Source organism: Mesorhizobium sp. WSM1497, from assembly GCF_001672455.2.
Classification (GTDB): Bacteria; Pseudomonadota; Alphaproteobacteria; order Rhizobiales; family Rhizobiaceae; genus Mesorhizobium; species Mesorhizobium ciceri.
Genome location: NZ_CP021070.1, coordinates 3,127,487 through 3,578,340, shown reverse-complemented (window position 1 = coordinate 3,578,340; position 450,854 = coordinate 3,127,487). Strand labels below are relative to the sequence as shown.

At 63.6% G+C, this 450,854-nt stretch carries 433 protein-coding genes, 1 tRNA gene, 1 other RNA gene, 4 pseudogenes and 1 riboswitch (2 of these 440 running past the window's edge); of the genes and pseudogenes, 173 read left to right on the top strand and 266 right to left on the bottom strand.

Annotation, left to right across the window (positions count from 1 at the left end; all coding sequences use genetic code 11):
* A protein-coding gene (locus A9K65_RS17345) for a Dyp-type peroxidase (protein WP_064993793.1) crosses the window boundary here: on the top strand, positions 1–693 show its 3' portion. Its footprint begins 279 nt before the window's first position; the window shows 693 of its 972 coding nt (coding positions 280–972); its start codon lies beyond the left edge, outside the window; it ends in the stop codon at positions 691–693.
* 25 nt (positions 694–718) lie between these two features.
* Here A9K65_RS17345 and A9K65_RS17340 read toward each other — a convergent pair whose 3' ends face one another.
* Positions 719–1,315, bottom strand: a complete 597-nt coding sequence (locus A9K65_RS17340) for a TetR/AcrR family transcriptional regulator (RefSeq protein WP_198327501.1) — start codon at positions 1,313–1,315, stop codon at positions 719–721.
* A 132-nt stretch (positions 1,316–1,447) separates the two neighbouring features.
* Here A9K65_RS17340 and A9K65_RS17335 point away from each other — a divergent pair, with 132 nt between their 5' ends.
* Complete coding sequence (locus tag A9K65_RS17335) at positions 1,448–1,951, top strand: DinB family protein (RefSeq protein WP_064993795.1); 504 nt, start codon at positions 1,448–1,450, stop codon at positions 1,949–1,951.
* Positions 1,952–2,226: 275 nt separating this feature from the next.
* Positions 2,227–2,457, top strand: a complete 231-nt coding sequence (locus tag A9K65_RS36615; RefSeq protein WP_157678516.1) for a hypothetical protein — start codon at positions 2,227–2,229, stop codon at positions 2,455–2,457.
* Between the two features lie 54 nt (positions 2,458–2,511).
* On the opposite strand, the gene A9K65_RS17325 is transcribed toward A9K65_RS36615, so the two are convergent.
* On the bottom strand, positions 2,512–3,924 hold the full coding sequence (locus A9K65_RS17325; RefSeq protein ID WP_064994044.1) for an FAD-linked oxidase C-terminal domain-containing protein: 1,413 nt from the start codon (positions 3,922–3,924) through the stop codon (positions 2,512–2,514).
* Between the two features lie 163 nt (positions 3,925–4,087).
* On the opposite strand from A9K65_RS17325, the gene A9K65_RS17320 reads away from it, so the two are divergent.
* Positions 4,088–4,567: a thioesterase family protein gene (locus A9K65_RS17320; RefSeq protein WP_013531007.1), complete on the top strand. Its 480-nt coding sequence runs from the start codon at positions 4,088–4,090 to the stop codon at positions 4,565–4,567.
* A gap of 235 nt (positions 4,568–4,802) precedes the next feature.
* Positions 4,803–5,000, top strand: a complete 198-nt coding sequence (locus A9K65_RS17315) for a hypothetical protein (RefSeq protein ID WP_013531006.1) — start codon at positions 4,803–4,805, stop codon at positions 4,998–5,000.
* Positions 5,001–5,028: 28 nt separating this feature from the next.
* Here the strand turns inward: A9K65_RS17315 and A9K65_RS17310 are convergent, their stop codons facing one another.
* Positions 5,029–5,508 carry an Lrp/AsnC family transcriptional regulator gene (locus A9K65_RS17310; protein ID WP_013531005.1) on the bottom strand — a complete coding sequence of 160 codons (480 nt, stop codon included), beginning with the start codon at positions 5,506–5,508 and terminating at the stop codon, positions 5,029–5,031.
* An 89-nt stretch (positions 5,509–5,597) separates the two neighbouring features.
* On the opposite strand from A9K65_RS17310, the gene A9K65_RS17305 reads away from it, so the two are divergent.
* From A9K65_RS17305 to A9K65_RS17295, 3 genes are all read left to right on the top strand, one after another.
* Positions 5,598–6,506 carry a DMT family transporter gene (locus A9K65_RS17305; protein WP_064993796.1) on the top strand — a complete coding sequence of 303 codons (909 nt, stop codon included), beginning with the start codon at positions 5,598–5,600 and terminating at the stop codon, positions 6,504–6,506.
* Between the two features lie 106 nt (positions 6,507–6,612).
* A complete protein-coding gene (locus A9K65_RS17300; RefSeq protein WP_027160613.1) occupies positions 6,613–7,761 on the top strand; it encodes a histidine kinase dimerization/phosphoacceptor domain -containing protein in 1,149 nt (382 codons plus the stop codon).
* Positions 7,758–8,204 (top strand): response regulator, encoded by a 447-nt coding sequence (locus tag A9K65_RS17295; protein ID WP_013531002.1) that lies wholly within the window; start codon positions 7,758–7,760, stop codon positions 8,202–8,204. Before A9K65_RS17300 ends, A9K65_RS17295 begins: the two co-directional genes overlap by 4 nt.
* Positions 8,205–8,213: 9 nt before the next feature.
* Here the strand turns inward: A9K65_RS17295 and A9K65_RS17290 are convergent, their stop codons facing one another.
* On the bottom strand, positions 8,214–9,098 hold the full coding sequence (locus tag A9K65_RS17290) for a dienelactone hydrolase family protein (RefSeq protein WP_064993797.1): 885 nt from the start codon (positions 9,096–9,098) through the stop codon (positions 8,214–8,216).
* A 427-nt stretch (positions 9,099–9,525) separates the two neighbouring features.
* On the opposite strand from A9K65_RS17290, the gene A9K65_RS17280 reads away from it, so the two are divergent.
* A complete protein-coding gene (locus A9K65_RS17280; protein WP_013530999.1) occupies positions 9,526–9,960 on the top strand; it encodes a hypothetical protein in 435 nt (144 codons plus the stop codon).
* Positions 9,961–10,098: 138 nt separating this feature from the next.
* Here the strand turns inward: A9K65_RS17280 and A9K65_RS17275 are convergent, their stop codons facing one another.
* Positions 10,099–12,414, bottom strand: coding sequence for a glucose/quinate/shikimate family membrane-bound PQQ-dependent dehydrogenase (locus A9K65_RS17275; RefSeq protein WP_064993799.1), 2,316 nt, complete (start codon positions 12,412–12,414; stop codon positions 10,099–10,101).
* A gap of 194 nt (positions 12,415–12,608) precedes the next feature.
* Here A9K65_RS17275 and A9K65_RS17270 point away from each other — a divergent pair, with 194 nt between their 5' ends.
* Positions 12,609–13,439 carry a DUF2059 domain-containing protein gene (locus A9K65_RS17270; protein WP_064993800.1) on the top strand — a complete coding sequence of 277 codons (831 nt, stop codon included), beginning with the start codon at positions 12,609–12,611 and terminating at the stop codon, positions 13,437–13,439.
* A 91-nt stretch (positions 13,440–13,530) separates the two neighbouring features.
* Complete coding sequence (locus tag A9K65_RS17265; RefSeq protein ID WP_064993801.1) at positions 13,531–16,131, top strand: UvrD-helicase domain-containing protein; 2,601 nt, start codon at positions 13,531–13,533, stop codon at positions 16,129–16,131.
* A 147-nt stretch (positions 16,132–16,278) separates the two neighbouring features.
* Here A9K65_RS17265 and A9K65_RS17260 read toward each other — a convergent pair whose 3' ends face one another.
* From A9K65_RS17260 to A9K65_RS17240, 5 genes are all read right to left on the bottom strand, one after another.
* A complete protein-coding gene (locus A9K65_RS17260) occupies positions 16,279–17,328 on the bottom strand; it encodes an ABC transporter permease (protein ID WP_064993802.1) in 1,050 nt (349 codons plus the stop codon).
* Entirely contained in the window at positions 17,325–18,122 is a 798-nt protein-coding gene (locus A9K65_RS17255; RefSeq protein ID WP_013530993.1) for an ATP-binding cassette domain-containing protein, read from the bottom strand. Before A9K65_RS17255 ends, A9K65_RS17260 begins: the two co-directional genes overlap by 4 nt.
* An 89-nt stretch (positions 18,123–18,211) precedes the next feature.
* Positions 18,212–19,225: a substrate-binding domain-containing protein gene (locus tag A9K65_RS17250; protein ID WP_013530992.1), complete on the bottom strand. Its 1,014-nt coding sequence runs from the start codon at positions 19,223–19,225 to the stop codon at positions 18,212–18,214.
* A gap of 103 nt (positions 19,226–19,328) precedes the next feature.
* Positions 19,329–20,237, bottom strand: coding sequence for a sugar phosphate isomerase/epimerase (locus A9K65_RS17245; RefSeq protein ID WP_013530991.1), 909 nt, complete (start codon positions 20,235–20,237; stop codon positions 19,329–19,331).
* Entirely contained in the window at positions 20,234–21,265 is a 1,032-nt protein-coding gene (locus A9K65_RS17240) for a Gfo/Idh/MocA family oxidoreductase (RefSeq protein WP_064993803.1), read from the bottom strand. Before A9K65_RS17240 ends, A9K65_RS17245 begins: the two co-directional genes overlap by 4 nt.
* Positions 21,266–21,460: 195 nt before the next feature.
* On the opposite strand from A9K65_RS17240, the gene A9K65_RS17235 reads away from it, so the two are divergent.
* Positions 21,461–22,486 carry a LacI family DNA-binding transcriptional regulator gene (locus A9K65_RS17235; RefSeq protein WP_064993804.1) on the top strand — a complete coding sequence of 342 codons (1,026 nt, stop codon included), beginning with the start codon at positions 21,461–21,463 and terminating at the stop codon, positions 22,484–22,486.
* 184 nt (positions 22,487–22,670) lie between these two features.
* Here A9K65_RS17235 and A9K65_RS17230 read toward each other — a convergent pair whose 3' ends face one another.
* The 3 genes from A9K65_RS17230 to A9K65_RS17220 all read right to left on the bottom strand — a co-directional run bounded on the left by A9K65_RS17230 (position 22,671) and on the right by A9K65_RS17220 (position 27,048).
* Entirely contained in the window at positions 22,671–22,985 is a 315-nt protein-coding gene (locus A9K65_RS17230; RefSeq protein WP_064993805.1) for a hypothetical protein, read from the bottom strand.
* A 77-nt stretch (positions 22,986–23,062) separates the two neighbouring features.
* Positions 23,063–24,616 carry a trimethylamine methyltransferase family protein gene (locus tag A9K65_RS17225; protein ID WP_064993806.1) on the bottom strand — a complete coding sequence of 518 codons (1,554 nt, stop codon included), beginning with the start codon at positions 24,614–24,616 and terminating at the stop codon, positions 23,063–23,065.
* A 20-nt stretch (positions 24,617–24,636) separates the two neighbouring features.
* A complete protein-coding gene (locus A9K65_RS17220) occupies positions 24,637–27,048 on the bottom strand; it encodes an FAD-dependent oxidoreductase (protein ID WP_064993807.1) in 2,412 nt (803 codons plus the stop codon).
* Positions 27,049–27,291: 243 nt separating this feature from the next.
* Between A9K65_RS17220 and A9K65_RS17215 the strand changes: the two genes are divergently transcribed.
* Together A9K65_RS17215 and A9K65_RS17210 are read left to right on the top strand one after the other, a co-directional pair.
* Positions 27,292–28,770, top strand: a complete 1,479-nt coding sequence (locus tag A9K65_RS17215) for an esterase-like activity of phytase family protein (RefSeq protein WP_064993808.1) — start codon at positions 27,292–27,294, stop codon at positions 28,768–28,770.
* 178 nt (positions 28,771–28,948) lie between these two features.
* On the top strand, positions 28,949–30,409 hold the full coding sequence (locus tag A9K65_RS17210; RefSeq protein WP_245321828.1) for an MATE family efflux transporter: 1,461 nt from the start codon (positions 28,949–28,951) through the stop codon (positions 30,407–30,409).
* A gap of 30 nt (positions 30,410–30,439) precedes the next feature.
* Here A9K65_RS17210 and A9K65_RS17205 read toward each other — a convergent pair whose 3' ends face one another.
* Positions 30,440–31,651 (bottom strand): MFS transporter, encoded by a 1,212-nt coding sequence (locus A9K65_RS17205; protein WP_064993810.1) that lies wholly within the window; start codon positions 31,649–31,651, stop codon positions 30,440–30,442.
* A gap of 184 nt (positions 31,652–31,835) precedes the next feature.
* Complete coding sequence (locus A9K65_RS17200; protein WP_224674896.1) at positions 31,836–32,408, bottom strand: SH3 domain-containing protein; 573 nt, start codon at positions 32,406–32,408, stop codon at positions 31,836–31,838.
* A gap of 70 nt (positions 32,409–32,478) precedes the next feature.
* Between A9K65_RS17200 and A9K65_RS17195 the strand changes: the two genes are divergently transcribed.
* On the top strand, positions 32,479–33,054 hold the full coding sequence (locus A9K65_RS17195; protein ID WP_013530981.1) for a TMEM175 family protein: 576 nt from the start codon (positions 32,479–32,481) through the stop codon (positions 33,052–33,054).
* 52 nt (positions 33,055–33,106) lie between these two features.
* Here A9K65_RS17195 and A9K65_RS17190 read toward each other — a convergent pair whose 3' ends face one another.
* Positions 33,107–33,388 carry a hypothetical protein gene (locus A9K65_RS17190; RefSeq protein WP_064993811.1) on the bottom strand — a complete coding sequence of 94 codons (282 nt, stop codon included), beginning with the start codon at positions 33,386–33,388 and terminating at the stop codon, positions 33,107–33,109.
* A gap of 163 nt (positions 33,389–33,551) precedes the next feature.
* On the opposite strand from A9K65_RS17190, the gene A9K65_RS17185 reads away from it, so the two are divergent.
* A complete protein-coding gene (locus tag A9K65_RS17185) occupies positions 33,552–34,418 on the top strand; it encodes an SDR family NAD(P)-dependent oxidoreductase (RefSeq protein WP_064993812.1) in 867 nt (288 codons plus the stop codon).
* Positions 34,419–34,421: 3 nt separating this feature from the next.
* On the opposite strand, the gene A9K65_RS17180 is transcribed toward A9K65_RS17185, so the two are convergent.
* Complete coding sequence (locus A9K65_RS17180) at positions 34,422–34,847, bottom strand: low affinity iron permease family protein (RefSeq protein ID WP_013530978.1); 426 nt, start codon at positions 34,845–34,847, stop codon at positions 34,422–34,424.
* 262 nt (positions 34,848–35,109) lie between these two features.
* Here A9K65_RS17180 and A9K65_RS17175 point away from each other — a divergent pair, with 262 nt between their 5' ends.
* Entirely contained in the window at positions 35,110–36,357 is a 1,248-nt protein-coding gene (locus tag A9K65_RS17175; protein ID WP_064993813.1) for a hypothetical protein, read from the top strand.
* 105 nt (positions 36,358–36,462) lie between these two features.
* Here A9K65_RS17175 and A9K65_RS17170 read toward each other — a convergent pair whose 3' ends face one another.
* From A9K65_RS17170 to A9K65_RS17160, 3 genes are all read right to left on the bottom strand, one after another.
* Entirely contained in the window at positions 36,463–36,756 is a 294-nt protein-coding gene (locus A9K65_RS17170; protein WP_013530976.1) for a hypothetical protein, read from the bottom strand.
* Between the two features lie 190 nt (positions 36,757–36,946).
* Entirely contained in the window at positions 36,947–37,588 is a 642-nt protein-coding gene (locus A9K65_RS17165; protein WP_063168299.1) for a DapH/DapD/GlmU-related protein, read from the bottom strand.
* 138 nt (positions 37,589–37,726) lie between these two features.
* Positions 37,727–38,245, bottom strand: a complete 519-nt coding sequence (locus A9K65_RS17160; RefSeq protein ID WP_024501452.1) for a CreA family protein — start codon at positions 38,243–38,245, stop codon at positions 37,727–37,729.
* A 188-nt stretch (positions 38,246–38,433) separates the two neighbouring features.
* On the opposite strand from A9K65_RS17160, the gene A9K65_RS17155 reads away from it, so the two are divergent.
* The 3 genes from A9K65_RS17155 (at position 38,434) to A9K65_RS17145 (ending at position 41,878) form a co-directional block, all read left to right on the top strand.
* Positions 38,434–39,012 carry an SCO family protein gene (locus A9K65_RS17155; RefSeq protein WP_013530973.1) on the top strand — a complete coding sequence of 193 codons (579 nt, stop codon included), beginning with the start codon at positions 38,434–38,436 and terminating at the stop codon, positions 39,010–39,012.
* A 10-nt stretch (positions 39,013–39,022) separates the two neighbouring features.
* Positions 39,023–39,895, top strand: coding sequence for a 50S ribosomal protein L11 methyltransferase (locus A9K65_RS17150; RefSeq protein WP_064993814.1), 873 nt, complete (start codon positions 39,023–39,025; stop codon positions 39,893–39,895).
* A gap of 138 nt (positions 39,896–40,033) precedes the next feature.
* Positions 40,034–41,878, top strand: coding sequence for an aminopeptidase P family protein (locus A9K65_RS17145; RefSeq protein WP_064993815.1), 1,845 nt, complete (start codon positions 40,034–40,036; stop codon positions 41,876–41,878).
* Between the two features lie 183 nt (positions 41,879–42,061).
* On the opposite strand, the gene A9K65_RS17140 is transcribed toward A9K65_RS17145, so the two are convergent.
* The 23 genes from A9K65_RS17140 to mraZ form a co-directional block, all read right to left on the bottom strand.
* Positions 42,062–42,358: an AzlD family protein gene (locus tag A9K65_RS17140; protein WP_064993816.1), complete on the bottom strand. Its 297-nt coding sequence runs from the start codon at positions 42,356–42,358 to the stop codon at positions 42,062–42,064.
* A complete protein-coding gene (locus A9K65_RS17135; protein WP_013530969.1) occupies positions 42,355–43,083 on the bottom strand; it encodes an AzlC family ABC transporter permease in 729 nt (242 codons plus the stop codon). The genes A9K65_RS17140 and A9K65_RS17135 overlap by 4 nt, the downstream gene beginning before the upstream one ends.
* A 157-nt stretch (positions 43,084–43,240) precedes the next feature.
* Positions 43,241–43,933 (bottom strand): TIGR02453 family protein, encoded by a 693-nt coding sequence (locus A9K65_RS17130; RefSeq protein ID WP_064993817.1) that lies wholly within the window; start codon positions 43,931–43,933, stop codon positions 43,241–43,243.
* On the bottom strand, positions 43,933–46,137 hold the full coding sequence (gene ligA, locus A9K65_RS17125) for an NAD-dependent DNA ligase LigA (RefSeq protein WP_013530967.1): 2,205 nt from the start codon (positions 46,135–46,137) through the stop codon (positions 43,933–43,935). The genes A9K65_RS17130 and ligA overlap by 1 nt, the downstream gene beginning before the upstream one ends.
* 112 nt (positions 46,138–46,249) lie before the next feature.
* Positions 46,250–47,923, bottom strand: a complete 1,674-nt coding sequence (gene recN / locus A9K65_RS17120; protein ID WP_064993818.1) for a DNA repair protein RecN — start codon at positions 47,921–47,923, stop codon at positions 46,250–46,252.
* 119 nt (positions 47,924–48,042) lie between these two features.
* Positions 48,043–48,912, bottom strand: coding sequence for an outer membrane protein assembly factor BamD (locus A9K65_RS17115; protein ID WP_013530965.1), 870 nt, complete (start codon positions 48,910–48,912; stop codon positions 48,043–48,045).
* 263 nt (positions 48,913–49,175) lie between these two features.
* Entirely contained in the window at positions 49,176–50,126 is a 951-nt protein-coding gene (lpxC, locus tag A9K65_RS17110; protein ID WP_013530964.1) for a UDP-3-O-acyl-N-acetylglucosamine deacetylase, read from the bottom strand.
* 281 nt (positions 50,127–50,407) lie between these two features.
* Entirely contained in the window at positions 50,408–52,087 is a 1,680-nt protein-coding gene (ftsZ, locus tag A9K65_RS17105; RefSeq protein ID WP_064993819.1) for a cell division protein FtsZ, read from the bottom strand.
* A 68-nt stretch (positions 52,088–52,155) separates the two neighbouring features.
* Positions 52,156–53,463, bottom strand: a complete 1,308-nt coding sequence (ftsA, locus tag A9K65_RS17100) for a cell division protein FtsA (RefSeq protein ID WP_013530962.1) — start codon at positions 53,461–53,463, stop codon at positions 52,156–52,158.
* Positions 53,460–54,401 carry a cell division protein FtsQ/DivIB gene (locus A9K65_RS17095; protein WP_064993820.1) on the bottom strand — a complete coding sequence of 314 codons (942 nt, stop codon included), beginning with the start codon at positions 54,399–54,401 and terminating at the stop codon, positions 53,460–53,462. The genes ftsA and A9K65_RS17095 overlap by 4 nt, the downstream gene beginning before the upstream one ends.
* Positions 54,389–55,315 carry a D-alanine--D-alanine ligase gene (locus tag A9K65_RS17090; protein WP_064993821.1) on the bottom strand — a complete coding sequence of 309 codons (927 nt, stop codon included), beginning with the start codon at positions 55,313–55,315 and terminating at the stop codon, positions 54,389–54,391. The genes A9K65_RS17095 and A9K65_RS17090 overlap by 13 nt, the downstream gene beginning before the upstream one ends.
* A 390-nt stretch (positions 55,316–55,705) precedes the next feature.
* Positions 55,706–56,671, bottom strand: coding sequence for a UDP-N-acetylmuramate dehydrogenase (gene murB / locus A9K65_RS17085; protein ID WP_013530959.1), 966 nt, complete (start codon positions 56,669–56,671; stop codon positions 55,706–55,708).
* Positions 56,668–58,074, bottom strand: a complete 1,407-nt coding sequence (gene murC, locus A9K65_RS17080) for a UDP-N-acetylmuramate--L-alanine ligase (protein ID WP_013530958.1) — start codon at positions 58,072–58,074, stop codon at positions 56,668–56,670. The genes murB and murC overlap by 4 nt, the downstream gene beginning before the upstream one ends.
* A complete protein-coding gene (gene murG / locus A9K65_RS17075; protein ID WP_064993822.1) occupies positions 58,071–59,198 on the bottom strand; it encodes an undecaprenyldiphospho-muramoylpentapeptide beta-N-acetylglucosaminyltransferase in 1,128 nt (375 codons plus the stop codon). Before murG ends, murC begins: the two co-directional genes overlap by 4 nt.
* Before the next feature lies 1 nt (position 59,199).
* Positions 59,200–60,351, bottom strand: coding sequence for a putative lipid II flippase FtsW (gene ftsW, locus A9K65_RS17070; RefSeq protein ID WP_013530956.1), 1,152 nt, complete (start codon positions 60,349–60,351; stop codon positions 59,200–59,202).
* Complete coding sequence (gene murD / locus A9K65_RS17065; RefSeq protein WP_064993823.1) at positions 60,351–61,751, bottom strand: UDP-N-acetylmuramoyl-L-alanine--D-glutamate ligase; 1,401 nt, start codon at positions 61,749–61,751, stop codon at positions 60,351–60,353. The genes ftsW and murD overlap by 1 nt, the downstream gene beginning before the upstream one ends.
* 8 nt (positions 61,752–61,759) lie before the next feature.
* On the bottom strand, positions 61,760–62,842 hold the full coding sequence (mraY, locus tag A9K65_RS17060; protein WP_013530954.1) for a phospho-N-acetylmuramoyl-pentapeptide-transferase: 1,083 nt from the start codon (positions 62,840–62,842) through the stop codon (positions 61,760–61,762).
* 18 nt (positions 62,843–62,860) lie between these two features.
* Entirely contained in the window at positions 62,861–64,318 is a 1,458-nt protein-coding gene (locus A9K65_RS17055; protein ID WP_064993824.1) for a UDP-N-acetylmuramoylalanyl-D-glutamyl-2,6-diaminopimelate--D-alanyl-D-alanine ligase, read from the bottom strand.
* Positions 64,315–65,769, bottom strand: coding sequence for a UDP-N-acetylmuramoyl-L-alanyl-D-glutamate--2,6-diaminopimelate ligase (locus tag A9K65_RS17050; protein WP_064993825.1), 1,455 nt, complete (start codon positions 65,767–65,769; stop codon positions 64,315–64,317). Before A9K65_RS17050 ends, A9K65_RS17055 begins: the two co-directional genes overlap by 4 nt.
* A 54-nt stretch (positions 65,770–65,823) precedes the next feature.
* Positions 65,824–67,533, bottom strand: coding sequence for a penicillin-binding protein 2 (locus tag A9K65_RS17045; RefSeq protein WP_013530951.1), 1,710 nt, complete (start codon positions 67,531–67,533; stop codon positions 65,824–65,826).
* Positions 67,530–67,928, bottom strand: coding sequence for a hypothetical protein (locus tag A9K65_RS17040; RefSeq protein WP_013530950.1), 399 nt, complete (start codon positions 67,926–67,928; stop codon positions 67,530–67,532). The genes A9K65_RS17045 and A9K65_RS17040 overlap by 4 nt, the downstream gene beginning before the upstream one ends.
* A gap of 4 nt (positions 67,929–67,932) precedes the next feature.
* A complete protein-coding gene (gene rsmH / locus A9K65_RS17035) occupies positions 67,933–68,967 on the bottom strand; it encodes a 16S rRNA (cytosine(1402)-N(4))-methyltransferase RsmH (protein ID WP_064993826.1) in 1,035 nt (344 codons plus the stop codon).
* The gene (gene mraZ, locus A9K65_RS17030) at positions 68,964–69,422 is read right to left on the bottom strand and encodes a division/cell wall cluster transcriptional repressor MraZ (RefSeq protein WP_013530948.1); all 459 of its coding nucleotides are present in this window, start codon (positions 69,420–69,422) and stop codon (positions 68,964–68,966) included. The genes rsmH and mraZ overlap by 4 nt, the downstream gene beginning before the upstream one ends.
* Positions 69,423–69,832: 410 nt before the next feature.
* Between mraZ and A9K65_RS17025 the strand changes: the two genes are divergently transcribed.
* Complete coding sequence (locus A9K65_RS17025) at positions 69,833–70,960, top strand: cystathionine gamma-lyase (RefSeq protein WP_063172492.1); 1,128 nt, start codon at positions 69,833–69,835, stop codon at positions 70,958–70,960.
* An 87-nt stretch (positions 70,961–71,047) separates the two neighbouring features.
* Here A9K65_RS17025 and rnpB read toward each other — a convergent pair.
* The 5 genes from rnpB to A9K65_RS17000 form a co-directional block, all read right to left on the bottom strand.
* Positions 71,048–71,457: RNase P RNA component class A (gene rnpB, locus A9K65_RS17020), an RNA gene on the bottom strand.
* 50 nt (positions 71,458–71,507) lie between these two features.
* The gene (locus A9K65_RS17015; protein WP_013530946.1) at positions 71,508–72,239 is read right to left on the bottom strand and encodes a lytic transglycosylase domain-containing protein; all 732 of its coding nucleotides are present in this window, start codon (positions 72,237–72,239) and stop codon (positions 71,508–71,510) included.
* Positions 72,240–72,447: 208 nt separating this feature from the next.
* Entirely contained in the window at positions 72,448–73,203 is a 756-nt protein-coding gene (locus A9K65_RS17010) for an N-acetylmuramoyl-L-alanine amidase (protein ID WP_064993827.1), read from the bottom strand.
* Positions 73,200–73,919 carry a DnaJ family molecular chaperone gene (locus tag A9K65_RS17005; RefSeq protein ID WP_063172494.1) on the bottom strand — a complete coding sequence of 240 codons (720 nt, stop codon included), beginning with the start codon at positions 73,917–73,919 and terminating at the stop codon, positions 73,200–73,202. The genes A9K65_RS17010 and A9K65_RS17005 overlap by 4 nt, the downstream gene beginning before the upstream one ends.
* Before the next feature lie 174 nt (positions 73,920–74,093).
* Positions 74,094–74,468: a hypothetical protein gene (locus A9K65_RS17000; protein WP_244514312.1), complete on the bottom strand. Its 375-nt coding sequence runs from the start codon at positions 74,466–74,468 to the stop codon at positions 74,094–74,096.
* Positions 74,469–74,548: 80 nt separating this feature from the next.
* Here A9K65_RS17000 and A9K65_RS16995 point away from each other — a divergent pair, with 80 nt between their 5' ends.
* The 3 genes from A9K65_RS16995 to A9K65_RS16985 are packed head-to-tail and all read left to right on the top strand — an operon-like array spanning position 74,549 to position 80,208.
* Positions 74,549–78,196, top strand: a complete 3,648-nt coding sequence (locus A9K65_RS16995) for a hydantoinase B/oxoprolinase family protein (RefSeq protein WP_064993828.1) — start codon at positions 74,549–74,551, stop codon at positions 78,194–78,196.
* Between the two features lie 33 nt (positions 78,197–78,229).
* Positions 78,230–79,528: a DUF3419 family protein gene (locus A9K65_RS16990; protein WP_064993829.1), complete on the top strand. Its 1,299-nt coding sequence runs from the start codon at positions 78,230–78,232 to the stop codon at positions 79,526–79,528.
* Positions 79,525–80,208 (top strand): class I SAM-dependent methyltransferase, encoded by a 684-nt coding sequence (locus tag A9K65_RS16985; RefSeq protein ID WP_064993830.1) that lies wholly within the window; start codon positions 79,525–79,527, stop codon positions 80,206–80,208. The genes A9K65_RS16990 and A9K65_RS16985 overlap by 4 nt, the downstream gene beginning before the upstream one ends.
* A 52-nt stretch (positions 80,209–80,260) precedes the next feature.
* Here the strand turns inward: A9K65_RS16985 and A9K65_RS16980 are convergent, their stop codons facing one another.
* Positions 80,261–81,640, bottom strand: coding sequence for a serine hydrolase (locus A9K65_RS16980; protein WP_064993831.1), 1,380 nt, complete (start codon positions 81,638–81,640; stop codon positions 80,261–80,263).
* Positions 81,641–81,869: 229 nt separating this feature from the next.
* Here A9K65_RS16980 and A9K65_RS16975 point away from each other — a divergent pair, with 229 nt between their 5' ends.
* Both A9K65_RS16975 and A9K65_RS16970 read left to right on the top strand, forming a co-directional pair.
* A complete protein-coding gene (locus A9K65_RS16975) occupies positions 81,870–82,670 on the top strand; it encodes a GH25 family lysozyme (RefSeq protein ID WP_013530938.1) in 801 nt (266 codons plus the stop codon).
* A 245-nt stretch (positions 82,671–82,915) separates the two neighbouring features.
* Positions 82,916–84,097: a lytic murein transglycosylase gene (locus A9K65_RS16970; RefSeq protein WP_064993832.1), complete on the top strand. Its 1,182-nt coding sequence runs from the start codon at positions 82,916–82,918 to the stop codon at positions 84,095–84,097.
* Between the two features lie 139 nt (positions 84,098–84,236).
* Here A9K65_RS16970 and A9K65_RS16965 read toward each other — a convergent pair whose 3' ends face one another.
* A complete protein-coding gene (locus A9K65_RS16965) occupies positions 84,237–85,457 on the bottom strand; it encodes an alanine racemase (RefSeq protein ID WP_013530936.1) in 1,221 nt (406 codons plus the stop codon).
* Between the two features lie 208 nt (positions 85,458–85,665).
* Here A9K65_RS16965 and A9K65_RS16960 point away from each other — a divergent pair, with 208 nt between their 5' ends.
* Positions 85,666–86,583: a DMT family transporter gene (locus A9K65_RS16960; protein WP_064993833.1), complete on the top strand. Its 918-nt coding sequence runs from the start codon at positions 85,666–85,668 to the stop codon at positions 86,581–86,583.
* 438 nt (positions 86,584–87,021) lie between these two features.
* On the opposite strand, the gene metF is transcribed toward A9K65_RS16960, so the two are convergent.
* Both metF and A9K65_RS16950 read right to left on the bottom strand, forming a co-directional pair.
* Positions 87,022–87,939, bottom strand: a complete 918-nt coding sequence (metF, locus tag A9K65_RS16955) for a methylenetetrahydrofolate reductase [NAD(P)H] (protein ID WP_024501484.1) — start codon at positions 87,937–87,939, stop codon at positions 87,022–87,024.
* Positions 87,936–88,958, bottom strand: coding sequence for a metalloregulator ArsR/SmtB family transcription factor (locus A9K65_RS16950; protein ID WP_013530933.1), 1,023 nt, complete (start codon positions 88,956–88,958; stop codon positions 87,936–87,938). The genes metF and A9K65_RS16950 overlap by 4 nt, the downstream gene beginning before the upstream one ends.
* A gap of 122 nt (positions 88,959–89,080) precedes the next feature.
* Between A9K65_RS16950 and tsaA the strand changes: the two genes are divergently transcribed.
* Positions 89,081–89,617 (top strand): tRNA (N6-threonylcarbamoyladenosine(37)-N6)-methyltransferase TrmO, encoded by a 537-nt coding sequence (gene tsaA / locus A9K65_RS16945; protein ID WP_084015800.1) that lies wholly within the window; start codon positions 89,081–89,083, stop codon positions 89,615–89,617.
* Positions 89,614–89,928: a DUF2293 domain-containing protein gene (locus A9K65_RS16940; protein ID WP_064993835.1), complete on the top strand. Its 315-nt coding sequence runs from the start codon at positions 89,614–89,616 to the stop codon at positions 89,926–89,928. Before tsaA ends, A9K65_RS16940 begins: the two co-directional genes overlap by 4 nt.
* A 6-nt stretch (positions 89,929–89,934) precedes the next feature.
* On the opposite strand, the gene A9K65_RS16935 is transcribed toward A9K65_RS16940, so the two are convergent.
* Complete coding sequence (locus A9K65_RS16935; RefSeq protein WP_064993836.1) at positions 89,935–90,432, bottom strand: hypothetical protein; 498 nt, start codon at positions 90,430–90,432, stop codon at positions 89,935–89,937.
* A 157-nt stretch (positions 90,433–90,589) separates the two neighbouring features.
* Between A9K65_RS16935 and A9K65_RS16930 the strand changes: the two genes are divergently transcribed.
* Complete coding sequence (locus A9K65_RS16930; protein WP_064993837.1) at positions 90,590–91,555, top strand: D-amino acid aminotransferase; 966 nt, start codon at positions 90,590–90,592, stop codon at positions 91,553–91,555.
* 129 nt (positions 91,556–91,684) lie between these two features.
* Complete coding sequence (locus A9K65_RS16925) at positions 91,685–92,524, top strand: SDR family oxidoreductase (protein ID WP_063170269.1); 840 nt, start codon at positions 91,685–91,687, stop codon at positions 92,522–92,524.
* A 47-nt stretch (positions 92,525–92,571) separates the two neighbouring features.
* On the opposite strand, the gene A9K65_RS16920 is transcribed toward A9K65_RS16925, so the two are convergent.
* Positions 92,572–93,189, bottom strand: a complete 618-nt coding sequence (locus A9K65_RS16920) for an MOSC domain-containing protein (protein WP_064994045.1) — start codon at positions 93,187–93,189, stop codon at positions 92,572–92,574.
* A gap of 197 nt (positions 93,190–93,386) precedes the next feature.
* Here A9K65_RS16920 and A9K65_RS16915 point away from each other — a divergent pair, with 197 nt between their 5' ends.
* On the top strand, positions 93,387–93,953 hold the full coding sequence (locus tag A9K65_RS16915) for an isoprenylcysteine carboxylmethyltransferase family protein (protein WP_064993838.1): 567 nt from the start codon (positions 93,387–93,389) through the stop codon (positions 93,951–93,953).
* A gap of 10 nt (positions 93,954–93,963) precedes the next feature.
* Here A9K65_RS16915 and A9K65_RS16910 read toward each other — a convergent pair whose 3' ends face one another.
* The 4 genes from A9K65_RS16910 to A9K65_RS16895 form a co-directional block, all read right to left on the bottom strand.
* Positions 93,964–95,085, bottom strand: a complete 1,122-nt coding sequence (locus tag A9K65_RS16910) for a beta-ketoacyl-ACP synthase III (RefSeq protein ID WP_064993839.1) — start codon at positions 95,083–95,085, stop codon at positions 93,964–93,966.
* Between the two features lie 142 nt (positions 95,086–95,227).
* The gene (gene tam, locus A9K65_RS16905) at positions 95,228–95,995 is read right to left on the bottom strand and encodes a trans-aconitate 2-methyltransferase (RefSeq protein ID WP_064993840.1); all 768 of its coding nucleotides are present in this window, start codon (positions 95,993–95,995) and stop codon (positions 95,228–95,230) included.
* 43 nt (positions 95,996–96,038) lie between these two features.
* The gene (gene ettA / locus A9K65_RS16900) at positions 96,039–97,688 is read right to left on the bottom strand and encodes an energy-dependent translational throttle protein EttA (protein WP_013530923.1); all 1,650 of its coding nucleotides are present in this window, start codon (positions 97,686–97,688) and stop codon (positions 96,039–96,041) included.
* Positions 97,689–97,852: 164 nt separating this feature from the next.
* Positions 97,853–98,860 carry a ribonuclease T(2) gene (locus tag A9K65_RS16895; protein WP_013530922.1) on the bottom strand — a complete coding sequence of 336 codons (1,008 nt, stop codon included), beginning with the start codon at positions 98,858–98,860 and terminating at the stop codon, positions 97,853–97,855.
* Between the two features lie 183 nt (positions 98,861–99,043).
* On the opposite strand from A9K65_RS16895, the gene A9K65_RS16890 reads away from it, so the two are divergent.
* The 3 genes from A9K65_RS16890 (at position 99,044) to A9K65_RS16880 (ending at position 102,900) form a co-directional block, all read left to right on the top strand.
* Positions 99,044–99,979: an alpha/beta hydrolase gene (locus A9K65_RS16890; protein ID WP_064993841.1), complete on the top strand. Its 936-nt coding sequence runs from the start codon at positions 99,044–99,046 to the stop codon at positions 99,977–99,979.
* Between the two features lie 99 nt (positions 99,980–100,078).
* A complete protein-coding gene (locus A9K65_RS16885; protein ID WP_064993842.1) occupies positions 100,079–101,254 on the top strand; it encodes a CaiB/BaiF CoA-transferase family protein in 1,176 nt (391 codons plus the stop codon).
* The gene (locus A9K65_RS16880; protein WP_064993843.1) at positions 101,251–102,900 is read left to right on the top strand and encodes a thiamine pyrophosphate-binding protein; all 1,650 of its coding nucleotides are present in this window, start codon (positions 101,251–101,253) and stop codon (positions 102,898–102,900) included. The genes A9K65_RS16885 and A9K65_RS16880 overlap by 4 nt, the downstream gene beginning before the upstream one ends.
* Positions 102,901–103,111: 211 nt before the next feature.
* On the opposite strand, the gene A9K65_RS16875 is transcribed toward A9K65_RS16880, so the two are convergent.
* Together A9K65_RS16875 and A9K65_RS16870 are read right to left on the bottom strand one after the other, a co-directional pair.
* Positions 103,112–103,552, bottom strand: coding sequence for a CHRD domain-containing protein (locus tag A9K65_RS16875; protein ID WP_064993844.1), 441 nt, complete (start codon positions 103,550–103,552; stop codon positions 103,112–103,114).
* A 154-nt stretch (positions 103,553–103,706) separates the two neighbouring features.
* On the bottom strand, positions 103,707–104,990 hold the full coding sequence (locus A9K65_RS16870; RefSeq protein ID WP_064993845.1) for a cystathionine gamma-synthase family protein: 1,284 nt from the start codon (positions 104,988–104,990) through the stop codon (positions 103,707–103,709).
* Positions 104,991–105,115: 125 nt separating this feature from the next.
* Between A9K65_RS16870 and A9K65_RS16865 the strand changes: the two genes are divergently transcribed.
* Positions 105,116–105,574 carry an Lrp/AsnC family transcriptional regulator gene (locus tag A9K65_RS16865; RefSeq protein WP_027034983.1) on the top strand — a complete coding sequence of 153 codons (459 nt, stop codon included), beginning with the start codon at positions 105,116–105,118 and terminating at the stop codon, positions 105,572–105,574.
* 50 nt (positions 105,575–105,624) lie between these two features.
* Here A9K65_RS16865 and A9K65_RS16860 read toward each other — a convergent pair whose 3' ends face one another.
* The 5 genes and pseudogenes from A9K65_RS16860 to A9K65_RS16840 all read right to left on the bottom strand — a co-directional run bounded on the left by A9K65_RS16860 (position 105,625) and on the right by A9K65_RS16840 (position 109,984).
* Complete coding sequence (locus A9K65_RS16860; protein ID WP_013530916.1) at positions 105,625–106,596, bottom strand: ABC transporter substrate-binding protein; 972 nt, start codon at positions 106,594–106,596, stop codon at positions 105,625–105,627.
* 40 nt (positions 106,597–106,636) lie between these two features.
* On the bottom strand, positions 106,637–107,791 hold the full coding sequence (locus A9K65_RS16855) for an ABC transporter permease (RefSeq protein WP_064993846.1): 1,155 nt from the start codon (positions 107,789–107,791) through the stop codon (positions 106,637–106,639).
* On the bottom strand, positions 107,788–108,666 hold the full coding sequence (locus A9K65_RS16850; RefSeq protein ID WP_024501500.1) for an ABC transporter permease: 879 nt from the start codon (positions 108,664–108,666) through the stop codon (positions 107,788–107,790). The genes A9K65_RS16855 and A9K65_RS16850 overlap by 4 nt, the downstream gene beginning before the upstream one ends.
* Positions 108,667–109,077 (bottom strand): annotated as a pseudogene (locus A9K65_RS16845) (DUF559 domain-containing protein); the annotation flags it as partial.
* Between the two features lie 115 nt (positions 109,078–109,192).
* Positions 109,193–109,984 (bottom strand): ABC transporter ATP-binding protein, encoded by a 792-nt coding sequence (locus tag A9K65_RS16840; protein WP_013530913.1) that lies wholly within the window; start codon positions 109,982–109,984, stop codon positions 109,193–109,195.
* A 142-nt stretch (positions 109,985–110,126) separates the two neighbouring features.
* On the opposite strand from A9K65_RS16840, the gene A9K65_RS16835 reads away from it, so the two are divergent.
* Positions 110,127–110,537: a cupin domain-containing protein gene (locus A9K65_RS16835; protein ID WP_064993847.1), complete on the top strand. Its 411-nt coding sequence runs from the start codon at positions 110,127–110,129 to the stop codon at positions 110,535–110,537.
* A 62-nt stretch (positions 110,538–110,599) separates the two neighbouring features.
* Here A9K65_RS16835 and A9K65_RS16830 read toward each other — a convergent pair whose 3' ends face one another.
* The 3 genes from A9K65_RS16830 to A9K65_RS16820 form a co-directional block, all read right to left on the bottom strand.
* Positions 110,600–110,935 (bottom strand): hypothetical protein, encoded by a 336-nt coding sequence (locus tag A9K65_RS16830; RefSeq protein ID WP_244506838.1) that lies wholly within the window; start codon positions 110,933–110,935, stop codon positions 110,600–110,602.
* Between the two features lie 43 nt (positions 110,936–110,978).
* Positions 110,979–112,430 carry a dihydropyrimidinase gene (gene hydA / locus A9K65_RS16825; RefSeq protein WP_063172510.1) on the bottom strand — a complete coding sequence of 484 codons (1,452 nt, stop codon included), beginning with the start codon at positions 112,428–112,430 and terminating at the stop codon, positions 110,979–110,981.
* A gap of 63 nt (positions 112,431–112,493) precedes the next feature.
* On the bottom strand, positions 112,494–113,744 hold the full coding sequence (locus A9K65_RS16820) for a Zn-dependent hydrolase (RefSeq protein WP_064993848.1): 1,251 nt from the start codon (positions 113,742–113,744) through the stop codon (positions 112,494–112,496).
* 121 nt (positions 113,745–113,865) lie between these two features.
* Here A9K65_RS16820 and A9K65_RS16815 point away from each other — a divergent pair, with 121 nt between their 5' ends.
* Positions 113,866–114,504 (top strand): TetR/AcrR family transcriptional regulator, encoded by a 639-nt coding sequence (locus A9K65_RS16815; RefSeq protein ID WP_013530908.1) that lies wholly within the window; start codon positions 113,866–113,868, stop codon positions 114,502–114,504.
* A 75-nt stretch (positions 114,505–114,579) separates the two neighbouring features.
* On the opposite strand, the gene A9K65_RS16810 is transcribed toward A9K65_RS16815, so the two are convergent.
* Complete coding sequence (locus A9K65_RS16810; protein ID WP_064993849.1) at positions 114,580–115,908, bottom strand: aspartate aminotransferase family protein; 1,329 nt, start codon at positions 115,906–115,908, stop codon at positions 114,580–114,582.
* A gap of 226 nt (positions 115,909–116,134) precedes the next feature.
* On the opposite strand from A9K65_RS16810, the gene A9K65_RS16805 reads away from it, so the two are divergent.
* Complete coding sequence (locus tag A9K65_RS16805) at positions 116,135–116,770, top strand: TetR family transcriptional regulator C-terminal domain-containing protein (protein ID WP_013530906.1); 636 nt, start codon at positions 116,135–116,137, stop codon at positions 116,768–116,770.
* A 200-nt stretch (positions 116,771–116,970) separates the two neighbouring features.
* Here A9K65_RS16805 and A9K65_RS16800 read toward each other — a convergent pair whose 3' ends face one another.
* Positions 116,971–117,858, bottom strand: coding sequence for a helix-turn-helix transcriptional regulator (locus A9K65_RS16800; RefSeq protein ID WP_064993850.1), 888 nt, complete (start codon positions 117,856–117,858; stop codon positions 116,971–116,973).
* 103 nt (positions 117,859–117,961) lie between these two features.
* Here A9K65_RS16800 and A9K65_RS16795 point away from each other — a divergent pair, with 103 nt between their 5' ends.
* Both A9K65_RS16795 and A9K65_RS16790 read left to right on the top strand, forming a co-directional pair.
* On the top strand, positions 117,962–118,804 hold the full coding sequence (locus A9K65_RS16795) for an SDR family oxidoreductase (protein ID WP_064993851.1): 843 nt from the start codon (positions 117,962–117,964) through the stop codon (positions 118,802–118,804).
* Positions 118,804–119,526 carry an SDR family oxidoreductase gene (locus A9K65_RS16790; RefSeq protein WP_013530903.1) on the top strand — a complete coding sequence of 241 codons (723 nt, stop codon included), beginning with the start codon at positions 118,804–118,806 and terminating at the stop codon, positions 119,524–119,526. The genes A9K65_RS16795 and A9K65_RS16790 overlap by 1 nt, the downstream gene beginning before the upstream one ends.
* A gap of 30 nt (positions 119,527–119,556) precedes the next feature.
* On the opposite strand, the gene A9K65_RS16785 is transcribed toward A9K65_RS16790, so the two are convergent.
* The 11 genes from A9K65_RS16785 to A9K65_RS16735 all read right to left on the bottom strand — a co-directional run bounded on the left by A9K65_RS16785 (position 119,557) and on the right by A9K65_RS16735 (position 131,069).
* A complete protein-coding gene (locus tag A9K65_RS16785) occupies positions 119,557–119,814 on the bottom strand; it encodes a hypothetical protein (RefSeq protein ID WP_064993852.1) in 258 nt (85 codons plus the stop codon).
* 60 nt (positions 119,815–119,874) lie between these two features.
* Positions 119,875–120,600 carry a trehalose-phosphatase gene (otsB, locus tag A9K65_RS16780; protein WP_064994047.1) on the bottom strand — a complete coding sequence of 242 codons (726 nt, stop codon included), beginning with the start codon at positions 120,598–120,600 and terminating at the stop codon, positions 119,875–119,877.
* 53 nt (positions 120,601–120,653) lie between these two features.
* Positions 120,654–122,435 (bottom strand): trehalose-6-phosphate synthase, encoded by a 1,782-nt coding sequence (locus tag A9K65_RS16775; RefSeq protein ID WP_064993853.1) that lies wholly within the window; start codon positions 122,433–122,435, stop codon positions 120,654–120,656.
* A 142-nt stretch (positions 122,436–122,577) separates the two neighbouring features.
* Entirely contained in the window at positions 122,578–124,740 is a 2,163-nt protein-coding gene (locus A9K65_RS16770) for an amylo-alpha-1,6-glucosidase (RefSeq protein WP_024501509.1), read from the bottom strand.
* 50 nt (positions 124,741–124,790) lie between these two features.
* The gene (locus A9K65_RS16765) at positions 124,791–125,852 is read right to left on the bottom strand and encodes a glycosyltransferase family 4 protein (protein WP_013530898.1); all 1,062 of its coding nucleotides are present in this window, start codon (positions 125,850–125,852) and stop codon (positions 124,791–124,793) included.
* A gap of 114 nt (positions 125,853–125,966) precedes the next feature.
* A complete protein-coding gene (locus A9K65_RS16760) occupies positions 125,967–126,344 on the bottom strand; it encodes a DoxX family protein (protein ID WP_013530897.1) in 378 nt (125 codons plus the stop codon).
* Between the two features lie 72 nt (positions 126,345–126,416).
* The gene (locus tag A9K65_RS16755; RefSeq protein ID WP_024501510.1) at positions 126,417–126,875 is read right to left on the bottom strand and encodes a carboxymuconolactone decarboxylase family protein; all 459 of its coding nucleotides are present in this window, start codon (positions 126,873–126,875) and stop codon (positions 126,417–126,419) included.
* A gap of 43 nt (positions 126,876–126,918) precedes the next feature.
* Positions 126,919–127,422, bottom strand: coding sequence for an Rrf2 family transcriptional regulator (locus A9K65_RS16750; RefSeq protein ID WP_064993854.1), 504 nt, complete (start codon positions 127,420–127,422; stop codon positions 126,919–126,921).
* 108 nt (positions 127,423–127,530) lie between these two features.
* Positions 127,531–128,844, bottom strand: coding sequence for an NAD-dependent dihydropyrimidine dehydrogenase subunit PreA (gene preA / locus A9K65_RS16745; RefSeq protein ID WP_064994048.1), 1,314 nt, complete (start codon positions 128,842–128,844; stop codon positions 127,531–127,533).
* 2 nt (positions 128,845–128,846) lie between these two features.
* Positions 128,847–130,211, bottom strand: coding sequence for an NAD(P)-dependent oxidoreductase (locus tag A9K65_RS16740; protein WP_024501512.1), 1,365 nt, complete (start codon positions 130,209–130,211; stop codon positions 128,847–128,849).
* Between the two features lie 120 nt (positions 130,212–130,331).
* Positions 130,332–131,069 (bottom strand): gamma-glutamylcyclotransferase, encoded by a 738-nt coding sequence (locus A9K65_RS16735; RefSeq protein WP_064993855.1) that lies wholly within the window; start codon positions 131,067–131,069, stop codon positions 130,332–130,334.
* Positions 131,070–131,235: 166 nt separating this feature from the next.
* Between A9K65_RS16735 and A9K65_RS16730 the strand changes: the two genes are divergently transcribed.
* Positions 131,236–132,012, top strand: a complete 777-nt coding sequence (locus A9K65_RS16730) for a VOC family protein (RefSeq protein WP_064993856.1) — start codon at positions 131,236–131,238, stop codon at positions 132,010–132,012.
* 80 nt (positions 132,013–132,092) lie between these two features.
* Here the strand turns inward: A9K65_RS16730 and A9K65_RS16725 are convergent, their stop codons facing one another.
* The gene (locus tag A9K65_RS16725) at positions 132,093–132,581 is read right to left on the bottom strand and encodes a hypothetical protein (protein ID WP_084652544.1); all 489 of its coding nucleotides are present in this window, start codon (positions 132,579–132,581) and stop codon (positions 132,093–132,095) included.
* 196 nt (positions 132,582–132,777) lie between these two features.
* Between A9K65_RS16725 and A9K65_RS16720 the strand changes: the two genes are divergently transcribed.
* On the top strand, positions 132,778–133,170 hold the full coding sequence (locus tag A9K65_RS16720; RefSeq protein ID WP_013530889.1) for a DoxX family protein: 393 nt from the start codon (positions 132,778–132,780) through the stop codon (positions 133,168–133,170).
* A 113-nt stretch (positions 133,171–133,283) separates the two neighbouring features.
* On the opposite strand, the gene A9K65_RS16715 is transcribed toward A9K65_RS16720, so the two are convergent.
* Positions 133,284–135,710, bottom strand: a complete 2,427-nt coding sequence (locus A9K65_RS16715) for an FAD-dependent oxidoreductase (RefSeq protein WP_064993857.1) — start codon at positions 135,708–135,710, stop codon at positions 133,284–133,286.
* Positions 135,711–135,768: 58 nt separating this feature from the next.
* Positions 135,769–137,307, bottom strand: coding sequence for a trimethylamine methyltransferase family protein (locus A9K65_RS16710; protein ID WP_064994049.1), 1,539 nt, complete (start codon positions 137,305–137,307; stop codon positions 135,769–135,771).
* 217 nt (positions 137,308–137,524) lie between these two features.
* On the opposite strand from A9K65_RS16710, the gene A9K65_RS16705 reads away from it, so the two are divergent.
* Positions 137,525–138,115, top strand: coding sequence for a transglycosylase SLT domain-containing protein (locus tag A9K65_RS16705; RefSeq protein ID WP_013530886.1), 591 nt, complete (start codon positions 137,525–137,527; stop codon positions 138,113–138,115).
* Between the two features lie 34 nt (positions 138,116–138,149).
* On the opposite strand, the gene A9K65_RS16700 is transcribed toward A9K65_RS16705, so the two are convergent.
* From A9K65_RS16700 to A9K65_RS16675, 6 genes are all read right to left on the bottom strand, one after another.
* Positions 138,150–140,366 (bottom strand): ABC transporter ATP-binding protein, encoded by a 2,217-nt coding sequence (locus A9K65_RS16700; protein ID WP_024501517.1) that lies wholly within the window; start codon positions 140,364–140,366, stop codon positions 138,150–138,152.
* A gap of 67 nt (positions 140,367–140,433) precedes the next feature.
* Positions 140,434–141,591: an ABC transporter permease gene (locus tag A9K65_RS16695; RefSeq protein WP_013530884.1), complete on the bottom strand. Its 1,158-nt coding sequence runs from the start codon at positions 141,589–141,591 to the stop codon at positions 140,434–140,436.
* A 12-nt stretch (positions 141,592–141,603) separates the two neighbouring features.
* Positions 141,604–142,638, bottom strand: a complete 1,035-nt coding sequence (locus tag A9K65_RS16690; protein WP_013530883.1) for an ABC transporter permease — start codon at positions 142,636–142,638, stop codon at positions 141,604–141,606.
* Positions 142,639–142,868: 230 nt separating this feature from the next.
* Positions 142,869–144,521, bottom strand: a complete 1,653-nt coding sequence (locus A9K65_RS16685; RefSeq protein WP_013530882.1) for an ABC transporter substrate-binding protein — start codon at positions 144,519–144,521, stop codon at positions 142,869–142,871.
* Between the two features lie 266 nt (positions 144,522–144,787).
* Complete coding sequence (locus A9K65_RS16680; RefSeq protein WP_064993858.1) at positions 144,788–150,841, bottom strand: translocation/assembly module TamB domain-containing protein; 6,054 nt, start codon at positions 150,839–150,841, stop codon at positions 144,788–144,790.
* Between the two features lie 3 nt (positions 150,842–150,844).
* Positions 150,845–152,773, bottom strand: a complete 1,929-nt coding sequence (locus A9K65_RS16675) for an autotransporter assembly complex family protein (RefSeq protein ID WP_064993859.1) — start codon at positions 152,771–152,773, stop codon at positions 150,845–150,847.
* A gap of 272 nt (positions 152,774–153,045) precedes the next feature.
* Here A9K65_RS16675 and A9K65_RS16670 point away from each other — a divergent pair, with 272 nt between their 5' ends.
* The 9 genes from A9K65_RS16670 to A9K65_RS16630 all read left to right on the top strand — a co-directional run bounded on the left by A9K65_RS16670 (position 153,046) and on the right by A9K65_RS16630 (position 167,875).
* Complete coding sequence (locus A9K65_RS16670) at positions 153,046–158,544, top strand: alpha-2-macroglobulin family protein (RefSeq protein ID WP_064993860.1); 5,499 nt, start codon at positions 153,046–153,048, stop codon at positions 158,542–158,544.
* Positions 158,545–158,718: 174 nt separating this feature from the next.
* Positions 158,719–160,800: a penicillin-binding protein 1C gene (pbpC, locus tag A9K65_RS16665; RefSeq protein WP_064993861.1), complete on the top strand. Its 2,082-nt coding sequence runs from the start codon at positions 158,719–158,721 to the stop codon at positions 160,798–160,800.
* A gap of 205 nt (positions 160,801–161,005) precedes the next feature.
* A complete protein-coding gene (locus A9K65_RS16660; RefSeq protein WP_245321824.1) occupies positions 161,006–161,764 on the top strand; it encodes a M15 family metallopeptidase in 759 nt (252 codons plus the stop codon).
* Between the two features lie 220 nt (positions 161,765–161,984).
* Positions 161,985–163,010, top strand: a complete 1,026-nt coding sequence (locus tag A9K65_RS16655; RefSeq protein ID WP_013530876.1) for a sulfate ABC transporter substrate-binding protein — start codon at positions 161,985–161,987, stop codon at positions 163,008–163,010.
* A gap of 21 nt (positions 163,011–163,031) precedes the next feature.
* Entirely contained in the window at positions 163,032–163,883 is an 852-nt protein-coding gene (gene cysT, locus A9K65_RS16650; RefSeq protein WP_013530875.1) for a sulfate ABC transporter permease subunit CysT, read from the top strand.
* A complete protein-coding gene (cysW, locus tag A9K65_RS16645) occupies positions 163,876–164,760 on the top strand; it encodes a sulfate ABC transporter permease subunit CysW (protein ID WP_013530874.1) in 885 nt (294 codons plus the stop codon). The genes cysT and cysW overlap by 8 nt, the downstream gene beginning before the upstream one ends.
* A 13-nt stretch (positions 164,761–164,773) precedes the next feature.
* Entirely contained in the window at positions 164,774–165,814 is a 1,041-nt protein-coding gene (locus tag A9K65_RS16640) for a sulfate/molybdate ABC transporter ATP-binding protein (protein WP_013530873.1), read from the top strand.
* A 368-nt stretch (positions 165,815–166,182) separates the two neighbouring features.
* On the top strand, positions 166,183–167,169 hold the full coding sequence (locus A9K65_RS16635; protein ID WP_013530872.1) for a sulfate ABC transporter substrate-binding protein: 987 nt from the start codon (positions 166,183–166,185) through the stop codon (positions 167,167–167,169).
* Between the two features lie 256 nt (positions 167,170–167,425).
* Entirely contained in the window at positions 167,426–167,875 is a 450-nt protein-coding gene (locus tag A9K65_RS16630; protein ID WP_013530871.1) for an Rrf2 family transcriptional regulator, read from the top strand.
* Between the two features lie 114 nt (positions 167,876–167,989).
* On the opposite strand, the gene A9K65_RS36000 is transcribed toward A9K65_RS16630, so the two are convergent.
* The 3 genes from A9K65_RS36000 to A9K65_RS16620 are packed head-to-tail and all read right to left on the bottom strand — an operon-like array spanning position 167,990 to position 169,321.
* Positions 167,990–168,490 carry a hypothetical protein gene (locus A9K65_RS36000; protein WP_245321822.1) on the bottom strand — a complete coding sequence of 167 codons (501 nt, stop codon included), beginning with the start codon at positions 168,488–168,490 and terminating at the stop codon, positions 167,990–167,992.
* Positions 168,457–168,855, bottom strand: coding sequence for an NAD(P)H-binding protein (locus A9K65_RS35995; RefSeq protein WP_245321821.1), 399 nt, complete (start codon positions 168,853–168,855; stop codon positions 168,457–168,459). The genes A9K65_RS36000 and A9K65_RS35995 overlap by 34 nt, the downstream gene beginning before the upstream one ends.
* Before the next feature lie 43 nt (positions 168,856–168,898).
* Positions 168,899–169,321, bottom strand: coding sequence for a DoxX family protein (locus A9K65_RS16620; RefSeq protein WP_027160687.1), 423 nt, complete (start codon positions 169,319–169,321; stop codon positions 168,899–168,901).
* 118 nt (positions 169,322–169,439) lie between these two features.
* Here A9K65_RS16620 and A9K65_RS16615 point away from each other — a divergent pair, with 118 nt between their 5' ends.
* Together A9K65_RS16615 and A9K65_RS16610 are read left to right on the top strand one after the other, a co-directional pair.
* Positions 169,440–170,345 (top strand): LysR family transcriptional regulator, encoded by a 906-nt coding sequence (locus A9K65_RS16615; RefSeq protein ID WP_064993862.1) that lies wholly within the window; start codon positions 169,440–169,442, stop codon positions 170,343–170,345.
* A gap of 164 nt (positions 170,346–170,509) precedes the next feature.
* Positions 170,510–171,661 (top strand): hypothetical protein, encoded by a 1,152-nt coding sequence (locus A9K65_RS16610; protein ID WP_064993863.1) that lies wholly within the window; start codon positions 170,510–170,512, stop codon positions 171,659–171,661.
* Here the strand turns inward: A9K65_RS16610 and A9K65_RS16605 are convergent.
* From A9K65_RS16605 to A9K65_RS16570, 8 genes are all read right to left on the bottom strand, one after another.
* Entirely contained in the window at positions 171,656–172,201 is a 546-nt protein-coding gene (locus tag A9K65_RS16605; protein ID WP_064993864.1) for a gluconokinase, read from the bottom strand. The two genes, A9K65_RS16610 and A9K65_RS16605, sit on opposite strands and share 6 nt — an antisense overlap.
* A gap of 2 nt (positions 172,202–172,203) precedes the next feature.
* Positions 172,204–173,190, bottom strand: a complete 987-nt coding sequence (locus A9K65_RS16600) for an ABC transporter permease (protein ID WP_013530866.1) — start codon at positions 173,188–173,190, stop codon at positions 172,204–172,206.
* Positions 173,187–174,167 (bottom strand): ABC transporter permease, encoded by a 981-nt coding sequence (locus A9K65_RS16595; RefSeq protein WP_013530865.1) that lies wholly within the window; start codon positions 174,165–174,167, stop codon positions 173,187–173,189. The genes A9K65_RS16600 and A9K65_RS16595 overlap by 4 nt, the downstream gene beginning before the upstream one ends.
* A complete protein-coding gene (locus tag A9K65_RS16590; RefSeq protein ID WP_027160690.1) occupies positions 174,164–175,711 on the bottom strand; it encodes a sugar ABC transporter ATP-binding protein in 1,548 nt (515 codons plus the stop codon). Before A9K65_RS16590 ends, A9K65_RS16595 begins: the two co-directional genes overlap by 4 nt.
* 79 nt (positions 175,712–175,790) lie before the next feature.
* Complete coding sequence (locus A9K65_RS16585) at positions 175,791–176,918, bottom strand: sugar ABC transporter substrate-binding protein (RefSeq protein WP_013530863.1); 1,128 nt, start codon at positions 176,916–176,918, stop codon at positions 175,791–175,793.
* Positions 176,919–177,218: 300 nt separating this feature from the next.
* Complete coding sequence (locus A9K65_RS16580; RefSeq protein ID WP_064993865.1) at positions 177,219–178,247, bottom strand: LacI family DNA-binding transcriptional regulator; 1,029 nt, start codon at positions 178,245–178,247, stop codon at positions 177,219–177,221.
* 98 nt (positions 178,248–178,345) lie between these two features.
* The gene (locus tag A9K65_RS16575) at positions 178,346–178,675 is read right to left on the bottom strand and encodes a hypothetical protein (protein WP_027160692.1); all 330 of its coding nucleotides are present in this window, start codon (positions 178,673–178,675) and stop codon (positions 178,346–178,348) included.
* A gap of 21 nt (positions 178,676–178,696) precedes the next feature.
* Positions 178,697–179,926 carry an MFS transporter gene (locus tag A9K65_RS16570; protein WP_064993866.1) on the bottom strand — a complete coding sequence of 410 codons (1,230 nt, stop codon included), beginning with the start codon at positions 179,924–179,926 and terminating at the stop codon, positions 178,697–178,699.
* Positions 179,927–180,095: 169 nt separating this feature from the next.
* Here A9K65_RS16570 and A9K65_RS16565 point away from each other — a divergent pair, with 169 nt between their 5' ends.
* Positions 180,096–180,386, top strand: a complete 291-nt coding sequence (locus A9K65_RS16565; protein ID WP_027160693.1) for a DUF3175 domain-containing protein — start codon at positions 180,096–180,098, stop codon at positions 180,384–180,386.
* Positions 180,387–180,400: 14 nt separating this feature from the next.
* On the opposite strand, the gene A9K65_RS16560 is transcribed toward A9K65_RS16565, so the two are convergent.
* Together A9K65_RS16560 and A9K65_RS16555 are read right to left on the bottom strand one after the other, a co-directional pair.
* Entirely contained in the window at positions 180,401–181,177 is a 777-nt protein-coding gene (locus A9K65_RS16560; protein ID WP_064994051.1) for a FadR/GntR family transcriptional regulator, read from the bottom strand.
* 308 nt (positions 181,178–181,485) lie between these two features.
* The gene (locus A9K65_RS16555; RefSeq protein WP_064993867.1) at positions 181,486–182,382 is read right to left on the bottom strand and encodes an NAD(P)-dependent oxidoreductase; all 897 of its coding nucleotides are present in this window, start codon (positions 182,380–182,382) and stop codon (positions 181,486–181,488) included.
* A gap of 119 nt (positions 182,383–182,501) precedes the next feature.
* On the opposite strand from A9K65_RS16555, the gene A9K65_RS16550 reads away from it, so the two are divergent.
* The gene (locus A9K65_RS16550) at positions 182,502–183,440 is read left to right on the top strand and encodes an NAD(P)-dependent oxidoreductase (protein WP_013530857.1); all 939 of its coding nucleotides are present in this window, start codon (positions 182,502–182,504) and stop codon (positions 183,438–183,440) included.
* 24 nt (positions 183,441–183,464) lie between these two features.
* Here the strand turns inward: A9K65_RS16550 and A9K65_RS16545 are convergent, their stop codons facing one another.
* Both A9K65_RS16545 and A9K65_RS16540 read right to left on the bottom strand, forming a co-directional pair.
* The gene (locus A9K65_RS16545; protein WP_013530856.1) at positions 183,465–184,247 is read right to left on the bottom strand and encodes a FadR/GntR family transcriptional regulator; all 783 of its coding nucleotides are present in this window, start codon (positions 184,245–184,247) and stop codon (positions 183,465–183,467) included.
* A gap of 198 nt (positions 184,248–184,445) precedes the next feature.
* Positions 184,446–185,435 carry a sugar-binding protein gene (locus tag A9K65_RS16540; RefSeq protein WP_013530855.1) on the bottom strand — a complete coding sequence of 330 codons (990 nt, stop codon included), beginning with the start codon at positions 185,433–185,435 and terminating at the stop codon, positions 184,446–184,448.
* A 465-nt stretch (positions 185,436–185,900) separates the two neighbouring features.
* Between A9K65_RS16540 and A9K65_RS16535 the strand changes: the two genes are divergently transcribed.
* The 12 genes from A9K65_RS16535 (at position 185,901) to A9K65_RS16475 (ending at position 196,971) form a co-directional block, all read left to right on the top strand.
* On the top strand, positions 185,901–186,641 hold the full coding sequence (locus A9K65_RS16535) for an ATP-binding cassette domain-containing protein (RefSeq protein WP_013530854.1): 741 nt from the start codon (positions 185,901–185,903) through the stop codon (positions 186,639–186,641).
* A 42-nt stretch (positions 186,642–186,683) separates the two neighbouring features.
* Positions 186,684–187,682 (top strand): ABC transporter permease, encoded by a 999-nt coding sequence (locus tag A9K65_RS16530; RefSeq protein ID WP_013530853.1) that lies wholly within the window; start codon positions 186,684–186,686, stop codon positions 187,680–187,682.
* 87 nt (positions 187,683–187,769) lie between these two features.
* Positions 187,770–188,537: an SDR family oxidoreductase gene (locus tag A9K65_RS16525; protein WP_013530852.1), complete on the top strand. Its 768-nt coding sequence runs from the start codon at positions 187,770–187,772 to the stop codon at positions 188,535–188,537.
* Positions 188,538–188,716: 179 nt separating this feature from the next.
* A complete protein-coding gene (locus tag A9K65_RS16520) occupies positions 188,717–189,544 on the top strand; it encodes an AraC family transcriptional regulator (protein ID WP_064993868.1) in 828 nt (275 codons plus the stop codon).
* Positions 189,545–189,677: 133 nt separating this feature from the next.
* Positions 189,678–190,121: an SRPBCC family protein gene (locus A9K65_RS16515; protein WP_013530850.1), complete on the top strand. Its 444-nt coding sequence runs from the start codon at positions 189,678–189,680 to the stop codon at positions 190,119–190,121.
* Positions 190,122–190,134: 13 nt separating this feature from the next.
* Positions 190,135–190,929, top strand: a complete 795-nt coding sequence (locus tag A9K65_RS16510) for an FAD binding domain-containing protein (protein ID WP_064993869.1) — start codon at positions 190,135–190,137, stop codon at positions 190,927–190,929.
* 59 nt (positions 190,930–190,988) lie between these two features.
* Positions 190,989–191,471, top strand: a complete 483-nt coding sequence (locus A9K65_RS16505) for a (2Fe-2S)-binding protein (protein ID WP_027160699.1) — start codon at positions 190,989–190,991, stop codon at positions 191,469–191,471.
* Positions 191,472–191,484: 13 nt separating this feature from the next.
* Positions 191,485–192,852, top strand: a complete 1,368-nt coding sequence (locus A9K65_RS36505) for a xanthine dehydrogenase family protein molybdopterin-binding subunit (protein WP_064993870.1) — start codon at positions 191,485–191,487, stop codon at positions 192,850–192,852.
* A 1-nt stretch (position 192,853) separates the two neighbouring features.
* Complete coding sequence (locus tag A9K65_RS36500; RefSeq protein WP_064993871.1) at positions 192,854–193,858, top strand: molybdopterin cofactor-binding domain-containing protein; 1,005 nt, start codon at positions 192,854–192,856, stop codon at positions 193,856–193,858.
* 8 nt (positions 193,859–193,866) lie between these two features.
* Positions 193,867–194,748, top strand: coding sequence for a MoxR family ATPase (locus A9K65_RS16490; RefSeq protein WP_064993872.1), 882 nt, complete (start codon positions 193,867–193,869; stop codon positions 194,746–194,748).
* 199 nt (positions 194,749–194,947) lie between these two features.
* Positions 194,948–196,084 (top strand): VWA domain-containing protein, encoded by a 1,137-nt coding sequence (locus A9K65_RS16480; protein ID WP_064993874.1) that lies wholly within the window; start codon positions 194,948–194,950, stop codon positions 196,082–196,084.
* Entirely contained in the window at positions 196,084–196,971 is an 888-nt protein-coding gene (locus A9K65_RS16475; RefSeq protein WP_064994052.1) for an amidohydrolase, read from the top strand. Before A9K65_RS16480 ends, A9K65_RS16475 begins: the two co-directional genes overlap by 1 nt.
* Before the next feature lie 4 nt (positions 196,972–196,975).
* Here A9K65_RS16475 and A9K65_RS16470 read toward each other — a convergent pair whose 3' ends face one another.
* The 7 genes from A9K65_RS16470 to A9K65_RS16440 all read right to left on the bottom strand — a co-directional run bounded on the left by A9K65_RS16470 (position 196,976) and on the right by A9K65_RS16440 (position 206,142).
* Positions 196,976–197,383: a carboxymuconolactone decarboxylase family protein gene (locus tag A9K65_RS16470; RefSeq protein ID WP_063172539.1), complete on the bottom strand. Its 408-nt coding sequence runs from the start codon at positions 197,381–197,383 to the stop codon at positions 196,976–196,978.
* A gap of 219 nt (positions 197,384–197,602) precedes the next feature.
* Complete coding sequence (locus A9K65_RS16465; RefSeq protein ID WP_064993875.1) at positions 197,603–199,099, bottom strand: sugar ABC transporter ATP-binding protein; 1,497 nt, start codon at positions 199,097–199,099, stop codon at positions 197,603–197,605.
* Positions 199,099–200,154 carry a hypothetical protein gene (locus A9K65_RS16460; RefSeq protein WP_027160705.1) on the bottom strand — a complete coding sequence of 352 codons (1,056 nt, stop codon included), beginning with the start codon at positions 200,152–200,154 and terminating at the stop codon, positions 199,099–199,101. The genes A9K65_RS16465 and A9K65_RS16460 overlap by 1 nt, the downstream gene beginning before the upstream one ends.
* Positions 200,151–202,274 carry an SMP-30/gluconolactonase/LRE family protein gene (locus tag A9K65_RS16455; RefSeq protein ID WP_027160706.1) on the bottom strand — a complete coding sequence of 708 codons (2,124 nt, stop codon included), beginning with the start codon at positions 202,272–202,274 and terminating at the stop codon, positions 200,151–200,153. Before A9K65_RS16455 ends, A9K65_RS16460 begins: the two co-directional genes overlap by 4 nt.
* An 82-nt stretch (positions 202,275–202,356) precedes the next feature.
* Positions 202,357–203,385: a sugar ABC transporter substrate-binding protein gene (locus A9K65_RS16450; RefSeq protein ID WP_013530838.1), complete on the bottom strand. Its 1,029-nt coding sequence runs from the start codon at positions 203,383–203,385 to the stop codon at positions 202,357–202,359.
* Positions 203,386–203,451: 66 nt separating this feature from the next.
* On the bottom strand, positions 203,452–204,438 hold the full coding sequence (locus tag A9K65_RS16445; RefSeq protein WP_064993876.1) for an ABC transporter permease: 987 nt from the start codon (positions 204,436–204,438) through the stop codon (positions 203,452–203,454).
* 240 nt (positions 204,439–204,678) lie between these two features.
* Positions 204,679–206,142: a DHA2 family efflux MFS transporter permease subunit gene (locus A9K65_RS16440; RefSeq protein ID WP_064993877.1), complete on the bottom strand. Its 1,464-nt coding sequence runs from the start codon at positions 206,140–206,142 to the stop codon at positions 204,679–204,681.
* Positions 206,143–206,263: 121 nt separating this feature from the next.
* Between A9K65_RS16440 and A9K65_RS16435 the strand changes: the two genes are divergently transcribed.
* Positions 206,264–207,265 (top strand): ornithine cyclodeaminase family protein, encoded by a 1,002-nt coding sequence (locus A9K65_RS16435; RefSeq protein WP_027160708.1) that lies wholly within the window; start codon positions 206,264–206,266, stop codon positions 207,263–207,265.
* Positions 207,262–208,743, top strand: coding sequence for a histidine ammonia-lyase (gene hutH, locus A9K65_RS16430; protein ID WP_064993878.1), 1,482 nt, complete (start codon positions 207,262–207,264; stop codon positions 208,741–208,743). The genes A9K65_RS16435 and hutH overlap by 4 nt, the downstream gene beginning before the upstream one ends.
* A gap of 9 nt (positions 208,744–208,752) precedes the next feature.
* Here the strand turns inward: hutH and purU are convergent, their stop codons facing one another.
* The 15 genes from purU to A9K65_RS16355 all read right to left on the bottom strand — a co-directional run bounded on the left by purU (position 208,753) and on the right by A9K65_RS16355 (position 223,726).
* Positions 208,753–209,634 (bottom strand): formyltetrahydrofolate deformylase, encoded by an 882-nt coding sequence (gene purU / locus A9K65_RS16425; protein WP_013530834.1) that lies wholly within the window; start codon positions 209,632–209,634, stop codon positions 208,753–208,755.
* Positions 209,631–210,431: a 3-methyl-2-oxobutanoate hydroxymethyltransferase gene (locus tag A9K65_RS16420; protein ID WP_064993879.1), complete on the bottom strand. Its 801-nt coding sequence runs from the start codon at positions 210,429–210,431 to the stop codon at positions 209,631–209,633. The genes purU and A9K65_RS16420 overlap by 4 nt, the downstream gene beginning before the upstream one ends.
* 34 nt (positions 210,432–210,465) lie before the next feature.
* Entirely contained in the window at positions 210,466–210,780 is a 315-nt protein-coding gene (locus tag A9K65_RS16415; RefSeq protein WP_013530832.1) for a MocE family 2Fe-2S type ferredoxin, read from the bottom strand.
* Between the two features lie 11 nt (positions 210,781–210,791).
* Positions 210,792–211,874, bottom strand: a complete 1,083-nt coding sequence (locus tag A9K65_RS16410; RefSeq protein ID WP_084015810.1) for a fatty acid desaturase family protein — start codon at positions 211,872–211,874, stop codon at positions 210,792–210,794.
* A gap of 49 nt (positions 211,875–211,923) precedes the next feature.
* Positions 211,924–213,105 carry an aldose 1-epimerase family protein gene (locus A9K65_RS16405; RefSeq protein ID WP_064993881.1) on the bottom strand — a complete coding sequence of 394 codons (1,182 nt, stop codon included), beginning with the start codon at positions 213,103–213,105 and terminating at the stop codon, positions 211,924–211,926.
* A 16-nt stretch (positions 213,106–213,121) separates the two neighbouring features.
* Entirely contained in the window at positions 213,122–213,904 is a 783-nt protein-coding gene (locus A9K65_RS16400) for an ATP-binding cassette domain-containing protein (protein ID WP_198327639.1), read from the bottom strand.
* Positions 213,901–214,881, bottom strand: a complete 981-nt coding sequence (locus A9K65_RS16395; protein WP_064994053.1) for an ABC transporter permease — start codon at positions 214,879–214,881, stop codon at positions 213,901–213,903. Before A9K65_RS16395 ends, A9K65_RS16400 begins: the two co-directional genes overlap by 4 nt.
* Positions 214,882–214,963: 82 nt before the next feature.
* A complete protein-coding gene (locus A9K65_RS16390; RefSeq protein ID WP_024501562.1) occupies positions 214,964–215,908 on the bottom strand; it encodes a substrate-binding domain-containing protein in 945 nt (314 codons plus the stop codon).
* A 64-nt stretch (positions 215,909–215,972) separates the two neighbouring features.
* Positions 215,973–216,887, bottom strand: a complete 915-nt coding sequence (locus A9K65_RS16385) for a sugar phosphate isomerase/epimerase (RefSeq protein ID WP_027160716.1) — start codon at positions 216,885–216,887, stop codon at positions 215,973–215,975.
* 55 nt (positions 216,888–216,942) lie between these two features.
* Positions 216,943–218,028 carry a Gfo/Idh/MocA family oxidoreductase gene (locus tag A9K65_RS16380; RefSeq protein WP_064994054.1) on the bottom strand — a complete coding sequence of 362 codons (1,086 nt, stop codon included), beginning with the start codon at positions 218,026–218,028 and terminating at the stop codon, positions 216,943–216,945.
* A gap of 35 nt (positions 218,029–218,063) precedes the next feature.
* Positions 218,064–219,125, bottom strand: coding sequence for an ABC transporter ATP-binding protein (locus A9K65_RS16375; protein WP_064993883.1), 1,062 nt, complete (start codon positions 219,123–219,125; stop codon positions 218,064–218,066).
* Position 219,126: 1 nt separating this feature from the next.
* Positions 219,127–220,218 carry an ABC transporter ATP-binding protein gene (locus A9K65_RS16370; protein ID WP_064993884.1) on the bottom strand — a complete coding sequence of 364 codons (1,092 nt, stop codon included), beginning with the start codon at positions 220,216–220,218 and terminating at the stop codon, positions 219,127–219,129.
* Positions 220,215–221,174: a sugar ABC transporter permease gene (locus A9K65_RS16365; RefSeq protein ID WP_013530822.1), complete on the bottom strand. Its 960-nt coding sequence runs from the start codon at positions 221,172–221,174 to the stop codon at positions 220,215–220,217. The genes A9K65_RS16370 and A9K65_RS16365 overlap by 4 nt, the downstream gene beginning before the upstream one ends.
* A complete protein-coding gene (locus A9K65_RS16360) occupies positions 221,171–222,031 on the bottom strand; it encodes a carbohydrate ABC transporter permease (protein WP_064993885.1) in 861 nt (286 codons plus the stop codon). The genes A9K65_RS16365 and A9K65_RS16360 overlap by 4 nt, the downstream gene beginning before the upstream one ends.
* 81 nt (positions 222,032–222,112) lie before the next feature.
* Positions 222,113–223,726: an extracellular solute-binding protein gene (locus A9K65_RS16355; RefSeq protein WP_064993886.1), complete on the bottom strand. Its 1,614-nt coding sequence runs from the start codon at positions 223,724–223,726 to the stop codon at positions 222,113–222,115.
* A 336-nt stretch (positions 223,727–224,062) separates the two neighbouring features.
* Between A9K65_RS16355 and A9K65_RS16350 the strand changes: the two genes are divergently transcribed.
* Positions 224,063–225,091, top strand: a complete 1,029-nt coding sequence (locus tag A9K65_RS16350; protein ID WP_013530819.1) for a LacI family DNA-binding transcriptional regulator — start codon at positions 224,063–224,065, stop codon at positions 225,089–225,091.
* Positions 225,092–225,148: 57 nt separating this feature from the next.
* Here A9K65_RS16350 and A9K65_RS16345 read toward each other — a convergent pair whose 3' ends face one another.
* The 7 genes and pseudogenes from A9K65_RS16345 to A9K65_RS16315 form a co-directional block, all read right to left on the bottom strand.
* Positions 225,149–226,168: an aliphatic sulfonate ABC transporter substrate-binding protein gene (locus tag A9K65_RS16345; protein WP_064993887.1), complete on the bottom strand. Its 1,020-nt coding sequence runs from the start codon at positions 226,166–226,168 to the stop codon at positions 225,149–225,151.
* A gap of 35 nt (positions 226,169–226,203) precedes the next feature.
* Positions 226,204–227,101: pseudogene (locus tag A9K65_RS16340) on the bottom strand (ABC transporter permease).
* Positions 227,102–227,113: 12 nt separating this feature from the next.
* Positions 227,114–227,950 (bottom strand): ABC transporter ATP-binding protein, encoded by an 837-nt coding sequence (locus tag A9K65_RS16335; RefSeq protein ID WP_013530817.1) that lies wholly within the window; start codon positions 227,948–227,950, stop codon positions 227,114–227,116.
* A 17-nt stretch (positions 227,951–227,967) separates the two neighbouring features.
* Positions 227,968–228,294 carry a ferredoxin family protein gene (locus A9K65_RS16330; RefSeq protein WP_013530816.1) on the bottom strand — a complete coding sequence of 109 codons (327 nt, stop codon included), beginning with the start codon at positions 228,292–228,294 and terminating at the stop codon, positions 227,968–227,970.
* The gene (locus A9K65_RS16325) at positions 228,291–229,916 is read right to left on the bottom strand and encodes an FAD-binding protein (protein WP_064993888.1); all 1,626 of its coding nucleotides are present in this window, start codon (positions 229,914–229,916) and stop codon (positions 228,291–228,293) included. The genes A9K65_RS16330 and A9K65_RS16325 overlap by 4 nt, the downstream gene beginning before the upstream one ends.
* Before the next feature lie 31 nt (positions 229,917–229,947).
* Complete coding sequence (locus tag A9K65_RS16320) at positions 229,948–230,544, bottom strand: thioredoxin family protein (protein WP_064993889.1); 597 nt, start codon at positions 230,542–230,544, stop codon at positions 229,948–229,950.
* A gap of 281 nt (positions 230,545–230,825) precedes the next feature.
* Positions 230,826–231,686 carry an ABC transporter substrate-binding protein gene (locus A9K65_RS16315; RefSeq protein WP_245321815.1) on the bottom strand — a complete coding sequence of 287 codons (861 nt, stop codon included), beginning with the start codon at positions 231,684–231,686 and terminating at the stop codon, positions 230,826–230,828.
* Between the two features lie 265 nt (positions 231,687–231,951).
* Here A9K65_RS16315 and A9K65_RS16310 point away from each other — a divergent pair, with 265 nt between their 5' ends.
* Together A9K65_RS16310 and A9K65_RS16305 are read left to right on the top strand one after the other, a co-directional pair.
* A complete protein-coding gene (locus tag A9K65_RS16310; protein ID WP_064993890.1) occupies positions 231,952–234,078 on the top strand; it encodes a TonB-dependent hemoglobin/transferrin/lactoferrin family receptor in 2,127 nt (708 codons plus the stop codon).
* A gap of 2 nt (positions 234,079–234,080) precedes the next feature.
* The gene (locus A9K65_RS16305) at positions 234,081–235,166 is read left to right on the top strand and encodes a siderophore-interacting protein (RefSeq protein WP_032807968.1); all 1,086 of its coding nucleotides are present in this window, start codon (positions 234,081–234,083) and stop codon (positions 235,164–235,166) included.
* Here A9K65_RS16305 and A9K65_RS16300 read toward each other — a convergent pair.
* From A9K65_RS16300 to A9K65_RS16255, 10 genes are all read right to left on the bottom strand, one after another.
* The gene (locus tag A9K65_RS16300) at positions 235,127–235,585 is read right to left on the bottom strand and encodes a DUF126 domain-containing protein (protein ID WP_013530810.1); all 459 of its coding nucleotides are present in this window, start codon (positions 235,583–235,585) and stop codon (positions 235,127–235,129) included. The two genes, A9K65_RS16305 and A9K65_RS16300, sit on opposite strands and share 40 nt — an antisense overlap.
* Positions 235,582–236,832 carry an aconitase X gene (locus A9K65_RS16295; protein WP_064993891.1) on the bottom strand — a complete coding sequence of 417 codons (1,251 nt, stop codon included), beginning with the start codon at positions 236,830–236,832 and terminating at the stop codon, positions 235,582–235,584. The genes A9K65_RS16300 and A9K65_RS16295 overlap by 4 nt, the downstream gene beginning before the upstream one ends.
* A 70-nt stretch (positions 236,833–236,902) precedes the next feature.
* Positions 236,903–237,967: an ABC transporter ATP-binding protein gene (locus A9K65_RS16290; protein WP_027160724.1), complete on the bottom strand. Its 1,065-nt coding sequence runs from the start codon at positions 237,965–237,967 to the stop codon at positions 236,903–236,905.
* On the bottom strand, positions 237,967–238,755 hold the full coding sequence (locus tag A9K65_RS16285) for an ABC transporter permease (RefSeq protein WP_064993892.1): 789 nt from the start codon (positions 238,753–238,755) through the stop codon (positions 237,967–237,969). The genes A9K65_RS16290 and A9K65_RS16285 overlap by 1 nt, the downstream gene beginning before the upstream one ends.
* Entirely contained in the window at positions 238,755–239,618 is an 864-nt protein-coding gene (locus A9K65_RS16280; protein ID WP_064993893.1) for an ABC transporter permease, read from the bottom strand. Before A9K65_RS16280 ends, A9K65_RS16285 begins: the two co-directional genes overlap by 1 nt.
* A 64-nt stretch (positions 239,619–239,682) precedes the next feature.
* On the bottom strand, positions 239,683–240,744 hold the full coding sequence (locus A9K65_RS16275) for an ABC transporter substrate-binding protein (RefSeq protein WP_013530805.1): 1,062 nt from the start codon (positions 240,742–240,744) through the stop codon (positions 239,683–239,685).
* 57 nt (positions 240,745–240,801) lie between these two features.
* Entirely contained in the window at positions 240,802–241,773 is a 972-nt protein-coding gene (locus tag A9K65_RS16270; RefSeq protein WP_064993894.1) for a PfkB family carbohydrate kinase, read from the bottom strand.
* Entirely contained in the window at positions 241,770–242,810 is a 1,041-nt protein-coding gene (locus A9K65_RS16265; protein ID WP_064993895.1) for an ADP-ribosylglycohydrolase family protein, read from the bottom strand. Before A9K65_RS16265 ends, A9K65_RS16270 begins: the two co-directional genes overlap by 4 nt.
* Positions 242,811–242,813: 3 nt before the next feature.
* Positions 242,814–243,539 carry a GntR family transcriptional regulator gene (locus A9K65_RS16260; RefSeq protein WP_013530802.1) on the bottom strand — a complete coding sequence of 242 codons (726 nt, stop codon included), beginning with the start codon at positions 243,537–243,539 and terminating at the stop codon, positions 242,814–242,816.
* Between the two features lie 229 nt (positions 243,540–243,768).
* Positions 243,769–244,038 carry a DUF982 domain-containing protein gene (locus A9K65_RS16255; protein ID WP_013530801.1) on the bottom strand — a complete coding sequence of 90 codons (270 nt, stop codon included), beginning with the start codon at positions 244,036–244,038 and terminating at the stop codon, positions 243,769–243,771.
* Between the two features lie 84 nt (positions 244,039–244,122).
* On the opposite strand from A9K65_RS16255, the gene A9K65_RS16250 reads away from it, so the two are divergent.
* Positions 244,123–244,380 (top strand): hypothetical protein, encoded by a 258-nt coding sequence (locus A9K65_RS16250; protein ID WP_013530800.1) that lies wholly within the window; start codon positions 244,123–244,125, stop codon positions 244,378–244,380.
* Positions 244,381–245,160: 780 nt separating this feature from the next.
* Here A9K65_RS16250 and A9K65_RS16245 read toward each other — a convergent pair.
* The 5 genes from A9K65_RS16245 to A9K65_RS16225 form a co-directional block, all read right to left on the bottom strand.
* A complete protein-coding gene (locus A9K65_RS16245) occupies positions 245,161–245,856 on the bottom strand; it encodes an isoprenylcysteine carboxylmethyltransferase family protein (RefSeq protein ID WP_064993896.1) in 696 nt (231 codons plus the stop codon).
* 172 nt (positions 245,857–246,028) lie between these two features.
* The gene (locus tag A9K65_RS16240) at positions 246,029–247,051 is read right to left on the bottom strand and encodes an ABC transporter substrate-binding protein (RefSeq protein ID WP_064993897.1); all 1,023 of its coding nucleotides are present in this window, start codon (positions 247,049–247,051) and stop codon (positions 246,029–246,031) included.
* Positions 247,044–247,811, bottom strand: coding sequence for an ABC transporter ATP-binding protein (locus A9K65_RS16235; RefSeq protein WP_064993898.1), 768 nt, complete (start codon positions 247,809–247,811; stop codon positions 247,044–247,046). Before A9K65_RS16235 ends, A9K65_RS16240 begins: the two co-directional genes overlap by 8 nt.
* Positions 247,808–248,569 (bottom strand): ABC transporter permease, encoded by a 762-nt coding sequence (locus A9K65_RS16230; protein ID WP_245322118.1) that lies wholly within the window; start codon positions 248,567–248,569, stop codon positions 247,808–247,810. Before A9K65_RS16230 ends, A9K65_RS16235 begins: the two co-directional genes overlap by 4 nt.
* A gap of 92 nt (positions 248,570–248,661) precedes the next feature.
* Positions 248,662–249,270: a YkoF family thiamine/hydroxymethylpyrimidine-binding protein gene (locus A9K65_RS16225; protein ID WP_064994055.1), complete on the bottom strand. Its 609-nt coding sequence runs from the start codon at positions 249,268–249,270 to the stop codon at positions 248,662–248,664.
* Positions 249,261–249,374: riboswitch (TPP riboswitch) on the bottom strand. (Overlaps the previous gene by 10 nt.)
* A 183-nt stretch (positions 249,375–249,557) precedes the next feature.
* Here A9K65_RS16225 and A9K65_RS16220 point away from each other — a divergent pair.
* Positions 249,558–249,875, top strand: coding sequence for a hypothetical protein (locus tag A9K65_RS16220; protein WP_064993900.1), 318 nt, complete (start codon positions 249,558–249,560; stop codon positions 249,873–249,875).
* A gap of 69 nt (positions 249,876–249,944) precedes the next feature.
* Here A9K65_RS16220 and msrA read toward each other — a convergent pair whose 3' ends face one another.
* The gene (msrA, locus tag A9K65_RS16215) at positions 249,945–250,463 is read right to left on the bottom strand and encodes a peptide-methionine (S)-S-oxide reductase MsrA (RefSeq protein WP_064993901.1); all 519 of its coding nucleotides are present in this window, start codon (positions 250,461–250,463) and stop codon (positions 249,945–249,947) included.
* Between the two features lie 82 nt (positions 250,464–250,545).
* Complete coding sequence (locus tag A9K65_RS16210; protein ID WP_064994056.1) at positions 250,546–252,093, bottom strand: glycosyltransferase family 39 protein; 1,548 nt, start codon at positions 252,091–252,093, stop codon at positions 250,546–250,548.
* A 347-nt stretch (positions 252,094–252,440) separates the two neighbouring features.
* On the opposite strand from A9K65_RS16210, the gene A9K65_RS16205 reads away from it, so the two are divergent.
* Positions 252,441–253,100, top strand: coding sequence for a hypothetical protein (locus A9K65_RS16205; RefSeq protein ID WP_245322068.1), 660 nt, complete (start codon positions 252,441–252,443; stop codon positions 253,098–253,100).
* Positions 253,101–253,185: 85 nt separating this feature from the next.
* On the opposite strand, the gene A9K65_RS16200 is transcribed toward A9K65_RS16205, so the two are convergent.
* From A9K65_RS16200 to A9K65_RS16175, 6 genes are all read right to left on the bottom strand, one after another.
* Complete coding sequence (locus A9K65_RS16200; RefSeq protein WP_064993902.1) at positions 253,186–253,500, bottom strand: hypothetical protein; 315 nt, start codon at positions 253,498–253,500, stop codon at positions 253,186–253,188.
* A 363-nt stretch (positions 253,501–253,863) separates the two neighbouring features.
* Positions 253,864–254,187: a hypothetical protein gene (locus A9K65_RS16195; RefSeq protein ID WP_064994057.1), complete on the bottom strand. Its 324-nt coding sequence runs from the start codon at positions 254,185–254,187 to the stop codon at positions 253,864–253,866.
* The gene (locus A9K65_RS16190) at positions 254,187–254,372 is read right to left on the bottom strand and encodes a hypothetical protein (protein WP_013530788.1); all 186 of its coding nucleotides are present in this window, start codon (positions 254,370–254,372) and stop codon (positions 254,187–254,189) included. The genes A9K65_RS16195 and A9K65_RS16190 overlap by 1 nt, the downstream gene beginning before the upstream one ends.
* Positions 254,357–254,590: a phage-related exported protein gene (locus tag A9K65_RS16185; protein WP_013530787.1), complete on the bottom strand. Its 234-nt coding sequence runs from the start codon at positions 254,588–254,590 to the stop codon at positions 254,357–254,359. Before A9K65_RS16185 ends, A9K65_RS16190 begins: the two co-directional genes overlap by 16 nt.
* A gap of 1 nt (position 254,591) precedes the next feature.
* Positions 254,592–254,807 carry a hypothetical protein gene (locus tag A9K65_RS16180; protein ID WP_063168557.1) on the bottom strand — a complete coding sequence of 72 codons (216 nt, stop codon included), beginning with the start codon at positions 254,805–254,807 and terminating at the stop codon, positions 254,592–254,594.
* Complete coding sequence (locus A9K65_RS16175; RefSeq protein ID WP_064993903.1) at positions 254,804–255,514, bottom strand: glycosyl hydrolase 108 family protein; 711 nt, start codon at positions 255,512–255,514, stop codon at positions 254,804–254,806. Before A9K65_RS16175 ends, A9K65_RS16180 begins: the two co-directional genes overlap by 4 nt.
* A 131-nt stretch (positions 255,515–255,645) precedes the next feature.
* On the opposite strand from A9K65_RS16175, the gene A9K65_RS16170 reads away from it, so the two are divergent.
* Together A9K65_RS16170 and A9K65_RS36610 are read left to right on the top strand one after the other, a co-directional pair.
* On the top strand, positions 255,646–255,960 hold the full coding sequence (locus A9K65_RS16170) for a hypothetical protein (RefSeq protein ID WP_064993904.1): 315 nt from the start codon (positions 255,646–255,648) through the stop codon (positions 255,958–255,960).
* Positions 255,852–256,304, top strand: a complete 453-nt coding sequence (locus A9K65_RS36610; protein WP_348629600.1) for a class I SAM-dependent methyltransferase — start codon at positions 255,852–255,854, stop codon at positions 256,302–256,304. Before A9K65_RS16170 ends, A9K65_RS36610 begins: the two co-directional genes overlap by 109 nt.
* Positions 256,305–257,055: 751 nt before the next feature.
* On the opposite strand, the gene A9K65_RS16155 is transcribed toward A9K65_RS36610, so the two are convergent.
* Positions 257,056–257,730: an EpsG family protein gene (locus A9K65_RS16155; RefSeq protein ID WP_084015812.1), complete on the bottom strand. Its 675-nt coding sequence runs from the start codon at positions 257,728–257,730 to the stop codon at positions 257,056–257,058.
* Positions 257,731–258,217: 487 nt separating this feature from the next.
* Positions 258,218–260,224 (bottom strand): hypothetical protein, encoded by a 2,007-nt coding sequence (locus A9K65_RS35650; protein ID WP_064993907.1) that lies wholly within the window; start codon positions 260,222–260,224, stop codon positions 258,218–258,220.
* 215 nt (positions 260,225–260,439) lie between these two features.
* Between A9K65_RS35650 and A9K65_RS16145 the strand changes: the two genes are divergently transcribed.
* Entirely contained in the window at positions 260,440–260,709 is a 270-nt protein-coding gene (locus A9K65_RS16145; protein WP_064993908.1) for a hypothetical protein, read from the top strand.
* Between the two features lie 73 nt (positions 260,710–260,782).
* The gene (locus A9K65_RS16140; RefSeq protein ID WP_013530780.1) at positions 260,783–261,088 is read left to right on the top strand and encodes a hypothetical protein; all 306 of its coding nucleotides are present in this window, start codon (positions 260,783–260,785) and stop codon (positions 261,086–261,088) included.
* 49 nt (positions 261,089–261,137) lie between these two features.
* On the opposite strand, the gene A9K65_RS16135 is transcribed toward A9K65_RS16140, so the two are convergent.
* Positions 261,138–261,566 carry a DoxX family protein gene (locus tag A9K65_RS16135; protein ID WP_064993909.1) on the bottom strand — a complete coding sequence of 143 codons (429 nt, stop codon included), beginning with the start codon at positions 261,564–261,566 and terminating at the stop codon, positions 261,138–261,140.
* Positions 261,567–261,765: 199 nt separating this feature from the next.
* Between A9K65_RS16135 and A9K65_RS16130 the strand changes: the two genes are divergently transcribed.
* The 5 genes from A9K65_RS16130 to A9K65_RS16105 all read left to right on the top strand — a co-directional run bounded on the left by A9K65_RS16130 (position 261,766) and on the right by A9K65_RS16105 (position 263,835).
* Positions 261,766–261,957, top strand: a complete 192-nt coding sequence (locus A9K65_RS16130) for a hypothetical protein (protein ID WP_013530778.1) — start codon at positions 261,766–261,768, stop codon at positions 261,955–261,957.
* Between the two features lie 493 nt (positions 261,958–262,450).
* A complete protein-coding gene (locus A9K65_RS16120) occupies positions 262,451–262,630 on the top strand; it encodes a DUF3606 domain-containing protein (RefSeq protein ID WP_013530777.1) in 180 nt (59 codons plus the stop codon).
* Between the two features lie 171 nt (positions 262,631–262,801).
* On the top strand, positions 262,802–263,245 hold the full coding sequence (locus tag A9K65_RS16115; protein ID WP_013530776.1) for a GFA family protein: 444 nt from the start codon (positions 262,802–262,804) through the stop codon (positions 263,243–263,245).
* 94 nt (positions 263,246–263,339) lie between these two features.
* On the top strand, positions 263,340–263,576 hold the full coding sequence (locus A9K65_RS16110; RefSeq protein WP_013530775.1) for a DUF982 domain-containing protein: 237 nt from the start codon (positions 263,340–263,342) through the stop codon (positions 263,574–263,576).
* Between the two features lie 13 nt (positions 263,577–263,589).
* On the top strand, positions 263,590–263,835 hold the full coding sequence (locus A9K65_RS16105; protein WP_064993911.1) for a DUF982 domain-containing protein: 246 nt from the start codon (positions 263,590–263,592) through the stop codon (positions 263,833–263,835).
* A gap of 38 nt (positions 263,836–263,873) precedes the next feature.
* Here the strand turns inward: A9K65_RS16105 and A9K65_RS36495 are convergent, their stop codons facing one another.
* Positions 263,874–264,008, bottom strand: a complete 135-nt coding sequence (locus tag A9K65_RS36495) for a hypothetical protein (RefSeq protein WP_263484935.1) — start codon at positions 264,006–264,008, stop codon at positions 263,874–263,876.
* A gap of 91 nt (positions 264,009–264,099) precedes the next feature.
* Positions 264,100–264,408: a hypothetical protein gene (locus tag A9K65_RS16100; RefSeq protein WP_013530773.1), complete on the bottom strand. Its 309-nt coding sequence runs from the start codon at positions 264,406–264,408 to the stop codon at positions 264,100–264,102.
* 146 nt (positions 264,409–264,554) lie between these two features.
* Between A9K65_RS16100 and A9K65_RS16095 the strand changes: the two genes are divergently transcribed.
* Positions 264,555–265,493 (top strand): alpha/beta hydrolase, encoded by a 939-nt coding sequence (locus tag A9K65_RS16095; RefSeq protein ID WP_064994058.1) that lies wholly within the window; start codon positions 264,555–264,557, stop codon positions 265,491–265,493.
* Positions 265,494–265,498: 5 nt separating this feature from the next.
* Here the strand turns inward: A9K65_RS16095 and A9K65_RS16090 are convergent, their stop codons facing one another.
* Complete coding sequence (locus A9K65_RS16090; RefSeq protein ID WP_064994059.1) at positions 265,499–266,566, bottom strand: PAS domain S-box protein; 1,068 nt, start codon at positions 266,564–266,566, stop codon at positions 265,499–265,501.
* 551 nt (positions 266,567–267,117) lie between these two features.
* On the opposite strand from A9K65_RS16090, the gene A9K65_RS16085 reads away from it, so the two are divergent.
* The 4 genes from A9K65_RS16085 to A9K65_RS16070 all read left to right on the top strand — a co-directional run bounded on the left by A9K65_RS16085 (position 267,118) and on the right by A9K65_RS16070 (position 268,476).
* Positions 267,118–267,411, top strand: coding sequence for a hypothetical protein (locus A9K65_RS16085; RefSeq protein WP_063172570.1), 294 nt, complete (start codon positions 267,118–267,120; stop codon positions 267,409–267,411).
* Between the two features lie 84 nt (positions 267,412–267,495).
* A tRNA-Gln gene (locus tag A9K65_RS16080) sits at positions 267,496–267,569 on the top strand.
* Positions 267,570–267,886: 317 nt separating this feature from the next.
* On the top strand, positions 267,887–268,072 hold the full coding sequence (locus A9K65_RS16075; RefSeq protein WP_013530769.1) for a hypothetical protein: 186 nt from the start codon (positions 267,887–267,889) through the stop codon (positions 268,070–268,072).
* Between the two features lie 197 nt (positions 268,073–268,269).
* On the top strand, positions 268,270–268,476 hold the full coding sequence (locus A9K65_RS16070; protein WP_013530768.1) for a hypothetical protein: 207 nt from the start codon (positions 268,270–268,272) through the stop codon (positions 268,474–268,476).
* 91 nt (positions 268,477–268,567) lie between these two features.
* Here the strand turns inward: A9K65_RS16070 and A9K65_RS16065 are convergent, their stop codons facing one another.
* Positions 268,568–268,810: a hypothetical protein gene (locus tag A9K65_RS16065; RefSeq protein WP_013530767.1), complete on the bottom strand. Its 243-nt coding sequence runs from the start codon at positions 268,808–268,810 to the stop codon at positions 268,568–268,570.
* 278 nt (positions 268,811–269,088) lie between these two features.
* Here A9K65_RS16065 and A9K65_RS16060 point away from each other — a divergent pair, with 278 nt between their 5' ends.
* Positions 269,089–269,406: a hypothetical protein gene (locus A9K65_RS16060; RefSeq protein ID WP_013530766.1), complete on the top strand. Its 318-nt coding sequence runs from the start codon at positions 269,089–269,091 to the stop codon at positions 269,404–269,406.
* A gap of 80 nt (positions 269,407–269,486) precedes the next feature.
* On the opposite strand, the gene A9K65_RS16055 is transcribed toward A9K65_RS16060, so the two are convergent.
* Positions 269,487–270,356, bottom strand: a complete 870-nt coding sequence (locus A9K65_RS16055; protein ID WP_027160742.1) for an NmrA/HSCARG family protein — start codon at positions 270,354–270,356, stop codon at positions 269,487–269,489.
* A 103-nt stretch (positions 270,357–270,459) separates the two neighbouring features.
* Between A9K65_RS16055 and A9K65_RS16050 the strand changes: the two genes are divergently transcribed.
* From A9K65_RS16050 to A9K65_RS16035, 4 genes are all read left to right on the top strand, one after another.
* Positions 270,460–271,344 (top strand): LysR family transcriptional regulator, encoded by an 885-nt coding sequence (locus tag A9K65_RS16050; RefSeq protein WP_013530764.1) that lies wholly within the window; start codon positions 270,460–270,462, stop codon positions 271,342–271,344.
* Positions 271,344–271,634: a hypothetical protein gene (locus A9K65_RS16045; protein WP_013530763.1), complete on the top strand. Its 291-nt coding sequence runs from the start codon at positions 271,344–271,346 to the stop codon at positions 271,632–271,634. The genes A9K65_RS16050 and A9K65_RS16045 overlap by 1 nt, the downstream gene beginning before the upstream one ends.
* 131 nt (positions 271,635–271,765) lie before the next feature.
* On the top strand, positions 271,766–272,011 hold the full coding sequence (locus A9K65_RS16040) for a DUF982 domain-containing protein (protein ID WP_013530762.1): 246 nt from the start codon (positions 271,766–271,768) through the stop codon (positions 272,009–272,011).
* A gap of 79 nt (positions 272,012–272,090) precedes the next feature.
* Entirely contained in the window at positions 272,091–273,092 is a 1,002-nt protein-coding gene (locus A9K65_RS16035; RefSeq protein WP_027160743.1) for an aldo/keto reductase, read from the top strand.
* 57 nt (positions 273,093–273,149) lie between these two features.
* Here the strand turns inward: A9K65_RS16035 and A9K65_RS16030 are convergent, their stop codons facing one another.
* The 6 genes from A9K65_RS16030 to A9K65_RS16005 form a co-directional block, all read right to left on the bottom strand.
* Positions 273,150–273,638, bottom strand: coding sequence for a GNAT family N-acetyltransferase (locus A9K65_RS16030; protein ID WP_064993912.1), 489 nt, complete (start codon positions 273,636–273,638; stop codon positions 273,150–273,152).
* Between the two features lie 79 nt (positions 273,639–273,717).
* A complete protein-coding gene (locus tag A9K65_RS16025; protein ID WP_064993913.1) occupies positions 273,718–275,703 on the bottom strand; it encodes an AI-2E family transporter in 1,986 nt (661 codons plus the stop codon).
* Between the two features lie 152 nt (positions 275,704–275,855).
* Positions 275,856–276,944, bottom strand: coding sequence for a D-alanine--D-alanine ligase family protein (locus A9K65_RS16020; RefSeq protein WP_063168569.1), 1,089 nt, complete (start codon positions 276,942–276,944; stop codon positions 275,856–275,858).
* A 24-nt stretch (positions 276,945–276,968) separates the two neighbouring features.
* On the bottom strand, positions 276,969–277,586 hold the full coding sequence (locus A9K65_RS16015; protein ID WP_064994060.1) for a C39 family peptidase: 618 nt from the start codon (positions 277,584–277,586) through the stop codon (positions 276,969–276,971).
* Positions 277,587–277,819: 233 nt separating this feature from the next.
* On the bottom strand, positions 277,820–278,335 hold the full coding sequence (locus A9K65_RS16010; RefSeq protein WP_013530757.1) for a hypothetical protein: 516 nt from the start codon (positions 278,333–278,335) through the stop codon (positions 277,820–277,822).
* Positions 278,336–278,522: 187 nt separating this feature from the next.
* Positions 278,523–278,951 (bottom strand): VOC family protein, encoded by a 429-nt coding sequence (locus tag A9K65_RS16005; protein ID WP_064993914.1) that lies wholly within the window; start codon positions 278,949–278,951, stop codon positions 278,523–278,525.
* A gap of 318 nt (positions 278,952–279,269) precedes the next feature.
* On the opposite strand from A9K65_RS16005, the gene A9K65_RS16000 reads away from it, so the two are divergent.
* A complete protein-coding gene (locus A9K65_RS16000) occupies positions 279,270–279,572 on the top strand; it encodes a hypothetical protein (protein WP_224621166.1) in 303 nt (100 codons plus the stop codon).
* Here the strand turns inward: A9K65_RS16000 and A9K65_RS15995 are convergent.
* From A9K65_RS15995 to A9K65_RS15985, 3 genes are all read right to left on the bottom strand, one after another.
* On the bottom strand, positions 279,549–280,748 hold the full coding sequence (locus tag A9K65_RS15995; protein WP_064993915.1) for a PLP-dependent aminotransferase family protein: 1,200 nt from the start codon (positions 280,746–280,748) through the stop codon (positions 279,549–279,551). The two genes, A9K65_RS16000 and A9K65_RS15995, sit on opposite strands and share 24 nt — an antisense overlap.
* A 176-nt stretch (positions 280,749–280,924) precedes the next feature.
* On the bottom strand, positions 280,925–281,377 hold the full coding sequence (locus tag A9K65_RS15990) for a GNAT family N-acetyltransferase (protein WP_064994061.1): 453 nt from the start codon (positions 281,375–281,377) through the stop codon (positions 280,925–280,927).
* A gap of 64 nt (positions 281,378–281,441) precedes the next feature.
* A complete protein-coding gene (locus A9K65_RS15985; protein ID WP_064993916.1) occupies positions 281,442–282,194 on the bottom strand; it encodes a pyridoxamine 5'-phosphate oxidase family protein in 753 nt (250 codons plus the stop codon).
* Positions 282,195–282,229: 35 nt separating this feature from the next.
* Between A9K65_RS15985 and A9K65_RS15980 the strand changes: the two genes are divergently transcribed.
* The gene (locus A9K65_RS15980; RefSeq protein ID WP_084015816.1) at positions 282,230–283,666 is read left to right on the top strand and encodes a PLP-dependent aminotransferase family protein; all 1,437 of its coding nucleotides are present in this window, start codon (positions 282,230–282,232) and stop codon (positions 283,664–283,666) included.
* A gap of 71 nt (positions 283,667–283,737) precedes the next feature.
* Here the strand turns inward: A9K65_RS15980 and A9K65_RS15975 are convergent, their stop codons facing one another.
* Positions 283,738–284,232: a hypothetical protein gene (locus tag A9K65_RS15975; RefSeq protein ID WP_244506842.1), complete on the bottom strand. Its 495-nt coding sequence runs from the start codon at positions 284,230–284,232 to the stop codon at positions 283,738–283,740.
* Positions 284,233–284,350: 118 nt separating this feature from the next.
* On the opposite strand from A9K65_RS15975, the gene A9K65_RS15970 reads away from it, so the two are divergent.
* Positions 284,351–284,950 carry a DUF922 domain-containing protein gene (locus A9K65_RS15970; RefSeq protein ID WP_063168572.1) on the top strand — a complete coding sequence of 200 codons (600 nt, stop codon included), beginning with the start codon at positions 284,351–284,353 and terminating at the stop codon, positions 284,948–284,950.
* Positions 284,951–285,224: 274 nt separating this feature from the next.
* Here the strand turns inward: A9K65_RS15970 and A9K65_RS15960 are convergent, their stop codons facing one another.
* Positions 285,225–286,283 (bottom strand): Gfo/Idh/MocA family oxidoreductase, encoded by a 1,059-nt coding sequence (locus A9K65_RS15960; RefSeq protein WP_064993918.1) that lies wholly within the window; start codon positions 286,281–286,283, stop codon positions 285,225–285,227.
* 49 nt (positions 286,284–286,332) lie between these two features.
* Complete coding sequence (locus tag A9K65_RS15955) at positions 286,333–287,037, bottom strand: SDR family oxidoreductase (protein WP_064993919.1); 705 nt, start codon at positions 287,035–287,037, stop codon at positions 286,333–286,335.
* Positions 287,038–287,164: 127 nt separating this feature from the next.
* Between A9K65_RS15955 and gcvA the strand changes: the two genes are divergently transcribed.
* Positions 287,165–288,067 (top strand): transcriptional regulator GcvA, encoded by a 903-nt coding sequence (gene gcvA / locus A9K65_RS15950; protein WP_064993920.1) that lies wholly within the window; start codon positions 287,165–287,167, stop codon positions 288,065–288,067.
* 35 nt (positions 288,068–288,102) lie between these two features.
* On the opposite strand, the gene A9K65_RS15945 is transcribed toward gcvA, so the two are convergent.
* A complete protein-coding gene (locus A9K65_RS15945; protein WP_064994062.1) occupies positions 288,103–288,834 on the bottom strand; it encodes a 3-keto-5-aminohexanoate cleavage protein in 732 nt (243 codons plus the stop codon).
* Positions 288,835–289,042: 208 nt separating this feature from the next.
* Here A9K65_RS15945 and A9K65_RS15940 point away from each other — a divergent pair, with 208 nt between their 5' ends.
* On the top strand, positions 289,043–289,237 hold the full coding sequence (locus A9K65_RS15940) for a hypothetical protein (RefSeq protein WP_024501638.1): 195 nt from the start codon (positions 289,043–289,045) through the stop codon (positions 289,235–289,237).
* 54 nt (positions 289,238–289,291) lie between these two features.
* On the opposite strand, the gene A9K65_RS15935 is transcribed toward A9K65_RS15940, so the two are convergent.
* Entirely contained in the window at positions 289,292–291,409 is a 2,118-nt protein-coding gene (locus A9K65_RS15935; protein ID WP_063168575.1) for an EAL domain-containing protein, read from the bottom strand.
* 138 nt (positions 291,410–291,547) lie between these two features.
* Positions 291,548–291,649, bottom strand: a complete 102-nt coding sequence (locus A9K65_RS15930; RefSeq protein ID WP_013530742.1) for a hypothetical protein — start codon at positions 291,647–291,649, stop codon at positions 291,548–291,550.
* A gap of 256 nt (positions 291,650–291,905) precedes the next feature.
* Between A9K65_RS15930 and A9K65_RS15925 the strand changes: the two genes are divergently transcribed.
* Positions 291,906–292,355, top strand: coding sequence for an ester cyclase (locus A9K65_RS15925; protein WP_024501639.1), 450 nt, complete (start codon positions 291,906–291,908; stop codon positions 292,353–292,355).
* Between the two features lie 60 nt (positions 292,356–292,415).
* Here the strand turns inward: A9K65_RS15925 and A9K65_RS15920 are convergent, their stop codons facing one another.
* On the bottom strand, positions 292,416–292,952 hold the full coding sequence (locus tag A9K65_RS15920; protein WP_198327611.1) for a hypothetical protein: 537 nt from the start codon (positions 292,950–292,952) through the stop codon (positions 292,416–292,418).
* A 121-nt stretch (positions 292,953–293,073) separates the two neighbouring features.
* Positions 293,074–293,400 (bottom strand): DUF1330 domain-containing protein, encoded by a 327-nt coding sequence (locus A9K65_RS15915; RefSeq protein ID WP_013530739.1) that lies wholly within the window; start codon positions 293,398–293,400, stop codon positions 293,074–293,076.
* Positions 293,401–293,576: 176 nt separating this feature from the next.
* On the opposite strand from A9K65_RS15915, the gene A9K65_RS15910 reads away from it, so the two are divergent.
* Positions 293,577–294,269, top strand: coding sequence for a helix-turn-helix domain-containing protein (locus A9K65_RS15910; protein ID WP_024501641.1), 693 nt, complete (start codon positions 293,577–293,579; stop codon positions 294,267–294,269).
* Between the two features lie 15 nt (positions 294,270–294,284).
* On the opposite strand, the gene A9K65_RS15905 is transcribed toward A9K65_RS15910, so the two are convergent.
* The gene (locus A9K65_RS15905) at positions 294,285–294,683 is read right to left on the bottom strand and encodes a type II toxin-antitoxin system HigA family antitoxin (protein WP_064993922.1); all 399 of its coding nucleotides are present in this window, start codon (positions 294,681–294,683) and stop codon (positions 294,285–294,287) included.
* A complete protein-coding gene (locus tag A9K65_RS15900; protein WP_063170283.1) occupies positions 294,683–294,979 on the bottom strand; it encodes a type II toxin-antitoxin system HigB family toxin in 297 nt (98 codons plus the stop codon). Before A9K65_RS15900 ends, A9K65_RS15905 begins: the two co-directional genes overlap by 1 nt.
* A gap of 130 nt (positions 294,980–295,109) precedes the next feature.
* Here A9K65_RS15900 and ada point away from each other — a divergent pair, with 130 nt between their 5' ends.
* The 4 genes from ada (at position 295,110) to A9K65_RS15880 (ending at position 297,907) form a co-directional block, all read left to right on the top strand.
* On the top strand, positions 295,110–296,222 hold the full coding sequence (gene ada / locus A9K65_RS15895) for a bifunctional DNA-binding transcriptional regulator/O6-methylguanine-DNA methyltransferase Ada (RefSeq protein ID WP_064993923.1): 1,113 nt from the start codon (positions 295,110–295,112) through the stop codon (positions 296,220–296,222).
* 12 nt (positions 296,223–296,234) lie between these two features.
* A complete protein-coding gene (locus A9K65_RS15890) occupies positions 296,235–296,462 on the top strand; it encodes a hypothetical protein (RefSeq protein ID WP_024501644.1) in 228 nt (75 codons plus the stop codon).
* A 150-nt stretch (positions 296,463–296,612) separates the two neighbouring features.
* Positions 296,613–297,167 carry a methylated-DNA--[protein]-cysteine S-methyltransferase gene (locus tag A9K65_RS15885; protein ID WP_064993924.1) on the top strand — a complete coding sequence of 185 codons (555 nt, stop codon included), beginning with the start codon at positions 296,613–296,615 and terminating at the stop codon, positions 297,165–297,167.
* Positions 297,164–297,907 (top strand): 2OG-Fe(II) oxygenase, encoded by a 744-nt coding sequence (locus tag A9K65_RS15880; protein ID WP_063168578.1) that lies wholly within the window; start codon positions 297,164–297,166, stop codon positions 297,905–297,907. The genes A9K65_RS15885 and A9K65_RS15880 overlap by 4 nt, the downstream gene beginning before the upstream one ends.
* A gap of 24 nt (positions 297,908–297,931) precedes the next feature.
* On the opposite strand, the gene A9K65_RS15875 is transcribed toward A9K65_RS15880, so the two are convergent.
* Positions 297,932–298,531 (bottom strand): dihydrofolate reductase family protein, encoded by a 600-nt coding sequence (locus A9K65_RS15875; RefSeq protein ID WP_064994063.1) that lies wholly within the window; start codon positions 298,529–298,531, stop codon positions 297,932–297,934.
* A 103-nt stretch (positions 298,532–298,634) separates the two neighbouring features.
* Here A9K65_RS15875 and A9K65_RS15870 point away from each other — a divergent pair, with 103 nt between their 5' ends.
* On the top strand, positions 298,635–299,051 hold the full coding sequence (locus tag A9K65_RS15870; RefSeq protein ID WP_064993925.1) for a helix-turn-helix domain-containing protein: 417 nt from the start codon (positions 298,635–298,637) through the stop codon (positions 299,049–299,051).
* A gap of 121 nt (positions 299,052–299,172) precedes the next feature.
* The gene (gene dinB, locus A9K65_RS15865; RefSeq protein WP_064993926.1) at positions 299,173–300,420 is read left to right on the top strand and encodes a DNA polymerase IV; all 1,248 of its coding nucleotides are present in this window, start codon (positions 299,173–299,175) and stop codon (positions 300,418–300,420) included.
* A gap of 9 nt (positions 300,421–300,429) precedes the next feature.
* Here the strand turns inward: dinB and A9K65_RS15860 are convergent, their stop codons facing one another.
* The 11 genes from A9K65_RS15860 to groES form a co-directional block, all read right to left on the bottom strand.
* Positions 300,430–301,461: a cupin domain-containing protein gene (locus tag A9K65_RS15860; protein WP_084015822.1), complete on the bottom strand. Its 1,032-nt coding sequence runs from the start codon at positions 301,459–301,461 to the stop codon at positions 300,430–300,432.
* Positions 301,462–301,601: 140 nt separating this feature from the next.
* Entirely contained in the window at positions 301,602–303,203 is a 1,602-nt protein-coding gene (locus A9K65_RS15855; protein WP_064993927.1) for an FGGY-family carbohydrate kinase, read from the bottom strand.
* A gap of 149 nt (positions 303,204–303,352) precedes the next feature.
* On the bottom strand, positions 303,353–304,081 hold the full coding sequence (locus A9K65_RS15850) for an SDR family oxidoreductase (RefSeq protein ID WP_024501651.1): 729 nt from the start codon (positions 304,079–304,081) through the stop codon (positions 303,353–303,355).
* 22 nt (positions 304,082–304,103) lie between these two features.
* On the bottom strand, positions 304,104–305,360 hold the full coding sequence (locus A9K65_RS15845; RefSeq protein ID WP_013530725.1) for an ABC transporter permease: 1,257 nt from the start codon (positions 305,358–305,360) through the stop codon (positions 304,104–304,106).
* On the bottom strand, positions 305,357–306,178 hold the full coding sequence (locus A9K65_RS15840; RefSeq protein WP_013530724.1) for an ATP-binding cassette domain-containing protein: 822 nt from the start codon (positions 306,176–306,178) through the stop codon (positions 305,357–305,359). The genes A9K65_RS15845 and A9K65_RS15840 overlap by 4 nt, the downstream gene beginning before the upstream one ends.
* A 96-nt stretch (positions 306,179–306,274) precedes the next feature.
* Positions 306,275–307,363 carry a sugar ABC transporter substrate-binding protein gene (locus A9K65_RS15835; protein WP_013530723.1) on the bottom strand — a complete coding sequence of 363 codons (1,089 nt, stop codon included), beginning with the start codon at positions 307,361–307,363 and terminating at the stop codon, positions 306,275–306,277.
* A gap of 248 nt (positions 307,364–307,611) precedes the next feature.
* The gene (locus A9K65_RS15830) at positions 307,612–308,496 is read right to left on the bottom strand and encodes an AraC family transcriptional regulator (protein WP_013530722.1); all 885 of its coding nucleotides are present in this window, start codon (positions 308,494–308,496) and stop codon (positions 307,612–307,614) included.
* Between the two features lie 335 nt (positions 308,497–308,831).
* Complete coding sequence (locus tag A9K65_RS15825) at positions 308,832–309,125, bottom strand: DUF982 domain-containing protein (protein WP_064993928.1); 294 nt, start codon at positions 309,123–309,125, stop codon at positions 308,832–308,834.
* Between the two features lie 98 nt (positions 309,126–309,223).
* The gene (locus tag A9K65_RS15820) at positions 309,224–309,451 is read right to left on the bottom strand and encodes a hypothetical protein (RefSeq protein WP_013530720.1); all 228 of its coding nucleotides are present in this window, start codon (positions 309,449–309,451) and stop codon (positions 309,224–309,226) included.
* A gap of 70 nt (positions 309,452–309,521) precedes the next feature.
* Positions 309,522–311,153: a chaperonin GroEL gene (gene groL / locus A9K65_RS15815; RefSeq protein WP_064993929.1), complete on the bottom strand. Its 1,632-nt coding sequence runs from the start codon at positions 311,151–311,153 to the stop codon at positions 309,522–309,524.
* 55 nt (positions 311,154–311,208) lie between these two features.
* Entirely contained in the window at positions 311,209–311,523 is a 315-nt protein-coding gene (gene groES, locus A9K65_RS15810; protein ID WP_013530718.1) for a co-chaperone GroES, read from the bottom strand.
* 332 nt (positions 311,524–311,855) lie between these two features.
* Between groES and A9K65_RS15805 the strand changes: the two genes are divergently transcribed.
* Positions 311,856–312,134 carry an usg protein gene (locus A9K65_RS15805; RefSeq protein ID WP_084015824.1) on the top strand — a complete coding sequence of 93 codons (279 nt, stop codon included), beginning with the start codon at positions 311,856–311,858 and terminating at the stop codon, positions 312,132–312,134.
* 170 nt (positions 312,135–312,304) lie between these two features.
* A complete protein-coding gene (locus tag A9K65_RS15800) occupies positions 312,305–313,087 on the top strand; it encodes an SDR family oxidoreductase (protein ID WP_064993931.1) in 783 nt (260 codons plus the stop codon).
* A 132-nt stretch (positions 313,088–313,219) separates the two neighbouring features.
* Here the strand turns inward: A9K65_RS15800 and A9K65_RS15795 are convergent, their stop codons facing one another.
* Positions 313,220–314,722, bottom strand: a complete 1,503-nt coding sequence (locus tag A9K65_RS15795) for an ATP-binding protein (RefSeq protein WP_013530715.1) — start codon at positions 314,720–314,722, stop codon at positions 313,220–313,222.
* Positions 314,723–314,930: 208 nt separating this feature from the next.
* Here A9K65_RS15795 and A9K65_RS15790 point away from each other — a divergent pair, with 208 nt between their 5' ends.
* Positions 314,931–315,236, top strand: a complete 306-nt coding sequence (locus A9K65_RS15790; RefSeq protein ID WP_013530714.1) for a hypothetical protein — start codon at positions 314,931–314,933, stop codon at positions 315,234–315,236.
* Between the two features lie 96 nt (positions 315,237–315,332).
* Here the strand turns inward: A9K65_RS15790 and A9K65_RS15785 are convergent, their stop codons facing one another.
* The 3 genes from A9K65_RS15785 to A9K65_RS15775 all read right to left on the bottom strand — a co-directional run bounded on the left by A9K65_RS15785 (position 315,333) and on the right by A9K65_RS15775 (position 318,211).
* Positions 315,333–316,163, bottom strand: coding sequence for an aldo/keto reductase (locus A9K65_RS15785; protein WP_174299083.1), 831 nt, complete (start codon positions 316,161–316,163; stop codon positions 315,333–315,335).
* A 161-nt stretch (positions 316,164–316,324) separates the two neighbouring features.
* Entirely contained in the window at positions 316,325–316,957 is a 633-nt protein-coding gene (locus A9K65_RS15780) for a PQQ-binding-like beta-propeller repeat protein (RefSeq protein WP_024501659.1), read from the bottom strand.
* Positions 316,958–316,990: 33 nt separating this feature from the next.
* Entirely contained in the window at positions 316,991–318,211 is a 1,221-nt protein-coding gene (locus A9K65_RS15775) for a DNA-binding protein (protein WP_064993932.1), read from the bottom strand.
* A gap of 299 nt (positions 318,212–318,510) precedes the next feature.
* Here A9K65_RS15775 and A9K65_RS15770 point away from each other — a divergent pair, with 299 nt between their 5' ends.
* The 3 genes from A9K65_RS15770 to A9K65_RS15760 all read left to right on the top strand — a co-directional run bounded on the left by A9K65_RS15770 (position 318,511) and on the right by A9K65_RS15760 (position 320,652).
* Positions 318,511–319,263, top strand: a complete 753-nt coding sequence (locus tag A9K65_RS15770; protein ID WP_064993933.1) for a thioredoxin family protein — start codon at positions 318,511–318,513, stop codon at positions 319,261–319,263.
* A gap of 83 nt (positions 319,264–319,346) precedes the next feature.
* Positions 319,347–319,607 (top strand): hypothetical protein, encoded by a 261-nt coding sequence (locus A9K65_RS15765; RefSeq protein WP_064993934.1) that lies wholly within the window; start codon positions 319,347–319,349, stop codon positions 319,605–319,607.
* A gap of 40 nt (positions 319,608–319,647) precedes the next feature.
* Positions 319,648–320,652, top strand: a complete 1,005-nt coding sequence (locus A9K65_RS15760) for an NAD(P)-dependent alcohol dehydrogenase (RefSeq protein ID WP_064993935.1) — start codon at positions 319,648–319,650, stop codon at positions 320,650–320,652.
* A 62-nt stretch (positions 320,653–320,714) separates the two neighbouring features.
* On the opposite strand, the gene A9K65_RS15755 is transcribed toward A9K65_RS15760, so the two are convergent.
* Both A9K65_RS15755 and A9K65_RS15750 read right to left on the bottom strand, forming a co-directional pair.
* Positions 320,715–321,713, bottom strand: coding sequence for a bestrophin family ion channel (locus A9K65_RS15755; protein WP_064993936.1), 999 nt, complete (start codon positions 321,711–321,713; stop codon positions 320,715–320,717).
* A 56-nt stretch (positions 321,714–321,769) separates the two neighbouring features.
* A complete protein-coding gene (locus A9K65_RS15750) occupies positions 321,770–322,390 on the bottom strand; it encodes a TetR/AcrR family transcriptional regulator (RefSeq protein ID WP_064994065.1) in 621 nt (206 codons plus the stop codon).
* A gap of 287 nt (positions 322,391–322,677) precedes the next feature.
* Between A9K65_RS15750 and A9K65_RS15745 the strand changes: the two genes are divergently transcribed.
* From A9K65_RS15745 to A9K65_RS15720, 6 genes are all read left to right on the top strand, one after another.
* Positions 322,678–323,175: a (2Fe-2S)-binding protein gene (locus A9K65_RS15745; protein ID WP_013530705.1), complete on the top strand. Its 498-nt coding sequence runs from the start codon at positions 322,678–322,680 to the stop codon at positions 323,173–323,175.
* On the top strand, positions 323,172–324,230 hold the full coding sequence (locus A9K65_RS15740; protein WP_064993937.1) for a xanthine dehydrogenase family protein subunit M: 1,059 nt from the start codon (positions 323,172–323,174) through the stop codon (positions 324,228–324,230). Before A9K65_RS15745 ends, A9K65_RS15740 begins: the two co-directional genes overlap by 4 nt.
* Positions 324,220–326,478 carry a xanthine dehydrogenase family protein molybdopterin-binding subunit gene (locus A9K65_RS15735; RefSeq protein WP_064993938.1) on the top strand — a complete coding sequence of 753 codons (2,259 nt, stop codon included), beginning with the start codon at positions 324,220–324,222 and terminating at the stop codon, positions 326,476–326,478. Before A9K65_RS15740 ends, A9K65_RS15735 begins: the two co-directional genes overlap by 11 nt.
* Before the next feature lie 232 nt (positions 326,479–326,710).
* Positions 326,711–327,190 carry a (2Fe-2S)-binding protein gene (locus A9K65_RS15730; RefSeq protein WP_064993939.1) on the top strand — a complete coding sequence of 160 codons (480 nt, stop codon included), beginning with the start codon at positions 326,711–326,713 and terminating at the stop codon, positions 327,188–327,190.
* Positions 327,187–328,167, top strand: a complete 981-nt coding sequence (locus tag A9K65_RS15725; protein WP_064993940.1) for a xanthine dehydrogenase family protein subunit M — start codon at positions 327,187–327,189, stop codon at positions 328,165–328,167. Before A9K65_RS15730 ends, A9K65_RS15725 begins: the two co-directional genes overlap by 4 nt.
* Positions 328,164–330,461 carry a xanthine dehydrogenase family protein molybdopterin-binding subunit gene (locus A9K65_RS15720; RefSeq protein WP_064993941.1) on the top strand — a complete coding sequence of 766 codons (2,298 nt, stop codon included), beginning with the start codon at positions 328,164–328,166 and terminating at the stop codon, positions 330,459–330,461. The genes A9K65_RS15725 and A9K65_RS15720 overlap by 4 nt, the downstream gene beginning before the upstream one ends.
* A 528-nt stretch (positions 330,462–330,989) precedes the next feature.
* On the opposite strand, the gene A9K65_RS15715 is transcribed toward A9K65_RS15720, so the two are convergent.
* Complete coding sequence (locus tag A9K65_RS15715; RefSeq protein ID WP_064993942.1) at positions 330,990–332,051, bottom strand: 2-oxoglutarate and iron-dependent oxygenase domain-containing protein; 1,062 nt, start codon at positions 332,049–332,051, stop codon at positions 330,990–330,992.
* Positions 332,048–333,007 (bottom strand): LysR family transcriptional regulator, encoded by a 960-nt coding sequence (locus tag A9K65_RS15710; RefSeq protein ID WP_013530698.1) that lies wholly within the window; start codon positions 333,005–333,007, stop codon positions 332,048–332,050. The genes A9K65_RS15715 and A9K65_RS15710 overlap by 4 nt, the downstream gene beginning before the upstream one ends.
* Between A9K65_RS15710 and A9K65_RS15705 the strand changes: the two genes are divergently transcribed.
* From A9K65_RS15705 to A9K65_RS15690, 4 genes are read left to right on the top strand one after another with little or no spacing between them, the layout of a single operon-like run.
* Positions 332,983–334,344: a BMP family ABC transporter substrate-binding protein gene (locus A9K65_RS15705; RefSeq protein WP_198327610.1), complete on the top strand. Its 1,362-nt coding sequence runs from the start codon at positions 332,983–332,985 to the stop codon at positions 334,342–334,344. The genes A9K65_RS15710 and A9K65_RS15705 overlap by 25 nt on opposite strands.
* Entirely contained in the window at positions 334,344–335,894 is a 1,551-nt protein-coding gene (locus tag A9K65_RS15700; protein WP_084015828.1) for an ABC transporter ATP-binding protein, read from the top strand. Before A9K65_RS15705 ends, A9K65_RS15700 begins: the two co-directional genes overlap by 1 nt.
* Positions 335,887–336,945 carry an ABC transporter permease gene (locus A9K65_RS15695; protein WP_013530695.1) on the top strand — a complete coding sequence of 353 codons (1,059 nt, stop codon included), beginning with the start codon at positions 335,887–335,889 and terminating at the stop codon, positions 336,943–336,945. Before A9K65_RS15700 ends, A9K65_RS15695 begins: the two co-directional genes overlap by 8 nt.
* A 14-nt stretch (positions 336,946–336,959) precedes the next feature.
* Positions 336,960–337,883 (top strand): ABC transporter permease, encoded by a 924-nt coding sequence (locus tag A9K65_RS15690; RefSeq protein WP_064993944.1) that lies wholly within the window; start codon positions 336,960–336,962, stop codon positions 337,881–337,883.
* 392 nt (positions 337,884–338,275) lie between these two features.
* On the opposite strand, the gene A9K65_RS15685 is transcribed toward A9K65_RS15690, so the two are convergent.
* From A9K65_RS15685 to A9K65_RS15620, 14 genes and pseudogenes are all read right to left on the bottom strand, one after another.
* Positions 338,276–338,986 carry an outer membrane protein gene (locus A9K65_RS15685; RefSeq protein ID WP_064993945.1) on the bottom strand — a complete coding sequence of 237 codons (711 nt, stop codon included), beginning with the start codon at positions 338,984–338,986 and terminating at the stop codon, positions 338,276–338,278.
* Positions 338,987–339,202: 216 nt separating this feature from the next.
* On the bottom strand, positions 339,203–340,162 hold the full coding sequence (locus tag A9K65_RS15680) for an AraC family transcriptional regulator (protein WP_064993946.1): 960 nt from the start codon (positions 340,160–340,162) through the stop codon (positions 339,203–339,205).
* Between the two features lie 205 nt (positions 340,163–340,367).
* Positions 340,368–341,249, bottom strand: a complete 882-nt coding sequence (locus tag A9K65_RS15675; protein WP_064993947.1) for a DMT family transporter — start codon at positions 341,247–341,249, stop codon at positions 340,368–340,370.
* Between the two features lie 126 nt (positions 341,250–341,375).
* Entirely contained in the window at positions 341,376–342,872 is a 1,497-nt protein-coding gene (locus tag A9K65_RS15670) for a sulfatase (RefSeq protein ID WP_064993948.1), read from the bottom strand.
* 91 nt (positions 342,873–342,963) lie between these two features.
* Positions 342,964–343,941: an aliphatic sulfonate ABC transporter substrate-binding protein gene (locus A9K65_RS15665; protein WP_064993949.1), complete on the bottom strand. Its 978-nt coding sequence runs from the start codon at positions 343,939–343,941 to the stop codon at positions 342,964–342,966.
* 18 nt (positions 343,942–343,959) lie between these two features.
* Positions 343,960–344,718 carry an ABC transporter ATP-binding protein gene (locus tag A9K65_RS15660; RefSeq protein WP_064994068.1) on the bottom strand — a complete coding sequence of 253 codons (759 nt, stop codon included), beginning with the start codon at positions 344,716–344,718 and terminating at the stop codon, positions 343,960–343,962.
* Positions 344,718–345,521 (bottom strand): ABC transporter permease, encoded by an 804-nt coding sequence (locus tag A9K65_RS15655; protein WP_084015832.1) that lies wholly within the window; start codon positions 345,519–345,521, stop codon positions 344,718–344,720. Before A9K65_RS15655 ends, A9K65_RS15660 begins: the two co-directional genes overlap by 1 nt.
* Positions 345,518–346,648, bottom strand: coding sequence for an ROK family transcriptional regulator (locus tag A9K65_RS15650; RefSeq protein ID WP_024501675.1), 1,131 nt, complete (start codon positions 346,646–346,648; stop codon positions 345,518–345,520). The genes A9K65_RS15655 and A9K65_RS15650 overlap by 4 nt, the downstream gene beginning before the upstream one ends.
* Before the next feature lie 226 nt (positions 346,649–346,874).
* Entirely contained in the window at positions 346,875–347,960 is a 1,086-nt protein-coding gene (locus tag A9K65_RS15645) for a histidine kinase dimerization/phosphoacceptor domain -containing protein (protein ID WP_064993950.1), read from the bottom strand.
* A gap of 142 nt (positions 347,961–348,102) precedes the next feature.
* A pseudogene (locus tag A9K65_RS15640) lies at positions 348,103–349,593 on the bottom strand (efflux transporter outer membrane subunit).
* 11 nt (positions 349,594–349,604) lie between these two features.
* On the bottom strand, positions 349,605–352,748 hold the full coding sequence (locus tag A9K65_RS15635) for an efflux RND transporter permease subunit (RefSeq protein WP_064993951.1): 3,144 nt from the start codon (positions 352,746–352,748) through the stop codon (positions 349,605–349,607).
* Between the two features lie 3 nt (positions 352,749–352,751).
* Positions 352,752–354,023: an efflux RND transporter periplasmic adaptor subunit gene (locus A9K65_RS15630; RefSeq protein ID WP_084015834.1), complete on the bottom strand. Its 1,272-nt coding sequence runs from the start codon at positions 354,021–354,023 to the stop codon at positions 352,752–352,754.
* 245 nt (positions 354,024–354,268) lie between these two features.
* On the bottom strand, positions 354,269–354,475 hold the full coding sequence (locus A9K65_RS15625) for a hypothetical protein (RefSeq protein ID WP_064993952.1): 207 nt from the start codon (positions 354,473–354,475) through the stop codon (positions 354,269–354,271).
* A gap of 161 nt (positions 354,476–354,636) precedes the next feature.
* Entirely contained in the window at positions 354,637–355,317 is a 681-nt protein-coding gene (locus A9K65_RS15620) for a hypothetical protein (protein WP_013530680.1), read from the bottom strand.
* Positions 355,318–355,556: 239 nt separating this feature from the next.
* Between A9K65_RS15620 and A9K65_RS15615 the strand changes: the two genes are divergently transcribed.
* The 6 genes from A9K65_RS15615 to A9K65_RS15590 all read left to right on the top strand — a co-directional run bounded on the left by A9K65_RS15615 (position 355,557) and on the right by A9K65_RS15590 (position 363,198).
* The gene (locus A9K65_RS15615) at positions 355,557–356,285 is read left to right on the top strand and encodes a response regulator (protein ID WP_013530679.1); all 729 of its coding nucleotides are present in this window, start codon (positions 355,557–355,559) and stop codon (positions 356,283–356,285) included.
* A complete protein-coding gene (locus A9K65_RS15610; protein ID WP_064993953.1) occupies positions 356,282–357,523 on the top strand; it encodes an ATP-binding protein in 1,242 nt (413 codons plus the stop codon). The genes A9K65_RS15615 and A9K65_RS15610 overlap by 4 nt, the downstream gene beginning before the upstream one ends.
* A 571-nt stretch (positions 357,524–358,094) precedes the next feature.
* Positions 358,095–359,264: an acyltransferase gene (locus A9K65_RS15605; RefSeq protein WP_064994070.1), complete on the top strand. Its 1,170-nt coding sequence runs from the start codon at positions 358,095–358,097 to the stop codon at positions 359,262–359,264.
* Complete coding sequence (locus A9K65_RS15600; protein WP_064993955.1) at positions 359,261–360,373, top strand: glycosyltransferase family A protein; 1,113 nt, start codon at positions 359,261–359,263, stop codon at positions 360,371–360,373. The genes A9K65_RS15605 and A9K65_RS15600 overlap by 4 nt, the downstream gene beginning before the upstream one ends.
* On the top strand, positions 360,370–361,404 hold the full coding sequence (locus tag A9K65_RS15595; protein WP_064993956.1) for a glycosyltransferase: 1,035 nt from the start codon (positions 360,370–360,372) through the stop codon (positions 361,402–361,404). Before A9K65_RS15600 ends, A9K65_RS15595 begins: the two co-directional genes overlap by 4 nt.
* Positions 361,405–361,413: 9 nt before the next feature.
* Positions 361,414–363,198, top strand: a complete 1,785-nt coding sequence (locus A9K65_RS15590; RefSeq protein ID WP_064993957.1) for an ABC transporter ATP-binding protein — start codon at positions 361,414–361,416, stop codon at positions 363,196–363,198.
* Between the two features lie 282 nt (positions 363,199–363,480).
* Here A9K65_RS15590 and A9K65_RS15585 read toward each other — a convergent pair whose 3' ends face one another.
* The 4 genes from A9K65_RS15585 to minC all read right to left on the bottom strand — a co-directional run bounded on the left by A9K65_RS15585 (position 363,481) and on the right by minC (position 367,265).
* The gene (locus A9K65_RS15585; RefSeq protein ID WP_064993958.1) at positions 363,481–364,947 is read right to left on the bottom strand and encodes a hypothetical protein; all 1,467 of its coding nucleotides are present in this window, start codon (positions 364,945–364,947) and stop codon (positions 363,481–363,483) included.
* A 366-nt stretch (positions 364,948–365,313) separates the two neighbouring features.
* On the bottom strand, positions 365,314–365,586 hold the full coding sequence (gene minE, locus A9K65_RS15575; protein WP_024501686.1) for a cell division topological specificity factor MinE: 273 nt from the start codon (positions 365,584–365,586) through the stop codon (positions 365,314–365,316).
* Positions 365,583–366,398 carry a septum site-determining protein MinD gene (gene minD / locus A9K65_RS15570; RefSeq protein ID WP_024501687.1) on the bottom strand — a complete coding sequence of 272 codons (816 nt, stop codon included), beginning with the start codon at positions 366,396–366,398 and terminating at the stop codon, positions 365,583–365,585. The genes minE and minD overlap by 4 nt, the downstream gene beginning before the upstream one ends.
* 66 nt (positions 366,399–366,464) lie before the next feature.
* Complete coding sequence (gene minC, locus A9K65_RS15565; protein WP_064993959.1) at positions 366,465–367,265, bottom strand: septum site-determining protein MinC; 801 nt, start codon at positions 367,263–367,265, stop codon at positions 366,465–366,467.
* A gap of 744 nt (positions 367,266–368,009) precedes the next feature.
* Here minC and A9K65_RS15555 point away from each other — a divergent pair.
* From A9K65_RS15555 to A9K65_RS15530, 5 genes are all read left to right on the top strand, one after another.
* A complete protein-coding gene (locus tag A9K65_RS15555) occupies positions 368,010–368,504 on the top strand; it encodes a hypothetical protein (RefSeq protein ID WP_064993960.1) in 495 nt (164 codons plus the stop codon).
* Between the two features lie 364 nt (positions 368,505–368,868).
* Positions 368,869–370,056, top strand: a complete 1,188-nt coding sequence (locus A9K65_RS15550; protein ID WP_084015836.1) for a DUF262 domain-containing protein — start codon at positions 368,869–368,871, stop codon at positions 370,054–370,056.
* A 5-nt stretch (positions 370,057–370,061) separates the two neighbouring features.
* Positions 370,062–370,913, top strand: a complete 852-nt coding sequence (locus tag A9K65_RS15545; protein WP_157678505.1) for a HEPN domain-containing protein — start codon at positions 370,062–370,064, stop codon at positions 370,911–370,913.
* A 677-nt stretch (positions 370,914–371,590) separates the two neighbouring features.
* On the top strand, positions 371,591–372,010 hold the full coding sequence (locus A9K65_RS15535) for a VOC family protein (protein WP_064993962.1): 420 nt from the start codon (positions 371,591–371,593) through the stop codon (positions 372,008–372,010).
* A gap of 121 nt (positions 372,011–372,131) precedes the next feature.
* On the top strand, positions 372,132–373,082 hold the full coding sequence (locus A9K65_RS15530; RefSeq protein ID WP_064993963.1) for an EamA family transporter: 951 nt from the start codon (positions 372,132–372,134) through the stop codon (positions 373,080–373,082).
* An 81-nt stretch (positions 373,083–373,163) separates the two neighbouring features.
* Here the strand turns inward: A9K65_RS15530 and A9K65_RS15525 are convergent, their stop codons facing one another.
* The 3 genes from A9K65_RS15525 to A9K65_RS15515 form a co-directional block, all read right to left on the bottom strand.
* Positions 373,164–373,313 carry a hypothetical protein gene (locus tag A9K65_RS15525; RefSeq protein ID WP_086081318.1) on the bottom strand — a complete coding sequence of 50 codons (150 nt, stop codon included), beginning with the start codon at positions 373,311–373,313 and terminating at the stop codon, positions 373,164–373,166.
* A 630-nt stretch (positions 373,314–373,943) separates the two neighbouring features.
* The gene (locus tag A9K65_RS15520; RefSeq protein WP_064993964.1) at positions 373,944–374,285 is read right to left on the bottom strand and encodes a DUF2934 domain-containing protein; all 342 of its coding nucleotides are present in this window, start codon (positions 374,283–374,285) and stop codon (positions 373,944–373,946) included.
* A 97-nt stretch (positions 374,286–374,382) separates the two neighbouring features.
* Positions 374,383–374,991 carry a BA14K family protein gene (locus tag A9K65_RS15515; RefSeq protein WP_064993965.1) on the bottom strand — a complete coding sequence of 203 codons (609 nt, stop codon included), beginning with the start codon at positions 374,989–374,991 and terminating at the stop codon, positions 374,383–374,385.
* 248 nt (positions 374,992–375,239) lie between these two features.
* Between A9K65_RS15515 and A9K65_RS15510 the strand changes: the two genes are divergently transcribed.
* From A9K65_RS15510 to A9K65_RS15500, 3 genes are read left to right on the top strand one after another with little or no spacing between them, the layout of a single operon-like run.
* The gene (locus tag A9K65_RS15510; protein WP_064994072.1) at positions 375,240–379,352 is read left to right on the top strand and encodes a Pls/PosA family non-ribosomal peptide synthetase; all 4,113 of its coding nucleotides are present in this window, start codon (positions 375,240–375,242) and stop codon (positions 379,350–379,352) included.
* The gene (locus A9K65_RS15505) at positions 379,349–379,798 is read left to right on the top strand and encodes a GNAT family N-acetyltransferase (RefSeq protein ID WP_198327607.1); all 450 of its coding nucleotides are present in this window, start codon (positions 379,349–379,351) and stop codon (positions 379,796–379,798) included. Before A9K65_RS15510 ends, A9K65_RS15505 begins: the two co-directional genes overlap by 4 nt.
* A gap of 47 nt (positions 379,799–379,845) precedes the next feature.
* Positions 379,846–380,451 (top strand): 4'-phosphopantetheinyl transferase superfamily protein, encoded by a 606-nt coding sequence (locus tag A9K65_RS15500; RefSeq protein ID WP_084015868.1) that lies wholly within the window; start codon positions 379,846–379,848, stop codon positions 380,449–380,451.
* A gap of 9 nt (positions 380,452–380,460) precedes the next feature.
* On the opposite strand, the gene A9K65_RS15495 is transcribed toward A9K65_RS15500, so the two are convergent.
* Positions 380,461–381,573, bottom strand: coding sequence for a KamA family radical SAM protein (locus A9K65_RS15495; RefSeq protein WP_064993967.1), 1,113 nt, complete (start codon positions 381,571–381,573; stop codon positions 380,461–380,463).
* 159 nt (positions 381,574–381,732) lie between these two features.
* Between A9K65_RS15495 and A9K65_RS15490 the strand changes: the two genes are divergently transcribed.
* Positions 381,733–382,668 (top strand): hypothetical protein, encoded by a 936-nt coding sequence (locus A9K65_RS15490; protein WP_064993968.1) that lies wholly within the window; start codon positions 381,733–381,735, stop codon positions 382,666–382,668.
* 28 nt (positions 382,669–382,696) lie between these two features.
* Here the strand turns inward: A9K65_RS15490 and A9K65_RS15485 are convergent, their stop codons facing one another.
* From A9K65_RS15485 to A9K65_RS15475, 3 genes are all read right to left on the bottom strand, one after another.
* The gene (locus A9K65_RS15485) at positions 382,697–384,253 is read right to left on the bottom strand and encodes a serine hydrolase (RefSeq protein WP_064993969.1); all 1,557 of its coding nucleotides are present in this window, start codon (positions 384,251–384,253) and stop codon (positions 382,697–382,699) included.
* A 141-nt stretch (positions 384,254–384,394) separates the two neighbouring features.
* Complete coding sequence (locus A9K65_RS15480) at positions 384,395–385,285, bottom strand: NmrA family NAD(P)-binding protein (protein ID WP_064993970.1); 891 nt, start codon at positions 385,283–385,285, stop codon at positions 384,395–384,397.
* Positions 385,282–385,464: a DUF1127 domain-containing protein gene (locus tag A9K65_RS15475; RefSeq protein WP_013530655.1), complete on the bottom strand. Its 183-nt coding sequence runs from the start codon at positions 385,462–385,464 to the stop codon at positions 385,282–385,284. Before A9K65_RS15475 ends, A9K65_RS15480 begins: the two co-directional genes overlap by 4 nt.
* 217 nt (positions 385,465–385,681) lie before the next feature.
* Between A9K65_RS15475 and A9K65_RS15470 the strand changes: the two genes are divergently transcribed.
* Positions 385,682–386,593, top strand: coding sequence for a transcriptional regulator GcvA (locus A9K65_RS15470; RefSeq protein ID WP_064993971.1), 912 nt, complete (start codon positions 385,682–385,684; stop codon positions 386,591–386,593).
* A gap of 52 nt (positions 386,594–386,645) precedes the next feature.
* Here A9K65_RS15470 and A9K65_RS15465 read toward each other — a convergent pair whose 3' ends face one another.
* Together A9K65_RS15465 and A9K65_RS15460 are read right to left on the bottom strand one after the other, a co-directional pair.
* A complete protein-coding gene (locus A9K65_RS15465) occupies positions 386,646–386,858 on the bottom strand; it encodes a 4-oxalocrotonate tautomerase family protein (RefSeq protein ID WP_013530653.1) in 213 nt (70 codons plus the stop codon).
* 69 nt (positions 386,859–386,927) lie between these two features.
* Positions 386,928–387,666: pseudogene (locus A9K65_RS15460) on the bottom strand (SDR family oxidoreductase).
* A gap of 103 nt (positions 387,667–387,769) precedes the next feature.
* Between A9K65_RS15460 and A9K65_RS15455 the strand changes: the two are divergent.
* Positions 387,770–388,663: a LysR family transcriptional regulator gene (locus A9K65_RS15455; RefSeq protein ID WP_064993972.1), complete on the top strand. Its 894-nt coding sequence runs from the start codon at positions 387,770–387,772 to the stop codon at positions 388,661–388,663.
* Between the two features lie 23 nt (positions 388,664–388,686).
* Here A9K65_RS15455 and A9K65_RS15450 read toward each other — a convergent pair whose 3' ends face one another.
* Complete coding sequence (locus tag A9K65_RS15450) at positions 388,687–389,913, bottom strand: flavin-dependent oxidoreductase (RefSeq protein ID WP_024501707.1); 1,227 nt, start codon at positions 389,911–389,913, stop codon at positions 388,687–388,689.
* A gap of 240 nt (positions 389,914–390,153) precedes the next feature.
* Between A9K65_RS15450 and A9K65_RS15445 the strand changes: the two genes are divergently transcribed.
* The 5 genes from A9K65_RS15445 to A9K65_RS15425 all read left to right on the top strand — a co-directional run bounded on the left by A9K65_RS15445 (position 390,154) and on the right by A9K65_RS15425 (position 395,204).
* Positions 390,154–391,179, top strand: coding sequence for a GlxA family transcriptional regulator (locus A9K65_RS15445; protein WP_064993973.1), 1,026 nt, complete (start codon positions 390,154–390,156; stop codon positions 391,177–391,179).
* A 183-nt stretch (positions 391,180–391,362) separates the two neighbouring features.
* Positions 391,363–392,223: a xanthine dehydrogenase family protein subunit M gene (locus A9K65_RS15440; RefSeq protein ID WP_064993974.1), complete on the top strand. Its 861-nt coding sequence runs from the start codon at positions 391,363–391,365 to the stop codon at positions 392,221–392,223.
* Positions 392,223–392,699, top strand: a complete 477-nt coding sequence (locus A9K65_RS15435; RefSeq protein ID WP_064994074.1) for a (2Fe-2S)-binding protein — start codon at positions 392,223–392,225, stop codon at positions 392,697–392,699. Before A9K65_RS15440 ends, A9K65_RS15435 begins: the two co-directional genes overlap by 1 nt.
* A gap of 1 nt (position 392,700) precedes the next feature.
* On the top strand, positions 392,701–394,971 hold the full coding sequence (locus A9K65_RS15430) for a xanthine dehydrogenase family protein molybdopterin-binding subunit (protein ID WP_024501710.1): 2,271 nt from the start codon (positions 392,701–392,703) through the stop codon (positions 394,969–394,971).
* Positions 394,959–395,204 carry a MoaD/ThiS family protein gene (locus A9K65_RS15425; RefSeq protein ID WP_024501711.1) on the top strand — a complete coding sequence of 82 codons (246 nt, stop codon included), beginning with the start codon at positions 394,959–394,961 and terminating at the stop codon, positions 395,202–395,204. The genes A9K65_RS15430 and A9K65_RS15425 overlap by 13 nt, the downstream gene beginning before the upstream one ends.
* A gap of 288 nt (positions 395,205–395,492) precedes the next feature.
* Here A9K65_RS15425 and A9K65_RS15420 read toward each other — a convergent pair whose 3' ends face one another.
* The 4 genes from A9K65_RS15420 to A9K65_RS15405 form a co-directional block, all read right to left on the bottom strand.
* Entirely contained in the window at positions 395,493–397,550 is a 2,058-nt protein-coding gene (locus tag A9K65_RS15420; protein WP_013530644.1) for a TRAP transporter permease, read from the bottom strand.
* Between the two features lie 86 nt (positions 397,551–397,636).
* Positions 397,637–398,626 (bottom strand): TAXI family TRAP transporter solute-binding subunit, encoded by a 990-nt coding sequence (locus A9K65_RS15415; protein ID WP_024501713.1) that lies wholly within the window; start codon positions 398,624–398,626, stop codon positions 397,637–397,639.
* Between the two features lie 111 nt (positions 398,627–398,737).
* The gene (locus tag A9K65_RS36490) at positions 398,738–399,046 is read right to left on the bottom strand and encodes a hypothetical protein (protein ID WP_064993975.1); all 309 of its coding nucleotides are present in this window, start codon (positions 399,044–399,046) and stop codon (positions 398,738–398,740) included.
* 32 nt (positions 399,047–399,078) lie between these two features.
* The gene (locus A9K65_RS15405; protein ID WP_024501714.1) at positions 399,079–399,435 is read right to left on the bottom strand and encodes a hypothetical protein; all 357 of its coding nucleotides are present in this window, start codon (positions 399,433–399,435) and stop codon (positions 399,079–399,081) included.
* Between the two features lie 257 nt (positions 399,436–399,692).
* Here A9K65_RS15405 and A9K65_RS15400 point away from each other — a divergent pair, with 257 nt between their 5' ends.
* On the top strand, positions 399,693–400,133 hold the full coding sequence (locus tag A9K65_RS15400; RefSeq protein WP_024501715.1) for a hypothetical protein: 441 nt from the start codon (positions 399,693–399,695) through the stop codon (positions 400,131–400,133).
* Between the two features lie 3 nt (positions 400,134–400,136).
* Here the strand turns inward: A9K65_RS15400 and A9K65_RS15395 are convergent, their stop codons facing one another.
* Entirely contained in the window at positions 400,137–401,759 is a 1,623-nt protein-coding gene (locus A9K65_RS15395) for an ABC-F family ATP-binding cassette domain-containing protein (RefSeq protein WP_013530640.1), read from the bottom strand.
* A 281-nt stretch (positions 401,760–402,040) separates the two neighbouring features.
* Between A9K65_RS15395 and A9K65_RS15390 the strand changes: the two genes are divergently transcribed.
* Positions 402,041–402,328: a hypothetical protein gene (locus A9K65_RS15390; RefSeq protein ID WP_084015840.1), complete on the top strand. Its 288-nt coding sequence runs from the start codon at positions 402,041–402,043 to the stop codon at positions 402,326–402,328.
* Positions 402,329–402,419: 91 nt separating this feature from the next.
* Here the strand turns inward: A9K65_RS15390 and A9K65_RS15385 are convergent, their stop codons facing one another.
* Positions 402,420–403,553 carry a transporter substrate-binding domain-containing protein gene (locus tag A9K65_RS15385; protein WP_224621835.1) on the bottom strand — a complete coding sequence of 378 codons (1,134 nt, stop codon included), beginning with the start codon at positions 403,551–403,553 and terminating at the stop codon, positions 402,420–402,422.
* 241 nt (positions 403,554–403,794) lie between these two features.
* The gene (locus tag A9K65_RS15380; protein ID WP_064993977.1) at positions 403,795–404,394 is read right to left on the bottom strand and encodes a YdeI/OmpD-associated family protein; all 600 of its coding nucleotides are present in this window, start codon (positions 404,392–404,394) and stop codon (positions 403,795–403,797) included.
* Between the two features lie 264 nt (positions 404,395–404,658).
* On the opposite strand from A9K65_RS15380, the gene A9K65_RS15375 reads away from it, so the two are divergent.
* Positions 404,659–405,270, top strand: coding sequence for a hypothetical protein (locus A9K65_RS15375; protein ID WP_064994075.1), 612 nt, complete (start codon positions 404,659–404,661; stop codon positions 405,268–405,270).
* 21 nt (positions 405,271–405,291) lie between these two features.
* Here the strand turns inward: A9K65_RS15375 and A9K65_RS15370 are convergent, their stop codons facing one another.
* Positions 405,292–405,765 carry a cupin domain-containing protein gene (locus tag A9K65_RS15370; RefSeq protein WP_027160820.1) on the bottom strand — a complete coding sequence of 158 codons (474 nt, stop codon included), beginning with the start codon at positions 405,763–405,765 and terminating at the stop codon, positions 405,292–405,294.
* Between the two features lie 65 nt (positions 405,766–405,830).
* Here A9K65_RS15370 and A9K65_RS15365 point away from each other — a divergent pair, with 65 nt between their 5' ends.
* Positions 405,831–406,292, top strand: a complete 462-nt coding sequence (locus tag A9K65_RS15365; protein WP_063172635.1) for a MarR family winged helix-turn-helix transcriptional regulator — start codon at positions 405,831–405,833, stop codon at positions 406,290–406,292.
* A 129-nt stretch (positions 406,293–406,421) separates the two neighbouring features.
* Positions 406,422–407,150, top strand: coding sequence for an SDR family oxidoreductase (locus A9K65_RS15360; RefSeq protein ID WP_064993978.1), 729 nt, complete (start codon positions 406,422–406,424; stop codon positions 407,148–407,150).
* Positions 407,151–407,166: 16 nt separating this feature from the next.
* Here the strand turns inward: A9K65_RS15360 and A9K65_RS15355 are convergent, their stop codons facing one another.
* Positions 407,167–408,141: a LysR family transcriptional regulator gene (locus A9K65_RS15355; protein WP_064993979.1), complete on the bottom strand. Its 975-nt coding sequence runs from the start codon at positions 408,139–408,141 to the stop codon at positions 407,167–407,169.
* 15 nt (positions 408,142–408,156) lie between these two features.
* Positions 408,157–409,062 carry a S1C family serine protease gene (locus A9K65_RS15350; RefSeq protein WP_013530631.1) on the bottom strand — a complete coding sequence of 302 codons (906 nt, stop codon included), beginning with the start codon at positions 409,060–409,062 and terminating at the stop codon, positions 408,157–408,159.
* 193 nt (positions 409,063–409,255) lie between these two features.
* Between A9K65_RS15350 and yghU the strand changes: the two genes are divergently transcribed.
* On the top strand, positions 409,256–410,122 hold the full coding sequence (gene yghU, locus A9K65_RS15345; protein ID WP_013530630.1) for a glutathione-dependent disulfide-bond oxidoreductase: 867 nt from the start codon (positions 409,256–409,258) through the stop codon (positions 410,120–410,122).
* An 84-nt stretch (positions 410,123–410,206) separates the two neighbouring features.
* On the opposite strand, the gene A9K65_RS15340 is transcribed toward yghU, so the two are convergent.
* The gene (locus A9K65_RS15340) at positions 410,207–410,509 is read right to left on the bottom strand and encodes a DUF1236 domain-containing protein (RefSeq protein ID WP_013530629.1); all 303 of its coding nucleotides are present in this window, start codon (positions 410,507–410,509) and stop codon (positions 410,207–410,209) included.
* A 619-nt stretch (positions 410,510–411,128) separates the two neighbouring features.
* Complete coding sequence (locus A9K65_RS15335) at positions 411,129–411,425, bottom strand: exopolysaccharide production repressor protein (RefSeq protein ID WP_245322067.1); 297 nt, start codon at positions 411,423–411,425, stop codon at positions 411,129–411,131.
* 249 nt (positions 411,426–411,674) lie between these two features.
* Between A9K65_RS15335 and A9K65_RS15330 the strand changes: the two genes are divergently transcribed.
* The 3 genes from A9K65_RS15330 (at position 411,675) to A9K65_RS15315 (ending at position 413,515) form a co-directional block, all read left to right on the top strand.
* A complete protein-coding gene (locus A9K65_RS15330; RefSeq protein ID WP_064994076.1) occupies positions 411,675–411,962 on the top strand; it encodes a hypothetical protein in 288 nt (95 codons plus the stop codon).
* 963 nt (positions 411,963–412,925) lie between these two features.
* Positions 412,926–413,225 carry a DUF1236 domain-containing protein gene (locus A9K65_RS15320; protein ID WP_013530625.1) on the top strand — a complete coding sequence of 100 codons (300 nt, stop codon included), beginning with the start codon at positions 412,926–412,928 and terminating at the stop codon, positions 413,223–413,225.
* 107 nt (positions 413,226–413,332) lie between these two features.
* Positions 413,333–413,515, top strand: a complete 183-nt coding sequence (locus A9K65_RS15315; protein WP_318014171.1) for a hypothetical protein — start codon at positions 413,333–413,335, stop codon at positions 413,513–413,515.
* Between the two features lie 304 nt (positions 413,516–413,819).
* On the opposite strand, the gene A9K65_RS15310 is transcribed toward A9K65_RS15315, so the two are convergent.
* Both A9K65_RS15310 and A9K65_RS15305 read right to left on the bottom strand, forming a co-directional pair.
* Positions 413,820–414,371, bottom strand: a complete 552-nt coding sequence (locus tag A9K65_RS15310) for an isochorismatase family protein (protein WP_063168626.1) — start codon at positions 414,369–414,371, stop codon at positions 413,820–413,822.
* Between the two features lie 111 nt (positions 414,372–414,482).
* Positions 414,483–414,686 carry a hypothetical protein gene (locus A9K65_RS15305; protein ID WP_024501727.1) on the bottom strand — a complete coding sequence of 68 codons (204 nt, stop codon included), beginning with the start codon at positions 414,684–414,686 and terminating at the stop codon, positions 414,483–414,485.
* Positions 414,687–414,721: 35 nt separating this feature from the next.
* Between A9K65_RS15305 and A9K65_RS15300 the strand changes: the two genes are divergently transcribed.
* Together A9K65_RS15300 and A9K65_RS15295 are read left to right on the top strand one after the other, a co-directional pair.
* A complete protein-coding gene (locus tag A9K65_RS15300; RefSeq protein ID WP_081714185.1) occupies positions 414,722–414,811 on the top strand; it encodes a hypothetical protein in 90 nt (29 codons plus the stop codon).
* A gap of 204 nt (positions 414,812–415,015) precedes the next feature.
* Positions 415,016–415,114 (top strand): hypothetical protein, encoded by a 99-nt coding sequence (locus tag A9K65_RS15295; protein WP_013530621.1) that lies wholly within the window; start codon positions 415,016–415,018, stop codon positions 415,112–415,114.
* A gap of 60 nt (positions 415,115–415,174) precedes the next feature.
* On the opposite strand, the gene A9K65_RS15290 is transcribed toward A9K65_RS15295, so the two are convergent.
* Positions 415,175–416,371: a hypothetical protein gene (locus A9K65_RS15290; protein WP_064993980.1), complete on the bottom strand. Its 1,197-nt coding sequence runs from the start codon at positions 416,369–416,371 to the stop codon at positions 415,175–415,177.
* Between the two features lie 38 nt (positions 416,372–416,409).
* On the opposite strand from A9K65_RS15290, the gene A9K65_RS35190 reads away from it, so the two are divergent.
* The gene (locus A9K65_RS35190) at positions 416,410–416,553 is read left to right on the top strand and encodes a hypothetical protein (RefSeq protein ID WP_013530619.1); all 144 of its coding nucleotides are present in this window, start codon (positions 416,410–416,412) and stop codon (positions 416,551–416,553) included.
* Between the two features lie 11 nt (positions 416,554–416,564).
* Here A9K65_RS35190 and A9K65_RS15285 read toward each other — a convergent pair whose 3' ends face one another.
* The 11 genes from A9K65_RS15285 to A9K65_RS15225 form a co-directional block, all read right to left on the bottom strand.
* Positions 416,565–417,335, bottom strand: a complete 771-nt coding sequence (locus A9K65_RS15285) for an exodeoxyribonuclease III (protein ID WP_064993981.1) — start codon at positions 417,333–417,335, stop codon at positions 416,565–416,567.
* Between the two features lie 6 nt (positions 417,336–417,341).
* Positions 417,342–417,986 (bottom strand): alpha/beta fold hydrolase, encoded by a 645-nt coding sequence (locus tag A9K65_RS15280; protein WP_064993982.1) that lies wholly within the window; start codon positions 417,984–417,986, stop codon positions 417,342–417,344.
* 209 nt (positions 417,987–418,195) lie between these two features.
* Positions 418,196–419,311: a tetratricopeptide repeat protein gene (locus A9K65_RS15270; protein ID WP_064993983.1), complete on the bottom strand. Its 1,116-nt coding sequence runs from the start codon at positions 419,309–419,311 to the stop codon at positions 418,196–418,198.
* Positions 419,308–420,213: a Ku protein gene (locus tag A9K65_RS15265; RefSeq protein WP_024501732.1), complete on the bottom strand. Its 906-nt coding sequence runs from the start codon at positions 420,211–420,213 to the stop codon at positions 419,308–419,310. The genes A9K65_RS15270 and A9K65_RS15265 overlap by 4 nt, the downstream gene beginning before the upstream one ends.
* A 419-nt stretch (positions 420,214–420,632) precedes the next feature.
* The gene (gene ligD / locus A9K65_RS15255; protein WP_064993984.1) at positions 420,633–423,125 is read right to left on the bottom strand and encodes a DNA ligase D; all 2,493 of its coding nucleotides are present in this window, start codon (positions 423,123–423,125) and stop codon (positions 420,633–420,635) included.
* A 45-nt stretch (positions 423,126–423,170) separates the two neighbouring features.
* The gene (locus tag A9K65_RS15250; RefSeq protein WP_027160830.1) at positions 423,171–423,395 is read right to left on the bottom strand and encodes a hypothetical protein; all 225 of its coding nucleotides are present in this window, start codon (positions 423,393–423,395) and stop codon (positions 423,171–423,173) included.
* Between the two features lie 224 nt (positions 423,396–423,619).
* On the bottom strand, positions 423,620–424,801 hold the full coding sequence (locus A9K65_RS15245) for a glycosyltransferase family 9 protein (protein WP_348629598.1): 1,182 nt from the start codon (positions 424,799–424,801) through the stop codon (positions 423,620–423,622).
* 99 nt (positions 424,802–424,900) lie between these two features.
* Complete coding sequence (locus A9K65_RS15240; protein ID WP_064993986.1) at positions 424,901–426,124, bottom strand: GNAT family N-acetyltransferase; 1,224 nt, start codon at positions 426,122–426,124, stop codon at positions 424,901–424,903.
* Positions 426,125–426,136: 12 nt separating this feature from the next.
* Positions 426,137–427,366, bottom strand: a complete 1,230-nt coding sequence (locus A9K65_RS15235; protein ID WP_013530610.1) for a GNAT family N-acetyltransferase — start codon at positions 427,364–427,366, stop codon at positions 426,137–426,139.
* 8 nt (positions 427,367–427,374) lie between these two features.
* The gene (locus A9K65_RS15230; protein WP_024501738.1) at positions 427,375–428,682 is read right to left on the bottom strand and encodes a hypothetical protein; all 1,308 of its coding nucleotides are present in this window, start codon (positions 428,680–428,682) and stop codon (positions 427,375–427,377) included.
* On the bottom strand, positions 428,679–429,848 hold the full coding sequence (locus A9K65_RS15225) for a glycosyltransferase family 4 protein (RefSeq protein WP_084015844.1): 1,170 nt from the start codon (positions 429,846–429,848) through the stop codon (positions 428,679–428,681). The genes A9K65_RS15230 and A9K65_RS15225 overlap by 4 nt, the downstream gene beginning before the upstream one ends.
* 336 nt (positions 429,849–430,184) lie before the next feature.
* Between A9K65_RS15225 and A9K65_RS15220 the strand changes: the two genes are divergently transcribed.
* Positions 430,185–431,354, top strand: coding sequence for a DUF1972 domain-containing protein (locus A9K65_RS15220; RefSeq protein ID WP_064993987.1), 1,170 nt, complete (start codon positions 430,185–430,187; stop codon positions 431,352–431,354).
* Positions 431,351–432,613, top strand: coding sequence for a cellulase family glycosylhydrolase (locus tag A9K65_RS15215; RefSeq protein WP_064993988.1), 1,263 nt, complete (start codon positions 431,351–431,353; stop codon positions 432,611–432,613). Before A9K65_RS15220 ends, A9K65_RS15215 begins: the two co-directional genes overlap by 4 nt.
* On the opposite strand, the gene A9K65_RS15210 is transcribed toward A9K65_RS15215, so the two are convergent.
* Positions 432,576–433,922 carry a VpsF family polysaccharide biosynthesis protein gene (locus A9K65_RS15210; protein ID WP_064993989.1) on the bottom strand — a complete coding sequence of 449 codons (1,347 nt, stop codon included), beginning with the start codon at positions 433,920–433,922 and terminating at the stop codon, positions 432,576–432,578. The genes A9K65_RS15215 and A9K65_RS15210 overlap by 38 nt on opposite strands.
* 1 nt (position 433,923) lies before the next feature.
* Positions 433,924–436,026: an exopolysaccharide transport family protein gene (locus tag A9K65_RS15205; RefSeq protein ID WP_064993990.1), complete on the bottom strand. Its 2,103-nt coding sequence runs from the start codon at positions 436,024–436,026 to the stop codon at positions 433,924–433,926.
* Positions 436,027–436,275: 249 nt separating this feature from the next.
* Here A9K65_RS15205 and A9K65_RS15200 point away from each other — a divergent pair, with 249 nt between their 5' ends.
* From A9K65_RS15200 to A9K65_RS15185, 4 genes are all read left to right on the top strand, one after another.
* Positions 436,276–437,772 (top strand): formyl transferase, encoded by a 1,497-nt coding sequence (locus A9K65_RS15200; protein ID WP_064993991.1) that lies wholly within the window; start codon positions 436,276–436,278, stop codon positions 437,770–437,772.
* A gap of 118 nt (positions 437,773–437,890) precedes the next feature.
* A complete protein-coding gene (locus A9K65_RS15195; protein ID WP_013530602.1) occupies positions 437,891–439,081 on the top strand; it encodes an NAD(P)/FAD-dependent oxidoreductase in 1,191 nt (396 codons plus the stop codon).
* A gap of 424 nt (positions 439,082–439,505) precedes the next feature.
* A complete protein-coding gene (locus A9K65_RS15190; RefSeq protein WP_024501745.1) occupies positions 439,506–440,537 on the top strand; it encodes a hydroxyacid dehydrogenase in 1,032 nt (343 codons plus the stop codon).
* Positions 440,538–440,646: 109 nt separating this feature from the next.
* Complete coding sequence (locus tag A9K65_RS15185) at positions 440,647–440,766, top strand: hypothetical protein (protein ID WP_013530600.1); 120 nt, start codon at positions 440,647–440,649, stop codon at positions 440,764–440,766.
* Between the two features lie 283 nt (positions 440,767–441,049).
* On the opposite strand, the gene A9K65_RS15175 is transcribed toward A9K65_RS15185, so the two are convergent.
* Entirely contained in the window at positions 441,050–441,265 is a 216-nt protein-coding gene (locus tag A9K65_RS15175) for a hypothetical protein (RefSeq protein WP_064993992.1), read from the bottom strand.
* A 547-nt stretch (positions 441,266–441,812) separates the two neighbouring features.
* On the opposite strand from A9K65_RS15175, the gene A9K65_RS15170 reads away from it, so the two are divergent.
* Positions 441,813–442,556: a Crp/Fnr family transcriptional regulator gene (locus tag A9K65_RS15170; protein WP_027160839.1), complete on the top strand. Its 744-nt coding sequence runs from the start codon at positions 441,813–441,815 to the stop codon at positions 442,554–442,556.
* On the opposite strand, the gene A9K65_RS15165 is transcribed toward A9K65_RS15170, so the two are convergent.
* A complete protein-coding gene (locus tag A9K65_RS15165) occupies positions 442,557–442,844 on the bottom strand; it encodes a hypothetical protein (RefSeq protein WP_084015870.1) in 288 nt (95 codons plus the stop codon). It lies immediately after the preceding gene.
* A 228-nt stretch (positions 442,845–443,072) separates the two neighbouring features.
* Here A9K65_RS15165 and A9K65_RS15160 point away from each other — a divergent pair, with 228 nt between their 5' ends.
* The 4 genes from A9K65_RS15160 (at position 443,073) to A9K65_RS15145 (ending at position 446,880) form a co-directional block, all read left to right on the top strand.
* Positions 443,073–443,819: a helix-turn-helix transcriptional regulator gene (locus A9K65_RS15160; protein ID WP_064993994.1), complete on the top strand. Its 747-nt coding sequence runs from the start codon at positions 443,073–443,075 to the stop codon at positions 443,817–443,819.
* 162 nt (positions 443,820–443,981) lie between these two features.
* Positions 443,982–444,275 (top strand): hypothetical protein, encoded by a 294-nt coding sequence (locus tag A9K65_RS15155; protein WP_013530594.1) that lies wholly within the window; start codon positions 443,982–443,984, stop codon positions 444,273–444,275.
* Positions 444,276–444,492: 217 nt separating this feature from the next.
* Positions 444,493–446,463 (top strand): acyltransferase family protein, encoded by a 1,971-nt coding sequence (locus A9K65_RS15150; protein WP_064994078.1) that lies wholly within the window; start codon positions 444,493–444,495, stop codon positions 446,461–446,463.
* A gap of 111 nt (positions 446,464–446,574) precedes the next feature.
* Positions 446,575–446,880 carry a hypothetical protein gene (locus A9K65_RS15145; RefSeq protein WP_027160843.1) on the top strand — a complete coding sequence of 102 codons (306 nt, stop codon included), beginning with the start codon at positions 446,575–446,577 and terminating at the stop codon, positions 446,878–446,880.
* A 55-nt stretch (positions 446,881–446,935) separates the two neighbouring features.
* Here A9K65_RS15145 and A9K65_RS15140 read toward each other — a convergent pair whose 3' ends face one another.
* A complete protein-coding gene (locus tag A9K65_RS15140) occupies positions 446,936–447,538 on the bottom strand; it encodes a DUF6456 domain-containing protein (protein ID WP_024501752.1) in 603 nt (200 codons plus the stop codon).
* Positions 447,539–447,789: 251 nt separating this feature from the next.
* Between A9K65_RS15140 and A9K65_RS15135 the strand changes: the two genes are divergently transcribed.
* Positions 447,790–448,071, top strand: coding sequence for a DUF982 domain-containing protein (locus tag A9K65_RS15135; protein ID WP_013530587.1), 282 nt, complete (start codon positions 447,790–447,792; stop codon positions 448,069–448,071).
* A 108-nt stretch (positions 448,072–448,179) separates the two neighbouring features.
* Positions 448,180–448,488, top strand: coding sequence for a DUF982 domain-containing protein (locus A9K65_RS15130; RefSeq protein ID WP_063173746.1), 309 nt, complete (start codon positions 448,180–448,182; stop codon positions 448,486–448,488).
* A gap of 249 nt (positions 448,489–448,737) precedes the next feature.
* Here the strand turns inward: A9K65_RS15130 and A9K65_RS15125 are convergent, their stop codons facing one another.
* Both A9K65_RS15125 and A9K65_RS15120 read right to left on the bottom strand, forming a co-directional pair.
* Positions 448,738–449,406: a GcrA cell cycle regulator gene (locus A9K65_RS15125; protein ID WP_063173747.1), complete on the bottom strand. Its 669-nt coding sequence runs from the start codon at positions 449,404–449,406 to the stop codon at positions 448,738–448,740.
* A 112-nt stretch (positions 449,407–449,518) separates the two neighbouring features.
* Complete coding sequence (locus A9K65_RS15120) at positions 449,519–449,809, bottom strand: hypothetical protein (RefSeq protein ID WP_245322065.1); 291 nt, start codon at positions 449,807–449,809, stop codon at positions 449,519–449,521.
* 188 nt (positions 449,810–449,997) lie between these two features.
* On the opposite strand from A9K65_RS15120, the gene A9K65_RS15115 reads away from it, so the two are divergent.
* Positions 449,998–450,702 carry a helix-turn-helix transcriptional regulator gene (locus A9K65_RS15115; RefSeq protein ID WP_063172650.1) on the top strand — a complete coding sequence of 235 codons (705 nt, stop codon included), beginning with the start codon at positions 449,998–450,000 and terminating at the stop codon, positions 450,700–450,702.
* 64 nt (positions 450,703–450,766) lie between these two features.
* Here the strand turns inward: A9K65_RS15115 and A9K65_RS15110 are convergent, their stop codons facing one another.
* Positions 450,767–450,854: the 3' portion of a hypothetical protein gene (locus A9K65_RS15110; protein ID WP_024501757.1), read on the bottom strand. 215 nt of this gene lie beyond the right edge of the window; 88 of the gene's 303 nt are visible here — the last part of the coding sequence; the start codon falls outside the window, past its right edge — the gene reads right to left on this strand; its stop codon occupies positions 450,767–450,769.

Here is a 450,854-nt window from a genome sequence, read left to right as displayed (position 1 = left end):
AAGGGTGCCGTTCATTCGGCGCCTTCGACCGCCGGCGATCTTCTCTTCCACATCCGCTCCGAGCGACCCGACATGTGCTTCGAGTTCGAGCGCATCCTGCTCGACAATCTCGGTGACGGCGTAAGCGTCATCGACGAAGTGACGGGCTTTCGCTATTTCGATGCGCGCGACCTGCTCGGCTTTGTCGACGGCACCGCCAACCCGACGGGTCTCGATCTGCCGGCCTCGGCGCTCGTCGGCGATGAAGACGCCGATTTCGCCGGCGGCAGCTATATCGTCGTCCAGAAATATCTGCACGATCTCCAGGCGTGGGCGAGAACGCCGACGCCTCTCCAGGAGGAAATCATCGGCCGCACCAAGATCGACAACATCGAAATCGACGATGACGACGCGCTGCGCAAATCGCACAAATCACTGGCCACCATCGAGGATGCCGACGGCAACGAATACGACATATTGCGCGACAACATGCCCTTCGGCCGGCCGGGGCTAAACGAGTTCGGCACCTACTTTATCGGCTATAGCAGGTATCTCTGGGTGATCGAGAAGATGCTGCAGCGAATGTATATCGGTGACCCGCCGGGCGCTTACGACAGGCTGCTCGATTTCTCGACGCCGCACACCGGCACGACGTTCTTCGCGCCAACCCGCCCCATGCTGCAAGTGCTTGTCGAGGGTGCACAGAAGAGCTAGTCGGGCTCAGTTAGATGCCGAGCGATCAGCCCGTGCGTCGGCTGCGCAGATAGGCGCAGACCAGTTCGATGAGTTCCGCTCGCAAGGCCGGCGATTGGAGTTCGCCATGTCGCGCCGCGGCGTGCACGACCCCTTCGACCGCGCCCGACAGCACGCGCGCGGCAATGTCGTCGCGTTCGGGATCGGCTTTGCCCTTGGCCGACGCGATTACCGCCCGGTAGCGGCGCAGATACTCCGCCTCGAACTGATCCTGCGTCGAGCGGGCGGCAAGCGGCACTTCGTCGATCAGGACGCGATGCAGTTCCTGATCGACGCTGTGGGCGGCGACGACGCCATCGACAAGCTTGGCCGCCCGCTGTTCCACCGTGATCGCTGAGTCGCGCTCATCCGAACCGGATATGGCCGCGAGCACCGCGTCGAGATGGCGTTTGCGGATCTCCTCCGCCAAGGCCAGCTTGTTGGGGAAATACTGGTAGATCGAACCGACGCTGACGCCGCCCACGGACGCCGTTTCATTGGTGGTGAAATCCGCCCAGCCGCGCCGTGCCAGAACGCGAGCCGCCGCCTCCACGATCATGTCCACGGTCGCACGCGAACGCTGCTGCCGTGGTGCTTTGCGCACGCTTCCAGATTGCAAGGGAACGCGAGTAGCCATATCGGGGCTTCTTCCGCAAAATGCGACTGTCAGCTCACATTTATCGAGCGGGCCGCGACAAGCAAGTCCCGCCTGTCACCTGAACAACGAGAGGCCATCATGAGCAGCAAGACCCTGCTTCACTCCCTGTTCCGCTACAAATCATGGGCTGATGATGGGCTGCTTGCCTTGCTGGCAGGGATCGAGAGCGACGTATCGGAAGAGCAGTTCGGCACGATCCTCGAGACCATCAATCACGCGCATGTCGTCGACAAGATTTTTGCCTCGAACGTCCAGAAGCAGAAGCACGGTTTTCGCGATACAGGCACGAGCAGCACGCCGACACTCGCCGAGTTATCGAAGGCGATCACCGAAACCGACCAGTGGTATCTGCGCTATGTCGAACAGCTGGAGCCCGAAGCTCTGGCGGAGCCGATCCCCTTCACCTTTGCCAGTGGTGCTCCAGGGGAAATGTCACGCGAGGAGATGTTGGCACACGTCATTACCCATGGCGGCTATCATCGCGGCGAGGTCGGCAGGATCGTGACCCAATTGTCGAAACCCACGTCTCCCGACACGTTCACCGGCTATCTTCATCAGGCCGAGCCGGTGCGTCGCGCGTGAACCCCGAACGAGCTGCCGTCGACACTAGCTTCTTTGGAACGTGTCCGCGCTGGTCGACATCGAACGCCACCAATTCAGCTTTTCGATTTTCGCGGGTTGGCCCTCGCCGCCGGCCTTTATCGCCGCATCCGAGACGACAAACCACAACGTCTCCATTTTGCCCGCCCGAAGGAGGCCGGTGTAGGAAACGATCGCATCCCCAACCGCCGTCTTTCCGCCGCCGGCAAAACTGATGCAGTCGCCGCGGTGGACGCCTAAATCGGAATCTCCTGGCCATGGAAACCGCTATCCGGCAGCGCGGTTCGAAACGATCCCGATATACGATTGTCCGCATCATCGGTGATCTCGACAATGGACCCGTATTGATTCTTCCAGACGCCTTTCCAGTTCATGGGCGGCCGCTCCGCTTTGACGATATGCGTCGGTTGCCGCAACGTGAAAAGGTGGGAATCGGTTCCGAAGGTGCCGGCAATTCCAGGCCCACCGTGCGGCCGATCTCGGCCTGAAACGTGGCTCGGTCCAGGACAAAGCCGCATGCGAACCTTGCGTCGAAGGACTGGCTAGTTTTGCGGCAGGATTTTGCCCGGATTCATGATGTTTTGCGGATCCAGCGCCTGCTTGATGGTGCGCATGATGTCGACGCCGTGGCCGAGCTCGTGGCGCAGGAAGCCGATCTTGCCCTGGCCGATGCCGTGCTCGCCGGTGCAGGTGCCGTCCATGGCGATGGCTCGCATGTTGAGCCGCGCGACGAACTTTTCCGACAGCGCGATCTCCTTGGGATCGTTCACATCCATCAGCACCAGCACGTGGAAATTGCCGTCGCCGGCATGGCCGACGATCGGCGCGATCAGGCCCATCTCGGCGATATCGGCCTCGGTTTCCATGACGCATTCGGCAAAGCGCGAGATCGGCACGCAGACATCGGTCGACAGCCCCTTGGCTCCCGGCCGCAGGGTCAGCGACGACCAGTAGGCGTCGTGCCTCGCCTTCCACAATTTGGTGCGCTCCTCGGCGACGCTGGTCCACAGGAACGGCCCGCCGCCATTTTCCTCCGCGATCATGCCGAAGGTTTCGGCCTGTTCGGCAACGCCGGCATCGCTACCATGAAACTCGACGAACAGGCACGGGCTCTCGGGATAGTCGAGCTTGGAATAATTCTTCATCGCCCGCATCTGCAAGGCGTTGACCAGTTCGATGCGCGCCACCGGGATGCCCATCTGGATCGTCGCGATGACCGCGTTGCAGGCCGCCTCGACGCTCGGAAACGGGCAGACGCCGCCGGAGATCGCCTGCGGGATGCCTTGCAGCTTCAAGGTCAGCGACGTGATGATGCCGAGCGTGCCTTCCGAGCCGACCAGCAGCCGCGTCAGATCATAGCCGGCCGAGCTCTTTTTCGCCCGCTTGCCGGTTGTCACCGTTTCGCCGTCGGCCATGACGGCGGTCAGCGACAGCACGTTCTCGCGCATCGTTCCGTAGCGCACCGCGTTGGTGCCGGAGGCCCGCGTTGCGGCCATGCCGCCCAGCGAGGCATTGGCGCCGGGATCGATCGGAAAGAACAGGCCGGTGTCGCGCAGATGCCGGTTCAAATCCTCACGGGTGACGCCGGGTTCGACCGTGCAGTCGAGATCCTGCGGATTGACCGCCAGGATACGGTTCATGCGCGATGTGTCGACCGATATGCCGCCGCCCGGTGCGTTGGTGTGACCCTCCAGCGAGGAGCCGACGCCGAAGGCGATCACCGGCACGCGGTGCGCCGCACAGGCGCGCACGATCTCCTGCACCTCGGCCGTCGTCTCGGGGAACGCAACGCCATCCGGTGCCTGCGTCGGAATGTAGGTGGTGGTATGTGCATGCTGCGAGCGGATCGCCTGGCCGGTCTGGAATCGCTCGCCGAGCTGCTGCTTGAGGATCCCGAGCACCGCAGCGATGCCTTCCTCGTTGCGTTCGACCGGGTTGAGGTCGCTCAGAGCCATGAATTCCTCCGCGAATGGACCAGCGTCCATGCTTGTTATGCGTCTATGGATGCGTAAAGCAATTCCAGGAAAAGTGTGAAGCGGTTTTCCGTCCGAAATTGCGTCAGAACAAATAGAGTCTCCGGAGCCACGCTCTGTCCAGCACCAGAACAAGGAAGTTTCGATGCCCATCCCCACTCCCTTCGTCTCGAAACCCATGGACATCGAGAAGGACTGGATCGACTACAACGGCCATCTCAACATGGCCTATTACAACGTGCTGTTCGACCGCTGCTCGGACGACGCCTTCGAGGCAATGGGCATGGGACCGAACTATGCCAGGGATCGCCGCCTCACCATCTACACCGCCGAAGTCCATGTCTGCTACGTGCAGGAGCTGCATCTCGAGCACAAGGTCACGGTCTCCTTCCAGCTCATCGACCATGACGACAAGCGGCTGCGGGCCTATCAGGAAATCCGCCATGTCGACGGCTGGCTGGCCGCGACTTCCGAATCGCTGTCGCTGCATGTCGACATGTCGGGGCCGAAGGTGGCGCCCTTCCCCGCCGATGTGCTGGCCAGGGTCGAAGACATGCGCGCCGCCCATTCGGCCCTGCCGATGCCGGAGCGGGCCGGCCGCTCGATCGGCATCAAACGCAAATAGGGCGATGCCGACACGTCTCGTTTCCGGCTTCAAAGCCACACCGGCGATCTAAAATCGCAGAACCTTGCCATCGACCGGCGGCGGCGCTTGAAGCGGCGCGGCGCCCTCGTTAACCTTACCAAGGTTTTAACGGGAACAAGCCATTTGAGCCGTTGCGCGACTCAGCGGGCCGGTCGAAAACGATCTGCATCGAGGTAGCGACACGGGCGGCGCGGCGCCGGTTCGAGGAAAGTGCATGAAAACCGACATCAAGGTCGAGGTGGACAGGTTGGCTGCCGATCCGCGCATCACCGACTACGATTTCTGGCGCTCGCTCAAGAACGTCAACAATGAGATCTTCCACATCGCCAACAACAACGAGCCGATCCCGTTCGACATGATCCGCTGGCGCGCCATCCTGAAACAGGCGCGCATGAAGCGCGGCCACGCATAAGGTCCTCGAACGGAACAATCCCCGCAGGTCAAGCCTGGCGCCTCAACGCCGCCAGGGCCGAACGCGCCACCACCGGCGAGGACTGGATGATCGCCGTGTTGGTCATCGCGTAGGGAATGATGCGGTCGATCACCCGCTCGAGGTCGACCACCGACCCGACATGCGCCAGCGCGATGAAACAATCCTCTCCAGTTACGCGGTCGCATTGCACGATCTCCGGCAGTTCGCGGATGATCTCGGCCACGACGGCCAACTGCCCCGGCACTGGCCGGATGCGCAGCCATGCCGACAGCGGCAGGCCGAGTGCCGTCGGGTTGATCCTGACCGAATAGGCCTCGATGACGCCGCTTTCCTGCAGCCGCTTGATGCGCTCAGCCACACTCGGTGCCGACAGGCCCACCGAGCGTGCCAGCTCCGCCGTGCTGGTGCGCGCGTCCTTTTCCAGCAGGCGCAGGATCTTCATGTCGGCGGCATCGAGATCGGCGCTTTCAGTTCGAAGGCGCTTCATGGAAAACTCCTTTATTCCGGGAGAAAGATAGCCGAAATAGCTAATCATCATCTATATAAATAGGCAAATCTGCCTGCGATACTGATCCGATGGATGATCAAACGCAAGCTCTCGCGGCGACCGCTGCCCCGGGCAACTTCACCCTGGGCAAGCTGACGGAAAAACTGCCGCCGCATGTCTGGTTCGGCGTCAGCGCCGTCTTCCACTATCTCGGGCCGGCCTTCGCCGTGCTGCTTTTCCCGCATGTCGGCGTGCTCGGCATGGCGTGGCTGCGCATCGCCACGGCAGCACTCATCTTCGCACCCCTGACCCGTCCATGGCGAAGCTTCGCACGCGCCGATGGCACGACGCGGCTGCTGTTGCTGGCCTTCGGCGCCTGTCTGGCGGTGATGAACTGTTCGTTCTACCTGGCGCTCGACCGACTGCCGATCTCGCTGGTGGCGGCGATCGAATTCGTCGGCATCATCGGCGTCGCGGCGATCGGCCTCAGGAGCACGCGCAATCTCGCCGCCCTTGCCATCGCCGTCGCCGGCACCTTGCTGCTCATCGATGTCAGATGGTCCGACGATCCCATCGGGCTGTTCTGGGCCATCCTCAACGGGGCGCTGTTTGTCGGTTACATCGTACTCGGCCATCGCGTCGCCGCTTCAGGCGCCGGCAGCGGCATCGCCGGCCTGGGTGCTGCCATGGCGATCGCCTTCATCGTCGTGCTGCCGATCGGCTTCACCGATGCGCTGCCGGCCTTTTTCTCACTGCCGCTGCTGCTCGCCGCCATCGGCGTCGGCATCTGCTCGTCGGTCATTCCTTACATCTGCGACCAGTTCGCCATGTCGCGGCTGCCACGTGCGAGCTTCGCGCTGATGCTGTCGCTGCTGCCGGTCACCGCGACGCTGATCGGCGTCGTCGTGCTGCGCCAGATTCCGGGTTTTATCGATTGCCTCGGCATTGCGCTGGTGGTCGCCGGCGTCGCCTTCCACAAGCCGGCATCGGCCGGCTAACTCCGGAGGCCTGATTCTCGGTACGAACTGCGACAGGAAGGCTCAAGATTGAACCAAATCGGCGTCTGATCCGTTGTCACCCGCGAAAATGGCTTGGAGTGACAGAATGGAATGGAAACGGACCAGGGAGCCTGCCGACGCCTGGCACATGACGGACGATCTGCATGTCGAGCACGGCAAGGGCGATCCGTTCGCGGCGGCTATCCGCGCCACCCGCATGTCGATGATCATTACCGATCCCCGACAGCAGGACAATCCTATCGTGTTCGCCAATGACGCTTTCCTGCGACTGACCGGATATGAGCGTCATGAGGTTCTGGGCAGGAACTGCCGCTTCCTGCAGGGACCGAAGACCGACAAGGCCGCTGTCGAACAGATACGCGCGGCGATCGAGGATGAAACCGATGTCAGCGTCGATATCCTGAACTACCGCAGGGACGGCTCGACCTTCTGGAACGCGCTCTACATCAGCCCCGTTTCGAACGACAAAGGCGATTTGCAGTTCTTTTTCGCATCGCAGCTCGACGTCTCGGATCGCAAACAATCGGAGAGTCGCATCAACGCGGACAAGGACCGCTTCGAAAAGGCGGTGAAGGAGCGCACCGCGGAACTGGAAGCCGCCCTCGAGGCGCAGACCACCTTGCTGCACGAGGTGGATCACCGGGTGAAAAACAACCTGCAGATGATCTCTTCCCTCATCATTATGCAGCGGCGGACCATACGGGACGAAGCGATCAGGCGTTCGTTGACCACCATGCTGGAGCGCATCGAAGCCCTGAGCACGGTGCATCGGCGGCTTTATCAGTCGAAGGACGTCAGCAAGTTCGATGTGGCGGATTTCGCCAAGGATTTGGTGACAGACCTGCTGACGGCGTCGGGGCGCTCTGAGATCAGTCCGGCTCTCGACCTGGAACCGATCGTCATTTCCGCGGAAAAGGCAACGCCCGTCGCTCTGATGGTCAACGAACTCGTCACCAATGCTCTCAAGCATGCCTTCAAGTCCAAGCCCGACGGAATGTCGGCCGGCCGCCTGGGCATCAAAATGAGCCAGCCCGACGGCCACTTGAATATCGAGGTGTCGGACGACGGCGTCGGCATGGCCGACGCCAACGGCGATGCCTCGTTCGGCATGCGGCTGATCAAATCGCTCGCCCGCCAGTTGCATGCCGAGATCGAATGGCGCGACACCGGCCCCGGCACGAAGGTCGTTATCTCGATCCCGAACGAACCTCAGGAAAAAGGGAATGTGTCATGATTGAGCCGCTCAAGGTCCTGATCATCGAGGACGAAGCGCTGCTGGCAATGGAGCTGGAGAGCCTTGTCGAGGACGCCGGCCACAGCGTCGTCGGCTGGGCGACCTCTTCGGCGGAAGCCATGGCCATGGCGGATGCGACCGAAGCCGATATCGCCTTCGTCGACATCCATCTGAGTGACGGGCCGTCCGGCATCGACGTGGCCAAGTACATAGGCGAAAGGAAGAGTTCGACGGTGGTGTTCATGACCGCCAATCCGAAGCGCATCCCCGATCATTTCGCCGGCGCGATCGGCGTCATAGCCAAGCCTTACACGATGAACGGGCTGACGTCGGCGTTGCGGTACCTGCAGGAAGGCGTGCGCCGCCCGCCCCCCGTTTCGGCGCGGCCGGCCGGCTTCACCCTGTCGCCGGCCTTCGAAACCGCCTGGGCGCCGGCGGCATGACAGCTGAAGTCATTTCAGTTTTTCCCGAAGGAAGGCGATCGTTCTGCCCCAGGCGAGGTCAGCCGCCTTCTTGTCGTAGCGCGCCGCCGACGTATCGTTGTTGAAGGCGTGGTTGGCGCCTTCATAAACATAGACCGTGTAGTCGACATGCGCCGCGTCGAGTTCCTTCTTGAAGGCGTCGATGCCGGCATTGATGCGCTCGTCCAGTCCGCCATAGTGCAGCAGCAAGGCCGCCTTGATCTTGGATACATCGGCGGCCTTCGGCTGCATGCCGTAATAGGCAACGCCGGCACTGAGATCGGGCGCGTTGACGGCCAGCATGTTAACCGTGCCACCGCCCCAGCAGAAGCCGATAGCGCCGACCTTGCCGTTGCCGTCTTTGTCGCTCTTGAGGAAAGCGACGGTCGCAACACCGTCAGCGATGGTCTGCGCCGGATCGAGCTTGCCGAACATGTCGCGCGCCCTGTCTTCGTCGGTCGGCGTGCCGCCGAGCGGCGACAGAAAATCCGGCGCCAGCGCCACGAAGCCTTCCAGCGCCACGCGCCGCGCCACATCGCGGATATGCGGGTTGAGCCCCCTGTTCTCATGCACGACGATGACGGTACCGAGCTTGCCCGCCTGGTTCGCCGGCTTGACCAGATAGCCCTTCATCTCGCCGCTGCCGCCGGGGTAGCTGATGTCCTCGCCCTTCACGCGCGGATCGTTGTCGGCGACGATTGCTGCTCGCGCCGAATTTGCCGCCAGAAGCGGCGCGATCGCCGCCGCCGCACCTGATCCGGCAAGCCGGGTCAACTGCTCCATGAACCGGCGGCGATCGAGCGTCAGATGCGTGTACTCGTCATAGGCGTCGATCATCGCCTGGGTGATGGTGGGCTTGGCGTCGGGTCTCGTCATGGATGGGCTCCTCTGCTTCGGGCTTCAATTCCCAGCTACATAGGGACCAAGCCGGCATCATCCAGTCGAGCACTCATCGCTGCCGTCGATCGCCTCAGGCGTATGCCGCCGGCCGCGTCCGGGCAGCAAAGCCGGTGCCCATGCGCGGCCGTGTCATCACTTTTTAGTCATTGGCGATAAATCCTGCTGGCGCTGCCACAATCGTGAAGGAAGGTGGCTATCGACGGTATCTTGACCGCGTGCCTCAGACCCAGAAGGAAGCGAGACCATGACCATGCCTTCCCCGATCCTCGCCAGCGCGGTCGTCCTTGCGGGGGCCGCCGCTTTGGCCCTACGCTCGATGGTTGTGAATGCAGGCAGACTATCGTTGATCAGGGTCCGCACTGAGCGGAACCGCAACACGAAAACCCAGGGTTGAGGTGACGCCATGAACGTCCAGGACATCGTCAACACCGTTTCGCAGAAGGCGGGCCTCGACCAGGCGACGACGGAGAAAGTCGTCGGCACCATTTTCTCGGTGCTCGAACACGAGGCGGAAGGCACCAGCGCCTCGGCGTTCTTCGCCAAAATCCCCGGCGCCGACGACCTCGCCCATCAATATGACGTCATGGCCGCCGCTCCGGCCGGCGGTGGCGGTTTTCTGTCGTCGTTGCAGGGCGCGCTTGGCGGCGTTCTCGGCGAGAAGGCCGGCGCGCTGATCAACGGCATCGCCGCGCTCAAGGCATCCGGGCTCGACATGGCGCAGATCCAGAAGGCCGGCGCGACGCTGATCCAGCAGGCCGAAGCCGCCGCCGGCCCCGACCTGACCAACAAGGTGCTCGGCTCGGTGCCCAGCCTGAAGGGTCATTTGGGGATTGGCTGATCGACAACGGGCCGATCGGAAGATTTCCCGCCCCTCATCGCCCAGTCGGGCACTTTTCCCGGTCACTATGCGGGGAAAGGATACCGGCACAGATGAGGGGCGGCGCGACCTCTGAAAGATCGCGTTACCCTGTCGCCCCTACTTCGGCAGCGCGTAGGCCATCACATAGTCACCAGGCTTGGTGCCGACCGAACCGTGGCCGCCGGCGACGATGACCACGAACTGGCGGCCGTCGGCGACCGTATAGGTCATCGGCGTCGATTGCCCGCCGGCCGGCAGCCGCGCCTGCCACAGCTGCTTGCCCGATGTCAGGTCGTAGGCGCGCAGGTAGTCGTCGACTGCGGCCCCCAGGAAGGCGACGCCACCGGCGGTGACCATCGGCCCGCCGATGCCGGGCACGCCGACCTTCAGCGGCAGCGGCAGCGGCGTCATGTCGTAGACGGTGCCGTTGCGGTGCTTGTAGGCGATCTTGCCGGTCCTGAGATCGGCACCGGCGACATAGCCCCAGGGCGGCGCCTGGCAAGGAATGCCGAGCGGCGACAGGAACGGTCCCATCACCACCGCATAGGGCGCGCCCTCGTTGCGGTTCAGCCCCTGTTCGCTGCCCCGCCCTTCGTCCGGCGGCGGCACCTGATCGCGCGGGATCAACTGCGACTTGAACGCCAGATAGGTCGGCATGCCGAACAGCACCTGCCGGACCGGGTCGACGGCGACGCCACCCCAGTTGAAGGTGCCGAAATTGCCGGGGTAGATCAGCGAGCCCTGGACGGAAGGCGGCGTATAGCGACCCTCATAGCGCAGGCCCTGGAATTCGATCCGGCAGGCCAACTGGTCGAACATGGTGAGGCCCCACATGTCGGCGCCGGTCAGCGGCTTCGGCATGAAGGTGAGGTCGGAGACCGGCTGCGTCGGCGATGTGTGGTCGCCTTCGATCGCGCCGCCGGGCGCCGGCACTTCGTTGACCGCGATGACCGGCTCACCGGTGCGGCGGTCGAGCACATACAGATCGCCCTGCTTGGTCGGTCCGACCAGCGCCGGCACCACCGTGCCGTCGGGTTTGGTGATGTCGATCAGGCTCGGCTGCGCCGGTACGTCCATGTCCCATAGATCGTGGTGCACGGTCTGCCGCACCCATCGCACCTGTCCGGTGTTGAGGTCGAGCGCGGTGATCGACGACGAGAACTTCTCGACATTGGCACTGCGCCCGGCGCCGAGCTGATCCGGCGTCTGGTTGCCGAGCGGCACGTAGAGCAGGCCGAGCTTCTCGTCGGCGCTCGGCGTCGACCACATGTTGGGCGAGTTGGCGGTATAGGTCTGGCCGGCCGGCAGCGGCGTCGTCTGGTCCGGATTGCCGGAATCCCAGTTCCACACCAGCGCGCCGGTGGCAGCGTCGTAGGCGCGAATGACGCCGGACGGCTCCTGTGTCGAATAATTGTCGTTGACCGCGCCGCCGACAATGATCTTGCCGCCTGAGATCAGCGGTGCCGAGGTCGAGTAATAATAGCCCGACTTCGGATAGGGCATGTTGGTCAGAAGGTTCAGCGTGCCGCCCTCGGCGAAAGCCGGACAGATCTGCCCGTTGGCGGCGTCGAGCGCGATCAGCCGCGCGTCCGAGGTCGGCAGGTAGACGCGGGTCGCACAGGGCTGCCCGGCGGCGCCGGCGGCATCGGCGTAATAGGCCACGCCGCGGCAGGTCTGGTGCTGGCGGTCCTTGTCGAGCTTGACCTTGGGATCGAAGCGCCATTTCTCCTTGCCGCTCGCGGCATCGATGGCGATGGCGAAATTATGCGGCGTGCAGATGTAGAGCGTGTCGCCGATCTTCAGCGGCGTCACCTGATAGGTGGTCTCGCCGACATCGTCGGGACCCTTCACGTCGCCGGTCTGGTAGGTCCAGGCAGGCTGCAGCTTGGCGACATTGTCCGATGTGATCTGGTCGAGCGGCGAGTAGCGCTGGCCGAACTGCGTGCGGCCGTAATAATGCCACTCGCCGGCCGGCACGTCATTGCCGAGATTGGCGTTGGCGACCACCTTGTCGGTGCCGAGTTCGCCGGCAATGTCCTTCGGATCCGAAGTCATCGAATAACCGGCGACGGCCAGTGATGCCAGCACGGCAAGGATCAGCGGCGCGCGTGCGTCAGGGCCGACAAGACCCCGTCTCGCCCACGGCGTCAGCAGCCACAAAGCGAGAAGCACGATGACGCCGCCGCGAGGCCCGAGTTCCCACCAGTCGAAGCCGGTTTCCCAGACCGCCCAGGCCAGCGTGCCGAGCACGATCGCCGCGTAGAGCCACAGCGCGGTGGACCGGCGCCGGTAGAGCAGCCAGGCGGCGATCAGGAAGGCAAGGCCAGCAACGACATAGTACCAGCTGCCGCCCAGCATCGCCAGGCGGATGCCGCCGCCGCCGAGTGCCAGGCCGATGAGGAAAAGAATGAGGGAGGTGATGGTGACAGCCAAGATGATACTCCTTCGACTGTTGCGCTTTGCCACGCCAAGGACAGCCCGATGTCCCGTTCCTGCCCTGCGCACAGCTTTCTCCTGCCCGCCCCGCCTGTCAAGCTGGCCCACACGCCAAGGTGGCAATTCATCTTGCCTGCGGTCGGGTTATCGAGCAGTCTCCGTCGCAGCATCACCGTGGAGTAGACCGAGTCATGCCCTTCGTCTTTCCGCCATGGATGCGCATTGCCGGCGCGCTGTTCGGCTTCGTCGTGCTTATGGCTGGCAGTCAACCGGCGTCGGCACAAACGCTCGAGGAGATCAACAAGGCAAGCGGCTTCCACGAGATGCTGGCCGGCCTCGGCCCAAGCATAGTCGCCGGCATCAAATCCGTGCCGGGGCCGGAAAAAGTCAAGGAAGCCTTGTCCGCCGCCGCTGAAGGCGCTTTTGACGCTGACAGGATGGAGAAAGCCGTAGAGGCGCGGATGAGGGGCCGGTTGCAGCCCGTCGATCTCACCGATCTGGCTGCTTTCTTCGATTCACCATTGGGCAGGCGGGTCACAGCCCTGGAGATCCAAGCGTCCGATCCGCAAGCCGTGGGGCGCAAGAAGATCGAAGGTCCGAAAATCCTTGGAGGACTTCAGGCGGGAGATCCGGCACGGCTCGCGTTGTACCGGAGAATCGTCGACGATACCAGCGCCGTGGACATGGCTGAAGCGATCGCATTGAACATGGGCTATGCGATGGTTTCGGGAATGCTCGCGGCAGCCGGGCAGCCTTTATCGGATCAGCAGATAATGGTGCTGGTGCATAAGCAGGCCGGCAACCTTCGTGAAAAAGCCGAAAAGGGGATCATGGAAGGAAATGCTTTCGCCTATCGTGACTTGTCGCTCGACGATCTCAGGCTTTACGCGGCATTTCTCGCGTCCCCTGCGGGCAGCCATTACTACGACCGGATGCAGACGGCACTCGGCGCCGTGATGACCGATGAGGCGCGTTCGTTAGGGCAGCGATTTTTCGTCGCTCTCGGCTATCGCAAGGCCTGAACAGCCCGTACATCCTTGCCGCCAGCACTTTAGCGGAACAAAACGTAGACAGTTCTGGTCTTTCCCCACCGAATCACTACATTCGGGGGCGATGTCCGGCTTTTCCGAAGACATGCCCTTTTTCGACGAACCCAATGCGCGGCCCTCGGCCCCGTCGGGTATCGCCGCGCGCGCCATGGCTGCCCGCAGCGGACACAACAACGCACCCGACTATCTGAAGGGACTCAACCCGGAGCAGCGGCTAGCTGTTGAAACAACGGAGGGTCCGGTTCTGGTGCTGGCCGGCGCCGGCACCGGCAAGACCCGCGTGCTCACCACCCGCATCGCCCACATCCTCGCCACCGGCAAGGCGTTCCCGTCGCAGATCCTCGCGGTGACCTTCACCAACAAGGCCGCGCGCGAGATGAAGATCCGCATCGGCGTCCTGATCGGCGAAGGCAATGTCGAGGGCATGCCATGGCTCGGCACCTTCCACTCGATTGGAGTGAAGCTGCTTCGCAGACATGCCGAACTCGCCGGCCTGCGCTCCGACTTCACCATCCTCGACACCGACGACGTCGTGCGGCTGATCAAGCAGTTGATCCAGGCCGAAGGTCTGGACGACAAGCGCTGGCCGGCCAAGCAGTTCGCCCAGATGATCGACGGCTGGAAGAACAAGGGGCAAGGCCCCGCCGACATTGCCGAGGGCGACGCGCGAGCCTTCGCCAACGGCAAGGGCCGCGAACTCTACAAGGCCTATCAGGAGCGGCTGAAGACGCTGAACGCCTGCGATTTCGGCGACCTGCTCTGCCACCCGATCCGCATCTTCCGCGCCAATCCGGACGTGCTGAAGGAATACCATAAGTGCTTCAAGTACATCCTCGTCGACGAGTACCAGGACACCAACACCGCCCAGTACATGTGGCTGCGGCTGTTGGCGCAAAGGCCTCAAGGCAAGCCGATCTCCCCCCTTGAGGGGGAGATTGGGCGCTCTTCGGCCGAAACCCGCGCCACCGTAAACATCTGCTGCGTCGGCGATGACGACCAATCCATCTATGGCTGGCGCGGCGCCGAGGTCGACAACATCCTGCGTTTCGACAAGGATTTTCCCGGCGCCACCATCATCCGGCTGGAGCGCAACTACCGCTCGACCGCGCACATCCTTGGTGCCGCCTCCCACCTCATCGCCCACAATGAGGGCCGCTTCGGCAAGACGCTGTTCACGGATCGCAACGATCCCGAGGATGGCAAGGTCAATGTCCACGCCGCCTGGGATTCCGAAGAAGAAGCCCGCGCCATCGGCGAGACCATCGAGGCCTATCAGCGCCAGAAGCACAATCTCAACGACATGGCTATTCTTGTCCGTGCATCCTTCCAGATGCGGGCCTTCGAGGATCGCTTCATCACACTCGGCCTCAACTACCGCGTCATCGGTGGCCCGCGCTTCTACGAGCGCCTGGAAATCCGCGACGCCATGGCTTTCTTCCGTGTCGTCGCGCAAGGCGCCGACGACCTCGCTTTCGAACGTATCGTCAATGTGCCCAAGCGCGGCTTGGGCGAAGCCACCATCCGCCAGATCCACGACACCGCCCGTGCGCTGCGCATCCCTATGCTGGAGGCCGCCGCCAAGCTCGCCGAAAGCGACGAGTTGAAGCCGAAGCCGCGCGCCGCCTTGCGCGAAGTGGCGGCCAATTTCGAGCGCTGGCAGAAGGCGCTGGAAACCACGCCGCACACCGAACTCGCCGAGACCATTCTCGAAGAGAGCGGCTACACGGACATGTGGAAGAACGACCGCTCGGTGGAAGCCCCCGGCCGGCTGGAGAACCTGAAAGAGCTGATCCGCTCGATGGAGGAGTACGAATCGCTGCGCTCCTTCCTCGAGCACGTCGCGCTGGTCATGGACGCCGAACAGAATGCCGGGCTCGACGCCGTCTCGATCATGACGCTGCATTCGGCCAAGGGCCTCGAATTCGAGACCGTGTTCCTGCCCGGCTGGGAGGAAGGCCTGTTCCCGCATCAGCGCGCGCTCGATGAAGGCGGCCGCTCCGGGCTGGAGGAAGAGCGCCGCCTCGCCTATGTCGGCCTGACGCGGGCCAAGAAGAACCTGCATATCTGGTTTGTTTCCAACCGCCAGATCCATGGCCTGTGGCAGTCGACGATCCCGTCGCGCTTCCTCGAGGAATTGCCGAACGCCCATGTCGAGGTCGCTGAAAGCGGCAACTCCTACGGCGGCTACGGCAATTCCTATGGCGGCGGTTCCTTTGCCTCCGGCCGCGGCGGCCAGGGCGCAGGACGGCAGAACCCCTATGGCGCCTCGCGCTTCGACAATGTCGGCGCCGACAGCGAAAAATCCGGCGCCTTCTCCAACACCTATGCGACGCCGGGCTGGCAGCGCGCGCAGGCCAACCGCACCGAGGCGACCGACCGCAACTGGGGCTCGCGCTCCGGCCACCAGGTCGAGCGCATCGGCTACGGCGAGACGGACAGCGGCTACGGCGCCGGCCGCACCTCGGTCAAGGGCCGCACCATCGACGGCGAACTGGTCGCCAAATCCGTCTCCGACAAGCCGTCCGCCTTCAACGTCGGCGACCGTGTCTTCCACCAGAAATTCGGCAACGGCAACATCTCGGCCATCGAAGGCAACAAGCTGACCATCGACTTCGACAAAGCCGGCCAGAAACGCGTGCTGGACGGGTTTGTCGCCGCGGTGTGAAGATGGCGTTTTCCCCGCGGAAGCCTCACCTTCGTCATCCACGGGCGAAGCAAGGAGGGTAGCGACGCGGCGCAGACCCGAGGATGACGAAGTGATTGATGTCTACGCCAATCGTCAAGGCATGCGGTCCGCCAACGAAACAGCCCCTCACCGATACCGCGCCTGATTCCATTTGTGCCCCAGCAGCGACAGGATGATGATCAGCCCGTTGAAGAACTGCACATAGAAACCGCTCAATCCCGCCGCCACGACGCCGGTCTGGATGAACGACACGGTGACCGCGCCGATGGCGCCGCCGACGACGGTGCCGATGCCGCCCCAGGTCGGCGTGCCGCCGACGAACACCGAGGCCAGCACCGGCAGGAGATAGCCGTCACCGGCGGTCGGCCACCAGGTGAAGTTGATCATCACCGAGAAGGTGCCGGCGATCGCCGCACCGATGCCGACGAAGACGAACACTTTCACCCGCACGCGCTTGACGTCGATGCCCATCTGCTGGGCGCTGTCGGGATTGTCACCCACCACCCTCACCTGCGCGCCGAAACGATGGCGGTTATAGAGCATCGCCGACAGCACGACGAAGCCGATGGCCCAGAAGATCTGCACCGGAATGCCCAGGAGCTGGCTGGAGAAGATCGTGTAGGCCCAGCTGTCGCTGAGGCTGGTCAGCGCCATCGACTTGCCCTCGTTGATGATCTGGATCAGGCCGCGCAGCAGGAAATTCATGCCCAGCGTGGCGATCAACGACGACAGCCCGCCATAGACGACCAGCGAGCCTACCAGGAAGCCGAGCAGCATGCCGGTGACGAGTGCCGCGGCGATGCCGAGAAACGGATCGTAGCCGGCCTGCACGACCAGCGCGAAGACCCATGAGGCGAAGCCCATCGTTGCCGGAAACGACAGGTCGATCTCGCCGCAGGTGACGACGAAGACCAGCGGCACCACCACGAACAGCGCAACGGGGAGCGTCGTCAGCACCGAACGGTAGAGATACCAGGTGGTGAAAACGGTCGGGTTGGCGATCAGGAACACCGTCATCATGACGATGAACACGGCGAGCGTGCCGAGCGCGGCACGGTTGTCGAGGATGAAGCCGCGCATCCAGTGATCGGATGGGTGCCTCCATTCCTTTTGAGAACTGGGACGGGGAATGCCGGCGGACGGCTCGTGCAGGTTGGGCTCCATGGTCTTGCTCATCGTGCTCTCTGCTCCGCGTCGCCGGCATCGTGCAGCCCGGCCAATCCGCCGGGATGCGCGACCTCTTCCATGAAGTTGATGAGATCTTCGGCCGACTTGACCTCGCTGCGGTCGGTCGTCAGTGCAACCTTGCCGCGGTCCAGCACCACGAAGCGGTCGGCGATGTCGAAGACATGATGGATGTTGTGGCCGATGAACAGGATCGAGCGGCCGCTCGCCCGCACCTGGCGCACGAAATGGAACACCTTGGCGGTCTCGGTCAGCGACAGCGCCGTCGTCGGTTCGTCGAGGACGATCAGCTCGGCCTGCTTGTAGATGGCGCGGGCGATCGCCACGCCCTGGCGTTCGCCGCCCGAAAGCTGGCCGACGATCGACTGCGGCGTGAACACTTTCGAGGTGAAGCCGATCTCGCGCATCAGCCGGCTTGCCTCCTCGATCTCCTTGTTGACCCTGAGAAAGCCCATGAAGCCGGTCAGCTCGCGGCCCATGAAGATGTTGCGAACGATGGTCTGCTGCACGGCCAGCGCCCGGTCCTGGAACACCGTCTCGATGCCGGCCTCGCGCGAACGCGCCGCGCTCCACCCGGTCACCGGCTTGCCACGCACGAGGATTTCGCCGCTGGTCGGCTTGACCACGCCCGAGAGTATCTTGATCAGCGTCGACTTGCCGGCGCCATTGTCGCCGAGCAGGCCGACCACCTCGCCGCGGTCGACGCTGAGATTGACCCCGCCCAGTGCATAGACCTGGCCATAGGACTTGCTGATGTCGCGCAGTTCGATGAGGCGTTCGGCCATCGGATGCTCGCTTTCATTGTCTCGTGCCGGCGTCGTCGCCAGCGGTCCCGCCGGCCGGGGCCTGAGATCCCGGCCGGCGGCTTGGGAGGTCAGCGCAGCGCCTGCTTGGCGAGCTCGGCGACGATCTCGTAATTTTCGGGCGTGACGAAGCCGGCGCCGGTGTCGACATTCATCGGCGCCAGCCCCAGCACAACCTGCTGGCAGAGGCTGAGGATCGGCAGATAGCCCTGCAGGAACGGCTGCTGGTCGGCGGTCAATTGCACCCAGCCACCCTTGAAACCCTCGACGATCTGCGGGCTGGTGTCGAAGCCGAAATTGAAGATCTCGCCCGCCTTGCGTCCGGCCGCCTGCATATAGGTCGAGACATTGCCGAGCATCTGCCCGCCGGGATAGCCGACCGCCTTGACGTCGGGATTGTTGAGCAGCGCCGCGGTGATCACCGGAATGGCCAGGTTGGGATCGGACGCCCATTCGCCGCTCGGCGGTGAGGACAACTGGATGACCTCGACGCCGGCTTCCTTGAGCGCCGCCACCGTGCCGCGTTCGCGCGCGCCGCGACTTTCGTTTTCGAACGGGCCGATCATGATCGCCTTGTCGCCGGCCTTCAGCTTGCCCAGTTTGAACGCCTCGGCGCCGAGCGCGCGGCCCTGCTGTTCCTGCTGGGCGCCGACATAGCCGCCGCCGAACGCTTCCACCACCTTCGGCACAGGCACGTTCTGGTACATCATCTTGATGCCGTCCTTGTGCGCCTGTTCGGCGAGCGGCATGATTGATGCGTCGCCCGGATGGCCCATCATGGCGATGCCGTTGGGCTTGACCGCGACGGCCTCGCGCAGTTGCTGCACCATCTTTTCGATGTCCCACTGGGAGAAGATGTAGTCGACCTTCGGCCCCAGATCGGCCTCTGCCTGCTTGGCGCCATTGTAGACGATGGTGCCGAAAGCGTCGCCCTCGGCGCCGCCGACGAAGAAGCGGATGTGGACGTCCTTGCACCATTTGGCGTCGAGCGCCTGCGCGGGCAAGGTGGAGATCGCAGCGGCAAGCACCGTGGCGGCGGCCACGACGGTCGAGCGCAGAACTGTCCTTCTCATCGTCATGCTCATGCACTTATCCTCCCTTTTTGTCCTCGCAAGCGAGGGGTTTCGACATTCGCTTCGGCAATGTGCGTTGCAGACATCCCGGCCGGCTCCTCCCGCCGGCCGATCCTCACATCGGGTTCGGCAGGTAGCTGGCCCCTCCCCGGCATTGCTTGAGATATTCCAGCGCCCGCACCTGCCCGGTGATTTCGAGATCGCCTCGATAGACAGGGTCGTGCCAGCCTTCGATGTCGATGGCGCCCTTGTATCCGGCCAGCCGCAATTCGCTGATCACCCGCGTCCAGTCGCTGTCGCCGAAGCCCGGCGTTCGCATCTGCACGAAGGGCAGCCGGCCGAACACGCCATGCTCGCGGATGACATCCCAGCGCACCGTCGCGTCCTTGCCGTGGACATGGAAGATGCGCGGCGCCCATTTGCGGATCTGCGGCATCGGATCGATCAGATAGACGAGCTGGTGGCAGGGCTCCCATTCCAGCCCGAGATTGTCGTCCGGCACTTCGTTGAACATCAGCTCCCAGGCGTCCGGATTGTGGGCGATGTTCCAGTCGCCGGCGGCCCAGTTGCCGTCCATCGCGCAGTTCTCGAAGGCGATGCGCACGCCCTTGTCGGCGGCGCGTCTGGCCAGCGGTCCCCAGACCTCCTTGAAGCGCGGCAGGCTGTCGGTCAGCTTCTTGCCGCGCAGGCGGCCGGTGAAGCCGCTGACCATCGAGGTGCCGAACAGATGCGCATTGTCGATGACCGTCTCCCAGGCCTTGAGCACGCCGCGATCGACCTCGCCGTCTTCCAGCGGATTGCCGAACACGCCGAGCGAGGACACGGTGACGTCGGCATCGCCGATCGCCTCGCGGATCTGGCCGGCCAGCCGCGGCAAATCCTTGCCGCCCAGCGTCTGCCAGAAGAAGGGCTGGATGCTCTCGAAGCCGAGCGGCAGGATCTGCTTGATGTAAGCCGCCGGGTCGTCGAGATTGGCCCGCACCATGGTGCCGATCCGGATGTCGAGAAGCGGGTTCGGCGTCATTGTGCTTCCTCTGCGATTGTCACGCGGCGGCCGGTCTCGGCGCTTTCGATGGCGCCAAAAACCATGGCCAGGCTCTTGATGTTGTCGCCGCCGCGCGTTTCCGGCTCGGTGCCGGTCTCGATGGCGTGCATGAAATCCTGGAGAATGCCGAGATGGCCGCCGACGCGATCGGACGCATCGAGCGGCGGCACCTCGATCGGCTGGGTTTTGTCGAACATTCCCTCGCGGCCCGGCATCACTGCTTCTGCCCTCAAATCGTCATGACCGTCCCAGATGAGGCTGCCGCGCTCGGCAACGATGCGCCATGCACTTTCCCAACTGGTGCGGAAGCCGGCCGCGCACCAGCTGCCGGCGTAGGTGAAGACCTTGCCGTCGCCGAGATCGAAGACGGCGCTGGCCGAAGATCCCTGCCTGTACCAGGAACTGGCCGGCTCCCATTCCTGGCAATAGACGCCGGCCGGCTCGCCATTCACCATGTAGCGAGCGGCGTCGAAGGTGTGGATCGCCATGTCGAGCAGCAGCACATGGGCCATCTCCTCGCGAAAACCGCCGAAATGCGGCGCGACGAAGAAGTCGGCGTGGATGCTGGTCGGCGCACCGATGGCGCCGGAGTCCAGGAACCTCCGGATGCGCCTGACATTGGCGACATAGCGGCGGTTCTGCACGACCGCATGGATGCGCCCGGCGCGGCGCGCGGCCTCGACGATGGCGCGCGCATTTTCCGGACTGTCGGCGAGCGGCTTTTCCGTCAGCAGATGGCAATTGTGCGCAAAGGCGGACAGCGCGACCGCGCGCCGGGCGGCGGGAACCACGACATCGAACACCGCTTGCGGTTTGATCTGATCGAGGACGGTATCGAGGCTGCTGCCGATGACGGCATTGGCGAGGCCGTATTCGTGCGCCCGCGCCCGTGCCCTGTCGGCATCGAGATCCACGAGGCCGACAATGGCGAGCCCGTCGACTTGCTGCGCGGCATCGAGCCAGGCCTTGCTCATCGCTCCGCAGCCGACCAGGACGGCATTGATCATCCGGCGCTCCTCCTCCGCTCGGTCCCTCCAGACCGATCATCACGGCATCCACGGCATGACCGTAAACGTTTTCCGTAAACGTTTACGAGAACACACCCGAAGGCGTAGAATGTCAATTGGCCGCTCGTGAAAATCGTCCTGTCGCCTTGGCCTGAGCGGCTACCGGTGCTAGCCAAGCAAGGGGAGTACAGTCACTTGGCATCCAGCATTCATGACCTTGCCCGTCACCTGAACATTTCGATCGGCACGGTGTCGCGGGCGCTGAACGGCCGCGCCGACGTCAATGCCGACACGCGCCAGCGCGTGCTCGAGGCGGCCAGGACGCTCAACTATTCGCCGAACCAGTCCGGCCGCAGTCTGCGGCAAGGCGCCACCCATTCGATCGCCTTCATGCTGCAGCCGCATCCGGGCGACCAGCAATATGGCGAGCCGTTCTTCATTCCGTTCCTGATCGGGCTGCAGGCCAGGCTTGCGGAAAGCGGGCTCGACCTGACCGTGGTCATGGGCGCGCCGGGCGACTACCAGCAGGAGCGCCTGCGCCGCGTCGTCGAGACGCGCCGCGCCGATGCGGTGCTGCTGGCCTGGACGCGGCGCGAGGATGAACGCATCGACTATCTCACCCAGGCCGGCTTTCCCTTCGCCACGCTCGGCCGCAGCCGCTCCGGAACCAAGTCCTACCCTTCCCTCGACCTCGATTTCGAGAAGGCCGGGGCCGACGCCGTCGACCGCCTTGTGGCGCGCGGCCACCGCCGCATCGCCGCCGTCCGCCCGTCGCTCGACCTCAACTTCGGCTATCTGTTCCTGGCCGGCTACCGCAAGGCCCTGAAGCGGCACGGCATCGAGGTCGACCCCGAGCTGATCGCGTCCGGCTTCATCAACGAGGCCGGCGGCTACGGGGTGACGCCGCAGGTGATGCGCTCCAACGCCCCGCCGACCGCCATCATCTTCAACAATGATGCGATGGCGCTGGGCGGCTGCAAGGCGCTGGCCGAGATGGGCATCAGACCGGGTCACGACATGGCGGTGACCGTCATCGTCGACACGCCGCTCTGCCGCTATTTCTCGCCAGCCCTGACCGCCTTCCGCCCGGCGCTCGAGCCGATGGGACAACGGCTCGCGGAAATGCTGCTGGCGTCGCTTCCCGCCTTCGCCGGCCCGGAGGGTCCGCGGATCATCCGCGAGGTCTGGCCGCTGGAACTGGTCGCGCGCGACAGCGATTAATCGCAGCAGCAGGACCTGGCGAATTTGTCAAACGCTGAGCCAGGGTGTGTTGAGATTCAGGTCAGGCCGAGCCGAAAATGATGGCTTTTGAGAACCGGAGCGGAGCGGACATTCGGGTCCGTGAGCACCGGAAGCGCAGAAAGCCGTCGTTTGCAGGCCGGCCTCACCTGAATATCGACATACCCTAGTCCACCTTCTTCTCGCCTCGCTCCCCGGCCTTGACGATGTCGCCCGTGGTGAACAGGATTTCCTTCAGTTCCGCTCGCCAATCTTCCTTCTGGCGCAGCAGGAATTCGAGATCCACGCCGAAATGCTTGAACTCCTCGCCCTGCGCGTTCTCCATGATGGCACGTGCCTGCGGGTCTTTCTCCACCGACATGCGCTGTTCGTACCAGCTGATCGCTTCCGCCTCCTCGATCAGCGAGGTGATCATGCGGGCAAAGGTCCGCACCTCCTGCGACAGTTCTTCAGGCGGTTCGTGATACTGGTCGAAACCCATGTCATCCTCCGTCAGGCCATTCCCATGAATGCCCGGAAGCAACGCCGGTTCCGCACCCACTGCAATTCCGACAGTGGTCACGACACCGGTGCGGCTCCGCCCTGCTCGGTGCGCCGCGCGATGAATTCGTCGAGCACGCCTGATGTGGCGGCAGCCGAAGCCGGCGGCAAGAAATCGGCGAGTGTGCGCTTCCAGACGCCGGTGGCGCGCTCGCTCGCCGTCTTCGAGCCGCTTTGCGTCCAGTTGCCGAAATTCGACCAGTCGGCCACCAGCGGTTCGTAGAAGGCCGTGCGGTAGCGCGCCATGGTGTGGCCGGCCGAGAAGAAATGGCCGCCCGGCTGCACCTCGGCGATCGCCTCGAAGCCGATGGCATCGCTGTCGCCCGGCGTCGCGGCGCAGAGCTCCGCCACCGTCTGCAACGCCTCGATGTCGGTGATCAGTTTCTCGAAGGAGACACTGAGGCCCCCTTCGAGCCAGCCGGCAGCATGGATGCACATGGTCGCCCCTGCCAGCACCGAGCCCCACAGCGCGAACTGCGTCTCGTGCGCGGCCTGCGCGTCCGAGACGTTGGCCGCACTGCCGCCGCCGGACCGCCAGGGCAGCCCGGTGAAGCGCGCCAGCTGGCCGGCGCCCAGCGTCGCCTTGATATGCTCCGGCGTGCCGAAGGCGGGCGCACCGGATTTCATGTCGACATTGGACGAGAAGGAACCGTAGACCACGGGCGCACCCGGCCGCACGATCTGCGCCAGAGTCAGTCCGGCCAGCGCTTCGGCATGCTGCAGCGTCAGCGCGCCGGCGACCGTGATCGGTGCCATCGCTCCGGCCAGGCAGAACGGCGTGATGACGGAGACCTGGCCCGCGCGAGCGAAATCGATGATGCCTTGCGCCATCGGAATGTCGAGCTGACGCGGCGAGTTGGTGTTGATGACGGTGTAGCAATGCGCGCTTGCCAGAAACTCCTCTTCCGACAAGCCGCGCGCCAGCCGCAGCATCTCGAACCCGTCCTCGACTTGCGGCGTTCCGCGCGCGAAGACGAACGGGAGCTTGTCCGACAGCGTCAACTGCGCGCGGTTGACGGCATAGTGCCGAAAGCGGTTGTCGACATCCTGCGGTTCGATGCAGGGCCCCAGCATATGCAGCACATCGAAATGCTGCACCAGCCGCATCAGATCCTCGAAATCCGCCAGTGTTCCCGGCCGCCGGCCGCGCTCGAGATCGGTGACGTTCGGCGCCCCGCACCCGGCCAGGAAGGTCATCGAGCCGAGCTCCAGCGTCAGATCGCGGGCGCGCGAACCGGCGTAAGCGTGGATCGACTTCGGCGCCGAGGCGAGTGCCGCCGTCACCATGTCACGGCCGATGCGCACCATGTCGGTGTCTGGATCGACCAGGGCGCCGGCATTGGCAAAATGCTCACGCGCTTGCGGCAGCAGCACCTTGATGCCGAGCTCTTCCAGCACCCGCAGCGCCGTGTCGTGGATCGAAGCCACCTGGTCGTCCGAAAAGATCGGCTGCGGCAGGAACGGGTTCTTCAGCGAATGGTAATTGGGACGGCGGCTGCTTTCGCTGCCGGCCTCGCCCGTGCGTCCACGCCGGCGCTCGCGCCTGCCGTCCCGTGCCGCGTCATCGACCATCGGAAATCCTCCTCATTGCCTCATTGCCGCATTGCCTTGCCCAGGGGATCGTAGGGCGAGGCCGCGACGACACGCGCCGGCCGTTCCTCACCCACGACATGCACGGAGAGCGCGGTGCCCTCGCCCGCGAAATCGCGGTCGACCAGAGCCAGCGCCAGGCTCTTGCCGACCGTATAGCCATAGCCGCCCGAGGTGACGAAGCCGACGCGTCGGCCCTGATGCCAGACAGGCTCAAAACCGCTGGCATCGGCGTCGAGCGCATCGATTTCCAGCGTCACCAGGCATTGGCCGCTGCCGGCCTCCCGCTGTTTCAACGCTGCTTCGCGGCCGATGAAGTCGCTCTTGCCGAAAGCGATGAAGCGGTCGAGACCGGTCTGGCCCGGCGTATAGCCTTGCGTGAATTCACGCGACCAGATGCCAAAGCTCTTCTCCAGCCGCAGCGCATTGAGCGCATAGTAGCCGATTTCAGCAAGGCCCAGATCCTCGCCCGCAGCCAGCAGCGTGTCGCGCAGAGTGGCGTGCATGGTCACGGGGCAACTGATTTCGAAGCCGAGTTCGCCCGCGATCGACAGCCGCGCCACACGTGCCTGCACCATACCGATGTCGAATGCGCCACAGGCCATGAACGGCAATGCTGTGCTGGAAACATCCTGATGCGTCGTGCGCTCCAGAATCTCCCGCGCATTCGGCCCCGTGAGCAGGAAGCCGCTCATCGTGTCGGAGAGGTCGGCGATGGTGACGCCCTCCGCCGCATGGCTCTCGAACCAGCGCATGTGGAATTCCCGGAGATAGTAGGAGCCCATCAGCCAATAAGAGCCGCCGCCCCAGTTGAAGACGGTGAGGTCGCCCTTCAGCCGTCCGTCATGGCCGAGCATCGGCGCCAGGCCGGCCCGCCCCGGCTTCGGCAATCGGCAGGCGAGCAGCCGGTCGAGCCACGCCTCCGCACCCAGCCCCGACACCGCATAGCGCGCATAGGCCGAGATATCGACGAGGCCGGCGGCGCGCCGCACCTGCAGCGCCTCCTCGCCGACGATGTCGAAGGCGTTGGAGCGCCGCAGCGTCGTGCTCTCGGCAAATCCCATCGGCGCGAAATAGGCCGGGATTTCCAGCCCCCAGGAAGCCGTCCATTCGCATCCCGCCGCGCTCATGCCGTCATAGGCGCCGGGGCGTTTCAGCGGCCGGCCGGCGGACAGCCGTTCATTGGGAAAGGTCATGACGAAGCGGCGCGAATAGAACTGGCGCGTCGTCTGCCTAAGATATTCGCGGTTGGCGGCGAAGGCGCCGTAGCGAGCGATATCCATGCCGAAGATGTCGGCCTGCGGCTCGCCGAAAATCATCCATTCGGCCAGCGACTTGCCGACGCCGCCGCCCTGGCTGAAACCGGCCATGACGCCGCAGGCGACCCAGTAGTTCTTCAGACCACGCACCGGCCCGACAATCGGATTGCCGTCCGGCGTGAAGGTGAAGGCGCCGTTGACCCATTTGCGGATACCGGCCGTCGCCAGGCAAGGGAAGCGCTCATGCGCCTTGGCGAGTTCCGGGCTGATGCGGTCGATGTCTTGCGGGATCAGCTCTATGCCGTAATCCCACGGCGCTCCGTCCATGTTCCAGTGCTTTGGGTTCTGCTCATAGACGCCAAGCAGCACACCCTTGCGCTCCTGCCGCAGGTACGAAAAGCCGTCGAGATCGACGGCGATGCCGATTTCCCTGTCAAGTGCTGCGATCTCCGGAATGTCATCGGTGATGAAATAGTGGTGCTCCATCGGCGTCACCGGCAGGTCGACGCCGGCCATGCGGCCGAGCTGCTTCGCCCACAGCCCGCCGGCATTGACGACATGCTCGGCGATGATGGTGCCCTGCTCGGTGATGACGTCCCAGCGCCCGTCGGCACGTGCTTTCAGCTCGACGACCCGGTTGCGCAAGATGATGTCGGCGCCGCGCTTCTTCGCAGCACCCGCATAGGCATGCGTGGTACCGTACGGGTCGAGGTGACCCTCGTTGGAATCATGCAGGCCGCCTAGCACGCCGGTGACGTCGACGATCGGGCAGATCGCCTTGATCTCGTCGGGCGTGACCAGGCGCGCGGTCTCGATGCCGACCGACTGAAACACGGCCCAGGCTGATTTCAGCCACTCCCAGCGCGCGGGATCGCTGGCGATGTTGACGCCGCCCGTCATGTGCAGGCCGATATCCCAGCCGGATTCGGCCTCGATCTCCCGGTAGAGATTGATGGTGTAGTCCTGCAGCGCCGCCACGTTGGGATCGGCGTTGAGCGCATGGAAGCCTGCCGCCGCGTGCCAGGTCGAACCGGCCGTCAGTTCTGCGCGCTCGATCAGCGCCACATCGCTCCAGCCGAACCGCGTCAGGTGATAGAGCACCGAGGCTCCGACCACGCCACCTCCGATGACGACTGCGCGGTAGTGCGACTTCAAGGCTTCCCCTCCACGGTTGGTCCGAAGACTGGAGCATATATCTACTAGACATAAGTGTCCAGTGCCGGCGCGCGCATCGTTTTTCGTCGACCGCCGGCATGCACTGCGCGCTGTCACGCAAGCATCATGTTCGCGCCGTAGACCGCATTTCGGGGAGGCTTGCGCAGCATCATCGATGTCGCACCTCTTTCAGTTTTTCGTCCCGCGGCCGCTCCGGCACATCCGTCACAAAGAGGATTATCCATGAAGCACCTGTATCGACCCGCGTCGCTTGGCGTCGCGCTGGCCTTGTTCACCGCCTTGGCGCCGGCGCTCGCCGACAGCACCGCGACCGTCGGCGGCCTCGTCAACAAGGGGCTGGTCGGCGTCGGCCGCATCCCGGCCGCTCAGCGCGACAAGTTCGGCGAGACCTTCGGCTCGGGTTCCGGCATGGCGATCGACGCATCAGGCTGGACGCATGACACCGCCGGCTACAGGGGTTCGCTCTGGCTGTTGCCGGACCGTGGCTACAATGTCGTCGGCACCACCGACTACCGGCCGCGCCTCAACACGATCGCCATCGAATTTGCTCCGGTCGCACCGGGCGCGGCACCTGCTGCCGGCCAGGAGCAGACGGGCGTCAAGGCAACGCTCGCCGACACCATGCTTCTCACCGACGACAAGGGGGCTGATGCCACAGGCCTCGACCCACTCAACGGCGTGCGCGCGGCAAGCGGCGACATGCCGATCCTGCCGCAAGCCGACAATGGCAAGCTGGCGCTCGACAACGAGGCGATCGTGCGGCTGCCCGATGGTTCGATGTTCATCTCCGACGAATACGGCCCGAACATCTATCGGTTTTCCGCCGACGGGCATCTGCTGTCGGCAACCCAGCCACCGGCCGCCTTCGTGCCGATGCGCCACGGCACGCCGAACTTCGCCTCGGACAATCCGGGACCCGGTGCCGCCGAGCCCGATCCGAAGGACCCCGAGACCGGCCGCCAGAACAACCAGGGCCTGGAGGGAATGGCGATGACGCCGGACGGCAAGTTCCTGATCGCGGTGCTGCAATCGGCGCCCCGGCAGGATGGCGGCGATTCGCCCGCGACGCGCCAGAACACGCGTGCGCTGGTCTATGACGCGTCCGACCTCGCCCACCTCAAACTGGCGCATGAGTATGTCGTGCCGTTGCCGGTGTTCAAGGATGCCAAGGGCAAGACCAAGATCGCCGCGCAGAGCGAGATCGTGGCGCTCTCCGACAAGACCTTCCTGATGCTGGCGCGCGACAGCGGCAACGGCCAGGGGCTGAAGGGCGACACCTCGCTGGTGCGCCAGATCTTCGTCGTCGACGTCTCGGCCGCGACCGACATCGCCGGCGGCGCCTTCGATGCCGCCGACAAGCCGCTGGCGCCCAAGGGCGTGCTCGACCCGTCGGTGATGCCGGCCAAGCTGACGCCGTTCATCGACATCAACGACAAGGGCGAACTCGGCCGCTTCGGCCTGCACAATGGCGCGCCGAACGACAAGAACAACCTGTCGGAGAAGTGGGAGGCGATGTCGGTGGTCAGCGTTCTCGATCCGAAGCTGCCCGACGACTACTTCCTGTTCGTCGCCAACGACAACGACTTCCTCGCCCAGGACGGTTTTCAGGTCGGCGAATCCTACAAGGCGGAAGACGGCGCCGATGTCGACACCATGTTCCTGGTCTATCAGGTCACGCTGCCGGGTCTCGCCAGGAAGTAACCACCACTGCCCAGGCGGGCGCGCTTGGCGCGTCCGCTGGGGCTCGCGGCTGGGCATGAACGAAGCAGCGGCTTTCAGTGCGGCGCGTTCGCAAGGGTGCATCTCGGTCCCGCCTGCGATATCATCGTGGACTGGATCCAAATCACCATCCGCCGAGTTGCCCGCCATGGACGAAAAAATGCCCGCGCGCCGGCGCACCGGCGACCTGACCAGCGGCCCGATCCCGCGCACGCTTCTGCTGTTCTCCCTGCCGGTGCTCGGCTCCAACGTGCTGCAGTCGCTCAACGGCTCGATCAACGCCGTCTGGGTCGGCCGTTTTCTCGGCGAATCGGCGCTGACCGCCACCTCTAACGCCAACCTCGTCCTGTTCCTGATCCTCGGCACTGTGTTCGGCATCGGCATGGCGGCCACCATCCTGGTGGCCCAGTCGGTCGGTGCCCGCGACCTGCCCGAGGCGCGCCGCATTGTCGGCACCAGCGCGACGTTCTTCTTCCTCGTCTCGGTTGTCTTCGCGGTCTGCGGCTGGATCTGGGTTGACGCCATTCTCAACACGCTCGGCACACCGGCCGACGCCTTGCCGCTGGCGCGCTCCTATCTGCGCATCATCTTCGTCGCCGTGCCGATGATGAACCTTCTGTCCTTCGTCATGACCGTGCTGCGCGGTGCCGGCGATTCACGCACCCCCTTCTTCTTCATGGCGCTGGCCGTCGTCCTCGACATCGTGCTCAACCCATTGCTCATCGCCGGCATCGGACCGTTTCCCGAACTCGGCATCGCGGGCTCCGCCACGTCCACGCTGATCGGCCAGACGGTAAGCGTGATCGCCATCCTGATCGTTCTCTATGTGCGCAAGCATCCGCTGCGGCTGGCCGGCGCCAATCTCGCTCTGTTGCGGCCCGATCCCACCTTGCTGCGCATCGTCGTCTTCAAGGGCGTGCCGATGGGCCTGCAGATGATCGTCATTTCGGCGGCGGCACTGACGGTGATGGGCATCGTCAATTCCTACGGCTCACAGGTCGCCGCCGCCTACGGCATCGCCGCCCAGCTGTGGACCTACATCCAGATGCCGGCGCTCGCCATCGGCGCCGCCGTTTCCTCGATGGCGGCGCAGAATGTCGGCGCCGGGCGCTGGGACCGGATCGGCCGCATCGCCGCCTCCGGCGTCGGCTTCAACCTGGTCCTGACCGGCGCGCTGGTTGCCGTGCTGTCGGTTTTCGACCGTTCGGTGCTGAGCCTGTTCCTGAGCCGCGACAGCGCGGCGATCGACATCGCCGTCCACATCAACAATGTCGCCTCGTGGTCGTTCATCCTGTTCGGCATAACCATCGTGCTGTTTGCCACCGTACGAGCCACGGGTGCCGTGATGCCGCCGCTGATCATCCTGGTCATCTCGGTGCTGGTCGTGCGCACCGGCTTTGCCTATTTCATGCGTGGCGTGATCGGCGAGGAAGCGCTGTGGTGGAGCTTCCCGGCGGGTTCGATCAGCTCGCTTGTACTGGCGGCGGCCTACTATCGTTTCGGCCGCTGGCGCACCACGCACATGATCGAGGACAGGCCGGCCGCCGGCGAGCCGCCGGACACCGGTCTTGGCGTGCCGCGCGAACGCGCGCATCTTTCGCCTGAAACACCGAACGGCTGAAGCCCGGTTCCGCTGGACCGCTCCAGGCCCTCAACGCCGTTGTTGTTTCAGCCCAAAAGCCAGCGCCACCAACGCAAACACCACGATCATGCCGGCGAACGCCAGGCTGGCAGCGACGGGACTGGCATAGGTCGAAACGATGCCGATGCCGATGACGGGCAAGGCGTTGCCGACAAAGCAGCAGATGAAGAAGCTGGACACCACTTCGGCGCGACGATCCTTGGGCGCGATCTCGTTCACCACTTGCAGGCCGCCACGGTAACCAAGCGCCGCCGCAACGCCGCAACAGGCCGTCGCAGCAACCATCAGTGCCATCGAGGCCAATATCTGCGCCGCCATCACCAACGAGACGCTTGGGATCATCAATGCCAGCGCAGCCAGCATCGCCTTGTTGCTCTTCATGTGCATCAGAACGACAATGCTGATCGCGGTGACGATCGCCAGCTCGAAGAACAGCGCGCCGGCGACGGCATGGTTGGTCTCATGCAGCTGCTGCGCCAGGATGCTCGGCGCCAACGCGGCGTAGAACCCGACCAGCGCCATCGCGCCGAAGCCGGTCACCGCCGGCGCGACGAAGCGCGCACGGATTTCCTCCGGGACGGAAAGTCGCGGCCGCAAGGAGATCCCCCCGAGGCCGTCCGGCTTCGCCACCGTTTCGCGAATGCGCCAGACCAGGATCGTCACCACCACAAGTGCTGCCAGATAGACGATGAAGATCAGCCGCAACGGCCATGGCTCGTATTCAGCCAGAAATCCCGAAATCAGTGCGCCGAGGCCGAGGCCGAGGAAATTGGTGCTGGTGGCAATCACACTGGCGCGCGACTTGTCCGCGCCGGGAAGAAGCTCGGCAATCCACGCGGTTCCGGTCCCCGCGCCGACGCCGATGCCAAGCCCGCTCAGGATGCGGGCGACGTCGAGCGAGACGACGTTTACGGCAAACAGGAAGACAAGCGCACTGACGATGGCGACGAGCATGGCCGCCAGGCTCGCGGGCCGGCGTCCGACAATATCGGAGACGCTGCCCAACATCAGAAGTGCCGCCAGATTGCCGACGACATACACGGCGTAGATCAGCGTCAGGGTGATTTGTGAAAAGCCGAATTGCTGCTTGTAGACGATGTAGAGCGGCGTCAGCACCGTGCTGCCGGCAAACAGCACCGCAATCATCGCGGCGACGGTGGGGATTGCGAGAGCATCGCCACCTGCCCCTTCGTGCGTATGCGCAAAATCGCGAATGGCCATGGCCAACCTCGTCACCAATTTCGGGGATCGAGGATCTAACGCGGTTTCATCCACGACGTTCCAGCCGACAGGCAGGCTCCTGACAGCACGGTGGGCATTGCTTGAGCGGGATGTCCGCCGGCTGAACAGGCTCGGATCGGGGCCAGCGGCTCCGATCCGTCATCTATCGTTCAATCGGTCGGCGTTACCTGCAAGCAAAGCCGGGCGCGATCTTGCACTTGCCAGGACGCGGCCTGTGCGGCGGCCGATGGTGCGGAGGACGGTGCGGCTTGTGCCAGTGTGGCGGCCGATGCGGCGGACGCACGATGATGATTGGCGGGCGAACGATCTGGGAGCGTTCAAGATAACCGGCGCTGGCCCAGCCGCTCACGCCGCCGCCATGGATTCTACACCAGCCCGGCTGGCAGCCGGTGACATTGACTCTGAAGCCGGCGGGCAGCGTTCCCACTTTGGCGTATCCCGCTCCCGGCCCGCTGCGGACGTTGAGGTTGGTCGAGGTGTGAGCGCTGTAGGCGAAGGCCGCGGCGGACGTCCCGAACACCGCGGCCAGGATGGTCGCGGCCACAAGCAGAAAACGAAATCTCATCAGTCCCCTCCATTCGAATCCCGGCCGTTCACCTGCTCCGGCCAAGATTGCCCTGCAAGAGGAGCGGCCAAGCCAAGAAAAGTCAACAGGTGGGCGGCCGTAACCGTCCTGGCCAACGGGACTGATGCCGGATTTTCCTTGGACATGGTTGAGGAATTTCACGGTTGCCATTTATTGGCTCCTCAACATCCGCTAGCGTTTACTCTCTTTCGGCAATTCATCGCGGGCAAAGGTGGAATCCATGGGCAAAGGCAGGGTCGAGGCATTCACCGATGGCGTCGTGGCTATCATCATCACCATCATGGTGCTTGAGTTGAAAGTGCCGCATGGCGAGGATTTCTCCGCCTTGGTGCCGTTGTGGCCGATCTTCTTCTGCTACGTGCTGTCCTTCATCAATGTCGGCATCTACTGGAACAATCTGCACAACATGTTCCACACCGTTCAGCGGGTCGACGGGCGCGTGCTGTGGGCGAACCTCAATCTGCTGTTCTGGCTGTCGCTGATGCCGGTGACCACAGCCTTCATGGGCGAGAACCACTTTGCGCCGGTGCCGGTAGCAGTCTATGGCACCGACCTCGCGCTATGCGCCATCGCCTACACCATACTCGCCGCCGCGCTGCATCGCCTGCACGGCAATGATACCGCCTTTGCCAAGGCGCTGGGTAATGACCGCAAGGGGAAGCTCTCGCTGGCTGTCTATATCGTGGCCGTCGTGCTGACCTTCGTCAGCCAGTGGATCGGCGTCGCGCTCTATGTGCTGGTCGCGATGATATGGCTCGTACCGGATAGGCGCTTTGCGCGGGTGATCGAAAAGTAGTTGTCTTCACACATTTTCAAGGTAGAGCGCTGCACGGCTTTCCCAAATTGCCCTACTTGCGCATCGCTTTCAGTTTTTCCGCCACCGATGCAGCGAGGTCGGCATAGAGCTCCTCCAGCCGTTCCGCGGCCTTGATGATCGAGAAATCATGGCCGAATTTTTCCAGCGCCATGCGCAGTTTCTCAACGAACTCGGCTTGTTTCTCCAGCGCAGAAAAGAGTGTCTTCACCTGCGCTTCGCTGATGTCGGGATTGGCCATCATCTGCGGCACCTCGCGGCCCATCTGGTCGCCAATGGCGGTCTGCTCCTTCAGAATTGCAACCCAGTCCGTCAATCAGGAACCTCCGTTTGTCCCCAGGCCTAAATCTCTGTTGCGGGGACAAATGGCAACATGCGCAGCCTCGGCCGGACTGGTCAACCCGACAAGACGAGCAGAGGCTTGCACCGGCCCGTTCCGGCGTTAAGTTCGGCGCCATCGAACAAGGAATCCATCGCCCATGATCACCGACGCCGAGATCCAGACCGCCCTGCCCGCGCTTGCTCCAGGCAATGCCGCCGTGATCACCGGCGCTGCCAGCGGCATCGGTCTGGCGGCCGCCAAGCGGCTTGCATTGCTAGGCATGAAGATCGTGCTGGCCGACATTGGCGGCGCGCGGCTTGACGACGCCTCGCGCGCCGTTTCCGCGATTGCCGGCGACGATGCCGTGCTTGCCGTCGCCGCCGACGTTTCGAAGGCGGATGAGGTGGACCGCCTCGCCGAGAGGGCGTTCGGCGCCTTCGGCGGCGTGTCGCTGCTGATGAACAATGCCGGCGTGGGCGACAACCCCGGAAAGCCGTGGGAAAACCGCGATGCCTGGAAACGGCTGCTGGACATCAATTTCTGGGGCGTTGTGCATGGCGTGGAGGCCTTCGCGCCGCGCATGCTGGCCTCGGCCAGGCCGGGTCTGATCGTCAACACCGGCTCCAAGCAAGGCATCACCACACCGCCCGGCAATCTTGCCTACAATGTCTCCAAGGCAGGAGTGAAAACCTTCACGGAAGGCCTGGCGCACGCGTTGCGCAACGAACCCGGCGCCCATGTCGCTGCCCATCTGCTGATCCCCGGCTTCACCTTTACCGGTCTGACCGAGGGTGCGACGGAAAAACCGGCCGGCGCCTGGACCGGCGAACAGGTTGTGGATTTCATGCTGGAATCCCTGGCCAGAGGCGATTTCTACATCCTGTGCCCGGACAATGAGGCGGCCCGGCCGCTGGATGAAAAGCGCATGGCCTGGGCGATCGGCGACATCATCGAGAACCGCCCCGCTTTGTCGCGCTGGCATCCGGACCACAAAGGCAGTTTCGCAGCCTTCATGAAAGGCTGATCTTCAGGCCGCTTGCTTTTTCGACCCGCGCTTCTGCGCCACGGCCTTCTTCGCCGCGATGTCGGCGATCTGTTCGTCATGCCGCTTTGCCGCACGCTCGCATTTGGCGCGGATTTCCTCGACTTCGGATTCGGTCAGATGCTCGATGCCGATGAAATGGTTGTGGCCCTTGCCGACCCGGATCAGTTCGTCGAGCTTGGCCTGGATCGCCGCGCCGTCGCGGTTCTGAGTGTTCTGGATCAGGAAGACCATCAGGAAGGTGATGATGGTCGTGCCCGTGTTGATGACAAGTTGCCAAGTGTCCGAAAAGCCGAAGAACGGACCGCTCACCCCCCAGGCGATGATAATGAGGCAACAGACGGCGAATGTCGGCGGCAGGCCGGCTATGCGGGCGACCCAGTTGGCAACCTTGGTGAAATGCTTTTCCATCTATCGAAATCCTCGACGCTGCGGCGCGATGAGAAACAATCAGCGACCGCTTCAGGTTCCCGATGCGAACAAATACCTCAGGTACAATTGCCTACACGCATAGGGAGAATAGTCCGGAAAACACACCTTATGGGTTCAATGCCACAGTACTCCTGCAGGCAAGAGTGCCTGTTCCTTCCGCTTCACAGCGGTTTACCTCCAGCCCCTTCCGCTGCGCCACCCCCGCATGGCGGAAGGGGTTTCAGTCCGGAGAGCGCGGAGCATGGTTTCCCGAAAGCGCCGACCGGCAGAAGGACAGACGGTCGCTCCACTTTCCCGCAGATTGCTTGGCAGCGCCGGCCTAGGCCTGCTGATGGCCTGCGCGGCCGTGACCGCCAGGGCAGAACCATCAACAGCACCGGCTGCCGAAATAGCGACCGATCCGACAATCACCGGCAGTCTCGAAAGGCATTGGACCAACAACGCGCTGGACAGCGACCATGCGGTCAAGGACTGGTACACACTGTTGCGCGGTTCGCTGCAGCAGCAATGGGGCGACAACGACGCCAACGCGAAATTCAGCGCGGACTTCCAGGTAACGCATTACGACAAGACGTCGATCGAGGACGACCGCGGATTGTCGCTGTCGGCCGAGGCCTTCCGCCGGCTCGGCCCGGGTCTCGAACTGAGGGGATCGCTGAGCTATCGCGTCTCCAGCACCGGCGACAATCTGGATATCGGCCCGCTGACGCTGGGTACGCGCGAGTTCAAGCAGGTCTTCGGCGCCCAGACACAACTCGGCATCGACCTCGGCAACGCCACATCGCTGATCCTCGAGGCCGCCGACAGCTACGAAAAGCTCGGCGCGACGCATTTCCAGGAAGATCTCATCTTGCCGGCGAAGCTGCATGCCGACCGCAATCTCTTCCAGTTGGCGGCTCGGGTCACCCGGACAGTTGGCCAGCTTGCCTTCGGCGCGTCCGCGTCTGCGCTCTTCGCCAGCGTCGAGGAAATCGGTTACCCGCCGCTGTTCCTATCGTTCAACGCCTATACGCTGCGCGCCGAGGCGGCCTACAAGGCCACCGGCGGTTCGACGCTCGGCGTGGCGCTGGGTGCGCAGTTCCTGCGTGGCGCCGATAACATCTACCAGCGCTGGCGTCCGACCTGGCAAGTCACGTTCGGCAAGCCTCTGCCGCACGGCTTCGAGCTGCGCGGCACCTATTTCGGTCGCTACGAAACGTCCGAAACCGACGACCCCCTGGCTTCGTGGCTGCAGCGCGCGGAATTGGAACTGGGCATGAAGGTGCGCGAAAACCTCGGCATCGCTTCCGGCATCTTCTATGAGCTCAAGGACAATTTGCTCTACGAGAACCAGGAGCGCCGCAAGGGCGTCTATGCCGAAGCGACGTACAACGCGACCAAATCGATGGCCATTGTCGTTCGCGTCGACGTTTCCGAGACCTTCAAGACCGTGATCGACGAGCGCGAACACACGGTCGATGCATTTGTGGGCCTGCGGGCGAAGATCTAGCTCATTCCCGCGCTTGACTGGGTAGGCCCACAAGCGGAGGCAGGAGGGTGTTGAAGACCCTTCTGCCCACGACACGTGACATAAGGATGCCCGTGACTTTCCTGCTCAGTGACGGCCGCCCAGCTTGTAGCTGTTGCCGCCAAGGACATTGACGCCGATACCGCTGAGAACGCCGGTAAGGACGTTGGTCTTGTTGCCGTTCAGAATGCCCTGGACGACATTGCCGCTCAGGATGTTGTTGCCACTCAGGATGCCATTGAGCGCGGTCACCTGGCCGACACCGATGGACGGCGACACATTGATCAGGCTACCCGAGCTACCTCCCCAGCCGCCGGCATAGGCGCCGACAGTCGAGAACGAAACCATAGCAGCGGTGAGTACAAAAGCGAACTTCTTCATGACTTCTCTCCATTGTTGCTAGTAGTGTTTTCTTCGACTTCTTACGACTTACCCCCGAAACGAGTAGTGCATTTTGCCGAAAGTCTTGCAACCTTGGAGTGTTTAATTTCACGGATACAATCCGTTTTCCATTTCTTAACTTTAATATTTTACGTTAAGAAAATTGGTTACCGTCGACGTCTTGAGCTGGTCAGACGGCGTCGTTTTCCCAACGATCGAGGAATGCTTCGATCGGCATTGCCTGCATGTCGGGAACCGCTCTGGCGAGCTTTTCGACCGGCCAGTTCCACCAGGCGAGAGCTTCGATCCGCGCCGCGATATCCGGAGCGAAGCGTGGCCGGAGAGCCTTCGCCGGCACGCCGGCGACGATCGCGTAAGGCGGCACATCACGCGTCACCACTGCGTTGGCGCCGACCACCGCGCCATTGCCGATGGTGACCCCGGGCATGATCACCGCGCCGTGGCCGATCCAGACATCATGGCCGATGGTCACGGCTTTCGCCTGCCGCCGTTCGCGGAAGGCGGCATCGACGCCCAGCCAGCGAAAATACTCGTTCGGCCGGTAGCTGAGCTTGTGCTGGGTCAGCCGCTCTATGGGATGCTCCAACGCATTGATGCGGCTGTTGGCGGCGATCGAGCAGAATTTGCCGATCGTCGTGTAGATCGCTTCCGAATGGCGTTCGAAATAGGAGAAGTCGCCGACGGTGACCTCGCGAAGCACCACCCGCTCGCCGATCGAGGCATAACGCCCAAGCTTGCACGCCTTCAACTCCGCGGTCGGATGGATGCGTGGCTCGGGGTCTTTCGGGACGAGATCTTCGGAACGGTCCATGCCGGCGGCTTTACCCCTAGGCGATTGGTCCCGCAAGCGGGGCCAATCGTCCGTCAGATCGTTTCCCGGCAAGGATTCGCCCAGGCGATTGGTCCCGCAAGCGGGGCCAATCGTGCGCCCGGGAAGGAACTGAATCGCCTATTGCGGCTTGCCTTTGCTCCACACCACGTTTTGGCCGTAGAGCGGCACGGTGGTGACCGACATTTTCGCCGAGCCGTTCTGCACCTGGCGCGAATGCGAGAGATAGATCAGCGTCTCGTTGGCCTTGTCGTAGATGCGGTTCACCACCTGCTTCTTCCAGATCAGGCTGATGCCTTGCTTGAACACTTCCTCGCCGCCCTCGCTCATGTCGATGTCGCCGATGGTGATCGGGCCGGTCTGGCGGCAGGAGATCGAGGAATCGGACGGATCCTCGAACCAGTTGCCCTTGTGCAGGCGATCGATGATGCCGCGATCGAAATAGGAGACGTGACATGTCACGCCCTCCACCTTGGGGTCCTTGATCGCCTCGACGATGATGTCGTTGCCGAGCCAGTCGACGCCGACCTTGCCGACTTCATCGGCCACGGCGGCCCCGGCACCTAGGACAACGCACGCGGCCAAGGCACCGCCGATCAGTCTTCGCCCAATCAGTCCGTGCCCAATCAGTCGTTGCAAGGGACCCTCCTGCGGTTCGAGTTGCCGGTCACAGGTGGGGCGAGCGGCCCGGCTTTGCAAGCAGATAGGTCGACACCGCAGCGGTTGCGGCAACGCGGCACTTTGCCTGTGCGGGGCCAAACCGCTAAGACTGTCACACAGGCGCGGCATTGAGCCGGCGCGACGATTTCTGCAGACGGACTTTTCTGATGATGCGTTCTATCCTGGTCGGTATTCTCGTCCTGATGGCGGCCGGCATCGGCTGGCTGACCTTCGACTGGTATCGCGGCCACTATGGCGGCGAGCCATTCGGGGCCGCCTTTACTCTGGTCGACCAGAAAGGCGCGCCGATCACCGAAGCCGCCTTCCGGGGCCAGCCCAGCGTCGTCTTCTTCGGCTTCACCCATTGCCCCGAGGTCTGCCCGACCACACTGTTCGAACTGGCCGGCTGGCTGAAGACGCTCGGCGACGACGGCAAGAACCTGCACGCCTATTTCGTATCGGTCGATCCGGAGCGCGACACGCCTGAGGTGATGAACGCCTATGTCAGCAATTTCTCCGACCGTATCGTCGGCATCACGGGCGCTCCGGACAAGGTCCATGCCATGGCCAAGTCGTTCGGCATCTATTGGAAGAAGGTCGACACGGGCGACGGCGACTACACGATGGATCATACCGCCTCGGTGCTGCTGCTCAACGCCAAGGGCGATTTTGCCGGCACAATCGCCTACGGCGAAAGCGCCGATACGGCCATCGCCAAGCTGAAGCGGCTGGCGGCGAAAGGCTGATTACCATTTCATGACCCAGACGCGCCTTTACTTCACCACCGGAAAGATCGAGTCCGTCAGCATTTTCGCGGCGCTTGAGGCGGCCTTCGAGGAAGAGGGGCTGCCGATCGCCGTGCTGGAGGTCGACGAGGACAAGGACATCCACGAAGTATCGCTCTATGCCGATGGCGACATCGATGCGGTCGAGACCCGCTTGAAGGACATCCTTGCCGGCCTTTCCCTGTCGAAGCCGATCGAGCGCGAGCCCCTGCCCGACATCGACTGGGTGGCGCATTCGCTGGAAGAGCTGAAGCCGGTGCGTGCCGGACGTTTCTTCGTCCACGGCGCACATGACCGCAGGAAACGCCACAGCGGCGAACTCGCCATCGAAATCGAAGCCGGCCTTGCCTTCGGCACCGGCCATCACGGCACCACCGCCGGCTGCCTGGAAATGCTGGAAAGAGTGGTCCGGCGCGAACACCCGCGCAATGCGCTCGACCTCGGCACCGGCAGCGCGGTACTGGCGATCGCCGTCGCCAAGCTGGCGCACATTCCGGTGCTGGCCACCGACATCGATCCGGTGGCGGTGCGGGTGGCTGCCGCCAATGCGCGGCTCAACCACGTCAAGGCACTGGTGGAAACAGCAACCGCGCCCGGCTTTCACCATCCGATCTTCGGCAAGCTCGCGCCCTTCGATCTGATCGTCGCCAACATATTGGCGCGGCCGCTGATGCGGCTGGCGCCGCAAATGGCCCATCATATCGCACTTGGCGGCTCGATCGTGCTGTCGGGCATCCTCGAGCGCCAGCGGGACGCGGTCATCTCGGCCTATGTCGGACAGAATTTCCGCCATGTCAGAACCTTGCACCGCGAGGGCTGGGTGACGATCCACCTGAAGCATTAGACCGGCACCGACCGAGCCTGGACCAAATTCCCCCAGTTGTCAGTCCGGCGATGCTGTAGCAGGTTGCGCGCAGCCGGAAATCGATTCCGATTTCCGCGACCGTACGCTACGGTTGCGCGGACATGCAGGAGGCCCACCATGTTCCAGACCTTCGATTCCGCGGGCGACCCGGCCGTCGGCAAACCGCGCGTGGCGCTGCTGCGCCAATGGCTTGAAGCCAACGGGCTGGACGGCTTCATCGTCCCGCGTGCCGACGAGCATCAGGGCGAGTATGTCGCCGATCGTTCGGCGCGGCTGAAATGGCTGACCGGCTTCAGCGGCTCGGCCGGCGTCGCCATCGTCCTGCGCGATCGCGCCTTCGTCTTTGTCGACGGGCGCTACACGCTGCAGGTGCGCAGCGAGGTCGATCTCGACGTCTTTTCGATCGAAAGCCTGGTCGACAATCCGCCGGCTGTCTGGCTGAAAGACAATCTTGGCAAGGGCGCACGGCTCGGCTTCGATCCATGGCTGCACACGATCAGCGAGGTCAAGGCGCTGCAGGCCTCAGTCGACAAGAACGGCGCCGTACTGGTGCCGCTCGACAAGAACCCGATCGACATCATCTGGAAGGATCAGCCCGACGCGCCGGTGGCCCCGGTCGAGCTCCACCCGATCGGCTTTGCCGGCGAGCTCGCCAAGGACAAGCTGGCGCGGCTGGCGGCGGCGATCGCCAAGGACGGCGCCACCCATGCGGTGCTGACCGACCCCTCCTCCATCGCCTGGGCCTTCAACATCCGTGGCGGCGACGTGCCGCACACGCCGCTGGCGCTCGGCTTCGCCATCCTCGCCGCCGATGGGTCGCACCAGCTTTTCATGGATAAGCGCAAATTCTCGCGCCAGGTCGCCGCCTACCTCACCCAGCTCGCCGAGCCGCATGAGCCCGGCGAATTCGAAGCCGCGATCACAGCGCTTGCCAAGAGTGGCGCGAAAATCGCGCTCGACCCGGTGCTGGCGGCTGACCGGCTGCGCATGCTGGTCGAGGACAATGGCGACGCCGTCATTGCAGCAGCAGATCCTGCCCGAATCCCGCGCGCCACCAAGAACCAGGCCGAGATCAACGGCTCGCGCGCCGCGCATCGGCGTGACGGTGCGGCCGTGGCGAAATTGCTGTGCTGGCTGGAGCGGCAAAAACCCGGCTCGCTCGACGAGATCGCTGTCGTCACCAGGCTGGAGGAACAGCGCCGGCGGACCGGCGAGGAAACCCAGATGCCGCTGCGCGACGTCTCCTTCGACACCATTTCGGGCGCCGGCCCGAACGGCGCCATCATGCATTACCGCGTGTCGCGCGCCACCAGCCGCAAGCTGCAGGCCGGCGAGCTGTTCCTGCTCGATTCCGGCGCGCAGTATCAGGACGGCACCACCGACATCACGCGCACCGTGCCGATCGGCCAGCCGACGCAGGAGATGCGCGAACGCTTCACCCTGGTGCTGAAAGGCATGATCGGCATTTCCACCTTGCGCTTTCCCGCCGGCACGCGCGGCTCCGAGATCGATGCCGTCGCGCGCATGGCGCTGTGGAAGCACGGCTGCGACTTCGCCCACGGCACCGGCCATGGCGTCGGCTCGTATCTGGCCGTGCATGAAGGCCCGCAGCGTATCGCCCGCACCGGCACCGAAAAGCTGCTCGAAGGCATGATGCTGTCCAACGAGCCCGGCTACTACAAGGAAGGCTCCTACGGCATCCGCATCGAGAACCTGATCCTGGTGACGCCGGCGCAAGAGATCGAGGGCGGCGACATCGCCATGCACGGCTTCGAGACGCTGACGCTGGCGCCGATCGATACCAGGCTGGTGCAGTCGGACCTTCTGACGCGTGACGAGTTGCATTGGCTGGACTCGTACCACGCGCGCGTGCTGGCCGAGATCGGCCCGATGCTCGACGGCGAAACGCTGGCCTGGCTGGAGAAGGCCACCGCGCCGCTGCCGCACGACGCGAAGATTTGATTTTTCTGAGGCGCCGAGGGCGTGTCGAGATTCAGGTCAGGACGAGCGAAAACGATGGGTTCCGTGAACCGGAGCGAAGCGTACTTTTGGGTACGTGAGCTCAGTTCTACCGCGACGCGGTAGAACGGGGAAGCGCAGGAAGCCGCCGTTTGCAGGCCGTCATCACCTGAATATCGATACGCCCTACCCGACGAACTGCCGCGCCACGATCAATACCGCCGCGCCCGCCAAAAACATCGCCATCAACCCACCGCGCAGCGAAACCACGGCGGTGACCACCAGTGCGGCCCATTCCGCCGGGCCGGCGTCCAACAGCTCGGGCGCCACCAGCGTCGTCAGCACCGCCGCCGGCACGGCATTGAGGCCGGCCTCGACGCGCGGATGGATGGTGTCGAAGCGCGATATCACCAGGTGCCCGCCGATGCGCGTCAGATAGGTCGCGATTGCGCCGGCGATAATGATCCAGAAGGTCGTGCTCATGGCCGTGCCTTTACGCCGCTATGGTGGGGAGGCAGGATGACCGCCAGCAGCACACCGGCAACAGCGCCAATCGAGACATGCCAGGGCGAGCCCACGGTCTTGTAGGCGATGATGGAGGCGGCAGCGCTGGCAATGACCACCGGCAGCCACAGAGGCCGCTTGCGGAAGCCCAGCACGAGACCGAGGAAATAGATCGGCAGCAGGAAATCGATGCCCAGCGCGTGCGTGTCGGGGATCAGCTTGCCGAACAGCGCACCAAGCGCGCTTTCGACGATCCAGAACAGATAGACAGGCAAGCCAAGTCCCAGATACCAGGCAAAGCCGACCGTCTGGCCGGATTGCGCCCTCGCCTCGGCCACCGCGAATTGCGGATCGGTGAGGATGAAATAGCCTAGTACCTGCTGGATGACAGGCCAGTGCGCGATGCGCCGGCCGATGCCGGCGGAATAGAGCACGTGGCGGAAATTGACGGCGAAGATCGACAGCACGATCAGCCACGGCGCCACATGCTGGCCGAACAGCTGGATGCCGACCATCTGGCTGGCGCCGCCATAGACCAGCGCACTCATCAGAAAGGCTTCCAGGACCGAGAAGCCATTGTCCACGGCGAGCGCGCCGAACAGCACCGCAAACGGCGCCGAGGCCACCACCACAGGCATCGACAGCCGCACGCCTTGCCAGAAATCGCTTCTGTCGCCGCTCTCGGAAATTACGTCCGTCGCCATCAACCACTCCTGATGCATGTCGCCCAAAAGGGGGATAACGACATGCACAACAACAAGGGAAGCGCGGTATGTAGGTGGCGCGGCTTGCCGTGTCACACGAATTCGCTTGAGCCAAACGATCAGCGGAAATGATCGCTGGATCGGCTGAGTTAGACGCTTATTCCTTCAGGATCTTGCCCTCGATCGCCCTGCCCCAGTCGAGCAGCGGCTTGGCGCGCAAGGTGAAATCGACGAGCTCGTCGACCAGATCAGCCGTATGGATTCCCGCGGGATCGATAACATGCTGGACGACAAAATGCCGGTTGCGGATGGCGGCGACAAGGTCGGGATCGCTGATTCCCTCGAAGCCGCGTGGCGTACGCTTCATACGGCCTTCGGTCTCGAGTTCAAGCCGGTTCTTCTTCAACGCCGCCACCAGGGCGCGAAACCTGTCCGGCTTCGTCGCGATGGCTTTGCGCATCGCCAGCAGCAGCGCCGGCTCCGGCTGCCACCAGGCAATGTCGGCGAAGCAGCGCTCAAGCCCGACATGGACGTAGAACACGCCCTGCTCCATCTTGGTGCCGTCGGGCGACAGGATGGCAGACAAATGCCTGTTGTAAGGCCGCTTGTCCTTGGCGAAGCGCACGTCGCGGTTGATTCGGAACAGCGACTTCTTGCGGTCGCCGCGCAGGCCGAGACCCGCCTTTGCGAAGCGCTCGGTCAGCGTGTCGACGAGATCACTGAGCGGATCGCGCAATTCCTGTTCGAACAAGTCACGGTTCTCCAAAAACCACTCTCGGCTCTGGTGGAAATCCAGCGCCTTGAGGAACGGAATGGCTTTTGGGCCGAACCCTTTGAATGCGCCGTCCATCAGGCCTTGCCGATCCGCGCCAGCCAGGCATCTTCGTCGATGACCTCGATGCCGAGTTCGCTGGCGAGCTTGAGCTTGGAGCCGGCACCCGGCCCGGCGACCACCAGATCCGTCTTCGCCGAAACCGAGCCCGCGACCTTGGCGCCGAGGCGCTCCGCCATCGCCTTGGCCTCGGAGCGTGTCATCTTTTCCAGCGAGCCGGTGAAGACGACCGTCTTGCCGGCGACCTCGCTGTCGGCCGAGACGTTGACGATATACGGCTTCGGCTTGACTTGGCGGAGCAACGCATCAAGCACGTCGTCATTGCGCTCATTGCCGAAGAAGTCGCGCAACGCGTCGATCACGGTATCGCCGATACCGTTGACCGAGGGGAAGACACTGTGCGGATCTTCCGCTGCCGCTGTTTCCTTGCCCACGCGGATCAGTTCCTCGATGGTCGAGAAGGTGCGGGCAAGCACAGCCGCCGTCGTTTCGCCGATATGGCGGATGCCGAGCGCGAAGATGAAACGGTCGAGTTCCGGCTCGCGGCGTGAGTCGATGGCCGCGAACAGCTTGTCGAGGCCCTCATAATTGCGGTCCTCGACGCTGCGCACGTTCTTGCGCGTCTTGCCCGATGCGGCCTCGCGCTGCCTCGCCTGTTCCTCGCGCCGTTCCGCCAGCGCCCTGGTGACAGCCGGACGGCGATCCCTGAGCGTGAAAATATCGGCGGCGGTCCTGATCAATCCCGCATTGAAGAAGGTATCTATGTTCTCGGCACCAAGGCCTTCGATGTCCAAGGCACCGCGCGACACGAAGTGGCGCAATCCTTCCACCGCCTGCGCCGGGCAGATCAGCTCGCCGGTGCAGCGGCGGCGGGAATCTTCCTTGCCGGTCTTCTCGTTGATCTCGCGCGTCGCCGGCGAGCCGCAGATCGGACAGGTGTGCGGGAATTCGTACGGCACGGCATCGGCCGGCCGCTTGTCGATGACGACGCTGACGATCTGCGGAATGACATCGCCTGCCCGCTGGATCACGACCGTATCGCCGATGCGCACGTCGATGCCGTCGCGGATCGGCTGGCCGGTCGAGTCCAGGCCCTTGATGTAATCCTCATTGTGCAGCGTGACGTTCTCGACCACGACGCCGCCGACCGTGACCGGCGCCAGCCGCGCGACCGGCGCCAGCGTACCGGTACGGCCGACCTGGATGTCGATCTTCTGCACGGTCGTCATCGCCTGTTCGGCCGGAAATTTATGCGCGATCGCCCAGCGCGGTTCGCCGGTGACGAAGCCCCAGCGGCGCTGCAACTCCAGCTGGTCGACCTTGTAGACGACGCCGTCGATATCGTAGCCGAGCGCCGAGCGCTGCTCCTCGATCCGATGATAATGCGCGATCAACTCCTCGGCCGATTTGGCCCGCACCATCAGCGGACTGATCTTGAATCCCCACTCGGCGAATTTCTGCACCGAATCATACTGGGTCGGAGCCGGATCCGCTGTCGTGTAACCCCAGGCATAGGCGAAGAATTTGAGGTTGCGGCTGGCGGTGACGGATGGATCCTTCTGGCGCAGCGACCCGGCCGCCGTGTTGCGCGGATTGACGTAGTCCTGGCCGCCGACGGCTGCCGAGCGCTGCTTCAGCGCCTCGAATTCCGCATAGGTCATATAGACCTCGCCGCGGATCTCGATGGTTTCGGGCCAGCCCGAGCCTTTCAGCTTTGCAGGGATGTCGGCGATGGTCTTCAAATTGGCGGTGATGTCTTCGCCGACGGCGCCGTTGCCACGCGTTGCGCCCTGCACGAACACACCGTTTTCGTAACGCAGCGAAGCCGATAGCCCGTCGATCTTCGGTTCGGCCGTGAACGCAATGTCGAGTTCCTTGTCGCGATCGAAGAACCGCCGCCCGCGTTCGATGAAATCCGTGACATCATCGTCTGTATAGGCCTTGGCAAGGCTGAGCATCGGCACGGCATGGCGCACCTTGGTAAAGCCTTCCGCGGGCGCTGCTCCGACCCTGAGCGATGGCGAATCCTCGCGCACCAGCGCCGGAAAGCGCTCCTCGATGGCAAGGTTGCGCCGCGCCAGCGCATCATACTCGGCATCGGTGATAACAGGCGCATCTTCGGTATGGTAGCGCCGGTCGTGCTCGGCGATCTCTTCCGCCAGCCGCTTCAGCTCGGCTTCGGCCTCGCTCTCACTGAGCGAATCGACAGGTTTTTCAGCCATGCTTTCCTTCCCCGGACGGTGGCCCGCCACAATAGATCAGGATTTTGGGAAAATCATTCCTGAACAGCAGGATGGAGCCATATCCTGACTCGATCCCTGACACGCGTTGTTCTTATGCAGCCGTGGTGTTCTCGCGCAGCAATCGCTCGGCGGCGGCGCGCGCCTCGTCGGTGATGGTGGCGCCGGCCAGCATGCGCGCGATCTCTTCTTGCCGCGCCGGCCGGTCCATCTCGGCAATGCCGGTGGCGACACGGTCGGTGGTGCCGGATTTGGAGATCAGGAAATGCGTCGCCGCGCGTGCCGCGACCTGTGGCGCATGCGTCACCGAGAGCACCTGGACGCGCTTCGACAGCCGCGCCAGCCGCTGGCCGATCGCGTCGGCGACAGCGCCGCCCACCCCAGTATCGATTTCATCGAAAACCAGCGTCGGCGCCGAGCCGCGGTCGGCCAGCGCGACCTTCAACGCCAGAAGGAAGCGCGAAAGTTCGCCGCCGGACGCTACTTTCATCATCGGCCCGGGCCGCGTGCCTGGATTGGTGCGCACCCAGAATTCGATCTGGTCGATGCCCTCTTCCATGCGGCTCTCGGCCTCGCTCTTCATTTCCACGATAAAGGCGGCGCGTTCGAGCTTCAGCGCCGGCAATTCCGCCATCACCGCCTTGGTCAGGCCGACCGCCGCCGCGTGGCGAAGCGAAGACAGCTGCGCGGCGGCAATGTCGTAGGTCTCGCGTGCCGCGGCGGCCTGCTTTTCCAGCCCGTGCAGGCGCTCCTCGCCGGCATCGAGATCGGCAAGATCGGCCGACATCGTGTCGCGAAGCTGCGCCAGATCGTCGACGGCGACGCTGTGCTTGCGCGAGGCCGCGCGCAGCGAAAACAGCCGCTCCTCCGCCTTCTCCAACCGCTGCGGATCATATTCGGTGGCGCGAAGTGCTGCCTCGACGCCCGATTGCGCCGCGTCGAGCGACAGCATCGCCTCGTCGAGCGATTTGACGACGTCGTCGAGCAGGCCGGGCGCCTCGGTCACCTTGCGCTGCAGCCGCCGCAGCAGGCTGGCCAGTTGCGGCAAGGGCGAGGACGGGCCGGACAGCACATCCTGCGCATCATGGATTTCGGAAGCGATCTTCTCGGCCCGCATCATCGACGCCCGCAGTTCGGCGAGATCCGTCTCCTCACCCGGCTGCGGATCGAGCTTGCTCAATTCCGCCACCGCCGCGCGCAGATAGTCGGCCTCGCGCGCGGCCGCCGCCACCTTGGCGCGGTGGCGCGACAGCTCCTGCTCGCAGGCGCGCCAGTGCCGCCATGCCTCGCCCGTCGAGCGGACGGCGCCGAGATGGCCACCGAAAGCATCAAGCACCTCGCGATGCGCGCCGGGATCGACCAGCGCGCGTTCATCGTGCTGGCCGTGGATCTCGACCAGCGCGCGCCCGACATCGCGCATCAGCGTGACGCTCGAAGGCTGATCGTTGACGAAGACACGGGTGCGGCCATCCGCCGTCTGCAGGCGGCGCAGGATGATGTCGCCGTCATCCTCAATCGCATTGTCGGCAAGCAGCGCACGCGCCGGATGATTGCGCGGCACGTCGAAGACGGCGATGACCTGGCCTTGCGCCGCGCCATGACGCACCAGCGACGCGTCGCCACGCGCACCGAGCGCCAGCGACAGGGCATCGAGCAGGATGGATTTGCCGGCACCGGTTTCGCCGGTCAGCACCGAAAGACCCGGCTGGAAGTCGATATCCAGCTTCTCGATCAGGACGATATCGCGGATCGACAGTCTGGAAAGCATCAGAACCCGAATCTAGAACGGCACGCGACCATTTGCAGTCGCAGCGCCGCACTATCTTTTTGTTTGAGCACCGGATCAATCCGAAAAGCGCTGTGAACGCTTCAGTCGATGCTCATACGTCAGGCGCCGGTGATCATCTTTCCGGCCTTGGATATCCACGACCCTGCATTTTCGCGCGGTGCAAGCCCATTGCTCTGCAACAGCTTGTAGGAATCCTTGTACCACGAGCTGTCAGGGTAGTTGGTGCCGAGCACCGCGGCGGCCGTCTGCGCCTCCGAAGTCAGACCCATCGCGTAATAGCTTTCGGTCAGACGTGCGAGCGCCTCCTCGACATGGCGCGTGTTGGAATAGTTCTCGACCACGGTGCGGAAGCGCTTGACGGCGGCGATGTATTCACGCCGCTCGAGATAGTAGCGGCCGATCTGCATCTCCTTGCCTGCCAACTGATCGTTGGCGAAGCGGATCTTTTCCTTGGCGTCGTCGACATATTCCGATGTCGGCCAGCGGGTGACCAGATCCTGCATCGTCTGGACGGTCTGACGCGCTTCCTTCTGGTCCTGCGTCACGTCCTTGATCTGGCGGTAGTAGCTCAAGCCGATGATGTACTGCGCATAAGCAGCGTCATCGGTCGACGGGTAAAGCGTGAGATAACGCTTGGCCGAGCCGATCGCCTCGTCGTAATTGCCCTGGCGATAGTCGGCGAAAGCGCCCATCACCATCGATTTGCGGGCCCATTCCGAATAGGGATGCTGGCGGTCGACGGCGTCGAACTTGCGGCTCGCCTCCTGCAGGCGCCCGGCATTGAGATTGGCAAGGCCCTGGTTGTAGAGAACATCGGCCGGCTCGGTCTGGTCGACATAGGTCGACAGGTCGATATCTTTCTCCGACGACATGCAGGCCGACAGGAAGAGCGATGGAACAACTACTGAAAGCGCCAGGAAAACGGCCCTCTGCGGTGCTTTCAATTGACCAACTCGCTTGAAGAACATGATTGGATCTCGCCCTTTCGGCGCTATTTCAATGCCAGTTGCATGCCATTGTTTCAAAACTGGTCCCCACTTTTGAACGACATGCACTAATCGACGGCAGCAGCCATAAACCATAACCGCCTTGCCCGGCAACGCTATCTCCGGCCAATCGCACATTTTTGTGGCGGCCGGACGCAGCTTGGACATCAATGCAATTTCACTGGCGGGTGGTGCATTCCTGCAACACACGCAATCCCCCATGGAACCCGAAAAAACTGGGAAAATCAGATCATCCAGGGCGCGTAGAGCGGCGCGTTGACGGCGTTCATCTCGGCGCTGCGGCCACGCTCCCGGCGCGTCGTCTCGACGATCTCGAACGCCGTGCGATCCGACAGCAGGCGGCGCAGGGCCGCGGCATTCATCCTGTGGCCGCCGCGATAGGAGCGGAAGCAGCCGATGAAGCGGGCGCCGGCCAGCGCCAGGTCGCCCATGGCGTCCAGCGTTTTATGGCGCACGAATTCGTTGGGATAGCGCAGGCCGCCCATATTGATGACGCGGTTGTCGTCGCCGATCACCAGCGAATTCTCCAGCGAGGAGCCGAGCGCATAGCCTGCAGCCCACAGCCGCTCGACATCCTTCATGAAGCCGAAGGTGCGGGCGCGCGCGATGTCGCGACGGAAAATATCGGCATTGAGGTCGGAGGCAAACAGCTGACGGCCGATCGCCGGGCTTTCGAAGTCGATCTCGATCTCGAAACGGGTTCCGTCATAGGGCCGAAACTCCGCCCACGAGGCGCCGTTCTCGATGCGGACCGGCTTGATGACCCTGATATAGCGGCGCTTGACCGAAAGCGTCTCGATGCCCGCCTGGTCGATGGCTTCGACGAACGCCATGGCGCTGCCATCGAAGATCGGAACCTCGGAACCGTCGATCTCGACAGCGACATTGTCGATGCCGAGCCCAAACAGCGCCGCCATGATGTGCTCGACCGTGGCGATATGCTCGCCGGCGGGATCACCAAGCATGGTGCACAGGTCGGTGGCGCCGACTTCCGAGACCAGGGCACGAAACTCGCGGCCCTGCTCGGCACCGTTGAAAAGCTGGAAAACGATGCCGGTGTCGGCATCCGCCGGCATGAAGCTGATGGACACTTCCTTGCCGCTGTGGACGCCGGTGCCGGTAAGCGACGCGCGCGTCTTCAATGTCGTCTGATAGTCGTGCAAGACAATCCCCATAAGCCCGTAATGCCTAGGTCCGCTTCTCCAGCCCGAGGGCGCGGCTCTTGTGTGAATCGGCTGGCAGGGCGACTTCCCCCGAAATCCCGGCAAGCCGATGATGGTAGGCAGCGAAGATAATGTCCCGTCAGGGAGACTCCAAATCACGGTTTCTTACTCTGTGTAACCGCGAACTGGAATGGGTGCGACTTTGTAAGTGGTTGAAATCACATCATTTAAAACGTTAACAGGCAAGCGATTCCTCGCTTGCCTGTTAACAAATGTTACAGTCCGTTTACCAATCAGTTGGCCTGGCGGCGCAGGAACGCCGGAATCTCCAGCTGATCGTCTTCCTGAGTCGTCCTCACCTGCGGCGTCAGGCGGCCCTGATCGTCGAGTTGGCCACGGCGTGGCGCATAGAGCTGCGCATCCTGGCTGGCGAGGCGGCGCACTTCGGGCGCGGCCTGGCGCAGCTTGGGCTCGCGCGGCTGCGCCGGCTGCAGCCTTGCGGGTTCTTCCTCGCGGCGGGTCAGTCCGTTGGTCAGGCGCTTCAGCAGGCCCATCGGTCCGCTGTTGTTCTCGTGGTCAACCGGGCGGCTCTTGGCATCCACCTCGGCCTTGACGACGGGCGGGAAGTCCTCGACGCGCGGCATACGCTGAGGTGCCATGGCAATAGGCTGCGGGGCTTCGCGCAGCATCTCGCGCGGCTGCGGGGCCGGCTGCATCTGCTGGACCACCGGCTGCGGCATCGGCTGTGCTGGCGGCGCCTGGAAGATCTTGCTCTGTGGGCGGAAATCTTCTGTGTGAGCGACAGGAGCCGGGCGCGCCTGCGCCATCGCCGCGGCATTGGCTTCGGCCAGTTGGATGGCTTCGGCGACAGGGTCGACAGCGCGTGGCTCGTAGGCCGCCTGCTGAACAGGCGCCGGGCGAGCCTCCGCGATCTGAGCCGCCGGGCGGCTGACCGGCTTCGGAGGCGCCGTGCGGATCGAGATCGGCGCAGCGGCGATTTCAGCCGCCGATTTGTCGATGCCGGTGGCAACCACCGAGACGCGGATGACGCCTTCGAGTTCCTCGTCGAAAGTGGCGCCCAGGATGATGTTGGCGTCCTGGTCGACTTCCTCGCGGATACGGGTCGCCGCTTCGTCGACTTCGAACAGCGTCAGGTCGCGACCGCCCGTGATCGAGATCAGCAGGCCCTTGGCGCCCTTCATCGAGGTCTCGTCGAGCAGCGGGTTGGCGATCGCCGCTTCGGCGGCGGCCATCGCGCGGCCCTCGCCCGAAGCTTCGCCGGTGCCCATCATCGCCTTGCCCATCTCGCGCATGACCGAACGCACGTCGGCGAAGTCGAGATTGATCAGGCCTTCCTTGACCATCAGGTCGGTGATGCAGGCGACACCGGAATAGAGCACCTGGTCGGCCATGGCGAAGGCATCGGCGAAGGTGGTCTTGTCATTGGCCAGCCGGAACAGGTTCTGGTTGGGGATGACGATCAGCGTATCGACGCATTTCTGCAATTCCTCGATGCCGAAGTCCGCGGTCTTCATGCGGCGCTGGCCTTCGAAGTGGAACGGCTTGGTGACGACGCCGACGGTGAGGATGCCCTTTTCGCGCGCTGCGCGGGCAACGACGGGAGCAGCACCGGTGCCGGTGCCGCCGCCCATACCGGCTGTCACGAAGCACATATGGGTGTTGGTCAGGTGATCGAGGATTTCATCGATGCACTCTTCCGCCGCCGCACGGCCGACTTCCGGCTGCGATCCCGCACCGAGCCCCTCGGTGACGTGAGCGCCGAGCTGGATCAGGCGGCCTGCCTTCGACATGGTCAGCGCCTGCGCGTCGGTGTTGGCCACCACGAACTCGACGCCGCGCAAACCGGCGGTGATCATGTTGTTGACGGCATTGCCGCCGCCGCCGCCGACACCGAACACGGTGATGCGCGGCTTAAGCTCGGTGATGTCCGGCTTTTGCAGATTGATGGTCATTGTCTCCGTCCTTTGCCTTTCACGCCGCTTCGCCGCCGCGGCCGCCTATGGGGCTGTCCCCGTCAATTTTAGAAACTGTCTCTCAACCACTGACTCATGCGATGCAGTTTTCCGCCCGTTCCGGTCATTTTGAGACCGGAAATTCCTTTCGCCGGATGGCTCTCGAAGCTCGCCATCTGCGGGTAGATCAGAAGCCCCACCGCGGCCGAGAAGGCCGGCCCCTTCGCCGCTTCCGGCAGGCCGGCCACGCCGAGCGGGCGGCCGATGCGCACATTTCGTCCCAGGATGCGGCGCGCCGCCTCCGGCAGGCCGGCAAGCTGGCTGGCGCCGCCGGTAAGAACCACACGCTTGCCCACTGCATTACCATAGCCGGACTTGTTCAGCCGGTCGCGCAGCAGTTCGAGCGTCTCGTCGATGCGGGCGCGCACGATGCGCGTCATCACCGAGCGCGGGATCTGCAAGGGCACGTCGCCATCGTCGCCGATCGGCTGGATCGAGACCAGGTCGCGATCGTCGGCGCTGCCGGGCAGCGCCGAACCATGCATCACCTTCAGCCGTTCGGCGGCATCAAGCGAGGTCGACAGCCCCTTGGCCATGTCCAGCGTGACATGGTTGCCGCCGATGGCGATGGCGTCGCCATGGACGAACTTGCCTTCCGAAAACACCGAGATCGTCGTCGTGCCGCCGCCCATGTCGATGCAGGCCGCACCCATTTCCAGCTCGTCGTCGACCAGCGCCGCCAGCCCGCTGGCATAGGGCGTCGCCACCATGCGCTCGACCGACAGATGCGAACGGTTGATGGACAGCTCCAGATTGCGCATCGGCGCGGCGTCGCCGGTCAGCACATGCATGTCGACGCCGAGTGCGTCGCCGACCATGCCGCGCGGATCGCGCACGCCGCGTTCGGCATCCAGCGAGAAGCCGACGGGAAGCGAATGGATCACTTCGCGCTCGGCCTTCAGCGCCTGCTTGGCGCCAGCACCGAGAACGCGCTTGATGTCGGCCTCGTCGGCCTCGTGGCCGCCAAGATTGATGGTGGCGGAGAAGGCTTCGCTCTTCAGCCGGCCGGCCGTCATGTTGACGATCAGCGAATCAACCGTCAGCCCGGCCATGCGCTCGGCTGCGTCGACGGAAAGGCGGATGGCATGCTCCGCCCTGTCGAGATCGACCACGACACCCGACTTCACGCCTTGCGACTTCTGATGGCCGATGCCGATCACCTGGATCCGGTGCGAACGGCCGCGCAGCAGCTTGCCGTCATCGCACGGCTTGAGCTTGGCCACCATGCAGCAGACCTTGCTCGAACCGACATCCAGCACCGTCAGGGTGCCAGACCGGCGCGACGCGGCATCGCCAGGACTGCCAAGCCAGCTCATATCTTCGTCTCCGGCTTGCGCTTCAGGCTCTTGGGTTTCTCGTTGAGGGCGGCTTCGCGCTGCGTCGCCGCTTCCGCCGTCAACTGCACGACCAGCCGGTCCGTCAGGCGCATGTCGACGGCGGCGATGTCGCGCGACAGCAAACCGTTGTCATGATCCATCTTCACGAGTTCGGCGAGCGCCTGATCCTCGTCGTCCTCGGGAAGCTTGATGGTGATGCCATTGTCCAGCTTCAGGTCCCAGCGCCGTTCGCCGACACGGATATAACCTTTGATCCGGTTCGCGAGCTCGGGATATTTTTCGACCTTGGCCAGGAAATCGGGCGCGCTCGCCGGCGCGCCGGTGCCGATCAGCAGCGGCAGAAGCACCTGCTTGCCGCCCGAGAACGGCGCGATCATGGCGCCATTCCTCTCGATGACCGAAAGCTCGTCACCCTGCTGCCAGAGCGCGAAAGCCTCACGCTCCTCGACACGCACTTCCAGCGTATGCGGATAGACCTTGCGCACCGCCGCGACCTCGATCCACGGCAAGGTCGCAATTCGTTCCCGCGCGGCCTCGGCATTAAAGCCGATCAGCGACGTCCAGCCGTCGAGTTCAAGCCTGTCGAGTATATCGATTTCCGAAGTCTGGCGATTGCCCACCACCTTGACCTGATCGACGGCAAATCCGGTACGGGCGGCGATGCTCTGCACGATACCGTCGACATGACCGCCGAGATAGGCGCCATAGGCACTGCTCGAGAAAATCAGCATGGCCGACATCATGGCCGCGGAAAAGCGCGGCGCCTGGAATTCCCCGACACCGAGGCGCGCCATAATGCGCACCGGGCGGCGCAGCATCCGCGGCAGCACGAAATGGTCCAACGGCAACGACAGGCCGAACAGCGCCGGACCGGCCGCGCCCCTCTCCCTACCCTGTCCCCATTTCAACGCAGACACGAAGCGTCCTCCACCATCCAACTCAACAAATCGCCAAACGAGTGCCCGGCCTGGGCGGCGATTTCAGGCACCAAGGACGTCGGCGTCATACCCGGCTGGGTGTTGACCTCGAGCCAGACAATCTCGCCGTTTTCGGAATGCCGATCGTCATAACGGAAGTCCGACCGGGAAACGCCCCGACAGCCGATCGCTTGGTGAGCCTTGAGCGCCAGTGTTTGTATTTTTTGGTAAATATTCGGTGAAACTTTTGCGGGGCATTCGTGCTTTGATCCCCCGGCGACATATTTTGAATCATAGTCGTAGAAGGAATGGCCGGTCGGGATGATCTCGCAGACCCCCAGCGCCACATCGCCCATCACCGCGCAGGTCAGCTCCCTGCCGTGAATGTAGCGCTCGACCATGACGGTATCGCCATATTTCCATTCCGACGAGCCAAGAACCTGCGGCGGATGCGACTGACCTTCATGCACGATGACGACGCCGAAGCTTGAGCCCTCATTGACTGGCTTGACCACATAGGGCGGCTTCATCGGATGCTTGTTCTGGATGGCGAAGCGGCTGGCGACCTTCGATTCGGCGACCACGATGCCGACCGACTTGGCAACCCGTTTGGCCTGCTCCTTGTTCATGGCCAGAGCCGAGGCGAGCACGCCGGAATGGGTGTAGGGAATGCCGAGATATTCGAGGATGCCCTGGATGGTGCCATCCTCACCAAAAGGGCCGTGCAGCGCATTGAAGGCGACATCGGGCTTGAGCTCGGCAAGCACGGAGCCGACATCGCGCCCGACATCGACGCGGGTGACCTGGTAACCTTCCTTCTCAAGCTCATCGGCGCAAGCCTTTCCGGAGGACAGGGACACGGGCCGCTCGGACGAAAAACCACCCAGCAGGACGGCCACATGCTTGTTTTTCATTCCCCGGCATCCCCTCTCTCACGGCGGACCAAAACCAGATTTTCCGCAACATTGAGTCAGAGTCTCCCGGCAGGTTGCCCCCCAGACGGAAAACGCTGAAAACGCGTCGAACGACTCAAATCAGGAAACGCTTTCGAGCAGAGAATCAGAGAGTTGATTCACTGGCAAGTGCTTACGATTCCGAGAGATTCACTTTCTAAGAAAATGGATGCGAAAAGCGTGTCGTTGAGTCTTTGCGGCAACGGTCGCGGACCGTTTTTCGCCTCGTTGAAGTTCATGCATCACATGAACTTCAACACGCGCTAGGTGTGTTGAGATTCAGGTCAGGCCGAGTCGAAAACGATGGCTTTCGAGAACCGGAGCGGAGCATCACCTGAATATCAGCGCACCTTAAAGGAGCTGCCCGAGAAACTCCTGAACGGCATGCCCTGGCCGGAAATTGCCGATGCGCTTGATTTCCCATTGCAGCCGGATACCGGAATTCTCCAGCACCCGCGTGCGCACCGTCTCGCCGAGATATTCAAGGTCGTAGCCGGTCGCGGTTCCGGTGTTGATCATGAAGTTGCAATGCATCGGCGACATCTGCGCGCCGCCGATCATCAGGCCGCGGCAGCCCGCTTTGTCGATCTCCTTCCAGGCCGATGTGCCGTCGGGATTCTTGAAGGTCGAGCCGCCGGTCTTCTCGCGGATCGGCTGCACGGTCTCACGATGGTTCTGCACGGCCTCCATCGCAGCCTTGATGGTCGCCCTGTCCTCGGCAAAGCCTTCGAACACGGCGGAGGTGAAGATCAGCCCGGAGGGAGCCGCCGAATGGCGATAGGCGTATCCCATATCGGCATTGCTCAGCGTCTGCACATTGCCCTTGCGATCGAGTGCTCGCACTTCGATGACGCGCTCGCGCGTCTCGACGCCATTGGCGCCGGCATTCATTCGCAGCGCACCGCCGATTGCACCCGGAATGCCGTGGTAGAAATGAAAGCCGCCAATGCCGGCCTCGAGCGCCACCGCTGCGACGCGCTTGTCGGGGGTCGCAGCTCCCGCCTTGATCCTGATTGGCGAAATCACCTCGGCATCGCCGAAGCCCTTGGCCGAAAGCCGAATGACAAAGCCCTCGATGCCGCCATCGCGGACCAGAAGGTTGGAGCCGACGCCGACGACCGTCAGCGGTATCTCTTCGGGAACGGCTTTCAGGAACGCGGCAAGGTCCTCCTCATCGGCCGGCTGGAACAACGCTTCAGCCAGCCCCCCGGCACGGAACCAGGTGATCTTGTCCATCTCGGCGTTCGGCGTCAGGCGGCCACGCAGGCCGGCAAGCCGGTCGCCAAGTCTGTCGATCAGGGCCTGGCCGTGCATCATGAGACGGTCCCGCCAAGCTCCTTGGGCAACGCATAGGCCCATTGGGTGATGTTGCCGGCTCCAAGGAAGACGACGAAATCGCCCGGCTTGGCCAGATCACGGACGATGGGCGCAATCGCCGCCGGGCCCTCGATGTAGCGCGCGTCGCGATGACCGCCGGCGCGGATGCGCGACACCAGCGCGTCCGAGCTGACGCCGTCGATCGGCTCTTCGCCGGCCGCGTAGACCGGCGCCACCATTACTGTGTCGGCGTCGTTGAAGCAGGTGGAAAACTCGTTGAACAGATCATGCAGCCGGGTGAAGCGATGCGGCTGGGCAATGGCGATGACACGACCCTGGGTGGCGCTGCGCGCCGCCTTCAGCACCGCCGAGATCTCGACCGGATGGTGGCCGTAATCGTCGAATATTTCGACGCCGTCCCACGAACCGGTATGGGTGAAGCGGCGCTTGACGCCGGCGAAGGACGACAGGCCCTTCTTGATCGCCTCGGCCGACAGGCCGAGTTCGTGCGCGACCGCGATTGCTGCCGTCGCGTTGGAGACGTTGTGACGGCCGGGCATCGGCAGGCGCAGGCCTGCTATGACAGTCTGGCCGCCGGTCTTGCGGTCGCGGATCACCACGTCGAATTCCGAAATGGCACCTGACATGCGGTGATTGGTAAAGCGCACGTCGGCCTGCGCATTCTCGCCATAGGTGATGACCCGGCGGTCCTCGATGCGGCTGACCAGCGCCTGCACTTCGGGGTGATCGGTGCACATCACGCCAAAACCGTAGAACGGTACGTTCTCGACAAACTGGCGGAACGCCTCGCGCACCTTGTCGAAGCTGCCATAGTGGTCAAGATGCTCGGGGTCGATGTTGGTGACGACCGCGATCTCGGCCGGCAGTTTCAGGAAGGTGCCGTCGCTCTCGTCGGCCTCGACCACCATCCATTCGCCGTCGCCCATGCGGGCGTTGGTGCCGTAGGCATTGATGATGCCGCCATTGATCACGGTCGGATCGAGCCCGCCCGCATCGAGCAAGGTCGCCACCATCGAGGTCGTCGTCGTCTTGCCATGCGTGCCGCCGATCGCCACCGCCTGGCGAAAGCGCATCAGTTCGGCCAGCATCTCGGCCCGGCGCACGATCGGCAGCAGCTTTTCGCGCGCGGCCTTCAGCTCAGGGTTGGATTTCTTGATCGCCGTCGAGACGACTACCACCTCGGCATCGCCGAGATTCTCGGCCCTATGGCCGACGAAGCATTCAATGCCCTTGTCGCGCAGCCGCTGCACATTGGCGCTTTCGGCCTGGTCGGACCCTTGCACCTTGTAGCCGAGATTGTGCAGCACTTCGGCAATGCCGCTCATGCCGATGCCGCCAATGCCGATGAAATGCACAAGGCCGATGGTCTGCGGCATCTTCATGCTTGCGTCCCCTTCCTGAAATCCGAAACGGTTTTTTTGGACGCAATAGCCTCTGTAAGATCGGCGAGCAACCGTGCCGCGTCCGGCCTGCCGGCCGATTTCGCACCCGCCGCCATCGCCGTCAGCCGATCGGGGTCGTCCATCAGCCCGCCGACAAGCGCTGCGATGCGTTCGGACGAGAGCGAGGATTGCGGATGCACTTCGCCGCCGCCGGCAGCGGCAAGGGCCGCCGCGTTCGCCGCCTGATCGTGATCGAGCGCATGGGGGTAAGGCACCAGCAGCGCCGGCCGGCCGATGACGGCGATCTCCGAGACGGTCGAGGCGCCGGAACGCGAGATCACCAGATGAGCGGCCGCCATGCGTGCCGCCATGTCGGTGAAGAAGGGCGAGACCTCGACGGCGACGCCAAGGGTGGCATAGGCCGCCTTGACCCGCGCCACGTCATCGGCGCGCGCTTGTTGGGTAATGACCAGCCGTTTGCGCTGGGCGTTGGAAAGCAGCGCAATGGCTCCCGGCACGGCATCGGAAAAGAATTGGGCGCCCTGGCTGCCGCCAAAAACCAGCAGGCGGAACGGTTGATCCCCGGCAGATGCCGCATAGGCAGTCTTGGCCGCTTCCAGCACCGCAGGCCGGACCGGATTGCCCGTCGTCACCGTCTTGACCCCGGCAGCACTGCTGTCCTGCGGCAGGAAGCCGCCGGCGATCGCGTCGACACGGCCGGCCAGCGCCCGGTTGGCGCGCCCCATCACCGCGTTCTGCTCATGGATCAGGGTCGGTACCTTGCGCCGTGTCGCCGCGTAGAGCGGCGGCAAGGTCGGATAGCCGCCGAAGCCGACGACGGCATCCGGCTTGATCCTGGCGATGACGGCAGAAGCCTGGCGCACGCCGCGCCAGATTTTCCAGAAGGCACCAAGCAGGGCAAAAGGGTTTTTCGAGCCCATCGTCGCCGACTGGATCGGGTGGACGGCAGCGGCCGGAAAATGGCCGGCGAAACGCTCGGCACGGTCGTCGGTTGCCAGGTGCACCGACCAGCCGCGCTCGTTCAGCTCGTGCGCCAGCGCCTCGGCCGGGAAAAGATGCCCACCGGTGCCGCCTGCCGCGAGAAGGATGACGCCTCTGGCCATATCACTCCGCCGGCACGGCGCGTTGCGACAGGCCAAAGCCCATCTGCTTGCGCTTTTCCGGCCGCTTGCGTGTCAGCGCCAGCACCATCCCCATCGAGATGGCGATGGCGATCTGCGAGGAGCCGCCATAGGAGATGAACGGCAGCGTCATGCCCTTGGCCGGCACAAGCTGGAGGTTGACGCACATGTTGATGACCGCCTGCAGGCCGAAGACGGTGACGAGGCCGCCGACCGCATAGCGGGTGAAATCGTCATGCTCCTTCAGCGCCGTGTTGAGGCCGCGCAGCACGATGAAGGCGAATATCGACATGATGAAGAAGCACATGATCAGCCCGAACTCTTCGCCTGCGACCGAGAAGACGAAGTCGGCATGGCTGTCGGGAATAACGCGCTTGACTGTGCCCTCACCTGGTCCGACGCCAAACCAGCCGCCATTGATCAGCGCGTCGCGTCCCATATCGACCTGGAATGTGTCGCCTTCGCCGGTAAGAAACTTGTCGATGCGCAAGGCAACGTGCGGGAACACCGTATAGGCGGCGAAAACGCCGCCGACGCCGGCGGCACCCAGCGCAACGATCCACAGCCAGGGCAGCCCGGCCATGAAAAACATGATGCCCCAGGTGCCGGTCGTCAGCATGGTCTGGCCGAGATCCGGTTGCGCCACCAGCAGCGACACGACCAGTACCAGCAGCAACATGGCGAACAGATTGCCGGGAATGTCGGGCTGGCGCTTGTGCTCAGCGAAAAGCCAGGCGCACATGATGACGAAGGCTGGTTTCAAAAATTCCGACGGCTGGATCGACAGGCCGGCAAGCGACACCCAGCGGCGTGCGCCCTTCACCTCGACGCCGATGTAGAGCACCGCCACCATCAGCACCAGCATCAGGCACAGCATGATCAGCGCCATCCGCCGGATCTGCCTGGAATCGAGGAACGATACAGCCAGCATCACGCCGAGCGCCGGTACGGTGAAGATGATCTGCCTGGTGGCGAAGTGGAAACTGTCGAGGCCGATGCGTTCGGCGACCGCCGGGCTCGCCGCGAAGGACAGCACGATACCCAGGCCCATCAGCGACAGGAACGCCGCCAGGAACCAGCGATCGATCGTCCACCACCAGGTCGCAACCGGACTTTTGTCGAGACGGCTCTGCATTATCGTGCCCCTCCGATGGGTTTCACACCCTCGATAGCATTCGCAGCTTGCCTGAAGGCTTCGCCGCGAACTTCGAAATTCTTGAACTGGTCGAAGCTGGCGCAGGCCGGCGACAGCAGCACCACCGCCTCGCCGCTGTCGTCCTTAGCCGCATCATGCGCGGCGTGCTCGACCGCCGCGGCCAGCGTGCCTGAAATCTCGTAGGGCACGGCCTCGCCCAGCGTCGCCGAAAACGCCGGCGCTGCCTCGCCGATCAGATAGGCCTTGGCGATGCGCGGGAAGAAGCCGCGCAAGGGTTCGATGCCGCCTTCCTTGGGCAGGCCGCCGGCGATCCAGTAGATGCGCGCGAAGCTGGACAGCGCCGGCGCCGCAGCATCGGCATTGGTCGCCTTGGAATCGTTGATGAACAGCACATGGTCCTTGCGGCCCACCTGCTCCATGCGGTGCGCGAGGCCGGGAAAGCTTTCCAGCCCCGACTGGATCTCGCCAAGCTCCAGCCCGACCTTGAGGCAAGCGGCGACCGCAGCCAGAGCGTTCTGGGCATTGTGCTGGCCACGCAAGGAGCCGATGCCTTCGAGGAAGGCGACACGGCTGTAACGGCCGTGCACAGCTTCCATCAAATTGCTGCCATCGGCGAAATAGCCGTCGGTCAGCGGCAGGCGCTTGGAAATGCGGATGACATGCCGCCCCGCCCGCTCCAGCCGCTCGGCAATCTGCGCGCACCAGGAATCGTCGATGCCGACGATCGCCGTCTCGCTGCCGGCCACCAGCCGCTCCTTGATCGCGGCGTAGTGCTGCATGGTGCCGTGGCGGTCGAGATGATCGGGCGTCAGATTGAGCAGGATGCCGGCCGTCGGATTGATCGAGGGCGCGAGGTCGATCTGGTAGGACGAACATTCGACGACATAGTGCCGATCGGGCTCGGGCGGATCGAGCGTCATCACCGCGCGGCCGATATTGCCGCCCATCTGGGCATCGCGTCCCGCGGCTTTCAGGATGTGCGCGGTCAGCGCGGTCGTCGTCGACTTGCCGTTGGTGCCGGTGATGGCGATGAAAGGCGAATTTGGCGCGCTCAGCATTCGCTCGCGGCAGAAAAGCTCGATGTCGCCGATGATCTCGACGCCTGAGCCGCGCGCCAGTTCCACCGTCCAATGCGGCTTGGGATGCGTCAGCGGCACACCAGGCGACAGCACGAAGGCCGAGAATTTCGCCCAGTCGGCGCCGCGCAAATCAGCGGTCGCGATACCGGCAATGGCGGCCTTGGCCACACTGTCGGGATTGTCGTCCCAGGCCAGCACGTCCGCGCCGCCCTCGATCAGCGCGCGCGCCGTCGCGATCCCCGAGCCACCAAGCCCGAAGAGCGAAACGCGCTTGCCTGAAAAGGATGCGGCGGGGATCAAAGGGCTTCCTATCTCAGCTTGAGGGTCGACAGGCCGACCAGCGCCAGGATGACGGCGATGATCCAGAAGCGGATCACCACCTGGCTTTCGGTCCAGCCGAGCTTTTCGAAATGATGGTGGATCGGCGCCATCAGGAACACCCGCTTGCCGGTCATCTTGAAGTAGCCGACCTGGATGATGACGGACAGGATTTCGACGACGAACAATCCGCCGACGATGACCAGCACGATCTCATGCTTGGTGGCGACCGCGACGGTGCCGATCAGGCCGCCCATGGCCAGCGATCCGGTGTCGCCCATGAAGATCGCCGCCGGCGGCGCGTTGAACCAGAGGAAGCCGAGGCCAGCGCCGATGACCGCGCCGAGCACGACCGCCAGTTCACCGGTGCCGGGCACGAAATGGATCTGCAGATATTCGGCGAACACGGCGTTGCCGGAGAGATAGGCGATGACGCCGAAGGAGGCAGCCGCGATCATGATCGGCACGATCGCCAGGCCGTCAAGGCCGTCGGTCAGGTTCACCGCATTGCCGGCGCCGACGATGACGAAGCAGGAGAACGGAATGAAAAACCAGCCGAGATTGACGATGAATTCCTTGGCGAAGGGAAAAGTCAGCGACGACGAGAACGGCGCCTGGCCATTGTGCATGATCACCCAGGCGGCGATGCCGGCGATGACGAATTCCAGCGCCAGCCGTGCCTTGCCGGAAAAGCCGAGATGCGACTGCTTGGTGACCTTCAGATAGTCGTCGTAAAAGCCGATCGAGCCGAAGCCCAGCGTCACCAGCAGCACCACCCAGACATAGATGCTCGACAGGTTCGCCCACAAAAGCGACGAGCCGATGATGCCCGACAGGATCATCAGCCCGCCCATGGTCGGCGTACCGGCCTTCTTGAAATGTGTCTGCGGTCCGTCGGCGCGGATCGGCTGGCCCTTGCCTTGCCGCAGCCGCAGCGAATTGATGATGGTCGGTCCAAAGATGAAGACGATCAGCGCCGACGTGATCAGCGCCCCACCGGTGCGGAAGGTGATGTAGCGGAAGACATTGAAGACCGAGACCTTGTCCGCAAAATCGACGAGCAGTGTGAACATGCGCTTTAGTCCCCCGACCTAGGTCTGTTTTCTGGTTGTCGATTCAGCCGGGAATTTGCCCAGCAGCGCATCGACCAGTTTTGCAAAACCGATGCCCTTCGACGATTTGATCATCACCACGTCACCCGGCTTGAGCGCGGCAAGCAGCACCGGCTTCAGCTCCTCGACACCGGCGCGGTATTCCGTCTTGATCTCAGCCGGCAGCGCTTCGGCCAGCGCCCGCATTTCCGGGCCGCCAAGAAAAACGGTCTGCGTGCCCGTGCCGACGATGAGATCGGCAAGGGCCGCATGCAGCTTGGTCGAATGGTCGCCGAGTTCGAGCATGTCGCCGAGCACGGCGATGCGGCGGCCCTCGCCCGTCACCGGCGTCGCGTTGAGCAACGCCATGGCTGCAGCCATCGATGCCGGATTGGCGTTGTAGCTTTCGTCGATCAGCGTGATCAGTCCACCGGGGTGGCTCGAAGTCGAGCCACCGGGATGGCGCAGCACATGGCGCTTGCCGCGCCCGCGCTCGGCGGAGAGATCGGCCAGTGCTGAAGCAACCTTGTCGAGATCGGCGCCGACCAGATGCGCCGCACCCAGCACCGCCAGCACGTTCTGCACCATATGGCGGCCGGGCGCGCCGATCCGCGCCGGCACTTCGTGGCCGCCGATCCTGGCGATGATGTCGGAATGATCGGCATGCAGTTCGCATTTGGTGAGCTTGAAGGTAGAGCGCGCATTCTCGCCGAAGCCGTAGACGTGCTCGACACCGGCGGCATGGGCCATCTTGTCGAGCAGCTTGAAGCGGGCATCGTCGCGGTTGAGGACGGCGGCCCCCTCGGGCTCCAGCCCCTCGAAAATCTCGGCCTTGGCCTTGGCGATCTCGTCCAGATTACGGAAAAAGCCGAGATGCGCCGCCGCGATCATGGTGACGATGGCGACATGCGGCCTCACCATCTTGACCAGCGGACGGATCTCGTCGGGATGGTTCATGCCGATCTCGAACACGGCATAGTCGCAATCATCAGGCATCCGCGCCAAGGTCAGCGGCACGCCCCAGTGATTGTTGAAGGACTGCGCCGAGGCATGCACCTTGCCTACGGCTTGCAGCACATGGCGCAGCGCTTCCTTGGTGGTGGTCTTGCCGGCCGAACCGGTCACAGCGATGATTTTCGCGCTCGAGCGGGCGCGCGATGCAACTCCAAGCTTTTCCAGCGCGACCAGCACGTCCTCGACGACGATGATCGGCGCTGTCAGCCGGCCGAGCGACGGCAGCTTGCCTTCGGCCACCACCAGCACGCCAGCGCCAGCCTTGATGGCGGCGGTTGCGAAGTCATGGCCGTCCATCGCCTCGCCCTTGATGGCGAAGAAGGCGTCGCCCGGCTGCAGGCTGCGGCTGTCGATCGAAATGCCTGAAATGCCATCCGGCATCGGCCCGAGCGGCCGCCCGTCCATGGCGGCAACCAGCGCTTCAGAGGTCCACAGCAAGCTCATGCTGCACGCTCCGTGAGTGCCGCGCGGACTTCCTCATGATCGGAGAAATGCAAGGTCTCGGAGCCGATCGTCTGGCCTTCCTCGTGGCCCTTACCGGCCACGATCAGCGTGTCGCCGGCATGCAGCATGGCGACCGCTTCGTGGATCGCCTGGCGCCGGTCGCCGATCTCGATGGCACCTGGAGCACCGGCCAAAATAGCGGCACGGATCGTTTCCGGCACTTCGGAGCGCGGATTATCGTCGGTGACGATGACGACATCGGCAAGCCGCGTCGCGATTTCGCCCATGATCGGCCTTTTTCCCCGGTCGCGGTCGCCGCCGCAGCCGAACACGACGATGACGCGGCCGGTGGTGAACGGCCGCACCGAGGCCAGCACGTTTTCAAGCGCGTCCGGCTTGTGGGCATAGTCGACATAGACCGGCGCGCCATTGCCGGTGGTGCCGACGAGGTCGAGCCGGCCCGGCGCGCCCTTCAGTTTCTCCAACGCCATCAAGGCCTTGGCGACAGGTGTTCCCGTGGAAATGGCAAGACCCGCCGAAACCAGCGCGTTCGAAATCTGGAAATCACCGGCCAGCGGCAGGTCGATCTCGTAGAGCACGCCGTCGGCCTCGACTTCGGCCCGCTGGCGGTGGCGTTCGTGCTCGACCCGTTTCAGCCTGAGGAAGTCGCCATGGCGGCCGACCGTCAGCACATTGAGCCCGGCAGCCTTTGCGGCCACGGTCGTCGGCGCCGACCATGGATCGTCGGCGAAGATCACGGCCGGCGCGCCCTTCGGCAGCAACGTGTCGAACAGGCGCAGTTTGGCGCGGTGATAATCCTCGATGGTCGGATGATAATCCATATGGTCGCGGCCGAGATTGGTGAAGCCGCCGGCGGCCAGCTTCACGCCGTCGAGGCGGCGCTGGTCGAGCCCATGGCTGGAGGCTTCCATCGAGGCGTGGGTGACGCCGGCATCGGCCAATTCCCGCAGCAATTGATGCAGGGCGACCGGATCGGGTGTCGTCAGCGAACCATAGTCGTTGCGCCCAGGCGCCACCACGCCGGTGGTGCCGATCGAAGCGGCGGCATAACCGGCTTGCTCCCAGATCTGCCTGGTGAAGGCTGCGACCGAGGTCTTGCCGCTGGTGCCGGTCACCGCGACCATGATCTCAGGCTGCTTGCCGAAATAGCGTGCCGCACTCTGCGCCAGCGCCAGGCGCGGATCGTCGACCGCCAGCACCGGAACCGGGAGTCCGGCAATGGTGCTGCCCTTGCCCGCCACGATCGCGGCCGCACCGCGCGCGGCGGCATCTGCGGCATAAACGGCACCGTCGGCCTTGGTTCCGGCGAGCGCAAAAAAGACAACGTCCGCTTTTACCTCGCGGGAATCCGAAGAAATCCCTGTAACCTCCAGATCGACGGAAGCTATTCCCTCGACGGGCAGGATACCGGCTAGATCTCTGAGCTTCATCGAGTCCCGTTCACCGCAACAAAATAGCGCGCTGTTGCCGGCGCGCCCTAAGAATCACTGATAGGAAACCAGCGTTGCACCATTTTCATGGCTGAAATCTGGCTTCACGCCAAGCATGGCAGCTGAACGCCTGATGATATTGCCGGCCATAACCCCAGCATTCGCAGCCGCGACATCCGTCATGCCGGGCTTTTCCGGGTGCGGGGCATCGGCAATGGTAAACACCAGATACTGCGGATCGTCCATCGGGAAGGCGGCGACGAAGGTGTTGAAATTCAAGTCCTTCGAGTAGCGGCCATTGATGACCTTCTCGGCGGTTCCGGTCTTGCCGCCAACGCGGTAGCCGGGGACTCTGGCGTTTCTGGCAGAGCCCTTTTCGGCATTGAGCGAATAGAGGTAGCGCATGCCTTCGACGGTCTTTTCGCTCACCACTCTCTTGGCGGTGGCCATCGCTTCCGCCTGCGTCCGCACCAGAAAGGTGGGGTTCATCAGGAAACCGCCATTCATCAACGCCGCGCAGCCCACAGCCGCTTGCAGCGGCGTCGTCGACACGCCATGGCCGAAGGCGATGGTGAATGAATTGACCTGTTTCCAGACCTTCGGTTCAGTCGGACGGGCAGTCTCCGGCAATTCGGTCTGCATCCTGTCCAGAATGCCAAGGCGATGCAGGAATTCGCGATGCCCCTCGATGCCGACCATCTCGGCTTCCCTGGCCGACCCGATGTTGGACGAGTAGAGGAACACCTCCGGCAACGACAGCACACGGTTCTTGCCGTGGAAATCGTGAATGGCCTGATGGCCGACCCGGATTGGATGCGAAGCATCGAAGCGGCTCGCCATCGTCGCTTTGCCGGAATCGAGCGCCATGGCTGAGGTGAAGCTCTTGAAGGTCGAACCCATCTCGTAGAGGCCCGCCGACATGCGATTCAGCCGGTCCTTGTCTTGTGCGTTGTAGGGATTGTTCGGATCAAAATCCGGCACCGAGGCCATGGCCACCACTTCGCCGGTCTTGACGTTGAGCACAACGGCGCCGGTGCCCATGGCACGATAGCGCTCCAGGCCGGCGGCGATCTCGTCGCGCACGACATGCTGCACGCGCAGATCGATCGAAAGCTTTACCGGCTTGAGATCCTTGGCAATGGCAAGGCCCGACGCCTGCAGGTCGCTCAGCCCCTGCTCGTCGACATATTTCTCCATGCCGGAGATGCCCTGGTTGTCGATGTTGGTGAGCCCGACAATGTAGGACGAGGTCTCGCCGCTCGGATAGAAGCGGCGCTTTTCGGTGCGGAAGCCGAAACCGGGAATGCCGAGCTGCATGATGTCGGACTGTTGCTTGGGCGTCAGCTGCCGCTGCAGCCAGACGAAACCGGCGCCGCTCTTCAGCTTATGGTAGGTCTGCTCATAATCGATGTCGGGAAGCACCGTCGACAGCTTCTCGATCGCCTCGTCGGCGTCGACAATCCGGCGTGGTTCTGCAAACAGCGACGCCGTCTTGATGTCCGTGGCCAACACTTCGCCGTTGCGGTCGACGATGTCGGGCCGCGATGCCGTCACCCGGCTCTGCGGACCGCCCGACATATCGGGGGTCTGGAAGCCGAGATAGACCAGCCGCCCTGATATGGTCGAGAAGATGCCGAAGAACACCGCCATCGTCATGACGATGCGCGTCCTGCCCTTGCCGCCGGTCGCCTTGCGGGCGCCCTCGACCACGATCGATCCATCTTCACTCGTCCTAGCGCGACGTTTCAGCAGTTTACCGATCATTGGGCGATGCCTCCGGTCACCACGGGATCCCTGCCGTCCGACGGCGCCTTGCCGCCCGAACTATCAGCCATGCCGCCCTGGCGTCCCGACAAGATGTCCTGGATGTCAAGGGATTTGGCCGGCAGGTCGCCGACACCGCCGATCTGGCGGGCGCTGACCGGCTCGAGTTCGAGCTGCGACTTGTAGAGTTCGGCGAGCTTCTGCAGCCGCGACGGCTGGGTAAGCAGGCTCCAGTCGGCCTTGAGCAGGTCGATCGTGTCCTCCTCATAGCGTATCTGCGCATGGATCTTCTGCACGGCGGCCAATTGTTCCTCGGCCTCGCGCTTGGCCTTGTAGGTAAGGGCCGCGACCGCAACCATGACGGCGATCAGGACAATGTCGCTGGTACGAAACACTTAGCTACCTCTCCCCCGGCCGGTCGATACCGGGAAGCTTTGGAAGGCCGAAAATCGAAAAGTCGCTGCCGCGCGCCGGCGCCTCGGTGCGGACCGCCGCGCGCAGCCTGGCCGAACGGGCGCGCGGATTGGTCGCCACCTCGGCATCGCCGGCCGTCACGCCGCCGCCCGACTTGCGGAACGTCGCGGTGCGCGCATGCGCCTCGGGCAGGTGACGCGAGCCGGTCGCGACATCGGCCCGGTCGGCGATGAAACGCTTGACGATGCGGTCTTCCAGAGAATGGAAGGTGACCACGGCGAGCCGTCCGCCCGGCTTCAGAGCGCGTTCGGCCGCAAACAGGGCCTTGGCCAGTTCGCCAAGCTCGTCATTGACAAAAATGCGCAGCGCCTGGAAGACGCGCGTCGCCGGATGGATCTTGTCCTTCGGCGCCCGGCCGATATGCGTCTCGATGGCGTCGGCGAGTTCCAACGTGCGCTCGAACGGGCGCTTTTCGCGGCGCGCCTCGATCATGCGGGCAATGCGTCCGGCATGGCGCTCCTCGCCAAGGAAGCCGAAGATGCGGGCAAGATCGCCCGGCTTGAAGGAATTGACGACGTCGGCGGCGCTGAGGCCCGATTGCGCCATGCGCATGTCGAGCGGCCCGTCGGCGCGGAACGAAAACCCGCGCTCCGCCTGGTCGAGCTGCATCGAGGACACGCCGATGTCGAGCACGATCCCGTCGGCGCTCTCGACATGTTCGTCCAGCGTCGAGAACGGCGCCTGCACCAGCCGCAGCCGACCACCCGACTGCACTTCAAGATCGCGCCCGGCCGCAATGGCATCCGGATCGCGGTCGATCGCCACCACGGAGGCGCCTGTCGCCAGAATGGCCCTGGTGTAGCCGCCGGCGCCGAACGTGCCGTCGATGATGAGGTCGCCCTGCGCCGGCGCCAGTGCTTCGAGCACTTCGGCAAGGAGGACCGGAATGTGGCGGGCCGATCCGCCAACGGCGTGCCCATCTACGGCGCGAGGAAGGTCATCGCCGTGGCCTGCCGTCATTCCGGTCGCTCCCCAGGCTTCGTCCCCTGCCGAAGCTGCAAAAGCCGTGCCCGCGCCTGCGCCCCATAGGCGGCAAGCCGTCCCGGCTCCCAGATCTGAAAGAAATTGCCGCGCCCGACAAAGGCCACTTCCGCCGAGATGCCGGTGTGTTCGCGAAGGAAATCGCTCATCGTGATGCGGCCGTCCTGGTCGAGTTTCAAGAAGGTTCCGTCGCCATGGCAGAAGAACGACATATCGTCCGCCGTCTGCAGGAAGGGATCCTCGAGCGCTATGCGCTGCTCGTAGCGGTCGAGCAGGTCGAGCCCGCCGACATCCATCGCCGGCAGGTCCAGGCAGCGCAGCGCATAGAGTTCCGAATAGCCGCGCTTCTGCACGACGGCACGGAAATGCGCGGGAACGGACACCCGCCCCTTCGCATCGATCCTGCTCACCGTGTTTGACAGAAACCGGTCCATTAAACGCTACAGCCGCTTGCGCCGCCGCACCCCTCTGCATCTTGTCGCACGCGCCGCCGCAGCGCGTTCCCTGCCCCGTATCAGCCTCGTCCGCACAGGCAAAAACCAGCAAACGCGCAGCCGCCGCGGCTGCCCGATTGGCGTACGCTTTACCCTGACACGGAACGAAGGCTTTGATGTCTGGATGGGATATCATGGGGCACTATGGGCGTCAACGGGAATAGGCTTCACAAACACGCGCGCCCCGACCAAAGAGAGCAGCCGTGACGACACGTCTCGTCTTTATGGTCTATTAAGCCTAACGAAGCGTTTAGAGCCGCCTGGCCCAACCGGACGCGCCTTGCCGCGAGCCGCTGCCGGGCATAGCGTCTCGCCACATCCAGCCGGTCACCAACAGGGTCTGAAATTTGATGTCTGAAACAGCAAAGTCACGCGCTGCAGCGCTTCCTCACCTGCGTCGCAGCGGGCTTGCCATGGGCGATTCCATTCCCCTGCCGCTGACCATGGCCGCCATCTTTCATGCGCCCGGCGACGCCACCGGCTTCAACCAGTACGGGCGATTCAGCAACCCGACCTGGGACGCGGTCGAGCATATGCTGGCCCATCTGGAGGACGCGCCCTGCGTCGCGTTCCCTTCCGGAATGGCGGCAATCTCGGCGGCGTTTTTTGCCGTGCTCAAGGCCGGCGACCGTATCCTGCTGCCATCGGACGGCTATCACACGACACGAGCGCTGGCCGAGCGCTTCCTCAAGCCGCTCGGCATCACCTATGATGTCAGGCCGACTTCGACCTTCCTCGATGGCGGCTTCGATGGCTATCGGCTGGCATTTGTCGAAACCCCTGCCAATCCGGGGCTGGATATCTGCGATATCGCCGCCGTTGCCGATGCTGTCCACAAAACCGGCGCGATTCTTGTGGTCGACAACACGACCATGACCCCTTTCGGCCAACGACCGCTCGACCACGGCGCCGATATCGTCGTTGCCGCCGACACCAAGGCACCCAATGGCCATTCCGACGTGCTGTTCGGCCATGTCGCCAGTCGCAATGCCGATATCATCGCCGCCGTGACCGGCTGGCGCGAAGTTTCCGGCAGCATTCCCGGTCCGTTCGAAGCCTGGCTGGTGCACCGCGGCCTGGAGACACTGGATGTGCGCTTCGATCGCATGTGTTCCTCGGCGGAAGTCATCGCGCGGCGACTGCAGGGCCACAAGGCAATCAGCGGCCTGCGTTATCCCGGGCTTGAAGGCGACCCGTCGCACAACCTAGCCCGCGCCCAGATGGAGCGCTTCGGCTTTCTCATCTCTTTCGAACTCGCCTCGGAAGACAAAGCCGAGGACTTCATCAACAATTGTGCCCTGATGCAGGCCGCGACATCCTTCGGCGGCGTCCACACCTCCGCCGAGCGGCGCCTGAAGCGAGGCGATGCGGTCTCCGCCGGTTTCGTCCGCCTCTCGGTCGGCTGCGAGCCGGTGGAAGAGCTCTGGAAAGCGATCGAGACGTCGCTGGACGGGATCAGCGGCTCCCGGCTCGGATGAACGGCCGGACAGGCTTGAATCAACAGGCGCGCCCGAGGGCGCAACCTGCTGATTTCAAGAGATTTCTCTTGATATCGGGGGAGAGAAATTGCCAGCTGGCCTGTAAGCCGGGTTCTGTATGGCCCTCGTCCCTTGCGAGGCGAGAACGTGGCGGCCATTCATCTTGGGCGCATGTTGCCATGCGCCTCACGCAACCTACCCGGACGGTGAGCCGGAAACAGCCCTCGAGGGTTTCCCCTCGCACCGTCCCTATTCGGTCTTGCTCCCGGTGGGGTTTACCGTGCCGCTCCTGTTGCCAGTCGCGCGGTGGGCTCTTACCCCACCCTTTCACCCTTGCCCCGAATCCGGCAAGCCGGATCGTGGCGGTTTGCTTTCTGTGGCACTTTCCCTGGGGTCGCCCCCGCCGGCCATTAACCGGCACCGTGTTTCCATGGAGCCCGGACTTTCCTCACCCACGACCTTTCGGCGTTTGCGGGTGCGGCCGCCCAGCCAGCTGGCAGAGCGTATAAAGGGGTTCACGCCCGAAAACGCAAACGAAAAAGCTGACTTATGCGGGCGATCCAAGCGCAGCCATCTGCACCTTGACCTTGCCGCAATAGGCTGCCGACACGGGGTTCATCCGCGTTGCGGCGTGCCCGGCATTGTATTTCAGAATGGTGCCGCAGGTCGTGCCGCCACCGAGGCTCCGTGCCATGGCAAGGTATTTCATGCCGTATTTGATGTTGGTGTCGGGATCGAACAGGCCCTTGGCGGAGCCGCTATAGCCCATCATCCGAGCCGTGGCCGGCTTGATCTGCATCAGGCCGATCTCGCCGGCGCTGCCGACGATGTTGGGCCGGTAGTTGCTCTCGATCTTGATGACCGCCGAGGCGAGCGACACGGGCACGCCTTCGATCGCCGCATAGCGGGCAACGATTGCGGAATACTGGCCGCTGCTCGCCACCGCGGCCGTCGACTCCGCCGCGTTCCTGAGGCCGATCGATGCCGTTCTCGTCATGTCGACGGTCTTGCGGCCGCGCTTCGTCTGCCTTTTGGCAATGGACTTCTTCGGTTTGGACCAGCTTGCCTTTTCCGCTTTGGCGGAAGCCCGCTTCGTCTCCGCTTTGGCGGATGCCTGCTTTGTTGCCTTGGCGTCGTGGCCTGCCTTGCCGCTTTTTGCGGATACCACGGGAAACCCTTGATCGGCCCGCGGGCTGAATGACGCTGCATGCGCCGCACTGAAGGCAAAAGTCATTACGCCGGCAGCAAGAGCTGCCGTTAAAACGGTAAATTTCTGCATGTGATCCTGTTCTGTCTGAACCGCGCGAAGATGTTCACGCAGCAACGCCTAACCAACGTCGGAACAACCCGGGGGGCTTGGGGTCCGACATCTACACGTCAGCCGTTTGACGCCCGAATTGGTGTCAAACAAGGCCGGCAAGTCACTTTGAGTGACAGCCTGTAACTTAAGGATTGGAAAGAATTGCTTGGGAGAGGTCTCCCGGGGATTAGCGCTTCACGGAAGCAAGCAGCCTTTGCAGCGTCCGCAGCGTCGAGCCGTCGGCAACGCCGTCCACCTTGCGCGGCCGGAAATGCCGTTGGAAGGCTTCGACCACCGCCTCCGTCTGCCGGTCGAAAACGCCGGATATTTCAACGCCATAGCCGTAGAGCGCCAGCATCGACTGCAACGCTTCGATATCGCCGCCGGTGTCGCCGGTTGTCAGAGTAGCGCCTCGCCTGACGGGGGCGGCCGTAACGAGATGGCCGACACCGGCCTCGAATAGCGTCCGCCACGGAAACTTCTCGCCGGGATCGATTTTGCGCCCCGGCGCAACATCGGAATGCGCGAGTACCCGCTCGGCGGCGATCGAATGCCGACCGGCGATCCCCCGGCACAGCCCGATCACGGCATCGATCTGCCGCCGGGGAAAACCGGGATAGCCCAGCGAATGCCCGGGATTGACGATCTCGATGCCGACGGAACAGGAATTGATGTCGGCGCGTCCGAACCACGAACTCTTGCCGGCATGCCAGGCGCGGTCGCTTTCCCTGACCATCTGCACGATATGGCCATTCTCGTGGACCAGATAATGCGACGAGACCTCGCTGGCCGGATCGCAAAGCCAGGCCTCGGCCCCGGCGCCGGTCGCCATGCCGGTGTAGTGCAGCACGATCATGTCAGGCCTGGGTGTCTCGCGCCGCGGGCCGAAATTCGGCGATACCCTGACTTCGGCACGTGGCTCGTCGGGCAGAAAGCCGCTCATGCGTGGCGCAGGCCCCGCTCGATCATCTCGTAGGCGGCGTTGATCGCCGCCACCCTGGTGGTCGCGATCTTGATGAATTCCTGAGGCAGGCCGCGCGCGATCAGCCGATCCGGATGATTGTCGGAAACCAGCTTGCGATAGCGTTTCCTGACCTCTTCGAATGGCTTGCCGCGCTCGATGCCCAGCACGACATAGGGATCCCCGGCGCCGAGATTGACGTGCCGGGCCATGATGGCTTCGTAATGCGCTTCGTCGATGCGGAAAATCTCGGCGATGCGGTGCAGGAAATGGCCTTCGCGCTCGTGCACCAGCCCGTCGGCCTTGGCGATATGGAACAGACCGTCGAGTATGTCTTCAAGCATCACGCAGTTGGAATGGCCCGAACCGCACATCTGGGCCATCCGCTCGGCATAGGTTTCGAAACCGGCCACGTCGCGCTGGGCGAGATCGAACAGCCGCGCCACGTTGCGCGTCTCCTTCGGCGGCACTTCGAATATCTCCTGGAAGGCGCGCACCTCGTCCTGGGTGACGATGCCATCGGCTTTGGCCATCTTGGCCGACAGCGCGATCATCGCCACCGAAAAGGCGACACGCCGGCGCAAATCCGCATCGCCGGAGAAAACCGTACGCACAGCCTCGACAACGTCGGCGACACCCGACGAGGTTGAGGATGAAACGCGGGTGATGAACTCGCCGAGGCGATCCCAAATCGACATGGCCTGCTTCTTAGAGCCACCGCTCCCTCCTATCAAGCCGGGACAGTGCCGCAGGCTTTGCGCGACAAATCGATCCGGCGCGCGAGAGGGATTGGCCCACGGCGCTCGGAGGACATGAGAAAGGCCGGCGCGAGCCGGCCTTCCTCATTCATCACAAGAAGTACTGCTTGCTCACTACTGCGCGGGCGCAGGAGCTGGTGTTGCCGGAGCCGGCTCGGCGGGCTTCTCGGGTGTGATGCTCTTCGTGGTCGAATTATCCGTTGCCGGAGGCGTCGCGGCCGGCGGCGTGGCTTCCGGGGTGGCCGGCTTCATCGGTTCCTCGGCGGCCGGCGGGTTGGTGCTCTGGGTGGTGGTGTTGTCCGTACCGCTGTCACTGCAGGCGGCGACGCCAAGCAAAGCCAAACCGGAAACGGACGCGAGAATGAGCTTTTTCATTTGTCTCTCCTTCAACACACGCTCACGTTGCCGTGAGCGGTCGAAGGACAAATGCGTCAGCCGGCCATGAGTTTCGTAACGTTGCGTTTCCGCATGTAACATCGTCTGGTTCATTTGCGATTGCCGCTCAGGCCGTAGCGAACTAACAGCATGTGCCGAAACACCGATCGAACAGAAGAGCGCCAGGGGCTGTCATGACCGAAAAATGGGATTTCTGGATCGACCGTGGCGGCACATTCACCGATATCATCGGCCGAGATCCGGAAGGCGGGCTGCACCCGCGCAAGCTTCTCTCCGAAAATCCCGAAGCCTATAACGATGCCGCCATCCAGGGCATTCGCGACCTTCTTGGCTTGTCGGCCGGCGACACGATCCCGAGCGGCCTGATCGGCGACATCAAGATGGGCACCACGGTCGCCACAAATGCGCTGCTGGAGCGCAAGGGCGACCGCGTGCTTTTGCTCATCACCAAGGGCTTCCGCGATGCGCTGAAGATCGCCTACCAGGCGCGCCCGGACATCTTCGCCAAGGAGATCATCCTTCCCGAACAGCTCTACGAGCGCGTCATCGAAATCAACGAGCGTGTGCGCGCCGATGGCTGCGTCGAACAATTGCTCGATATCGCCGCCTGCCGGCCGGCGATCGAACAGGCCAGGGCCGATGGCATCGATGCGGTCGCCATCGTCTTCATGCACGCCTGGAAATACCCCGACCACGAGAAGGCGGTGGCGAAAGTCTGCCGCAAACTCGGTTTCAGCCAGGTCTCGGTCAGCCATGAGGTCTCGCCGCTGATCAAGCTGGTCGGCCGCGGCGACACCGCGGTGGTCGACGCCTATTTGTCGCCGATCCTGTCGCGCTATGTGCAAAGGGTGGCGGGAGAGTTGGGTGCGGCGCCAAGCTCCCCCCTTGTGGGGGAGAGCGATCAATTTCCCCGCCTGATGTTCATGATGTCGTCGGGCGGTCTCACCGCCGCCGACATCTTCCAGGGCAAGGACGCACTGCTGTCAGGACCAGCCGGCGGCGTCGTCGGCATGGTCGAGACGGCCAGGCTCGCCGGCTTCGACAAGGTCATCGGTTTCGACATGGGCGGCACCTCGACCGACGTCGCTCACTATGACGGCGAATATGAGCGCGCCTTCGACACCGAGGTCGCCGGCGTGCGCATCCGCGCGCCGATGATGCGCATCCATACCGTCGCCGCCGGCGGCGGCTCGATCCTGCACTACGAGGCCGGCCGCTTCCGGGCCGGGCCGGATTCGGCTGGCGCCAATCCCGGCCCGGCAGCCTACCGGCGCGGCGGCCCGCTCGCCGTCACCGACGCCAATGTGATGCTGGGCAAGCTGCAGCCCGATTTCTTCCCGGCCATTTTCGGACCCGGCCAGGACCAGACGCTCGACGTCGAGACGGTAGGGGCAAAATTCGCCGCACTCGCCGCCGAAATCGGCGACGGCCGGTCGCCCGAGATTGTCGCCGAGGGCTTCGTCACCATCGCCGTCGAAAACATGGCCAATGCCATCAAGAAGATCTCCGTGCAGCGCGGCTACGACGTCACCGAATATCTATTGAACTGTTTCGGGGGCGCCGGCGGCCAGCACGCTTGCCTGGTCGCCGATGCGCTCGGCATGGAAGCGGTGCTGATCCATCCCTTCTCAGGTCTTCTGTCGGCCTATGGCATCGGCCTGTCCTCGGTCTTTGCCTCGCGCCAGCAGGCGCTGCTGAAGCCCCTTGCCGAAGAGTCCAGAACGGAGATCGGCAACCTCATTGCCATCTTGAGAGAAGCCGTCATCGCCGAACTCGCGGCGCAAGGCATCGGCGAGGATACGGTCGCCACGAAGCCGGTGCTGCACATTCGCTATGACGGCACCGACACGACACTGCCGGTGAATTTCGAGGCGGATTCGATTTTCCAGGCCAGGCGCGATTTTGAAATCGCCCACAAGGCGCAGTTCGGTTTCGTCTATGACGACAAGCCGATGATCGTCGAGACCGTCGGCGTCGAAGGCACCGACACCGGCGGCACTGGGCGCGACGAAACTGAATCGCGAACCGAAGACCTTGCCGTAAGCCCTTCACAGACCCGCGAAATCTTCACCGAGGGAGCGTGGCGCACTTCACCCATCTTCCGCCGCGAGGCGCTGAAGCCGGGAAACAGGGTTGCGGGACCTGCCTTGATTATCGAGCCGAACCAGACAATCGTCATCGAGCCGGGCTGGCTGGCCGAAATCACCGCCAGGAACCACGTGCTCCTGCGCCGCGTCGAGAAAAAGCGCCGGCAGGCAGCGCTCGGCACCGAGGCCGATCCGGTCATGCTGGAGGTCTTCAACAACCTCTTCATGTCGATCGCCGAGCAGATGGGCGTCACGCTGCAGAACACCGCCTATTCCGTCAACATCAAGGAACGGCTGGATTTTTCCTGCGCCGTCTTCGACCGGACCGGCGCGCTGGTCGCCAATGCGCCGCACATGCCGGTACATCTCGGCTCGATGGACCGCTCGGTCGAAACCATCATCCGGCTGAATTCCGGCGACATCCACCCCGGCGACGTCTTTGCCCTCAACGCACCCTATAATGGCGGCACGCATCTGCCGGACATCACTGTCGTGACGCCGGTCTTCGATGATGCCAAGGAAAGAATCCTGTTCTGGGCCGCCTCGCGCGGCCATCATGCCGATATCGGTGGCACGGCACCCGGCTCGATGACGCCGCTCGCCACCACGGTCGACGAGGAAGGCGTGCTGTTCGACAATTTCCGCATCGTCGACCGTGGCCGCTTCCGCGAGAAGGAGCTGGAAACGCTGCTCACCGATCACCGCTACCCGGCCCGCAATCCGCACCAGAACATCGCCGACCTCAAGGCGCAGATCGCCGCCAATGAGAAGGGCGTAGCCGAACTGCGCAAGATGGTCACCCATTTCGGCCTCGATGTCGTCGAGGCCTATATGGGCCATGTCCAGGACAATGCCGCCGAAAGCGTGCGCCGCGTGCTGGAGCGGCTGCCGGATAGTTCTGAGTACGAATACCCGACCGACACCGGCCAGATCATCAAGGTGAAGATCACGGTCGACCGGCAAAAGCGCGAGGCGACCGTCGACTTCACCGGCACCTCGCCGGTGATGAAGAACAATTTCAACGCGCCCGAGCCGGTGGCCCGCGCCGCCGTGCTCTACGCCTTCCGCGTCATGGTCGAGGATATGATCCCGATGAATGCCGGGTGCCTGCGGCCCATCAAGATCATCATTCCCGATGGCTGCATGCTGAAACCCGCCTACCCCGCCGCCGTCGTCGCCGGCAATGTCGAGACCTCGCAGCATGTCACCAACGCGCTGTTCGGCGCCATGGGCGCCATGGCCAACGCCCAAGGCACGATGAACAACCTGACCTTCGGCAACAAGACGTACCAGTACTACGAGACGATCTGCTCCGGCTCGCCGGCCGGCCAGATGAACTCCGGCCGCGGCTTTGCCGGCACCTCCGGCGTCCACACCCACATGACCAATTCGCGCCTCACCGATCCGGAAGTGCTGGAACTGCGCTTTCCCGTGCTGCTCGAGGATTTCCACATTCGGGAAAATTCCGGCGGCAAGGGCAGATGGAGCGCCGGCGACGGCACCAAACGCACCATCCGCTTCCTCGAAAAGATGGAATGCGCGATCCTGTCCTCGCACCGCAACCGTCCTCCCAAGGGGCTGGACGGAGGCGGCGATGGCGAGGTCGGCTCGACCAAGATCCGCCGCAAGGACGGCACGATCGACCTGCTGAAAGCCTGCGACCAGACCGTGCTGCAGGCAGGAGACGCCGTCATCCTGACGACGCCGACGCCGGGGGGATTTGGTAAACCGTAAGAAGAGGCGTCAACAGGCTGTCACCGGCCTGTCATGGCCCTGCGCTACCCGCTTGCGGCAAAGCAAATGGGGAATCATCTTGCCATGACGGACGTTTCCGCAGATCTGGTTTTTCGCCGCGGCAAGGAAGTTGGAAAGGCCGTCTACCAGAACCGCCCGCTGTCGAAGGCCGGCATTTCGGAGCGGCTGTTCGCTTTCCTGTTCTCCGGCCTCGTCTATCCGCAGATCTGGGAAGACCCCGATGTCGACATGGAGGCGATGCAGCTTGGCCAGGGCCACCGCGTCGTCACCATCGCCTCGGGCGGCTGCAACATCCTGGCCTACCTCACGCGCTCGCCGGCCCGGGTCGACGCCGTCGACCTCAACACCGCGCATATCGCGCTGAACCGCATGAAGCTGGAGGCGGTGCGCCATTTGCCATCGCAGGGCGATCTGTTCCGCTTCTTCGGAGCCGCCGACACCAGCCACAATTCGAAAGCGTATGACCGTTTCATCGCGCCGCATCTCGATCCTGTCAGCCGTCACTACTGGGAGCGCCGCAACTGGCGCGGGCGCCGTCGCATCACTGTGTTCGACCGCAATTTCTACCAGACCGGCCTGCTCGGCCTGTTCATCGCCATGGGCCATCGCACGGGAAAATTCTTCGGCGTCGACCCAGCCGGCATCATGCAGGCCAGGAACATCGGCGAGCAGCGCCGCTTCTTCAACGAGGAGTTGGCGCCGGTCTTCGACAACAAGCTTTTGAGATGGGCGACGTCGCGCAAGGCTTCACTGTTCGGCCTCGGCATTCCACCGGCGCAGTACGATTCGCTGATCACTTCTGGCGACGGCACCATGGCCAGCGTGCTGAAAGCCCGGCTGGAAAAACTCGCTTGCGATTTTCCGCTGGAGAATAACTACTTCGCCTGGCAAGCCTTTGCCCGCCGCTATCCGAACCCCGGCGAGGCCGCCCTGCCCGCCTATCTCGAAAAGCAGAATTACGAGACCATCCGCGGCAATGTCGGCCGCGTCGCCATCCACCATGCCAATCTGATCGAGTTTCTCGCCGGCAAGGATGCAGGCGCGGTCGACCGCTTCGTCCTGCTCGACGCACAGGACTGGATGACCGACGATCAGCTCAACGCGCTGTGGGCGGAAATCACCCGCACGGCTTCGGCCGGCGCCCGCGTCATCTTCCGCACCGCCGCCGAGCCCAGCCTGCTGCCGGGTCGCGTCTCCAGTTCGCTGCTCGACCAATGGGACTATCAGGACCAGGCTTCGCGGGAATTTTCGGCCCGCGACCGCTCGGCCATCTATGGCGGCTTCCATCTCTACGTAAAGCGCGCGGCATGAGCAGCAGCGAGCTGCCGGCCAGCCCCGAATTCAAGGCCAATCACGCCGAACTGATGGACGGCGTCTACCGCTGGCAGCGCCACATCTACGACCTGACCCGCAAATACTACCTGCTCGGCCGCGACCGGCTGATATCAGGCCTCGACGTGCCTGTCGGTGGCACCGTGCTTGAACTCGGCTGCGGCACCGGGCGCAACATCATTCTGGCTGCCCGCCGCTATCCCCATGCGCGCTTCTACGGACTCGATATTTCGGCCGCAATGCTGGAGACGGCCGGAAAGGCGATCGACCGCGAGGGCCTGTCCGGTCGCGTCATATTGGCTAGGGGCGATGCCACCGATTTCGATGCCCGTGCACTCTTCCATGTCGAACGCTTCGACCGTGTCTTCGTGTCCTATTCGCTGTCGATGATCCCCGGCTGGGAAAAAACAGTATCGGCGGCACTTGCCGCCCTGTCGCCGAACGGTTCGCTGCACATCGTCGATTTCGGCCAGCAGGAAGGCCTGCCGCGCTGGTTTCGCACACTGCTGCGCGGCTGGCTGAAAAAATTCCACGTCGCGCCTCGTGAATCGCTGCGCGAAGTGCTGGAATCGGAATCTCGGCGAACCGGCGCAAGCTTCCGTTTCCGCACGCTTTATCGCGGCTACGCCTGGCTGGCGGTTATCGGGCCGCGCGGCTAGCCAAGGTGAAACTGCCATTTGCAGGCCGACCTCACCTGAATGTCAATGCACCTTAATGGAGTGCCTTCACCAACGCCCCCACCATCGTCTGCGGCCGATAGCCAAGCTTGGCAGGCGTCAGCCCCAGCCGCACCACCACCAACTGCTCCGAGGGAATGATGGCAACCGTCTGCCCGTCATGGCCTTCCATCCAGTACGTGTCCTTGGGCAGGCCTGCCGCGACACCGGCGCCGGGGTTTTCCTCATCGCCCGGGGCCTCGATCCACAATTGGCCCTTGCCGTAGACCTTCGAGGCGGATGCCGGCTCTCGCATCCAGTCGACGAAACCGGCCGGCAGGATCTGGTTGCCGTTCCACACCCCGCCTTGCAGCAGGAACTGGCCGAAGCGCGCCCAGTCATGCGCGGTTGCGTAGAGATAGGACGAGCCGACGAAGGTGCCCAGCTCGTCGGTCTCGAGCACCGCGCTGTGCATGCCGAGCGGCTCGAATAGCGCCGTGCGCGGCCACGTCAGCGCCCTGGCCTTGTCGCCGACCGCGTCCTGCCAGAGGCGCGACAGCATCACCGCCGTGCCGCTCGAATAGGAAAACTGTTTGCCGACCTCTGCAGCCAGCGGCTTGGATTCGGCAAAGCCCGCCATGTCAGGTTCGAGATAGAGCATGCGCGTGACGTCGGCGACGTCGCCATAATCCTCGTTGAACTCCAGCCCGCTCGACATCGCCATCATGTCGGCAAGGCTGATCGCGGCGCGGCCGTCCGCCTTCCACGGCGCGAACAGGTTTTTGTTGTCGAAAGCCATCTTGCCGTCCTTGACCAACGTACCGACGATGGCGGCATTCACCGTTTTGGTCATCGACCAGCCGAGCAGCGGCGTCCTGGCGGAAAAGCCATCGCCGTAGCGCTCGGCGACGACACGGCCATTCTTGACCACCACCACCGCGCGCATGCCGGTGCCGATCAGCGCCGCATCATCCAGCAGCTTGGCAACAACCGGATCCTGTGATGCCTCGACCCGTTCGCCTTCCGGCCACAGGTCGCCCATGGTGACTGCGGACGGCTCCGCTTGGATCGCGGTCCGCCGCACCTTTCCTACGTCGCCGTCCGGAACCGAAGCGCAGCCAAGCCCGTCGCGGGCTACGGCGACGCTCTTGCCGAGGAAACCGAACAGGCCGGCAGACACCGTTCCCCTGTTCTTGTCCACCGAAACCCGCATTAACCGCAGCAGGGGATGCCCGGGTGCCTGCACGTCGACGGCCAGCACCTCATTGGGATCGCGGCCGGCGATAAAAACGTTCGAACAGACGATCTTGGCCGAGTAGCCCGAGCCAACCCTGATCAACTCCGGTGGCGCGATATAAAGCCAGGCAAAAAGTGCTGCGATCACTAGGACGATCAGGCCAAGCAGCCATTTGACGATCTTGACCACGATCCGCATTTATTTCCTCCGGGCCCTGCGCGACCCTTATGTCATCGATTTGCCGCCATTGCTTCCGCAAATCACAATGCTTGTCGAGCGTCATCAACGGATTATCAACCATGATCGGCGATCACAGGATATGCTGAGCGATGCTGTGGGGCGATCGTTCGGAGGGGGCCCGATCACAAAGCAGGCCAACAGTGTAAAGACCCATCAGCGACCGGCTGAATCCGGCTCGGGAATTGCGATGCGCCGTCTTGCGGGCCTGATCATGCTAGCGCTGCTTGGTGCTTGCTCGACCGTCGACGATCTCTCGCCGCTGTCGCCATCCGCTTCGAGCAGCCCGACGGTTGCCGTGCGCGCGCCGCGCTTTGCCGACTCCAAGCCGCATGAATGGGAGAGCGGCGCGCCGTGGAACTATGCCGTCCACGGCACCGATGTTTCCAAATACCAGACCTCGGTCGACTGGCCGGCTGCCAGGGCGAGCGGCATCTCCTTCGCCTTCATCAAGGCGACCGAGGGCGGCGACCGTTTCGACGAGTATTTCAGCGAGCATTGGGCGCGCACGAAGGCCAACGGGATTCCGCGAGCCGCCTATCATTTCTATTATTTCTGCACCCCGGCCGCCGTTCAGGCGCGCTGGTTCATCCGCAACGTCCCCGTCGATCGCTCGGCGATGCCGCCGGTCCTCGACATGGAATGGAACCCGCAATCGCCGACCTGCAGGCTGCGTCCCGACGCCGCCACGGTGCGCGCGGAGATGACCACCTTCCTCGAAATCGTCGAACGCCATTACGGCAAGAAGCCGATCATCTACACTTCCGTCGACTTCTTCGACGACAACGGGCTGTCAGGGTTCCGCGGCTATCCCTACTGGCTGCGTTCCGTCGCCGGCCATCCGCGTGAGAAATACGGCAGCCACCCCTTCACCTTCTGGCAGTACACCGGAACCGGCATCGTTCCCGGCATGACCGGCAAGTCCGACATCAACGTCTTCAACGGCAGCGAAGCCGCCTGGAACAAATGGCTGCGGCAGAACACCCGTTGACGTCAGGTTCAACGGCAGCACCGCCCTGGATCAAAAGCACTCCAGCAGAGCTTCCGTTGAACCGCTGCAACGGCAGCGAAGCATTCCGGAATAAGAAGCTGCCGCAGAACACCGTTGACACCGGGCCTGCCGCCTGCTTTTCGACACAGCCAGCGGTAAAGAGTGCAACCGCCGGTAATTCAGGGCGTTGGGCTTCCCGGGGGGAGCGCAACAAATGACCCCCTGTTCGTTTCGAAAGGAAGCTGATGCGACTGCGTTCCAAAGTCTTCGCGGCTGCGCTGACCCTGTGCGCCACGGCCTTGCCGGCGATGGCGCAGGAATGCGGCGGCGACTTCGAATCCTGGAAGCAGGGCGTCGCCGCGGAAGCCAAGGCGGCCGGCGTAGGTACAGTGGGTCTCGACGCCCTTGAAGCGGCAACCTTAGATGACAAGGTGTTGGCGCGCGACCGCGCCCAGGGCGTCTTCACCCAAACCTTTGTCGAGTTTTCCAACCGGATGATCTCGGCCTATCGCCTGAAGCAAGGTGCGGCGAACATAAAGAAATACGCGGATGTCTTCGCCCGAGCCGACCAGCAGTTCGGCGTCCAGGCGCCGATCATCGCCGCCTTCTGGGCACTGGAGACCGATTTCGGCGCCGTGCAGGGCGACTTCCACACGCTGAGCGCCCTGGTGACGCTTTCCCATGATTGCCGCCGGCCGCAGCTCTTCCGGCAACAGCTGGTGCCGCTTCTGGAACTGATCGATCGCGGCGTGCTGCCGGCCGATGTCAGGGGCGCCTGGGCCGGCGAGATCGGCCAGACGCAGATCCTGCCCTCCGACTATCTGGCACGCGGCGTCGACGGCGACGGCGACGGCAAGATCGACCTGCGCGGCAGCGTGCCTGATGTGATCATGACCACTGCCAACAAGGTGCTGTCGCGCGGCTGGAAACGCGACCAGCCCTGGATCCAGGAAGTCCGCGTGCCCGAAGACATGCCGTGGGATCAGACCGGTCGCACCAACAAGCTGCCGCTGTCGCAGTGGGCGCAATGGGGCGTCACCTACCCCAGCGGCGCGCCGCTGGTCGATAACGGCCTGAAAGCAGGCCTCGCGCTGCCGATGGGCCGCAAGGGGCCAGCCTTCCTCACCTACGACAATTTCGACGTTTACCTCGAATGGAACCAGTCCTTCACCTATGCGCTGACGGCAGCCAACCTTGCCGCACGGCTGGCAGGCGCGCCGCCGTTGGACCCGCGCAATCCCGAGACCGGTCTCAACAATGAGCAGATGAAGGCATTGCAGACCAAGCTGGAAGCCAAGGGCTACGATGTCGGCACCGTCGACGGCATTTTGGGTACCAACACCCGCGAGGCGATCCGCAAGGAGCAGACGCGGCTAGGTTTGCCGGTGGATGGCTGGCCGACGCCGGAGCTGTTGGGAAAATTATAGGGCAATAGGGCAGTAGGGCAAATTAGCCCGAAGCAGTGACTGCCGCCACCCCTATTCCCCTATTCCCCTATTCCCCTATTCCCCTATTCCCCTATTCCCCTATTCCCCTATTCCCCTATTTCCCTACTGCTTATTCCCCTCAATCCGCCATCGTCTCCAAACTGGCAAAACCCTGTGGCGCGTCGCCCTCGTCGAACGGCGTCGTCACCTCGACGAAGGTGTCGGGATAGAAGCCGTTGAAGCGGGTCCTCAGCGACAGCGAATAGGCGCCGATATGGCCGATCTCGATCCAGTCGCCGGTATCGACCGTTTCCGGCAGCCAGAACGGCCGCGACAGGATGTCGACGGAATCGCAGGTCGCGCCGCAGACCTTGAACGGCACGATGTTCTTCTCCTCGCCATTGCGCGAGCGGATCGCCGGGTCGGGAATGAAGCGCGCCGGCAGCGTGATCTTGCCGGTCCATGAATCCGACAGCGAGGCCCAGATGCCGTCATTGATGTAGAGCCGCTTGCCCTTGCGCAGCAACACCCGCACGATCAGCGACAGGCAGCGCGCCACGATCACCCGGCCGGGCTCAGCCACCAGCGGCATCTGGTCGAACTGATACTCCTTCAGATCGCCCGACAGCCGCGACATGATCTGGCCAAGCGACGGCATCTCGATCTGCTTGCGGTTGGGGTCGTGGCCGTATTCGGCGGGGAAACCGCCGCCGACATCGAGCCCGGCAATATCGAAGGTCAGCCGGTTGCGCACCCAGTCGGCGGAAGCCAGCGCCCGCTCATAGGTATCGGGATCCTCGATCTGGCTGCCGACATGGAAGCACAGGCCGACCTTGTAGCCGGTGCGGTTCAGCCGCTCGGCGAGCTCGACGGCATAGGCCGGCCCGGCGCCGAACTTCTTCGACAGTTCGTAGGCGGCATGCCCCTTGGTCTGCACCCGCACGAACACGCTGATCGAGCCCGGATCGATGTCGAGAGCCCGCACCACACGCGTCAGCTTGGTGATCTCGTCCTCATGATCGAGCGAAATGACGCGGATGGCGTATTTCTCCAGCGCCAGCTTGATGTCCGACTGCGCCTTGACCGGGTGCATGTAGAGCATCTCGGCATCGGGGGAAACGGCACGCACGGCAGCGAACTCGCCCGGCGAAGCGACGTCGAAAGCCTTGACGCCGGCTTCGACCAGCGTCTTCAGCACGATCTGCTCGCCATTGGTCTTGACCGCATAGGCGGTCTTGCCGGGGAACATGCCCATGAACTGCCTGGCATCCGCCATCAGCACTTGCGGGCGGAAGCAATAGACCGGATCGTCCGGACGAAGCGCCAGTGCCGCCTCGCGGGCATTCTCGAATCGCTGCATGGACGAATCCTCACTTCGGCTGCGCACAATTAATCCAAGCTAGCGGCTAATGAAAACAATTCTGTGTCTCGTGCGGCTGACGCTGGGGCGCTAGGTCTTTGCCAGCAACGTTTGCCAGCGATCAGGTTTCGGGTGGCTCTTGTCACTGAGTCCGATATGGCTTCTGCCTGACTGACTGGCATTCAGGCCGTCTGGGAGGGCGACTCACATGACAATAGCCGCGACATCAGCACCGCGCGGGCCGATGGTGCTCAAGGACTGGGGGCAGCTCCTGCTGCTCGGCGCGATCTGGGGCGGCTCGTTCTTCTTTGCCCGCATCGCGGTGGCCGAACTCCCCCCGCTGGTGCTGGTGCTGTTTCGCGTCGCCATCGCCGCGATCGCGCTACAGATCTATCTCGGCCTGCGCGGCCCGTCCTTCCGCCTCGCGCTTCCGCATGCAGGCCTGTTCTTCCTGCTGGCGCTCACCAACAATGTGGTGCCCTTTTCGCTGATCTTCGCCGGCCAGACGGAGCTTGGCGCCGGCGTCGCCTCGGTGCTCAACGCCACGACGCCGTTCTGGACATTGATTCTCGCCAATACGCTGACATCGGACGAAAAGCTCTCCTGGAACAAGCTCGCCGGCATTGCGCTCGGCATCGCCGGTACGGCCGTCATGATCGGCCCCGGCCTGCTTTCCGGGCTTGGCGGCCCGGTCTGGGCCAAATTCGCGCTGATCGGCGCTTCGCTGTCCTATGGCATTGCGCTGATGGTCGCCCGCCGCTTCAAGGGCGTGCCCTCGCCGGTCGTCGCCACCGGGCAGTTGACCGCTTCGACCATCATCATGATCCCGATCGTGCTCTTCACCTACGGCCCATCCGGCGTGTTCTCGGCCTCGCCGCCGGTATGGGCGGCGGTGCTGGCGCTGGCACTTCTGTCCACAGCCGTCGCCTACATCCTCTATTTCAACCTCGTCGCCTCGGCGGGCGCTACCAACGCCTCGCTGGTCACGCTTGTCGCGCCGGCCAGTGCCATGCTGCTCGGCTTCCTGTTCCTAGGCGAGCGGCTGGAGCTGTTCGAAATCGGCGGGGTGGTGCTGATCGCGCTCGGCCTCATCACCATCGACGGGCGCGTCCTTGGAAGACGTTAGCGCGTCCTTTGAACCCCCACATCGACGCGAAAGTCGCATTCGACTTTCGCGGCGGTAGCGCTGCCATGACACGGCAGCGACACGAGCCGGCCACATTTTATTCACAGGTCTGAAGTCGGTATTTGCCTAGGAGTTTCAAAGCCTAACGGCAAAAGACATGTCGCGGATTTCACAATCACGTCGCAATGCAGCACATTTTCCGCTTGCCTGTGGCACAAATGAACCTAGACTCCATGACATAGCTCTTTAAGAGGAGGCTATGTCATGGGACTTACGAGGCCTATCAACGCATTGATGATCTGTGCTGCGTTCGCCTTTATCGGAGCCCTCATTATGGGCTTCCTTCCCTGACCGCCAAAGCGGGGAAGACCAGCACCCAAATAGTCCAACCAATTCAAAAGGCCGGGTTTTCCCGGCCTTTTGTTGTTGAGCCCGACCTCATGCCGCGGCTGATCCGGCGGCCGCCGCCTCGTGCGAGCGAATACCGATCATATGGCAGATGGCAAAGACCAGATCGGCGCGGTTCATGGTGTAGAAGTGGAAATCGCCGACACCGCGCTCGACCAGGTCCATGACCTGTTCGGCTGCCACCGCCGATGCCACCAGCGCATGCGTCTGCGGGTCCTTGTCGAGGCCTTCGAAACGCTCCGCCAGCCAGCCGGGCACATGCGCGCCCGCCCTCGCGGAAAAGTTCGCGACCTGCTTGAAACTGTGAACCGGCTGGATGCCCGGCACGATCGGGATGTAGATGCCGGCGCGGCGGACGCGCTCGACATAGCGCTCGTAGAGATCGTTGTCGAAGAAGAACTGGGTGATCGCCCGCGTCGCGCCATTGTCGACCTTGCGCTTCAGCATCTCGATGTCGGTGGCGAAATCGGGGCTTTGCGGATGCTTTTCCGGGTAAGCCGCGACGGAGATGTCGAAATCCGCGATCGTCTTGAGCCCGGCGACCAGTTCCGCGCCATTCTCGTAGCCACCGGGATGCGGCCGGTAGGGCTCGCCGACGCCGGAGGCCGGGTCGCCGCGCAGCGCCACGAACCGGTTGATGCCGATCGATTTGTAATCCCGGATGACCGCATCGACCTCGTCGCGCGTTGCCCCGACGCAGGTCAGATGCGCCGCTGCAGGAATACCGGTTTCCGTCAGGATGCGCTTTACAGTGCGCGCGGTGCGCTCCCGTGTCGAGCCGCCGGCGCCGTAGGTCACCGAGACGAATTTCGGCTTCAGCGGCTCCAGCCTCGTGACCGTCTCCCACAGCCTCGCTTCCATCTCGTCCGTCTTCGGCGGGAAGAATTCGAAGGAAACCCTGACCTTGTCGCCGATGTCGGGGCGGCGGGAAAAGCGGAACTGGTTCATGCGATTTCCCCCATCGAGTTCGCTTTGGCCTGCCTTGTGTCGTTGGAAGGATCGGCAATCAGCAGGCGCCGATCGCGGCCGAGCCAGAGTTTCACGGTGAGCCTCGCCTCATTGCCACCGCGCGGCTCGAACTCCTGGGCATCTTCGAGATCGAGGCCGGCTTCCGAAAACCAGTCGGCGATCTGCCGGTCGGAAAAGCCGAGCCGCATATGCGCATGCTCCTCGCGCAGGAATTCCAGCGCATGCGGCGCGAAATCGACGATGACCAGGCGTCCTGCCGGACGCAAAAGCCGCGCCGCCTCGTGGATGGCGCGGGCGGGATCGTCGAGATAGTGCAGCACCTGATGGATGGTGACGAGATCGAAGGCATCGCGCTCGACCGGCGGCGCGAAGATGTCGCCCTGCCGAACCTGCGCGTTCGAAACGCCGGCCTTGTCGAGATTGGCGCGCGCTACGGTCAGCATCTCGCGCGACATGTCGATGCCGACACCGCGCCGATAGAGCGGCGAGAAGATTTCGAGCAGCCGCCCGGTGCCGGTGCCGAGATCGAGCATCGACTGGAACGGCCGCTTGCCGACCAGTTTCAGCATTGCGGCTTCGACGGCGCGGTCCGGCACATGAAGCGAGCGGATATGGTCCCAGCTTGCCGCATTCACGGAAAAATACTCGACCGCCCGGTCCTGCCGCTTGCGCTTGACCGAGGCCAGGCGCTCAAGATCGCGCTCGACCTGCGGATCGGCGCCGCGAATGCCGGAAACCAGGCCCATGACGAAGTCACGCGCGGAATCCGCATCCGACAGGCGGAAGAAGGCCCAGGACCCTTCCTGGTAGCGGCCGATCAGCCCTGCCTCCAGAAGCAGCTTCAGGTGCCGCGAAACGCGCGGCTGCGACTGGCCGAGAATTTCGGTAAGATCGGAAACGGTGAGGTCACCGCGCGACAGAAGTGCCAGTATGCGCAATCGGCTGGATTCGGCCGCCGCCTTTAACGTATCCACCATAGTGTCGAGCGAGACATGCATCAGCGTATTCTCTTTGAAAAGATATAAACATATGTTTATGTCAGTTTTCGAAACCTTGCAAGCGCTATGTCGCTTCCGGACAAGAAAATGCCGCTTGTGTGGCGTTTTAAGAGACATGGGCCATGACTGGACCGCGTGAGATGTTCGAGGCCCGCGAAGGCGAGCAGAGGCTGGAAAACGATCCCGCCCTGATGCCGCCGGATGACGGCCTCGTCTTCATCGGCCGCATTGCCTCGCCGTGGACGACGCGCGAAACCTGCCCGAAGAACATGCGCGCCGCGCGCGAGACCGGGCAGAAGGCAGTGCTGACCATCGACGCGCCCTACCGAAATGGCTTACGGGGGCTGGAGCGCGCCAGCCACGTCATCATCCTGTCCTGGCTGCATCACGCGCCGCGGGACCTGATTGTGCAGAAACCACGCCATGCGGCCGAAGCAAAAGGCGTATTTTCGCTGCGCTCCCCTGCCCGCCCCAACCCAATCGGGCTGCATGTGGCCAGGCTCGTCGGGCTCGACCAGAACACCGGCCGCATCGATCTCGACGCCATCGACGTGCTCGACGGCACTCCGGTCATCGACATAAAACCCTATTTCGCCTCGACCGACGCTATACCGGAGGCGACCATCGAAGGGCGCGACGAGCCCGGGGTTCGGCGATGACGGCGCCCACCGGTCGCCGCCGCGCCATCGCCAAGGCGCTGACAGCACTTCTGCCGCTGGCACCCTATGCCGACATGGAGAAGATCCGCGGCGACGCCGGCGCGGTCCACATGAAGACCTTACCACCAGGCATCGCCGTATGGCTGGCGACGATTGCCCATATCCGCCACATGCACACAGATTACGAGAAACTGCTGAGCGAAGGTTACGACCGCGACTCGGCGCGTTTCTTCGTCATCGAGCAGACCAACGTCGTGCTCACTCGCTGGCGCGCGACGCGCCTGCTCGACGCGGATGACGAGAAGGAATGACCACGGCTACTTCCGCTTAAGCACTGCGACCGCATTATAGGGCTGACCATCGGCCTGGCCGATCCAGGTCCAGGACAGATTTTCCTTGAAAAACCTGACGGTGATGTTGCCGCCGTCGATGCATTTGTCCTGACCGTAGGTGATGCTCTCGTGGTATTCCGCCGAAATGCCGTCCCTGGACGTCTGTGACAGCGATCCGCCGCAGCCGAGTGACGGATAGTCGATCGACGCGCTGCCATCGTTGATGGTCATGGCGATCGGCCAGTCGGCCCCGGCGTCACCCGCCGGGCTTTGATGGCCGCTGCCGACCCAGGTGCCGCTCAGCGACGGCACCGCGCAAGACACGTTCTGAAAGATCGGTGTCAATTCGCTGCCGGTTTTCTCGCAGCGATAGGTCTGCCCGCCCTGGCACAATTCCTCGCCTTCGCGCGCGCACTGGGCGCTGGCTTCGCCCGCGGTGGCGAACATCGTCATGGCTGCTATGACGGCCCCAAGCCTGCCCATCTTCCCCCTCCCGTTCAGAGCGCGCAATCTAAGGCAATTCCGATCCAATGTATCGGCGAGATCGTCATCGAGGCCGAACAGCACCGGGCGGGTGGCTCTATGCGTTCTGCCCTGCGCCGATAGCCTGCTGACTCGCCTTGCGTGACAGGAGGCCCCAATGAGCCACACGGCGACGACACAGGACGAGAAGCAACTGCCCGCGGTTGGCGACCGCCATGTCGACCCGCATTCCTACCCCGACGGCATCGCCTTTCTCGACGGCCAATACCTGCCGATGTCGCAGGCCAAGATCTCGGTGCTGGACTGGGGTTTTCTGCATTCCGACGCCACCTACGACACCGTGCATGTCTGGAACGGCCGCTTCTTCCGCCTCGATCTGCATCTCGACCGCTTCCTCGGCGGGCTGGAAAAGCTGCGCATGACCATTCCCTTCGACCGCGACGGCGTGACCGAAATCCTGCACAATTGCGTGGCGCTGTCCGGTCATCGCGCCGCCTATGTCGAAATGCTGTGCACGCGCGGCGCCTCTCCGACCTTCAGCCGCGACCCGCGCCAGGCGGTCAACCGCTTCATGGCCTTCGCCGTGCCGTTCGGCTCGGTCGCCAACGCCGAGCAGCTGCAGCGCGGCCTGCGCGTCGCCATCAGCGACAAGATGCGTATTCCGCCGGCCTCGATCGACCCGGCGATCAAGAATTACCACTGGCTCGATCTGGTGCGCGGCCTCTACGATGCCTATGACCGCGGTGCAGAGACCGCGTTGCTCCTCGACTTCAACGGCAATGTCGCCGAAGGCCCGGGCTTCAACGTCTTCTGCGTCAAGGACGGCAAACTGTCGACCCCGGCCACCGGCGTGCTGCCCGGCGTCACCCGCCGCACCGTCTTCGATTTCTGTGCAGAAGAAGGCCTTGCCGCCACGGCGACCGATGTCAGCGTCACCGCATTGCGCGAGGCCGACGAGGTGTTCATCACCTCCACTGCGGGCGGCATCATGCCGGTGACGGAGATCGACGGCGCGGCGATCGCCAATGGCAAGGTCGGACCGATCACCAGCCGGCTGATGGCGCGCTACTGGCAAAAGCACGATGACCCGGCCTGGTCGTCTCAGGTGAATTATCCCCGATAATTCAGGCGTCTTTGTCAAAAGATTCCCGTCGCCTCTGGAAAATCAGAGGATCGACCGTATATGCCCGAAAGCGGAGAAGCCTCCGCTTTCATCCAAAATCACGCCCGCAGGGGCAAGGACTCCAAGATCATGACAAACAAGGTTTGGTTCATCACCGGATCGTCGAAAGGCTTTGGCCGCGTCTGGGCCGAGGCTGCACTCGCGCGTGGCGACCGCGTCGCGGCAACCGCCCGCGATGCTGGCACCCTCGCCGATCTCGTCGAGAAATACGGCGACAGGATTGCCGCGATAAAGCTCGACGTCACCGACAAGAAAGCCGTCGATGCCGCTGTCGCCGAGGCGCACAAGCGTTTTGGCCGGCTCGACGTCGTCATCAACAATGCCGGCTACGGCCATTTCGGCGCCATCGAGGAGGTCAGCGAACAGGAAGCTCGCGACCAGATCGAAACCAATGTCTTCGGCGCTCTGTGGGTCACTCAGGCCGCACTGCCGATCATGCGGGCACAGCGTTCCGGCCACATCATCCAGATCTCGTCGATCGGCGGCGTCAATGCCTTTGCCTCGCTCGGCCTCTACCACGCCTCGAAATGGGCGCTGGAGGCCTTCAGCCAGTCGCTCAGCATCGAGGTCGCGGAATTCGGCATCCATGTGACGCTGGTCGAGCCGGGCGGTTTCTCCACCGACTGGGCCGGGCCGTCGGCCAAGGTGTCCCAGCCGATCGAGGCCTATGCGCCCGCCCGTGCCAAGATGGCCGAGCGCCGCGCCAATTCGGTCGCCGGCGATCCAGACGCCACCGGGCCGGCCATGCTGGCCATTGTCGACGCCGCCGAGCCGCCGCTGCGGGTATTCTTCGGCGATGGCGGCCTGCCGATGATCAAGCAGGAATACGCCAACCGCATTGCCACCTGGGAGAAGTGGGACGACGTTTCCATCATGGCGCAAGGCGTGAAGAAGAACCGCAAGGGCTGAAGTCCAGCGCTTTTGCTGCGCCGCTCCATGGGCGGCGTAGCCGGCCCTCAGGCTTGATAAATCCACTGCTCCGGCACGCGCAGCGATATCTCTTCGCCTGCCCTAACCGTGCCTGGCTTCTCTACCCAGGCGACAATGCCGCGCAGCCGCTTCGCCGCTTTCGGGAACAGCAGAGCGCCGGCTTCGACGTCGGCCATTCCGGCGTTCTCGGCGATCGACCGGCCGGCGATGCGGCACGGGCCATTCTGCGCGTCGACCTTGACTGTCACGCCGCCCTTGAAGAACAGCAGCGTGCCGGACGGCAGCATGGAGAGGTTCGGCACCCCTTCCATCACCAGATTGGCGCCGATCCATTCCGGCTTGATCTCGACCAGGCCCATGCGCTCGGCGACAACCGCCAGCTCGTCCGCTGCCACGATGGACAATTGCCGCTCGTTGCGCATTTCAGTGCCGCGCGGATACCAGGGCTCGCGCCCGCCCGAACGCCGCGTCGGTCCAGCATGGAAATCGCCTGATATGCCGTCGAAACCCAGCCGCAATTCGTCCACCGGGCGCGTCTGAAAATGATCCGGCGGCGCCACGTAAAGCGCTGCCGCCCTGGCGGTCAGCTTTCGCGCGGCGATGATTTCAACCGGCTTTCCAGCCTCGGGGAAGAGATCCGGCATGGCGTTCTTTCCATTCGTCATCCAGCGAGTTAGCCGGGTGCTCTTCGCGGCGTCCAGTCGAAAGTGCTGATCGTCCGATCAACAGCACCGATAGGATCGCGATCACGCTTTTCTTACCTGTCATCGATCTCGCACCGCATTGCCGGCGTGCGGTGCCGGTTTCATAGTGACGTCCAGACGGTTTGCGGAGGCTGATCATGCGACCTGTGACGGCAATCACGTTGCTTTGGTTGATCTGGGCAGGAAGCTGGGCCGTCGCCGCTTTGTGGTCCGACCCTGCCCAGAAGCGCGCCGGGTTCAAGGCGGAGGCCCGCTATCGGGGTCTCTGGGTAGCCGGCGCGGTGCTGCTGTTCATTCCGGCGCACGGCTATGAAGGCCGGCTCAGGCTGTGGATGCCTGATCTCCCCGAAGCCTGGATCTGTGTCGCCCTGATCGCCATCGGCATCGCCTTTGCCTGGTGGGCGCGCCTGCATCTCGGCAGGCTGTGGTCGGGCACCATCACCGCCAAGGCCGGGCACCGTGTCGTCAACACCGGCCCGTATGGCCTTGTCCGGCATCCGATCTACACCGGATTGCTGCTGGCGATCCTCGCCACCATGGCGGCCAAGGGCACCGTCTGGGGCATAGCCGGAACCGCGCTGCTCATCATCGGCATCGTGACGAAAGCCAGGCTGGAAGAAAACTTCCTGCGCGGCGAACTGGGCAGCGCCTATGACGACTATGCCGCGCGCGTTCCGATGCTGGTGCCGTTCGCACCAGCATGACGCGGCAGCCTCAAAGCATTCTCAGCAGCGCGCCGCCGATCGAATAGCCCGCGCCGAAGGCGCAGATCAGACCGAAATCGCCCGGCTTCATGTCGGCGTGGTTCTCCGACAGCGCGACGATGGCCCCGGCGCCCGCCGTGTTGCCCAGCCGCTCCAGCACCATTGGCGCGCGGTCGTGATCGACCTCGTGGCCGAACGACAGCTTCAGGATCATCGCATTCATCCGCGCATTGGCCTGATGCAGCCAGAAGCGCCTGATCGCCTGCGGCGTCAGCCCGTGCTCGGCGAGGAATTCGACGATGAATTTCTGCCCGGCGACGGTGACTTCCTTGAACACCTTGTTGCCGACCTGCTTGATCAGATTGCCTTGCAGATTGATCATGTAAGGATCATCCTGGGCGGTGCGGGTATGGTAGCCCAGATTGGTGCGGATGTTGTTCGACATCTGCGTCCAGATGCGCGTGTCGAGCACCTCGAAGCGCCCCGGCCGCTTGTCGCCCTGCGCCAGCCCTTCGACCACCATCGACACCGAAGCGTCGCCGAAGATGAAATGCGTCTGCCGGTCGCGGAAATTGAGATGACCGGTGATGATCTCCGGCGTCGTCACCAGAATGCGCTTGTGCGCGCCGGACCGCACCAAATTGACGGCGATGTGCAAGGCCGCCGCCGCCGAAGAACAGCCGAGCCCCATGTCGAAGCCTGCGCCCTTGGTGCCCAGCGCCTCCTGCATTTCGATGGCGATCGCCGGATAGGGCCGCTGGTGATGCGAGGCCGAGCAGATCACCAGGTCTATATCCGACGGCTGTAGTCCCGCATGCTCGAGAGCCTTCTTTGCCGAGGCGATGCCGAACTCGGCTTCGAGCGACAGCGCATCGTCGGGCCGAGCCGGAATGCGCGGCGACATGCGGGTCGGGTCGAGAATGCCTTCGCGCTCGATGACATGACGGGTGCGCACGCCCGAAGCGTGGACGATGAAGTCGCTATCCGATTTCGCCAGCGGCGGCTCGTCGGTGCCCAGGCGGCGCGCATTCTCCGCGTCGACCCAGGCATTGAAGCTGGCCACCAGCTCTTCATTGGTGATTGTGGCTTCAGGGATTTCAACGCCGATGCCGCTGATGATGACGCGATGCATGTCCAGTCCGTCCCATCCGCAGGCGTTGCGGGCTTCATGTGGGCGCCGGAACGCTCCGGCGCAACAGTTTTCTCACCGCGGCGGTTTACGCCGGCTTAAACCAAAGGTTTAGGCCGGACTGGTCCTCGTGCAACATGGATAATCAGGCCCGCTTGGCAACGATGAAGATGCGTGGAAAGCGCAAAAGCACCTTACCGCTAGCCGTTTTCGGATAGGCCTTGGCGATCTTGGCCGTGTAGCTTTCGAGGAACATCGCCCGTTCGTCGGAATCCAGCGGATCGAGGAACGGTTTCAGGCCCGTCGACTTCACCCATTCGACGATCGCTTCGGCGTCGGCAAGCGGGTGGTTGTAGATGGTATGCCAGATATCCAGCCGATCACTGAGCGGCGACAGGAGGTCATAGTAGGACGACACCGGCGGCAACGGCCCGCGTGCCGCGCCCTTGAACTTTTCGGCAAACGGCATTTCGGCGGCGGTCTCGCGCATCAGGCGGTGCGAGTCTTCGCCCATATTGTCGGGCATCTGGACGGCCAGCGCGCCGCCTGGCGCGAGGAAACCCATCAGCCGCTGGAAGACTGCGGGATGCTCGGGCAGCCACTGGAACACCGCATTGGCAAAAATCACGTCGACCGGCTCCGCCGGCTGCCATTTGGAGGCATCGGCGAGATCAAAGGTGACCTCGGGCAAGCGCGCCCGCGCCTTCTCGATCATGTCGGGCGAAGTGTCGAAGCCGCTCACCTCAGCATCCGGCCAGCGCTCGACAAGCAGTTCGGTCGAGTTGCCAGGCCCGCAGCCGATGTCGACGACCCGGCGTGGAAAGTCGACGGGCACCTGCGCCACAAGATCCCGCGCGGGCCGCGTGCGCTCGTCTTCAAATTTCAGATATTGGGCGGCGGACCAATCAGCCATTTGAGCTCCTCATGCCGGTTGAGATCGCCGCCCGGAAAACCCCCTACCGCGTCAGCCTCTTGTAGGTCATGCGGTGCGGGTTGACGGCATCTGGCCCGAGGCGGCGGATCTTGTCCTGCTCGTAATCCTCGAAATTGCCCTCGAACCATTCGACATGGCTGTCGCCCTCGAAGGCGAGGATATGCGTCGCCAGGCGGTCGAGGAACATGCGATCGTGGGAGATGATGACCGCGCAGCCACCGAAATTTTCCAGCGCGTCTTCGAGCGCGGCCAGCGTTTCGGTGTCGAGATCGTTGGTCGGTTCGTCGAGCAGCAGCACATTGCCGCCGGTCTTCAACATCTTGGCCAAATGCACGCGGTTGCGCTGGCCGCCGGAGAGGTTGCCGACCTTCTGCTGCTGGTCGCCGCCACGGAAGTTGAACGACGCGCAATAGGCGCGCGTGTTGGCCTCGAACTTGCCGAGCTTGACCACTTCTGCGCCGCCGGAAATCTCTTCCCACACCGTCTTCGACGGATCGAGAGCATCGCGGCTCTGGTCGACATAGCCGAGCTTCACCGTTTCGCCGACGCGCACAGAACCCGCATCCGGCTTTTCCTGGCCGGTGATCATGCGAAACAGCGTCGTCTTGCCGGCGCCGTTCGGGCCGATGACGCCGACGATGCCGCCGGGCGGCAGCTTGAATTCCAGGCCGTCGATGAGCAGCGTGTCACCAAAGCCCTTCGACAGGCCTTCCGCCTCGATCACGACATTGCCGAGCCGCTCGCCGTGCGGGATGACGATCTGCGTATCGCTCGGACGCCGCTTGTCGGCTGCATCCAAAAGATCCTGGAACGCCTGGATACGCGCCTTGGATTTGGTCTGGCGGGCCTTCGGGCTCGACTGGATCCATTCGCGCTCGCGGCCGATGGCGCGCTGGCGGGCATCGTCCTCGCGGCCTTCCTGCTTGAGCCGCTTGGCCTTGGCTTCGAGGTACTTGGTGTAGTTGCCCTCATAGGGAATGCCGCGGCCGCGATCGAGTTCGAGGATCCAGCCGGTGACGTTGTCGAGGAAGTAGCGATCGTGGGTGATGATCATCACGGCGCCCGGATAGGCACGCAGATGCTTTTCCAGCCATGCCGTGGTTTCGGCGTCGAGATGGTTGGTCGGTTCGTCGAGCAGCAGAAGGTCGGGCTGGCGCAGCAAAAGCTGGCAAAGCGCGACGCGGCGGCGCTCGCCGCCCGAAAGCTTGGTGACTTCCGAATCCTTGGGCGGGCAGCCCAGCGCTTCCATCGCCATCTCGACCTGCTGTTCGAGATCCCACAGGTTCAGCCGGTCCATCTCGTCCTGGAGCTTGGCCGACTCGTCGGCCGTCTCGTCGGAGTAGTTCATCATCAATTCGTTGTAGCGTTCGATGATGGCGGTCTTGGCGGCGACGCCTTCCATGATGTTTTCGAACACGGTCTTGTCCGGATCGAGCGCCGGCTCCTGCGCCAGGTAGCCGACAGTGGCGCCTTCGGCGAGCCACGCTTCGCCGTTCCACTCCTTGTCGAGCCCAGCCATGATCTTGAGGATCGTCGACTTGCCCGAACCGTTGGGGCCGAGGATGCCGATCTTGGCGTCCGGATAGAAGGAGAGATGGACATTCTCGAGCACCTTCTTGGTGCCATAGGCCTTGTTGAGGCCGGCCATGTGATAGATGAACTGGCGTGCCACGCGCGCTTTCCCTGAAAAACCGACTGGATTTGTCGAATTGAATGGAGGTTGGCCGCTATGTAGGCGATGCGGCGGCGAACGGCAATCGCTTTTGCCAGATCAGGCCAATCACACGGACAAGTGTGGACCGCTGCTCGTGCAGTCTGGGGGCCGTTCAACCGCCCTTACTGGAACCCGATAGCGTCGACGGTGCCGGTCGGGCAGCCTGCCTTGTTGGTCGGCACCGAAGCCAGCAGCAGGTCCTTGAGCGCGCTGTTCGGGCCGATCGGGCCGGCGAGGCCGAGGGTCAGTTCGCCGATCAGCCGCCTGCCGCTCGACGGATCGATGACGCAGGAAACGCGCACGCGGTCCCCTGCTCCCGCCCCGAAGGCAGTGTCGAAAGCGCCGCGGATCTGGTCGGCCGTCAGCTTGCCGCCGATGTTCTTGGCAAAGAGATCGCGCACCGGCGAACTGTTCACCGCGCGCATCAAATTCAGCGCGTCGGAGAAATAGTCCTGCTGGCTCTTGCCGTAGCAGGTGCCGTGCTTGATCCATTCATGCCGTTCGAGGTGGGAGGCCGTTCCAGGCATCACCTGATCGAGTTCCGTGCGGGTGTTGGCGTCAAGATTGACCGGCGGCAGGTCTTTCCAGTGAGCCGGATTGTCGTTGGCCTTGTCGCTCGCCGTCGCCTGGCAATAGAAATTGCCATTCGGCTGCGGCCACAGGCCGTGCAAGGTGAAATGCGTGGCGTCGAAATCGCCGGCACTTTGTGCCCTGCATTCGGTCTTGTTCGACTTTGTCTCGCAAAACGCCGGCTGCCAGCTCAGCGCGAAGACGTATTCGGGCTTCCCCGATGCCGCCGGCTTGCCTTGCCCGTCAGGCGCGGCCGGCACGGTCGCCGCGCTGCTGCCGGAAACATGGCCGCAGCTGACCTTCACCCAGCGGCGCTCCGGATCGGCGCCCGGCACCAGGATGAGATAATGCGTCGGCGTATCCTTGTTGCCGGCAAGCAACTGATAGCTCTGCCCGGCATCGGTCGAGACATTGCCGGGGTTCTTGCCGTTCTTGATCGCTTGCGTCGCCGGACAGGCGGCGTCGGCGACGAAGCTGCCGCTCATCTTCACGTCGGCATGCGCGGCCCCGGCCAGCGACGCCGCCAACATGGCCAATCCGAAAACGACACCGATGCGCATGGAGAATCCCCGGCTGAAGAAGTGGGCGACAGACTGAAGCTGTCTCCATGTCAGAATTGCGATATTTTGCTGACCGAACGCAAGAAACATCGTCGCGAAAAGCGGGTTTGCCGGATTGACGCATAATGTGGGCCGGCGCAAACAAAGCCAACGACGACAAAAGCAAGGGCGGGACCAGGCGGCATGTCATTCAGCCAGCAGCGCGTGGTTGCCTCGCCGACCGGTGCTGAGCTCAATCTTTTCGTCAGGCAGGCCGCCGATGGCCGGGCACGCGCCGTCGTCCAGATCAATCACGGGCTAGCCGAGCACGCAGCGCGCTATGCCCGCTTTGCCGATTTTCTTGGCTCGCGCGGTTTCGACGTCTATGTCCACGATCATCGCGGCCACGGCGCGACCAAGGCGTCCGACGCTCCGCTCGGCAGGTTCGCCGACAGGGACGGTGCCGCCAAGGTGATCGCCGACGTCGACGTCATCCATGATCTCATCGCCCGCGAACGGCCAAACAGACCGGTCATCCTGTTTGGCCATTCGATGGGTGCGTCGGTGGCGCTGAACTACCTGTTGCGCCACTCGCCACGCGTTCACGCGGCAGCAATCTGGAACGGCAATTTCTCCCAAGGCCCGCTTGGGCAGCTTGCGCTCGGCATCCTTGCCTGGGAACGGATGCGGCTCGGCTCCGACGTGCCATCGCGCCTGCTGCCGAAACTCACCTTCCAGGCCTGGGGCAAGGCGGTGCCCAATCACCGCACGCTGTTCGACTGGCTGTCGCGCGACGAAGCGGAAGTGGCGAAATACATTGCCGATCCCTTGTGCGGCTGGGACGCTTCGGTGTCGATGTGGCGCGACGTCGTCGGTATGGCGCTGAACGGCGGCAAGGATGCCGGCTTTGCCGGTATCCGGCGCGACCTGCCCGTCAGCATCGTCGGCGGCGAGAAGGATCCGGCTTCCGACTATGGCAAAGGGATCACCCATCTTGCCGATCGCATGCGCAAGATGGGCTTTTCGAATCTGGTTTCAAAGGTTTACGCCGACACCCGCCACGAAAGCCTGAACGAGGTGAATCGCGACATTATCATGGATGATTTCGCCGCCTGGGCCGACGAAGTCCTCAAAGCGTGACGGATTGGCCCATTGCAAGAGCCGTGACAGCCGTTGCAGGGCTTGATAGAGGCTCTGCTTTCGCAGCAATCGCAGTGATTGCGGCAACCACGGTGATCCATGGCTGAGCCCCCGCTGAAAGGCGTCCGCGTCGTCGAACTCGCCCGCATCCTTGCCGGGCCATGGGCCGGGCAGTTGCTTGCCGATCTCGGCGCCGATGTCATCAAGGTCGAGAGCCCCGATGGCGGCGACGACACCCGCAAATGGGGCCCGCCCTTCGTCATGGGCAAGGACGGCGAGAACCTGTCGGCCGCCTATTACCATTCCTGCAATCGCGGCAAGCGCTCCATCGCCATCGATTTCTCGACCCCGGAAGGCGCCGAGACGGTGCGCCGGCTGGTCGCCACTTCGGACGTGCTGATCGAGAACTTCAAGCTCGGCGGCCTGAAGAAATACGGCCTCGACTATGATAGCCTGCGCAAGATCAACCCGCGCCTCGTCTACTGCTCGATCACCGGCTTCGGCCAGGACGGTCCGTACGCACCGCGCGCCGGCTACGACTTTATCATCCAGGCCATGGCCGGCATGATGTCGATCACCGGCGAGGTCGGCCGCGAGCCGCAAAAAGCCGGCGTCGCCATCTCCGACATCTTCACCGGCCTTTATTCGGTCATCGCCATCCAGGCAGCACTGCGCCATGCCGAGCAGACCGGCGACGGCCAGCATGTCGACATGGCGCTTTTCGACACCCAGATCTCGGCGCTCGGCAACCAGAATTTGAACTATCTCGTCTCCGGCAGATCGCCGGTGCAGATGGGCAATGCGCATATGAACATCGCCCCCTACGAGGTGGTGCCGGTCCGGGATGGGCACATCATCCTGGCGGTGGGCAATGACGGCCAGTTCGCCAAATTCTGCGCTGCCGTCGGGCTGGACGACCTGCCTGCCAATCCCGACTTCGCCACCAATCCCGCCCGGGTCGCCAACCGGGCCAAGTTGCGCGAACGCATGGTCGAGGCGCTGAAGGTTTTTGACCGCGATCCGCTGCTGGCAAAGCTCGAAGCGGCCAGCGTGCCGGCGAGCCCGATCAACACGATCGGCCAGATGTTCGCCGACCCGCAGACGATCGCGCGCGGCATGCGGCTCGACCTGGACGACGGCCATGGCAATCTTCTGCCTTCGGTGCGCGCGCCGATGGTGATGTCGGGCACGCCGCTGGTCCATGAGCGCCCCTCGCCGCGCCTGGGCGAGCACACCCAAGAAATCCTTGCCGAACTGGAGAAGTCTGGACAATGAAGACTGGCGGACAACTCATCGTCGACGCTCTCGAAGCCAACGGCACCGACCGCATCTACTGCGTGCCCGGTGAATCCTATCTGGCGGTGCTCGACGCGCTGCACGATTCAGCGATCCGCACCATCGTCTGCCGCCAGGAAGGCGGTGCCGCCATGATGGCCGATTGCCACGGCCGCCTGACCGGCAAGCCCGGCATCTGCTTCGTCACCCGCGGCCCCGGCGCCACCAATGCCTCGGCCGGCATCCACATCGCCATGCAGGATTCGATACCCGTCATCCTGTTCATCGGCCAGGTCGCCGGCCACGCCAAGGAGCGCGAGGCTTTCCAGGAGGTGGATTACAAGAGGTTCTTCGGCGACATCGCCAAATGGGTAGTCGAGATCGACGACGCCTCGCGCATCCCAGAATTCGTCACCCGCGCCTTCGCCGTGGCGACATCGGGCCGTCCCGGCCCGGTGGTGATCTCGCTGCCCGAAGACATGCTGACCATTGTCGTCGAAGCGCCCGTCGCCTTGCCGCACACACCGGTGGAAACACGGGCCGGCGAAGCGGAACTCGATGCGCTGGAAAAGCTGCTGGCTAAGTCCAAGCGGCCTTTCGTCATCCTTGGAGGCACGCGCTGGGACGCCGAGGCGGTTGCACAAATGCGCACGATCGCCGAGGCCTGGTCGCTGCCGGTCGGCTGTTCCTTCCGCCGCCAGATGCTGTTCGATCATCTGCATCCGAACTATGCCGGCGATGTCGGCATAGGCATCAACCCGAAGCTGGCCACAGCGATCAAGCAGGCCGACCTCTTGCTGCTGATCGGCGGCCGCATGGGCGAAATGCCCTCCTCGGACTACACGCTGCTGAAAAGCCCCTACCCCGCCCAGACACTGGTCCATGTCCATGCCGATTCCGGCGAGCTCGGCCGCGTTTACAGGCCGGCATTGGCGATCAACGCCTCGCCGTCCGCCTTCGTCGACGCTTTCGCCAAACGCAAGCCGGCCTCCGCACCCGTCTGGGCAGCCGAGACGCCAAAGCTGCATGCCACCTATCTCGACTGGTCGACACCACCCGAAAGCGGCCCCGGCCCGGTCCAGATGGGCCCGATCATGAACTATCTCGAAAAGATGTTGCCCGACGACGCCATTCTCACCAACGGCGCAGGCAATTACGCCACCTGGGTGCATCGCTTCCATCGCTTCCGCCGCTTCGCCACTCAAGGTGCACCGACGTCAGGCTCGATGGGCTATGGCACGCCTGCGGCAGTCGCCGCCAAAGAGCTGTTTCCAGAGCGCACCGTGGTCGCTTTCGCCGGCGACGGCTGCTTCCTGATGAACGGGCAGGAATTCGCCACTGCCGTGCAATACGACCTGCCGATCGTCGTCGTCGTCGTCAACAACGGCATCTACGGCACCATCCGCATGCATCAGGAGCGCGAATATCCCGGCCGCGTGGTGGCCACCGACCTCAAGAACCCCGATTTCGCGGCTCTCGCCCGCGCCTATGGCGGCCATGGCGAAACGGTTGAGAAGACGGCGGACTTCGCCCCGGCCTTCGAACGCGCCCGCGCCAGCGGCAAGCCGGCGATCGTCGAGATCCGGCTCGACCCCGAAGCGATCACCCCGACCCGGACGATGACCCAGATCCGCGACAAGGTTTGAGAGCCGACCGGGGCAAGTCGAGTTCCTTCACGCCCCCTCTGCCCTGCCGGGCATCTCCCCCTCAAGGGGGGGAGATTGGCAGTTTCGTCGTCTCGCCCTTCTTCCAACACTGGCGATTGGCGAAACCCGAAGTACATTCGATCTCCCCCTTGAGGGGGAGATGTCCGGCAGGACAGAGGGGGGCGCTGTCCCGCCAACCTTCAACGGTCAGCTACTTCGCCTTCTCGATCTGGCCGCGGACCTCCCCATTCGGGTTCGCTTTGGTGTGGACGTTGACGTAATACTTGCCGGCCTCAAGGTCAGCCGCCTGGGCATCAGTGAGCGTCTCCGACCCCTTGATCGGGCTCTTGAGTTTTTTGAACGGGATGACAGGGTCGGCGTTTTCACCCATCGCCGTAGGGCCATGAATATGCGCGGCCGTCGCCGGTCCGCTGAGGCCGGAATATTTGACGTTCCAGTTGAGCTTCTTCTTGGTCGTGTCGAAGGTGAAAGTGGCCGTGCCCTTACCCTTCGTGGTGACGGGCGGGCTCTGCTGGCTGCCGTCTAGTGTCGCCTTGAACTTTTCCATGGCTGCCAGGGCCGGCGATGCGAACAGGAAAGCGGTCGAAATGGCCAGCGCCGACAGCGCCGGTAAGAAGGATTGGGTGCGCATGAAGAACCTCCGATTGACTGTGCACGCGTCGCGGCTCCCCGGCGCGCGCATGCGCCAACGGAACGGCCTGGCGGCACAATGTATCCAACCACACATTTTTGTGATGACGTATAGAGATCCTAGGGGCCGTCCTGTCCGGCTTCAGCGATAGCGGTCAGACCGCCGCCAGCGCCTGCGTCAGGTCGGCGATCAGATCGTCCGGATGCTCGACGCCGATCGACAGCCTGACCGTGGTCTCCAGCACGCCGATGCGCTGGCGCACCTCGAAGGGAATGCCCGAATGGGTCATGGCCGCGGGGTGACTGGCCAGCGATTCCGTTCCGCCGAGGCTCACCGCCAGCTTGAAGATCTGCAATCCGTTGAGGAAGGCGAAAGCCGCCTTCTCCCCGCCCTTGATGTCGAAGGAGAAGGTTGATCCGGCGCCGCTGCATTGCGCCCTGTAGGCGCGGCCGGCCGGCGTATTCTCGCCCAGAAACGGCAGGTAGTGCACCTTGTCGACCTTGGCGTGGTCGCGCAGGAATTCGGCGATCAGGCGAGCATTGTCGTTGGCCCGCTCCATGCGGATCGACAGCGTCTCCAGCGAGCGGCCGAGCATCCAGCAGGAATGCGGGTCGAGCTGCGTGCCGATCGCGCCGCGCAGCGCCTTGATCGGCTTGGTGATAGCCTTGCTGCCCATGGCGGCACCTGCGATCAGGTCGGAATGGCCGCCGACATATTTGGTCAGCGAATAAACCGACACGTCGGCACCATGTTCGATCGGCCGCTGGAACACCGGACCCAGCAATGTGTTGTCGCACACGATGATCGGCGTTGACCCTTGGCTCGCGCCGATCTCGTCGGCGATCTTGCGCATCAGCGCGAGGTCGACCAGGCTGTTGGTCGGGTTTGACGGCGTCTCGATCAGGATGACCGACACGCGGCCTTTCACGACGGCCGCGTCGGCGGCCGTGCGCACCGCCGGCTCATCCACGCCATCCGCGAAACCGACAGCACCGATGCCGAAACCGGAGAGCGTGCGCGTCAAAAGCGTCTCCGTGCCGCCGTAGAGTGGCTGCGAATGCAGGATGACGTCGCCTGGACGGGCATAGGCGAGCAGTGTCGTGGCGATCGCCGACATGCCCGATGAAAACAGGATACAGGCATCCGTCCCCTCATAAATCGCCAGCCGGTCCTCGACGATCTCGCTGTTGGGATGATTGAAGCGCGAATAGACCAGGCCGGAGGCGGTGCCGCTCGGCGGCTCCTTCCTGCCGGATGTGTAGTCGAAGAAGTCGCGTCCCTCCTCCGCCGACTTGAACACGAAGGTCGAGGTCAGGAACACCGGCGGCTTGACGGCGCCCTCCGACAGCTGCGGATCGAAGCCATAGCTCAGCATCAGCGTCTCCGGATGGAGCTTGTGGTTGCCGATATGGGTTTTCGACGGGCGTGGCGCGGTCATGGCTTTTCCTGCCTGTTCGAGTGAAATAGTGAACGGCAATTTATGCGATCTCGTTCCACCAGTCCTTGCTATTTTTGGGCTCACATGGCTGCATTCCCGCAACAAATTGCCTGGAGAGACCAAAAGTGCAGCAGAAGATAGCCGACGATTTCGACCTGAAAATCCTGCGTGAGCTGCAGGCCGACGCCCGCATCACCAACAACGAGCTTGCCGAGCGCATCGGCCTGTCGCCGTCGCCCTGCCTGAGGCGGGTGCGGCGGCTGGAGGAGACCGGGGTCATCAGAGGCTACACCACGCTGGTCGATCCCTCAGCCTTCGGCTGGAGCATGGTCGCCATCGCCACCATCCGGCTCAGCCGCCAGAACGAAGACGAGATCGTGATGTTCGAGGACGCGATCCGCGGCTGGGAAGAGGTGCTGGAATGCCACCTCGTCACCGGTTCGCGCGACTATGTGCTGAAAGTGGTGACGGGAAGCCTCGAACAATACGAGCGCTTCATCAAGGAAAAGATCGCGCGGCTGAAATGCGTCGCCTCGATCGAGACCAGCTTCGTCATGAACACCATAAAGGAACGGCGCCTCTGACATTTCTGCCGGAGGCGCCGCTTTCTGGATAGATGTGTTGCCGGCTAGGCTTACTTGACCGCTTTGTCGGTGATGGCGGTGGTGTAGGCGCCGGTCGGCTCCTTGGTGATGATCTTCTGGTCGAGCAGCGCCTTGGCGGTGCGCTCGTAGGTCGCCGGGTCAAGCTTGCCGTCGGCATTGTCGATCAGCTTGGCGACTTCGCTCATCATGCGCTTCTGGTGGTTCTCGTCCTGGCCGCCGCCGTCCATGACGATGCCTGCGGCTTCGTCATTGTTGTCGATGGCATATTTCCAGCCCTTCATCGAGGCGCGCACGAAACGCACCATCTTGTCTTCGAAGGCCGGATCCTTGAGCTTGTCTTCGGACGCATAGAGCCCGTCCTCGAGCAGGTCGTTGCCCATGGCCGAGTAGTTGAACACGGTCAGCTGTTCCGGCTTGTAGCCGGCGTCGATCAGTTGCCAGTATTCGTTGTAGGTCATGACCGAGATGCAGTCCGCCTGCTTCTGGATCAGCGGCTGCACGTCAAAACTCTGCTTGAGCACCGTGACGCCGTCCGGGCCGCCCTCGGTCTTCAGGCCGAGCTTGTTCATCCACGCGTAGAACGGATACTCGTTGCCGAAGAACCAGACGCCGAGCGTGTGACCTTTGAAGTCGGCTTCGGTCTTGATCGGGCCGTCCTTCGGGCAGACCAGCTCCATGCCGGCCTTCTTGAACGGCTGGGCGATGTTGACCAGCGGCACGCCCTTTTCGCGGGCAGCCAGCGCACCGCCCATCCAGTCGACGATAACGTCGGCACCACCGCCGGCGATCACCTGCTCGGGCGCGATATCGGGACCGCCCGGCTTGATGTCGACGTCGAGACCCTCGGCCTCATAGAAACCCTTGGCCTTGGCGACATAGTAGCCGGCAAACTGGGCCTGCGTGACCCATTTCAGCTGCAACGTCACCTTGTCGGCGGCCATTGCCTGGAAAGCGGCAAGCGACATCGCGCCAGCCAGAACGGGAATAATCAGTCTTTTCATTTTGTTACCCTCTGAAGTTAGTGCCCTAAACCCACCGCCCCTATCCACCACGGACAGAGGGATGCCAAAACGTGACGGCTCTTTCGACAAGAGCGACCACGCCATAAAAGACCGAACCCGCAAGTGCTGCAACTGCGATTTCGGCCCAGACCATGTCGATGTTCATCCGCCCGACCTCGGTCGAGATGCGGAAGCCCATGCCGACGACAGGCGTGCCGAAGAACTCGGCAACGATGGCGCCGATCAGCGCCAGCGTCGAGTTGATCTTCAGCGCGTTGAAGATGAAGGGAGCTGCTGCCGGCAGCCGAAGCTTCAAGAGCGTCGGCCAGTAGCCCGACGCGTAGGTGCGCATCAGGTCGCGCTCCATATGGCCGGAGGCGGCCAGACCGGCGACCGTGTTCACCAGCATCGGGAAGAAGGTCATGATGATGACCACCGCCGCCTTGGACTGCCAGTCGAAGCCGAACCACATCACCATGATCGGCGCGACGCCGATGATCGGCAGCGCCGAGACCATGTTGCCGATCGGCAGCAGGCCGCGCCGCAGGAAAGGCACACGGTCAGCGAGCACCGCGGTGATGAAGCCGGCGCCGCTACCCACGACATAACCGAAGATGACCGCCTTGAAGATGGTCTGGCGGACATCGGCGCCGAGCACCGGCAGCGAACCGGCGATGCGCGCGCCGATGGCACTTGGCGGCGGCAGCAGGATGAAGGGTATGCCGGCCCCACGCGTCACCGCTTCCCAGATGATCAGGATCCAGGCGCCGAAGATGGCCGGGATGATCAGGCGCAGCGCGGTGCGAGCCCATTTGGCGAAGGGACGCAATGATGACAGCACCGCCACGCAGCGCCAGCCAAGCAGCCATGCGGCGGTGAGAAGCAGGAAGTACGGCGTCCGCGCCAGGCCTTCGAAACCGGTGATGCCTCCAATCAGCAGCCACGCGAGCAAATGTGCGCCGATGAAAAGCACAACGGCTTCGACGATGGACGGTATTCTGGCCATCGAGATCAAAGCAGCGACAAGCAGAACGCCGAAGATCAGCCAGGTCGTCGCCACATAGGGATATATCAACGTCCCTGCAGGCTGCGCCAGTGGATCGACTTTCGGCGCGGCGATCGGGCCGAGCGCCACTGCGATCAGGCACAGCACGATCGCCAGCACTGCCTGCCAGGAGGGTTTCAGCCAGTTCATGCCGGCCTCCCGCCCATGGCGCGGTCGACGAGGCGCCCGGCAATGCCGACCACCATGACCAGAAGGGCGGCCACCACCGAACCGGCGACCAGCGCCGACCAGATGTCGATGGACTGGCTGTAATAGGCGCCGGCGAGCAGCTTGGCGCCGATGCCGGCGACAGCGCCAGTCGGCAGTTCGCCGACGATGGCGCCGACCAGGCTTGCCGCCACCGCCACTTTCATCGAGGTGAACAGGAACGGCACCGAAGCAGGCACGCGCAACTTCCAGAAGGTCTGCGCGCGACTGGCATTGTAGGTGTGCATCAGGTCGAGATGCATGATCTCGGGCGAGCGCAGGCCCTTCACCATGCCGACAGTCACCGGGAAGAACGACAGATAGGTCGAAATCATCGCCTTCGGGACTAGCCCGCTGATGCCGATCGCCCCCAGCACGACGATGATCATCGGCGCCACAGCCAGGATGGGAATGGTCTGCGAGGCGATGATCCACGGCATCAGGCTGCGGTCGAGCGTCGCCACATGGACAATGCCGACGGCGATGATGATGCCGAGCGCCGTGCCGAAAGCGAAGCCGAGCAGCGTCGACGAAAGCGTCACCCAGGCATTGTAGACCAGGCTGCGGTTGGAGGTGATGGGCCGCAGGAAGGTGTTCTCGAAGAAATTCACCGCCACCTGGTGCGGCGCCGGCAATGTCGGCTTCGGCTGCGACAGCGTCTTGCCGATGAGTTGGCTGAACGTGGATGTTTCACCGGCGCGACGATCGAGATCGCGCTGGAACGGCGTGTTGAGGATGACGGCGAAGACATACCAGAGCGCGACCACGCCAACGAGGATGGAGGTGACGGGAACGAGCTTATCGCGGAAGGTGTCCATCTAGCGGGCCTCAGCCGACTGGCGCCCTCCTCTCCCCAACGGGGAGAGGGTGGCCGGAGCGAAGCGGAGGTCGGGTGAGGGGGTAGAAATCTTTCCGTCAAGGCAAGCCAAGATCGTATCCAGGACCGCTCGACGTTCGGCCAAAACCTCATGATTCCAGAACCGGGGAACCGAATAACCTTGTCCGTTCAGCCAAGCTGTCCTGGAAGGGTCGGTTGGAGAATCTGCGTGCTGACTACCATCAAGTTCGACAATCAGGCTTACCTCGCGACAAACAAAATCCGCGATGAACGGTCCAAGCGGCACTTGCCTCACAAATTTGTAGCCATTGAGATGACGGCCTCTCAGCTCCCCCCAAAGCCTGTATTCAGCCTCGGTCTCGTCAACCCGCAGCTTTCGGGCGCGAGCGGTTGCCCCGACCTTTCTCTTGGTCGAATCCGTCGGCGCCGCCCCCTCACCCGACCTCCGCTTCGCTCCGGCCACCCTCTCCCCGTTGGGGAGAGGAGGGAGCCCGTCGTTTGCTCCCTCAATCGTCATAGCTGTGCCCCGCGCGCAGCCCGTCCCGCACCCGCGCTGCGATCGCCAGAAACTCCGGCGTCTCGCGGATGTCGAGCGGCCGCTCTCTCGGCAGCGTCGATTCGATGATGTCGCTGACGCGGCCGGGGCGCGGCGACATGACGACGATGCGCGTCGACAGATAGACGGCCTCCGGAATGGAGTGGGTGACGAAGCAGATGGTCTTGTTGGTGCGTCCCCACAATTCCAGCAGCTGCTCGTTGAGATGGTCGCGCACGATCTCGTCCAGCGCGCCGAACGGCTCGTCCATCAGCAGCAGGTCGGCGTCGAATGCCAGCGCACGGGCAATCGAGGCGCGCTGCTGCATGCCGCCCGAGAGCTGCCAGGGATATTTCTTCTCGAATCCAGAGAGGTTGACGAGGCCGAGCGTGCGCTTGATCCGCTCGCCTTGCTCCGCCCTGGATAGGCCCATGATCTCCAGCGGCAGCCCCACATTGCGCTCGATGGTCCGCCACGGAAACAGCGCCGCCGCCTGAAAGACATAGCCATAGGCGCGTTTCTCGCGCGCCTGCTCTGCTGTCATGCCATTGACGGAAATCGCCCCCGAGGTCGGCTTCTCCAGATCGGCGATGACGCGCAGCAGCGTGGTCTTGCCGCAGCCCGAAGGCCCGATGAAGGAGACGAACTCGCCCTTGCCGATGGTCAGATCGACATTGGACAGCGCCTGCACCGGCCCGTCATTGGTCTGGAAGGTCAGCCCGAGTTTGCTTGCCGCGACGACGGCTGGCGAATTCCCCGTCATCGGTTGCCGCCTGCCTGTTTCCGTTCCCGCGGCGGCTGGAATCCGATTGCTTTTATCGCGATGTTGTTTTCCACTTACCCTGTCCCATTTGGCCCTGTCCCTCTGACCTTGTCCCACGCGATCGACGCCCGGAGTTTCCCCGATGTCGCCCAAACCCACTTGTCATCTTATCCGCCCTGAAAGCACTTATGAAGGCAAGCAGGGGCTGACCTATTTCGCCGGCATTGCCGCCGAGACCGTCGGTGCCTCCGGCATCTGCATGCACATGCTCACCATGCCGCCCGGCGCCCGCGCCAAGGCGCATATGCACGAGAGCCACGAGACGGCGATCTATGTGCTCTCCGGCGAAGTTCACACCTGGTATGGCGACCGGCTCGAGCATCATATCGTCGTCAAGGCCGGTGATCTCTTCTACATCCCCGCCGGCGTGCCGCATCTGCCGGCTAACCTGAGCGGCGCCCCGTCCTCTGCCGTCATTGCGCGCACCGATCCCAACGAACAGGAAAGCGTCGTCCTGCTGCCGGAACTGGATGTGCTGGTCGCCGGAAGCTGACTTCGCCGGGCTAGGCGCCCGTCGGCCAATTGCTAGAGGTTTGCGCCCGCCAGCTTCGGCAATCATCGGCACCGAGACACTTCCCCATAGACGGTGCCGTCCGCATCCGCGACCACCAGTTTCTTGGCGTTCTTGGTGCTGTGCTTGATGATGAAGGTGGCGGGCGACTTGCCCTCTTCGCCTTCGGCCTCGCACTCCGCCTTCACCACAAGCGAGCCGTCGGCCTGGACCCTCTTGCCGGTGAAGGTGCAAGCGCTCGTCGCCGTGATGAAGTCGGTGTTGGTTAGAAGCAGCATGTCCTCGGCGTAGACTTCCTGGCCGTTCTTGTTGATGCAGCCGGACTTGTTGCCATAAGGTTTGGCTAGGTCGATGCCGGCCGCCGACACTTGGCTGGCCACCAGAACCAAAACTGCCGCGAAAAGAAGTCCCCCGCGCCGCACCTCAAACCCCGGTCGCCGGGATGCCGGTGCGTTCCACCTTGCGCGGCGCGGAGATTTCCTTCCACGTCGACAGCGCCCGGTTGACCGCCGCATTCGGCTCGCGGCCGACGAATTCACCATGGCCGGGCTTGGCCTTGACCTCGGCCTCCTGGATCGACAGTTCGCCCCGCGAGAACACGAACCGCGGCAGGCCGGTCACCTCGAAACCCTCGAAGACATTGTAGTCGATCACCGATTGCTGCTTCTTGGACGAAATTGTCTTCTTGCGCTTGGGATCCCAGACGACGATGTCGGCGTCGGCGCCCTCTACGATGGCGCCCTTCTTCGGATACATGTTGAGGATCTTGGCGATGTTGGTCGAGGTCACCGCGACGAACTCGTTCATCGTCAGCCGGCCGGTGTTGACGCCTGTGGTCCACAGCACCGGCATGCGGTCTTCAAGCCCGCCGGTGCCGTTCGGGATCTTGGTGAAATCGCCGACGCCGTTGCGCTTCTGTTTGGTGGTGAAAGCGCAATGATCGGTCGCCACCACCTGCAGCGAACCCGCCTGCAGGCCGGCCCACAGCGAGTCCTGGTGCGATTTGTTGCGGAAGGGCGGGCTCATCACGCGGCGGGCCGCATGGTCCCAGTCCTTGTCGAAATACTCGCTCTCGTCCAGCGTCAGGTGCTGGATCAGCGGCTCGCCGAACACCCGCATGCCCTTCTGGCGCGCCCGGCGGATCGCTTCATGGCTCTGCTCGCAGGAGACATGCACGACATAGAGCGGCACGCCGGCCATGTCGGCGATCATGATGGCGCGGTTGGTCGCCTCGCCTTCCACTTCGGGCGGCCGTGAATAGGCGTGGCCCTCGGGGCCGTTGTTGCCGGCAGCCAGCAGCTTCTGCGACAGTGCCGCCACCACGTCGCCGTTCTCGGCATGAACGAGCGGCAGCGCGCCGAGATCGGCGCAGCGCTGGAACGACGCATACATCTCGTCGTCGTCGACCATCAGCGCGCCCTTGTAGGCCATGAAATGCTTGAACGAGGTGATGCCCTTGTCGACGACCGTGGCCATCTCGTCGAACACCTGCTTGCCCCACCAGGTGATCGCCATGTGGAAGGAGTAGTCGCACGACGCCTTCGAGGTCTTGTTGTCCCACATCTGCAAGGCTTCGAGCAGCGACTGCTGAGGCGCCGGCAGGCAGAAATCGACCACCATGGTCGTGCCGCCGGAGAGCGCCGCGCGCGTGCCGGACTCGAAGTCATCGGCCGAATAGGTGCCCATGAACGGCATTTCGAGATGGGTGTGCGGGTCGATGCCGCCCGGCATGACGTAGCAGCCGGTGGCGTCGAACTCATGGTCGCCATGCAGGCCCGAACCGATGGCGACGATCTTGCCGTGCTGCATCAGCACATCGGCCTTCCAGGTGCGGTCGGCGGTGACGATGGTGCCGTTTCGGATGACTTTGGTCATTGACTGTTCCCTTGTTCTCTTCGCGCTTCTTTACGAGCGTCGTTTGGAAGGTGGATTCTAAGCTCACTCCACGATGACAGCCGTCTCCACCACCGCGTGGAACAAGACATCGGCACCCGCCGAAGCCCATTCCTTGGTGATCTCTTCGGCCTCGTTGTGGCTGAGGCCATCGACGCAAGGGCACATCACCATGGCGGTGGGCGCGACGCGGTTGATCCAGCAGGCGTCGTGCCCGGCACCGGAAACGATGTTGCGATGGGAATAGCCAAGGCGGTCGGCGGCATCGCGGATCGCCTTGACGCAGCCGGCATCGAAAGTCACCGGATCGAAAGCGCCGACCTGTTCGATCTCGTAGCGGATGTCGAGTGCATCGCAGATCGTGTCGATGCCTTCGCGGATGCGGCCATCCATCGCGTCCAGCACTTCTTTTTCCGGCGAGCGGATATCGACGGTGAAGACAGTGCGCCCGGCGATGATGTTGCGCGAATTGGGATAGACCTCCATATGGCCGACCGCGCCGACGGCATCGGGCTGGTAGTCCATGGCGATCTCGTGCACCAGTTCGATCACCCGCGCCATGCCGAGCCCGGCATTGCGGCGCTTGGGCATCGGCGTCGAGCCGGTATGGGCTTCCTTGCCGGTCAGCGTCACCTGCAGCCATTTCAGGCCCTGGCCATGGGTGACGACCCCGATGTCGATATCTTCGTCCTCGAGGATCGGACCCTGTTCGATATGCAGTTCGAAGAAGGCATGGATCTTGCGGTCGCCGACCTTCTCGGTGCCTTTCCAGCCGATGCGCTCCAGTTCCTCGCCGAATTTCTTGCCCTGCTTGTCGACATGCCCGTACACATCGGCCTGGTCGAGCACGCCGGCGAACACGCCGGACGCCATCATAGCCGGCGCGAAGCGCGAGCCCTCCTCGTTCGTCCAGTTGGTGACGACGATTGGATGTTTGGTCTTGATGCCGAGATCGTTGAGCGAGCGCACCACTTCAAGCCCGCCCAGTACACCGAGCACGCCGTCATACTTGCCGCCGGTCGGCTGCGTATCGAGATGGCTGCCGACATAGACCGGCGGCAGGCTGGGATCGGTACCTTCGCGGCGGGCAAACATCGTGCCCATTTCGTCGACGCCCATTTCGAGCCCGGCCGCATCGCACCAGCGCTTGAACAGATGCCGCCCTTCGCCGTCTTCGTCGGTCACGGTCTGGCGATTGTTGCCGCCGGCAATGCCGGGGCCAATCTTCGCCATCTCCATGATGGAATCCCACAAACGGTCTGAATTGATTCGCAGATTCTCGCCGGGTGCGGCCATCTCGAGTTCCCATCTACACCAGGGGTCTTGTCGCCCCTTGAGTGATTTACAGCTTGACCGTATGGTCAGCTTTTAAACTACACAACCTGACCAAGCGGTCAACTAGAATCTTGGGGTAGACATGGCAGAACCCACCCGCCCCATGCGGCGACAGGAGATCCGCCGAGAGAATGAAAAAACCATTCTCGTCGCTGCAGAGAAGGTGTTTGCGGAGGCAGGGTTTGGCGGCGCCACGATGCAGTTGATTGCGGATCTGGCGGGATTGCCGAAGGCAAATCTCCACTACTATTTCGCCACCAAGGAAGAGCTTTACCGGTCGGTCGTTCAAAACATCTTTGAAATCTGGCTACAGGCGGCCAATTGCTTCGACGCGGCGCGCGGGCCCATAGACGGCATCAGTGCCTATATCGACGCCAAGATGGAAATATCACGCCGCCATCCGGACGGCTCGAAGGTCTGGGCCTCCGAAGTGATGCACGGGGCGCCGGTGCTTCAGGACTATATGGAATCGACGCTGCGCGAATGGACCGACGGCCGCGTCGAGATCATCAGGCGCTGGATCGAGGAAGCCAAGATGGACCCGGTGGATCCGCGCCATCTGCTCTATATGCTTTGGGCTACGACCCAGCACTACGCCGATTTCGGCCATCAGATCGAGACACTCAATGGCGGAAAACCTCTGTCCGACCGGCAATGGCGGGAAGCCAAGGAAAATATCAAGCGGGTGATCCTGACCGGGATCGGTGCGTTGCCCGCCTGACTGTAATGGTTCGTTGCAAGCAAAAGGTCAGGTCGGCGCGCTGCCGCGCCGACCTCAACCGACCGCGTCAGTCCGTCAATCGATTGACCTCAGCACATCGCGAACATGGTCGATCAATTCGTTGATCTGGCCCTTGGTGATGATCAGCGGCGGCGACAGCGCGATGATGTCGCCGGTGGTGCGGATCAGCGCGCCGCGCTCGAACGCCTTGACGAAGGCCGAGAAGGCCCGCTTGGTCGGCTGGCCGGCGATCGGCGCCAACTCGATCGCACCGATCAGGCCGATGTTCCTGATATCGATGACGTTCGGCTCGCCCTTCAGCGAATGCAGCGCGTCTTCCCAGTACGGCGCCAGCTCCTCGCCACGGGTCAGCAAGCCCTCTTCCTTGTAGGTGTCAAGCGTGCCGAGTGCGGCCGCGCAGGCGATCGGGTTGCCCGAATAGGTGTAGCCGTGGAAGAACTCGATCATGTGCTCGGGGCCGGTCATGAAGGCGTCGTGGATCTCCTTCTTCACAAACACCGCGCCCATCGGGATGACGCCGTTGGAGACGCCCTTGGCGGTGGTCATGATGTCGGGCGTGACACCGAAATAGTCGGCGGCGAACGGTGTGCCGAGACGGCCGAAACCGGTGATGACCTCATCGAAGATCAACAGGATGCCGTGCTTGGTGCAGATCTCGCGCAGCTTCTCCAGATAACCCTTCGGCGGCAGGATGACGCCGGTGGAGCCGGCGACCGGCTCGACGATGACGGCGGCGATGGTCGAAGCGTCGTGCAGGGCGACGATACGCTCCAGCTCGTTGGCGAGTTCCGCGCCATACTCCGGCACACCCTTGGTGAAGGCGTTCTTTTCCGGCAGATGCGTGTGCGGTATATGGTCGACGCCGCCGAGCAGCGTGCCGAACATCTTGCGGTTGGTGACGATGCCGCCGACCGAAATGCCGCCGAAATTGACGCCGTGATAGCCGCGCTCGCGACCGATCAACCGGGTGCGCGAGCCCTCGCCCTTCACACGGTGATAGGCGATCGCCATTTTGAGCGCGGTCTCGACCGATTCCGAGCCGGAATTGGTGAAGAAGACATGGTCCATGCCCTTGGGCGCCAGGTCGACCAGGCGGTTGGCCAGTTCGAACACGATCGGATGGCCCATCTGGAAGGCCGGCGCATAATCGAGTTCGGCAGCCTGGTGCTGGATCGCCTCGGTGATCTTCGGACGGCAGTGGCCGGCATTGACGCACCACAGGCCGGCGGTGCCGTCGAGCACCTTGCGGCCGTCGCTGGTTGTGTAATGCATGTCCTTGGCGGACACCATCATGCGCGGCGCCTGCTTGAACTGCCGGTTTGCCGTGAACGGCATCCAGAATGCACTGAGATCGTTCGGCGTGACTTTCAGCCGGTTGGACATGACCAGGACTTCCCCTTGTAAACTGTTTCGCTGCGCCCAACGCTTGGTCTTTGCCGCGTTTTCATGCTAGGCAAATTTTTGACCGATTGGACAAACGTTAGCACCGCCCTGTAGGCGGTCAAGGATTACTAGCGGAAATGCGGCACCTGAAGTGCGTTCCACAGGCTAGGGAAAAACTGGTCCAGAGAATTGGTCCAGATGAGCCTCAACACGAGGGCTTGCAACGGTGACCATCGGCACGGATGCCCCTCGCCGCACCCGCATCCAGCAGGAAAAGCGCGAACTCATCCTGGAGGCGGCGCTTGAGGTCTTCTCCACCAACGGCTTTCGCGGCTCGACCATCGACCAGATCGCCGAAGCTGCCGGCATGTCGAAGCCGAACCTGCTCTATTATTTCCGGCGCAAGGAAGACATCCACGAAACGCTGATGCAGCGCCTGCTCGACACCTGGCTGGCGCCACTGCGCGAACTTGACGACATTGGCGATCCCCTTACCGAACTGCGCAGCTACATCAGGCGCAAGCTGGAGATGGCGCGCGATTTTCCGCGCGAGAGCCGGCTGTTCGCCAACGAGATCCTGCAAGGCGCGCCGCGCATCATGCCGCTGCTGGCGGGCGAACTGAAAACGCTGGTCGACGAGAAGGCCGCCGTCATCAAGGGCTGGATGCGCGCCGGCAAGATCGCCAAGACCGACCCGTGGCACCTGATCTTCTCGATCTGGGCGACGACGCAGCATTATGCCGATTTCGACGTCCAGGTCCGCGCCGTGCTCGGACCGAACCGCGGCGGCGACGGCCGCTTCGAGGATGCGGCAAGATTTCTCGAGCAGTTGTTCCTCGATGGGCTGAAGCCGAAGGGCTAAATGGTTTCGTCATTCTAGGGCGAAGCAAGGAGCGAAGCGACGCGGCGCAGACCCTACAATCCATGCCGCGACTTCAACGCGCCGCAAAGGTCCAAATTCTGCTCCGTAGTACTCTTCGGCAAACGTCCCGGCATGGATCCTCGGGTCTCCGCGTCCGCTTCGCCCGTGGATGACGAAGCCGAGGGGGACGCCAGCCAACCTCAGGCGCTGCGCCGCTCGGCCGGCAGCGCGTCCAGCAATGCCTGCAGCTTGGCGATCGAATTCTGCTCGGCTAACGGCGTGTAGACGATCAGCTTCATGTCCGAGCCGTCGCCGATCGACAGGCTCATATGCTCGAAGGTCATGGCGCCCGCGCTCGGGTGCCGGACATGTTTCACGCCCGACAACCGGTGCGCGACGTCGCGCTGCGGCCACCAGGCACGAAATTCGGGGCTCGAACGGGTCATCAACTCGATCAGCCGCTCGAAATCCGGATCGCCGACATAGCGGGCGCTCGCGGCCCGGAACGAGGCCAGCACGGTGCGCGCCAGTTGCTCCCAGTCAACCAGCAGGTGCCGGTGATGCGGGCTCGTGAACACCATGTGGACGATGTTGCGGGCGTCACCCTCCAGCAGGCCATAATCGCCGAACACCGCCACCGCCGCCGGGTTCCAGGCCAGCACGTCCCAGCGCCGCCCGACGACATAGGCCGGCTGCAGCACCAGGCTCTGCAGCATGTGCAGCAACGGGCCATCGACTTTTTCCGGCGCTACGGCACGGCGCTCCGGCTGCTGGCGGTCGGCGAGGACGAAAAGATGCTGTTTTTCGGCGGCGTCGAGGCACAGTGCTTCGGCAAGTGCCGTCAGCACCTCGACCGAGGGCCTGACCTCCCGCCCCTGCTCCAGCCATGTGTACCAGGTCGTGCCGACACCGGCGATCATCGCCACCTCCTCGCGGCGCAAGCCCGGCGTACGTCGCCTGAGACCGATGGCGATGCCTGCGGCCGAGGGCGTCAGCCTTTCGCGGCGCGAGCGCAGGAAGGCGCCGAGTTCGCGCCGGCGGCTGTCTTCAGCCGAACGTGTGGGGGCCGCGTGAGGTTGGGACTCCATGCGCGTATTATAGCAGTATTGATACCAGGATAAAGTTTGAACTGTTTGGCCAGCGCCAACTGCCCCATCTTCCGTTCAGAGCAACAGAACGGAGGCTCTGAACATGGAACTCAAAGACAAGACGATCCTCATCACCGGCTCGACAGACGGCGTCGGCCGCGTTGTCGCGCAACGGCTCGGCGCCGCGGGCGCCCGTGTGCTGGTGCACGGCCGCGATGCAACGCGCGGCAAGGCTGTTGTCACCGAGATCGAAGCCGCCGGCGGCAAGGCCGAGCTTCTGGTCGCCGATCTCTCTTCGCTGGCCGAGGTGCGCCACCTCGCCGAGGCGGTGCGCGCCCGGACGAACCGGCTGGACATCCTCATCAACAATGCCGGCATCGGCACAGCGGGCCAAGGTGCCAAAAGGCAGGTGAGTGCCGACGGCTATGAACTGCGCTTCGCGGTCAACTATCTCGCCGGTTTCCTGCTGACATCGGAGCTCCTGCCATTGCTGAAGGTGAGTGCGCCGGCGCGCATCGTCAATGTCGCCTCTGCGGGGCAGCAGGCGATCGACTTCAGCGATGTCATGCTGACCCGCTCCTATGACGGGGTGCGCGCTTATTGCCAGAGCAAGCTGGCGCAGATTCTGTTCACCGTCGATTTGGCCGAACAGTTGAAAGGCACCGGCGTCACCGTCAACGCATTGCATCCGGCGAGCTACATGAACACAACCATGGTCCGGCAGGCCGGGGTGACGCCGTGGAGTTCGGTCGAGACCGGTGCCGACGCCATCCTCAATCTCGCCACCTCACCCACGCTCAACGGGAAAAGCGGCCTCTATTTCGACGGCCTGCGGGAATCCCGCGCCGATGCTCAGGCCTACGACGCCAAGGCAAGGCAACAGCTGAGAAGCTTGAGCCTCGACCTCATCGGCCCGGCCTCCCCCACATCGAAGGAACAGCATTGATGACCAAGGCAATCCAACACACCGTCATCATCGGTGGCTCGTCCGGCATCGGGCTGGCGACGGCGCGCAAACTGCTTGGCCCGGACATGAAGGTAACCATCACCGGCCGCAACGAGGACAAGCTGAAGAGCGCTTGGAAGAGCCTCGGCGGTGCTGCCGAGAAGGCCGCTTTCGACGCGTCGAAGCCGGATGAGGTCCGTCAATTCTTCGAGCGCCTCGGCCCCTTTGATCACTTGGTGCTGGCGGCCAGCGGCGGCAAGGGCCTCGGCCCGTTCCCGGCGCTTGACCTGAGTGACATCGGCAGTGGCGTGGAGGAAAAGGTCCGCCCGCAGCTGTCCTGCCTGCAGGCCGCCTTGCCGACACTCAACAAGGCCGGATCGGTCACCTTCATCTCGGCGGTGTCGGCGCAGCTCGCAACGCCCGGCGTCGCCGGTATCGCCGCCATCAACGGCATGCTGTTGACCGTGGTGCCGATCCTGGCGATGGAGTTGAAACCGCTGCGCGTCAATGTCGTGGCGCCAGGCGTCATCGACACGCCCTGGTGGGACTTTCTGGCCGAGGAGCAGAGGCAGGCGCTGTTTGCCGACTATGCCGGCAGGACCCCGGTCGGCCGCATCGGTCGCGCCGAAGACGTCGCCGCGGCAATAGCCTTCCTCGTCTCCAACGGCTTCATGACCGGTCAGGTGCTGACCTGCGACGGCGGACTGCGATTTGCGGCGTAGCGTTCCTCGGGCGCCGACAGGCTTTCACCCTCAATTGGCTCTCTTTGGATCACCCCGCACGCTCTTTTCGCCGGGGCTGTCACCGCCCGGTCTCATCGCATCTGAAGCGGTCTTTTCCGGAACATAGGAATAATCAGGCGTATCAGCCCCATACATCTTGTTGTCGATCGCCTCTTGCCAGCTGAAATCCGCGTCGGTCGGTGAAACGTCGGCAATGTCATGGCGGGAGGAGCGAGAGTGCAGCCAGTTCGGGGTGATCTCTCGGACCAATTGTGCAAAGCGTCCCATCGAAACCGTTCCTTTCCTTGCCCTTTCCAAGAGGCGCGATCGCGGTTGCGTCGGCTGGATCTAAAGTTGACCTCTCAGCCAGCCCAGCGTCTCGACAACGTCGGCAAGCCCGTACCGCGCTGCGGTGTGCGCTGGTGGTTTGACGCGGATCGATATGCCGCCGGCATCATTGACGGCCTCAAAACCGTTTTCATCCGACGTGTCGTCGCCCAGGAAGACCGGGCGACGGCCCGTGAATGGCGCAATTTCCATGAAACGCCGGATCGCGGCGCCCTTGGCGGCCTCGAGCGGCAGCAGTTCCACACCGGCATTGCCGGGAACCACCCGGTAGCCCTTTGGCAGCGTGGCCAGCGCCTGCTCGACAAGCTGCGTCGCGCGCGGAAGCAGATGCGGGGCGGCGCGCGTGTGGATGGCCAGCACCCGTCCTTTGCGCTCGATATAGGCGCCACGACCGAGCTCGGCCTCGATCTCGTCGGCAAGCGCAGAAATATCCGCCGGCTCATCCGCGACTTCGACGTCGTCGTTCGGTAGGAGCCGATGTTCCAGGCCATAGAGCCCGGCGGCGCGCAGCTTCAAAGGCTGGAACAGATGATCGACAGCCGCGACGGAACGGCCTGTTACGAAGGCCAATGCCCCGTTCAGCTTGCGATCCAGGCCTTGCAGCAAGGAGCGGAGCTCGTCGCTGACCGAGACGGCGTCCGGGTGTTCGGCATGTTCCAGCAGGGTGCCGTCGATGTCGAGGAACAACGCCCATTCGCCGGTCAGCACAGTGTGCGGTTTCTCCATGACGGCCTGCGGCTTGTGCGGGGTCTCGCCAACAATATTTTGCAGCGCATCGCTCATGACATCGCCACCCGTCTGCGCTCAAAAATGGAGACGACATTGTCGACGCTGGGCGGCGGCTCGCTGACGGCACCGGTCACCCGATCGAGGTCCCCGCGCTTGCGCAAACGCGCCGCATCCAGAAGCATGCTGCCGGCCCAGCGATAGACATTGTTGTTGCGGATTGTCTCGCGCATGGGGCGCATGCGCTCGCGCTGTTCTTCGGGCGACATGGTCAGTGCCTGCAACAGCGCTCCGCTCATCATGGCGGCATCGTAAGGGTTGACGATAAGCGCCTCCAGCAATTCGCGCGAGGCGCCGGCGAATGTGCTGAGCATCAAAACGCCCTGCTCGTCGTCGCGCGCGGCGACGAATTCCTTTGCGACGAGGTTCATGCCGTCATGCAGGCTGGTGACCATGCATATGTCGGCGGCCCGATAGATCTCGTAGACCTGTTCTTGCGAGTGATGTTCGGCCACCATGATCACCGGCCTGTAGCCCTCGCTGCCATAACGCCGGTTGAGCTCTTCGGCATAACGGTGGCACTCGTCATGGAGCAGCTTGTAGGCGGGCAGCGTGCCGCGGCTGGGTGCCGCGATCTGCAGGAAGACTAGTTTTCCGATCCACTCAGGCTGTCGCTTGAACAATTCGTTCAAAGCGTGAAACCGATCGAGAATGCCCTTGGTATAATCGAGGCGCTCGACCCCGACGGCCAGCTTCACATCCGCTTTAAGGCCGAACCTCTCGCGCATGCGAGCGCGGCAATCGTCGACAGCGGGAAGTTTCGCCAGCAGGTCCGCCGGCCATTCTATCGAGATGGGATAGGCGTGCACCAATGTGGTCCGTCCGCCGTAGGAGATGGCCGCATCGGCCCGCTCGATGCGGCTTTCCAGGAAGCGATCGACGCTTTCGGTGAAATTGTTGGCATGGAACTGAGTGTGGAAGCCGATGATCGAGCTGCCGAGCAGGCCTTCGAGGATGCGTTCACGCCATGGGCAGATGCTGTACACTTCCGAATTTGGCCACGGGATGTGCCAGAAAGTGATGACGATCGCCTCCGGCAAGCGCTCGCGGATCATGCGCGGCAGCAGCGCGAAATGGTAATCCTGGACCAGCACGATCGGCCGCTCGTTGCGCGCCTCGGCAACCACCGTATCGGCAAACTTCCGGTTGACGGCTTCATAGGCAGCCCAGTCGGAGGCGCGAAAAATCGGCCGGGTGAAGGCGATATGGCAAAGCGGCCAAAGGCCCTCATTGGCGAAACCGAGATAATAGCCCTGATGCTCTTCCTCCGTCAGCCAGACCCGGCGCAGCGTGTAGGACGGGTTGCCAGGCGGCACCTGCACGCGATCGTGGTCGTCGACGGTAAGGCGGTCCGCCGTTCCGCCGCCATAGGCGATCCAGGTGCCCGCACAGGCGCGGGTAATGGGCTCGAGCGCCGACACCAGCCCGCTGGCCGGGACGAGCAACTCGACGCCGTCGTCCTTCACATTGTGGATGTACGGCTCGCGATTGGACACCACGATAACCTGCGCATCGGGCAGATCGTCGGCCAGGATCTTGCGCAATGTTTCTGGCGACCAGGTCACCAGCGCGGCATCGGCCGATTGGCCGTTCTTTTCGAACTCCCGTATCACCTTGCGCGCGGCCTCCGCCGCCACATCTTCGCCTGCCGTATGTGGGACGGCAGGAGGATGACGGCGACGGTGCCGCGATATGGAGAGGAATACGGCAAGAGCGGAAAAACCGAGGCTCGCGAAAATCAGAACCCAGAGCAGGTCCGCACCGTAGTTTGTCATTGAACGTCAACTCACCCCGGCCGTCGGCGACCGTTTGTTCGTGTTTCCCGTTTGAAACGGTCCGCCGGCCACGTGGTCGGCGTTCGGACCAGTGTTTTTGCAACGCACAAGGCCTGGATCGGTTCCGCCAATTTTGTTCGGATCATGTTCTTACTATGAGCGGCACCAGCCCTTCATGGCGGTCGGCCAGGAAAGCGACGACCCGGTCGCCGACGCGCTGGAAGGTGAGATCGACGACCCGGTCGCCGACGCCCAGGTGCCGCAGTGTCAGCGTGTCGATGCCGATCGGCAGCCTGGGGCGGCCGACGCGAATCTCACCCTCCCAGCCGTCGATCTCCAGGCCAAGACAGGCCTGCATCAACATGAAAGCGGAGCCCGCCGACCACGCTTGCGGCAGGCAGGCGACGGGATAGGCGATGGGTGCTTCGCCCGGCGCACGTGTAAAACCGCAGAACAGTTCGGGCAGCCGCATGTTGAAATGGACCGCGGATTCGAACGTGCCGCTCATCAGGCGAACCACGCTTTCGCGCTCGCCATAGCGCGCCAGCCCGGCACCGCAAAGGGCGGTATCGTGCGGCCAGATCGAGCCATTGTGGTACGACATCGGATTGAAGAACACGGCATCGTCGGCGAGCGTCCGCAGTCCCCAGCCCGAATGGAAGGAGGCGGAAAGCAGCTGGTCAGCCACCATCTGGGCCCGCGCCGGCTCAGGCAATCCGACAAAGAGCAGATGCCCCGCATTCGAGGTCCGCACCTTGCAGGGCTCGCCGGCACCGTCGATTGCCAGCGCATAGAAGCCGAGATCGTCAAGCCAGAAATCCCGTTCCACGGCAACCCGCATCGCTTCGGCGCGATCATCCCAGTGGTCGGCCCTATCGTTCTCGCCCCGGCGACGGGCAAGTGCCGCCAGCCCCCGGAAGGCGGCAAAGACGTAGCCCTGCACTTCGACAAGGGCGATCGGGCCCTTGGGAATGCGGCCATCGGCATGGAAGACCGAATCGAAACTGTCCTTCCATCCCTGGTTGGCGAGGCCGGACTCGGCCGCTCGCTGGTAAGTCACGAATCCGGTTTCTCGGCCCGCCTCCTCCGTCCATTCGGCCGCGGCGCACAGCGACGGCCACAGGCCGTCGATGAACGCCATGTCACCGGTACGATCGGCGTAGGCACAGGCAAGGTAGATGTAGAGCGGTGTCGTATCGACGCCACCGTAGTAGCGGCCAAAGGGAAGCTCCCGCAGCGCCACCATTTCGCCCTTGCGGGTCTCGTGCATGATCTTGCCCGGCTGGGAATCGCTGAACGGCGAGGTCTCGGTCGCCTGATGCTGGGCCAGAAAGGCCAACACGCCCCGCGCCAGTCCCGGATTGAGCCACAGCATCTGCAGTGCCGAGATGACACCGTCGCGGCCGAACGCCGTCGAGAACCAGGGGATGCCGGCATAGGGATAGGGGCCGGTCGCCAGCTCGGTGGTCAGCAGCGCGACATCGGCGCGGGCGCGCTCGACCCAGTCGTTGAAGACACGGCCCGAGCTGCGCACCGTCGCGCCATGGCGACGTTTGGCCCGCATGCCAAAGCGGGCGCGGGCGGCAGCGGCGCGGAACCGGTCGCGGTCGGGCTTGTCGGCCACCTCGGGACCGACCTCGACATAAAGCACCTTCCTGCTACGCTTGGTCACGGCGATCAGGAAATCGGCACGGTTGGCACTCAGTTGGTCCGGCGCCTGCGAGAACGATATCGCCGAGAGGCGGGCCAGGCCATCGAGCCCATCATAGCGCAGCAGGACCGACGTCGCGTTTGTTTCGGCGGCATGGGCCAGCCCGCGCTTCAGCCGTGTCGAGCCACGCACTTCGAACATGTCGCGGAAATCGGCGGAATAGTGCAGGGAAACGCTGATCGTCGAGTGTTCCCGGCTGTAATTGGAAAGGGTGATGCGTTCAAACAGCCTGTCCTGCCAAAGCAGTCTGACGCGTTCGATGTGAATGGCTCCCTGCGGGATGTCGCGTCCACCGGCGCTCTGTATCGGCAGATTGGTCAAATTGGTGGTGAACAGCACATTGTCCTGGCTGAGCGAGGCGCCGAGCAGAGATGTCTGCCTGCCGCCGACGGTCAGCCGGAACTCGGAAAGAACCCGCGTGTCGTCGCGAAAGAAACCGTCGCCGGCGCCACGTATGTCGCCATAGGCGTCGGCAACGGCGAAGCAATCGCCCTGCTTGAGCGCAAACAACCGATGCGGCTCGCGAGGGGCGGTGGCGTCGAGCGATGCAAGCGCGACCGCAGGATCGAGCTGGCGCTCATCGAGTTGGGCCATTCGTCAAAGATCCCTGTTGTTTCGTTGCCGTGGCTCGAGCACGTCGCTGCTCAAGACGCCTTCGCCGTGCTCGGGACGCCGATCAGGCCCGCATAGGCGGCCAGATAGTCGCCGGCCATTCTTCGGGCGGAGAACCGCTTTTCGAAAACGGCCCTCACCTTTCGCCTGTCGAGTTGCAGCAAGTCCGGCACCGCAGCGACCGCGCTATCCATTGTGTCAGCGATAAAACCGGTGACGCCTTGATCGATGATCTCCGGCAGCGCACCGCAACTCCAGCCGATGACCGGTGTGCCGCAGGCCATTGCCTCGATGGCGGCAAGGCCGAACGGCTCCGGCCAGTCGATCGGGAACAGCAGGCCGGCCGCCTTGCCGAGAAATTCCGCCTTCTGGTTTTCCTCGATCTCACCGACATAGACAACGCGATCGCCATCGATCAAAGGCTCGACCACCTCACGGAAATAGGCGCGATCGTCGTCGCCGATCTTTGCCGCGAGCTTGAGCTTGAGCCCCGAACGCAAGGCGATCTCGATGGCGCGATCCGGGCGCTTGTCGCGTGAGAACCGGCCGAGGAAGGCAAGGTAGGGTTCTTCGGCGGCCGTCTCGAACGTCGGCTCGTAGAGAGCAGTCGGCAATCCGTGATGGATCGTCGCCAACCAGTTGGCGTTGGCCAGGCCCGCCTTCTGGCTGTGCGAAATGGAAATCAGGGGAAAGCGCGGGAACCGTTCATAGGCCGGCGCCAGGTCGACATAATCCAGCCTGCCATGCGGCGTCGTCACCGTCCGCTCCGCAATATCCTCAAAGAAGGAAAAGTGCAGGAAGTGGCTGAGGTGGAAGTGGATGACGTCGAACTCCGACGCCCGTTCCCTCACCTGCGCAAGCATCGAAAGATGCGCCGCGATCTCGGATTTGAGCGGACGCGGATCGAGGCGCAACGCGCGTTCCCGGCTGGGTACCAGCTTCGCGGAGGTCTGGCTGTCGCCACTGGCAAACAGCGTCACCTCATGACCCAGATCGACCAGCGCTTCGGTCAGATACGAGACGATGCGCTCGGTGCCGCCATAGAGCCTTGGCGGCACCGATTCATAAAGCGGCGCGACATGGGCGATTTTCATATTTCATCCTGGATGCTGGGCATGCAGGTGTGAAATGCGTCAACGGCTCGATTGGTTCCGATCTTATGGTCGAGCCGTCGGCACCAGAGGCCGCAGTCGGCATGGAACTGTGCGTCAAACGGATTGCGCGATCAGGGTCAGAAAGCCACCGCTCAGGGCAACATTCCCGACGAAGCCATTGATGCGGGACGCACGGTCCGGACCCTGATGGTCCCAGAAATTGTGGAACATCGGCGTGGCGACGATGAGGAACAGCAGCAGCACCGTGGCCGCGAGTGCCGTCCACAATCCTGCGATGACCAGCACACCGGCGGCGACCTGAAGCACGATACCAGTCCACAGTGCCAACCGCGCCTGCGGCACACCGCGCGCGGCCATCAGCTGGGTCAGGAAGGCCGCGTTCTGGATGTTGCGCAGGCCGGCGAAAACGAAGGCGCCGCCGAGCAGCAAGCGAGCGAGAAACAACAAGGTCGAAGGCAAATCCGCAGGCATCAAACTCTCCCCTTTAAAGGTTTAAGGCAGTGGGAGCGCGCTCTCTACGGCGCTCCCAACATGATTGGACAATCAGGCGGCCTTGGCCGCCGGCATCGGATGTATGGCTTGGAACGGGATGCACAGCCGGTTCCAGGTGTTGATCATGCCGAGCGCAACGGACAGCTTGACCAGCTCCTCTTCTGAGAAATGCTCCAGCGTACGTGCATAAAGTTCGTCCGGCACGCCGTTGTTGGCGATCAGGGTGACGGCTTCGGTCCAGGCCAAAGCCGCGCGTTCACGCTCCGAGAACAGCGGCGATTCCTTCCAGGCTGAAACCAGATAGAGCCGCTGCTCGGTCTCGCCGTCGCGCCTGGCCTCGCGGCTGTGCATCTCGACGCAGAACGAGCAGCCATTGATCTGCGAAGCCCTGAGTTTGATCAGGTGCAGCAGGCTCACCTCGAGCCCGCATTCGTCCACCGCCTTGTTGAGCGCCGACACCGCCTTCATGATCTCCGGCGCCTTGGCGAAAAATTGCAGCCTCTGTTTCATCGTCTTGTCCTTTCACGTCTGCTTGGGTTTTGAGGTTTTGGGGTTATCTGGATTTCTGCGGCCGCTGGTGGCGCTCGACAAAGGCGCAGCTCGCAGCAAGCGACCTGGGATCGCCTTCTGCCGCGTAGGTGGCCACGATATCGGACAGCTTGGTCTCGGCGAGCGCGGCGCGATAGGCGCGTTCGGCCTTCAGCATCGCGGCGTTGATGCCGCAGGGTTTCACATAGGCCGACGCATCGAGCTTCACCGGACCGCGCTGGCGGATCTCGCCGCAGCGGAAGGCCGGCTCGCGGCCCTCGACGGCCAGCACGATGTCGAGCAGCGTGATGCGCTCGGCTGGCCGGGCCAGCCGATAGCCACCGGCAGGCCCGGGCACCGATTCCAGGATGCGCGCCGCGCTCAGCATGTTGAGATGCTTGAGCAGATAGCTCGGCGAAAGGCCAAAGGCCTCGGCGAGAGCGGCGCCCGGCATGGTGCTATTGCCTTCCACACTGGCCAGCGTGGCGGCGCAATGGATGGCTGCTTCAACACCCTCGCCCAGCTTCATCGAACAGGTTCCTTATTCATGGATACATACTATCGTGGATAATTCTTATCTGCAATAGGAAAATGAAAAACGGCGCTCGAAAGCGCCGCTTTTCTCTTGGGGTAGTTCCTACTCCGCAGCCACCTTGGCCATCGGGTTGTTCGGGTGCGTGGTCCAGTTGGCGTAGACCGGCGATACCGGCCTGCCGGTGCGCTGGTCCATCACACCGGCTGCCAGCGGCTCCATGGTAATGCAGTTCTCGACCGGGCAGACATTGACGCAGAGATTGCAGCCGACACACTCGGCCTCGATGACCTCGAAGTGCCTGACGCCGTCGACCATGCTGGTGATCGCCTGGTGCGAAGTGTCCTCGCAGGCGATGTGGCAGCGGCCGCACTTGATGCAGGCATCCTGGTCGATATGCGCCTTGGCGACGTAGTTCAGGTTGAGATACTGCCAATCGGTGACATTGGGCGTGGCGCGGCCGATGATGTCGTCGAGCGAGGCGTGCCCCTTCTCGTCCATCCAGTTTTCCAGGCCCGCGATCATCTCCTGCACGATCTTGAAGCCGTAGGTCATCGCCGCCGTGCAGACCTGCACATTGCCGGCGCCGAGCGCCATGAATTCGGCCGCGTCACGCCAGGTGGTGATGCCGCCGATGCCGGAGATCGGCAGGCCCTGCGTTTCCGGATCGCGCGCGATCTCGGCCACCATGTTCATGGCGATCGGCTTCACCGCCGGCCCGCAATAGCCGCCATGCGAGCCCTTGCCGTCGATGGTCGGCTGCGGCGCGAAGCTGTCGAGATCGACACCAGTGATCGAATTGATGGTGTTGATCAGCGACACCGCGTCGGTGCCGCCGGCATGTGCTGCGCGCGCGGGCTTGCGCACATCGGTGATGTTGGGCGTCAGCTTGGTAATGACGGGCATACGGGTGTTCTGCTTGCACCAGCGCACCACCATTTCGATATATTCCGGCACCTGGCCGACGGCGGCGCCCATGCCGCGTTCCGACATGCCGTGCGGACAGCCGAAATTGAGCTCGATACCGTCGGCCTCCGTCTCCTCGACCACAGGCAGGATCGCCTTCCAGGCCTCCTCGACGCAAGGCACCATGAGCGAGACGACGATGGCGCGGTCGGGCCAGTCCTTCTTGACCTGCTTGATCTCGCGCAAATTGACCTGCAGGTCGCGGTCGGTGATCAGTTCGATGTTGTTGAGGCCGAGCAGGCGGCGGTCGGCGCCCCAGATCGCGCCGTAGCGCGGACCGTTGACGTTGACCACCGGTGGGCCCTCCTCGCCCAGCGTCTTCCACACCACGCCGCCCCAGCCGGCCTTGAAGGCGCGGATGACGTTGTAGGCCTTGTCGGTCGGCGGCGCCGAGGCCAGCCAGAACGGATTGGGCGACTTGATGCCAACGAAATTGTTTCTGATATCCGCCATGCTCATGCCCTCCCGTTCGAGGTCAGTGCCCGATTGATGCTCTCCGCAGCGTCGCGTCCCTGCGCGACCGCCGAGACGGTGAGGTCGTCGCCACCGAAGATGCAGTCGCCACCGGCCCAGACCTTGGCAAGCGACGTGCGACCTTCCGAATCCACCTTGATGCGGCCGGCTTCGAGCTCGATCGATGCACCGCTGCCATTGAGGGCGGCCGGGACAAAGCTCTGTCCAATCGCCTTGAACACCTGGTCGGCAACGAGCGTCAGCGTCTCGCCGGTGCCGGCAAGCCTGTCGCCGTTGAGGGCGGTGTATTCGAGTTCGACGGCAGTGACCTTGCCGCTCTCGGCGATCACCCGCTTCGGCTGCAGCCAGTGACGGATGCTGACGCCATTGGCAGCGGCCAGATCCTGCTCGAACTCAGACGCATTCATGTGCTCCTGGCCGCGCCGGTAGCAGATCGTCACCTCCTCGGCGCCGAGCAGCTTCGACTGTACCGCGGCGTCGATGGCCGTCATGCCGCCACCGATGACGACGACGCGGCGACCAACCGGCAGGCCGGAAAGGTCGCTGGCCTGGCGCAGCTCGGCAATGAACTCGACCGCGTTGATGACGCCGTCAGCGTCCTCGCCATCGGCACGCAGCGCATTGACACCGCCAAGGCCCATGCCGAGAAACACCGCGTCGTAATTGCGGATCAGATCCGACAGCTGATAGTCGCGGCCGAGCGCCTTGCCGTTCTGGATGTCGATACCGCCGATCGCGGTCACGTAGTCGACTTCGGCCTGGGCGAAATCGTCGACGCTCTTGTAGGCGGCGATGCCGTATTCGTTGAGGCCGCCGGCCTTCGCGCGCGCCTCCAGGATGGTCACGTCATGGCCGTGGCGGGCGAGCCGGTGCGCGGCGGCAAGGCCGGCCGGCCCGGCGCCGACCACGGCGACCGTCTTGCCGGTCGGCTCGGCGCGCGGATAAAACTGCTTGTTCTCGCCCATGGCGACGTCGGTGGCGTAGCGCTGCAGGCGGCCGATCTGCACCGGCTTGCCTTCCGCCACCTCGCGCACGCAGACTTCCTCGCACAGCGTCTCGGTCGGGCAGACGCGGGCGCACATGCCGCCCAATATGTTCTGGTCGAAGATGGTCTTGGCCGAACCGATCGGATTGCCGGTCGAGATCTGGCGGATGAACAGCGGAATGTCGATCGAGGTCGGGCATGCATTCATGCACGGCGCGTCGTAGCAGAAATAGCAGCGATCGGATTCGACCAGCGCCTCGTGGTGATCGAGCGGCGGATGCAGGTCGGAAAAATTATCCGCATACTGGTCGGCCGAGAGCCTGCCGCCCGCAATGCCTTCCCTGAATTGGCCTTCTGGCATCGTCAGTTCCCCATGTTTTCTTTTGGGGAAGGCTAGCACGTTTTATTTTTTTATCAATTGGTCAATTTTCGACGCAAGTCACTGAAAAGGCTCGGCAATAACATGATTTTTTTACTCATATTATTGCGACTGCGGTCGGGCTTGCAGTGCGAGCGAAAGGCCAGGCTCAAGCTTGCGGCCATGGATGGCCCTGACCTCCTGCGCCACCAATTTCTGCAATCGCCACAGATTGCGGTCGCGGATGCCGAATGCTTCGAGATGGCTGACCGTGTTGTAGAGATATTCGGCGCCGGATCCGATATGCCCGCAGGCTCTGGCCAGCACGCTCGCCACTCTGTCCAGCGGCTGGTTCAGCGACGTTCCCCTGCCCTTCACGCCGACCCAGAAGCCGAGCGCGCGCAGCTTACCCTGCGGCGTATGCACCGGCAGCCAGCGAACCGTCTCGATGCTTTCATGGTCGCTGATCTCGCGCCGCAACAGCCTTTCGATCTGCGCCGGCTTCTCACCCTCCGGCAAGCGATAGATCACGCCGTTGCAGCGCCCGCCCCGCTCGAGCGCCATCATCAACCCAGGCTGCTCGGCGCTGCCGCGCCAGCGCACCATGTCGAGGCAGAAGGAGCGGTGCCAGCCGAAGGCCGTGGCGAGCTGTTGCTCGACCGACTCGAATTCCGGCTTCCAGATCAGCGACCCATAGGCGAACACCCATAACGGTCCCTCATCGGCTTCATTGGACAGTCGCAAGGCGAGGGTTCGAAAGTCCTCGTCGTTCATGTCTGTCCAGCTCGGGTCCGGACCGGGATCGGCCTCTTCCCGATGGCACAGTGCGACAAGCTCGGGCGTGAGCGACATCAAGCGCATGGACGACAACCCCTCATGACCGCAGAGAAATCGAAAACCGCTGGATGCGCAATCAGGGAACGCTTGGCACACACACCCATTGTTGTCCGGGCGGTGTCGGATTTCCGTCGTGAGGATCGTCCTATGATGGACGACGATCGATCCATGAAAGGTGAGGAGACCGAAAATGCCAAAAACCCCGATGCCCTTCTTCTGGTACGAATTGATGACATCAGATCTCGACGCCGCCGAGGCGTTCTACACCCAAGTGGTCGGCTGGACGGCGCAGCCCTTCGATAAGGGACCCGGCATGCCGCGCTACATCGTCATGAATGTCGGCGAACGTGGCGTCGGCGGCCTGATGACCTTGCCCGAGGATGCCGCCAAGATGGGCATGCCGCCTGCCTGGCTCGGCTATATCCACACCAGGGATGTCGATGCCGCAACTGCATCGCTGGAGAAAGCCGGCGGCACCGTTCACCGCCAGCCCGACGACATTCCGGGCGTCGGCCGCTTTGCCGTCGTCGCCGATCCGCAAGGCGCGACCTTCATGTTCCTGCAGCCGAACGGTCCCGACCAGCCTGTCGTGCCGGCCAGCACGCCGGGCCACATCGGCTGGCACGAGCTTTACACGTCGGACTGGAAAGCCGCGTTCGATTTCTATTCCGACCAGTTCGGCTGGGTCGACGCCGGCGATTTCGACATGGGCCCGATGGGCACGTACCAGACTTTTACGGCCGGCCCCGAATCCGGCGGCGGCATCATGAACAAGCCCGCGCAGATCCCGGTCCCGGTCTGGCAATTCTACTTCAACGTTGCGGCCATCGACGCGGCGGCCAAACGGGTCACCGACAATGGCGGCAAGATCCTGATGGGGCCGATGGAGGTCCCCGGCGGCAGTTGGATCGTGCAGTGCCAGGACCCGCAAGGCGCGCACTTCGCCTTGATGGCGCCAGTCCGCTGACGGCGATCGAACACCGCTGACACAAAGTGCGGGCTTTCATCGGACCACCGATGAAGGCCTCTCCCCTGCCTGGCGCCGCCTCATTCCGGCGCCAGCACCGCAACCTTCAACTCAGCTTTTTTCGCGCCGCTGAACTGAACGGTGGCCGGGCCGGGCGCAAGCTTGAAGCGCACGCTCTTGCGGATGCCAGGGCATGTTTTCACGCCACTGTAGCCCGCCGACTTGATGGCCTGGCCATCCTGGATGACATCGATCCAGGCCTCCCCCGAGAGACTTATCTGGATGGCTCCCTCGGATGGCACCTCCACGCTGGCGACGGCCCCGAAACTGTCTGATGCCGGCGCACGTTCGGGCGCTACCGCAAAACCGGCTTTCTCTACCGGCACCAGCGCCAGGTCCGCAGCCGCACCAACCGCCAGTGCCGCTCCGGACGGCGTTGCCGGTGCCGCGGCAAACAGGGTCTGCTCCCGCGTCACGGGCCACTTGAAGGCCTCACAGCCGGCATCCTCGGCCATGGCAAAGCTGGTGCCTGCAAGAATTGCGAAGAGGCTGATGGCGACTTTTTTCATGGCAAAGGGAACCCACATTTCTAGAGTGGCCGCACTAATACAACCGCGACGATATAAATGCAACCCTTGCGGGAAAAATATGAAGGGTCAAGCTGGGGACATTTTCAATCACCGATTGTTGACGCCAGGCCATGGGAAGTGAATGGTCCATTCCTGGGCGATAATCTATGGCCGACGGATTGAAAATGGAGTCATTATGAAGCTTTTCGAAAGCCTCTCCAGATACCAGCCGCAGGCGCTCGGCGTGTTGCGCATCATGACCGCGCTGCAGTTCATCGAGCATGGCAGCCAGAAACTGTTCAACTTCCCCGTCAGCGTCGATCCCCACGCCCTTTCCGGGCTGACCACGACTGCCGCCATCCTCGAATTCGCCGGCGGCATCCTGCTCGCGCTGGGCCTGTTCACGCGACCGGTGGCATTCCTTCTGGCCGGCGAAATGGCGATCGCCTATTTCATGGCGCACATGCCGCGCGACTTCTTCCCGGTCAACAATGGCGGCGATTCGGCGATCTCGTTCTGCTTCATCTTCCTCTATCTGGTGTTTGCCGGCGCCGGCGCTTTCGCGCTGGACAGCCGCCGCAGCGCCTGACGCCAGAAAGAGGATGCGGGCCTGGTGCATGTCGCCCAAAAGTGCCCGGCGGTTTTGGGACAACGACATGCACAAAACAGGAATCTGAAGCGCATCGGCGAAGCCGAAGCGCTTCAAGCACGCATCCGTTCGAAATTGGCGTCGAACAGCGGCACCGCCTGAATGCGCGCCGCATGGCGCTTGCCCAGCAGCTCGATCTCGAAGCCGTCGCTCTCATCAGCGATCTCCTTCGGCACATAGCCGACGGCGACGGATTTCTTCGAATGATGCGCATAGCCGCCCGACGTCACCCAGCCGCGCACCGCACCATCGAACCAGATCGGCTCATCGCCAATGACATCGGCATCGTCGGCATCGACGATAAAAGCGCGCAGGCGCAATTTGCCGCCCTGCCTGCGCTCGGCCAGCGCCGCGGCCTTGCCTATGAAATCGGCGTCCTTGCCGTAAGCAACGAAGCGGTCGAGCCCCGCTTCCAGCGGCCCGTAGATCGGCCGGTACTCGCGCCCCCATGAGCCGTAATTCTTGTCCAGCCGCAGCGCATTGAGCGCGCGCGAGCCGAACAGGCCGATGCCGAATTCCCCGCCCGCCGCCATCAGCGCTTGATACGCGGCGCGCTGGTATTCCGGCGCCACCCAGATCTCGTAGCCGAGATCGCCGGTATAGCTCACACGGCCGACCAGGCACGGCGCCATGCCGATATCCATCCGGCCAATGGCCATGAAGGAAAAGGCCGCATTGGAGACATCCGAGCGCGTCGCCTTTGCCAGCACATCCCGCGCCTTCGGGCCGGCGATCGACAGACCGGTGAGCTTCGCGCCCAGCGCCTCGATGCGGACCGATCCATCGTCAGGCAGGTGCTTCTCGAACCAGCGCATATGGTATTGCTCGGCGATGCCGGAGCCGGCGAGGAACCAGCCCTCGCTTCCGAGATTGGCGAGGGTGAAATCGCCGATCAGTCTGCCGTCTTCCTTCAGCATCGGCGCCAGCGTCATGCGGCCGGGCTTGGGCAGTTTGCAGGCAAGCATCCGGTCGAGCCAGGCGGCCGCTCCCTCACCCGTCACCTTGTATTTGGCGAAGCTCGAAATCTCCGATAGGCCGACACCGTCGCGAACCGTGGCGACCTCCTTGGCGACCTGCGTGAAATCGCTCGAGCGTCGCCAGGAGAATTCGTCCTTGACGCCTTCCGGCGCGTACCACAGCGGCACTTCCAGCCCATAGGCAACGCCCCATTGCGCACCCTTGGCCGACAGCAGGTCGTAGACCGGCGTCGTCTTCAGCGGCCGCCCGGCGGGCAGCTCCTCATTGGGGAAGCGGATCGAAAAGCGCCTGGAATAATTCTCGCGCACCTTGGCGTTGGTATAGGCCATCGTCGCCCAGTCGCCGTAGCGCGCGACATCCATCGCCCAGATGTCGGCGCCGGGATCGCCCTCGATCATCCAGTTCGACAAAGCGAGGCCGACGCCGCCGCCTTGCGAAAACCCGGCCATGACACCGCAGGCGACCCAGAAGCCCGGCAGCCCGCGCACCGGCCCGACCAATGGGTTGCCGTCGGGCGCGAAGGTGAAAGGCCCGTTGATGATCTGCTTGATGCCCGTGTTCTGGAAGGCCGGGAAATGGCGGAAGCCGACCTCAAGCGACGGCGCGATGCGGTCGATGTCGGGCGCCAGCAATTCATGGCCGAAATTCCATGGCGTCTGGTATTCGGACCATGGCTTGTTGGCCTTTTCGTAAGTGCCCATCAGCATGCCGCCGCGCTCCTGGCGCAGGTAAAGCTCGCCGTCGAAGTCGACCGCGTGGATGATCTCGGTGCCGGTCTTGGCGTTCCAGGCGGCGACCTCCGGCATGTCCTCGGTGATCAGGTACATGTGCTCCATGGCCAGCACCGGCAGTTCGAGGCCGACCATGCGGCCGACCTCGCGCGCCCACAGGCCGCCGGCGTTGACGACATGCTCGGCCACCACCTCGCCCTTGTTGGTGATGACCCGCCACAGCCCGTCAGGGCGCCGCACGATGTCCTCGACCTTGGTGAAACGCTCCACTTCCGCCCCAAGTTTCCGCGCGGCCTTGGCATAGGCGTGGGTGACGCCGGAGGGATCGAGATGGCCGTCCTCTTTGTTCCTGACCGCGCCGACGAACTGCTTGGGATCGAGCAGCGGCATCAGTTCGGCCGCTTCGTTGGGCGAGATCTCCTCGAGCTCGATGCCGAGATAGCGGCCCTTGGCGACGACGCCGCGCAGCCAGTCGAACCGCGCCTCGGTCGCTGCCAGAAGCACGCCACCGGTCAGATGCACGCCGGTCGCCTGGCCGGAAAGCTCCTCGATCTCCTTGTAGAGATTGATCGTGTATTTCTGCAGCTTGGCGACGTTGGGGTCGCCATTGATGGTGTGCATGCCCCCGGCCGCGTGCCAGGTCGAGCCTGAGGTCAGCTCGTCGCGCTCCAGCAGGACAACATCGGTCCAGCCGTGGCGGGCGAGATGGAACAACACGGAGCATCCGACGACGCCACCGCCAATGACCACGACCTTTGCATGCGATTTCATGGATTTTTTCTCTGATATCAGTGAGTTGAATGGGTGAATGGATTCAAGCTGGGAACGATCACGGCTCGCCCTGCCCGATCGCTTCCTTGCGCCTGGCCATGTAAGCCTCTAGCGCCTCGCGCACGGCGATATCCATCACCGGCTCGACATAGTCCTCCAGCGCTTTCTTCCACAGCCGCGTCGCGCGTGCCGTGGCGTCGAGGCCGCCGGCTTCCTGCCAGGCTTCGTAATTCTGCCAGTTGGACAGCATCGGCTGGTAGAAGGCAGTGGCGTAGCGCTCCAGCGTGTGCGGCTCGCCGAAGAAATGCCCACCGGTTGGCACCGCACCCAAAGCCTCGACGGCGAGTTCCGCCTCATTGACTTCGATCGGGCGCAAGAACTCCATCATATGCTGGATCATCTCGACATCGATGATGAGTTTTTCGAACGACGCCGTCAGCCCGCCCTCCTGCCAGCCGGCGGCGTGGTAGACGAGATTGCCGTGGCCGAGCACCGCGCCCCACAGCGCCATCAGCGTCTCATAGGCGCCCTGCGCGTCGGCGGCATTGGAAGCCGAGCCTGGCGTCGTGCGGTACGGCAGCCCGTAGCGCCGCGCCAGTTGCCCTGACGCAATGTTGGCCTTGGTATTCTCAGGCGTGCCGAAGGCCGGCGCGCCCGACTTCATGTCGACATTGGAGGTGAAGGCGCCATACATGACCGGCGCGCCCGGACGGACAAGCTGCGTCAGCACGACGCCGAACAGCGCCTCGGCATTCTGCTGCGCCAGCGCCCCGGCCAGCGTCACCGGGCTCATCGCCCCCATCAGCGTGAACGGCGTCACCGCCACCGACTGGCCGAACTCGGCCATGGTCATCAGTCCTTCGGCCATCATTTCGTCGAAGCGGCGCGGGGAGTTGACCGAGATGATGGTGGTGATGCCGGGATCGTCGCGCATCTGGTCGAGCGTCAGCCCACGCGAAATCGCCATCATCTCGATGCCGTCCAATGCCCTGCCCCGGCCGATCGCCGAGACATGGAAACTCTTGTCGGTCAGCGTCAGATTGGTGAAATAAGTATCGAGATGGCGGGAGTTTGCCGGCAGCTCCACCGGCGCGCAGACCTGGTTGCCCAGCATGTGGATACAGTTGAAATGCTGCGCCAGCCGTGTGAGATCCGAATAGTCGCGCAAATTTCCGGTGCGGCGGCCGCGCTCCATGTCATGGACATTGGGCGGCCCGGCAACGAGAGTGAAATTAATGGTGTTGCCGCCCAGATGAACCGCGTTGGCCGGGTTGCGCGGCGTCAACACATAGCTGGGCTGCGTGGTCTTCAGCACGTCTTCGATCAGACCGCGATCGATGCGGACATTCGCTGAGGCATGATCGACCCTGGCGCCGGCCTTCTCGAACAGCGACAGCGCGCGCGGACTCATCACCTCGATGCCGAAATTCTCCAATATGTGCATCGACGCCTGATGGATCTGCTCGATCTGATCGGGCGACAGCATGGCCATTGGCGGATAGGGATTGGTCACCCGCCTGAGCGGCAGTTGCGGAATGGCCGATGGCCCCCGATTGCTGGTGCGCTCGGCGCCGCGTTTGCGTCTTGGTTCGTTCATGCCTGGCATCAAAGCCCCGGCAAACCAGGCAAGCTGTCATAAATACGCCGTTTGCGGGCGTGATTTTAGCCACGGCGGCATTTCTGGAGTATCCATTTAGAGAACACGACGAAATATGTCGGATTGTTGATATGGGATTTCCTCGAGCGACCGCTCGGGCGAAGCGTTAATGGACGCTGCAAGATTCCCTTTATAATTTCGGCCTATTGCTCTGCCGATGCGTAGTTCGAGTTTTAGTAAAATTGGTGCGGTTTGCGTGCTGCTGGCGCTTTCGGCCTGCGCCACGCCGCCCAATCACATCAACAATGTTTGCGCCGTCTTCGACCAGAATGACGGCTGGTTCGACAACTGGCAGTCTGCCGCCGAGCGCACGCAGCAGAAATACGGCATCCCCGTTCCCGTACTGATGGCGACGGTGCGCAAGGAATCGGGCTTCAAGAGCAATGCAAGGCCGCCGCGTACCAAGCTGCTCGGCTTCATTCCGTGGAAGCACGTCTCCACAGCCACCGGCTTCTCGCAGGCGCTGGACGGCACCTGGTCGCAATATCAGCGCGAGACCGGCAACTGGGCGGCGCGGCGGACGAAATTCGCCGATGCGGTCGATTTCGTCGGCTGGTATCATTCCAAGACATCTGACACCTACGGCGTCGCCCGCAACGACACCTACAATCTCTACCTTGCCTACTATCTCGGCTGGACCGCCTATGGCCGCGGCAACAGGGGCGATGCCGGTGTGCAGGGCTATGCCCGGGCCACCGACAAGATGGCGCGGGACTATGCCCAGCAGTTGAGCGAGTGCGGGAACTGAGCTTGCCGCATCGTTGATTTCGATCTTCGGACTGTCAGCTCGGCCTTTTGCCGCGCGGACGCTTTGGTGGGGTGCCAGCAAAACCGGGGCCATCGCCATGCGGCGCGTCGTCCGGCATACCTTCGTGCGCGGCGTGTTCCTTGTCGAACTTGATCACGGGCTCCATCTTGGCCAGCACGTCGTCGGAGAGCCAGCACAGGCTCATATGACCGTCGCCGAGATGCTTGACCGGCGGCACCTTGGTCTCGCAGAGATTGTCCGGCACCAGCTTCTTGTAGCCGCAACGGGTTTGGAACGGACAGCCGGATGGCGGGTTCATCGCCGACGGGATGTCGCCTTCCAGCACGATGTGCTTCTTCACGACACTCGTGTCGGCGATCGGGATCGCCGACAGCAGCGCCTCGGTGTAGGGATGATAGGGCGGTGCGAAGATCTGGTCGGTCGTGCCTTGCTCGACGATGTAGCCGAGATACATGACGACGACGCGGTCGGCGATGTAGCGAACGACGGACAGATCGTGGCTGATAAACAGCATCGTCGTCTTGTTCTTACGCTGGATGTCCATCAGCAGTTCGGTCACCGCCGCCTGCACCGACACGTCCAATGCCGAGACCGGCTCGTCGGCCACCACCACCTTGGCGTCACCGGCAAAGGCTCGCGCCACGCCGATGCGCTGCTTCTGGCCGCCCGAAAGCTGACGCGGCTTGCGGGTTTCGAATGCCCGCGGCAGCTTCACCAGGTCGAGCAGCTCCAGCATCCGCTTGCGGCGATCGGCAACCGTCTTGCCGACATTGAACTTCTCCAGCGTGCGGATGATCTGCGAACCGACCGAATGGCTGGGATTGAGCGTGTCGAACGGATTCTGGAACACCATCTGGATCGACGACACCGTGTCGACGCTCCGTTTGTCGATCCCCGTCGACTGGATTTCCGTGTTGCCCAGCGTCACCGTGCCGGCACTTGCCGTCTCCAGCCCGAGCAGCACCTTGGCCAGCGTCGACTTTCCGCAGCCGGATTCGCCGACGATGGCGACCGTCTCGGATTCGCGCGCCATGAACGAGATCGTCTCGTTGGCCTTGACGACGCGGCCCTCGCTCGAGCCGAACACCTCGCTGCCGCCGACCCTGTAATATTTTCTGAGGTCCTCGATCTTGAGCACCGGCGCGCCGGGCACGACGCGCTCATTGACCTTCTTGGCACCGGGTGGCAGCGCCTCCCAGTCGATCTCGTTGAAGCGCACGCAGCGCGAGAAATGGCCTTCGTGACCAGCGACCTCGATCATCGGGATTTCGGCGGCGTTGCAGACACCCTCGACGAAATGGTGGCAGCGCGGGCCGAAATTGCAGCCCTTGGGCCGCTCGTGCGGCAGCGGCAGCTGTCCGGGGATGGAGATCAGCGGCCGTGAGTTCTTGTCGGCGCCCGGCAGCGGGATCGAGCGGAACAGCCCTTGCGTATAGGGGTGGCGCATCCGGTCGAACACGTCCTTGATCTTGCCGGTCTCCACCGCTTCGCCCGAATACATCACGGTGATGCGATCGCAGGTTTCCAGGATCAGGCCGAGATTGTGCGACACGAAGATCATCGACGTGCCGAACTTTTCGCCCAGCCCCTTGACCAGATCGACGATGCCCGCCTCCACCGTCACGTCGAGCGCCGTCGTCGGCTCGTCGAGCAAAAGCAGCGCCGGCTTCGACAGCAGCGCCATGGCAATGACGATGCGCTGCTGCTGGCCGCCGGAGAGCTGGTGCGGATAGGAGCGCATCATACGCTCGGGATCGGGCAATTTGACCGAGCGCACCATATCGAGGGCGCGTTTATAGGCCTCTTCCTTCGACACCTTGTCGTGGATCAGCGGCACTTCCATCAGCTGCTGGCCGACCTTCATCGCCGGGTTCAGGCTCGCCATCGGCTCCTGGTAGATCATGGCGATCTTGTTGCCGCGGATGGAACGCAACTCCTCGTCGGAGAGTTCGCCCATGTCCTTGCCCTGGAACTTGATCTTGCCGCCGACGATCTTCCCGATGTTGGAGAGGTCGCGCATGATGCCGAGCGACACGGTCGACTTGCCGCAGCCGGATTCGCCGACGATGCCCATCGCCTCGCCCGGCATGACGGTGCAGGAAAAATCCATGACCGCCGGTATCTCGCCCTTGCGGGTGAAGAAGGAGATCGACAGGTTCTCGATCTCGATGATCGGCCCTTTGGTTGGCCCGGGGGTCGGCTTGGCGGGATTTCGAACTGCCTCGTTCATGGGTCGCTCCAATCCTGGTTCTTCCAGGCCTGTTTCTCTCAGGCCCATCGGGTCGAAACCCGCGACATCAGTCTTTCATCGATTGTTCGCGCAGCGAGTCGGCGAGCAGGTTCAAGCCCAGCACGAACGACATCAGTGCGATGGTCGGCGGCAGCGCCGGATGGATGAAGGAGCGCAGCAGGCGGCTGGCGTCCTTGATCGCGGTGCCCCAGTCCGGACTTTCCGGCGCCAGGCCAAGGCCGAAATAACCGAGTGTGCCGAGCAGGATCGTGGTGTAGCCGATGCGCAGGCAGGCATCGACGATCAATGGCCCGCGCGCATTGGGCAGAATCTCCCACAGCATGATGTACCAGGGCGATTCACCGCGCGTCTGCGCCGCCGCCACATAGTCGCGCGTCTTGATGTCCATCACCAGGCCACGCACGATGCGGAACACGCCGGGGCTGGAGGCGAACACCACCGCCACGAAGATGTTGAGCTGGTTTGGATCGATATGGACGATGTGCAGCGGGTCCTTATCGAACACAAGGCCGAGATAGATCCAGCCACCGAGGATCAGGGTGATGCCGAGCAGGATGTAGAGCCGGTCGGGCCGGTTCTTGTAGCGGGTCCAGAACAGCACGCTGAAGAAGATGATCGGAAACAGGAAGAAGACGCCGGCCATGCCATAGGGGATCGGCGTGTCCATGATGCCCGGCGTCACCAAGAGGTAGAACAGCAGGATCACCGGGAAGGCGAGCACAAGGTTGGCCAGGAACGACAGCACGGTGTCGATCTTGCCGCCGTAATAGCCGGCGGGCAGGCCGAGCGTGATGCCGACCATCAGCGCGAAGCCGGTCGCGGCAGGCGCGATGATCAGCACGATCTGGCTGCCATAGACCATGCGCGAAAACACGTCGCGCGCCAGCTTGTCGCCGCCGAACAGATAGGTCAGCCCCGACTGCGGTTCGACGGCGCCCGGCAGCACGTCCTTCATGATCGGAATCTGGGCCAGCGGATCGAAGGGCGATATGGTCGCGGCGAAGATCGCCGTGAACAGCCAGAACAGGCAGATGCCGACGCCGACGATGCCGACACCGCTGTCGAACAGCTGGCCGTAGAGCGCCAGCTTCTTCTTGTAGGCGAAGCTCGCGCCCATGACGATGACGAGCGCGATCCAGACCGGCCAGAAGCGCGACAGCACTTCGAAAACGACGGTGAAGCCACTGATGTATTGAACCGGCATCGGCTTCGCTCCCTACTGAACTCTGATACGCGGATTGAGAAATGCGTAGCCGACATCGGAAATGAGCTGCGTGATCAAGACGATGAACACCGAGACCAGCGAGCAGCCGAGCAAAAGGTCGATATCGTTGTTGCCGGCCGCCTCGACCAGCGTGTAGCCGAAGCCCTGGTAGCGGAACATCACCTCGACGATGACGACGCCGGTGAGCAGCCAAGGGAACTGCAGCATGATGACGGTGAACGGTGCGATCAGCGCGTTGCGCAAGGCATGTTTGACCACCACGCTGCCGAAGGAGAGACCCTTCAACCGCGCGGTACGGATATATTGCTGCGTCATCACTTCGACCATCGAAGCTCGCGTCATGCGGGCGATATAGCCGATGCCGTAGATCGCCAGCGTCATCACCGGCAGTGTGAAATTGTAGAAGGTGATGCCCTGGCTGGCCGAAGCCGCCGAGCCGTTCAGCCAGCCTAGCCATGAGGCGAAGATGACGGTGAAGATGACGCCCGACACATATTCAGGCGTCGCCGTCGAGGCGATCGACGCCACGGACAGCACCCGGTCGGTTCGCGACCCCTCACGCATGCCGGCCAGAATGCCGATCAGCAGCGAGATCGGCACCATCACCGCCAGCACCCAGAACATCAGGATGCCGGTAGCGCCGAGTGCCGGAAACAGTTTTGAGGCGACGGTCGCCTTGAACTTGGTCGAGCAGCCGAAATCGCCCTGGAAAACGCCGGCAAAGGTCGGCACTAGCGGATCGTTGCAGAAGGAGAAACGCTGCGCCGGCTTACCGGTCGCCGGGTCGGTTACCGGCTGCTTGGGCAAGACGCCAAGCCACTGGCCGTAGCGGACGAAGAAGTTCTGCCGGTAGCCATGGTTGACCAGCCAGCTCTCGAGCTGCTCGGCCGACGTATGCATTTCGGTCTGGCTGATCGCCAGCTTCTTCAGATTGGGTTCGAGGTTGATCAGGAAGAAGACGACCATGGTCAGGCACAGCATCGTCAATGCCATGGTGCCAAGACGCCTGATAACGAAGGAAAGCATGGCGGCCCCCTGCCGATGGGTTGGGGTTTGAGCCGGCTATGAAAGCCAACCCTGCCGTGACCGGCGGGGCTGGCTGTCAAACAGGCCTTCGGATGCGATCAACCCTGTTTTTGTTGCATGACCTTGCCCGCGAGTCCGCAACTTTTTTGAGAATGTGCGGACCAGCAGGGACGGACAATGCAAAGAGCGAGGGAAGGGAGCGAGCCCCTTCCCTCCATGTCGATGCGATATCAAGCCTGGTCGAGCCAGACCTTGCCGTAGTCGCGCTCGAAGGTCGGGTGCATCTTATAGTTCTGCACCGCCTTCACCGAGTGGCTGTAGAGCTTGCGCCAGTACGGCTGGATCATGATGCCGGAATCCTGCAGGATCTGCTCGATGTCCTTCATCATGTCCTTGCGCTTGGCGGCGTCGGCAACGGCGAGCGCCGCATTGAGCTTGGCATCCCAGTCCGGATTCGACCAGCCGGCCTCGTTCCAGGCCTCGCCGGTGCGATAGGCGATGGCCAGAACCTGGACGCCGAGCGGACGCATGTTCCAGTTGGTCATCGACAGCGGATACTTCGTCCAGTCGTTCCAGAACGTCGAACCAGGCAGAACGGTGCGCTTCACCTTGATGCCGGCGTCGCGCAGCTGGGCGGCGATCGCATCGCCGGTGTTCTTGTGCCAGTCTTCGTCGACGGTGATCAGCTCGTGTTCGAAGTCGGCTTGGCCGGCTTCCGCCATCAGCGCCTTCGCCTTGGCCGGATCACGGGCAACCTTGGGCAGCTCGTAATATTCCGGATGGATCGAGCAGACATGGTGGTTTTCGGCGACCGAGCCGGCATTGCCGTAGCCGAGCTGCAAGACGACATTGTTGTCGACCGCAAGCTGCAGCGCGTTGCGCACCTTCTGGTCGCCATAGGGCTTGTTGTTGACGTTGGTGCGGCAGACGATGGTCGACGCGGTGACGATTTCCGACTTCACCAGGTCCATGCCGTCGAGGATCGACACATAGTCGGCCGAAGTCTCGAAGTTGGTGTGCACTTCGCCGGCCTCGAAAGCGCTGACCATGGCTGCCGGATCGGTGCCGTAGTCGATGAATTCCAGGCCATCGAGGAACACTTCGCCGTCCCACCACTTGTCATCGGTGCGGCGCTTGTAGACCACCTTCTGACCGACATCGTAGGAGACGAGTTCGAACGGACCGGTGCCGATCGGGCAGGCCTTGAAGTCGCCGCCCTTCTCATCGAAGGTCTTGTGGACGATCAGCCCGGGATAGTCGCACATGTTCGGAATCAGCGCGATGTCCGGCTTGCTGAGCTTAAGCACGACCGTGTGGTCGTCCGGCTTGGTTACGGCGCTTTCGTCGAGCTTGTCGTCCTTGACCAGCGAGCCGAGACGGCCGGGCATGGAATTGCCTTCGGCTTTCTTGTCAGCCCAGCGCTTCAGGTTGAAGATGACGTCATCGGCGGTGAAGGCATCGCCATTCGACCAGGTGACGCCCTTGCGCACATGCAGCGTGTACTGCGTGGCGTCGTCGTTGACGTCCCAGCTTTCCAGCAGATAGGGGCGAAACGTGTATTCGGAGGTGTACTTGACCAGCGGCTCGAGCGCCTGGCGCTCGGCATTGGCGATTTCCGACCAGTCGGCCTTGCGCGGGTCCTTGGGATCTTTGATCCACTGGGCGATCTTCAGCGTGCCGCCCTTCTTGCCCTTTACCTCTTCGGCCTTCGCCGGCGTCGGATCGGCGAGGCCGAGCAAGCCGTAAGCCATTGCCGTCGATGCGCCGAAGACGCTGGCCATGGCCAGGAATTCGCGGCGGTCCACCTTGCCTGCCTTGGCTTCTTCGGCCATGGCCAGGATGTGATCCGGAACGCGATCGCCATTACTCTTATAAATTGTCATGACTTAACTCCCATTGTTGGCTTTCCGCCTTTTAACATTCCGCATCCAGGCCATGATGTCAAAGACGGCGTGGATTGAGAACATGTTAGGGAATGTGCAACTTTGAAAGGGGAGCGGTTCGCGTGATAACGACAGTCTTGGCGCAAATTTGCTACTGCCCGACGGATTCTTCTGGAATCGCGATAGTCGATTAAACTGAGACATTTACTCTGGCCCGCACAGCACCAGAATCGATCCACCATGAGGCCAAAAGCCCCGCCGGACTGTCAGTATTCCTTCTCGTAGAAGATGCCGCCCTTGGCTTCGCCGGCATCGTTGGCCTCGCCGCGCAGCTTGACGCCGCGCCCGACATTGAGGTCGATCGTCGCCTTGCCCGAGCCCGGCTTGTCGCCCTTCTGGATGGTGACATAGGTGCGGTCGTTGAGGTATTTGCCGGCCGAAACCGCCGTGCCGCCCTGATCGTCGGTGGTGACGTCGAGATCGTCGACGCCAATGGCGCTGCGCAGGTTTTCCAGCAGCGACGTCGAGCCGCCGACGCCGGCCAGCTGCCCCGCCGCTTCGGCGAGCTGGGCGATTTGCAGCGGCGACAGGTTCGACATCGAGCGGCCGAAGATCAATTGCGCCAGCACCTCATCCTCGGGCAGCGCCGGCACCGAGGAGAAGGTGAACTTCGGATTGGTCGCTTCGCCCGACACCACGATGGTGACGGTGGCGCTGGTCGTCGTCGTGGTCGCCGTCAAATTGAGATAGGGCACCAGCGAGCCGGAAAACCCGACCGTGCCTTCGGTGAAGGTCAGCCGCTTGCCGAGGATCGACAGTCGTCCGCGCTGCAAGGTGAAGGTGCCGACCGCTTGCGGCGACGAGGCCGGGCCGGTCAGCTTCAGCGAGCCGCCAAGTTCGGCATCAACGCCCCTGCCCTGGATGAATATCTGATTCGGCGCGTTGACCGTGACATCGAGCGCAAGGCCGCTACCGCCGCCCTTGCCGCTGGTCGTCGGCGGCCGCAGCGCCTTGTCCTGCGCCTTGACCGCGCCCGGCGCGTTCTTGTGCTTGACGTCGAGCGCCGCCAGCGAGCCCGGCAATTTGTCGGGAACGGTGATCACCGTCTTGGCGAGATTGACGGTGCCGGCGATGACCGGTGCGGAGGTCAGCGGTCCCTTGATCGTCAGGTCGCCGCCGAGATTGGCGGTCACCACCCTGCCGTCCGTATAGCGGCCGTCGACCAGCTTGATCGACAGGTCGGCCGGGAAACCCTGCGCCGGGTTGATGCCGACCGTGCCGCTGGCCGACAGGCTGCCGCGCGTCGACAGCGTTCCGGTCAGCCGGTTGATCCTGGCGACGCCGCCGGCAATCGAGACATCGGCGGCGAGATCGTTGACGGCGAGGCCGGAGCGCGCATCGACAAGGCGCGCACCCGAGGTGCTGATGCTGCCGCCGATGACGGGCGATGTCGCGGGACCGCGCACCTGCACGTTGACATTGGCGGTTCCAGACAGTGACAGGCCCTGCGTGGCAAGCTTCTGGCTGAGCAGGCCGAACGGCACGACGCCATTGAAGTCGAGCACCAGTGACGGCGTGCCGGCCGTCGTCACGGTGCCGCCGCCCTTGAGGCCAAGGCCGGCGCCATCGCCGACATTGGCATTGAAGGTCAGCTTGTTGCCGCCGAAGGTGCCCGACGAGGAGACACTCACCGCACCGACACCGGCACCGCGCGTCTGCGAGGTCTGCACGCCGGCCGCGTCGAGGTTGAAGGCAATGGCGGGGTTCGCCGGCGCACCCGTCACCTTGACCGTGCCTGAGATCGAACCGGCGGCGTCGAGCCCCGGCGAGAAACTGTTGGCGAGCGACATCGGCACGCGCGCCAGCGTCGCATTGATGTCGAGCGCCGTGCCGACCTTGCCGGTCACCGTCGCCGTGCCGCCGCCCAGGTTGAGCACCAGCCGGTCCAGCGTCGTTGTGCCGTTGGCAATGCTGACGGTCGAGGCCTGGGCGATGGCCGTCTTGATGCCCTGGACAGTCGCCTGGCCGGAGGCAAGCTCGATGGTCGTCGTGCCGTTGGCCACTTTCACCCGGCCGGCGGCCTGTGCCGGAATGCCCTTGACGGTTGCGCCGCCGGAGAAGCCCGTCCAGTCGCCGTCGCGCTTCAAGTCGACATCGATGCCGCTGATCACGGTGCCGCCCGACGTGACGGTGTCGGCGCGAATCTTTCCGGAGATCACGGGCGCCGCCAGATAGTTGGCGACCAGCGCATCGATCGAGACGGCTTTCGCCTGCAGGTCGCCGCGCGTAATCGATGCTGTCGCCGCCTTGATTGCGACCTGTGGCGCATTGCCGTTCTTCGAAAAGGCGATCGTGCCGCGCACATCGCCTTCGGCCTTCTCCAGGGCAAGTGCTGCCAGCGGGCCGATATCGGGCAGGTCGAGCGCGATGGTGCCGACCGGCACGAACTTTTCATCCAGCGCCAGATCGCCGGAAATCCTGTTCTTGCCGAGCGACAGCAGCAGGCCATTGATGGCGCTCTTGCCGTCCGCCGTCGCCAGCACCGCACTGCCTTGCAGCGCCTGGCCGGCGACATTGCCGGTCAGCTGCACATTCGCCGCCGGATTGGCAGCATCGGCCTTGCCGGTGGCGGTCAGCTTCAGCCCGGTGATCTCGCGCGATGCCACCAGGAGCCTGTCGCTATCGACCGTCAACGACAGGTCCGGCGCCGCGGCCGGGCCCTGCGCGTTCAACGCAAAAGCGATGGCGCCCTTGGCGTCTTTCGACAGCAGCGAGATGTCGCTCAGCGCACCCTTGATGTCGGCGGCCACCTTGTTGTCGGCAAGGCTGGCTTGCCCGTCTGCGGTCAGCGCGCCCGAGGTCAGCTTCAATCCGCCTATAGCGATACTGCCGTTGGGGTCGCGCTTCAGCGTGGCGCTGATCTCAGCGCGTTCGCCAAGCATGCCGCGTGCCGCCGCCGGCAAGGCCGACGATGGGGCATCCGCCTTCAGGTTGAGGTCTATGGCACCGTCACGCAGCGATACCTGGCCGGCAACCTGGCTGTTCAGCGCATCGCTCTTGAGCGAGCCGCTGTCTATGGCAACCGCATCGGCTGTCAGGCGACCGCTGAGCGCCGCCGTGACCTTGCCGGCGATCAGCGGCGCAATCACCGGATTGTCGAGACCGACCTTGTCCACCGACACTGTGCCGGAAACCGACCCTGCACGGTTCTTCAGATCGAACGCATCCGAGTGCAACGCCAGGGCAAGCCCGTCCACCCTCGCCGGACTGGTGACGATCGAGGGCAGGATCGCGGAGACATCCAGGCGGGCCCGCGTGCTCTCGCCCGCCACCTTTGCCGACAAGGACCGGATCTCGATCTTGACCGGGCTCTCGGCGCTGCCGACAGTCAGGGGCAGGCTGGGGCCGGATGAGATGAGATCGAGCGCAAAATCGCTGGCGCCGTTCGGATTGAGGGTGCCGGTCGCCTTGCCGGAAATCTTGTCGCCGGTCAGCGTCGCCTGATCGAGCATCACGCCGCCGGCCAAGGTGTAGCTGCCGGCCGCATCGACGGCGAGCGGCCCGAGCCCGGCCTGCCGGGTCTGGCTGGTTTCGACACCGGCCAGTTGCGCATTGAAGCGGACATCGGGAGCGGCCGGCGGTCCGGTCACTCCAACCGTGCCGCTGAGCGTGCCAACAGCGTCGAGGCCGGGCGAAAATTCATTGGCGAGCGCCGCGGGCAGTGCCGAAAATTGCGCCGCGAGGTCGAGCGTCTGACCGGCAGTGCCCGACAGCGTCACCGAACCGCCGCCGACATCGAGCGCCAGTTTCTCGATGCTGGCCGTGCCGTTGGCGATGCTCAGTGTCGACGCCTGAGCGATTGCGGCCTTGATGCCGCGAACCGTCGCCTCGCCCGAGGTAATCTCGACGCTCGTCTTGCCGTCGGCGATCTTCACCCGGCCGGCAGCGGTCGCCGGAATGCCCGCTATGGTGGCGCCGCCGGTGAAATTGGTCCAATCGCCGTCGCGCTTCAGGTCGACGCCGATGCCGCTGATTTCGGTGGTTCCGGAAGTGACGCTGTCAGCCTTTATCGAACCGGCGATCGCCGGCGCCTTGAGATAATTGGCGATCAGCGCATTGACGGTGATGGCCTTGGCCGTCACGTCGCCACGCGCGATCGAAGTGCTCTTCGCATCGATCGTGACGGAGGGCGCGTCGCCCTCCTTGGCAAAGCCGATGGTGCCGTCGATGTCGCCCGTCACCGCCTGGCCGGCCAGTGCGGCCAACTGGTCGATAGCGGGCGCGTCGAGCGTCAGCGTACCGAGCGGCATGTACTTGTCGTCCAGCGCGAGATCGCCCGAGACCTTGTTGTCGCCCAGCGAGACCAGGAATCCGTTGATCGAACGCTTGCCCTCGCTTGTCACCAGTGCTGCCTTGATATCGAGCGGCTGGTCGTTGACGGAGCCGGTCAGCGATACGTTGGCGGCGGGACTGGTGATATCGGCCTTGCCGCTCGCCGTCAGCTTGATGCTCTTCACCGTGCGGCCCGATGCCGTCAGGCTGTCGCTATCGGCGGTAACGGTGAAATCCGGCGCCGTCATCGCGCCGCTTGCCGACAGCGCGAAATCGACGCCACCGGCAACCGGCACGCCGACTGTCGGCGACAGCACGGAAACGTCGCCCAATTTGCCCTTGATGTCGGCCTGGATGTCGGTGCCCTGCATGCTGGCCGTGCCGGCGGCGCTGAGCGTGCCGGACGTGAATTCGATCGAGTTGGCGGCGAAGGATCCCTGCGGATCGCGGGCCGCGGTGGCCGAGAATTTCACCCGGGCGCCGAGCACCGAGGCGATCTGCGGCGGAAAGGCCGTCGCCACGGCATCCGCGTTCATCTTCAGCTGCATCGACAGGTCGGCAAGCGCCACCGTCGCCGTCAGAGAGGCGTTGAGCGCATCGGAGCGCAGCGTGCCCTGGTCGATGGCAATGGCATCCTTGCTGACCGACCCGGCCAGATCGACATCGATCTTGCCGGTGATCAGCGGCGCCAGCGTCGCCACGTCGGTGTTGAGACCACCCGCCTGCAGCTTGACGGTGACCGGCCCGGCGCGGTTCTGGATGTCAAAGCCGTCGGAATGGATCTGCGCCGCCAGATCATCCAGCCGCGTGCCGCCAGCAACGATGGAGACGAAGGAGGCGCCGATGTCGATGATCGGTGCCTTGCCGTCGCCGAAGGCGCGGGCGGTGGCATTGCTGATCGCCAGCGTGATCGGTTGCGCCTTGCTGCCGACGCTGATCACAACGGGCGGACCCTTGGCGGCGAGTTCGATCGAGAGGTCGCTGGCGCCGGCAGGATCGACAATGCCGGTCGCGGTGCCGTGCACCGCATCGCTGTCGATGTTGGCGCGGTCGACACTGACGCCACCGGCCGATGTGGCGGTGCCGGCGACATCGAAGCTGGTCTTGCCGGCAAACAGCGGCTTGAGATTCTCAGGCAGGAAGCGAGCGAAATCGCCGTCGCCCTTGGCCTCAACATGATTACCCTTGTCGGTCAGTTGGTGCCGGCCTGTCAGCTGGGTGACGATCTTGCCGTCGACCGAGAACGTGCCGATGCCGTTCCAATTGGCGAGCGGCCCGGTGCCCGAGACAATTATGTCGACCGGCGGCGTATCGGGAAGCTTGAGCAGATTGGCAATGATGCCGCCTGCCGGCTCCGAGGCCTTGAGGTCAAGATCGAGCCTGTTGTCCGCCGGCGCAAAGTGGATCTTGGCGTCGACATTGCCTTGCTTGCCGTCATGGCGGGTGACGTTGAGCACCGTCTCGACCGCCAGCGGCGCGGCATCGGCCTTGAGCATGCCCCTGGCGGCAAGTTCGGCGATGCCGCTGCCGGCCAGTTGCTGGCCAAGCGCGATCTCGGGCAGGTCGATCTGCTTGATGTCGATGGAAACCGGCAGCGTCGTCGTGCCGCCGCTCGGCGCCGGCTGCGTGCTGGCCACCGGCAACCGGGCGAGTTCTATGCGCTCGGCAGCGATGCGGTCGGCGCTGAAGTTTTTCGACAGCAGCGCCAGCGGCGACCAGTCGACGGCCACCTTGCGCGCCACCAGCCAGGCACCCTCGCGATCCTCCAGCACGACATGGTCGACGCTGAGGGCTCCCGACCAGATGCCGTCTATGCCGCTGACCGTGATCTTGCGGTCGTCGGTCGATGCCAGCCGCGAAATGATGCCGGCGAGATTGTCGCGGCCGCGCTCGGTCTTGGTTAGCACCACCAGCGCGCCGATCGCTCCCGCAATCACGATCAGCAGGGTGTAGAGAACAATGCGGAGGATGCGCCAGACTGTTTTCATCGCTCAGAATGCCTGTCCGATGCCGGCATAGATGCCGAAATGCGGATCGCCCGGATCGCGGTTGAGCGGCACGGCCGCGTCGATGCGCAGCGGCCCGAACGGCGTGACATAGCGCAGGCCGACGCCGGCGCCGACCTTGACATCGGAGAAATCGGGAACCGATTTGGTCGACACGGTGCCGGCATCGACGAACGGCACGATGCCGATCGTGTCGGTGATGGCGATGCGCATCTCGACCGAGGTTTCGAAGAAGGACAGGCCGCCGATCGGCTGGCCGGTGAAATCCTTCGGACCGATGCCCTGATAGGCGTAGCCGCGCACCGAACCGCCGCCGCCGGAATAGAAGCGCCGGTCGGCCGGCACATTCTGAAGCCCGGTGCCGACGATCGACCCGATGGCGACACGTTCGGCCAGCACGAACTTGGAAGCCGAATCCAGCGACTGATAGGCCGATCCCTCGCCCTTGAGCTTCAGGAAGGCCGCACCATTCAAAATGTCGTAGCTCGGCTCGGCATAGGCCAGCACCCGGAAGCCGCTGGTCGGGTTCAGGCGGTTGTCCCTGTTGTCGTAGACATATTGCAGCGGAATGCTGGCGATCAGGTATTTGTGCTTGCCGAAAGCGTCGTGGATGCGGGAATAGTCGAGCGCCACCTCGGCGGAAACCGTCTGCTTCTTGGTCAGTTCGTAGGACAGGCCGGCGCTGCCCTTGACCGAGAAATGGTCATAGGCATCAGGATGTTCGAGCACCGTCTTGACGCCGGCGAAGAACTTCGATGCCGGTCCGATCACACCGGGTTTCTCGAACATGATGCCGGCATTGTAGTTGAGTTCGCCGAGATCGTTGCTGCCAATGCCGCTGATCTTGCCATCGATGCGCAGCTTCTCGGCCCGGCCGAACAAATTGCGGTGGCCCCAATAGCCCTCAAGGCCCAGCCCCTCGGTGTTGGAAAAAGTGCCGCCAACGCCGAAATAGCGTGGCTTGCGCTCGCTGACCTGGACGCCGATCGGAATGTTGCCGTCGGCATCGAGCTTGTCGGCTTCCTTGAACGTCACGCTGTTGAAGACCTCGAGCGCCAGCAACCGGTCGCGCGCGTCGTCGATCTCTTGCGGCGAGTATTGCCGGCCGCGCTTGAGGCCGGTCATGTATTCGGTGAAGTCGCGGTCGACCTTCTCGGTGCCTTCCACGGTGGTCGGGCCATAGCCGGCGACCGGTCCGGCGGCGACCGTCAGCGTCACGTCGAGCGTCGAGGTGGCATGGTCGGCGACGATCTGGCGGTCCGTCACCTCTGCCAGCGGCCTGCCTTGCTCCTTCAGCGTCCGCACGATCAGCGCTTCGGCCTTGAGCACTGCGCCGGATCCGGCGTCGCCGCCTGATATCAGGCCATAATCGGCGCTCATCAGTCCTGCCGCGTCGCCTTGCAGCCTGATATTGCCCAAGGTGAATTTCGGCCCGCTAGCAATGTCGATCGCCACGGGAACCGGCTGCGGACCCTTGAATTCGGCATCCGGCGGCAAATCGTCGAGCGGCTTGCCGTCGATGGTGACGGTGACGACGCCTTCGTAGCGGGCATCGGCATAGAGCGCGGCGACAAGCTGTTCGCGGTCGCTGCGCGCCTTGGCCATCAGCCCGAGCGAGCCTGAAACCGGACGCTCCTCGTCGCCCTTCAGCGCCGAGGCATTTTCGAGCTTCTTGACCAGGTCCTTGTCGGCGTCGGGGGCATTGATGGTCACGGCGTAGCGCAGCGGATCGACGATGTCGGCATCCTCGTCGCTGGACGATCCCCACAGCTTGATGCCGAAAAGCTCGAAAGCGGCCGCCGGGGGCGATTCGGCGACGAGCACGGTCGAGCACATCATGGCCAGCAGCAGGGCGCGCGGAAACGCACGCCCTGGCGCGCGACCTCCTGACATCTGCTCTTCATGCGCCGGCATTAAGACAACCTAGGTTACAAAACTAAAATTGGAATGAAGTTCTGAAGCGCTCGTAAAGGGGCCACAATCCAATTGTCTGAAATAGGACGGGCTTGGAATTCACACCTTTTGCGTCGCCGCAAGAAAGCGTGATCCCCTGTCCTATGGAGGTACTACCGGTCATCGATCGGAAAGGAAACCGTTGGCAGGCGGACCCCTGCCGCGTCCTTGTGTTGACAAGCCTGACTGAAGCTTGATCATGCCCGGACGTCAGCTGTGTCTGGAGGGGTGTTATGGCAATGCGCGCGGCTCGTGGTCTTTCGATTCTGATTCTCCTGTTTTTTGCCTGGGCCAATGTCCTGGCCTGGAGCAGCGTCGCGCAAGCGGCCGAGGCCCGGCGTATCGCGACAACGGACAATTCCGATTATTTCGGTTTTGATCTCAGGTCCGACCAGAATGTGACAATCGACCAGTGCAAGACGACATGCCTGGGAGACCCGGCCTGCCGTGCCTTCACCTACAATAAAAAAGCCAAATGGTGCTTCCTCAAATCCGACTACAACCAGTTGAAAACCTTCAATGGCGCGGTCGCCGGCAAGGTCGTCAACATCGATGGCGATCCTGATATCGGCGCGCCGCCGGAACTCGCCTTCTTCCCCAACTGGATGGCCGACCAGGCCCAGCAATACCGCAACAAGCTGCTCGGCCCGGCCTATGACAAGCCGACAGAAGGCATGGCTGCCTTGCTGAGTGCCGCCGAACAGGCCGTGCTGACCGGCGACCACCGCTCCGCCATGCTGAAATACGAGGCCGCTGTCTCGGTACTGCCCGATGATGGCCAGCTCTGGCTCAACCTGGCGCGTGAAACGCTGGCCGTGCAGCCCGCCGCCAGCACATCCGAAGCTTCCACTTTGCCGACGAACGGCACTTCGGCCGCATTCAACGCCTATAAACTACTGCGCACCACCAAGACGCGCGCCGAAGTGCTGGCGCTGCTCGGCAACGGCCTCGACAAGCGCGATCTCTACCGGCCGGCGCTACAGGCCTATGAGGCGAGCCTTGCCCTGAACCCGTCGCCGGCGGTCCAGGCCGACTATGCCGATCTGAAGGCGCGCAAGGGTTTCCGCGTTATCGACCACACCATCGACGCCGACACCAGCGCGCCGCGCATCTGCGCGCAATTCTCCGAGGATCTGGTCAAGACCGGCGTCGATTACGCGCAATTCGTCACTGTCGACAATGCACCGCCCAAGGGCGTCGAGGCCAAGGACAAGCAGATCTGCGTCGAAGGGCTGGAGCATGGCCAGCACTACGACGTCACCTTCCGCGCCGGCCTGCCGGCGGCAATCGGCGAAGTGACCGCGGCTCCCGTGGTGCTGTCGATCTATGTGCAGGACCGCGCACCGTCCGCCCGCTTCACTGGCGACAGCTTCGTGCTGCCGGCCGGCGCGCGCCGCGGTATTCCGATCGTTACCGTCAACATGAACGCCGCCGAGATGAAGCTCTATCGCATCGGCGATCGTTCGCTGGCACAGCTTCTGTCGGGCTACCAGTTCCTGCACCAGCTGGACGGCTATGACATCTCCAACATTTCCGAGCAGATGGGCGCGCCGGTCTGGCAAGGCCAGCTCGACATCGCCAATGACCTCAACAAGGAGGTCACCACCTCCTTCCCAGTCGACGAGGCGGTGCCGCAGCGCAAGCCCGGCGTCTACGTGCTGACCGCCCAGGCCGTCAACGACAAGAGCGACGACTACAACTCGATGGCCACGCAATGGTTCGTCGTCTCCGACATCGGCCTGTCGACCTATACCGGTCAGGACGGGCTGAACGTCTTTGCCCGTTCGCTGGGCAGCGCCAAGCCGATCGCCGGCGCCGAACTGACGCTGGTCGCCAGGAACAATGAGGTTCTGGGCACGGCGACGTCGGATGCCGACGGCCATGCCGTCTTCAACCCCGGCCTGACGCGCGGCGACGGCGGCATGGTGCCGGCCGTGCTGATGGCCAAGCAGGGCGACAATGACTTCGTCTTCCTCGACATGGGCCGGGCCGGCTTCGACCTGTCCGACCGCGGCGTCACCGGGCGCGCGGCGCCAGGTGCGCTCGACGTCTATGCCTGGACCGAACGCGGTATCTACCGCGCCGGCGAGGATGTTCATGTCGCCGCACTTGCTCGCGACGGCGCCGCCAAGGCGGTCGAAAACCTGCCGTTGACCTTCATCTTCTCGCGCCCCGACGGCGTCGAGGACCGCCGTATCGTCAGCGACGGCGCATCAGCCGGCGGCCATGCCGTCGACCTGCCGCTCGCCCCCAACGCCATGCGCGGCACCTGGTCGGTGTCGATCTACACCGATCCCAAGCAGCCCGCGGTGGCCAGCCAGATGTTCCTGGTCGAGGATTTCGTGCCGGATCGCATCGAATTCGACATGAAGGCCGACAAGCAGGAAATCGCCCAGGGCGAAACCGCCAACATCGACATTGACGGCCGCTTCCTCTATGGCGCGCCGGCAGCAGGCTTGGTGCTGGAAGGCGAGCTGACGCTGTCGACGTCGCGCGACTGGGACCGTTTCCAGGGCTTTTCCTTCGGTCTCGCCGACGAGCAGTCGGCCGAACCCACGGTCACCCCCCTCGCCGATCTGCCGGTGGTTGGCGATGACGGCAAGGTGACCTTCCCGGTCTCCGTCGACCAACTGCCCTCGACCACCAAGCTGGTCGACGCCAAGGTGACGGTCAGGATGCGTGAAACCGGCGGCCGCGCCATCGAGCGCTCGCTCAACATCGGCATCCGCCCGCAGGGCCATATGATCGGCATTCGTCCGGATTTCGCCGACAATGAAGTGCCGCAGGGCGGCACGGCCAAGTTCAGCCTGATCGCCGTCGATCCCGACGGCAAGCGTGAGGCGCTGAAAGGCGCGCAATGGACGCTGGTCAAGGTCGAACGCAATTACCAGTGGTACCGCTCCAACAATTCGTGGAATTACGAGCCGGTGACCTTCACCAAGTCGATCGCCAACGGCCAGGTCGACCTCAACGCCGACGGCGACGCAACGGTCTCCGTGCCGGTCGATTGGGGTCAGTACAGGCTCGAGGTTGAAACCGCCGATCCCGAAGGACCGGCGACCAGCTACGAGTTCGACGCCGGCTGGTATGTCTCCTCGACCACCACCGAAACGCCTGACGGCCTCGAAATCGCCCTCGACAAGGACAATTATGCCGCCGGCGAAGTGGCCAAGCTGAAAATCTCGCCGCATTTTGCCGGCGAACTCTTGATCAACATCGGCTCCGACAAGCTGTTGAAGACCATCACGGCGTCAGTGCCGGCCGGCGGCAGCACCGTCGACATTCCGGTCGGCGACGACTGGGGCGCCGGCGCCTATGTCACTGCAACCCTGTTCCGGCCGGGCGATGCGCAGGAGACGCGCATGCCGGCCCGCGCCATCGGCGTGAAATGGCTGAAGGTCGATCCGGGTTCGAAGAAGCTCGCCATCACCTTGACGCCACCGGACAAGACCATGCCGCGCCAGCAGCTGTGGATCCCGGTTTCGGTCGCCGGCGTGCAGCCGGGCAGCAACGCCTATGTCATGGTTGCCGCCGTCGATGTCGGCATCCTCAACCTGACCAACTACAAGGCGCCGGATCCGGAGAACTGGTTCTTCGGCCAGCGCATGCTGGGTATGGAAATCCGCGACATCTACGGTCGCCTGATCGACGGTTCTCTGGGCAACGCCGGCAAGCTCAGGACCGGCGGCGACGGCGCCAACATGCAGGCGCAAGGCAGCCCGCCGACCGAAAAGCTGGTCGCCTTCTTCTCCGGCGTCGCCGAGCTTGACGCCGACGGCAAGGCGCGGGTCGGCTTCGACATCCCGCAGTTCAACGGCACCGTGCGCGTCATGGCCGTCGCCTGGACCAAGGACGCGGTCGGCCACGCCCAGTCCGACGTGATCGTGCGCGATCCCGTGGTCATCACCGCCGGCCTGCCGCGCTTCCTGGCGCCTGGTGACGCCGCCGTTATGCGCCTCGACGTCGCCGACACCGATGGTCCGGCCGGCGACTATGCGTTCTCGATCGAAACGACGGGCGACCTGTCGACGGGCGACAAGCCCCTGCCCCAGAAGCTGACGCTCGCCCATGGCAAGCGCCAGACGCTGACCGTGCCGCTGATCGCTCAGACGGCCGGCAATGCCTCGCTCACCATCAAGCTTGCCCATGCCGACGGCACCAAGGTCGAGCAGACGCTCTATGTGCCGGTGCGCCCGGCGCAATTACCGGTCACCACCCGCCTGGTGGTCGACCTCAAGGGCGATGGCGGCGCGCTTCGCGTCGACAAGGAGCTGCTCGCGGCAAGCCTGCTCGACGGCGCCTCTGTCAGCGTCGGCGTTTCGCAGGCTGCCGCCTTCGACGTGCCTTCGCTGCTGATGACGCTCGACCGCTACCCCTATGGGTGCGCCGAGCAGACCACCAGCCGCGCCATGCCGCTTCTCTACGTCAATGAATTGGCGTCCGGCATCGGCATGGCCAGCGATCCCGATATCCATGGCCGCATCCAGGACGCCATCTACAAGGTTCTGAGCTACCAGGCCTCGGGCGGCAGCTTCGGCCTGTGGGGCCCGGGCTCCGGCGATCTGTGGCTCGATGCCTATGTCACCGACTTCCTGACCAGGGCACGCGAGCAGAAATACGACGTGCCGAGCCTGGCCATGAACCAGGCGCTCAGCAACCTGCAGAACTCACTCGGCTACGACCAGAGCGTCCAGGACCGGGGCAGCGAGATCGCCTACGCCCTCTACGTTCTGGCCCGCAACAAGAAGGCCTCGATCGGCGACCTGCGCTACTATGCGGACACGCAGCTCGAAGCTTTTTCCAGCCCGATGGCCGTTGCCCAGCTGGCGGCAAGCCTGGCGCTCTACGGCGATACACCGCGTGCGGAATCGACGTTCAAGACTGCCCTGCAGTTGGCCAAGTCGACCACCGACTACGACTACTACCGCTCCGACTACGGTTCGCGGCTGCGTGATGGCGCGGCGATGCTGGCGTTGGCGGCGGAATCCAAGCCGGTACCGACAATCGTGCCGGAGCTGATCAAGCTGGTGACCAGGGAACGCGCCGAAGCCCGCTGGACCAGCACCCAGGACGAATCCTGGATGCTGCTGGCGGCCCGCGCGCTGAAAGAAGGCAATGATACGATCACGCTGACCGTCAATGGCGCGGCGCATTCCGGCGGCTACTCCAACCAGGTCGAAGGCTCTGACCTTGTCGACAGCCCGCTGACCATCGCCAACACCGGCAAGACCCCGCTGCAGGCCGTCGTCACCACGGTGGCGTCGCCGGTCCAGCCGCTGCCGGCCGGCGGCGACGGCTTCACCATCAGCCGCACTTACTACAAGCTCGACGGCACCGAAGCCAATGTCACCGAGGCGACTCAGAACGAACGCTATGTCGTCGTGCTCAAGGTCAACGAGCAGAACACATGGCCGTCGCGCCTGCTGGTCACCGACCTGTTGCCGGCCGGCTTCGAGATCGACAATCCCGGCCTGGTCTCCAGCGCCCAGTTGACGAACTTCTCGTGGCTTGCGCAGACCGATGCGGCCCATCTCGAATTCCGCGACGACCGTTTCGTCGCGGCATTCAACCCGGCCGACGGCGACCACGACCACAATCTGACCCTCGCCTATGTCGTGCGCGCCGTGACGCCGGGTACCTATGCGCACCCCGCGGCAACGGTGGAAGACATGTATCGGCCGCAATACTCGGCCCGCACCGCCACCGGCATGATGGAGATCAAGGCGCCGTAAGGCGCTGATGGTGATGGACGCGATGAGCAAAGTGCCCCCTCACCCGCCCTCCGCTTCGCTCGGTCGACCTCTCCCCGAGGGGAGAGGAGACGGCCAGCGCTGGCGCCAGTCTCTTCTCCCCACCGGAGAGAAGGCGGCCGCGAAGCGGCCGGATGAGGGGGCATCTTTACTGCCATGAAGATGCTTCGCAAATTCGCTGTTGGAGCGGCAGGGTGCGCCGGCATCCTCGCCCTTTCCGCCGCGTCCCTCTGGGAACTCGACCGCGCCTTCCCGCCCCCGCTTCCAGCCGAACTCACGGTCTCCACCGAAGTCCAGGACCGCGACGGCCAGTTGTTGCGCGCCTTCGCCACGCCGGACGGCTACTGGCGGCTCGAAACCCGGCTCGACCAGGTCGACAAGCAATTCGTCGACATGCTGGTCACCTATGAAGACAAACGTTTCTGGGACCATGAGGGCGTCGACGTGCTGGCGCTGGCGCGCGCCGCCGGCCAGTTCGCCACCAGCGGCCACATCGTTTCCGGCGGCTCGACGCTTTCGATGCAGCTTGCCCGGCTGATCGAGCCGCGCGAAAGCCGCAGCCTCGGCTCCAAGATCAAGCAGATGCTGCGCGCCATCCAGATCGAACGGCGGCTGTCGAAACGCGAAATCCTCGAACGCTACCTGACGCTGGCGCCCTATGGCGGCAATCTGGAAGGCGTGCGCGCCGCCTCGCTGGCCTATTTCGGCAAGGAGCCGAAACGGCTCACCGTTTCCGAATCCGCCCTGCTCGTCGCTCTGCCGCAGCTGCCGGAAAAGCGGCGGCCCGACCGCAATTTGAAGATTGCCCACGCCGCCCGCGACCGGGTGCTGACCCGCATGGTCTCCTCCGGACTGCTCGGCGAGCGCGAGGCCGCGCGTGCCGCCCTCGACGATGTGTCGGGCCTGCGCCGTACCCTGCCGGCCCTCGCTGCGCACGCAGCCTATGCGATGCTGCCCAAGGCCGTCCCCGGCCAGCCCTTGCAACTGACGATCCGCAAGAGCGTCCAGGAAGGGTTGGAACAGGTGGCGAGGGACGCCGCCACCAAGCTCGGCCCTCGCCTGTCGGTCGCCATGGTGCTGGCCGATTCCCGCACCGGCGACATTCTCGGCGAAGTCGGCTCGGCCAATTTCTTCGACGCCAGCCGCTCCGGCTGGATCGACATGACAAAGATCGTCCGCTCGCCCGGCTCGACGCTGAAGCCGTTCATCTACGGTCTTGCCTTCGAACAGGGCCTGGTGGCGCAGGAGACGCTGATCGATGACAGCCCTGTCGATTTCTCCGGCTACCGGCCGAAGAATTTCGACATGGGCTACCAGGGCGATGTCAGCATCCGGCAAGCGCTGCAACTGTCGCTCAACGTGCCGGCGATCCGCGTGCTCGACGCGGTCGGGCCAACGCGGCTGATGGCGCGCTTCCGCCAGGCCGGCGTCAGCCCCATACTGCCGGTCAACGAGGCGCCGGGCCTGGCCATCGGCCTTGGCGGCGTAGGCGTCACGCTGCGCGACCTCGTCCAGCTCTACACAGGGCTCGCCAATGGCGGCAAGACGCACACGCTGCATGACGGCACCGAGCCGGCCAATGCCGAGCGCACCAGCGCCACCATCCTCGACGGTCAGGCCAACTGGCGGATCATCGACATACTGTCGGGCGTCAAGCCGCCCGAGGGTGCCCTGCAGCGCGGCATTGCCTACAAGACCGGCACGTCCTACGGCTACCGCGACGCGTGGTCGGTCGGCTTCGACGGCCGCTATGTGCTCGGTGTCTGGGTCGGCCGTCCCGACGCCGGCGCGGTGCCCGGACTGTCCGGTTATGTCTCGGCCGCTCCCATCCTGTTCGACGGTTTTGTCCGCTCGGGCCTGGCCGCCGTCCCCTTGCCGGGCAAGCCGCCCGGACTGTTCAGCCCCAGGCGCGAGGACCTGCCGGTGACGCTCGCCCGCTTCGGCGCCGGAGCGGACGGCCTGGTGCAGGCGACAGTGACCGAACCCGCACCGACCATCATCTTCCCGCCCGACGGCGCCCGCGTCGATCTCGGCACCAATTCGGTCGACGCCTCGCCGCTGGTGCTGAAACTGCAAGGCGGCCGTGCGCCGTTCCGCTGGCTGGCCAACGGCAAGCCGCTGGTGGGCATCGACCGTCGCCGCACCGCGACCTGGCAGCCCGACGGCGCCGGCTATTCGACGCTGACCGTCATCGACGCCGCGGGACGTGCGGCGAGCGTGAAGGTGTTTGTCGAATAGACGGCTGCAAGCGATTCGTGGAATTGGCTTTCCACAGGCTCAGCGGATAGCAGGATACTCACCCATGCCTGTTCCGAGGCACCCCCCTCTGGCCTGCCGGCGATCTCCCCCGCAAGGAGGGCGATCGGATGTCCTTGCCGCTTTCGACAATTATCAATGGTGGAGCAGGACGCCAAAGCTGCCAATCTCCCCCCTTGCGGGGGAGATGCCTGGCAAGGCAGAGGGGGGTGCCTCGCGCGATCCTTTCCTGTCGGCAGCCTCAGCACTGGCAGCAACAATCCTTGTCACGGCAATCACCTTCCCTGCTCTCGCTGACCCACTCCCCGCCGGCTTTGTCCGGCTCGCCGATGTCGACCCCTCGATCCGCCAGGACATCCGCTACGCCGGATCGGATAATTTTCTGCACCGCAAGGTGAACGGCTATGGCGCCCCGGTCTGCATCCTCACCGAGGATGCGGCGAAGGCACTCTCCGCTGTCCAGAAAGCGATCGCGGCCAAACGCCTGACCCTGGTGGTGTTCGATTGCTACCGCCCTGCCCGCGCCGTCGCCGACATGGGCGAATGGACAAAACAGGGCGGGCCGCCCGATCCGCAATGGTATCCGGAGGTCAGGCGCAGCGACCTGATCGCCAAGGGCTGTATCGGAGAGTTGTCGACTCATTCACGTGGCTCGACCGTCGACGTCGCCGTCGCCCGGATGGACCGCAGGTCCAGCCCGAACCCGGCCTGCGGCACCGGGGATGCCGACACGCTCGATTTCGGTACCGGTTTCGACTGCTTTGATTCAATGAGCGAAACCGCATACCGCGGCCCTGCCAGTGAAGCGGCGGCAAATCGCAAGATGCTTGTCGAAGCCATGCGCGCCGGCGGCTTCAAGAACTATGCAAGGGAATGGTGGCACTTCACGCTGAAAAGCGAACCGTTCGCCAAACAGCGTTTCGACTTTCCCATCACCGCCGATTGAGGCACCGGATCAAATTCCACACCTTGCCTCGGCACTACCCATTGCTAGATAGGCTGAGTGGCAGGGCCATGGATTCTTCCTTTGGCCGCAAGAGGAAAATATTTCTCCAAAGGACGAAATGGCGCCGAACATTTTCTCAAGAGGGGCAAAAAAGGCAACATTGAATGCATCTAATTTCTACCAATTCGGTAGATTTGGCGCGGGTTCAACGGAGGCAGAAATGACCAAACCTCATTTCAGGAAACTGCTCGGCGCACTGGTCGCCACATCTGTCCAGTTCGGCACGCTCGGTTTCGCGTTTGCCGATACCACCATTCTCAACGTCTCCTACGATCCGACACGCGAGCTCTACAAGGCCTATGACGAAGCTTTTGTCGCCCATTGGAAGGCCGAGACCGGAGAGACGGTCACCGTCCAGCAGTCGCATGGCGGATCGGGCGCCCAGGCCCGCGCCGTGATCGACGGCCTCGACGCCGATGTGGTGACGCTGGCACTCGAAGGCGACATCAATGCCATCGTCTCGAAGTCGAAGAAGATCAATCCGGACTGGCGCACCAAATTCGAAAACAATTCGGCGCCCTACACCTCGACCATCATCTTCCTCGTGCGCAAGGGCAATCCCAAGGGCATTCACGACTGGAGCGACCTCGTCAAGGACGGTGTCCAGGTGATCACGCCCAATCCCAAGACGTCCGGCGGCGCGCGCTGGAACTATCTCGCCGCATGGGCCTACGCCAACGCCAATGACGGCGGCGACGAGACCAAGACCAAGGAGTTCGTCGGCAAGCTCTACGCCAATGCCCCGGTGCTCGACACCGGCGCGCGCGGCTCGACCGTGACCTTCGCGCAAAAGGGTCTCGGCGATGTGCTTATCGCCTGGGAAAACGAGGCCTATCTGGCGCTCGACGAGTTCGGTGCCGACAATTTCGACATTGTCTACCCGCCGACCTCCATCCTGGCAGAACCGCCGGTGGCGGTGGTCGACGCCAATGTCGATGCCAAGGGCACGCGCAAGATCGCCGAAGCCTATCTGAGCTGGCTCTATTCCAAGGAAGCGCAGACGATCATCGCCAAGAACCATTATCGTCCTGCCAAGCCCGATCTGGTGCCGGCCGAGGACCTCGCCAAGCTGCCGCCGATCAAACTTGTAACCATCGACGATCCACAGTTTGGTGGCTGGAAAAAAGCACAGCCTTATCATTTCGGCGATGGTGGTATATTCGACCAGATCTACAAGCCCCAGTAAGCAGTCGATATTCAGGACGACATGACCACAGCACCCGCCCAAGCGGGGTGGCGATTCAGGCAGCCGAGCGTCATTCCGGGTTTCGGATTGACGCTCGGCTTCTCGCTTGCCTACCTCACCCTCATCATTCTCATCCCGCTATCCGGGCTACTCTGGCGCTCGGCCGCCCTTGGCTGGCCTGAATTCTGGGCGATCGCCACCGATCGCCGCACCATCAATGCGCTGAGAATCAGCTTCGGCACTGCCTTCGTCGCGGCTGCTGTCAACGTCGTCTTCGGCACGCTGGTCGCATGGGTGCTGGTGCGTTACCGCTTCCCCGGCCGCCGCATCGTCGATGCCATGGTCGATCTGCCCTTCGCCTTGCCGACGGCTGTGGCCGGCATCGCGCTGACCACGCTCTACGCGCCGAACGGCTGGATCGGCAAATTGCTGATGCCGCTCGGCATCAAGGTCGCCTATACCCCGCTGGGTATCGTCATCGCGCTGATCTTCATCGGCCTGCCCTTCGTCGTGCGCACCGTGCAGCCGATCATGGAGGAGATCGACAAGGAAGTGGAGGAAGCCGCGGCCACCCTTGGCGCCAATCGTTTCCAGATCATCACCCGCATCCTGTTTCCGGGCCTGGCGCCGGCCATCGTCACCGGCTTCGCGCTCGCCTTCGCGCGCGGCGTCGGCGAATACGGCTCGGTCATCTTCATCGCCGGCAACTTGCCCTACAAATCAGAGATCGCGCCGCTGCTGATCGTCATCCGGCTGGAGGAATACAATTACCCGGCGGCAACCGCGATTGCGGCGATCATGCTCGCTCTGTCATTCATCATGCTTTTGGTCGTCAATCTCGCACAGTCGTGGAGCCGCAAGCGCTATGGCTGATCCGGAGATCAAATCTTACGAACCGCACCATGAAAGCCAGTCGGCGGCGGTCACGGAAAGCCGCCCGGCGCGTCTGGCCCTGATGGCCGTCGCCTTTGCCTTCCTCGGCATTTTCCTGCTCTTGCCGCTGATCATCGTCTTCAACGAAGCCTTCGCCAAGGGCATCGGTGCCTACACCGAAGCGCTCGGCAATCCCGACACACGCTCGGCGATCCGGCTGACGCTGCTGGTCGCCGCGATCTCGGTACCGCTCAACATTGTGTTCGGCATCTCCGCCGCCTGGGCGATCGCCAAGTTCGAGTTCAAGGGCAAGGCCTTCCTGACCACGCTGATCGACCTTCCCTTCTCGGTCTCCCCGGTCATATCGGGCCTCGTCTATGTGCTTCTATTCGGCGCCCAGGGGCTGCTCGGCACCTGGCTGAAAGCGCACGGCATCGTCATCCTGTTTGCCGTGCCGGGCATCGTGCTGGCCACAATCTTCGTCACCTTCCCCTTCGTCGCCCGCGAGTTGATCCCGCTGATGCAGGAGCAAGGCAATGGCGACGAGGAGGCAGCGCTTTCGCTTGGCGCCAATGGTTGGCAGACCTTCTGGTACGTGACCTTGCCCAACGTCAAATGGGGGCTGCTCTACGGCGTGCTCCTGTGCAATGCGCGCGCCATGGGCGAGTTCGGCGCAGTCTCGGTGGTGTCGGGCCATATACGCGGCCTGACCAACACCATGCCGCTGCATGTCGAAATCCTCTATAACGAGTACAACGCCGTCGGCGCCTTCGCCGTCGCTTCATTGCTTGCGGGCCTGGCGCTCGTCACGCTGGTCTTGAAAACACTTCTCGAGATGCGCTACGGCGCCGAGATCGCCGCGACGCGCGGACACTGACAGAGGGATTTGCATGGAAGTTCGCGTTGCCAACGTGCGCAAGGAGTTTGACCGGTTTCCGGCCCTCCACGACGTGTCGCTCGATATCAAGTCGGGCGAACTGATCGCGTTGCTGGGGCCGTCCGGCTCCGGCAAGACGACGCTGCTCAGGCTGATCGCCGGACTGGAGCGGCCGACGCGCGGAAACATCTTCTTCGGCGACGAGGACGCCTCGCACAAGTCGATCCAGGATCGCAATGTCGGCTTTGTCTTCCAGCACTATGCGCTGTTCCGGCACATGACGGTGGCCGACAATATCGGCTTCGGCCTGAAGGTCCGGCACGGGCCGTCGCGCCCGCCGGCGCAGGAGATCCGCCGCCGCGCCTCCGAGCTTCTAGACCTTGTCCAGCTGTCGGGGCTGGAAAAGCGCTATCCGGCGCAGCTTTCCGGCGGCCAGCGGCAGCGCGTGGCGCTGGCGCGCGCCATGGCCATCGAACCCAAGGTGCTGCTGCTCGACGAACCGTTCGGCGCGCTTGACGCGCAGGTGCGCCGGGAATTGCGCCGCTGGCTGCGCGAAATCCATGACGCCACCGGCCACACCACCGTCTTCGTCACCCACGACCAGGAAGAGGCGCTGGAGCTTGCCGACCGCGTCGTGGTGATGAGCCAGGGTCGCATCGAGCAGGTCGGCACCGCCGACGACATCTACGACACGCCGAACTCGCCCTTCGTCTACGGCTTCATCGGTGAATCGAGCTCGCTTCCCGTCAAAGTCGAGAATGGCGAGATCTGGCTCGCCGACCGTCCGATCGGGCTTGCCGCGCCCAACGAGCCCTCGGGCGATGCGACGCTCTACTTCCGCCCGCACGATGTCGAATTGCTGGACGGCTGCAGCGGCTGCATCGCCGGCACGGTCGCCGCCAGCCGGCGCGTCGCCGGCACGCGCCGGGTCGAGCTTGAAATCGGTGGTGAGCGTCAGCGGGTCGAAATCGAGTTGCCGGTCGATCATCCCGCGGCGCAAAAAAGCCGGGTGGCGTTCCGCCCCGGCCGCTGGAAGCTTTTTCCGGCGGCTTGATTCTCGGCTCAAGCGCTACGCCAACCAGTTTTCGACCTTCAGATTCCTGATCCGGGTGAACTCTCCCGTGTTGGGCTGCGGTTGTTGCGAAACAGCTTCGCCTCCTTGGGCGGCGTTGAATGACGGTTCTGGGGCATGGCGGCAGCTCTTTGTATATGCCTTTTGTATATGCCATGCAGCACCGCAAACAAGGCGCAGAAAAACTCCGACGAAGGTAGCCATCTCCTGGAACAGAATTCCAACAGGTGCCAACTTAGGCGATATATTTTCCCACGACGAGGCCGCGAACCGACAGCGCATGCCTCGTCGCGCATGATACGTCACGGCTATGGTCCGACCATCAACGCATTGCATCGGAGCCTGTTTTCATGAAACGATTTTTCCTCGGGCTTGCCACCGTCGCCGGCCTGTTCCTTGCATCCTCCCAAGCCTGGTCGGCCGACAAACTGCTCAACGCATCCTATGATGTCGGCCGCGAACTGTTCGTGCAGGTCAACAAGGCTTTCATCGCCCAGCATCCGGGCGTCACCGTCGACCAGTCGCATGCCGGCACTTCGGCGCAGGCACGCGCCATCGCCGAGGGTCTTGGCGCCGACGTTGTTACCTTCAACCAGGTCATCGACATCGACTTCCTGGTCAAGAAGGGCCTCGTCTCGGCCGACTGGCAGAAGGATTTCCCTGACAATGCCTCGCCCTTCTATTCTCTGCCTTCGTTCCTTGTCCGCGCGGGCAACCCCAAGCACATCAAGGACTGGAACGATCTCGTGCGCGACGACGTGCAGGTGATCTTCCCAAACCCGAAAACATCCGGCAATGCGCGCTACACCTATCTGGCGGCCACCGCCTACGCCAAGGAAGCCTTCAAGGGCGATGACGCCAAGGTGAAAGAGTTCATCACCAAGCTGTTCAACAACGTGCCGATCTTCGACACCGGCGGCCGCGCCGCGACCACCACCTTCGTGCAGCGCGAGATCGGTGATGTGCTGATCACCTTCGAGTCGGAGACGCGCGGCATCCGCAAGGAGTATGGCGACGACAAGTTCGAGCAGGTTACGCCTTCGGTCAGCCTGCTGGCCGAATTCCCGGTCGCCATCGTCGACAAGGTTGCCGACGATCACGGCACGCGCGATCTGGCCAAGACCTATCTCGACTTCCTCTACACACCGGAGGGCCAGGACATCGCCGCCCGCAACGGCCTCAGAGCCCGCGACGCCGCTGTGGCGGCGAAATACAAGGCCGATTTCCCCGATGTCCGGCTGCTGACGGTGGAAGACGTTTTCGGCGGCTGGGACAAGGTGCAGAAAGAGCATTTCGCCGCCGGCGGCCTGCTCGACCAGACCTACGGCAGCCGCTGAGGCAGCGATACCTGCACAGCAGACGAAAAAGCCGGCGCGCTGCCGGCTTTTTTCGTTTTTGAACGCCGATAACCTGGTTATCAGCGGAATATCCGCGTTCTCAGTGCAAAACGTTACAAAGAATCAACGCGTTTGTGCCTAACGTGCAATTTGGTGGCTGTTTCGCGAAACATCATCGCGCGGCGAAGACGTCATTATTTGCACACAAACAGTCGCCAGATGCGAGTGGTTGGGGCTTTTATGGGTTGATCTGGGCATGCTGACAAAAAAAGGCAAATACGGCCTCAAGGCCCTCGTGCATCTGTCTGGCCTGCCGGCCGGCCAATTGGCCTTCGTCAATGACATCGCTGTGGCCAACAACATCCCGAAGAAATTCCTTGATGCCATTCTGGGCGAGTTGCGCAATGCCGGCTTCGTCCAGAGCCGCAAAGGCAAGGAAGGCGGCTACCGCCTTGCCCGGCCGGCTTCCGAAATCAAGATCGGCCATGTCGTGCGCGTGCTTGACGGGCCGCTGGCGCCGATCCCTTGCGCCAGCCGCACGCAGTATCAACGCTGCGAGGATTGCGACGAGGCGACCTGCCAGGTCCGCCACATGATGCTGGAGGTGCGGCAGGCAATCGCCGAAGTGCTGGACAATCGCAGCCTCGCCGCCATGCGCGATGCCGACAATGACGATTTCCCGGTCGAGCTGACGTCGCAGATCTAAACCACCGACTTCAAGCCGATCGCGTTCAGATAGAGATTCCTGCATTGAAGGAGAGGTTCTCCAAATCTCGGGTTGCGAAGCTCGAAATCACGGAGAACCTCATGCAGTTTTGGCCTATCCGTTCACAGACGCAGCCTCGAATACAGCGCGTGCGGACGTCGTACCCGCTACGTGCTCCGTACCCGCCACACCGAGGTCCATCCATCCCGCATTCACGGCCTCGAACATTTCTTCGGCAGGTCCGGAGTGACCCTTCGGGATGCCGAATTGCTCGAACGCTTCCGCCCACCCCGCACGCGGAATTGCAAAGGCTTTCACGGCGAGATTCAGGACTTCACCCAACTGCTCCGCGACTTCATCCGCGGTGACCATCGAACCGATCTCGACGATGCGCTGCCCTGACCACGTCGACCCGGTCAAAAGGGTTGCGACCTCTGCGCCGATGTCGTTCGTCGCAACCATGGTCGATTTCCGGTTTGTCGGATTGTAGTAGACCGGCAGCATTCCGCCCTGCGCGACCTGCAAGCCGTAGAGGAAATTTTCGAAGAATCCCCCCGCGCGCACAAATGCGGTTGGCGATGTCAGGCCGCGAAACCCTTGCTCCAGAAGCGACAAGCCGCGATCACCCCGTGCCCGCTTGTTCTGTTCGCACCCATCGACGAAAGCGCAACCACTCGCGGCGGCGCTGCCTTGGTCAAAGCCTCGACATAGCTAGCAATCACGCTCCTCGCTTCTTTGTAATCGGGCGACGGCGCCCAGATAGGGGGCAACATGACGAACGCGCCTTCGACGCCTTTGAGGGCTCGCTCGATGGCTGCCGAATCATTCCAGTCGCCGTCTACCAGTTCCACGCCCTGGTTCGCCCAATTGGCCGCCTTGTCGCGATTGCGGACGAGTGCGCGTACCTCCTTGCCGTGCGCCAGCAGATGCTCTGCCGTTGCGCCGCCAACTTTTCCCGTGATTCCCATTACTAGGAACATGTGTTTTCTCCTGATGTCGGGGGACAGAGCTGCCCCTGTTGGTTCAATGGATGAGCGGCAGAATGGCCCGGATACGGGGATCGCGGAGATAGAGGCCGCCCCAGGTCATCGCGCCCAGAAGCAGGGAGATGATTTCCGGCGGCGACCCCAACTCACCGATGCGGAGATGGGCGCAGATGGCACCTCCCAAAAAGCCCGTCACCAGGATCGCGCCGAGGACGGCGGTGACCGGGATGGCGTAGAGGATGGCGCAGGCGAGGATGATCGGACCCACGACACGGGTCAGGTCCATCGCAAACCCGGTTTCCTGCAACATGCTGGCGATCTGTGCCGGCGCGAAAAGCTGAACAGTGCCATCTGCCGTCAGGGCGATGACGACAAACGCGCTCATGATCCGGCCGGCCCACAGGGCGCGATGCAAGGTCATAATTTCCGGTGTCTGATGCAGGTTCACAGTTTCGGACACTTGTCATTCTCCGATGAGGAGATCCCATATTCGAAGCTTACTGTGCCTCTCAAATGTGATAAATGCCGAGAAAATGAACCAACTGTTCTCTTTTTGGGGAACAATCCGAGGCACGAAAATGCAGAATCTCGAACCCATCCTCATTTTCACAACGGTCGCGGAAATGGGGAGCTTCACCCGCGCGGCCGATAGCCTGGGCATCCAAAAGGGGAGAGCCTCAACGGCGGTCCGCAAGCTGGAAGAAGATGTGGGTGTCAGGCTTCTGCACCGGACGACGCGCAGCGTGCGGTTGACGGAGGACGGACGCGCATTTCATGCCCGCGCCCGCGATCTGCTTGCTGAAGTCGATGATCTGCACTCGATGTTCGCAGGCGACCGCGTGGCACTTCGCGGCCGTTTGCGGGTCGACCTTCCGACCGAAGTGGCGCGCACAACGATCGTACCGGCTTTGCCGGATTTCATGGCGGCTCACCCCGAGTTGGAGCTGGAGGTGTCGAGTACGGATCGGCAAGTCGATCTGGTTCAAGAGGGGTTCGATTGTGTATTGCGGCTTGGACCCATTCGCGACGAGACCCTGATTGCCCGCCCGTTGGGCCTGTTGCGCATGGCCAACGCAGCCAGTCCCGCCTATCTGGCGCGCCATGGCGTGCCTCGATCGCTGGAAGATCTCCAGCGTCAGGAACATAGGGCAATTCATTTTTCGACGCTGCTGGGCGCGCGGCCCTATGGATGGGAATATCCGGACGGCGACAGCTACGCGACGCTTCAGTTGCCAGGTGCGCTACACGTCAACAGCGCACAGACCTACGAAGCAGCGGCCCTCGCCGGCCTTGGCCTGATCCAGGCGCCACTCTTGGGCATTGGCCGATACTTGGAGAGTGGAGCGCTTGTCGAGATCCTACCCGATTTTCGTCGCCGGCCGCTCGCCGTGTCCCTCGTCGTCGCACATCGGAACAATCTATCGCGCCGAGTCCGCGCGTTCATGAAATGGATCGAAGATGTGCTGATGCCATATATGGAATAGCGATACGACTATCTTCGTCCGGCCTTCGAAATCAACACTTCGTAAGCGGCGCGCTTGTCTCAAGTCTAGGGCAAGCGAAATTTGCGGAAGTCTCGAGCGCGGACATGACCTTGCACGGCCCAAGCCGACGCAGTAAAGCGGGGTTCGAAGAACGGGCTGGACCGATGAGGCTGTGGTGGTTAGAAAAATCCCGCAAGGCCGCCCGCAAGCTGCCGTCGGCAGCCAGTTTCCGCACTGAAATCATCGCAGACGTCTTCGTCCCGGAACGGGCGGAGGATGTACGCTTCTTCAGCCGCAAGCTGGTTCGCCCTGGCCGGCTTCGCCGCTTTTCCAACAAGGATCTTCGCGAAGGCCTGCTGTCTATCTTCTATCTCGTGGTGGCGGCGGCACTGCCGGTGCGGTGGTGGGCGCCGATCTGCGGCCGCGTATCGAGGTTTCGCCTCAAGCGCCATGTGCGCAAGGAATTCCCGGCCTACGCTGCCGCCACGCTCGCGGTGCTGGGCGATGGTATCGATGCACGCAAGCTGTTCGAGGGATTGCTGGCAGCGCGCCACCGCCGCCGCTTGCAGCTCGCCGCTCATCTGGTGGCCGGCCGCTGGTCGCCGACGATCCGGCTGGAGGGGCTGGCGGGGCTGCGGTCGGCCTTGCAGCGCGGCCACGGCGCCATCCTCTGGTGCGATCAGTTCACCGCCCAGACCATCATCGGCAAGCGCGCGCTGTACGAGGCCGGTATCGAAGCGCATCAGGTGAGCGTCAACACCCACGGTATTTCCGAATCGGCGTTCGGCTTGCGTTTCCTCAATCCGCCGCTGATCGATGTCGAAAACCGGTTCCTGAAAAGCCGGGTCGTCTTTGGCCGCGACGACACCTATCAAGTCACCATCCGCATCCAGAAGATCCTGAAGCAGAATGGCGTGGTGACGATGACCAACACCGTCCATGCCGGCACGACCTTCACCGAGGCAGCCATGGGCGAAAGCGGCTGGACGCATCTCGCCTCGGCGCCGGCGAATTTTGCCGCCAGGGGCAGGACAGCCCTGTTTGCCATGTCGACCTTCGAAGTGGTTCCCTTCATCGAATACCGGGCCGTGCTCAGCCCCGAGCTGACGCCGGAGGCATCTGTCAGCCCGGCAACGGACATGGCCAGGGATGGCGCCAAGAACATGACTGTGCAGGCGCACTACATCCTGCTTAAGCGCGACCGCCTGCTGGAAGCGCTGAAGCTCTACCCCGAGCAGATGCTGACGTGGTCCCGCCGGCAGCGGCTGACCGAGGTCTCGGACAGCATCGGCATCGGAATGGATGAAGGCTCATGACCGGCGTATCAGGCGGACCGCGGCGGCGACGAGCTCACCGACCGGGCGTGTGGCATTGAGTTTCGAGGCGCGCTCATCCGCAGCCGGCGGCTCGAGGATGGCGAACTGGCTGTCGACCAGGCTCGCCGGCATGAAGTGCCCCTTGCGGCTGCCGACGCGCTCCCTGGCCGTACCAGGGTCGATCTCCAGATAGAGGAAGACGATTTCCGGGCAGAAGCCGCTCAGCCGGTCGCGGTAGCTGCGCTTCAGCGCCGAGCAGGCGGCGACCACGCCGTTGCCCTGCCCCACCGACGCGGCGATTCGCTCGCCGATCGCGTTGAGCCAGCCTTCGCGCAGCTGATCGGTAAGCGGCTCGCCGCTTGCCATGCGTGCGACGTTTTCCGGAGGATGCAGCCTGTCGCCCTCGATAAAGGTAACGCCCAGAGCGGCGGCAAGCCCAACGCCCACCGCCGACTTGCCGCAGCCGGCGACGCCCATAACCACGATGGCCGGCACCGAGCCGGGGGCGCTCGTCGGCGCCTGTGCTGCCGCTTCGTCCACTGTCAGCGGCTTGCCGGCGCGCGGCCGTAGAGCAGCAGCATGGCGACGATGACGACACCGTAGATGATCTGCCGCCCCGCCTCCGGCATCTGCATGACCGACAAGATGGATTGCAGCAACGTGATGAGGATGACACCGGCGACAGTGCCGAGATAGGAGCCGCGCCCGCCCAGGATCGAGGTGCCGCCAAGCACCACCGCGGCGATCGACGGCAGCAGATAAGCGTCGCCCATCGACTGCGCCGCCTTGGAGGCATAGCCGGCCAGAAGCACGCCGCCGAAAGCCGAGAGCCCGCCGGAGACGGCGAAGGCGATCATCACCACGCGCCTTGTGTCGATGCCGGAGAGATAGGCCGCGCGCTCGCGGTTGCCGATGCCGTAGACGGTGCGGCCGAAGCCGGTCCGCGTCAGCACGAACACCATCGCGGCCCCGATCAGCGCCCAGATGATGACGGCGTTGGGCACGCCCGGAATGGCGAAACCGGTCGCCAGGTAGCGCATCGCGCCCGTCGCCGAATCCTGCGGCGAGAAGCCGCCGGTGTAGACCACCATCAGCCCTTGCGCGACAGCGTTGGTGGCCAATGTGATGATCATCGAGGGGATGCGCAGATAGGCGACGCCGATGCCGTTGACGACGCCGATCAGCATGCCGCAGATGATGCCGAACGGGATGGCCAACGCCACGCCGACCGGGCCGTACGCCGCCGCGGCGCAGGCCATCATGGCGCCCGCCGCCACCGCCCACGGCACCGACAGGTCGATCTGGCCGAGCAGGATGACCAGCATCATGCCTGTCGCGATGACGCCGAGGAATGAAGCCACCTTGAGCTGCTGCAGGAGATATTCAGGCGACAGGAAGCTTCTGGAATAGAGGCTGCCGAAGAACAGCAAAAGCACGATGCAGGCAAAGGCCGTCAGCACCGCCGGATCGGCGCGGCGGATGAATCTGGGCATGCGGCCGGCAATGCCGCCAAGCGTCGTTTCGCTCACAGGAACCACTCCAGCCGGTTGCGGACCCGAAACAGGGCGAAGGCGCCGAGGCTGACGGCGACCAGCAGGATAACGCCCTGGAACAGCGGCTGCCAGAGCGGATCGAAATCGAAGACGAACAACAGGTCGCCGATCGTGCGGAAAGCCAGTGCGCCGAAGATGGCGCCGATGGCGCTGCCCTTGCCGCCGAACAGCGAAACCCCGCCGAGCACCACGGCGGCGATCGAAAACAGCGTGTAGGAGTTGCCGCTGGCATAGGCCGCCTCACCCGTATAGGTGAAGAAGGTCAGGAACAGTCCGCCGATCGCCGCCAGCAGGCCGGCCAGCGTGTAGGCGGCGAACTTGCCGCGCCGGATCGGCACACCCGACATGTAGGCCGCCGTCTCCGATGAGCCTGCCGCGTAGGCGGCGCGGCCAAGCACCGAGCGGCTGAACGGCACCCAGATCACCAGCACGATGGCCAGCAGCACGACGAGACTTGCCGGCACCACGCCGAACACACGGCCGGTCAGCGCATCGGCCAGGTCCTCATTGACCGAGCCGCCCGGAAATGGCCGCAGCAACAGGCCGATGCCGTAATAGACGGCGCCTGTGGCAATGGTGGCGACAATCGGCTGCAGCCGGCCATAGATGACGATGGCGCCGTTGATGGCGCCGCACAGCAGTCCCACCGCCAGCACGGCGATGACGCCGAGCGTCGTCTGCATCGGCGTTCCCACCACCAGCCACGAAGCCAGGCAGTTGGTGAGGAGAAAAATCATGCCGACGGACAGGTCGATGCCGGCGGTGATCACCACCAGCGTCTGCGCCATGGCGACGAAGGCGAGCAGCACGCCCTTGTTGGCCGCCGTCTGCACCACATTGGCGGTGAAGCCGGCCGGATGGTTCGAGGTGTAGATGACGAACATGACGATGAAGATGCCGAACGCCAGCAGCGTTCCGCGCTGCTCGGCCAGCCAGTAACGCCAATCCTTCATGCGCCCACTCCCAGGCCCACCGGGCTGTCCTCGCCATGGATGTTGAGCGCGCTTGATATCAGCGCCCGCTCGGTGATCTCGGCGCCGACCAGCTCGCGCTTGACCGCCCCGTCATAGAGCACCAGCACACGGTCGCAGCAGCCGATCAGCTCGTCATAGTCGGTCGAGTAGAACAGGATCGCCGCACCCGCGTCGGCCAGTTTGCGCATCAGCTGGTACAGCTCCTGCTTGGTGCCGACGTCGATGCCGCGCGTCGGATCGTTGAGCAGAATGATGCGCGGCTGGCGCATCAGCCATTTGGCGATGACCACCTTCTGCTGGTTGCCGCCCGAAAGCGCGCCGACCGGAATGTCGAGGCCCGCCGTCTTGATCGCCAAAAGGCCGACCATGTCGTCGATCAGCCGCTGCTCGGCGGCACGGTCGATGATGCCGGCTTTCGACAACCGGTCGAGGGCGGCGAAGGACAGGTTCTCGCGCACCGTCATCGGCAGCATCAGCCCTTCGGTCTTGCGGTCCTCGGGAATGAGCGCCATGCCGATGCCGTCGTCGCGCGCAACGGATGGACTGGTGATCGACACAGGCTTGCCGTCGATCAGGATCTGGCCGCTGAGGCCGCGCAGCACGCCGAAGAAGGCGAGCAGCAATTCGCGCTGGCCCTGGCCGTCGAGGCCGCCAAGGCCGACCACCTCACCTGCCCTGACGGTCAGCGAGATGTCGTGCAGCCGGTCGGCCCATGAGAGCTTGCGGGCCTCGAGCCTGGGGGCCGCGGCGGCAGGCACGGCCGTCGGCTTGGGCGGAAAGATATGGCTGTATTCGCGGCCGATCATCAGTTCGACCACCTCATTGTCACTCTTCGAGCCGGCTGGATAGCTGGCGACATTGCGGCCGTTGCGGAACACCGTGCACTGATCCGCCAGTTCGGCGATCTCGTTCATGCGGTGCGAGATGTAAAGCAGCGCCAGCCCTTCCGAGCGCAGCCGCTTGAGCACCGCGAAGATCTTCGAGACATCCGCGGCAGTCAGCGCGGAGGTCGCCTCGTCGAGGATGAGGATGCGCGGCTTGCGTGCCAATGCCTTGGCGATCTCGACCATCTGCCGGCGCGACAATGGCAGGTCCTTGACCAACGCCAGCGGGTGGATGTCGGCGGCGCCGGCACGAGCAAGTGCTTCTTCGGCGATGCGGCGTTGCGCCTTGCGGTCGATCATGCCGAAGCGTTTGGGCGGGTCGGAAATGACGATGTTGTCGGCAACGCTTAGCTCGGGGACAAGCGACAGTTCCTGGAAGATGCAGACGATGCCGGCCTTGTTGGCGGCACCCGGAGAAGCGAAGGTCGCCTCGCGCCCGTCCAGCGTCATGCGCCCCTCATCCGGCGCCACGACACCTGCCATGACCTTGATCAGCGTCGACTTGCCGGCGCCGTTTTCACCGAGAATGGCGTGAATGCTGCCGGCTTCGACAACAAGCTCGGCCTTCTCCAGCGCGCGTACACCGCCATAGCGCTTGGATATGCCTTCCATACGAAAGAGCGGAGCCGCACCGTCCATCGGCCCTCCCAGGGCGATTGTGGAATTGAGACAAACGCCGCGGCTCAAGCCGCGGCGCCAGGTGACAGCCAGCGATGATTTACTGGTTTTCCTTGGTCTGACCCATGATTTCCTGGGCGCTGAAATTGATGCCGCAGGTCGGGAAGGAATTGCCGACGAAGAAATTGTCGGATTCCTTGGGGAAGTAATCCGTGCCTTCCTTCATGTTCGGGTCTTCGGCGATCGCCAGCGGCAGCTTCACCTCTTGTGGCACGACTTCGCCTTCGAGTGCGGCGATCGCGGTCTTGATGGCGACGGCGACCTGAGCCGGGCCCGAGCCCGCGGACGAGCACTTCAGCCCGTCGGCTGAATGCGCGGCGCAGAACTTGCGGAAGCCGTTCTCGGTCTCGCCGCCAAACGGCACGAACGGATGCTTGGCGTCGATCATCGCCTGCACGATGCCCGTGTCGCCGCCCTGCCCGGTAATGCCGTCGAACGGACCGTTGGTGGCGATCGCATCCGCGGTCACCTTCTGTGCCACGCCGTCATCCCATTTGCCGGCGACTTCGGTCACGTCCCACTTCTTGCCGGACGCATCGAAGACCTCGTGGATGCCGTTGTGACGATCGGTGTCGACGGAGGTGCCGGCGACGCCGCGCACTTCCAGGATCTTGCCGCCGTTCGGTATCTTGCCGACCAGCCACTTGGCCCACAATTCGCCAAGACCCTTCTGATCGACATTGACGTTGATGGCGTCCTTGGTGTCGAGAATGTTGTCGAAGGCGACCAGCACGATGCCCGCTTCCTTGGCACGCTTGATGACCGGACCGAAGGCCGTCGGATTCTGGGCGTCGGTGACGATGGCGTCATAGCCGGAATCGATGAAATTGTTGATCGCCGAGATCTGTGCCGGCACGTCCTCGCCCGTCGAGACGACCTTGAATTCCTTGATCTTGGCTTTGACTTCAGGTTGCGCGGCGTAGGCCTTGGCCGTCTGCACCATCTGGATGCGCCAGGTGTTGGCGATATAGCCATTGGCGAAGGCGATGCGGAACGGCCCCTCCTTCTTGGGATATTTGAAGAATTTGGTCTCTGCGCTCCACGGCGCGAAACAGTCCGCCTGAGCGGCGGGACCCGACACGATTTCGGGTCCGGCGGCCATGGCGGCCGAATTGAGCATGACGAATGCAGTGGCGGCAACGACGCCACCAACAAGTGACTTGATCATCGATAATCCTCCCGATTGCAGTTCTGATTGTTCGTTTCGCAATGCGAATTTTCGCGCGATGGACCGGCACCTCCCGCCTCGCCATGCGCTTCCTCGCCGCCCGTGATGGCCGACCCGGTACCTCCCTTGTCGCCGCCAGCGGGGCGAAAACTATCATATTATCCATAATAAACAAGTATTAGTTGTCGCTTATGTATAATAAACAGGTGCGACCTGTCGTTCATGCACCTGCCTGGAGGAGATGGTAGCGCTACCAAATTGGCGTGTAAACCGGCATTCGCACAGTCGCTTCTGTGCGTTTCAACGCGCCGTGCTCTCGCGGCGCTTGAGCTCGAAACCGAGGTCTACGATCCGTTGCTCCGGTCTTTTACCGGCGATCGCAGCAAGCGCCATGGCGACGGCACGCCGGCCGATCTCATAACGATGGGTGCGGATGCTGGTGACCGAAGGAAACGCCACCTGCATCATGTCGAGATCGTTGAAACCGACGATGCCGATCGTCTTCGGCACCGCGATCGAGGCGCGATGGCATTCGAACAAGACGCCGAGCGCGATGTCGTCATTGTTGCAGAACACCCCGTCGAGTGTCGGCACCTTGGCCAGCGCGTCGCGGAACATCTCGCGGCCGAGCGACACGCTGGACAGCACCGGCGTGGTGGTGACGAGGCGCGGGTCGAACAGGCCCGCGGCCTCCATCGCCGCGCGATAGCCGGCAAGGCGCCGCTGCGAACGCGGATCCATGCGCGCGCCGATGAAGCCGATGCGGCGATAGCCGGCCTCGATCAGATGCTCGGTCGCCGCCCTCCCGCCATCGAGATGCGAGAAGCCGACCATCATGTCGACCGGATCGGGACCGGTTTCCATCACCTGCACCACAGGGCAGCCGGCACTTTCCAGCAGCTTTCGCGAAGCCGGCGTCTGATCGATGCCGGCGACGATCAGCGCCGCTGGCCGTTGCGAACCGAACAGCTGCAGCAGCCGCTCTTCCTCGAGGCCGGAATAGTGGGTGTTGCCAAGCTGGATGCGGAACGGGCTGGCCGACAGGCTGTCATAGATGCCGCGCACCACCTCGGCGAAGACGTTGTTGGTAAGCGACGGCACCAGCACGCCGAACACCTCGGCGCGCGCCGAGGCCAGCGCCCGGGCATTCGGGTCCGGCACGTAGCCCAGTTCGTCGACGGCGGCCTGGATCTGGCGGCGCAGCTCTTCGGAGACACGCTCCGGCTCGCGCAGGGCGCGCGACACGGTGATGGCGCCGACACCGGCCTTGCGCGCGACATCCGCGATGGTCGGCCGGCCGCCGCCCCGGCGCGTGCGCAGCTTGGTCAAAATCGAGTCCTCGCAAGATACAGATCGGAAGCCATCGCGCCCGCAGCCGTCATATGTTGTCAAAGTGGGATATTTATCCGCGCGCTTCCTTCTCGACGCTAGGTCAATGTCCGCTCCCCAAAGAGAAAAATCAGCAGAGAAAGAAGACCAAACGAGACTAAAAATCCGGCCCATGCTCCAAACAGGAGCTTGCGAAGCGATCGGAATTCGTCAGCAACAAGAAATCTGTTGAAACGGCTATTCCTGCGGCCGGCTCGCTCGCTCCAACCAAGTGATCTTTCCTCAGTAGTGTCTACAAGCGCCCCGGTTCTGCCGAGCACCAGGATAATCGAATAGAAAATTGCGGCGGCGCCTGCGAAGCATCCCGCGGTGCAGGCCCACACCGCTATTGTTAGAAGAATGGGCTTACCGTGAAGATCGAGATGCATTTTGTGCGCCCGGAATAAGGCTTAAGCTGCAACCGTCAATGATCGCCGCGACCGCCACAATAACAGAACGATAGCCAGTATATTCAAGATATTCCAGGCAATGCCGTTCAGGAACGCAGCCGCATAAGAACCGGTCAAATCGTAGATCCAGCCCGACATCCAGCCGCCGATCGCCATGCCGAAGATGGTCGCCATCATGACGATGCCGATACGCTGGCCGGCCTCGTTGGCCGGCATGTAATCGCGCACGATGATCGCGTAGCAAGGCACGATGCCGCCCTGCGACAGGCCGAACACCAGCGACACCACATAGAGCGAGGCAAGCCCGTCGAACGGGATGTAGAATAGCAGCGACAGGCACTGCAGGACCGAGCCGATCATCAATGTCCACACGGCGCCGATACGGTCGGCGAGGAAGCCGGACGCCAGCCGGCTGACGACGCCGCCCGCCATCATGATCGACAGCATGTCGGCGCCATGTGCGACGCCGTAGCCAAGGTCCATGCAATAGGCGACGATATGCACTTGCGGCATCGACATCGCCACGCAGCAGCCGAGCCCGGCGACGACCAGCAGCACCTGCAAGGCCGCCGGCGACAGCGAGATCGGCTGCACCGACCGGCTTCCGGGCGAACCCGCGACGGCCGCCGCCGGGGCACCGCGCCGCAGCATCAGCACCAGCGGCACCATTGTCACCAGGCAGAAGATGCCGATTGCCGCATAGGTGAAGCGCCAGCCCTCCGCCTTCATCAGCGTCGGCATGATGGTCGGCCACAACGCCCCGGCAAGATAATTGCCGGCCGCCGCCGCCGTGACCGCAACACCGCGACGGCGGTTGAACCAGTGCGAGATATCGGCGATCAGCGGCCCGAAGATCACCGACGTGCCGATACCGATCAGCACTCCCTGGGCAAGCGTGAATTGCAGGATCGAGGTCGATAGCGCCGCGAGCAGCAGGCCGGCGGAAAGCGCAATCGAAGAGATCAGCGCCGGGATCCAGTAACCCATCCGGTCGATGGCGCGGCCGACCAGCACGTTGCCGGCGGCGAAACCGACCATGGTCGCCGTGTAAGGCATGGACGCCGCGGCGCGGTCGACGCCGAACTCGGCCTGCACGGCGGGTAGCACGACGACGACAGCCCACATGCCCACGGCGCCGATCGTCGCCAGCAGCATCGAGATGGCAAGCCGCATCCACGCATAGGAGCTGTCGATGCCGGGGCCGGGCTGGAGGCTGTCGGTTCGGGTCAAGGCGTTTCCTGTCGGCGGTCTCGGAGATCGGCTGCCGTTTGCGCCACTATCGGCGCATTCTCAGGCCGCAGCAGCGCCACAGCGGGCAAATCCGTGGCTCCAGAGCCAGGGCGGAACCGATGCCGATGTGCGGAGTTTCCCGGCAACCACCCCGCAAAGGAGTCCTGCGATGACCGCCACCAGGAAAAAATGGTCGGCCGAGGTGACCGAGCACAGCAACGCAATGGATCTTGAGGATCACGTCTTCGAATCCGACGACGCCAGGAAGATCGCCGCCTCGCTGAAACGATCCGCCGAACACAGCCACAGGCGCAAGGCCGAGCCTTTTCAATCCGCCATGTCGATGCTGAATTTTTACATCAACCGCGCCGGCAAGAACTTGCCTGCCGCGCGCAAAAAAGTGCTTGAGGACGCCAAGGGCGAGCTGCGCAGCGCCTTCGGACGTGACAAGGATGATTAGCGGCCGGTCCGGCCCTACCGGGCGCGGATGACGCCGTCTGTGTTGGCGAGCAGTTTGCGCACAGCATTGCGCGCCGCGTCGGGGCGCTGCAGGCGGATGTTCTTCTCGATCGCCTCGTGCAGCCTCTGCGCGTGGTTGAGATCGTCGATCTCCCGCGTCGTATAGGCAAAGAGGTGATCGAACGCGGACTCGATCAGCACGCCGAGCGGCACCAGAAGGTCGTTGCCCGAAGCCCGCAGGATGGCGAGATGGAAGCGCGTGTCGGCGCGGGTCCGCTCCTGCAGGCTCGTCGCCGCGCCCATCTCACGGCAGGCCAGGCTGATCTCGGCCATTCGCTCGTCGGTTCTTCGCATGGCGGCGAACGCGGTCGCTTCCGGCTCGATGATGTGGCGGAATTCCTGCACGGTCTTGAGGAACACTTCGCGGTCCGGCGACGTCGCGTACCAGGCCAGCACATCGCGATCGAGCAGGTTCCACCGTTCCTTCGGCTCGACCCAGCTGCCGATCTTGGGACGTGAGGCCAAAAGGCTCTTGGCCATCAGCATCTTGATCGCTTCGCGCACCGCCGAGCGGCTGACGCTGAAGGTCTCCGACCATTTCGCTTCATTGGGCAGGATGGTGCCAGGCGGATAATCGCCGCGCACGATCCTGAGGCCAATTTCACTGGCCAGCGAGGCGTGGACGCTGGAGCCGGGAATACGCGCGGCGTCCGCCCGGCGAACGCCGCCCGGACGGTCCCCGGAGGCCGCTTTCCCCAACGATTCTTCCTTGTTCGGCTTCGCGTCCCGCATGGGGTCCAGAAAGTCCGTATTGAGCAGGCTGTCAAGCGCGGCAAGCGGCTTGCATCGCAAAGCTGCCCGCTGTGCACAGATCAGCCCCGATCCGCCGCTTGATTGGCATCTCGATATTCAGGTCAGGCCGAGCCGAGAATGATGGATTTCGAGAACCGGAGCGCAGCGTACTTTTGGGTACGTAAGCACCGGCCTATGCCGACCGTAGCCTTGACTGTCACCGTCCCTCATAAGTGCTTCGGCCGGCGAAGGCCGGAAGCGCAGAAAGCCGTCATTCGCAGGCCGGCATCACCTGAATGTCGACATGCCTAGGCCTGCTTGACGTATTTGCGCCAGCTATGCTCCGGGCGGAAGCCCAGCACGTCACGCGCCTTGCGGTTGGAGAGCAGCGTCTCGTATTCGCCGAGTTCGGCCTTGACCGGCACGCCGGGGTAGAACCGCTTCAAGAGTTCGGCTGTCGGCAGGTCGGACGAGGTGTCGTCATTGGCCGCGTTGAACACCTGAGAGCCGAGCCCGTCCTTCTCTATGGCGCGCAGCGTGATCTGGCCAAGGTCGCGCGCGTCGACATAGCTCCAGGCGATGCGCTTGCGGAAACCCGGATCGGCGAACCATTTCGGAAACAGCGAATATTCGTGCGGCTCGATGACGTTGCCGATGCGCAGGGCATAAATGTCGGTGCCGTTGCGCTGCGCGAAGGCCCGCGCCGTCTTCTCGTTGACGACCTTGGACAAGGCATAGCTGTCCATCGGATCGACGTCATACTCCTCGTCGAGCGGGAAATATTTTGGATCGCGCGGCTCGTTGGCGAAGACCAGCCCATAGGTGGTCTCGCTGGAGGCGATGATTACCTTTCGGATACCGAGCTTAACTGCCGCCTCGATGACATTGTAGGTGCCGAGCGCATTGATGCGGAACACCTCGTTGTCGGTGGTGATCATGATGCGCGGGATGGCGGCGAAATGCACCACCGCTTCGACCGGCTGCGGACGCAGCGAGGGGTCGAATTCATGCAGGCCCATATAGCTCGACAGGGCGTTGAACACCTGCCCGCTGTCGGTGATGTCGGTGATCAGCGTGCGCACCTTGGGGTTGTCGAGCGGCTTGGTGTCGATGTTGAGCACCTGGCAGCCTTGCTCGACCAGATACTGGACGACATGGCGTCCGGCCTTGCCGCTGCCGCCGGTGAACATGATCCGCTTCGTCATTTTGCTCTCCACATCCTCAGGAATTTATGTGTATTGTCAGACAATATCGCCATCCGCAACCACCCACGCCTGCAAAACGGCAGCGCCTGACATCAATCATTGCAACAGGACTTGAAGACATGAACACGACTGCCGCGAGCGAAAAGATCGGCTTCATCGGGCTTGGCCTGATGGGCCACGGGATCGCCAAGAACATCGTCGACAAGGGCTACAGCCTGACCTTTCTCGGCCGCAAGAACCGCAAGCCGGCGGAAGACCTGCTTGGCCGCGGCGCCACCGAAGCATCGACCTCGCGCGATGTGGCGGCGGCATCGACAATCGTCTTCATCTGCGTCACCGGTTCGCGCGAGGTCGAAGCCATCATTCGCGGCCCGGGCGGCCTCAAGGAGGGTTTGAAGAAAGGTTCCGTCGTCGTCGACTGCTCGACCTCCGACCCCGTCTCGACCATTGCGCTTGCCGCTGAACTCAAGGCGCTCGGCATCGATTTTGTCGACGCACCGCTCAGCCGCACGCCGAAGGAAGCCTGGGAAGGCACACTCGACGCCATGGTCGGCGCGCCGGACGCCCTCTTTGCCAGGGTGAAACCGGTAATCGAAACCTGGGCCGGCCGCATCGTCCATATCGGCGACACCGGCGATGGCCATCGCATGAAGCTGCTCAACAATTTCATCTCGCTCGGCTACGCCGCGATCTATTCCGAGGCACTGGCACTGGCTGAGAAGGTCGGCATCTCGCCGCCGCGCTTCGACAGCGTCATCCGCAATGGCCGTATGGATTGCGGCTTCTACCAGACCTTCATGCGCTGGACGCTGGAAGGTGACCGCGACGCGCACAAATTCACCATCGCCAATGCCTTCAAGGACCTGACCTATCTGGAATCGATGGCGGGTGCGGCCGGCATTGCCAACCCGCTCGGCAACGCCACCAAGAACGCCTTCGCCGGTGCTCATGCAACCGGCCCGGCCGAGCAATTCGTACCGATGCTGGCAACGCATATCGGCAAGGTGAACGGCGTCGACCTGATGCCGATGAAGGATGGCAAGAAGCAGACCATTTAACCGATTGCCCAACGCAGGCGCCGATCACCGCCTCCAGCGCCCGATCCCTTCATCGGTATCCGCAAGCAGCTTGTGCACGGCGTTGCGCGCGGCGGCTGGGCGCTGCAGGCGGATGTTCTTTTCGATTGCCTCATGCAGCTTCTGCGCCTGGCGCTGATCGGCGACCTGCTGTGTCGTGAATGCGAAGAGATGGTCGAGCGCCGACTCGATCAACACGCCGAGCGGCACAAGGAGGTCGTTGCCGGAGGCGCGCAGGATGGCCAGATGAAAGCGCGTATCGGCGCGGATACGCTCCTGCAGGCTCAAGGCCTCGCCCATCTCGCGGCAGGCCTGGCTGATTTCCGCCATTTGCTCGTCACTGCGCCGTATGGCGGCAAAGGCCGATGCTTCCGGCTCGATGATATGACGAAACTCCTGCACGGTTCGCAGGAACGCCTCGCGGTCGGGCGCCGTCGCGTACCAGGCCAGCACGTCGCGGTCGAGCAGGTTCCAGCGCTCCTTCGGCTCGACCCAACTGCCGATCTTGGGGCGTGAAGCCAACAGGCTTTTCGCCATCAGCATCTTGATGGCTTCGCGCACCGCCGAACGGCTGACATTGAAGATCTCGGCCCATCTGGACTCGTTGGGCAGGATGGTGCCGGGCGGATAGTCGCCACGCACGATCCGCAGGCCAATCTCGCCGGCCAGCGAGACATGGACGCTCGCTCCCGCAAAATGCGCGGCACCGGCCTTGCGCATGACAGCCGGGCCGTGGCTGGCTTGTGCCTTGGCCCGGTCGGTTCGCTTGCTTGACTTCTCGTCCGGCATCCACGTTCCAATGCGTCGACCGTCTGTCGTCCGGACTGGTCCGAACCGCACGGGCGCCGATCTCGTTGCCGAAAAATCCAGATCACGGGCGCAGCAAAGCCGGAGCCGGTAGCCCCAACCATTGCGTCCGTTCGGGAATTATCGCTTCCGTCCAGGAATGACGGGGCGCCCGCAGCCGGGCGCCCCGAAATCGAGTACCTACTTCTGGATGCAGGTGTCGACCGTATCCTTGGTGCACTCGTCGAGGCCGGTGAACACCGGATCGGCGACCGCCTTGCCTTCGATCAGGTCGATCATCACCGACGGTGCCTTGTAGCCCATTTCGAACGGCCGCTGGCCGACCAGAGCCGTTACAAGGCCATCACGAGCGATCGCAATCTCGTCGCCGATCGTGTCGGCGGCGCCGATGACGAAGTCGTTGCTGGCGATCCGGTCCTTGAGCGGTCCGAACAGATCGCGATAGGGCTGCGGCGCGCCGAACAGCGGCCAACCGCCCATGATGCCGAAGGCGTCCAGCTTGGGGTTGGCGGCGAGGATGTCGGTCATCGCCTGCACGCCCTTGGCGCCATCGTCATTGGTGAACACCGGGCAGCCGGCGACTTCGGTCCAGCCACCTTCACCGGCAAGTGCGGCGAGGCCCTCCTTGCCCGACAGTGCGTCACGCATGCCTTGCGCACGGCGCAGGATGTTGTCGGCTGCCGGGTTGCCTTCGATGGTGCAGATCGTGCCACCATTCGGCTTGCCCTTCTTGATGTACTCGCCGATCTTCTTGCCCATCAGGTAATTGTCGGTACCGAGATAGGTCTTGCGAAGGCCTGCGTCTTCCTTGCTGAGATCGGCGTCGACCGTCATGATCGGGATCGACGGATTGGCACTCTTGATCGTCTGCGCGATCAGCGGCGCGTTGGACGGCGAGATCGCCATCGCCACCGTGTCGGCCTTGCTCAGCATGTCCTGGACGATCTGCGCCTCGCCGGCCTCGTCCGAAGTCGACGCCGGACCGGTGTAGAAGCATTCATATTCCGAGCTGGCGTTTTCCTTGTTCCATTTCTCGCAGCCCTGGTGGATGGCCTCGAAGAACGGATTGTCGAGACCTTTCACGACAATGACGAGCTGTTTCTTGGCCAAAGCCGGCCCGGCACCCAACGCCATGGCGGCGACGGCGGCGAGCAAAAGTGTTTTCCTCATGTCAGTCCTCCCTTGAAACAAACGGACACGGCGTGCCCGCCATACAGATCGACCGGATGCGTGATGACCGAGGGTCGTTTCGCGAGCGCTCGTGTCGCCAGGACAGATCGATAAGCATTTCCAGATTCGGCTTCAGATCAGCTCACACACAGGTGCCGCCGGATCCTGGACCGTCAAACCTCCGCCAATTCCGGCCGGCGAACCGCCAGCGGGGATCGGCATAATCTCCTCCGACGCTTAGCTAATATCGGCTTGGCGCCAACGTCAATGCTATTTGTCCTACAAAACGGATTTTTAAAATAGTCCTGGCCCAATTCGTCCGACAATTGATTGACGTGCGCCGGCTTTTGCGTAAAAGAACGCTAACGCCGTCTTCGGGAGGAGCCGGGGAGAGCGAGGCCAAGCAGCGTCGGCATCCACGCCGGTAACAGCTGCAGGTCGCAAAGCACGGGGAGGCAAAGGCTGGTGGCGGTTCTCGAACTCACCAACATCTCAAGGCATTTCGGCGCTATCCAGGCCGTCAACGACGTTTCGCTGTCGATCGAGCCCGGACAGGTGGTCGGCCTGATGGGCGACAACGGCGCCGGCAAGTCGACGCTGGTCAAGATGATCGCTGGCAATTTCCGCCCGAGCCATGGCACCATGCACATGGACGGCAAGGAATTGATCCTGCACAAGCCGGCGGAAGCCCGCCAGCACGGCATCGAGATCGTCCACCAGGACCTTGCACTCTGCAACAATCTGACTGCCGCCGCCAATGTCTATCTCGGCCGTGAGTTGCGGCGCGGCGTCGGGCCGTTCCGTATCCTCGACTATGCCTCGATGTACAAGCGTGCCGGCCAGCTCTTCGCCGAATTGAAGTCCGAGACCCGTCCGCGCGACCTCGTCAAGCAGATGTCGGGCGGCCAGCGCCAGGCGGTGGCGATTGCCCGCACCATGCTGTCGCAGGCCAAGATCGTGCTGATGGACGAACCGACGGCGGCGATCTCGGTGCGCCAGGTCGCCGAAGTGCTGAACCTCATCCGCCATTTGCGCGATCAGGGCATCGCCGTCGTGCTGATCAGCCACCGCATGCCCGACGTGTTCACCGTCGCCGACCGCGTCATCGTCATGCGGCGCGGGCGCAAAGTCGCCGACAAGACGATTGCGTCGAGCTCGCCCGAGGAAGTCACCGGGCTGATCACCGGCGCTATCGAACAGGTTTGATTTCAAGCGAATTCCACCACGCACAGCAGATGAAGGTCGACGATGGCACTGACAATTGACCAGCCGATCGAGCATAAGCAGCAATCCTTGGCCGCGAGACTGTTTGCCAGCCAGACTTTCTGGGTGGTGATCGCGGTCATCCTTGCCTGCGTGTTCCTGTCGTTTGCCACCGACGCTTTCGCCACCTCGAAGAACCTCTACAACATCACCCGCAACATCACCTTCGTCGCCATCATCGCGCTCGGCATGACCTTCGTCATCATCACCGGCGGCATCGACCTGTCGGTCGGCTCGGTGCTGTGCCTGTCGTCGATGGTGCTGGCCGTCACCATGCATGCCGGCTACTCGATCGAGGTCGGCATCCTGGCCTCGATTGCCACCGCGCTCGCCATTGGCGCCTTCAACGGCGTGCTGATCGCCTATCTCGGCTTTCCACCCTTCGTGGTGACGCTCGGCATGCTGTCGATCGCCCGAAGCCTCGCCATGGTCGCCTCCAACAACACGGTGGTCTTCCAGTTCGGGCCGGACCATGCCAAGCTTCTGTCATTGGGCGGCGGCGCCTGGGTGTTCGGCATCGCCAACCCGGTGCTTTACATGATCCTTCTGGCGCTGATCACCGGCTTCATCCTGCGCTGGACCAAGTTCGGCCGCCATATCTTCGCCATCGGCGGCAATGAGCACGCGGCAACGCTGACCGGCGTTCCGGTGCGCCAGATCAAGGTTGCCGTCTACATGATCTCGGCGCTGTCGGCGGGCATTGCGGGCATCATCCAGACCGGCTGGCTGGGTGCCGTCACCACCAATCTCGGCACCGGCATGGAGCTGCAGGTAATCGCCGCCACCGTCATCGGCGGCGCCAATCTGGCCGGCGGCGTCGGCACCGCCTTCGGCGCCATCGTCGGCGCGGCCCTGATCGAGGTGATCCGCAACAGTCTCGGCCTGCTCGGCATCAATGCGTTCTGGCAAGGCGTCTTCATCGGCGGCGCCATCCTGCTGGCGGTGCTGTTCGACCGCATCCGCAATTTCCGCCGCAGCGACTAGAACCATGATCCCGAAAAGTGGAAACCGGTTTTCTCGGACAAACGGAACCGTTTGTCCGGAGATCATGGTCAAACAAAAGACGGTTTGATGGCCAACTCCCTGTTCAGCCTCGAGGGCCGGCTGGCGCTGGTGACCGGCTCCGGCCAGGGCATCGGCTTCGCGCTGGCTCGGGGCCTGGCCGAACATGGGGCAAGCGTGGTGCTGAACGGCCGCGACGCCGCCAGGATCGACAGCGCCGTCGAAAAGCTGCGCAACGCCGGCTTCAAGGCGCACGCCTCGGTATTCGACGTCACCGATTTTCAGGCGGTCAACGAGGACATTGCCCGCATCGAGGCCGAGATCGGCGCCATCGACGTCCTCATCAACAATGCCGGCATACAATTCCGCGCCCCGCTCGAGGACTTTCCCGAGGAGCAATGGGAGCGCCTGTTCAAGACCAATGTGTCGGGCGCCTTCCATGCAGCCAAGGCGGTCGCCCGCCACATGATCCCGCGCCGCAAGGGCAAGATCATCAACGTCGGTTCGGTGCAGAGCGAACTGGCAAGGCCGAACATCGCGCCCTACACCGCCACCAAGGGCGCGATCCGCAACCTGACAAGGGGCATGTGCGCCGATTGGGCCAAACACGGCCTGCAGATCAATGCAATCGCGCCCGGCTATTTCCGCACCGAGATGAACCAGGCGCTGGTCGACAATCCCGAATTTTCCGCCTGGCTGGAAAAGCGCACGCCGGCCGGGCGCTGGGGCAATGTCGACGAGTTGATCGGCGCCGCGGTGTTCCTTGCCTCCGACGCCTCGTCCTTCGTCAACGGCCATACGCTGTATGTCGATGGCGGCATGACGGCTTCGGTTTGAGGTTGGCAATTCTCCCGACCGCTATTCGTTCCAGTGCGTATCGCTCAGTCTGAAAATCCGGCCTCACTGGCCGTCATTCGCCCTCGCCGCCCGCGCGCGTCTTGACGCGGCCCCGAACTCGGCCGCACAATCCCCACTGCAGGCGAAGGGAGGCCAGTCGCCTGCGGGAGGATATACCCATGACGGAAGCGATCAGGCTCTATTGGGGCCGGTTCGGACATGTTTCTATCCTGAATGTCGCAAGCGACTTCGTCACCCATGCCCATGTCGAGGCCCATCTCATCATCTGGCTGGAAGGTACGGCCGGCGAAATGACCATCGGCCGCGAGACCGTCCGGCTTGGACCTGGAACGGCCGCCGGCATCAACTCCTTCCAGCCGCACAGCCATGTTCTGTCGCAAAACGGGACGCCCGGTCTGTTTCTCGCCTTCTACGTCGATCCCGACTGGGCGCGGCGCCGCCGCGACCTGCCTTCGTCGGCGCCGCTGTTTTCACAAGCCGCGATCACGCTGGAACCGTGGCTGCATCAGGCCGCCGCCAATCTGCTCGACCACCTCAGCGACAATGAGAGCGTCGACGACATCGCCAACTACGAGATCGAGCGTTTCATCGATAGCGTGCTCGACGCCGCCGACGCCTCGGCGCCGCAGGAGGGCCGTGTCCGCATCAACACCATGCAGGATTTTCGTGTCCGCAAGGCAATCCAGCTGATGAAGGCCAATGTCTGCGAGCGCATCTGCTTCGACGACGTGGCGCGCAGCGTCGGGCTGTCGCGACCGCATTTCTTCGCTTTGTTCAAGGAACAGACCAATCTGACGCCCAATGTCTACTGGAACACGCTGCGCATGGAGGAAGCGGTGCGGCAGCTGCAATGGTCGCAGGAACCGCTGATCTCGGTCGCCTGCAATCTCGGCTTCACCACGCAGGGCAATTTCTCGCGCTTCTTCCGCGACCATGTCGGCGTGCCGCCGACGCTCTACCGCGAGGCCGCGCGGGCGATCGCCTGAGCCAGCCGCCCTTTTTTCAGACTCCCTGCCCTTTTTCAGACTCCTTGATAGGCGCTCAAGACGCATTGATAAGCGTCGCTGAAATGGCCGCCCTACCCTTGCACCGGATCGCTCTTGCAAGGGAACATTTTGAATGGCCAAAGTCACCATCTCCAGCGTCATCGACGCGCCGGTCGAAAAGGTCTGGGCGCGCATACGCGACTTCAACGGGCTGCCGGACTGGCATCCGCGCATGGTGGAAAGCCACATTGAAGACGGCAAGGATGCCACCACAATCGGCTGCGTGCGCAATTTCCAGCTCGCCAGCGGCGCCCGCCTGCGCGAAAAGCTGCTCGACTTCTCCGATCAGAATTTCCTGGTCAGCTACTCCATCCTCGAGACGCCGCAGCCGCTGACCAACCACAAGGCGACCCTGCAGCTGCGGCGCGTGACCGATGGCGACCGCACCTACGCCGAATGGACCGCCAGCTTCGACGCCGCCCCCGAGGAGGCAGACAAGCTGGCCGAGGGCATGGGCGCCAATGTCTTTCAGGGCGGCTTCAACGCCCTGAAAAGCCATTTCGCCGGCCAGAGCTGACAGGAGCCAGACCATGGCGCTGGCACTGCAGACTTTTGCAACGGTGAAAGACGCGAACGCGGCACTGAAGGCGGCCGGCACTCGCTATCTCGGTGGCGGCACGCTGGTCGTCCGCGCGGCCAATGAAGGCGATGTTTCGGTATCCGGCCTTATCAGGTCGACCGAGCCGTCTTTGTCCACCATCGCCGTTGCCGGCGATAAAGTCCGCATCGGCGCTTCGGTGACCATGGCGGCGATCGCCGGCCATCCGGGGCTCGGCACGCTCGCCAAGGCCGCCCGCGCCGTCGGTGGCCCGGCCATCCGCAACATGGCGACCGTCGGCGGCAATCTTTTTGCCCCGAGCCCGTATGGCGATTTCGCTGTTGCCCTGCTGGCGCTCGATGCGACGGTCAGCACCGATGACGGCGAAACACCGATCGAGACTTTTCTGGCCAATCGGGGCGGCAGCCGCGTCGTCGTCACTTCCGTGAGCTTCACGCTTCCGAAGGCCGACAGTTTCCGCTTCCTGAAAGTGTCGAGGGTCAAGCCCAAGGGCGTCTCCGTGCTCAGCATAGCCGGTGCTCTGGAACTGTCGTCGGATGGCTCCGTGACCTCGGCGCGGATCGCGCTCGGCTGCATGGCGGATCGGCCCATGCGCGCCAGGGCGGCGGAAAAAGCGCTGATCGGCCGAACGCTGACCGCTGACGGCATCGCGCCGGCCTTGGCCGCGGCCGGTGATGGCACCTCGCCCATCACCGACCCGATCGCCAGCGCCTGGTATCGCGCCGAAGTCCTGCCGGTTCATCTCGGCCGGTTGCTGCTCGCATAATATTTGTTCGGGGGCGCGCGTCTGTCCGCTGGTTCGGGCAGGCGCGCAAGGAGGAAAACATGGCAAAGATCCCGGTTCAGTTCACGCTCAACGGTTCTGAAAAGGCCGAATTTATCGATAGCGGCACGACGCTGCTGCACGCCTTGCGCGACAAGATCGGTGACACCTCGCCGAAGGGCGGCTGCCATCAGGGCACTTGTGGTGCCTGTTCGGTCATCATCGACGGCGAACTCCGGCTCTCCTGCCTGACGCTGGCCGAGACCTGCAATGGTGCAACCATCACCACGACATCCGGTCTTGCGGAAGGCGGCGTGCTGCACCCGTTGCAGCGGGCCTTCCTCGACACGTTCGCCACGCAATGCGGCTTCTGCACGCCGGGCATGATCATGGCGGCCAAGGCGCTGCTCGACCACACGCCCAATCCCAGCCGCGACGAGGTGGTCGAGGCGCTGTCGGGCAACATCTGCCGCTGCACCGGTTACGAGCCGATCATCCAGGCGGTGCTGACCGCCGCCCGCGCCAATTCGCAGAACGCGGCCTGAAGGGTCCAAAACAATGGAACTGCGCAAGAACTACTTCGCCGATGTCCGCAAGGACGATCTGCACGAGATCGGCCAGCCCCGGCCGCGCTCGGATTCGCCCGGCCATGTCACCGGCAAGACCGCCTTTTTCGCCGACCGCAATTTCCCCGGCATGCTGCACCTGAAGATGGTGCGCAGCCCGCATCACCATGCCCGCATCCGTTCGATCGACACCTCGGAGGCGGAAAAACATCCGGGCGTGGTGAAAATTCTGACCGCCAAGGACGTGCCGCACAATGTCTACACCATCCTGATCCTGATCCAGATCGGGCCGGAGGACGAGACGGTGCTTGCCGACGGCAAGGTGCGCTGGAAGGGCGAGGCCGTGGTGGCGGTTCTGGCCGAAACCGAGCGCGCGGCACAAGAGGCCGCAGCCAAGGTCAAGGTCGACTATGAGGTGCTGCCGGCCGTCTTCGACATGGAAGAGGCGCTGAAACCCGACGCGCCGCTGGTCAACGAATATCACGGCCAGAATTGTTACCTCTATGATAGCGGCGAGTGCCGTAAGGTGCGCTTCGGCGATGTCGAGGCGGGCTTCGCCGGCGCCGACCACATACTGGAGCAGAGCTACCAGTCTTCGCCGATCGAGCACGCGCCGACCGAGACCACCGGCTGCGTGGTGGCGCCCGAGGGCAATGACCGCTTCACCTGCTACACCAACACGCAGGCGATGTTCTTCACGCTCGACAACACCTCGATCATCCTGCAGATGCCGGGCAGCAAATTGCATTTCGTCGGCGGCACAGTCGGCGGCGGTTTTGGCGGCAAGGTCGACGTCATCGTCGAGCCGATCGCCATCCTCGGCGCAAAACTAACAGGACGACCAGTCTGTTTTATCTACAGCCGCGAGGAGGAGATGCAGATCTCGTCGCCGCGCGCCGCTGAAAAGGTCGTCATCAAGGACGGCGTCATGAAAGATGGCCGCATCGTCGCGCGCAAGGTCACCGGATACACCGATGCCGGCGCCTATTCGCGCCACTCGCCCTATGGCGCGCAGAAGGGCGCGGGGCATTATCCCGGCCCCTACACTATTCCGAACGTCTGGATCGACACCTACTGCGTCTACACCAACCGCACGCCGTCGTCGGCCATGCGCGGCTTCGGCGTCACCATCGGCGATTTCGCGCTGGAGGTGCAGATGGACAAGCTGGCGCGCCTGATCGGCATGGACCCGCTCGAATTCCGCTTCATCAACGCCTATCGCGACGGCGATATGAAGGCGCACCGCCAGCCGACAGAGGGCGCCGCGCTGATCGAATGCATGCAGGAAGCCTCGCGCGCCGCCAACTGGCCGGTGGCGGAAAAGTACCTGGCGATGTCCTCCTACGTGAAGGGAGCTTGAGATGGCGATCAGGCGCGGACGCGGCGTTGCCGCGATCAACTATCCCACCGGCATGAACCTCGGCGGCGACCCGACGCAGGCGCTGGTGCACTCGACGCCAACAGGCAATTTCATGGTGACATTGTCCTCCGTCGATCTCGGCCAGGGCATGAAGCAAATCATGGCGCAGATCTGCGCCGAGACCATCGGCGTGCCGACAGACCGCGTCGTCGTCGACACCGCCGACACCGACACCGGCCCGCACTGCATGGGCACCTTCGCCTCGCGCGGTACGCACCGCGCCGGCAACGCCGTCATCCAGGCGGCAAGGGAAGCGCGGCAGGTGATGCTGGAAGTGGCCGCCGAGGAACTGGAGGTGAACGCCTCCGACCTCGACACAGACGGCCAGGGCAACATCCTGGTCAAGGGCGCACCGCAAAAGTCGATCTCGATCTTCGATGTAGCGCTGTCGGCGCATTTCAAGCGCGGTCGCTCGATATCGGGCCGCGGCATGTTCCTGATCCCGCGCTCCTATCCCGAGAAAGAAACCGGCGCGATGAAGCCGTCAACCTGCTACGCGCATGCCTGCACCGTGGCCGAGGTCGAGGTTGACGACGAGACCGGCGAAGTGACGGTGCTGACGGTGAAGAACGTCTTCGAGATCGGCCGCGCGCTGAATCCGAAAATGGTCGAACAGCAACTGGTCGGCGGTTCGTGGATGGGCATCAGCCATGCGCTCTATGAGACGACCGAGCCCTATTATCCCAACCGCGACCATGGCGGCACGGACTTCAACCAGTATCTGATGCCCGGCCCCGGCGATCTCGCCGAGACCGAAATCATCGTGCTGGAGCGTCCCTCGGCGGACGGGCCATACGGCGCCAAGGGGCCGGGCGAAATGTGCGCCAACCCGCAGATCCCCGCCGTCGCCAATGCCGTCTTCGACGCTGTCGGCGTGCGCATCGACACGCTGCCGATCACGCCGGAGCGCATCCTGCGCGCGCTGAAGGCGCAAGCGGCGAATTGAGGGCTGGAATGAACGGGACAAGCACCGAGACTGTCGCGACCTCACCGGAGGCTGTGGCGCAGCATCTGGCCGCCTCGCGCTATCTGGCGGATGAGAGCCTTTCGACGGCCATCTTCCTGGCGATTCGACTGGGCAAGCCGCTGCTGCTTGAAGGCGCACCGGGCGTCGGCAAGACGGAAGCCGCCAAGGCGATCGCGCAACTGCTCGGCCGCGATCTGGTGCGGCTGCAATGCTACGAAGGCATCGACGCCGCACACGCGCTCTACGAATGGAATTATCAGCGCCAGCTGCTGGCCATCCGCCATGCCGGCGAGCACGAGGTAGACATCTATGACGACCGCTTCCTGATCGCCCGGCCGCTGCTGCAGGTGCTGAAAGCGCCCGAGCAGCGCGTGCTGCTGGTCGACGAGATCGATCGCTCGGACCACGAATTCGAGGCGCTGCTGCTGGAGTTCCTGTCCGATTTCCAGATCAGCATTCCCGAGCGCGGCACCATCCGCGCCACCGCACAGCCGATCGTCATCCTGACCTCCAACCGCACCCGCGAGCTCGCCGAGGCGCTGCGCCGCCGCTGTGTCTACCACTGGATCGGCTATCCCGACGCCGAGCGCGAGGCCGCCATCATCATGCTGCGCGCCGGCAATGTGGCTGAAGCAACGGCGCGCGCCGTGGCGGCGGCCGTGCAGACCATTCGCGCCCGCCCACTGGCCAAGCCCCCCGGCATCGCCGAGGCCGTCGAATGGGCCAATGCCGCCACCATCCTGGAGAAAGGCGGCAGCCCGTGGCCGGAAGCCTTCCGCCGCGCCATCGGCGTGCTGATCAAGGACGAGGAAGACCTTTCCTACATCGCACCGGAGCTTGGCCGGATCGTCGAGGAGGCGCTGGCGTGACGCGGGAGGTCATTTTGCAATGCTGGCGGGAGAGCGCCCCCCTCTGCCCTGCCGGGCATCTCCCCCTCAAGGGGGGAGATCGGATGTCATCCCCGCTTTCGCTAATCGCTGACGTCGCCGAACAGAGCGAAGCGCCGAAGCTGCCAATCTCCCCCCTTGAGGGGGAGATGTCCGGCAGGACAGAGGGGGGCGACACAGAATGATGCGGGAAACAAGCCTCCCCCGCGCCGCCTCGCCATTCCTGGGTTTTGCCAGGCTCTTGCGCCGCTACGGCTTTGCCATAGCCCCCGAGCAAGTCTCCGGCTTCATGCAGGCGGTGACGTTGCTCGGTCCACGCTCGATGGCCGACATCCGCGAGGCGGCCCTCGCCACCCTGGCGCCGCCGCCCGACCGCCGCGACGAATTCGAAGCGCATTTCCAGAGCCATTTCTATGGCAACAGGTCCGCCGTGGTCGAAGGCGACGCCGACGAGGAAACCCGCATCAAGGATGATGGCGGTGCGAGCCAGGAAGAGATCGAGGTCATCAGCCATCAGGAAGGTGGCGAACTCTCTTCCGGCGCCGAACAACTGAGTACCCGCGATTTCAAGCGCGACGACGACAACCTTGCCGCTTTCCGCCGCAGGCTCGCTTCAGCCTTGCCCGCCCGCCGCTCGTTCCGCACCGTGCGCACGCATTCGCGCGGCAAGCTCGATCTGCGCCGGTCGCTGCGGGAAATCGTCAGCGCCGATGGCGACGTGCCCTCGCCGCTGCTGCGCCGCCGCCAGACCGTGCCGCGCAAGCTGCTGCTGCTGATCGACGTTTCCGGCTCGATGAAGCTGCACACCGCAGACTATCTCAAGCTGGCGCATGCCGCCGTGCAAGGTGCCGACCGCGCCGAAATCTTCACCTTCGGCACGCGGCTGACCCGCATCACCACGGCATTGCGCATCCGCGACCGCGACCAGGCATTGGCCCGCGCCGCTGCCCAGGTCAACGATTGGGACGGCGGCACCCGGATGGGGCCGACGCTGCTCGCTTTCCTCTCGGTGCCGCGCTTTTCAGCCTTTGCACGCGGTGCCGCTATCGTCATCCTATCCGACGCGCTGGAACGCGGCGATCATGCCGAGTTGGAGACAGCCATGCGGCGGCTGAGCGCCCGCGCCTTCCGGCTGTCGCTGGCTACACCTTTGGCCGGCGACCCGCGCTTCCGGCCGGCAACGGCGGCACTTCGCGCCATCCTGCCTGACCTCGACGATCTCGTCGACGGCTCGTCGCTTGCCGGTCTCACCGATTTCATCCTGTCGCTCGCCCGCCCTGCTCCGGCGGCGGCGACAATCTGGAAGAGGGTTTCATGATGCAGAAAACCATCGACGCACATTTTCACATCTGGCGCCAACAGGACCAGCCATGGCTGGTCGGACCGATGGTGCCGCGCATCTTCGGCCCCTACGAACCGATCCGGCGCGACTATCCGATCGAGGAATTTCTCGAAGACCAGAGGGATTCAGGCGTCGAGAAGGCCGTCTACGTCCAGACCAACTGGGCCAAGGAGGATTTCGAGAAGGAAGTCGCTTTCCTGCAGAAGACGTCCGACGAAACCGGCTGGCCGCATGCCATCGTCGGCTACACCGACATGACCGTCGACGATATCAGGCCTCAGATCGATCGCTTGATGAAATACAAGCTGCTGCGCGGCGTGCGCATGCAGTTGCACTGGCACGAGACCCCGGCCTTCCGCTTCGCCGCCTCCGCCGATCAGGTGATCGACCCGAAAGTGCGCGCCAATGTGGCGCGGCTCAAGGATTATGGCCTGTCCTTCGACCTGCAGCTCTTCCCCGCCCAGATGAAGGACGGCCTGACGCTGGTCGGCGAGAACCCCGAAACGAATTTCATCCTCACCCATGCAGGCATGCTGACCGGCATGGAACCGGAAACCACCGAGGCCTGGAAGGCAGGCCTGCAAACGCTGTCGGCGGCGCCCAATCTTTACGCCAAGCTGTCGGGCCTCGGCACCTTCGTCCACCGCAACGATCCCCTGCTGATCGCCTATGTCGTAGACAACGCGATCGATATCCTGGGCGCCGACCATCTGATGTTCGGCTCGAACTTCCCGATCGAGAAGCTGTGGACCAGCCACGCTGAGCTGATCAAGGCGCACCGCGACGCGGTGGCCAAGCATGGTGCGGTGGCCGAGGCGGATATCTTCTGGAACACGGCGGAGAAGGTTTACCGGCCGGTGTGACGCCTCACTTCACCTCGAACTGCGGATCGACTGGAATCTGCATCGCCGTCACCAGATGGTTGGTCTGGCCGGCGAGCCCGATGATCGACACCAGTTCGCCATGCTGCGCATCGGTCATGCCCTTGGCGCGGGCTGCCGCCGTGTGCGAGTGGACGCAGTAGGAGCAGCCATTGGCGGTCGACACCGCGATGTAGATCATCTCCTTGGTCAGCGGATCGATGGCGCTGTCGGCGACCATCACCACCTTCAACTGTTCCCAGATCCGCTTCAGCGCCGGAGGATCATTGGCCAGCCCGCGCCAGAAATTGTTGACGAAATCAGATTTGCGCGTCGCGCGGATGTCGTCGAACACGGCTTTCACGGCGGGAATCTTTTCGACCTCGGCATCGCTGAGGAGTTTTGTGGTGGCCATGGGGTTTTTCCTTCGTTGGATCGTTGCGTGAATTGAATCAGGTCTTGAGCAATTGCGGCCAATCCACTCGTCCGATTCACTTTTCCAGCGCCGGCGTCTAGATTCAGGTCAGGCCGAGTCGAAAATGGTGAGTTCCGAGAACCGGAGCGGAGCGTACTTTTCGTACGTGAGCACCGGAAGCGCAGGAAACCGCCATTTGCAGGCCGGCCTCACCTGAATCTAATGCACGGCCGCGTACATGATCTTCTCCTCCGTGGCCTCCGCCGGCGAAAACTCCTCGACGATGCGGCCCTGGCGGCAGACCAGGATGCGGTCGGACAGGTTCATGATCTCCGGCAGGTAGGACGAGATGACGACGACGGCCAGCCCCTCATCGGCCAGCCGGTTGATGATCTGGTGGATCTCGGCGATCGCGCCGACATCGACGCCACGTGTCGGCTCGTCGAAGATGACGATGCGCGGCTTCTGCACCAGCCCCTTGCCGATCACCACCTTCTGCTGGTTGCCGCCTGACAGCTCGACGACGCGCGCATTGTCGTTGATTGCCTTGATGTTCAGCGTCTTCGTCCATTCGGCCGAGAGCGCGCGCATCTCCTGCGTGTTGATCACCCAGGCCTTTTCCCGGCCCGCCGCCAGCAGTCCGCCGAACAGGTTTTCGGCAATGCCCATCGTCTCGAAGATGCCTTCGCTCTTGCGGTCCTCGGTGACATAGACGATGCCGTCGGCCACCGCTTCGCTCGGCACGAGATAGCGCACCGGTCTGTCATCGAGTTCAATCGCGCCGCCGCGCAGGAAATCCCGCTTGTAGATGCCTGAGACGATCTTGAATGTCTCGGTGCGGCCGGAGCCGATCAGCCCGAACACGCCGGTGATCTGGCCCTCGAAGATCGAAAAAGAGGTGTTGCGCACGACATTGCTCATCGAAATGTCCTGCACCGACAGCACTTTCTTGCCCGCCTTGCGCAGCTTCGCTTCGTCGCGCTGGCGGTAGATCTGTCCCGATAGCGTGCGCCCGACCATGGCGGAAACGATCCTGTCGCGGTCGAAGGCGGATGTGTCGTTGGTAATGACCAGCTCGCCGTCGCGCAGGATGGTGATGCGGTCGGCGATATCGAGCGCCTCTTCCAGCGCATGGCTGATGAAGACGATCGAGACGCCGCCCGCCTTCAGCCGGCGGATCAGCGCGAAGAAGTGCCGCTTCTCCTCCGGCGTCAGCGTCGCCGTCGGCTCGTCGAAGATGATGATCTCGGCATTGTGGTGGACGGCGCGCGCGATCTCGACCATCTGCCGCTTGGCCGCACCCAGCGTTGCCACCATGGCGTTGGGGTCGACCGGAAAATTCAGCGACTGCAGGAACTGCTGCGCTGAAATGTAGGTGCCGCGCAGCCGGTTGAGGAACTTTTCGGTGCCGAGATAAAGGTTCTGCGCCACCGTCATCGACGGCACCAGGCTGGTCTCCTGGAACACCATGGCGATGCCGGCTTCAAGCGCTGCGTGCGGCGAGGCGTAGGCGATTTCCTGGCCCTTGTGGAACATCTTGCCTGAAGTGGCGTCGACCACACCGGCGATGATCTTGGTCAGCGTCGATTTTCCCGCGCCGTTCTCGCCGAGCAGCGCATGGATCTCGCCCTTGCGCAGTTCGAAGCTGACGTTCTTCACCGCAGGCACGCCGCGATAATTCTTGGTGACGTTTTCCAGCCGAACGATCGGTTCCATCAGAAACCTCCCGAAGCGAGGTCGATCGCCAGCACGCAGTCACCGCCTCTGGAGGCGACAAACAGCCGGCCGTCCTTTTCCGCAACGCTGCAGATGCCATGACGCGTGCCGTTGGCGCGGCTGTGCAGGCTGAACAGCGGCTGCATCTTCTGGTCGAGCCTGACCACCAGCCCATAGGAGCGGCTCGGCGACCACGGCTTGTGGATGCCCATGGTGCGGATGCCGCCGCATTGCAGCGGCTCGAGGAAGCTGCGGCTGGACGCCAGTGCCGGCGCGATCCAGTAGGCCGGCGGCACTTGGCTCAGCATGTCCTGCCGGTAATGCGTTTCCTGCAGCACGAATTCGATCAGCCGGTTGCGCGGCGCAAACAAGGTCAGCCAGGCCCCACCATCGGCGGACGGCGACAGCCTCGCGGGATAGCCTGGCAGATGCGTCAGAACCGTCGAACGGCTGCCCGTCGCGCCGCCGAAACGCACCAACTGATGGCGCCAGCTTTCACTGACAAGCACATCCTTGCCGACAGGATGCAGCCCGTAGGGAAAGGCAATGTCGCCGGCGAGCTTGCGAAAATCACCGCCTGCCGCGTCTCGCTTCCAGAGCGAACCGGACGCGCCCTTCTTCATCAGATCGGCGGCCCATTGCGATGGCACATGCTCGGCCGAGCCGTTGGCCAGCCACAGCGTGCCGTCATCCGCATAGGCTAGTGCGGTGATGCAGCTGATCCCGGCCGGCAGCGAAACCTCCACGCCTGACATCAGCAACTTGCCGCTTTCCAGCCCGACCGTCAGTTCGCCCAATGGCGACAGCGCCAGCGCGGTGACGGCAGACGGAAAGGTCTCGACCACGACAGGTTGCGCTCCAGCAGCAATCGAATGGATGGCGTTGCCGCTGGAGACCACCAGCCTGTCACCGGTAACCAGCAGATTATCCGGTTCCGTCAGCTCGGCAAAAGCCGGCGCATCATCCAGCCGCGTATTGGGGCGAAAAGCGCCGTCGAGCGGCGGGATGGTCACCGCCTTGCCGCGGAACAGGTCGAGCACCGGGTCGAGGATCATGGCTTTGCTCCCCAATAGGAAGCGGGGCTGGTCCAGTTCGGGTCGGCGCCTGCAATCTTGTAGCGGCCGATGCGGTTGTTGAGGATGCCGCCTACGAACAGATACCCCTTGTGCTCGCGCATCGAGGTGACCATCGGGTGCGCGCCGCCGGTGAGATCGCCCATCGCCTCGACGATGCCGCCCCTGTCATTGAATTTCACCACACCGCCGGTGTTGATGTTGGGGAACAGCCATTCGTCCTGCGGCAGCCGGCGCGTCATGCGCTTGCGCATGTCGGGATGGCGCAGCGACAGGTCGAAGCTCGGCGTGCGCATGCCGAGCCACGCCATCCAGTAATTGCCGTCGGAGGCGCGGTTGATGTTGTCGGGATAGCCCGGCATGTCGCGGATGACGCATTCGGCGGTGCCGGCCTTCGGCCCTTCCAGCCAGTAGCGGTGCACGCGGCAGGCCCAGCTTTCGGCGAAGAACAGCGACTTGCCGTCATGCGCCATGCACACACCGTTGGTGTAGCGGTAGCCGTCGAGCAGCGTCTTCGTCGAACCGTCCTTCGGGTCGTAGACCAGCAGCCGGCCGGTGGCACGGTTCTCGATCGAATCCAGCGCCCAGTCATGGGCGTCATAACGCTTGGTCGAGTCGGTGAAATAGATGCGGCCATCGGGTGCGATGTCGCAGTCGTTGGGGTCACGCAGCCGCGCATCGTCGACGATCGAGGTCCAGGACCGCGATGTCTCGGCCGACAGCCGTTTGACTTCGCGCTGCGGCGAGACCGAATAGAGTCCCATGGCGCCGACGCAGCTGATCAGATTGCCTGATTTGTCGAAGGCCAGCCCCAGCGGGAAACCGCCGATATGGGCAAACACCTCCGACCTGACATAATCGGGCGCGAAGAAACGGACGATCTCGCCATGGCGCGTGCCGCAATAGAGATTGTCGTCGCGGTCGAGGATGACGTCTTCCGGCCCCTCCAGCTCGCCAAGCCCGATATGCTCTGCGGCCGACAGCCTGTTGTCGAGTTCGTATGGGGTGCCCGAGCCGGGTGCGGCCGACTGTGTCTCGCCCATCTTGAGATAGACCGGCGCGACATAGACCTCGTTCAGCACCTTGTGCCGGTTCTTCAGCCAGCGGATGTCGATGGTCACCGCCACTGCCAGCATGATGCCGAGCACCATCTGGTTGGTGCCGGTGCCGTAGCCCAGCCGGATCAGCCCATTGGTCATGGTCAAGACGATGATGGCGCCCATCAGCCCCTTGATTACCGAGCCTCGGCCACCGCCGAGGCTGACGCCGCCGACCACCGCCGCCGTCAGCGCCATGATCTCGAGGTTGAGGCCGGTGCCCGGCCCTGCCCCGCTCAGCCGGCAAGCAATGAGGAAGCCGCCGATCGAGGCGCAGAAGCCGGAGAAGACATAGGTCATGAACACGGTGCGACGCACGCGGATGCCGGCGTTATGCGCCGAGCGCCTCGAGCCGCCGACCGCCAGCACGTGCCAGCCCGGCCGCGAACGCGTCAGCGCGATATGGGTGACGATGGCCAGGATGATCGCCAGCCACACCGAGACGGACAGCCCCCAGAAGGTGCTGTCGCCGATGAAGTCGAGCACATCCGATGTCGCGGTCGAGAGCTGCACATCGGCGGCATAGGTGGTGACCAGGATGTCGAACAGCGCCCGGCCGAAGATGAAGGTCACCAGCGTGGTGAGGAAGGCGCGCAAGCGGAGATAACCGACGAGGTAGCCGTTGATGGCGCCGAAGATGAGGCCGGTGGCGAGCGATGCGGCCAGCGCCAGCCAGATCGACTGTTCGAGGATGAAGAAGACATAGACGGCGGAAAAGCACGACAGCGCGAAGATCGAGCCGACCGACAGATCGATGCCGCCACCCAGCATCACCACCGTCATGCCGGTGACGACCATCGAGAACTCGCCGAGCTGGCGGGTCGATTCCTGCAAAGCGGTCAGCTTGAAGAAGCCGGGAATGACCGAGCCGAAGGTGGCCAATGTCGCCACCAGCGCCAGGAACGGAATGGCGTTGTCGGTCCAGCGTTTGGTCAGTATCTCGCCGACGACATGGTCGGGCACGAGATTGTAGCGCCAGGACTGGAGGCGTTCGCGAAAGGACATCGGCTGCTGCTATTCCATGAGGGGACGAGGTGACCGGATCCTTCCGGTCACCTCGCTTGTACTTCAGTCGAAAAGGTGCGGCTTACTTTGCCGCCGCCGCTTGTGCCTGCAGCGCCTTCAGGTCCCAGCAGCTGTCGGGCTTGAGGTCGGCCTTGGTCGTCGCCTTCTCCAGCGTGTAGATGTAGGTGTGCGAGGTGCCGGCCGGCTGGCCGCTCTGCAGCAGGAACTTGATGATGGCGTTCATGTCGCCCGACTGGCGAGCAAGATCGGTCATCACCACAGCGCCATAGGTGCCGTCGACCAGCTTGTCGCAATCGGCCGCCTTCTCGCCGCCGCCGGTGGTGACCAGGAACACCTTGCCGTCGAGTTTGGCATCGCGGATCGCGGCGGACGCGCCGGTGGCGTCGCCATCCCAGAAATCGATGATCGAGCAGATATCCGGGTTCTGCTGCAGCATCGTCGTCGTCACGTTGCGCGAGGTCGTCGCATCCCAGTTGGAATCGGGCTTGGCCACCACCTTGAAGTCGGGATTCTTGTCCAGCACCTTCATGATGCCGGCATACTGATAGAGGCTGGAGGAGTTCGCCTGGTCACCCTGCACAAGGCCGATCTTCTTCGACGAGTTCGGGCCGCAGCCCTTGATCGCCGCTTCGGCCTCGAGCTGGCCAAGCCGGTCCCAGTCACTGCCGATAAAGGCGTCGGCCGGGAAGTTGGCGGGATTGTCGACCAGGATGACATAGGTGCCGGCGGCCTGCGCCTTCTTCATCAGCTTGGAATAGGAGTTGAGGTCCGGCGCGTGGATGATCAGCACATCCGGCCTGGTGTCCGAGGAGATGGCGTCCGTGATCGCCTGCGCGCCGGCATCGACGACCCAGTTCGGGTCGCGCGTCTCGAACACGCCGCCCCAGGCCTCGACTTCGGTCTTCAGATAGTGCGCCCAGCCCTGCGCCAGGTCGAAGCCCATTGCCAGAGGCACCAGCATGACGCGCTTGCCCTTGAGCGCCTGCGCGTACGCAGCCGGGCCCGGATCGTCGGCGGCGAAGGTTGGCGCCACGAAGGCGGTGACAGCGAGCGCCGTGGCGGCGGCCATGAGTGTCTTGATCAGTTTCATGTCGGATCCTTTTGCTTTGGTCGTTGTTATCAGCGGCCGGCCCCAACCGTCCGCCGCAGTTCAGGTCTAAATGTCGCCCTGCTGGGCGGTCTGCTCGTCACGTGGATTGATGATGCCGTCGACGATGATGGCGCCGAGCAGGATCGCTGCCTTGATCAGGTTCTGGTAGAGCAGCGGAATGTCGATGATGGTCATGGCGTTGAGCAGGATGCCGATCAGTGCCGCACCGACCAGCACGTTGCGCACCCCGCCGCGCCCGCCGGACAGGCCGATGCCGCCGATAACCGCCACCAGCACGATATCGTAGAGCAGCGTCGAATTGACGACGCGGGTATTGATCGAATGCAGGCTGGCCGCCGTCAGCAGGCCGGCGACCAGTGCGACGAAGGCGGAAAGCACATAGCGCAGCACCAGCATCGGCCGCACCGGCATGCCGATGTTGCGGGCGGCCACCGGATTATCGCCGGCGAAATAGATATAGCGGCCCCATTTGGTGTAGCGAAGGAACAGGAAGAACAGGAAGGCCAGCCCTGCGAAGACGAAAACCTCGATGGGAATGTCGAGGAAGCGCAGGCCGCCGAGCAACTCGACCCAATGGCCCTGCGGCACCGGCACGGCATCCTGCGTGATCAGTTGCGAGCGTACATAGCCGAAGACGAAGGAGCCTGTCGCCAGCGTCACGAAGATCGCCGGCACGTCGGCATAGGCGACGAGAAAACCATTGAGCAGGCCGATGGCCAGCACACTGGCCAGCACATAGGCGAAGGCAAGCCCGTCCGGCGTCCCCGAATTCAGCAGTTGCAGGTACCAGGCGACCGACATCGCCATGATCGCGACGGCAGAGAGGTCGATGCCGCGGCCGATGATGACCACGGCCATGCCGAGCGCAAGGATGCCCAGCACCGACACGGAGCGGACGATGGCGACGAGATTGTTGGGGTCGATGAAGCCTGGCAGGCCTATAGCCGCTGCAACGAACAGCACCACGGCGATGGCAAAGACAATGCCTTCCTGGTTCAGGCTCCTGAAATTTGGCCAGCCGATGGTGTTCATGTCTGCGTTTGCCCCGATGGCAGCGCTGCCATCCCTGGGAAAGAACGCTAATCGGCCCAACGCCGGTTCGTCAAATGAATCCGCGCCCGGAACCCAGGCCGGCTGCGATATTTATCGAGTGGACGCATCGATTGCCGAAGCTGGCGCAATGCGCGGAAAACTCTGCGCTTTTGGCAATTGGTTGCGCCATTGCGGCCGCACGCGAAAGCGCTGAACCAAGGCAAAGGGACAGGACGGAATTTATCTCCGCATCAGGCGGAAAAATCGATCTGAATTTCCCGGCGAGTGCCCGGAAACCTCCGCGCCCGCACCTGGCGGGAGCACGAGAAAACGCAACGCCGCCACCAGCCCGATGGCGCCGATCACCAGAAAGGCTACTCGAAAATCCACAAGATCGAGAGCGGGGCGATCCCTGACGATCTGCGACAGATTAAGGATCGCCGCCGCCACCGCGACGCCAAACAGCATCGCCACCTGCTGCAGCATCGAGGACAGCGTCGCCGCGGAGCTTCGTTGCGACGCATCGATGTCGGCGAAGGCCAGCGTGTTAAGGGCGGTGAACTGCATCGAGCGCGACAGGCCGGCAATCAGCATCAGCGCCACCACCAGCGCTTGCGGCGTCTGCGGCGAGATCGCTCCGCAAGCCATGATCGAGGCCGAGGCGATGATGCCGTTGACGACCATCACCGAGCGGAAACCGAAACGGCGCAGCGTCGGCGTGGTCACCGTCTTCATGCCGAGATTGCCAAGGAAATAGGCCAGGATCATCAAGCCGGCATCGACAGGCGAAAGGCCGAAGCCAACCTGGAACAGCAGCGGCAGCAGGAACGGCGTGGCGTTGATCGCCACCCGGAAAATGGTGCCGGCGGCAAGCGTCGAGATGGCGAAGGTCAGCACCTTGAACGAGGAGAGATCGAGCAGCGGATGCGGCGCGCGCCTGAGATGGCGCACCGCCAGCCAGCCGAGGACGATGCCGGCTACGATCAGCAGCGCTGTCGGCAGCACGCCGTCCTCGGGATGCGCGATACGCTCGAGACCGTAGAGCAGCAAGGCAAGTCCCGCCGATGTCAGGAAAAAACCGGGCCAGTCGAGCGGCTTGGGGTCGGCCTCGCGGTCGCCTGGGATGAAACGGGCGACCAGCGCCAGCCCGATCACGCCGAGCGGGATGTTGATGAAGAAATTCCAGTGCCAGGACAGATAGGTGGTGATGAAGCCGCCGAGCACCGGCCCGACCACCGGCGCAAACAGTGCTGGCCAGGTGATCAGCGCCGTGGCGTTGAGCAGTTCGGATTTCGGCGCATTGCGCAGGACGAGAATGCGCCCAACCGGCGTCATCAGCGCGCTGCCGAGCCCTTGCACGACACGTGCGGCGACGAACTGGGTCAGGGTTTGCGAGAGGCCGCAGGCGAGCGAAGCCAGGGTGAACAGGACGATCGCCAGCAGGAAGATGTTGCGCGCCCCGAACCGGTCGGCGAGCCAGCCCGACAGCGGCACGAACACCGCCATGGTCAGCATGTAGACGGTGATGCCGATGCTCATCGCCACCGGCGACACGCCGAAGGAGGCGCCCATCTGCGGCAGCGATGTCGAGATGATCGTCGAATCCAGCAACTGCATGAAAAAGGCGATGGCGACGATCAACGCCACGCGCCGCGCATGGGTGGCCGTTTCGGACAAGGTTGCGGTCTCGGGAATGGCAGTCATGACGGAACCGGTTTGAACAGCATCTCCCCGGCGGCGTCCAGAGACGTCGCAACAAACTTTCGTGTGCCGCCATGGCCTGCTATGGAATGGATGGGGCCGTCGAGGAGAGTATACGCGTAACATGAAGCCCATCTACATCGACTACCTCAATGCCCTCGATATCGATGCCCTTGCCATGACCGATGGCGAAATCATCGCCGCCGTCGAGGCTGGCCTGGTGGCGCAAGGCAAGGGCCAGACGGTGATCGAACCGCGCGTCCATCTCGAGCCGGACCCGTCCTTCCACGGCCATTTCAACGTGTTGCGCGGCTACGTCGCGCCGCTCGACACGGCCGGCGTCAAGATCGTCGGCGACTATGTCGACAATTACCTGCATGGCCTGCCTTCCGAATTCGGCATCCTCAACCTGTTCGACCCGCGCACCGGCGCGCCGCGGGCCATCCTCGACGCCACCGTCATCACCGACATGCGAACCGGCGCCGTCACCGCCATCGGCGCCAGGCATCTGGCGCGCAGGAATTCCAAGGTGCTGGCCCATATCGGCGCGCGCGGCACCGCCTACTGGAATGTGCGCCTGCTCGACCATCTCTTCGATTTCGACGAGATTCGCGTCCATTCGCGCCGCCCGGAAAGCCGCGACGGTTTTGCCGCCGAACTCTCCGCCGATCTCGGCAAGACGGTCACAGCGGTGGCCGACTGGAAAAGCTGCATCGAGGGCGCCGACATCGTCGTCGAGGCCTCGCGGCTGCCGGAGCCGCAGCCGTTGCTGAAGACCGAATGGATCAAGCCCGGCGCGCTGGTCGTGCCCTATGGCACGATGAGCGCGGTGGAACTGTCGTTGACCGACATAATGCAGAAAATGGTCGTCGACGATTGGGGCCAGTGCAAGGGCGGCAAGTTCGGCTCGCTACGCGCCCATGTCGAGACCGGGCGGCTGAGCGAGAAGACGCTGCATGCCGAGCTCGGCCAGATCGCCGCCGGCCTGAAAGTTGGGCGCGAAAGCGACGACGAAACGATCCTGTTCTGGCATCGTGGCCTGTCGCTGTCTGATATCGCGTTGGGCAAGGCGATGCTGGCCAAGGCGCAGGCGCAAGGCATCGGTCAGAGGCTGCGCTTCGCATGAGCGCGCTCGTCCTCACCGGAACCGGCGTCGGCGTCGGCGATGTCGCTGCAGTCGCCCGCGATGGGCGCAAGGTGGAGATCGGACCCGATGTCATCGGCAGGCTTGAGAAGGCACGAAGAGTGCTCGACCAGGCTGCAGCGTCCGGCCAGCAGATCTATGGCCTGAACACCGGGCTCGGCGCCAATCTCGGCACTGCTGTAGAGGGCGATGCCGGAGCCTTCCAGCGCCAGTTGCTGGAGGGACGCAGCGGCGCCGTCGGCGAAGGATTGCCGGTCGATGCGGTGCGGGCAAGCATGGCCGCGCGTGCAGCGATGCTGTCGGTTGGCGGATCCGGCCTTTCGCCTTCCGTCTTCGTTGCTTTGGTCGACGCGCTCAATGCCGGCGTCCATCCCGTCATGCCGTCGCTCGGCTCGATCGGCGCCGGCGACCTGGTGCTGATGACGGCACTCGCCCGCATGCTCACCGGCGAAGGCGAAGCCGACTATCAGGGCCGTCGCATACCGGCGGCCAAGGCGCTGATGATGGCGCGCCTCGCCCCGATCAGCCTGGCGCCCAAGGACGGGCTATCGCTGATCAACGCATCGGCGGTTTCCGCCGGCAGCGGCGCACTTGCGGTGACGGATGCCCTCACTGCCCTGGCCCAGCAACAGCATGCCGGGGCTCTGACCATGGAAGGTTTTGGTGCCAACCGCACCATCCTCGACCCGCGCCTGCATATGGCGCGCCCGGCAGCCGGCCAGCAGGAAGCAGCCAAGGTGCTGCACAATCTGCTCGTCCGAGACGACGCGCCGGCACCGACCACCTTGCAGGACCCGCTGTCGATCCGCTGCATGCCGTCGGTCCATGGCGCACTGATCGAGGCGATCGGCCAGGCGAGACAGGCTGTCGAGATCGAGCTCAACGCCGCCGCCGACAACCCGCTGGTGCTGGGCGATGATGAACTGGTACTGTCGACCGGCAATTTCCACACCGCCGCACTGGCGCTCGCCTTTGAGACGCTCGGCCTGGCGATCGCCCAATGTGCCGCGGCCAGTGCCGCGCGCTTCATCCAGCTCACCGGTTCGGGCCGCAATGGCCTACCGAAATATCTGTCGCCGGTCGGCGGCGCCTCGGCCGGCTTCGTGCCGTTGCAGAAGACAGTGACCTCGATCCTGGCCGCCATCCGCCACAAGGCCAATCCGGTGATGCTCGACTTTCTGGCCGTGTCGGAGGGCGTCGAGGATCACGCCACGCAGACACCTCTGGCGGTTGCGAAATGCGCAGGGATGATCGCGCTGTGGCGGCGGCTGATCGCCTTCGAATTGATGGCCGCCGCGCAGGCCGTCGACCTGCGCGACGGCTTCACGCTGGCGCCGCGCACCGCCGCACTTCACGCGGGGATACGCGCTCTCGTCCCCATGCTGAAAGAGGACCGGCCGCTCGGCATCGACGCCGAAGCGCTCTACGCCGCGCTCGCCGGCGGAAATTGGCCGGCCTGACGCGGCTTCTCAGAAGACGACGGTCTTGTGGCCGTTAAGCATGACGCGGGCTTCGAGATGCAGCTTGACGGCGCGCGCCAGTACCCGGCTTTCGATGTCGCGCCCGACGGCGACGAAATCCTCGGCGCTCATCGCATGGGTGACGCGTTCGGTCTCCTGATCGATGATCGGGCCCTCGTCGAGGTCGGAGGTGACGTAATGCGCCGTCGCACCGATCAGCTTGACGCCGCGGTCGAAAGCCTGGTGGTACGGCTTGGCGCCCTTGAAGCTCGGCAGGAACGAATGGTGGATGTTGATCGCCCGTCCGAACAGCCGGTCCGACAGACCTTTTGAAAAGACCTGCATGTAGCGCGCCAGGATGACCAGTTCGGCCCCTGTCCGCTGCACCAGGTCCAGCAGCTTCTGTTCCTGTTCGGCCTTGTTCTCCTTGGTGGTCGGCCAATGGTGGTAGGGAATGCCCTCCAGCTCGGCGAAGCGGCGGGCATCCTCGTGGTTGGAGACGACGGCTGCAACCTCCGCGTTCAGCCAGCCGACCCTGATCTGGTACAGCAGATGGAGAAGCGCGTGGTCGAACTTGGAGACCATGACGATGATCTTCGGGCGGCGTCCCTGATCGACCAGCGCGGTCTTCATGCCGAAGCGGTCGACGCTCGATTCCAGGGCCCGCGCCAGACTGTCCCCGGTCGAGCCTGGCGGGCTGATGAAGGCGATCCGCATGAAAAAGCGATTGGTCTGCCGGTCCCAGAACTGGCTGCTTTCGGCGATGTTGGCGCCGTTCGCGGCAAGCTCCGCCGTGACGGCGGCGACGATCCCCGGCCGATCCTCGCAGGAAAGCGTGAGAATATGAACCGGCGCGGCCTCGTCCGTCGCATCATTGCCTTGAGATTTCACGCCCCGTCGACCCTCTTCATGAACAGGCTGAGTTCAGCCGGATCCATATGCACCACATGCCTGTCTTCGGGATAGGCGAGACTGTTCACGTCGGCAACATATTCCGAAAACGCGGCGATACGCTCGGCCTGCAAACGATCATATTCGGCGGCGAAATTGCGATACACCTTGGAATGACGGGGCATGTGGCCACGGTTCTGGCCGAGAATGTCGTCGGCGAACAGATATTGCGCATCGCAACCGGTACCCGCTCCCATCGACAGCATGATCAGCGACGTCCGCTCCGAGATCGCCTTGGCCACCTCGACCGGCACCACCTCGATCTCGGCGCCGATGGCGCCTGCAGCCTCCAGCTGCTTCACCGCCGCGAAGACCTCCATGGCGGTGTCGGCGGTCTTGCCGACCGCCTTGAAGCCGCCAGTCCAGGTCGCCCGTGACGGGATCAGCCCGACATGGCCGATCACCGGGATATTGTCATCGGCCATCCGCTTGATCGTGGCATGACCGGCGCTGCAATAGACCGCGTCGGCGCCGGCCTTGTAGAGCCGGAAGGCCCAGCGCACGAAATCGTCCGCCGTGCCGATCTCGTAGAAATTGTCGCCCGGCATGGTGAACAGGCTGGGCGCCGCGTCGCGGTACTCAGGGTTGAGCACCAATTCGGGCGGCACCGAGACGATGTCGACCCCTGCGCGCTCCGCGGCCTCGGCCTCGTCCATCGTCAGCACACGCAGCATGGTCAGCTGTCGCTTGCCCTTCATGGCGCGCAAATCCGCCACCGTCGGTCTTTTTCGGCTCATCAAAAGGGTTCCCTCAGTTGCATTCGGCGGCAGGTCAGCCGATCTGGATCATCACTTTGCCAGCCTCGACCTTCACTGGATAGGTGGCGAGATTGACGCATACCGGTGCGCCTCGAGCCACGCCCGTTTTGTAGTTGAAGCGGCCATTGTGCTTGGGGCATTCGATGATGTCGTCCATCACCAGCCCATCGGCCAGATGCGCCTTCTCATGCGTGCAGTATCCGTCGGTTGCGAAGTACTCGTCATCGGGACTGCGATAGATGGCGAAGGTACGGCCGCCATGATCGAAGCGGATGACATCCTCTTCCTCGACATCGTCGACGCCACACGCTTCAACCCAGTCGGCCATCTGCTTCTCCCCTATTCCGCCGTAGCCGGAACGGTCAGTGCATGGAATTCGTCCCGATACGGCCGCGCCGTCGGCGGCAATTCACGTTTGAGGAAATAATCCTCGTACTGAAGCTGCTTCAGCAGCACCGGCCAGACCTCGCGATAGGCATGCCACATCGAAGGGTTCGGCTCGGGCAGATCGTGCTTGATCAATTCGTGCAGCCTCGGCAGCGCGTGATAGGGCACCATCGGGAACATGTGATGTTCGACATGATAGTTCATGTTCCAATAGATGAAGCGGCTGATCGGGTTCATGTAGACGGTGCGCGTATTCAGCCGGTGGTCGGTGACATTGTCGGCCAGGCCGATATGCTGCAGCAGGCCGGTCAGCACCATGTGCCAGCTGCCGTAGAGGCGCGGCAGGCCGATCAGCACCAGCGGCAGGAACGACCACAGATAAAGCGCCAGCCCGATCGCCGCGACATAGATGGCGACATGCCAGCGCGCGGCTGTGACCACCTTGTGAAGCTCCATCTCGGGAATAAAGCTTTTCTCGTCCGGCGAGATGCTGCCGAACGCATTGCGCACCAGCGTCGGCAGCGAATAGCGGAAATCGAGAACACCGGTGAAGGCGAGTGCGGCGCGCAGCAGGTCCGGCGGACGCATCACCGCGATCTCGGCGTCGCGGCCGACGATGATCGTGTCGGTGTGGTGGCGGGCATGGCTCCAGCGCCAGGTCACCGGATTGCGCATCAGCATGAAGCTGGCGATCTGGTAGACGGCATCGTTCATCCAGCGTGTGCGGAAGGCGGTGCCGTGGCCGCACTCGTGCCAGCGCGAGTCGCTGGACGAGCCGTAGAGCACGCCATAGACGAGCAGGAACGGCACCACCCACCACGTGCCCCAGAACCAGGCGATCCCGGCGGCGGAACCCAATATGGCAACGATCCAGATGATCGTGTCGCGGATCGCCGGGCCGTCCGAGCGCTGCATCAGCTCTTTCATCGCCTTGCGCGGCACATCGGTGTGATACCACTCGGCCGAGGCCAGCCCGGTCTCGATCGCGATGCGCGTGCTTTCCCCGACCAGGCTGTAGTCGCGCTTTTTCTCCATCACATCGACCTCCGATTTCCGGCCCGCCAGCCGGAGCGTTCGTTTCGCCTCATGCCCTGTCCGCCAATCCCGGAAAATTTCCCGACGGCGCAGGATAATCCTGTTGCGGCTGCCTTGCGATCGACGCGATCTTCGCTTCGGCCTCGGCGATCGCGCCGGCGCCGTCGAGCACCCGGAACACCGCGTCGTAAGAACGGCTTTCACTATGCTCCAGCCAGATCATCTCGCCCCGCTCGCGCGCCGCGAGATTGCCCAAGACATGGTGTGTCGAGGGCTCTATGCCCAGCGCATACTGCCCCGCCTGGAAATTCTGCCATTGATAGGCGCAAGGCAGCTGGTCCTTGCGCGTCACCACTTCGAAGCCGAGCCCGAGCTGATCGTTGACCACTGCCACCGGCACCTCGCGATTGGCGTCCGCCGCCATCTCGTGCTGCCAGACCTGCTCGCTGAAACCCGATTGCGGCGCCGGCATCGTGCGGTAACCCACCTTCTGCGCCTGGTAGCGCTCGCCGGCATGGCCGGCCCAGACGACGTCGCGGATCGGCGCCAGATAGCGCGAACCCTCGTCGAGCAAGGGATGGCTGACATTGACGTGGTAAAAATACATATGCGGCGTGCGGTTGAAACCGTGGTTGACGACGCGATCCGACAGCCGGATCTCGTTGCCGCCGACATCGGCCTCGATACGCCGGATCAGATGCAGATCCTCGCCGAACACTGCCGATTGCTGAACGATACCTTCGGCCCACAGCACGCAGCGGTCGCCATCCCAGGCCTCGCCATAACCGGTCAGCCGCGCCGGAATGGTGCCAACGCGGCCATGCAGCGAATGGATCACGGTCTTCCTGCCCGGGTAGTTGTAGCTATCGGCCGGCACCTCTTCGCGGCCCAATATGTGGTCGAGGCCGCAGGTGACAAGCAGGCCTGAAAACGAGCGCGCCCAGGCGAGCCCCCCTTCCCCCTCATAATCGTGCAGGCCGGGGTGGCGAAAGCCGCTCGGCGAATGCCAGCCGATCGCCTGGCCCTTGAAGTCGCAATCGGCGATGTCGAGCGCCCGGTCGACCAGTGCCGTGAAGCGCAGGCCCGAGCCGGTGCGGAACTCCAGCATGCGGATGCCGCGTTCCACGCCGTCGCCAAGCGTCATCAGCCGCACGCCGGCAAATTGCGACAGCATGCCCGAACGTTCCGACACCTGCCGGCGCGAAAGCGTCTTGCCGTAGAGTTCTACCATGTGACGGCCAACTTCTTCACTTCGCTCTCGTCTCTTTCAGCAAGGCCGACATATCGGCGCCGGTGATGATGCTTTCCACGGTCAGAAGATCGGTATCGGCAACCGTCTGCTCGGCGACGATCTCGCCGCGGCGCATGACGATGATGCGGTCGGCGACCTGGAACACGTGATGGATGTTGTGGGTGATCAAGAGCACGGAATGACCGGCGTCACGCACCTCCTTGACGAAGCGCAGCACGCCATGGGTTTCCTCGACACCGAGATTGTTGGTCGGTTCGTCGAGGATGATGACCTTGGCGGCGAACTGCATGGCGCGAGAAATCGCGATCGACTGCCGCTCGCCGCCCGATAACGTAGAGACCAGCGCATCGGCGTCGAGTTTTTTCGAGATGCCGACGCGCTTCAACAGCGCCGACGCCGCGTCTCGCAATTTGGCGAAATCGAGCGGCGCGAACACGCCCAGACATTTCAGCTTGACCGGCTCGCGCCCAAGGAAAAGATTGCGCGCGATGCTGAGATCCGGCGCCAGAGACGTATCCTGATGGATGGTCTCGATGCCGAGGTCCATCGCATCGCGTGTCGAACGGATCGAAACCTTTTCACCGCGCACATAGATGTCGCCACGGTCGATCGGAAACACACCGGAAATCGCCTTGATCAGCGTCGATTTGCCGGCGCCGTTGTCGCCGAGCAGGGCCACCACCTCGCCTTCCTTGAGGGCAAAGGACGCATCCTTCAGTGCGCGGACGCTGCCGAAGGATTTTTGCAGATTCTGCAGCCGGAGAACTTCCATCGTCAGCCCCTTGCGGCGTTCTTCTGCAGCAAAGCGTGCAGGATGAGCATGGCGAGGATGATCAGGCCGACGAAGATGTTGTAGGCGAGGCCCGGCACGCCGATCAGCACAATGCCGTTGCGGATCGCGCGCAGCATCAGCGCACCGACGATGGTGCCGAGGATCGTGCCGCGTCCGCCGGTCAGCGCCGTGCCGCCGACCACCACCATGGCGATCACTTCGAGCTCGTAGCCGGTGCCGGCCACCGGTGAAGCGGCCGAAATGCGGAAGGCGCTGATCATGCCGGCCAGCCCCGCCAGAACCGAAGTCAGGATGAACAGCCACACCTTGACGGCGTCCGCCGGCACGCCACGCGCCACCGCCGCGTTGCGGTTCGAGCCGATGGCGCTGATCCAGTTGCCGAGCTTGGCATAGCGCAGCACGTAGATTGCCAGCAGCGAGAGACCGATGAACCACCACAGCGAGGTGTAGAACCGGAACGAGCCGACATTGAAGCTGCCGGCCAGCAGCGTCACGAAAAAACCCGGCTGGTCCCAGGATTTCAGCGGAAAGCCCTGTGTGATGTAGAGCGCTGCCCCACGCACCACGAGCAGCATCGAAAGCGTGACCAGGAAGGACGAAATGCCGATCTTGGTGACGATCAGCCCGTTGATGGCGCCGATGGCGATGCACAGCAGAAGCCCGGCCAGAAGGGCGGCACCTATATCCACGCCGCCGTTCTGCACCAGGAGCATGACGACGACCGGCGCCAGCCCGAACACGGCGCCGACCGACAGGTCGAACTCGCCCGCCGTCAACAGCAGCGTCATGCCGAGCGCGATGATGCCGAGCTCGGGCAGGAACGCCATCATGTTGGAGATGTTGAGCGGCGACAGGAAATTGGCATCGGCAATGGCGAACACCGCGAGCAGGACAATGAGGATGACGAGCGAGGAGAATTGCGGCGAGCGCATAAGGCCCGGTCTGCGTTTCCCGACAGGCATTTCGTCTTCTGCGGCGATCATCATGACTGCTTGAACCATGCTTTGAAGAGACGCCCGCGGCTTGCGCCGCGGGCACCGGTTTTCACTTCGTGTCGTAGAGTTTCAGGATCGGTTCGACGCTCGAGGCGTCGTAGAGGCTGAACGTGTGGATGTCGTAGCCGATCGGCTCACCCGAAGCGGCGAGCCCGAGCAGCGCCACCGGCATGAAGCCCTGCGCAGACGGGAACTGCCAGGCGGCCGCGTTGACGAAACCGGATTTGACGGCTTCCGCGGTTTCCTTGGAATTGCCCCAGCCGACGACCGGGATCTTGCCGGCCGGCACGCCGGCGCCGTCGAACACCCGCTTGACGCTGGCCGCGACGGAATCGCCAAGCGCGATGATCGCCGGCGGATTGTTGGCGACCATGTAGTCGGTCATTTTGGCAATGATGCCGGCCGGGTCGGTGCCGCAATCGACCACATCATATTTGATCCCCAACGGATCGAAGACACTGGCGATGCCTTCGGTCTCCAGCTGCTGATAGCTGGCGCCGGGCACTTCCACCGGCAGGAACACCTTGTCGCCCTGCTTCACCATCTTGTGGTCGACAAGATACTTGGCCCAGATGACGCCCGCCTCCTTGAGATCGGCGCCGACATAGGCTTGCCGTCCGGTCGCCGGATCGTCGGTGTTGAAGAACACGATCGGGATGCCGGCTGCCTTGGCCGCCTTCACCTCTTCCGTCCACAAGCCCGGCTGGGCCGAGGTGGTGGCGATGCCGTCGGGCTTGGCCGCAAGCGCGGAATTGAAGGCCTCCTTCTGCGCCGCCATGTCGCCGCCGCTGAATGAGATCTTGCAGGTCACCTTGAGCTGGTCGCAGGCTTTGGTCGCGCCGGCATTCCAGTCCAGCCAGAACGCATCCGACGGACCGCCATGCGACAGCAAGTAGAACGTCTTCTGGCCATCCTGCGCCATTGCCGGCGCGCTCAACGAGACGCCGGCGAGCAGCGTTACGGCAGCCGCCAGTTTCAATGCGAATTTCAACATTTTTTCTCCTCCCTTACTTTGGAACCGAACCGCGCCGCCGCAAATCGACGGCGCGCAGTGATCGTCACAGACCATTGGCGCGGAACTTCCCGTCGAGGAATTTCTTGGCGCGCGGCACGTCGTCTTCCGAGAGATGCTCGATGATCACCGGGATGTTCGGATGCTTTTCCGCCAGCCGCTGGAGATAGAGGTCGTAGTTCAGCGAACCGAGGCCCGGTGCCGGCAGCTCGATCTCACCGACGCCACGGAATGTATGGCTCTCCAGCGCGTCCTCGTCGCCGATATCGGCGTGCTTCTCGGACTTGTCGCCGCCCGAACGCTTGACGTCCTTGGCGTGAGCTATTCTGATCTTGTCGGTCAGCGTGTCGAACACCTGGTTCAGGATCTGGTCCATCCTGTCGATGTTATGCGTCTCGAAATAATTGGTCGGGTCCATCAGCAGACCGAGGCCGGGGTGATCGACCTGCGCGAACATCTTGACTGTCTCCTCGACCGAGCCGACGACGTTGTTGACATAGGTTTCGAGCAGGAAGACCGCGCCGTGGTCATAGGCCGTCTGGGCAAGGTCGGCGATCACTTTGCGGCATTCCTCGAACCCTTCCTCGGTCTTGTTCTTGGGGTGATGCACCCAGTCGGATTCGGTGTTGTAGGTGCCGGTTTCCGAGATCACATACGGGCTGCCGAAATGGCGGGCGTTGCGGATGATCTCCTTGAGGTAGCCGACGCGCTTGTCGCGCTCGGCCTTGTCCGGGTGGATGATATTTGTGTAGCCGGAAATGCAGCACACCGGCAGGTGATGATCGCGGAAGACGTCGCGTACCTTCTTGGCCTTGTCCTTGGTGATCTGCCCCGCCGACAGGTCGACGTCCTTGAAGTGGAGGTCGAGTTGCACCGTGTTGAAATCGAGCCCGCGGATCTTCTTCGCCGTCTCTTCGAGGCCGTACGGGAAATAGCCCGTGAAAATACCTGCCTGCATCATGGTATGAATTCCTCCCTGTAAGCGATTCAGTTGTTTGGTGTTTCAGCTGCGGTGATCATGTAGCGATTTCGGAAAGCTTGACCGTGCGGCCCTCGTCGATCGAGCGATAACCCGCCTCGACCAGCGCCATGGTCTTGACGTTGTCGGCGACCGACAGCGCCGGCGGCGTGCCGGTCTTCACCGCGTGCTGGAGCTGCTCCATCACACCGATAAAGGCATGCGGGAACCACATCGTGTCCCAGCTCGGGCTGACCCATTCGCCGCCGGTCGTCTCGGTCGAAGCGTAAGTCAGCGTCGAGGCAGCGCCCGTCGGCCAGCCGATGGTGCCCTTCGCGACCCCCTTGCTGCCGTCGACGCGCCAATTGATGTGCTGGTCGTCCTTGTAGCCATCCTGGCGCGGACCGGACCAGACATCCTCCAGCGACACAGCGAGCACACCGGACGGAAAGCGCAGCGTCGACACCGTGATGCCGTCCGAGTGGTCGAATTTCGTGCGCGGGTCTTTGCGTGTCAGCGTGGTGATCTCGTCGGGATCGCCGAACAGGAAGCGCAGCACGTCGAGATGATGCACGCTCATATTGGCGAGCGTCAGCCGGTCATAGTCCTCGAGGAAGCTCTGCCAATGCGGGATGGCGTGCATGTCGATCTGCGCGAAGACGATGTCGCCCAGCGCGCCGCTGTCGATGATCTGCTTCAAGACGCGCATCGATTGGTCGTAGCGCATGTTCTGATTGACCGAGAGGATCTTGCCGACCTTGGCCGCCTCATCGCGCAGCTTGACCGCTTCCTCGACTGACAGCGCCAGCGGCTTCTGCGCCAGGATCGCCTTGATATGCTTCTGCCTCAGCGCGTGACGGATCAGCGCCGGCTGCAGGTCGGGCGGGAAAGCAAGGTCGATGATCTCGACATTTTCGTCCTCGATCAGTTTTTCCGGTGTGTCGTGGACGGTCGGAATGCCCCAGCGCGTCGCCACCTTCTCGGCGCTGGCCCTGGTGCGCGAGGCGATTGCCACCACCGGGAACCCGGCTTCCTTGTAGGCGGCGAGATGGCACTCGGCCATGATCATGCCTGCGCCGACACAGCCGATCTTGTATTCCTTCGTGCGGACCTTCACGTCCGGCTCGAAGCCTTTGCTTGCCATCTCTTCCTCCCGAAAGTCTTTCCTTGCGGCGGCCGTCATCGTGCCAACGCCCCGCCGCTCTGTTCGAAATAATGCACTCTGGCCGGCTCGCAGGATATCGCCACCATGGCATCCGGCCGGATGTCGGGCTGGCCGCGCAGCAACGCCTTCAGCCGCGCCTGCCCGGCAGCGAGCGTCACCACGGTGTAGCCGCCAAGCGGCTCGACCTCGAACACTCGCGCCGGGCGGCCCGGGCCCCCATCCGCCCACGGTCTGACCTTGATGTCCTCCGGCCTCAGCCCGATCTCCACGGCGTCGGCGGGCGCTGTCTTGTCGTCGATGCGGATCGTGCCTTCAGCCGCTTCGACACCGCCATCGCCGCGCGCCGATCTGAGGATGTTCATCATCGGCGAACCAAGCAGCCTTGCCACATAGGTGCTGGTTGGGCGGTCGTAAATCTCTGCCGGCGTACCGATCTGCCTGATCTTGCCGTCCTCCAGGATGGCGATGCGGTCGGCGACCGACATCGCCTCTTCCTGGTCGTGCGTGACGTAGATCAGCGTCTTGCCGAGTTCGCGCTGGATGCGCTTCAGCTCGACGCGCGTTTCTTCGCGCAGCCTGGCGTCGAGCGCCGAGATCGGATCGTCCATCAGATAGGCATTGGGATCGCGCACCAGAGCCCGGGCGATCGCCACGCGCTGCCGCTCCCCGCCCGAAAGCTGTCCCGGCGGCTTGTGCAGGATATGGCCGATATGTAGCTTCGCCGCGACGTCGGTGACCCGCCGCTTGATCTCGGCCTCGGCGACCCGGCGTTCGACCAGGGGAAAGCGGACATTTTCGAGCCCGCTCATATGCGGGAACAGCGCCAGGTTCTGGAACACCATAGCCACGTTGCGCTCGGCCGGCGACATCGCGTTGACCGGCCTGCCTCCGATCAGGATTTCGCCGGTGTCAGGTGTCTCCAACCCGAGCACCAGGCGCAGGATGGTCGACTTGCCCGACAGCGGCGGACCGAAGAAGCAGAAGAACTCATTGTCGTTGACGGTGAACGAGGCGTCGTCGACGGCGAGTGTATTGCCGTAGCGTTTGGTCACATTACGGAAGACGATATCGGCCATCTCAACCTGCCTTCATCGCAAGGCCGGTAGCGGCGTCGAAGACGCGCACCGACGACGTAGTGGGAGCGATGACAGCGGTGTCGCCGATAGCCAGCCCGACATCATTGTCGAACACCGTTTTCACAGCCGCCTCGCCCTGGCCGAGATGAACGATGGTGCGCGCACCGATCCGTTCGACAAAGGTCACCGACATTGCGAGGCCCTGCCCATTCTGCACCAACGTCGCCTGTTCAGGCCGGAATCCGTAAAGCACCTCGCCGCGTGCACCACGCATGGCCGCTGCGAGTTCGCCCGGCAGCGGCGGCGTGACGCCCAACGGTCCGAGATCGACGACCAGTCCGCGGTCGCTCTCCGCCGGCCTGCCCTTGAGCAGATTCATGCCCGGCGCACCGATAAAGCGGGCGACGAAGACATTGGCTGGATCGTTGTAGACCTCGAGCGGCGTGCCGACCTGCTGCAAAACCCCATGATCCATGACCGCGATGCGGTCGGCCATGGTCATCGCCTCGAGCTGATCGTGGGTGACATACACCATGGTCTGGCGGAACTGCCGCTGCAGCTGCTTCAGTTCGGTGCGCATGACGGCCCGGAAAGCGGCGTCGACATTGGACAGCGGCTCGTCGAGCAGGAAGATCGCCGGCTCCATGATCGCCGAGCGGCCGATCGCCACCCGTTGCAATATATTGACCGACAGCCTGTCGGCCTTGCGGTCGAGCAGCGGCGAAAGCTGCAGCATCTCGGCGATGGCGCCGACACGGCGATCGATCTCGGCTTTGGCAGCCCCTCGCATTTTTGGTCCATAGGCAAGGTTCTGGCGCACCGTCATATGCGTGAAGATGGCGTAGTTCTGGAACACGAAGCCGACGCCACGCCGGCCCATCGGCACGCCGGCCATGTCGCGGTCGCCAAACAGGATCTTGCCGCCGGTCGGTTCTTCCATGCCGGCGATCATGTTCATCGTAGTCGACTTGCCGCAGCCCGACGGGCCGAGCAGCGCCATGAACTCGCCATCTGATATTGCCAGGTCCATGGTCTTCAGCGCGGTGAAGTCGCCGAATTTCTTGACCAGGTTTTGCAGGTGGATGGCGCTCATGCCGGAACCTCGCGTGCCCGCGCCATGCGCTTCATGGCAAACACCGCGACGATCGACAGCACGACCAAAATGGCCAGCGCGATCGCCGCCACATAGCCCCAGATCAGGTCCTGCGTGGTGAGCTTGTAGATGTAGACCGAGATGGTTTCGGTAGCGACGCCTGGACCGCCGCCGGTCATGATGTAGAGCGTGTCGAAGATCTTGAAGTTCTCGATCACCCGGATCGCCAACGCGATGATGATGATCGTCTTCATCTTCGGCAGCACGATGGTGACGAAGCGCTGCCACGGATTGGCGCCGAGCAGCGTCGCCGCCTTGATCTGGTCCTCCGGCACGCCGACCAGGCCGGCAAGCAGGATAAGGAACATCAGCGGCGTCCATTGCCAGATGTCGGCGACCATCACCGCAATCAGCGCCAGAGTCGGATCCGACAGCCAGGCGATGGTGACGGGAGATCCGGTGAGCGCCGACAAGATGTCGTTCACCGGGCCGCCCGACTGGAACAGCATGAAGAACATGTAGCCGGCCACGGCAGGCACCACCATCATCGGCATCAGCAGGATCGAATAGAAGACGCGCTTGCCCGGGAAATCGTCGGCAAACAGTGTCGCCAGCGCCAGCCCAAGCAGGAATTCCGCCGGCACGCAGACGATCATGACGATGGCCGTACGCTTCAGCGCGCTCCAGAAGCGCGCGTCGGCGGCGAGATCGGTGTAGTTGGCAAAGCTGTTCCACATCGACCAGGCGTTCCACCAGCCGGTGCCCGACAGGGGCGACCAATCGGTGACGCTGATGTAGAGCTGCATCAACAGCGGGAAGGCCGAGATGAACAGCACCAGGATCTGCGCAGGCAATGTCAGCCGGAAACCCAGCCTTGCGCCCTCATCGCGCGAAACCGGCTTTGCTCCGACGGCTTTCACCTCATCCTTGGAAGTCATGACAGTCACCGCGCTCATTGCTTGAGCGCCCCGAATGTCAACCCGCGCACCAGATGGCGTTGGATGGCGATGCCCATGATGACCGGCGGCACGGCCGCGATCAGGCCAAGCGCCGCCTTGGCGCCATAGAGCTGCCCGGTCATCGAGGAGGATAGCGAGGCCATGTAGACCGGGATGGTCACCCATTCGCGCGTCGTCAGAAGCAGCGCGATCAGATAGTCCGACCAGTTGAGGATGAAGACGAAGAGCGCGGCACTGGCCAGCGGCGCGCGCATCATCGGCAGCGTGATGCGGGTGAAGACGCGCAGCCGCGAACAGCCTTCGACAAGCGCTGCCTCCTCGATCTCGCGCGGCATGTCGTCGAAGAAGGTCTTCATCAGCCAGAAGGCGAACGGCAAGGTGACGATGCCGTAGATCAGCGCCAGGCCCCACCAGCTGTCGGTGAAGTTGAGGAAGGCCCACATGATCATCACCGGGATCATGACCGCCATCGGCGGAAAGATCCTGAGCTGGATCAGCGCCAGCGGCAGGTTCTGGCCGGAGCCGAAACGCGACAGCCCATAAGCCGCGGCAGTGCCCGTCGACATGGCGATCACCGTGCCGAAAACCGCCGACAGCAGCGATGCGAGGATCGGCTTCAGCGCGGTACGGTCGAGCGCGACGATCAAATTGTTGGTCGACTCGCCGAAGACGAAACGAAAATTGCTGAGCGTCGGGTTCTTCGGCCACCAGGTCAGGTCGGCGCCGGTCGCCGACCATTCGGCGATCGGCTTGAACGCCATCGATACCATCCACAGGATCGGCACCAGCGTCACCGCCATGGCCGCGAAGATCGCGGCATAGCGGAATATCAGGAAAGGAACGGAACGCTTCATCTGGCGGCTTTGCTGGTGGCGTTGTGGGCGGAGGGAAAAAGCAGGCTCCTCCCCTCCTTCGATGTGATCCAGGGAGATGGATCAGACGATCGGGTCGAGAACTGTCGGCCAGGCCTCCTTGTTGGTCTTGATGGCTTCGAGCAGTTTGTCCTCGCCGGTGCGCCGCACGATCTTCTTCCACTCCGCCTCCGTATCGGCCATCGCCTGCTCCGATGTCTTGGCCTTGGTCAGCGCCGCCATGAGGTTCTCGTCGAGCGCATTGTGGAAGGCTGTCGCGCCGGGATAGTTGATGGTCGGCACGGTGCGCGCCACCGTCTCGCGCACGACGTCCATGTGGTAGGCATGATAGGTCTGGCGCACCAGCGGATCGGAGAAGTCCGAAAGCCGGAACGGGTCCAGATAACCGCCGGGGTTGGCACTCATCCAGGCGTAGATACGGGCCGAGCCCAGCCATTGCAGCAGGAGATAGGCAACCTCCTGGTTCTTCGACTGCGACGAGACCATGCCGGTCAGCGAGAACCACAGCACGGAGCGGCTGATCAGCTTGCCGTCGATCTCGCGGCCTGGCGGCAGCATCGAGCCGATCTTGCCGGTGACGGCCGAATCCTTGTTGCCGGCATTGTCGAGGAATTTCGGCAGGTTGGAGAAGGCGCAGGTCATCGCCGCACCACCCTTGGCGAAGTTGCCGTATTGCTCCGGCCAGCCCCAGGAGATCGCATCCGGCGAATGATGTGCGAGCGAAGCGACATATTCGTTGGTGGCGGCAATGCCTTGCTCGGAATTGATCATCGGCTTGCCGTCATCGCCAAACAGGAATTGGTTGGGCGAAGCCATCGAGACATAGCGCTGGTACCAGTTGGTGTAGCCCCAGCCCTGGTTGCGCAGGTCGGTCGAGCCGAACAGGCCCTTGTCCGGACGCTGGAAGAAGGCGGCGATGTCGCCATGCTGCTTCCAGGTCTTCGGCGGCGCCAGATCGTAGCCGTATTTGTCCTTGAAGGCCTTCTTCTCGGCTTCGTCGCCGAACAAATCGGTGCGGTAGACCCAGGTCTGGAAGTCGCCGTCCAGCGATACGCCATAGTTGGAGCCGCGGTATTTGTTGAGCAGCGACACGCCCTTGGCGCCGTTGACATAGCCGCTGACGGGATCGTCCCATTCGGGCTTGTGCTGCGCGACAAAGTCATCGAGCTTGGCGATGCCGCCGGTTTCGGCGAGGTCGCCGAGGCGGTTCCATTCGGTCGAATAGATGTCGTAGGCCCCACCCTTGGTGGAGATGTCCTGCATCGTCTTGGTGAATTCCTGGCCATTCGGCAAACCGACGATTTCGATCGCGATGCCGGTTTCCTTTTCCCACAGCTCCTTGATCGACGGCGCACCGGCCGGGAACGGCTGCGTGAGCTGGCCGATCGAGCCGTCGGACAGGCCGAGCACGATCTTGGCGGGCGCCTTGCCGGCGCCCTTCAGCGCCTTGGCCGCCTCGATGGCGCGGCCTTCCGGCGTGTCGGCGCCATACTGGTAGCGCTCGGCTCCATCGAAGCCCGTCGGGCCGCCGATCATGCCTGGCGCCAGCGCGTCGGCCGCATAGGCGCGGCCGGGACGAATGAATTGGGGTGCGATACCAGCGGCGGCCATGATCACAACCGCCTTTCCTCCGGATGCCAGCAGCCGGCGCCGCGAGATGCGGATCAAGTCAGACATTGAAACTCCTCCCTCAGGGCCACGTTTCCTCCACGGCCCTTATGAGGGATATTGACGGCAGCATGGCAAGACTGTCAACATCATAAATAATCAAAACACCTCACAACATCGCAATAGGGCAAGGAAATGCACAAAAACGGGATCCATGCATCATGCCGGGTGCTTCAATTTGAGGGCACACGACCCTTCCCGCCCCTGCGCAGCCCTGCCGGACTATTTGATTTAGCGCGGCGGCTTGCGCATGGGCTAAGGGCGGATACATCATTTCCCATCAGAATCGCCGATGGCGGGGAAGCCGTCACCAGCCGATCTGACGCATGCAGGAGATGAAAGACGGTGCGTTCCACCCTGACTGACATAGCCCGGGAAGCCGGCGTCTCGGCCGCCACCGTCGACCGCGTGCTCAACAACCGACCCGGCGTGCGGGCGCGCACGCGCGAAATCGTGCTCGAAATGGCGCAGCGCCTCGGCTACATCGCCGAAGGCCCGAACGGCGCGCCGCCACGGCCTGCGCCCGGCGAGGTCATCCGGCTCGACTTCGCGCTGCCGGCCGGCACCAATTCCTTCATCAAGATGCTGCACCGGCACATCGAGGCACAGGCTCTGGCGCGGCCCGACCTCGATGTCCATATCGCCACCATCGAGGGCTTCAATCCTGACCGGCTCGCCCGCCTGCTGCAGGACCTGCGCGGACAGACGCAAGGCGTCGGCGTTATAGCGCTCGACCATCCGACGGTGCGCGAAGCGATCCGATCCCTGTCGGCCAACGATATCAAGGTGGTGACCATCGCCTCCGACATCCTGCATGTGCCCAGGGTCGCCTATATCGGCATCGACAACCGCGCCGCCGGGCGGCTGGCCGGCTATCTGCTCAACCGCTTCATGGGATCGGGGCATCCGGGCAAGGTGGCGCTGTTCGCCGGCTCGCTGTCCTATCGCGGCCACGAAGAACGCGAGATGGGGTTCCGCCACGTCCTGACCGAGGAATCACCCAACCTGCAGATCGTCGAGATGCGCGAAATGCTCGACGACCGCGAGAAGGCCTATTCGGAGGCATCGGCCCTGCTGGAGCGGCACCCCGATCTTGCCGCGATCTACAATGTCGGCGCCGGCAACACCGGCATCGCCCGCGCGCTCAAGGAGCACGGCCGCGCCCAGTCCATGGTCTTCCTCGGCCACGAGGTGACGGACGGCACCAAGGACCTTCTGCTCGACGGCACGCTCGACGCGGTCATCGACCAGAACCCGCGCGTCGAAGCCCGCGAAGCGCTCAACACTTTGACCCATGCGGTCCGGGGATTGCCCTATGAACTGCACCAGCCAAGGCTGCAGGTGATCTTCAAGGAGAACATCCCTGAGATTTGACGGACCAGACGAACGGGGCAGCGCGGTAAAGCGCCCGCCCCGCTCGATGCTTCCAGTCTATTGGACGGCAGCGATTTCAGCCGCGGCGCCATCGACAAAGCTCTTGTCGACCCATTTTCCGTAGTCGATCGAGCCCTTCAGGAGCCCGGCGCTGGCCATGAATTTCTCCTCGCCCTGCAAGGCGGCGATCGCGTCGTCGGTTAGTTTCGGATCCTGGTGGAACACCCCGTCGGCATAGGTCTTGCGGACGGATTTCTCCGACGACTTGGTCGCCTCCACAAACGTCTTGATCGTCTCGTCCGGATGAGCGTCGGCCCAACGCGAAATCTCGATGTCGACCTTCAGCAGCCGCTTGACCAGATCGGGATATTTCGCCGCGAAGGCGCCGTTGACCGAGATGACGTTCGGCGCGTTCCATTCCGGATGGGTGCTGGTGTCGAACAGCACCCGCGCCTCGCCGGTGTCGACCAGCTTGGCCGCCGTCGAATCCGTCTCGACAATGGCGTCGATATCGCCGCGCAGCAGCGCCGGGCCGGATGCCTCGAAAGGCAGGTTCAGACCTTCGACGTCATTGGTGGTCAGGCCGACGCTGTTCAGTGCCTTGCTGAAGTTCGAATGCCGCACCGTTCCGGTGAGATAGGCGACCTTCTTGCCCCTGAGATCCTGCAGCGTCTTCAACGGCGAGTCGGTTTTGACGACGATGTAGGAACCGCCGGCCTTCACATAGCTCGACAGGCCGATCAGCTTGACGTCGGCGCCGGACGCAGCAACGCGCAGCGCCGGATTGTTGCCGGTATAGGTGAACTCGATGGCGCCGGTCGCCAATGCCGTCGTGGCTTCCGAGCCGCCGTTGAAGGTCACCAGTTCGACCTTGATGCCGTCCTTGGCGAATTCCTTGTCCCACCAGCCGTCCTTCTGGGCGAGGACGAATTTGAGGTGCCCCGGCGCCGTGCTGCCGATGCGGATGATGTCAGGCTTGTCCTGTGCGAAGGCAGGCATGCCGCCAAGGCCGATGACGACGGCAATGGCGCCCTTCAGCAGCAGCCGGCGAATTGCGTCGAATGGAATGTTGGGCATGGGAAAATCCTTCCTGTTTGGAATGATGGGGCCGCTTAAATGAGCGAGGTCTCGGACTGGCCCTTCCAGGCTGTTGCCCAGCGCTCGAACCAGACGAGCAGGTAATTGACGGTCAGGCCGATGACGGTGAGCGTCAGGATGCCGGCATACATGTCGGCCGTTTCCATCATCAGCTGCGAATTCTGGATGAGGAAACCGAGGCCGGATTTGGCCGCCAGCATCTCGGCGCCGATGACCGCGAACAGCGAGGATTTCACCGCCAGCCGAGCGCCGGCGACGATCGAGGGAATGCTGGCCGGCAGGATGACTTTCCGGAACAGGTCGAAGTCGGACGTGCCCATCGAGCGCGCCGCCTTGATGAGCAGCGGATCGACCGATTTGACGCCGCTGATCGTGTTGACGAGGAGAAAGAAAACCGAGGAGTAGAAGGTGATCGCCACCTTCGATTCCTCGCCGATGCCGAGCAGCAGGATAAACACCGGCAGAAGCGCGAATTGCGAGGTGTTGCGCAGCGTCTGCACCAAAAGGTCGGAAACCTTCTCGAACAGCGAATAGCCGCCCCATCAAGAGACCCAGCGGGATGGCGACCACCACGCCGAGTGCGAAGCCGATCGCAGCGCGCTGCAGGCTTATGCCGATATGCTCGATCAGCACGCCCGAGGCGAGCAGCGCCCACCAGGCGACCAGCACCTCGCTCAGCGGCGGAAAGAAGATCCGGTTCAGCCAGCCGAGCCGGGGCGCGATCTCCCACAGCAGGAAGAACAGGCCGAGCAGCGGCAAGCCATAGAGGAATGTGCCGCGGCTCGCTTTCTTGCTCCGGATCTTGGCGTTGGCCTTGATGGCGGGGACCCTGGCGGCGGCTACCGTTTCGCCAGCGCCGGCAAACAGGTGGAGCGCTCCAGCGGAGCCAAACTTCTCGGTCAGATAGGCCATGGGTCCAGTTCCTCAGTGACTGAAGGCTGGCGACAGGGTCCAGTCCTTCTGCGCCTTGTTGACCTCGTCGCGCAGCACGTCCCAGACGCGAGCGCGATATAGATTGAATTCGGCGCTGGCGCGGATGTCGCCGTCGCGCGGCCGTGGCAGGTCGATATCGATGATCTCCTTCACCGCGCCCGGCCGCGCCGTCATCACCACCACCCGGTCGGCGAGGAAGATCGCCTCGTCGATCGAGTGGGTGACGAAAATGACAGTCGTGTTGATCTTGCCCCAGATCCGCAGCAGCTCGCCTTGCAGAAGCTCGCGCGTCTGCTGGTCGAGCGCCGCGAACGGCTCATCCATCAGCAACACTTCCGGGTTGCTGGCCAGCGCACGCGCGATCGCCACACGCTGCTGCATGCCGCCGGACAGCTGGTTGGGAAAACGGTCCTCGAAGCCGGCAAGGCCGAACAGCGACAACAGATGGCGGGCCGTCGCCGTGCGCTCAGCCTTGGCCACGCCGCGCACTTCCAGCGCATATTCGATGTTGGCGAGCGCCGTGCGCCAGGGAAACAGCGCATATTGCTGGAAGACATAGCCGGTCTTCGGGTCGGGCCTGGTGATGCGCCGGCCATCGAGCTTGACGTCGCCGCCGGTCGCCTGCGTCAGCCCGCCAATGATGTCGAGCAGCACCGACTTGCCCGAGCCGCTGGGGCCGACCAGCGTGATGAACTCGCCCTTACGGATCGAGAGGTCAACGCCGTCGAGCACGGTGACGCGGTCGGTCGCCTCGCCATCGACGGTGACGAACTGCCCCGGCTTGAGCTGGAAGGTCTTGCTGATGTCGCTGACGACGATACGGTCCATATCTGTCTCCGATCGGTTCACTGCGCCACGCGGATGCGGTGCGTCGGGTCGAATTCCGAGCCGCCGGCCTTGCCGCGCTTCCAGCCGAGCGCGCGGGCATAGGAGCCAAACAGCTGTCGGGCGTCGGCCTGAGCTTCCGTGATGCCGGTCGGCCCTTCGGCGAACTCGGCCACATAGAGCGCGTCGGTCGGGCAGTAGATCTCGCACAGGAAGCAGGTCTGGCAGTCCTCCTGGCGGGCGATCACCGGCACGCCGCTCTCGGTCGCGTCGAAGACGTTGGCCGGGCACACCTTGACGCAGATGTCGCATTCGACACAGCGCGTGGCCGAGACGATCTCGATCATGACGCCAGCTCCGCCAGCCGCTCAGGCGCGCCTGCGATGCGGAACGCATCCACACCGGTGATGACCAGCCGGTGCGCGAAGGCCGGGCTCTTGCCCGGCAAATCGGTGCGGCGATGCATACCGCGGCTCTCGGTGCGGTGCAGCGCTGCGGCCACGGACCAGCGCCCGGCGGCGGCGATCGAAGCTGCCTCTCGGGTACGGACCCTATCCAGCCCGTCGCCTTGCAGATGGTCGCGCACGTCGCGCCAGACACTCTCCAGCCGCTCGCCGCTTTTCTCCAGGCCTTCGCCGGTGCGGAAGAAATTCTTGTCGAGCGGCGTCACCTCACTGCCCACCGCCTCGATGACTTCGCCTGCCGAGATGTCGACGCGCGGCGATGATGCAGGACGTAATCCAGCCTGGCCAAGCGACTGCACCTCAGTGCGGAATGCCTTGCCGGTCCGGCGCTTGGCATGGGTCGAAGCGCCCTTGCCCGCCCACCAGCCGCTGGCCAGCGCCCAGGACGAATTGACGGCGCCGCCGCCCGACACCGCACCGGTCATGATCTCGCGGCTGGCCGCGTCGCCGGCGACATAGAGGCCGGGTACGCCGGTGGCGCAATCGTCGGAGACGATGTCTATGCCGCCCGTGCCGCGCACCGTGCCTTCGGCGCGCAGGGTGATGCGGAACAGCTCGCTGAAAGGGTCGATGCCGGCGCGGTCATAGGGCACGAAGCAATTCGGCTGGCCCTGGCGCAGCCAGCCCTGCAGCGCTGGTTCGGCCTGATCGAGCCGCGCGTAGACCGGGCCGTCGATCAGCGCGCGCGCCACTTCCTCCTCGCGGTCGCCGATGCCGTTGCGCAACGGCTCGCCGGTCGGCCCGACGATCGGTGAGCCATCTTCGCGATGGAACGACGCCCAGCGGAACGGCAGCCCCTTGTTCAACGAGGAGCCGTAGGGCGCCAGCGTGTATTTGCCGGTGAACTCCATGCCCGACAGGCTGGCGCCGGCCTCCGCCGCCATCAGATAGCCGTCGCCGGTCAGCCCGGTCGCGCCGAGGATGCGCTCGCGGAAAGCGCAGCCACCGGTCGCCAGCACCACCGCGTTGGCGTCGACGCGCCAATCCTGGCCGATCTGCCTGGCGACACCGGCGGCGCCGACGATGGCATCGCCGTCCGACAAAAGTTCGAGCGCGGGATGATGGTCGAGGACGGTGACGCCGTCCAAAAGCACGCGGCGGCGCATGAAGCGCATGTAGTCCGGGCCGCGCAGATTGGCGATGTAGAGCCGGCCGTCATCCTCGCTCGGGAAGGGATAGCCCCATTCGGAAAGCCTGAGCAGGTTGCGGTAGGCGGTGTCAACGCAGCGCAGCATCCAGCGCGGGTCGGCGAGTTCGCCGGTGCGCTGCCAGCGTCGCTCGACCACGGCATGCCTGTTGTCGCCCGGCGGCACGCACCAGGTGCCGGTGTTGGACGGCGCGGTGGCGCCGCTGGTGCCGAGATAGCCCTTGTCGGCCAGCACCACCTTGGCGCCGGCCTCGGCCGCGGCGACTGCTGCCCAAGCTGCCGACGGACCGCCGCCCAGCACCAGCACGTCGGCCTGGAGCAGCAAGCTGTCGGAAGCGGATTTTTGCGGCTTGGGCATGGAGACCTGGCGAATAAAGTCGAAGCAGGCGCTAGGCCGCGCGGGCCGCGCTGGAAGACCACACCGGCTCGTTGCCCGCGCTCCACTTGATGTTGCAGCCGATCGACGGCGCCTGGCTGCCAGTGGGCCTGCCGCCCTCCAGCACCGTATCGACCGCCGCGCGCAGATCGGCACCCGTCACCGGCTTGCCGTTGCCCGGCCGCGCATCGTCGAACTGGCCGTGATAGGCGAGCCGCCGGTCAGTGCCGAACAGGAAGAAGTCGGGCGTGCAAGCCGCGCCATAGGCTTTCGCCGTCTGCTGCGACGCATCCTTGAGATAGGGGAAGGAATAGCCGAATTTTTCGGCCTCCTCGCCGATATGGGCGAGCGTCTCCTCCGGATGCGCCTCGTGGTCGTTGGCGTTGATCGCCACCACCTGCAGCCCCTTGCCCGCATAATCCCTGGCGAAAGCGGCAAGCTGCTCGCGGATCAGCACGACGAACGGGCAGCGGTTGGAGATGAAAGCGACGAGCAAGGCCGGCTTGGCGTCGAAATCGGCAAGGCGGTGCAGCACACCTTGCGCGTCGGGCAGCAGGAAGTCGGCGGCCCTGGTGCCGAGGTCGATCGGATTGGACTCTGTTTTCGGCATCGATGCGCTCCCTTGTGCAACCATTTTCACAGGCCAAGGTGCGAGTGCTTCGAGCGTTCGCAGTTAGTCTATGAATTTAGTATAATTATAGTCTGGAGAGCGCATTCACGGTCAACCGCGCGGCTTAGAATATCGTGCCAATGTTTCAGGCCGAGCCGCCAAGTTTGTTCGGGCGGAAGCCGATCCGGAGAAATCCGGACGGACAGCATTTATCAAGCGCAACGGGGTTCCGCGACGAAATTGGTACTGCCCAGCCGAACCGTCTTGCGATTTTCGCGACGTCATTCCCCTTCCGGATAGAGCGCTTTCGCCAGGTCGCGGATCGCATCCGATGTGCGCGGGCCGAAGCCGATCATGTAGGCGCCGTCGAGCACGACCAGCGCCTTGTTGGCCGCCGCCGGCGTTGCCGCCAGCGCGCGGTTGCCGAACACCAGCTCGGCCGTCGGCCCGCCCTTGCCGTCGCTCATCATCAGGATGACGTCAGGCGCCATCTCGATCAGTTTTTCCTCCGACGCCGCCTTGTAGCCCTGTACGATGTCCATAGGGTTGAGGCCGCCGGCATAGCGGATGATGGCGTCGGCAGAAGTACCCGCGCCGGCAGCGCTAAGACGTACCAGGCCATGGAAGAACACCACCTTCTTGCGCCGCTCCGGCGGAATTTGCGACGCCAGATCCGCGGCAGCCTGAAAGGCGGTGAGCACCTCGGCGGAAACCGCCTTGCCCTTGTCCTCGAGCCCAAGGCTGGCGGCGATCAACGTGATCTTGTGCTCGATGCCTTGCGGGCTGTTGTCCTGCGGGACCAAGACGATCGGGATTGCCAGCGACTTCAGCACCTCGACCGCTTCAGGAGGCCCGCTGTCTTCTGCGGCCAGGATCAGGTCGGGACGCAGGCTGGCCAGCCCCTCGACCGAAAGCTGGCGGCGGTAGCCGACATTGGGTTTTTGCGCGACTTCAGGCGGATATTTGCTGCCGCGATCGATAGCGACGATTCGCCCGCCGGCGCCCAGCGCGTGGACGATCTCGGTGACGTCGGAACCGAGCGTCACGATCCGGGTCGCCGCGCCCGGCACGACGGTTCGTCCCAGCGCATCGACAACGGTCTCGGCGGCCAGCGCCTTGAAGCCGCAGGAAGGCGCCAGCACCGACAAGTGCCAGAAGCAGCACCGCCGCGATCCTGCCCGGTTGCGACCAGTGGGTCGTCTTGCCTTCGCCTAAACTGCCGACCATGCCGCTGTTCCCGTGCCAGATGCTTCTCGAGGATGGTCGGCTATAAATTTAAAGTTGACTTATGTCATCATGTTTTAATATGTGACCCGTGCCCTGACCTGCCTGGTCGAGGGATTTTCAATCATGCCAGCCAAGGCCGCTCAGCCACCGCCAGCAGTTTTGCTTTTGCTTGGGGGCTGCATGACAACGACAACAAACACGACATCGATGGCGAGCACGGCGCTCGCCTTCGTGCTCGGCCTCTGCGCCGTGCCTCTTGCCAGCGCGCAGGAACAGGACCGGGAGAAAAAGGCCGCCGCCAAGACCGGCCGCCTGGCGCCGGCCAGTGTCGCGCAGAACCAGCCGGCGACGATGCTCGACGTGATCACCATCTCGGCAACGATGATCAAAACGGCGGTGATCGAATCGATGGCCGCCATCAGCGCCGTCGATCAGGACGAACTTGACCGCATCCAGCCCGACACAGCCGCCGACATCTTCCGCGCCACACCGGGCGTCGCTGCCTCGATGAATGGCGACGATCCCGCAACCGCCATCAACATCCGCGGCCTGGAGCAATATGGCCGCGTCGTCGTCACCCTCGACGGCGCCCGCCAGGACTACTGGCGCGTCGGTCATGGCTCTGGCTCGTTCTATGTCGAACCCGACCTGATCAAGGAAGCCACCGTCATTCGCGGTCCGGTGTCGAATGCCTATGGTTCCGGCGGCATCGGCGGCGTCGTCTCCTTCGAGACCAAGGATGCCGGCGATTTCCTCAAGAAGGATGAGCGCTGGGCGCTGAGCGAGAAGCTCGGCTACGAGGACAATGGCGACGGCTTCACCACCAGCACCACCGGTGCCTACCGCTTCAGCGACGATGCCGATATCATCGGCAACCTCATCTACCGCGACCGCGACAGCTACACCGATGGCAATGGCGACACCGTGCCATGGACCGGCGAGCGGGTGACCAGCGGCTATCTGAAGGCGACGTTGCGGCCGGCCGATGGCCATGAGCTGAAGCTCGGCGCCATCCTGCAGCGCTACAACGACCAGATCACCGGATCGAGCGGCTCGACCTCGCCGACCCTGAGCCGCTATGACACCGACACCACCAACCAGACCTACACCGCCGCTTACACCTGGAAGCCCGACGACAACGCGCTGATCGACTTCAGCGCCAATGCCTATCACAACCGCACCCGCGCCGAGCAGACTCAGGTCTGGCCGACCTCGGCGATCGGCAATTTCCGCTTCTACGACGTGGCCACGACAGGTTTCAATGTGAAGAACTCCTCGCGGTTCGACGTCTGGGGACTAGCACATACGCTGACCTACGGACTCGACTACTACTATCTCGAGGCCTCCTCGGAAGCGGCGCATTTCGGCGCTGGCCAACAGCAGGGTTATGGCGGCTTCCTGCAGTGGCAGGGCGATTACGAGGATTGGCTGCAGGTCATCGCGGCGATGCGCTATGACGGTTACCAGCTCGATGGCGAGACGCGCATCCCGTCACCGCAGGAAGCCTCGATCTCCGGCGATCGTTGGTCGCCGCGCCTCACCGTCGGCGTCACGCCATTCGATGGCTTCCAGCTCTATGGCACCTATTCCGAAGGCTACCGGGCGCCGGGTCTGCAGGATGTCTTCCGTGGCGGCGGCGCGCATGGCGGCGGTGATACATATCGGCCCAATCTTCTGCTGCAGCCCGAGACGGCAAAGAACTGGGAGGCCGGCGTCAACGTGAAATATGACGATGTGCTGACGGCGGGTGATCGGCTGCGCGCCAAGGTCAACGTTTTCCACACTGACGTCGAGGACTACATCGACGTCGACCTCACCGTGCTGCCGCGCACGGCAATCAACATCGGCGACGCACGCCTGAAGGGCGTAGAGGCCGAGATGGTTTATGATTATGGCTGGGGTTTCGTGAACTTCTCCGGCGCGCTGATCGACGCCAAGGTCGTCAGCGGCGTCTATTCCGGCCAGGCGTTGAACAACACGCCGCTCGACCGCTTCTCGGCCACGATCGGCTTCCGCATGCTGGAGGACCAGCTCACCGTCGGCGCGCAATATCTCAGCGTCGGCAAGATCACCCGCACCAGCCGCACCAATCCCAACGCCGTGCCGGTCGTCGATGACGGTTTCGATCTGGTCAATGTCTTCGCCAACTGGCGCGTCAACGACAACCTCAAGCTCGATTTCGGCGTCGATAACATATTCAACACCGCCTACACCGATCCGCAAAGCGCATGGTCGACCTCGGCGGCAACAGAACAGGGCAAGGGCCGCACCTTCAAGGTGGCCCTCACCGGCAGGATGGGAGGCTGACAATGAACGAAGCATCGGTGCGTGAACTGGCCTGCGAGGCACGGCTCAACCTGCGGCGTCTGCCGGACTACATGGACAGCATCTCCGACAGGCTGCGGAGCTTCGAGGCCGATGCTTCGCATCAGGGACAGCGCATCGATTTCCGCTTTGCCTTCGGCGGCGCCTCGTTCGACATGGAGCGGCTGGTGATGCGGGCCAATGCTGCCGACCGCGACGGGCTCGCCCGTATCAAGGACCTGCTCGCCACAGCCGTACAGGTCTACGCCAAGGAGGAAAACCCCGAGATCGTCTGGACCGGCGATCTCTCAGGCGAAACCAGCCTCGCCCAGTTCCGCGAGATGGTGGTGACCGATGTTCGCGACCTCACTCCGAATATGCGCCGCATTCGTCTGGCCGGCGAGAACCTCTCGCGCTTCGCCAAGTTCGGCGGCATGCATATCCGCATGCTGTTTCCGACCAGGGACGTCCCCGATCCGCTGTGGCCGGTGCTGGGCGGCAATGGCTTACCGGTCTGGCCCACCGACGACCGGCGCCCGGTGGCGCGCGTCTACACCATCCGCGCGCTCGACGTGGAAAAGGGCATCATCGATGTCGACTTCCTGATCCATCCCGGCGAGAGCGTCGGCTCCGCCTGGGCCATGCAGGCCGCGCCCAGCATGAAGGTTGGCATCATGGGCCCGGTCGGCCGTCCGGTGCGGCAGGCAGAATGGTACGTCATGGGCGCCGACGAAACCGGCTTGCCGGCGCTGGCTCGGCTGCTGGAGACGCTACCGGCCGGGACAAAAGGCGTCGCCTTCGTCGAGATCGCCAATGATGGTGAAAGACAAGCGATCAACAATGGCACGGGCATCGAGGTTCATTGGCTGACACGGGATGGCGTGGCGGCGGGCGAGGACAGACTGCTGGCCGAGGCTGTCCGCTCGGTGGCGTGGCCGCAGGACGGTTCGGCCTTCGGCTGGTTCGCGGCGGAAGCCGCTGCCGCCAAGATCGTGCGCGAATGTTGGCGCGACACGCTGGGGCTTGGTCGCGATCAAACGCTGGCGGCGGCCTATTGGCGGCGTGGCTCTGCCGGATTGATGGCGGGGTGAACTCTGATGATCGGCCCGCGGTCTTTGCCGATGCCGATATCAATCTGATCACCGGAGACAAGGTTCGAAATATCGCACACCACCAGCGGCATGCGGATGTCATAAAGAAATTCGGCAACGATGGCACCGACCGCCAGGATCGGGTCCGGCCGCTCCAGAAGAATACCGGCCGGCGCCGTGCCCCTGCGGATCGCCTCGGCCAGGACCGAGGATGAAGACGACGAGCCGCGCCCGCTCGGCATGACCAAAATCCTGCCGGCGACATTTCGGCCGAGGCCGGGGTGCGAATGGTCTGTTATCTCGCCGGTCTCGGCATCGATACCGCCCCAGAAGCTGAGCGGTTGCGAAAACACCAGCGCCTGACCCTCAGCGTCACCGGCCAGCTGGAAAGTGCCGGTTCGTTCCACCGGTCGCGTCATGACGCGCTCCGCACAACATGCCCGGCCGCAGCAGAGCGGATGCAATCCCGCATCTCGGCAAAGGCGACGGACACACCGATATTGCCGGGTGCGTAGTGCGCCCATTTGCCGGAATTGGTCATCACCACGCCATCGAGGCGTTCCAGGATCGATGTGACATAGGTGCAGGTATCGGCGACCGGGATCAGGCCGAACGCCTCCATACCGGCCAGCGCGCCCTCCTCCTGCAATCGCGTCAGCGTCGCGCGGCCGGTGTTGACATAGATCGGAATGCGCCTACCCGGTGCTGCCTCGCGCAGCAACGGCAACAGTCGCATCCATTCCTCATGCGAAAAATGCGGCGTGCCGAGCGACACGGCCGCCAGCGGCGCACCGTCGGGCACGGTCGACAGCCTGGCCAGCGCATGGTCGATATCGGCGCGGGTAATGCGGATCGTCTCGTCAGGCGCATGACCCTGGAACACCTCATCAAGCGTCATCGCTTCCGGCGTGATGCCGACCGCATGGAACAGCGCCACAGCACCGGTCGTTGCCGCCGCCGCCCCCAGCGCCTTCAGCTGGTCCTCGTCGCGCGGCCGCGGCAGGCCGGCAATCACCGAAACGCGGTCGCCGCTCGCTTGCCCAATCAATAGCCCGACGCCGACGAAAAGGCTGTCGCTCGGCTCGCTGTCCGGAACATCCAGCTCGAACAGGATCCGACCACGCCGGTTCTCGCTCAGATGCAGCCCCCAGGCCGGCGCGCGTCCGGTCATGGCGCAGCACAGATCGATGAAATCGCCATAGCGGTTGGTCCGCGCGCCGATCACCGAATTGGCAAAGACGATGGCGTTGGATTCCCCCCAGGCGATCTGTTGGCCAAAGCTTGGCCGGAACCGCGTCTGGTAAGGCGCGCAAGTGAAAGTCGCCTGGCAGCCGAGCTCCAGATGCGCTTTCATCAGCCGCCGCGCCGGCACCTCTTCCGCCGCTGGCATTTTCACCATGCCGGGATGGATGAGATCGAACGAACCGACATTGAGCGTCGTCGGCACCTGCACGCGGCCACCGCCTTCGACCAGCCGCTCGACGAAGTCGAGACCGGCCTTGCCGTGGTAGAGACAGCCATCGATATGGGCGCCGGCAATGTCGAGCAGGCTGCCCGCCCCGATCGCGTTGGAAAAGGCGACCAGGATTTTCATGGCAGCAGCCGCTGACAGGCCATGCTCGCCGTCGAGCATGGATCGGTCGCGTGCAGTCAGTTCCAGGGTCATCGGTATGCTCCGGGTCGTGCCCGTCTATGCTGTCCCTGATTGCGGACGGTCTGGCAAGACCCGGTGAGGATCAGTTCGCCGCGATCAACACCGTGCTTTCAGGCGACCAGCGCAGCACGACATCCTGACCTTCTGCCAGCCGTTCCATGCCGGTATTCTGCACAATCACTTTCAACGTCTGACCAGCACGCTCGACGAAATAGGTGCTGTTGCTGCCGGCGAAGATGCGCTTGGAAACCTGTCCCTTGAGCATGTTGGCGTTGCCATCCGGTGTTCCGGCATCCCTGGCGATGCGGATGCGTTCGGGCCGCACGGCACAGCTCGCCTTGGCGCCGGCGGCAAGCTTGGCACCCACACCAGCGGCAATCGCCGTTCCGTCCGCAAGCCTGATGCCATCGCCCGTGCTGTCGCCGCGAAAAATGTTGGCGTCGCCGAGGAAGGTGGCGGCGAATTCGCTCTTCGGCCTGTTATAGATCTCCTCCGGCGGCCCCTCCTGCACCAGCCTGCCGTCGCGCAATATGCCGATGCGGTCGCTCATCGTCAGCGCTTCTTCCTGGTCGTGCGTGACGAAGATGGTGGTGATGCCGATCTCGCGCTGGATGCGCTTGAGCTCGATCTGCATATCGACGCGCAGCGCCTTGTCGAGCGCGCCGAGCGGCTCGTCGAGCAGCAGCACGCGCGGCTTGGTGACGATAGCGCGGGCGAGAGCCACACGCTGCCGCTGCCCGCCGGAGAGTTGGTGCGGCCGGCGGCCACCAAGCTTGCCGAGCTGCACCAGATCGAGCGCGCGCTGCACCTCCGTTGCAATCACCGCCTTGGCCTCGCCGCGCACCGACAGGCCGAAGGCGACATTGTCGGCGACGCTCATATTGGGAAACAGCGCATAGTTCTGGAACACCATGCCGATGCGCCGCTTTTCGACCGGCACCCGCTCGACGCTCTCGCCGCCGATGGTGATGCGGCCCGAATCGGGAAAATCGAAACCGGCAATCTGGCGCAGCAGCGTGGTCTTGCCGCTGCCCGACGGCCCCAGCAGCGCATAGAACCCGCCATCGGCGAAATCGATGGAGACATTGTCCAGCGCCTTGTGTGCGCCGAAACTGCGCGAGACATCAGATACCTGCACGCCGGCCATTATTTCTCTCCGCCGAATTTGAAGAACCGCGCCGTGAGCAGCATCAGCGCCATCGACACGACAATGATGATCGTCGAGACCGCATTGATCTCGGGCGTGAATCCTTTGCGGATCGCGGCGTAGATTTCCACCGGCAGCGTCGTCTGCCCAGGCGTCGCCAGGAAATAGGACACCACGAACTGGTCGAACGACACTGCAAACGCAAACAGCCCTCCGGCAATGACGCCTGGCATGATCCAAGGCAGCGTGACGCGCCTCGTTATCTGCCACTGGTTGGCGCCGAGCGAGCGTGCCGCCTCTTCCAGCTCCGGCGCGAAGGTCTGCAGCCGGGCCGAGACGACGACGATGACATAGGGCAGCGCCAGTGCGACATGGCCAAGCAGGATCGCATGCAGCCCGCGACCGATGCCGACGCCGAAAAAGAAGATCAGCATCGCCGTGCCGGTGATCAGCCACGGAATGGCGATCGGCGGAAACAACAGCGCCTGCAGGAATTTCTTGCCGCGAAACTCATAGCGATAGAGCGCCAGCGATGCCGCCGAGCCGAGCACGACACAGATGACGGTGGTGATGACGGCGATCTCGACGCTGTTCCAGGTGGCGGCGATCAGCTGGTCGTTCTGCCACAGCGAAGCGTACCATTCGGTCGTCCATTCGAACGGCAATTGGTAGAAGGGCGAGACGTTGAACGACATCAGCGCCATGATGATGATCGGCAGATAGAGGAAGGCGAGCAGCAGACCGATGTAGAAGCGGCCAAGCCATTCGAGGACACGGGTCGTCGCCATCACGCGGCCCTCCGCAGCACCGGCGACGCCACCGACAGGATGACCAGCACCACGGCCAGCAGGATGAAGGAAAGCGCGGCACCGAGCGGCCAGTTGAACACGGCGACGAACTGGTCCTCGATGACCGTGCCGTAGAAGGTGCCGGTGCGACCGCCGAGGATGCGCGGCTCCATGAACGAGCCGACGACGGGGACGAAGATCAGGGCCGCACCCGCGACCAATCCGGGCATCGACAGCGGGATGATCACCCGCTTCAGCACCTGTAGCCGTGAAGCGCCAAGCGAACGCCCGGCCTCAATCAGGGAGTCATCGATCGCCTGCAGCGTGAGATAGCAGGTCAGCACCATGTAAGGCACGTAGGAATGCACCAGCCCGATGATGACGGCTGGATAGGAATACATCAGGTCGATGTTGATCTTGAACGGCAGCACGGCGTTGAGCGCGGTGTCGAGAATGCCGCCCTCGCGCAAAACCATCGCCCAGGAAAAGATGCGCACCAGCCCGTTCGACCAGAACGGCAAGATGACGAGCAGGAAGATCGCCTCGCGGCTGCGCCCCTTCAGCACTTTGGCGAGCACGTAAGCGGCGGGATAGCCGATGACGACGCACCACAGCGTCACTTCGAGGCCAAGCCGCAGCGAGGCCAGCAGCAGTGTCAGATAGAGGCTTTGCGAGAAGAAGGTGGCATAGTTGCCAAGGGTGAATGTCCACGGCTTTCCCGACAGCGGCAGCTCGGTCATGAACGAGAAAAAGACCATGGCCGAGAGCGGCAGGAAGATCGCCACCGTCAGCCAGAGATAGGCTGGCGCCAGCAGCGGCAATGCCGATCTCAGCCCGCTTCGCGACGCTGTCGCTGCTGCCATGATACCCTCCCCCAGGATTGAAACGCCAGCCGGCGCGAACCGCCGGCTGGCCGGGATGTCGGCTCTATTTCACGTCGACCTTCAACTGCTGCCACAGCGCCAGATAGGCTTCGCGCTGGGCATCGGTGATCGGCGCCTGGAACTGGATGCGTTTGGCCACCTCGGGGTCGCCCATGACCTTGCGGTTGAAGGCATCCTCGGGCAGCGCTTCCACCGCCTTGGTGTTGGCGGAGACAGGAGCACCGACCTTGGTGACCCATTCGACGTAGAATTTCGGGTCGATCATGTAGTTGATGAAAGCCTCGGCGCCGGCGACGTTCTTGGCGCCGACCGGAATGGAAAACGCGTCGAGCCAGGCGACGGCACCCTCCTGCGGCACGACCAGAGAGACCGGCAATTTGAAATGCGTCTTGGCGCGATCGGCCGAGCCGCTCCAGTAGGTGCCGATGTCGATCTGGTTGGAGGCGACCATCTGGTTCCAGTCGTTCTCCGAACTCCAGAAGGTCTTGATCTGCGGCATCAGCGAGGTGAGCTTCGCCTTGACCGCATCCATATCCTTGATGTCGTTGATGTTCTGGCCCGTTGCGATGGCGCCGAACTGCACCGCTTCGACGGCATCGTCGCGAATGACGACGCGGCCCTTGTGGGCGGCATCCCACATCTCGGCGATGCTCGTCGGCGGCTTGTCGAAGGATTTGTCGTTGATGGCGAGCGCGGTGAGGCCCCACACCCACGGCACGCCATAGACCTTGCCGTCATGGACGAGCATCGGCGATCCCGCCTTGTCCTTGCTGATGTCGGCGTAGTTCGGCAATTTGGAGACGTCGATCGGCTGGATCAGTTTGCCGTCCATCGCCTGGTCGTTGAAGGCGGCATTGATCATGACCACGTCGTAGAGACCGGGATTGGTCCGGATCTTGGTCAGCATTTCCTGTTCGGAATTGAAGAAGTCGTTGACGACCTTGTTGCCGGTCGCTTTTTCGAAAGCCTCCACCGCCCATGGTTCGTCGGCGCCGTATCCCTTCCAGTTGAGCACATGCACTTCGTCAGCCTTGGCGGCGAACGCGAGTGCGGAGGTAAAGACGGCAGTCGCCGTCAGCAGAGCAGTCAAGTCAGGCATGCGCATGGTTGGTTCCTCTCTGTGGGTTTGCCCGGTTCCCGGGCTTGTCAGGCTTTCCAGCTGTTATGCATTGGCCTTCTGTGTCCGGCCTGCTCCCGACGGATCGGCGGCATGGCTCAGGAATGTCTGGATTTGGTGGTCGGTCGGCGCCGACGAGCCGCCATGGCGGGTGACCGATATGGCCGCTGCCGCATTGGCATAGCGCGCTGCCTCGAAGGGCGGGATGCCGCGCGCCAGCGCGCTGACGAAAGCACCGATATGGGTGTCGCCAGCGCCATTGGTGTCGATGGCGGTGACCTTGAAGCCGGCAACGGTCTGCGCCGTGCCGTCGGCCAACCTGATATGGCAACCCTTTGCCCCGGAGCGGATGACCACGCCCGCTGCCTTCGGGCAGTGGTCGCCCAGCAGCCGTACCGCGAGGCCCTCGACATCGCCTGGGCCGGCAATCTCGGCGGCTTCCGTCGTGTTGCAGCTCAGCCATGTGGTGCGGGCAAGCACCCGCGACAGGATGGGACGCGGAATGTCCGTGATGACCGGCGTCGGGTCGAAGACGAAGGGAATACCTGCCGGCAGCGCCTCGATCCAATCAGTGAGCGCATCGCGACTCTTGGGGTAGCTCAGCGTGTAGCCGGAGGTGAACACCCAGTCACCCGGTGCCACCGCGACCGGCGCCATCATGTCGAGGCTGAGAACGCTCTCCGCACCAGGCCACGACACGAAGGTGCGTTCGGCGTCGCTCGAAATCATGGCGACGCAGTTGCCGCTGTCCATCACGGGCGATGGCGGCGTCAGTGTCTCGATACCCTCGGCTATGAACGCAGCGCGCAGGAAATCGCCATTGGGCCCGCTGCCGAGTTGGCCGCCGAACACCACCTGCATGCCGGTGCGGCTGGCCGCCACCATCATGTTGAAGCCGCCGCCGGCGACCTGGGCAAAGCTCGATGCCGTCTTTTCCATGCCGGGCGCCGGCAGGGCGTCGATGCGGTAGACATAGTCGACCACGGCACTGCCGACATGGACGAGACGGCCGCTCATTCCGCCGCGTCCTTGCCGGAACCGATTTTCGCCATCCTTGCTGCCACGAGATCGGCGGCGAGCGCGCGAACCTCCGACATGTCGAGGCCGACAAGCCGGGCGATATGCTGTTGCGGCAATCGGGAAAAACCGCTGCAGGCGCCGGCCATGCCGGCAGCGATGGCGCCGATCGTATCGGTGTCGCCGCCGAGATTGGCGCTGATGACGGCTGCTTGCCATGGGTCGCCACGCGCGACTTCCAGCACGGCGAAGGCCGCCGGAACGGATTCCTGGCTGGCGACGCCGGTGCCAACCAGATCGGTGATCAGCCGGATCGCATCCCTGATCGCCTTGCCGTGTACGATGTCTTGCGCCCAGACGATGCGCGCGGCGATGTCGCCGCCGGTCACCCAATGTCCGAGTGTCGCCCCTCGCCTCGCCGCCGCGACCGCGCTGGCGGAAGCGTCGCGCCAGCCACCGCCGGCGACGCCGCGGCTGACGGCTGCCGCAACGGCAGCGGCGGAGGCGATGGCAATCGAGGTGTTGTGCGTGGCCCGGCAGGTCTCAGCCACCTTGCCGACGAACCCTTCCAACGGTTCGAGCGGCATCATGATGCCGACCGGCGCGATACGCATCGCCGCACCATTGGTGTCGCCGCTGCGCCCCGCTTCCTCAGCCGGCACACCATTGTTGATGGCGTCGATGGCGCGTTTGGTCGATGGCCCCAAAAGGTCATAGCTGCCACGCGCCTTCACCTCACGTTCCCAGTCGAGCAGCGCATTGACCCAGCGCGCATGGTCGAAACGCTCGCCGGATTCGACCAGGATACGGCCGAGCAGCAACGCCTGCTCGGTATCGTCGGTGATGGTGCCGGCGGCCAGTCCCTTCGACACCGGATGATCCGGGAAAGGCTCGATGAAATCCTCGACATGGCCGTAGAGTTCGGCAATGCGAACCGGCGACAAAAGCTGCGTCGGCATGCCGAGCGCATCGCCCAGCGCTCCGCCGACAAGCGCCCCCATGGCGCGATCAATAGCCTTGCTGGTCGCATCCGACATCGCTCAGAACCTCATATGCAGCGCAAAATGCGCCGGATTGAGCAGGCTGGTGACGTACTCGATCGGCCGGTCGTCGGCGGCGCGCGTCAGCCGGCGGCCACGCAGGAAAGGCGTGCCTTGCGGGCAGCCGAGGATGGCCGCATCCTCGGCATTGAGCATCTCGATCTCGACCCATTCCTCGCCATGGTCGGGAATGAGGCCGGCGACGCGCAGCGTCTGGTGCAGCGAGCCCTCGCGCAATCCGCGCAACGGTACGTCCTCGAGCTCGGAGGACAATGGCAACCGGCTGCGCTCGATGGAGATCGCATGGCCGTCGCTGGCGTTGGTGCGCACCCGGTCGACGGCGATGAAGAACGGGCTTTCGATACCAAGCAGCGCAGCCAGATCGGGGTCTTCGATGACCTCCAGCCGCAGCGTCCGCGTCTCGGCATTGGCGCCGGCATCGGCCAGCGCGCGCGACCAGCCGATCGAGTCGTCGACCGGCTTGCCGTCGAAGGTGACGAACGAGCCGATACCAACCTTGGTCGTGATCAGCCCGCGGCTGGACAGTTCCTCGAGGCCTTTGCGGACCGTATTGCGGCTCACGGAGAAGCGCTGGACGAGTTCGTTCTCGCTTTGAAGGCGGTCGCCGAAACCGAGGACGCCGGAACGGATCTCATGTTCGAGGACGGTGGCGATCTGCTCGGGCTTGCCCGTACCGGGAGACAGTTGAACCGCGCGCCGCTTCATAAGGGTACCTGTTCAATGAACCTGTATAATCCTGTTCAATACCGAGGCCCGGATGCTATGTCAACAGATGCCGAAGACTGACCAACAGGCAGCGAAATGTGCGGGATAACCGTGCAGGGCGTGCCGAGAGGCAGGTCAATAGCCCTGAAAAGCCGGTCGGCGATCGCCAAAAAGAGGCATACATCAAGGGGATGGAGCCAGATCCTGATTCAATTTCACCAGGGGCAGGCTACGGGATCGACACCTCACGCGGTTCGACGAGGATGTCCGCCTCGATAGCGGCGTTGATGAACGCCGCTCTTGCCGCCGAGACTTCTTTCTTTCCCTCGAGCACGGCCAGACAGGCCTTGCGGGCAACCATATGCTTTTGCCCGGTCGCAACCGGCCAGCGGTTCAGCAGGATGTCGGCAGCCTGAGCGACCCGCTCCACGTTGAAGATCGAGTTTCGCGATCGGCCGAGCGCAATCCTGACCGGCTCATCGAAACGCTGATCTTGCACGATGCCACTCCCCAAAGTCGGCATTCATCGATTCGCGGCCTTCAACCCCGAGCAATGTGATAGGTTCTGCGCCAAAGGTGCAAGATGTCCGATTCCAGTGGCCAGAAAAATCCCAGGCTGATCGTCGTGGTCGCGTTCGATCGCGGTGAGGATGGCGAGTTGTTCCCAGCCTTTGGACCCGCCGACCAGCAGAGCGAGGATCGCGCCATACGCACCGCCAGGGCTCTGACGGCAAAGCATTCCGGCGTCATCGCCTGGAGCCGTGAGGCCGATCCGACGCTGGGCGAATATGGTCCGCCGAACACGCTCTTCGTCAGCGGTGACGTGCCTGACATGGAGTAGTCGACTGGCGCCAGCATCTGAACGCCTCGCCCATAGGGTTTGATGCGAGCCGGTTTTGCCTCGCCAGCAAGCAAAAGCCCGCTACGGTGAACCGGAGCGGGCCTTGGAGGAGGACAAGGGGTGGGACCCTCTCCTCTTGTTTCCACGGGGGGGGTGTGGACCGCAATGACCATACGAAAGTTTTGCAGAGTGCAGGATCACAAGCCGGCTTGCCTGCATCACAATCCGGTGCACGCCGACATTGGGGCGCTCACGAGATTGCGATCAGTTGGCGATAACTCGGCTAGATGCGCCCGAGTACGACAAGCACGATGACAATGAGCAGCACGAGCCCAAGGCCGCCGCCATAGGAGCCGGCGCCGTAGGATTGAACGTCGCAGCTGCGATGTTCAAAAGACGAGCGCTCCAAAGGCCTACCGTTCCGCGATTGTGGCGGGCATCGCGCGCGGAAGAAGTCTCGCCAGCAACAGAAACGGCCATCCTGGTGACGGCAACCAGAATTTAATTCCGGCACGCCTGTGGACCGCAGAAAGCCCACCAGTGTGGCGGGCTTTCCGATCGGCCGGAGATGGCGAGAAGCCGATTGCAGAAGCAATTACGCGAGGTAGTGAGTTTCAGCTTCACAGAGAGAATACTGAAATTGAAGTGTGGTATATATACCTCAAAATTTCTGAAATAATAAAGTTGTAATATTAGTTTGCACAAACAATGCGCAGGTCTATTGACGATCAACGTTGCCAGGTGATTGCAGACCGAACGATTCTGCGCGCCGGGGCGCTGTCAAACGACGCCGTAGAACAGCCTGTAGTGGACGCGCTTCATATAGTCCCGGTACTCCGGCGTGGCGGCCAGCAGCGCCTCTTCGCGCAGGATGCGGTGCACCTGGAAGAAGGTGATCACCGCGTAGACGGCTAGATTGTAGAAGGAAAAGGCCGATAGCAGGAACAGGACATGGCCGGCAAGATAGCCGGCATAGATCGGATGCCGCACCAGACGGTAGGCACCGCCCGTCATCACGCCGCGATTGCCCGGCAGAATGGCGAAAGAACGCCCCAGCGATATCTTTCCCCAGATCACGAACCCCAACGCCAGGGCCTGCAGCGGCGCCGCAACATGGACCGGGATGAACGCCACGCCCGGCTCCAGGTCGATGAAACCGACACCGAAGCTGGCGATCACGGAGACAACCACCGTGAGCGGGTTCCAGTCGCGAACCTTCGGCCGACGCGACAGAAGCAGCCAGGTAAAGGTCAGGATCTCGGAAATCGCCACCAGCGCCACATTGATGCGCGTCGGGTCGAGCATCAGGTGATACACGCCGCGGTAGACGAACATGCCCGCGAAGGCCAGCGCGCAGATCCGAAAGAAACCTTCGCGCAAATCCACCAGGATCTCACGCTTTCGGGCTGCGGACAGAATCGTGCCGTCACTGACGTGCGAAAGCGCCTCGCTTTTTGATATGAGCAATGCAGACACCCCAATGATCCCTCAGGGCGACCTTTGCACGCAACCATTGCCGGGCAGTTAATCAACAAGATCAGATCGGTCTTAAACTGGCTGTCGGGGAGCCAGGGCGCCACTTCCAGACGACCTGCTCCACGCGGTCGCCCAGAAAGACTGGCGACCCATGTCATTTGGTTTTGCCAGACTAGCTCAGATAGTCGTTGCGGAAATAGCTCCCGAAATCCGGGCGTCGAGCAACCAGCTTGCCGTCGGAATCGCGCAAAATGCCGGAGGCGAAGAGATAGTCGCCAATCGCTTCCATCTTGGCCGGATCCATCGTCCCGATGGCCCCGCTTTGGCTGCGTAGATAATGGCCGTCGATCAATGCCTTCAGCGAGGCGTGGATCAGCGCCGGATTGGTCAAGGCATCCTTGTTTGCAGCGATCAGCAGGGTTGCCGCATCGTCGGGGTGGTCGACAGCGAACTGGTAGCCGCGTCGCGTCGCCTGAACGAAGTCGGCCGCAGGCTTGGGATTGGCCTGGAGATAGGCTTCGCTCGAAGAGATCAGCGTCGTGTGCTCGTCAGGCACGCCATAATCGGCATAGACGAAGCTGCGCTGCTTGACGCCCCTGAGCTCGGCTTCGACACCCTCCCAGGTCGAGACTTCGAGCGTGAAATCGACCGACCCATTGGCCAGCGCCTCATAGGCTGAGGTGCCGAGCGTCACCGTCTCGAAATTGCCCTTGCCGCCGTCGTGGCGGATGATGGTCGATATCAGCGCGTTTTCCCAGGCACTGCCGAAGCCGCCATAGATCAAGCCGTCGAGGCTTCTTGGGCTTTTGATCTCGTTGCGTGCCGCATTGAAGACCACGCGGCCTGTTTCGGATTGCACCACCGCATAGACGCCCTTCAGATCCGCCCCGGCGGTTCTCTGGGTGAACAGGCTGATGGTGCCGTTGATGCCGAAATCGGCGACGCGGTTTGCGACCAGCGTGCCCGCACCGGTATCGCTGTAGGGCAGGATGTCGACCTCGAGCCCGGCTTCGCGATAAAACCCTTTGTCGCGGGCGACGAACAGTCCGATGTGGTTGGTATTGCCCGTCCAGTCGAGGGCGACGGTGACCTTTTGTGCCGCCGATTGTGCTCGAGCCCGACCCGTCCCGGCAATCAAGGGAAGGCCGGTGGCAAGGGTCAGCAACAAGGCCTGCCGACGCGTCAAGTCAGTCATGATCGTGTCCTTTGGATGGATTGGGGTTGAGGATGATGTCGAGGATTTCGGCCTCGAGCGCGCTTGCCTGGCGCGCGGCATCGCCGCCAAGGCTGCGCGGGCGCGGCAACGGCACCCTGATTTCACGCACAATGCGGGCCGGGCGCGCCGACAGCACATAGATGCGGTCGGACAGGAACACGGCTTCGCGCACGTCATGGGTGATCAAGAGCGCCGTCCAGCGATGATGCCGCCACATCTGTTCGAGCCAGCGCTGCATGGCGGTGCGGGTCAGCGCATCGAGCGCGCCGAACGGCTCGTCGAGCAGGAGCATGTCGCGCTCCTGCACCACGGTGCGCAGCAAGGCCGCGCGCTGGCGCATGCCGCCGGACAGCTGCGCGGGAAAATGCTGCTCGAAGCCGGCAAGCCCGAATTCGGCAAACAACGGCGCAACGCGCGCCCGCGCCGCCTGTCTCCTCATACCTTGCACTTCGAGCCCGAGCGTCGTGTTGTCGAGGATGCGCCGCCATGGCATCAGCGCGTCGCGCTGCGGCATGAAGGCGAAGTGCCTGCCGTGGTCGTCGAGCCGCGCGCCGTCGAACAACATCTCGCCCTCGCCATGCTCGGCGCCGGTCAGAAGCTGGAACAGCGTCGACTTGCCGGCACCCGAGGGTCCAAGGATCGAGACGAACTCACCAGCGCCGACGCTGAGCGAAATATCGGCCAGCACGTCGAGCCCACCGAACGCCTTGTGCACATGCCGCAGTTCGAGCCGGCTCATCGCCAGGCCCCCTTCCCGGCAGTTTCCCTGCCGGCTCGCTCCCAGGGCATGGCAAGGCGCTGCAGCAACACGGTCAACCCGAACAGGACAAGGGTCACCGCCGCGCTGACACCGACGGCGGCAAGAACCAGATCAGGACGGAAATTGTTTTTGGCGTTGAGCATGTAGATGCCCAGTCCCTTTGCGGCACCGGCATACTCGGCGAAGATGGCGCCGACCACCGCATAGGTGATGGAGATCCTCAACCCGGCAAAGAAGTAAGGCAGCGCCGAAGGCAGCCGCGCGAGCAGGAAGATGCGCCAGCGCCCTGCCCCCATGGCGCGCAGCATTTGCCCGATCTCGGCCTCGGTCGCCTCATAGCCTTCGACCAATGCAACCAGCATCGGAAAGAAGGTGACCAGAGCCACCAGCATGATCTTGGGCGCCAGCCCGAAGCCGAACCACAGCACCACAAGCGGCGCGATCGCCACCAGCGGCAAGGTCTGGCTAACGATGAAGACGGGAAACAACGCACGCCGCAGCAGCTGGAAGAAGTCGACCAGCATCGACAGCACGAAGGCGGCGCTGAGCGAACAGGCAAAGCCAAGAAGCGTGGCACGGATGGTCGGAACGGCATTGTCGGCCAGCGCCTCGCGATTGAGCATCGCTTGCTCGAAGACGCGTGACGGCGCCGGCAGTATCGTGGCCCTGATGCCGGAATAGGCGGCATAAAGCTCCCACGCCATCAGGAGCAAACCGGCCGAGATCATGGCCGGCATTGCCTTGACGAGAAAGCTCGCGATCGGGCGCGAAGCGACTGATGATGAGACCACGGGAGATAACCTTTGACGGCCGCGAGAGCGGCGCGGCTTCAGACGGCCGACGGGCTGTTGGCCGAGACCGTGACGTCGAGGGTTACGTGGCCAGCGCCCGGTCCGAAACGGCAGAAAGCCTCGTCCAGCGCCGAAAAGATCGCACCGGCGTCACCGCGCAGTTTCGTGCAGAAATGCTTGGAGCGCTCATAGACGCCGGACTGCTTGAGAAAGTCTATGCAGCCGTAGATCTCGTCCATGTGGTCGTCTGTGCCCATCACATAGAGCGAGAACTGCGCCGCCGCCGGCTGGCCGGTGGCAGCAGCATTGCGCACCGCCGCGATGGCCGCGTCCTTGCGCGGGCCGAGTGGACCGACGGGCCCGCCAAACGCATCGGAGCGGCAGATCGGATCGTCCGGCTCGCCAGGGCAGCCGCGCGAGATGGTGGCCGACAACACGCAATGTTTGCCGCTGCGTGCCGCCGCCACGAAGAGGTCGCGCATGGCAGGAAACAGCACTTCGGGTTGCCCGACCAGCAAGGTCGAGATGTCGTCGGTCTCGATCCTGAGTTTGTCGCGCCAGGGATCGAGCGCACCGAGCGCGCCAAGGATGACACCGACGAAATCGTCGGTCATGGGATATAGGGAAATCTGTGCGCCTGAAAACATCGCCCGCCTCGCTCCGCTGGTATTACCCAGATCAGCTTCTAGGGTCTGTGGGCTTGCCGCCCCCGTCTCAGCCCCGGCCGTACGGAGCACCCCTGTGGATGTGCGCCTTAAAGCATCATTCGAGTTGAAGGAAAAGCCGTTTTTTTATCGCACTGCGCCAAAAGCATTGCGCCAGGGCGGGCGCGGTTGGCTCTGCCGGCGCGAGAATTTATCGGGAACCTTCACCAGGCCGCGAGGTTGTCCCACCAGTCGCTACGCGACGAGTTCACAGACAATGGAGACAAACCATGTTCATGAAAATCCTCGCAGCTTCGGCGCTCACCATTGGCCTGGCGACATCGGCCATGGCGCAGAGCAATGGCACAAGCGGCACCGACGGATCCGGCGGCAGCGGCAAGTCGGTCACCGTCGACCCAAATACGCCGGCTTCGCCGAACACGGTAGACCCCGGCACGACCAACAGTACGACGGTAGCACCGGGCACCACGAATTCAAACGCGGATGAAAATTGCCCTGCCCATCCGCAGGGCGCACAGCCCGATGCCAGTGGTACATCGCCGGGCACCACCGCGCCGACAGTTAACGACAACCATTGCGGCAAGTAGGAATTGCAATGAAAAGAAGCCGCGGAGCGAGCGCTCCGCGGCTTCTCAAATCCTGTCGTATCAGTGTATCTACGGCACCGCTTTTTCCCGAACCGGCAGCTTCCACCCCGGCCTGACGAAGTGGCAGGTGTATCCGTTGGGATATTTCTCCAGATAGTCCTGATGCTCGGGCTCGGCTTCCCAGAAGGGGCCAACGGGTGCGACTTCAGTGACGACCTTGCCCGGCCACAGGCCCGAGGCATCGACATCGGCGATCGTGTCCTCGGCGATGCGCTTCTGTTCGTCGCTGGTGTAGTAGATAGCCGAGCGATAGCTCATCCCGACATCGTTGCCCTGACGGTTGCGGGTCGTCGGATCGTGGATCTGGAAGAAGCGTTCCAGCAGCGTGCGATAGCTTATGATGGCTGGATCGAAATTGATCTCGATGGCTTCGGCATGGCTGCCGTGGTCGCGGTAGGTGGCGTTGGGCACGTCGCCGCCGCTGTAGCCAACACGGGTGGAAATGACGCCGGGATAGCGCCGTATCAAATCCTGCATACCCCAGAAGCAGCCACCGGCAAGGACTGCGCGTTCGGTCGAAGTCGCCATATCACGTCTCCTCAAAGGCAAGTTTGTCTGGACATAGATGGGCATTGTCACCTGCTTCGTCCAGCGGACCGGCGGATCTGCTTCAGTTGCTCGGTCGGGCGAGGCCGTCGATAGCACCCGGCAACTGCCGCGCGCCAGGCGGAATGGCGGCGAAGCTGATCGCCACCGGCGGCGCCTTGAGCGACCAGTCGAAAAGAACGGTTTTGACCGGGATGTCGCCCACCCACGCCTGCAGATAAGATGGCACATCGCGCCCGGGCCAGACCAGCAATATGCCATGCTCGCGCAGCCGCTCCTTGGTGATCCAGGGGGCGTACTGCATGTTCAGTTCGGTGAAGATCGACGGCTTGTCATAGGCATTGAGGCCTGCCAGCGGCGCAATAAGGGCATGGCCGCCGACGATGTCGAGCCGATCGGGCGTCGCAGCGTGCCAGACAGCCTCTGCCTCATCCGAGATCTTTTGCGCCGGCCAGCAGACGGCGTCCATGCGCCCACGCAGATTGCATTTCGTCCAGCGGATGCCCGCATAGGCACCGGATATGCCGACAATGGAGATGAGCGCGCAGATCGCCAGCTTTCGCATCTCGATGGCGCCGAGGCGATGGCCCAGCAAGGCGAGCGCCACAACGCCAGCAAGATTGTACATCGGCGCGCCCCAGGCCTCGCCGGCGCCGGTGAACAGGGACGCCACCATGACGAGGATCGCCGGGCCAACCCCCATCCACAAGAGATAGACCAGCGTGCCGCGCCCGACGGGCTTTTGCGGCGCGGGCGAGCGCCGCAGCAGCCCTGATATCGCCAGCACCAGAAGAAAGCCGCAGAGCCCAGCCATCTGGACGCCGATATAATAAAAGCGGGAGCGATGAGCCACCACCCACTGATCGCGCCAGCCGGCATAGGTCAGCGGCAGGAAATCGACGCGGCAGAGTTCGGCGGCCAGTGGAGCGGCGACAGCGCCGAAAACCGCGAGCCCGAGCCATGGCCAGGGCGTGGCGAGCCGACTGCGTGCGCGTGTGTCCGACAGCAGCCAGATCGCCCCGAAAAGCAATAATAGGCCGGTGGAAAGCTTGGCATAGAGCCCGACGCCCGACACCAGCCCGAGCGCCAGCCACCAGCCCGGCCCACCACCACGGCCCGCACGCCACAACAGCCAGCAGATAGCGGCCCAGAAGGGCATCTGCGCGTAGTCATGATTGAACTGTGGGGTCGGCCAGCCGAAGAAATAGAGCGACGGCATCAGAAGCACGGCGGCCAGCGCGCGGGTTCGCCCGAGCATGTCGCGGGCCAGCAGATAGACTAGCACGAAAGTGGCCGAGATCGTTAGCTGAGCCACGAGATATTGCGGCCAGCGGAACGATCCGGTCAGAAGATGGCTGATCTCGAGCAGCCAGCCGGGAAGCTGTGGATGCTTGTAGGTCAACAGCACCCATTCGCGGCCCCACATGAAGCCTTCGACGACATCGTTGGGCGGTGACACGTCGACAAGCGCGGGCGCCACGGTCCAGCACAGGATCTGTGTCAGGCATAAAAGCGCTAGGCCGGCTTCTGGATAGCGCGTCAGCCCCTGCCAGATCGACGACTGCCGCCAGTCGCCTGGAACAGAACTGCCGACCGGCAGCCAACCGTTCATGGGTTCGTCGATTCGCGTCATGCGGTGGATAAATCACACCGGACGGTTTTTGGAACAGCCCAGAACTCGAAGCTTACGAAAATGTATACTTGGGTGACCATGGCAAAACCAAGATTGAGGCAGAGTTTCGCGCCACCATGCCGCCTCTCTCATCATCACATGCCAGCAGGACAACAATGGAACACGCCGTCCCGGAGCGCCCTGAACATGCCGGGCACGGCGCATCGGGCGTGATCGCGGCAGGCGTCGCCTACGCCTGACCGGTTCCCGTCCCCAAAAAAGCATCCAGGATTTAATAAATGCGCCACCACCATGCCGTCATCCACTACCGTGCGCTCGATTTCTGAATGGCCCGTGCGGCCGTTCTAGTCATCATCTGCCTGCAGCTTCTGGTCATCAACAATCTCTCATTCGGGCCGCGCTGGCTAGCGCCCGCGCTGGAGGCCGCTCTGCTGCTGCCCTTGTCGGTGGCCACCGCCTGGACACAGGCCGCCACCCGCAAGGCGGTCGAGGACCACGAGTGGCATGCGATCGGCCAATTTCGGGTCATGATCCGCAGAACAGCCCTGACCATGACCGCCATCATCAGCATCATGAACTGCGGTTCGCTGGTCCTGCTGGTGCGTGCCTTGCTGGAGGGCCATGCCGGCAACAGCGGCACGACGCTGCTGATCGACGCACTCAACATCTGGGTCACCAACGTCATCGTCTTTGCCTTGTGGTTCTGGAGCACCGACCGCGGCGGCCCGCCGACCTGCGGCCTCGTCAAGCTTGCGCAGGCCGATTTCCTGTTCGCGCAGATGACGTTGAACGACCGTGACCTCCGAGATTGGCTGCCCGGTTTCGTCGATTATTTCTTCCTCGCCTTCACCAATGCGACAGCGTTTTCACCCACCGATACCTTGCCCCTTTCCCAGCGCGCCAAGCTGCTGATGATGGCCGAGGCCATGATCTCGCTGCTGACCATCGCGCTGGTCGCGGCACGCGCGGTCAACATCCTCGCTTGATCGGCCCGACACGCGAAATAGCCCGCCCGGCGCACCGGAACGGGCTATTTTGGGTTGCCTTCGACAGTTGAAATGCAGCGCCGGACTAATGGCGCTTGCCCAGCCTGTAGCTGTTGCCGCCCAGCAGGTTCACGCCGAGCCCGCTCAGAACGCCACCGACGATGCCGGTCTTGTTGCCGTTCAGAATGCCTGAGACGACATTGCCGCTCAGGATGTTGTTGCCGCTGAGCACGTCGTTCAGCGCGGTGATCTTGCCAAGGTCGATGGACGGCGAAACATTGATCAGGCTGCTCGAATTGGCTCCCCAGCCGCCCGAACCTCCGCACCCACAACCTGCCTCGGCGGCTCCAACGGACGATGCAACTGCAACAGCGGCGAAAATAACAGTGAACTTGTTCATGAAAGCTACTCCCGTTTGATGATGGAGATGGCTTCCGTCTTCTGTGGTCTACCTCTTGCTTAACAATATATGAACACTTCATCCGCTCAAGTCTTTATCTAGTTTCGGTGCTTCAATCAAAAATTAACAATAATCATTATGCATAACCGACATGATTAACTTGCTTATCACAACGGACAATGACGAGACCGGTCAACTCGAATGCCGCTCAGCAATGGCCGATCGGAAATGCAAAAAAGCCCGCCCCGGCGTGAGCCGAAGCGGGCAGCGGTCGGTCCTGGAAATGAGAGCCACGCCGCGCCAGGTCCACCTGTCTCGGTAATTCCGTCAGGCAGCAGCCAACAGACGACACGGTGCCAACAGCTACTCCTCCACCCCCGGTTTGAATCTCCGCACCACAAACTCGAACAGCACGTCCGAAATCCACATCGCACAGACGCCGATCAGGAAGGCGGCCGCCAGCGTGGTGGTGTCGTCGGCGGGATCGGGCATCGACAGGCCGGCGATCCTGGCGTAGGAAACCGCCGGCAGCGTCAGATAAGCTGCCGCAAGCGCACCGCAGATCGGCGAGGCCACCATTTCGCGCAGCTTGTAGCGATGCCGCGACAGCGCGCGCAGAACGCCGCCGGCGAGACCCGCCGCCACGACCGGTCCCTTGATGCCGAGCAGGTCGAAAAGATCGTTCATCATGGCCTCCAGCCGCAAAGTTTCTGGCCCTTTTCGTTGTGAGCCAGGATCGCCGCCACCGACGCGTCGGAAAGGGCCGCCGCCTCTGCCCTTGTCGGTCGGATGGGATGCCCGGCCGCGCAGAACGATCCGCCTGATGTGGTGCAGCCGGCCAGCAGGAGCGAGAGCGCTATGATTTTGACCATCTGGCCAGCCTCCCTCTGTTGTCGTCCGGCGCCCGGCCGGCGACGGCATCGTCGATCTCCTGGGCTTCGGTGCGCGCCGCGGCGTCGGCGGCATCCTGCCTGGCCTTCTGGTTGGCCTTGCCCTTGGCGTAGGCCGTCCAGACACCGGCGAGCGCGGCGCCCATTGCCAGAAGATACGGCCAGGCCTGGCCAAGCAGCGCGAAAGCGAGTGTTCCCATCTCATGTCTCCTTGGCCGGCGCGACCATGCCGCGCGGCCCGTCACGCACCGCGTTGATGATGATCTTGGCAAGGGCAATGGCGCCGCTGATCTGAAGGGCGGTGCGGTCGCTCACGCCGAGCAGCGTCCAGTCAAAGCCGGCGAGCGCGCCGCCGCAGATGATAGCGATCAGCGTGTTGAGGAGATTGTGCAGCGCATTGGTGTTGAACCATGTCATCGAAACAGGCTCCCGAAAAAGTCGGCGACCTGATGCCGGACGGCCGCGAGCGCTCCGGCCATGAGAACGAGGATGCCGGCCGCGGCAGCCGCCTTGCCGCCGGGCGTCGGCTGCGCGGGACGAACCGCCGGCGCCCCATTGGCCGATGTTTCTCCCCTGGGCGGCGCCGCCGCGGTCACCGGTGCGGCGGGGCGCTGCGCCGACATCAGCAGGGCCTGAACCCGCACCGACCTGACCCGATCCGACCAGCCGCGCCCGAATGTTGCCCATGTCGGCAACCGCTTCAGGAACGCCAGCCGCCCATCGCAAAGTGCATCGATGGTCACACCGGCCGGCTTTGCCTTGGCCGCCGCGACGGTGACCGGTCCGATCCGGCCGTCCTGCGCAACGCCGACCGCCGCCTGCAGATATTTGGCCGCCCGGCCAGGCCCGCTGTTGACGGCGAAATCGAATACCGCGTGGTCGACGCCATCGGGCAATTCGGCGCCGAGCACAGCGTCCCAGTAGAAGCGGCGATAGACGGTGGCGACCTGCGCATCGCTGATCGCGCGCAGATCCGCCTTTGTCGCGCCCGCCTTCATATAGCGGCGGAAGCTGGCAAGCGTCACGCCCTTCATGGTGGCGCCGCCAGGATCAGCCAGATTGTCCGACCACCCGCCTTCCGATTTGAGAACAAGCGCAAGCGCCCGCGCGAAGTTGCGGTCCATGGTGTTTCCTTTCCGCCCTTCCGGGCAGTTGTTCAGTTTCGGCTTTCGATTTGGTTGGTGTTGTCCGGCTTGATCGCCTTGCCGCGAATCGGTTGGCGGCTGTAAAACGGTCATGCTTCAGGGGTGCTGGGATGAGAAACTACGTCGGCGCGGTCCAACGTTTTGCCTTCGAGCGTCTAGCGTCAGCGATAGATCGACGATGGAACAACGACCCGCTTGGCTCTCGCATCCGAGCTTCCAAGAAAGAATACTTGCGGCTTTTCGAGATAGCGCGGCGAGTAGAGTATCCGGAGATTGACCGGCTGGAGGCCGACACCGGCTTTGCCATCGACCGCGAATGGCTCGACAATCCGGCCCTGCATACGCAGATCACCATCAAGAAGAGCACCTTGGCTTACCCCACGGCCGAGTGCTCTACAGCATTTTACGACGCAGCTTACGAGTAACCCACGACCGTTCACCACCATTGTCGAGACCGGCACAGCGCGGTTTCTCATCACTCTGCATGGCAAAGGCTTTGGACGACGCTGGCGCTGCCGGCCACGTCATCACTCTGGACGTGCTGTCGCATAACCATCGGTTCTACTGGAACTGCATCGATGATCACGACGGGCGCAAGTCGCGCGCGGAACTCCTCCAACCGTGGCAATCCTTGTCAGATCGGATCGTGTTCCTTCAGGGCGATCCCCTTGTCCAATTGCCGAAAGTCGGAGTGAACAGAATCCATTTCGCCTTCATCGACGCGCAGCACACAACGAAAAATGTCTTACTCGAATCGGGCGGTTTCTGAGCTGCAACAAGCGGGAGACGTGATCGTTTTCGACGACGTCACACCAGGGCAGTTTGACGGCGTCGTGAAAGCGATTGAGCAGATCGAGACAAATGGGCAATATGGTATGCGTCGGCTCGTGGCATCAGACACACGGGCTTATGCTTGGGGCAAAAGACGCCGATGAGCCTCGTCTTCTTCGCTTCCGGCGCAAATTAGGCCGGCAGCTCTTTGCGAATAGCGCTGCGATAGATGGCAACGATCACTTCTAGCACGTATTAAACGCCCGCGGCCGGGACTATCTGCCGCTCCAACCTCCCGAACCGAATGCCATTCGGTGATCGAGGAAATCCAAAGCAGGTGGCGGGCGTGAACCACAAGCAAGCCGTAGAAATGAGTCACGTTCCTAGCAAGCGACTGGACGAGTGAGTTTCAGCTCGCGAATTGGTGTGCCGATAAAGACGGCGCGGAGCAATTAGGCGAGCATACAGCGTCACGAGCACCACCGGAAGCAAAAGCATCGGCATCATGGCGACCCGATTGTAGTAGGGCAGACCGCTCGCCAACATATATATAACGGTCATGAGGATACAGAATTTTCCTAAGCGTTCGTCCGACTTCTTTGCGGCATTCCTGATCAGAAATACGCATGCTACGCATTGAATTAGAGAGTAGGCAAAAAATAGAACCTTGAACCCAACCTGATAGCTCAAAAACATATCAGTTGAGTACTTGCTATATATTCCTGCACTCGACAAAATAGGAGTTATTATTATATTAGATATAACCATGATACAGAATTTGTAATGTATCCGGCGAAAATAATTGCAACCACGCCAACGATCAGCTTTTCTGAACGTGGAACGAAATCCGCCAAGACATATACCGAAACAAACAGAGCAGCGCTATAGTGACTACCTATTGCCAATATGCCAAATAAAATCGCCCAGTACCTCTTGCCGCCGTTCAACGCGAGAAAGAATACCAGAATGAAGATGAGCGAAAAGCCCTGCCGCAACGTGTTTTGACCCAACTGTTCGAACCATGGCAGCATGATCAGGCAGAGAGTCGACATGACACCAAGGATAAGACTATCGCTTTGCCTGACCGAGTAAAAATAGTAGGCTGAGATCATGATCATGCTGTTGGCTAGCATGCTATCAGAGATCGAAAATCCCAGATTGGCATAAATCCAATGCATGGCTATGAACACAGGCTCATGCGCTACAGCCGTCATATAGACTAAGAAAGTTGCCCTTGTCGCATATGCGAAATCTCTCGAGTAGGCGACGATATCACCTTCCAAAGCATACGAGGCATAGTTCGCGTAATCTGTTTTAGAAGCCGCGAAGAAGAGCACCGGGGCCAGAAAGAGCAAGGTTGGCAACCAGGGTCGGCGAAAAGGCCGCATTCGAATGCCTCTTTGATTCTCAACAAGACGTGCCATATAGATTCGTTATTGTCATGTGAAATGCAAAGTGCTGACACTCGCCAAGTAAAACTGACGACAAGGGCCACGCGGCCGCGGTAGGTATGGCTCTTGTTCGCGGTGATCGCGAAATGCGCCACCGCCCTAATCGGCGGTCTCGATCCGACAGATTGCGTGCATCAAGCCTTGCTTGTGCCAGCGGAATTTGAATTTACAGTCACAACATCACCGGAGTCCAGATATGCTCCAGCGGAGCTTGCAGGGGCGCCGCCATAGGCCTTCGCCCCGCCGTATAGATGCCGTTCTGCGCCTTGTCGGCCCAGCTCTTGACTAGGACGCGGTCACCCACGTTCGCCACCACTCGCTCGATGGCCTGAAGACCGTAGAGCACAATGTTGGCGGTCCTCGCCAGGCAGGCGCCCGAACGCTTGGGCCTGCCGATCAGCCGGCTGATGACATCAGTGGCGATTGTGATGGCGCAGCGGCGTCGAACCTCTCCGCAAAATCAAACCTCCTGAATCCGCACAACGGCGTTCCAGCCATAGGTCTTTGCCGCGACGCCGGTAACGGTCACCTCAATTCCGGAAGCCCCCACGGCGACGGAGGCGTCGAGTGAAGCGGCGTCAGTCGCATATTCGCCGATCACCGTTTTGGTGATCGCACCTTCGACCGCCAGGGTTCCGCCTGTGTTGCGGATCACACCGGCGAACACATAGCCGGCGCTGGTCGACGCTGAACCATCCGTGCGGCGGGCAGCGACATCGGCGGTGAACTTCGCGCCTTGCCCGGGCCTGATCGGAACAAAGCTGTTTCCGGCTTCGAAGACCATAAGAACGGGCGTTGCGTCCGGCGTCGATTTATAGCCCTTGAAAAGATCGCCGCCCCGGTTTCCTTCAATCAGCGCAATGTGCGATCCGTCATCGGTTGGCTTTCCCGTCGCCGTGCCGGAGTAGATGTTGCCCCGCACCTCGACGTTTGGCGAGGATCCGCTGATTTTCACATCGTTGACGACACTGCCGGTCGTCGCCTTGAAAAGGCCACCCGTCGCCCTCTGCCGTTCGCCCGATAGTGTCGACAAGGCGACATAGGACGATCGCGCATCCGCGATGCCTGCATGGGTTTGCGACATGTCGCCGTTCAATCGAACGCCGATGGACGCCGCTGCGCCGCCCATGTCGACAAGCGTGTCGGCCGACACAATGGTTTCATCCGCCGCGCTGAAGACGCCGTAGGCATCGGCCTGGGTAAACCCAAAGATGCGGCCGGCGCCAATCCTGACGCCACGCGAGATCTGTTGCCCGGCCGGGGTTTCGATATAGATCCCCTGATGCGTCGCCTGGATGTCGAACGACAGCAGGCGAAGATCTTCGATATGATGACCGGTGCCGGCGCGAATGCCTTGCTGCACGCCTTCCGTCACCAGGCTGCGCACCTCGATATCCTTGGCCCCTCGCAGCACCAGACCATAAAGGCCATCCCTGGACTTGGCACTGATGCGAAGGCGTTTGTACTTCAACACTGATCCGGCGGGCGCTGCGTTGCGGGTGAAGGCGACGGCCGCGCCAAGCTGGACGCTGCCCAGCTGCGTCCAGTCGATATCCACCTCGATATCGCTCACTGGCCAGTCGTCATCGCTCTCCGCATCGAAGCCGTTCAAATAGGCGCTCACGCGAGCACGACGGACAAAGACGTGACTTGTGCCGGAAACCTCGTCGTTGATGGTAACGATGTTGCGCGCCGTGTCGCCCCTGGCGTCGTCGATGTAGACCCAGTTGGAATCGGCAATGCGGTAGTGATCGCCTTGCGTACCGGTGAGCGTGCTATGCTCGATCATGACGCCTGAAATGCCGCTGATGTTGAAGACGCCAAAGCCGTTCGGAGCCGCGACATGATTCCAGGCGCCGTTGACCTTTGGAGCGATGATGCGGTTGTCGCCCTTCAGGTTGAATAGGTGCGTGACGTCCTCGGTGCGCTGTAGAAGCGCCTTGTCGTCAAACTCGACCGTCAGCCCCTGCGGAATGTCGATATTGCCGGCAAGCGAAAATGCGCCAGCCGGGATGATCAGCCTGCCCTGCCCGGCGGCAGCAATGGCGTTGACGATCGCGGTCCTGTTGTCGCCGGCTGCCGTGTCGGCGCCCGCCGCGCGAATGTTGATCTCCTTCGACCTCGGTGCGTTGATGATGTCGAAGCCGGCTCTCGCTCCGCCTTGCAGCGTGATCGCCAGACCGCCCCCGCCAGCCAACGTGGTGCCGTTCTTCTTGTAGAGAGCCTGACCGTCGCCGACTTGCGAATAGCCGGCAGTCCTGACGTAATGGGGCGCAACCGCCGGCGAGTATGCCTCCGCCGTCGCCTTGGTCGCGAATTGCGGATCCAGCACGGTTGTCATGGCGCCCGTCGCTACGTCCGCAGCGGCCTGGGCCTGGTCGATGATGCCTTGCGCGGCTGCCTGGATATCCCCGACTGTGTCGTCGGACTGGTAGAACGACAGCACAATGTCGTCGGTGCCGATCACAGGGTTCAGCGTCTGGAAGGCGAAGCTGCACTCACCCCGTCAACCACTTTCTGAGAAAAAATTCCTAGTCTGGTCGAAACTCCCGCGCTGAGCGACGCTGGCAAAGCGCGTAAAACCCTGCTTTTGCCGGCGGCTGGTCATAAGCCGGCAGGTGTGAAATCATTCGTCGAAGCTCATGGAATGATTCCCGTCGCACGGCCTTGTGGGAGAGGACGATGGACAGACCAGCCATGGCATCCGTGTTCAGGATGCGGCATGCACCAGCCACGGTTTCCGGCGTGTGCAGCACCGGCCAGGGTCAGGCCGATCCAGTCATCCGCGTGCGTTCGCTGGGCGAAGCCATCCGTTTCGTCGCCAACGCCTACCCCCAATACGACGTCGGCGCCGTCGCCATCAGCTGTGGGGATGTTTCGATCGGCAACCTCGGCAACCTGGAGGTCAAGGCGCTGTGGCGCGAATATGGCGAACGGCTGACGCAGGAATAGGCGTTCGCCCGCAGCCTTTCTGGAGCGGAAATGCCGCTCGTGCGTTTCAACCCCAGCCACGGGAGCAATCGCCATGAATGTCGCCAACCTGCAACTCGAAGGCCTGTTGATGGCCGTCGCCTCGATCAATCGTCTCCTGGTTCAAAAGGGGGTGCTGACGGCGGAGGAAATCGACCTGGCCCTGCGCAAGACCGAGGCCGGCGAAACCAACGAGGAACGATCCGAAGGCATGTCCGCATCCAGCCGCGACGCCGTCAACTTTCCGATCCGGCTGCTGGAACTCGCCAACCAGTGCCAGCCGGAGGCGGAGCTGCCGTCCTTCTCAAAGCTGGCCCGCATGGTCGGCAAGATAAAGGAACCCTACAACGACCAGCTGTGAACGGTGCCGGCGGGCCGGCATGCGTCCGCGGTGGACCACTGCCCTCGCCTCAAGCCCTGCCCGGCCATCCCAAATTGAGCGAAAGCACCTTGCCCGGTCCATGCACCGCCGCAAACAGCAGTCCGGCCAGGAACGAAAAATGGTCGATGAAGAAGCCGAACTCGGCCTGGTTGCCGGCCCAGTGGCTGGGTCCGTGGAAGGCAAGGGCCAGGAACAGCATATAGGCGGCGGCCACCAGGGCCGCCTGCGTGAAGAAGGCGCCGGTCAGGAAGCAGAGCACCAGCACGACTTCCAGGATCGCCGCGCACCAGGCCAGGAACAGCGGAAACGGAAAGCCGGCGGCGGCGATATAGCCGGCGGTGGCCGCCATGCCCATGAATTTGAACGTCACCGCCATCAGGAAGACGCCGGCGAAAATCAGCCGGGCGATGAGAAGGGCCGCGGTCTGCCACGGCGATTGAGTGATTTGCGACGACATGCTCGTTCTCCAGCTTTGCAGGTTGCTCGCTCCTAGGACGCGCGACGGGCGCCAGATCCGACACGCCAGGCCAATTTTTCTCGACAGGGCACTTGCCGCGGGTCGAAGCAGGCTTCGAAGCCTCACACCGACGGCAGGGAGCGATCTTCGGTTTGTCGGCCGACGGTATAGCGTTGCTCGCTCAAAGGGGGAAACGGACATGGCCAAGGCATTGACCATCGGCGCACCGCGGCATCCGGCGATGAGCACCGCCTATGAACAGGAATGCAGGGATATGCTGGCTCCGCATCTCGACGCCCTGCTCCGCAAGGTCGAGGCTGCCGGCTGGGACCGCGGGCAGGCCGCCTCGGCGCTCATGTATCTCGCCGCGATGCGGCTGAAGCCGGCCTGACGACACGCCGGCCTGAACCGGCTCTCCGGCGCATCGCGCGATTGAAACTTGTTGGTAATCACGAATGTGATATTGTTAGCCGGGGCTAATGCAGCGGTGTGCCGGTGCAGCGATTTTGGGTGGGCTGAAATTTGCGAACAAGCGTCAGGTTTGGGGCGATACCTCGTGGCGTAGGGTCGGCGACGCTGGAATGCAGCGGCTGCGGCGGCGCTGGCCAGGTCTTCCAATGTCCGCGCTGGACGAGTTCCAACGGCCATTGTTGCCCTGCCGGCACCCACCGGCGCGGCTGCCCCGGCCTCAGCGCGGCATGCTCCGAATGTGACGGCGACCACGCTGCCGACGCCGACCCGATGCGGCCATCGGCCTGATACAGGCCGGTTGCAGCCTGGCCGTGTCGCCTGGTGGAACCGGCGGCGCCGATCTGTGTTATGTCGTGTTGATCGCGGGCGCCGAAGGTTGCGCGTTTCCCCGACAACAGAAAGCGAGGCCTGAGATGGCTGACGACAAGTCGAAGACGAAACAGGACCGCAAGCAGGTCTCGGGCGAAGAGCCCTACGAGGTTGCCGCCTTTGCCCGCAAATACGGCATTCCGCCAAGCGAGGCACAGACCATCATCAAGCGCTACGGACCCTCGCGCAAGAAGCTCGACGCCCATATGGCGGCCCGCGGCTAGCCGAAACCATTTCGCCTGGGCTGCGTTGAAGACGCTGCGGGCCGTGTCAACCGGGCCTGGTGGTACGGTGAACAGGATGTCTTTTTCCCGGTTCCTCATCCTGGCCAACGAAACGGCAGACGAGCATCTGTCCCACCCGGCCCGCAGCGCCACGCATTGAGGGAGGTTGTCATGTCCGACACCATACGCAGGACCGGCAGCTGCCTGTGCGGCGGCGTGCAGTTCGAGGTTCACGGCGCGCCGCTGCGCGTCGGCCTGTGCCATTGCAAGGATTGCCGCAAGGCCGGCGGTTCGGTCTATTCGGCCTTTGCCATCTGGCCGCGCGAGGCCTTCGAGACCACCGGCCTCGTCAGCTCCTATGGCACGCGCAGCTTTTGCCCGACATGCGGCGGCCGCGTCGCCTGGGTCGACGACAACGAGGCCGAGGTGGCAATCGGCAGCCTCGACATCGCGCCGACCGATCTCGTGCCCGAATATGAATTGTGGACCTCCAGGCGCGAGACCTGGCTGCACGCTTTGCCCGGCGCCGAACAGTTCGAGCATGACCGCCCAGCGGCGTACAACGCCGAAGCGCCGACGCCGAGATCGCTGTCGGACATCGACGCAGAGATTTGATCTCCGGGCAAGGGAACCCTGCCCTGCCGCCGACGTTACCGGACGCCTCTCACGCATGTCGCCCGGCGACTTGCGGCAATCATGGAGACGACCGTTGAACGACAAGATGTTTCCCCGCCCCATCAGGCTGAAATTCGCGCCTGAGCGCGAGCGCATCGTCCGCAGCGCCTGGGAAGGCCTGGAATGCCTCGGCGACTGGCCGGCTGGTCAGGGACGGCGCTACCGGGCGGCGTTGCGCAGCTGCCGCGATGCGCTGGATGGCTGGACGCCGCCGGAAAAAGCGATGCGGGCGGTGATCGACGCCGCGCGCGAAGCAAAACTCCTGCAGTAGTTGGAACAGGGCCATGTCCGAGCTCATTTTGCCCACACCGATGCGGATCAAGCCGCATGGCTCGGACACGATCCGCGACGTCGCCACGCTCAGGGATGCCAGCGAAATCCTGATCGATTGGCCGCACGCCAAGCGCGGCCCGTTCTACCAGGCGGCGCGCGAGAAGGTCGAAGCCGCATTGGAAACCCAGACAGGCGCCGCCGAGGCGCAGGAAGCGTTCGCAGCGCTCTGCAGCCACGCCGGCGTCTTGGTGCGGTAGGTGTCAAAGGAAGCAGACGTCGTGCCTCGCCTGCTTTGTCATTTCGTTGGAAGCTCGCCCTGGACAATCGGCTGAGAGGTTTCGAATCCAAAGCTCTTCGGCACCAGAAGAATCAATGCAATCACGATGGCGATCGATGCAAGCAACGTTGCTGTGGCTGCAATATCTCTCACGATAATCTCTCCAAATTCCAAGTCGTGAGAAAAACGCTCCCGAGAAAACGAGGTTCCATTAGCTTGTGCGATAATACCAGTGAGCCGGCGTTTATTGCTTCGGCGGCTGGGGTGGAACTTCACCCGGCTTGATCACCGGCGTCTTGCCTTCGTCGGGGGCCGGCGCCGCCATGCCCTGGTCTCCCGTCGGGGGCGGTTTCAGCACGCCGCCGCAGTCGTTGAGCTTCGCGGTCAAATTGCCGTCATCGGCTTGCTTTTCAGGCTGCTGTTTTGCCTCTTGCCCGGTCTGAGCCCTGCATTTGTCGGCCTGCGGCGCCTGGCTGTCGTTCTGCTGCTGGGCTGCGGCCGGCACTGCCAGCGCCAGCATAAGGCCGAATGGCATGATGGCGAGAGTTCTCATCACTGCCTCCTTCTTTCTTTCACGGTCGCCTGCGGCGGCCTTCCCTTCACAGGGACAACGCCTGTCGACGAAAAAGGTTGGCCGCGTCGCCGGGCGGCATTGCAACCAAACCCGTTCGCCGGCCGTTGCGCGTGCCGGAGGCGGTCATGTTCGAAGGTTTTCAAGGCGCGGAAATCGACACCGGCGATGCCGGCATATTCTGCCTGCGTGCCGGGACCGGGCCGCCATTGCTGTTGCTGCACGGCTTTCCGCAGACGCATCTGATGTGGCGCGACATCGCGCCGGCTCTGGCCAGCCGGTTCAGCGTCGTCTGCGCCGATTTGCGCGGCTATGGCGGCAGCTCCTGTCCGGCGTCCACTCCGGACCACGCACCCTATGCCAAGCGCGCCATGGCGGACGATTTGGTGAGGCTGATGGAGAAGCTGGGTTTCAGCAGCTTCATGGTCGCCGGCCATGATCGCGGCGGGCGTGTCGCCTACCGCATGGCGCTCGACCATCCGGGCAGCATCGACAGGCTCGCCGTCCTCGACATCGTGCCGACCGCCGATGCCTGGGACCGCGCCGACGCCAGGCTGGCGCTGGGCTATTGGCCATGGTCGCTGCTGGCGCAGCCCGAGCCATTGCCCGAAAAGATCCTGTCCGGCGCCGCCGAGGCGATCGTCGACAATGCGCTCAACGGCTGGGGCTCACAGCCATCGGCGTTTCCAGCCGAAGTGCGTCAGGCCTATGTCGAGGCCCTGCGTACGCCTGCCCACGCCCATGCCATCTGCGAGGAATATCGGGCGGCAGCCACGCTCGACCGCGAGCATGACCATGCCGACAAGGCAGCCGGCCGGCGCATCCGCTGCCCGCTGCTGGCGCTATGGAGCGGTCAGGGCGCGTTGGCGGATTGGTATGCCGGCGAAGGCGGGCCGCTGGCGCTGTGGCGCGGCTGGGCTGACGACGTGCGCGGCCAGCCGATGCCGGGTGGACACTTCTTCCCCGAGGAGGACCCGGCGCGGACGGCCGATCTGCTGGCCGGCTTCTTCGGCGAAACCAGTCACGGCATCTCCGTGCGATCGGAGTTACCTTCGCCCTCCCCTTGATGGGCTCAGGACGTTTCGGTTTCAGGCAGGTCGGCGCCCAACTGCGGAACGATGATCGAATCCAGCGGCGCCGTCAGCGACCAGCTGAGATGGCCCGGGCTGCGATCCAGCACCGCCAAGCCGTTCAGCGATTGCGGCGCGACCCGTTGCAGGACGACGGTGCCGAAACCCTTGCGCGTGGTTTCGTCTTGCCGCCCCCCGGGCCGCTCTCCCTCACGCACCGGCATCGTCTCGTCCCAGAGCAGATGGATTTCCAGCTTGTCCGAAGCGCCTTCGACGATCCGCCAGGTGATCTCCAGCCGCCCGGCCTCGCTCGCCAGCGCGCCATATTTGGAAGAGTTGGTGCCGAGTTCATGAAACGCCATGCCGAGATTTTGCACGGCATTCGGCTGCAGGGTCAAAAGCGGTCCGGAAAGCGATACCCGCGCCTCGTGGCCGAACGGCTTGAGCTGCTCCTGGGCAAGGTCGAAGAGGCTGGCGCCGGCCCATTCCGAGTTCACCAGCAGATCGTGCGACCGCGACAGCGCCATGATGCGGGAACGGATCATCTCCTCGAACTCGCGCGGATCGGTCGAGCGTTTGCTGGTCTCCCGGATCATCGAGAGGATCACCGCGAACTGGTTCTTGACGCGATGGTTCACCTCGCGGAGCAAAAGCCTGATCCGGCGCTCGCTCTCCTTGCTGGCGGTGATGTCGCGAGCGATCTTCGATGCGCCGATGATCTCGCCGGACCCGTTCCTGATCGGCGAAATGGTCAGCGACACGGCGATGAGGCCGCCATCCTTGCGCCGGCGGATCGTCTCATAGCTGGCCAGGAGTTCGCCCTTGCGAACCCGGCTGATGATGTCGGTCTCTTCATCCTTGAGATGATCGGGGATGAGCATGAGCACGGAGCGGCCGACGGCCTCTTCGGCGGTGTAGCCGAACATGCGGTGCGCCGCCGCGTTCCAACTGGTGATGATGCTGTTCAGGTCCTTGCTGACGATGGCGTCGAAGGACGAATCGACAATCGCCGCCAGCCGAGCGTGGGCAGTGATTTCGAGCAGGCTATCGACGCTTGCCAATTCTGTCATTGCCCCGTCGTGGCCCCACCTTGCCGCCTCCCGCCAGCGTCCGGGCATGCGTGAGGATTTCCCTCGTGCCAGAAATGCCTGACCGGGCATTTTGGTTGCAGTCGGTGCGCAACATTCCGCATTTGCGGTCGCGGACACGCATGTCACGATAATGCCCGGCCCTCCATCTCGGCAATGCCTCTGCGGCTGTAAATGCCGATCCAGTCGAGCTGCTGTAAGCCCGGTGGCCGCTTCGCCCTGTCCGTCTCATCGGCCTGCTTCTTCGGAGCCGGCGTCGTTGGGCGGCGCAACGGGCACTGCATCGGCGTCGGGATTCCTTTGCGGACAGTCCTCGTAGCTGTGGTCGCGTCCGCCGCAGAAGGAACAGCACATGGCCTCGCGATCCCCGCTTCCGGGCCGCCATTGCGGAGCTTTGTAGGGCTTCCTGCCATCCATCCCCAGCAATGCACGACGGACCATTTGGTTGCGCTGCCACAGACGGCGAGCCGGCGGTTGCGGAACCACCCGGCGGGATGCGAGTTTCGGCCGATACTTCCATTCGAGGAACAGCCATGCCAATGCGCCGAATTGCCTTCATGACGGCAGCGATCCTGCTGGCCGCGACCGGCCTCGCCGAAGCCAGGCCCGACACCCGCACGATGAGTTGCGACCAACTCCGGCAACTGCTCCAAAGCCGCCATGCCGTGGTGCTAACCACAGGCCCCAACACCTATGACCGCTATGTCAGGCAGTTCGGCAACGAATGCGACTGGCCGGAGGTGCCGATGTCGGCCTATGTCCCGACCCGTGACGGCAGCTGCCCGGTCTACCGCTGCGAGGAACCCGTCACCAACTTTCCGGACTGACACCGCGCTTCCAATCGGCTTTGCCGACGCAGTGCGTTGATCCCGGCGCGCGAACCGGCTAGGGGTGGGGCGCAACGTGCATTTTCCCGCTTCGTCTAATGGTAGGACAGCGCCCTTTGAAGGCGTGAATCGAGGTTCGAGCCCTTGAGCGGGAACCAGCAACCAAGCGCTTGGCTGGTTCGGAGCCGCGCGCAGACTGGCCAGCCGACTTCAGCACATTAGCGCGCGCTTGTATTTCACTCGAAGCAGGATCATCATCCAGGCCGTCAGTGGCTTGAAGGGGTACAGCGCATGGAACTGAGTTGCTTTGACGGGGGCGTCCTTGCGTCGACGATGTCCCTGAACGTCACGGCGGTTTTCATGATATTGGCCGCATTTGCCGCATTTCGGCTGGTTGCAATGTCAGGCGAAGGTTCTGTCGACCAACTCCAGACGGCGTAGCCGGCAGAGAACCTCCCGTGCAGGAGAACGGCATATGGCCGCGAGAAAGGTGATAGCCGTCAAGGACTGGTCTTGCGGCATGAGCGACGAGCTTGGCCGCGTCGTGCTGACCATCAACCCGACCGAGGGTGAGCCCATCCTGGTTTTGATGACAATTTTCCAGGCGGCAAGGATGGCCGGGGAATTGCGAGCGCCGAAACTCGTCTCCATACCCCGGTGATGCCACGCCCCTGGTAAGGCGGATCAAGCTCGCCGGGGCAGCCCCAACGCCCTCCCCGGCGAGCCCTGTTGCTCCGTTACGATGAACAATGGAGCAATTACTGCTTTACGGATCCGGGCGCCATCAAGTTGCATCCGGCTCCTGAAACCATTTCGCGGACCCCGCGTTGACCACCGGGCCGACACAGGAGACATCTCATGACCGTCAACTGCCGCATCTCGATCGACAACCGGCCGGAGGCCACGGACGCGGTTTTTCAGGCGGTTCCGCGGATCGGCGAAAGCGTTGCGCTGTCGATCGATGGAACCACGCAGGATCTGCGGGTATCGCGTGTCGTGCACGTCACCAATGGCAGCCTAGAAGGTGCCGCGATCGTCGTCGAAGTGACGACCAACATCCTCTGAATCGAGAGTTATGGTCCGCTGGGCCGGTCGGCACCGCGTTGCGGCGACCGGCAGCCTGAAAGGACTGGAGCGGCTCACGCGCGGTGAACCGCTACTCCTTGCCGCTTTCGGAAATGCCGTTGCCGCCGGCGGTTGGCAAGATACCGAAGTCTTGCGACTTCGCCCCTTGCTCCGCCGTCAGGAAGCCGTCCGAGGCAAGCCCGCGCCGCAGCAATTCCCTGACCGCGGCCGAACGGCTCGGCATACGCTTGTCGAAGCGCCAGTTTTCCAGCGCAGCCAGCTCGTCTGACGTCAGCATGATCTGCAACCGTTCCGGGCGTTCCAGTTCAGTCATCGCGCTCCCTCGCTCAGGATCCCGATACCTCGAATGAGTATTCAACTCGCTTATCTAATAGTTAGGAAAGCGCTCCTAGCGCGTCAAGACCTCGCGATGAGTGAACTGCTTCTCATGCGCATGATGAGCCTGATGGTATTCGGCGTAAGGCGCATACTTGCATAACTATGCTAACTAGCTGATTTGTTTAGATATTATTTAATTCGTGACTTGCCAAGACGAAGCCTCTGCCGCATTGTGTAACCTGAACAGAAAACCGTTCCCTTTGGGAGGTTTCGATGCGGTATGATTACTCGGCGCGACTGCGCGATGACGTTCGTTCAGCGGTCCAGATCGCCTTCAGGAAGACCGGCATCGTCAGCATCACGGCGGTGGCGGAACATGTAAGGGTCAGGAACCTGGCCGAAAACATCGCCCTCGAGGACGTCGAATACCTTGTCTTCCAGGCAGCCCAGCTGATTGGCGCCGCAATTGAATTCGACGGGCTCACCAATTTCGACGGCGTGGCTGGCCTGTTCGTGGATGGTCTCGGTGGCGACGATGGCGGGCGGATGATCGCCCAACGCGACGGGCCTGGTCCGGCCACCCTGCAGTAAGACGGTACCGGCTGAACAGGGGGCCTTCTCAAAAGGCCGCCCTGCTGTTTCTGAACCGGGTGATGACCGGAGCCGTTCCGTCAGGCAGAGCCGGCGATTTGTGAGGCGAAGTCGCGATAGGGACGCAGAGGGCGGCCCAGAAGCGCGGTCAGGCGCTCCACGTCGCCGGCGTCGGGCAGCATGCCGTCGGTCAGGAACCGTTCGCCCATCAAGCGCATGTCGTACGCCATCCAGGCAGGCAGGAACTGCTTGAGATTCTGCTCGAAACCTTCGGTGTTGTCGCCGCCGTAGCTGATCGGCCGGGCGAGCACGTCGGACCAGATGGCCGCGATATCCGTCCCGGTCAGTGTCTGCGGACCGACGAGGTTGATCCGCTCGAGCGCAAGCGGCTCCGCGGACCGTTCGCGGCGCAGCAGCTCGAGAGCGGCGATCTCGGCGATATCACGCACATCGACCATGGCGAGGCCTTTGGCGCCGATCGGCATTGTGTAGGTGCCGTAGCCGGTGATGACGTCTTCGATCATCAGGTCGTTCTGGATGAAATAGGCCGGGCGCAGGATCGTAGCCTGGAAGCCCATCTGCTCGATCATTCGCTCGACGCCGAACTTGCCGGCGAAATGCGGCACGTTCACATACACGTCGGCATGGATCACCGAGAGATAGACGATCCGCTCGATGCCCGCCGATCGGGCGACGTTCAGCGCGACCAAAGCCTGGGTGAATTCGTCCGGCACCACGGCGTTCAAGAGGAACAGGGTGGAAACGCCGGACATGGCTTTGCGCAGTGAATCGACATCGAGAAAGTCGCCTTGCGCGACCGATACGCCAGCCGGGAAGCTGGCCTTCGACGGATCGCGGACGAGAGCACGGACGTCGGCGCCGCGTTTGACGAGGTGCTCGACGACTTGGCGGCCAACATTGCCTGTGGCGCCGGTAACGAGGATGGTCATGGAATTTCTCCTGTTGGGTTGCTTGACAGGCCCAATATGTGTGGCTCACAAACACTCAAACAGACCGAAATTTTAGACGCACCGTCTCACTGGTGGAACACCTATGGATATTCTGGCCCTCACCGATTTCAACCTCGTTGCCCGCCATGGCGGTTTCGGCAAGGCGGCACGGGCCACCGGCCGGCCCAAGGCAACCCTGTCGCGGCGCGTTGGAGACTTGGAGAGCAGCCTTGACCTGCGCCTGTTTGAACGGGGTGCGCGTAACCTGAAGCTGACCGAGGAAGGACGGGCGCTTTTCGAGCGGACGGGGGCGTTGCTTGCCGAACTGGACGAGACGGCCGCGGCGATCGCCTCGGGCGGTCAAAGACCCAAGGGGAGACTGCGGATCAGCGCGCCCCTGCTTTTTTCTCAGACCGCGATGGGGAGGATCGCCGCGGGATTTGCCCTCAAATTTCCGGAGGTGAGGCTGGAGGTCACGACGGAGGACCGGGCTGTGGACATGATCGAGGAAGGCTACGACCTGGTGATCCGGGTCAACCCGGATCCCGACGAAAGCTTGGTCGGACGGGCGTTTCTCCGCGACCGGCTGGTCGTCGTGGCGAGCCCTCACCTTCCTCGCACCGGTGGACCGGCCCCTGCCGTTGCGCGCGGGAAAGGCGAACGGCAAACATGGCACGTGAAGACCGAGGGTGGCCGGTCGACGATCAAAATCGAGCCGGTCCTCGCTTTGGGAACGCTCATTATGGTGCGCGATGCGGTGCGGGCGGGGGTCGGTGCGGCACGTCTTCCCATTTCGTTGGTGGCCCACGATTTGGCTGACGGCACGTTGGTGAATTGGGGGGACATCGACGCCCCTGAGATCGCTCTTTGGACGCTCTACCCCTCCCGGCGGCTGCTCAGCCCGCGCGTGTCGGCGTTCCTGGATTTTCTGAAACAGGCCTTCCCGAACGGGACGCCGGACGAACTGGCCGCCTATATCGGCAGGTGATGCCCGACCGCTTTCGCCGGCAAGAACTTTTATTTTTGGCGGAAGGAGTTTGCGGTGGAACAAGTTGGGGCGACGGCAATTATCTTGTCGCCCTACAAGAGGAGGACGTCGTGAAAGACTTGCGCAGTCTCCTTGCCGAACTATCAGCCAACTGGCTCAAGCGCCGCAAGGCGCAGGCGCCCACGACCGTGAACACGGTCAAACCCCGCCCTGCCCACCAGGCGACGCGGCAACGCGCCGCCCACAAACCCAAAACACCGCCCACCCGCGACGTCGCCTCGAACATGTGAGCCCCGCGGACAATGTGGGGCCCAATGCCGCTGGGGGGTATCGGCAATCTATCACGCCAGATTGATTGGTAGCGACGAAACCTTGAGCGGACGTAAGCGTTTATTGCTTCAGCCCAATTGAGGTGGTTCCAATGCAAACGGCATGGTTCTCCAAACCTGTGGCGGTTTCGGTCGGCGTCACCGGTTCCATCCATCATCTGTCCAACACACAGCAGGCCATTGATTTGCTCACCACACATTGGCGTGACGCAGGCAGCCCGAAGCATCGGTCCGCACTGCGCGCCTGCCAGCGGGCGACGAGCGGCGATGTTGCCCCCGACGTCGCCAGGGCGGCGCTCGTCGAAGCAGCGCGCGAAGCCCACATCCTGATCGAATAGCCACATCGTGATCTAATAGGCGTATCGATTGAACCTGCTGACGCTATAATCGCTGCGCCCCCTCCGGAGAACGCCTGCCATGACCCTGAAAACACGCAAGCTCGGCAGCCAGGGGCTGCAGGTCTCGGCCATCGGCCTCGGCTGCATGGGCATGAGCCAGTCCTATGGCCCGGCCGACGAGGCCGAATCCATCGCCACGCTGCACCGTGCCATCGACCTCGGCTGCACCTTCCTCGACACCGCCGAAGTCTATGGCCCTTACGACAACGAAGCCCTGCTCGGCCGGGCATTGAAGGGCAAGCGCGACCAGGTGACGATCGCCACGAAATTTGGCTTCCGCATCGAAAACGGCAAGCAGACCGGAACCGACAGCCGGCCCGAGCACATTCGAGAGGCGGTGGAAGCCTCGCTCGGCCGCCTCGGAACCGACCGTATCGACCTGCTCTACCAGCACCGCGTCGACCCGGCGGTGCCGATGGAGGATGTCGCGGGCGCCGTCGGCGAACTCGTCGCGCAAGGCAAGGTGCGCTTCTTCGGCCTCTCGGAAGCGGGTGCAGCCAACATCCGCCGGGCGCATGCCGTGCATCCGGTGTCGGCGTTGCAGAGCGAGTATTCGCTGTGGGAGCGCAATCTGGAGCCGGAGATCATCCCGCTGCTTGGCGAACTCGGCATCGGCCTGGTGCCGTTCTCGCCGCTCGGCCGAGGGTTTCTCACCGGCCAGGTCAAGCGTGCGGAAGACTATCCCGACGGCGATTATCGCCGCAACGACCCGCGCTACCAGGGCGAAAACTACGACGCCAATGTCGAGGCGGCCGCCAAGGTGAGCGACATCGCCGCTGCCCGCGGCGTCAAGCCCGGCCAGGTCGCGCTGGCCTGGCTGCTGGCGAAGGGCGACGGCTTTGGCATCGACATCGTGCCGATCCCCGGCACCAAGCGCAGAAAATACCTGGAAGAGAACGTCGCCGGCGCCGCTATCAAACTCGATGCCGCCGAGATGGCCGCGCTCGACGAAGCGCTCGCGCCGGGAAAAATCTCCGGCCCGCGCTACACCGAGCGGGGCATGGCGATGGTCGACCGGTAGGGGGCGCCTGCTCCAGCGTCCGCGACAATCTCGCCAAGCTCGTTCCGAATAGTGACGCTAACGAAAGCCCAGATGCTTCCGATAGCAGTGGGTTTCCACGGTGAACCTGCCGGCGACATCATCCGGCAGCCAAAGTGCGTCTTCGAAGCTGCGGCTCAAGCGCCATCCTTCGCGGGCATAAAATCTCTGCGCGCGGACATTTCCCGCCGTGCAGAAAAGCTCGGCCTCCGCCACGCCCTGTTCGCACAAGAGATGCTCGCCATAAGACAGCAGATCGCGGGCGGTTCCGCTTCCCCGTGCTTGCGGGCTTACATAGAGTTTGACCAGCTCCGCCCCGTTTATCGAGACGAAGCCAAGCAATCCATCGGCTGCCGCCACATGGAAGGCGTCGGCGGATTGCTCCAGCCACAGCGCAAAATGCGCCGGCGTTCGGTACGCCAGGATTTCGGCTGGAACCAGATGCGCATGGGCATCATGCCAGCCCTGATGCCACAGTTGCACGATCGCCGGCCGGTCGGCTTCCTGGGCTGGGCGAATTTCGAGCATTTCTCACCGCCGACGGGTAGCTAATCCGTAAGGCCGCGCGGAGGGCCGCCTGGTTCCATGGGCCCTCAGCCGATTTCGGTCAACCCGCCGCTGCCGCGGTAACCTTCTTGGACGCGGCCCGCTGTCGCCGCATGCGCCGTTTGGCGACAAGCTTGAGCGCGACCGGCGGCTCGTTTGACAGCGCGCCCAGCACGGCGTCGACCATGCCATGCGCCACGAAATCCGCGTTCATGTCACGCGCCAGTTTGCCCGCCGTCTCCTTGTCCTCGCTGTCGGCCTCCGACCAGAACACGATTCCCACCCGAAGTGCGGCCTTCGCACGCTTCAGCCGGCGGACCAGAAAGCGGGCGTGCTTGATGGAATCCCGGTTCAGGAATCCGACCACGACGGTGTCGACGGTTTCGAGCTCAAGGCGGCGAATGCCGGCGGGTTCCATATCGGCAAAGCTGGCTTTCGACACCGTCGCGCCCTGGACCTCCAGCACCTGCGCCAGCATCGCGGCAGCGGCGTCGTCGAGCTCGCCACGCCCCCCGGCGCAAAGCACGGACATATCCGTGCCATCGGGCAGTTCGGTCTCGTCCTCCCCGCCGGGATCGTCATCGTCGCTCGCCTCTGCGGCCACGGGCGGCCCCTCCTCCTCGCCTGCCTCCTCCTGCGCGCTGTCGTCGAGATTGGCGACCAGCATCAGGGCACTGGCCGCCACCTGCCGCCTTTGCAAATCGCCCATGACGCCGCGCACACGGTCCTGTTCGCCCAGCAGAAGCGCCGGAATGGCAACCTTGTCATAGAATTCGACCAGATATTTCTCCTCCAGCATCTCCTCGGCATGATCGGTGGCTTCTTCCGGATCGCCGGCCAGCAGCCGCTGGTACAGGCGCGCATGGGGTTCGAGCACGGGCTCGTTGCCGAACAGCACGTCCAGGAATTCAAACTGCGGCACGTGCCTGCCCAGCACCACCAGGCAGACAGTGAGCGGCGTCGACAGGATCAGCCCGAGTGGCCCCCAGAGCCACGTCCAGAAAATCGCCGCGACGATGATCGCCAGCGGCGAGAGTCCCGTTCGCGAACCGTAGAGCCAGGGTTCGATGACATTGCCGGTGATCAGTTCCATCACCACGAACAGGGCGGCTGTCCACAGCACGAGCGACCAGCCCGGTGCCACGGCCAGCGCCAGGAACAGCGGCAAAAGCATGCCTATGATCGGGCCGATATAGGGAACGAAACGCAGCGCCAGTGCCAGCAGCCCCCACAGCAGCGCATTGGGAATACCGAGGGCCCAGAGCCCGATCGCGATCGGTATGGCGTAGACGATGTTGACGACCAATTGCATCAGGAGGTAGCGGCCCACCCGCTTGGCGGCATCCTGAAGCGCCTCGGTGGTGCGGTGGAGGTCGCCGTAGCCGACAAGCCGGATGAAGCGGTCGCGCAGATCCTCCCGCTCGAGCAGCATAAAGATGACGACGACGATGATCAGCCCGGCCGACCCAAGCGGGCTGATCAGCGGCCCGACGACATTCTGCAGGACCTGAAGCGGCCTTTCGTGCGCGACGATCTCGACCGGCACCGGCTCGCGCGGCGGCTTTTCCGGGGCGGCGGCCGGCAGCGAGGGGTCTTGCCTGTCGATCTCCTGGCCGACCCGCTCGACCACCTTGCTCAGTCTGGCAAGGATCCCGCCCCCGACCCCGGTTTCCTTGAGCGAGCGGATCTTGGTCAGGATGTTGGTCTGGTAGACCGGGATGTTCTGCGCCAGTTCGCTGACCTGCGTGGCGACGATGAAGGAGAACAGGCCAAGCGCCGCGAAGGCGCCGAGCACGCTGGCGATGACGGCGGCAATCCGGGGAATGCCGACTTTTTTTAGCGCTGCGACAAGCGGCGCCAGTGCGAAGGTCAGCAGCAGCGCGATGGCGATCGGCAGGAAAACCTCGCGCCCGAAATACAGTGCCGCCACTGTCGTGACGATGGCCGCCACATTGGGCAAAGAGGTTCGCGGATGGGGCGCGGTCGCTGAAAGGGTGTCCCCCAGCCCATCAGCCGGAGACGCCGTGCCGTTTCGACGATTGGCCACGTGATGCCTCCCTGCCAAATGCCATGATCGGGCATATAGAGCGGACGTGCAACTTTAGCCAACGATGAAATACGCCGCACTCACAGGCAATGATCCGGCCCGCACCGGCCGCTCCCGAAGGGCTAAATGGAAGTCAGGCTCGCCCGATCGGATCAGCGCGCCGCATGCCTGGCCAGCGCGTGCTCGATCAGCACGTCGATGGTCTGGCTGTAGCCGATGCCTGAGGCGGCAAGCGCCTTGGCATACATCGAGATGTCGGTGAAGCCGGGAATGGTGTTGACCTCGTTGACAAGCAGGCTGCCGTCGGCGCGCAGGAAGAAATCGACGCGCGCCATGGCTTCGCAGCCAAGCGCCTGGAACGCCTGCCGCGCCATATCCCTGGCCTTTTCGGCCACATCGGCCGGGACATCGGCGGGCACCTTGACCAGCGCGCCGTCGGCATCGAGATATTTGGCCTCATAGGTGTAGAAGCCGTGCTTGCCGGCCGGAATGATCTCGCCGGGCAGCGACACCGTCAGCGACCCGTCGGCGCGCTCCAGCACCGAGAACTCGATCTCGCGGCCCTCGACGAATTCCTCGATCAACACTTTGCCGTCGTAGCGGAAAGCCGTGTCGATGGCCTGCTCGAAGCCGTCCCTGTCATTCACCTTGCTGACCCCGAAGGACGAGCCCTGGCGCGCCGGCTTGGCGAAGAAAGGCAGGCCTAGCGTCCCGGCAATCTCCTGGAAGGAATGCTTGCCGTTTCGATGCACGGTGACGGAGCGGGCAACCGCCAGTCCCGCCTCGCGCATCAGCCGCTTGGCGACGTCCTTGTCCATGGCGGCGGCCGAGGCGAGAATGCCGCAGCCGACATAGGCGACATCGGCGACCTCGGCATAGCCCTGCACCGAGCCGTCCTCGCCGAACGGCCCGTGCAGCACCGGGAACACGACGTCGATGGGGGGCAGCTCAGGCTGCGTACCATCCCGCGACACCGCAACCAGCCGGCCCTTGCCGCCGGGCAACAAAGCAACCTCCGGGCCGTCTTCGGAGGCCGGCGCCCCTGCCGCCTCATCGCCGATCGCCGCGGCGCGATCGAGTTGTTGCAGCAGCCACCTGCCGCCTCGCGAAATGGCGATCGGCACGATATCGTAGCGCGTGCGGTCGATCGCCTTCAGCACATTGGCGGCCGAAAGGCGCGACACGTCGTGCTCGGCCGAACGCCCGCCATAGAGGATGGCCACTCTTGTCTTGTCGGTCATCGAAATCCCTCGACTGTCAAAAAATCAAATGGCGACGGCAATGCCGCGATTGGCAAAGAAGCGGTCGAAATCGGCCGGTGACAACACTGCGTCTGCCTGTGTGGCGGGCTCATGGCCGGACGGGTTGTGAAAGCGGAAATCTTCGTCGGATGCCGCGGTGATCAGCACCAGATGGCCGCCCTTCGAGGGCGGCTCACGCTCGGGCCAGCGGATCGAGCTGCTGACCGACGCGATGAAGAAGCGCGTCCGCTGCATGATCGCCGGAATGTCTGATGTGGCGACATTGGTCATCACCTCGGTGCGCAGGCCGAAAGCTTCCTTCACGAAGCTGACGAAGGGCGCGTAGATCAGCCCCTTGATCGATCCCTCATTGACGACATAGCCGCCATATAAGGTGCAGCGCCTGGCAAGTTCGATCGTCGGCACGATCTCGCCGCGACTGGCCAGGATCATCTTAAGGCAGGCCATGCCGCAGATGTTGGCGGCCCAGATTGCGTATTCATCGAGAGTCTCCGCCCCGGATCGCCTCCACAGCGGATCGCGCCTGAGCGCAACATCCGCGCCGTCGGCGAGCACGTCCAGCGTCAAGTCAGGCGTTTCCCACTGGCTGAAAAACGGCACGGTTTCAGGCGGCGGGCTCATGCGGTCTCCTCGGTCGGCTGGTTCCATCTCGTATACGAGGATACGAGATGGATGAAAAGCCGTGACATCCAGTGGCGCGACCCAGAAGACGTCATCTTCCGTTTCGGTCAACCATCGCTGACATCCGGGGTTAGCGGAAGCCTCTCCCGCCTTCGTCATCCACAGGCGGAGCAGGAGCGAAGCTCCGTCGCGGAGACCCGAGGATGACGAACGTGGTGAATGCTGCGCGCCGCCTACTCGGCCTTCGCCCAGCCGAAAACCAGCCACGCATATTTCGATTTTTCGTAGGGTTCGACAGTGTAGGTCATCTGCATGTCGCCGTCCTTGGCGTAGATATCCAGCCGGGGCGCCGTATCCAGCTCGAGCCACGCCGAACTCTTGCTGAACGACCAGGTTCCGCACCAGACGCAAGGCCCCGACGTCGGATCCCCGGGCTGGTGAAAATTGTAGCGGCCGTCCGCCGTGATCTCCAGATAGTCGAACGCCCCGTAAAACGCGGTCACCGTCTGCTGGAACTCACTGGCGGCCGCTTCCTGTTCCGGTGTCGGCGCATCCTTCATATCGCGCGGCGGCCGGATGGCTCCGCCGTTGAGTTTCCATTTGCCGACAAAATCCTTCTCGGTCGGAAGATATTCCTCCTGGGCCTGCGCCGATGAAATATAAGCAAAGGATGATATACTTGTGAGGCCAACGGCCCCGATCGCAAATAGAAGCGTGGCGGCACAGATCGCCCTTGCTGGGTTTTGCATAAAAAAAATATCTCCACGGGGGGTAAGGGGAGTTTTATTGAAAATTTGTGGCGGACGTTGCTTCGGGACCGATTCCCACCCGCCATTTGCACGGTTAGCATCGGGGCCACCGATCTGGCAACGCAAGGCAGCCTCTCTCCAGCATCGCCCATGCGTCCGCGATCCCGGCCGGCTGAATATCGGCAGCTTAGAAGGTGATCTTCACCGAAGCGGCGCTGCGACGATGCGGGCCGTGATGGACGGCCTCGATGTTGTTGCCGTCCGGATCGAGCAGGAAGGCGGCGTAATAGCCGGGGTGATAGGGCCGTTCGCCCGGCGCGCCATTGTCCGTGCCGCCGGCCGCCAGCCCGGCCTTGTAGAAGCCGTCGACCATGGCGTGGTCCCTTGCCTGGAAAGCCAGGTGATGGCGGCCGGTGAGTTTTCCCTGTGCGGCCCGGCTGTCGGCAGTGGAGACAAACAGCTCGTCGGCCCAGAAAAAGTCGGCGCCGCTACCTCCGATCGGGACATCGAGCGCCTGCAGGACCGCCTCGTAGAAACGCCGGCTGGCCGGGAGGTTTCTGACCACCAGTTGGATGTGGTCGATGAGCCGGCCGCGATGCAATTCCTGGGTTTCCATGAAAACGCCTCCTCGTGTGGGTTCGAATTTAGGTTGGGATAGGGCGTCGTCAATGCGGATACTTCCCAGCAAACAAAGGGCCCGCCGGGAGGGGATCCGGCGGGCCTTTGGAAAGCATGTCTAGCCTTCAGGGGTCTGAGGGGGGATCAGACCTGGTAAGAACCTTTGTTGGCCGCGGAGGTTCCACCCGAACAAAAAAATTGCCGATGGCCCGTCCGCGGAATTCAAGCAATGGAGGCGATTTCTTCGCGAGACCACTCACAGTTTGGAACTTTCCGCTCGCAACCGGGTTTGGTGGCGCGGTGGGAGGAATTGCGATTGGATTGTTTTCAGAGGCTCGAAGCGCTGGTCGACAGCGCCGGTGTCGACGATATCGAGGAAGCAACCGCTCTGCTGCGCCGGTTCAAGGGCAGGTCGCGCGAGGTCGCGGCAGCCATCGACGAATTCATGCTCGATTTCATGACCTTGGTCTTCGTCGTCGAAAACGGCGAAGAAGGTTTCGAAAGGCCGGTCCGCAAGCTCGCTCGCACCAGGCTTTCAAAGCTTGAGCGGCTGGTGACTGTAACGGCGGAGGAAAAGCCGGCTTCCAGCGCCGGCCTATCCCTTCAGGATGGCGGCTAGCCTTGGAATGCCTTCGCTCACCGCGCGCCGGTCGGCGAGCGTGAAGGACAGCCGCAGTGTGTTGCGCCCGGTGCCATCGGCATAAAAGGCGTTGCCCGGCACGAAGGCGACCCGCGCTTCCTTCACCGACCGAGCCAGAAGCTCGGTGGCGTCGGCCCCTTCCGGCAGTGTCACCCAGACGAACATGCCGCCTTCCGGGCGGCTCCAGGTCACGCCTTCGGGCATGTGGGCTTCCAGTGCCGAGAGCAGCCCGTCGCGGCGCTCGCGATAGGCGCCGATGAGTTTTTCCACCTGGCCTTCGAACACGGCTTCGGCGACGCGATGCATCACCACCTGGTTGATCGACGGGCTGTGCAGGTCCGAAGCCTGCTTCATCAGCACCAGCTTCTCGACAATGTGGCGCGGCGCGCACACCCAGCCGACCCGCATGCCCGGCGACAGGATCTTCGAGAACGAGCCGCAATAGAGCGTGCGCGCCTTGTCGATGCCGCCGGACCGGGCACAATCGAGCGCCAGGATCGGCGGCTCGCCCTCGCCGTCATAGCGCAGCGCGCGGTAAGCGGCATCCTCGATGACGGCGATGTCGAGTTCGCCGGCAAGGTCGAGCACCGCCTCGCGCTGCTCACGGTTCAGCGTGTTGCCGGTCGGGTTGGCGAAATCCGGCACCAGATAGGCGAATTTGGCCTTGCCGCCATTGGCGGCCGCCGCCGCGCGATAGGCATCGGGCGTCATGTTGCCGCCGGCCGGGGTCAGCCGGTCGTAGCGCGGCTCATAGGCGTTGAAAGCCTGCAGCGCGCCGAGATAGGTCGGCCACGTCACCAGCGCGGTGTCGCCCGGCGACAGGAACAGCTTGCCGAGATAATCCAGCGCCTGCTGCGAGCCGGAGGTGATGAAGATGTTGGCCTCGTCGCAGGCGACGCCGAGCTTGCCCATCTGCCCGGCGAGCCAGCGCCGCAACGGCAGATAGCCTTCCGAGACCTGGTATTGCAGCGCAGCGCCCGCCTCGGCGCCACCCAGCACATCGGCATAGGCGTCGCGGATCGCCTCGGCTGGGAACAGCGCCGGATCGGGAATACCGCCGGCAAACGAGATGATGTCCGGCTGGTCGAGCAGCTTCAGCAGCTCGCGGATTTCGGACGCTTTCATGCGCGACGAGCGCGAAGCCAACAGGTTCATAAGGGTCACGGCACGCCTCCCCGGACGCTGCAATATAGGTCAACTTGGCTGACCTATATCCCCTCTTGGCCGCGAATTGAAGTGTGCCTGAACGGTTTCCCGAATGCGCCAGCGCTGGCGCACTGCTCGAACGCCGCGAGCAGTTCCACAAAAGTGTTGCAGCGTTTTCCGACCGCCTAAAGGCTCTTCTTGTAGCCGAGATGGCTGCCGGTGAAGCCGAGGCTTTCGTAAAAACGATGCGCGTCCGCCCGCCCTTTGTCGGTGGTCAGTTGAACGAGGCCGCAGCCGCGCGCGCGGCACGCGTCGATCGCCCATTCGATCATCTGCCTGCCGATGCCGTCCGAGCGCCTGTGGCCGGCGACCCGAACCGCCTCGATCTGGCCGCGCCACGCGCCCTTGCGCGAGAGCCCGGCAAGGAAAGTTATCTGCAAGGTGCCGACCACCTCGCCGCCATCCACGGCCACCGCCAGCAGCTGATTGGGATCGGCGTCGATGGCGTTGAAAGCGTCGACATAACCTTGCGCCAGCGGCAAGGAAGCGTCCTCGCGGCCGGCGCCAAGCGGATCGTCGGCCAGCATGGCCACGATATCAGGCAGGTCGGAGGCCTGCGCACGGCGGAAGGTGATCATGGTGTCGAGATATCGCGAGGCGGCGGCAGCGGCAAGATTTGAATACGCTCCCACTAGGCGCGGGCTAAACTTCGCCCTCATAAACCCGCTGCGCCTGCGTCAGCGCCTCATCGAGCCGCGCGCCCTCGGCATATCCAGCCAGGTTCCGCGGCCGCTCCATGTCGGGCAGCAGCCTCGGACACGGCTCGGCGGCGCCGACCACCATCCGCACCGGGATGACCCCGGCCCAAACCGGATGCCCGTAATCCTCCTCGTCGTCGCCGACGCCTTTGGCGCGCACCTTCGCCGATGCCTCTTCAATACGCATGCCGATCACCGTCGTCGCCTTGGCCTCCTGCGCCGAGATCGGCCGCAGGGTCTCGCTCCGGCCGGGATAGAAACGGTCGACGACGCCGGCCAGCGCCTTCAGTTTCTCCTGCGGCTCGTCGACGATTCGCGCCGTGCCGAAACACATCGCCGAGCGATAGTTGGCCGAATGGTTGAAGCCCGAGCGCGCCAGCACCAGCCCGTCGAGATGCGACACCGTGAGACAGGCCGGCGTGCCGCCGCGCAGATTGCGCAGCATGCGGCTGGCCGACGAGCCGTGCCAGTACAGCATGTCGTCCTCGCGCCAGTGGATGGTCGGCGTGCAATAGGGCTGGCCGTCGAACGTATAGGCGACATGGCACAGCAGCCCGGCATCCAGCACCGCGAAGACTGCCGCATGGTCGTAGCTGCCGCGCTCGTGCAGGCGCTTGACGCGGTTGCGGCTGGTGGTCGGAAAACTGGCTGGCGTGTCGTTCACGGCTTGCATCCTTGGTTGTCGTCTGCCAAGCATGCGCCATGACATTGGTCGATAAAAGAACCAATCCTATGAAGAAAAACCGGACCAATTTTCCGGATTGGTCGGCGCTGATCCCGGTCCTGCCGGGCGACGGCCCGCGCAGCCGCGAGCTCTATGCGGCGCTCAGGCGGCTGATCGAGATCGGCGCGCTGGCCACCGGGGCGAAACTCCCGACCACCCGGGATCTCGCACAGCGCTTCGGCCTGTCGCGTTCGGCGGCGGTTGCCTGTTTCGAAATGCTGATCTCGGAGGGGTTTGCGGTCGCCAAGGTCGGCGCCGGCACCTTCGTCGCGCCTGATGTGCCGCATCTGCCGCTGACGCTGATCAAGCCGCGTCCAGCGGAGATCGAGGTCGCGGCGTCGCTACCTTGCGGCCTTGGCGTTGCGGTCTCCGATCCGCGCACGCTTGATATGTTTCGCATCCTTCTGTCGCGCCACCTCACCCGCCCCGGACCGGAGCATTTCCGCTATGGCGATCCGCGCGGCGGCCTGCCGCTGCGCACGGCAATTGCCACCTATCTCAGGACCGCACGCGGCGTGCGCTGCGACGCCGGCCAGATCGTGCTGACGTCGGGCACGCAGCAGGGGCTGGATCTCCTGGTGCGTGCAGCACTTCGCCCCGGCGATGCCATCTGGATCGAAAACCCCTGCTATCCAATGGCGCACGCCGTGCTGGCCGGCAGCGGGGCCACGGTTTTTGGCGTACCCGTCGACGCGGAAGGGCTCGATCCCGAGATCGGCGAAAGCCTGTGCTCCAAGGCGCGCGCGGCCTATGTCACGCCCTCGCATCAATATCCGCTCGGCGTGACGATGACGATGCGCCGCCGTCTCGCTTTGCTCGACTGGGCGCGGCGCAACGATGCCTGGATCATCGAGGACGACTACGACAGCGAGTTCCGCTATGCCGGCCCGCCGCTGACCTCGCTGCAGGGCATGGACGGCTCGGGCCGTGTCGCCTATCTCGGCACCTTCTCGAAAATCCTCTTCCCCGGCCTGCGCATCGGCTATGTCGTGGTGCCCGAAGCGCTGCTCGATGCCGTGATGGCGGTCAGGGCGCGCTCCGACCGCTTCCCCTCGACGCTGGCCGAAGGCGCGCTGACCGACCTGTTGAACGAGGGCCATTTCGCCGCGCATCTCAGGCGCGTGCGCCGCCGGGTGCAAGCCGCGCGCGACGTGCTGGTCGCCGGCCTCGAGACGCATTGCGGCGATGCCCTCGAGGTAACCGTGCCCGAACAGGGGCTGCACTTGATGGCGACGCTGAAGCACGCCGGGCCGGACACGGCGATCGTCGAGGCGGCGAAGGCGGCAGGTGTCGGCGCCAGGGCCTTGTCCTCGATGTTCATCGGCGGGGCGTCCCGGCAAGGCCTGGTGCTGGGTTTTTCCGGGTTTTCGGACGAGGAACTGATGGCCGCGACGGTACGACTGGGTGGGGTGATGGGCCGCAGTCCCGGCCGCCAAACTACCTGATCCTGCTCAAACAATCCTAGGGCGAAGCAGGAGCGCAGCTCCGTCTCGGAGGCCCTCGGATGACGAAGTCCTCAATCCCCATCGGCGGGCTGGGCCTTGCCGCACTGCGCCAGCACCTTGCCGATGGCCGCGCTTGAACCCTTCAGCGGAAAGCTGATCTCGCCATATTTGGCTGAACTGACCGACACATCGCCCTTGCCGCGCAACAGGTCGAGCAGCGGATCGGCTTTCGCCAGGTTGACCACGAAGTAGTTGTACATGGCCTCCAGCTGCAGCGCCTTAGTTACCGTCTTGCCGTCGGCCTTGAACGCGAACGAACCGCTGATGCCAGGCTCCAATTGCTGGCCGTTGGCGCCGAGATCGTAGCTCAGCACCGGCGTGTCGAAACAGGTCAGCATCAGATACGCATCGCCTTTCGGCCCGCCGCAGACCGAGGCCGTCAGCACGCTGCCGCCCTCGTCTTCCTCCATCCTGGCGCTCCAGCCGCCGCACGACGCGGCAAACGCCGGTTGCGCGGCCTGCAGGACCGCTACCGCACCGGCGACGACGAGATGTGCAACTCTCATGGCTCCCCCAATTGACTGCCTTCAGGGCATTTGCAGCGCCCGTCGCCAGCATATAGGAAAAAGCGATCCGATGGCATTGCCCCTTGCGGCAGCCGGTCCTGTTTCGCGGAGAGTTGGATTGAGAGCCTGCATTCGCCTGTGTCTGTCCTTTGCCGCCCTGCTGGCCTTGCCGCTCACCGCTCATGCCGAGTGGAAGCCGGTCGAGAAGATCGAGCCCTACGCGATCTCGGGCCAGTCCGGCGCCGAACTCTACCGCTCGATCGGCGAGAAAGGGCCAAAGCTCGGCATTGCCCGCGCCATCGCCTACACCAATTTCAAGCTGACCTGGGGGCTAAGGGATTACAAGCCCAGCGGCAAGGACTGCGTGCTGACGGCCGGGCGGCCGAAGCTGATCGTCACCTACACTTTGCCGAAACCCTCCCGCTCCCTGCCGCCGGCCGTCCAGAAGAACTGGGACACCTTCATCGCCGGCGTCGCCGCCCATGAGAAGGTGCATGGCGCCAGCATGGTCCAGATGGTCCACGACATCCAAGCCGCGACGGACGGCCTGACCGTCGCCGACGATCCCAAATGCAGCAAGACCAGGGCCGAGGTGGTCAAGCGGCTCGACGCGATCTCGAAGGCGCGGGTGCAGGCAAGCCGCGACTTCGACCGTATCGAATTCGGCAATGGCGGGAATTTGCAGAAACTGGTTTTTTCGCTCGTGACCGGCCCCTGAAGCCACCTGACACGGATCAGGAGGCGGGCACTGATGACTTACCACGAAATGCCGGAGGGACAGCGCCCCCCTCTGTCCTGCCGGACATCTCCCCCGCAAGGGAGGAGATTGTGCTCTCATCTGCTTTCGGCAAATTTCCAGCGTTGCAAGACAGGCGCAGCAATTGAAGCTGCCGATCTCCCCCCTTGCGGGGGAGATGGCCGGCAGGCCAGAGGGGGGCTGACAGAACTCGGCCCCTTCCAGCTACTGCGGTATGGGCGCAAGGTACAAGCCCTCACCGCGTTTCCGCGTTCGCTCTCAGCTCCGCCCGCTTCTCGTCCGACACCACGGCCAGATCCAGCACCTTCTGCAATTCGGCCGCATGGCGGAAGGACGGTTCGGCCTGCACGCCCGTGCGCACCGCGTCAGTGAAACGCTGGTAGTTGGTCTCCACCGTGCCGGGGTCGCGCTCTTCCCATATGGCGTTCTCGACATTCTCCCCCACGCATGCCTTGAGCGTCGAACCGTCGAGATTGTGCACCACTTCGATGCCGCCCTTCTCGCCATAGATGCGCAGACGCAGTTCGTTGAGATGGCCTGTTGCCCAGCGGCTGGCATGCACCACGCCGAAGGCGCCGTTGGAGAAATCCAGCGTCATCGCGAAGCTGTCATTGGCGTCGAGTCCGTAGTCGCCGATGCGGTTGCCGGGCGCCTTGTCGAAGGCGCGCAGCCGGCAGAATACATGGTCGATGCCGACGGCTGCGCCATAGCTGGCGAAATCGAGGATGTGGATGCCGACATCGCCGAGCACGCCATTGGAACCGTGGCCGCGCGACAGCCGCCACAGCCATTTCGGATCGGTGCGCCAGTCGCCCCAGAATTTCGACACCAGCCAGCTCTGCAGGTAGGACGCCTCGACATGCCTGACGGTGCCGATCTCGCCCGCTTGCACCATCTGGCGCGCTTTCTGCAGCGCGGCCACATTGCGATAGGTGAGGTTCACCATGTTGACGATGCCGGCAGCCTCGGCGGCATCGGCCATCTCGGTCGCCTTGCCGAAGTTTTCGGCCAGCGGCTTTTCGCACAGCACCGGCTTGCCGGCGGCGATCAGCGCCATGGTGGTCGGGTGATGGATGCGGTCGGGCGTGACATTGGCCACAGCGTCGAACTCACCCCATGCCAGCGCCTCCTCCAGTGCGGTAAAGCGGTTGGGAATGTCAAAGCTGTCGGCGAACTCGCCGACCCGCGCCGGATCGACATCGACCGCGCCGACAATGTCGACGCCCTCGATGGCGCTGAAGCGCCGGGCATGTTCCTGCGCCATCCAGCCGGTGCCGAGTATCAAAAGCCGCATTATTTGCTCCTTGGGGTGAGATGCCGGAATCCCCTCCCGGCCGACGCCCTCAAATAGCGCGTATAATGCCGCCGTCGACCCGGATGTTCTGGCCGGTGATGTAGCCGGCGCCTTCGGACGCCAGGAAGGCGATGGTCGCGGCGACCTCTTCCGAAGTGCCGTAGCGCTGCATCGGCACCGAGTCGCGGCGTTCTTCGGTGGCCGGCAGGCTGTCGATCCAGCCGGGCAGCACATTGTTCATGCGCACATTGTCGACGGCATAGGTGTTGGCGAAGATCTTGGTGTAGGCGGCAACGCCGGCGCGGAACACGGCGGACGTCGGGAACATCGGGCTCGGCTCGACCACCCAGGCCGTCGAGATGTTGATGATGGCCCCACCCTTCTGCTTGACCATCTGCGGCGCCACGATGCGCACCGGCCGGATGACGTTGAGGAGGTAGACGTCCATGCCGGTGTGCCATTGCTCGTCGGTGATCTCGAGGATCGGCGCGCGCGGCCCGTGGCCGCCGCTATTGACCAGCACGTCGATGCGGCCATAGCGCTCCAGCGTCAGGTCGACGAGGCGCTGCAGATCGTCGTTCGACTGGTTGGAGCCGGTGACGCCGAGCCCGCCAAGCTCCTTGGCCAGCGCCTCGCCCTTGCCCGAAGAGGAAAGAATGGCAATCTTGAAGCCGTCCGCCGCCAGCCGCTTGGCCGCCGCCGCCCCCATGCCGCTGCCGCCGGCCACCACCACAGCTACTTTTTCTACACTCATCGGATTTTCCTCTCAGGGTTTGCGGGCACCGCAAGCGGTGTTTTCGGGAGTTGAGCGTCGATATAGCTGGTTTTCCCCGTCGGTTCGAACCAGAATGCCTGAAATCAACCTGTAGAAAAACTACTGCATGCCCGAAACCTTCCTCAGCTTGCCGCCGTTGAATGCGCTGCGCGCCTTCGAAGCCTCGGCGCGTCATCTCAACTTCCGCATCGCGGCCGAAGAGCTCAACGTCACGCAAGGGGCGGTCGCCCAGCACATTCGCGGGCTGGAGGCCGATCTCGGCACGAAGCTGTTCGAGCGGCTGCCGCGCGGCCTGGCGCTGACCGACGAGGGCCGCGCCTATGTCCCCAACATCCGCCGCGCCTTCGACCTGATCTCGGAGGCGACGCTGCTGCTTCGTCCCGAGCCGGCGCGGCTGACGATCAGCGTGACGCCGAGCTTCGCCACCAAATGGCTTATCCCGAGGCTGCACGACTTCGTCGCGCACAACCCGCTGGTCGACCTGCGCGTGCTGGCCAGCGAAAGCCTGTCGAGCTTCCAGGCCGATGGCGTCGACATCGCGGTCAGGCAGGGCCGCCCACCCTTCGGCGCCGGGCTGGCCGTCGACCTGTTGTTTCCCCAGCAGATCGTCGCCGTGTGCAGCCCGGCCCTGCTGCCGGCCGGCGCGATCGAGATCGCGGCCTCCGAAATCCAGCACCACGTGCTGCTGCACGATGCCCACAATCTGTGGCCGGAATTCATGGAAAAGGCGATCGGCCTGAAGATGACGACCGAACTCAAACGCATGCGCTTCAACCAGACCGGCCTCGCCATCGACGCGGCCGTCGCCGGCCAAGGCATTGCGCTGGCCAGCCGCTTTCTCGTCGCCGCCGACCTCGCCGCCGGCCGTCTGGTTCAGCCCGTCAGCGGCGAAATGCGCGGCACGCAGGATTTTTATGTCGTGATGCCGAGAAAACAGCGCCACCCCGAGCCGACGCAAGCCGTGCGGCAATGGTTGCTGGATGCCGGAGAGCGACGACCTTTGTCGTGAGACCTTCGCACGCACGGAGACGTCAAGCCGCTTGCCTATGAGGCAACGACGGGCGCACCGCGAAAGATCGCCACGGCGGCAGCGACGATTTCCGCATTGTCCTTGGCTGTCCTGCCGTCGGCGAGCGTCTTGCCGTCTTCCAGACCGACCCGCGTCGACCAGTGCTTTCGATGGGCAAGCTCCACGAACGGCCAGACGGTGGCATCGACGCCATGCAGCAGGATCGGCCGCCGTACCCCGGCGCGCTCGAGTACGGCGGCGATGCCATGCGCTTCATCGAGTGCAGCGGACAGATCGGGGATGTCGATCTCGATTAGATTGCGCAGCACCTGGTTGTGGCCGGGAAGCGCTACGAAGCGCTCGGCATCGGCGACGACGGCAAGCCCCGTCTCGATGCCTACACCACGCTGGCGCAGCAACTCCATCACGGCGGGCGCATCCGGTTCGGACAGGTTGACCGAAGCATAGTCAGGCAGGTCTCGCCAGCCGGCGATCGCCGCGCGGGTCCGCTCGACGTCGTTCTCGATCCAGGCGCCGGTCGACACGCCAACCAGTGTTCCCGGGCAGGTCCGGCGCACCGCCAGCACCGTGGCGTCGACGGCTGCCAGGCTTTCGCGTCCGTCGGTGCCGCGCGGATGGATATGCAGTTCGGCCGCTCCAGCGGCGACGCAGGCTGCCGCATCGCTGGCCATTGCCTCGGCAGTCAGCGGCAGCTTCGGGTGGAAATCGCGCGGACGCGCGCCGTTGATGCAGGCCTGGACGATCATCGATGTCACCTTGCGCAAGGGGCCGCAGTGTAGCTGTGCGGCGTTGAAACTGCCAATCTCCCCCCTCGTAGGGGAGATCGGCAGCTTCAACGCCGCGCGCCTGCTCACAACATTCGGCGGCATTTGAATAAAAGCCGCTTGTGGATATTTACCCGGCGTTCCCTCGTCTCCGGCAAGCTCTTTTCAGGGCGGGATCATGGAGGGACCATTGACCAGCGATTTTTCAGCCGCCCGCATCCACCTCGAACGCGCCTATCATTATCTGCAGGGCAATGACGAGACGAGCCGTGCCGCCTGTGACGCGCTCGATCTGTTGATCGAAGCGGTGACGGAGGCGCAGCACAGGCGACCCGAGGCTGGAGTGCTGGAGTTTCCGCAATCGACGGCGCGGCGAACCGGATAGAAAGTGTCGAGTTTCAGGCCAGTCCGGCCTGGCCTGAAACTCGCCGCACCCGGATCACGATGCCTTGCGGGCCGTCGCTCCCTTGGTTGCGCGCGCGACAATTCGCTCGAGCGGCTCCGGCCGGTGCAGCAAAAATCCCTGGCCGAAGGCGACCCCCATGTCGCTCAACATGGCCAGCGTGTCCTGCCGTTCGATCTTCTCACCGACCACGTCGCAGCCGAGGCTACGGGCAATGCTGGTGATGGCCAGCACGATCTCGCGGTCGAAGCGGCTTTGCGTGATGTGCTCGATGAAGGAACCGTCGATCTTGATCGTGTCGACGGGGAACCGCCGGAGATATTCGAACGAGCTCATGCCGGCTCCGAAATCATCGAGGCCGACCCGGCAACGCCGCTCGCGCGCCTTGCGCACGAACTGTTCGGCGGCATCGAAATTGGTGACGGCGGCGGTTTCGGTGATCTCGAAGCCGATGCCCGAATGCGGCGCCCCGGTTTCTTCTATGACGCTGTCGACGAAGTCCCAAAGCTGCGGATCGCTCAGCGTCTGCGCCGACAGATTGAAGCCAAGCGTCAGCGCCCCCGAACGCAAGGCGGCACCATGCCGCGACAGCGCGGTGCGGATGATCCAGCGGTCGAGCCGCGACGCGATGCCGAACCGCTCGGCCACCGGAATGAACTCGCCGGGTGGCACCAGCCGGCCGTTGCGTGCGGCGAGCCTGGCCAAGACTTCGACATGACGGCTTTCCTGCCAGGGGCGGCCCAGAAGATGGATTTCCTGGCCAAACAGCTTCAGCCTGCCGTCTTCCATGGCATCGACCGTATCGGCGACGATGCGCGCCGCGTTGAGGCCACCCGAACCCGATGCCGTATCGGTGGAGAAGACGGCAAATCGGTTTCGCCCGGCGGCCTTGGCCGCGTAGCAGGCGTCGTCGGCACAGGCCAGCGCGTCGGCCACCGTCGTGTCGGCGTCATCGACGAAAGCGATACCGATCGAGGCCGCCAGCTTGCGCGACGTGGCCGTCGATCCAAGTTCGGCATCGCGAACCGCGGCAAGTACCGCGTCGGCCAGCCGCCCGGCCTGCGCCGCATCGCAATTGGGCATCAGCAGCGCGAACTCGTCACCGCCCAGGCGCGCGGCATGCGCCGTCGCGGGAAGGCAGCCCAGAATGCCTTGCGCAACGCTTTTCAGTGCCAGGTCGCCGGCCGCGTGGCCGGCAAAATCGTTGAGCGCCTTGAAGTAGTCGAGATCGACATAGAACACGGAAAGCGGCAGCAACTGCGCGGCCGCGATATGATCGGCCAGCAGCCGGTCGAACGCGGCGCGGTTCAAGAGACCGGTGAGCGCGTCATGGCGGGCCGCATAGGCAAGCTCCTGCTCGCGCTGCTTGTCTTCGGTGATATCGCGCACCGTGCCCAGGATCTGCCCCGCCAGCCGGCGGTCCCGGATTTGCGGGTCGGCGATGAAACGCAGCAGGGATTCTATGTGCCGGACCTCTCCGTCGCGCCGCACGATGCGGTATTGCACGGCGGTGACCTTGTCCGTTTCGAGCGGCACCAGATGCGCGCGCGACGCGGCCTCCTTGTCGTCCGGATGCAGATAGCCGAACCAGTGGTCGCGCTCGACTTCGGCGGTGTCGGAGACGAGCCCGAAAATCTCCCTGGTGCGTTGGTCCCAATAACTTTTGCCGCCCGCGAGGTCGTGGTGCCAGATGCCGGTGCCGCTGGCGGCGAGCGCCAGGCGAAACCGCACATTGACCTGCTCGAGTTCGGCCTCGGCGGCCTTCTGCTTGGAGATGTCGGTCTGCACACCCATCAGCCTGAGCGGCTTTCCCATCGCGTCGCGCTCGACGACGCCGCCGCGATCGAGCACCCACACCCAATGTCCCTGCTTGTGCTTCAGCCGCAATTCGGTCTCGATGGCGTCGGTCAGGCCGGCAATGTGGCGGTCGCCGCTGGCCAGCGCCCGCTCGCGGTCGTCGGGATGGGTCAGTTGCAGCCAAAGGTCGCTGGTGTTGGCCAGTTCGCTCTCATCGTAGCCTAGCATCCGCGCCCAGGTCGCGGAATAAAAGCAGTCGCCGGTCACAAGATCCCAGTCCCAGACGCCAAGATGCGCGCGCTCCAGGGCTTTTGCCCAGAACGTTCCATTGCGACTTTTCTTACCCTGACGCGCCATCGTCTGCTTCGCCTGCTCCACCGCGGCGCAATCTGCGGCAAAACCAGAGAAGAAACAGTTACCGCGCGGGCGGAGTTGTCGACGTCTGATTGGGAGCCCCTGTTCATCAAGGCCGTACCGAACTACTCCAGGCAGCCGTCAATTTCCCCAGGTCGACGACACGACATTGCCCGCCGTCACGCCGGACAGTCTTTCGCGCTTCTCGAGCCTCGGCTTTTCATAGGTCTTCTTCATTGCCATCGCCTTCTCCCGTGGCCATCCGATTTCCAGGGTCTAGCTGAGGCGGGGCAGCCATGCTTGGGCTCAGCGGAACAGGGTTCCGGCCCAGGCGGCCCTGCCCGGCGCCGAACCCGCCTTTTCGATTGGCCGGCAGGAACCGGAGCTTTGTGTCTGGCGGATCGTCCTACTGCTGCCCAGGTCAGCGGCGCAAGCCGGTGACCCCTGGATCATCGGCGGCGCCGATGATCCCATGCACGACAACAACAAGGACCTTCCAATGACCAAGCAAGAAGACAACAAGGCCGTCGTCGTCAGATGGTTCACCCACTTCTGGGGTGAACGTTGCGATCTGTCCGTCGTCGACGAGATCGCGGCACCCGACATGCTGCTGAAATATTCGCTGCACGAGCCGCGCCGCGGCCGCGACGACATCAAGGCCTTCATGACCGACTTCCGCGCCGCCTTCCCGGACCTCAACTTCTGGGCCACCGCCGACCTGATTGCCGAGGGCGACTATGTCGTCGGCCAGTGGGAGGGCGGCGGCACGCATACCGGCCCAGCCTTCGGCGACTTCCTCGTCGGTTCGCTGCCGGCCGCCACCGGCCGCACCATGCGCTTCACCGGCACCACGGTGCTGAAGGTGGTTGATGGCAGGATCGTCGAGGAAATCGGCCTCGATGACGGCGTCGCCGCCCTCACCCAGCTCGGTCTGATCAAGACCGCCTGAGGCGATCAGGCAAAACGATCGTTCGGGCCAGGCGGCGTCAATGCCGCCTGGCCTCATTGCTTATTGGCTCGGCGCCATTGCGTGCTCGCATGACACTTTCGGATTCATGTCGGCGAACGTGCCTGTCGGGTTCCCTTTCCAGGCCCAGACATGCAGCTCGTAGAATTCACCCAGGCCATAACGGTTGGGGGCGCTGTTGAAGTTGAACAGCTGGCCGTCCAACGATGCCGGTCCTTTCGAAGTGATGTACTCGACCGCCACCAGCTTCAGCGTGCCATCGGCCATCGGCTCGTACATCACAGCTTCGGGACGGGCGATGTCGATCTTGTCGTCCTTCAGATACTGGCCGTTGACATAGTGGATGCCCATGGCGCCGCCGGTGATGCCGCTGGCACAAGGAATAGGCGCATAGCCCTCTGATACCGCTGTCTTGACGTCGACAAACCGGCTGTTGACAGCCCGCACCTTGTCGGCCAGCGGGTTGGGGCCGGAGGCAGCTTCAGCCGGCTCCTGATGCGCCTGCGCGAGGGTGGTGCAGATTGCCAGCATGGTCCCCGCCATAAGAAGTCCGCTGCGAAAGTTTGATATCATCTTCATTCCATTCTTCTTGAAAAAGCACAGCTGGCCGGCCGCCGAAAATACGGAGGCCCGGCAGGCAAGCGCTGTGGCTGTTGTTGCTTGGAGATCCCGAAATTGATGTAACGGCTACCGAAAAGGATCATCCCTTCGGCAGATACGGGATCGTTCCGGCCAGATCGGTGTTGTCGATCATCTGGAAACGGCTGTCGCTGCCGTCCTGACGGGCCGAGACGAAGGGCGCGTAGGCAGGATCGGTGGTGAAGGCGCGCGCCGCCGCTTCCGACGGGAACGCCATCAGCGCGATCAGCGTGGTATCGAGCGGCTTGCCTTCAAGCGTTTTCACATTGCCGCTGCGCGACAGATATCTGCCGCCATGCTTGTGGACGAGATCGTGCACCGAGGCGGCGTAAGCCGGCACCCACTGCGGGTCGTTTATCTTGATGTCTGCGATAACGTAGGCGGTCATGGTGGTCTCCTGGTTGCGGTGCACAGGCGTATCCCGTGCAACCGGCCAAAAGGCTCGCATGGCAGGACCCTCGCCAACCAGTCCGCGATCTGTACCGGGGCAGTACAGTTTCCGTACTGGCCGCTTCATTCATGAAGGCCTAATATTCGGTCAGGTTTGAGGGAGAGGCACCAATCATGAGCCAGCACGGATACAAACAATTCTGTCCGCTATCGATGGCCGCTGAGGTGCTGTGCACCCGCTGGACCATGGTGCTGATGCGTGAACTGGTGGCCGGCTCGACCCGCTTCAACGATCTTCGCCGCGGCGTCCCCAAAATGTCGCCGACCCTTCTGTCGCAACGGCTGAAGGAACTTGAGATCGCCGGGATCGTCGAGCGCAAGGAAGTGCCGGGCGAAAAAGGCATCTTCGAATATCGGCTGACGGAAGCCGGCCGGGATTTGCGTCCTGTCGTCGAGGCAATGGGCTTCTGGGGGCAGAAATGGGTCGAATCCCGGCTGTCGCTGAAGAACCTCGATCCGTCGTTGCTGATGTGGGACATGCGGCGCAATCTAAACCCCTCGCCGCTGCCTGAAGGGCGCACGGTGATACAATTCCTGTATCAGGATCTCCCGGCGTCCAAACGGTCGTGGTGGCTGATCGTCGAGAAGCACGGTGAGGTCGATCTGTGCTGGTACGATCCGGGCTTCGATGTCGATCTCTACGTCTCGACCGACCTGCACACGATGACGGCGATCTGGATGGGAGTGCTGACCGTCGAGAAGGCCGGCGCCAGGGTTGCCCTGACCGGCGACCAGGCCATCGGCAGGAAGATGCAGACCTGGCTCGGCCTCAGCCCGTTCGCGGTGGAACCCAAACGCGCGGCTTAGGAGAATCGGTGCATGTTAGGCGCGCCTGCGGCCCCTGTCATTTGCAAGGTGATAGGGTTGCACGAGGACTTCGGCGGGAATTTTCCATTCCTTGTTCAGTTTGAAGACCATATCCAGGGTGAGTGCGCGCTTTTTGTTCAACACCTCGGTCGCCCGGGGTGATGATCCGATCACCTCGGCCAGCGCCTTCCGCGACAGGTTGAACAGTTGCATGTGCGAATGAATGGCTTCAACGGGATCCGGTGCTTCAATCGGGTAGTGCTTATCCTCATAAGCCTCGATCAGGGTTGCGAGAACGTCGAACCGGTCACCATCGAGAGAGCCGACCTCCGGTTCATTTTCGAAATATTTAGTGATTTCGGCGATCGCCCAATCGTAATCGGCTTCGGTCTTAATGGGTCGAATGTTTTCCATCACACCTTCTCCGGATCAATCTTGTCATACTCTTTGTGCGTGCCGACGAATTTGATCAGAACGCGGTGAAACTTGTAGGCGACGTGGACAATCAAACGATACTTGTTGCCGCTAATGTCGAAAATGATGCGATTGTCACCGACGAAATCAACTGTCGCTCCAAACGCATACTTGACGTCAGCCGGGGTCTTCCAATCAGCATTCCCGACAGCCACATACCAAGCCGTCAAAGGAGCTTCGGCCTGATTGTGTTTTGCCCAAAAATCCTTCAGCGCCTTCTTGGCAATTATCTGCATGACCTGATATAGCAAATTCCCAAATTGGGAACAAGAGGATTTTCCCAAATTGGGAAAGGCAAGTGAGGTTCTCCAGGCACTTGTCAGGAAACGGGTGGCGGGGCCGGCTTGTGGTGGCTTCAATGCGGTCATGTTCATCACCCTGGCCAAGAGTCTGAAGTCCGCGCCGCTGCAAATCACCGACGATCCGCGCTGGGCGCGCATCGTCGCGCGCGACAAATCCGCCGACGGCGCATTCTGGTATTCGGTGGCGACGACGGGCGTCTATTGCCGGCCTTCCTGTCCGTCTCGGCGCGCCAATCCGAAAAATGTGCAGTTGCACGACACGCTGGACCAGGCCAGGGCGACCGGTTTTCGCCCGTGCCGGCGCTGCGATCCACATGGCCCGTCGCTCGAGGCCGGCAACGCGGCGATGGTCGCCGCTGCCTGCCGCAGGATCGAGCAGAGCGAGGAAGAACCCTCGCTGGCTGAATTGGCGGATGCCGCCGGCCGCAGCGCCGGTTATTTCCACCGCATCTTCAAGGCCGTCACCGGGCTGACGCCGAAGGATTTTGCCGCCGCGCACCGTGCCGCCAGGGTCCGCCAGGGCCTAGAAGACGGCGCCAGCGTGACGACGGCGATTTACGATGCCGGTTTCAACTCAAGCGGACGTTTTTACGAGAAATCCACTGGCATGCTCGGCATGACGCCGACGCGCTATCGCGCCGGTGGCGCCGACGAAGAGATCCGCTTCGCCGTTGGCGAGACCTCGCTCGGCACCATCCTGGTCGCGTCCAGCCAGAACGGCGTCGCCTCGATCCTGCTCGGAGACGATCCCGACGCGCTGGTGCGCGACCTGCAGGATCGTTTCCCCAGGGCACGGCTGATCGGTGGCGACCGCGACTACGAGGCGCTGGTCGCCCGCGTCGTCGGTTTCGTCGAGGCTCCGGCGCTCGGCCTCGACCTGCCGCTCGACGTCCGCGGCACGGCGTTCCAGCAGCGCGTCTGGCAGGCCTTGCGCGCCATCCCCGCCGGCCAAACGGTTTCCTATGCCGAGATCGCGCATCGCATAGGCGCACCTAAGGCGACCCGCGCCATCGCCGCCGCCTGCGCCGCCAACAATCTTGCCGTCGCCATTCCCTGCCACCGCGTCATCCGCAAGGACGGCGCACTTTCCGGCTACGCCTGGGGCGCGGAGCGCAAGCGCGCGCTGCTCGACCGCGAGGCAGCGTCCGACAATGCCAACCGGTCGGTGCGGGCCTGACGAGGACCGGCAATGCGCGCGATGGCAAGGTCTCCCACCACCGATGCGAACATCCAGACCCAAGCTGCCGGCAGCCGCCGCGCCCCTGACGCGAAATCACGGGTGATGACCGCCATCGGCCAGATGGTCGATGATGGCAAAGCCGAATGGAGCCGCACCGCAACCGGCGAGGTTGAGTTGCGCCTGTCATCAGGCGAAGTGTTCATGCTGGGCGAAATTTCCGTCACCCGTGTCGCATGACATCCTCAGGCGAAGTGCCAATGATCCAAATCAGCGCTCTACGGCGCCGTAGAGCACCTGCCTTGGAGATTCGAATTTGAAAGCAAGCATCGGAGTGAGCGCCAATCAGCACGTGGCTAGGGTTCAGGCACAGACAAAGGAGTGAAGGCAATGAACCTCGTACAAACCAATATTCCGGCGACAGCCACCAAGCTCGCCGCCCTCGACACCATAACCTACGCCATCGGCGAATCCCCCATCGGCAAAATCCTGGCGGCGCGCAGCCAGATCGGCGTCTGCGCCATCCTGATCGGCTCGGACGCCGACGCGCTGGAGCGGGATCTTGGCCATCGCTTCCCGGGCAAGCTACTGGTCGAAGACGGGGCCACCTTGCGCGACGATCTCGCGGCAATCGCGCGCTTCATCGAAATGCCTGGCGTCGGCCTCGACCTGCCGCTCGACCTGCGCCGCGGCACGCCATTCCAGCAGCGCGTGTGGGAGACGCTCCGAGGCATCCCCTGCGGCGCCACCATCACCTACGCCGCGCTGGCCCAGCGCCTCGGCCAGCCGGACGGCGCCCGTGCCGTGGCGACGGCCTGTGCGGCCAACGCGATTGCGCTGGGCATTCCCTGCCACCGTGTTGTCCGCGCCGACGGCACGCTGTCGGGCTACCGCTGGGGCGTCGAGCGCAAGCGCGCTCTGATCGATAAGGAGGCTACGATATGAATGCCCATGCCAGGGTTGCCGCATCGGCGGTTGAAGCTGCTCGGACGCGTGTCGCCGGTTACGACTGGCCCGCCCTTGCAGCCGAACTCGACGGCTTCGGCTGCGCGGTGATCGAGAAATTGCTCTCGCCCGAAGAATGCCGGGAGATCGCCGGCCTCTATCCCAAAGAAGAGCATTTCCGCAGCCACATCCATATGGCCAGGCACGGCTTCGGCAAGGGTGAGTACCGCTATTTCCGCTATCCCTTGCCCGACCTTCTGGGCGGCCTGCGCAGCGCGCTCTATCCCAGGCTGGCCGAGGTCGCCAATCGGTGGAACGAGCGGATGGGGCAGGCCATGCGTTATCCCGCGACGCATGCCGCGTTTCTCGATCAGTGTCATGCCGCCGGCCAGACGCGGCCGACGCCGCTGCTGCTGCAATATGTGCCTGGCGACTTCAACTGCCTGCACCAGGATCTCTATGGCGACCTCGCCTTTCCGCTGCAGGTGGCGATCCTGCTCTCCGAGCCGGGCCAGGATTTCACCGGCGGTGAGTTCGCGCTGACCGAGCAGCGGCCGCGCATGCAGAGCCGGGTCGAGGTGGTGCCGCTGCGCCAGGGCGACGCCGTTGTCTTTGCCGTCCACAACCGGCCGGTGCAGGGCACCAAAGGCAATTACCGCGTCAACCTGCGTCATGGCGTCAGCAGGCTGCGCTCAGGCATGCGCCACACGGTCGGGATTATTTTTCACGATGCGAAGTGAGCAGGGAGAAGATGGAGGTCCCCCTCACCCCGCCGGTGCATAGCGACTGACCACCATGCCACAGTCATAGGTCTTCGAGCCGAGCAGCCGCAGGTTTCTAAAACCGCCCTGATCAAAAATCCGGCGGCCCGCACCCAGCACCGCCGGGTTGATGAAAAGCTGAAACTCGTCGACCAGCCCGGCCGCAATCAGCGCCGACGCGAAACCGGCGCCGCCGAACACGGCCATGTCGCCGCCCTCGCCCGCTTTCAGCGCATTGACTTCGCGCGGCAGGTCGCCGCTGGCCACGCTCGTGCGCTCCCAGACCGGCTCCCCGGCCGATTGCTTGAGCTTATCACTGAGCACCACCTTGCGGGCGTCGACGATGCGTTGCGCAAAGGCGTAGAACGGATCGTGCGGAAACTTCTTGGCGGCATTACCCCAATGGGTGAGATAGCCCTCCTGCGCCATCTTGCTGCTGAGCAGGATGGTATCGACGCCTGTGAAGACAGCGTTGAAGTCCTGCTTCAGCTCATCGTCCCAGGCGCTCTCGTCACCCCACTCCCAGAGCTGCCAGGAATGGTCCTCGGTGGCGCCGACAAAGCCGTCGACCGACATCTGCATCTGCAGGACCAGCTTTTTCACCGTCATTCTCCTTACGGCTATCGCAAAACAGTTTACATTTGGAACTGTTGACGCAAAGCCAAAACGATGTCAATAGTAAAGTGATTTAGAAATGGAACCATAGATGGCGACGCGCGAAAAATCCGACTGCCCGATCAACCTGTCGCTCGAACTCATCGGCGACCGCTGGACGCTGCTCATCATCCGCGACATGGTCTTCGCCGGGAAAAAGCACTTTCGCGAATTCCTGCAATCCGACGAAGGCATCTCCTCGCGCACGCTGGCCGAGCGACTGCAAACGCTTCAGGACGAAGGCATCCTCACCAGAAGCGACGACCCGACACATGGCTTGAGAACGGTCTACCGGCTGACCGAAGCAGGCATCGACCTATTGCCGGTGCTGGCGACGCTCGGCGCCTGGGGCAGCAAGCACCGCAAGGCCGACGAGAGATTGGCCAGGATTACCGACCAGTTGGCGGCAGGCGGCGAAGCAGCGCTGGAAAAGATGAAAGCGGCGCTGCGAGTGGAGCATAGTGTCTAGGCGGTTGCGTTCAAGCCGAACCGGCATGGCTGTTGCCGCACCCAATCGCCCTTCGCTTGACAACGATCCATCTTTGTTCTTTATTTGTTCCAATCTATCAGCAACTGCGGATGTGCGGTCGATGGAAACGACAGCCACCATCCTGCATGCCGATCTCGACGCTTTCTACGCCTCTGTCGAGCAGTTGCTCGATCCGTCGCTGCGCGGCAAGCCGATCGCGGTGGGCGGCGGCGTCGTGCTCGCCGCTTCCTATGAGGCGCGCGCCTTCGGCGTGCGTGGCGGTATGCCAGGGCGCAAGGCGCGCGAACTCTGCCCGCATTTGATCTTCGTCGGCGGCAATTTCAGCCATTACCAGCGGCTGGGCGATGCGGCGATCAAGGTGCTCGACGATTTTACGCCTGTAGTCGAGCGCATTTCCATCGACGAGGCGTTTGCCGACGTCGCCGGCTGCACGCATCTGTTCGGCTCGCCGCAGGAGATCGCGACAACCATCCGCCGCCGCGTGCGGGCCGAACTCGGCCTGCCGATCTCGATCGGCGTGGCGCGCACCAAGCATCTGGCCAAGATCGCCTCGCAGGTCGCCAAACCCGACGGGCTGGTGGTCGTCGAACCCGGCACCGAACTCGCCTTCCTGCATGATCTGCCGGTCGGACTGATGTGGGGCGTCGGCCCGGCGACCAGGGCGCGGCTGGCCGAGATAGGCGTCGAGACCATCGGTCAACTGGCCAGGACGCATGGCGGCGCGCTGACGCGCCTGCTCGGTCCCGCCGCCGGCGAAAAGCTCGCCGCCCTGTCCTGGAACCGCGATCCGCGAAAGCTGGAGACGAAGCGCCGCGCGCATTCGGCCGGCGCCCAATCGGCGCTTGGCCAGAAGCCGGCTATGGCACGGGTCATCGTGCCGACACTGCTGCATCTGGCCGACCGCGTCGCCAGTCGGCTGCGCGCCAAGGCAAGGCCCGGCCGCACGGTGACGGTACGCGTGCGCTTTGCCGATCTCAGAGCCGTCACCCGCTCGATCACGCTTGACCAGCCGATCTCGGCGACCGCGATGCTGGCCGAGATCGCCGGCGATCTGGTGCGCGGCGTGCTTGCCGACAATCCACAGGAGAAAATGATCTCGCTGCTGGCGATCTCGGTCTCGCATCTTGAGGAAAGCTTCGAGTTGCAGCTCGACCTGCCGCTTGGCCTCGCCGACGAGAGGCGCCGGCCCGGCACGAAGAAGGGCCTAGCACGCTTCGACGCCGATCGCGCCATCGACAAGATCCGCGAGCGCTTCGGCAAACAGGCGGTCGGCTACGGCACCGTGGCACTGGAGGCGGCGCGCTCGGTTCCCGACGAATTCAGGGAGTTGGCGGAGAAGGAGCTGTGAAGCCGGGGGCTACTCCATCTCTTCGCCGTCCCAGTACCGCCTCACCGCTCCCATGTCGAAAATGCCGTCGCGCCGGCGCAAGGCGTCGACCGCCATCTTGTTGGAATCTGGATAGACGCAGACCTCGTTGGGATTTTTCTCGCCGATCATCAGGTAGCGGCACGGCCCCGTGCCGCTGTTGAGGAAGGAATGCCCGACCGCCAGGCCGGCCGGAAAGCAGACATAGTCGCCGGCTTTCATTTCGTGGCGCTCCTCGCCAAGCAGCAGCGTCACCTCCCCTTCCAGGATCAGCGCATGCTCCTCTTCGAGCATGTGATAGTGCCGGGGCGCCAAGCGCATGCCGGGCGCCGGCGCTTCGATCAGCATGCCGACATGATAGTCGGAGCGTCCCAGCGCGGCATAAGTCAGGTGCCTGGACCGGCCGCCGAACCGCGGACCTTCGCCCTCGACCTTCCATTCGACAGCATCGCTGGCGATCGGCGGGATCGGCGCGGCTGGGGGTTTGGTGACACCGGCCGTCACATCCGACGGCAGCGGATCGCCGGCGGTAAGACCGGTGTTCTCGCCGTCCCAGTAGCTTCGGTTTGCAGCGAGATCGAAGATCGCGCGGCGGCCCAGGGCGCGTACCAGCACCTTGTTGGAGGCGGTGTAGACGACCACTTCATTCGGGTTGCGCTCGCCGACGATGACATAGCGGCACAGTGCGTCGCTGGTATTGATCAGGCAATGCCCCGCCGCGGCACCGGCGGGAAAGCAGATGTAGTCGCCGGCCTTCATGGCATAGGCCGCGTCGCCGACATACGCGGTAAGCGCCCCTTCGAGGATGAAGACATGCTCTTCCTCGAAAATATGGTAATGCGCCGGCGAGGACTGCTTGCCAGCCGGAAGCTCCTCGATTGCCACGCCGACACGGTGTTTTTCGCCAAGGGCGGCCAGCGACAAATGCCGGTAGCGCAGGCCGAAGCGTGGCACGTCGGACCATTCCGTCCACGGCACCTCATCCGATGCGAATGGTAGCGGCGGTTTAGCTTCGTCCACCATTAGGGCCTCCTGGTCCTGTCGCCCTGCCCTCGTCGCGTGCTGCTAGAGGGTCCACGACAGAACAAAGCTGCCAGCTTCCAGCTAAACCGCCAAGCGGTGTTCGCTACGCTCCTGACAAAGCCGGACAGAAGCCGCGCGCTTCAGCCTCGGATGGCCTTGCCCGCCTGCTGCAGCAATTCGAACGCCGCGAAGCGTTTGGCATGCCAGCCGGCCAGCGTAGCGTCGGGATGATAGACCTCGCCGAGTTCCGACATGCCGGCCATCGCCGCCGCCACATCCTTGTAGGCACCGGCGGCGACCGCGCCCAGCATCGCCGAGCCGAGCAGCACCGGTTCCGGCGAGGTCGAGGCCACCACCACCATGCCTGTGGTGTCCGCCAGCAGTTGGCGCACCAGCGGGCTTTGGCCGGCGCCGCCACTGACCACGATGGTGTCGACGGGAATGCCCTTGTCATGCTCGGCCCGCACGATCTGGCGCGCGCCGTAGCCCAGCCCGCAGACCCCGGCGACATAGAGCCCGACCAGGCTGTCGAGGCTGGTGTCGAGATCGAGCCCGGCAATCAGCGCGCGCGCGTCCGGGTCGGCGAAAGGCGCGCGGTTGCCGAGGAACTCCGGCACGACTTGGATGCCGCCGACCAGGGCCGGCGTGGCCGCGGCTCCATTGCGGCTTTGCGCCTGCAGCGACAGCCAGGCGCTGAGGCTGAGCCCCTCGGCTTGCGCTTTGGCGGTCGCTTCGCCGGCTGCAGGGTGCATGCGCACCAGATGATCAATCGCAGCACCAGCTGCCGACTGGCCGCCCTCGTTCAGCCACAGGCCCGGCACCATGGCCGAGAAATACGGACCCCAGACACCGTCGACGAAGGCCGGCTCGGCGGTCGACGACATGGTGCAGGCCGAGGTGCCGAAAACATAGGCCATGCGCGACAGCACGCTGCCGAAATCGCCGCGCGCGCCGACCGTGCCGACGCCCCCGGCATGCGCGTCGATCAGTCCGGCCGCCACCGCGGTGCCGGGGTTGAGACCAAGGTCTGCTGCTGCCTGCGCGGTCAATCCGCCGCCGAGTGCGGCACCGGCCGGCACGATCTCGGTGCCGATGCGCGCGAATGCCTCGTCGGCCAGCGCGCCGAGGCCGATCTTGCGGAAATACGTCTCGTCCCAGCGGCTCTCATGCGCCAGATAGGTCCATTTGCAGGTCACCGTGCAGACCGAACGGGCAAGGCTGCCGGTCGCCCGCCAGGTGAGGAAATCGGCGAGGTCCATGAACTGCCAGGCGACGTCGAAAGTGGCGGGCAGGTTTTCGGCCAGCCACAGGAGTTTCGGCGTTTCCATCTCCGGCGAGATGACGCCGCCGACGTAGTTCAGCACCGCCTCGCCACTGCGATTGATGCGGCGCGTCTGCTCGACCGCGCGATGATCCATCCAGACGATGATGTTGCGTTCCGGATTGGCGGACTTGCTTACCGGCAGCGGCACGCCGCCCTCGCCCAGCACCACCAGCGAACAGGTGGCGTCGAAGCCGATGCCGGCGATCGCCTCGGGCGCCACGCCCGATTGCGCGACCGCTTCACGCGTGGCCGCGCAAACCGCCCGCCAGATGTCGTTGCTCGACTGCTCGACAATGTCGCCGGCCTCGCGCCAGACCTCGATGTCCCGTTTGGCCGAGGCAAGCAGAGTTCCCGTGTGGTCGAACACCCCGGCCCGCGCGCTGCCGGTGCCGACGTCGATGCCGAGGAAGTGGGACATTGGGGGAAACCTTCGGTTTATGGCAGTAGGGGAGTAGGGCAGTAAGGGAATAGGAGATGGTGGCTTGGCTCGGGCCCGGGCATTGAACGGCAGAGCAATCATACTGCCCTACTGCCCTACTCCCCTACTCCCCTACTCCCCTACTCCCCCTAGAGATCATTGCTCTGCGGCAAAATCACCAAATCCCTTATCGTCACATTGCGCGGCCGGGTCAGCATGAACATCACCGCTTCGGCCACCTCGCGTGGCTGCATCAGGCCGCCGGCGGCGAGTTCCTCTTCGAGCTTAGCCTTTGGCCAGTCGTCGACCAGTGCCGTCACTACCGGGCCGGGCGCCACGGCGCCGACGCGCAGGCCGTGCTTGGCGACCTGCCGGCGCACCGTGTGGACGAAGGCCTGCACGGCGTGCTTGGAGGCCGTGTAGATCGGTTCCCAGACCACCGGGACCAGACCGGCGATCGAACTGGTGACGATGATGTCGCCGGTCTTGCGTTCGATCATGTGCGGCAGCACTGCCTGGATCGAGCGGAAGCAGGCATTGATGTTGAGGTTGAGCATACGGTCCCAGACGTCGGGATCGCCGGTCGCCACCTCGCCGCCGACATAGGCGCCGGCATTGGCATGGAAGATGTCGAGCTGGCCGGCCTTCTCCAGAATCTGCGGCATCATGGTGGCGACGCTTGCCGGCTGCATCAGATCGATCACCAGCGGGATCGCTTTGGGGCCGAGTTCGGCGCACAGTTTGTTCAGCGTCGCCTCGGCGCGGTCGACCAGCACCACGGTGGCGCCGGCCGCCAGCATATGCCTGGCGCATTCGAGGCCGATGCCTGACGCGGCACCGGTGACGGCGGCAACTTTTCCGGACAGTTCTTGGCTCATGTCTTGCTTCCTGTTGATGGGTTCAGGCCCGGCCATGCGAGACACGCGAGCGGCGTGCCAGCGAGTCGACGATGACCGCGATGGCAAGCACGGCGCCGGTGATCATGTACCGAAGCGACGAGGACAGATCGAGCAGCGTCAGGCCGCTGGCGATCGACTGGATGACGATGATGCCGAGCAGTGCGGAATAGGCGCTGCCCCTGCCGCCGAACAGGCTGGTGCCGCCTATGACGGCCGCCGCGATGGCGTTGAGGTTGACGTCGCCCGTGCCGGCCTGCTGGCTGGCCGAGGCAAGGCGGGCCGCCGACAGCACGCCGCCGAAAGCCGCCAGCATCGAGCACAGCACGAAGGCGCTGGAATAGATCAGCCGCACATTGATGCCGGCGCGCCGCGCCGCCTCGCGGTTGCCGCCGACCGCCGACATAGAGCGGCCCCATTTGGTCCGCGTCAGCGCGTAGTGCATCGATATGACCAGGCCGACGAACAGGCCGAACATCCACGGAATGCCGCGCGCCTGATTGAGATAGAAGACGATGAGCTCGAGAATGACCGTAATCACCACCGCGCGCGTGACGAGCCCGCCGGTCGACGGCGCCGACAGGTTCGCGGCGCGGCGGCGCGCGACGGTGCGCAGGCCGGTGATCAGCATGACGATGCCCGGCACGGCCGCCAGAGCGAACGAGACGAGTTTGGGCATCATCAGCAACTGGCCGAAATTCACCAGGTTCGAGCCGTAGGGCAGGTTGATCGAGCCGGTCGAGCCGAGGATGTAGAGCTGCAGGCCAAGCACCGCCAGCAAGCCGGCCAGCGTCGAGACGAAGCTCGGCATGCCGAGCCGGTTGAACAGCAGCGCATAGAGGGCGCCGATGAAGCCGCCGACGGCAACAGCGGCCAGAATCGCGAGCGCCACCGGCCAGCCCTGGTTGACCCACAGCGTGCCGACCATGGCCGAGGCAAAGCCGCTGATCGAACCGACCGACAGGTCGATCTCGCCGACCATCAAAACGCAGACGATGCCGAGCGCGATGACGCCGACGGTGGAGCAATCGAACAGCAGATTGACCAGATTGCTGCTCGACAGGAAGATCGGGTTGATGCTGGCGAACACCGTCCAGATGATGACCAGCCCGACAATCACTGGCAGCGAGCCGAGATCGCCCGAGCGGACCCGGTCGAAGAACCGGCGGATGGCGCCGCCGATCCCCGCCTCGTGCTTGACGCGCACATCGGCGCGGTCGAGCTGCGGCGGCACGGGGGCGGCTTCGGCTTCGCGGCTCATGGGCGTGGCTCCTGGGTCTGGTCTTGCCTGGCCTGCCTGCGCTCGGCGCGCCGCGACACCGAATTGTTCGAGGCGCCGGTGATGGCGCTGACCAGTTCCTGGTTCGAGGCATCGGGCGAGAAGATGCCGTTGTTGCGGCCAAGCCGCAGCACGACGATGCGGTCGGCGACGGCGCGCACGTCTTCCATGTTGTGGCTGATGATGACGACGCCGAGGCCGCGGTCGCGCACCCGCTCGATCAAATTGAGCACTTCCGCCGTCTGCGCCACGCCAAGCGCTGCCGTCGGCTCGTCGAGCAGGATGAGCTTGGGTTCGAGCAGCAGCGAGCGCGCGATCGCCACCGTCTGGCGCTGGCCGCCCGACAGTGAAGCGACCACTTCGCGGACACTCGGGATGCGCGCCGAAAGCTCGTTGAGCAGCGTCCAGGCGCGCACTTCCATCGCCACCTCGTCCAGCCGCAGCGGGCTGAGTTCGCGGCCAAGGAAGATGTTGGCGACGATGTCGAGGTTCTCGCACAGCGCCAGGTCCTGGAACACGGTGGCGATACCGAGCGTCAGCGCGGCACTCGGATCGGCAAGCGTCACCGGCTTGCCGCGAAAACTGATCGTGCCTGAGCTCGGCTGATGCACGCCGGCCAGGATCTTGACCAGGGTCGACTTGCCGGCGCCATTGTCGCCGACCAGCGCCACCACTTCGCCTGCATGAACATCGAGATCGATGTCGGTGAGCGCCGAAACGGCGCCGAAATTCTTCGAAACGCCGCGCAGGCTGAGCACCAGCTCGCCTGCCGGAACCGGTTCGTCCGAGGTATCGGTCATGCCAGGAAGCCTTTCAAAACCGGTTCAAAAATTTCGCATGAGCGCTGCCTGGCCACCGCGCGGGTGGCCAGGCAGCGGAGCGGGCAAGGGTCGCGGTCAGTTCCCAATGCCCAGCTTCTTGCAGCCTTCCGCGTAACGATCGACGCAGAGCTCGGCCGCGGTGTTGATCTTCTTGTCGATGATCTCGGCCTTCAGGTTTTCCTGCGTCACAACAGCCGGCGTGAACAGCTGCGAGGGCGTATCGTACAGCGTCATCTCGGCCTTAGGCGTCTCGCCAGAAAGTAGCTTGATGGCGATGTTGGCGGCGGCCGCCGCCACGATCTCGCTCGGCTTAGAGATGGTGTTGTACTGGTCGCCGGCGATGATCAGCTGCAAGGCTGCGATGGTCGCGTCATTGCCGGTCACCGGCGGCACCGGATCGACGCCGGCCGCCTTGAAGGCCGCGATGGCGCCGCCACCGGTGCCGTCATTGGCGGCAACCACGCCGAGGATTTTCGGGCCGAAGCGGGTGATCTGGCCGCCGGCCCATTGCTGCGCCTTCGGCGGCGCCCATTCCGGCGTGTCGTATTCGGCCAGGATCTTGTAGCCGCTGTTGTCGAGGCCGGCATGGATGCCCTTCTTGATCAGGCCGGCCGCCGCGTCGGTCGGCGAACCGTTGATCTGTAAAACGCCGCCGGTGGCCGGATCGACCTTCAGCGCCTTCAGGTGCTCGACCAGCGAATCGGCGATGGCCTTGCCGATGCCTTCATTGTTGAACGAGACATAGAAGTCGGCCGGCGCTGTCGGGATTGGCCGGTCATAGGCTATGACCTTGATGCCCTGGCTCTGCGCCAGCTTGACCAGCGAGGCGGCGGCGGTCGAGTCGACGGGGTCGAGCACAATCGCCTTGGCGCCCTGCGAGATCACCGAGTTGAACTGCTGCTGCTGGCGCGAGGCGTCGGCATCGGCGTTCTGGTAGAGCACCTTGCAGCCCGGGCATAGCTTCTTCATCTCGGCGGCGAAGCCGGGATAATCATGCTGTTCGTAACGGGTCGAGGCCTGGTCAGGCATCAGGAAGGCGACGGTGGCGTCGGTGACTTCGGCTGCCTTGGCGATAGCGGCGGTGCCTGCCAGCAGCGACAGCGCAAGCGCTGCCATGCCGGCGGACTTGCCAGTGGACTTCAATGAAATTGAAAGTTTGGTCATTCGGTCTTCTCCGTTTCTGGATATGTTGTAAGAAGGTCGTTGACTGCTTTGGTGGTCTGAAGACACCCATCCACCCTCGCCCCAACTGCAGGGGAACCAGGGTCCGGCGCTGGACTTTCGAGCCGCGCCGACGTCCTCCGCCGACGGAGGAATTCGGGACAAGCGTTCCCCATCGCGAACCGCTCAACGCGGCTCACGTCCGTCATGCAAAAGAAAAATCCTCCCTTGGTTCCTCCCTGGCTCCTCCGTTAAGCGGCTTTTCCCGCGTTGATGTTGTCGGCCAGCAGGCGCCTGAAGCGCGAGGGCGGCATGCCCTTCTCCGCCAGGAACTGCCGGTTGAAATTGGACAGGTTGTTGAAGCCGACCTCGTAGCAGATGTCGGTGATCGAGGCCTGCTCGTCGCTCATCAGGATCTGGCAGGCGAGATTGATGCGCAGCCGCTTGACGTACTGCACCAGCGACATGCCGGTGTGGCGGCGAAACGAGCGCGAGAAGGCCCCGGTCGACTGGCCGGCGATGGCGGCGAGATCCGCCTCGTCGAACAGCTGCGTCAGGTTCTCCCTGATATAGGCGAGCGCCTTGTTCATGCCGGCGGTCATGTAGCCCGACGGATCGGGCCGATAGCTGGCGCTGGCCAGCAGCTGGAATTCCTGGGCGCGGCTTAGCAGGCCGGCGATCATCATGAACAGCTCGATGCGGCGCACGCCCTGCGCCTGCATCATCTCTTCCATCAATGGCGCCAGCGCCTTGCTGGTGCGGTTGGAAAACAGCACGCCGCGCCGCGACGCCTCGAGCAGAGCCGCAAGCCCCGCCAGCTCCGGCAGCACATGCATGGCATCGCCGATGAAACTTTCGGAAAACTGAATGATGCGGCCGCGCAGCGGGATCGAGCTGTCCTTGGGGATGTCGCTGACCCAATTGTGCGGCAGGTTCGGCCCCGTCAGCACCAGATTGCCCGGCTCGAACTCGCCGATGAAGTCGCCGACGAAATAGCGGCCGTTGGTGAAGATTACCTGATGCAGTTCATATTCTGGATGGAAGTGCCAGCGCACCGTATGGAAGGGGTAGCCATGCGACCACGCCTTGAAGGACTCCCCGCGTCGTATCTGGACAACTTCCAGGTCCGGTTCCATGTCCGTTTCCTCCCGGCCGGCACGGATATTTGCCGCGTTCGGCCCAATTCCCTAAACCGGCCGAATTGGTTTCGGCTCTGCATTTCAAGAGCCACGGTACCGGCTCATGACAACAGGCGCCACCACGATTCAAGACAATGGATGATACTTTTTTAACCGGAAGGGCGCGCTCAGAGGCGCTATTCGGGCAGAACAGGTCAGTCTTGCTGACGCGTTCGCTCGACTGACCAACGAGAACACTACCGCCCGGAACGGAATTCCAACGTGTCCGGTGGGCGCCTGGCCTATCGCAAGAACAGCGTGTTCAGGCGCTGATGCAGCGCCGTCATCGTAGTTCAGCTGGTGCGCAGCGCACCACCCGCCGCCGTCGCGAGCGGCGTAACCATGTCAGGCACCAGTATGTCGTGGCGGCGCGCGAAGCTGACCAGCGTGGCCCGCACCGTCTCCGGATCGATTTCGCCGACGATGCCCGCCTTGCAAGCGTTGAGTGCGATGGCATGGGCGCCGTTGCGGCCGGCGCTCGGCCAGTCCTGCAGCAGTGCATAGGCTTCCATCACGCTGTCGATCATCCTCGGAAAGCCCATTCCGACCAGAAGTGTGACCGGTTCCTCGAATTGCCCGCGATTCATGGCTTGTACCTCCTCTCGATTGTTCAGAGCCTGCAGCGGGCCGAACACCGGGAAGCACGGCCCGCCGCGGATAGGTGAAGGGACTGGCCGATTTCCGTTCAGCCGCTGCCGGCGGATACCTCGGATGTTGCCGACACTTGCTGCGCTGCGAGGAACATCAGTGCCGACGCCGCGGTTCGCCGGTTCCAGCCGGCGGCTTCAGCCATGTCGAGCAGCCCTGCCAGCAGCGGCTTCAGCACGTTCCTGCATTCTGTTTCATAGGCCAGGAATTCCTTCGCTTGATGCGTAGGAGCCGGTACGGATCCGAGGCCAGCCATTGCATCCATCTTTACCTCCACTCTCTCTTCGACTGACGCCCGCTCCCCGCCAGGGGAGCGGGCGGATTGGGCCGCGACTTCAGAAGTCCATGCCGGCGCCGGCGGGCATTGCCGGGACGGCGGCTTCCTTCTTCGGCTTCTCGGCCACCATCGCCTCCGTGGTCACCAGCAGGCCGGCGACCGATGCCGCGTCCTGGAGGGCGGTGCGCACCACCTTGGCCGGGTCGATAACGCCCTGGCCGAAGAGATCGCCGAATTCATTGGTCTGGGCGTTCCAGCCCCAGCCGAATTCGCTTTTCTCGCGCAGCTTGCCGACAATGATCGAGCCTTCGGCGCCGGCATTCTCGGCGATCTGCCGGACCGGCGTTTCGATGGCACGGCGCACGATGTCGACACCTGTCCTCTGGTCCGCATTGTCGGTCTGCACGGCATCGAGCGCCTTGGCCGCCCGCAGCAAGGCGACGCCGCCGCCGGGCAGCACGCCCTCCTCGACGGCCGCGCGGGTTGCATGCAGTGCGTCGTCGACACGGTCCTTGCGCTCCTTGACCTCGACCTCGGTCGAGCCGCCGACCCGGATCACCGCAACGCCGCCTGCGAGCTTGGCCAGCCGCTCCTGCAGCTTTTCGCGGTCATAGTCGGAGGTGGTCTCCTCGATCTGCGCCTTGATCTGTGCGACACGGCCCTGGATCTCTTCCTTGCGGCCGACACCATCGACGATGGTGGTGTTTTCCTTCTCGATCACCACCTTCTTGGCGCGGCCCAGCATCTGCAGCGTTACATTTTCCAGTTTGATGCCGAGATCATCCGAGATCGCGGTGCCGCCGGTGAGAATGGCGATGTCCTCCAGCATGGCCTTGCGGCGGTCGCCGAAGCCCGGCGCCTTGACGGCCGCGACCTTGAGGCCGCCGCGCAGCTTGTTGACGACCAGCGTGGCAAGCGCCTCGCCCTCCACATCCTCGGCGATGATCAGGAGCGGCTTGCCAGACTGCACCACGGCTTCGAGCACGGGCAGCATCGCTTGCAGATTGGAGAGTTTCTTCTCGTGGATCAGCACATAGGGCTCGTCGAGCTCCACGCGCATCTTGTCCTGGTTGGTGATGAAATAGGGCGAGAGGTAGCCGCGATCGAACTGCATGCCTTCCACGACTTCGAGTTCGGTCTCGGCGGTCTTGGCCTCCTCCACCGTGATGACGCCTTCATTGCCGACCTTCTCCATCGCCTCAGCGAGGAAGCGGCCGATTTCGGCATCGCCATTGGCGGAGATGGTGCCGACCTGCGCGATCTCGTCGTTTCGAGTGACCTTGCGGGCATTGGTCTTCAGTTCGGCGACCACCGCATCGACCGCCTTGTCGATGCCGCGCTTCAGATCCATCGGGTTCATACCCGAGGCAACCGCCTTGGCCCCTTCCCTGACGATCGCCTGTGCAAGCACCGTTGCGGTCGTCGTGCCGTCGCCCGCAAGGTCGTTGGTCTTGGACGCCACCTCACGCACCATCTGGGCGCCCATGTTCTCGAACTTGTCCTCCAGTTCGATCTCCTTGGCGACGGTGACGCCGTCCTTGGTGATGCGCGGCGCGCCGAACGACTTGTCGATGACCACATTGCGCCCCTTGGGACCGAGCGTCACCTTCACCGCATTGGCAAGGATGTCGACGCCGCGCAGCATCTTCTCGCGCGCTTCGGTATGGAATTTCACTTCTTTGGCAGCCATTGGATCACTCCTTTATCTAGGCAGCATTCGTTGACTGGTTGGATACAAGAAGCCGTCAGGCGGCCTTCTTCACTTCGGCGATCTCATCGATGATCCCCATCACGTCGCTCTCCTTCATGATGAGCAGGTCCTCGCCGTCGAGTTTGATCTCGGTGCCGGACCATTTGCCGAACAGGATGCGGTCGCCGACCTTGACATCGAGTTCGACAAGCTTGCCGCTGTCGTCGCGCGCGCCGGGACCGACGGCGAGCACTTCGCCTTCCTGCGGTTTTTCCTTTGCGGTATCGGGGATGATGATGCCGCCGGAGGTCTTCTCCTCGGCTTCAAGGCGGCGGACCAGAATACGGTCATGCAATGGACGGAACGCCATGTCGTTCTCCTCGTGGACAAACAGGTTTTGAGGTTCCTCCGCACCGAACCGGCAATATCGGACCGGTGCGGAACGCCGCGACCCTTCGTCAGGCATCGCGGCGCATATCGAGCTAGTTTTGCCCTTTTTCGGTTTCAAGAGACCAGCGCAAAAATTTTTATATTCGACAAGAAAGAGCGCCAAGGCACTGTTATGGCGTGGCTATTTTCGGAACCCGCGAGCTTCTCGCGGCGTTGTTTAAAGAGGGACAGAACCAATCGCCCCGGCCCGGCATTGGGCGGGTTCGACACAAATGCCGCCGGCTCGATGCCTCAGCGGAGAAGGAGAAAGACATGGCCGATACGGTCAGCAACGAATTCCGCCTGCAAATGGAAGGTTATGGCCTGACGACGGCCGAAATCCACTATTACCTGCCCGATCATCCAAGCCTGCTTCAGCTCTATGTCTGGCAGGACTATGATCTCGCTCCAGCCTTTCCCGAACTCAAGGGTTTTCTCCAATATTGGGAGCGCGAACTCGATGGTCCGCTCCACTCGGTTCGCGTTGCTCATCACCGGCTCATCCAGCCTTCGGAATGGCGGGCCGTCGAGGGCATAATCACGGTCCACTAGGGTCTTTGCGACGGCCTCCGCTACGTAGGGAATCACGACATTGGGGCAGGCTCTCGCCGGCCCCACGCAGCGCGATAGCCAACAACCTCCACTCCAAGATTTCCAATTTCCGTATTGTAAAACGATCGCGCCGCGCTAGCCTGAAATCAGATGCGAGGCGGGGAAGAGGAATGGAGCTCCAATTCAACGGCAAGGTGGCGCTGGTCACCGGCTCGACGCAAGGCATTGGCCGCGCCATCGCCGAGACGCTGGCGCGCTGCGGCGCCGGCGGCCTGCTCGTCACCGGGCGCGAGAAGACGCGCGGCGATGCCGTTGCGGAAGAGCTTTCGCGGCTCGGCACGCCGACGGTTTTCGTCGCCGCCGACCTCGCCGACCCGGCAGCCCCTGCCCTTTTGGCGCAAGCCTGCATCGAGCGCTTCGGCCGCATCGATGCGCTGGTCAACGCCGCAGGGCTGACCGACCGGGCCTCCTTCGTCGATGCCGATCTCGACGGCTGGGCCTCGCTGTTCGCGGTCAACGCGCGGGCGCCGTTCTTCCTCATGCAGGCGGCCATCGCCGACATGAAGAAGCGCGGAGAGCGCGGCGCCATCGTCAACATCCTGTCGATCAACGCCCATTGCGGCTCGCCGGAGCTCGCCGTCTATTCCGCAAGCAAGGGCGCGCTGGCCACGCTGACCAAAAACGCCGCCAACGCCCATCGCTTCGATCGCATCCGCGTCAACGGCATCAATGTCGGCTGGACCGACACGCCGGCCGAACGCGTCATGCAGGCCGACACGCTGGGCAACGGGCCGGGCTGGCTCGATGCCGCCAACGCCTCGCAACCCTTCGGCCGCCTGTTCTCGACCAGCGATATCGCCAACCTCGCCGTCTTCCTGCTTTCGGATGCTGCCGGGCCGATGACCGGCACGCTCGTCGATCAGGAACAGTGGGTGATTGGGGCGAACCGGTGAGCGCCATCGAAACGCAAGCGCCTGCATGACGCATCTCGCCGTCGGCGATTTCACGGTTGCCATCAGAAATTTGTCGCGATGACGGTGACTGAAAAGCCTATCGCATCATTCGCTCAAAGCACCCGCGCCGCCTCACAGCGCCAGGCTTCCCTGCTCCACCTCCTCGGCATTCGGATCTCCCGGTGCGGTGGCCCAGGCCAATTCGACCAGTGTCACGGTGCGCCGGCCTGTCCCGTCGAGTTGGCAGACGATGAGGCCCTGCTCCTCGATATAGGTCAAGAGGCGCCGGGCGCGGCGCAGCGAGTGCGAGCCGTAGGCGCGGGCGATCGCGGCGTCGCTCGGGCAAGGCCAGCCCTCCTTCGCCGCGCGGGCAATCATCATGAACACGCCCTGCATGTCGTCGGGCAGCAGCGACGCGCGGACGGAAACGTCCCGCCATGCGTCGTCCTGCGTCGTCTCTGACCCAAGGCCGGCCCGGGCGCGCGTCAGCATGCGGCGGAACTCCGGCAGGTCGGGCACGACCGAGGCCAGGCCTTCGATGCGGCAGCGGACCACGAACTCCTGATAGAGCACGCCGATCACGCGAAAACCGGCGTCGGGCTGCGCCAGGATGGCGCGCAGCACACGGTCCACGCGCTCGCGGCGCTCGGCCAGATCCTCGGCGCTGACTTGCGGCTCCGCCGGTTCGGGGCGGATTTCCAAGGCCGCCGACTTCGCCGCCATCAACTGGTCGAGCAGGTCCGGCGACGCCGGGCGGCGCGGCGTGCGCACCGTTTCGGGCGGCGGCGCCGCCAGGATGATCGCGCGTGCATCCTCGAGTGCTGCTTCCGGCATCGCCATCAGCCGCGGCGTTCCGTTGCGCGGGCTCGTATCCGTCGGGCCGATGCGCAGGCCCAGCGGACGGCGCGACAGCGCCGGGCCGAGCGCCATGAACTGCCCGCGTTCCAGGTCGCGAAACGCCTCCGCCTGGCGCCGCTCCATGCCCAGAAGGTCGGCGGCACGCGCCATGTCGATATCGAGGAAGGTGCGGCCCATGAGGAAGTTGGACGCCTCGGCGGCGACGTTCTTGGCGAGCTTTGCCAGCCGCTGGGTGGCGATGATGCCGGCCAGCCCGCGCTTTCGGCCACGGCACATCAAATTGGTCATCGCGCCGAGCGAGAGCTTTCGCGCCTCGTCGGAAACCTCGCCGGCCACCGCCGGCGCGAACAGCTGCGCCTCGTCCACCACCACCAGCATCGGGTACCAGTGGTCACGGGCGACCTCGAACAGCCCGCCGAGGAAGGCGGCGGCACGCCGCATCTGGTTCTCGGCGTCGAGCCCTTCAAGATTGAGCACGGTGGAGACGCGATGCATGCGCGCCCGCTCGCCTGCCGCCTGCAGGCCGCGCTCGGTATGCTGCTCGGCATCGATCACCAGATGGCCGTAACGGTCGCCCAGCGAAACGAAGTCGCCCTCGGGATCGATGATGGTCTGCTGCACCCAGGGCGCGCTCTGCTCCAGCAGGCGCCGCAGCAGATGCGACTTGCCGGAGCCCGAATTGCCCTGCACCAAAAGGCGCGTCGCGAGCAGTTCCTCGAGATCCAGCTTCGCCGGGGCGCCTGCGGTCGTCTGTCCCATCTCGATCGCAACGGTCATCTCGACTCAGGCGCTCCTTTCGCAGACGGGCTTATCAACTGGGTCACGGCCCGTCGAGCGTGCATGACCGCCCGCGGCGTGTTGCGCACAACTGTGCAGGCACCATCTGGAGGGGTCATCAGCCGATGCCTGACGCAAACTTTGGGTTGACCCCTTCGGACCACGAGGCGACACTCCTCCCAACGCTACGAGTGCGAGGAGGAATGCGATGGACGAGCCCGAACGGTGGCGCCACATGTCGACGGCGCCGAAGGACGGCAGCCGCATCCTGGTCACTGTGCGTCCGTCCGAACAGGGACCGGCGGAAGTCGACCTTGCCTATTGGTCGCGTGCCGACCAGTTCGCCTCGGAAGGCTGGCGCGCGTCGGACTCTTCGCCCGGGCGCGTCATCGAATACGCCGACCCGGAACTGAAATGCTGGATGCCGCTGCCCACCGCCAACCTTAGCCGCGCGTCGATGCCGGCGCCCTGGGAAGGCGAAGACGCCCAGCAGTTGGATGGGTCCGGGATTTGAGGGGCGCAAGAAATTGGCGAAAGCCGCAAAGCTGCCAATCTCCCCCCTCGTGGGGGAGATTAGCAGTTTCGTTGTCAGCTCGTTAAAACTTGCCTCTCAGAACAGGAACGCGGCCGTGGCGGGGTTGGGTCCGTTGCGGCCCTCGGGCGAATCCATGCCGCGGATCGTCTGCAGGTCCTGCGCATCCAGTTCGAAATCGAAGACATCGAAATTGGCGGCGATGCGATCCCTGCGGATCGACTTTGGAATGACGATCAGCCCCTCCTGGAGATGCCAGCGGATGATCGCCTGGGCGACGGACTTGCCATGTTTTTTGGCGATGCCTGCAATGGTCGGATCGCCGAGCAGCCGGCCGCTGCCCAGAGGGCTCCAGCTTTCGATACGGATGTCGTGCTTGGCATGAAAGTCCCTGACACCGCGCTGCTGGAACTGGGGATGCAGCTCGATCTGGTTGACGACGGGCGTCACGCCGGTCTCGCCGATGATCCGCTCCAGATGGTCCTGGTTGAAGTTCGAAACGCCGATCGATTTGATGCGGCCGGCCTGCCTGAGTTCGACCAGCGTCTTCCAGGCCTCGACATATTTGTCCTGGCTGGGCACAGGCCAGTGGATCAGGAACAGGTCGATCTGTTCGACGCCGAGCTTCTCCATCGTCTCGTCGAAGGCGCGCAAGGCCGCATCGCGCTGGTGCGCGCCGTTGCGCAGTTTCGAGGTGATGAACAGCTCAGCCCGCGGCACGCCGGCACTGCGGATCGCCTCTCCGACCCCTTCCTCGTTCTGATAGCCTTCGGCGGTGTCGATCAGGCGATAGCCGGCCTCGATGCCCCAACCCACCACGTCGGCGGTGATGTCCTGGTCGACCTGCCACACACCGAGGCCGAGTTGGGGAATGGCGGAGCCGTCGTTCAATGCAATCTGTTCGGGCATGGTGGGCTGTTCAGGCATGAGGGATCCTTTGCAAAGCTGGGCCGGGCGTCCGCCCGGCGCACAGCCTATCTAGGTCCGACAAGGGGCAACGGCCAGCCGACAGCGGACAAATTGCCGTGTGAAGTGCGCCTGCAAGTGTGACTTCGGCGTCGGCCGCATCCTCACCGCGGCCGGCGCACCGCCCGCACCACCCCGGCGGATGTGCTGCCGCAATAAAGGCGGTCGCCGCCATCGGATTCCAGCCCCGACACGCCCATCCCGGCCGGCATGTCGAGCTTCTCCAGAACCTTGCCTGATTTCGGGTCGACGCGGCGCAGGTCGCTCTGGTCGCCTTCCCAGGTGGCGTGCCACAGCTCGCCCTCGACCCATGTCACCCCGGTGACGAAGCGGTTGGATTCGATGGTGCGCAGGATCGCACCGGTTTCCGGGTCGACCTGGTGGATCTTGCGTTCGCGGTATTGTCCCACCCAGAGCGTTCCTTCGGCCCAGGTCAGCCCGGAATCGCCGCCACCACCGGGCGCCGGAATGGTCGCCAGCACCTGGCCGGTATCAGGGTCGATCTTCTGTATCAGGTCGTTGGCAAGCTGGAAGAAATGCTGGCCGTCCCAGGCGGTGCCGGCATGCGCCGCGACATCGATCGAGCGCAGGTTCTGCCCGCTCTCCGGATCGAAGGCGTTCAGCTTCTCGCCCGAGGCAAACCAGACATTGTTGCCGTCAAAGCTCACCCCATGCACCCTCTCCACATCGGCAAAGGGCCCGTATTCGCGCAGGATTTCGGCCGTTGACTGTTTCATGTCCTTGTCCTCACTGAGATCCGATGTCACTTCCTAACCGTTCGGCAGCGGTGCCGGGAGTAACAAGGTGGTCGTGAATCCCACCAGTGGAGGCGTCATCCAGCGGCGCGCCCGGCCGTGACCGAAAAACTGCACCTTGCCGGCCTCGCCAAGCTGCTCCAACGCCCGCTGCACGCTGCGTTGGCCGGTGCCAAGCGCCAGCGCCAACGCCGAACTCGCCCAGGATTCACCGTCGGCAAGGAAAGCCAGCACCGCCGCGTGCCGCTCCTCGATCGGCCGCGCCAGCACCAGCACCTCGCGTGCGTGGCGCGGCGCCAGCGCAAAGCCCTGGCTGGTGGCGCCGATGTCGGCCAAGCCCCGCAATTCGGTGCGCAGCCGGCCGATCTCGACCCGCAGCCGCGCCCGATGCGATTCATCGGCGTGCCTGCCGCCGAAGGCTTGCGCGATCAGCGTTGCCCTCGACACATCGCCTGGCCACGCTTCGGCGAGCGTACGGGCCAGCGCGAACAGAACCGGGCGCGTGGCCAGCGAGACCGTTTTGTCCTGTTGGCGCACGACATATCGGAAATTATCGACCAGCAGCGCCGGCGACGCCTGCAACGCCTCGACGTCCTCAAGCAGCAACGGGCGCTGCTCGCCAGCCGCGATCAGCCGTGCCGCCGGCGTGTCCAGCGCCAGGAATGCGCGGTCGACTTCAGCGATGAGCCCCGCAATGCCGGCCTGGCGGGCGGCGTGGCGTGCCCACTCCAACGCCCTGCGCGCCGGCTTCGTCTTGAGGCGCCGCATCGCGATGCCGGCGATGGCCAGTTCGTGGGCGGCGCGCGAGGCCGGCGGAAGCGGTGCCGGGTCGAGCCCCGCCAGCACGTCTTCGGCCTCGTCGAGACGGCCGATCAATAGCAGGCGCCGCACCTTGAGGTGGCCGGCATGCGCTGCGTTCAGCCGGTCGCCATGCTTTTCCAGCGTCGCCCGCGCCGCATCCAAAGCCTTGGCCGGCCAGCCGAGATCCCGCGAGACCAGCGCGATCTCGGCCTCGGCAACGACGCATCTGGCACGCGCTACCGCCTCTTTCGGGCCGAAGCCGCGCGCGGCACGCCGCAGCAGCGCCTTGGCGCGATCGAGATCGCCGAGCTGCGCCATGGCAATGCCGCGCAGCGCCAGCGCCGGCGGGTCTTCGCGCAAGGCGACGCGATCCAGCGCGCCGAGCGGGTCGCCTCCGGCCAGTGCCAGCGCAGCCGCGGTGATCAGCGAATCCATTCAAATCCCGTCACACTTGTAACTCCCACCCTTGTGCATCGCCGCCCTAACTTAAATCCGTACCGTGAACCGGCAAGCCGCATCGGCAACTATCGGCAACGCGCGGCACGCCAAGGGAGAACCGACAATGCCAACCGACACTCCTCTCCATCGGCCGAAGGCACCGTGAGGATGCGCCACCCCTGCTGCGACGGGCCGGCTCCTGCAAATCCCGTCACACTTGTAACTCCCACCCTCCCGCTTCACCGCCCTATTCTGGCTGACAGCAAGCGACAACAGACTGGCAAAGGAGACGACCAATGACCAAGCACATCGCAATGAAGACCCCGCCGATCGTTTCGAGGCAGGACTGGGAAGCCGCCCGCGAACAAATGCTGGTGAAGGAAAAGGCAACACTGCGCGCCAAGGACGCATTGGCCGCCGAGCGCCGGCGCATGCCGTGGATGGAAGTCGACAAGGCCTACGTGTTCGAGGGGCCGAACGGCAGAGCGAGCCTGCTCGACCTGTTCGAAGGCCGCCGCCAGCTGATCGTCTATCGCGCCTTCTTCGAGCCCGGCGTGCATGGCTGGCCCGATCACGCCTGCCGCGGCTGTTCGCTGGGCGCCGACCAGGTCGGCCACCTCGCCCATCTCAACGCCCGCAACACCACGCTTGCCTACGCTTCGCGCGCCCCGCAGGCCGACATCGCGCGGCTGAAGCGGCGGATGGGCTGGCAGATGCCCTGGTACACAATCACTGACAGTTTCGACAAGGACTTCGGTGTCGACGAATGGCACGGCCACAACGTCTTCATCCGTGACGGCGATCGCATCTTCCGCACCTACTTGATTAACAGCCGCGGCGACGAAGCGATGGGCACCGTCTGGAGCTATCTCGACGCGACGCCGCTCGGCCGCCAGGAAATCTGGGAGGATTCGCCCGAAGGCTATCCGCAGACTCCACTCTACTCCTGGTGGAACTGGCACGACAATTACGACGCCGGGGCCGACAAGAAATGGGAAGAAGTGTCTGCTGCCGGCGAGGCCGCGTTCAGGGACAAGGGCGAGCAGTAACGGTTGTCCAGTCTGGGTTCCTCTCCCCACTCCCTGGAGAGAGGAACCTGTCGTGACTGGCATGATCATCAAGGATCAAGGCGATGAGCGATATCCACACAGGTGCCGGCGGCACGATCCCAGAAGCCGCCACCCTCGGGCTGGCCGACTGGCTTTGCCTTGCCGCGGCACCGACCTTCGCCGTGATGGCGCTGCTCACCTGCATCTTCAGCGGCGATGCGGCCATGCAGTGCATGGGCACCGACGCCTCGCCCCTCACGGGCATGGCCGCGATGTATCTGCTGATGAGCGCATTCCATCTTGCGCCCTGGCTGCGGGTGATCTCCGGCCGGCAGGCCCGCTAGGCCCTTCCAATTCTAGACACCCCACGCATCGGAGAAGACAATGAGACTGGTCAGGCTGAGAGCGCCGGGCGGCTTGGGCAATCTCGACCTGGTCGAGGAAGATCCGCCCCAGCCAGGGCCGGGCGAGGTGCTGGTCAGGATCCGGGCCTGCGCGTTGAACATGCGCGACGACTTTGCCGTGCAAGGCAAGATGCCTCTCGCCGACGGCCGCGTTCCGCTCTCCGACGGCGCCGGCGAAGTGATTGCCCTCGGCGACGGTGTCGATGCACTCAGGCCCGGAGACAGCGTCGTCAGCGTCTTCTATCCCTGGTGGCTGGGCGGTGACATGACGCCCTGCACCCGGCGCGATATTCCGGGAGACAGTTTCGACGGCTTCGCCAGCGAGTATGTCTGCATGCCGGCGCATGCTTTCACCAGGGCACCGGCAGGCTATACGCATGTCGAGGCGGCGTCGCTCACCTGCACGGGCGTTACTGCCTGGCGCGGCCTGATTGTGTGCGGCAAGGTGAAGCCGGGCGACGCAGTGCTGGTCCTCGGGTCGGGCAGCGTATCGTTGTTCGCGTTGCAATTCGCCAAGGCCGCTGGCGCCCGGGTCATCGCCACCTCATCCGACGAGCAGAAGCTGGAAAGGCTCAAGCGCCTCGGAGCCGACGCCGTCATCAACTACAAGTCCGTCCCGGACTGGGGCCGCAAGGCCAAGGATCTGACGGGCGGGCGCGGCGTCGATCACGTGATCGAGGTCGGCGGACCCGCCACGCTGGCGCAGTCGATTGTCGCCTGCCGCACGGGCGGTCACATCGCGCTGGTCGGCGTCCCGACCGGCTTTGCGGCGGAAGTGTCTATCCCAGCCCTGTTTTCCAACCAGATCCGCATCAGCGGCATTTCCATCGGCAGCCGGGCCGACCAGGAGGATATGATCCGCGCGATAGAGTCCAACAGGCTGAAGCCCGTCATAGACCGCCACTTTCCGCTGCAGGACATCGCCACCGCCTTCGCGCATTACGAATCCCGAAAGCATTTCGGCAAGGTCTGCCTTGACGTTTGAGCGTCCTCCGCCAGCAGCACGATGAAGGGGACCGCCGGGGCCGCGCCTCGTCGTGATCCTGCCTAGGTCGCGATGTCGTTGACCGGCAGCAGGGGCTTGGGAAGGTCGCTCTCGCCGAGCCCGCTACGCAACTCGATCTCGATGTCGCGGCAAATCTGCGAGATCGGAACGTCGTTGGCATTGCCCTCGAACGGGTTGGCGCTGCTTTCGCCGACCTGGTCGAGAGACATGTAGGCCCAGCCGAGCAGCGTGCTGAACGGGATCGTCAGCCAGATCGCTATCGACCCGAGCGCGCCACCCAGTTTGCCCATATCGGCAAAGACGGGAACGACCCCGAACGGCAACAGTGTGCAGAAGATCATGACGAACATCGAACTGACGATGGCGTATTGCCGGGGATAGGGATTGTTCTTGATGCGATCGCAGCGCGCCTGCTGGTCATGGAAGTCGCGGATCAGCTTGGTCAGTTCGCCATAGATCTGAGGAGGGAGCTTTGTGTCCTTGAACAGCGCATTGACCTGGACAGATTGCAGTTCGAGCAGGGCTATCGCCGGCTGGGGCGATTTCAGGACGTCCTCGGCCTGTTCGGCGAGCAGCGGACGCAATTCGTCGCCGACCGAGCTCGCATCCTCATGGATACGGTAGCGCCGCCGGTATTCGATATTGGCGGCCCGCGCCATGGACTCCCATGGCATCGGCCGGCGCAGAGAAAAGCGCAATGCCGTCATCCAGGCGATGTGGCGATAGATGAGCTGTCTGGCCGTCGGCGCGTCGAGGAAATCCCTGCAGAAATTGGACCACAAACGGCTGCTGGCCGTAATTTGCGTAAAAGCCTGCAGCGCGTCGCTGCTGCGGGTGAACACCTGCGAATTCTTGAACCCGGCGACGAGTGACACGGTGGTGCCAAGCACCAGCACCACCGACCATGGCACCGAAAACCCGGCGACGCCTGGAAGACGGTAGGCCGCCACGGCCAGACCGCTCACCACCACCATGTAGATGACGCTGCGCCGCGACCACAGCGCGAAATCGATCAGTTTGTAGGAACGGCCTACATACATCGTATCCCCTCAACTCATCGATAGGTCTGGTTTTGCACGGCCGGAATCTGGTCGCCTCATTGTGCCTTTGCAGCCCCGAACCGCAACCCGTCCATCAACAGCTTGACCAGCCGGCACGAGCGGTCGCGCCATTCGGGGGTGTCGGGCGCTGAATAGATGCCGCCCAGCGCGTGCAGCACGTCGGAAGCGTCGACGTCGCCGCGGATGGTGCCGTCGGCCACCGCCGCCTCGACCAGGCGTCGCAAGGCTTGCGACACCCGGCCGAACGTGTCGGAAAACAGCGTCGAATTGGTGGTGAGCACAATGCGCAGGCTGGTCGCCAGGCCGCGCTTGGTGGCGATGTAGTCGACGAAGCGCTGCATCCACTGTTCCAGCGCGACATCGGACGGATGTTTTTGGGCAAGCTCGCCGGCGGCCGCGCACAGCGCCTCCACCTCACGACGATAGACCACCTCGACCAGATGCTCGCGCGTCGGGAAATGCCGGTAGAGCGTGCCGATGCCGACGCCGGCGCGGCGCGCGATCTCCTCCAGCGAGCCATCGATGCCGCGCTCGGCAAAGACTGACACCGCCACCTCGACCAGCCGGTCGCGGTTGCGCCGCGCATCGGCGCGCAGCGGCTTTGCGTCTACGGCCTCGGCCTTCTGTTCAGCAATGGCGGACGGCTCGCTGGCCAATTTTTTCTCCACATCGTGTCAGGGGGCTTGAATCCGGCAGGGTCAGCCACCACGTAATAAACGGAGGCGCCTCCGTTTTAGTGGAGCACCTTTATCATATAATCAGGGGAACCGGTATGTCACGTCTTTCGAACACGCAAGCCGACATCTCCCCTGCCCGCCTGCCTCGCGGGAGATCCGCCATCTCCGCTTTCGCCGTCAAGACCTGACCCAACGGTTACCTTGCCCTTCTGCGGCAAGGCACCAGTTCAATCCCATCCGCGTCAAGCAACTGGAGCCAGACGCCCATGACCAGCCTTCCCATTACCCTCACCATCAATGGCCACCGACACCAACTGGAGGTCGATCCACGCGTAACCCTGCTCGACCTGCTGCGCGAGCGGCTCGATCTCACCGGCACCAAGAAGGGCTGCGACCGCGGCCAATGCGGCGCCTGCACGGTGCTGGTCGACGGCAAGCGCATCAACTCATGCCTGGCGCTGGCGGTCAGCCATGACGGCGCCCAGGTCTTGACCATCGAAGGCGTCGCCAACGGCGAGGAACTGCATCCGGTGCAGGCCGCCTTCATCGCCCATGACGGCTTCCAGTGCGGGTTCTGCACACCCGGCCAGATCATGAGCACGCTCGGCCTGATCGCCGAGGGACAGGCCGGCGACGATCCCGAACGCATCCGCGAGGGGCTGAGCGGCAACATATGCCGCTGCGCGGCCTATGGCGGCATCGTCGAGGCCGTCCTGGAAGCCCAGCAACAGCTTGTCAAAGCCGACCGGAGGACCGCGGCATGAGAGACTTCGATTACATCAGGCCCGCCACCATTCCCGACGCCATCGCCGCGGCAGCCGAGCCGGGCTCGGCCTATCTCGCCGGCGGCACCAATCTGCTCGACCTGATGAAAGGCGGCATCACCAGTCCCGAGCGCATCGTCGACATCTCCCGGCTGCCGGAGCTCAACCGCATCGAACGGCTGGACGATGGTGGCCTGCGCATCGGCGCGCTGGTCCGTAATGCCGAGCTTGCTTACGATCCGGCGTTCGCCAAATCCTATCCGGCGGTGGCCGAGGCGCTGCTGTCGGGTGCTTCGGCGCAGCTTCGCAACGCCGCCACCGTCGGCGGCAATCTGTTGCAGCGCACGCGCTGCAGCTATTTCTACGACACAGCCAGCGCCTGCAACAGGCGCGAGCCAGGCGCCGGCTGCGATGCGCTGGGCGGCGAAAACCGCCTGCACGCCGTGCTCGGCTGGAGCGACGCCTGCATCGCCACCCATCCGTCGGATTTCTGCGTGCCGCTGGTGGCGCTCGACGCCGTGGTCGAGATCGAAGGCAAGAAGGGCCGGCACCATGTTTCACTGGAGGAATTCCACCGGCTTCCCGGCGAAACGCCGCAGCGGGAGAATGCGCTGGAGCCCGGCGACCTGATCGTGGCGGTGCGCCTTCCGGCGGAGGCTGCCTCCTTCTCCGCCAATGCCCGTTACCTCAAAGTCCGCGAACGCACCTCCTATGCCTTTGCCGTCGTATCGGCCGCGGCAGCGCTTGTCGTCGACGACGGCAAGATCCGCGCCGCAAGGCTGGCGCTGGGCGGCGTCGCGGCCAAGCCGTGGCGGGCACGCTCGGCGGAAGCCGTCCTGCTTGGCGCGGACGCCAGCGAGGCGACCTTCGCCGGCGCCGCGGACGCCGCCTTGGCCGATGCCAGCCCTTCCGGCGACAATGCCTTCAAGATCGAGCTTGCCCGCCGCATCGTGATCAGGGCGCTGATCTCTGCGCTTTCGGGAACGCCCGAGCGTCTGCCGGCCCTTCCTGCCTCCCCGTTCTCGAACATTCCTGGAGCGCGCCATGACGCTTGAACTCAGCCTCAACCAGCAACCCGCCCATGCCCGGCATGGCTCCAGCATCGGCCAGCCGCTGACCCGCCGCGACGGCTTTCTGAAAGTCACCGGAGCCGCGCGCTATGCCGCCGACAACCATCCGCCCGGCATGCTCTACGCCGTGCTGGCGGTCAGCAGCATCGCACGCGGCCGCGTCGCCGCGCTGGATGTCGAGGCGGCCAAGGCACACAGAGGCGTGGTCGAGGTGATGACGCCCAAGAACCGGCCAGCGCTCGCCGCCGATCCGGACGCCAAGGACCATCCCTTCATGTTCCGGCTCGACCTCTTGCAGAACGACCAGGTCCGCTACCCCAATCAGAGCATCGCCGTGGTGATCGCCGAGACGCTGGAGGCGGCGACCGAGGGGGCGGCGCTGCTGTCGCCGCGCTATGAAGTGATGCCGGCGCGCGTTGGCCTCGACGGCGCCGAAAGTTTCGTGCCGCGTGCTGTCGGCGTCGGCGGTCCGGCCGTGCAGCACAAGGGCGATGTCGAGGTCGGCCTTAAATCCGCAAAGACGCGGATCGAAGCCACCTACGAGACGCCGGCCCAGTACCACAACGCCATGGAGCCGCATGCGATCGTCGTCGCCTGGGAAGGCGACACACTGTCGATCGACACACCGAGCCAGGGCCTTGCCATGGCGCAGGGCCGCATCGCCGGCCTGTTCGGCATCGCGCCGGAAAACGTCCACATCCGCAGCCCGTTCCTGGGTGGCGGCTTCGGTTCGAAAGGCATGATCTCCGGGCCGCAGGTGCTCGGCATCCTGGCGGCGCGTCTCGTCGGCCGTCCGGTCAAGCTGGTGCTGCGACGTGAGCAGATGTACGGGCCGGTCGGCCACCGTGCGCCGACGCGCCAGACGCTGCGCATGGGCATGGATGGCGAAGGGCGGCTGACGGCGCTCGACCATCACGCCAAGACCGCGTCGAGCACGTTCGACGATTTCTTCGAACCGGCGGCGGATGCCTCGCACACACTCTATGCCAGCCCGGCCATCGCCACCTCGCACGATGCGGTGCGGCTCGATACCGGCACGCCGCTGTTCATGCGGGCGCCCGGCGAAGCCACCGGCTCGATCGCGCTGGAGAGCGCTATCGATGAGGCAGCCTACGCCTGCGGCATGGACCCGCTGGAATTCCGGCTGCGGAACTATGCCGAGGTCGAGCCGATGACCGGCAAGCCGTTTTCCTCCAAGGCGCTGCGCGAATGCTACAGGCAAGCGGCCGAGACGTTCGGCTGGGCGAGCCGCCCCATTCAGCCTCGGCTGATGCGCGACGCCGACGGTTTCCTGACCGGCTGGGGCATGGGCACGGCGACCTTCCCGGCGATCATGTTCCAGGCCGAAGCGCGGGCGGTGCTGAGAGCCGATGGCAGCGGCCTGATGGAGACCGGCGCTCAGGACATGGGGCAAGGCGCCTGGACCGCCTTCGCCCAGATCGCCGCCGACGGACTGGGACTGGATATCGACCAGGTCGATTTCAGGGCCGGCAGCTCCGATCTGCCCAATGCAGGCATTGCCGGCGGCTCCGGCCACACGGCGACGGCCGGCATGGCGATCCACAATGCGGGCGCCGCCGTCATCGCCAGGCTCGCCGATCTCGCCACCGGCGACGAGGGCTCGCCGCTCTACGGCGCCGGCAATGAAGGCGTGCTGGCGCGCGGCGGTCGCCTCTATCGGCGCGACGATGAAAGCCGCGGTGAAAGCTACGCCGAGATCCTCACGCGCGCGGGCCTCACCGAGATCGAGGGCCACGGCAAGGGGGCTCCCGACCCGGCGTCTCAGGAGGCCTATGCCAAGCACGCGCATGGCGCCGTGTTTGCCGAGGTGAAGGTCGATCCGGATTTTGGCCAGATCCGTGTCACAAGGCTGGTCGGCGCGTTCGCCGCCGGACGGGTCATCAATCCCAGGCTGGTGCGCAGCCAGTATTATGGCGGCATGATCTGGGGCGTCTCGTTCGCGCTGCATGAGGAAGCCATCACCGACCGGCGCTCTGGCCGGATCCAGAATGCCAACCTCGCCGAATATCATGTCCCGGTGAATGCCGACGTTCCATCGATCGAGGCGTTGCTGGTCCACGAGGACGACCCTCACGTCAACGCGCTCGGCATCAAGGGCGTCGGCGAAATCGGCATCACCGGCACGGCCGGCGCCGTCGCCAATGCGGTCTGGCATGCGACAGGCGTGCGGCCGCGGCGCTTTCCGGTCCGCATCGAGGACCTGCTGGGGTGAGGAGTGGTCCACCTAGCGGATGGGAAGCCAATTGCTTGGCTTCCCGAACGACGAATGGTGAAGGCCCGGTCCGCCTTCGGGCGCACCAAAAAGTCCAGTGGACCTTTTTAAGGGGCTGAACGCCCGAAGGCGGGGAGCGGCAGCGAAGGGCCGCACAGCCGGCGCCAGGTCCCCGTCGGCTGCCAAAGATGAAATCAACGACTTCGCGTCAAGCAACTGGAGCCCGACGCCCATGACCAAAACAACGATCCCAGTTCATCTCGACATCAACGGCCGTGATCACGATCTGCAACTCGAGCCGCGCGTCACGCTGCTCGATGCCTTGCGCGATCGCCTCGGCCTGACCGGAACCAAGAAGGGCTGCGACCACGGCCAGTGCGGCGCCTGCACCGTGCATATCGACGGCGAGCGCGTGCTGGCCTGCCTGACGCTGGCCGCACAAGTCGAGGCCCGCACCGTCACCACCATAGAGGGGCTTGCACGGGAGGGCGAAATGCATCCCGTGCAGGCTGCCTTCCTCGAACAGGACGCCTTCCAGTGCGGCTATTGTACGCCGGGCCAGATCATGTCGGCGGTCGCCTGCATCCGCGAAGGCCATGCCGGCTCCGACGAAGAAATCCGCGAGTATATGGCCGGCAACCTCTGCCGCTGCGGCGCCTATCCGCACATCGTCGCCGCTGTCCGCCAGGCAGCATTGGAGGCCGCATCATGAGGGATTTTTCGTATGTGCGCGCCAATTCGCTCGATGCGGCACGCCAGGCGGCCGCCCTGCCCGGCGCCATGCTCTTGGCCGGCGGCACCACGCTGATCGACCTCGCCAAATGCGGCGTCGCCGAGCCCGAGACGCTGGTCGACATCGCTCATCTCAAAGGGTTGGACAGGATCGAGGTGAACGAACGCGGCGCCACCATCGGCGCGCTGGCCAGGATGAGCCATGTCGCCGACCATGCCGACATCAAAAGCCGCTTTCCTGCGGTATCGGAAGCCCTGTGGCAGGCGGCTTCCGCGCAGATCCGCAACATGGCGACTATCGGCGGCAATCTGATGCAGCGCACGCGCTGCCCTTATTTCCGCGATCCTGCGAATTTCCCAGCCTGCAACAAGCGTGAGCCCGGCTCTGGCTGTTCGGCGATCGGCGGCGTTACCCGTGGCCATGCGGTGCTTGGCATCAGCGACGCGTGCATCGCCATGTATCCGGGCGACCTCGCCGTGGCGCTGGTCGCCTTCGATGCGATCGTGCATCTGGGCGAGCGCCACATCCCGGTCGACGACTTTTTCCTGCTGCCCGGCACCACGCCGGACAGGGAGCACGCGATCGAACCGGGCGAGATGATCACCGCGATCGAGATCCCCGGCTCGGCCTCTGCCCGGCGTTCGACTTATCTCAAGATCCGCGACCGGCAGTCCTATGAATTCGCGACGGCAAGTGCCGCTGTCATAGAGTTCGAACCCGACGGCCGAACGATCCGCGATTTGCGCGTCGCGCTTGGCGGCGTCGCGACCAAGCCGTGGCGTGCGCGGGCCGTGGAAAACGCGCTGAAGGGCAAGGTGCTGGAGCCGGACACTGTGCGCGCCGCCAGCCTGCTCGCCGTCGAAGGCTCTGTCGACCATGGCGCCAACCACTACAAGGTCGAACTGGCGCCGCGCGTCGTCGCCCGCGCCATCCGCAAATTGGGAGAGACGGCATGACCGTTCACAACATCAGGCATGGGGATGCGTCCGACGGCGCTTTTGCCGAAGCCGTCGGCGGCCGGCTGTCGCGCATCGACGGCCCGGCCAAGATCACCGGTGCGGCGAAATACGCCGTCGAGCAGCAGCTCGAAGGCCTCGCCTACGCCGTCCTGGTCGAGAGCACGATTGCATCGGGCAAGGTGCGCGCGATCGACACCACTGCCGCCGAGGCTGCGCCCGGCGTGCTGCAGGTGCTGACGCCGGACACCATCATCAGCCTGAAAACCGCGGCGGACTGGTTCGGCACGCCGCCGCCCGACAAGCCGTATTGCCCACTCGCGCGCGACATCACCTTCTCGGGTCAGCATGTCGGCGCCGTGGTCGCCGAGACCTTCGAGCGGGCGGTCGCGGCGGCAGCACTGGTCAAGGTCAGCTATGAGGAAACGCCTGCCATCGTCGACCTCAGCGACGGCAAGGCCGGCGATGGCATCGCGATCGATGCCATGACCAAGGAATGGGGCGACGCGCAAGGTGCGTTCGCCTCGGCGCCGGTCCGCATCTGCGCCGCCTACAACACGCCGCGCGAGTACCAGGCGCCGATGGAGCCGCATGGCCTGATCGCCCGCTGGGAGGGCGACCACCTCACCGTGTGGGAGCCGAGCCAATGGCTGGACGGCATGGCGCGCACCTATGCCGAATGGTTCGGTGTGCCGTTCGAGAACGTGCGGCTGGTGTCGCCCTATATTGGCGGCGGCTTCGGCTCCAAGGCGCTGGCGCTCAGCCATGGCGCGGTGGCCGCCTGTGCGGCCAAAATGCTCGGCCGGCCGGTGCGGCTGGTGATGACCCGGCCGCAGACTTTTACCGGCTATGGCGGCCGCGCGGCGACGCGCCAGACGGTGACGATCGGCGCCGACGTGCAGGGAAAGATCCAGTCGATCGTGCATCGCGGCGTCAATGAAACATCCATCGACGGCATGTGGGTCGAGCCGCTCGGATCGGTCACCTCGATCATGTACACAACGCCGAATTTCTCCTCGAAGCAGAATGTCGTACGGGTCAATTCGGTGGTGCCGGGCGCCATGCGCGCGCCGGGCGAAAACCCCTCAGCCTTCGGTATCGAAAGCGCCATCGACGAGCTTGCCTACGAGGTCGGCATCGATCCGCTGGAGATCCGGCTCCGAAACTATGCCGAGCAGGATCCACATGCCAAAAAAGCCTGGTCGACCCGGCAGTTGCGCGAGGCTTTTGCTGCAGGCGCCGAACGCTTCGGCTGGTCCAGGCGCACACCCGAACCGCGCTCGATGCGCGACGGCAACCAGTTGATCGGCTGGGGCGTCGCCGCCGGCACCTATCCGGTGCGACGCGCCTATGGCGAGGCGCTCGTGCGCATCCTGGCCGATGGTTCGGTCGAGGTCGAAAGCTCCTCGATTGACATGGGCCAGGGCACCTACACGATCCTGGCGCAGACCGCCGCCGAAACGCTCGGCGTGCGAGTTGACGACGTGGTGGTGAAGCTCGGTGACTCCCGCTTTCCGCGCGCCGGCGTCACCGGCGGCTCGCGGCTGGCCGGCGTGATGACGGGTGCGGTCTACAAGGCGGCAACCTCGGCCCTCGACCAGTTGGTGGGCCTCGCCATCAGCGATCCACGCTCGCCCTTCCACGCGCTGCAGGCCAACACGCTGGTCGTCGCCAATGGCCGCATCGCTTCGCCGCGCGGCGACGGCCCCGATGTCTCCGTCGCCGAACTGCTCAAGAGCGTCGGCCGCGACCACATCGAAGCCACCGGCGACACCATGCCGGCCAATTCGACGCCAGAAGATCGCTACAAGAACTACACCACCATCGCCATGTCGGTGCCGCACACCGAGGGCGACTATTCCCGCCACTCCTGGTGCGCGCATTTCATCGAGGTGCGCGTCGACGAGGACTTTGGCACGGTGCGTGTATCGCGCGTGGTGTCGGCGCTGGATTCGGGCCGGCTCTACAACCCGAAACTTGCCGAAAGCCAATGGAAGGGCGGCATCATCATGGGCATCGGCCAGGCGCTATTGGAAGAAGGCATCGTCGACCGCCGCCACGGCTGCATCGTCAATGACAACCTCGCCGACTACCTCGTGCCGACCAATGCCGACATCCCCGACATCGAGGTGATCTCGGTCGGCATCCCCGACCTGCATTCCTCGGTGCTCGGCGGCAAGGGCGTTGGCGAACTGGCCATTGTCGGCGTGGCGCCGGCGATTGCCAACGCGGTGTTCCATGCGACGGGAAGGAGGATCAGGGATCTGCCGATCACGCTGGAGAAGCTGATTTAAGGGCGGTGGCCGATCTCCCCCTTGAGGGTCGCCTTGTGGGGAGGCCAGGCCGCAGCTTCGGGCGGTGGTGCTCCCTCCACACTTTCACCTTCAGCACTCGCGCAACCATCAAGGGGTAAGACCATGAGCGACATCCATTTTGGCACCGGCAAAATGCCCCTGAAAACATTACCCCCCTCAGCATCGCCGACTGGCTGTGCCTTGCCGCGGCCATAGCCGAAACCGAGGCCCGCCACGCGATCCGAAAACCGCTGACCCGGACGACGAGCCGTGACTTCCTTATGCAGGTTTTCTGCTCCGTTGCTGCTCAAAGCCCAAATCGGCAAGACCGCGCTCCACGAAGCCCTCAAAGCCGAAAAATTAGCCACATCCACCGTCAAACCGAAATGGGTTCTTCTGGTGACGCCATGGCTAACCAGTTAACCCGACGCTACCCATCGAGGGTGCTATCATATTGATCTCGGTCAACGGACGGCGGGTATGCGATGCGCGGCCACAGGAGCGGCCGCGCATGACAGGATTATCCGCTTAAGCCGCGGTTTCGGCGCCGGCCTCGCTTTGCGCGGCATAGTGCGCAAATGTCGCCTTGAAGCGGCCGTTGACGTATTCGCCCGACGTGATCGGAGGGTACTTCGCAGGATGATCCTCATCAATGCAACTGGGAAGCACCTCGATCACGGCATCATAGTTTGGACCGAAGAAGAACGGGATCGAATAGCGTTCTTTGCCGGAACGATTCACCGCGCGGTGGACGGTCGAGGCGAAAAGGTCATTGGTCCAACGCGCCATCTGATCTCCCACATTGACGACGAAGCAGCCGGGGACGGGATCGGCCGCAATCCACTCGCCAGTTGCATTCAGTACCTGCAAGGCTGAAATACCATCTTTCTGGGCCAGGATCGTGAAGCACTCATAGTCCGAATGCGCCCCAATGCCGATCTGGCGGTCATCGATCTCGCCAAACTGCGGTGGATAGTGGAGCACCCGCAAAGTTGCGAGCGGCTTGCCGACCAGCAGGTCGAAATATGTCTCCTCCAACCCAAGAGCCAGAGCAAAGGCATGGAGCAGGTGGCCACTCAGCGTCAGCATCTCGGCATGGTAGGCTTCCAGTGCCGTTCGGAATTCCGGCCTGCCCGCTGGCCACTGGTTGGGACCGTAGAGTACTTTGCCGGCCTTCACGTCCGGATCGTCGGCTGGCACATCCAGCGCAATATCATAGGATTCGTGCAGGTCTCCGCGCGCGGTCGGATCCGTATTCTCTTCCAATATTGCCGCATAACCGCGATTATTCTTTGAATTGGAAACGTGATTCTCCATCTTCACGTCGTCGGATTCGGCGAAATACACCTCCGCCACCCCAAACGTGGCATCGATGACATCCTTCGGAACGTGATGGTTCTTGATATAGAGGAAGCCGACTTCCGTGCAGGCCTTGCGTAGTTCCTGGGCGAGCTTTCGCCTGGCCGCCTCGTTGCCTGCGAACATGGGCTCGAGATCGATGATCGGGATCTTGTCGAAGCTGACACGCTGCGGGTCGAGCCCTCCCCCTTTCATTGCACGCGCGCCATTACCGGTTTCAAGGACCTTCATTTTTCTGTTCCCTTTTCTTGCTGGCTTGCATCGAAGATTGTTTCGACGTAGTAGCGCGGCCCCGTAAAAACGAAGCCGGGCGAGAAGTAGCGGCCGCAAACATCCATGAACGCGGTCATCTTACGCGATGGGGCGTGCGGGCGCGATATGCGGATGCTGACCCGCTTTTCCGCGGACTCCCATGTGTCGAGCAACGGAATGAGGTGGCCGCGTTCACACTCGATCGTGGTGAAGAAGTGCGGTAGATAGGCAATGCCCTCGCCCGCAACGGCGAAGTACTTGATAGTCCAGTATTCGTTGGCGATCAGGTTGCTGCGCGGCAAGATACTTTCCTGCGCGGTACCTTTCTGTAGCCGCCAGTGCTGCAGGCCCGCCGAGGTGCGATAGACAATGCCCTGGTGTTCCGCCAAATCGGCGGGTTTTCGTGGCATCCCGGCACGCTCGACATAACTCTTGCTGGCAAAGAGTGCGAATTTTGCGGTGGAGAGCGTTTCGCCGACTTCGATACCTTCGTCCCATGAAATCACGGCGTCGAGCATATCGAGGCTCTCTGGCGCGTAGAGAACGTGCGGCGAAAAGAAGGTGAGTTCGATTTCCACCTTGGGGTAGAGCTTTCTGAACGCCATGAGCATCTGCGTGTAGTAGGCCGTGCCGAACTCCCCCGTGGCGCCGATCCGCAAGGTTCCCGTCACGTCGTCGCTCAGTTCCGTCACGGCGGCCCGCGCCGTATCGCAGCTTTGCAGGATCTGCCGCGCGTGCCCGAGCAGGGTTTGCCCTGCTTCCGTGAGCAACAGGACACGGCCGGAGCGCTCGAACAGAGCGACCTTCAGATCGTCTTCAAGCTGCTTGAGCCGGAGACTGAGCGTGGATTTGGGCAGGCCGTACAACTTCGCCGCGGCGGACAATGACCGCAGTTCCGCGATTTTTACAAATGATGCCAGAGCATCGGTGTTCATTTGATCGTTCACATTTCTGCACAAAGTGCCCAAAAAATGAGCATGATTATTTTTGTTGCATGAACGAACGTAATCGGCTGTTATGCACTGCACAAGAGCCAATTCGCTTTTGCCAAATCAAAAAAGACGCTCCGGCGGCAATCGTCACCGTGCAGGGAAGCTGCATGGGCGCGGCGTGCTTCCGGCTGAGAAAATCAAAGAAAAACAAGGGGAACCACGAAATGAAAGAGCGCAACACGAAGCCGTCCGACTCAGTTCGCCTGTTCGCGGCGGCGGCCACGGTTTTCGTATTCTGTGCTACGTCCGGCGCTTATGCCTTTACTCTGGAAGGGGCGCCCAAGGTCGCGTTCATCTACGCAAGTTCAGCGCAAGACGGCGGATGGAACGAAGCCCTCGAGGCCGGCCGCAAGGCCTTGGAGGAACAGCTACAGGTGCCCGTCTCGGTGACGGAGAACATACCGGAAGAGGCCACGAAGCTGCGCGCGGCGATCGATCTCTACGTCAAGCGCGGCTTCAACATCATAATCGGCACCACCAATGGCTACAGCGCCCCAATGGCCGAAGCGGCCAAAGCCTATCCGAATGTGGCGTTTCTCAGTGCTTCAGGCACGGAGAATGGGGCCAACATGGAAAGCTTCTATGCCCGCACTTACCAGGGTTGGTACCTTGCAGGCATCGCGGCAGGACAGGCGACGAAGACAAAGAAGATCGGCATCCTCGCCGGCTTTCCGGTCGGCGTGGTGAACTGGGATATCAACAGTTTTGCACTCGGGGCCCGTTCGGTCGATCCTACGATCGAAACGGTCGCGGTCTTCGCCAACTCCTGGTGGGACCCGGTGAAGGAAGGGCAGATCGCCCAGGCCATTCTCGACCAGAAGGCCGACGTGCTCGCCACGAATCTGAGCGCGACTTCGGCGCTCGACGCCGCCGAAAAGGCAGGCGTTCCTTCGATAGGCTTTCAGCTCGACATGTCGCATGCCGCGCCGCGGACGATCCAAACCTCCGTCATCTTCCGCTGGGAGAAATATCTTGTGCCGACGATCAAGGAGATCATCGACGGCAACTGGAAACCCGAGGAATACGGCGCTTTCGAAGGCCTTGAAACCGGCGTGGTCGATCTTGCTCCTTTTGGCCCCTCGGTTTCCGAGGAGACCAAGGCAAAGGTCGAGGCAGCAAAGCAGGAGATCATCGCCGGCAAGCTTGATCCATTCCAGGGCCCTCTGAAAAAGCAAGACGGCACCATCGTTGTCGATGTCGGCGGGAAGGTCGACGATGCGGCGCTCTGGTCGATGGACTATTTCGTCGACGGTGTCATCGGCACCATGCCGGCGAAGTAATGACGACGGCGCTTCAGCAAGCGGGCGACATGCGACGACCGCTGGGCACGCCGGCGGCTCTGTTGATGCGCGGCATAGGCAAGTCGTTTGACGGCAAAGCCGCGCTCCGCGATGCGTCCTTCTGTCTCGAATGGGGGGAGGTGCATGCCATTGTCGGTGAGAACGGTGCAGGCAAGTCCACTTTGATGAACGTGGCGGCCGGCGTCTATGTAGCAGACGGGGGCGACCAATCGATCGACGGCGAAGCGATCAGTTTGCGCAGCCCGCTGGAAGCCGCCGCCGCCGGTCTCGGCATGGTCCATCAGCATTTCCGGCTGGTCGAGAGTTTTACGGTTGCCGAAAATGTTCTCCTCGGCTTCGGCCGCAAGGCTGCTGTGAAAACGCTGACCGATGCGGCGGCGATCGTTTCCGCCAAGTCGAGCGAGATCGGCCTGCCCGTCGATCCGCACAAGCTGGTAGCGAATCTTTCGATCGCCGAACGCCAGCGCGCCGAGATCATCAAGGTCATGCTTCTGGGCGCCCGAATTCTGGTCATGGACGAACCGACGGCGGTGCTGACCGACGAGGAAGCGCGCACGCTCCTCTCTTTTGCCCAACGATTGTCGAGGCAAGGTCACGCCGTGGTTCTGATCACGCACAAGTTCCGGGAGGTTGCCGCTTTCTGCGACCGGGTAACGATCATGCGGCACGGCGAGACCGTACTTGAGGGTGCGCGGGTTGCGAACGTCACCGAAGCGGAGGTGGCGCGGTTGATGGTCGGCGATGCCTTGACGGTTGCGGGCAGGCCGTTATCTCGGCCGGGTGATGTGTGTCTGAGCGTGGAAAGGCTTTCCGCACGGGCGACCGCTCACGGGCAAAGCCTGAACGATCTCGGGTTCGAGCTGCATGTAGGCGAAATCCTTGGCATCGCCGGCGTCGGCGGGAACGGGCAGGAGGAACTCGTTGCCTGCCTTCTCGGACTCGACCGTGCCGGCGCCGGCGCGATCGTACTGGATGGCCAGGACATATCCACCGCCAAGCCAGACCAGCGCCGCGAGGCCGGCTTGCGCGTCATCCCCTCCGACCGCTTTGACAGCGGGTTGATCCGGGAGCTTTCCATTGCCGACAATCTCGCGCTCACGACCGTCGCCAGCGGTAGCTTCGGCGGCCCGTTTCTCCTGAGCCGGCGGGCGATGCGCGAGAAGGCCGCCGAGGCCATCGATGCGTTCGATATCCGCGGCGCGACGCCGGAACGGCCGGCCTCTTTGCTCTCGGGAGGAAACGCGCAGAAAGTGTTGCTCGCGCGGGAGCTCGATCACGGCCTGAAGGTTCTCATAGCGCATTCCCCTTCTCGCGGGCTGGACATGAAAGCGGCCGAGTTCGTCCGATCGGCGATCCGCGGAGCTGTGGAAGCTGGCGCGGCCTGCCTTCTGATCAGCGAGGATCTCCAGGAGGTCATGTCGCTGTCCCATCGGGTGGCCGTCATGAACAGAGGAAGGATCGCCGGCTGCCGTCAGACCGGCGACGTCACGCCTGAATGGATAGGAGGCCTTTTAGCAGGCCATGCTTGACACAGCTTTCCTTGTTCGCAGGCAAAATCCCGGCTTCTTGTTGACCAGTCTCAGTTATGTTGGCGGACTGTTGGTCGGGCTGACGGTTTCGGCGGTGCTGCTCGTGCATGCGGGCGTGCCGGCAAGCGCTCTTGTGGATGAGTTCCTGATTGCAACTTTTCTGACCTCGGACGGCCTCTCCCAGACGGCGACGGCCGCTTTACCGTTGGTGCTAGTCGGCCTCGCCTCCGGCGTTGCCATGCGCGTGCGGTTTTGGAACATCGGCGTGGAGGGCCAGCTATGGCTCGGCGCGATCGCGTCAACCTGGGTGGCGCTGAACGGCAGCGGGCCTGAAGTGCTGAGGTTGCCGACGATGTTCGTTCTGGCAGCGCTTGCGGGAGCCGCCTGGATTGCGATTCCGCTTTTTCTGAAACTCAAGTGGGGCGTTAACGAGGTTATTTCGACCCTGCTGCTGGGAAGCGTCGCGTTTCTGCTCGTGCAGCATCTTCTGTTCGGGGTCTGGAGAGACCCTTCCAACAGCTTTCCCGTGACCGCCACCTTTCCCGAGGCGAGCTGGTTTCTCGTTCTGGGATGGGGGCAGTTGCATGCCGGAATCTTCCTGGTCGCCGTTATCGCATTGTCCATCTGGTTCGTCATGGAACACAGCCGGGTCGGCTTCTACGCGGATGCTGTAGGTTTCAACGCCAAGGCCGCGCTCGCCACGGGCCTGCCGGTGCTCAGCATAGCCGTGGGGCTCGTGCTGCTCTCCGGCGCTCTCTCAGGCGTTGCCGGCATGATGATCGTGGCGGGGACGGAGCACCGCCTCAACCAGTCCGTCGGCAACGGCTATCTCTTCAGCGCGATCGTGATCGCCTACCTGGCCCGCGCGAAGCCATTGTGGGTGGTCGTGATCTCTTTCGCGCTCGGCGCGGTGTTCACCGCCGGGAATGTCCTGAAGGTTTTCTACTCGATCTCCGAAGCGATGATCGTGCTGATGCAAGGCGCGGTACTGATGTCGATTTTGATGGCGCAGTTCTTCAGCTCCTATTCGCTCAAACGGCCCAAGAACTAGGAAGGGACAGTTGCATGGATTTTCTGATCGGCTGGATTGCCATCATTCCGAGCTATGCGGCACCGTTGCTGCTGGCGAGCCTCGGCCTCATTATCTGCGAAAGAGCCGGCGTTCTCAATCTTGGAGCGGAAGGGCTCATGGCGATCAGTGCTATGACCGGCGCGATGACGGTGCTTTCCGGAGCCGATCCTTGGGTTGGTCTTGCCGCCGGCTCAGCGGCCGCGATGGCTCTCGCTCTGCTGTTTGGAATATCGACAGTCGCCTTGCGCGCCAATCATACGCTCGCCGGCCTAGCCGTCGTCGCAATCGGACTGGGCATCACCGGGGTCGTGGGGCGACCCTACGTGCAGAAGACCTTTTCTGGCATTTCCACACTTGGCGACCTCTTCGGGATAGACCGCGGTTCGGCATTCGGCCGCATTTTCGCGGTGCAGGACCCGGTTACGCTGGCGCTGCCGACCCTGGTCGGCGCGCTCTGGTGGTGGCTTTCCAAAAGCCGACATGGCCTCAGGTTGAGGTCCGTCGGGGAAAACCCGGCCGCCGCGGATGTCGCGGGTATCGACGTGCAACTCGTTCAGTTCGGGGCTGTCCTGGCGTCCGGGCTGTTTTGTGGTCTCGCCGGAGCCTATCTCTCAGTCGCCACAAGTCATGTCTGGGTGGAGGGAATGGTCGCGTCGCGCGGCTGGATTGCCGTTGCGCTCGTCATCTTTTCGCGCTGGAACGCGGCTCGAGCTCTCTGGGGTGCGCTTCTTTTCGGAAGCGCGGATGCGCTTGTGCCTAGACTACAAGCCATAGGCGCCGACGTTCCTGTCTATCTCATGATGACTTTGCCGTACTTGCTGACGCTTGTCGTGCTGGTGGCAGGCTCATTGGGCGGCCGGCGCTCCGGCGAGCCGGCCTTCCTCGGCAGGGTCTATCTACGACAAGACAAACAATAAGGAACTTGCCCGGTTCATGAGCCCGCCGCCCGCATCCTTCTGGACTTCGCGGATTTCATGGACAAGCATCAAGGATCGCCGATGTCTGTGCCGTCCCCCCTCGCCCGGCGCTGACCCTGCGGCTCCGCTCGACGCCTATTCGCGTGCCACTAACCGTGAGATCAAGAACAAAACGCCACGGAGACGACAGAGGGGGTCGCCGCGCCTAAAGCGCCAACGTCATCCGCAACAGCAGGCCGAGCCCAGCCGGACCGCCCCCTCTGGCCTGCCGGACCCGGCCTTTCGCTTTCGCTCCAGGCGTTCGTCGTTCGGAAAGCCAAGCGATTGGCTTTCCGTCCGCTGCGCGGACCACTCCTCACCCCCCTCAAGGGGAGATCAGCAGCTTCAGCGGATCAGAACTTGTAGCTGAGCCCGACCCGGATATCCTGTGTCTGGAGGTCGACATGGGTTTCCGTGGGCAGGCCGGCGGCCACCGAGAGGTCCTGGCTGCCGAAGTCCGAGTAGCGATACTCAGCTCGAGCGATCCACCTGTCGGTGAAGGCGTGCTCGATGCCGGCGCCAACGGTCCAGCCGACATGGCTGTCGCTGTGGAGCGTTACTTCGGCGGCAGGGCCACCGGCGCTGACCGCAATCAGTTCATACTTGGCCGCGGCGACGCCGGCGGTGATGTAGGGCAAGGTCCGATCGAAAGCATAGCCGGCCCGCAGCCGCGCCGACCCGGACCATTTGAGTTCGCTCTTGAGCAACGTGGTGACGCCGCCGCCGCCGGCGTCGAGGGCCGTCAGCCCATCTATATTGCTGTACATGATGTCGGCCTCGGCGCCGATCACGAAGCTGTTCTCCATCTGGTAATTGGCGCCGATATGGACACCGCCGATAAATCCGTTCGGATCGGTGGAGACATTGAGATCGGTGGCCCCGCCCAGTCCGCCGCCGGCGATGAACAGATTGGATTTTCCGGCCGCGTAGCCGATGTCGACGCCGGCATAGAGTCCGGACCAGTCGTAGCCGGATGCAACAGGCGAAACCTCATTGGTATCAGCCGCACACGCCGCACCGAGCGGCGCGAGAATGAAGGCCGTTGCGAGAAGAAGAATTTTCATTGTTGTCTGCCGCCCCAAAATTGTCGTGGTCGCCGCCGCGGATGCCAGCGGAGATCCAGCTGTTGTCGAGAAATCCGGTGTTGCATTGTCCGCTGGCCGCGTCTTGGGCTGGGCCGCACCCGAATTGTCGGGGAAAGCACCACGGCGCTTTCCCGGTCGGTGTGGCTTTTCAGCCTCAGTCGATCGGCGCGCCGTGCATTCGGTGGCTGTCGGAAGCTATCTGGCGCTGCCCGGCGTCGAACCGAAGCGGCGGCGGAAGCAGCGGTTAAAATAGGACACGTCGGAGAAGCCGCTGAGCAGCGCGATCTCGCTGATCCGCATGCGGTCGTTGCGCCTGTCGGACAGCATCCGATGCGCCCTTTGCAAGCGCAGTTCGAGAATGCGCTCGGCAAAGCTCACCCCGGTTTCCTGCAGCAGGTCATGGACATAGCGGACCGAGAGCCGCAATTGCCCGGCAACGCCCTGCGCCGAAATGGCGGGATCGGCGAAATTGTCCCGCATCTTCTGCAGTATGGCCTGCAGCCTTGCCGCGCGCAGGCCGCGCAGGCCCGCCAGTTCGGCCGCTTCGCCCTTGGCGCCGGTCGCCAGGCCGATCAGGTCGACGATGGTTTCGGTGGCGTGGCCGATGAGGTCGGGCGAGACCAGGGCCGGGCCTGCTTCCAGGAAGCTGCAATAGCGCTTGAGCATGCCGAGCGCCTCATTGTCGGCGCCGACGGTCAACGCCAGCCGATCCTCTATATGAGCGAAGACATTTTCCAGCACGGCACGGGGAAGCACCACATTGGCCCAGACATTGCTGTCGCCGCCGGTCATCTGCAACGCTTCCGAAGCCGAGACCAGGGCGGCCTCGCCTTTGCCGACGTGATAATCGCGGCCAATCTGCGTGCCGCTGAGCACCGTATCGCCATTGTTGACCAGCAGCAGATAGCCGTCGCGACCGTCGGCGGCGATATTGCCCGCCTTGCGGCTGGCATGACGTATCGTCCCGGCCATCTGCCCAAGCACAAGCGACCCGACAGCGGTGGCTTCGATCGCGGCTTCGAACGACAGTCTTTCCGAAATCGTGTATTCGACCGACCATATCTCGGCGACATGGATGTCCTGCCAGAGCGCGAAGCGTGCGCGATGATCCAGATGCGGCGGCAGATCCGCCGATGAGAAGACGTTCTTTTGCAAGGGACGACCGGCCTTTTCTACAATCGCGTCTTCACTTCGACACGCACCGTATTGGACCAGATCACGGTCTGTCCAGAGCCGGAAATACTTGTGCGCCAGGCGACAATTTCAGTGCCGTCCTGGACAAGGATTGGCCTGATTTCGCGGATCTGGCTGGCTGAATTTCGGATTACTCGAAAATACCCAGTGCCGACGAATCGTTCCCCTACTCCGGCGATGGAACCGGCGGCCGTGATGTCAGCGCCGTGCCGAAGGCGGCGACAACAACGGCAGCGATCCCGGCCAGTTGCGTCGCGGTCAGGCTTTCATGCAGGAACAGGAAGCCGGCCAGTGCACCCAGCCCAGGCTCCAGGCAGGTCAGCGTGCCGTAGATGCGCGCCGGCATGCGGGTCAGCGCCACCATCTCCAGGAAGAACGGCAATGCGCTGGAAAACAGGCCGACGAGCAGCGCGCTGACCAGGATCGACGGCGCCAGCAGCGCGGATCCCGCCTGGGCGACACCGAAGGGCAGCACCAGCACGGCGGCGATGGCCATGCCGTAGGCGGTGGTGCGGGTGCCAAGGTCCGCGCCGGCCTTCTGGGCCAGCACGATGTAGAGCGCCCAGAAGCCGCCGGCCGCCAGCGCCAGCATCACCCCGATCGGATCAAGCGGCGCGAGGGAACGAACGAAGGGCGACAACAGCAGGATGCCGGCCACCGCCAGCGCGATCCAGGCAAAGTCGCTGGCGCGCCGCGAAGTCAAGGTCGCCACCAGAAGCGGGCCGGTAAACTCCAGCGCCACCGCGATGCCGAGCGGAATCCTGGCCAGCGCTGCGTAGAACAGGAGGTTGAGGGCGGCGAGCGTCACCCCATAAGCGACCAGCCACGGCATGGTGGCACGCGAGGGCCGCATCTGCCAGGGCCGCAGCACCGCGATCAGCATCAGCGCACCGATGACCAGCCTGAGCGTCGTCGTCCCTTGCGCGCCGATCTGCGGGAACAGGCCTTTGGCGAAGGTGGCGCCGATCTGGATCGACACCATGGCGCCCATCAGTGCCGCGACAGGCAAGGGCGCCGCTTCGCGACGGGCAATCGGCGTCGATGTCACGTGATCCCATCCTCCATATCGCCGGGTCCAAACCCGACCGGCGGCATGGAGATAGGGCGAACCGGCCGGCCTGTCGTGAGGCAGCGGCAACTGGCTGCTAGGGCACGGCCAAGTGCCGCCGGCCGGTCAGTTCAGGGATTTGCGCCGTGGCGGCGGTGCCGGGTGGCGCTGCTCGAGGGCCGCTGCCGCATCGGTGCGGCCGGTCCGGCGCAGTCTTTCGAGATAGGCCGGCAACTCGCCAAGGCAATGGAACGGCCCGCCTTCCCGGATCACCGTCACCAGCGGGTCGACATCGCTGTCGCTGCGGATGGCCATGGCGCTGCGCCAGTCCTCGAGCAGCCGGCTGGCATGATCGACCACATCGCTTCGGGAGCCTGAGAGATCATGCTGCTCATGCGGATCCTCACTCAGATTGAACAGGCTGACCGGGCCGAAATCCTTGTAGCCGTCATGATAGGTGCGCAGCATCAGCCAGTCGGCCCCGCCGAGCCGGAACCGCACGCCGCGCTGTACCGCCCACGCCCCCTGGCTCAGCACCAGGAAATCGCGGCCACCTTCCTCCTTCGCGGCAAGCGCCGGTGCAAAGGAGCGCCCGTCCCAAAGCGCCGGAACGTTGCCGCCGAGCCGGTCGATCAGCGTGGCGGCCCAGTCGAAATGATAGTGAAGGCCGCCATTGACGCCGCGCATGTCCTCGGCGCCGGGCCAGCGGATGACCAGCGGCACGTTGCAGGTGAATTCGTCGGCCGTCTGATGATCACCCCAGACGTTGAGCTCGCCGAGGTTTTCGCCATGATCGGCGCCGATGACGATGATCGTGTCGTCGAACAGGCCTTGCCGCTTCAATTCCTCGACGATGAGACCGACATGATGATCGGCATAGAGCACGCCGGTGTCGTAGCCGTCGAACCAGGCCTTGACGGTGTCCATGTCGCTGATCGGCGACGGCATGCGCCGGTATTTCGATCCGCCCGGCTCGACGTCGAAGCCCGAGGGTTCCTGCGGGCTGTGCGGGCCGTAGCCGGCATGGCTCTTCTCGAATACCGCCCTGGTCATCCAGTCGGGAAGCGGCTGGTCGGCGAAGGGGTCGCCGAAAGCGTCCGGCGCGCGATAGGGCGTGTGCGGGTCCCAGACATTGACATGCAGGAACCACTTTTTTGCCGAGCCGTTGCGCTTCAGCCAGTCGATCGCCAGGCCCGAAACCTCGTCGGCGTTCTCCATGCCGGCCTTGCCGGGATTGATGATCTCGTTGAAGCCGGCATACCAATGCCAGCAGCCATGCCGTTCGCCAAAACTGCTGATGGTCGTGGTGTGGTAGCCAAGATCGCGCAGCGCCCGCATCCAGCCTTCCTCGTAGAAGGTGCCGGCCCAGGCTCGCTCGGCGCCTTCGCGGAACGGCTCGCAGGCGGTGCCGCCATGGCCGACCACGCCGGTCCGCATTCCGTGGCGGCCGCTCCACAGCGCCGTGCGCGACGGATGGCAAGGCACATCGGACACATAGACGTTCTCGAAGCGGATGCCGTCGCCGGCAAGGCTGTCGATGACGGGAGAGGTGTTGCGATGATAGCCGTAGCAGCCGAGGTGGTCGCGCCTGAGGCTGTCGATGTCGATATAGAGAACGTTCATGGATGGCTCGTCGCTGCTGTGATTGTCAGGAAACAGGCCCCGGTTCGCTGCCGGGGCTTGCGGTTTGCAAGGGGCGATTTCAAGATGGCCGTCAGGCCGAAATGTATTGATCGCCCAGATAATAGTTCTTGGGATCGAGCGAGGTCTCGAGCTTGCCGAAGGTCTTGAACAGGTCGTTCATCGTCGAGAACCAGCCGTTCACGGTGCCGTCCTTGGTCAGCTTGATCAGTTCGGCCGAGGTCATGAAGCGGCCATAGCCGGCCTCCGTCTTCAACTGGTCGGCCGGAATGCCGAGCAGCTTGGAGGTGATCTCGATCGCCTTGTCCTGGTTGGCGGCACGAAAATCCTGCGCGTCCTTGATGGCGCGCACCACGTTGCGGACGAGATCGGGATTGCCCTCGACCAAATCGTTGCGGGCAATGAAGACGCTCGGAAATGTGGTCTGCGGATAGAAGTCGTCGTTCTTGGCCAGCTCTACCAGATCGGGAACGCTCTTCTGGATGATGCCGACGAACGGATACCAGATGCCGGCCGCGTCGACCTGCTTGGAGGCGAAGGCCGCCACGATGGTGCTCGGGTCCATCTGCACGATGTCGAGGTCGGTCATCGCCATACCGGCCTTGCGCAGCGCCAGCCGCAACAGCATGTCGCCCGAGGTGCCGGCCGCGATCGCGACCTTCTTGCCCTTGAGGCCGGCGATGGACGTGATGCCGGCTTGGGCGATCACCCGGTCCGAGAAGCCGACATCGTTGACGGCGATGATCTTGGCCTTGCCGCTCGCCGGCAGCCACAGCGCGCCCGGTCCGAGATAGCCGAATTCCAGGCTGTTGGCGCCAAGTGCCTGGACCTGGATGGGGCCATTGGTGAAGACCTTGATATCGGCATCGACGCCGTGCTTGGCATAGAAGCCCTGGTCGGCCGCGACGCCGGCAACGCTGGCGCCCCAGAAGTCGCCGTTGTAGCCGATGCGTGCCGCCGTTCCCGCCGCTCCGGCACGGATGCCAGAGGCAGCGAACGCGGCAAGTGCCGCCGATGATGCGATGAGGTTACGTCTTGTCAGTGTCACCATACTCTCCTCCTGTCACTGTTACTGGTGGTAAACGGCTTGCCAGACGCGGTTGCGGATGCTCATGAACTCCGCCGAAAGCCGGATTTCCTCGGTTCTTGGGTAAGGCAGGCCGACGTCGATGATCTCCTTCAGCCTGCCGGGCCGCGCCGCCATGACGATGACGCGGTTGGCGAGGTAGACCGCCTCGTCGACATCGTGGGTGATGAACATCACGGTGCGCCGCTCCCGGCTCCAGGTGTCGAGCAACTGGTCCTGGAGCTGCACGCGGGTCAGTGCGTCGAGCGCCCCGAAGGGCTCGTCCATCAAAAGGATCGAGGGATCGACCGCATAGGCCCGGGCGATCGCGCAACGCTGCTTCATGCCGCCCGAAAGCGTCTTCGGCAGCGCGTCGGCGAAGTCGCCAAGGCCGACGAGATCGATGAAACGCTCGGCGATCTGCCGGCGGCGCGAAGCTTCCTCGCCCTTGATGCGCAGCCCGAACTCGACGTTCTGGCGTACGGTGAGCCAGGGAAACAGCGCGTACTGCTGGAAGATCATGCCGCGCTCCGGACCCGGCCCCTCGACCGCCTTGCCATCGACCAGCACGGTGCCCTCGCTCGGCTTCAGCAGGCCGGCCGCGATGTTGAGCGCGGTCGACTTACCGCAGCCGGACGGACCGACGACGGTGACGAATTCGCCGTCGGCGATGTCGAGCGACAGCCGGTCAAGCGCGACGAAGGCATTGTCCTTGAGGTCGAACCGGCGCGTGACCTTGTCGAAGACGATCTTGGGCGGCATCACACGCGCTCCTGCCAGACGGTCAGCCGGCGCTCGATCACCAAAAGGATGCGATCCATGGCAAGGCCGAGAAGGCCGATGGTGATCAGGCTGACGAAGATGGTCGGCAGGTCGTAGTAGAGTTGCGCCTGCTGCATGCGGAAACCGAGGCCGGTCTGCGCGGCGATCAGTTCGGCGGCCACCAGCGTCGCCCAGGCCGAGCCGAGGCCGATGCGCACGCCGACCAGGATGAACGGCGTCGATGCGGGAATGATGACGCGCAGGAAGATGGTCATGTCCTTGGCGCCGAGCACGCGCGCGGCGTTGATCATCGTCTTGTCGACGCTGATGACGCCCTGATAGGTGGCGACGACGCTGGCCAGGAAGGACGCCAGGAAGATAACGAAGACCTTCGGCGTCTCGTCGATGCCCATCGTCACGATCGCCAGCGGAATGATGGCCAGCGGTGGGATCATGCGGAAGAACTGCAGATACGGCTCGATAAGCGAGCGCGCGACCTTGTACCAGCCCATGACGAAGCCGACCGGGATCGCCAGGATGACGCCGAGGAGAAAGCCGGTCATCACCCGAGCAAGGCTCGACGTGATGTCGGTGGCGAGCTGCCCGTTTGCGATCAGATCGATAAACCTGGACGCAACCTGTGGCGGTGGCGGCAGGCCCACCGCGCCGCCCGCCGTCAGCACCCACCAGATGGCGATGCCGGCGACGAGCCCGCAGAGATTGAGCGCGAGACCGCGATAGTCGATACCCCGATCCTCGTTCGAGCCGCCGCCGGAGCGTGTCGTCTTCGACGCTTCGCTCATCGCGACACCCCCGAATAGAAAAAATGGTCGAGCGCCGCCGCAGCAGCACCGATGGCGCCGGCACCAGGACCGAGGCTCGACCGCTCGACCCGCAGCACGTCGCGCATCGGCGGCAGGACGCGTGGCGGAACGCCCCGCCTTATATGATCGATGAAGCTTTCCGGGGCTTCGGCCAGGTGACCGCCAAAGACGATCAGATCGGGATTGAGCAAATTGGTCGCCGTCGCTATGGCCGTCGTGAGATGCCGGAGCGCCGCGTTCCAGACGTCGGGATATTTCTCCACCGCGGCCAGCAGGCGCCTGGGATGAGGCGTGTCGATATGGGCGGCGCGGGCCAGCGCGCGCTCGGACAGAAACGTCTCCAGGCAGCCCGCATTGCCGCAGGCGCAACGCTCGCCATCCTCGACCACCTGGACATGGCCAAGCTCGACGGCCCCGTAGCCGCCGGGACGGAACGGCATGCCGTTGATCACCAGGCCGGCGCCGAGGCCGGTGCGCAGATAGATGTAGAGCAGCGCGGTCGTGTCGCGCCCGATGCCGTAGCGCGATTCCGCCAGCGCCATCGCGCTGACATTGTGCTCGACCACCACCGGCATGCGCAGCGCCGTTTCGAGTTCGTCGGCGAACGGCACGTCCTTCCAGTCGTAATTGACCGACTGCAGGTTGCGGCGGCGCTTGGTGTCCACCGGTCCCGGCACGCCGAGCCCCAGGCCGATCAGGCGCGAACGGTCGACGCCGGTCTTCTTGATCAATTGCTCGACGATCCGCACCACCATGCCGATCACCGCGGCGGGTTCGCTGGTGGCGGTGTCGAAATGCTGCGAGGCCATGGCTTTCGAGGCGGCCCTGAGGTCGGTGATGGTCGCGTCGATCGTTCCCGCGCCAATGTGCACGCCAACCACGGACAGGGCGTCGGGCACCAGCGCGACGCCGATCGCCGGCCGGCCGACGGGTGCATCGCCGGCAGTGGCCTGGTTGAGCTCGACCACGGTGCCTTCCCGCAGTAGATGGGCCGTCAGATGGGTCAGGGCGGTGGGTGACAGCGAGGTGCGCCGCGCCAGTTCGGCGCGCGACTGCGGACCGTCGTCGCGCAGGATTCGCAGGATCGCTCCGTGGTGCGCGCCCATTCTTCCTCCCTATTATTTTCTAATGTTAATAAATTAATTAAGCCTGTCAAGCACGGCAAAGCGCGGCTTGCGAATGGCATCGATGCACCTGGGTTTCACCCTACCCTGCCGCTGGAGTAGGGGCATTGACGCGAAGGGAGATAGCGAGCAAGGCAAGGCCGGCATGAGTAGGTCGAAGATCAGCCAAGCGGAGACGGCCACCTATGCCGCTTGGCTCCCGCGCGCGCTAAGCTGCGGTGGCAGCCGAGCGCTTGAACAGGATGGTCACCCGCGTGCCCTCGCCGGCGCTCGACGTCACGTCGAACTCCGCCTTGGCATTCTCGGTCAGCGAGCGGGCGATCAGCGCGCCGAGTTTGCCGCGCTTGGGCCAGCTCTCGCCGTCCGGCAGGCCAATGCCGTCATCGGCGACCACGATGCGGCAGCCATCGCCGTCAACGATGCTGTGCAGCGTGATCGTACCGCCGTCGCGCCCCTGGAAGGCATGCTTGAGCGCATTGGTCAAAAGTTCGTTCACCACCAGCCCGGTCGGCATGGCGACATTGATCGACACCGGATAGGTGTCGACCTTCATGTCGAGGCGGATGCCCTCGACCGCATGCGAGTTCATGACCGCCGACGCGATCTGGCTGAGATAGACACCAAGATCGACCTCATCCTTGCCATCGTCCCCCGACAGCGTCTGGTAGAGGATCGCCAGCGCATCGACGCGCCCCGCCAGCCTCTCGAAACGCTTCTGGTCCGGTTCGGCCGCGTTGCGCGTCTCCATCCGGATCAGCGCGGTGATCATCTGCAGATTGTTCTTCACCCGGTGCTGGAGTTCGCGCAGCAGCGTGTCCTTCTCACGGATGCGCTCGTCAATCGATCGCGCATCTTCGGTTTCGCCATGGGTCGAAACGTCGACCAGCGCCACCAGCCGGAAGCAGGCCTTGCCGTTGTCGTCCTCGATGACGTTGGAATAGACGTCGACGATAGTCGGTTGGCCTTCCTTCCGCTCCAGCCGGAACGTGCCGATGAAATCAGTGTCCTCGACCACGGCCTCGAACAGCGGCCGGTCCTTCTGCTTGTGCAGGCCGGTGCCGGAAAGCGCCGCCCAGTGTTGGCGAGCGAGCATCGCCGCCTTGAGGCCGGACAGTTTCTCGAATTCCGGATTGGCATAGACGACACGCTCCTTCGAACCCAGGTCCGAGACGGCAATGGCGATCGGTACCTGGTCGAGGAACTTCTTGAACTGTTCGCTTTCGAGCGCGCTGGCAAGGTCCGGCGTTTCGAGCAGCTGCCCGACCGCTTCGGCCTTCTGTGTATCGGATGTCATCTGCGGCGCCTGTGCTGTGTGGCACCATCAATAACAGCGATGCGATCACCCCGCCATCGCCAAACATGGAGTCCGCATTTTCACGCCCCGCATCGGCGATGGCGGCGTGTCTGCCGAATTGACGCCGCTGCCTGAGAGTGCCTCAGGAGGCCGGCTTCGACGCCAGCCGTGGACCGGTCTTGACGTCGACGATCTCCGGCTTGGCGCTGTCGACCGCGCCATCCCAGCCGCCGCCGAGCGCCTTGTTGAGGGCGATGTAGTTGGTCGCCAGCAGGACGCGGCTTTGCAGCAGCGAGTCCTCGGCCGAATAGAGCGAGCGCTGGGCGTCGAGCACGTCGAGGAGGCTTGTCTCGCCGGCCTTGTAGAGCGCGCCTTCGAGACTTGCCGCCTCGCCATAGGACTTCGCGGACGAGGCGAGCTTGCCGATCCGGATGCGCTCCTGCGACAACAGCACCAGCGCGTTCTCGACATCCTCGAGCGCCGTCAGCACCGAAGACCGGTAAGCGATGAAATACTGATCGCGTTGCGCCTTGGCGACCTCGACGGCCGCCTGCAATTGGCCGGCATTGAACAGCGGCACACTCAGCGTCGGCCCGAACGACCAGCCGATCGACGAATTCTTGCCGAGATCGCCAAGCTTCAGCGCCGCCGTGCTGATGTCTCCCGTCAGGCTGACCGAGGGATAGCGGGCGGCTTCGGCCTAGCCGATCTTGGCGGTATATTGCGCATATTGGCGCTCCGCCATGCGCAAATCGGGCCGCGATAGCAGGAGGTCGGCGGGAATTCCGGTGGGCATCGGCAGGCGCGGTGCAGGAATGGGCGCGACCCGCTTCAGCCGCTCGTTGAGCGAGGCAGGCGGCCGGCCGGCCAACACCGCGAGACGATGCACGGCCTGCGTATAACTTGCCTCCAGCGTCGGAACGGCGGCTTCGGTGCTCGCTGCCTGCCCCATCGCCTTGGCGACATCGGCGGCGGTCGCCGTGCCCGCCTGCGCCATGGTGCGGGTAAGTTCGGCGGTCTGTCTTTGCGACGCGGCCGAACGACGGGCGAGCGCGATGCGGGCCTGGTAGCCGCGCGCCTGGGTATAATAGGAAGCGACATCGCCGACCAGGGTGAGAAGCGTCGAGCGCAGTTCCTCCTGCGAGGCGTTCAGCCCGTAGCGCGCGGCCTCTACGCCCCTCCGGTTGGCGCCGAACAGGTCGAGCTCCCAGCTTGCATCGAAGCCGGCCTGGTACTCGCTGTAGGTGGCGTCAGAGCCTGATGTGGTCTCGGCCGACTTGTTGCGGGAGGCCGAGCCGGAGCCGTCGGCCGAAGGCAGCAATGTGCCGGCACTCTGGCGATAGCTGGCGCGCGCCTCGCGGATTTTTGCCTTGGCGGTGGCGACATCGAGATTGCCGGCAACCGCTTCCTCGACAAGCGTGTTCAGCTCGGGATCGCGTAGCCGCTGCCACCATTTTGACAGTCGTGCCGGCTGGGCAGGCTTTGTCGGCTTCTGGCCGCTCCAATTCGCCGGCATTGCCAGTATCGGTGTCTGATAATCCGGACCGACGACGCATCCCGCGAGCAGGACAGCGGTGAGCATAGGCGCAAGAAGCCGCCTCGCGGCCACCGAGCCACGTTCCAAACCTGTCATGTGAAGTTTCCTTATTGCTGGGTGGCCGTCACCGGCGTCTCGCCCGTATCTGGTTTGGCCGCCCTGCCCTTGAAGATGCGCCGCACCGTGACGAACAATAGCGGCACCAGGAAGACGCCGATCACCGTCGCCGCGATCATGCCGCCCATCACGCCGATGCCGACCGAGTTCTGCGCGCCCGAGCCCGCACCGCTGGCGATCGCCAGCGGCAGCACACCGAGGATGAAGGCCAGCGACGTCATCAGGATCGGCCGCAGCCGTTGTCGCGCCGCCTCCAGCGTCGCCTCGACCAGCCCCATCCCGGCGGCTTGCCGCTCGATGGCGAACTCGACGATGAGGATGGCGTTCTTGGCGGCGAGACCGATCGTGGTCAAAAGGCCGACCTTGAAATAAACGTCGTTGGACTGGCCGAACAGGCTGGCCGCCAGCAGCGCGCCGAAGATGCCGATCGGCACCGACAGCATGACCGCGAACGGGATCGACCAGCTCTCATAAAGTGCGGCCAGGCACAGGAACACGACCAGCGCTGAGATCGCATAGAGCGACAGCGCCTGGTTGCCGGAAAGCTTCTCCTGGTGCGACAGCCCGGTCCACTCGTGCGAATAGCCGGCAGGCAATTGCGCGACGAGCTTGTCGATCTCGTCCATGGCGGCACCCGAGCTGACCCCCGTGGCCGCCGCGCCCTGGATCTCGACCGCCGCCGAACCATTGTAGCGCTCCAGCCTGGGCGAGCCGAATGTCCAGTGGCTGGAGGCAAAGGCCGAGAACGGCACCATGGCGCCGCTGGCGTTGCGGACCTGCCATTTGTCCAAATCTTCCGGCTGCATGCGGAAGTTCGGGTCCGACTGCAGATAGACCGGTTTCACCCGCCCGCGATCGATGAAGTCGTTGACGTAATCGCTGCCCCAGGCGGTCGAAAGCGTGTTGTTGATGTCGGCCAGGCTGACGCCCAGCGCGCTGGCCTTCTCCTGGTCGATGTCGACCGAGAATTGCGGCTGGTCTTCCTGGCCGTTGGGCCTTGTGTTGGCGAGCACCTTGCTCTGCCCGGCCAGGGCCAGAAGCTGGTTGCGCGTCTGGATCAGCGCGTCATGGCCGGCGCCGTTGACATCCTGCAGGTAGAAGTCGAAGCCGTTGGTGTTGCCGAAGCCCTGGATGGCGGGAGGCGCGAGCGCGAAGACTTGCGCGTCCCTGATCTTCGAAAACGCGCCCATCGCCCGGCCGGCGATGGCCTGCGCGGCGGAAGCCGGCGATTTGCGCAGGTCGAAATCCTTCAGCCGCACGAAAGCGATGCCGACATTCTGCCCTGCGCCGCCGAAGCCGAAGCCGGAGGCGGTGAACACCCCGTCGACGACGTCCTTCTCCTGGTTGAGATAATGGTCGGTCACTTCTGCCAGCACGCGCTCCGTGCGATCCTGCGTCGCGCCGACCGGCAGTTGCACGCTGGTGATCAGGATGCCCTGGTCCTCTTCCGGCAGGAACGAGCTCGGCAGCCGGGCAAACATCCAGCCTACGGCAACGACGATGGCCAGGAACACGACGAGGAAGCGCCAGGATCGGTTGATGATGCCGTGCGAGCCGTCGCGGTAGGCAAGCGTGCCGCGGTCGAAGACACGGTTGAACCAGCCGAACGGGCCGGTCTGCGTCGCATGGTCCTTGGGCGGCCGCAGGATGGTGGCGCAAAGTGCGGGCGTCAGCACAAGGGCGACCAGCACGGACAGCACCATCGCCGAGACGATGGTCACCGAGAATTGCCGGTAGATGATGCCGGTCGAGCCGCCGAAGAAAGCCATCGGCACGAACACGGCCGAAAGCACCGTGGCGATGCCGATCAGCGCGCCGGTGATTTCGTGCATCGACTTGCGCGTCGCCTCCTTCGGCGACAGGCCTTCCTCCTGCATCACGCGTTCGACATTCTCGACGACGACGATGGCGTCGTCGACCAAGAGGCCGATGGCCAGCACCATGGCGAACATGGTCAGTGTGTTGACGGAATAGCCGAACAGCGACAGCACGCCGAACGTGCCGAGCAGCACCACCGGCACGGCGATCGTCGGGATGATGGTGGCGCGCAAATTCTGCAGGAAGATGAACATCACCAGGAACACCAGCACGATCGCTTCGGCCAGCGTCTTGACCACTTCCTCGATCGACAGCCGCACGAAAGGCGAGGTGTCGTAGGGATAGACGACCTCGACCCCTTGCGGGAAGGTCGAGCTCAGCCGGGCGATCGTCGAACGCACCGCTTCGGCGGTGTTGATGGCGTTGGCGCCGGTCGCCAAATTGACGGCGATGCCGGCCGCCGGCTTGCCATTGTAATTGGCCTGCGTCGTATAGCTTTCGGCGCCGAGCTCGACGGTGGCGACATCGTTGAGGCGGACCAGAGAGCCATCGGTCTGGCTCTTCAGGATGATGTTGCGGAACTGTTCGGCGGTCTGCAGCCGGCTCTTGGCCGTCACCGTGGCATTGAGCTGCTGGCCCTTGCGCGCCGGCAGGCCGCCAAGCTGGCCGGCCGAAACCTGCGTGTTCTGCGCCTCGATCGCCGAGGCAATGTCGCTCGGCATCAAGGCGTATTTGGCGAGCTGGTCAGGATCGAGCCAGATGCGCATGGCATAGCCGGAGCCGAACAGCTGCGTCGAGCCGACGCCTTCGACGCGCTTCAGCGTGTCGTTGACGGTGGCGTCGACATAGTCGGCGAGATCGGTCGAGTTCATCTTGGCGTCGGTCGAGACGAAGCCGATGACCATCAGGAAGCCGGTCGAGGATTTGGAGACGGTGATGCCGTTGCTTTGCACCACCTGCGGCAGCTGCGATTGCACCAGCTGCAGCTTGTTTTGCGTCTGCACCTGGGCGGTGTCGGGATCGGCCGCTGTGGTGAAGGTCAGCGTGATCGAGGCCGAACCGGTCGAGGTCGACGTCGCCGTCATGTAGTCGAGATTGTCGATACCGGTCATGCCTTGCTCGATGACCTTGGTCACCGAGTTCTCGACCGTCTGCGCGTCGGCGCCCGGATAGGTGGCGCTGATGTTGACTGTCGTCGGCGCAATCTGCGGATATTGCGAGATCGGCAGCGTGGTGAGTGCCAGGAGGCCGCCCAGCATGATCACGATGGCGATCACCCAGGCGAAGATCGGCCGGTTGATGAAGAATAGTGACATCGCTCAGTTCCCGGTCGCGGCGGCAGGCGCCGGTTTGGCAGCGTTGGACGCGGCCGGTGCGGCGGACGTGCTCTGCCCGCGGTCCTTGACCTCGCCGGTCGTCTCGTCGATCGTCACTTCGACACCCGTCGCATCGCCGCCGGGGCGCACCAGCTGCATGCCCTCGACGATGACGCGGTCGCCGTCGCCGACACCCGAATCCACCAGCCAGTTGTTGCCGACGCTGCTGCGCACGGCGAGCACGCGCGTCTCGACCTTGCCCTGCGCGTTGATGACCATCGCCGTGGCCTCGCCCTTGGTGTTGCGGCTGACGGCACGCTGCGGCACCAGGAAACTGTTCTGGGCAACGCCCTCCTCGACCAGTGCCCGCACATACATGCCGGGCAGAAGCAGGCGGTCCGGATTGGGGAACTCGGCCCTGAGCGCAAAGGTGCCGGTGGTCTGGTCGACATTGGCGCCGGCGAATTCCAGCTTGCCGGTCTGCGTGTAGATGGTGCCGTTCTCGAGCTTCAGCTTCACGCTGACATTGGGCCCGCTGAACTTCAGCCGCCCTTCCGAGATCGCCTGCCGCAGGTTGAGCAGGTTGGTGCTCGACTGCGTGACGTCGACATTGATCGGATCGAGGGCACGGATGGTGGTCAGCACCGTGTCCTGGTTCGCGGTCACCAGCGCGCCCGGCGTCAGCGTGGACTTGTCGATGCGCCCGGCGATCGGTGCCGTGATGGAGGTCCGGTCGAGGCTGATGCGCGCGGTCTCGGCACTGGCCTTGGCCGAGGCGACATCGGCTTGCGCCTGCGCCAGCGTGGCGGCGGCATCGTCATAATCCTGTTTGGAAACAACGTTCTGCTTCAACAGGCCGGCATAACGGTCGAACTTGGCCTGCGCCGTAGGCACCGCCGCTTCCGCCTTCTGCTGTGCGGCGACCGCGCTGTCATAGGACGCCTTGTAGCTCGCCGGATCGATGAGGTAGAGCGGCTGTCCAGCCGCCACCTCGCTGCCCTCCTTGAACAGGCGCTGCTGGATGATGCCGTTCACCTGCGGGCGCACTTCGGCAACCAGCGAGGCCGCCGTGCGTCCCGACAGTTCGGCGGTGATCGCCACCGATTGCGGATGCAGGGTGACGACGCCGACTTCCGGTTTGCCGGGCGCGCCCATGCCTGCGGGGGCGCTGCTCTCCTGCGAGCAGGCCGCCAGCAGAAAGGCGGATGCGAACATCGCGGCCCAGGGCGCCAGACGGCGTGCCGGCTGCAAAGACGGGCTAGGCTGGATAGACATGGACTGAATGATCTTTCGCTGGAGTTGCGGGCGCGGGCAATCGACCGCTTGGTCGAGGCATGCCGGCCGATATCTTGATGGTGGGCCGCGCCGGTCTGCGGGCGGCGACGAGCAATGCTTCGAAGCGGCTCATGTCGCGCTCCTTCTCGGCGGCCAGAGCTGCTCGAAGGTCGAGTAGCCGGCCGCGATGCCCACCAACATCATTATGCCGATCAGCGAGGACATGCCAAGCGCCTTGCCGGAATTCACGCGATCTTGCGGTCATGATGCCCATGGTTGTCGAGCGGCTGCGACAGCAGGAGCGACAACCGCCAGGCGGCGAAACTCAGGCGGATCGCGCCCTTCAGCGTGTCGACCGGCGGGGCCAGCGGCATGCCTCGCCCGACAGGACCGAACGAGAGCCTCGGGCTGGCGGACGCGAGCAGCCGCAGCATGATCATGGCTTCCCACATTGTCGTGCTTCCATTGCAGGGTTCGAATTGGGCATGGTTCCGAATTGGCGCGATTCGAACTGGGCGTGATCGAAACGAGGATGGCGGAGATACGCCCGCCATCCCCGGAGAACCGGCCGACCCGAGAACGGGTTGGGTACCGGGCCGGCCGGTGCAGTCGGTCAGAGTTGCTCGTCGTTCCCGGGCTGGGGCGGGAGCTGCCTGCCATCGTTGGGCAGGCCTCTGGGGCCGGCTGCATCGTTCGGCGGACCGCCCCAGGGACCGGGGGGTGATCCATGGGCACGTTCCGCCGAAGCGAGGAGTTCGAGTTGTTCGGGCGTCAGCTTGGCGCGCAGTTCAGCGATCGCCTCCTTCAGTCTGCCGGCCGAAACCGCGCGGGCGGTAACGTCGTCGGCCAGCTTTTCCTGGAATGCGAAGGGATCGGGCTTGCCGCCCGGGCCTGCTGCGTCGGGGTCCTTCGCTTCAGCACCAACGGGCCGCCCGCGGTCAGGCCGAGGCTGCGAAAGCACCGCCTGCAGCGCGCTGGTGTAGTCGCGCCAGGCGTCGAGTTGTTCGGTGCGGATGCCGACGCGGGTCTCCAGCGCGGCGAGCCGGGCGGCCAGCATGAATTCCGGCGGCGGACCCATGCGGCGGGGGCCAAAGCCTTGCGGGCCGAAACCCTGCGAACCAGGTCGCATCGGTCCATGCGGGCCGGGTCCATTCCGGCCGTGGCCTGCCCCATCCTGCATGGCCATGACAGGGGGCGGCTCACCGGGTCCGGCGCCGGGGTCGGGCTGCGCCGCCAGCGCGGGGTGAATTGCGGCGACGGAAAACAGGCCGAGCGCAAGAAGTCTGCTTGGCATAAAGATGTTCCTTTCTCTCATGCTTCGGACGGTTCAGAGGATAGGAAGCGTCTTTGTCCGCTTCGCGTCGGCGTGTTGCCGAAGGTTTCCGCAAAAGGGCAATTTGTTTCCGAATGTTTCCCATGGCCCGCCGGAAACGTTCGGTTGCAATTTTCCACGCCGCTCGGGCGCGGCTCTCCTATAATCGCGGCAAGCCCCTGCAATCACGGGTCCCAATATTCATCGGCAACGGCACGGTCATGCAGTCACAACCCCATATCCTCGTCGTCGACGACGACCGCGAGATCAGGACGCTTCTCCAGCGTTACCTCGACAGCCAGGGCTTTCGCGTCACGGCGGCGGCGGACCGGCGCGAATGCGAGCAACGGCTTGGCTCCGGCCAATTCGACCTGATCGTGCTCGACGTGATGCTGCCGGACGGCTCGGGGCTCGATATCTGCCGCGGTTTGCGCGACCGCAAGCCGCACACCCCAATCATCCTGCTGACCGCGCTGAAGGAAGATGTCGACCGCATCATCGGCCTGGAACTCGGCGCCGACGACTATCTCGGCAAGCCGTTCAACCCGCGTGAGCTCATTGCCCGCATCCGCGCCGTGCTCAGGCGCTCGACGCCCGAGGAAGCGCCCGCGCCGCCGCGCGCGCGCATCTACCGCTTTGCCAGTTACAGGCTGGAACCGGAGACCCGCAAGGTGACGGATGCGCGAGGCGTGGCCGTCGACCTCACCGGCGCCGAGTTCGATCTTTTGCAGGTGTTTCTCGACCGTCCCGGCCGGCTTTTGTCGCGCGACCAGCTTCTCGACCTGACGCAGGGCCGCGAACGCGATCCGCTCGAACGCTCGGTCGATGTGCTGGTGAGCCGGCTGCGCCGGAAATTTTCCGACACCGGCGACGGGCCGCTGTTCAAGACCGTGCGCAATGGCGGCTACCAGCTCACGGCGCGTGTCGAGACCGTGGAGAGCCACGCGTGAATTCGCTGCGCCGCCGTCTCATCCTGCTGTTGGTCGCCTCGATCGTCGGCGTCGTCGGCCTGGCGACGGCCGCCGTCATCAGCGTGCGCGGTGGCGGACCGCCGCCGGAACTGACCGTGCCCTGGATTGCCCAACAGATGGAAATGGTGGTGCGGCTCTTGCCGGGGCCGATCCCCGACGTCCTGCGGGTTCAATTCGCCGATCATCCGGTGGGCGGCAAGGTGGCTCGTGCGGAAACGGCGATGCTCAATGACATCCTGCACCGGCGTGGCCTCGACTTTCCGGCGGTCGTCAACGAGAAGACGGACGAACCCGGCCAGATCGCATCGATGCACCTGCCCGACAGCCGATGGGCGATCATTGAGGTGCCGCACCTCAAGCCGCCGCGGCGAGAATGGCTGGTTCTGGCCGGCTGGATCTCGCTGATCGTCGCCGGCGCCACGGCGGTGTCGGTCTATTTCACCTCGGTGCTGATCCGACCGCTCGAAATGCTGGAGGCCGCAGTCTCCAAGATCGGATCGGACGGCGTGCTGGCGGCGGTGCCGGAAGTGGGTTCGGCCGAGGTCAAGGCCACCGCGCATGCGCTGAACCAGCTCTCGTCGCGGCTGCGGACCGCCATGGAAAGCCGCATGCGGCTGGTCGCGGCTGCCGGCCATGATCTGCGCACGCCGATGACGCGCATGCGGCTGCGCGCCGAATTCCTGGACGACGAACGCGACAAATGGCTTCACGACCTCGACGAACTCGATCGCATCGCCGACAGCGCCATCCGCCTAGTGCGCGAAGAGGTCAACCAGGACGCCGTCGAAGCGGTGGACCTGGCAAAGACGGTGCGCGATATCGAAGCCGAGATGGTGTCGCTCGGCCATGCCGTCTCGATCGGGCACCTGGACAAGGTTTGCGTGCGCGCCGGCGCGCTCGGCCTGCGCCGCGCCTTGCGCAACCTGATCGTCAACGCCGCCACCCACGGCAAGGCGTGCCGCATCGACCTGGCCGCGGCCGACAATCGCGCCGTGCTGACCATATCGGACCATGGGCCGGGCATCCCCCCGGAACTCCTGAACAAGGCGTTCGAGCCCTTTTTCCGCGTCGACCCCGGCCGCCTGCAATCGATCCCCGGAGCTGGTCTTGGCCTCGCCATCGCCAAGGAAATCATCGAGCGCTACGGAGGCACGGTAACACTGGAAAACCGCCGGGGCGGCGGGCTGGAGCAGACGGTGGTGTTCGACGCGGTGTGAGGGTTGGCGGTCAGCCGAGTAATGGGCGTTGCGCGTGGCAACGACGAAAAACAGAGACGATGCTGCACCGCGCAAAGCTAATGGTTCCAAATCATTTCTTCACGGAGCCAGGACCGGATCCATATAGATAAAATATAGATTACCGAATTTCCTGTGGTCTAACAAAGAACTAGGCTCTCAAGCCACGAGCTCGCAAATCAACCGAGGCGGGAACATCGGCAAAATTTAAACCACAGCGTTTAAGTTCTGAGAAAAATCGCCAGAATTGACGAGAAACGCTCGGTTTTCTCAATTTTTTAGCGCTTGCTCACATAAGTATTTCAGCTGGGTAGATTTTTTGTGTTGCGCCGCACAATGCCGTAGCCGAACGATCTCCTGGGGGACTCGTTTGCGACTGGATATGCGCCGTGGAGGATCCCGCCAGGTTGACCAGCTTGAGCCACCCGTCCGTCGATTTCGAGCGTAGGTTCGACGATGCCTGCGCTCTGGCGGGTCTCGTCCGCCTTGGCCTGCCGCTCGAAACGGCCGGCTGGCGGCTTGGTCGCGACCATCACGCTGGCGGATGCCGCTGATGGGAAGCGCACGCGACATCCAACTGGATGCGTTGAGAGCCATCGCCGTGACGATGGTGTTGTATTCCCATTTCTTCGCCGCTGGAGGATCTTCATTCTGGGGCCATATCGGCGTGCGGCTGTTCTTCGTGCTGAGCGGCTTCCTGATCACGCGCCTGCTCCTGGAAGCGCGTTCGGCCGCCGAATTCGAGACCGGCCCCGCGCTGCGATCCTTCTATATCAGGCGGGGCTTGCGGATATTTCCGCCCTATTTCGCCGTGCTGGGTTTCGTCTGGCTGGTCGACCTGGACCAATCCAGGGGATCGCTGGTTTGGCATGCGCTTTACCTGTCGAATTTCTGGTATGCGCTGCGCAATGACTGGAACCCTTGGGTGCTGTGCCATTTCTGGAGCCTGAGCATCGAGGAGCAGTTCTATCTTGCCTGGCCGCTGGTCGTCCTGCTGGCCCCGCGCCGCCGCTTCGAACAGATCTGCATCGGCGTCATCGCGCTGTCGCTGGCCTATCGCTTTTGCTGGCCGCTCACCGCCAACACGGCGCTGGCGCGCGACCTGCTGCCGCCGGCATCCATGGATGCGCTGGCGACGGGCGCGCTGCTTGCCTGCTGGCGATCCAGGGGCGCGGCCCTGCCGCACTGGATGCGGCTCAGCTGGCCTGCCTTCGCGGCCGCATTCCTTGTCATCGAGTGGTTTGTGCCTGCGCCCGCCGATCCGATGCTCGAATGGACCCATTGGCTGGTGCGGCAAGTCCTGCCGCTGGTGCCGCTGATGGTCATCGTCGCAGCCTGTTCGCGCGGCCTTGGCGGCACTTTGGGAAAGCTTGCCGAACTGCCGCCGCTGCTTGGCCTCGGCCGCATCAGCTACGGCGTCTATCTCTATCATCCGATATTGCTGTCGCTCGCCGTCAAGGCGCAACTCTGGATTCCGCTCAACGTCTCGGAGCAAGGGCCAGGGCGTTTCCTGGTTGCGAGCGCCGCCACGATTGTCGCGGCCTCGATTTCCTGGGTGGTTTTCGAGAGGCCGCTCAACAGCCTGAAGCGCCACTTCCCCTATGTCGCGCGCACCCGCTCCGCACAGGGCAGCCATGGCGGCTGGCTCGCGACGGCGGCTGGCGGATCGCCCGATGGCCGTACACCGGCGCTCGAACTCCAGCGCACGGATGCAAGACGATGACTGCCGCACCGCTCGTCTCCGTCCTGTTGCCGGTCTACAATGCCGGTCCCTATCTCGCCACCGCGCTGGGAAGCATCCTGCGGCAGGATCACAGTCGCCTGGAGATCATCGCGATCGATGACGGTTCGACCGACAATTCGCTCGAGATACTCGAGCGATGCCAAAAGGCCGACAGCCGCATTTCGATCATCTCGCGCGAAAACCGTGGCCTTGTCGCGACGCTCAACGAAGGGCTGGCGATCGCCCGGGGCGAACTGGTCGCGCGGATGGACGCCGACGACGTCGCCTATCCCTGGCGTTTGTCGCGCCAGGTGGCGCTGTTCGAGCGGCGGCCCGAACTGGGCTTCTGCGGCGCCGGCGTCGACATGTTGATCCGCGGCCGCATCGCCAGGGGCAGGCCCGATCCGGTGTTCCAGTTCGGCCGCATCCCTGTATTGGCGATGTTCTTCACGATCTTCATGCACCCGACGGTCGTCTACAACAGGAAGGTCATCGACGACAGCGTCCTGCACTATGACCAGGCCTACCGGCATGCCGAGGATTTCGATCTTTTCAGGCGGCTGGCCGGCCGTTACCCGGCAGCCATGATGCCCGAAAACCTGGTCGTCTACCGCGTCCATCAGGCAAGCGTGACGAGCCGGCACGTCAAGGAGATGCGCAGGACGCATTTGCGGATCGTGGCCGAGAACCTCGAGCGGGAGGACCTGGCGCAGGCCACGCGGGACCTGCGCGACATTGGCGATGCGGTCAGCCACGGCACCGTCGCCCGTGCGGCCGACTTCATCGTCGCGCTGGAGGAGGAGATTTCCTCGCTGCCGGCGGCGACGCGGCCGAGCTTCGAGGCCGGCGCGCTGAACCTGTTCTATTTCCTCTACCAGCTCGTCGCCGACGAAAAGCAGCCCGCGCTGACGCATGAATTGCTGACGCGGACCGCCAAATGGAACGTCATCCGGCGCCGCGAACAATATGCGCTGCGGCCCGGCGCCTGGGCGCCCTGGCTCAGCCGCGCTTCGCTGTCGGCCGCCAGGCAGGCCGATGCCATGGCATACTTCTTCAAATCCGCGCCCGCCGCGGCGGTTCTGGCACCTTATCAGGCGGGCGGAGCATGATCGTCAAAGCCAACCAACCCCTGCAGCGCGATCGTTCGACGGCGCTTGGGCCCGCCCCGGCCGGTCCCCGCCCGGAACGAGCGGCGCCGGAAGTCAGCTTCATCATCTGCACGCGCAACCGCGTCGCGGTACTCGATGCCTGCATCAAGTCGGTGCAGGCCGCGTGCCGCGCACATGCCGGCTTCGCCGCCGAACTCGTGGTCGTCGACAATGGCTCGAGCGACCGCACGGCCGAACGCCTGGCCAGCATCGCGGCTGCGTCGGACATTCCGTTCACGCCCGTTTGCGAGCCGCGCCCCGGATTGGCGGCTGCGCGCAACGCCGGGCTGAGGCGCGCGCGCGGCCGTGTGCTGGTCTTCGTCGACGACGACTGCGCGGTCCATGGCGACTATCTGCGCGATCTGGAGCGACACTATGCGTCCGGGGAACAATGGCTCATCCGGGGAGGACGTGTCGAGCTTGGCGATGCCAGGGATTTGCCGTTCACCATCAAGCGGTCGTGGGCGCGCGAGCGGCTGACGCCAGATGTTCATCCCGGCGGTTTCGTGCTGGGCTGCAACATGACGATGCACCGCGATGTCGCGGCCCGCATCGGCTATTTCGACGAACGCTTCGGCGCCGGCGGACCATTGCGGTCGGCCGAGGATACCGATTATCTCGTGCGCGCGATGCTGCTCGGGATCGCGGTCGAGTATGTGCCTGACATGACGATATTCCACCATCACGGCCGGCGGGATCGCAAAGCCATCGAAAAGCTGCATCGCGACTACAGCCTGGGCAATGGCGGGCTCTGCCTGAAGCATGTTCGCCACGCGCCCTGGCTGCTTCGCCATTTCTACTGGGCCGCAAGAGGGGCTTTCCGGGAACTGGCGGGAGGACCCGCCTTCGATCGTGAACTCAACCTGCCGCACTGGCCGATCGTCGCCATGAATTTGCTCGGCGCGGCCAGGTTCGCGGTTCTCCTGCTGGTCAGACGGCCGCGGGCCGAACCGGTGCGGCAAGATCAACAAGCCAATGTCCAGGCGAGGTGAAACGCTGTAATGCCAATGCTGCCGCCAAACCTGCCGATGCTGTTCCGGGCGTTCGGAAAGCGGCAACTGCGCCTGCTTCCGGCGGTGGTGATTCTCGGCCTGGTCAGCGCCGTCCTCGAAGGGTTCGGCATCGGCCTGATCATCCCGTTGCTGGGCATCATCATGGGACACGGGGATGCCGCCGGAATGGCAGGCTTCTCCGCCGTCCTCCAGCACGTCGGATCGGGCTTGAGCGAGCGCGACCGGCTGATCGTCATTTCGGCCGCCATCCTCGGCTCGATCATCCTGAAGAACGTCTTCGCCTTCGCCAACACGCTGCTGACGACCTTCATCTCCGGCAAGGCAAGCCATTCCATCCGCAGCGCCCTGTCGGAGCAGCTGTTGCGGGTCGGCTACCCGTTCTTCCTGCGGCAGAGCCCCGGACGCCTGCTCAACATCATCTCCAACGAATCCTGGCGGGCTTCCGATGCGATCCAGATCATGCTGTCGGCCATCGTCAGCGCATCGGCCGCCATCATCCTCCTGGCTTTCCTGCTGCTGCTTTCGTGGCGCATGACGCTTTTGGTCACGCTCGGATTGGCGCTCGTCCAGATCGCGCACGCCGTCCTCTCAGCCAATCTGAAGGAGCCAAGCCGCAGCGTCGCCTCGCGCAACGGCCACCTCGCCTCGCAGATGCTTCACCTTGTGCATGCCGGACGGCTGATCCGCATCTTCGGACAGGAGAACCGGGAAAAGGCGATATTCGACACGGCGTCGGATGCGGTTCGCCGCGCCTCCTTCGCGCTGCTGGTGCGCCAGGGAGCGCTGCCGCCGCTGACGGAGGTTCTCCACGCCATGCTGTTCCTGGCGGTGGTGATCGGCGCTTGGCTGGCGCAGATGAGTTTCCCGCTGATCATCGCCTTCGTCATCCTGCTCTACAGGCTGCAGCCGCATATGCGGGCCCTGCAGGGGTCGTGGAGCCAGATGCAAGGCCTGAGCGGATCGCTTGAGGAGGTGACATGGCTGCTGGATCCCACAGGCAAGCCGCAACCGCCGCAAGGCGACGGGCCATTCCACGGCCTGCGCCAAGGCATCAAGTTCGACGATGTGACATTCACCTATTCCGGCACGGACCGGCGCGAGGTTGTGCTGCACGCGGCGGCATTCGAGATCCGCGGTGGCCGCTCGACGGCGCTGATCGGCCGCTCGGGCGCCGGCAAGACGACGATCGTCAATCTCCTGTGCCGCTTCGTCGAACCGGACACCGGCAGCATCCTCGTCGATGGATCGCCGCTCGACCGGATCGACGCCAGCCAGTGGCGCCGGCACATCGCCCTGGCCAGCCAGGAACTGGAACTGGTCGACGGCAGCATTCTTGAAAACATAATCTACGGCCAGGATGCCGCGACAGCCAGCGATGCCGAGGCCGCCGCGAGACTGGCCGAAGCGCATGAATTCATCGAAAGGCTGCCTCAGGGCTACGAGACCCTGGTTGGCTACAGGGGCGTCAATCTGTCGGCGGGACAGAGGCAGCGCATCGCCTTGGCGAGAGCCCTGGTGCGCGATCCCGATCTCCTCATCCTGGACGAGGCCACCAATGCCGTGGACGGGCTGTCGGAAGCGGCCATCGTCGAGACCCTGAAGTCGAGAGCCGGCCGCCGCACGACCATCGTCATCAGCCATCACCACAGCACCATCTCGTTCTGCGACGACGTGGTCATCCTGAGCGGCGGCCGCGTGAAAAAGCAGGCCCCTTTCGGCGCCCTGGCCTCGCTCAGCATGGACGAGCTTTACCAGCACGAACCGCTCGACTGAGAAGGCGCCGGGCCGGCCCGCGATCTTATCCTGGGCGTGTCTGCAGCCTCCGGCCGGCGGGTCGTCGCAAGGGTTCGAATCACAAGCCAGGGGAATTGCCGCTGGCACCTTCCGTGATCGCACCAATGCCGTGCGGGACCGAGGCGCGCTACCTTGCCTGTGCGGCGGACCTGTCGATCCGCCTGGCCGGTGCCCCATTGGGCTTACTCTCCGGGTGAGGTGCCGGCCTCCCATGCACAAACAAAGACCTGGTAGCCTGAACCCCTTCAGGCGCGACACGCTTCAGGTGACGGCGCCGACATTCCTGCGCATGCGCCGCCTGCCCGTCGTCCGTGCTTTCTTCGCCATCGCCCCGGCCATCTCGACCACGCCGTCCTCGCGCGGCCTGCCATTGGTGGCCTTGTGGAGCCGCTCATAGGGCAGCAGTTCCTTGATCCGGGCATTGAGCGAGGCGATTTCGGCCTTGAGGTCCTCGCACTCCTGCCTCTGCACGTCGAACTGTATCTGTTCGGACGCCTGCTGCAGCGTCAGCTGAGAAAGGTTGGCGTTCACCTTGGAAAGACTCATCTTGTCGCTTTCGCTCTCCTGGCTCAGCGCGGACAATCTTTCATCGGCGATCTTCTTTTCGGCCAGGGCATCGTTCAGTTCGCTCTTGAGCCTGGCGATCTCGCCTGCGGCTTCGCTGTTTTCGCTCGACACCTGCTCCAGCCGCGATTGCAGGTTCTGGATCTCCGAGCTCAACCCGCGCATTTCCGCCTGGCTGCGAGCCAGCTCGGCTTCCTTGTCGCCTTCCATCATGCGGGCCGCTTCGGTCGTTTCCGACAGTTTCGCCTGTGTCGCCTCGAGCGACTTCTGCAGCCGCATCTCCTCTTTCTCGCTCTTGCCGAGCGCCGCCAGCAGCTCCGCCAGCCGCGCTGCTTCGGTGGCATGGACCGCCGACAGCTCGTCGAGCCGGTGGCGCGCCTGCGATTCCCGCTTCAGCGCCTTGTCGAGTTCGATCGACAGGTTGACGTGCTTTTCGCGCAGCATCTTGCTCTCGCGCAAGCGCCTGTTGGCCTCGACCGTCCTGGCGGTCAGCCGCTTGGCGATGTCGCCGAACTCCGCCTCGCGTTTTGCGCTCGCATTGGCTGTCTCGACGAGTTCCAGCCTGACCGCGGCAAGTGCCGCACGCAGCGTCTCCCGGTCCTGGACCAGGCTTGTCTCGCGCTGCTGCAGCGCTTCGAAAGCGCCGTCACGCTCGCGCAGCTTTCGCGTCGCGTCGTGCAGCTTCTCCGACAGCGCCCTCTGTTCGGCGGCCAGGGCGGCATTGGCGACCTCCAGCTCGTTGGCGCGCAGGATGTCGCTGTGCAGGATGTTGAGGAATTCGCGCGTCAGATGGTGTGAGGTGCCGATCTCCGACAGCTTGTCGTTGATCTCCTCCAGATAGTCCCTGGCGTCGTGGAAGAGCCCCTCGAAGGCGCTCAATGCAGCCAGCCGGGTCTGTGTATGGGCGGTCAGTCTTGGCGCGGTTTCGGAACTGTCCGCAGCGCCCGCATCCTCGGCATTCCCGGCATTGTCGTCATTTGCCGCATCGGCCTGGGGTGGCCCGTCATCGGATGCCGCCTGGGCATCCGGCACATCGTCGCTCTCTGGCGGCGCCAGGTCGTCGGCGTCGAGACTTGCATCCAGCGCGTCCGCCAAATCGATCTGCAGGTCCTGGATTGCTTTATCCACGTCTTCAGCACGCTTGATCAGGCCTCTGAAGTTCATCGCCAAACTCCCCTTACGCATACCTCGCTTAGAACTTAACGAATTGCTAATATAGCCTACATCCGCTGCTTGCGCAGGGGAAGCCCCGTCGGCACAAAGGTAAATTTGGGACATTTTAGGGGCTTGGACGGCGCGAGCGATGCGGTGCGAGGGTGCGAAGCCGGTTCTGCCGGCGGGACAGCGCCCCCCTGTCCTGCCGGACATCTCCCCCACACAGGGGAGATTGGACGTCATGCGGGCTTTCGCCAATCGCCAACGTTGCAAGAAGAACTGAAGCGCAGAAATTGCCAATCTCCCCACTTGTGGGGGAGATGTCCGGCAGGAGAGAGGGGGGCGCGAAGGATCGCGGCTCCCCCTAAGTTGCCCTCACCCCGCCATGGCCAGCGGCACGGCGCTCTTGTTGGGGATCTGGATGTCGATTTCCAGCGTCGACATGGTCTCGCCGCGGTCCATCGAGACCTGCAGATAGTCCTGGTCGATCTGCACATGCTTGGCGATGACGGCCATGATCTCCTCGCGCAGGATGGAGACGAGGTCGGGCTGGCTGCGGTTGCGGCGCTCATAGGCGAGCAGCACTTGCAGCCGCTCGCGCGCCACCGGGGCGCTGGAGCGCCGCTTGAAGATGTCGAGCAGGTTCATGCCGCCCTCCTTCCCAAAAGACGATCGAGGAAGCCCTTGCGCTCGAAGGGCACGATGACGGGCAATTCCTCGCCCTCCAGCCGCCTGGCAGCATCGATATAGGCCTTGGCAGCAGTGTTGAGCGGCTCCGACAGCGTCACCGGCGAACCGAGGTTGGAGGCGCGCAGCACGTCCTGGCTTTCCGGGATGATGCCGAGCAGCGGCACCGACAGGATTTCCAGCACGTCGTCGATGGACAGCATCTCGCCGCGCGACGCACGCGCCGCATCGTAGCGCGTCACCAGCACATGCTTGGCGATCTGCTCGCCCTGCTCGGCCCGCAAGGTGCGGGCATCGAGCAGGCCGATGATGCGATCGGAATCGCGCACCGACGACACTTCCGGATTGGTGACGATGACCGCCTCGTCGGCAAAGCGCATGGCAAGCTGCGCGCCGCGCTCGATGCCGGCCGGGCTGTCGCAGAACACGTAGTCGAACACCGAGCGCAGCTTGTCGATGACTTCGCCGACGCCTTCCTCGGTCAGCGCATCCTTGTCGCGCGTCTGCGAGGCCGGCAGCAGGAACAGCGTCTCGACCCGCTTGTCGCGGATCAGCGCCTGCGAGAGTTTGGCCTGGCCCTGGATGACGTTGACGAGGTCGAACACCACGCGCCGCTCGGCGCCCATGATCAGGTCGAGATTGCGCAGGCCGACGTCGAAGTCGACAAGCGCCACCTTCTTGCCGGTCTTGGCCACGGCCGCCCCGAGGGCCGCCGTCGAGGTCGTCTTGCCGACGCCCCCCTTGCCCGAGGTGACCACCACTACCTTGCCCATTGAAAAAGCCTCCGTTGTTGTTGTTCTTGGTCGAGCGGCCCGGCCGCCCCAATATCGAAACGAATGTCAGCTCAGCGTCGAAACCCGCAACGCGTCGCCATCGAGAAACGCCTGCACCGGCTTGCCGCGCGAAACGCCTTCCATCTCCTCGGCGGTGACATACCAGCCGTCGACCGCCAGCAGCTCCGCCTCGTTCTTGCGGCAGAAGATGCGCGCGCCCCTGTTGCCGAGCGCACCCGCCGAAGCGCGCCCGCGCAGCGTGCCGTAGACATGGATCGAGCCCGCCGCGATGATCTCCGACCCGGAAGCGACAGAACCCAGCACGATGACATCGCCATGCGGATGCACGATCGCCTGGCCGGAGCGGATCGGCGCCTTGATCATCAGCGTGCCCGAAGCTTCAACCTGCGGCTCGCTATCGCCCGCCTTGCTTGCGCCAGCCTTGCCGTCGCCGACCGTGGCCGCGCCGGCTTCAGGCGCCCTGCCCTCGGCCTTGTCCTCTCCGGAAACATCCTCCCGCGCCTTGCGGGGCAGCAACCCATCCGTCGTCGCCTCCTTGGCGCCGACCAAAACCGGCGGCAGGTTGGGCTCGAGTGCGGTGTGGCCGTCGAGCTCGATGGCGTAGACGCGGATGCCGCGATGGCCAAGCACGCCGACCAGCGATTCGATCGCGGCGACATCGGGCTTCAAAATGTTGAGATCAAGCACCACCGGCCGCCCGGCAAAATAGCCGGGCGAGTTACCGATCCAATGATCCAGCCCCTCCAGCCACACGTCCAAAGGCGCTTCCGGCGTCAATGTGAAAGCGACGAAAGAGCGGGCACGAAAGCGAATGGATTTGGCCTCGAGGGGGGCGGCAAAGGTCACGGCTGGCGAATCCTTACTGAGAGGTAAACGCTAGCGAGGGAATGGTTAACGAATGGTTAATGAGGGGGGTGGGGTGGGCCACCAAAGCCGTGACTCCTGACAGCCTCGCGCTGGGCGCTTGCCGCAAGCATGGCCAACCGCTTCGCACCGCTCGGAAGCCCCGCAAGGTACGACCTAGCGCGATCATCACCAGCCACCAGCAACGGCATTTACAACCCCAGCGGCCGGCCAAGTGCGACGGATATTAGCGCCGTTTGTCAAAAATAGTCGTGTATGACGCTGCGCCTAATACTTGTGCAATGTCACGCACCGCGCAATGTTATCGGCGGGTGGGTTTTATTGAAAAGTGGGGGAATAGTGAAACATACTGTTTTGACAATATCGGTGCTGGCCAGTCTCGCGGGATGTGCCACACCGCCGGACAGGATATCGGGAATTCCAAACTCAGGCCCCTGTACCCAAGCCGACAGAGAGCGTCTTGCCGTCATAACAAACCAGCAGAACAAAGCGGCGACCGGAGATGCGCTGGGGGTGTTCCTGATCGGCGTGCCGGTCGCATCCATGTCTGGAGGTGACCACGAGGCTGAGATCGCCATTCTTAAGGGGCGATGTGGGGCCCCGAAGACGTAAGCAAGATCCGGCTGCCGCTGCCTTTGTTCTGAAAATTCGCCGTCTTGGCCTGCCCAATACTACAACAAAAGATTTAAACGCCGAACAAAAGATCGTCACGAGGAAAGATTTACCTTGAAAAAGCGCCTTTTTATTGGAGTGTTGGGCAATCGAAATTCAGGCAAATCGACGACTTGGAACACCTTGTTTGGAGCGACGGTTCGAACTGGCCGCCATACGCGAACCCTAACGCTCTATGGCGGTGAATGCGTCGAAGTGTTTTTGATCAGTGGCTCACCGGAGGAGCGTCAACTCTATGCCGGAGACATCCTCGGCGACCAGGATTGCCGCATTGTACTATGCTCCATCCAATATACCGAGACGGTACGCAAAACGCTGGACTACGTAGTGGAAGGCGATTTCGACATCTTCGTCCAGTGGCTCAACCCTGGTCTTTCGGACGCTGGAGAGAGCTGCGATCGATTAGGTCTAGTTCCCTGGCTTGTTGGCCACGAGGCGACTGTGTCGATGCGCAATGGGAAGGTACCACCTCGCGAAAGGACCGAGGAAATCCGTCAGTTCATTTACGGCTGGGCAAAGTCTCGGAAACTGACTTTTGCTAGCCCATAGCTACTCAAAACCAACGGGTCTCCCAGCTCTTATCGCTACGGTGCGGACAAACGCGCGCCCAATGATCCAACCCCGCCATAGGCGTTTCCGGGGTCAAGTTGAAAGCGACGAACGAGTGGGCACGGAAGCGAATGCATTTGGCATAGACGCTAGTGAAGGAATGGCTAACGAATGGTCAATTGGGGGTGGGCGGAGCCACCATGTATTAGGTGGAGTCAATTGCGGCGCCGGACGCGAACGATCGGCAAACCATTGTGGTTGCGATTAGGCAAGGATATGACTAGCAAGAAATTAGAGCGGAAAGAGAATCCGTCCAATCCAATCCAATCCAATCCAAGCTCAGCGTCGCGCAAATAGGATATCCATGGCAGGCCGAAGAGGATTTACCCGCGACGACATAGATGCCTGGTTCACTGAGGAAGAGGCCACAGATACCAGTGACGTGTTCCTTGATATCACGGACCCCGCAGAAAAGTATGCCAGAAGTCAGCTCCGCGTCGTAAGAGAAACGAAGGATTATCAACTTGACTACCTACAGAACGCTCTTCGCCCAGACAAGGAACTTATAGACACCGATCCCGGGTATCAACGGCGTCTTCGTTGGAGCAACAAGAAAAGGTCTCTTCTGATAGAGTCTCTCCTTCTTAATATTCCAATCCCTTCTGTTTTCTTATACGAGACAGACTACAATCAGTACGAAGTTATAGACGGACGACAAAGACTTGAAACAATAAATGCATTTTTATCAAATAACTTTTCATTGACCGGACTTGAGTATTGGTCCGAGCTCAACCGTAAACGATTTAATGATTTACCATCAGTTTTGCAGAGAGGTTTACTGCGTCGCAGCATTTCGGCCGTCGTTCTCCTTGCGGAGACTACCATGATCGATGATGACGGACTCGACGTGCGGCGGGTACTATTCGATCGCTTGAATACAGGCGGTATACGATTGAATCCCCAGGAATTGCGGAATGCACTGTATCCCGGCCCACTGAACGCGCTACTCATTCGCCTTGCGCGAGACGATGCGTTTACGTCGGTCTGGGGCATACCCCGCTTCACGCAAAATGAGGACAAAGAACCCTCGGAAGCACTTTTGCGAAATCCACTTTATGCGTCTCTGGCAGACGCTGAGTTAGTACTTCGTTTTTTTGCGTTGCGGGACGCCATTCAAAGAGGCGGCACAGGATCTCTGCGTCGCATCCTAGATCGATTCATGGCCGCGAACGCCAATCTGGATGACTTCGTTCTCTCACAGATGGGTCATGAATACATCTCACTGCTGTCACGCCTAACAGACGTTTTTGAGGGTGAACCGTTCCGTCTGCCAAAAACCAGGCGCCCAAGCAGACCATTGTACGATGCTTTGATGATCGCGCTAAGCCAACATCCTGAAATCAACATTGAGAGATACGGACCTGATATAAGGGGTAGATTGCAGGAATTTCTTTCGCACAGACCAACGTATGATGTATTGGTCGGTCGAGGAAATACAATGGAGTCTATAAGAGAGCGCGTGAACGTGGCCGGCGCTATTCTCAGAGGATAATGCCAATGCCACATTCTCTGGACATCGTGCTCACTGACTTTAAAAGCGACGTGGCGAGGGTCGAAAACCTACTTACACTGACAAAGCTTTTTCGGGATTTTGGTGCTAGCGAGCCACCCCCTGCAAAAGCGGCCCCCAGTGAACCACCCCCTGCGGAAGAAAAGGGCCCTGAAGACGAGAAAATAACAGGCAAAATTTGGAAAGAAGCAGTAGATCTCCATACAGAATCAAAGTCAAGACGTACAGATCTACCGATACTATCAGGCTCACTTTTGCTATATCTCGCCGGCCGATTTGAGTACTACATTCGACAGATAGTTGAGTCGATCGCCGACGAGATTGCTGGAAAGACCCAAAAATTCCAAGATTTGCCGAATCAAATCCAAAAATCTCTTCGTCAAAAAACCCTGGAGATCGCACAGAACCCAAAGAAATATGGCCACGACGAGCTGACATCGGAGGCCCTGCTTGAGAGTCTGGTTATAAATATTCGCGGTGGCGGCCAGTGCCTGTCTATCAAGTCAGAAGTTCTCTCAATCACAGACGCCAACATGCGGCCTGCCGTTTTGCAGGATTTAATGAAAACTGTTGGCCTAACGGACTTTTGGCGTGATGTTGGAAAGCAAGCGAATATTAAGATCGTTATGGGGAAGAGCTTAGATCAGGAAGCAGCAGCAGAGGCTCAAACGAAGCTGAACCAGATAATGGAGGAGCGCAATCAGATCGCTCATCCTACGGCTACCACTGAATTTCCGGACGCCGACAAAGTCCTTAAATCTGCTGAATTTCTCAATATATTGGCAGCGACTACGGCCGATCTCGGGAAGGTCTATCTAGCAACATACGTGGTTCAATAATTAGAAGCGAGTTTTCCCCTGCAAATATCTAACATTAACTGTTGAGCTTGGGCGTTAAACGCACGCTGCGACGTAGCCGCAATTCCACTTTTCATCAGCAGAGCCGGTTGTTTCGAGACTGTGTTGAATCTCGTTGGTCCGGCGCCACGTGGGCTATGGCGCGAAAATGTGATTTTCTGGTCTCCTTCCGGGCAGAAGCGAAGTTTGCATCCACAACAAGTATGCGCAAAGCTGCCGTGTACTTGGCGGGATTACGATTAAACCGGTCACGAGAGCCTGCGGTGCATCACCATCGCGACTGTCAAAAGGCAAGCCCCTCACCGCCGCTTCAAATACTGCTCCTCCCGCTCATGCTTCTCCGCCACCTCGCGCGTCTCGAACGTGCCGAGGTTCCGCCGTTCCCGGTCTTCTCGTCCTTCTTGTGGGAATAAAGCCAGTATTTTCCGTCCTTGAGTTTGCGCGTCATCTCGCTCTCCTCAGGCGGCTTCCCTATCGATCTCCATCGCAGCCCACTGGCGCACGCGAAAAGCGAACACCCGAGACCAAAGCAAACGCGTGCCTCGGCGCCGCTGCGCCGGCGATTTAAAAAAGTTGAGATGCGGTGTCGGATCCGCGGGCGCTCAACCGTCTTACAGCAGGCGCCTGGACTGCCATCTCGACAACCAAAGGAATGATCGATGAGCAAGAAGATTTTCGTGAGCCTGCCGGTGACCGACGTGAAGGCATCCATGGCGTTCTATGAAGCTCTCGGGTTCAAGAACAATCCCAGCTTCACCAGTGAGGCGGCTGCGGGGATGGTGTGGAGCGAAGACATCAATTTCATGCTGCTCAGCCGTGAAAAATGGCAGACAATGACCACGCGCCCCATCCCGCCATCAACGTCCAGCGAGGTCATGCTCGCGCTGTCCCTGGACAGCCGCGAGGCGGTCGATGCGATGGCCACAGCTGCTGCCGCGAACGGTGGCACCGCTGACATCAATCCAGTCGAAGATCATGGGTTCATGTATACACGCGACCTCGCTGATCCCGATGGCCATGCCGTGGGCGCGATGTGGATGGACGTTTCCGCGATGCCTTCCCGCGACAAGGCGGACTGACATCGTTTTCGCGATCGGCCGAGCCCAGCTTCCTTTTCACCCCCTTCAAAACGGATGCACGACCCAGCGACACAGGCTATGTTGTCCCCGTCTGGCGAGGTCATCGAAGGGGAGGCATGACATGCAGGCAATGCCGATAGCGCATCAAGCCGCGCAACCCGTGCGCCCCATATCCTCCCTGGCCGGCTATCCGGCCGCCGTCCTGTGCTGGCTGCTTTCGGCTGGTGTCTACATCGCGGCCAAATGGGTGGCGCCTGAAATGCCGCCCTGGGGCCTCTGCTTCTGGCGGCTGGCGCTTGCCTGCGCCATCCTGCTGCCGATCGTGCACCGTCATCACGAAGCGATGATCGGGCTTTTGCGAACGCGCGCCGTGGAGGTCGTCGCCGTGGGGGCGATCGGCCTGACGCTCTGCCAAGGTATGATCTACCACGGCCTCAACCACACCGACGCCACCACGGCCGGCATCATCATGGCGCTGTCGCCTGTCATGACGATGGTGCTTGCCCGTTTCGTGCTTGGCGAGCCGCTCGGCCTGTGGAAGTCGCTTGGCGCGCTGGTTGCGCTTGCCGGGATGATTTTCATCGTTGCCCACGGCAATTTGACGGCGCTGCTGCAACTCAAAGTCAACGCCGGCGAGTTGTGGATCGTCGGCAGCGCGTTCTGCTGGGGCCTCTACACCGTGCTTTTGCGCCGTGCCAAATTCGGCATCGAACTGCTGCCGATGGTCGTGCTGCTGCTCGGCGCCGGTGCCCTGGTCGCCTTGCCTTTCCATCTGTGGGAATTGTTCAACGACGAACGCTCCGCCATGAACCTCCACAGCCTTCTCGCGCTCGCCTATCTGGCAGGCCCCGGCGGCGCCTTGATGTACTATCTCTACAACAAAAGCGTGCAAACGCTGGGCGCGAGCCGGGCAAGCATGCTGCTCTACCTGCAGACGGTGTTCGTGGCCATCCTCGCCTATCTGCTGCTCGGCGAGGGCTTGCACGATTACGACCTGGTCGGCGCGGCCTTCATCGTCGCCGGCATAGTGCTCGCCACAATGGTCAAACCAGCTCAACCACGCGTGGCGTAGACATCTTGCGGGTGACGGCTGTATCCAGCGCCGGCCGCATTGGCGTTTGGTGGTCACCATCGCGACAGCCAGAGGCCCGTCTCAATGCCGCTTGAAATACTGCACCTCCTTCTCGTGCTTCTCCGCCGCCTCGCGCGTATCGAACGTTCCGAGGTTGCGCCGCTTGCCGGTCTTGTCGTCCTTCTTGCGCGAATACAGCCGGTATTTGCCGTCCTTGAGTTTTCGGATCATCTCGCTCTCCCTGGCTAGGATTGGCCCTGATCAAGGTTTCGCTTGCCGGGCAGCCCGGCCTGCCGACCAGCGCCTGCGCCTTATCGCCATGCTCATTCCCCGGTTGTGTCAGGGATCAACGCCGTTCCAATCCAAATGATCCACCCGTTCGAAGGCGGCACTCTACGGCGCCCCCCTCTGGCCTGCCGGCCATCTCCCCCACAAGTGGGGAGATGGCAGCTTTGGCGTCGGCGCTTTCTGGCAACGTCGCAATTCGGCGAGCGCCGGCCAAAACGCAAAAACCCGCCTGGGCGGCGGGTCACTGGCGCAAATCAGCACCATAGGCAAAAATGTAGCATAGCTGCCCTCACCCCGTCAAGAAAAAATTCCTATCCATCGACGCAAGCTGCCTGCCGGCGGCCACCAAGGCCAGCGGCGCAATTGCGGTGGCAGCCGACATTCCAACGCAGTAAATTCAGATCCAACTTGACGGAACATTAGCCAAAGCTAATTGTTAGTGGATGCGGCAGGTGGTGCCCTCCATCGCCTGCCGAAGATCGGCCCTCCGATCGGCCCGCGTCCTCCGCCAGAGGCGCGGGCTTTTCGTGCCGATCAGCCGTCGCAGCCTGGCCGGCATTTTTCCTCCTCCGATTATTTCGCCAGTCCCTCATCGGGGTTTCGCCGCCCTTTGGCCTTGAGGCTGCGCGCGGCTTGCTCGACCGCGGCGCGGTCGTTGCCCAGGCGGTCGAGCAGTTCCTGTGCCTCGTCGCCGGAGATGCCGGTGCGCACCGCCAGCGCCTCGACCTCCAGCACGTCGGAGCTGGCGATCTCGCCGGTTTGCGCATCGTCCGCCGTCAGCGGCAGGGCTCCCTCGAGGTCGATCTCGGCCTCGGCCTGGTGCCAGTGCCGTTCGGGGTCGCCCTGCATGCGGCCTTCCCGTTCCCAGATCTGGTAGGCGCGCTCACGAATTCTGTCGTCCCGGTCGTCGCTCATGGTCAGTCCTCCTTGGGGTCAGGGTTGAACGTCGCGCCAATGCGGACGCTCCGGAAAATCCGCGCGATCGGATCGCCATGCCGGCGGCGCGCGGGGGCTACTGGCATTGCCGTCTCGGGCCGCCGGAATAGGGCTGGTAGGAGTTGTCTTCCGGGCGGTAGGAGCGGTAACGGCTGAAGCAGGAATCGACATGGTCGGCCGAAAGCGCTTCGCCGCCATCGTCGGCAAGGTAGACACCAAGGCCAGCGCCGTTTTCCCCGCCATCACCGGCAGCCGGCTGGCCGGCCTGACCGGCGGCTTCGAGATAGGGCGAGATGCAGGGGCGCAGCTGCCCGCTGTAGGAAAGATAGCTGTTGTCGTCCGGATGGTAGGAGCGATAGCGGCTGGCGCACCAGGCGAGATGCGGAGACGGCAATTCCGCCGCCTTGGGCGCGATGGCGCCGGTGACCGTCGGGTCGGGCGGTGTTTCCTGCGGTTTGGCGGGGATGTCGGGCGGCGCCGGCTGGGCGGCCGGCAGGCGTTCGAGGCCCTGCCCGGCTTTGTTCACCGGCCGCGCCTTCTTGGTCCACAGCTCCGCCACGCTGACGGTGGCCGTTGCCTGGCGCGGCGGCTTTGCGGCAAGCAGCCAGGCGGCGAAGCCCAGTCCGCTGCCGAAGACCGCAAGGGTCAGCACGAAGCCGCAGACCAGTCCCAAAACCGCTTTCACGACACGCTCCTTCAGTCCCTGCTCATAGAATGCGGGGCCTCAAGGCTGGTTCCAGAAAAACGCTGGCGCGCGCGCCGGCGTTGCCGCCGGGCGCAGCCGCCAAGGGAGGCTCAAACCCCGCCCAGACACAGTTCAGAAACAATATTCAACAGTTCGGAAAAACTGCCGAAAAGATCGGATGGCATAAGCGTCCCACAACAACTGGAAAAATGGCCGTGCCGGGCAACGCCCGGCCTGGACGGGAAAGTATGGAAATGGATCACGGTGTCGATATCGCCGAACTGGACGCGGAACGATCGGGGCTGGAAAGCGGCCCGGCAGGTGTCGCTGCGCTGGTAAGAACGGCTCCCGCGACAGCCAGGCGCGGGCAAATCCTGACGGGCGCCGACTTTGCCCGCCAAGGCTTGCCCGGCGAGCGGCTCGACACCGTCTTCGAACAGCTTGCCGAGATGTTCGCAGCGCTGCCGGCGGTGATCTCCGACGGGCGTGTCTGGACCTATCGTGAGCTGGACAGGCGGGCCAACCAGTTCGCCCGCTTGCTGGTCAAGCGCGGCGTGCGGCCGGGCGACCGCATCGGGCTCATCCTCGACCGCTCGGCGGAGACCTATGTCGCGCTGCTCGCCGTGATGAAGGCGGGCGCTGCCTTCGTGCCGCTGGCGACCGCCTTTCCCGAGGAGCGGATGGCGCTCATCATCGAAGACGCCGGCGTCAGCCTGATCGTCACCATCGCCGCCTATGCGTCGCGGGCCGATCAACTGCCGGTTCCGCACCTGCTGATCGACAGCACTGCTGTCGAAATCTCCAAACAATCCGACGCGCCGCTGCAGCCGCATGCGAAGGCCGCTTCAGCGGACGACACCTGCTACATCCTCTACACGTCGGGCACCACCGGCAAGCCCAAGGGCGTGGTCATCAAGCACCAGAGTTTCGTCAATTTCATCCGCGTCGCCGCCGCCTCCTACGGCTACCGGCCGGGCGACCGCGTCTACCAGGGCATGACGATCGCCTTCGACTTTTCCTCCGAAGAAATCTGGGTGCCGTTCGTCGCCGGCGCAACCGTGGTGCCGGCACCCGGCCAGATGCCGCTGGTGGGCGAGGAACTCGCCGATTTCCTGCGGCTCCATGACATCACCTGCATCGCCTGCAGCCCGACGCTGCTGTCGTCGATGACATCGGATGTGCCCAGCCTGCGCACGCTGCTGGTGGGAGGCGAGGCCTGTCCGCACAATCTGGTGGTGCGCTGGTCGAAGCCGGGGCGGCAGATCCTGAACACCTATGGCCCGACCGAGGCGACCGTCACCGCCACCATGGGCGCGCTGACGCCGGACAGTCCCGTCACCATCGGCGCGCCGCTGCCGACCTACTCGATCGTCATCCTCGACGCTTCGCTGCCGCAGCTCGCCGAACCCGGCGAACTGGGCGAGATCGGCATTGCCGGCATCGGGCTCGCGGTCGGCTATCTCAACCGGCCCGACCTGACCGAACAGAAATTCATCGCCGATTTCGTCGGCCTGCCGAACAACCCGTCGAAGCGCATCTACCGCACCGGCGACCTTGGCCGCATCAACGACCAAAGCAAGATCGAGTATAACGGCCGCATCGACACCCAGGTGAAGATCCGCGGCTACCGCATCGAGCTCGGCGAGATCGAGGCGGTGCTACTCGACCAGCCCGAGATCGCTCAAGCCGCCGTCACCACCTGGGAGATCGAGCCCGGCCGCGTCGAACTCGTCGCCTATTTCGCAGCCAAGGCCGGCCAGACGGCGATCTCGCGCGCGGACCTCGCCAGGACGATGAAGCGGCGCCTGCCCGACTACATGGTGCCCTCCTATCTGGAGGAACTGCCGGCGATCCCGATGACGGTCTCCAACAAGGTGGATTTGCGCCAGCTGCCGAAGCCGACAAGCGTACGGCTTTCGGCCGATCGCGCCATGGTCGCGCCCGCCAATGACGACGAGCGTTTCCTGGCCGACGCGCTGGCCGCGGTGCTGAAATTCGACGAAGTGTCCGTCGAGGACAATTTCTTCGACGATCTCGGCGCCAACTCGCTGCTGATGGCGCATTTCTGCGCCCGTGTGCGCACCAGGAAGGAATGGGCGACGGCGTCGATGCGCGACATCTATCTCCACCCGACCGTGGCGCGGCTGGCGCTGCATCTGGGCGTAGCGGACGAGATGACGACGGCCACCAACGAACCCGTCCTCACGCGGCGGGCCTCCAATCTTGCCTATTGGACCTGCGGCGCCGCACAGCTGATGTTCTACGGGCTCTACAGCTATGGCGCCCTGTGGGCGATCAATGGTGGTCTCAACTGGATGTACGACGCGCTCGACGATCCGCTGCAGCTCTACATCAGGTGCGTGGCGCTTTCGGCCGCCGTGTTCTTCGGCATGTCGGGTTTTGCCGTCCTCGCCAAATGGGTGCTGGTCGGCCGCTGGAAGGCGGAAGCGTTTCCCATCTGGGGCGTGCGTTACTTCCGCTTCTGGGTGGTCAAGACGTTGATCCGCACCGCGCCCGTCGTGCTGTTCCGCGGCAGCCCGCTCTACAGCATCTACCTGCAGCTTCTCGGCACCAGGCTCGGCAAGAACGCCGTCATCGAATCGAAATCCGTGCCCGTCTGCACGGATCTCATCTCGATCGGCGCCAACACCATCCTGCGCAAGGAATCGATGATCCTCGGCTTCCGGGCGCAGTCCGGCTACATCCACACCGGGCCGCTGACCATCGGCCGCGATGCCTTTGTCGGCGTCGGCTCGACGCTCGACATCGACACCAGGATCGGCGACGGCGCCCAGCTCGGCCATTCGTCCTCGCTGCACCGCGGCCAAAGCATCCCCGACGGCGAACGCTGGCATGGCTCGCCGGCCGTGCCGACCACGGCCGACTATTGCAAGGTGCGCAATGTCGATCCGTCCAACATCCGGCGCTTCCTGTTCGAAGCGGTTCAGCTGATCGGCCTGTTTGCCATCGTCACCCCCTTGCCGCTCTTGTTCCACAGCTATTGGGAAAATGTCGGCGACGACTACCAGGAAACCATCGGCGTCGTCGCGATCGGCACCACGGTGACGCTGTTCGGCTACATGGCCGCATCCTTCCTGGCGGCGACGCTGGTGCCGCGCCTGGTCAGCCTGCTGTTGAAGCCCGGCCGCACCTACACGCTGTACGGCTTCCGCTACTGGCTGCAGACCGTCGCTGAATTCTCCAGCAATTCCCGCGTGCTCGGGCTGCTGGCCGGCGACAGCTCGGCCATCGTGCACTACATGCGAGCGATCGGCTGGAACCTCAACAAGGTGGTGCAGACCGGCTCCAATTTCGGCTCCAACCAGCAGCACGAAAACCCGCTTCTGTGCGAGATCGGCACCGAGACCATGGTGTCGGACGGGCTGTTCATGATCAACATGCACAAATCCGCCGCCGCCTTCAGGCTCGAGCCGACGAGAATCGGCGAGCGCAACTATCTCGGCAACAACATCTACTATCCGCCGGACGGCCGCACCGGCGACAACGTCCTGCTCGGCACCAAGGTGATGATCCCCATCGACGGGCCGCTGCGCGAGAATGTCGGGCTCTTGGGTTCGCCTGCCTTTGAAATCCCGCGCATGGTGAACCGCGACAAGGAACTCATCGCCGGCATCGACGAGGACGACCGGCGCCGGCGCATCCCGTTGAAGAACCGCCACAATCTGGTGACGATCCTGCTGTTCGTGGCAACGCAATGGGTCATGCTGTTCGCCACGCTGGCGATCTGGGACCGGGCGCTGAACTACTACACCGAATGGGCTGAAGTCGCACTGTTCGTCGCCGTGCTGCTGACCTCGGCGATCACCATTCCGTTCTACATCTTCGTGGAACGGGCAAGTCTTGGTTTCGGCAGGCTGAAGCCGCAGATGACGACGATCTATGACGTCGCGTTCTGGCGTCATGAACGCCACTGGAAGCTGGCGGATTCGCCGATCGTGCGGCTGTTCGCCGGCACGCCATTCCGGCCGATGATCCTGCGCATGCTGGGCGTCAGGATCGGCAGCCGTGTCTATGACGGCGGCAGCAATCTGACCGAACGCTCGCTGGTGGAGATCGGCGACGACGCCACCCTCAACGAGGGCTGCGTCATCCAGGCCCATTCGCTGGAGGAAGGCGCCTTCAAGTCCGACTTCATCCGCATCGGCAAGGGCTGCACGCTCGGACCCTCCGCCTTTGTCCACTACGGTGTTGTCATGGGCGAAGGCTCGGTGGTCGATGTCGACTCCTTCGTCATGAAGGGCGAAGAGCTGGAGCCCAACTCGATCTGGCGTGGCAACCCGGCCAAGCTGCATCGCTTCGTCGAGCCGATCACCGAGTCCTCGGCCAAGGCATCGGCTTGAACACCGAGGACATCCGTCTCGTTGCCGTGACCAGGGCCAACCGCGCCCTGGTCGCGGCCCTGGAACTGGCTCCGGAGCAGAGGGATTTCGTCGCCAGCAATGCGGAGTCCCTCGAAGAAGCCGAAACCGACGAAGACGCGCGGCCGCGCGCCATCATGGCCGGGGCCCGTGTCGTCGGTTTCCTGATGTACGATGCGTCGGACAACGAGGCGCTGGTCTACCGCTTCATGATCGACCGCGCCCACCAGGGCAAAGGCTATGGCAAGGCCGCATTGCGCGCCTTGCTCGACGAGATCGGCAATCTCGGCCATATCAGGGAGGTTTCGATCTGCTACGAGCCCGAGAACGAGGCCGCACGCCACCTCTATCGCGCAGCCGGCTTCGTGGAACAAGGCATCGACGAGGACGGAGAAATGATCGCCGTCCTGCCGATGGTCGATCGTTGAAGCCGCCCGTTGCGAATTCATCGGCGGAAACGACCCTGCTGGAGGCGATGGCCGCGATCGCGCCGAGCGGTGTCCGGATCGGATGCCGCCTGATCCGCGAAGGCGATGAAGCCCATCTGCTGCCTGGGGAAGCGCATTCCATCGCCGCGCGCCAGCCTGGCATGCGGCGCGCCAGCGGCGCGGCCCGGTGGATCGCGCACGGACTGCTGGCGGAGCTTGGCGTCGGCGACGCCGCCATCCTGCGCACGCCGTCCGGCGCGCCGGTCTGGCCCGAGGGAATAATGGGTTCGCTCGCGCACGACGACGACATGGCGGTAGCGGCGGTTGCACCGGTTGGCGATATCGCCTCGCTCGGCATCGACGTCGAGCCCGCGCAGCCTCTCCCGGATGATATTTTGGCGCTCGTGACAACACCCGCGGACCGCACCGACGCAGCCGACCGGCATCTTGCCGGCCGCATCCTTTTTGCCGCCAAGGAAGCCGTCTACAAGGCCGTCTATCCGCTCGATCGCGAGGTGCTGGGCTATGAGGACATCACCGTCGACCTGAACGCAGGCCACGCGACGACGAAGACAGGCCGCAAGGCCAGGCTCGCCTACTGCGTTGCCCCGCGCGTGGTGGTGCTGGCGTTTGTCGAGAAAGACAGGGGTTAGCGCGCAGTCCTATTCGCCAACGATCTCCGTATACGCCCTCACCTCGCCATCCAGCCCGCGCAGCCGCCAGTTCTCGCCGTCCCGTCCCTCGACATGGCAAGGCCCGATCGGCACCTTGCCGCCGCCTTCCGGCAGGTCGAGCACATAGACGGGGTTGCAGATGCCCGACAGTCGCGCGCGCAGCGCTTCAGCCAGCGCCTGCCCCTGCGCAATCGTCGTGCGCCGGTGCGCCATGCCGCGCGCGAGGTCGCCATGGTGCAGGTAATAGGGTTTGACGCCGAGGCGATACATCAGCTCGCGGCAGAGCTCCTCCAGCGCCTCGACGCTGTCGTTGACGCCTTTGAGCAGAACGCTCTGGTTGAGCAGCACGAAGCCGGCTTGCCGCAGCGTGCGGCAGGCGGTTTCCGTGGCCTGAGTGATTTCCCGCGCGTGGTTGAAATGGGTGACGATGGTGACCATCAGCCGGCCCTGCAGGGCCGCAACCAGCCCCGGCGTGATGCGCGACGGCAGCGCCACCGGAACGCGCGTGTGGATGCGCAGCAGCCGCACATGCGCGATCGCTTCGATGCGCGCGCGGATTTCGGCCAGCGCCTTGTCGGGCAGCGACAGCGGATCGCCGCCGGTCAGGATCACCTCGCGGATTTCGGGATGCTTGGCGATATAGGCCAGCGCCGGCTCCAGCGCCTCGCGCGTATAGCCCCTGCCGATCGAGGTCAGAGATTCCTTGCGGAAGCAGAACCGGCAATAGACCGCACATTGATAGGTCGGGAACAACAGCACCCGGTCGGCATGGCGATGCGTCAAGCGCGGCACCGGGCTGAAGTCGTGGTCGGCGATCGGATCGTCGAGTTCGCCTTCCGCTTCCTCCAGTTCTTGCGGAGAGGGGATGACCTGCGCCCGGATCGGATCAGCCGGGTCGTTCCAGTCGATCAGGTCGAGATAGGCTTTGGGCGCGCGCACCTTATGGTTCGCCGCCGCGGCCTGGGCGGCTGCGCGCTCGGCTGACGACAGCGGGAGGCGGTCAAGGTCGCGGACGTGGCGCACCCCGGCGCGGACGTCCGCCTGCCAGGCGGTGTCAGGATCGGCGGAGCGTGCATCGTGGAGGTTCGTGTCTGAAGTCATCAGGGTTCTCGGGGCAGTTTCTGGCGGAGCTATCGGCCGGTTGGCCAGGCGGGTCAACCTTCTGGGGTGGTCGCCGCCATCAAATCCACCGCCTGCAAATCCGTAGGTATTTAGCCAAAATGGCACTATTCTGCGCAGTCTGGGCTTCAGGGAAAACGAATGGATTTCAGCACAGGCCATGGTTACCTGCTCATCGGCGGCCTCATCCTCGTCGGTACTGGGCTGCTCATCCTGTCGCTGATCGTCAATCTGCGCGTCGCCCACAGTGTGCGCGACGACGTGCGTCATCGCGAAAAGCTGCTGGAATACTACCGTAACATCTTCTCGCAGTTGGGCGTGATCCTGATCGGCATCGGCGTGTCGCTGTTCATCTTCTTTTTCCAGCAGAATTACCAAGACCAGCGCAGACGCGAAACGGATCTCCAGCAGGTTCTGGCCAAGCTGGCGGCGCGCATCGCTCGCGGCGCTCCCCTCGTCGAGTCACTTGGCGAATTCGACGCGCTGCTGGATGACGGCGGGGCCTACGTTAGTCCCGAACTTGGTGGGACCAACGCCGCCATCGGCGCGCAGGGAGCGGAGCTTGGCAAGCAGATCCGCGAAATCCTGCTGGTTGAGCGCGACGTCGACATCCGGGACTTCGACATCCTCAACCTGTCGCGCGATTTCGAGTCGTCGTTCGTCGTCAACCAGCTCGATCCGACGCTATGGTTCGACATCGTGCGCGACGAGAGCGAGATCAAATATGCCATCACCCAACTCACCCTCGACTACAAGGACCTGCAGGATGCGATCGGCGGCGAGCCGATCGAGGTTGCGATCGCCAATTCTGAAACCGAGCGCAAGATCAAGCACGAGGTGCTCGACATCTTCTACGATGCCGACCTCTTGCGCCAGCGCAGCAGGCGATTTCTCGGCCGTGCGTGCTGGCTTCTCAGCCACGGACGCAGCTTTGTCAGTCTTGCACCGGTCGACGCGATCGAAGCCGACGCGAGGTCACATCAGGAATGGATCGACAGATCGAAGCCCTCGCTGGCACAGACGAAATCGGGCAACGGCGATTGCTTCAAACTGCTCCGATACGGCCCGGCATCCTGACTCCCGGCGGGACCGGTCGATTTGGAAGTCAGTCCCCCACACGTTGCAGCGTGCCGAGATGATTGTCGTCGAGAAAACCTACAGTCATGGCCGACGCCTTGCCGTCAGCGCCGACCACGAAACTTACACCCGAGGGGCTGTCCGGCGTCTCCGCGTCGGGGAAGGTCAGGAAAAGATCACCGTCGAAATGCCTCAATGAATAGGACCGGCCGGCGGCCGGGCCCACCTTGAGTACAAGGTCGTCTCCCGCTTTCGACACAATCGCGTCGCCGATGAAGTCGTTGGCGTACCGGCCAGCATAGACACTGCCCGGCCCGGCTCGCCGTGACGGAGACGGCGGCGCGGCGTAGGCGGCCTTGGCCGCCGCGACCGCCGGACCGAACAGGCCCGCATAGATATCATTCCACGCCTTGACCCAGTCCTTCTCGACCTTACCGTCGAAGACGAGATCGGCGAAGCTGTCGGACAATCCCTCCGGCAGGCCAGTCGGAAAGGCGTTGGCGACGATGACTATGCCCAGCTTCTCCTTTGGGAAGACTGTCACCAGGGTACGCGCGCCGACGCTGAAAGCGCCGGCGTGGCCCCAGCTCAGGCCGTGTCGGCCGAATTCGACATTCCAGCCGAGGCCGTAGAACGATGCGCCGCCGGAGACGGGGTTGTTGCCGCGCGCTATCAGCGGAACATGCGTCTGGCTTAGCGCATCGGCGGCAATCAGTGTCTTGCCGGCATAAACGCCGTTGTGGAGGATGAGGCGCACCCATTGCGAGAGGTCACGTGCCGTAGAGCTGACGCCGCCGGCGGGCGCCTGCGCATCCGGATCGCGCTCTATCCTCGCTGCCCAGGCGCCATCGACCTTGACGTGAAGCGCGGCGCGGTTGGTTCGCTTGACGAAGTCCGAATGGCGGGAACTCGTGGAGGCCATGCCCAGCGGACGGTAGAGCTTCTCCTCGGCGACCTGCTCCCAGGGCTTTCCCGTCGGTGTCGCGGCTGCCACGGCACCCTCTGTCAATCCGAAATTGCTGTAAGAATACCCGGCCCGAAAGCTCGACGATGGCGGCACGAACCGCAGGCGATGCAGGATCTCGACGCGGTCGTAGCCAATGTCCTCGAGGTCGTCTCCGGCGGTGCCTGGAAGCCCGCTGCGATGCGAAAACAGGTCACGGACGGTGAGCTGGCTTGCCGGATAAGGATCGGCCAACCTGAAGGCCGGATCGAGATCGGCGATCTTCGAATCCCAGGACACGATCCTGTCGCTAACCAACGCCGCTACAACGGTGGCGGAAATCGGCTTGGAAAGGGAGGCGATCTGGAACACCGTGTCGGCGTCGACGGTCTCAGGCTTGCCGGCCTCGCGATGCCCAAAACCCTTGAGGAAGATCACCTCGTCATCGCGCACGACGCCGATGGCGAGCCCGGGTACGGCACCGTCTGCGACGGCGGCTTCGGCAAGCGCTTCGAGCTTCGACAGGGCAGCAGTGATGCGCTCGGGCGTGAGGCTATCGGCCGGCGCCGCGTGCGGCCAAAGCGCCATTGCGGCGATGAAGACCCAAACCCTCCACTGACAGAGATTCCGATTCAGCCGCATGCACAAGCCTCCTCCCAGGAATTCACATGACCATGATACAGGCCCGCACGGGTGAGACCAGCCCTTCTCGGGCGGCTCACGCCGCGAGCCGGATTCATCGGCCGCGCCGACGACGTCAGCTTCAGCGCCGCGCTCCTGTTCCTACCGCCCAGTGGCGCCCGCCATCGCAACAAAGGCGCTCTCGATGGTCTCGAAAGCCAGCTCCGGATACAGCACCCCGGCTTCCGGCGTGGCCGTCTCGAGCGCGGTCTCGCCGCGTATCCAGAATGCCCGCAGCAGTCCGAGCCAGGGGGCTGACGCGATCATCGCCTCAAGCTCCGCCGCACTCTGAGGCACGATGCGCGGCGAGCGGCCGCTCACCCGGCGCCACAGATCGATCATTTCGTTCTGGGTGATCTTGTTTCGGGCGATGCGGATCTCGCTGCGGTTGGCCTTGGGATCGTTCAACGCGCGCAAGGTGACGGCGGCGATGTCCTTCTCGCTGACAAACGTCGCCGGCACATCGCCACCGCCATAAAGCGTCACCTCATCGGGCGGCAAGGGCGACGAGCCAAAGCGCATCAGATCGCCCAGCGTCGCCACCCAGGTCGAAAAGAAGCCGTTGGTGTAGATCACCGTGTAGGGCAGATCGGCTTGCCTGATCGCGTCGAACACGCCTCGCTTGAGATCGAGCGGCGGGATCGAGCCCGGGGCGGCGGCGGCGAAGTCGAGGCCGAAGCCGGCGGAAGGCACATAGCGGGAAACGCCGGCATCCCTCAGCGCCCGCACCAGCGTCATCTCGCTGGCCGAATGCACATGCACCGAGCTGATGACGCGGTCCACCGCACTGGCGGCGCGGACAAGGCTGTCATAGTCGTCGAGATCGCCGACGTGGATTTTGGCGCCGAGCTCCTTCAGCGAATGCAGCCGCTCTTCATCGCCGGCTGTTGCCGGACGAACCAGAACGTGCAGGCGATCGCCATTGCGGGCGCTGGCCTTCGCCATCTCGCTGCCCAGCAGCCCCGTCGCGCCGATGATCAGGGTGCTGGTCATATCGACCTCCCATTGCGCAGGATGGAGCCGTCCCAGTCGCGCTCGAATCCGATGTCGTGCAAGCGATGGTTCGAGAAGCGTGAAACTTGGCGCAGCATGCGGCGGCGCTCGACGACTGCAGAGGCTCTGAGTGCAAGACCGCTCGTCGCGGCGCTGATGGATTCGAGAATCGGTTTCATGGTTCGTCTCCTGTGGTTCAGTAGGCGCAAGCGTGCCGACGCCGTCCGCAAGGGGACAAGCATGACGATTGCTCACACTGTTTCTGGTCGTTCAGCGCAGCGGCGAGATGGGAAAGCCGATCAATATCCGCTGCTACCCCTATAGATTGGACATTTCCGGGCTGGACGACAAACGACTCTTTGTGCAGGATTTGTGAGCAACACTCACAGGTGGACCATGCCGCGCAGACTGCCGCCCCTCACTGCCTTGCCCGCCTTCGAGGCCGCCGCCAGGCATCTGAGTTTTTCCAAGGCGGCGGGTGAGCTCAACGTCACCCATGGCGCGGTCAGCCGCGCCATCCGCAACATCGAGGACAGACTGGGCATCCAACTTTTCGATCGGGGAACGAGGTCCGTGCGCCTGACGTCGGTCGGCGCGGCCTACGCATCGGAAGTCAGGACGGCGCTGGACCAGATCGCCGCCGCCACCATCGCCGCCACGCCCGACCGCACGGCAGGCATCCTGAATGTCAGCACATCGGACGGTTTTGCCGGCCGCTGGCTGGTGCCGAGGCTGCATCGCTTCCACCGCGCAAACGCCGACATCGACGTGCGGCCGTCGACCTCGGGCGTGCTTTCCGATTTCGTCAGCGACGGCATCGACATCGCCATCCGCTACGGCAAGGGCGGCTATACCGGGGTGACGGCGGAGTTTCTCGCTGATGAAGAGGTCTTCCCGGTCTGCAGCCCGGAACTGCTGCAAGGCGAACATCCGCTGCGCCAGCCCGGGGATCTCCGGCATCACAAGCTGATCCACGACGCCTTTCGCATCGACTGGGCAACATGGCTGCAACAGGCCGGCGTGGACGGCATCGATCCCAAGCGCGGCGTGCGCTTCGATTCCGCCACCTTCGCCGTCGAAGCCGCGGTGCATGGCGAAGGCGTGTTGCTCGGCCGAAGCGCGCTGGTCTCGGCCGACCTCGCTGCGGGGCGGCTGGTTCGTCCCTTCGATCTCGCGCTGAAATCCGCCTCGCGCTACTACGTCGTCTACCGTGACGGCGCGCTGCGCCAGCAAAAGATCAAGGCGTTCCGCGACTGGCTGTTTGCCGAAGTGGCCGCCGACTGGGTCGGTGCGACGAAGGATGGCTGATGCGGCAAGGGTTCAATTTGTGAAAGGCACCTCTTCGAGGTCTAGCCCTGCACTACTCCTTCGCGCGAAAAACTTCCGGCACGACGAACACTTCGTCGGCCCGGCCATAGCCTCCGTCGGCGACCTCCTCGACCAGCACCATCGTGTAGGGGCGCACGCCCTCACCGAAAAAGTCGACGAACATCGCGGTCGTCCGATGGATGAGGTCTTCCTTCTGCGCTTTGGAGAGGGCCGCTTGCGGTAGCTTGATGTTGGCGAATGGCATGATGTTTCCTTAGCTTTTCGAGTGTGGAAGTCAGGCAGTCAGGAGAGCCAAGCCGGCCTGGTTGCCGCCTCAGACCACGCCGCCATTGGCGCGGATGATTTGCCCGTTGACCCAGAAGCTGTCCGGACCGGCCAGGAACGAGACCAGCCCGGCAATGTCGTCGGGCTGGCCGAGCCGGCCGAGCGGGATCATCTTGCCGATGGCCTCGATCTGCGCCTCGCTCTTGCCGTCCGTGAACAGCGCGGTCTCGATCGGTCCGGGCGCCACCGCGTTGACGGTGACACGGCGCGCGCCAAGCTCCTTGGCCAGGATGTGGGTCATCGCCTCGACACCCGCCTTTGTGGCGGCGTAAACGCCGTAGGCCCGACTGGTAGAGACCGACGACGCTGCTGGAAAAATTGACCATGCGGCCGCCGTCGCGAAGCCGGCGCGCACCTTCCCGCATGCCGCGAAACACGCCGCCGAGATTGATCGCGATCTGGGTGTCGAACGAAGCATCGTCGGTCTGCGCGATCGGCGAAATCTTCATGATGCCGGCATTGTTGACGAGGATGTCGATGCCGCCGAACGCCTTCTCGCCGGCGTCGAACAGCACGGCGATGCCGTTCGGATTGGCGATATCGGCCTGCACGGCGATCGCCCTGCCGCCGCCGGTCTCGATCGCGCGGACCAGTTCTTCGGCCTCCGCGCGGCCCCGTGCATAGTTGACGACAACGGCGACGCCGTCACGGGCGAGCCGCTGTGCGATGGCGGCGCCGATGCCTTTGGAGGCGCCGGTCACGATCGCGGTTCTGGTTTGATTTGTCATCGAAGTCTCTCCGCGTTGTTGGTGACACGGATATAGGCCAAGCCGAATTCCGGATAATCATCCACCCATTGACATCACTATTCGGGAACTGCGAACAAAGAGCATGGATCGGCTGGACACGATGCGGCTCTTTGTTCGCGTTCTGGAGCGGCGCAGCTTCACCGCTGCGGCGGCCGATCTCGGCCTGCCGCGCTCAACCGCGACGGAAGCCATCCGGCGGCTGGAGGAGCAACTCGGCGCGCGGCTGCTGGAACGAACGACACGGCAGGTGAACGCCACCCAGGATGGTGAAGCCTACTATCGGCGCTGCCTGTCGATCCTGGCCGAGATCGAGGATGCCGAGGCCGCCTTCCGCAACGCCGAGCCTTTCGGCCTGCTGCGCATCGACGCCAGCACGCTGCTCACCCGCACATTCCTGTTGCCGCGCCTGCCGGAGTTTCTCGACCGCTATCCCCGCATCGACCTGCAGATCGGCCAGAGCGACCGGCTGGTCGATCTCGTGCGTGAAGGCGTGGACTGCGTGATCCGCGTCGGCGAGCCGCCCGACAGCGGCATGATCATGCGGCGGCTCGCGATGATCCGCGAGATCACCTGCGCCAGCCCCGCCTATCTCGAGCGCCACGGCACGCCCGCCTCCCCCGATGCGCTCGACGATCACCAGGCGGTGGGCTTTGTCTCGTCGCGCACCGGAGAGACCCTTCCGTTCGAATTCACTGTCGCCGGCAATATCCGTGAGGTGCGGCTGCCCGGCCGCGTCTCCGCCAACAATTCCGATACCGCCGCCGACCTGGCGCGGCTTGGCCTCGGCCTCATCCAGGCGCCGCGCTATCGCTTCGAGAAAGATCTGGCCGAAGGGACGCTGGTCGAGGTGCTGGCCGACTACCCGCCATCGCCGACGCCGCTGTCGGCGCTCTACCCGCAGAACCGTCAGCTCTCGCCGCGCCTTCGCGTCTTCCTCGACTGGGCCTCGCGCATCTTCGCCGAGGCAAACCTGTAGGCTGCAAAACGCGCCACTCGCGATCAACTCGGCTTTGCAAACCCGGCCAGGGACGCATAGCCGCGTACCACGCTTTTGCGTTCTTCGCGCGAAGCGACGGCGTCGATGTCATCAAAACCATGCGGCGCCCGGGCCTCGACCATGTCTATGACCGCTTCCGGTCCGCCTTGCCGATTGGCGAGCACGATGGCCGATGTGGCCGGCCGCCGCTCCCCGTCATACCGTGTTAGCGCGGCTTCGACGGTCGGTCCTGCGGCCAGATGCATCGCAAGGCAACCAGCGTCGAGTATTGCCTGGCTGGCTCCGTTCGACCCCACCGGGTACATGGGATGCGCCGCATCGCCGAGCAGCGTCACCCGCCCGAACGACCATCGTGGCAGCGGGTCGCGGTCGCAGTTCGGATATTCGTAGAAGCCATCCGTTGCCTGGATGATCGAGGCAGGGTCGACAAAATCAAGCTGAAACCGGTCACGCACGAAGGGCAGCACATCGTCGATCACGCCCGGGCGGCTCCAGTCGCCGGGACGTAACGGTGATGAGCCGCTATCGCCGGTATTGGCCATTACCGCCCAGTTCGTCAGCCTGGTCTCTTCGCGATCCGGCTCGATCGGATAATAGACGAACTTGGCGAAGTTGCCGCCGGCAACCGCCATGGTGCGCCCGTCGCGCCAGACCGGCCATGGCGTGGCGCCGCGCCACAGCATCGTGCCGTTCCAGATCGGCGGCCCTTCTTCGGGATAGAGCACGGCCCTGACGGCGGAATGGATCCCGTCGGCGCCTATGAGCAGGTCGCCATGGGCCTCGCCGCGCGAGCCGTCATGCCGGCGGAAATGCGCCACGACCTCGCCCTCGTTCTGCTCGAAGGCATCGACACGGCTTGCCGTGCTGATGACGTCGCCGCCAAGCCTGTTCACCACGGCCCGGTGAATCAGCCCCAGCAGCCTGCCGCGATGAATGCTGATTTGCGGAACCTCATAGCCAGCATCGATGCCCCGCAATTCCTGCCATACGATCTGGCCGAAGCGGTTGGTGTAGACAAGCTCGCGTGTCCTCACCCCCTCCGCGTCGAGCGCCGGCATCAGCCCAAGCCCGGCCAGCGCCTTGACAGCGTGAGGCAGCATGTTGATGCCGACGCCAAGTTCGCGGATGTCGTCGGCCCGCTCGAAAAGTTCGACCTCGATGCCTGCCTCATGCAGGAACAGAGCAGTGGTGAGGCCGCCGATACCGGCCCCGGCGATCAATGCTTTCATCAGTCACTCCCTTGCCGTGAAAAGTCCCCCCGAGCCGGCCAGATGCCCGTCGACTTCGCGACGTCACGGCGATGCGCGTGGCCAGGGATATTCGAGTTGCATGGCGACGAGGTCTGCCGTGCGGGCAGCGATGGCGCGCAGCGTTTCGTCCAGGACTTTTGCCGGTCTCCAGATGGCTTGACGACGAGGCTACCGGCGTTAGGTTTCGTCCGAAATGACATAAATCGGGCGAATACTGCCATGCGCAGGCACGTTGCCGTCGTCGTTCACCCCGGTTTCCAGCTTCTGGATGCGGCCGGGCCGACAACCGTCTTCGAGATTGCGGAGCGCTGCCGCCCGGACAGCTATGAGTTGGTTTTGCTGTCGCCCGGCGGCGGCGACGTTGAAAGCTCCTCTGGCCTGAAGCTTCTCACCAGACCTCTGCGCGACGGCCCTTTCGACACCGTCATCGTATCGGGCGGCGAAATCATCCGTTCCATCGAGGCGATGGACGAGATCGTCGCCTGGTTGAGGCGCGTGCCGGCGCGGCGCACCACCAGCGTCTGCACCGGCGCGTACCTGCTGGCACGGGCGGGATTGCTCGACGGCCGCCGCGCCACCACGCACTGGGCCAGCAGTCACGACTTCCACCGCCGCTACCCGAAGGTCAGGCTGGATGCCGAGCGTATTTTCATCAGGGATGGCGACATCTGGACGTCGGCCGGCATCTCGGCCGGAATAGACCTGGCGCTTGCCCTCGTCGAAGATGACCTTGGCGCTGAAGTGGCGCGCCGCACCGCACAGCAGATCGTCATGCACCAGCGCCGGCCGGGCGGCCAGTCGCAATTCTCGGCCTTCGTCGAACTGGGCGGGCGAACCGGCCGCTTCGCCGCGCTGATCGAGTGGGTGCGGGCAAACCTGGCCGAACCGCTGACCGTCGAATGCCTGGCCGATCACGCGGCCATGAGTCCCCGCAACTTCGCCCGCGCCTTCACGTCCGAGACCGGCGTCACGCCGGCAAAGGCGGTAGAGCGCATGCGCCTCGAGACGGCCCGCACGGCGATCGAGACCAGCCATCTCCCGCTTGAGCGCATCGCCGAAGCCGCCGGTTTTGGCGATCCCGGACGAATGCGGCGCGCCTTCCTGCGTACCCTTGGCCAGCCGCCGCAGGCGTTTCGGGCGGCCGCCGAACACAGGGAGCTTCACTCGGGGCGGCCAAGCAGCGGCTCTGCCGGCTTAAGGGCCGTTCCGGTCCACAAGCGGACAAAAGCGAATGAGCGCACTTGATCCAGACCGAAGTTTCACGAAAATCATTCCAAAGCCGGTTGCTGCCATTCAGTGCGCCACTTTCGGCCTGTTGGACTGGATATTGCGGCGCCTGGCCCAATCGCCGCAGATGACGAACCGGATAGCCATTATGAGGAGACTGTTTATAACGGTCGCTGAAATCGCGATGACCAAGGGGAGACGATGCGCTACATACGTCCGCTTTCAATAGAAGATGCCGTTGGCCAGTTGGCCGGGTCGGCTGGTACGGCCGCCATCCTCGCCGGAGGCAGCGACCTCCTGGTCAGGATGAAGGGCGGCTTTGCCGAACCAGAGTTGATCGTCGACATCAAGGCGATCGATGGCTTGAGCGAGATCCGGGAAACGGCTGAAGGCTTCAGCATCGGCGCCGCGGTCCCTTGCGCCGTCCTGGGGGAGAACATCGCCCTCAAGAAGGCATGGCCTGGTGTCGTCGAGGCGGCCAAGCTGATCGGCTCCAAGCAGGTGCAGGGCCGCTGCACCATCGTGGGCAATCTCTGCAACGCCTCGCCGGCTGCCGACAGCGTGCCGGCGCTGGTTGCCGCCGGCGCCAGGGCAGTGGTCGTCGGGCCGGCGGGCAGGCGCACGATCCCCGTACAGAGCGTGCCGACCGCGCCGGGCAAGACGTCGCTGGCCAAAGGCGAGATCATCGAGGCGATCCTGCTCGACAAGCGCGAGCCGCGGTCTGGCGATGCCTATCTGCGTTTCATTCCACGCACCGAGATGGACATCGCGGTGGTCAGCGCCGGGGTGAACCTGACGCTCGACGAGCACGGTGTCGTCAAATCGGCCCGCGTGGCGCTGGGCGCCGTGGCGGCGACGGTGCTTCTGGTCGAAGAGGCCGCGGAGGTGCTCGTCGGCTCCAGGCTGGACGAGGCGACGCTGGAACGGCTCGCCAAGGTCTGTGCGGGCGCCTGCCGTCCCATCGACGACAAGCGCGGCACTATCGAATTCAGACGAAAAGTTGCGGGTGTGCTGGCCCAGCGGGCCGCCACATCAGCCTATGCACGTGCAGGAGGCAAATGATGGCTGGAATTGCAGTTTCAACGACAATCAACGGCGATGCTGTCGAGTATCTGTGCCAGCCCGACGAGACGCTGCTCGACGTCCTGCGCGATCGGCTGGGGCTGACGGGCGCCAAGGAAGGCTGCGGCACCGGCGACTGCGGCGCCTGCAGCATTATCCTCGACGACCGGTTGGTGTGCTCATGCCTGGTGCTCGGCGCCGAGGCTGAAGGCGGTCGCGTTGAGACCATCGAGGGCATGGCGCATGGCGATACGCTGCACCCGCTGCAGCAGAAATTCCTCGAGCACGCCGCATTGCAATGCGGCATCTGCACGCCGGGCTTCCTGATCGCGGCCAAGGACCTCCTGGCCAAGAACCCCGACCCGACCGAGGAGGAAATCCGCTTCGGCCTTGCCGGGAACCTCTGCCGCTGCACCGGCTACGACAAGATCGTGCGCGCCGTCCAGGATGCGGCCATCGTGATGAAGGGAGCCTGAGATGAATTTCGATCCACGTTTTTCCGGACGTAAATTCGCCTCCGTCGGCACACGTCCGATCCGTCCCGACGGCATCGACAAGGTGACGGGCCGCGCGCGCTACGGCGCCGACTTCAACATGGCCGGCCAGCTGGTCGGGCGCGTTCTGAGAAGCCCGCACGCCCACGCCAGGATCGTCAAGATCGACACGTCGAAAGCGGAAAAGCTCGCCGGCGTCAAGGCGGTGATCACCGCGGCCGACCTGCCCGACCTCACCGATGGCGATGCCGCCATGTACGACGTCCTCGACAATTGCATGGCGCGCACGAAAGCGCTCTATGACGGCCACGCGGTGGCCGCGGTCGCCGCGATCGACGCCCGCACCGCCAGGCAGGCGCTGAAGCTCATCGAGGTCGAGTACGAGCTTTTGCCGCACGTCACCGATGTCGACGAGGCGGCGAAGCACACGGCGCCCTTGATCAATGATGCCATCTTCACCGAGGGCCTTGAGGAAAAACCGGTAAAACCCTCCAACGTCACCAAGCGCAGCCAGTTTGGCCATGGCGATGTCCATCAGGGTTTCGGGCAGGCCGACTTCATCGTCGAGCGCTCCTTCAAGACCGAGCAGACGCACCAGGGCTATATCGAGCCGCATGCCTGCGTGGCGAATTTCAGTTCCGACGGCACCGCCGACCTTTGGGTGTGCACGCAGGGCCATTTCGTCTACCGCCAGCACTGCGCCCAGTTGCTTGGCATGGAAGCCTCGAAACTGCGCGTCACCTCCTCGGAGATCGGCGGCGGTTTTGGCGGCAAGACCCATGTCTGGGCCGAGCCGGTGGCGCTGGCGCTGTCGCGCAAGGCAGGACGGCCGGTGAAGCTGGTGATGACCCGCGACGAGGTGTTCCGCGCCTCGGGCCCGACCAGCGCCACCTCGATCGACGTCAAGATCGGCGCCCGCAAGGACGGCACGATCACCGCCGCCGAAGCGACGCTGCGCTACAGCTGCGGCCCGTATGCCGGCTCCTGGGCCGAGATCGGCGCCATGACCGCGTTCGCCTGCTACAAGCTCGATAACGTCAAGACGGTCGGCTACGAAGTGCTGGTCAACCGGCCGAAGACCGCGGCCTATCGCGCGCCCTCGGCGCCGATGGCGGCGTTCGCGGTGGAAAGCGCTGTCGACGAGCTGGCCAAGAAGATCGGCATGGATCCGGTCGACTTCCGGATCAGGAACGCCGCGCAGGAAGGCACACGGTCCTCCTACGGTCCGGTCTACGGCCCGATCGGCATCGGCCCGACGCTCGAGGCGGTGAAGAGCCATCCGCACATGAAGGCGCCGCTGGGCAAGAACCAGGGCCGCGGCATGGCTTGCGGCTTCTGGTTCAACTTCGGCGGCCAGACCTGCACCGACCTCAACATCGGCATGGACGGCTCGGTCTCGCTTGCCGTCGGCACAGTCGACGTCGGTGGTTCGCGCGCGTCGCTGTCGCTGGTGGCGGCGGAGGAACTGGGCATCGACTATTCTCAGGTCAAGGCGATCGTCGCCGACACGTCCAGCCTCGGCTACAACGACATGACGGACGGCAGCCGCGGCACCTTCTCCTCTTCCATGGCAACGATCTCGGCCGCTCGCAACGCGATCAAGATCCTGCGCGAGCGCGCCGCGCAGATGTGGGACATTGCCGTCGACGACGTGGTCTGGGAGAAGGGCCACGCGATCGCCAAGGGCGAGAAGCACGGCAATCTCGGCAAGCTGTCGCTGAAGGAGATCGCGGTCGAGTCGGGCAAGACCGGCGGGCCGATCGCCGGCCACAGCGAGCTCGTCGCCGATGGCGCCGGCGTCTCCTTCGCCACCCATATCTGCGATATCGAGGTCGATCCCGATACCGGGGCCGCCAGGGTCATCCGCTACACGGTCGTGCAGGACGCCGGCAAGGCGGTGCACCCGACCTATGTCGAGGGACAGTACCAGGGGGGCGCCGCGCAAGGCATCGGCTGGGCGCTCAACGAGGAGTATATCTACGGCAAGGACGGGCGGCTGCAGAACGCCGGCTTCCTCGATTACCGCATCCCGGTCTGCTCGGACCTGCCGATGATCGACACCCAGATCCTCGAGATCCCCAACCCTAACCACCCTTACGGGGTGCGCGGCGTCGGCGAGACGTCGATCGTGCCGCCGCTGGCGGCGATCGCCAATGCGGTGTCGAACGCCGCGGGCGTGCGCATGACGCACATCCCGATGTCGCCGCCGCGCATCCTTGCCGCGATCGAGGCGGAACGGGAATGGTCGAAGTAACGCTCTGGGGCTCGCTCGCCGCGACCGCCGGAGGCAACAGCAAGGTCGAGATCGAGGCCAAGGACATAAGGGAGCTGTTCAGGAAGCTGGCTGAACAGTATCCCGGCCTCGAGCCCTTGATCGACAAAGGCATAGCCGTTGCGATCGACGGGACGATCTATCGGGATACGTGGTCGAAGAAGCTGCCGGAGGGGGCGGAGATTTTTCTGCTGCCGCGATTGGCGGGGGGATAGGCGGACACATGGCAGGGTAAAAGGTGCACTGTCACCGTAATTCTAAGAAGGCCAAAAGCCGCTGTTGGATTCGACCGGGAGGAGGGTCTGATTTGCGCCCCATGCCGGTCATCGCCACGGCTCATCGCCTCTTCTCACGAGCGGACATCTTCGCGACTAGGCTGAAGCTCGCTCGGCGCCGAGAACCCGCAGCGGAATGTCGATGGTCCGCCCTCTCATCTTTCCGTCCGCCCACCGCATATGCGCGACGTCGAAACTCCGGGAAGGATTGCGTTGGAGCGGCGCTGATCAGACTGGTTGCGCCTCTTCAGTGTGGCGTGCGTTCCATTGGCGCAGCAGGACCGGGACCAAAAGCGCCACGCCGAGTAGCGAGGAATAGAGTTCGGGTGCCACCAGAAGCAGGGCGGCGAACACGAGCAGCACGTTTTCCCATGGGCGTGTGCGCACCAGAAGATAGCGCGATAGCGCGGCGCCCAGGCAGGTGATGCCCAGCACGCAGCCGAAAAAGGCGAGGAAGAAGTTCGGCCAGGTGAAATCCTTCGTCACCAGCAGCAGGGACGGTGAGAAGACGAACACGAAAGGAACCAGTGCCTTACCCATCCCCAGCCGGAAGGCGGTGTTGCCGGTCTTGAACGGGTCCGCCCCCGCCATGCCAGCGGCGGCGTACGCCGCCAGCGCCACCGGTGGCGTGATGTCCGCCAGCAGTCCGTAATAGAACACGAAGAAGTGAGCGACGATCGGCTCGGTGCCGAGCATGACAAGCGCCGGCGCCGCGATCGTCACCATAATGATGTAGTTCGCGGTCGTCGGGATGCCGCAGCCCATCAGGATGCAGACGACGCCAGTCATGATCAAGGTGAACAATAGGGTCAGGCCCTGGGCCGAGAAGATCGCCTCGGGAATGAAGGTGCCGAAGAGAAGGGAAAGGTGTCCGGCCGTCGATGTGACGATGTAGGACAGCTTGAAGCCCACTCCGGTCAGGGTGACGACGCCCACGACGATGCCGACGGTTGCGGCAGCGGCTCCGACTGCGAGCGCATATTTGGCGCCGTCGCGCAGGCACGTCACGATGTCGGCGACCGACATGCGCCGGCGCGGATTGAGCAAGCCGACGAGAATACACAAGGTGATGCCCCAGAAGGCGGCCATGTAGGGCGTGTAGCCCGAGAGCAGCACGCCGATGAGAACGACGAGCGGGATGATCGTCGGCCAGTCCCGCTTCAGCGCCTCGACGACATCGGGCATCTCGTCCGGCCTGAGCCCCCTGAGGCCGGTTCGCTTGGCCTCGAAATGCACCTGCATGAACACGCCAAAGAAGTGCATGAAGGCGGGCACGATGGCGGCAAGGATGATGGTCGTGTAGGGCAGTTCGAGAAATTCGATCATCAGGAAGGCCGCTGCGCCCATGATCGGCGGCGTCACCTGACCGCCGGTCGAGGACGCCGCTTCCACCGCTGCGGCGAAATGTTTCTTGTAGCCGAGCTTGATCATCGCCGGGATGGTCAGCGAGCCGACGGTAACGGTGTTGGCGACCGACGAGCCGGAAATCATGCCGAACAACGCCGAGCCGAAGATCGACACCTTGGCGGGACCGCCGGCGTAGCGGCCGGCGACCCACGCCGCGCAGTCGAGGAAGAGCTGGCCGAGGCCAATGCGGGTGGCGAAGACGCCGAACAGCACGAAGTGGAAGACGTAGGTGGCGACGACGCCGAGCGCGATGCCGTAGATGCCCTGCGTCGTCAGATAAAGGTGATCGACAAGCTGGGAGACGGACGCGCCGGGGTGCACCAGAATGCTCGGCATGTACCGCCCCAACAGCGCGTAGGCCATGAAGACGACGGCGATGATGGGCAGCGGGATGCCGACGGAGCGGCGCGTCGCCTCCAGCAGAAGCAGGATGAGGATAAGGCCGAACACCACGTCGAGCGCCGTGGGATTGCCGACGCGGAAGGCAAGGTCGTCGAGCGGGATCATAGGCACGTGCATGACGACGACGACCGCAGCGATCGCCAGCAGCCAGTCGAAAAGGGGTATGCCGAGCGGCCGCAGGAGGCTGGACCGCGCGGGCTGGTCGTAGCTTTTCTTCACCAGCGGGAAGACGAGGAAGATCAGCGCCAGCACCATCGACAGGTGGATGCCCCGGTGCAGCATTTCTTGCAGCAGGCCGAAACCGGCGGTGTAGTAGTGAAACAGTGACAGCGCCACCAGGAGGAAGCCGACCAGCCAGCCCGCGACACGGGTCAGTGGCCGGAAGCGGATTTCGGAGTCGAATTTCTCCTCCAGTTCGCGAGCGTTCTCCTCATCGAACTCCATTGCGGAAAGCTTGATCTTGTCGTCATCGCTCATGGCCGGTTCCGTGTCCTGAATTTCCAGACAAAAGAGGCGGAAAGCATCCCTTCCGCCTCGTTGTTGTCAGCCGGTCCAAATGGCTCTTATTTCAGGGTGCCGACTTCCTTGTAGAATTTCTCTGCGCCGGGATGAAACGGAATGCCAGCGCTGGTAACCGCGTTCTGGAGCGTGATCAGCTTGCCCTTGGCGTGGCCTGCCTGCAGGGCCTTTTGGGTTTCGTCGCTGTAAAGCGACTTGACGATCTTGTAGACGAGGTCGTCGGTCTGCTTGGCGCTGGTCACCCATTGAGCGGCGACGGAAATGGTCTTGGTTTCGCCGACATTTTTGTAGGTGCCTTCCGGCACGGTATCGGTGGAGAAGAACTTCTGCTCGGACAGCAGCTTGTCGGCCTCGGGGCCGGTGATCGGCACCAGCGTGATGTTGTTGGTGGTGGCAAGCTCAACGATTGCGCCGGTCGGATAACCACCGACGAAGAAATAAGCGTCCATGGCGCCATCCTGCAGCCGCTCTCCGGCCGGGCCAGGCTTGAGATATTCGGGCTGCACGTCCTTTTCAGCCAGACCGTAAGCGCCAAGCACAAGTCGCGCATCGACGATGGTGCCGGAGCCCGGCTCGTCAAGAGAGACGCGTTTGCCCTTGAGATCCGCCACCGACTTAATGCCGGCGTCGGCACGCGCGACCAAATGGATCGTCTCGGGATAAAGCGTCGCGATGAGGCGCAGGTCGTCAACCTTGGGCTTGCCCTCATAGAGGCCGGTGCCCGAATGCGCCCAGTAGGCGACGTCGGATTGCGTGAAGCCCGATTCGGACGCGCCCGACTGGATGGCGCTGATGTTGGCCACCGAACCGTTGGAGGACGTGGCGGTGGCGACCAAGCCTTCGACGCCGGCCGCCCCGGTTGCCGAGATGGCGTTGGCGATCAGGCCGCCCACCGGATAGTAGGTGCCGGACGTTCCGCCCGTGCCGATGCGGAAAAACGCCTGCTGCGCGCGTGCCGGCGAAAATCCGGCCGCAGCCAAAGCCAGAGCGCCCGCGCCTATGGAAAAGGTGCGGCGGTTGATCGAAATAGTCATGCTACCTCCCAGTCTAAAAACCGGCAGGATGTTGCAGCGGCCAAGGTGTTGTCAACCTGTACACGCTTTTTGAGAGCGGATCGGTCCTCGCGGGCTGGCCGTGGCGCATCCTCAATAGGTGCAAATTTTGAAGAAGCACCAAAATTCGATCTGAGCCTTTATCATTGGTTGAACGGCAGTAGTTCGCATCCTTGCGTCAAAAAGCTGCCTGTCTGAATTCGGCTTATTTGAGGGTTGTGGAGGAGAGATAGGGGCGGGTTGAGGTGAATGGCTGCGTTTGGGCCGCCGCCTTGCCCCCTCCGGCATCTGCAGGATGGTCAAGAGCGTCGTCAGCACGGTCAGGATCAGGGCGCCGAGGATGGTGCCGGTGTAGACACCGCGGCCGCCGAAGATCGAGGTGCCGCCAATGACGGCGGCCACCCCGGCGCCTTCCGCCCGGAAGGCGCGGCAGGCTATGGATACTTGGTCGGCGGTACGGCAGGGTTCAAATCGCCCTGCAGTTCCTTCGGCAGCGGCAGGCTTGAGCATTGCAGGTGCACTTCGCGGGCGAACAGCTTTCGTTGCTTCTGCTCATGCTCCTTGATGGCTGCGACGAGCCCCATCGAGTATGGACCAAGCAAGACGCCGAAACCCCACCCCGGATGCTCTTTCTCGCGAGCCTCGTAATCCGAAGCCGCCCTGCGGGCCTGCTGGCATGCCGGGGAGGCCCATTTCTGGTCCTGCTGCGAAAGCGACGCCTCATAGTCGACCGGGGAGGTCGCGCACCCAGCCACTGCCGCAGTCAATGCGAGGCAGATTGCGTTTCTCATCCGAAGCCTCTCCTAAGCCTTGTGAAGGGCCTGCATAGACCTGTTCATCCCACAAGGCGATAGCTGCGGTCAGGTGCCCTCCCCACCCTCCGCAACCCGCCGCCCTCTCCCCGGCTTTCCCGCAGCCGGATTCGAACGATGCCTGGAACCAAATCACGGGGCCTGGAACCAAACCACGGGCGAGACTGTTCAGTTGTAACTTTGATCCCACGCTGACATCCCGGCCGGCAAAGCGGCGACATTGAGGAGTTCTCACCATGAAGATTTCATCCGGATTTCGTTCCATCGCGGTTGCCGCCATCGCCACCGCAAGCATCGGCTTTGCCAGCGCCGCGCATGCCGACAGCGGCACCATCCGCTTCGCCGTCTACAAGGCGGCCTTCTTCGTCGGTGGCTCCGGAGGCGAAGGAACGCTGACCTTCCATGGCCGCCGCTATCCCATCTCGGTCGGCGGCGTCTCGGGCGGTCTCGCCTTCGGCGTTTCCAAGACCTATTTCCGAGGTACCGTGCGCCACATCAAACGTGCGCGGGATGTGACCGGGGTCTATGGTGCGGCGGGCGGTGGCGGCGCGCTTGGCAAAGGGGCTCAGGTGATCGTCATGACCAATGACAAGGGCGCCCAGCTCGAATTGACGGGCAGGCAGGTCGGCCTGCAGGTCAACGCCGACCTCAGTGGCATGAGCATCTCGCTGCGGTAAGGGCTAGCTCCTCAAGCCCGGCGCTTCCTGCCCGGTGCGCTCGACATATTCCGTATAGCCGCCGCCATAGGTGTGGATGCCTTCGGGCGTCAGTTCCAGCACGCGGTTGGAAAGCGCCGCCAGAAAATGCCGGTCGTGCGAGACGAACAGCATGGTGCCCTCGTACTGCGACAGCGCCGTGATCAGCATCTCCTTGGTGGCGATGTCGAGATGGTTGGTCGGCTCGTCCAGCACCAAAAGGTTGGGCGGGTCGAACAGCATCAGCGCCATCACCAGCCGCGCCTTCTCGCCGCCTGACAGCACACGGCATTTCTTCTCGATCTCGTCGCCGGAAAAGCCGAAGCAGCCTGCGAGTGCCCTGAGCGGCGCCTGGCCGGCCTGGGGGAACGCGTCTTCCAGTGTCTGGAACACAGTGCGCTCGCCTTCCAGCACCTCCATGGCGTGCTGGGCGAAATATCCCATCTTGACACTTGGGCCCCGCGCGACCGTGCCGGTATCGGGCTCGGAAGCGCCGGCGACCAGCTTCAGAAGCGTCGATTTGCCGGCGCCGTTGACGCCCATGATGCACCAGCGCTCGCGGCGGCGGACCTGGAAATCGAGCCCCTCATAGATGCTGCGGCTGCCATAGCCCTTGTGGACGTTCTTCAGCGTGACGACATCCTCACCGCAGCGCGGCGCCGGCAGGAAATCGAAGGACACGGTCTGGCGGCGCTTCGGCGGCTCGACGCGGTCGATCTTGTCCAGCTTCTTCACCCGGCTCTGCACCTGCGCGGCATGCGAGGCGCGCGCCTTGAAGCGCTCGATGAAGGCGATCTCCTTGGCCAGCATCGCCTGCTGGCGCTCGAACTGAGCCTGCTGCTGCTTATCGGCGATCGCCCGCTGCTGCTGGTAGAATTCGTAGTTTCCGGAATAGGCGGTCAGCGAACCGGCGTCGATCTCGACCACCTTGTTGACGATGCGGTTCATGAACTCGCGGTCGTGCGAGGTCATCAACAGCGCGCCATCATAGTTCTTCAGGAAGGATTCCAGCCAGATCAGGCTCTCCAGGTCGAGATGGTTCGACGGCTCGTCGAGCAGCATGGCGTCGGGCCGCATCAACAGGATGCGGGCCAGCGCCACGCGCATCTTCCAGCCGCCGGACAGCTTTCCGACATCGCCGTCCATCATCTCCTGCGAAAAGCCGAGACCGTCCAGCACTTCGCGGGCGCGGCCATCCAGCGCATAACCGTCGAGTTCCTCGAAGCGGTGCTGCGCCTCGCCGTATTTTTCGATGATCTCGTCCATCTGGTCGGCCTGCTCGGGATCGGCCATGGCCGCCTCGAGCGCTGCCATCTCGGCCGCGACTTCGCTGACCGGCCCGGCGCCGTTCATCACTTCGGCGACAGCGCTGTGGCCTTCCATGTCGCCGACATCCTGGCTGAAATAGCCGATGGTGACGCCGCGATCGACCTGCACCTGGCCTTCGTCTGGCTGCTCCTGGCCGGTGATCATGCGAAACAGCGTCGTCTTGCCGGCGCCGTTCGGCCCGACGAGGCCGACCTTCTCGCCCTTCTGCAGGGACGCCGACGCTTCGATGAAGACAAGCTGACGGCCGTTCTGCTTGCTGATGCTTTCAAGTCTGATCATGCGGTGTCCGGGGAATTTTGCTTGCGTGAAACGATTTGCCCGGCGCCTTACGCGAAGGATAGCCGCAAAGGAAGAGGCGCAAGCGCCGCACTCCGCCGATCTCCCCCCTCGTGGGGGAGATTGGCAGCTTCACCGCCAGACACACTCCAGAAACAAGATTCAACATCCGGGAAAAATCGCGAAAACATCGCCTGTCATAACCACCCTCGCGGCGGTCACGCGGCCTGCGGCACAACGCGAAGAAATGGTCCCGAAACATGCAACGACGTTCGACCGGATGGATGGGTGCCCTGACAGGCATTTCGCTCGCCATGCTGGCCGTCGCACAATCGGGGGCGGAAGCAGCGGTCACCCGGAGCGAATATTGCAGCCGGCTCGGTCTTCAACTCGACGGAGCCATCCAGACCAAAGCCAAACCCGGTGCCAGTGCGAGCCAGATCGCCGAGGCAACGGCACTCCAGGACAAGGCGAACCGGTTCTGTGCCGAGCGCAAGCAGGCGCAAGGCATCCGGACCTATGCCAATGCCCTGAAACTTCTTGGCGTGACACCGGTCGACCTGGACCAGTGACAGCAACCATCCATCCCTGAAAGACAGGCCGCCACTCTCGGATAGCGACGGCGGTTCTTCCAGCGCATAGCACCGCTGAAATTGCTGCCGGCTACTTCTCGCCCAGATACTGGAAGACGGCCTGCTTCCACCAATCGCTTTCGATGGTCTGCAGGAGGGCGACATCGAGAGACTTGCGCAACGGGCTGCCGAGCGGCAGCGCAATGGCATATTGCTGCTGGTCGAACGTCGCATCGAGAACCTGCAGGCTTGTCGCGTAATTCTGCCCGACCAGCCAGCCAAGCAGCGGCTTGTCGTGCACCAGCGCGTCGATCTTGCCGGCGCGAAGCGCGTTGAGGCCTTGCTGGATCGAGGCAAAGTCCTGATGACGGATCTGGGTCGAATCCAGATAGGACGCCGTCGACGAGCTCTGCACCGCGCCGACCCTGACCGCGGCGAGATCGCTTTCGCCCTGCACCATGCCTTCCATCTGCGTCACCGTCAGCACCGATGTGACACCCGCAGTGAACACCGCGATCGCGATGATCGATCCCATCATCCAGAGCGCGGCCAGCACGCGCCCCGGCACGGTTCGCGGGCCGAAATCACCGGTGCTGGCCTGCGTCGCGGCGATGGTCGACCACCACATGCTGGAAAACAGTCCCTTGGCGACGCCGCCGCCGAAATCGTCATTGTGCCGGCGTTCGAACATCCAGATGAGGACGCCGACCACCACCGATATGATGACCAGCGCCAGAACCGCCTGCAGGAAGCCGAACGACGTCAGGGCATGCAGCACCGGCCGCCATGACGGCTGGTTGTTGAGCGGCGTCGCGATGCCGAGCCCGGTCGTGAAGAAGGGCTGCGTGAAGTCGACGGCCTTTTCGCGGTCAGCCGTGACCGTGATCGCGGCCATCGCCGCATCGAATCTGCCGCTGACGACGCCATCGATCTGGTCCTGCACGGCAGGCACTTCGACATAGTGGAAGCGCAGGTTGAGCCGCCCGGCCATTTTCTGCCAGAGGTCGATGCTCAATCCCGACCAGCTGCCGTCCTGCAGCTTGAACGCAAAAGGCGGCGCCTGTTTTATCCCGACCGAGATCTCTTTTGCCGGCGAGGCCGAGGGGGAAGCCAGGTCGGGAGAAGTCTGATCGGGCGAAGTCTGGGCAAGCGTGACCCCGGCTCCCACACACGCGACGATGACAATGAGACCCAGCGCCATCGTCCACGAAGCAACTCTTCTCAACGGCAACGACTCCCAGCGACCGGTCCGCCGCTCGATCGTCGCGGCTTTCGAAGGGTAGCCGCCGTGCCCTCCTCCGTCCACCAGCGATGTCGTTGCTGAAGCGGCCGCGCCACGCCGACCCCGAATTGCGCGAAAACAAGCAGTTGGAACAATTTCGCGATTCAAATCCTGAAGCGCTTCGCGCAACGAGGGATCCCTTGAGGACAGGCTTGCGGCGCCGAAGACGAACTCGCGCCAAACCTCACTTCCTGCCTTGTGGATGGATCGTCTCACCGCGCTTCAGCATTGCCAGAAACGCTTCGATCTTCCTCTTGCGCCCGGCCTCCGTCTTCATGTTGTGAATGCGGAAGGCGAGCGCGAAGCGGTTTTGCGCGCTGAGCTTTGCCAACATCGCCTTCGCAGCGGGTTCGGCGTCTATGGCCGCTTGCAAATCATCGGGAATTTTCATCTCCTTGCCGCTGCCATAGGCGCGCGCCCAGCGCCCGTCCGCCTTCGCCGCTTCGACCTGTTTGAGCCCATGCTCGGTCATGCGGCCCTCCTCGACCAGCCGCGCCACATTGTCGATGTTGATCAGGCTCCAGATGCTCTTCCTGCCGCGCGGCGTGTAGCGCTGCAGGAAGCTCTTGTCGTCCAACCCTTTGCGCACCGCATCGATCCAGCCGAAGCACAGCACCACGTCGATGGCTTGCTTGGGGGTGATCGATTTCAATCCCGACCCCACCTTGTGCACCTTGATCCAGACTTCGGTTTCCGTGGCGTGGTGCTTGCTCAGCCAGGCGTAGAAGCCGGCAGGATCCGCGAATTCGTGGACCTTGGCGGGATCGACCTTGATCGGCGCCATCAGTCGGCCTGCCCGTTCGATGCTGTTGCCCCTCGCGTCATCGCTCTCACTGTCGTCCTGCCTCCGGCATCATGCCCATCGTCATTGGCCAGCATCGTGGCATGAATTGCTGTCAGTTTCCGGCAGCAAACTTGGCAGGCGCGCACGGCGTTCCTTCGCGCCCGTCGGCCCGAACATTTTTCTTCCCGCCCCACTGTAGAAAGTCCCGGAATACCTGCCATGCTCGTGCTCGGGCACGCCGTCTCGCTCCCGGGGGAATACGCCATGAAATCTCTGTTGCTCGCCTTTGTGTTGTTTCTCCCCACGGCCACCCTCGCCGAGCCGATCGAAACCCGGAAGATCATCACGGCTGTGACTGGCGATTTCAATGGCGACGGCGCCGTCGATCTTGCCATGGTGGTGGAGACCGAACCCGGCCATCCGATGGACGTCCACTTCTTCCTCAGGGACAAGGAGCACAATTACCTCAAACCCGTCGAGATCGTGCACGAGCAGATCCAAGGGGAATGGAACGGCTACGAGCGGGCGGGCTACGAGAACTCCGACACCGAGCCGGAACTGACGATGCTGCCCAACGGCTCGATCAAATTCTACCTGCCAGCGATGGAGATCGGCAGCGAACGGACCGACATGACGCTGACCATCGCCTGGCGCAATGATGCCTTCATCGTCGCCGGCTTCGCCTATGACCACTATGACTATTTGAAGGAGAATGCCGAAAGCGCCTGCGAGTACAATGTGCTGACCGGCAAAGGCACCAGCAGCGAAAAGCAGCCGGACGGCAGCACCAAGCACAGGAACGTCTCGGTCGAAGGCCAGACCATCGCCTTCAAGGACTGGAACCCCGGCACCACCTTCAGCGCTTGCGGCGCGTGACCGGCGCCTCTTCGACCGACTTCAGCTTGGCGGCGGCGCTGCCGGCGTCAGCCCGTGGCGGCGCATGATGTCCATCATCCCAGCCTTGTCCGGCGGACCGCCGGCGGCGGCGTGGAACATGGCGAATATCTCGCGGAAATAGTCCGGACCGATCGCCGCTGGTGTGACGACGCACAGCGCTTTCGCATCCGCGCTGCCATTGTTGTCGAAGCGATGGACTGCGCCACGCGGGATGCACAGCGCTTCTCCCGGTCCGACCTCGATCGGCTTGCCGTCGACGGTCCAGGTCAGCACCCCTTCAATGCCGTAGATCGTCTCTTCGTAGTGATCATGGCTGTGCGCCGGCGCCAGCAGGCGCAGTCCGCTGGCAACCCTCAACTCAAAGGCGGCGATGCTGCCGTTCGAACTGTCGCCCGTCACCAGGAAGCGAATCGACAGCCCCTTGTCGCCGATGGTCTCATTGGCTGGATTGACCTGAAGATTCATGACCGACATTGCGCAAACCCCTCCGGTAAATTACATTTACTCGCTATCAGTAAATTCAATTTACCGGATCGTCAATGCCCACCTCAACGGAAGTTCTACAGACCAAGACCGAGAACCTGCTGATCGGCGCCCTGCTGCGCGTGCCGGCACAAGCGATCCAGCGGCGGCTGATCAAGGAGCTCAACGCCGCCGGTTTCGACGAATTGCGCCTGCCGCATATGGCGGTGTTGCAGTTTCCCGGACCGGACGGCGCGCGGCCCGGCACCATCGCCGAGCGTGCCGGCATGAGCAAACAGGCCATCAACCAGCTGCTCAGCAGTCTCGAAGGGTACGGCTACCTCGTCCGGTCCGACATTCCCGGCGATGGCGGTGCGCGCGTGGTGCGGTCCACCGAACGCGGTCATGCCGCGTTCTGGAAAATGGTCGATATCCTGCACGACATCGAGGAGGAATGGCGCACCGAACTTGGGCAGGAGCGCTTTGCCCAGCTGAAAGCTCTGCTGTTTGTCGTCTGGGAAAGTCCGCTGGTGCGCTGAGCCAGAGACGGCGCTCGTCCGCCCTGCTCCATCGGCCTTTCCGATGGCACTATCGGTTTCTTCCGTTTCCTTCTGTCGCGCCGAACTGCCAATTCCTGCCCTTGTCCATCCAAGCAAAGGCAGAGCGAAATGAGCATTTCGAAACAGAAAATCCTGATCGTCGGCGGCGGCTCCGGCATGGGTCTGGCGCTGGCCCGGCACTGCGTGGAGGCCGGTGCGGCGGTTGTCATCGCCGGGCGCGGCCAAGACCGGCTGCGGCAGGCGCGCGAGGCGCTCGGCAATCCCGCCGGGCTGGAGACGGCCGTCGTCGACATCGCGCGCGAAGACCAGGTCTCGGCGCTGTTCGCAGCGATTGGCGGACTCGACCACATCGTCAGCACCGCAGCCGACATCGAAGGCGCCTATCGGCCGCTGCCGGAGCTTGACCTGAAGGCGGCGCAAAGGGTGGTGGAGAGCAAGCTGTATGGCCCGCTGCTGCTCGCCAAGCACGGTGCGCCGCGGCTGGCAGCATCCGGCTCCATGACCTTCGTCTCCGGTATCGCCGCCTATCGCCCAGCCGCACGCGGCTCCGTCGTTGCTGCTGTCAACGCAGCGCTCGGAGGCCTCGTGCGGGCGCTGGCGGTCGAGTTGGCGCCGATCCGCGTCAATGCCGTGTCACCCGGCTGGGTCGACACCACGATCTGGGCGCAAGTGGCCGGCGACAGGAAGGACGAGACGTTGGCCGCGATGGCCAAGCGGCTGCCGGTCGGGCGGATTGGCCAACCCGATGATATCGCCGACGCCATCGCCTTCCTGATCGGCAATGGCTTTACCACGGGAACGACGCTGCATGTCGAGGGCGGCCACCGCCTGATCTGAACCGCCGCTGCTTCCGTCAGGAGTTGTTTGCAAACAAGGCCTTGGAGCGGTTCGACGATTCAAGTCCTGAACCAGCCTTGGCGGGCTGCAGGGCCGGCACCAGCGTGTCGCGCGCGGCAGTGAGCAATTGCTTAAGCGCCGGCAGCTGGACGCGCCGGCGGCGCCAGATCATCACCAGCGGCGCCGTCCGCATCTGGCCGGGCCATCGCATTTCGACGATGTCGCCGCGTGCGAGCGCATCCGTGACGGCCAGGCGTGGAACGAGGGCGAGCCCCGCGCCGGCCGCCACCAGCCGCGCAATGGCGCCGATGCTGCCGACCTCGTTGGCAAGTCTGGGTGCGGCAGCGCCCGCCTCGGCAAAGGCCGTGTCGAACATGTGTCGGTAGATACATCCGGGCTCCGTTGCCACGAACTGCAGTTCGCCAAGCGCGGCAAGGTCGCCTGGCACGCTGCCCTGCCCCGGAGCCGCGACCAGCACCAGCGGTTCGGCTGCTATCGTGCGCCTGGCGAAGTGTTTATCCGACGCGCCCTTCGCGAAATCACGGCGGTCGAAGCAGAACGCGACATCGATGTCGCCATCCTCCAATTGGCGCAGCAGCGCGCCGCTGCCCGCCACCTTCATCCGCACGGTGATGTCGGGATGGCCGGCCTGGAACCCGGGCAGCCAAGGCGCCAGCCTGGCCGACGCGATCGTCTCCAGCGCGCCGATGGTCAGGTGCCCGCTTGTCGAACCTACCGCTGCCTGCACGGCCGCGCGCGCCTCGCCGTCGAGCCGCAACAAATCCTCGGCGATGGGCTTCAGCGCTAGGCCTGCCGGCGTCAGCTCGAGACCGGACTTCGCGCGCGTGAACAGGGCAGCGCCAAGCTCGGCCTCGAGCGCCAGGATCTGGTCGCTGACGCTCGATTGCGCGAGGTTGACCACTTCTGCGGCGCGTGTGATGTTGCGGCTCCGCGCCACCGCAAGGAAGGTTTTGAGCAGTCTTGGATGCATCGCGTGGCTGACGCGCTATTGCAGCTGCGGCTTCTTCAGAAAACTGCCGCGGTCGGCGGACTTGACGCGCAGCCAGGTTTCGCGGCCGTCGCGCAGCACCCGCATCGGAATCTCGGCACCGGCCGAGCCGCTCTCCCACAGCTTGCGATAGAAATCGGCGAGTCCGTCGACCGCGCCGTCGCGGATGTCCGAGATGATGTCGCCCTGGCGCAGGCCAGCCTTGGCCGCCGGACCGCCTTCGGTCACGCTCATCACCACCACTCTGCCATCGCTTTCGGCCGACAGCGCGCCGAGCCATGGCCGCGGCGGCTTGGCCACCTGGCCGCGCGTCAGGAGATCGTCGAGTATGGGCGGCAACAGATCGATCGGCACCACCATGTTGATGTCGGCGACCTCGCCATTGCGGCTCATCTGCAGGCGCAGCGAACCGATGCCGAGCAGCGAGCCATCGGCGCCGAACAGCCCGGCACCGCCCCAGGACGGGTGCGCCGGCGCAATGAAGATCGCCTCGTCGAGCAGATACTCCCAATAGCCGGCGAATTCCTGCTTGGTGACGATCCTGGCCTGCACCGACTGGCCGATGCCGTCGGCCAGCACCACGGCGTCGCCGATCCTGGCCTTGCCGGCATCGCCCAGCGCCACCGCCGGCAGGCCGAGCGGCGCCAGCGCCTGCACCAGGCCGAAGCCCGATTCCTGGTCATAGGCCAGCGCGTGCGCGGGGATGACGCGGCCGTCATGGCTGGTCAGCCAGACCTCTTCCGCTTCGGTGATGAGATAGCCGATGGTCAGCACCAGCCCGTCATTGCGAATGACGACGCCGCTGCCTTCCCTGAGCGTGCCGAGCGCCCCGGCCGTAAAGGCATCTTCGGGAACAGTGGCCCGCACGGCAACGACCGAGCGCGGATTGGGATTGATGGTCATGCTTTTGTCCTGGGTGGGCTTTGGCGACATCTTCTATAGGTATGCCACGCAGGAGAAGGCGCAAGGGTAAGGAAGCCCAATTGCCGATGTTGGCACTGCGGGCATCGATAATAGTTCAACGCAAGTTGAACTTACACATCCGCAGCCCTAGTTAATGGCGACCTGCCATCCTTCCCCGACACGAGGCCACGAAATGACCGACTACACACCGCCGAAAGTATGGACCTGGAACAAGCCGAGCGGCGGAGCCTTTGCCAGCATCAACCGGCCGATCGCCGGGCCGACGCATGACAAGGAACTGCCTGTCGGCAAGCATCCGTTGCAGCTCTATTCGCTGGCGACGCCGAACGGCGTCAAGGTCACCGTCATGCTGGAAGAGCTTCTGGCGCGCGGCCACAAGGGTGCCGAATACGATGCCTGGCTGATCCGGATCAACGATGGCGACCAGTTCGGCAGCGGCTTCGTCGAGGTCAATCCAAACTCCAAGATTCCGGCCCTGATGGACCACAGTGGCACCACACCGGTGCGCATCTTCGAATCCGGCTCGATCCTGGTCTATCTCGCCGAAAAGTTCGGCGAATTCCTTCCGACCGAACAGCCGGCCCGCGCCGAGGTGCTGTCCTGGCTGTTCTGGCAGATGGGCTCGGCGCCGTATCTGGGCGGCGGCTTCGGCCACTTTTATGCCTATGCGCCGGAAAAGTTCGAATATGCCATCGATCGCTTCTCGATGGAGGTGAAGCGTCAGATGGACGTGCTCGACCGCCGGTTGGCCGAGACTGAATATCTCGGCGGCAAGGACTATTCCATCGCCGACATGGCGGTGTGGCCCTGGTATGGCGGGCTGGCACTCGGCCGCATGTACAATGATTCCGGCGAGTTCCTGTCGGTGCACGAGTACAAGCATGTGCAGCGTTGGGCGAAGGCCATCGACGCCCGCCCGGCGGTCAAGCGCGGCCGCATGGTCAACCGAGCTTTCGGTGAGCCTGCCATGCAACTGCATGAACGCCACGACGCCAGCGATTTCGAGACCAAGACGCAGGATAGACTGGCCGCCGAATAGGCCATCGCGGGTCGCGGCAAAGGAAACCCGCCCCGACGCGACGTTCGGGGCGGGTTTTTCCCAAGGTCCAGTACTGCGGGATCCCTAGTGCAGCACTTCAACAATCTGGCGGGTCTCCGGATCGACGAGGACCGTCTGGTCGTTGATCACCGCGACGCGGTATTTGACGTCGGGCACCTCACGCAGTTCGACCGTATCCGGCACCGACGAGCCGAGCTTGAGCTCGACGCCCAGAAGGTTCACCGAGGCAAGCGGTTCTCTCTTGATGTATTCGCGAACGACTGTCTCCTGCTCCGGCTGGACAACGACGACGTTTTCCGCCAGCGCCGCACCAATCCCGCCCATCAGGACGACGGCGGTCGCCGCGCTCGTAAGATAAAGTCTCATGGCCATCTCCTAGTGATAACTGAATTCCGCCCTCCATAAAAACTCCACCGCTGCCATGCGGTTCCATCGTAACTTCAGAATTGAAGATATTACGATTGCAGCCTGGATATTGATTGGTTGCTGATCAAACATTCGGCAGACAGCGTTCAAGAGTTTGAGAACTTGCACAGATAGGTACGGATATTTAGAGGAAGAAAATTCAATCTGAGCACCAGTGCGCCAAATCGGCCGCGCATCCGCCTCTTCATCTGGACGATTTGAAAGGCTCCGGCACGAAAAGGGCTCGCCCCGCCGGGAGCAGAGCGAGCCATAACAGTACCGATGGAGGCGGCAACCTCATCGACACTGCCAGAGAACGCGAAGCATCAGCACTTGTTCCCAACCTGTCGGCCTGAGCACAATGCGGAGCGGTCGCGCATGCGTCCTGTTCCCATGATAACGCTGGGCCGAAATCTCCAGCAGGGATATGCTCAGAAGGCGCCGTCTCAGCGACCAAACACCTTGCCGTCGGTCGTGATCGCGCTGGTGGCGACGTTCCCCGAGTTTGCCCGGGCGAACGCGCTCGAGTGGACGGCCTGGTATGGAAACGCCATTCCTGATCGGTCCCGGTCACCCGGTCTCAAAGCTGGACACCGTCGCGATGCAATGGCGGAAAGGCGTCTACCGGATCCTGGCTCGGCACGATGTCATGTGCGCGCCTGAAGATCAGCCTCACGACGAGCACGAAGTAGCCGACCTGCAGGACAAGCAGCGTCGCTATCGTCCAGGCAAATGCCTCCCAGAAGGAGCCGGTGGTCATATAGGTCCAGACCGCGACGATGACGGCCGTGGCTGACATTCCTACCAGAAACTGTCCAAAATACATGGTTTCCAAAACCGTCGAAACCGCGCCGGCTCCAACCAGTCCCTGCCTCATTTCATTTCCCGCGGACAACATTTCATTATTTTAGCAACTTCGCAAGTAAGGGGTCAGTCGCCGCAATGCGTTCTCCATTTGCGCGGCAACTTGGCAACTGTGCGGGCCGCGGCCGCGGTGCTGGCGGGGCTGGGCTGACACGCCAGCCGTCGACAATCCAGAAGCACGCCCGGTCTTTGCACTTCGGGTCCGGAACAAACGCCGGCACGCCGAGTTTCGCCTCCAGTTCTTCAACGATTGGAGGCCAGCATGGCACCTCGCAACAAACCAAGCGCCGACATCGAAGATGACGCACCGAGGGCGGATGGGCCGACCATCGAGCAGCAGGATTGGGATGCAATCAAGGGCGGCGAGATCCTGCCAGAGTCCGCGCCGGAAAACGGCGACATACGTTACGGCGTCGAAAAAGACGGTGATCTGCCGGACGAGGACGACGATAACGCGTACCAGGACAGCGACGACGCCCTCCCCGATGATGAGGAAGAAGCCGCAATCACGCACGATCAGACCCGAGAGGGCGGATTCGACGAGACGTGAGCTATTCGTCGCCCGAGACATGACTGCCTGTTGTTGAACTTGCCAAAGCCACATTTTCCATGCCCGGTTCGCGGGCGATTTTGCTTGGCCAGCTAAGTTTTCCGCCCAGGCAATATATCAGGTTTACCTAAAGTAACGGAACATCCAAGGGACATTATCGGAACTGAACAAGGCCCCTTGGACCTTTGCGCTCGGCAGATAAGACCTTGGTCCTACAGGAAAAAGCAAAAGCCCAAAGTGACCGATTGAGGCTTCCAACCAGGGAACATCGGGCCTCGCTTGTCGTTTGTCGCAGAACTCGGCACCGCCGGGTGTCTGGAGAACGCCGCGATGGCCCACCGATCCACCATCATCAAGACAGGCTATGGCCCAGGAACGGCGATTGCCGTGCTCATGGTTGGATTGACGGCGGTGGGCATCGTGTTCCTCATTCTCGGCAGTTCGCTTTACTTCAGCGAGCAGCCTACGGATCAACGTGTCTTGTCTTCGCCGCCGGCTCGATCGATACACACGGCCCGATAGCCGAGCGGCAAACTGGACGAGCAACTGCTGGACGATAGCGACGAGCAGGCCGGCGTATGGTGAAGATAGAGGGTTCGCCAGGCGCCGAAGCGGCTTGCGAACCCTCTCAGCGCAGGAAGGGACGTTGCTGCGCCGATCGACGACATGTCAGCCAAGGACTATTCCATCACCAGAAAGGTAACGGCTGTCGCGAAAATCGGTGCGAGCAACCAGCGCGCTTGGCCAACACTTTTGTCCATCTGTTTCTCCGAATTCCGGGAGACAAACAGCCGTGAACAGAGAGCCGTTCCCGTCGGTAAGACCAATGCGCTCTCGGGCCAGACTTAAGTCGCAGACAGCATCCGACCGAAGCCCAATCTGAGGAACATTTTCAGTTGGCTCAAGTTCAGTTGCCGTCAGCGTTGGACGATCTTGTCATGCTGACTCGCAAGGAGAAACAGTATGAAAATGCACCTAACGGGCGCCGCAGCGGCGCTGTTGCTGTTGGCCGGAGTGGGCGCCGTTGCCGCTCAGGACGTTGTCATCCAGCCTGAACAGGACACGGTCATCCGCGAGTATGTGAAGAAGCAGCCCCTCGCTTCGGTCAAGATTCCCGGCGTGGAACTGAATGTTGGTAGCGCGTTGCCGGATACGGTCGAGCTTCATGAGATCCCCGACGTCAAATACCGCTACGTGGTGGTCGACAACCGCACCGTCCTGGTGGATCCGGGCACCCGCAAGATCGTCAAGGTCTACGACTGAACTTGGAATTGTCCCAAACCCGCCGCCAGCCATGGCGGCGGGTTGCCCATGTCAGTTTCCAATCAGGACGAGTGAAGATGATAAGCAAAGCTGTGACATCCCCTGCTTTGGGCGTTCGCCTGGCCGATCTCCAGGCCCGGATGCGCGATGCGCGGGTGACGGATGCCGAAATGAAAACCTTTCAAAAGGTCGCGGCCATCATGGAAGATCGTCACGGCCGGATCGATGGCGACGACCTGATTGCGGTGTCGTTCCTCGCCGATCCGGTGCAGCACCGGCAAACGCCTTGAACGACATTTCCAATAACCAGCAGACTTTTTGACTCCCGGACCGGGAAAGCGCGCCGAAAGTCTCAGCCGAATCCGCCCTTTTGCTCCGGCCTATTCCGCTTTCGCGGAAGTTTCGAGCGGCACGCAATGTGCAATGTTGCTAATGCGGCGGTACGAGCCGCCCTGGTTGACGCGGGCGCCCGAGCCATCCCAACAATGCGCCCCCCCGTCCGCGTCGACCACGGCAGGCGCCCGGCGCTGTCTTCCCTCGCGAAGTCCTCAAGCCGGCCTGCCTGATAATGCGGCCTGCGGCGACGTTCGGGCTTCAGCCGCCGACAAGCGCCTTTGTGGTCACCAGATTGACGCCGGCCTCGGCGAATTCGCCATTGTGCCTGACGATGACCTGCTCGGCACTCTCGCTGGCATTGTCCAGCGTGCTGTGCGCATCGGACACCACGGTCACGCCGAGCCCTCTGGCGATCGCGCCCTTGACCGTCGCGGCCACGCAAAAATCGGTCTGCGCGCCCAGGAGCACGACAGCACCCGCACCCTGCCCGGCAACCCAGTCGCCGAAAGCGGGATTGCTGAAAGCATCGCGCACGGATTTGGCAAAGGTCGGCTCGTCCGCAGCTTGGCCAAGTGCGGGCCAAACCGGCCAGCCCGGCTGATCCGGTGCCAACGGATCGCCTTCGGGTCCATCATGCCTGACAAATGCGACCTTGCGCCCGCCGCCCCGCGCCCAGTCGATCACCGCTTTGGTGCGCTCGACTATGCCTGGCGCATCATGGATCGGCGGTTCGTGCACGCCGTCGAACATACCGGTCTGGAGATCGATGACGATGAGCGGCGCGTTGTCTGGGAGGCTGGATGCTGGCATGGGCTTTACATAGCACGGCGGACAAGGTGATCAAGATTTGCTCATTCCGACGCGCCGGCAAACAGCACGACGCCGTCACCGCCGTCGGGCGGCCAGTCGCGGGTGGTGCGATCATTGCCGCCAGTCAGCACCGCGGCGGACGCCCGCATAGATCGGGCCGGTCTTGCTGTCGAACAGCGCGATCTGGTGGCCGGTGTCCATGCCCCATAGCCGGGCCGTGCCGTCGAGCGAGCCGGAGGCCAGGCGCTGGCCGCCAGCCGATAGCGCCAGGAGGGCCGCCGTCGGCGCCCGGCTTGGTTGACACATGTCGCGCATCTGCCATGCTCGCCGAGAGTTCAGGAGAGAACACCATGAAGAAGACTTACGCGAAGCCGACCTTCGTCAAGAAGGGCAAGCTTTCCGCCGTCACGGCAAACGCCCCGAGCAGCGTCACGCTTTAATCCGGCGCATCTCTGGCGGATCGCGCCGGCGCTGGAGAGCAAACTCCAGGTGCAATGGGTTTTGGGATGGCCCGAAGCAAAGAATAGGGACCCTGGCCCCTGGTCGCGCATTGTTGGGTTTATTGTTTGTTGCTTTCAGCTCGCATGGTTGACAGATGGCCGCAGTATGGCATCATCAGGCTGGGATTTTAGGAGAGTCTGAAAATGAAGAAGATTTATGTGAAGCCGTCGTTCTTGAAAAAGGGCCGTCTGTCGGCGGTCACAGCGTCGAACGGCGCCTCGATTATCATTGTGCCGGGCTGATCGTAAACGTAACCTGATTGAAGCGGGGCGAAATTCGCTCCGCTTTGGCATGCTCAAATCTCAGCGTGTCAGGACCAAATCGTCCACGACCATTTGCCAATAGTGCTTCGTCGACAGGCGAACACGCGTTACAGCTTTGAGCATCGGGGCATAGTGCAACGGCGTCAGCGCCGACAGCGTGATCTGATCGCTTGCAATCAGCTGCTCGCCAAGCCAGCTTTCGATCAGCGCCACCTCCCCTTCCGACGCCAGCCAGGCGGCGCTCAGCATGACCGAGTGAAAGCCGAACGGCCGTTCGCAGCTGAATTCGGCAGGCAGCCCGCTGCTGGTGTAGAGCACATGGTCACCGGAGACGTTGCCATTGACATAGCCCTGGCTGTCCTTGGTGTAGTCGCGCGCCATCGCATTCAGGTTGCGCCACGCCAATCCGGCATGACCGGCCGGAATTTTCCTGAAGGTGCGCGACGTCACATCGTCGAAACCGATCGTTTCGAGAGCGGCATCAGTGGCAATGCCGGCGCGTTGCGCGGACAGCAGGCCGAGATCCGCCGAGTAGGGCGACAGCGTCAGCCGCCGCTCCAAGCCTTCGCCACTGATGCTGACCGTGTCGGCTTCTTCAGCCAGGTCGAAGCTGAAGACGGCACCCGGCGCCAGTGTCCGCGCCTCCAGGACGTGCCCGTCCCCCGACACGGAGAGGGTCGCGGGTCCATCGCCGGCAACGCGCCCGCTGACGCGGCGCGGCGGCGCCAGACCGACCGGCAGCAGCATCTCCTGTGATACCATCCCGGCCGGCGAACCCGGCAGCGGCAGGAAGTGTCGGGACTGAATGTCGTTTTCGCTTTTCGCCTGCCAGCCGGGCGGCACCGAAACCACAAAGCGCCAGTTGCCCGGCTTGCGGATCACGGCCTTTCTGCTTTTCACCGACATGGGGAAATTGGCAAAGCCGGCATTGTTGGTGCGCGCGGACGCGGCGAGCTTGCCGGCTTCGTCATACAGCCGCACCATGATCCCGGCCATCGGCCGGTCTCCGGCGCCGTATTTGCCGTCGCGATCGACATCGAAATAGACGAAGGACGAGTAATTGAGCATGCCCCCGCGGCCGCTCCAGTCGGTGCGGGCGGCATAGTCGGCAGCCGGATTGGTCAGCCGCCGTCCCTTGCGGCGGCTGCGCTTCCGCCACAGCCGCCAGGACACGACAGCTGCCGCAAGCACCACAATGGCGGCGAACAGTATCTCGACAGCGCCCAAGTCAGGCATGGAGCCTCCTTTCACAGATCTCGTGGAGGATTGCGTTCATGGGCGATCCGGCTGCGTTGGAATACTTTGCCGACAGGTTATTGCATGTCGGCCAAAAGCGAACCCCGGTTTGGGACAGCGACATGCATCAAGACAAAAGACTTAAAGCGCGTTGCATGGATCCGTTCAAGCGCGACGCATGAAAGCAGTCGCCTTACTTCAATTCCACCCACACCGGCGCATGGTCGCTGGCACCGTCCTCGCCGCGCACGTCGCGATCGATGCCGGCCGCGGTCAGGCGGCGTGCCAGTTTCTTCGACAGCAGGATGTGATCGAGCCGGAGGCCCGCATCGCGCGGCCAGCGGTTGCGGCGATAGTCCCAGAATGTGTAAAGCGTTTCCTTCGGATGCTTCTTGCGCAGGGCATCAAGCCAACCCTGGTCGAGCAGGCGCCGGAACGACGCCCGGCTTTCCGGCTGCACCAGCGCGTTGTCGTCATAGGAGCGGGTGGCGTAGATATCGCGCGGCTCGGGCACGATGTTGTAGTCGCCGGCCAGCACCACCGGCAGGCCGGTGTCGAGCAACTGTTCGGCATGCGCCTCCAGCCGCGCGTGCCAGGCGAGCTTGTAGGCGAATTTCGGGCCGGGCTGGGGATTGCCGTTCGGCGCATAGAGGCAAGCGACGACAATGCCATTCACCGCCGCCTCGATGTAGCGGCTCTGCCTGTCGGCTTCGTCGCCGGGCAAGGCATCGCGGGTCAACACGGGCTCGGCACTCCGCGCCAGGATGGCAACGCCGTTCCAGGTCGGCTCGCCCTTCCACACCGCGCCATAGCCGGCCGCCGCCAATGCCGAGCGCGGAAACTGCTTGTCGCGTGCCTTCAACTCCTGCAGGCACACGACATCGGGCTTTGCCACAGCCAGCCATGCCAGCAGGTTTTCAAGCCGGCTGTTGATGTTGTTGATGTTGAAGGAGGCGATCTTCATCGAAGGTCAGGAAGCGATCCGACCCGACCACGCCTTGACCGTCTCGGCCAGCGTCTTCAGATGATCGGCGGTCGAAAACCCCGAAACACTCTTGCGAGGCTTGAGATCGTGGTCGCCGTCCTCCAGCCAGATCACCTCGATGCGATCGGAAAGGTCATAAGTCGCAACCTCGTCCCTGGTGCCGAACTCGTCTCGGGTGCCCTGGAAGATCAGCGTCGGCGTCTTTAGATCGGCAAGGTGTTTTGTGCGCAATTGCTCGGGCTTGGCCGGCGGATGGAAGGGATAGCCGAGGCACAGCAGTCCTGAAATCTCGCCCTTGGCAAACATCTCGTCGGCAACCATCGAGGCGACGCGCCCGCCCATCGACTTGCCGCCGATGACGAGCGGGCCGGTCACGCCCTTCGCCCTGAGGTCGGCTATCGCCTTGATATATTCCGGGTTGACCGTCTCGGCCCGCGGCGGCGGCTTGCGGTGGCCATAACGGCGGGCAGCCATATAGTGGAACTCGAAGCGGGCGACCTGGAAGCCGGCTTCGGCCAGTGCCTTGGCTGTGGCGGTCATCGAGGGAGAATCCATCGACGCGCCGGCGCCATGGGCGAGCAGGATGGTGATGGGCGCGGTGTCGGGACCGTCGAAGAGAAAGGTGGTCATGGAGCGGCCTCGCTGGAGAGGTCGAGTTCCGTCACACCCCCCTCTGTCCTGCCGGACATCTCCCCCGCAAGCGGGGAGATTGCGCGCTCAACCGCTTTCGCCAATCTCCCACTTTGCAAGCAGGAACGGGACGCCCAAGCTGCCGATCTCCCCCCTTGCGGGGGAGATGGCCGGCAGGCCAGAGGGGGGTGTTCAAGCGCCAGCATCCCTCACCCCGCCGTCCGCGCCAACTGCAAATCCACGAATTGCACGCCCTTGGCCGCCACCCGCGACCACTCCGACTCCGCGTCGAGCTCAAGGTAACGCACCCACAGCCGTCGCGCCTCCGGCAGATCGCCGGCGTCGAATTCGAGCCGGGCGAGGTTGAACACCGGATCGGCATAGTTTTTGTCGAGCGCGATCGCTTTCTGCAGGTGCCTTCGCGCCGAGGCCTCGCGGCCCTGCTCGCTCATCAGCCCAGCGAGGTTGAACCAGGCCTCGACGAAGGCCGGATCGAGTTTTATCGCATTGATATAATCGTGCGCGGCGTCCGCCGCGTGGCCGCCGGCGCGCAGGCAGTTGGCGCGGTTGAAGGCGGCAATCGCATCGCTCGGATCGATGGCGAGACAGCGCTGGTAGAGTGCGGCTGCCCCATCATGGTCGCCACCCTCCTCCGCCGCTTCGGCCTCGGCAAACAACTCTTCCAGTGTGTCGTCGCCTGCCGAACCGGCGCTGCCCAAATCGAACAGAAGCTGTCCGTCGAGTTCGCTCTGGCCGCCTTCGAGATAGATCGCATCGGCGCGCCCATGCTGCGAGCCGACATTGAGCGACTTGGCGGTCAGCGACGCCACCGGGCCGGAGCGGTGGACGGAGCGCGCGATCGCCCCCCATGTCGCGCCGCCGGCGACGAGCCCGGCATATTTGCGCGCCAGGATCAGGTCGCGGAAGGAATAGGGTTCTGCGTCATGCTCGAACGCATCGAACAGTGACAACAAATCGAGCTCGGCGCCGGATAGCCGCGACTGATCGATCAGCGATTGCCGCGACAGCGAAGACGCTTCCGGTGTCTTCATCAGTCCGAGAAGGCGCAGGAACCCGTTCTCGCTGAGGAGCTTGTGCCCGGCCGCGCGCTCGGCGGCGACACGGCGCTCGATCTCGGCATCGCCGTTCCTGGAGAGCCCGGCCTTAGCAAGCAGCGTGCGGCCGCACACGACATGCGTGGTGCGCCTGGTGACGCCGCGCCGCAGCTGGCCGCGCTGGCGTTCGACTTCACGCGCGGCCAGTCTGAGCGGAAACGCCGCCAGCGCGCCGATGGTGCCGAAAACAGCGCCGGCCGGTGCCGTCATTTCTTGCTCTTGCCGACCGCCTTCAGCAGATTGGCCTTCAGCGGATTTTCAGCAGCACCACCCGCTGCCGCTTTCTTTGCAGCTGGCTTGGCAACCTCGTCGGCCTTGCTCTTCGACTTGGCTGGCGGCTTCGATTGCGACAGGCTCGCCTTCAGCGCATCCATCAGATTGATGACATTGCCGCGCTCCGGTGCCGCCGCAATAATCGGCTTGTGGCCTTTCAGCTTCTCGCGGATCATCGTCATGAGTGCCGCCTCGTAGCGGTCCTCATAATTCTTCGGATCGAAGGTGGTTTCCTTCTGCTTGATCAGCGCTTCGGCGAGCTGCAGCATTTCGGGGTCGGGCTTGCCAGCTGGAATATTGCCAAAATATTCAGCCGTCCCGCGCACTTCGTTCGGGTTCCTCAAGGTGCACACGAACATGCCGTTCTCGCGCGCGCCGATCGTCACCACGCGCTCGCGGCTCGACAGCACAAGGCGGGCGATGGCGAGCTTGCCGGATTTGCGCATCGCTTCGCGCAACACGGCGAAGGTTTCCTCCGCCATCGCGCCGTCGGGCGCCATGTAGTAGGGCGCGTCCTGGTAGATGACGTCGACCTCGTCCTCGTCGACGAAGGCCTCGATGTTCATCGTGTGATTGGATTCGATGCGCACCGCGTCGAGGTCTGCATCATCGATGATGATGTACTGCTTGTCCTCGTATTCGTACCCCTTGACCAGATCAGCACGCTCGACGAGCCCTAGTTCGGGGTCGACCGGCTTCATGTTGATGCGGTTATGGGTCTTCTTGTGCAGCTGGTTGAACGAGATGCGCTCGCTGGCGCTGGTGGCGGGATACAACCGCACCGGACAGCTCACGAGGCTGAGTTTGAGGTAACCTTTCCAACTTGCCCTAGGCGCCATGAAACACTCCTACGCGGTCATGCACTGACAAAGACCTGCAGCGCTTTCGTCCGAGGACGATTGAGGCTGAGCAAATCCTACACCGACCGCACACAATACCGGCAAATCCCTGACGAAATCTTCCGCCATGCATTTGAGGTCGTGGACAGAGAATAATTCAAATTGTTGGAAGCGTCGATGGACTGGAATTTGAAACGCTGGCGGGACAGCGCCCCCCTCTGTCCTGCCGGACATCTCCCCCTCAAGGGGGGAGATCAACAGCTTCGGCGTCTCGCCCACTTCAGCAGCGTTGCAGATTAGCGGAAGCCCGGGTAGTGGCCAATCTCCCCCCTTGAGGGGGAGATGTCCGGCAGGACAGAGGGGGGCGCCACGGATCGCGGTGGTCCTTGTTCTGCAACTACTTACTTCGTCTTCTGCAACTACTTCGTCGCCCCCGAGACCACCGGCAGATCCCGCGCAAACTTATCAATCTCCGCCCACGGATCGCCCGACGTCGCCAACAGCCCCGGCAGCGACGAATAATTCAGATCCTGCGGCGCATCGATGGATTCGAGGTCGCTCCAGCTGACCGGCGTCGAGGCCGGCAGATTGGTGCGGGCGCGCAAAGAGTAAGGTGCTGCGGAGGTGTGGCCGCGCGCATTGCGGTGGTAGTCGATGAAGATGCGCTTCTTGCGGTTGTCCTTGCCCATGGTGGTGGTGAAAGTATCAGGCGCCGTTGTCGCCAGATGCGTGGCGATCGCGCTGGTTGCCTGGTGCAGTTTCTTCCAGTTCTGCTTGCCTGTCACAGGCACCGTGATGTGGATGCCGCTGCCGCCGGAGGTCTTGGCGAACGGCACCAGCCCCAGGCGCTCCAATTCGTCCTTGATGTGCACCGCGGCCTCGACCACCTCGCGCCAGTCGATCCCTTCTCCCGGATCGAGGTCGAGGACGATCTGGTCGGGTCTGTCGAGGCTGGCGCGGTGGGTGCCCCAGGTGTGGAACTCGACGACGCCGAACTGCGCCAGCGCCAGATACCCTTTCGCGCCTTCGACCGAGAGATAGGATTTGGTTTCGCCCTCGGAATTTGTCGCCTCGAATGTCACCACCGAGGGCGGCATGCCGGTGAAGGCGTGGCGCTGGAAGAAGCAATCCTTCGGCAGGCCGGTCGGGCAGCGCACCAGCGACACCGGCCGGCCGAGAATGTGCGGCAGCATGAAATCGCCGACCAGCGCGTAATAGACGGCGATGTCGAGCTTGGTCGGGCCGGTCTTGCCGAACAGCCGGCGCGTCGGGTTGGTCACCCAGATGGTGGCAAGGTCAGCCTCGGCGATCAGCCGCTTGCGTGTCGAGGATACCGGCGTCGACAGGCCGACATCCCTCAAACCGCGGAAGACGCCGTGGCGCAGTGCGTTGTCCGCTGTGCGGTTGGCGTAGTGGATGCGCGCCGACAGCAGCGGCCGCACCCAGTTCATCTCGCGCATGATCTCGCGCGGAACGCCCTCGGGCGCGGTGGCGCCTTCCCGCAGCGGCTCCAGCCTGGCGAGCAATTCACCGGCTGTGGCGGCATCGAAACCGGTGCCGACCTTGCCGCGATAATGCAATTCACCGCCCTCGAACTCTGCCATGCCGAGCGCCGCCAGCCCTTCGGCCGCATCGGAGATGGTGAAGCCGGCGATGACGAAGTCGTCCGACAGCAGCGCCTTGGTCTTGGTCCAGCTTTTGCTTCGGCCGCTCTGATAGATGGCCGTGGCGCGCTTGGAGACGACACCCTCCAGCCCCAGTTCCGACGCCTGGTCGTAGAGCCCCTGCCCCGAGCCCTCGACATGGTCGGAGAACTGGATGGCGGAATTGGCGCCGAGGCCCGACAGCATCTGCGCGAGCAGCGCCTTGCGCCGGACCAGCGGCGCCTTGGTCAGGTCCCAGCCGTCGAGATGGAGAAGATCGAAGGCGTAGAAATGGAGCTTGCTGCCGACGCCCCCGGCCAGCGCATCCTGCAGCAGCGCGAAACGGCTGATGCCCCGGGCGTCGAGCACCACGATCTCGCCATCGATGATGGAGTCGCGGCACGGCAGTTTGGCGAACGCATGCGGCAGGTCGCCATAACGCTTCGTCCAGTCGATGCCGCCACGGGTGATCAGCTTGACCGCGCCCTCAGTGAGATGCGCCATGGTGCGGTAGCCGTCGAATTTGATCTCGTGCAGCCAGACTTGTTTGGTGTCTTCGCCATCGGGCGGTTTTGGCACCTGCGTCGCCAGCTGCGGCTCGATACGGGCAAGCATGGGGGCCTTGAAGGCGCCCGGCAGCGTGCCGGGCTTCAGCGATCCCTGTCTGGGCGCGGGTTTGGCGGCGGGCTTTGCCGGCGCCGCCAGCTCCTCGATGCGCAATCCGGATTTGACGCTCTCCGGCCGGGCCGTGAGGATGTCAAGCGCAGTGTCGGCCGCGAGGTCGCGCTCTTTGAACAGCAGCCAGTTCTTCTTGTTTTCGTCCTCGCCGGGTTTCGGTTTCAGCCGGGTCAGCATCCAGCCGCCATTGAGCTTGTCGCCGGCCAGCCGGAACTTGAAGGCGCCGGTGCGCAAGCTCTTTTCGACATCGTCCATCGGCGCCCAGCTGCCGGTGTCCCAGACGATCATCGGCCCGCCGCCATACTCGCCTTCGGGAATGACACCCTCGAAGTCGATATATTCGAGCGGATGATCCTCGGTCTCGACCGCCAGCCTTTTGTCGGCCGGATTGAGCGAAGGCCCGCGCGGCACCGCCCAGCTCTTCAAGACATCGCCGACCTGCAGTCGCAGATCATAATGGTCTGCGGTGGCGTGGTGCTTGTGCACGACGAAGCGGTTACCGTCGCTGCTGACGAGCCCGCCAACCGGTTCCGGCGTCTTGGCGAATTCGCGTTTGGCGCGATAGGCTTTGAGCTTTGGTGGAGTCGTCATCGCAAAGATCGAAGCACGGCGGCCAGGAACAAGCCAGTCACGCTCTCAATCGTCAGCGGCCGGCGTCAACTCGAGCTCCGCCGGCGACAGCCCTTGCTGCAACTGGCTCAGCCGGAATTCGTCGACCCAATAGGCCTCGCCATCGACCAGAACCCGGGCTTGGTAGGTGCCCTCCGAAAAACGCTGCTCGGTGATGTAGACCTTGTGACGATCGAGCGCTTTGCGCACCGCGGCGCGTTTGGAATTCTGACCTGTGACGGGACTGAACATGACACTGCCCTCGGTCGCCCTGACACGCAACACGGCCGCTGTCGGCGGCCTTGCGACTGGCTCCAAGGATGCCGGAGACGAGGTGTCCTGTCAATTTCGTGGCAGTGCAGGTTGCAGTCCGGTTAAATTTTGCAGTCTTTTGAAGATGCTCGGGTCTCGGCCTGAATCACGATGTGAAGCGCGGGAAGACGAAGCCGCGCGTGATCGCGCCTGTTGCCGCCAGCCTACGAAGCGGCCGGCATACCCGAATGAGTGGATTTTCGGACTTCCCCGATGAGATCGAGTGTCGCTGCCGCGACCTCGGCAACCTGAAGCCGCTGCACACAATAGACCCCACCGGGGTTGTTTTCTTTACAAACACCTGGAGCGATGCATGGACAGGGCATGACCGGCTGGAGCGTCCGGTTCGGGACACCGAACGGGCCCCATTGCTCAGGCGACGTCAGGCCGTACAACCCCACCGCTGGAGTTCCGACAGATGCCGCGATGTGCATCGGGCCGCTCTCATTGCCTAGAAAGATTGATGCTTCGGCCAACAATGCCGTCAGGACTTCAAGCGAGGCCTTTCCGACGACACTGGCGACCGGCGACGCTGCCACTTCAAGGATCCTTTGCGCGGCAAGCCCCTCATCCGGCCCACCAACGAGCAGAGATCGCAACCCGGTTTTGGCGTATACCTCGTCGATGACCGCAGCAAAATGTTGCGGCGGCCAACAACGTCCTTCGAACCTAGCGCCGGCATGCACGGCCACATATGACTTCTTTGCCAAAGCGTTTTCCGCAAGAATCCTGGCACACTCTTCCTGGGCGGTCCCGTTCGGCTGCAGCCGAGGCGTTGGGTCCGGACAATCCAACCCAAGCGCGTGGAGTGGAGACAGGTTCCTGTAGAGATAATGGGGGCCGCCCTGTCCGAAAGTCGCGGCGAGAACGTTTGCAAGCTGGATTTCCCAGAACTTCATCGGATGCTCGGAAGGATCGAAGCCGACGCGAAGTGGAGCGCCGATCAAACGATGCATTATCCGCGAGGTTTTTGAATCGGTAAGGTCGATGCTAAGATCGAATTTTCGACGCCGCAGATCAGAGATGACGCCACGATAGTCGCTCAAACGCTTGAGCAGAGTCCTTCCTCTGCCGCGGGATTCAAAGCCAACGGCAACATCGGCGATCCCTTGCGCGACGATGAACTGCTTGAGTCCCGGCGCACAAAGCATGGTTACCGATGCTTGTGGATAAGAAAGACGCAGATTGCGAACCAAAGCAGATGTCAGAACGACATCTCCAATGTACTTCGTTTGAATAATGAGGATGGAACGAATCCCATCTCCTAAACTTGCATTCATCGAGATGATCTGCCGAAAACGCCAATTTGAGAAAATCTGCCGACGACACTCATTTCTGAACGTCAAGCGCGCTTTCAAATATAGAGCCAACCAACCCTGTCAACAACCTTGCCGGCCTTGGTGCCTCTTTGCATCGGTCGTCGGCAGGACCGGCAACGCTCGTCCTCAGTCCTTCAATCGCCGCAAGCGGCGCGTCAGGCCCTGAACGGCTTTGAGCAGCCGGGGGCGCGACCGCGTCATGCCTTCGACCCGGCTGCGCAGCAGAATGGCTGCGTTCGCAGCCCTGCCCCGCACCGTCACCGGTTCGCAGATCTCGGCCAGAACCGAACTCGCGGCACCAATATGTTGCTTGTAGCCCTGGCCGCCGACCGACAGGTCGAAATAGTCGAAGCCCCGCTCGCATCCCCACATCATCAGCTTGCCCATCGTCGTCAGGCCGGGTGAGACATTGGCGACCGCATTCTGGTCGATGCCCAGCAGGAGGGCGTGAAGTGTGCCTTTTCTGACCAGCACATAGATGGAGGCGAGCCAGGCTTCACCGACGCGTAGACCGAAGAGCCGCACCGATCCATTGGACAGACCTTGCAGCGCCGCGGCGCGGTAGAAATCGACGACCGGGACCTGCGTCAGGAGATCGAAACGCCCAAGCTCACGAAAACGCTTCAGCCGCAGTTCCAGCAGCACATCCAGGAGCTCCTCGGTCAGATCCGACGTGTCGGCCTCGACCAGAGCGAGGCCACCAAGCTGTTCGAAGCCGCGGCAATGCTTGCGGAAGGCCTTGGCAAAGGACGGCTTGCAGATCCGCTTGATGAGCGTCTCCGGGTCGCCATGCAGGACGAGGCCGGAGGTGACCTGGATGGAGTCGCGCGCCACCGAAAGCAGTGCCAGCGGATTGACCAGGCCGTGGATCTGCTGCGGGATCCCGGCGATATGGATGCGATCCGCCGGTGGCAGAACGGCACGGACCGCCGCCCACATGGCGTCGGCACTCTGCCTGGTCCACGCTCTCCCATCCGCCAGCAGCGGCACCGAGTAGTCGCACACGCGGCAGCTCAGCCATTCGATGACGTGGTGGCCGAGGGCCCGGCGCCGCATCAGCGGCAGCAGCATGGCCGGCGCGCCGGTCACGGCGTCACTCACCTCGATGACGACCAGGTCCGCGTCCTTGGGCATCAGCCGTGCGGCGATTCCTTCGACCCAGGCATAGTGCTGATGGGCAGTGCAGACGCCGTGCGCCTCAAGCAGCAGCCATAGCAGCCTTACGGTGTCGAAACTGGTGTGCAGCCGAGCCGTGAAGTGCGCGGTTGCATCAGCGTTGGCGACAGTCGGGGAAAACCGCCCACCGGGCAAATCCCTTATCGGAGTCGTTCGCGCCGCGTAGCTTGCCACATGCTTCTCCCGTCATTCCGATCCCCCACGCAGGCGCCGCAAGTCCCGCATCAGTCCCTGGAGCCTCTTCAGCAGCCGAGGTTTGGAGCGCACGAACACCTCGGTCCGGTTGCGGACCTCGATGGCTGCGCTCACGGCGCTGCCTCGCACCGTAATCCCGTGGCAAAGCTCGCGCAGGCCCGAACCCACGGCACCCATATGTTCCTTATAACTCTGGTTGCCGACCGACAGGTCGAAATAATCGAAACCGCGGCCGCGCGCCCAGCTCATCAACTTGCCCATGATCAGAAGTCCCGGCGAGACATTGGGCACCGCGCCCTGATCGATTGAGATCAGCAGAGCATGAACGGTGACTTGATGGATCAGCAGGTATTGTACCGCGATCAGAGCTTCACCAACACGCAACCCGAAGAGCCGCACCGATCCATCCGACAGGCCCTCGAGAGCGGCGTTTCGATAGAAGTCGACAGCCGTCGCCTGCGTCAGCAGGTCGAAGCGGCCCAGTTCGCGAAAGCGGCTGAGCCGCATCCGGACCAGGCCGCCGAAGATGACCTCCACCAGGGCCGGCGTGTTGGCTTCGACCAGTTCCACGTCGCCAAGCCGTTCGAGGCGGCGCCAGTCCTTGTTGAAGGCCTTGACGAAGGATGGCCGGCATAGGCGCTTGAGCACGGTTTCCGGGTCGCCGTCGATGGCGAGGCCGAAGCTGGTATGCAGGGAATCGCGCGTGGCTGCGAGCAAGGCCAGAGGGTTGGCGACGCCGCTGATCGATTGCGGAATTCCCGTGATCTGGATGCGGTCCGCCGGCGGCAGCACGGAACGCACCGCAGCCCACGCGGCCTGCGCCGATTGCATCGTCCACGGGCTGGCATCGGCCAGCAGCGGTGCCGAATAGTCGCAAACGCCACAGCTCAGCCATTCGATCACCCGATGGCGGAAGGCCGGCCGCCGTATCAGCGGCACCAGCATTCGCGGCGCGCCCGTCACGGCATCGTTTACCTCCACGATGAGCAGTTCCGCACCTTCCGGCATTAGCCGCGCGACGATCCCCTCGGCCCAGGCATAATTCTGGTGGGCGGTGCACACACCGTCCGCCTGGAGGCGCAGCCAGAGCGGCCTCACCGCTTCCAAGCTGGTGTGGAGCCGCGCCGTGTAGGCATCGATGGCGACGACGGTGGCCGGATGGGAGGACTGGCCATCGGGCGAGCCGGTCACCGCAGCAATTTGCACCGCCTGGACTGCCATGTTTTTTCCTATCGCTTTGCCGTAGCGAACGGCAGCGTCCGCCGCCACGCGCCCAACCGGCTGTCGCGCGCCTCATCGGGATGCTCGATATTCCACATGCGGTGATGCGCGAAATACCACGATGCCACGAGCACGAACATCTCCGAGACGGCGGAACCCAACAACGCCCACGGCGGAGACGCGATTGCCAGCAGGGCCGCGATCAGCGCCAGCCCGACGACCGCGCCGCCCGTGGTGATGAACGCGACGATCCGAAAATCGCCGAGTATCTCAAGCACGATGCGGGGCATGATATAGAGCATGATCGGGACAAAATTCGCGATCACGAAAAGCCCGATGAACCAGGTCGAAGCGTCCTGGAGAGCCTGGGATTTTATCATCGGCAGGACGAACATGATCGCACATCCATAAGCAAGGCCGCCGAGCCCCATGACGAGCGCCCAGATCTTGGCCTGCGTCCAGACACGGCCTGTTTCATTGTTCCGCATCAGCCTGGCGAGATCCGGCTGCGTCATGTTGACGAATGCAAGGCTGATGATGCGCAGCGGAGCAAACAGCACCAGAACCGCCGCCAGCGGTGCGTAGGCGGCTGGCCCGGCAATGCCGGCGACCAGCAGCGCCAGACATTGACCCTGGATGTTGGTGGTGGTCGCGCTGAATGCCGACCAGCGCAGTTGGGGCCAGAGCCTGACATAGCGTCGGCGCGTCGGCATGCGGAAGCTGATGCGAAGCGAGCGCCGAGCCAGGCGGACCAGGACGAAAATGCCGAACACATTTGCGGCTGCAAGTGCATAGAATACGGTCTGCAGCGGGTCTTGGACCAACCAGATCGACAGCCCGGTCAGGACACAGCCGGCGACTGTAAAAGCGCCATCGCTGATGGAGACGACAACCTGCTGGCGCCGTGCGAAGAAAGCCGTGCGCATATGGCTGCGCAACGACCAGGCACCGACGAAGCAGCCGGCGGCAATTCCGCTTGGATCTCCAAGGACATGCATCAGAACAGCCGTGCCGACGGCCATCAGCAACGCCACGATCAGCGCCGCCGTTCCGAACGCCACGTCATAGGTATCGACGCCGGCGCTGTTGGTGCTCTTGCTCATCCAGATGCTGGCGGGAACAGCGGTGAGCGACCTGATATAGGACAGGCCGACCCCGCCCATCACCATGCCGATGGCGAAGAGGCCGTAGCCCTGCGCCGACAGCATGTGCAACAGCATGATGTTGAGGGCGAAATGAAAGCCGCTCTGCATCGCCTCGCCGCCGATCATCAGCACGAGGCGTCGAACCAGATGGCTCGGAAACGCTAACTTCACGGCCGTGTCTCCGCTGCGCGGGCAGCGGGCGCCCTGCCCGGCCGCGCGATGGTCGTCTTCAGCTTTTCGGCGGCGATCGCGGTGATCGCCGCGGCCGCGACCGGCTCGCTGAAGATCGCCTCATAGCGCGCGCGCCCGGCAGCGACAAACCCGCGCCAGGCCTCAGGGGCGAGGATGATCTCCTGCAATTTCGCGCCAAGAGCTACTGCGTCGCCGGGCGGAACATGCCAGCCGGTCTGCCCGTCGCTGACCACTTCCACCAGCCCGCCGATCGCCGACACAAGCGGCGGCCGGCCATAAGCCATCGCCTCGATGGCGACGCGGCCCAGCGATTCCGGACGCCGCGACGGCACGGTGACGATGTCGGCCCAGCGATAATGCTCCGAGGGATCGGGAATGAAAGGCAGGACTCCGACGCGCCCGGCAAGCCCCATGGTTTCGACCAGTCCGGCAAGCGCACGCTCGCGCTCGGTGCTTTCGAAGGCGCCGCCGACCAGCCTGACCTCGACCCTCGCCTGGAGTTCTGCCGGCATCGAGGCGATCGCCTCCAGCAGGACCTCCTGCCCCTTGATCCGGTTGATGCGGCCGAGCAGCAGCACCCGCAATGGGCGCTTGCCGTCATACGTCATTGGTTCGACCGCCGCCGGCCCGGCAACGCCGTTGTAGACGACATATGCGCGCGCCGCCTTGGGATCGCCAAACGCGGCGCGTGTCGCGCGCGAATTGAAGATCAGATCCGCATGGCTCCAGCGCATCAGGCCGACAAGTACCCTGCGCATGGCGCCTTCGGGGATTTCGTGGATGTGCAGGACGGCCTTGTAAGGCAGCAAGCGCGCGGCCAGCGCATAGTCGGCAACGATCGAGGTGTTGACATAGACGAGGTCGCAGGCCTTGAGGCGCCGCCACGCCCTGAACACGGCAACCGGCAATCGCGCCATCTCGACTGTCGCAAGGCGCGCAATGGCCTGGCGCCTCAGCACCCAGAGCGGTTCGAAGACGATCCGGCTGGCATGCGCTTCCAGGATCTGGACGATCGGCCCGCTGCGCGGCAAGACCACCTCGATGTCGGCCGACGGAAACGCGGCGCGCAGCGCAGCCACGCTCTCCGCGAAGCTGCGGTCAGAACCATAGAGTTCATAACCCTGATGAACGCAGGCAATCCGCATCTTTGTTTCCCGCCGGGTGCTACAACCATCGCGCTGGGCGATTGTGGCAGAACCCCGTCCGCAAGAATCATGCCTGGTTCGATATGTCCAACTATCGGTTCGATATGTCCGACTGCCGGCCGTACGCCCCTGGCATTGCTTCGTTTCGATACAGCTACGCACAGAAGGGTTGACCGAGAATGAAACAACCACCGGGTTCAACACCGTTTTTTTACAACCCCGCGCCATGATCCCCTCCCAGGATACCGAAATCGGAAGATGGCACGAAAGTTGCGGTCTGCTCATTATAAATTAAGCAATATCTAATATATGAGATGTGTGAAAGTGCCGCCGGCCATGAAACCAGAAAAGCCCGCCATTCTAATCCTGGGGACCCGCGGCATACCCGCGGCCCATGGCGGCTTTGAAACCTTTGCCGAAAAACTGGCGCTGTTTCTTGTCGGGCGCGGCTGGAAGGTCGGCGTCTATTGCCAGGATGAGGTCGAGCGGATCGACCAGCGGGTGCGCAGCGAAACCTGGCGCGGCATCGAGCTCATTCACATCCAGGTCGCCTCCAAGGGACCGCGCGCGACCCTGGAATTCGACTGGCAATGCGCCCGCGATGCTGCCAGGCGACAGGGCGTTTGCCTGGTGCTCGGCTATAATGGCGCGGTCTTCCTGACCTGGCTCAGGCTGAAGCGGCGCAAGATCTTCACCAACATGGACGGCATCGAGTGGCGTCGCCCCAAATGGGGGATGGCGGCGCGAACCTGGTTCTGGCTCAACGAATGGATCGGCGCTTGGGCCTCGCATCGGCTGGTCGCCGATCATCCCGCCATCGCCGATCACCTGGCGACGCGCCGGCCGCGCAGCGCCATCGCCACCATCGCCTATGGCGCCGATCCGGTGGCATCAGCGCCCGAGGCGCCGGTCCGGGCGCTCGGCCTCGAGCCCGGGCGTTATCTCATCTCGATCGCGCGCATCGAACCCGACAACAACATCCTGCCGATTGTCGAAGCCTTTTGCTCCACCAAGCGCGACATGAAGCTGGTGGTGCTGGGAACGCTGTCCGACGACATCCCCTACCATGCCGCCATCCGCAAGGCGGCGAACGGCTCGGTGGTCCTGCCGGGCGCCATTTACGACCAGGCAACGGTGAAGGCCCTGCGCTTCCACGCCCGCGCCTATCTGCACGGCCACACGGTGGGCGGCACCAACCCGTCGCTGGTCGAGGCGCTGGCGGCCGGCAACATGGTGATCGCGCATGACAATCCCTACAACAGGTGGACCGCAGGGGCTGCGGCGATCTACTTCACCGACAAGAACAGTTGCGCCGAGCGGATGCAGCAGGCGCTGGACGATGATGCCCTGGTCAAGGCCTGCGGCGTTGCCGCGAGGGCGCGGGCCCGCGAAGCCTTTCGCTGGGACGATGTCCTGCTCGCCTATGAAAACGAGGCCTATCATCTGCTCGGCATGACCGCCGCCAAGACCACTGCGATGGATCACGCATCGCCAGGAACCGTATGATAGGCTGGTCGCGCCGGCGGGTGCTGCGGACCGCGCTGTCCACTGCAGCGGCTCTCGGCTCGCTCCCGGTCGCACCAATCGCTCGCGCCGCCGCCGAGACGCGGTTTCGGCGCGGCGTCAACGCCTGGCCCTGGTTCTCGCTGACGCGTGAATTTCCCGCACCCCGCACCGACTACGGCTGGCCGCCCTTCCAGTCGCAACGGCCGGTGCCGACCCCAGACGACCTGCGTCGGTTGCGCGAGACCGGGCTCGATTTCATCCGCTTGCCCGTCGATCCCGGCCCTTTCCTGGCCGCCGACGCCAAGACGCGCAGTCAGTTGCTGGACATGCTGGACGCCGCCGTCACCGCCACCCTCGACGCCGATCTTGGCATCATCGTCAACATCCAGGCCAACGCTGCCACCCATTACTGGAACCCCGACCGCATGGTCTCCAGCACCGCCGCACCCGCTTTCGATCTCTATCGCGGGCTGGTCGGCGAGCTTGCCGGCAGGCTGGCGCGGTTCCAGCCCGGCAGGGTGGCGCTCGAGCCGGTCAACGAACCGGCGCAGGCCTGCGCGTCGAACGTCTGGTTGCAAATCCAGCTCGCGCTTCTGACCGCGGCAAGGGCATCGGCAGCGACCCTGCCGTTGGTCGTCACCGGAGGCTGCGGCTCGATGGTGAGCGGACTGACCGCGCTCGATCCGGGCCCGCTGTCGCCCTTCGAGCCGATCCTGTTCACCTTCCACTTCTATGAGCCCTATCTGTTCAGCCATCAGGGCGCGCCCTGGATGCGCGAGCCGGTCTATCGGTCGCTCAACAATGTGCCGTGGCCGGCATCCGCCGGCTCGCTGCAACAGACGCTGGCATCGGTCAGGGCGCGCATGGCGCAGGACACCGAAACCCCTGAAGACGCCAAGCAAGCAGCCTATGCCGAGACCGAGCGTGTGCTGAAAGTCTATTTCGACGCCCAGCCCGACCGCTGGTTTGTCGACAAATATCTTCGCCAGGTCCGCGATTGGGCCGACGGCCATGGCCTGGCGTCGGAACGCATCATCATGGGTGAGTTCGGCGCGCTGCGCACCGACGCCCGCTATGTCGCCGCGCCCAACCCGGATCGCGGGCGCTACATCGCCGATGTCAGGCGGAGCGCCGAGGAACTCGGCTTCGCCTGGGCACTGTGGGATCTCTTCGATGGCATGGGCATGATGGACGACACCACCCGGGCGCTGGACCCCGATATCATCGCGGCGCTTGGTCTGACCATGCCGGCGGACTGACCGGCCTGAACGCTGCCCGCGCCGGCCGGTAGAGCACCAATGCCAGCACCACGAACTTGGTCAGCAGCGTCGTCTTCGACGCGACGCTTTCCGAAGTGTTGATCAGGATGACCCAGCCCAGCATCGGCAGCCAGATGCCGGGATGGCAGCGGCGCGCCACCTCGAACAGGAACAGCACGAAGCCGAACGTCAGCAAAAGGGTGAAGAAGGCGCCCTGATAAAGGACCGTGCGGATGATCGGGTTCTCGATGCCCTGTTCGAGACCGTTGATGCGGCGCAGGCTGTCGATCAGGTCGACATCCGGCCCCACGATCAGATCGCGCAATTCCAGGTGCTTGAAGAGCTCGAACATCTCGACCCGGGCATTGGCGCTGCCGCTGTCCGACACGAAGCGCTCCAGCAGCGCGTCGAAAAAGCCCAGATATGCCGCCACAATGATGACGACCGGCAGCAGGGCGGCGAGCATGAAGCCGAGTGCCGCACCCAGGAGATTGACGCGGCCCTGGCGCAATTTGGTGATGCCCTGAAAAAGCAGGTAGCAGCCGCCGAGCACCACCGTCGTCACCATCGCCGTGCGGCCGCCGAAGGCGACGAGTGCCGCGCATTGCAGGCCGATCAACCCTATCCGCACAGGCATCGACAGGGATCTGGCACCGGAGAGCAGCGCAAGCACATAGATCGACGTCACCATGGCATTGGCAAGCGGATGCCCCTGCAGCGCGCTCGAGCGCAGATCGGTGGTAAACGCCACGCCGTCGAGGCGATAGGGGAAGATAAGCGTCTTGGTGGCGAACTCGAAAAGGGCAAGCAAGGCATTCGCCGTCATGACCACGTGGACGACGGTCTGCAGTCCGGCGAAGGTCCGTTCGTCGTCCTCGCTGAGCATCAGCACGAGAAGTGCCGCAGCCACGAACGTATCGATCATGCCGGCCATACCGGGCCGCTGCCTGGCGATGACGACAACCAGAAGCACGATCGATATGGCGGCCATCAGCGCGCTGGCCGGCCGCCTGTCGGCGAGATGGACGATATGGCCGACCGGATTGCCTGATGCGCAGGAGCGCCAGGCAAGCAGCAGGACGATGAGATAGGTGGACGGGTGGATCTTGGTCGCCGGGTTGCCGAACAGGCCATCATAATTGTAGCCGACCAGCCACAGCATGCCCCCCGAGATGCTGAACAGCACCGCCACCGCCGCGATCAGTCCGAAGCGCGTCAGCGCATCGACCGAGGTGCCGGAGATGGGCGTGCCGGCGCGGGGTGCGGCAGCACCATGGTTCGAAGCGCTTGCGCTCCAACTGGCCGCCATATCAGGCGGCCTCGTCGACCAGCAAGGCGGCTGTCGGCAGGCGCCCCATCACGGAGACCGCCTGCGAAGTCGTCGTGACGTCGCGCATCGGGGTAGCGTTCAGCGTGGCGACGAGCACGATCTCGTCGGCCATGGCGACCAGCGGCGAGGCATTGAGATTGTCGGCCAGCGCGCCACCGTCGATGACGACGAGCTCGAAGCTCCGGCTGGCCCGCGCCAGCATCTGCTGCGCAAAATAGATGCCATGCGCTTCCTGGAAGACCGCCTTTGAGCGGCCCCTGCCCAGCACGGCAACGTTGCTGCCGGCGGCGTAATGGCTAACGGCCTCGAACGCGTACTCGCCGCGCAGAACATCGAGGATCCCCGGCTGCGGATCCTTCTGGCCGCCGCCGCCAGCATTGGCATCGATGAACAGCACACGGCTGCCCCTGGATGCCGCGGCATTGGCCAGCAGCCGCGCCACCCGGCTACGCTGCGCGCCCTCGCCCGGCGACGATGTCACCAAGATGGAAGGCACCAGCGGCCAGTCCGCCGGACGCTGGCCCGAACTGAACATGCGCCTCAGCGCAAGGCCGACGACGGCATCGGTCTTCTGGCTGGAGGCGGCGGCGCGCGCCCCGCCGAAAGGCCACCAGCGCCGGCCTGTGTCCGACTTTGCCGGCACCACGCCCAGCACCGGCGCGTCGATGGCCGACTGCATCTGGGCGCTGGAAAGCACCGTCGGCGAGGAATATTCGGCGATCAGCGCCAGACCGGTGCCGAGCCCAAGGCCGCCGAATATCGCGCCCAGCAACAGCAGCGGCAGAGGCGGCCAGCTCTTCTTCAAGGCGGGCATGGCATTGGAGATGATGCGCGCATTGGTGCTGTCGACATTGATCTGCTCGCGCGTCTCCTGGGCGCGCTGGAGATAGTTCGAGTAGACGGAACGCAGCGCCTCGAGGTCGCGCTGCAATTCGCGCAGCCGCACCGAGGCCTGATCGGTGTCGAGCGACTTGCTCTTCATGCCGGCGACCTTGGCTTCCAGCGCCTGCTGGTTGGCCAGCGCCCGTTCGTAGTCGGTCTCGGTGGCGGTGGCGATGCGGCCAAGTTCGCGCACGATCAGCTGGCGCGTGTCGCGCAGTTGCTGCTGGGCTGCGATCAGCGAGGGATGACGCGGCCCCAACTCCGTGCCGAGCTGCGAGACCTGGTCGACCAACGTCGCCTCCTGCGCCCGCAGGCTCGAGATCACCGCCGAGCGCATTGCTTCCGAAGTTGCGTCCGGCGTGCCGCTCTGCCGGCGCATCTGATCGACCTGCGCCTTCAGCGCCGCGGTGCGGCTCTGCGCCGCCGCAAGCTGCGTGTTGATCTCGGTCAGTTCCTGGTCGCTGACCAGATTGCCTGCCGCCATCACCATGTTGTTGGCGGACTTGTAGGCTTCGACGGCGTTTTCGGCTTGCTGGACGCGCTTGCGCTGCTCGTCCAGCCGCGCGGTGATCGACTCGGAAGCGTCCTTGGCCATTTTCGCGCGCGCGCTCGCCTGGTCGACCAGGTAGGCCTGCGCGATGGCGTTGGCCAGGAGGGCGGCCTTGTCGGCGCTCTTGGCGGTGACGATGACGTCGAGGACCAGGACCTTGTCGGCCCGCTTCACCGCCAGGCGCCGGCGCAGCGCGTCGAGTGTCTGCACCGACCTGTCGCCTTCGGCTGATGCCGAACCGAGCAGGCGCGACAGCAAGCCCTGCCCATTGAATTCCGGATCCTGCGTCAGGTTTGTCGCCGCGATCGCCCGCATCAGCACGCCTGTCGACTGGACCACGCTGACCTGGCTCTCGACCTGCGTGATGCCGCCATCGGGTGAGATACGGCTGGGATTGACGTCGTTGGTGACCACCTGCAGGTCCTGCGGATCGATCAGGATTTCCGCCGCCGAGCTGTAGAGCGCCGGTGTGAAAAGGCCGTAGAGCAGGGCGACCAGCGTCAGCAGTGCGACGGTGCCGAAGATCCAGAACCGGCGGCGCACCAGGATGCGCTTCAGATCGCCCAGTTCGACAGTGGAGGCTGCATATGATCCCGCGCGTGCCGGATCCGGGGAGTGTTGCTGAGGAACCATGGGCAGGGATGATTGCATGGCTGCCTCCGACAATACTCCATATGCCGGCAAGACCAGTTTGCGGCGCTAACCTAGCTATTCCTCCAACTGTTAAAACATTGTTAATTATGTTGAGAGGTGACGTGAATTTTGGCACGCGGTTTGCTTAAAAATATACATATCGAGGTGTTGGCTACGCAGCGAGCGGAGACGAATGCAGATGGGGTTACAATTTGACCGGACCGGCCTGGCCGGCAAGGCCGGGCACCGCCTTTTCGGACCTCCAACATGCAGATAAGCCTCCGCCTGGACGGCGACTGCGTCCGCGCCTTTCACGTCACGCTGCTGGAGCGCCTTGCCGCGCTCGAAGACGTCGAACTGTCCGTCGATGTCAGGCCGGCGGGCGGTGGCATTCCGCGCAGCGCCGCGGCCCTGTTTCAACTCGAAACGGCGATCCACGGACTGTCCCATGATGGACTGGCCAAGCGTGTGCCGCTTTCGGCGCTCGCGCCCTACCGGCAGTCCCCCGCTTCGCCTGACCTGGTCATCGACCTCTGCGGCGATGTCAGGCTGGAAAGCACACGGATCTGGCGCGTCACCTATGACGGCGCCAGCGGCGAAGCGGCCTTGCTGGCCCTGATCCTCGCAGGTCGCACGCCGCTTGCCCGCATCGAGGAGAACGGCGTTGCGATCGCCGCCGGGCGTCTGGGCACCGAATATGGCGGCATCGCGCTGGCGTCCTTCCAGGATATGCTGGCGCGCACAGCAAGCCTGATCATAGCTGCCATGTCAGGCGCGGCAAAGTCCGTGCCTGATCTGCCCGAACCGGCGCAGGTGGGTGGCCCGCCGCCAATGCCCTCGGCGGGCAAGCTTGGGGTCAGGGCCGGCAAGGCGCTGGCGCGGCGGATCATCCAGAAGATCTATCACCTTTGCTACAACGCGCCGCACTGGAAGGTCGGCTGGCGGCAAACCGGGAGCCGCGATCTGTTCGAGCTGCGCGCGCATCCGGCGTCGGGTTGGCAAGAGTTGCCGGACGACGGCAGCCGCTTCTACGCCGATCCGTTCCCCATCCTCTACCAGGGCCAGCTGACCCTGTTCATCGAGGACTATATCCATCGGCTCGGCAAAGCCATCATCTCCGCCGTTCCCTTCGGCCCGGCAGGCCCGCTCGGAAGGCCTGAACCGGTGTTGGAGCTGCCCTACCATCTCTCCTACCCCTTCGTCTTCGAGCGCGACGGCGAGGTCTGGATGGTGCCGGAAAGCTGCGCCAACGGCACGGTCGATCTCTACCGGGCCACAGCTTTTCCCGGCGGATGGGTCAAGGAGGCGACGCTTCTGTCCGGTGTCGTCGCCAGCGACGCCACGCTTGTCGAGCATGGCGGCGCCTGGTGGCTGTTCGCCACCGTCCGCGACGGCGGCGGCGCCTTCTCCGACGCGCTGCATCTGTGGTCGGCGCCGGATTTTCGCGGCCCCTGGACGCCGCACCCCAAAAATCCCGTGCTGATCGATATCGCCTCGGCGCGGCCGGCCGGCCGCATGGTCAGGCGCGGCAACGACCTGCTGCGCCCGGTCCAGGACTGCCGCAGGAGCTATGGCGCGGCGCTTGGCATCGCACGCATTTCTCACCTTGATTTGATCGGCATGGAGCAGGTCGTTGAAACCATCTTAAATCCAGGTGCGCTATGGAGTGGGCGTAAACTTCACACGCTCAACGAGGCTGGCGGCTTTGAGTTCATCGATGGCTCGGCGATCGCACCGCGCTGGAAGCAGCGGACCCGCGATTAACCTAAACATTGGTTACTACCAAGCACGCGCGCCGGTTGCTTGCGGTTGATTTAGGTCCGGAAGATATTTTCTACCGGAGATTGTGAAACGCGCCGTTGCCATCAGAAAGAGCAGCAAAATGAGTATCTCAGAGGCTGGCCCGGCCCAAGTCGATGTGGCGATCGTCGGAGCCGGAATGGCCGGCACGACCTTGGCAATTCTGTTGGGACGAGCCGGCCGCAAGGTGGCGCTGATCGATCCGCACCGCGTCCACCACGAGGAATTCCGGGCCGAGAAGATCGGCATGGACCAGATGCTGCTGTTCGAAAAGCTCGGCCTCGATGCGACACTCAAGCGTCTCGTCACCTCCACGACCGACACGCATGTGTTTCGCCTCGGCCAGTTCTTCGCGCATGAGAAGAAGGCTGAATTCACATTCTCCTATGGCGCGCTGATCAATGGCCTGCGCGACGCCTTGCCTGCGCAAGTGCCGCTGACGGTCGGCAAGGTAACCGAAGTCTCGACTGGACCGGACCGGCAGCGGCTTGTGCTGGCCGACGGCACCGTCATCGATGCCCGCCTGCTGGTGGTGGCAACCGGTCACGGCGAGGCGGTGCGGCGCGCCGTCGGCGTCGAGCGTATCGAGCAATCGAAGGCGCATTCACTGTCGATGGGATTCGACCTCGCCATCTCGCCCAGCGATTTCGGTCATCAGTCCGTCACCTGCTACAGCAGGCGGGCCGCCGACCGTATCGCCTACATCAGCATCTTTCCCCTCGGCGACAAGATGCGGGCGAACATGTTCCTCTATCGCAATGTGGCCGAGCCGTGGACGCGGGCGTTCCGCCAGGAGCCGCAAAAGATGCTCTGCGAATTGATGCCCGAAATAGCCGTGCGATGCGGCAACTTCGAAGTCGCGAGTCCTGTCGAGGTCAGGCAGATCAGTCTGAGCACGACGCAAGGCCATCGCCGCGACGGGGTCATCTTCATCGGCGATGCTTTCTGTACCACGTGTCCGACGCCGGGCGTCGGCATCGGCCGCGTGATGACCGATGTCGATCAGCTCCATTCGGTTCACATTCCACGCTGGCTCGAAACTCCAGGCATGGCGGCTGACAAGATCAACGCCTTCTATGACGACCCGGTCAAGGTGGCTGCCGATGAGGATGGCATGCGGGTCAGTTACTATGCCAAGTCGATTACCGCCGACACCGGGCTGGAATGGCGCGTGCGGCGCCTGCGCAACAACACCGCGCGCCAGCTGATGATCATCGGCCGTAAGGTCCGGCATCTGGGACAACGGCGGGCACCCGTGGCCAATATGCGATAGGGCGCGACCAGTGGCGCCCTATCGCCGATATTGATTGCCCTTATAGGGCGAAGGCGTCAGTCGCCAACCGCTCAGGTTGCCGTCGGCGGAGGTGTCGATGGGGCAGTCTGGGCCGTGACACCCGAAAGCCTGTCGCGCTTCTGCAAGGTTGGTTTCTCGTATTTCTTCACTGTAAAGTGCCCTCCGAATTGATACGGCGCCAGCAGAACCAATTCCCTGCCCCGTGTTAATTGTGCCATTACTGGTTCTTACGTCGTATCCACGCCATCGCGGTCAAACGATTCTTCACTGTTGCATTGCCGGCACATATCGGCTCCGACAGGTCACCTCATCCCCAGCGCCAATCCCGCTCTCCTCGGCCGCGCGATGTTGTAAATCGTTTCATCCAAGGTATTTTGGCCGTTGGGGAACAGAGGGAATAGTCATGTCCAACAGCGCCTTGCCGCTGGTCATCAGTGCGCCTGAACCACGCACGCTCGACCTGATCTTCACAGCCCGGCAGCTGGCGCGGCTCAAGGCGCACTATCGCATCGTCGAGACGACCGCTGACGGCGTCGCGAAACTGCCGGCCGACGTGCTGGCCGAGGTGCGCTATATCATCGGCCAGCCGCCCATATCGCCCGAAACGCTCGACCGGATGAAGGCGCTGCGCTGCGTCTTCAATGTCGAGACCAACCTCATCAACAACATGCCCTACGAGACGTTGTTCGCGCGCGGCATCCATGTCGTCACCACCGGCCTGGTGTTCGCCGAGCCCGTCGCGGAGCTTGGCCTTGCGATGGCACTCAATCTCGCCCGCGGCATCGTCGATGCCGACCTCGCCTTCCGCCAGGGACAGGAACTGTGGGGCGGCGACGGCAACCAGACGGCGCGGCTCTTGTCCGGCGCCGATGTCGGCATCATCGGTTTCGGCGATCTCGGCCGGGCGCTCAACCGGCTGCTGTCGGGTTTCCGCACCCGCACCAAAGTCTTCGATCCGTGGCTGCCGCCATCGATCCTCATCGACAATGGCGTCGAGCCGGCCTCCCTCGACGAGGTGCTGTCGACCAGCGACTTCATCTTCGTCGTTGCCTCGGTGACCAGCGAGAACCAGGGTTTTCTCGGTGCCGACGCCTTTGCCGGCATGCGCAAGGGCGCTGCCTTCATCCTGCTCAGCCGCGCCGGCGTGGTGGACTTCCCGGCGCTGATGGCGGCGGTGAAGAGCGGCCACATCGTCGCCGCCAGCGACGTTTTCCCCGAAGAACCGCTGGCGCGGGACCATCCGGTGCGCGCCCTGCCCGGCTTCCTGCGCTCGGCTCACCGCGCCGGCGCGCTCGACATCGCCTTCAAGCGCATGGGCGATATGGTGCTGGAGGACATGGACCTGATCGACCGCGACCTGCCGCCGCTGCGCTCCAAACGCGCCGAGCGCGAGACGGTTTCGCGCATGCGTTCCAAGCCGGCCGACAGGAATTGAGGCGTGGATTTTCGTTCGGGTTGGCCGGCCCTCGACCAGGTCGGCTTGACAGGAGCGCGGCCGGCGATGACGCTGCCGCAATCGAACTTTGCGGAGGGAGGCCGTGACCATGAAGAAGATCTATGAAAAGCCGATGCTGCTCAAACGGCAGAAACTCTCCGCCGTGACGGCGCAGCAAGCCACTTCAGGAGTGACCGGTCCGATCGGCCCGACAGGCCCGGCAGGCTGACGCCTCACGGTGTTCGATGAAGGTAGCATTGGACGCGCCCGCGGGTCGGCGGCGAGACGGCAGTCGCTCAAGGCGCAGCATCAGTGTTTATGGCTGCTCTTCGCTCTGCGGGCAACCGCTTCCATAAAAGAGCGGGCGGCAGCGTCACAGGCTGTTCTGGACGGTCCATTCGCGGACAGCACGACCTCCGCGGCCTTCCGCGACATGCCGTATTTCCGGGCGAAGACCGCAGCGTCGTAAGGTTCGTTTTCGGCCGGTGCCGCGGACGTGATCCTGGCCTTGGTCATTGGCGGGTCCGCCTGAAACTCTCAAGCAACTCGCCTTCATTGCGGCAGCCATTCTGGAACAGCGAAAACACCGTGGCTGCCAGAAGCTGCACGTCCGACTCCCCCGACATGCGATCAAATTTGCGCTCCAGGCAGACCCGATCGAAGACGCGCTGGCACAGTTGCAGATCGGAAGGATGGAGACCGGGATTGCGCTTATGAAGGCTCGACATAAGAAGCCCCTTTCGGAGCAGCGGCCACTTTCTAATGCATGTCGTCCAAAAGTGACCTCGGTTTTGGGAGAACGACATGCATAAACAAAGACCCTAAAGCGCATCGCATAAATCCGACCAAACGCGATGCGCTTTAGACGCTGTGGGTCAAAAAATGAAATCGGGCTGAGCAAGAGTCAACATCGGCCTTCATCACAGTAACTATCGTACAATTCTCCCCCCGGTCCTCCCCCTTCTTCGAATGGTCCCCAGGCCCAGCGCGACATGGCGCTTTTCATTGGCCAGCGGATTTTATCGGCGTGATCCGGCGCTCTCATGAAATATGTCGGTTTTGTACCAAATGGCGTTTGGTACGTTTCCGACACTAACATTCAGGCCGATCTTTTCATATGCGAACAGGCGTTGGGGGGCGCCGTGCTTCGAATTTCATATCGCATTGATATCTTTCTGCGTTCAGAGCCCCTAAACATAGGCCATCGTCCTCACGTTTTTACGGGCACGGACGGCTGGGAGATTGGATGGCTCTTGCCCTGCATTGGGCCACGCCATGTCTGATCCCAACAAAAACTCTGATCCCGACGGGAACCATCCGTACCGAAACCAACTGCTGCGGCGCATGCCTGCGGATGATCTGGCGTTGCTCGAGCCGCACATGCAGCGCTGCGACTTGCCATTGCGCATGATGCTGGTGACCCCGAATGTTCCGATCGAGGCCGTCTACTTCATCGAACAGGGCATTGGTTCGGTGGTCGCCAGCACGGCAAGCGGCCAAGAGGCCGAAGTGGGCTTCATCGGCTTCGAAGGCATGACGGGATACTCCCTGGTGATGGGCGACGACCGTGCGCCGCATGCCTGTTTTGTCCAACTCGAAGGCGAAGCGATCCGCATCGAAGCCGGCGCTTTCAAGGCAGCTTTGGAGGCAAGTACGACCTTGCGCATGTTCCTGCTGCGCTTCGTCAACGCACTACAAACCCAGGCCGGCTGCACCGCGCTCGTCAACGCGCGGCTGAAGCTCGAGGAGCGGCTGGCGCGATGGCTGCTCATGTGCGACGACCGGGTGCCCGGCGAACATCTCGCCATCACCCACGAATTCCTGGCCATCATGCTTGGTGTCAGGCGGCCAGGCGTCACCGTCGCGCTTCAATTGCTCGAAGGCCGCGCGTTGATTCGCTCGAGACGGGGCGAGATCGTCATTCGCGACCGCGCCGGGCTGCTGGAACTCGCCAATGGCAGTTACGGCGAAGCCGAGGCCGAATATGCAAGGCTGATCGGCGAGATCGGCGCGGCCTGATCAGGAGCGGCTGCCGCCGGCATCCGGCTTGCCCAATGTCGCTTTGCCGGGCGGTGCCGCACCGCCTTCTATGGGCCCATCCCTGCCGATCGGCCCATCCCTGCCGATCGGCAAGCCGGCATGCTCCAGGCTTGCAAGCTTGCACTTCGTCTGCTCGGCCGCCGCTCCGACAAGGCAATCAATGGTGAACATGGCACCGGCGTGATCGCTTGACGCGACCGCCTGGCGGATCTTCGTCAATTGCGCCTGCGTGTAGTCCAGAAGCTCGACCAGGCCGGTATGATCCAAACCGCCCTCCATTACAGGATGTCGAGAGGCCGATCCGAGGTCGCTCTTGCCACCGAAATACGCCCATTTACACGGCTTGCATAGCCGGACTGTCAGAATCGTACAACCTACGCTCTACGGGATCGTTGCCTATTGGCCAAAGGTCCATCTTCGCGCCAGCGCCGCGGCATGCAAGTGTATATAAGCTATCGCTTGAATGCTGGTCCGTACGTCTGTCGGGGAGATGTCGTGCCAATTCGCGAGAATCTCGCCGTCAATCTCAGGCGGCTGGTCCAACGCCACGCTTCCGTCAGCGCGGTGTGCCGTGAGCTTGGCATCAACCGCACCCAGTTCGAGCGCTATCTGCAAGGCAAGGCGGTGCCCAACAAAACCACCGCCAGGCTGATCTGCGATTATTTCAAAATCGACGAAAACGAGCTGTATCGCGAGCCGGCTGTTCCCGCAGCCAAGGGCGACGGCAACGCATCGCTGCGCGAGGCACTGTACGAAAACATGGTGCGGCCGCCGTCGCCCGCCATCGCCGGCGGCACTTATTTCACCTATTTTTCGGTTCCCGGCCGCCCCGACCTTCTGATGCGCTCGGTCACCTTCCTGCGACGTGAGGCCGAGCTGGTCACCTTCCGGCGGGTGACGCGGTGGGCCCCGGGCGATGGCCAGGGTGGCGCCAGAATGCCCGGCAACCACTACGGCGTAGCGATCTCGCGCCTGAACTGGATCTATTTCACAGGCATCAACCGCCGCCAGACAAGCGAGCCCTCGATCATGACCGTACAGTGGGCTCCCATCTCCGAACCGGTTCTGGTCGGCAAGGCGATCGTCCTCACAGGATCGGGGCCGGCCTTTGTGCCGGTCATCATGCGGCAGGACGTCACCAGGGTCAGCATGAAGCGGGCGCTGCAGATGGCCCATATCGTCAGCCTCGACGACCCCAGCGTCGATCGACTGGTGGTCAGTCTCGCACGAGAGACCCGATAAACTCGCCCCCTACGGGAAAAATCGGGGAAAGTTTCAAGTTTTTCGGCTATATTTTTCCTCGTTTCGGCTTTTTTGCGCAAAAAATGCCGGAACTTTCACCCAAACCTGTCGTTTTCCAATGGATCGTTGCTTCGACGATCCCAAAGCAACAGGAGAGTACCCATGAACATCAAGATGATCTGCTTGGGCGCCATGGCACTTTCGATGGTCGGCGGCGCGGCGTTTGCCAAAACGTCGGCTCTCGACGATCCAGCCAAGATGCAGCCCTTCTACACCGATAGCAGCATGAAGACGATGGTCAGCAACGACGACTTCGTGAAAGCCTGGAAGGCCCTTACGCCGGACGACCAGACCGCGATGATGAAGGCCTGCGAGGACGAGGCGAAGGACGCCACTGCGGCCAACAGCCATCCCGAATTCTGCAGCAGCGTGAAAGCGAACGGCGGCAGCAAGTAGCAGTCCAGCAACCCGAATGAGAAACAGCCCCGCGCGGGGCTGTTTTGCGTCTGCCGCAGGTGTGCAGACAAGCCAGCCACGCAAGGATCGGGCCCGGCCGGCACCCGGCCCATCTCCCCATTTCTGCCATGTTGCACTGCGATAAATTTGTTGCATTGCGATATCGGCTTGCACCGCCGACATTGCACAGGGGCTGGGCTTGCACGAGGGAGCCGTCGTGGCAGCATCGTTCCGGCCGGACATACAAGGATTGCGCGCGCTCGCCGTCGGCGGCGTCGTCGCCTACCATTTCGGCCTCACCGCGCTCCCCGGCGGCTTTGCCGGCGTCGACATCTTCTTCGTCATCTCGGGCTGGCTGATATCGACCCACCTCATGCAGGAGCTCGGCGAGACCGGCCGGCTCGACCTCTGGCGCTTCTATGCTAGGCGCGCGCGGCGGCTCCTGCCGGCAGCTTTGTTCGTCATCCTGGTCACGCTGGCCGCCGGCTACTTCATCCTGGCGCCGCAGGAGCAGGCGCTCTATTCGCGCGGCGCCATGTTTGCCTCCGCCTATGCCATCAACCTGTGGCTGCTGCGCTGGTCGTTCGACTATTTCGCCGCCGACGCCACCAGCAATCCCTTCATCCACTTCTGGTCGCTGTCGGTGGAGGAGCAGTTCTATCTAGCCTGGCCGGCGCTGCTTCTGCTGGCCGCCTGGCTGCGGCCGGGCCGGCGAACGGCCGCAGCCATGATCGGCGTGGTCGGCCTCGCCTCCTTCGCCGCCTGCCTGTGGCTGACCAGCGCGGCGCCGGCCTGGGCCTTCTATTTCTCGCCGCTGCGCGCCTGGGAGTTCGCTGCCGGCGGCCTGGCGACGCTGGTCCCCATGGCTTTGCTGCAGCACCGCATCTGGCTGCGGCCAGCCCTTGGCTGGCTCGGCCTGGCGCTGATTGCGACGGCCTATCGCCTGTTGAGCGAGGACCTGCCCTTCCCCGGCTGGTATGCACTGCTGCCGGTTGCCGGCACCGTGCTGGTGCTGCTGAGCGGCGGCTGCGGGGAACAGACCAACGGGCGGACCGACCGGCACGTCCTTGGCCCGGCCACCGCTTTGTCGCTGCCGCCCTTGCAATGGATCGGCACGCTCTCCTATTCACTCTATCTCTGGCACTGGCCGGTCATCGTCTACGCCGGGATGCTGACGCCCGATCTTACGGTGCCGCAGCGGCTGGGCTGCGGCGTGCTGGCGCTGGCGCTGTCGGTGCTCACCTATCACCTCATCGAGAACCCGGCACGACGCGGCGCCTGGCTGACGGTGGGCGCTCGCGCGCTCGCACCCGCGCTGGCGCTGACCGGTGCCGGCGTGGCGGTCGCCTACGCCAATGCGCATCTGGCCACGCGCAACATCGGTCCCGAGCAGCGCGGCATCGAGCAGGCGGCCGAAAGACCTTCCATCGCGCGGGCCGTCGACAAGAACTGCCTGGCCGACTTCCAAACGGTGACGCCGAAACCCTGCACATTCGGCCCGGCCGATGCCACCCGCACCATCGTGCTGTTTGGCGATTCGCACGCCGACCACTGGTCGACGCCGCTGATCGAAGCAGCCAGGCGCAACGACACCAAGGTGGTCACCTACCTCAAATCATCGTGCCGCGCCTCGCGGCTCTCCACCTTCAACACGGTGCTGAAGCGCGACTACACCGAATGCGACGCCTGGCGCGAGCAGGCCATATCAGAGATCATCCGCCGCAAGCCGCGCCTGGTGGTGATCTCCGAATTTTCCATCGGCAATCTGACCCGCGATCTGCCCGCCGCCGAACGCACCGCCGAAGTAGCGCGCTGGCAGGCCGGCCTGCGCTCGACCTTGCAGGCCTTCAGCCGGGCCGGTGTCGAGACGGCAGTCATCCGCGACACGCCGATCAACGCCAGCTTCGCCGGCTCCTGCGTGGCGCGCACCCTGTGGTGGCGCGAGGCACCCTCGCCGCACTGCGACACGCCAAGGGCCGAAGCCGCCAACGACAGCACCGCCGCCACCGAGCGCGCCGTGGTGACCAGCGTGCCCGACACCCGCTACATCGACCTCACCAACCAATTCTGCGGCCCGACCACCTGCCACGTCGTCATATCAGGCAAGCTGGCGTTTCGTGACAGGCACCATCTGGCGACGGGCTTTGCCGAGACACTGGCGGGGCCATTGGAGAGGGCCTTGTTTTAGACGCCTGGGCATCTGCGCCCCGGTCTGCATTGTTCGTCACATCTTACGAATCTGTGGAACGAGGCTGCAACTCGGCAGTTATATTAGCCTAACCTTGAAAAGGAGGCAGCTATGAAAAAGCTCCTGCTTGTTTCGGTTATCGCCATTGCTTCGGCGGCGGCGATGATCGCCCCCGCCGACGCCCGCAGCCGTATCAGTATCGGCATTGGCGGCTATGCAGACGACTACTACGGCGACGATTATTACAATGGTTACGACTATGGCGATCGCTACTATCGCCCTTATTACCAGTACGACGCCTATGACAACGGCTACAGGCCGCGCTATTACCACCGTCACCACCGTTGCCACATCGCACTGGTCAAGCATTGGCGCCATCACCACAGGATCGTCGAGGAAATCCGCGTCTGCCGATGATCTGATCCTGTGAAAAATGATCCGGCCGGCGCCGCCGGCCGGATATTTGCGCCGCTCACCCCACCCGCCTCCTCATCATCATCCCATAATGCACTGCCAACAAATCCAGCCCCACCTTCAGCAGCTTCGTCACCACGTTCCGGCCCTCGCCGGTCTGCTCGGACAGGCGCTTGAGCGAACCGTCCGCGCAGCAGACTTGTCGTACCACGGCGGCCACCTCCCAATGGCCTAACGCTCTTGTGGCGGCGGCATAGGCCCTGCCGGCGTCGAGAACGCTGTCGGCGATGCCGCCGCCCTCGCGGCCGCCGTCGATGCGCTCGGTCCAGCGCATCGGCTTGACATCAGCCTGCTGACTGCAGCGGAAATCCTCGCGGTAGCGCAGGCCTGCCTCGCGCTGCTGGCGCGACAGCGAAGTGATGCCGACGAGCGCATCGATGGCGCGCAGCCGCACGATGCCGCCGGTCGCGGCGCAGCCGTCATTCGACACTTCGTAGACACGCGCAGCCTCCAGCGTGCCCGCTGCCAGCCGCTTGCGGCCGAAGGCGTCATCCCTGAGCGCGAAATCATGGCCGATCTCGCGGCGTATGCGCACCTGCTCGGCCTCGCCCTTCGGCAATTTCGGCGCCTGCGGTTTTGCGGGTCTGGTCTTTTTGCTCATGGGAGGCTCCTGGTTGGGATGGTGGTGGGAGGCCGGCACGTGGCGATCCTTCGCGCGCCCTCGGCCCTGCCGGGCATCTCCCCACGCGGTGGCAGAGCGGAGCGGAGCGCTGCTCGGTTGGCCTTCAATGAACCGGAGGTCGTCGCCTCTTCGCCGCCGCGCCAGCATCCTTGCCGCCCGCCATCCAGGCTGATGGAACCGGCGCGAGCTTTCGACGTTATGTCGCGTCCATGCCAAGGGGAGGTTCGCCGATGACAGCCTTCATGCCGGTTACCGTGCGCTTTTGCGACAACAAAACCATGCTGGTCAGTTCGGTGGCCGGAGCCGCCGAGGCACTGCGCCACCAATGGCCCGACAAGACAGCGCCTGGCTATCTCGAGGCTTCCCGGCTGGTTACGCTCGCCGTGGACGGCATCTGCTGCCAGCGCATCGCGTTCGACGCCTTCACCAGGGCGGCCAAGCAACAGAACATACTGGTCGACAGGCCCAAAAGCCGCGCCCATGACTGGCTGGATGCGGTGGCTAGCCCGTGAGGAGCGGGCGCCGCCCGAAAAATTGATGCAACCGGCCCCCAGCGGGGCGCGTTTATGGGTGCGGTAGCTGGAGCCGCGCGCAAAGCGAAGGTGAACGCCGTGGGTACGATGAAAACCGGAGTGCCGCTCAAAGTGCGGGTGGAAGATGAGATCGAAGAGATCGACAGCGTCAGCGAAGCCGCCGATTTTCTCCAGCGCTGGCCGCTGGAGCGGCGCGGCCATGTCTACCGCAGCGCGCTGAACGCCTGCAGCGCGGCGATCGCCGCCCAGATTTCCGAAGCCGACGCCATGAAGGTGTTTACCGGCTTTGCCCGGGTGACCGGCATATTGGTCGGCGAGGGCAACCCGCCGATGGCGATGGACGCAAGGAGCATGCAGAGCCGCACGCCCAAGCAGGGCGGGCAGATGCCGAAATAGGGCTTTGCTTCTTTCTCCCCGTTTACGGGGGTGAGGTGTGATCCGCGCAGCGGACGAAAAGCCAATTGCTTGGCTTTTCGAACAGCGAACGCCCGGCAGGGCAATGAGGGGCGGCGCCAGCGCTTCGGTAAGTGGCATATGAATCGGATGCTTGAATTTCATGTCAGCTTCCATCCTGCCTCGTCAGCGCTGCCCCTCATCCGCCTGCCGGCACCTTCTCCCCGTGAACGGGGGAGAAGAGATCAAACCTCACCCCGTCGCAACAAATACGCGGCGCTGGAAGCGGGCCTGGTGGTAGGTACAATAGCTTTTCAGCGCCCTGGTGCGCATGCCGCAGCACAGCATATCGGCGCCTGGGCGGCTGCCTGGCGCCCCCTCTTCGGCAATAGAAATGTCCGGATCCACCTCCACCGTCAGATCCAGCGGCGCACGGCAGCGTGAAAACAGGCAATCGATGAAGCGCATCGCCACGCCATGCGGCTGCCGGCCGATGGCCGCGCGCGGCGGCGTCGGCGCCTCCAGGCGATAGGCCACGCCGTCGGCGATCAGCACGCCCACCTCGCGCACGAACGAATGCGCGCGCCTGGGCCGGGCCACTTCACGCGCATGGATGTCCTTGGCGGCAAGCACGCCCTCCATCTTGCCGACGACAGGCGTCGCTTTCGCCGACGCGCCACTCGCCCGCTTGCTTCCAGCGCGCTTGCCCACGGCCTGCCTGGATCGCGGCGGCGGCCCCTTGCCATTGGCAAAGCCGATCGCGCCGAGCATGGCGTTGCGGTGCACGATGCCGATGATGGCGTCGCGCGACACCGGACTGCCGCGCAACGCGCTGAACGCGACTGCAATCCTGGAGGCTGAGAACCCATCCTTCAGCCAGCGGGCGATCTCGTGCAATTCCGCGTCGCTATAGCTTGCCATATCCAGCTCCATCCAAAGTTCGGCCGCGCGCCGTCGGGCAGCGTCAAGGTTCGACCCGGTCGCCAGGCCGCAGTCAGTTGTTTTTCAAGAGCCGGCTCTCAGCCGGCCAGCCTCAGCCGGCTTGGGCCGATTTCCCGCCGGCAAGGTGCAGAAGCCGCGCTTCGGCCGTGTTTCTGTCCAGGGCGGAAACCGCCCTGCCCGTCAGCCTGTCGAACAGGATGACGGTGCCGTCCTCGGTGCGGATGCAGGATCGGCCTGCCGCAAAAACAGAGCCGGCGCCATGCCGGCCGAATTGGGGGCCGAAGCCGCTGGGAGCGGCGGCTCCGGCCGTTCCGGTCGCCGGAGACAGGCGGCGGACCGGACCCGAGGCTCGTGCGGTCAGGCACTGGGCCTCGGGCTTCATCCGGGCCGGGGAGGAGGACGGCCGGGATGAAAGGGAATGGGCGGTTATGACCGCCGGGCGCGCCTCGCGTGAGGCCGGCGACTCGGCGCCATCAAAGCTGGACAGGTTTTGCATGACCGGATATAAGCATAACTCGAAAATAGATGCAAGCCATTCTTTCATAGACGAGAGCGGCTTTCATCCCTCACATGGGCGCCATGGCAAAAACGGAACTGTCGATCAAGGTCGGAGCGGCGATCCGCAAGGCGCGCAAGCAGCGCGGCTTGGTCATGCGCCACATCGCCGAGCACAACGACACCGATGTCGCCGCCGTCGGCAACTGGGAAACCGGCCGCAATCTGCCCAAGACCGAGAACCTGCTGAAGACCGCCGCCTTCCTGCACGTCGACCCGGTTGCGCTGGGCCAGGGGCAGGTCGTGTTTCTCGACGATGCCGGACCGGTTGCCGATGCGGAGATCGTCACCGATGCGGGTCCACTACCCGCCAGCTCGATGGACATCGAGGTGCTGGGCGCGGCTGTCGGTGGCGACGATGGCGATTTCACCTTCAACGGCGAGCCGGCGGGTTACGTCCAGCGCCCGCCGGGCGTGCGCAACCTGCCGAAGGTGTTCGCCCTGCACGTGCTCTCGGATTCCATGGTGCCGCGTTACGAGCCCGGCGACCTGATCTATTGCGGCGGCCGCGACGCCGTACCGGGCGACCATGTGGTGATCGAGACCTTCCCGGAGGAAAACGAGCGCAACGGCAAGGCCTTCATCAAAAAGCTGGTCAAGCGCACGGCGGGCGAGCTGGTCGTCGAGCAGTACAACCCGCCGAAGACGCTGACCTTCAACCGCTACGCCATCAAACATGTCTGGCGCGTGATTCCGCTGAAGGAATTGCTGGGGTATTGAGCAAGGGACGCTCTTCCTTCTCCCCCTGCGGGAGAAGGAAGAACCAGCGCTGGCACCCTCCCACTCAAGCCCGCCGCGATCCCTCCAGCGGCACATCCCTGTCGCTCAGCATCCGCGCTTCGCTGCGCACGCGCTGGCGCTCGTCGACAAAC

Bases quoted from the DNA above. Each gene is read 5' to 3' on its own strand.
- A9K65_RS17335 (WP_064993795.1), top strand. From the start codon at position 1,448: ATGAGCAGCAAGACCCTGCTTCACTCCCTGTTCCGCTACAAATCATGG.
- A9K65_RS36615 (WP_157678516.1), top strand. From the start codon at position 2,227: ATGGAAACCGCTATCCGGCAGCGCGGTTCGAAACGATCCCGATATACG.
- A9K65_RS17325 (WP_064994044.1), bottom strand. From the start codon at position 3,924: ATGGCTCTGAGCGACCTCAACCCGGTCGAACGCAACGAGGAAGGCATC.
- A9K65_RS17320 (WP_013531007.1), top strand. From the start codon at position 4,088: ATGCCCATCCCCACTCCCTTCGTCTCGAAACCCATGGACATCGAGAAG.
- A9K65_RS17315 (WP_013531006.1), top strand. From the start codon at position 4,803: ATGAAAACCGACATCAAGGTCGAGGTGGACAGGTTGGCTGCCGATCCG.
- A9K65_RS17310 (WP_013531005.1), bottom strand. From the start codon at position 5,508: ATGAAGCGCCTTCGAACTGAAAGCGCCGATCTCGATGCCGCCGACATG.
- A9K65_RS17305 (WP_064993796.1), top strand. From the start codon at position 5,598: ATGGATGATCAAACGCAAGCTCTCGCGGCGACCGCTGCCCCGGGCAAC.
- A9K65_RS17300 (WP_027160613.1), top strand. From the start codon at position 6,613: ATGGAATGGAAACGGACCAGGGAGCCTGCCGACGCCTGGCACATGACG.
- A9K65_RS17295 (WP_013531002.1), top strand. From the start codon at position 7,758: ATGATTGAGCCGCTCAAGGTCCTGATCATCGAGGACGAAGCGCTGCTG.
- A9K65_RS17290 (WP_064993797.1), bottom strand. From the start codon at position 9,098: ATGACGAGACCCGACGCCAAGCCCACCATCACCCAGGCGATGATCGAC.
- A9K65_RS17280 (WP_013530999.1), top strand. From the start codon at position 9,526: ATGAACGTCCAGGACATCGTCAACACCGTTTCGCAGAAGGCGGGCCTC.
- A9K65_RS17270 (WP_064993800.1), top strand. From the start codon at position 12,609: ATGCCCTTCGTCTTTCCGCCATGGATGCGCATTGCCGGCGCGCTGTTC.
- A9K65_RS17265 (WP_064993801.1), top strand. From the start codon at position 13,531: ATGTCCGGCTTTTCCGAAGACATGCCCTTTTTCGACGAACCCAATGCG.
- A9K65_RS17260 (WP_064993802.1), bottom strand. From the start codon at position 17,328: ATGAGCAAGACCATGGAGCCCAACCTGCACGAGCCGTCCGCCGGCATT.
- A9K65_RS17255 (WP_013530993.1), bottom strand. From the start codon at position 18,122: ATGGCCGAACGCCTCATCGAACTGCGCGACATCAGCAAGTCCTATGGC.
- A9K65_RS17250 (WP_013530992.1), bottom strand. From the start codon at position 19,225: ATGAGCATGACGATGAGAAGGACAGTTCTGCGCTCGACCGTCGTGGCC.
- A9K65_RS17245 (WP_013530991.1), bottom strand. From the start codon at position 20,237: ATGACGCCGAACCCGCTTCTCGACATCCGGATCGGCACCATGGTGCGG.
- A9K65_RS17240 (WP_064993803.1), bottom strand. From the start codon at position 21,265: ATGATCAATGCCGTCCTGGTCGGCTGCGGAGCGATGAGCAAGGCCTGG.
- A9K65_RS17230 (WP_064993805.1), bottom strand. From the start codon at position 22,985: ATGGGTTTCGACCAGTATCACGAACCGCCTGAAGAACTGTCGCAGGAG.
- A9K65_RS17225 (WP_064993806.1), bottom strand. From the start codon at position 24,616: ATGGTCGATGACGCGGCACGGGACGGCAGGCGCGAGCGCCGGCGTGGA.
- A9K65_RS17215 (WP_064993808.1), top strand. From the start codon at position 27,292: ATGAAGCACCTGTATCGACCCGCGTCGCTTGGCGTCGCGCTGGCCTTG.
- A9K65_RS17210 (WP_245321828.1), top strand. From the start codon at position 28,949: ATGCCCGCGCGCCGGCGCACCGGCGACCTGACCAGCGGCCCGATCCCG.
- A9K65_RS17205 (WP_064993810.1), bottom strand. From the start codon at position 31,651: ATGGCCATTCGCGATTTTGCGCATACGCACGAAGGGGCAGGTGGCGAT.
- A9K65_RS17200 (WP_224674896.1), bottom strand. From the start codon at position 32,408: ATGGCAACCGTGAAATTCCTCAACCATGTCCAAGGAAAATCCGGCATC.
- A9K65_RS17195 (WP_013530981.1), top strand. From the start codon at position 32,479: ATGGGCAAAGGCAGGGTCGAGGCATTCACCGATGGCGTCGTGGCTATC.
- A9K65_RS17185 (WP_064993812.1), top strand. From the start codon at position 33,552: ATGATCACCGACGCCGAGATCCAGACCGCCCTGCCCGCGCTTGCTCCA.
- A9K65_RS17180 (WP_013530978.1), bottom strand. From the start codon at position 34,847: ATGGAAAAGCATTTCACCAAGGTTGCCAACTGGGTCGCCCGCATAGCC.
- A9K65_RS17175 (WP_064993813.1), top strand. From the start codon at position 35,110: ATGGTTTCCCGAAAGCGCCGACCGGCAGAAGGACAGACGGTCGCTCCA.
- A9K65_RS17170 (WP_013530976.1), bottom strand. From the start codon at position 36,756: ATGAAGAAGTTCGCTTTTGTACTCACCGCTGCTATGGTTTCGTTCTCG.
- A9K65_RS17165 (WP_063168299.1), bottom strand. From the start codon at position 37,588: ATGGACCGTTCCGAAGATCTCGTCCCGAAAGACCCCGAGCCACGCATC.
- A9K65_RS17155 (WP_013530973.1), top strand. From the start codon at position 38,434: ATGATGCGTTCTATCCTGGTCGGTATTCTCGTCCTGATGGCGGCCGGC.
- A9K65_RS17150 (WP_064993814.1), top strand. From the start codon at position 39,023: ATGACCCAGACGCGCCTTTACTTCACCACCGGAAAGATCGAGTCCGTC.
- A9K65_RS17145 (WP_064993815.1), top strand. From the start codon at position 40,034: ATGTTCCAGACCTTCGATTCCGCGGGCGACCCGGCCGTCGGCAAACCG.
- A9K65_RS17140 (WP_064993816.1), bottom strand. From the start codon at position 42,358: ATGAGCACGACCTTCTGGATCATTATCGCCGGCGCAATCGCGACCTAT.
- A9K65_RS17135 (WP_013530969.1), bottom strand. From the start codon at position 43,083: ATGGCGACGGACGTAATTTCCGAGAGCGGCGACAGAAGCGATTTCTGG.
- A9K65_RS17130 (WP_064993817.1), bottom strand. From the start codon at position 43,933: ATGGACGGCGCATTCAAAGGGTTCGGCCCAAAAGCCATTCCGTTCCTC.
- ligA (WP_013530967.1), bottom strand. From the start codon at position 46,137: ATGGCTGAAAAACCTGTCGATTCGCTCAGTGAGAGCGAGGCCGAAGCC.
- recN (WP_064993818.1), bottom strand. From the start codon at position 47,923: ATGCTTTCCAGACTGTCGATCCGCGATATCGTCCTGATCGAGAAGCTG.
- A9K65_RS17115 (WP_013530965.1), bottom strand. From the start codon at position 48,912: ATGTTCTTCAAGCGAGTTGGTCAATTGAAAGCACCGCAGAGGGCCGTT.
- lpxC (WP_013530964.1), bottom strand. From the start codon at position 50,126: ATGGGGATTGTCTTGCACGACTATCAGACGACATTGAAGACGCGCGCG.
- ftsZ (WP_064993819.1), bottom strand. From the start codon at position 52,087: ATGACCATCAATCTGCAAAAGCCGGACATCACCGAGCTTAAGCCGCGC.
- ftsA (WP_013530962.1), bottom strand. From the start codon at position 53,463: ATGAGCTGGCTTGGCAGTCCTGGCGATGCCGCGTCGCGCCGGTCTGGC.
- A9K65_RS17090 (WP_064993821.1), bottom strand. From the start codon at position 55,315: ATGAAAAACAAGCATGTGGCCGTCCTGCTGGGTGGTTTTTCGTCCGAG.
- murB (WP_013530959.1), bottom strand. From the start codon at position 56,671: ATGATGCACGGCCAGGCCCTGATCGACAGACTTGGCGACCGGCTTGCC.
- murC (WP_013530958.1), bottom strand. From the start codon at position 58,074: ATGAAGATGCCGCAGACCATCGGCCTTGTGCATTTCATCGGCATTGGC.
- murG (WP_064993822.1), bottom strand. From the start codon at position 59,198: ATGGCCAGAGGCGTCATCCTTCTCGCGGCAGGCGGCACCGGTGGGCAT.
- ftsW (WP_013530956.1), bottom strand. From the start codon at position 60,351: ATGCAGAGCCGTCTCGACAAAAGTCCGGTTGCGACCTGGTGGTGGACG.
- mraY (WP_013530954.1), bottom strand. From the start codon at position 62,842: ATGTTCACACTGCTCGTCGATTTTGCGGACAAGGTCTCGGTCTTCAAT.
- A9K65_RS17055 (WP_064993824.1), bottom strand. From the start codon at position 64,318: ATGAGCTTGCTGTGGACCTCTGAAGCGCTGGTTGCCGCCATGGACGGG.
- A9K65_RS17050 (WP_064993825.1), bottom strand. From the start codon at position 65,769: ATGAAGCTCAGAGATCTAGCCGGTATCCTGCCCGTCGAGGGAATAGCT.
- A9K65_RS17045 (WP_013530951.1), bottom strand. From the start codon at position 67,533: ATGATCGGTAAACTGCTGAAACGTCGCGCTAGGACGAGTGAAGATGGA.
- rsmH (WP_064993826.1), bottom strand. From the start codon at position 68,967: ATGACGGCAGGCCACGGCGATGACCTTCCTCGCGCCGTAGATGGGCAC.
- mraZ (WP_013530948.1), bottom strand. From the start codon at position 69,422: ATGGACCGGTTTCTGTCAAACACGGTGAGCAGGATCGATGCGAAGGGG.
- A9K65_RS17025 (WP_063172492.1), top strand. From the start codon at position 69,833: ATGTCTGAAACAGCAAAGTCACGCGCTGCAGCGCTTCCTCACCTGCGT.
- A9K65_RS17015 (WP_013530946.1), bottom strand. From the start codon at position 72,239: ATGCAGAAATTTACCGTTTTAACGGCAGCTCTTGCTGCCGGCGTAATG.
- A9K65_RS17010 (WP_064993827.1), bottom strand. From the start codon at position 73,203: ATGAGCGGCTTTCTGCCCGACGAGCCACGTGCCGAAGTCAGGGTATCG.
- A9K65_RS17005 (WP_063172494.1), bottom strand. From the start codon at position 73,919: ATGTCGATTTGGGATCGCCTCGGCGAGTTCATCACCCGCGTTTCATCC.
- A9K65_RS17000 (WP_244514312.1), bottom strand. From the start codon at position 74,468: ATGAACCAGACGATGTTACATGCGGAAACGCAACGTTACGAAACTCAT.
- A9K65_RS16995 (WP_064993828.1), top strand. From the start codon at position 74,549: ATGACCGAAAAATGGGATTTCTGGATCGACCGTGGCGGCACATTCACC.
- A9K65_RS16990 (WP_064993829.1), top strand. From the start codon at position 78,230: ATGGCCCTGCGCTACCCGCTTGCGGCAAAGCAAATGGGGAATCATCTT.
- A9K65_RS16985 (WP_064993830.1), top strand. From the start codon at position 79,525: ATGAGCAGCAGCGAGCTGCCGGCCAGCCCCGAATTCAAGGCCAATCAC.
- A9K65_RS16980 (WP_064993831.1), bottom strand. From the start codon at position 81,640: ATGCGGATCGTGGTCAAGATCGTCAAATGGCTGCTTGGCCTGATCGTC.
- A9K65_RS16975 (WP_013530938.1), top strand. From the start codon at position 81,870: ATGCGCCGTCTTGCGGGCCTGATCATGCTAGCGCTGCTTGGTGCTTGC.
- A9K65_RS16970 (WP_064993832.1), top strand. From the start codon at position 82,916: ATGCGACTGCGTTCCAAAGTCTTCGCGGCTGCGCTGACCCTGTGCGCC.
- A9K65_RS16965 (WP_013530936.1), bottom strand. From the start codon at position 85,457: ATGCAGCGATTCGAGAATGCCCGCGAGGCGGCACTGGCGCTTCGTCCG.
- A9K65_RS16960 (WP_064993833.1), top strand. From the start codon at position 85,666: ATGACAATAGCCGCGACATCAGCACCGCGCGGGCCGATGGTGCTCAAG.
- metF (WP_024501484.1), bottom strand. From the start codon at position 87,939: ATGAACCAGTTCCGCTTTTCCCGCCGCCCCGACATCGGCGACAAGGTC.
- A9K65_RS16950 (WP_013530933.1), bottom strand. From the start codon at position 88,958: ATGCATGTCTCGCTCGACACTATGGTGGATACGTTAAAGGCGGCGGCC.
- tsaA (WP_084015800.1), top strand. From the start codon at position 89,081: ATGACTGGACCGCGTGAGATGTTCGAGGCCCGCGAAGGCGAGCAGAGG.
- A9K65_RS16940 (WP_064993835.1), top strand. From the start codon at position 89,614: ATGACGGCGCCCACCGGTCGCCGCCGCGCCATCGCCAAGGCGCTGACA.
- A9K65_RS16935 (WP_064993836.1), bottom strand. From the start codon at position 90,432: ATGGGCAGGCTTGGGGCCGTCATAGCAGCCATGACGATGTTCGCCACC.
- A9K65_RS16930 (WP_064993837.1), top strand. From the start codon at position 90,590: ATGAGCCACACGGCGACGACACAGGACGAGAAGCAACTGCCCGCGGTT.
- A9K65_RS16925 (WP_063170269.1), top strand. From the start codon at position 91,685: ATGACAAACAAGGTTTGGTTCATCACCGGATCGTCGAAAGGCTTTGGC.
- A9K65_RS16920 (WP_064994045.1), bottom strand. From the start codon at position 93,189: ATGCCGGATCTCTTCCCCGAGGCTGGAAAGCCGGTTGAAATCATCGCC.
- A9K65_RS16915 (WP_064993838.1), top strand. From the start codon at position 93,387: ATGCGACCTGTGACGGCAATCACGTTGCTTTGGTTGATCTGGGCAGGA.
- A9K65_RS16910 (WP_064993839.1), bottom strand. From the start codon at position 95,085: ATGCATCGCGTCATCATCAGCGGCATCGGCGTTGAAATCCCTGAAGCC.
- tam (WP_064993840.1), bottom strand. From the start codon at position 95,995: ATGGCTGATTGGTCCGCCGCCCAATATCTGAAATTTGAAGACGAGCGC.
- A9K65_RS16895 (WP_013530922.1), bottom strand. From the start codon at position 98,860: ATGCGCATCGGTGTCGTTTTCGGATTGGCCATGTTGGCGGCGTCGCTG.
- A9K65_RS16890 (WP_064993841.1), top strand. From the start codon at position 99,044: ATGTCATTCAGCCAGCAGCGCGTGGTTGCCTCGCCGACCGGTGCTGAG.
- A9K65_RS16885 (WP_064993842.1), top strand. From the start codon at position 100,079: ATGGCTGAGCCCCCGCTGAAAGGCGTCCGCGTCGTCGAACTCGCCCGC.
- A9K65_RS16880 (WP_064993843.1), top strand. From the start codon at position 101,251: ATGAAGACTGGCGGACAACTCATCGTCGACGCTCTCGAAGCCAACGGC.
- A9K65_RS16875 (WP_064993844.1), bottom strand. From the start codon at position 103,552: ATGCGCACCCAATCCTTCTTACCGGCGCTGTCGGCGCTGGCCATTTCG.
- A9K65_RS16870 (WP_064993845.1), bottom strand. From the start codon at position 104,990: ATGACCGCGCCACGCCCGTCGAAAACCCATATCGGCAACCACAAGCTC.
- A9K65_RS16860 (WP_013530916.1), bottom strand. From the start codon at position 106,596: ATGAAAAGACTGATTATTCCCGTTCTGGCTGGCGCGATGTCGCTTGCC.
- A9K65_RS16855 (WP_064993846.1), bottom strand. From the start codon at position 107,791: ATGAACTGGCTGAAACCCTCCTGGCAGGCAGTGCTGGCGATCGTGCTG.
- A9K65_RS16850 (WP_024501500.1), bottom strand. From the start codon at position 108,666: ATGGACACCTTCCGCGATAAGCTCGTTCCCGTCACCTCCATCCTCGTT.
- A9K65_RS16840 (WP_013530913.1), bottom strand. From the start codon at position 109,984: ATGACGGGGAATTCGCCAGCCGTCGTCGCGGCAAGCAAACTCGGGCTG.
- A9K65_RS16835 (WP_064993847.1), top strand. From the start codon at position 110,127: ATGTCGCCCAAACCCACTTGTCATCTTATCCGCCCTGAAAGCACTTAT.
- hydA (WP_063172510.1), bottom strand. From the start codon at position 112,430: ATGACCAAAGTCATCCGAAACGGCACCATCGTCACCGCCGACCGCACC.
- A9K65_RS16820 (WP_064993848.1), bottom strand. From the start codon at position 113,744: ATGGCCGCACCCGGCGAGAATCTGCGAATCAATTCAGACCGTTTGTGG.
- A9K65_RS16815 (WP_013530908.1), top strand. From the start codon at position 113,866: ATGGCAGAACCCACCCGCCCCATGCGGCGACAGGAGATCCGCCGAGAG.
- A9K65_RS16810 (WP_064993849.1), bottom strand. From the start codon at position 115,908: ATGTCCAACCGGCTGAAAGTCACGCCGAACGATCTCAGTGCATTCTGG.
- A9K65_RS16800 (WP_064993850.1), bottom strand. From the start codon at position 117,858: ATGGAGTCCCAACCTCACGCGGCCCCCACACGTTCGGCTGAAGACAGC.
- A9K65_RS16795 (WP_064993851.1), top strand. From the start codon at position 117,962: ATGGAACTCAAAGACAAGACGATCCTCATCACCGGCTCGACAGACGGC.
- A9K65_RS16790 (WP_013530903.1), top strand. From the start codon at position 118,804: ATGACCAAGGCAATCCAACACACCGTCATCATCGGTGGCTCGTCCGGC.
- A9K65_RS16785 (WP_064993852.1), bottom strand. From the start codon at position 119,814: ATGGGACGCTTTGCACAATTGGTCCGAGAGATCACCCCGAACTGGCTG.
- otsB (WP_064994047.1), bottom strand. From the start codon at position 120,600: ATGGAGAAACCGCACACTGTGCTGACCGGCGAATGGGCGTTGTTCCTC.
- A9K65_RS16775 (WP_064993853.1), bottom strand. From the start codon at position 122,435: ATGACAAACTACGGTGCGGACCTGCTCTGGGTTCTGATTTTCGCGAGC.
- A9K65_RS16770 (WP_024501509.1), bottom strand. From the start codon at position 124,740: ATGGCCCAACTCGATGAGCGCCAGCTCGATCCTGCGGTCGCGCTTGCA.
- A9K65_RS16765 (WP_013530898.1), bottom strand. From the start codon at position 125,852: ATGAAAATCGCCCATGTCGCGCCGCTTTATGAATCGGTGCCGCCAAGG.
- A9K65_RS16760 (WP_013530897.1), bottom strand. From the start codon at position 126,344: ATGCCTGCGGATTTGCCTTCGACCTTGTTGTTTCTCGCTCGCTTGCTG.
- A9K65_RS16755 (WP_024501510.1), bottom strand. From the start codon at position 126,875: ATGAAACAGAGGCTGCAATTTTTCGCCAAGGCGCCGGAGATCATGAAG.
- A9K65_RS16750 (WP_064993854.1), bottom strand. From the start codon at position 127,422: ATGAAGCTGGGCGAGGGTGTTGAAGCAGCCATCCATTGCGCCGCCACG.
- preA (WP_064994048.1), bottom strand. From the start codon at position 128,844: ATGGCGGATATCAGAAACAATTTCGTTGGCATCAAGTCGCCCAATCCG.
- A9K65_RS16740 (WP_024501512.1), bottom strand. From the start codon at position 130,211: ATGCCAGAAGGCCAATTCAGGGAAGGCATTGCGGGCGGCAGGCTCTCG.
- A9K65_RS16735 (WP_064993855.1), bottom strand. From the start codon at position 131,069: ATGCGCTTGATGTCGCTCACGCCCGAGCTTGTCGCACTGTGCCATCGG.
- A9K65_RS16730 (WP_064993856.1), top strand. From the start codon at position 131,236: ATGCCAAAAACCCCGATGCCCTTCTTCTGGTACGAATTGATGACATCA.
- A9K65_RS16725 (WP_084652544.1), bottom strand. From the start codon at position 132,581: ATGAAAAAAGTCGCCATCAGCCTCTTCGCAATTCTTGCAGGCACCAGC.
- A9K65_RS16720 (WP_013530889.1), top strand. From the start codon at position 132,778: ATGAAGCTTTTCGAAAGCCTCTCCAGATACCAGCCGCAGGCGCTCGGC.
- A9K65_RS16715 (WP_064993857.1), bottom strand. From the start codon at position 135,710: ATGAAATCGCATGCAAAGGTCGTGGTCATTGGCGGTGGCGTCGTCGGA.
- A9K65_RS16710 (WP_064994049.1), bottom strand. From the start codon at position 137,307: ATGAACGAACCAAGACGCAAACGCGGCGCCGAGCGCACCAGCAATCGG.
- A9K65_RS16705 (WP_013530886.1), top strand. From the start codon at position 137,525: ATGCGTAGTTCGAGTTTTAGTAAAATTGGTGCGGTTTGCGTGCTGCTG.
- A9K65_RS16700 (WP_024501517.1), bottom strand. From the start codon at position 140,366: ATGAACGAGGCAGTTCGAAATCCCGCCAAGCCGACCCCCGGGCCAACC.
- A9K65_RS16695 (WP_013530884.1), bottom strand. From the start codon at position 141,591: ATGCCGGTTCAATACATCAGTGGCTTCACCGTCGTTTTCGAAGTGCTG.
- A9K65_RS16690 (WP_013530883.1), bottom strand. From the start codon at position 142,638: ATGCTTTCCTTCGTTATCAGGCGTCTTGGCACCATGGCATTGACGATG.
- A9K65_RS16685 (WP_013530882.1), bottom strand. From the start codon at position 144,521: ATGACAATTTATAAGAGTAATGGCGATCGCGTTCCGGATCACATCCTG.
- A9K65_RS16680 (WP_064993858.1), bottom strand. From the start codon at position 150,841: ATGAAAACAGTCTGGCGCATCCTCCGCATTGTTCTCTACACCCTGCTG.
- A9K65_RS16675 (WP_064993859.1), bottom strand. From the start codon at position 152,773: ATGCCGGCGCATGAAGAGCAGATGTCAGGAGGTCGCGCGCCAGGGCGT.
- A9K65_RS16670 (WP_064993860.1), top strand. From the start codon at position 153,046: ATGGCAATGCGCGCGGCTCGTGGTCTTTCGATTCTGATTCTCCTGTTT.
- pbpC (WP_064993861.1), top strand. From the start codon at position 158,719: ATGAAGATGCTTCGCAAATTCGCTGTTGGAGCGGCAGGGTGCGCCGGC.
- A9K65_RS16660 (WP_245321824.1), top strand. From the start codon at position 161,006: ATGCCTGGCAAGGCAGAGGGGGGTGCCTCGCGCGATCCTTTCCTGTCG.
- A9K65_RS16655 (WP_013530876.1), top strand. From the start codon at position 161,985: ATGACCAAACCTCATTTCAGGAAACTGCTCGGCGCACTGGTCGCCACA.
- cysT (WP_013530875.1), top strand. From the start codon at position 163,032: ATGACCACAGCACCCGCCCAAGCGGGGTGGCGATTCAGGCAGCCGAGC.
- cysW (WP_013530874.1), top strand. From the start codon at position 163,876: ATGGCTGATCCGGAGATCAAATCTTACGAACCGCACCATGAAAGCCAG.
- A9K65_RS16640 (WP_013530873.1), top strand. From the start codon at position 164,774: ATGGAAGTTCGCGTTGCCAACGTGCGCAAGGAGTTTGACCGGTTTCCG.
- A9K65_RS16635 (WP_013530872.1), top strand. From the start codon at position 166,183: ATGAAACGATTTTTCCTCGGGCTTGCCACCGTCGCCGGCCTGTTCCTT.
- A9K65_RS16630 (WP_013530871.1), top strand. From the start codon at position 167,426: ATGCTGACAAAAAAAGGCAAATACGGCCTCAAGGCCCTCGTGCATCTG.
- A9K65_RS35995 (WP_245321821.1), bottom strand. From the start codon at position 168,855: ATGTTCCTAGTAATGGGAATCACGGGAAAAGTTGGCGGCGCAACGGCA.
- A9K65_RS16615 (WP_064993862.1), top strand. From the start codon at position 169,440: ATGCAGAATCTCGAACCCATCCTCATTTTCACAACGGTCGCGGAAATG.
- A9K65_RS16610 (WP_064993863.1), top strand. From the start codon at position 170,510: ATGAGGCTGTGGTGGTTAGAAAAATCCCGCAAGGCCGCCCGCAAGCTG.
- A9K65_RS16595 (WP_013530865.1), bottom strand. From the start codon at position 174,167: ATGAAGGATTGGCGTTACTGGCTGGCCGAGCAGCGCGGAACGCTGCTG.
- A9K65_RS16590 (WP_027160690.1), bottom strand. From the start codon at position 175,711: ATGGACGGTGCGGCTCCGCTCTTTCGTATGGAAGGCATATCCAAGCGC.
- A9K65_RS16585 (WP_013530863.1), bottom strand. From the start codon at position 176,918: ATGATCAAGTCACTTGTTGGTGGCGTCGTTGCCGCCACTGCATTCGTC.
- A9K65_RS16575 (WP_027160692.1), bottom strand. From the start codon at position 178,675: ATGCATCTCGATCTTCACGGTAAGCCCATTCTTCTAACAATAGCGGTG.
- A9K65_RS16565 (WP_027160693.1), top strand. From the start codon at position 180,096: ATGACCGCCACCAGGAAAAAATGGTCGGCCGAGGTGACCGAGCACAGC.
- A9K65_RS16560 (WP_064994051.1), bottom strand. From the start codon at position 181,177: ATGCGGGACGCGAAGCCGAACAAGGAAGAATCGTTGGGGAAAGCGGCC.
- A9K65_RS16555 (WP_064993867.1), bottom strand. From the start codon at position 182,382: ATGACGAAGCGGATCATGTTCACCGGCGGCAGCGGCAAGGCCGGACGC.
- A9K65_RS16550 (WP_013530857.1), top strand. From the start codon at position 182,502: ATGAACACGACTGCCGCGAGCGAAAAGATCGGCTTCATCGGGCTTGGC.
- A9K65_RS16545 (WP_013530856.1), bottom strand. From the start codon at position 184,247: ATGCCGGACGAGAAGTCAAGCAAGCGAACCGACCGGGCCAAGGCACAA.
- A9K65_RS16540 (WP_013530855.1), bottom strand. From the start codon at position 185,435: ATGAGGAAAACACTTTTGCTCGCCGCCGTCGCCGCCATGGCGTTGGGT.
- A9K65_RS16530 (WP_013530853.1), top strand. From the start codon at position 186,684: ATGGCACTGACAATTGACCAGCCGATCGAGCATAAGCAGCAATCCTTG.
- A9K65_RS16525 (WP_013530852.1), top strand. From the start codon at position 187,770: ATGGCCAACTCCCTGTTCAGCCTCGAGGGCCGGCTGGCGCTGGTGACC.
- A9K65_RS16520 (WP_064993868.1), top strand. From the start codon at position 188,717: ATGACGGAAGCGATCAGGCTCTATTGGGGCCGGTTCGGACATGTTTCT.
- A9K65_RS16515 (WP_013530850.1), top strand. From the start codon at position 189,678: ATGGCCAAAGTCACCATCTCCAGCGTCATCGACGCGCCGGTCGAAAAG.
- A9K65_RS16510 (WP_064993869.1), top strand. From the start codon at position 190,135: ATGGCGCTGGCACTGCAGACTTTTGCAACGGTGAAAGACGCGAACGCG.
- A9K65_RS16505 (WP_027160699.1), top strand. From the start codon at position 190,989: ATGGCAAAGATCCCGGTTCAGTTCACGCTCAACGGTTCTGAAAAGGCC.
- A9K65_RS36505 (WP_064993870.1), top strand. From the start codon at position 191,485: ATGGAACTGCGCAAGAACTACTTCGCCGATGTCCGCAAGGACGATCTG.
- A9K65_RS36500 (WP_064993871.1), top strand. From the start codon at position 192,854: ATGGCGATCAGGCGCGGACGCGGCGTTGCCGCGATCAACTATCCCACC.
- A9K65_RS16490 (WP_064993872.1), top strand. From the start codon at position 193,867: ATGAACGGGACAAGCACCGAGACTGTCGCGACCTCACCGGAGGCTGTG.
- A9K65_RS16480 (WP_064993874.1), top strand. From the start codon at position 194,948: ATGATGCGGGAAACAAGCCTCCCCCGCGCCGCCTCGCCATTCCTGGGT.
- A9K65_RS16475 (WP_064994052.1), top strand. From the start codon at position 196,084: ATGCAGAAAACCATCGACGCACATTTTCACATCTGGCGCCAACAGGAC.
- A9K65_RS16470 (WP_063172539.1), bottom strand. From the start codon at position 197,383: ATGGCCACCACAAAACTCCTCAGCGATGCCGAGGTCGAAAAGATTCCC.
- A9K65_RS16465 (WP_064993875.1), bottom strand. From the start codon at position 199,099: ATGGAACCGATCGTTCGGCTGGAAAACGTCACCAAGAATTATCGCGGC.
- A9K65_RS16460 (WP_027160705.1), bottom strand. From the start codon at position 200,154: ATGATCCTCGACCCGGTGCTCGACCTGTTCCGCGGCAAGGCGGTGACC.
- A9K65_RS16455 (WP_027160706.1), bottom strand. From the start codon at position 202,274: ATGTCCTTTCGCGAACGCCTCCAGTCCTGGCGCTACAATCTCGTGCCC.
- A9K65_RS16450 (WP_013530838.1), bottom strand. From the start codon at position 203,385: ATGAAACTGATCAAGACACTCATGGCCGCCGCCACGGCGCTCGCTGTC.
- A9K65_RS16445 (WP_064993876.1), bottom strand. From the start codon at position 204,438: ATGAACACCATCGGCTGGCCAAATTTCAGGAGCCTGAACCAGGAAGGC.
- A9K65_RS16440 (WP_064993877.1), bottom strand. From the start codon at position 206,142: ATGACTGCCATTCCCGAGACCGCAACCTTGTCCGAAACGGCCACCCAT.
- A9K65_RS16435 (WP_027160708.1), top strand. From the start codon at position 206,264: ATGAAGCCCATCTACATCGACTACCTCAATGCCCTCGATATCGATGCC.
- hutH (WP_064993878.1), top strand. From the start codon at position 207,262: ATGAGCGCGCTCGTCCTCACCGGAACCGGCGTCGGCGTCGGCGATGTC.
- A9K65_RS16420 (WP_064993879.1), bottom strand. From the start codon at position 210,431: ATGAGCCGAAAAAGACCGACGGTGGCGGATTTGCGCGCCATGAAGGGC.
- A9K65_RS16415 (WP_013530832.1), bottom strand. From the start codon at position 210,780: ATGGCCGACTGGGTTGAAGCGTGTGGCGTCGACGATGTCGAGGAAGAG.
- A9K65_RS16410 (WP_084015810.1), bottom strand. From the start codon at position 211,874: ATGGAGAAAAAGCGCGACTACAGCCTGGTCGGGGAAAGCACGCGCATC.
- A9K65_RS16405 (WP_064993881.1), bottom strand. From the start codon at position 213,105: ATGGTAGAACTCTACGGCAAGACGCTTTCGCGCCGGCAGGTGTCGGAA.
- A9K65_RS16395 (WP_064994053.1), bottom strand. From the start codon at position 214,881: ATGCCTGTCGGGAAACGCAGACCGGGCCTTATGCGCTCGCCGCAATTC.
- A9K65_RS16390 (WP_024501562.1), bottom strand. From the start codon at position 215,908: ATGTTGAAATTCGCATTGAAACTGGCGGCTGCCGTAACGCTGCTCGCC.
- A9K65_RS16385 (WP_027160716.1), bottom strand. From the start codon at position 216,887: ATGATGCAGGCAGGTATTTTCACGGGCTATTTCCCGTACGGCCTCGAA.
- A9K65_RS16380 (WP_064994054.1), bottom strand. From the start codon at position 218,028: ATGGCAAGCAAAGGCTTCGAGCCGGACGTGAAGGTCCGCACGAAGGAA.
- A9K65_RS16375 (WP_064993883.1), bottom strand. From the start codon at position 219,125: ATGGCCGATATCGTCTTCCGTAATGTGACCAAACGCTACGGCAATACA.
- A9K65_RS16370 (WP_064993884.1), bottom strand. From the start codon at position 220,218: ATGAGCGCCATCCACCTGCAAAACCTGGTCAAGAAATTCGGCGACTTC.
- A9K65_RS16365 (WP_013530822.1), bottom strand. From the start codon at position 221,174: ATGAGCGCGGTGACTGTCATGACTTCCAAGGATGAGGTGAAAGCCGTC.
- A9K65_RS16360 (WP_064993885.1), bottom strand. From the start codon at position 222,031: ATGAAGCGTTCCGTTCCTTTCCTGATATTCCGCTATGCCGCGATCTTC.
- A9K65_RS16355 (WP_064993886.1), bottom strand. From the start codon at position 223,726: ATGTCTGACTTGATCCGCATCTCGCGGCGCCGGCTGCTGGCATCCGGA.
- A9K65_RS16345 (WP_064993887.1), bottom strand. From the start codon at position 226,168: ATGCCCAACATTCCATTCGACGCAATTCGCCGGCTGCTGCTGAAGGGC.
- A9K65_RS16335 (WP_013530817.1), bottom strand. From the start codon at position 227,950: ATGGACCGTATCGTCGTCAGCGACATCAGCAAGACCTTCCAGCTCAAG.
- A9K65_RS16330 (WP_013530816.1), bottom strand. From the start codon at position 228,294: ATGATCGAGATCGTCTCGGCCACGCGCTGTGTCGAATGCGACATCTGC.
- A9K65_RS16325 (WP_064993888.1), bottom strand. From the start codon at position 229,916: ATGCCCAAGCCGCAAAAATCCGCTTCCGACAGCTTGCTGCTCCAGGCC.
- A9K65_RS16320 (WP_064993889.1), bottom strand. From the start codon at position 230,544: ATGCCGAAAACAGAGTCCAATCCGATCGACCTCGGCACCAGGGCCGCC.
- A9K65_RS16310 (WP_064993890.1), top strand. From the start codon at position 231,952: ATGACAACGACAACAAACACGACATCGATGGCGAGCACGGCGCTCGCC.
- A9K65_RS16305 (WP_032807968.1), top strand. From the start codon at position 234,081: ATGAACGAAGCATCGGTGCGTGAACTGGCCTGCGAGGCACGGCTCAAC.
- A9K65_RS16300 (WP_013530810.1), bottom strand. From the start codon at position 235,585: ATGACGCGACCGGTGGAACGAACCGGCACTTTCCAGCTGGCCGGTGAC.
- A9K65_RS16295 (WP_064993891.1), bottom strand. From the start codon at position 236,832: ATGACCCTGGAACTGACTGCACGCGACCGATCCATGCTCGACGGCGAG.
- A9K65_RS16290 (WP_027160724.1), bottom strand. From the start codon at position 237,967: ATGGCCGGCGTGCAGGTATCTGATGTCTCGCGCAGTTTCGGCGCACAC.
- A9K65_RS16285 (WP_064993892.1), bottom strand. From the start codon at position 238,755: ATGGCGACGACCCGTGTCCTCGAATGGCTTGGCCGCTTCTACATCGGT.
- A9K65_RS16280 (WP_064993893.1), bottom strand. From the start codon at position 239,618: ATGGCAGCAGCGACAGCGTCGCGAAGCGGGCTGAGATCGGCATTGCCG.
- A9K65_RS16275 (WP_013530805.1), bottom strand. From the start codon at position 240,744: ATGCGCATGCCTGACTTGACTGCTCTGCTGACGGCGACTGCCGTCTTT.
- A9K65_RS16270 (WP_064993894.1), bottom strand. From the start codon at position 241,773: ATGAGCGGCCGTCTCGTCCATGTCGGCAGTGCCGTGGTCGACTATGTC.
- A9K65_RS16265 (WP_064993895.1), bottom strand. From the start codon at position 242,810: ATGTCGGATGCGACCAGCAAGGCTATTGATCGCGCCATGGGGGCGCTT.
- A9K65_RS16260 (WP_013530802.1), bottom strand. From the start codon at position 243,539: ATGAAGCGGCGCGCGGTTCAACTGTCTCCCGGTACGGGCAAGCCCGAG.
- A9K65_RS16250 (WP_013530800.1), top strand. From the start codon at position 244,123: ATGTCCGATTCCAGTGGCCAGAAAAATCCCAGGCTGATCGTCGTGGTC.
- A9K65_RS16240 (WP_064993897.1), bottom strand. From the start codon at position 247,051: ATGACTGACTTGACGCGTCGGCAGGCCTTGTTGCTGACCCTTGCCACC.
- A9K65_RS16235 (WP_064993898.1), bottom strand. From the start codon at position 247,811: ATGAGCCGGCTCGAACTGCGGCATGTGCACAAGGCGTTCGGTGGGCTC.
- A9K65_RS16230 (WP_245322118.1), bottom strand. From the start codon at position 248,569: ATGCCGGCCATGATCTCGGCCGGTTTGCTCCTGATGGCGTGGGAGCTT.
- A9K65_RS16225 (WP_064994055.1), bottom strand. From the start codon at position 249,270: ATGTTTTCAGGCGCACAGATTTCCCTATATCCCATGACCGACGATTTC.
- A9K65_RS16220 (WP_064993900.1), top strand. From the start codon at position 249,558: ATGTTCATGAAAATCCTCGCAGCTTCGGCGCTCACCATTGGCCTGGCG.
- msrA (WP_064993901.1), bottom strand. From the start codon at position 250,463: ATGGCGACTTCGACCGAACGCGCAGTCCTTGCCGGTGGCTGCTTCTGG.
- A9K65_RS16210 (WP_064994056.1), bottom strand. From the start codon at position 252,093: ATGAACGGTTGGCTGCCGGTCGGCAGTTCTGTTCCAGGCGACTGGCGG.
- A9K65_RS16205 (WP_245322068.1), top strand. From the start codon at position 252,441: ATGGCCCGTGCGGCCGTTCTAGTCATCATCTGCCTGCAGCTTCTGGTC.
- A9K65_RS16200 (WP_064993902.1), bottom strand. From the start codon at position 253,500: ATGAACAAGTTCACTGTTATTTTCGCCGCTGTTGCAGTTGCATCGTCC.
- A9K65_RS16195 (WP_064994057.1), bottom strand. From the start codon at position 254,187: ATGAACGATCTTTTCGACCTGCTCGGCATCAAGGGACCGGTCGTGGCG.
- A9K65_RS16190 (WP_013530788.1), bottom strand. From the start codon at position 254,372: ATGGTCAAAATCATAGCGCTCTCGCTCCTGCTGGCCGGCTGCACCACA.
- A9K65_RS16185 (WP_013530787.1), bottom strand. From the start codon at position 254,590: ATGGGAACACTCGCTTTCGCGCTGCTTGGCCAGGCCTGGCCGTATCTT.
- A9K65_RS16180 (WP_063168557.1), bottom strand. From the start codon at position 254,807: ATGACATGGTTCAACACCAATGCGCTGCACAATCTCCTCAACACGCTG.
- A9K65_RS16175 (WP_064993903.1), bottom strand. From the start codon at position 255,514: ATGGACCGCAACTTCGCGCGGGCGCTTGCGCTTGTTCTCAAATCGGAA.
- A9K65_RS16170 (WP_064993904.1), top strand. From the start codon at position 255,646: ATGAGAAACTACGTCGGCGCGGTCCAACGTTTTGCCTTCGAGCGTCTA.
- A9K65_RS36610 (WP_348629600.1), top strand. From the start codon at position 255,852: ATGGCTCGACAATCCGGCCCTGCATACGCAGATCACCATCAAGAAGAG.
- A9K65_RS16155 (WP_084015812.1), bottom strand. From the start codon at position 257,730: ATGGCACGTCTTGTTGAGAATCAAAGAGGCATTCGAATGCGGCCTTTT.
- A9K65_RS16145 (WP_064993908.1), top strand. From the start codon at position 260,440: ATGGACAGACCAGCCATGGCATCCGTGTTCAGGATGCGGCATGCACCA.
- A9K65_RS16140 (WP_013530780.1), top strand. From the start codon at position 260,783: ATGAATGTCGCCAACCTGCAACTCGAAGGCCTGTTGATGGCCGTCGCC.
- A9K65_RS16135 (WP_064993909.1), bottom strand. From the start codon at position 261,566: ATGTCGTCGCAAATCACTCAATCGCCGTGGCAGACCGCGGCCCTTCTC.
- A9K65_RS16130 (WP_013530778.1), top strand. From the start codon at position 261,766: ATGGCCAAGGCATTGACCATCGGCGCACCGCGGCATCCGGCGATGAGC.
- A9K65_RS16120 (WP_013530777.1), top strand. From the start codon at position 262,451: ATGGCTGACGACAAGTCGAAGACGAAACAGGACCGCAAGCAGGTCTCG.
- A9K65_RS16115 (WP_013530776.1), top strand. From the start codon at position 262,802: ATGTCCGACACCATACGCAGGACCGGCAGCTGCCTGTGCGGCGGCGTG.
- A9K65_RS16105 (WP_064993911.1), top strand. From the start codon at position 263,590: ATGTCCGAGCTCATTTTGCCCACACCGATGCGGATCAAGCCGCATGGC.
- A9K65_RS16100 (WP_013530773.1), bottom strand. From the start codon at position 264,408: ATGAGAACTCTCGCCATCATGCCATTCGGCCTTATGCTGGCGCTGGCA.
- A9K65_RS16095 (WP_064994058.1), top strand. From the start codon at position 264,555: ATGTTCGAAGGTTTTCAAGGCGCGGAAATCGACACCGGCGATGCCGGC.
- A9K65_RS16090 (WP_064994059.1), bottom strand. From the start codon at position 266,566: ATGACAGAATTGGCAAGCGTCGATAGCCTGCTCGAAATCACTGCCCAC.
- A9K65_RS16085 (WP_063172570.1), top strand. From the start codon at position 267,118: ATGCCAATGCGCCGAATTGCCTTCATGACGGCAGCGATCCTGCTGGCC.
- A9K65_RS16075 (WP_013530769.1), top strand. From the start codon at position 267,887: ATGGCCGCGAGAAAGGTGATAGCCGTCAAGGACTGGTCTTGCGGCATG.
- A9K65_RS16070 (WP_013530768.1), top strand. From the start codon at position 268,270: ATGACCGTCAACTGCCGCATCTCGATCGACAACCGGCCGGAGGCCACG.
- A9K65_RS16065 (WP_013530767.1), bottom strand. From the start codon at position 268,810: ATGACTGAACTGGAACGCCCGGAACGGTTGCAGATCATGCTGACGTCA.
- A9K65_RS16060 (WP_013530766.1), top strand. From the start codon at position 269,089: ATGCGGTATGATTACTCGGCGCGACTGCGCGATGACGTTCGTTCAGCG.
- A9K65_RS16055 (WP_027160742.1), bottom strand. From the start codon at position 270,356: ATGACCATCCTCGTTACCGGCGCCACAGGCAATGTTGGCCGCCAAGTC.
- A9K65_RS16050 (WP_013530764.1), top strand. From the start codon at position 270,460: ATGGATATTCTGGCCCTCACCGATTTCAACCTCGTTGCCCGCCATGGC.
- A9K65_RS16045 (WP_013530763.1), top strand. From the start codon at position 271,344: ATGCCCGACCGCTTTCGCCGGCAAGAACTTTTATTTTTGGCGGAAGGA.
- A9K65_RS16040 (WP_013530762.1), top strand. From the start codon at position 271,766: ATGCAAACGGCATGGTTCTCCAAACCTGTGGCGGTTTCGGTCGGCGTC.
- A9K65_RS16035 (WP_027160743.1), top strand. From the start codon at position 272,091: ATGACCCTGAAAACACGCAAGCTCGGCAGCCAGGGGCTGCAGGTCTCG.
- A9K65_RS16030 (WP_064993912.1), bottom strand. From the start codon at position 273,638: ATGCTCGAAATTCGCCCAGCCCAGGAAGCCGACCGGCCGGCGATCGTG.
- A9K65_RS16020 (WP_063168569.1), bottom strand. From the start codon at position 276,944: ATGACCGACAAGACAAGAGTGGCCATCCTCTATGGCGGGCGTTCGGCC.
- A9K65_RS16015 (WP_064994060.1), bottom strand. From the start codon at position 277,586: ATGAGCCCGCCGCCTGAAACCGTGCCGTTTTTCAGCCAGTGGGAAACG.
- A9K65_RS16010 (WP_013530757.1), bottom strand. From the start codon at position 278,335: ATGCAAAACCCAGCAAGGGCGATCTGTGCCGCCACGCTTCTATTTGCG.
- A9K65_RS16005 (WP_064993914.1), bottom strand. From the start codon at position 278,951: ATGGAAACCCAGGAATTGCATCGCGGCCGGCTCATCGACCACATCCAA.
- A9K65_RS15995 (WP_064993915.1), bottom strand. From the start codon at position 280,748: ATGAACCTGTTGGCTTCGCGCTCGTCGCGCATGAAAGCGTCCGAAATC.
- A9K65_RS15990 (WP_064994061.1), bottom strand. From the start codon at position 281,377: ATGATCACCTTCCGCCGTGCGCAGGCCTCCGACCTGCCTGATATCGTG.
- A9K65_RS15985 (WP_064993916.1), bottom strand. From the start codon at position 282,194: ATGCTTGGCAGACGACAACCAAGGATGCAAGCCGTGAACGACACGCCA.
- A9K65_RS15980 (WP_084015816.1), top strand. From the start codon at position 282,230: ATGAAGAAAAACCGGACCAATTTTCCGGATTGGTCGGCGCTGATCCCG.
- A9K65_RS15975 (WP_244506842.1), bottom strand. From the start codon at position 284,232: ATGAGAGTTGCACATCTCGTCGTCGCCGGTGCGGTAGCGGTCCTGCAG.
- A9K65_RS15960 (WP_064993918.1), bottom strand. From the start codon at position 286,283: ATGCGGCTTTTGATACTCGGCACCGGCTGGATGGCGCAGGAACATGCC.
- A9K65_RS15955 (WP_064993919.1), bottom strand. From the start codon at position 287,037: ATGAGTGTAGAAAAAGTAGCTGTGGTGGTGGCCGGCGGCAGCGGCATG.
- gcvA (WP_064993920.1), top strand. From the start codon at position 287,165: ATGCCCGAAACCTTCCTCAGCTTGCCGCCGTTGAATGCGCTGCGCGCC.
- A9K65_RS15945 (WP_064994062.1), bottom strand. From the start codon at position 288,834: ATGATCGTCCAGGCCTGCATCAACGGCGCGCGTCCGCGCGATTTCCAC.
- A9K65_RS15935 (WP_063168575.1), bottom strand. From the start codon at position 291,409: ATGGCGCGTCAGGGTAAGAAAAGTCGCAATGGAACGTTCTGGGCAAAA.
- A9K65_RS15930 (WP_013530742.1), bottom strand. From the start codon at position 291,649: ATGGCAATGAAGAAGACCTATGAAAAGCCGAGGCTCGAGAAGCGCGAA.
- A9K65_RS15925 (WP_024501639.1), top strand. From the start codon at position 291,906: ATGACCAAGCAAGAAGACAACAAGGCCGTCGTCGTCAGATGGTTCACC.
- A9K65_RS15920 (WP_198327611.1), bottom strand. From the start codon at position 292,952: ATGAAGATGATATCAAACTTTCGCAGCGGACTTCTTATGGCGGGGACC.
- A9K65_RS15915 (WP_013530739.1), bottom strand. From the start codon at position 293,400: ATGACCGCCTACGTTATCGCAGACATCAAGATAAACGACCCGCAGTGG.
- A9K65_RS15910 (WP_024501641.1), top strand. From the start codon at position 293,577: ATGAGCCAGCACGGATACAAACAATTCTGTCCGCTATCGATGGCCGCT.
- A9K65_RS15905 (WP_064993922.1), bottom strand. From the start codon at position 294,683: ATGGAAAACATTCGACCCATTAAGACCGAAGCCGATTACGATTGGGCG.
- A9K65_RS15900 (WP_063170283.1), bottom strand. From the start codon at position 294,979: ATGCAGATAATTGCCAAGAAGGCGCTGAAGGATTTTTGGGCAAAACAC.
- ada (WP_064993923.1), top strand. From the start codon at position 295,110: ATGTTCATCACCCTGGCCAAGAGTCTGAAGTCCGCGCCGCTGCAAATC.
- A9K65_RS15890 (WP_024501644.1), top strand. From the start codon at position 296,235: ATGCGCGCGATGGCAAGGTCTCCCACCACCGATGCGAACATCCAGACC.
- A9K65_RS15885 (WP_064993924.1), top strand. From the start codon at position 296,613: ATGAACCTCGTACAAACCAATATTCCGGCGACAGCCACCAAGCTCGCC.
- A9K65_RS15880 (WP_063168578.1), top strand. From the start codon at position 297,164: ATGAATGCCCATGCCAGGGTTGCCGCATCGGCGGTTGAAGCTGCTCGG.
- A9K65_RS15870 (WP_064993925.1), top strand. From the start codon at position 298,635: ATGGCGACGCGCGAAAAATCCGACTGCCCGATCAACCTGTCGCTCGAA.
- dinB (WP_064993926.1), top strand. From the start codon at position 299,173: ATGGAAACGACAGCCACCATCCTGCATGCCGATCTCGACGCTTTCTAC.
- A9K65_RS15860 (WP_084015822.1), bottom strand. From the start codon at position 301,461: ATGGTGGACGAAGCTAAACCGCCGCTACCATTCGCATCGGATGAGGTG.
- A9K65_RS15855 (WP_064993927.1), bottom strand. From the start codon at position 303,203: ATGTCCCACTTCCTCGGCATCGACGTCGGCACCGGCAGCGCGCGGGCC.
- A9K65_RS15850 (WP_024501651.1), bottom strand. From the start codon at position 304,081: ATGAGCCAAGAACTGTCCGGAAAAGTTGCCGCCGTCACCGGTGCCGCG.
- A9K65_RS15845 (WP_013530725.1), bottom strand. From the start codon at position 305,360: ATGAGCCGCGAAGCCGAAGCCGCCCCCGTGCCGCCGCAGCTCGACCGC.
- A9K65_RS15840 (WP_013530724.1), bottom strand. From the start codon at position 306,178: ATGACCGATACCTCGGACGAACCGGTTCCGGCAGGCGAGCTGGTGCTC.
- A9K65_RS15835 (WP_013530723.1), bottom strand. From the start codon at position 307,363: ATGACCAAACTTTCAATTTCATTGAAGTCCACTGGCAAGTCCGCCGGC.
- A9K65_RS15830 (WP_013530722.1), bottom strand. From the start codon at position 308,496: ATGGAACCGGACCTGGAAGTTGTCCAGATACGACGCGGGGAGTCCTTC.
- A9K65_RS15825 (WP_064993928.1), bottom strand. From the start codon at position 309,125: ATGAATCGCGGGCAATTCGAGGAACCGGTCACACTTCTGGTCGGAATG.
- A9K65_RS15820 (WP_013530720.1), bottom strand. From the start codon at position 309,451: ATGGATGCAATGGCTGGCCTCGGATCCGTACCGGCTCCTACGCATCAA.
- groL (WP_064993929.1), bottom strand. From the start codon at position 311,153: ATGGCTGCCAAAGAAGTGAAATTCCATACCGAAGCGCGCGAGAAGATG.
- groES (WP_013530718.1), bottom strand. From the start codon at position 311,523: ATGGCGTTCCGTCCATTGCATGACCGTATTCTGGTCCGCCGCCTTGAA.
- A9K65_RS15805 (WP_084015824.1), top strand. From the start codon at position 311,856: ATGGCCGATACGGTCAGCAACGAATTCCGCCTGCAAATGGAAGGTTAT.
- A9K65_RS15800 (WP_064993931.1), top strand. From the start codon at position 312,305: ATGGAGCTCCAATTCAACGGCAAGGTGGCGCTGGTCACCGGCTCGACG.
- A9K65_RS15795 (WP_013530715.1), bottom strand. From the start codon at position 314,722: ATGACCGTTGCGATCGAGATGGGACAGACGACCGCAGGCGCCCCGGCG.
- A9K65_RS15790 (WP_013530714.1), top strand. From the start codon at position 314,931: ATGGACGAGCCCGAACGGTGGCGCCACATGTCGACGGCGCCGAAGGAC.
- A9K65_RS15785 (WP_174299083.1), bottom strand. From the start codon at position 316,163: ATGCCCGAACAGATTGCATTGAACGACGGCTCCGCCATTCCCCAACTC.
- A9K65_RS15780 (WP_024501659.1), bottom strand. From the start codon at position 316,957: ATGAAACAGTCAACGGCCGAAATCCTGCGCGAATACGGGCCCTTTGCC.
- A9K65_RS15775 (WP_064993932.1), bottom strand. From the start codon at position 318,211: ATGGATTCGCTGATCACCGCGGCTGCGCTGGCACTGGCCGGAGGCGAC.
- A9K65_RS15770 (WP_064993933.1), top strand. From the start codon at position 318,511: ATGACCAAGCACATCGCAATGAAGACCCCGCCGATCGTTTCGAGGCAG.
- A9K65_RS15765 (WP_064993934.1), top strand. From the start codon at position 319,347: ATGAGCGATATCCACACAGGTGCCGGCGGCACGATCCCAGAAGCCGCC.
- A9K65_RS15760 (WP_064993935.1), top strand. From the start codon at position 319,648: ATGAGACTGGTCAGGCTGAGAGCGCCGGGCGGCTTGGGCAATCTCGAC.
- A9K65_RS15755 (WP_064993936.1), bottom strand. From the start codon at position 321,713: ATGTATGTAGGCCGTTCCTACAAACTGATCGATTTCGCGCTGTGGTCG.
- A9K65_RS15745 (WP_013530705.1), top strand. From the start codon at position 322,678: ATGACCAGCCTTCCCATTACCCTCACCATCAATGGCCACCGACACCAA.
- A9K65_RS15740 (WP_064993937.1), top strand. From the start codon at position 323,172: ATGAGAGACTTCGATTACATCAGGCCCGCCACCATTCCCGACGCCATC.
- A9K65_RS15735 (WP_064993938.1), top strand. From the start codon at position 324,220: ATGACGCTTGAACTCAGCCTCAACCAGCAACCCGCCCATGCCCGGCAT.
- A9K65_RS15730 (WP_064993939.1), top strand. From the start codon at position 326,711: ATGACCAAAACAACGATCCCAGTTCATCTCGACATCAACGGCCGTGAT.
- A9K65_RS15725 (WP_064993940.1), top strand. From the start codon at position 327,187: ATGAGGGATTTTTCGTATGTGCGCGCCAATTCGCTCGATGCGGCACGC.
- A9K65_RS15720 (WP_064993941.1), top strand. From the start codon at position 328,164: ATGACCGTTCACAACATCAGGCATGGGGATGCGTCCGACGGCGCTTTT.
- A9K65_RS15715 (WP_064993942.1), bottom strand. From the start codon at position 332,051: ATGAAGGTCCTTGAAACCGGTAATGGCGCGCGTGCAATGAAAGGGGGA.
- A9K65_RS15705 (WP_198327610.1), top strand. From the start codon at position 332,983: ATGATGCCAGAGCATCGGTGTTCATTTGATCGTTCACATTTCTGCACA.
- A9K65_RS15710 (WP_013530698.1), bottom strand. From the start codon at position 333,007: ATGAACACCGATGCTCTGGCATCATTTGTAAAAATCGCGGAACTGCGG.
- A9K65_RS15700 (WP_084015828.1), top strand. From the start codon at position 334,344: ATGACGACGGCGCTTCAGCAAGCGGGCGACATGCGACGACCGCTGGGC.
- A9K65_RS15695 (WP_013530695.1), top strand. From the start codon at position 335,887: ATGCTTGACACAGCTTTCCTTGTTCGCAGGCAAAATCCCGGCTTCTTG.
- A9K65_RS15690 (WP_064993944.1), top strand. From the start codon at position 336,960: ATGGATTTTCTGATCGGCTGGATTGCCATCATTCCGAGCTATGCGGCA.
- A9K65_RS15685 (WP_064993945.1), bottom strand. From the start codon at position 338,986: ATGAAAATTCTTCTTCTCGCAACGGCCTTCATTCTCGCGCCGCTCGGT.
- A9K65_RS15670 (WP_064993948.1), bottom strand. From the start codon at position 342,872: ATGAACGTTCTCTATATCGACATCGACAGCCTCAGGCGCGACCACCTC.
- A9K65_RS15665 (WP_064993949.1), bottom strand. From the start codon at position 343,941: ATGGTGACACTGACAAGACGTAACCTCATCGCATCATCGGCGGCACTT.
- A9K65_RS15660 (WP_064994068.1), bottom strand. From the start codon at position 344,718: ATGCCGCCCAAGATCGTCTTCGACAAGGTCACGCGCCGGTTCGACCTC.
- A9K65_RS15655 (WP_084015832.1), bottom strand. From the start codon at position 345,521: ATGAGCGAAGCGTCGAAGACGACACGCTCCGGCGGCGGCTCGAACGAG.
- A9K65_RS15650 (WP_024501675.1), bottom strand. From the start codon at position 346,648: ATGGGCGCGCACCACGGAGCGATCCTGCGAATCCTGCGCGACGACGGT.
- A9K65_RS15645 (WP_064993950.1), bottom strand. From the start codon at position 347,960: ATGACATCCGATACACAGAAGGCCGAAGCGGTCGGGCAGCTGCTCGAA.
- A9K65_RS15635 (WP_064993951.1), bottom strand. From the start codon at position 352,748: ATGTCACTATTCTTCATCAACCGGCCGATCTTCGCCTGGGTGATCGCC.
- A9K65_RS15630 (WP_084015834.1), bottom strand. From the start codon at position 354,023: ATGTCTATCCAGCCTAGCCCGTCTTTGCAGCCGGCACGCCGTCTGGCG.
- A9K65_RS15625 (WP_064993952.1), bottom strand. From the start codon at position 354,475: ATGTGGGAAGCCATGATCATGCTGCGGCTGCTCGCGTCCGCCAGCCCG.
- A9K65_RS15620 (WP_013530680.1), bottom strand. From the start codon at position 355,317: ATGCCAAGCAGACTTCTTGCGCTCGGCCTGTTTTCCGTCGCCGCAATT.
- A9K65_RS15615 (WP_013530679.1), top strand. From the start codon at position 355,557: ATGCAGTCACAACCCCATATCCTCGTCGTCGACGACGACCGCGAGATC.
- A9K65_RS15605 (WP_064994070.1), top strand. From the start codon at position 358,095: ATGGGAAGCGCACGCGACATCCAACTGGATGCGTTGAGAGCCATCGCC.
- A9K65_RS15600 (WP_064993955.1), top strand. From the start codon at position 359,261: ATGACTGCCGCACCGCTCGTCTCCGTCCTGTTGCCGGTCTACAATGCC.
- A9K65_RS15595 (WP_064993956.1), top strand. From the start codon at position 360,370: ATGATCGTCAAAGCCAACCAACCCCTGCAGCGCGATCGTTCGACGGCG.
- A9K65_RS15590 (WP_064993957.1), top strand. From the start codon at position 361,414: ATGCCAATGCTGCCGCCAAACCTGCCGATGCTGTTCCGGGCGTTCGGA.
- A9K65_RS15585 (WP_064993958.1), bottom strand. From the start codon at position 364,947: ATGAACTTCAGAGGCCTGATCAAGCGTGCTGAAGACGTGGATAAAGCA.
- minE (WP_024501686.1), bottom strand. From the start codon at position 365,586: ATGAACCTGCTCGACATCTTCAAGCGGCGCTCCAGCGCCCCGGTGGCG.
- minD (WP_024501687.1), bottom strand. From the start codon at position 366,398: ATGGGCAAGGTAGTGGTGGTCACCTCGGGCAAGGGGGGCGTCGGCAAG.
- A9K65_RS15550 (WP_084015836.1), top strand. From the start codon at position 368,869: ATGGCAGGCCGAAGAGGATTTACCCGCGACGACATAGATGCCTGGTTC.
- A9K65_RS15545 (WP_157678505.1), top strand. From the start codon at position 370,062: ATGCCACATTCTCTGGACATCGTGCTCACTGACTTTAAAAGCGACGTG.
- A9K65_RS15535 (WP_064993962.1), top strand. From the start codon at position 371,591: ATGAGCAAGAAGATTTTCGTGAGCCTGCCGGTGACCGACGTGAAGGCA.
- A9K65_RS15530 (WP_064993963.1), top strand. From the start codon at position 372,132: ATGCAGGCAATGCCGATAGCGCATCAAGCCGCGCAACCCGTGCGCCCC.
- A9K65_RS15525 (WP_086081318.1), bottom strand. From the start codon at position 373,313: ATGATCCGAAAACTCAAGGACGGCAAATACCGGCTGTATTCGCGCAAG.
- A9K65_RS15520 (WP_064993964.1), bottom strand. From the start codon at position 374,285: ATGAGCGACGACCGGGACGACAGAATTCGTGAGCGCGCCTACCAGATC.
- A9K65_RS15510 (WP_064994072.1), top strand. From the start codon at position 375,240: ATGGAAATGGATCACGGTGTCGATATCGCCGAACTGGACGCGGAACGA.
- A9K65_RS15500 (WP_084015868.1), top strand. From the start codon at position 379,846: ATGGCCGCGATCGCGCCGAGCGGTGTCCGGATCGGATGCCGCCTGATC.
- A9K65_RS15495 (WP_064993967.1), bottom strand. From the start codon at position 381,573: ATGACTTCAGACACGAACCTCCACGATGCACGCTCCGCCGATCCTGAC.
- A9K65_RS15490 (WP_064993968.1), top strand. From the start codon at position 381,733: ATGGATTTCAGCACAGGCCATGGTTACCTGCTCATCGGCGGCCTCATC.
- A9K65_RS15485 (WP_064993969.1), bottom strand. From the start codon at position 384,253: ATGCGGCTGAATCGGAATCTCTGTCAGTGGAGGGTTTGGGTCTTCATC.
- A9K65_RS15480 (WP_064993970.1), bottom strand. From the start codon at position 385,285: ATGACCAGCACCCTGATCATCGGCGCGACGGGGCTGCTGGGCAGCGAG.
- A9K65_RS15475 (WP_013530655.1), bottom strand. From the start codon at position 385,464: ATGAAACCGATTCTCGAATCCATCAGCGCCGCGACGAGCGGTCTTGCA.
- A9K65_RS15470 (WP_064993971.1), top strand. From the start codon at position 385,682: ATGCCGCGCAGACTGCCGCCCCTCACTGCCTTGCCCGCCTTCGAGGCC.
- A9K65_RS15465 (WP_013530653.1), bottom strand. From the start codon at position 386,858: ATGCCATTCGCCAACATCAAGCTACCGCAAGCGGCCCTCTCCAAAGCG.
- A9K65_RS15455 (WP_064993972.1), top strand. From the start codon at position 387,770: ATGGATCGGCTGGACACGATGCGGCTCTTTGTTCGCGTTCTGGAGCGG.
- A9K65_RS15450 (WP_024501707.1), bottom strand. From the start codon at position 389,913: ATGAAAGCATTGATCGCCGGGGCCGGTATCGGCGGCCTCACCACTGCT.
- A9K65_RS15445 (WP_064993973.1), top strand. From the start codon at position 390,154: ATGCGCAGGCACGTTGCCGTCGTCGTTCACCCCGGTTTCCAGCTTCTG.
- A9K65_RS15440 (WP_064993974.1), top strand. From the start codon at position 391,363: ATGCGCTACATACGTCCGCTTTCAATAGAAGATGCCGTTGGCCAGTTG.
- A9K65_RS15435 (WP_064994074.1), top strand. From the start codon at position 392,223: ATGGCTGGAATTGCAGTTTCAACGACAATCAACGGCGATGCTGTCGAG.
- A9K65_RS15430 (WP_024501710.1), top strand. From the start codon at position 392,701: ATGAATTTCGATCCACGTTTTTCCGGACGTAAATTCGCCTCCGTCGGC.
- A9K65_RS15425 (WP_024501711.1), top strand. From the start codon at position 394,959: ATGGTCGAAGTAACGCTCTGGGGCTCGCTCGCCGCGACCGCCGGAGGC.
- A9K65_RS15420 (WP_013530644.1), bottom strand. From the start codon at position 397,550: ATGAGCGATGACGACAAGATCAAGCTTTCCGCAATGGAGTTCGATGAG.
- A9K65_RS15415 (WP_024501713.1), bottom strand. From the start codon at position 398,626: ATGACTATTTCGATCAACCGCCGCACCTTTTCCATAGGCGCGGGCGCT.
- A9K65_RS15405 (WP_024501714.1), bottom strand. From the start codon at position 399,435: ATGAGAAACGCAATCTGCCTCGCATTGACTGCGGCAGTGGCTGGGTGC.
- A9K65_RS15400 (WP_024501715.1), top strand. From the start codon at position 399,693: ATGAAGATTTCATCCGGATTTCGTTCCATCGCGGTTGCCGCCATCGCC.
- A9K65_RS15395 (WP_013530640.1), bottom strand. From the start codon at position 401,759: ATGATCAGACTTGAAAGCATCAGCAAGCAGAACGGCCGTCAGCTTGTC.
- A9K65_RS15390 (WP_084015840.1), top strand. From the start codon at position 402,041: ATGGGTGCCCTGACAGGCATTTCGCTCGCCATGCTGGCCGTCGCACAA.
- A9K65_RS15380 (WP_064993977.1), bottom strand. From the start codon at position 404,394: ATGGCGCCGATCAAGGTCGATCCCGCCAAGGTCCACGAATTCGCGGAT.
- A9K65_RS15375 (WP_064994075.1), top strand. From the start codon at position 404,659: ATGAAATCTCTGTTGCTCGCCTTTGTGTTGTTTCTCCCCACGGCCACC.
- A9K65_RS15370 (WP_027160820.1), bottom strand. From the start codon at position 405,765: ATGTCGGTCATGAATCTTCAGGTCAATCCAGCCAATGAGACCATCGGC.
- A9K65_RS15365 (WP_063172635.1), top strand. From the start codon at position 405,831: ATGCCCACCTCAACGGAAGTTCTACAGACCAAGACCGAGAACCTGCTG.
- A9K65_RS15360 (WP_064993978.1), top strand. From the start codon at position 406,422: ATGAGCATTTCGAAACAGAAAATCCTGATCGTCGGCGGCGGCTCCGGC.
- A9K65_RS15355 (WP_064993979.1), bottom strand. From the start codon at position 408,141: ATGCATCCAAGACTGCTCAAAACCTTCCTTGCGGTGGCGCGGAGCCGC.
- A9K65_RS15350 (WP_013530631.1), bottom strand. From the start codon at position 409,062: ATGACCATCAATCCCAATCCGCGCTCGGTCGTTGCCGTGCGGGCCACT.
- yghU (WP_013530630.1), top strand. From the start codon at position 409,256: ATGACCGACTACACACCGCCGAAAGTATGGACCTGGAACAAGCCGAGC.
- A9K65_RS15340 (WP_013530629.1), bottom strand. From the start codon at position 410,509: ATGAGACTTTATCTTACGAGCGCGGCGACCGCCGTCGTCCTGATGGGC.
- A9K65_RS15335 (WP_245322067.1), bottom strand. From the start codon at position 411,425: ATGAGGCAGGGACTGGTTGGAGCCGGCGCGGTTTCGACGGTTTTGGAA.
- A9K65_RS15330 (WP_064994076.1), top strand. From the start codon at position 411,675: ATGGCACCTCGCAACAAACCAAGCGCCGACATCGAAGATGACGCACCG.
- A9K65_RS15320 (WP_013530625.1), top strand. From the start codon at position 412,926: ATGAAAATGCACCTAACGGGCGCCGCAGCGGCGCTGTTGCTGTTGGCC.
- A9K65_RS15310 (WP_063168626.1), bottom strand. From the start codon at position 414,371: ATGCCAGCATCCAGCCTCCCAGACAACGCGCCGCTCATCGTCATCGAT.
- A9K65_RS15305 (WP_024501727.1), bottom strand. From the start codon at position 414,686: ATGCGCGACATGTGTCAACCAAGCCGGGCGCCGACGGCGGCCCTCCTG.
- A9K65_RS15300 (WP_081714185.1), top strand. From the start codon at position 414,722: ATGAAGAAGACTTACGCGAAGCCGACCTTCGTCAAGAAGGGCAAGCTT.
- A9K65_RS15295 (WP_013530621.1), top strand. From the start codon at position 415,016: ATGAAGAAGATTTATGTGAAGCCGTCGTTCTTGAAAAAGGGCCGTCTG.
- A9K65_RS15290 (WP_064993980.1), bottom strand. From the start codon at position 416,371: ATGCCTGACTTGGGCGCTGTCGAGATACTGTTCGCCGCCATTGTGGTG.
- A9K65_RS35190 (WP_013530619.1), top strand. From the start codon at position 416,410: ATGGGCGATCCGGCTGCGTTGGAATACTTTGCCGACAGGTTATTGCAT.
- A9K65_RS15285 (WP_064993981.1), bottom strand. From the start codon at position 417,335: ATGAAGATCGCCTCCTTCAACATCAACAACATCAACAGCCGGCTTGAA.
- A9K65_RS15280 (WP_064993982.1), bottom strand. From the start codon at position 417,986: ATGACCACCTTTCTCTTCGACGGTCCCGACACCGCGCCCATCACCATC.
- A9K65_RS15270 (WP_064993983.1), bottom strand. From the start codon at position 419,311: ATGACGGCACCGGCCGGCGCTGTTTTCGGCACCATCGGCGCGCTGGCG.
- A9K65_RS15265 (WP_024501732.1), bottom strand. From the start codon at position 420,213: ATGGCGCCTAGGGCAAGTTGGAAAGGTTACCTCAAACTCAGCCTCGTG.
- ligD (WP_064993984.1), bottom strand. From the start codon at position 423,125: ATGACGACTCCACCAAAGCTCAAAGCCTATCGCGCCAAACGCGAATTC.
- A9K65_RS15250 (WP_027160830.1), bottom strand. From the start codon at position 423,395: ATGTTCAGTCCCGTCACAGGTCAGAATTCCAAACGCGCCGCGGTGCGC.
- A9K65_RS15235 (WP_013530610.1), bottom strand. From the start codon at position 427,366: ATGGCAGTCCAGGCGGTGCAAATTGCTGCGGTGACCGGCTCGCCCGAT.
- A9K65_RS15225 (WP_084015844.1), bottom strand. From the start codon at position 429,848: ATGCGGATTGCCTGCGTTCATCAGGGTTATGAACTCTATGGTTCTGAC.
- A9K65_RS15220 (WP_064993987.1), top strand. From the start codon at position 430,185: ATGAAACCAGAAAAGCCCGCCATTCTAATCCTGGGGACCCGCGGCATA.
- A9K65_RS15215 (WP_064993988.1), top strand. From the start codon at position 431,351: ATGATAGGCTGGTCGCGCCGGCGGGTGCTGCGGACCGCGCTGTCCACT.
- A9K65_RS15210 (WP_064993989.1), bottom strand. From the start codon at position 433,922: ATGGCGGCCAGTTGGAGCGCAAGCGCTTCGAACCATGGTGCTGCCGCA.
- A9K65_RS15205 (WP_064993990.1), bottom strand. From the start codon at position 436,026: ATGCAATCATCCCTGCCCATGGTTCCTCAGCAACACTCCCCGGATCCG.
- A9K65_RS15200 (WP_064993991.1), top strand. From the start codon at position 436,276: ATGCAGATAAGCCTCCGCCTGGACGGCGACTGCGTCCGCGCCTTTCAC.
- A9K65_RS15195 (WP_013530602.1), top strand. From the start codon at position 437,891: ATGAGTATCTCAGAGGCTGGCCCGGCCCAAGTCGATGTGGCGATCGTC.
- A9K65_RS15190 (WP_024501745.1), top strand. From the start codon at position 439,506: ATGTCCAACAGCGCCTTGCCGCTGGTCATCAGTGCGCCTGAACCACGC.
- A9K65_RS15185 (WP_013530600.1), top strand. From the start codon at position 440,647: ATGAAGAAGATCTATGAAAAGCCGATGCTGCTCAAACGGCAGAAACTC.
- A9K65_RS15175 (WP_064993992.1), bottom strand. From the start codon at position 441,265: ATGTCGAGCCTTCATAAGCGCAATCCCGGTCTCCATCCTTCCGATCTG.
- A9K65_RS15170 (WP_027160839.1), top strand. From the start codon at position 441,813: ATGTCTGATCCCAACAAAAACTCTGATCCCGACGGGAACCATCCGTAC.
- A9K65_RS15155 (WP_013530594.1), top strand. From the start codon at position 443,982: ATGAACATCAAGATGATCTGCTTGGGCGCCATGGCACTTTCGATGGTC.
- A9K65_RS15145 (WP_027160843.1), top strand. From the start codon at position 446,575: ATGAAAAAGCTCCTGCTTGTTTCGGTTATCGCCATTGCTTCGGCGGCG.
- A9K65_RS15140 (WP_024501752.1), bottom strand. From the start codon at position 447,538: ATGAGCAAAAAGACCAGACCCGCAAAACCGCAGGCGCCGAAATTGCCG.
- A9K65_RS15135 (WP_013530587.1), top strand. From the start codon at position 447,790: ATGACAGCCTTCATGCCGGTTACCGTGCGCTTTTGCGACAACAAAACC.
- A9K65_RS15130 (WP_063173746.1), top strand. From the start codon at position 448,180: ATGAAAACCGGAGTGCCGCTCAAAGTGCGGGTGGAAGATGAGATCGAA.
- A9K65_RS15125 (WP_063173747.1), bottom strand. From the start codon at position 449,406: ATGGCAAGCTATAGCGACGCGGAATTGCACGAGATCGCCCGCTGGCTG.
- A9K65_RS15120 (WP_245322065.1), bottom strand. From the start codon at position 449,809: ATGAAGCCCGAGGCCCAGTGCCTGACCGCACGAGCCTCGGGTCCGGTC.
- A9K65_RS15115 (WP_063172650.1), top strand. From the start codon at position 449,998: ATGGGCGCCATGGCAAAAACGGAACTGTCGATCAAGGTCGGAGCGGCG.